Source organism: Streptomyces sp. NPDC090088 (assembly GCF_044747345.1).
Lineage (GTDB): Bacteria > Actinomycetota > Actinomycetes > Streptomycetales > Streptomycetaceae > Streptomyces.
This window is the reverse complement of the sequence record NZ_JBIVDZ010000009.1, coordinates 229094-607915: the sequence shown is the minus strand read 5'-3', so window position 1 is coordinate 607915 and position 378822 is coordinate 229094. Positions and strand designations below refer to the sequence as shown.

General features: G+C 71.7%; 343 protein-coding genes, 1 tRNA gene, 1 rRNA gene and 4 pseudogenes (1 of these 349 running past the window's edge). 217 read left to right on the top strand and 132 right to left on the bottom strand.

Annotation, left to right across the window (positions count from 1 at the left end; genetic code table 11):
* The 3 genes from rrf to ACIPSJ_RS39655 all read left to right on the top strand — a co-directional run.
* A 5S ribosomal RNA gene (gene rrf / locus ACIPSJ_RS39665) occupies positions 1 to 93 on the top strand; the annotation flags it as partial.
* A 151-nt stretch (positions 94 to 244) separates the two neighbouring features.
* Positions 245 to 1453, top strand: coding sequence for a hypothetical protein (locus ACIPSJ_RS39660; protein ID WP_401353114.1), 1209 nt, complete (start codon positions 245 to 247; stop codon positions 1451 to 1453).
* Positions 1345 to 2202 (top strand): hypothetical protein, encoded by an 858-nt coding sequence (locus ACIPSJ_RS39655; RefSeq protein ID WP_401353112.1) that lies wholly within the window; start codon positions 1345 to 1347, stop codon positions 2200 to 2202. Before ACIPSJ_RS39660 ends, ACIPSJ_RS39655 begins: the two co-directional genes overlap by 109 nt.
* A 72-nt stretch (positions 2203 to 2274) precedes the next feature.
* On the opposite strand, the gene ACIPSJ_RS39650 is transcribed toward ACIPSJ_RS39655, so the two are convergent.
* Positions 2275 to 3558: a DUF1015 domain-containing protein gene (locus ACIPSJ_RS39650; protein WP_359208725.1), complete on the bottom strand. Its 1284-nt coding sequence runs from the start codon at positions 3556 to 3558 to the stop codon at positions 2275 to 2277.
* 83 nt (positions 3559 to 3641) lie between these two features.
* Between ACIPSJ_RS39650 and ACIPSJ_RS39645 the strand changes: the two genes are divergently transcribed.
* From ACIPSJ_RS39645 to ACIPSJ_RS39630, 4 genes are all read left to right on the top strand, one after another.
* Positions 3642 to 4670 (top strand): HAD hydrolase-like protein, encoded by a 1029-nt coding sequence (locus ACIPSJ_RS39645; RefSeq protein ID WP_359208728.1) that lies wholly within the window; start codon positions 3642 to 3644, stop codon positions 4668 to 4670.
* A gap of 115 nt (positions 4671 to 4785) precedes the next feature.
* Positions 4786 to 5829, top strand: coding sequence for a FecCD family ABC transporter permease (locus tag ACIPSJ_RS39640; RefSeq protein ID WP_401353091.1), 1044 nt, complete (start codon positions 4786 to 4788; stop codon positions 5827 to 5829).
* Positions 5826 to 6863 (top strand): iron chelate uptake ABC transporter family permease subunit, encoded by a 1038-nt coding sequence (locus ACIPSJ_RS39635; protein ID WP_359208734.1) that lies wholly within the window; start codon positions 5826 to 5828, stop codon positions 6861 to 6863. The genes ACIPSJ_RS39640 and ACIPSJ_RS39635 overlap by 4 nt, the downstream gene beginning before the upstream one ends.
* On the top strand, positions 6860 to 7723 hold the full coding sequence (locus tag ACIPSJ_RS39630; protein ID WP_401353088.1) for an ABC transporter ATP-binding protein: 864 nt from the start codon (positions 6860 to 6862) through the stop codon (positions 7721 to 7723). Before ACIPSJ_RS39635 ends, ACIPSJ_RS39630 begins: the two co-directional genes overlap by 4 nt.
* Here the strand turns inward: ACIPSJ_RS39630 and ACIPSJ_RS39625 are convergent.
* On the bottom strand, positions 7707 to 8054 hold the full coding sequence (locus ACIPSJ_RS39625; protein WP_359208740.1) for an SCP2 sterol-binding domain-containing protein: 348 nt from the start codon (positions 8052 to 8054) through the stop codon (positions 7707 to 7709). The genes ACIPSJ_RS39630 and ACIPSJ_RS39625 overlap by 17 nt on opposite strands.
* Before the next feature lie 42 nt (positions 8055 to 8096).
* Between ACIPSJ_RS39625 and ACIPSJ_RS39620 the strand changes: the two genes are divergently transcribed.
* The 5 genes from ACIPSJ_RS39620 (at position 8097) to ACIPSJ_RS39600 (ending at position 13518) form a co-directional block, all read left to right on the top strand.
* A complete protein-coding gene (locus ACIPSJ_RS39620) occupies positions 8097 to 8417 on the top strand; it encodes a hypothetical protein (RefSeq protein WP_365695348.1) in 321 nt (106 codons plus the stop codon).
* Between the two features lie 7 nt (positions 8418 to 8424).
* On the top strand, positions 8425 to 9240 hold the full coding sequence (locus ACIPSJ_RS39615; RefSeq protein WP_355725094.1) for a TlyA family RNA methyltransferase: 816 nt from the start codon (positions 8425 to 8427) through the stop codon (positions 9238 to 9240).
* Positions 9237 to 10142 carry an NAD kinase gene (locus ACIPSJ_RS39610; protein WP_123978216.1) on the top strand — a complete coding sequence of 302 codons (906 nt, stop codon included), beginning with the start codon at positions 9237 to 9239 and terminating at the stop codon, positions 10140 to 10142. The genes ACIPSJ_RS39615 and ACIPSJ_RS39610 overlap by 4 nt, the downstream gene beginning before the upstream one ends.
* Positions 10143 to 10365: 223 nt before the next feature.
* A complete protein-coding gene (gene recN / locus ACIPSJ_RS39605) occupies positions 10366 to 12084 on the top strand; it encodes a DNA repair protein RecN (protein WP_359209365.1) in 1719 nt (572 codons plus the stop codon).
* A gap of 297 nt (positions 12085 to 12381) precedes the next feature.
* Positions 12382 to 13518, top strand: coding sequence for a glycosyltransferase family 4 protein (locus tag ACIPSJ_RS39600; protein ID WP_401353085.1), 1137 nt, complete (start codon positions 12382 to 12384; stop codon positions 13516 to 13518).
* 21 nt (positions 13519 to 13539) lie between these two features.
* Here the strand turns inward: ACIPSJ_RS39600 and ACIPSJ_RS39595 are convergent, their stop codons facing one another.
* The 3 genes from ACIPSJ_RS39595 to ACIPSJ_RS39585 all read right to left on the bottom strand — a co-directional run bounded on the left by ACIPSJ_RS39595 (position 13540) and on the right by ACIPSJ_RS39585 (position 18508).
* Entirely contained in the window at positions 13540 to 15183 is a 1644-nt protein-coding gene (locus ACIPSJ_RS39595; RefSeq protein WP_359208751.1) for a PucR family transcriptional regulator, read from the bottom strand.
* A 43-nt stretch (positions 15184 to 15226) separates the two neighbouring features.
* The gene (locus tag ACIPSJ_RS39590) at positions 15227 to 16618 is read right to left on the bottom strand and encodes an FAD-binding oxidoreductase (protein ID WP_401353083.1); all 1392 of its coding nucleotides are present in this window, start codon (positions 16616 to 16618) and stop codon (positions 15227 to 15229) included.
* A gap of 87 nt (positions 16619 to 16705) precedes the next feature.
* Complete coding sequence (locus ACIPSJ_RS39585; RefSeq protein WP_359209367.1) at positions 16706 to 18508, bottom strand: glycoside hydrolase family 15 protein; 1803 nt, start codon at positions 18506 to 18508, stop codon at positions 16706 to 16708.
* A 516-nt stretch (positions 18509 to 19024) separates the two neighbouring features.
* On the opposite strand from ACIPSJ_RS39585, the gene ACIPSJ_RS39580 reads away from it, so the two are divergent.
* From ACIPSJ_RS39580 to ACIPSJ_RS39530, 11 genes are all read left to right on the top strand, one after another.
* Complete coding sequence (locus ACIPSJ_RS39580) at positions 19025 to 20695, top strand: CTP synthase (RefSeq protein WP_359208757.1); 1671 nt, start codon at positions 19025 to 19027, stop codon at positions 20693 to 20695.
* 101 nt (positions 20696 to 20796) lie between these two features.
* Positions 20797 to 21423 (top strand): NUDIX domain-containing protein, encoded by a 627-nt coding sequence (locus ACIPSJ_RS39575; RefSeq protein ID WP_401353081.1) that lies wholly within the window; start codon positions 20797 to 20799, stop codon positions 21421 to 21423.
* A gap of 253 nt (positions 21424 to 21676) precedes the next feature.
* A complete protein-coding gene (locus ACIPSJ_RS39570; protein WP_359208763.1) occupies positions 21677 to 23743 on the top strand; it encodes a tetratricopeptide repeat protein in 2067 nt (688 codons plus the stop codon).
* Between the two features lie 134 nt (positions 23744 to 23877).
* Complete coding sequence (ald, locus tag ACIPSJ_RS39565) at positions 23878 to 25002, top strand: alanine dehydrogenase (protein ID WP_359208766.1); 1125 nt, start codon at positions 23878 to 23880, stop codon at positions 25000 to 25002.
* 414 nt (positions 25003 to 25416) lie between these two features.
* Positions 25417 to 26544 (top strand): ParA family protein, encoded by a 1128-nt coding sequence (locus tag ACIPSJ_RS39560; RefSeq protein ID WP_359208769.1) that lies wholly within the window; start codon positions 25417 to 25419, stop codon positions 26542 to 26544.
* Entirely contained in the window at positions 26529 to 27146 is a 618-nt protein-coding gene (locus ACIPSJ_RS39555) for a hypothetical protein (RefSeq protein WP_355725072.1), read from the top strand. The genes ACIPSJ_RS39560 and ACIPSJ_RS39555 overlap by 16 nt, the downstream gene beginning before the upstream one ends.
* Before the next feature lie 18 nt (positions 27147 to 27164).
* Complete coding sequence (locus ACIPSJ_RS39550) at positions 27165 to 28196, top strand: segregation and condensation protein A (RefSeq protein ID WP_401353078.1); 1032 nt, start codon at positions 27165 to 27167, stop codon at positions 28194 to 28196.
* Positions 28193 to 28843: an SMC-Scp complex subunit ScpB gene (gene scpB / locus ACIPSJ_RS39545; RefSeq protein WP_359208777.1), complete on the top strand. Its 651-nt coding sequence runs from the start codon at positions 28193 to 28195 to the stop codon at positions 28841 to 28843. Before ACIPSJ_RS39550 ends, scpB begins: the two co-directional genes overlap by 4 nt.
* Positions 28844 to 28855: 12 nt before the next feature.
* Positions 28856 to 29980: a pseudouridine synthase gene (locus ACIPSJ_RS39540; RefSeq protein ID WP_359208780.1), complete on the top strand. Its 1125-nt coding sequence runs from the start codon at positions 28856 to 28858 to the stop codon at positions 29978 to 29980.
* Positions 29981 to 30207: 227 nt separating this feature from the next.
* Positions 30208 to 30936 (top strand): NUDIX domain-containing protein, encoded by a 729-nt coding sequence (locus tag ACIPSJ_RS39535; RefSeq protein WP_355725120.1) that lies wholly within the window; start codon positions 30208 to 30210, stop codon positions 30934 to 30936.
* A complete protein-coding gene (locus ACIPSJ_RS39530) occupies positions 30933 to 31955 on the top strand; it encodes an ADP-ribosylglycohydrolase family protein (protein WP_359208783.1) in 1023 nt (340 codons plus the stop codon). The genes ACIPSJ_RS39535 and ACIPSJ_RS39530 overlap by 4 nt, the downstream gene beginning before the upstream one ends.
* Here ACIPSJ_RS39530 and ACIPSJ_RS39525 read toward each other — a convergent pair.
* The 4 genes from ACIPSJ_RS39525 to ACIPSJ_RS39510 are packed head-to-tail and all read right to left on the bottom strand — an operon-like array spanning position 31952 to position 34397.
* Complete coding sequence (locus tag ACIPSJ_RS39525; protein WP_359208786.1) at positions 31952 to 32656, bottom strand: DNA polymerase beta superfamily protein; 705 nt, start codon at positions 32654 to 32656, stop codon at positions 31952 to 31954. The two genes, ACIPSJ_RS39530 and ACIPSJ_RS39525, sit on opposite strands and share 4 nt — an antisense overlap.
* Before the next feature lie 22 nt (positions 32657 to 32678).
* A complete protein-coding gene (locus tag ACIPSJ_RS39520; protein WP_359208788.1) occupies positions 32679 to 33104 on the bottom strand; it encodes a Rieske (2Fe-2S) protein in 426 nt (141 codons plus the stop codon).
* Positions 33101 to 33685, bottom strand: coding sequence for a DUF6529 family protein (locus ACIPSJ_RS39515; protein WP_359208791.1), 585 nt, complete (start codon positions 33683 to 33685; stop codon positions 33101 to 33103). Before ACIPSJ_RS39515 ends, ACIPSJ_RS39520 begins: the two co-directional genes overlap by 4 nt.
* A 46-nt stretch (positions 33686 to 33731) precedes the next feature.
* The gene (locus ACIPSJ_RS39510) at positions 33732 to 34397 is read right to left on the bottom strand and encodes a hypothetical protein (RefSeq protein WP_401353074.1); all 666 of its coding nucleotides are present in this window, start codon (positions 34395 to 34397) and stop codon (positions 33732 to 33734) included.
* Between the two features lie 125 nt (positions 34398 to 34522).
* Here ACIPSJ_RS39510 and ACIPSJ_RS39505 point away from each other — a divergent pair, with 125 nt between their 5' ends.
* The 6 genes from ACIPSJ_RS39505 to der all read left to right on the top strand — a co-directional run bounded on the left by ACIPSJ_RS39505 (position 34523) and on the right by der (position 39444).
* Positions 34523 to 34918, top strand: a complete 396-nt coding sequence (locus ACIPSJ_RS39505; RefSeq protein ID WP_359208797.1) for a YidB family protein — start codon at positions 34523 to 34525, stop codon at positions 34916 to 34918.
* A 96-nt stretch (positions 34919 to 35014) separates the two neighbouring features.
* A complete protein-coding gene (gene aroH, locus ACIPSJ_RS39500; RefSeq protein ID WP_355725043.1) occupies positions 35015 to 35377 on the top strand; it encodes a chorismate mutase in 363 nt (120 codons plus the stop codon).
* Positions 35374 to 36459: a prephenate dehydrogenase gene (locus ACIPSJ_RS39495; protein WP_401353072.1), complete on the top strand. Its 1086-nt coding sequence runs from the start codon at positions 35374 to 35376 to the stop codon at positions 36457 to 36459. Before aroH ends, ACIPSJ_RS39495 begins: the two co-directional genes overlap by 4 nt.
* Before the next feature lie 96 nt (positions 36460 to 36555).
* The gene (cmk, locus tag ACIPSJ_RS39490; protein ID WP_359208804.1) at positions 36556 to 37242 is read left to right on the top strand and encodes a (d)CMP kinase; all 687 of its coding nucleotides are present in this window, start codon (positions 36556 to 36558) and stop codon (positions 37240 to 37242) included.
* 53 nt (positions 37243 to 37295) lie between these two features.
* Positions 37296 to 37883 (top strand): lysophospholipid acyltransferase family protein, encoded by a 588-nt coding sequence (locus ACIPSJ_RS39485; RefSeq protein WP_359209370.1) that lies wholly within the window; start codon positions 37296 to 37298, stop codon positions 37881 to 37883.
* 76 nt (positions 37884 to 37959) lie between these two features.
* Positions 37960 to 39444, top strand: coding sequence for a ribosome biogenesis GTPase Der (der, locus tag ACIPSJ_RS39480; RefSeq protein ID WP_359208806.1), 1485 nt, complete (start codon positions 37960 to 37962; stop codon positions 39442 to 39444).
* Between the two features lie 53 nt (positions 39445 to 39497).
* Here the strand turns inward: der and ACIPSJ_RS39475 are convergent, their stop codons facing one another.
* Together ACIPSJ_RS39475 and ACIPSJ_RS39470 are read right to left on the bottom strand one after the other, a co-directional pair.
* On the bottom strand, positions 39498 to 39905 hold the full coding sequence (locus ACIPSJ_RS39475; protein ID WP_355723857.1) for a hypothetical protein: 408 nt from the start codon (positions 39903 to 39905) through the stop codon (positions 39498 to 39500).
* 61 nt (positions 39906 to 39966) lie between these two features.
* On the bottom strand, positions 39967 to 40752 hold the full coding sequence (locus tag ACIPSJ_RS39470) for a hypothetical protein (protein ID WP_359208812.1): 786 nt from the start codon (positions 40750 to 40752) through the stop codon (positions 39967 to 39969).
* A 540-nt stretch (positions 40753 to 41292) separates the two neighbouring features.
* On the opposite strand from ACIPSJ_RS39470, the gene ACIPSJ_RS39465 reads away from it, so the two are divergent.
* Together ACIPSJ_RS39465 and ACIPSJ_RS39460 are read left to right on the top strand one after the other, a co-directional pair.
* Complete coding sequence (locus ACIPSJ_RS39465) at positions 41293 to 41964, top strand: transglycosylase family protein (RefSeq protein WP_401353069.1); 672 nt, start codon at positions 41293 to 41295, stop codon at positions 41962 to 41964.
* A 458-nt stretch (positions 41965 to 42422) separates the two neighbouring features.
* Positions 42423 to 42638: an I78 family peptidase inhibitor gene (locus tag ACIPSJ_RS39460; RefSeq protein WP_359208818.1), complete on the top strand. Its 216-nt coding sequence runs from the start codon at positions 42423 to 42425 to the stop codon at positions 42636 to 42638.
* 70 nt (positions 42639 to 42708) lie between these two features.
* Here the strand turns inward: ACIPSJ_RS39460 and ACIPSJ_RS39455 are convergent, their stop codons facing one another.
* Both ACIPSJ_RS39455 and ACIPSJ_RS39450 read right to left on the bottom strand, forming a co-directional pair.
* Entirely contained in the window at positions 42709 to 43743 is a 1035-nt protein-coding gene (locus ACIPSJ_RS39455) for a phosphatase PAP2 family protein (RefSeq protein WP_359208821.1), read from the bottom strand.
* A 238-nt stretch (positions 43744 to 43981) separates the two neighbouring features.
* A complete protein-coding gene (locus ACIPSJ_RS39450) occupies positions 43982 to 45298 on the bottom strand; it encodes a mannosyltransferase family protein (protein ID WP_401353066.1) in 1317 nt (438 codons plus the stop codon).
* A 260-nt stretch (positions 45299 to 45558) separates the two neighbouring features.
* Between ACIPSJ_RS39450 and ACIPSJ_RS39445 the strand changes: the two genes are divergently transcribed.
* Both ACIPSJ_RS39445 and ACIPSJ_RS39440 read left to right on the top strand, forming a co-directional pair.
* The gene (locus ACIPSJ_RS39445; protein WP_401353064.1) at positions 45559 to 47166 is read left to right on the top strand and encodes an MFS transporter; all 1608 of its coding nucleotides are present in this window, start codon (positions 45559 to 45561) and stop codon (positions 47164 to 47166) included.
* Positions 47167 to 47638: 472 nt separating this feature from the next.
* Positions 47639 to 48832 carry an acyl-CoA dehydrogenase family protein gene (locus ACIPSJ_RS39440; protein WP_365695316.1) on the top strand — a complete coding sequence of 398 codons (1194 nt, stop codon included), beginning with the start codon at positions 47639 to 47641 and terminating at the stop codon, positions 48830 to 48832.
* A 37-nt stretch (positions 48833 to 48869) separates the two neighbouring features.
* On the opposite strand, the gene ACIPSJ_RS39435 is transcribed toward ACIPSJ_RS39440, so the two are convergent.
* The gene (locus ACIPSJ_RS39435; protein ID WP_355723835.1) at positions 48870 to 49310 is read right to left on the bottom strand and encodes a cell division protein SepF; all 441 of its coding nucleotides are present in this window, start codon (positions 49308 to 49310) and stop codon (positions 48870 to 48872) included.
* A gap of 262 nt (positions 49311 to 49572) precedes the next feature.
* On the opposite strand from ACIPSJ_RS39435, the gene ACIPSJ_RS39430 reads away from it, so the two are divergent.
* The 5 genes from ACIPSJ_RS39430 to ACIPSJ_RS39410 all read left to right on the top strand — a co-directional run bounded on the left by ACIPSJ_RS39430 (position 49573) and on the right by ACIPSJ_RS39410 (position 54544).
* Positions 49573 to 50664 (top strand): DUF5685 family protein, encoded by a 1092-nt coding sequence (locus tag ACIPSJ_RS39430; RefSeq protein ID WP_401353062.1) that lies wholly within the window; start codon positions 49573 to 49575, stop codon positions 50662 to 50664.
* Between the two features lie 245 nt (positions 50665 to 50909).
* Positions 50910 to 53192, top strand: a complete 2283-nt coding sequence (locus ACIPSJ_RS39425; protein ID WP_401353060.1) for a nitrate- and nitrite sensing domain-containing protein — start codon at positions 50910 to 50912, stop codon at positions 53190 to 53192.
* Entirely contained in the window at positions 53189 to 53617 is a 429-nt protein-coding gene (locus ACIPSJ_RS39420) for a roadblock/LC7 domain-containing protein (protein WP_355723830.1), read from the top strand. Before ACIPSJ_RS39425 ends, ACIPSJ_RS39420 begins: the two co-directional genes overlap by 4 nt.
* Positions 53614 to 53964, top strand: coding sequence for a DUF742 domain-containing protein (locus tag ACIPSJ_RS39415; RefSeq protein WP_359208835.1), 351 nt, complete (start codon positions 53614 to 53616; stop codon positions 53962 to 53964). Before ACIPSJ_RS39420 ends, ACIPSJ_RS39415 begins: the two co-directional genes overlap by 4 nt.
* Complete coding sequence (locus tag ACIPSJ_RS39410; protein WP_359208838.1) at positions 53948 to 54544, top strand: ATP/GTP-binding protein; 597 nt, start codon at positions 53948 to 53950, stop codon at positions 54542 to 54544. Before ACIPSJ_RS39415 ends, ACIPSJ_RS39410 begins: the two co-directional genes overlap by 17 nt.
* 117 nt (positions 54545 to 54661) lie before the next feature.
* Here the strand turns inward: ACIPSJ_RS39410 and ACIPSJ_RS39405 are convergent, their stop codons facing one another.
* The gene (locus ACIPSJ_RS39405; protein WP_401353109.1) at positions 54662 to 55552 is read right to left on the bottom strand and encodes an ABC transporter substrate-binding protein; all 891 of its coding nucleotides are present in this window, start codon (positions 55550 to 55552) and stop codon (positions 54662 to 54664) included.
* Positions 55553 to 55965: 413 nt separating this feature from the next.
* On the opposite strand from ACIPSJ_RS39405, the gene ACIPSJ_RS39400 reads away from it, so the two are divergent.
* The 21 genes and pseudogenes from ACIPSJ_RS39400 to ACIPSJ_RS39300 all read left to right on the top strand — a co-directional run bounded on the left by ACIPSJ_RS39400 (position 55966) and on the right by ACIPSJ_RS39300 (position 77820).
* Positions 55966 to 56697 carry an amino acid ABC transporter permease gene (locus ACIPSJ_RS39400; RefSeq protein ID WP_401353057.1) on the top strand — a complete coding sequence of 244 codons (732 nt, stop codon included), beginning with the start codon at positions 55966 to 55968 and terminating at the stop codon, positions 56695 to 56697.
* Complete coding sequence (locus ACIPSJ_RS39395; protein ID WP_401353055.1) at positions 56694 to 58469, top strand: FAD/NAD(P)-binding protein; 1776 nt, start codon at positions 56694 to 56696, stop codon at positions 58467 to 58469. The genes ACIPSJ_RS39400 and ACIPSJ_RS39395 overlap by 4 nt, the downstream gene beginning before the upstream one ends.
* Before the next feature lie 19 nt (positions 58470 to 58488).
* Positions 58489 to 59210: pseudogene (locus tag ACIPSJ_RS39390) on the top strand (amino acid ABC transporter ATP-binding protein).
* A gap of 89 nt (positions 59211 to 59299) precedes the next feature.
* Positions 59300 to 60106, top strand: coding sequence for an FMNH2-dependent monooxygenase (locus ACIPSJ_RS39385; RefSeq protein ID WP_401353053.1), 807 nt, complete (start codon positions 59300 to 59302; stop codon positions 60104 to 60106).
* 102 nt (positions 60107 to 60208) lie between these two features.
* Positions 60209 to 60985 carry a DUF1684 domain-containing protein gene (locus tag ACIPSJ_RS39380; RefSeq protein ID WP_401353051.1) on the top strand — a complete coding sequence of 259 codons (777 nt, stop codon included), beginning with the start codon at positions 60209 to 60211 and terminating at the stop codon, positions 60983 to 60985.
* Positions 60986 to 61203: 218 nt separating this feature from the next.
* Entirely contained in the window at positions 61204 to 62103 is a 900-nt protein-coding gene (locus tag ACIPSJ_RS39375) for a S1 family peptidase (protein ID WP_401353049.1), read from the top strand.
* A gap of 132 nt (positions 62104 to 62235) precedes the next feature.
* A complete protein-coding gene (locus ACIPSJ_RS39370; protein WP_401353107.1) occupies positions 62236 to 63183 on the top strand; it encodes a slipin family protein in 948 nt (315 codons plus the stop codon).
* Between the two features lie 232 nt (positions 63184 to 63415).
* Positions 63416 to 64495: a S1 family peptidase gene (locus tag ACIPSJ_RS39365; RefSeq protein WP_401353047.1), complete on the top strand. Its 1080-nt coding sequence runs from the start codon at positions 63416 to 63418 to the stop codon at positions 64493 to 64495.
* Between the two features lie 251 nt (positions 64496 to 64746).
* The gene (locus tag ACIPSJ_RS39360) at positions 64747 to 64923 is read left to right on the top strand and encodes a hypothetical protein (RefSeq protein WP_359208858.1); all 177 of its coding nucleotides are present in this window, start codon (positions 64747 to 64749) and stop codon (positions 64921 to 64923) included.
* Complete coding sequence (locus ACIPSJ_RS39355; protein ID WP_355723802.1) at positions 64920 to 65327, top strand: hypothetical protein; 408 nt, start codon at positions 64920 to 64922, stop codon at positions 65325 to 65327. Before ACIPSJ_RS39360 ends, ACIPSJ_RS39355 begins: the two co-directional genes overlap by 4 nt.
* An 82-nt stretch (positions 65328 to 65409) precedes the next feature.
* Positions 65410 to 65982: a phage tail protein gene (locus tag ACIPSJ_RS39350; RefSeq protein ID WP_355723799.1), complete on the top strand. Its 573-nt coding sequence runs from the start codon at positions 65410 to 65412 to the stop codon at positions 65980 to 65982.
* Between the two features lie 45 nt (positions 65983 to 66027).
* Positions 66028 to 66318, top strand: a complete 291-nt coding sequence (locus tag ACIPSJ_RS39345; protein ID WP_355723796.1) for a hypothetical protein — start codon at positions 66028 to 66030, stop codon at positions 66316 to 66318.
* Positions 66319 to 66740: 422 nt separating this feature from the next.
* The gene (locus tag ACIPSJ_RS39340) at positions 66741 to 67457 is read left to right on the top strand and encodes a hypothetical protein (RefSeq protein ID WP_401353044.1); all 717 of its coding nucleotides are present in this window, start codon (positions 66741 to 66743) and stop codon (positions 67455 to 67457) included.
* Between the two features lie 48 nt (positions 67458 to 67505).
* Positions 67506 to 68771, top strand: a complete 1266-nt coding sequence (locus ACIPSJ_RS39335; protein ID WP_359208866.1) for a hypothetical protein — start codon at positions 67506 to 67508, stop codon at positions 68769 to 68771.
* Positions 68768 to 69628: a phage distal tail protein gene (locus tag ACIPSJ_RS39330; RefSeq protein ID WP_401353041.1), complete on the top strand. Its 861-nt coding sequence runs from the start codon at positions 68768 to 68770 to the stop codon at positions 69626 to 69628. Before ACIPSJ_RS39335 ends, ACIPSJ_RS39330 begins: the two co-directional genes overlap by 4 nt.
* A gap of 94 nt (positions 69629 to 69722) precedes the next feature.
* A complete protein-coding gene (locus tag ACIPSJ_RS39325) occupies positions 69723 to 70799 on the top strand; it encodes a hypothetical protein (protein WP_359208873.1) in 1077 nt (358 codons plus the stop codon).
* A gap of 49 nt (positions 70800 to 70848) precedes the next feature.
* Complete coding sequence (locus tag ACIPSJ_RS39320) at positions 70849 to 71853, top strand: hypothetical protein (protein ID WP_401353039.1); 1005 nt, start codon at positions 70849 to 70851, stop codon at positions 71851 to 71853.
* A complete protein-coding gene (locus tag ACIPSJ_RS39315) occupies positions 71853 to 72980 on the top strand; it encodes a hypothetical protein (RefSeq protein ID WP_359208879.1) in 1128 nt (375 codons plus the stop codon). Before ACIPSJ_RS39320 ends, ACIPSJ_RS39315 begins: the two co-directional genes overlap by 1 nt.
* A gap of 20 nt (positions 72981 to 73000) precedes the next feature.
* The gene (locus ACIPSJ_RS39310; protein ID WP_401353037.1) at positions 73001 to 73168 is read left to right on the top strand and encodes a hypothetical protein; all 168 of its coding nucleotides are present in this window, start codon (positions 73001 to 73003) and stop codon (positions 73166 to 73168) included.
* A 213-nt stretch (positions 73169 to 73381) separates the two neighbouring features.
* Positions 73382 to 76834, top strand: a complete 3453-nt coding sequence (locus ACIPSJ_RS39305) for a DNA polymerase III subunit alpha (protein WP_401353035.1) — start codon at positions 73382 to 73384, stop codon at positions 76832 to 76834.
* Positions 76831 to 77820, top strand: coding sequence for a DNA polymerase thumb domain-containing protein (locus ACIPSJ_RS39300; protein ID WP_401353033.1), 990 nt, complete (start codon positions 76831 to 76833; stop codon positions 77818 to 77820). Before ACIPSJ_RS39305 ends, ACIPSJ_RS39300 begins: the two co-directional genes overlap by 4 nt.
* 209 nt (positions 77821 to 78029) lie before the next feature.
* Here ACIPSJ_RS39300 and ACIPSJ_RS39295 read toward each other — a convergent pair whose 3' ends face one another.
* The 4 genes from ACIPSJ_RS39295 to ACIPSJ_RS39280 all read right to left on the bottom strand — a co-directional run bounded on the left by ACIPSJ_RS39295 (position 78030) and on the right by ACIPSJ_RS39280 (position 80579).
* On the bottom strand, positions 78030 to 78893 hold the full coding sequence (locus tag ACIPSJ_RS39295; protein WP_401353031.1) for a helix-turn-helix transcriptional regulator: 864 nt from the start codon (positions 78891 to 78893) through the stop codon (positions 78030 to 78032).
* A gap of 184 nt (positions 78894 to 79077) precedes the next feature.
* Positions 79078 to 79830: a VOC family protein gene (locus ACIPSJ_RS39290; RefSeq protein WP_401353029.1), complete on the bottom strand. Its 753-nt coding sequence runs from the start codon at positions 79828 to 79830 to the stop codon at positions 79078 to 79080.
* 87 nt (positions 79831 to 79917) lie between these two features.
* Positions 79918 to 80226, bottom strand: coding sequence for a putative quinol monooxygenase (locus ACIPSJ_RS39285; protein WP_401353027.1), 309 nt, complete (start codon positions 80224 to 80226; stop codon positions 79918 to 79920).
* A gap of 44 nt (positions 80227 to 80270) precedes the next feature.
* Positions 80271 to 80579, bottom strand: coding sequence for a putative quinol monooxygenase (locus ACIPSJ_RS39280; protein WP_401353025.1), 309 nt, complete (start codon positions 80577 to 80579; stop codon positions 80271 to 80273).
* Between the two features lie 1113 nt (positions 80580 to 81692).
* Between ACIPSJ_RS39280 and ACIPSJ_RS39275 the strand changes: the two genes are divergently transcribed.
* The gene (locus tag ACIPSJ_RS39275) at positions 81693 to 82319 is read left to right on the top strand and encodes a TetR/AcrR family transcriptional regulator (protein ID WP_401353023.1); all 627 of its coding nucleotides are present in this window, start codon (positions 81693 to 81695) and stop codon (positions 82317 to 82319) included.
* A gap of 196 nt (positions 82320 to 82515) precedes the next feature.
* Here the strand turns inward: ACIPSJ_RS39275 and ACIPSJ_RS39270 are convergent, their stop codons facing one another.
* Genes ACIPSJ_RS39270 through ACIPSJ_RS39260 form a run of 3 tightly spaced genes read right to left on the bottom strand, consistent with a single transcriptional unit; the run spans position 82516 to position 85863 of the window.
* Entirely contained in the window at positions 82516 to 84108 is a 1593-nt protein-coding gene (locus ACIPSJ_RS39270; RefSeq protein ID WP_401353021.1) for an FAD-dependent oxidoreductase, read from the bottom strand.
* Entirely contained in the window at positions 84105 to 85010 is a 906-nt protein-coding gene (locus ACIPSJ_RS39265) for an alpha/beta fold hydrolase (RefSeq protein WP_401353019.1), read from the bottom strand. The genes ACIPSJ_RS39270 and ACIPSJ_RS39265 overlap by 4 nt, the downstream gene beginning before the upstream one ends.
* Positions 85011 to 85029: 19 nt before the next feature.
* A complete protein-coding gene (locus ACIPSJ_RS39260; protein ID WP_401353017.1) occupies positions 85030 to 85863 on the bottom strand; it encodes an alpha/beta fold hydrolase in 834 nt (277 codons plus the stop codon).
* A 484-nt stretch (positions 85864 to 86347) separates the two neighbouring features.
* Here ACIPSJ_RS39260 and ACIPSJ_RS39255 point away from each other — a divergent pair, with 484 nt between their 5' ends.
* The 3 genes from ACIPSJ_RS39255 (at position 86348) to ACIPSJ_RS39245 (ending at position 88070) form a co-directional block, all read left to right on the top strand.
* On the top strand, positions 86348 to 86971 hold the full coding sequence (locus tag ACIPSJ_RS39255; RefSeq protein ID WP_355723757.1) for a sigma-70 family RNA polymerase sigma factor: 624 nt from the start codon (positions 86348 to 86350) through the stop codon (positions 86969 to 86971).
* Positions 86968 to 87636 (top strand): hypothetical protein, encoded by a 669-nt coding sequence (locus tag ACIPSJ_RS39250; protein ID WP_401353015.1) that lies wholly within the window; start codon positions 86968 to 86970, stop codon positions 87634 to 87636. The genes ACIPSJ_RS39255 and ACIPSJ_RS39250 overlap by 4 nt, the downstream gene beginning before the upstream one ends.
* A gap of 155 nt (positions 87637 to 87791) precedes the next feature.
* Positions 87792 to 88070 (top strand): hypothetical protein, encoded by a 279-nt coding sequence (locus ACIPSJ_RS39245; protein ID WP_401353013.1) that lies wholly within the window; start codon positions 87792 to 87794, stop codon positions 88068 to 88070.
* Between the two features lie 66 nt (positions 88071 to 88136).
* On the opposite strand, the gene ACIPSJ_RS39240 is transcribed toward ACIPSJ_RS39245, so the two are convergent.
* Positions 88137 to 88511, bottom strand: coding sequence for a cupin domain-containing protein (locus tag ACIPSJ_RS39240; RefSeq protein ID WP_359208918.1), 375 nt, complete (start codon positions 88509 to 88511; stop codon positions 88137 to 88139).
* A 95-nt stretch (positions 88512 to 88606) separates the two neighbouring features.
* Between ACIPSJ_RS39240 and ACIPSJ_RS39235 the strand changes: the two genes are divergently transcribed.
* Positions 88607 to 89053, top strand: coding sequence for a MarR family winged helix-turn-helix transcriptional regulator (locus tag ACIPSJ_RS39235; protein ID WP_401353011.1), 447 nt, complete (start codon positions 88607 to 88609; stop codon positions 89051 to 89053).
* A 170-nt stretch (positions 89054 to 89223) separates the two neighbouring features.
* A complete protein-coding gene (locus ACIPSJ_RS39230; RefSeq protein WP_355717667.1) occupies positions 89224 to 90084 on the top strand; it encodes an alpha/beta fold hydrolase in 861 nt (286 codons plus the stop codon).
* A 73-nt stretch (positions 90085 to 90157) separates the two neighbouring features.
* On the opposite strand, the gene ACIPSJ_RS39225 is transcribed toward ACIPSJ_RS39230, so the two are convergent.
* Positions 90158 to 91111 carry a lytic polysaccharide monooxygenase gene (locus ACIPSJ_RS39225; RefSeq protein WP_401353008.1) on the bottom strand — a complete coding sequence of 318 codons (954 nt, stop codon included), beginning with the start codon at positions 91109 to 91111 and terminating at the stop codon, positions 90158 to 90160.
* A gap of 168 nt (positions 91112 to 91279) precedes the next feature.
* Between ACIPSJ_RS39225 and ACIPSJ_RS39220 the strand changes: the two genes are divergently transcribed.
* Positions 91280 to 91729, top strand: a complete 450-nt coding sequence (locus tag ACIPSJ_RS39220) for a GNAT family N-acetyltransferase (protein ID WP_355717671.1) — start codon at positions 91280 to 91282, stop codon at positions 91727 to 91729.
* A gap of 6 nt (positions 91730 to 91735) precedes the next feature.
* Here ACIPSJ_RS39220 and ACIPSJ_RS39215 read toward each other — a convergent pair whose 3' ends face one another.
* Positions 91736 to 91870, bottom strand: a complete 135-nt coding sequence (locus ACIPSJ_RS39215; protein WP_355717674.1) for a hypothetical protein — start codon at positions 91868 to 91870, stop codon at positions 91736 to 91738.
* Positions 91871 to 92010: 140 nt separating this feature from the next.
* Here ACIPSJ_RS39215 and ACIPSJ_RS39210 point away from each other — a divergent pair, with 140 nt between their 5' ends.
* The gene (locus ACIPSJ_RS39210; protein WP_359208930.1) at positions 92011 to 92625 is read left to right on the top strand and encodes a class I SAM-dependent methyltransferase; all 615 of its coding nucleotides are present in this window, start codon (positions 92011 to 92013) and stop codon (positions 92623 to 92625) included.
* A gap of 10 nt (positions 92626 to 92635) precedes the next feature.
* Here ACIPSJ_RS39210 and ACIPSJ_RS39205 read toward each other — a convergent pair whose 3' ends face one another.
* On the bottom strand, positions 92636 to 93136 hold the full coding sequence (locus tag ACIPSJ_RS39205; protein WP_401353005.1) for a DUF402 domain-containing protein: 501 nt from the start codon (positions 93134 to 93136) through the stop codon (positions 92636 to 92638).
* Complete coding sequence (locus tag ACIPSJ_RS39200) at positions 93117 to 94046, bottom strand: GNAT family N-acetyltransferase (protein ID WP_359208936.1); 930 nt, start codon at positions 94044 to 94046, stop codon at positions 93117 to 93119. Before ACIPSJ_RS39200 ends, ACIPSJ_RS39205 begins: the two co-directional genes overlap by 20 nt.
* Positions 94047 to 94115: 69 nt before the next feature.
* On the opposite strand from ACIPSJ_RS39200, the gene ACIPSJ_RS39195 reads away from it, so the two are divergent.
* Positions 94116 to 94487, top strand: a complete 372-nt coding sequence (locus tag ACIPSJ_RS39195) for a GntR family transcriptional regulator (RefSeq protein ID WP_355717684.1) — start codon at positions 94116 to 94118, stop codon at positions 94485 to 94487.
* Position 94488: 1 nt separating this feature from the next.
* Here ACIPSJ_RS39195 and ACIPSJ_RS39190 read toward each other — a convergent pair whose 3' ends face one another.
* Positions 94489 to 95262, bottom strand: a complete 774-nt coding sequence (locus ACIPSJ_RS39190; protein ID WP_401353002.1) for a DUF72 domain-containing protein — start codon at positions 95260 to 95262, stop codon at positions 94489 to 94491.
* Positions 95263 to 95320: 58 nt separating this feature from the next.
* The gene (locus ACIPSJ_RS39185; protein ID WP_393537688.1) at positions 95321 to 96430 is read right to left on the bottom strand and encodes a DUF5925 domain-containing protein; all 1110 of its coding nucleotides are present in this window, start codon (positions 96428 to 96430) and stop codon (positions 95321 to 95323) included.
* Positions 96431 to 96616: 186 nt separating this feature from the next.
* Between ACIPSJ_RS39185 and ACIPSJ_RS39180 the strand changes: the two genes are divergently transcribed.
* Positions 96617 to 98041, top strand: coding sequence for a xylan 1,4-beta-xylosidase (locus ACIPSJ_RS39180; RefSeq protein WP_401353000.1), 1425 nt, complete (start codon positions 96617 to 96619; stop codon positions 98039 to 98041).
* Between the two features lie 19 nt (positions 98042 to 98060).
* Here the strand turns inward: ACIPSJ_RS39180 and ACIPSJ_RS39175 are convergent, their stop codons facing one another.
* The 6 genes from ACIPSJ_RS39175 to ACIPSJ_RS39150 all read right to left on the bottom strand — a co-directional run bounded on the left by ACIPSJ_RS39175 (position 98061) and on the right by ACIPSJ_RS39150 (position 106761).
* Positions 98061 to 101909 carry a lipopolysaccharide biosynthesis protein gene (locus ACIPSJ_RS39175; RefSeq protein ID WP_401352998.1) on the bottom strand — a complete coding sequence of 1283 codons (3849 nt, stop codon included), beginning with the start codon at positions 101907 to 101909 and terminating at the stop codon, positions 98061 to 98063.
* Positions 101902 to 102702, bottom strand: a complete 801-nt coding sequence (locus tag ACIPSJ_RS39170) for a polysaccharide deacetylase family protein (RefSeq protein ID WP_401352996.1) — start codon at positions 102700 to 102702, stop codon at positions 101902 to 101904. Before ACIPSJ_RS39170 ends, ACIPSJ_RS39175 begins: the two co-directional genes overlap by 8 nt.
* Complete coding sequence (locus ACIPSJ_RS39165; RefSeq protein WP_401352994.1) at positions 102695 to 103741, bottom strand: glycosyltransferase family 2 protein; 1047 nt, start codon at positions 103739 to 103741, stop codon at positions 102695 to 102697. Before ACIPSJ_RS39165 ends, ACIPSJ_RS39170 begins: the two co-directional genes overlap by 8 nt.
* Positions 103738 to 104559 (bottom strand): glycosyltransferase family 2 protein, encoded by an 822-nt coding sequence (locus ACIPSJ_RS39160; protein WP_355717703.1) that lies wholly within the window; start codon positions 104557 to 104559, stop codon positions 103738 to 103740. Before ACIPSJ_RS39160 ends, ACIPSJ_RS39165 begins: the two co-directional genes overlap by 4 nt.
* Before the next feature lie 402 nt (positions 104560 to 104961).
* The gene (locus tag ACIPSJ_RS39155) at positions 104962 to 105465 is read right to left on the bottom strand and encodes a hypothetical protein (protein ID WP_401352992.1); all 504 of its coding nucleotides are present in this window, start codon (positions 105463 to 105465) and stop codon (positions 104962 to 104964) included.
* 87 nt (positions 105466 to 105552) lie between these two features.
* Entirely contained in the window at positions 105553 to 106761 is a 1209-nt protein-coding gene (locus tag ACIPSJ_RS39150; protein WP_359208960.1) for a S8 family peptidase, read from the bottom strand.
* A gap of 327 nt (positions 106762 to 107088) precedes the next feature.
* Between ACIPSJ_RS39150 and ACIPSJ_RS39145 the strand changes: the two genes are divergently transcribed.
* Positions 107089 to 107889: an SGNH/GDSL hydrolase family protein gene (locus ACIPSJ_RS39145; RefSeq protein ID WP_359208963.1), complete on the top strand. Its 801-nt coding sequence runs from the start codon at positions 107089 to 107091 to the stop codon at positions 107887 to 107889.
* Positions 107890 to 107900: 11 nt separating this feature from the next.
* Here the strand turns inward: ACIPSJ_RS39145 and ACIPSJ_RS39140 are convergent, their stop codons facing one another.
* The 4 genes from ACIPSJ_RS39140 to ACIPSJ_RS39125 all read right to left on the bottom strand — a co-directional run bounded on the left by ACIPSJ_RS39140 (position 107901) and on the right by ACIPSJ_RS39125 (position 114296).
* Positions 107901 to 109490 carry a serine/threonine-protein kinase gene (locus ACIPSJ_RS39140; RefSeq protein WP_401352990.1) on the bottom strand — a complete coding sequence of 530 codons (1590 nt, stop codon included), beginning with the start codon at positions 109488 to 109490 and terminating at the stop codon, positions 107901 to 107903.
* Between the two features lie 44 nt (positions 109491 to 109534).
* Complete coding sequence (locus ACIPSJ_RS39135; protein ID WP_401352988.1) at positions 109535 to 111217, bottom strand: nickel transporter; 1683 nt, start codon at positions 111215 to 111217, stop codon at positions 109535 to 109537.
* Complete coding sequence (locus tag ACIPSJ_RS39130) at positions 111214 to 112623, bottom strand: tetratricopeptide repeat protein (RefSeq protein ID WP_359208971.1); 1410 nt, start codon at positions 112621 to 112623, stop codon at positions 111214 to 111216. Before ACIPSJ_RS39130 ends, ACIPSJ_RS39135 begins: the two co-directional genes overlap by 4 nt.
* Before the next feature lie 143 nt (positions 112624 to 112766).
* On the bottom strand, positions 112767 to 114296 hold the full coding sequence (locus ACIPSJ_RS39125; RefSeq protein WP_359208974.1) for a DUF4331 domain-containing protein: 1530 nt from the start codon (positions 114294 to 114296) through the stop codon (positions 112767 to 112769).
* 207 nt (positions 114297 to 114503) lie between these two features.
* On the opposite strand from ACIPSJ_RS39125, the gene ACIPSJ_RS39120 reads away from it, so the two are divergent.
* The 3 genes from ACIPSJ_RS39120 (at position 114504) to ACIPSJ_RS39110 (ending at position 116242) form a co-directional block, all read left to right on the top strand.
* Positions 114504 to 115046: a sigma-70 family RNA polymerase sigma factor gene (locus tag ACIPSJ_RS39120; RefSeq protein ID WP_355717721.1), complete on the top strand. Its 543-nt coding sequence runs from the start codon at positions 114504 to 114506 to the stop codon at positions 115044 to 115046.
* Entirely contained in the window at positions 115043 to 115846 is an 804-nt protein-coding gene (locus tag ACIPSJ_RS39115) for an anti-sigma factor domain-containing protein (protein WP_401352985.1), read from the top strand. Before ACIPSJ_RS39120 ends, ACIPSJ_RS39115 begins: the two co-directional genes overlap by 4 nt.
* Before the next feature lie 126 nt (positions 115847 to 115972).
* Positions 115973 to 116242: a hypothetical protein gene (locus ACIPSJ_RS39110; RefSeq protein WP_359208981.1), complete on the top strand. Its 270-nt coding sequence runs from the start codon at positions 115973 to 115975 to the stop codon at positions 116240 to 116242.
* 29 nt (positions 116243 to 116271) lie between these two features.
* On the opposite strand, the gene ACIPSJ_RS39105 is transcribed toward ACIPSJ_RS39110, so the two are convergent.
* From ACIPSJ_RS39105 to ACIPSJ_RS39095, 3 genes are read right to left on the bottom strand one after another with little or no spacing between them, the layout of a single operon-like run.
* Positions 116272 to 117468 carry a CaiB/BaiF CoA transferase family protein gene (locus ACIPSJ_RS39105; RefSeq protein WP_401352983.1) on the bottom strand — a complete coding sequence of 399 codons (1197 nt, stop codon included), beginning with the start codon at positions 117466 to 117468 and terminating at the stop codon, positions 116272 to 116274.
* Between the two features lie 33 nt (positions 117469 to 117501).
* On the bottom strand, positions 117502 to 118278 hold the full coding sequence (locus ACIPSJ_RS39100; protein WP_365695602.1) for an ABC transporter permease: 777 nt from the start codon (positions 118276 to 118278) through the stop codon (positions 117502 to 117504).
* Positions 118275 to 119210, bottom strand: coding sequence for an ATP-binding cassette domain-containing protein (locus tag ACIPSJ_RS39095; RefSeq protein WP_401352981.1), 936 nt, complete (start codon positions 119208 to 119210; stop codon positions 118275 to 118277). Before ACIPSJ_RS39095 ends, ACIPSJ_RS39100 begins: the two co-directional genes overlap by 4 nt.
* Positions 119211 to 119273: 63 nt before the next feature.
* Here ACIPSJ_RS39095 and ACIPSJ_RS39090 point away from each other — a divergent pair, with 63 nt between their 5' ends.
* The gene (locus ACIPSJ_RS39090; protein ID WP_401352979.1) at positions 119274 to 119984 is read left to right on the top strand and encodes a TetR/AcrR family transcriptional regulator; all 711 of its coding nucleotides are present in this window, start codon (positions 119274 to 119276) and stop codon (positions 119982 to 119984) included.
* Positions 119985 to 120045: 61 nt separating this feature from the next.
* Here ACIPSJ_RS39090 and ACIPSJ_RS39085 read toward each other — a convergent pair whose 3' ends face one another.
* From ACIPSJ_RS39085 to hmgA, 3 genes are read right to left on the bottom strand one after another with little or no spacing between them, the layout of a single operon-like run.
* Complete coding sequence (locus tag ACIPSJ_RS39085; RefSeq protein WP_401352977.1) at positions 120046 to 121200, bottom strand: type ISP restriction/modification enzyme; 1155 nt, start codon at positions 121198 to 121200, stop codon at positions 120046 to 120048.
* 12 nt (positions 121201 to 121212) lie between these two features.
* The gene (locus ACIPSJ_RS39080; RefSeq protein WP_359209000.1) at positions 121213 to 121962 is read right to left on the bottom strand and encodes a GntR family transcriptional regulator; all 750 of its coding nucleotides are present in this window, start codon (positions 121960 to 121962) and stop codon (positions 121213 to 121215) included.
* A 26-nt stretch (positions 121963 to 121988) separates the two neighbouring features.
* Positions 121989 to 123353 carry a homogentisate 1,2-dioxygenase gene (gene hmgA / locus ACIPSJ_RS39075; protein WP_359209003.1) on the bottom strand — a complete coding sequence of 455 codons (1365 nt, stop codon included), beginning with the start codon at positions 123351 to 123353 and terminating at the stop codon, positions 121989 to 121991.
* A gap of 153 nt (positions 123354 to 123506) precedes the next feature.
* On the opposite strand from hmgA, the gene ACIPSJ_RS39070 reads away from it, so the two are divergent.
* The 9 genes from ACIPSJ_RS39070 (at position 123507) to ACIPSJ_RS39030 (ending at position 134459) form a co-directional block, all read left to right on the top strand.
* The gene (locus tag ACIPSJ_RS39070; RefSeq protein ID WP_401352974.1) at positions 123507 to 124055 is read left to right on the top strand and encodes a hypothetical protein; all 549 of its coding nucleotides are present in this window, start codon (positions 123507 to 123509) and stop codon (positions 124053 to 124055) included.
* A gap of 64 nt (positions 124056 to 124119) precedes the next feature.
* A complete protein-coding gene (locus tag ACIPSJ_RS39065) occupies positions 124120 to 124737 on the top strand; it encodes a TetR/AcrR family transcriptional regulator (protein WP_359209009.1) in 618 nt (205 codons plus the stop codon).
* 177 nt (positions 124738 to 124914) lie between these two features.
* Positions 124915 to 127146, top strand: a complete 2232-nt coding sequence (locus ACIPSJ_RS39060; RefSeq protein ID WP_401352972.1) for a molybdopterin oxidoreductase family protein — start codon at positions 124915 to 124917, stop codon at positions 127144 to 127146.
* A gap of 122 nt (positions 127147 to 127268) precedes the next feature.
* Positions 127269 to 128657, top strand: a complete 1389-nt coding sequence (locus ACIPSJ_RS39055; protein ID WP_401352970.1) for a CitMHS family transporter — start codon at positions 127269 to 127271, stop codon at positions 128655 to 128657.
* A gap of 23 nt (positions 128658 to 128680) precedes the next feature.
* Positions 128681 to 129910, top strand: a complete 1230-nt coding sequence (locus ACIPSJ_RS39050) for an MFS transporter (protein ID WP_401352968.1) — start codon at positions 128681 to 128683, stop codon at positions 129908 to 129910.
* A 122-nt stretch (positions 129911 to 130032) separates the two neighbouring features.
* Positions 130033 to 131379, top strand: a complete 1347-nt coding sequence (locus tag ACIPSJ_RS39045; protein WP_401352966.1) for an ABC transporter ATP-binding protein — start codon at positions 130033 to 130035, stop codon at positions 131377 to 131379.
* A 52-nt stretch (positions 131380 to 131431) separates the two neighbouring features.
* Positions 131432 to 131884: a DUF3574 domain-containing protein gene (locus tag ACIPSJ_RS39040; protein WP_401352964.1), complete on the top strand. Its 453-nt coding sequence runs from the start codon at positions 131432 to 131434 to the stop codon at positions 131882 to 131884.
* 84 nt (positions 131885 to 131968) lie between these two features.
* Positions 131969 to 133357: an aldehyde dehydrogenase family protein gene (locus ACIPSJ_RS39035; RefSeq protein WP_401352962.1), complete on the top strand. Its 1389-nt coding sequence runs from the start codon at positions 131969 to 131971 to the stop codon at positions 133355 to 133357.
* 13 nt (positions 133358 to 133370) lie between these two features.
* Entirely contained in the window at positions 133371 to 134459 is a 1089-nt protein-coding gene (locus ACIPSJ_RS39030) for a Zn-dependent alcohol dehydrogenase (RefSeq protein ID WP_401352960.1), read from the top strand.
* A gap of 13 nt (positions 134460 to 134472) precedes the next feature.
* On the opposite strand, the gene ACIPSJ_RS39025 is transcribed toward ACIPSJ_RS39030, so the two are convergent.
* Positions 134473 to 135417, bottom strand: coding sequence for a DMT family transporter (locus ACIPSJ_RS39025; RefSeq protein ID WP_401352958.1), 945 nt, complete (start codon positions 135415 to 135417; stop codon positions 134473 to 134475).
* A 69-nt stretch (positions 135418 to 135486) separates the two neighbouring features.
* A complete protein-coding gene (locus tag ACIPSJ_RS39020; protein ID WP_359209035.1) occupies positions 135487 to 136143 on the bottom strand; it encodes a TetR/AcrR family transcriptional regulator in 657 nt (218 codons plus the stop codon).
* A 95-nt stretch (positions 136144 to 136238) separates the two neighbouring features.
* On the opposite strand from ACIPSJ_RS39020, the gene ACIPSJ_RS39015 reads away from it, so the two are divergent.
* The 3 genes from ACIPSJ_RS39015 (at position 136239) to ACIPSJ_RS39005 (ending at position 138455) form a co-directional block, all read left to right on the top strand.
* A complete protein-coding gene (locus ACIPSJ_RS39015; protein ID WP_401353105.1) occupies positions 136239 to 137390 on the top strand; it encodes an acyl-CoA dehydrogenase family protein in 1152 nt (383 codons plus the stop codon).
* Between the two features lie 59 nt (positions 137391 to 137449).
* Entirely contained in the window at positions 137450 to 137737 is a 288-nt protein-coding gene (locus tag ACIPSJ_RS39010) for a YiaA/YiaB family inner membrane protein (protein WP_355717777.1), read from the top strand.
* 94 nt (positions 137738 to 137831) lie between these two features.
* Positions 137832 to 138455, top strand: a complete 624-nt coding sequence (locus tag ACIPSJ_RS39005; RefSeq protein WP_355717780.1) for a TetR/AcrR family transcriptional regulator — start codon at positions 137832 to 137834, stop codon at positions 138453 to 138455.
* A gap of 13 nt (positions 138456 to 138468) precedes the next feature.
* Here the strand turns inward: ACIPSJ_RS39005 and ACIPSJ_RS39000 are convergent, their stop codons facing one another.
* Positions 138469 to 138930 (bottom strand): MaoC family dehydratase, encoded by a 462-nt coding sequence (locus tag ACIPSJ_RS39000; protein WP_359209039.1) that lies wholly within the window; start codon positions 138928 to 138930, stop codon positions 138469 to 138471.
* Between the two features lie 115 nt (positions 138931 to 139045).
* On the opposite strand from ACIPSJ_RS39000, the gene soxR reads away from it, so the two are divergent.
* A complete protein-coding gene (gene soxR, locus ACIPSJ_RS38995; RefSeq protein ID WP_359209042.1) occupies positions 139046 to 139516 on the top strand; it encodes a redox-sensitive transcriptional activator SoxR in 471 nt (156 codons plus the stop codon).
* A 13-nt stretch (positions 139517 to 139529) separates the two neighbouring features.
* On the opposite strand, the gene ACIPSJ_RS38990 is transcribed toward soxR, so the two are convergent.
* Both ACIPSJ_RS38990 and ACIPSJ_RS38985 read right to left on the bottom strand, forming a co-directional pair.
* Positions 139530 to 140246, bottom strand: a complete 717-nt coding sequence (locus ACIPSJ_RS38990; RefSeq protein ID WP_359209045.1) for a 3-keto-5-aminohexanoate cleavage protein — start codon at positions 140244 to 140246, stop codon at positions 139530 to 139532.
* A gap of 84 nt (positions 140247 to 140330) precedes the next feature.
* Entirely contained in the window at positions 140331 to 140933 is a 603-nt protein-coding gene (locus tag ACIPSJ_RS38985) for a hypothetical protein (RefSeq protein ID WP_359209048.1), read from the bottom strand.
* A gap of 269 nt (positions 140934 to 141202) precedes the next feature.
* On the opposite strand from ACIPSJ_RS38985, the gene ACIPSJ_RS38980 reads away from it, so the two are divergent.
* Positions 141203 to 143989 carry a penicillin acylase family protein gene (locus ACIPSJ_RS38980; protein WP_359209050.1) on the top strand — a complete coding sequence of 929 codons (2787 nt, stop codon included), beginning with the start codon at positions 141203 to 141205 and terminating at the stop codon, positions 143987 to 143989.
* Positions 143990 to 144008: 19 nt separating this feature from the next.
* Here ACIPSJ_RS38980 and ACIPSJ_RS38975 read toward each other — a convergent pair whose 3' ends face one another.
* Complete coding sequence (locus tag ACIPSJ_RS38975; RefSeq protein WP_401352953.1) at positions 144009 to 145358, bottom strand: serine-threonine protein kinase; 1350 nt, start codon at positions 145356 to 145358, stop codon at positions 144009 to 144011.
* Between the two features lie 80 nt (positions 145359 to 145438).
* Positions 145439 to 146680 (bottom strand): DUF1343 domain-containing protein, encoded by a 1242-nt coding sequence (locus tag ACIPSJ_RS38970; RefSeq protein ID WP_359209390.1) that lies wholly within the window; start codon positions 146678 to 146680, stop codon positions 145439 to 145441.
* Between the two features lie 182 nt (positions 146681 to 146862).
* On the opposite strand from ACIPSJ_RS38970, the gene ACIPSJ_RS38965 reads away from it, so the two are divergent.
* From ACIPSJ_RS38965 to ACIPSJ_RS38955, 3 genes are read left to right on the top strand one after another with little or no spacing between them, the layout of a single operon-like run.
* Positions 146863 to 147627 (top strand): SDR family oxidoreductase, encoded by a 765-nt coding sequence (locus ACIPSJ_RS38965; protein ID WP_401352951.1) that lies wholly within the window; start codon positions 146863 to 146865, stop codon positions 147625 to 147627.
* Positions 147624 to 149300, top strand: coding sequence for a class I adenylate-forming enzyme family protein (locus ACIPSJ_RS38960; protein ID WP_401352949.1), 1677 nt, complete (start codon positions 147624 to 147626; stop codon positions 149298 to 149300). The genes ACIPSJ_RS38965 and ACIPSJ_RS38960 overlap by 4 nt, the downstream gene beginning before the upstream one ends.
* A 30-nt stretch (positions 149301 to 149330) precedes the next feature.
* On the top strand, positions 149331 to 149924 hold the full coding sequence (locus tag ACIPSJ_RS38955) for a TetR/AcrR family transcriptional regulator (protein ID WP_355717807.1): 594 nt from the start codon (positions 149331 to 149333) through the stop codon (positions 149922 to 149924).
* Between the two features lie 58 nt (positions 149925 to 149982).
* Here ACIPSJ_RS38955 and ACIPSJ_RS38950 read toward each other — a convergent pair whose 3' ends face one another.
* From ACIPSJ_RS38950 to ACIPSJ_RS38920, 7 genes are all read right to left on the bottom strand, one after another.
* Complete coding sequence (locus ACIPSJ_RS38950; protein WP_393797459.1) at positions 149983 to 151197, bottom strand: acyl-CoA dehydrogenase family protein; 1215 nt, start codon at positions 151195 to 151197, stop codon at positions 149983 to 149985.
* Between the two features lie 6 nt (positions 151198 to 151203).
* Positions 151204 to 152226, bottom strand: a complete 1023-nt coding sequence (locus tag ACIPSJ_RS38945) for a phosphotransferase family protein (protein WP_359209065.1) — start codon at positions 152224 to 152226, stop codon at positions 151204 to 151206.
* Between the two features lie 170 nt (positions 152227 to 152396).
* Complete coding sequence (locus tag ACIPSJ_RS38940; RefSeq protein WP_359209068.1) at positions 152397 to 152693, bottom strand: hypothetical protein; 297 nt, start codon at positions 152691 to 152693, stop codon at positions 152397 to 152399.
* 137 nt (positions 152694 to 152830) lie between these two features.
* Positions 152831 to 153145, bottom strand: a complete 315-nt coding sequence (locus ACIPSJ_RS38935) for a DUF202 domain-containing protein (protein ID WP_359209071.1) — start codon at positions 153143 to 153145, stop codon at positions 152831 to 152833.
* Positions 153142 to 153534, bottom strand: a complete 393-nt coding sequence (locus ACIPSJ_RS38930; protein ID WP_355717822.1) for a DUF202 domain-containing protein — start codon at positions 153532 to 153534, stop codon at positions 153142 to 153144. The genes ACIPSJ_RS38935 and ACIPSJ_RS38930 overlap by 4 nt, the downstream gene beginning before the upstream one ends.
* 81 nt (positions 153535 to 153615) lie before the next feature.
* Positions 153616 to 154146, bottom strand: a complete 531-nt coding sequence (locus ACIPSJ_RS38925) for an NUDIX hydrolase (RefSeq protein WP_401352945.1) — start codon at positions 154144 to 154146, stop codon at positions 153616 to 153618.
* Positions 154147 to 154180: 34 nt separating this feature from the next.
* Complete coding sequence (locus tag ACIPSJ_RS38920; RefSeq protein WP_355717870.1) at positions 154181 to 155074, bottom strand: DMT family transporter; 894 nt, start codon at positions 155072 to 155074, stop codon at positions 154181 to 154183.
* A gap of 392 nt (positions 155075 to 155466) precedes the next feature.
* On the opposite strand from ACIPSJ_RS38920, the gene ACIPSJ_RS38915 reads away from it, so the two are divergent.
* The 3 genes from ACIPSJ_RS38915 to ACIPSJ_RS38905 all read left to right on the top strand — a co-directional run bounded on the left by ACIPSJ_RS38915 (position 155467) and on the right by ACIPSJ_RS38905 (position 157862).
* Complete coding sequence (locus ACIPSJ_RS38915) at positions 155467 to 156438, top strand: hypothetical protein (RefSeq protein WP_401352943.1); 972 nt, start codon at positions 155467 to 155469, stop codon at positions 156436 to 156438.
* Positions 156439 to 156511: 73 nt separating this feature from the next.
* Complete coding sequence (locus tag ACIPSJ_RS38910) at positions 156512 to 157252, top strand: molybdopterin-dependent oxidoreductase (protein ID WP_359209081.1); 741 nt, start codon at positions 156512 to 156514, stop codon at positions 157250 to 157252.
* Complete coding sequence (locus ACIPSJ_RS38905) at positions 157236 to 157862, top strand: cytochrome b/b6 domain-containing protein (protein ID WP_359209084.1); 627 nt, start codon at positions 157236 to 157238, stop codon at positions 157860 to 157862. The genes ACIPSJ_RS38910 and ACIPSJ_RS38905 overlap by 17 nt, the downstream gene beginning before the upstream one ends.
* 16 nt (positions 157863 to 157878) lie before the next feature.
* On the opposite strand, the gene ACIPSJ_RS38900 is transcribed toward ACIPSJ_RS38905, so the two are convergent.
* The 4 genes from ACIPSJ_RS38900 to ACIPSJ_RS38885 are packed head-to-tail and all read right to left on the bottom strand — an operon-like array spanning position 157879 to position 161662.
* A complete protein-coding gene (locus ACIPSJ_RS38900) occupies positions 157879 to 158886 on the bottom strand; it encodes an L-idonate 5-dehydrogenase (protein WP_359209086.1) in 1008 nt (335 codons plus the stop codon).
* Positions 158887 to 158900: 14 nt separating this feature from the next.
* Complete coding sequence (locus ACIPSJ_RS38895) at positions 158901 to 159659, bottom strand: SDR family oxidoreductase (protein WP_401352940.1); 759 nt, start codon at positions 159657 to 159659, stop codon at positions 158901 to 158903.
* A 28-nt stretch (positions 159660 to 159687) separates the two neighbouring features.
* The gene (locus tag ACIPSJ_RS38890) at positions 159688 to 161085 is read right to left on the bottom strand and encodes a gluconate:H+ symporter (protein ID WP_401352938.1); all 1398 of its coding nucleotides are present in this window, start codon (positions 161083 to 161085) and stop codon (positions 159688 to 159690) included.
* Between the two features lie 55 nt (positions 161086 to 161140).
* Positions 161141 to 161662: a gluconokinase gene (locus tag ACIPSJ_RS38885; RefSeq protein WP_401352936.1), complete on the bottom strand. Its 522-nt coding sequence runs from the start codon at positions 161660 to 161662 to the stop codon at positions 161141 to 161143.
* Positions 161663 to 161812: 150 nt separating this feature from the next.
* Here ACIPSJ_RS38885 and ACIPSJ_RS38880 point away from each other — a divergent pair, with 150 nt between their 5' ends.
* Positions 161813 to 162514 carry a FadR/GntR family transcriptional regulator gene (locus ACIPSJ_RS38880; RefSeq protein WP_401352934.1) on the top strand — a complete coding sequence of 234 codons (702 nt, stop codon included), beginning with the start codon at positions 161813 to 161815 and terminating at the stop codon, positions 162512 to 162514.
* On the opposite strand, the gene ACIPSJ_RS38875 is transcribed toward ACIPSJ_RS38880, so the two are convergent.
* Positions 162511 to 162942 (bottom strand): YchJ family protein, encoded by a 432-nt coding sequence (locus ACIPSJ_RS38875; RefSeq protein ID WP_401352932.1) that lies wholly within the window; start codon positions 162940 to 162942, stop codon positions 162511 to 162513. The genes ACIPSJ_RS38880 and ACIPSJ_RS38875 overlap by 4 nt on opposite strands.
* 371 nt (positions 162943 to 163313) lie before the next feature.
* On the opposite strand from ACIPSJ_RS38875, the gene ACIPSJ_RS38870 reads away from it, so the two are divergent.
* From ACIPSJ_RS38870 to ACIPSJ_RS38775, 20 genes are read left to right on the top strand one after another with little or no spacing between them, the layout of a single operon-like run.
* Positions 163314 to 165179: a phage tail sheath family protein gene (locus ACIPSJ_RS38870; RefSeq protein WP_401352930.1), complete on the top strand. Its 1866-nt coding sequence runs from the start codon at positions 163314 to 163316 to the stop codon at positions 165177 to 165179.
* A 27-nt stretch (positions 165180 to 165206) separates the two neighbouring features.
* On the top strand, positions 165207 to 165731 hold the full coding sequence (locus tag ACIPSJ_RS38865) for a phage tail protein (protein WP_355717858.1): 525 nt from the start codon (positions 165207 to 165209) through the stop codon (positions 165729 to 165731).
* A gap of 8 nt (positions 165732 to 165739) precedes the next feature.
* Complete coding sequence (locus ACIPSJ_RS38860; protein ID WP_401352928.1) at positions 165740 to 166486, top strand: hypothetical protein; 747 nt, start codon at positions 165740 to 165742, stop codon at positions 166484 to 166486.
* On the top strand, positions 166479 to 167204 hold the full coding sequence (locus ACIPSJ_RS38855) for a hypothetical protein (RefSeq protein ID WP_401352926.1): 726 nt from the start codon (positions 166479 to 166481) through the stop codon (positions 167202 to 167204). Before ACIPSJ_RS38860 ends, ACIPSJ_RS38855 begins: the two co-directional genes overlap by 8 nt.
* A 4-nt stretch (positions 167205 to 167208) precedes the next feature.
* Positions 167209 to 168063 (top strand): Pvc16 family protein, encoded by an 855-nt coding sequence (locus ACIPSJ_RS38850; RefSeq protein ID WP_401352924.1) that lies wholly within the window; start codon positions 167209 to 167211, stop codon positions 168061 to 168063.
* A 5-nt stretch (positions 168064 to 168068) separates the two neighbouring features.
* Entirely contained in the window at positions 168069 to 170048 is a 1980-nt protein-coding gene (locus ACIPSJ_RS38845) for an ATP-binding protein (protein WP_401352922.1), read from the top strand.
* Positions 170039 to 170338 (top strand): hypothetical protein, encoded by a 300-nt coding sequence (locus ACIPSJ_RS38840; protein ID WP_401352920.1) that lies wholly within the window; start codon positions 170039 to 170041, stop codon positions 170336 to 170338. The genes ACIPSJ_RS38845 and ACIPSJ_RS38840 overlap by 10 nt, the downstream gene beginning before the upstream one ends.
* Complete coding sequence (locus ACIPSJ_RS38835) at positions 170335 to 176883, top strand: DUF4157 domain-containing protein (RefSeq protein WP_401352918.1); 6549 nt, start codon at positions 170335 to 170337, stop codon at positions 176881 to 176883. The genes ACIPSJ_RS38840 and ACIPSJ_RS38835 overlap by 4 nt, the downstream gene beginning before the upstream one ends.
* 42 nt (positions 176884 to 176925) lie before the next feature.
* Positions 176926 to 177573, top strand: a complete 648-nt coding sequence (locus ACIPSJ_RS38830; protein ID WP_359209121.1) for a hypothetical protein — start codon at positions 176926 to 176928, stop codon at positions 177571 to 177573.
* Positions 177570 to 178256: a hypothetical protein gene (locus ACIPSJ_RS38825; protein ID WP_401352916.1), complete on the top strand. Its 687-nt coding sequence runs from the start codon at positions 177570 to 177572 to the stop codon at positions 178254 to 178256. Before ACIPSJ_RS38830 ends, ACIPSJ_RS38825 begins: the two co-directional genes overlap by 4 nt.
* A 9-nt stretch (positions 178257 to 178265) precedes the next feature.
* Positions 178266 to 178619 carry a hypothetical protein gene (locus tag ACIPSJ_RS38820; RefSeq protein ID WP_359209127.1) on the top strand — a complete coding sequence of 118 codons (354 nt, stop codon included), beginning with the start codon at positions 178266 to 178268 and terminating at the stop codon, positions 178617 to 178619.
* Positions 178612 to 179751 carry a hypothetical protein gene (locus ACIPSJ_RS38815; protein WP_359209130.1) on the top strand — a complete coding sequence of 380 codons (1140 nt, stop codon included), beginning with the start codon at positions 178612 to 178614 and terminating at the stop codon, positions 179749 to 179751. The genes ACIPSJ_RS38820 and ACIPSJ_RS38815 overlap by 8 nt, the downstream gene beginning before the upstream one ends.
* Positions 179752 to 179778: 27 nt before the next feature.
* Entirely contained in the window at positions 179779 to 180318 is a 540-nt protein-coding gene (locus ACIPSJ_RS38810; protein ID WP_355716602.1) for a phage baseplate assembly protein V, read from the top strand.
* A gap of 21 nt (positions 180319 to 180339) precedes the next feature.
* Positions 180340 to 180675: a hypothetical protein gene (locus ACIPSJ_RS38805; protein WP_359209134.1), complete on the top strand. Its 336-nt coding sequence runs from the start codon at positions 180340 to 180342 to the stop codon at positions 180673 to 180675.
* The gene (locus ACIPSJ_RS38800) at positions 180672 to 181058 is read left to right on the top strand and encodes a GPW/gp25 family protein (protein WP_355716606.1); all 387 of its coding nucleotides are present in this window, start codon (positions 180672 to 180674) and stop codon (positions 181056 to 181058) included. Before ACIPSJ_RS38805 ends, ACIPSJ_RS38800 begins: the two co-directional genes overlap by 4 nt.
* A complete protein-coding gene (locus ACIPSJ_RS38795; RefSeq protein ID WP_401352912.1) occupies positions 181055 to 184168 on the top strand; it encodes a putative baseplate assembly protein in 3114 nt (1037 codons plus the stop codon). The genes ACIPSJ_RS38800 and ACIPSJ_RS38795 overlap by 4 nt, the downstream gene beginning before the upstream one ends.
* The gene (locus ACIPSJ_RS38790; RefSeq protein ID WP_401352910.1) at positions 184165 to 187884 is read left to right on the top strand and encodes a putative baseplate assembly protein; all 3720 of its coding nucleotides are present in this window, start codon (positions 184165 to 184167) and stop codon (positions 187882 to 187884) included. The genes ACIPSJ_RS38795 and ACIPSJ_RS38790 overlap by 4 nt, the downstream gene beginning before the upstream one ends.
* Positions 187884 to 189977 (top strand): hypothetical protein, encoded by a 2094-nt coding sequence (locus ACIPSJ_RS38785; RefSeq protein WP_401352908.1) that lies wholly within the window; start codon positions 187884 to 187886, stop codon positions 189975 to 189977. The genes ACIPSJ_RS38790 and ACIPSJ_RS38785 overlap by 1 nt, the downstream gene beginning before the upstream one ends.
* Positions 189978 to 190031: 54 nt before the next feature.
* The gene (locus ACIPSJ_RS38780; protein WP_401352906.1) at positions 190032 to 191582 is read left to right on the top strand and encodes a DUF6519 domain-containing protein; all 1551 of its coding nucleotides are present in this window, start codon (positions 190032 to 190034) and stop codon (positions 191580 to 191582) included.
* Positions 191582 to 192469: a peptidoglycan-binding protein gene (locus ACIPSJ_RS38775; RefSeq protein WP_359209154.1), complete on the top strand. Its 888-nt coding sequence runs from the start codon at positions 191582 to 191584 to the stop codon at positions 192467 to 192469. Before ACIPSJ_RS38780 ends, ACIPSJ_RS38775 begins: the two co-directional genes overlap by 1 nt.
* Before the next feature lie 15 nt (positions 192470 to 192484).
* On the opposite strand, the gene ACIPSJ_RS38770 is transcribed toward ACIPSJ_RS38775, so the two are convergent.
* The 3 genes from ACIPSJ_RS38770 to ACIPSJ_RS38760 form a co-directional block, all read right to left on the bottom strand.
* Positions 192485 to 193858 carry a M1 family metallopeptidase gene (locus ACIPSJ_RS38770; protein WP_401352904.1) on the bottom strand — a complete coding sequence of 458 codons (1374 nt, stop codon included), beginning with the start codon at positions 193856 to 193858 and terminating at the stop codon, positions 192485 to 192487.
* A 77-nt stretch (positions 193859 to 193935) separates the two neighbouring features.
* Positions 193936 to 197802, bottom strand: coding sequence for a Pls/PosA family non-ribosomal peptide synthetase (locus ACIPSJ_RS38765; protein ID WP_401352902.1), 3867 nt, complete (start codon positions 197800 to 197802; stop codon positions 193936 to 193938).
* 287 nt (positions 197803 to 198089) lie between these two features.
* Positions 198090 to 198533, bottom strand: a complete 444-nt coding sequence (locus ACIPSJ_RS38760) for an ATP-binding protein (protein WP_355716626.1) — start codon at positions 198531 to 198533, stop codon at positions 198090 to 198092.
* A 240-nt stretch (positions 198534 to 198773) separates the two neighbouring features.
* On the opposite strand from ACIPSJ_RS38760, the gene ACIPSJ_RS38755 reads away from it, so the two are divergent.
* Entirely contained in the window at positions 198774 to 199640 is an 867-nt protein-coding gene (locus ACIPSJ_RS38755; RefSeq protein ID WP_355716629.1) for a helix-turn-helix transcriptional regulator, read from the top strand.
* A 3-nt stretch (positions 199641 to 199643) separates the two neighbouring features.
* Positions 199644 to 199871, top strand: a complete 228-nt coding sequence (locus ACIPSJ_RS38750; RefSeq protein WP_401352899.1) for a DUF397 domain-containing protein — start codon at positions 199644 to 199646, stop codon at positions 199869 to 199871.
* Positions 199872 to 199966: 95 nt separating this feature from the next.
* On the opposite strand, the gene ACIPSJ_RS38745 is transcribed toward ACIPSJ_RS38750, so the two are convergent.
* Positions 199967 to 201382 carry an HNH endonuclease gene (locus tag ACIPSJ_RS38745; protein ID WP_401352897.1) on the bottom strand — a complete coding sequence of 472 codons (1416 nt, stop codon included), beginning with the start codon at positions 201380 to 201382 and terminating at the stop codon, positions 199967 to 199969.
* A gap of 87 nt (positions 201383 to 201469) precedes the next feature.
* Positions 201470 to 201557, bottom strand: a tRNA-Leu gene (locus ACIPSJ_RS38740).
* Between the two features lie 211 nt (positions 201558 to 201768).
* Between ACIPSJ_RS38740 and ACIPSJ_RS38735 the strand changes: the two genes are divergently transcribed.
* The 3 genes from ACIPSJ_RS38735 (at position 201769) to ACIPSJ_RS38725 (ending at position 204660) form a co-directional block, all read left to right on the top strand.
* On the top strand, positions 201769 to 203094 hold the full coding sequence (locus tag ACIPSJ_RS38735) for a M20/M25/M40 family metallo-hydrolase (RefSeq protein WP_359209168.1): 1326 nt from the start codon (positions 201769 to 201771) through the stop codon (positions 203092 to 203094).
* A gap of 162 nt (positions 203095 to 203256) precedes the next feature.
* A complete protein-coding gene (chpH, locus tag ACIPSJ_RS38730) occupies positions 203257 to 203490 on the top strand; it encodes a chaplin ChpH (RefSeq protein WP_355716637.1) in 234 nt (77 codons plus the stop codon).
* Between the two features lie 138 nt (positions 203491 to 203628).
* Positions 203629 to 204660, top strand: coding sequence for a chaplin (locus ACIPSJ_RS38725; protein ID WP_401352894.1), 1032 nt, complete (start codon positions 203629 to 203631; stop codon positions 204658 to 204660).
* Positions 204661 to 204745: 85 nt separating this feature from the next.
* Here the strand turns inward: ACIPSJ_RS38725 and ACIPSJ_RS38720 are convergent, their stop codons facing one another.
* Entirely contained in the window at positions 204746 to 204934 is a 189-nt protein-coding gene (locus tag ACIPSJ_RS38720) for a DUF5703 family protein (protein ID WP_007380901.1), read from the bottom strand.
* Between the two features lie 47 nt (positions 204935 to 204981).
* On the opposite strand from ACIPSJ_RS38720, the gene ACIPSJ_RS38715 reads away from it, so the two are divergent.
* A complete protein-coding gene (locus tag ACIPSJ_RS38715) occupies positions 204982 to 205683 on the top strand; it encodes a hypothetical protein (RefSeq protein WP_359209175.1) in 702 nt (233 codons plus the stop codon).
* A 98-nt stretch (positions 205684 to 205781) separates the two neighbouring features.
* Here ACIPSJ_RS38715 and ACIPSJ_RS38710 read toward each other — a convergent pair whose 3' ends face one another.
* Together ACIPSJ_RS38710 and ACIPSJ_RS38705 are read right to left on the bottom strand one after the other, a co-directional pair.
* The gene (locus tag ACIPSJ_RS38710; RefSeq protein ID WP_401353103.1) at positions 205782 to 208073 is read right to left on the bottom strand and encodes a helix-hairpin-helix domain-containing protein; all 2292 of its coding nucleotides are present in this window, start codon (positions 208071 to 208073) and stop codon (positions 205782 to 205784) included.
* Positions 208074 to 208087: 14 nt separating this feature from the next.
* Positions 208088 to 209071: an aldo/keto reductase gene (locus ACIPSJ_RS38705; protein WP_359209182.1), complete on the bottom strand. Its 984-nt coding sequence runs from the start codon at positions 209069 to 209071 to the stop codon at positions 208088 to 208090.
* Between the two features lie 185 nt (positions 209072 to 209256).
* Here ACIPSJ_RS38705 and ACIPSJ_RS38700 point away from each other — a divergent pair, with 185 nt between their 5' ends.
* Both ACIPSJ_RS38700 and ACIPSJ_RS38695 read left to right on the top strand, forming a co-directional pair.
* A complete protein-coding gene (locus ACIPSJ_RS38700; protein WP_359209185.1) occupies positions 209257 to 210312 on the top strand; it encodes an LLM class F420-dependent oxidoreductase in 1056 nt (351 codons plus the stop codon).
* A gap of 221 nt (positions 210313 to 210533) precedes the next feature.
* Complete coding sequence (locus tag ACIPSJ_RS38695; RefSeq protein ID WP_359209188.1) at positions 210534 to 211313, top strand: ferritin-like domain-containing protein; 780 nt, start codon at positions 210534 to 210536, stop codon at positions 211311 to 211313.
* 1 nt (position 211314) lies between these two features.
* On the opposite strand, the gene corA is transcribed toward ACIPSJ_RS38695, so the two are convergent.
* The gene (corA, locus tag ACIPSJ_RS38690) at positions 211315 to 212319 is read right to left on the bottom strand and encodes a magnesium/cobalt transporter CorA (protein WP_359209191.1); all 1005 of its coding nucleotides are present in this window, start codon (positions 212317 to 212319) and stop codon (positions 211315 to 211317) included.
* 62 nt (positions 212320 to 212381) lie between these two features.
* On the opposite strand from corA, the gene ACIPSJ_RS38685 reads away from it, so the two are divergent.
* From ACIPSJ_RS38685 to mshC, 4 genes are all read left to right on the top strand, one after another.
* Positions 212382 to 213068, top strand: a complete 687-nt coding sequence (locus ACIPSJ_RS38685; RefSeq protein WP_359209194.1) for a histidine phosphatase family protein — start codon at positions 212382 to 212384, stop codon at positions 213066 to 213068.
* Positions 213069 to 213169: 101 nt separating this feature from the next.
* Positions 213170 to 213760 carry a DUF3090 domain-containing protein gene (locus tag ACIPSJ_RS38680; RefSeq protein WP_355716660.1) on the top strand — a complete coding sequence of 197 codons (591 nt, stop codon included), beginning with the start codon at positions 213170 to 213172 and terminating at the stop codon, positions 213758 to 213760.
* Entirely contained in the window at positions 213724 to 214539 is an 816-nt protein-coding gene (locus ACIPSJ_RS38675) for an SCO1664 family protein (RefSeq protein WP_401352890.1), read from the top strand. The genes ACIPSJ_RS38680 and ACIPSJ_RS38675 overlap by 37 nt, the downstream gene beginning before the upstream one ends.
* Before the next feature lie 93 nt (positions 214540 to 214632).
* The gene (gene mshC, locus ACIPSJ_RS38670; protein WP_401352888.1) at positions 214633 to 215862 is read left to right on the top strand and encodes a cysteine--1-D-myo-inosityl 2-amino-2-deoxy-alpha-D-glucopyranoside ligase; all 1230 of its coding nucleotides are present in this window, start codon (positions 214633 to 214635) and stop codon (positions 215860 to 215862) included.
* Positions 215863 to 216063: 201 nt separating this feature from the next.
* On the opposite strand, the gene ACIPSJ_RS38665 is transcribed toward mshC, so the two are convergent.
* From ACIPSJ_RS38665 to ACIPSJ_RS38630, 8 genes are all read right to left on the bottom strand, one after another.
* Positions 216064 to 217134, bottom strand: a complete 1071-nt coding sequence (locus ACIPSJ_RS38665) for a PAC2 family protein (protein WP_401352886.1) — start codon at positions 217132 to 217134, stop codon at positions 216064 to 216066.
* Positions 217135 to 217306: 172 nt separating this feature from the next.
* The gene (locus ACIPSJ_RS38660) at positions 217307 to 217978 is read right to left on the bottom strand and encodes a FadR/GntR family transcriptional regulator (RefSeq protein ID WP_355716670.1); all 672 of its coding nucleotides are present in this window, start codon (positions 217976 to 217978) and stop codon (positions 217307 to 217309) included.
* Positions 217979 to 218055: 77 nt separating this feature from the next.
* Positions 218056 to 219351, bottom strand: a complete 1296-nt coding sequence (locus tag ACIPSJ_RS38655) for an amidohydrolase (protein WP_401352884.1) — start codon at positions 219349 to 219351, stop codon at positions 218056 to 218058.
* On the bottom strand, positions 219348 to 220100 hold the full coding sequence (locus ACIPSJ_RS38650) for a nucleoside phosphorylase (protein ID WP_401352882.1): 753 nt from the start codon (positions 220098 to 220100) through the stop codon (positions 219348 to 219350). Before ACIPSJ_RS38650 ends, ACIPSJ_RS38655 begins: the two co-directional genes overlap by 4 nt.
* Complete coding sequence (locus ACIPSJ_RS38645) at positions 220097 to 220963, bottom strand: ABC transporter permease (protein WP_355716677.1); 867 nt, start codon at positions 220961 to 220963, stop codon at positions 220097 to 220099. Before ACIPSJ_RS38645 ends, ACIPSJ_RS38650 begins: the two co-directional genes overlap by 4 nt.
* On the bottom strand, positions 220963 to 222012 hold the full coding sequence (locus ACIPSJ_RS38640; protein ID WP_359209214.1) for an ABC transporter permease subunit: 1050 nt from the start codon (positions 222010 to 222012) through the stop codon (positions 220963 to 220965). The genes ACIPSJ_RS38645 and ACIPSJ_RS38640 overlap by 1 nt, the downstream gene beginning before the upstream one ends.
* 1 nt (position 222013) lies before the next feature.
* Positions 222014 to 223540 carry an ABC transporter ATP-binding protein gene (locus ACIPSJ_RS38635; protein ID WP_401352880.1) on the bottom strand — a complete coding sequence of 509 codons (1527 nt, stop codon included), beginning with the start codon at positions 223538 to 223540 and terminating at the stop codon, positions 222014 to 222016.
* Positions 223521 to 224573 (bottom strand): BMP family ABC transporter substrate-binding protein, encoded by a 1053-nt coding sequence (locus ACIPSJ_RS38630; RefSeq protein ID WP_359209220.1) that lies wholly within the window; start codon positions 224571 to 224573, stop codon positions 223521 to 223523. Before ACIPSJ_RS38630 ends, ACIPSJ_RS38635 begins: the two co-directional genes overlap by 20 nt.
* A gap of 328 nt (positions 224574 to 224901) precedes the next feature.
* On the opposite strand from ACIPSJ_RS38630, the gene mtnA reads away from it, so the two are divergent.
* Positions 224902 to 225933 (top strand): S-methyl-5-thioribose-1-phosphate isomerase, encoded by a 1032-nt coding sequence (gene mtnA / locus ACIPSJ_RS38625; RefSeq protein ID WP_359209223.1) that lies wholly within the window; start codon positions 224902 to 224904, stop codon positions 225931 to 225933.
* Between the two features lie 71 nt (positions 225934 to 226004).
* On the opposite strand, the gene mtnB is transcribed toward mtnA, so the two are convergent.
* From mtnB to ACIPSJ_RS38610, 3 genes are read right to left on the bottom strand one after another with little or no spacing between them, the layout of a single operon-like run.
* On the bottom strand, positions 226005 to 226613 hold the full coding sequence (mtnB, locus tag ACIPSJ_RS38620) for a methylthioribulose 1-phosphate dehydratase (protein ID WP_355716689.1): 609 nt from the start codon (positions 226611 to 226613) through the stop codon (positions 226005 to 226007).
* Complete coding sequence (gene mtnC / locus ACIPSJ_RS38615) at positions 226610 to 227329, bottom strand: acireductone synthase (protein WP_359209233.1); 720 nt, start codon at positions 227327 to 227329, stop codon at positions 226610 to 226612. Before mtnC ends, mtnB begins: the two co-directional genes overlap by 4 nt.
* Positions 227326 to 227925, bottom strand: coding sequence for a cupin (locus ACIPSJ_RS38610; RefSeq protein ID WP_355716694.1), 600 nt, complete (start codon positions 227923 to 227925; stop codon positions 227326 to 227328). Before ACIPSJ_RS38610 ends, mtnC begins: the two co-directional genes overlap by 4 nt.
* 540 nt (positions 227926 to 228465) lie before the next feature.
* On the opposite strand from ACIPSJ_RS38610, the gene ACIPSJ_RS38605 reads away from it, so the two are divergent.
* The 4 genes from ACIPSJ_RS38605 to mtnK are packed head-to-tail and all read left to right on the top strand — an operon-like array spanning position 228466 to position 233317.
* Complete coding sequence (locus ACIPSJ_RS38605; RefSeq protein ID WP_401352876.1) at positions 228466 to 229560, top strand: substrate-binding domain-containing protein; 1095 nt, start codon at positions 228466 to 228468, stop codon at positions 229558 to 229560.
* Positions 229547 to 231070, top strand: a complete 1524-nt coding sequence (locus ACIPSJ_RS38600; RefSeq protein ID WP_359209242.1) for a sugar ABC transporter ATP-binding protein — start codon at positions 229547 to 229549, stop codon at positions 231068 to 231070. Before ACIPSJ_RS38605 ends, ACIPSJ_RS38600 begins: the two co-directional genes overlap by 14 nt.
* A 37-nt stretch (positions 231071 to 231107) precedes the next feature.
* Positions 231108 to 232139 carry an ABC transporter permease gene (locus ACIPSJ_RS38595; protein WP_401352873.1) on the top strand — a complete coding sequence of 344 codons (1032 nt, stop codon included), beginning with the start codon at positions 231108 to 231110 and terminating at the stop codon, positions 232137 to 232139.
* Between the two features lie 14 nt (positions 232140 to 232153).
* The gene (gene mtnK, locus ACIPSJ_RS38590) at positions 232154 to 233317 is read left to right on the top strand and encodes an S-methyl-5-thioribose kinase (RefSeq protein ID WP_401352871.1); all 1164 of its coding nucleotides are present in this window, start codon (positions 232154 to 232156) and stop codon (positions 233315 to 233317) included.
* Here mtnK and ACIPSJ_RS38585 read toward each other — a convergent pair.
* The 5 genes from ACIPSJ_RS38585 to ACIPSJ_RS38565 form a co-directional block, all read right to left on the bottom strand.
* Complete coding sequence (locus ACIPSJ_RS38585) at positions 233314 to 236646, bottom strand: NACHT domain-containing protein (RefSeq protein WP_401352869.1); 3333 nt, start codon at positions 236644 to 236646, stop codon at positions 233314 to 233316. The two genes, mtnK and ACIPSJ_RS38585, sit on opposite strands and share 4 nt — an antisense overlap.
* Before the next feature lie 392 nt (positions 236647 to 237038).
* A complete protein-coding gene (locus ACIPSJ_RS38580; protein ID WP_359209254.1) occupies positions 237039 to 238655 on the bottom strand; it encodes a glycerol-3-phosphate dehydrogenase/oxidase in 1617 nt (538 codons plus the stop codon).
* 53 nt (positions 238656 to 238708) lie between these two features.
* Complete coding sequence (glpK, locus tag ACIPSJ_RS38575; protein ID WP_359209257.1) at positions 238709 to 240250, bottom strand: glycerol kinase GlpK; 1542 nt, start codon at positions 240248 to 240250, stop codon at positions 238709 to 238711.
* Between the two features lie 92 nt (positions 240251 to 240342).
* Positions 240343 to 241137, bottom strand: coding sequence for an MIP/aquaporin family protein (locus ACIPSJ_RS38570; protein ID WP_355716715.1), 795 nt, complete (start codon positions 241135 to 241137; stop codon positions 240343 to 240345).
* 380 nt (positions 241138 to 241517) lie between these two features.
* The gene (locus ACIPSJ_RS38565) at positions 241518 to 242282 is read right to left on the bottom strand and encodes an IclR family transcriptional regulator (protein WP_359209261.1); all 765 of its coding nucleotides are present in this window, start codon (positions 242280 to 242282) and stop codon (positions 241518 to 241520) included.
* A 361-nt stretch (positions 242283 to 242643) separates the two neighbouring features.
* Between ACIPSJ_RS38565 and metH the strand changes: the two genes are divergently transcribed.
* The 3 genes from metH to ACIPSJ_RS38550 all read left to right on the top strand — a co-directional run bounded on the left by metH (position 242644) and on the right by ACIPSJ_RS38550 (position 249017).
* The gene (gene metH / locus ACIPSJ_RS38560) at positions 242644 to 246159 is read left to right on the top strand and encodes a methionine synthase (protein WP_359209264.1); all 3516 of its coding nucleotides are present in this window, start codon (positions 242644 to 242646) and stop codon (positions 246157 to 246159) included.
* A gap of 128 nt (positions 246160 to 246287) precedes the next feature.
* A complete protein-coding gene (locus tag ACIPSJ_RS38555) occupies positions 246288 to 246989 on the top strand; it encodes an HAD family phosphatase (RefSeq protein WP_355716723.1) in 702 nt (233 codons plus the stop codon).
* A gap of 423 nt (positions 246990 to 247412) precedes the next feature.
* Positions 247413 to 249017, top strand: coding sequence for an ABC transporter substrate-binding protein (locus ACIPSJ_RS38550; RefSeq protein WP_401352865.1), 1605 nt, complete (start codon positions 247413 to 247415; stop codon positions 249015 to 249017).
* A gap of 76 nt (positions 249018 to 249093) precedes the next feature.
* On the opposite strand, the gene ACIPSJ_RS38545 is transcribed toward ACIPSJ_RS38550, so the two are convergent.
* Together ACIPSJ_RS38545 and ACIPSJ_RS38540 are read right to left on the bottom strand one after the other, a co-directional pair.
* Positions 249094 to 249765: a response regulator transcription factor gene (locus ACIPSJ_RS38545; RefSeq protein WP_030608351.1), complete on the bottom strand. Its 672-nt coding sequence runs from the start codon at positions 249763 to 249765 to the stop codon at positions 249094 to 249096.
* Positions 249766 to 249781: 16 nt separating this feature from the next.
* Positions 249782 to 250723 carry a RecB family exonuclease gene (locus tag ACIPSJ_RS38540; RefSeq protein WP_359209271.1) on the bottom strand — a complete coding sequence of 314 codons (942 nt, stop codon included), beginning with the start codon at positions 250721 to 250723 and terminating at the stop codon, positions 249782 to 249784.
* A gap of 140 nt (positions 250724 to 250863) precedes the next feature.
* Here ACIPSJ_RS38540 and ACIPSJ_RS38535 point away from each other — a divergent pair, with 140 nt between their 5' ends.
* The gene (locus tag ACIPSJ_RS38535; protein WP_401352862.1) at positions 250864 to 252438 is read left to right on the top strand and encodes a site-2 protease family protein; all 1575 of its coding nucleotides are present in this window, start codon (positions 250864 to 250866) and stop codon (positions 252436 to 252438) included.
* A gap of 66 nt (positions 252439 to 252504) precedes the next feature.
* On the opposite strand, the gene ACIPSJ_RS38530 is transcribed toward ACIPSJ_RS38535, so the two are convergent.
* Positions 252505 to 253290, bottom strand: a complete 786-nt coding sequence (locus ACIPSJ_RS38530) for a hypothetical protein (protein WP_401352860.1) — start codon at positions 253288 to 253290, stop codon at positions 252505 to 252507.
* A gap of 161 nt (positions 253291 to 253451) precedes the next feature.
* Between ACIPSJ_RS38530 and ACIPSJ_RS38525 the strand changes: the two genes are divergently transcribed.
* Together ACIPSJ_RS38525 and ACIPSJ_RS38520 are read left to right on the top strand one after the other, a co-directional pair.
* Positions 253452 to 254354, top strand: a complete 903-nt coding sequence (locus tag ACIPSJ_RS38525) for a tRNA (adenine-N1)-methyltransferase (RefSeq protein ID WP_089103073.1) — start codon at positions 253452 to 253454, stop codon at positions 254352 to 254354.
* Positions 254355 to 254566: 212 nt separating this feature from the next.
* Positions 254567 to 255148 (top strand): hypothetical protein, encoded by a 582-nt coding sequence (locus ACIPSJ_RS38520; RefSeq protein ID WP_401352858.1) that lies wholly within the window; start codon positions 254567 to 254569, stop codon positions 255146 to 255148.
* 46 nt (positions 255149 to 255194) lie between these two features.
* Here the strand turns inward: ACIPSJ_RS38520 and ACIPSJ_RS38515 are convergent, their stop codons facing one another.
* A complete protein-coding gene (locus ACIPSJ_RS38515) occupies positions 255195 to 255500 on the bottom strand; it encodes a ferredoxin (RefSeq protein WP_359209284.1) in 306 nt (101 codons plus the stop codon).
* Between the two features lie 616 nt (positions 255501 to 256116).
* Between ACIPSJ_RS38515 and arc the strand changes: the two genes are divergently transcribed.
* From arc to prcA, 6 genes and pseudogenes are all read left to right on the top strand, one after another.
* Complete coding sequence (gene arc / locus ACIPSJ_RS38510) at positions 256117 to 257883, top strand: proteasome ATPase (protein ID WP_355726703.1); 1767 nt, start codon at positions 256117 to 256119, stop codon at positions 257881 to 257883.
* Positions 257884 to 258128: 245 nt separating this feature from the next.
* Entirely contained in the window at positions 258129 to 259640 is a 1512-nt protein-coding gene (gene dop, locus ACIPSJ_RS38505; protein WP_355726705.1) for a depupylase/deamidase Dop, read from the top strand.
* A gap of 189 nt (positions 259641 to 259829) precedes the next feature.
* On the top strand, positions 259830 to 260048 hold the full coding sequence (locus ACIPSJ_RS38500) for a ubiquitin-like protein Pup (RefSeq protein ID WP_155057540.1): 219 nt from the start codon (positions 259830 to 259832) through the stop codon (positions 260046 to 260048).
* A gap of 153 nt (positions 260049 to 260201) precedes the next feature.
* Positions 260202 to 260453 (top strand): annotated as a pseudogene (locus ACIPSJ_RS38495) (endonuclease domain-containing protein); the annotation flags it as partial.
* Entirely contained in the window at positions 260405 to 261250 is an 846-nt protein-coding gene (gene prcB / locus ACIPSJ_RS38490; protein ID WP_359209292.1) for a proteasome subunit beta, read from the top strand. The pseudogene ACIPSJ_RS38495 and the gene prcB, both read left to right, overlap by 49 nt.
* A 71-nt stretch (positions 261251 to 261321) precedes the next feature.
* Complete coding sequence (gene prcA / locus ACIPSJ_RS38485) at positions 261322 to 262080, top strand: proteasome subunit alpha (RefSeq protein ID WP_359209295.1); 759 nt, start codon at positions 261322 to 261324, stop codon at positions 262078 to 262080.
* A gap of 133 nt (positions 262081 to 262213) precedes the next feature.
* Here the strand turns inward: prcA and ACIPSJ_RS38480 are convergent, their stop codons facing one another.
* The gene (locus ACIPSJ_RS38480) at positions 262214 to 263230 is read right to left on the bottom strand and encodes a LacI family DNA-binding transcriptional regulator (protein WP_359209298.1); all 1017 of its coding nucleotides are present in this window, start codon (positions 263228 to 263230) and stop codon (positions 262214 to 262216) included.
* Positions 263231 to 263318: 88 nt separating this feature from the next.
* Here ACIPSJ_RS38480 and ACIPSJ_RS38475 point away from each other — a divergent pair, with 88 nt between their 5' ends.
* The 11 genes from ACIPSJ_RS38475 to ACIPSJ_RS38425 all read left to right on the top strand — a co-directional run bounded on the left by ACIPSJ_RS38475 (position 263319) and on the right by ACIPSJ_RS38425 (position 274723).
* Positions 263319 to 264578: an MFS transporter gene (locus ACIPSJ_RS38475; RefSeq protein ID WP_401352853.1), complete on the top strand. Its 1260-nt coding sequence runs from the start codon at positions 263319 to 263321 to the stop codon at positions 264576 to 264578.
* 9 nt (positions 264579 to 264587) lie between these two features.
* Positions 264588 to 265949 carry a Pup--protein ligase gene (gene pafA, locus ACIPSJ_RS38470; protein WP_067429457.1) on the top strand — a complete coding sequence of 454 codons (1362 nt, stop codon included), beginning with the start codon at positions 264588 to 264590 and terminating at the stop codon, positions 265947 to 265949.
* 124 nt (positions 265950 to 266073) lie between these two features.
* The gene (locus ACIPSJ_RS38465) at positions 266074 to 267075 is read left to right on the top strand and encodes an FKBP-type peptidyl-prolyl cis-trans isomerase (protein WP_401352851.1); all 1002 of its coding nucleotides are present in this window, start codon (positions 266074 to 266076) and stop codon (positions 267073 to 267075) included.
* 74 nt (positions 267076 to 267149) lie between these two features.
* The gene (locus tag ACIPSJ_RS38460; RefSeq protein WP_365685458.1) at positions 267150 to 267521 is read left to right on the top strand and encodes an FKBP-type peptidyl-prolyl cis-trans isomerase; all 372 of its coding nucleotides are present in this window, start codon (positions 267150 to 267152) and stop codon (positions 267519 to 267521) included.
* 207 nt (positions 267522 to 267728) lie between these two features.
* Entirely contained in the window at positions 267729 to 268682 is a 954-nt protein-coding gene (locus tag ACIPSJ_RS38455) for a WYL domain-containing protein (protein WP_359209308.1), read from the top strand.
* Positions 268683 to 268701: 19 nt separating this feature from the next.
* Positions 268702 to 269721, top strand: coding sequence for a WYL domain-containing protein (locus ACIPSJ_RS38450; protein ID WP_355726723.1), 1020 nt, complete (start codon positions 268702 to 268704; stop codon positions 269719 to 269721).
* A 59-nt stretch (positions 269722 to 269780) separates the two neighbouring features.
* Positions 269781 to 270041: a hypothetical protein gene (locus ACIPSJ_RS38445; RefSeq protein WP_351490293.1), complete on the top strand. Its 261-nt coding sequence runs from the start codon at positions 269781 to 269783 to the stop codon at positions 270039 to 270041.
* A 9-nt stretch (positions 270042 to 270050) separates the two neighbouring features.
* Positions 270051 to 270245: a hypothetical protein gene (locus ACIPSJ_RS38440; RefSeq protein WP_355726726.1), complete on the top strand. Its 195-nt coding sequence runs from the start codon at positions 270051 to 270053 to the stop codon at positions 270243 to 270245.
* A 260-nt stretch (positions 270246 to 270505) separates the two neighbouring features.
* The gene (gene tatA / locus ACIPSJ_RS38435) at positions 270506 to 270790 is read left to right on the top strand and encodes a Sec-independent protein translocase subunit TatA (RefSeq protein ID WP_359209313.1); all 285 of its coding nucleotides are present in this window, start codon (positions 270506 to 270508) and stop codon (positions 270788 to 270790) included.
* 47 nt (positions 270791 to 270837) lie between these two features.
* Positions 270838 to 271785, top strand: coding sequence for a twin-arginine translocase subunit TatC (tatC, locus tag ACIPSJ_RS38430; RefSeq protein WP_359209316.1), 948 nt, complete (start codon positions 270838 to 270840; stop codon positions 271783 to 271785).
* 82 nt (positions 271786 to 271867) lie between these two features.
* Positions 271868 to 274723, top strand: coding sequence for a DEAD/DEAH box helicase (locus ACIPSJ_RS38425; RefSeq protein ID WP_401352847.1), 2856 nt, complete (start codon positions 271868 to 271870; stop codon positions 274721 to 274723).
* Positions 274724 to 274822: 99 nt separating this feature from the next.
* On the opposite strand, the gene atzF is transcribed toward ACIPSJ_RS38425, so the two are convergent.
* The 4 genes from atzF to ACIPSJ_RS38405 are packed head-to-tail and all read right to left on the bottom strand — an operon-like array spanning position 274823 to position 281461.
* On the bottom strand, positions 274823 to 276478 hold the full coding sequence (gene atzF / locus ACIPSJ_RS38420) for an allophanate hydrolase (RefSeq protein ID WP_401352843.1): 1656 nt from the start codon (positions 276476 to 276478) through the stop codon (positions 274823 to 274825).
* A gap of 17 nt (positions 276479 to 276495) precedes the next feature.
* The gene (locus tag ACIPSJ_RS38415; RefSeq protein ID WP_401352841.1) at positions 276496 to 280005 is read right to left on the bottom strand and encodes a 5-oxoprolinase/urea amidolyase family protein; all 3510 of its coding nucleotides are present in this window, start codon (positions 280003 to 280005) and stop codon (positions 276496 to 276498) included.
* Complete coding sequence (locus ACIPSJ_RS38410; RefSeq protein WP_401352839.1) at positions 280002 to 280640, bottom strand: urea amidolyase associated protein UAAP2; 639 nt, start codon at positions 280638 to 280640, stop codon at positions 280002 to 280004. The genes ACIPSJ_RS38415 and ACIPSJ_RS38410 overlap by 4 nt, the downstream gene beginning before the upstream one ends.
* Positions 280637 to 281461, bottom strand: a complete 825-nt coding sequence (locus ACIPSJ_RS38405; protein WP_401352837.1) for an urea amidolyase associated protein UAAP1 — start codon at positions 281459 to 281461, stop codon at positions 280637 to 280639. Before ACIPSJ_RS38405 ends, ACIPSJ_RS38410 begins: the two co-directional genes overlap by 4 nt.
* Before the next feature lie 177 nt (positions 281462 to 281638).
* Between ACIPSJ_RS38405 and ACIPSJ_RS38400 the strand changes: the two genes are divergently transcribed.
* The 6 genes from ACIPSJ_RS38400 to ACIPSJ_RS38375 all read left to right on the top strand — a co-directional run bounded on the left by ACIPSJ_RS38400 (position 281639) and on the right by ACIPSJ_RS38375 (position 287170).
* Positions 281639 to 282265: a TetR/AcrR family transcriptional regulator gene (locus tag ACIPSJ_RS38400; RefSeq protein ID WP_401352835.1), complete on the top strand. Its 627-nt coding sequence runs from the start codon at positions 281639 to 281641 to the stop codon at positions 282263 to 282265.
* A gap of 323 nt (positions 282266 to 282588) precedes the next feature.
* Positions 282589 to 284208 carry an ATP-binding protein gene (locus ACIPSJ_RS38395; RefSeq protein WP_359209336.1) on the top strand — a complete coding sequence of 540 codons (1620 nt, stop codon included), beginning with the start codon at positions 282589 to 282591 and terminating at the stop codon, positions 284206 to 284208.
* Entirely contained in the window at positions 284205 to 284612 is a 408-nt protein-coding gene (locus ACIPSJ_RS38390) for a roadblock/LC7 domain-containing protein (protein WP_046726726.1), read from the top strand. Before ACIPSJ_RS38395 ends, ACIPSJ_RS38390 begins: the two co-directional genes overlap by 4 nt.
* A complete protein-coding gene (locus ACIPSJ_RS38385; RefSeq protein WP_359209338.1) occupies positions 284609 to 285058 on the top strand; it encodes a DUF742 domain-containing protein in 450 nt (149 codons plus the stop codon). Before ACIPSJ_RS38390 ends, ACIPSJ_RS38385 begins: the two co-directional genes overlap by 4 nt.
* Positions 285039 to 285659 (top strand): ATP/GTP-binding protein, encoded by a 621-nt coding sequence (locus tag ACIPSJ_RS38380; protein ID WP_355710922.1) that lies wholly within the window; start codon positions 285039 to 285041, stop codon positions 285657 to 285659. Before ACIPSJ_RS38385 ends, ACIPSJ_RS38380 begins: the two co-directional genes overlap by 20 nt.
* A 23-nt stretch (positions 285660 to 285682) precedes the next feature.
* Positions 285683 to 287170, top strand: coding sequence for a cytochrome P450 (locus tag ACIPSJ_RS38375; protein ID WP_401352832.1), 1488 nt, complete (start codon positions 285683 to 285685; stop codon positions 287168 to 287170).
* On the opposite strand, the gene ACIPSJ_RS38370 is transcribed toward ACIPSJ_RS38375, so the two are convergent.
* A complete protein-coding gene (locus ACIPSJ_RS38370) occupies positions 287167 to 288123 on the bottom strand; it encodes an RluA family pseudouridine synthase (protein WP_401352830.1) in 957 nt (318 codons plus the stop codon). The genes ACIPSJ_RS38375 and ACIPSJ_RS38370 overlap by 4 nt on opposite strands.
* A 91-nt stretch (positions 288124 to 288214) precedes the next feature.
* A complete protein-coding gene (locus tag ACIPSJ_RS38365; RefSeq protein WP_401352828.1) occupies positions 288215 to 289744 on the bottom strand; it encodes an amino acid permease in 1530 nt (509 codons plus the stop codon).
* Between the two features lie 210 nt (positions 289745 to 289954).
* Between ACIPSJ_RS38365 and ACIPSJ_RS38360 the strand changes: the two genes are divergently transcribed.
* The 3 genes from ACIPSJ_RS38360 to ACIPSJ_RS38350 all read left to right on the top strand — a co-directional run bounded on the left by ACIPSJ_RS38360 (position 289955) and on the right by ACIPSJ_RS38350 (position 292562).
* A complete protein-coding gene (locus ACIPSJ_RS38360) occupies positions 289955 to 290587 on the top strand; it encodes a PadR family transcriptional regulator (protein ID WP_359209353.1) in 633 nt (210 codons plus the stop codon).
* A gap of 188 nt (positions 290588 to 290775) precedes the next feature.
* Entirely contained in the window at positions 290776 to 291789 is a 1014-nt protein-coding gene (locus tag ACIPSJ_RS38355) for an ATP-binding cassette domain-containing protein (RefSeq protein ID WP_359209356.1), read from the top strand.
* Positions 291786 to 292562 (top strand): ABC transporter permease, encoded by a 777-nt coding sequence (locus tag ACIPSJ_RS38350; protein WP_359209359.1) that lies wholly within the window; start codon positions 291786 to 291788, stop codon positions 292560 to 292562. The genes ACIPSJ_RS38355 and ACIPSJ_RS38350 overlap by 4 nt, the downstream gene beginning before the upstream one ends.
* Positions 292563 to 292660: 98 nt before the next feature.
* Here the strand turns inward: ACIPSJ_RS38350 and ACIPSJ_RS38345 are convergent, their stop codons facing one another.
* A complete protein-coding gene (locus ACIPSJ_RS38345; RefSeq protein ID WP_401352825.1) occupies positions 292661 to 293509 on the bottom strand; it encodes a siderophore-interacting protein in 849 nt (282 codons plus the stop codon).
* Between the two features lie 115 nt (positions 293510 to 293624).
* Entirely contained in the window at positions 293625 to 294554 is a 930-nt protein-coding gene (locus ACIPSJ_RS38340) for a 5'-3' exonuclease (RefSeq protein ID WP_359209393.1), read from the bottom strand.
* Between the two features lie 87 nt (positions 294555 to 294641).
* Between ACIPSJ_RS38340 and ACIPSJ_RS38335 the strand changes: the two are divergent.
* The 5 genes and pseudogenes from ACIPSJ_RS38335 to ACIPSJ_RS38315 all read left to right on the top strand — a co-directional run.
* Positions 294642 to 295528, top strand: a pseudogene (locus ACIPSJ_RS38335) (ATP-binding cassette domain-containing protein); the annotation flags it as partial.
* Positions 295521 to 297173 (top strand): annotated as a pseudogene (locus tag ACIPSJ_RS38330) (ABC transporter permease/substrate binding protein). The pseudogenes ACIPSJ_RS38335 and ACIPSJ_RS38330, both read left to right, overlap by 8 nt.
* 107 nt (positions 297174 to 297280) lie before the next feature.
* On the top strand, positions 297281 to 298258 hold the full coding sequence (locus ACIPSJ_RS38325) for a hypothetical protein (RefSeq protein ID WP_401352823.1): 978 nt from the start codon (positions 297281 to 297283) through the stop codon (positions 298256 to 298258).
* A gap of 151 nt (positions 298259 to 298409) precedes the next feature.
* On the top strand, positions 298410 to 298982 hold the full coding sequence (locus tag ACIPSJ_RS38320) for an XRE family transcriptional regulator (protein ID WP_359214130.1): 573 nt from the start codon (positions 298410 to 298412) through the stop codon (positions 298980 to 298982).
* A complete protein-coding gene (locus tag ACIPSJ_RS38315; protein WP_359214133.1) occupies positions 298982 to 299698 on the top strand; it encodes a helical backbone metal receptor in 717 nt (238 codons plus the stop codon). Before ACIPSJ_RS38320 ends, ACIPSJ_RS38315 begins: the two co-directional genes overlap by 1 nt.
* On the opposite strand, the gene ACIPSJ_RS38310 is transcribed toward ACIPSJ_RS38315, so the two are convergent.
* Positions 299610 to 300728 carry a TDT family transporter gene (locus tag ACIPSJ_RS38310; protein ID WP_401352820.1) on the bottom strand — a complete coding sequence of 373 codons (1119 nt, stop codon included), beginning with the start codon at positions 300726 to 300728 and terminating at the stop codon, positions 299610 to 299612. The two genes, ACIPSJ_RS38315 and ACIPSJ_RS38310, sit on opposite strands and share 89 nt — an antisense overlap.
* A 70-nt stretch (positions 300729 to 300798) precedes the next feature.
* Between ACIPSJ_RS38310 and ACIPSJ_RS38305 the strand changes: the two genes are divergently transcribed.
* Both ACIPSJ_RS38305 and ACIPSJ_RS38300 read left to right on the top strand, forming a co-directional pair.
* Positions 300799 to 301722, top strand: coding sequence for a LysR family transcriptional regulator (locus ACIPSJ_RS38305; protein WP_359214139.1), 924 nt, complete (start codon positions 300799 to 300801; stop codon positions 301720 to 301722).
* A gap of 112 nt (positions 301723 to 301834) precedes the next feature.
* Positions 301835 to 302791, top strand: a complete 957-nt coding sequence (locus tag ACIPSJ_RS38300) for an aminoglycoside phosphotransferase family protein (RefSeq protein ID WP_401352818.1) — start codon at positions 301835 to 301837, stop codon at positions 302789 to 302791.
* Here ACIPSJ_RS38300 and ACIPSJ_RS38295 read toward each other — a convergent pair.
* Both ACIPSJ_RS38295 and ACIPSJ_RS38290 read right to left on the bottom strand, forming a co-directional pair.
* On the bottom strand, positions 302775 to 303464 hold the full coding sequence (locus ACIPSJ_RS38295) for a gamma-glutamyl-gamma-aminobutyrate hydrolase family protein (RefSeq protein WP_359214144.1): 690 nt from the start codon (positions 303462 to 303464) through the stop codon (positions 302775 to 302777). The genes ACIPSJ_RS38300 and ACIPSJ_RS38295 overlap by 17 nt on opposite strands.
* A gap of 59 nt (positions 303465 to 303523) precedes the next feature.
* Positions 303524 to 304258, bottom strand: coding sequence for an FCD domain-containing protein (locus ACIPSJ_RS38290; protein WP_355710939.1), 735 nt, complete (start codon positions 304256 to 304258; stop codon positions 303524 to 303526).
* Between the two features lie 107 nt (positions 304259 to 304365).
* On the opposite strand from ACIPSJ_RS38290, the gene ACIPSJ_RS38285 reads away from it, so the two are divergent.
* Genes ACIPSJ_RS38285 through ACIPSJ_RS38270 form a run of 4 tightly spaced genes read left to right on the top strand, consistent with a single transcriptional unit; the run spans position 304366 to position 308740 of the window.
* Complete coding sequence (locus tag ACIPSJ_RS38285) at positions 304366 to 305730, top strand: glutamine synthetase family protein (protein ID WP_359214149.1); 1365 nt, start codon at positions 304366 to 304368, stop codon at positions 305728 to 305730.
* 8 nt (positions 305731 to 305738) lie between these two features.
* On the top strand, positions 305739 to 307124 hold the full coding sequence (locus ACIPSJ_RS38280) for an aldehyde dehydrogenase family protein (RefSeq protein ID WP_401352815.1): 1386 nt from the start codon (positions 305739 to 305741) through the stop codon (positions 307122 to 307124).
* Complete coding sequence (locus ACIPSJ_RS38275; RefSeq protein WP_355710942.1) at positions 307121 to 307903, top strand: 3-oxoacyl-ACP reductase; 783 nt, start codon at positions 307121 to 307123, stop codon at positions 307901 to 307903. The genes ACIPSJ_RS38280 and ACIPSJ_RS38275 overlap by 4 nt, the downstream gene beginning before the upstream one ends.
* A 39-nt stretch (positions 307904 to 307942) precedes the next feature.
* Positions 307943 to 308740, top strand: coding sequence for a DUF2510 domain-containing protein (locus ACIPSJ_RS38270; RefSeq protein WP_401353101.1), 798 nt, complete (start codon positions 307943 to 307945; stop codon positions 308738 to 308740).
* Positions 308741 to 308825: 85 nt separating this feature from the next.
* Here the strand turns inward: ACIPSJ_RS38270 and ACIPSJ_RS38265 are convergent, their stop codons facing one another.
* The gene (locus ACIPSJ_RS38265) at positions 308826 to 310028 is read right to left on the bottom strand and encodes an amino acid deaminase/aldolase (RefSeq protein WP_359214156.1); all 1203 of its coding nucleotides are present in this window, start codon (positions 310026 to 310028) and stop codon (positions 308826 to 308828) included.
* 622 nt (positions 310029 to 310650) lie between these two features.
* The gene (locus tag ACIPSJ_RS38260; RefSeq protein ID WP_401352812.1) at positions 310651 to 311436 is read right to left on the bottom strand and encodes a hypothetical protein; all 786 of its coding nucleotides are present in this window, start codon (positions 311434 to 311436) and stop codon (positions 310651 to 310653) included.
* A gap of 232 nt (positions 311437 to 311668) precedes the next feature.
* On the opposite strand from ACIPSJ_RS38260, the gene ACIPSJ_RS38255 reads away from it, so the two are divergent.
* On the top strand, positions 311669 to 312634 hold the full coding sequence (locus ACIPSJ_RS38255) for a hypothetical protein (RefSeq protein ID WP_359214162.1): 966 nt from the start codon (positions 311669 to 311671) through the stop codon (positions 312632 to 312634).
* Positions 312631 to 313800, top strand: a complete 1170-nt coding sequence (gene mycP / locus ACIPSJ_RS38250; protein ID WP_401352810.1) for a type VII secretion-associated serine protease mycosin — start codon at positions 312631 to 312633, stop codon at positions 313798 to 313800. The genes ACIPSJ_RS38255 and mycP overlap by 4 nt, the downstream gene beginning before the upstream one ends.
* Before the next feature lie 106 nt (positions 313801 to 313906).
* Here the strand turns inward: mycP and ACIPSJ_RS38245 are convergent, their stop codons facing one another.
* On the bottom strand, positions 313907 to 314911 hold the full coding sequence (locus ACIPSJ_RS38245; protein ID WP_401352808.1) for a serine hydrolase: 1005 nt from the start codon (positions 314909 to 314911) through the stop codon (positions 313907 to 313909).
* 149 nt (positions 314912 to 315060) lie between these two features.
* On the opposite strand from ACIPSJ_RS38245, the gene ACIPSJ_RS38240 reads away from it, so the two are divergent.
* Positions 315061 to 315795, top strand: coding sequence for an SseB family protein (locus ACIPSJ_RS38240; protein WP_401352806.1), 735 nt, complete (start codon positions 315061 to 315063; stop codon positions 315793 to 315795).
* An 8-nt stretch (positions 315796 to 315803) separates the two neighbouring features.
* Here the strand turns inward: ACIPSJ_RS38240 and ACIPSJ_RS38235 are convergent, their stop codons facing one another.
* Positions 315804 to 316178 carry a DUF1844 domain-containing protein gene (locus ACIPSJ_RS38235; protein ID WP_401352804.1) on the bottom strand — a complete coding sequence of 125 codons (375 nt, stop codon included), beginning with the start codon at positions 316176 to 316178 and terminating at the stop codon, positions 315804 to 315806.
* Between the two features lie 377 nt (positions 316179 to 316555).
* Between ACIPSJ_RS38235 and infC the strand changes: the two genes are divergently transcribed.
* The 10 genes from infC (at position 316556) to ACIPSJ_RS38185 (ending at position 327645) form a co-directional block, all read left to right on the top strand.
* Complete coding sequence (infC, locus tag ACIPSJ_RS38230) at positions 316556 to 317242, top strand: translation initiation factor IF-3 (protein ID WP_355710950.1); 687 nt, start codon at positions 316556 to 316558, stop codon at positions 317240 to 317242.
* 135 nt (positions 317243 to 317377) lie between these two features.
* Positions 317378 to 317572: a 50S ribosomal protein L35 gene (gene rpmI, locus ACIPSJ_RS38225; RefSeq protein ID WP_016576627.1), complete on the top strand. Its 195-nt coding sequence runs from the start codon at positions 317378 to 317380 to the stop codon at positions 317570 to 317572.
* A gap of 101 nt (positions 317573 to 317673) precedes the next feature.
* On the top strand, positions 317674 to 318057 hold the full coding sequence (gene rplT, locus ACIPSJ_RS38220) for a 50S ribosomal protein L20 (protein ID WP_018549117.1): 384 nt from the start codon (positions 317674 to 317676) through the stop codon (positions 318055 to 318057).
* A gap of 175 nt (positions 318058 to 318232) precedes the next feature.
* A complete protein-coding gene (locus ACIPSJ_RS38215) occupies positions 318233 to 319087 on the top strand; it encodes a TrmH family RNA methyltransferase (protein ID WP_401352801.1) in 855 nt (284 codons plus the stop codon).
* Positions 319088 to 319141: 54 nt separating this feature from the next.
* A complete protein-coding gene (locus ACIPSJ_RS38210) occupies positions 319142 to 320287 on the top strand; it encodes an ATP-binding protein (RefSeq protein ID WP_355710952.1) in 1146 nt (381 codons plus the stop codon).
* Positions 320288 to 320423: 136 nt separating this feature from the next.
* Positions 320424 to 321545 (top strand): phenylalanine--tRNA ligase subunit alpha, encoded by a 1122-nt coding sequence (pheS, locus tag ACIPSJ_RS38205; protein WP_359214181.1) that lies wholly within the window; start codon positions 320424 to 320426, stop codon positions 321543 to 321545.
* Positions 321545 to 324067: a phenylalanine--tRNA ligase subunit beta gene (gene pheT, locus ACIPSJ_RS38200; RefSeq protein ID WP_401352798.1), complete on the top strand. Its 2523-nt coding sequence runs from the start codon at positions 321545 to 321547 to the stop codon at positions 324065 to 324067. The genes pheS and pheT overlap by 1 nt, the downstream gene beginning before the upstream one ends.
* A gap of 292 nt (positions 324068 to 324359) precedes the next feature.
* Positions 324360 to 325490, top strand: a complete 1131-nt coding sequence (locus ACIPSJ_RS38195; protein ID WP_401352796.1) for a PP2C family protein-serine/threonine phosphatase — start codon at positions 324360 to 324362, stop codon at positions 325488 to 325490.
* Positions 325491 to 325700: 210 nt separating this feature from the next.
* Positions 325701 to 327041 carry a transcriptional regulator gene (locus ACIPSJ_RS38190; protein WP_359214189.1) on the top strand — a complete coding sequence of 447 codons (1341 nt, stop codon included), beginning with the start codon at positions 325701 to 325703 and terminating at the stop codon, positions 327039 to 327041.
* A 67-nt stretch (positions 327042 to 327108) separates the two neighbouring features.
* The gene (locus ACIPSJ_RS38185) at positions 327109 to 327645 is read left to right on the top strand and encodes an NUDIX hydrolase (protein ID WP_355710957.1); all 537 of its coding nucleotides are present in this window, start codon (positions 327109 to 327111) and stop codon (positions 327643 to 327645) included.
* Here the strand turns inward: ACIPSJ_RS38185 and ACIPSJ_RS38180 are convergent.
* Complete coding sequence (locus ACIPSJ_RS38180; protein ID WP_355710958.1) at positions 327642 to 327899, bottom strand: hypothetical protein; 258 nt, start codon at positions 327897 to 327899, stop codon at positions 327642 to 327644. The genes ACIPSJ_RS38185 and ACIPSJ_RS38180 overlap by 4 nt on opposite strands.
* A gap of 207 nt (positions 327900 to 328106) precedes the next feature.
* Positions 328107 to 328967, bottom strand: coding sequence for a 3-hydroxybutyryl-CoA dehydrogenase (locus tag ACIPSJ_RS38175; protein WP_355710959.1), 861 nt, complete (start codon positions 328965 to 328967; stop codon positions 328107 to 328109).
* A 182-nt stretch (positions 328968 to 329149) separates the two neighbouring features.
* Here ACIPSJ_RS38175 and ACIPSJ_RS38170 point away from each other — a divergent pair, with 182 nt between their 5' ends.
* The gene (locus ACIPSJ_RS38170; protein WP_359214199.1) at positions 329150 to 330397 is read left to right on the top strand and encodes a family 10 glycosylhydrolase; all 1248 of its coding nucleotides are present in this window, start codon (positions 329150 to 329152) and stop codon (positions 330395 to 330397) included.
* A 33-nt stretch (positions 330398 to 330430) separates the two neighbouring features.
* Here ACIPSJ_RS38170 and ACIPSJ_RS38165 read toward each other — a convergent pair whose 3' ends face one another.
* A complete protein-coding gene (locus ACIPSJ_RS38165; RefSeq protein ID WP_355710961.1) occupies positions 330431 to 330631 on the bottom strand; it encodes a DUF1918 domain-containing protein in 201 nt (66 codons plus the stop codon).
* A 13-nt stretch (positions 330632 to 330644) separates the two neighbouring features.
* Complete coding sequence (locus ACIPSJ_RS38160; RefSeq protein WP_401352793.1) at positions 330645 to 331583, bottom strand: DMT family transporter; 939 nt, start codon at positions 331581 to 331583, stop codon at positions 330645 to 330647.
* On the opposite strand from ACIPSJ_RS38160, the gene ACIPSJ_RS38155 reads away from it, so the two are divergent.
* From ACIPSJ_RS38155 to ACIPSJ_RS38145, 3 genes are all read left to right on the top strand, one after another.
* Entirely contained in the window at positions 331582 to 333057 is a 1476-nt protein-coding gene (locus ACIPSJ_RS38155; protein ID WP_359214205.1) for a PLP-dependent aminotransferase family protein, read from the top strand. The genes ACIPSJ_RS38160 and ACIPSJ_RS38155 overlap by 2 nt on opposite strands.
* 43 nt (positions 333058 to 333100) lie before the next feature.
* Positions 333101 to 333547 (top strand): GNAT family N-acetyltransferase, encoded by a 447-nt coding sequence (locus tag ACIPSJ_RS38150; protein ID WP_401352790.1) that lies wholly within the window; start codon positions 333101 to 333103, stop codon positions 333545 to 333547.
* 116 nt (positions 333548 to 333663) lie between these two features.
* Positions 333664 to 334257, top strand: coding sequence for a histidine phosphatase family protein (locus tag ACIPSJ_RS38145; protein WP_355710965.1), 594 nt, complete (start codon positions 333664 to 333666; stop codon positions 334255 to 334257).
* Positions 334258 to 334379: 122 nt separating this feature from the next.
* Here ACIPSJ_RS38145 and ACIPSJ_RS38140 read toward each other — a convergent pair whose 3' ends face one another.
* Together ACIPSJ_RS38140 and ACIPSJ_RS38135 are read right to left on the bottom strand one after the other, a co-directional pair.
* Complete coding sequence (locus ACIPSJ_RS38140; RefSeq protein WP_401352788.1) at positions 334380 to 334829, bottom strand: DUF6314 family protein; 450 nt, start codon at positions 334827 to 334829, stop codon at positions 334380 to 334382.
* 5 nt (positions 334830 to 334834) lie between these two features.
* Positions 334835 to 335008, bottom strand: coding sequence for a hypothetical protein (locus ACIPSJ_RS38135; protein WP_359214215.1), 174 nt, complete (start codon positions 335006 to 335008; stop codon positions 334835 to 334837).
* 121 nt (positions 335009 to 335129) lie between these two features.
* Between ACIPSJ_RS38135 and ACIPSJ_RS38130 the strand changes: the two genes are divergently transcribed.
* On the top strand, positions 335130 to 337616 hold the full coding sequence (locus tag ACIPSJ_RS38130; protein ID WP_401352786.1) for an alpha-L-arabinofuranosidase C-terminal domain-containing protein: 2487 nt from the start codon (positions 335130 to 335132) through the stop codon (positions 337614 to 337616).
* Here the strand turns inward: ACIPSJ_RS38130 and ACIPSJ_RS38125 are convergent.
* From ACIPSJ_RS38125 to ACIPSJ_RS38115, 3 genes are all read right to left on the bottom strand, one after another.
* A complete protein-coding gene (locus tag ACIPSJ_RS38125; protein WP_401352784.1) occupies positions 337603 to 338037 on the bottom strand; it encodes a carboxymuconolactone decarboxylase family protein in 435 nt (144 codons plus the stop codon). The genes ACIPSJ_RS38130 and ACIPSJ_RS38125 overlap by 14 nt on opposite strands.
* An 83-nt stretch (positions 338038 to 338120) precedes the next feature.
* Complete coding sequence (locus ACIPSJ_RS38120; RefSeq protein WP_401352782.1) at positions 338121 to 339107, bottom strand: phosphotransferase family protein; 987 nt, start codon at positions 339105 to 339107, stop codon at positions 338121 to 338123.
* Positions 339108 to 339167: 60 nt separating this feature from the next.
* Entirely contained in the window at positions 339168 to 340076 is a 909-nt protein-coding gene (locus ACIPSJ_RS38115) for a LysR family transcriptional regulator (protein WP_401352780.1), read from the bottom strand.
* An 81-nt stretch (positions 340077 to 340157) separates the two neighbouring features.
* Here ACIPSJ_RS38115 and ACIPSJ_RS38110 point away from each other — a divergent pair, with 81 nt between their 5' ends.
* The 11 genes from ACIPSJ_RS38110 (at position 340158) to ACIPSJ_RS38060 (ending at position 351736) form a co-directional block, all read left to right on the top strand.
* On the top strand, positions 340158 to 341081 hold the full coding sequence (locus ACIPSJ_RS38110; protein WP_359214230.1) for an EamA family transporter: 924 nt from the start codon (positions 340158 to 340160) through the stop codon (positions 341079 to 341081).
* 194 nt (positions 341082 to 341275) lie between these two features.
* The gene (locus ACIPSJ_RS38105; RefSeq protein ID WP_401352778.1) at positions 341276 to 343897 is read left to right on the top strand and encodes a YfhO family protein; all 2622 of its coding nucleotides are present in this window, start codon (positions 341276 to 341278) and stop codon (positions 343895 to 343897) included.
* A gap of 25 nt (positions 343898 to 343922) precedes the next feature.
* The gene (locus ACIPSJ_RS38100; protein WP_355710974.1) at positions 343923 to 344897 is read left to right on the top strand and encodes a glycosyltransferase family 2 protein; all 975 of its coding nucleotides are present in this window, start codon (positions 343923 to 343925) and stop codon (positions 344895 to 344897) included.
* Entirely contained in the window at positions 344897 to 345313 is a 417-nt protein-coding gene (locus ACIPSJ_RS38095) for a GtrA family protein (protein WP_355710975.1), read from the top strand. The genes ACIPSJ_RS38100 and ACIPSJ_RS38095 overlap by 1 nt, the downstream gene beginning before the upstream one ends.
* Positions 345314 to 345454: 141 nt before the next feature.
* On the top strand, positions 345455 to 346483 hold the full coding sequence (argC, locus tag ACIPSJ_RS38090) for an N-acetyl-gamma-glutamyl-phosphate reductase (protein WP_401352775.1): 1029 nt from the start codon (positions 345455 to 345457) through the stop codon (positions 346481 to 346483).
* Positions 346480 to 347631, top strand: coding sequence for a bifunctional glutamate N-acetyltransferase/amino-acid acetyltransferase ArgJ (gene argJ / locus ACIPSJ_RS38085; protein WP_401352773.1), 1152 nt, complete (start codon positions 346480 to 346482; stop codon positions 347629 to 347631). The genes argC and argJ overlap by 4 nt, the downstream gene beginning before the upstream one ends.
* Positions 347628 to 348530, top strand: a complete 903-nt coding sequence (gene argB / locus ACIPSJ_RS38080) for an acetylglutamate kinase (RefSeq protein ID WP_359214553.1) — start codon at positions 347628 to 347630, stop codon at positions 348528 to 348530. Before argJ ends, argB begins: the two co-directional genes overlap by 4 nt.
* On the top strand, positions 348527 to 349723 hold the full coding sequence (locus ACIPSJ_RS38075) for an acetylornithine transaminase (RefSeq protein ID WP_359214556.1): 1197 nt from the start codon (positions 348527 to 348529) through the stop codon (positions 349721 to 349723). The genes argB and ACIPSJ_RS38075 overlap by 4 nt, the downstream gene beginning before the upstream one ends.
* A gap of 7 nt (positions 349724 to 349730) precedes the next feature.
* Complete coding sequence (locus ACIPSJ_RS38070) at positions 349731 to 350276, top strand: arginine repressor (RefSeq protein WP_359214559.1); 546 nt, start codon at positions 349731 to 349733, stop codon at positions 350274 to 350276.
* A 127-nt stretch (positions 350277 to 350403) separates the two neighbouring features.
* A complete protein-coding gene (locus ACIPSJ_RS38065) occupies positions 350404 to 350991 on the top strand; it encodes a sigma-70 family RNA polymerase sigma factor (RefSeq protein WP_355710981.1) in 588 nt (195 codons plus the stop codon).
* Complete coding sequence (locus tag ACIPSJ_RS38060; RefSeq protein ID WP_401352770.1) at positions 350981 to 351736, top strand: zf-HC2 domain-containing protein; 756 nt, start codon at positions 350981 to 350983, stop codon at positions 351734 to 351736. The genes ACIPSJ_RS38065 and ACIPSJ_RS38060 overlap by 11 nt, the downstream gene beginning before the upstream one ends.
* A 31-nt stretch (positions 351737 to 351767) precedes the next feature.
* Here the strand turns inward: ACIPSJ_RS38060 and ACIPSJ_RS38055 are convergent, their stop codons facing one another.
* From ACIPSJ_RS38055 to ACIPSJ_RS38025, 7 genes are all read right to left on the bottom strand, one after another.
* Positions 351768 to 353645: an ABC transporter ATP-binding protein gene (locus tag ACIPSJ_RS38055; RefSeq protein WP_401352768.1), complete on the bottom strand. Its 1878-nt coding sequence runs from the start codon at positions 353643 to 353645 to the stop codon at positions 351768 to 351770.
* The gene (locus ACIPSJ_RS38050; protein ID WP_401352766.1) at positions 353593 to 353760 is read right to left on the bottom strand and encodes a hypothetical protein; all 168 of its coding nucleotides are present in this window, start codon (positions 353758 to 353760) and stop codon (positions 353593 to 353595) included. The genes ACIPSJ_RS38055 and ACIPSJ_RS38050 overlap by 53 nt, the downstream gene beginning before the upstream one ends.
* Before the next feature lie 155 nt (positions 353761 to 353915).
* Positions 353916 to 354656 (bottom strand): FAD:protein FMN transferase, encoded by a 741-nt coding sequence (locus ACIPSJ_RS38045; protein WP_401352764.1) that lies wholly within the window; start codon positions 354654 to 354656, stop codon positions 353916 to 353918.
* Positions 354657 to 354711: 55 nt separating this feature from the next.
* On the bottom strand, positions 354712 to 355515 hold the full coding sequence (locus ACIPSJ_RS38040) for an FMN-binding protein (RefSeq protein WP_359222654.1): 804 nt from the start codon (positions 355513 to 355515) through the stop codon (positions 354712 to 354714).
* Between the two features lie 46 nt (positions 355516 to 355561).
* Positions 355562 to 356944 carry a ferredoxin reductase family protein gene (locus ACIPSJ_RS38035; RefSeq protein ID WP_359222655.1) on the bottom strand — a complete coding sequence of 461 codons (1383 nt, stop codon included), beginning with the start codon at positions 356942 to 356944 and terminating at the stop codon, positions 355562 to 355564.
* 59 nt (positions 356945 to 357003) lie between these two features.
* Positions 357004 to 357528 (bottom strand): FMN-binding protein, encoded by a 525-nt coding sequence (locus tag ACIPSJ_RS38030; RefSeq protein WP_401352761.1) that lies wholly within the window; start codon positions 357526 to 357528, stop codon positions 357004 to 357006.
* A 10-nt stretch (positions 357529 to 357538) separates the two neighbouring features.
* Positions 357539 to 358897, bottom strand: coding sequence for a ferric reductase-like transmembrane domain-containing protein (locus ACIPSJ_RS38025; protein WP_401352759.1), 1359 nt, complete (start codon positions 358895 to 358897; stop codon positions 357539 to 357541).
* A gap of 151 nt (positions 358898 to 359048) precedes the next feature.
* Here ACIPSJ_RS38025 and ACIPSJ_RS38020 point away from each other — a divergent pair, with 151 nt between their 5' ends.
* The 3 genes from ACIPSJ_RS38020 to ACIPSJ_RS38010 all read left to right on the top strand — a co-directional run bounded on the left by ACIPSJ_RS38020 (position 359049) and on the right by ACIPSJ_RS38010 (position 362028).
* The gene (locus tag ACIPSJ_RS38020; protein WP_359222658.1) at positions 359049 to 359789 is read left to right on the top strand and encodes a response regulator transcription factor; all 741 of its coding nucleotides are present in this window, start codon (positions 359049 to 359051) and stop codon (positions 359787 to 359789) included.
* A gap of 59 nt (positions 359790 to 359848) precedes the next feature.
* Positions 359849 to 361297 carry a sensor histidine kinase gene (locus ACIPSJ_RS38015; RefSeq protein WP_401352757.1) on the top strand — a complete coding sequence of 483 codons (1449 nt, stop codon included), beginning with the start codon at positions 359849 to 359851 and terminating at the stop codon, positions 361295 to 361297.
* A 344-nt stretch (positions 361298 to 361641) separates the two neighbouring features.
* Positions 361642 to 362028 (top strand): hypothetical protein, encoded by a 387-nt coding sequence (locus ACIPSJ_RS38010; RefSeq protein ID WP_401352755.1) that lies wholly within the window; start codon positions 361642 to 361644, stop codon positions 362026 to 362028.
* Positions 362029 to 362038: 10 nt separating this feature from the next.
* Here the strand turns inward: ACIPSJ_RS38010 and ACIPSJ_RS38005 are convergent, their stop codons facing one another.
* From ACIPSJ_RS38005 to ACIPSJ_RS37995, 3 genes are all read right to left on the bottom strand, one after another.
* A complete protein-coding gene (locus ACIPSJ_RS38005) occupies positions 362039 to 362743 on the bottom strand; it encodes a L,D-transpeptidase (protein WP_401352753.1) in 705 nt (234 codons plus the stop codon).
* 3 nt (positions 362744 to 362746) lie between these two features.
* Positions 362747 to 363334 (bottom strand): pyridoxamine 5'-phosphate oxidase family protein, encoded by a 588-nt coding sequence (locus ACIPSJ_RS38000; RefSeq protein WP_355710993.1) that lies wholly within the window; start codon positions 363332 to 363334, stop codon positions 362747 to 362749.
* Between the two features lie 159 nt (positions 363335 to 363493).
* Positions 363494 to 364363 (bottom strand): hypothetical protein, encoded by an 870-nt coding sequence (locus tag ACIPSJ_RS37995; protein WP_359222670.1) that lies wholly within the window; start codon positions 364361 to 364363, stop codon positions 363494 to 363496.
* A gap of 189 nt (positions 364364 to 364552) precedes the next feature.
* Here ACIPSJ_RS37995 and ACIPSJ_RS37990 point away from each other — a divergent pair, with 189 nt between their 5' ends.
* The 5 genes from ACIPSJ_RS37990 to ACIPSJ_RS37970 all read left to right on the top strand — a co-directional run bounded on the left by ACIPSJ_RS37990 (position 364553) and on the right by ACIPSJ_RS37970 (position 370619).
* The gene (locus tag ACIPSJ_RS37990) at positions 364553 to 365749 is read left to right on the top strand and encodes an argininosuccinate synthase (protein ID WP_359222671.1); all 1197 of its coding nucleotides are present in this window, start codon (positions 364553 to 364555) and stop codon (positions 365747 to 365749) included.
* A gap of 99 nt (positions 365750 to 365848) precedes the next feature.
* Positions 365849 to 367282, top strand: a complete 1434-nt coding sequence (gene argH, locus ACIPSJ_RS37985) for an argininosuccinate lyase (RefSeq protein WP_359222672.1) — start codon at positions 365849 to 365851, stop codon at positions 367280 to 367282.
* 187 nt (positions 367283 to 367469) lie between these two features.
* Positions 367470 to 368441, top strand: a complete 972-nt coding sequence (locus tag ACIPSJ_RS37980; protein ID WP_401352750.1) for an aldo/keto reductase — start codon at positions 367470 to 367472, stop codon at positions 368439 to 368441.
* Between the two features lie 103 nt (positions 368442 to 368544).
* Positions 368545 to 369096: a TetR/AcrR family transcriptional regulator gene (locus ACIPSJ_RS37975; RefSeq protein ID WP_401352748.1), complete on the top strand. Its 552-nt coding sequence runs from the start codon at positions 368545 to 368547 to the stop codon at positions 369094 to 369096.
* Positions 369093 to 370619 (top strand): MFS transporter, encoded by a 1527-nt coding sequence (locus tag ACIPSJ_RS37970; RefSeq protein WP_401352746.1) that lies wholly within the window; start codon positions 369093 to 369095, stop codon positions 370617 to 370619. Before ACIPSJ_RS37975 ends, ACIPSJ_RS37970 begins: the two co-directional genes overlap by 4 nt.
* 97 nt (positions 370620 to 370716) lie before the next feature.
* Here the strand turns inward: ACIPSJ_RS37970 and ACIPSJ_RS37965 are convergent, their stop codons facing one another.
* Positions 370717 to 372354, bottom strand: coding sequence for a multicopper oxidase family protein (locus ACIPSJ_RS37965; protein ID WP_359222676.1), 1638 nt, complete (start codon positions 372352 to 372354; stop codon positions 370717 to 370719).
* Between the two features lie 177 nt (positions 372355 to 372531).
* Positions 372532 to 373281: a lysophospholipid acyltransferase family protein gene (locus ACIPSJ_RS37960; protein ID WP_359222719.1), complete on the bottom strand. Its 750-nt coding sequence runs from the start codon at positions 373279 to 373281 to the stop codon at positions 372532 to 372534.
* A gap of 242 nt (positions 373282 to 373523) precedes the next feature.
* Between ACIPSJ_RS37960 and ACIPSJ_RS37955 the strand changes: the two genes are divergently transcribed.
* From ACIPSJ_RS37955 to ACIPSJ_RS37945, 3 genes are all read left to right on the top strand, one after another.
* Positions 373524 to 374708, top strand: a complete 1185-nt coding sequence (locus ACIPSJ_RS37955) for a glycerophosphodiester phosphodiesterase (RefSeq protein ID WP_401352743.1) — start codon at positions 373524 to 373526, stop codon at positions 374706 to 374708.
* A gap of 74 nt (positions 374709 to 374782) precedes the next feature.
* Complete coding sequence (locus ACIPSJ_RS37950; RefSeq protein WP_355711002.1) at positions 374783 to 375289, top strand: sigma-70 family RNA polymerase sigma factor; 507 nt, start codon at positions 374783 to 374785, stop codon at positions 375287 to 375289.
* Between the two features lie 44 nt (positions 375290 to 375333).
* Positions 375334 to 375831: a GNAT family N-acetyltransferase gene (locus tag ACIPSJ_RS37945; protein ID WP_359222678.1), complete on the top strand. Its 498-nt coding sequence runs from the start codon at positions 375334 to 375336 to the stop codon at positions 375829 to 375831.
* Between the two features lie 96 nt (positions 375832 to 375927).
* Here ACIPSJ_RS37945 and ACIPSJ_RS37940 read toward each other — a convergent pair whose 3' ends face one another.
* Positions 375928 to 376347: a hypothetical protein gene (locus tag ACIPSJ_RS37940; protein WP_401352741.1), complete on the bottom strand. Its 420-nt coding sequence runs from the start codon at positions 376345 to 376347 to the stop codon at positions 375928 to 375930.
* Between the two features lies 1 nt (position 376348).
* Positions 376349 to 376708, bottom strand: a complete 360-nt coding sequence (locus tag ACIPSJ_RS37935) for a hypothetical protein (RefSeq protein WP_355711005.1) — start codon at positions 376706 to 376708, stop codon at positions 376349 to 376351.
* 69 nt (positions 376709 to 376777) lie between these two features.
* Between ACIPSJ_RS37935 and ACIPSJ_RS37930 the strand changes: the two genes are divergently transcribed.
* Together ACIPSJ_RS37930 and ACIPSJ_RS37925 are read left to right on the top strand one after the other, a co-directional pair.
* Positions 376778 to 377437 (top strand): HAD family hydrolase, encoded by a 660-nt coding sequence (locus tag ACIPSJ_RS37930; RefSeq protein WP_401352739.1) that lies wholly within the window; start codon positions 376778 to 376780, stop codon positions 377435 to 377437.
* A gap of 374 nt (positions 377438 to 377811) precedes the next feature.
* Positions 377812 to 378822: the 5' portion of an ATP-binding cassette domain-containing protein gene (locus ACIPSJ_RS37925; RefSeq protein ID WP_359222681.1), read on the top strand. It continues 24 nt past the right edge of the window; only the first 1011 of its 1035 coding nucleotides appear in the window; it begins with the start codon at positions 377812 to 377814; its stop codon lies beyond the right edge, outside the window.

The following is a 378822-nucleotide window of genomic DNA, read 5'->3' as shown; positions in this document are numbered from 1 at the left end:
ACGCCCGGTTACATTCCGAACCCGGAAGCTAAGCCTTACAGCGCCGATGGTACTGCAGGGGGGACCCTGTGGGAGAGTAGGACGCCGCCGAACAATCTTTGGAGGACCCCTGGTCACCAGCGTTCAGCTGGGACCGGGGGTCCTTTTGTTTTTACAATGCTTGCGGTACCGAAGACAGGAGTCACCATGTCCACCAACTCTCCCGAGGATCGACCGGAGCGCGACCAGCGGCGACGGGACAGTGGTGACCGCGGAGACCGTGGCGGGTACCGCGGGGACCGTAACGACCGAGGAGATCGCGGCAGTTACGGGCGTCGCGACGACAACCGCGGTGGTGGGTACGCCCGTCGTGACGACCGCCGCGATGACAACCGCGGTGGCGGTGGCGGTGGCGGTGGTGGCTACGGTCGGCGGGACGACCGGCGTGGTGATGACCGTGGCGGCTACCGAGGTCGCGATGACCGCCGTGACGACAATCGCGGTGGCGACAATCGCGGTGGCGACAACCGTGGTGGCGACAACCGTGGTGGCGGCTACGGCCGACGCGACGACAACCGTGGCTCTCGCCCGCCGTTCCAGCGGGACGATCGCGGTGACCGGGGCGGTTACGGCAGGCGTGACGACCGCGATCGCGGTCCCCGTCGTGACGACCGTGGTGAGCGTCCCGCATTCCGTCGCGACGACCGCCGTGATGACCGCGGTGACCGTCCTCCCTTCCGGCGTGACGACCGCGACGACCGTGGTGGATTCCGACGGGACGACCGCCGTGATGACAACCGTGGTGGTGGCGGCTACCCCCGTCGCGACGACCGGCGTGACGACAACCGTGGTGGTGGCGGTTACGGCAGGCGTGACGACCGTGACCGTGGTCCCCGTCGTGACGACCGTGGTGAGCGTCCCGCATTCCGTCGCGACGACCGCCGTGACGACCGCCGTGATGACCGCCCCCGTGACGATCGTCGTGACGACCGTGGTGGGTTCCGTCGCGATGACCGCCGTGACGACCGTGGCGGTTTCCGTCGGGACGACCGGCGGGATGACAATCGCAGTGGTGGCGGCTACCCCCGTCGGGACGACCGGCGTGACGACAACCGTGGTGGCGACCGTGACACCCGCGGCGGCTTCCGCGGCGGCCGTGATGATCGCCGTGACGACCGTCGGGACGACCGCCCCCGTGGCCCGCGTCGCGACGACAACCGGGGCGGTGGCGGGTACGGCGGTCGCCGGGACGACAACCGTGGTGGCGGCTACCGCGGCCGCGATGACCGTCGGGACGACCGCCGAGGCGGCGGCCGCTTCCGTGACGAGCGGGAGCGTGACCGCGACCGTGAGCCGATCAAGCGGCTGCCGATCCCGGAGGACGTCACCGGCGACGAGATCGACAAGGACGTGCGGCAGGAGCTGCAGAGCCTGCCCAAGGGGCTCGCGGAGGACGTCGCCAAGAACCTGGTGATGGTCGCGCGCCTCATCGACGAGGACCCCGAGGGTGCCTACGGCTACTCCAAGGTGGCCCTGCGGCTGGCGTCCCGGGTTGCCGCCGTACGCGAGGCGGCCGGGTTCGCCGCGTACGCGAACCAGAAGTACTCCGAGGCGCTCGCCGAGTTCCGGGCCGCGCGGCGCATGACGGGCAACGTGGACCTGTGGCCCGTGATGGCCGACTGCGAGCGCGGGCTCGGGCGGCCGGAGAAGGCGCTGGACATGGCTGGTGCCCCCGATGTGCACAAGCTCGACAAGGCCGGCCAGGTCGAGATGCGGCTCGTCGCCGCCGGTGCCCGGCGTGACATGGGGCAGCTGGACGCGGCGATCGTGACGCTGCAGAGCCCCGAGCTGGCATCCAGCTCCGTACAGCCGTGGACCGCGCGACTGCGCTACGCCTACGCCGACGCCCTGCTGGCCGCAGACCGTACCGGCGAGGCGCGGGAGTGGTTCGCGAAGGCCGTGGAGGCCGACCGGGACGGCAGCACCGACGCCTCCGACCGGCTGGCCGAGCTGGACGGGGTCGAGTTCGTCGACGCCCTGGTCGAGGACGAGGACCAGGACGAGAGCGGAGACGAGGTCGAGGACCTGTCCGAGGAGACCTCCGACGAGGTCGAGGACGAGGTCGAGGTCGATGCCGACGTCGAGGACGAAGACGACGTCGAGGTCGATGCCGACGACGTCGAGGACGAGGCTGATGCCGAGGACGACACCAAGAAGGACTGATCTCGGGCGGTGACACAGAGGGCAGGCTCCGACCGGAGCCTGCCCTCTCGTGTTTCGGCCCCTCCGGGTCGTTCAGGCGTCGAGCGCCCGCAGCACGAGTCCCGACGCCGGTTTGGGGCCGAAGGACGTCGACTTGCGGGGCATCGTGACGCCCTGGCGGGCCAGGTCGCGGACGACCTCCTCGCGGACCGGGTGGAGGAGCACGGCCGTGCTGCCGTGGCGTTCGGCCTTGGCGACCGTCGCGGCGGTGTCGTGGATGTACGCGATGTGCGCGGGCGAGTCCTCGGGGATGTGCCAGATGTGGTCGAGGAGCGTGGCGTGCAGGACGGTCGCGTCGAGGGTGCGCCAGGCGGTCGGGCGGTCGGCGGGGACGGTGCGGGCCAGCAGGTCCGGGTCGGGCCGGTCGATGAGATGGAACGTGCCGTCGCCGGCCAGCAGGAAGGCGTTGCCGGCGCAGGCCGCGTCCGCGAGCGCCTCCTGGGCCTTCGGCAGGGGGACGTCGAGCCGTCGTACCCGGAACAGGCCCTCGACGGCCCTCAGGGCGTCCGCCACGGGCAGGCCGTGCAGCAGGCGGTGGATGGCGCGGACGCGCAGCGGGTAGCGGGCGGTGTCGACCAGCAGGACCAGGCCGTAGTCCCAGGGGCTGGGGGAAGTGTGCTCCGCGCGTAGACGCAAATAGGTGGCCCAGCGGTGGTGGCCGTCGGCGATCAGGGCCTGGTGGTGGGAGAGGTCGGACTGTACACGTGCCACCTCGGCGGGGTCGGTGATCGACCAGAGGCGGTGCCGGAAGCCGTCCTCCGTGGTGGTGGCCAGGAGTGGGGGGCGGGCGGCCGTCGCCTCGACGACCTCGGCCGCCGCGCCGTTGCCCCGGTAGGTGAGCAGGAGGGGTTCGAGGTTCGCCGAGGTGGCGCGCATCAGGGCCGCGCGGTCGGCGACGACCGGGGGCATGACCTCCTCGTGCGGCAGCACCACGCCCTCCGACGGCTCCGAGATCCGCAGGGCGCCGATGACCCCGCGCTGGAGCATGCCGTTGCCGTCGTGCTGTTCGTAGACGTACAGGCCCGGTTCGGGATCCGTGGTGAGGATGCCCTCGGCCTGCCAGCGGTGCAGGGTGTCGGCCGCCTGTTCGGTGCCGGCGCTGGGGGTGCCCGCCTGGGGGAGGATGAGGCGGACGATGTTGTGCGGGTCGGCGGACTGGAGGTGGTTGACGCCGTCCGGGCGTACGACGACGTCGTACGGCGGGGAGGTGACGGCGGCCAGGCTGCCGACCCGGTCGGGGTCATAGCGAAGGCCTCGGAACGGGGTGAGTTCCAGGCCCCGGCGCTCCGTTGCTTCCGGGTGACCTGCAGTGTTCATCCCGGCATCGTACGTGTGTCAGTGGAGTGCGGGATGATCGATGGGGAAAGGCGGGTCGACGAAGAGTGACGAGGAGCGATGGGATGAGCCAGGGCGTCAGGACTGGTCCCGAGGGCAGCGGACAGGCCCTGAGCACGGCGTACGACACGGCGCTGCTCGATCTGGACGGGGTGGTGTACGCGGGCGGCAGCGCGATCGCGCACGCTGTGGAGTCGCTGGAGGTGGCCCGTGCGGGCGGCATGCATCTGGCGTACGTCACCAACAACGCGCTGCGGACGCCGGACGCGGTGGCCGGGCATCTCACCGAGCTGGGGATCCCGACGGGCGCCGATGACGTCATCACCTCGGCGCAGGCGGTCGCGCGGCTGATCAGCGAGCAGGTGCCGGCGGGGTCGCGGGTGCTGGTGATCGGCGGGGAGGGGCTGCGGGTCGCGCTGCGGGAGCGGGGTCTTGAGCCGGTGGAGTCCGCCGACGACGATCCGGCGGCCGTCGCGCAGGGCTACGGGGGTCCCGAGCTGGCCTGGGGCCGGTTCGCGGAGGCGTCGTACGCGGTCGCGCGCGGGGTGCCGTGGTTCGCGTCCAACACCGATCTGACGATTCCCAGCGGGCGGGGGATCGCGCCGGGCAACGGCGCGGCGGTGGAGGTGGTCCGGATCGCGACGGGGGCCGAGCCGCAGGTGGCCGGCAAGCCGCTGCCGCCGATGCACCGGGAGACGGTCCTGCGGACGGGGGCGAAGCGGCCGTTGGTGGTCGGGGACCGGCTGGACACCGACATCGAGGGCGCGTTCAACGGCGGGGTCGACTCGCTGCTGGTGCTGACCGGGGTCACCGACGGGCGTCAGCTGCTCGCCGCGCCGCCGCAGCACCGGCCGACGTATGTCGACGCCGATCTGCGCGGGCTGCTCACCGGGCAGCCGGAGGTCAGCGCGGAGGGGGACGGGTTCCGCTGCGGTGGCTGGACGGCGACGGCGGGTGCGGACCGGTTGGAACTCAACGGCGAAGGAGAACCGCTCGACGGGCTGCGGGCGCTGTGCGCGGCGGCCTGGACGGCGGCCGGGGACGGCTCCTGCGAGCTGGACGGAGGCAAGGCACTGGCGCGGCTCGGCCTCTGAACCCCGGCCGCACTGCCGAGAGTTGGCCGATCCGCACCACCGCGACCCCGCGCATCCGTGCTGTTCACAGGACCGGGCATCGAGACCGTATGCGAGGGTAGGCTAACCTAACCTCGTGTTGGTCGACAGTCCTCCCGAACAGCGCGCGGAGACCGCCCCCGCGCCCCCGAGCCGCCGGGCGATCCGGGCCCTTGGGCTCCTCGTCTCCGTCGTGATCCTGGTGCTCGTCGCCCTGGCGAGCATCGCGATCGGGGCGAAAGAGCTGCCGTTGGACCAGGTCTGGCACGGCCTGTTCCACGACACGGGGACCTACGGCGACGTGGTGGTCGACGAGCGGCTGTCGCGGACCGTCCTCGGTCTGCTGGCCGGTGCCGCCCTCGGTCTGTCCGGGGCGGTGCTCCAGGCGCTCACCCGCAACCCGCTGGCCGACCCCGGTCTGCTCGGCATCAACGCGGGCGCCTCGGCCGCCGTCGTCACCGCCATCACCTTCTTCGGCGTCACCAGCCTCGACGGCTATGTGTGGTTCGCCTTCGTCGGGGCGGCGGCGGTGGGCGCGCTGGTGTGGTTCCTGGGCGGCAGCCGGGGCGCCACACCGGTCCGGCTGGCACTCGCCGGTACGGCGATCAGCGCCGCGCTCTACGGCTATCTCCAGGCCGTGATGATCACGGACGACGCGGCGCTCGGCAAGATGCGCTTCTGGACGGTCGGCTCGCTGGCCTCGGCCTCGAACTCCACGATCCTGCAGGTGCTGCCGTTCCTCGCGGCCGGCACCCTGCTCGCGCTGGGCCTCGCCCGGCCGCTGAACGCGGTGGCCATGGGCGACGACACCGCCCGCGCCCTCGGCGCGAACCTGAACCGCACCCGGGCCCTCGCCATGCTCGCCGCCACCGTGCTGTCCGGCGCGGCCACCGCCGCCTGCGGCCCGATCGCCTTCGTCGGCCTGATGGTCCCGCACGTCGTGCGCTCCTTCACCGGCCCCGACCTGCGCTGGATCCTGCCCTACGCGACGGTCCTGTCGCCCGTGCTGCTGCTCGGCGCCGATGTCATCGGCCGGGTCGTCGCCCGTCCCTCGGAGCTCCAGGTCGGCATCGTCACCGCGGTCATCGGCGGGCCGGTCTTCATTCTTCTCGTACGACGGCGGAGGACGGCCCAGCTGTGAGGAACACGCGTACTCTGCGCACCCCCGGCGGGCTCTCGCTGCGGGCGGACGTGCGCGCGCTGGTCGTCGTGGCCGCGCTGCTGCTGGCCGCGTCCGCCGCGAGCGTCGTGCTGATCGGCACCGGCGACTTCCCGATCTCCTTCGGCGACGTGGTGCGGACCCTGTTCGGGAACGGCACCGCGGGCCAGGAGTTCATCGTCAACGACCTGCGGCTGCCCCGGGTCCTGGTCGGTCTGCTGGTCGGTGCCTCGCTGGGCCTCGGCGGCGCGCTGTTCCAGGCGATCTCCCGCAACCCGCTGGGCAGCCCGGACGTCCTGGGCCTCTCCCAGGGCTCGACCTCGGGCGCGCTCGTCGTCATCGTGCTGATGTCCGGGAGCGCCACCCAGGTCACCGTCGGCGCCCTGATCGGCGGCCTGCTGACCGGTCTCGCCATCTATCTGCTCGCCTGGAAGCAGGGCGTGCACGGTTACCGGCTGGTCCTGGTCGGTATCGGCGTCTCCGCGATCGTCACCGCCGTCAACGGCTATCTGCTCACCAAGGCCGACCTGGTCGACGCGACCCGCGCGGTGGTCTGGATGACCGGCTCCCTCAACGGCCGGGACTGGAGCCAGGTCTGGCCGCTGCTCGCGCTGTGCGCCGTCCTCGTCCCGCTGGTCCTCGCCAACGCGCGCGGCCTGCGGATGATGGAGATGGGCGACGATGTCTCGTACGCCCTCGGGGTGCGCGTGGAGCGGGTGCGGACGGTGCTGATGGTGGCGGCCGTCCTGCTGACCGCGGCCGCCACCGCCGCCGCGGGCCCGGTCAGCTTCGTGGCGCTCACCGCGCCCCAGCTCGCCCGCCGTCTCACCCGCTCACCCGGCCCCAACCTGGTGCCCTCCCTCTGCATGGGCGCCGCGCTGCTGGTCACCGCCGACTGGGCCTCGCAGCGCGCCTTCGGCGCCGACCAGCTGCCCGTGGGCGTGGTCACCGGCGTCCTCGGCGGCGTCTATCTGCTGTGGCTGCTCGTCACCGAGCGGAAGGCGGGCCGGATATGAGCGCGATCCCCACCGGCGAGACGAACAACCCTAGGAGCACTGTGAACCGCCTGTCCGCCGAGAACGTGACGCTCGCCTACGACCAGCGGGTCATCGCCGAGGAGCTGTCGGTGGAGATCCCCGACAACTCCTTCACGGTGATCGTCGGCCCCAACGCCTGCGGCAAGTCGACGCTCCTGCGCGCGCTGTCCCGGATGCTCAGGCCGAGTGCGGGCCGGGTGCTCCTTGACGGCCAGGTCATCCAGTCGATGCCCGCGAAGAAGGTCGCCCGCACCCTCGGCCTGCTCCCGCAGTCCTCCATCGCGCCGGACGGCATCACCGTCGGCGACCTGGTCGGCCGCGGCCGCTACCCGCACCAGGGCATCCTGCGCCAGTGGTCCGCCGAGGACGAGCGGGTCGTCCAGGAGTCGATGGCCCGGACCGGCGTCGCCGAACTCGCCGAACGGTACGTCGATGAACTCTCCGGCGGCCAGCGCCAGCGCGTCTGGATCGCCATGGCCCTCGCCCAGCAGACCCCGCTGCTGCTCCTCGACGAGCCGACCACCTATCTGGACATCCAGCACCAGATCGACGTCCTCGACCTGTGCGCGGAACTCCACGAGGAGCAGGGGCGCACGCTCGTCGCCGTGCTGCACGACCTCAACCACGCGGCCCGGTACGCCACGCACCTCATCGCCCTGAAGGGCGGCCGGGTCCTCGCGGAGGGCGCCCCGAACGACATCGTCACGGCGGAGCTGGTGGAGGAGGTGTTCGGGCTGCGCTGTCAGATCATCGACGACCCGGAGACCGGGACCCCGCTGGTGGTGCCGGCGGCCCGCAAGGCACGGGTCACAACAACGGTGGTCACAACAGCTTCCTGAGCCGGAACAGGTCCAGCAGGTTGGCCTCCAGCTTCACCCGGCCCGAGCCCCAGGCCCCGGCGAAGTTCAGCTCGCCGTCGACCAGGGCCACCAGGTCGTCGCCCGCCATGGCCAGCCTGATCTGTGCCTTCTCCCGGGGCGGCCCCGGGAACGTCTCCTCCACGTCGATCCGGCCGCCGGTGAGCCGGCCGGCGAAGGTGACGTCCAGGTCGGTGATGTGGCAGCTCACCGTGCGGTCCATGGCGGCGGCCGCGCGGACGTCGCCCTCGGCGCCGCCCATGTTGTGGGAGAGCTTGTCGAGTGCGGCGCGGCACTCCTCGATCGTGGCCATCGCGATCGACGGTACCGCAGGGGTTCGATGTAGCGTCGGGGCATGACCGACTCCGTACCGGCGGACCCGGCGGCTCAGGCGCAGGAGAACGCCGAGGTCGAACCCGAGTACGACCCCGCCGCCCCCGCCCCGCTGAACGTCCCCCGCACCCCCACGGGCGACGCCGAGGTGGACGCCCGGCTCGACCGGCTCGGCGACGCCGACCACCTCGCCACGGACGGGCACCTGGAGGTGTACGAGGATGTACACCGGGGGCTGCGCGACGCGCTGACCGCGCTCGACGTCCGCCCCGGACCTCCGGCACCGGCACCGCCGGGCGCCAACCGGCCGCCCTCACCGTCGTACCACCAGAGCAGGAGCTGAACCCACCGTGGCAGGAGTCGCACGTCGCCGTCTGGACGCGGAGCTGGTCCGCCGGAAGCTGGCGCGTTCGCGCGAGCACGCCAGCCAGCTGATCGCCGCCGGGCGGGTCACCGTCGGAAAGGCCGTCGCGACCAAGCCGGCCACCCAGGTGGAGACCGCCGCGGCGATCGTCGTGCAGACCGACGACAGCGATCCCGAGTACGTCTCGCGGGGCGGGCACAAGCTCGCGGGCGCGCTGGCGGCGTTCGTCCCCGAGGGGCTGGCGGTCGGGGGGCGGCGGGCGCTGGACGCCGGGGCGTCCACCGGCGGCTTCACCGATGTGCTGCTGCGGGCGGGGGCCTCGCACGTCGTCGCGGTCGACGTCGGGTACGGCCAACTCGCGTGGTCTCTGCAGAGCGATGAACGCGTCACCGTCAAGGACCGTACGAACGTACGCGAGTTGACGCTTGAAGCGATCGATGGGGAGCCTGTGGATCTTGTCGTGGGTGATCTGTCCTTCATCCCGCTCGGGTTGGTGCTGCCGGCCCTGGCGCGGTGTGTGAAGCCGGACGCCGACCTGGTGATGATGGTCAAGCCGCAGTTCGAGGTGGGTAAGGAACGACTGGGCAGCGGAGGAGTCGTACGGAGTCCGCAACTGCGGGCGGAGGCTGTGCGGGGGGTTGCCGAGAGGGCGTGGGAGCTGGGGCTCGGGGTGAAGGGTGTCACCGCCAGTCCGCTGCCCGGGCCGTCCGGCAACGTCGAGTACTTTCTGTGGCTGCGGGCCGGCGCACCCCAGTTGGATCCGGCTGACGTTGACCGTGCAGTGGCGGAGGGGCCGCGTTGACACAGAACCGAGCTCGTACTGTTTTCCTCCTCGCCCACACCGGGCGGCCCGCGGCCATCCGCAGCGCCGAACTCGTGGTCAAGGGGTTGCTGGCGGCCGGAGTCGGCGTACGGGTGCTGGATTTCGAGGCCGCGGATCTGCCGCTGCCCGACGAGGTCGAACTCGTCGAGGAGGCCTCGCCGCACAGTCTCGACGGCTGCGAGCTGCTGATCGTCCTCGGCGGTGACGGGACGCTGCTGCGCGGCGCCGAGTTCGCCCGCGCGTCCGGGGTGCCGATGCTCGGCGTCAACCTCGGCAGTGTCGGCTTCCTCGCGGAGGCCGAGCGGGACGACCTGGACAAGGTCGTCGACCGGGTGGTGAGCAAGGCGTACGAGGTCGAGGAGCGGATGACCGTCGACGTCGTCGTGCACCGCAACGGGGACATCGTGCACACGGACTGGGCGCTGAACGAGGCGGCGGTGCAGAAGGCGGGCGCCGAGAAGCTCCTCGAAGTCGTGCTGGAGATCGACGGGCGGCCGGTGACGGGGTTCGGCTGCGACGGCATCGTGCTGTCGACGCCGACCGGGTCCACGGCGTACGCGTTCTCGGCCGGCGGGCCGGTGGTGTGGCCGGAGGTGGAGGCGCTGCTGATGGTGCCGATCTCCGCGCACGCGCTGTTCGCGAAGCCGCTCGTGACGTCGCCGGACTCGGTGCTGGCGGTGGAGGTGCTGCCGCACATCCAGCCGGGCGTGCTGTGGTGCGACGGGCGCCGGACCGTCGAGCTGCCGCCGGGGGCGCGGGTCGAGGTGCGGCGGGGGGCGGTGCCGGTGCGGCTGGCGCGGCTGCATCACGCGTCGTTCACGGACCGGCTGGTGGCCAAGTTCGCGCTGCCGGTCTCCGGATGGCGGGGGGCGCCGCACTAGCGGTTCGAAGGGGGTGGCGGGGAGCGTCGGCGAGTGCGGGTGGTTCGTGGCTTGTCGCGCAGTTCCCCGCGCCCCTGGGTAGGCCCACTCGCCGGAGTGCGGAGGCAGCCGTACATCGATACAGCCCCGCGCCCCTTCGGGGCGCTTCTCCACTCGCGTGGGTGACAGGGTGCCTCGCGCTTCTCCTGCCCTACCTCGTAAGGTCTTCCCCGTGCTGGAAGAAATGCGGATACGGTCCCTCGGAGTCATCGACGACGCTGTCGTCGAGTTGTCGCCGGGGTTCACGGCCGTCACCGGTGAGACCGGTGCGGGCAAGACCATGGTGGTCACCAGCCTGGGGCTGCTGCTCGGGGGGCGGGCCGATCCCGCGCTCGTGCGGATCGGCTCCGAGAAGGCGGTCGTCGAGGGACGGGTGACGATGCCGCCGGGTACCTCCGCGGCCGTACGGGCCGAGGAGGCCGGTGCGGAGCTGGACGACGGGGCGCTGCTCATCAGCCGTACCGTTTCCGCCGAGGGGCGCTCGCGGGCGCACGTGGGCGGGCGGAGCGTGCCCGTGGGGCTGCTGGTCGAGCTCGCCGACGACCTGGTGGCCGTGCACGGGCAGACCGACCAGCAGGGGCTGCTGAAGCTGAACCGGCAGCGGCAGGCCCTCGACCGGTACGCGGGCGACGGGGTCGCCGTACCGCTCGTCAAGTACGGCGAGGCCTACCGGCGGCTGCGGGCCGTCGCGGTCGAGCTGGAGGAGATCGTCACCCGCGCGCGGGAACGGGCCCAGGAAGCCGACATGCTGCGCTACGGGCTGGACGAGATCGCCGGTGTGGAGCCGCGGGCCGGTGAGGACGTCGAACTCGCCGAGGAGGCCGAGCGGCTCGGGCACGCCGAGGCGCTGGCATCGGCCGCGACCGCCGCGCACGCGGCGCTCGCCGGCAACCCCGAGGACCCCGAGGGCATCGACGCGGCCACCCTCGTCGCGGGTGCGCACCGGGCCCTGGAGGCCGTACGGTCGCACGACCCGGCGCTGGCCGCGCTCGCCGACCGGATCGGCGAGATCGGGATCCTGCTGGGCGATGCGGCGGGGGAGCTGGCGGGCTACGCCGACGACCTGGACGCCGATCCGCTGCGGCTGGCGGCCGTGGAGGAGCGGCGCGCCGCGCTCACCGCGCTCACCCGCAAGTACGGCGAGGACATCGAGGCCGTGCTGACGTGGGCCGAGCAGGGTGCCGCCCGGCTGACCCAGCTGGACGGCGACGACGAGCGGATCGCGGAACTCACCGCCGAGCGGGACGCGCTCCGGGCGGAACTGGGCGGGCTCGCCCAGGCGTTGACCGACGCGCGCACCGAGGCCGCCGAGCGCTTCGCGGCCGCCGTCACCGCCGAGCTGGGCTCCCTCGCGATGCCGCACGCGCGCGTGTCCTTCGCCATCCGGCAGACCGAGGACCCGGAGGGCGTGGAGGTCGGCGGGCGGGCGGTGGCCTACGGCCCGTCCGGCGCCGACGAGGTCGAGCTGCTGCTCGCCCCGCACCCCGGCGCCCCGCCCCGCCCGATCGCCAAGGGCGCCTCCGGCGGTGAGCTGTCCCGCGTGATGCTCGCGGTGGAGGTCGTCTTCGCGGGCACCGACCCGGTCCCGACCTACCTCTTCGACGAGGTCGACGCGGGCGTCGGCGGCAAGGCCGCGGTGGAGATCGGACGCCGGCTGGCCAAGCTCGCCAAGTCCGCCCAGGTGGTGGTCGTCACCCACCTCCCGCAGGTCGCCGCCTTCGCCGACCGGCAGCTGCTGGTGGAGAAGACCAACGACGGCACGGTCACCCGGTCCGGCGTCAAGGTCCTGGAGGGCGAGGAGCGGGTCCGGGAGCTGTCCCGGATGCTGGCTGGCCAGGAGGACTCGGAAACGGCGAGGGCGCACGCGGAAGAGCTCTTGGCAACGGCACGAGCCGACAACTGAGGCAGGGCGGAGCGCCCCGAAAGGGGCGCGGGGCCGTATCGACGTGCGGCTGCCGCCGCGCGGGCGCGAGCAACCACGAACCACCCGCAGCCGCCCTCGCTCCGAAACCACCCCCCACACCCGGCCACTCCACCCCCCTCTCACCGTTTTCATCACTCTCCCGGGTGACACACTCCGGCGCATGCCCCGCCCCGCCCCGGTATGCCCCTCCCCGGAGCCCCGCACTGCCCCCTCGGCCCGATACCGTCTGTACGTACCCTCGTGACCGCCCCGAAGCCGAACCAGGAGCCCGGCCGCGTGAGCCCCGTGAGCAGCAACGCACCGCACGGTCAGTCGCCCCTGCGCACCGTGCAGGTGCTGGGCGGCGGCAACGCCGGCAGTAGCGCGCACGTGCGTTCGCTCGCCGCCGGCCTCGTCGAGAGGGGCGTGCGGGTCACCGTATGCGCCCCCGCCGAGGCCGATCGCGCCTACGACTTCTCGGGCGTCGGCGCCGACCATGTGCACGTACCCCGCAGCAGCGACCCGGGGTCGGTCGCCGCGCTCCGCGCCGCCTGCACCGACGCCGACCTGGTGCACGCCCACGGCCTGCACGCCTCCTTCCGCGCGGTGCTGGCGCTCAGCGGCCGCAGCACCCCGCTCATCGTCACCTGGCACAGCAGGGCGCACGCCGAGGGTGCGCGGGCGCATCTGCTGAGGATGCTGGAGCGGCGGGTGGTGAAGGCCGCCGCCGTGGTCCTGGGCACCACCTCCGACCTCGTCGACCGCGCCCGCCGTACCGGTGCCCGGGACGCGCGGCTCGCCGCCGTGGCGCTGCCCGGTCTGCGGCGGCCCGCGGAGCCGGAGGACCCGGAGCGGCTGCGTCCCAAGGTGCGGGCCGAACTCGGCGCCATGGGGCGGCCGTTGCTCATCGCCGTCGGCTCCCTCGACCCGCATCGCGGATACGACGTCCTGCTGGACGCGGCGCGTGCCTGGTGCCGGCTGGATCCGGTACCGCTGCTCGTCATCGCGGGGGAGGGCCCGCTGCGCACGGAGTTGCAGCGGCGGATCGAGGACGAGGAACTGCCCGTCCGGCTCATCGGCCGCCGCGACGACGTCACCGAACTGCTCTCCGCCGCCGACATCGCGCTGCTGCCCAGCCGTTGGGAATCCCGCTCGGTCCTCGCCCAGGAGGCCCTGCACGCGCGCGTGCCGCTCGTCGCCACCGCCGTCGGCGGAATCCCCGACCTCGTCGGCGACGCGGCCGAACTCGTCCCGTACGGCGACACCATGGCCCTCGCCGCGACCGTGGCACGCCTGCTCGGCGACCCGGAGCGCTGCGAGGAGCTGCGCGAGAGGGGCGCCCGGCAGGCGGCGAGCTGGCCGACGGAGGACGAGACCGTCGCCCAAGTGCTGAGCGTCTACGACGAGTTGACGCAGCCCCGGCCGCTGCCGTAGCCGCGCCGTGGCCCGCGGCGGCTACGGCACGTGCCGGCGTGCCCGCAGCGCCAGGCTCAACGCCAGTACCACCTGCGGGTCGTCGAGGTCCGTGCCCAGCAACTCCCCGATACGGGCGAGCCGGTTGTAGAGGGTCTGGCGGTTGAGGTGGAGTTCCCGGGCCGTCTCCGCCTTGCGGCCCGCGTGCGCCAGGTACGTCTCCAGGGTGGGCAGCAGCGGGGGCTTGGAGCGGTGGTCGTGGTCGCGGAGCGGGCCGATCGCCCGGTCGACGAAGGCCGCCAGGTCGGGGTGGTCGCGCAGCCGCCACAGCAGGAGGTCGATGTCGAGGCGGCGGGCGTCGTACCAAGGGCGGTCGGAGAGGCCCTGGGCGGCCGTCGCCGTCTCCGCCGCGTGCCGCAGGCCCGCCGATGCGGCCGCCCAGCCGCCCGCCACGCCGACCACCACGACGGGCGGCGCGGCCCCGGGACGCTGCATCCCGGCGCGCTCCACCCCCGCCCGCAGCGCCGCCGCGACCCGGTCCGCGACCGTCGTCCGCTCCGCCTCCGAGCGCAGGCCCAGCAGCAGCGGCACCCGGCCCTCGACCGGTCGTACACCCAGCAGGACGGGAACCCCCACGGCCGCCAGTTCCTCGCCCACCGCGCGGGCCAGCACCGCCCAACCCCCGCCCGGGGAAAGGGAGTCACCGACCCTCATGACCACCGGCAGCAGCGGGCTGCCGCCGGGCTTGAAGCCGAGGACCCGGGCCTGGGCCGGGGCGTCCTCCGCGGTGATACGGCCCTCGGCGAGGTCGGTCAGGAAGTCGCCGCGCCCGCGGGCCGCCAGCTCCTCCTCCTGGCGGGCCTGCATCAGCACGACCGCCAGGATGCCGGCCGCCCGCTCGGCGGCGATCCGGTGGACGGGCGCCAGGGGCCCGCGGACGGGGAGCAGCACCAGCCGGGCACGCACCGAACCCGTCCCCGGCCCGCCGCCCGGCACCTCCACCAGGACCGTCCCGGACGGCGGCGGCGCGTCCCCGCGCTGGCCGCGCAGCCCCTCCCACACCTGGAGCGGATCCGCCCCCTCGGGCCCCGCCCCGGCCGCGTACAGCAACTGGCCGTCGGCGGTCTCCAGGAAGACCGGGTTGCCGCAGAAGTCGGCCAGGATGGCCAGCACCTGGGGGACCCCGCCACCGCCCAGCAGGGCCTCGGTACAGCGGCGGTGCACCTCCTCGGCGCGCTGCAGGAGCGCGTAGTGGTGGTTGACGATCTCGGTGTGGATCTCCTCCGTCACCGTCACGAAGGGCACCTCGCGGTGCAGCACGACGAGCGGCAGCCCGGTCGCCCGCGCGGTGTCCACGAGAGTGGCGGGCAGCCGGGAGAACCGCGCGCCCAGCTCCACCACCAGGGCGGCGATGCCCCGGTCGGCGAGCGTGCGCACGAACGCCCGCTGGTCGCCCGGCCGGGTGCCCAGGCCGTAGCCGGTGGTGAGCAGCAGCTCGCCGCCCTTCAGCAGCGAGGCGATGTTCGGCACCTCGCCCGCGTGCACCCAGCGCACGGTCCGCCCCAGCCGGTCGGCGCCCGCCAGGATCTCCGGGAGCCCGCTGCGCAGCCCGGGCAGCTCCAGCGCCCGCTGCACGGTGATCCCGGCGCCCTGAGACTCGAATCCGCTGCCCGTACCGCTGTCCATGGAGCGGACGCTACCTGGGCGAACGCCCTCACGGCACCTCCGCTCACAGCGGCGTGATGTTGTGGTTGAACCGGAACACGTTGTCCCGGTCCCACCGCCGCTTCACCTTGCCGAGCCGCAGCGCGTTCGCCGTGCCCAGACCGGCCCGCACCCGCTCGGGGCCCTCGTCACCGACGAGGTTCAGGTGGACCGCGCCGGTGGACCAGGGCCGGACGCCGGTACGGACGCCGCGCACCCAGGCGACAGCCCGTTCGTCGTCGCCCGGGTCCGCCCAGCTGCCGAAGGGGTGCACCACCCAGGGCGCGCCGCGGTACGCCACCGGGTACTCCGCCGGTCCCGAGGCGATCGCCCCGCCCTGCGGGAACAGCAGAAGCCGGGAACCGGTCGGCACCGGCATGCCCTCCGCGCCCCCGCACCAGGCGTCCACCGCCGCGTCGGGCAGATCGGCCAGGCACTCGGCCGACCAGTGGTTGCGCAGCCCGGACGGACAGTCGAGCAGGCGCTGCGCCCCGGCGTACGGCATCGGGCCGACGACCTCCGCCTCGTGGGGCAGCGCGAGCACCGGCCCGGCGATCTCGCGCAGGCCCTCCTCGCCGCCCAGGAAGGTGACCAGCGCGGCGCACAGCCGCTCGCCCACGAGGTGCCCGGGTACGGAATCCGCGAGGTCCGCGGGCGGGCCGGTCATGTACAGGACCGCGCCGGCGACCTCGTCGGGGCCGCTGCCGATCACCTCCCGGAAGGCCCGGACGACGTCCGGCCCGGCCGCCGGCCGGTACAGCAGCAGCGCGACGCTGAACACCGGCAGCTCGTGCAGGGCCAGGGTGAGCGCGGTGGCGACGCCGAAGTTCCCGCCCCCGCCGTGCAGCGCCCAGAACAGCTCCGGGTTCTCGTCGGCGTCGGCGTGCACCCGCTCACCGTCGGCGGTGACCAGCTCGATGCCGATCAGGTCGTCGGCGGCCGGCCCGAAGGCACGGTCCAGCCAGCCCGAGCCGCCGCCCAGCACGCACCCGCAGACCCCGGTGCCGGACGCCCGGCTACCGGTGGTGGCCAGAGCGTAGGGCCGGGTCGCCCGGTCCAGCTGCCCGATGGTGACCCCACCCCGCACACGTACGGCTTCCGCCGCGGGGTCGACGGTCACCTCGTGCATCCGGCGCAGATCCACCACGAGCGCACCGTCGGCGGTCGCCCAGCCCGCGACACTGTGCCCGCCCCCGCGCACCGCGATCCTCAGATCCAACTCCCGCCCGAACCGCACGGCCCGCACGACGTCGGAGTCGTCCGCGCACTGGGCGATCACGGCCGGATGCCGGTCGATCATGCCGTTGAAGACGCCCCGCGCCTCGTCGTACCCCGGGTCCCCAGGGGCGAACACCTCGCCTACGAGATCCTCACGGAGCGAGGCCAGGGCCGTGTGCGCCTTCGAGAGGGCACCCATGACTACAAGCGTAAGGACGAGCGCCCCTTCAGGGGCGCGGGGAACTGCGCGACCAGCCCCCACGCACCCGCAGCCGACCGACGACCGCTACCCCCCGTACGCCCCCGACGCAGTCAGCCGCAGCGCCGTGTCGATCAACGGCACATGACTGAACGCCTGCGGGAAGTTCCCCACCTGCCGCTTCAGCCGCGGATCCCACTCCTCCGCCAGCAGCCCGAGGTCGTTCCGCAGGGCGAGCAGCTTCTCGAAGAGCTTCCGCGCCTCGTCGACCCGGCCGATCATCGCGAGGTCGTCGGCCATCCAGAACGAGCACGCGAGGAAGGCCCCCTCGTCACCCGGCAGCCCGTCCACGCCCTCCTCGCCGCCCGAGGTCGGGTAGCGCAGGATGAACCCGTCCGAGGTGGACAGCTCCCGCTGGATCGCCTCGATGGTGCCGATGACCCGCTTGTCGTCCGGCGGCAGGAAGCCCATCTGGGGGATCAGCAGCAGCGACGCGTCCAGCTCCTGCGAGCCGTACGACTGGGTGAACGTGTTCCGTTCCTTGTCGTAGCCCTTCTCGCAGACGTCCCGGTGGATGTCGTCGCGCAGTTCCTTCCAGCGCTCCAGCGGGCCGTCCGCGTCCCCGGACTCGATCAGCTTGATGGTGCGGTCGACGGCGACCCAGGCCATCACCTTGGAGTGCACGAAGTGCCGGCGCGGGCCGCGGACCTCCCAGATGCCCTCGTCGGGCTCGTCCCAGTGGTCCTCCAGGTAGCGGATGAGCTTGAGCTGGAGCAGGGAGGCGTAGTCGTTGCGGGCGAGGCCGGTCATGTGGGCCAGGTGCAGGGCCTCGGTGACCTCGCCGTAGACGTCCAGCTGGAGCTGGTGCGCCGCGCCGTTGCCGACCCGGACCGGGGCCGAGTTCTCGTAGCCGGGCAGCCAGTCCAGCTCGGCCTCGCCCAGCTCGCGCTCGCCCGCGATGCCGTACATGATCTGCAGGTTCTCGGGGTCGCCGGCGACCGCGCGGAGCAGCCACTCGCGCCAGGCGCGGGCCTCCTCGCGGTAGCCGGTGCGCAGCAGCGAGGAGAGGGTGATGGCCGCGTCGCGGAGCCAGGTGTAGCGGTAGTCCCAGTTGCGGACACCGCCGATGTCCTCGGGGAGGGAGGTCGTGGGCGCGGCGACGATGCCGCCCGTGGGGGCGTAGGTGAGGGCCTTCAGGGTGATCAGCGAGCGGACCACGGCCTCACGGTAGGGCCCGTGGTACGTGCAGTGCTCGACCCACTCGCGCCAGAACTCCTCGGTCGCCTCCAGCGACTGCTCGGGCTCGGGCAGCGGCGGCGGCTCCTTGTGGGAGGGCTGCCACGAGATGGTGAACGCGATCCGGTCGCCGGGGGCCACCGTGAAGTCGGCGTAGGTGGTCAGCGACTTTCCGTAGGTCTCCGCGGAGGTGTCGAACCACACCGAGTCGGGGCCGGCCACGGCGACCGTGCGTCCGTCGTGCTTGTGCACCCAGGGGACGACGCGGCCGTAGGAGAACCGCATGCGCAGGACCGAGCGCATCGGGACCCGGCCGGTGACGCCCTCGACGATGCGGATCAGCTGGGGGGCGCCGTCACGCGGGGGCATGAAGTCGGTGACCCGGACCGTGCCGCGCGGGGTGTCCCACTCGGACTCCAGGATCAGCGAGTCGCCCCGGTAGGTGCGGCGGGCCGCGGTCGGGGGCTGGGAGTCGGCCGCGTGGGCCGGGCCGAGCCGCCAGAAGCCGTGTTCCTCGGTGCCGAGCAGACCGGCGAAGATGGCATGCGAGTCGAAGCGGGGCAGGCACAGCCAGTCGACTGTGCCGTCCCGGCAGACCAGCGCAGCGGTCTGCATGTCTCCGATGAGTGCGTAGTCTTCGATGCGCCCGGCCACGTGCAACTCCAGTCGAACGGCCACGTCACCCCCCAGGCAAAAAGGGGGCTGTCGCTAGTGCGGTCAAGGGGGGTTGTTGTTGTACGTCGTTGAGCGGTGAAGCAAAGCAGCCCGCCGTGCCCTGAGGCAAAACGACAGTCATAGCTCAACGAACTGCCCAGCTCTCGTTGTTCCGGTAAGTGACGGGCGGGGGTGTGCCGTGTTTCCGGCCGGGCTCGGCAGCGAGTGTCCGAGCAGGATACGACGCACGTAGATGATCTGCGTGCCGCTCCGGGCAACCCGTGTGGGCCGAACGAGTGAGCTGTGAGTGAGATCCACGTAAAGCGTGAGCGTCTGTGTGCCGACATGTGCACGGAGCGTGGCCGGGAGCCATCTCTCCGAGGCGCTGATACCCTGGTAGCCCGTGGACCGGTGGGCACGAAACCCCCGAACCGCAGCGACGGCACCACCCCGGAAACTCCAGGACGGCAGCCGTACCGCACGACAGATCGCGACCACGGGAGCCCCCTCTTGGCCATGCCGCCGAAAGCCACGACGACCAAGCACATCTTCGTCACCGGGGGTGTCGCCTCCTCGCTCGGCAAGGGCCTGACGGCCTCCAGCCTGGGCATGCTGCTCAAGGCCCGGGGTCTGCGCGTCGTGATGCAGAAGCTCGACCCGTACCTGAACGTCGACCCGGGCACGATGAACCCCTTCCAGCACGGTGAGGTGTTCGTCACCAACGACGGCGCCGAGACCGACCTGGACATCGGCCACTACGAGCGTTTCCTCGACCGCGACCTGGACGGCTCCGCCAACGTCACCACAGGTCAGGTCTACTCCACGGTGATCGCCAAGGAACGGCGTGGCGAGTACCTGGGCGACACCGTCCAGGTCATCCCGCACATCACCAACGAGATCAAGCACCGCATCCGGCGGATGGCCACCGACGAGGTCGACGTCGTCATCACCGAGGTCGGCGGCACGGTCGGCGACATCGAGTCGCTGCCGTTCCTGGAGACCGTCCGCCAGGTCCGGCACGAGGTCGGCCGGGACAACGTCTTCGTGGTGCACATCTCGCTCCTGCCGTACATCGGCCCGTCCGGCGAGCTGAAGACCAAGCCCACCCAGCACTCCGTGGCCGCCCTGCGGAACATCGGTATCCAGCCCGACGCGATCGTGCTGCGCTGCGACCGCGAGGTCCCCACCGCCATCAAGCGCAAGATCTCGCTGATGTGCGACGTGGACGAGGCCGCCGTGGTGGCCTGCCCGGACGCGCGTTCGATCTACGACATCCCGAAGACCGTGCACGGCGAGGGCCTGGACGCCTATGTCGTCCGCAAGCTGGACCTGCCGTTCCGCGATGTGGACTGGCGGACCTGGGACGACCTGCTGGACCGCGTCCACAACCCCGACCACGAGATCACCCTCGCGCTGGTCGGCAAGTACATCGACCTGCCCGATGCCTACCTCTCGGTCACCGAGGCGCTGCGCGCCGGCGGCTTCGCCAACAAGGCCCGCGTGAAGATCAAGTGGGTGACGTCGGACGACTGCAAGACCCCGGCGGGCGCGGCCGCGCAGCTCGCCGACGTCGACGGCATCTGCATCCCCGGCGGCTTCGGCGACCGCGGTGTGCTCGGCAAGGTCGGCGCCATCCGCTTCGCCCGCGAGAACCGGATCCCGCTGCTCGGGCTCTGCCTGGGCCTGCAGTGCATCGTGATCGAGGCCGCGCGCAACCTGGCCGACATCCCGGACGCCAACTCCACCGAGTTCGACTCCGCCACCGGCCACCCGGTCATCTCCACCATGGCCGAGCAGCTCGACATCGTCGCCGGCGAGGGCGACATGGGCGGCACCATGCGGCTCGGCATGTACCCGGCCAAGCTGGCCGAGGGCTCCATCGTGCGCGAGGTGTACGACGGCAAGGAGTACGTCGAGGAGCGGCACCGGCACCGCTACGAGGTCAACAACGCCTACCGCTCGGAGCTGGAGAAGAAGGCCGGACTGCAGTTCTCCGGCACCTCCCCGGACGGCAAGCTGGTCGAGTACGTCGAGTACCCGCGCGACGTCCACCCCTACCTGGTCGCCACCCAGGCCCACCCGGAGCTGCGCTCCCGCCCGACCCGCCCGCACCCGCTGTTCGCGGGCCTGGTGAAGGCGGCCGTGGCGCGTCAGCAGGCCGACGTCGAGCAGACGAATTCGAAGTAACACACCAGTTGTACGGTGGCCGGGGTGCATACCTTCAAAGGTGGGCACCCCGGTTTTTCCCGTGGACCGGTTTTTCTCGTGAACGTCTGGAAGGGCTCGGCATGACGATCAAGGACACCCCCGAGGAGTGGGAGATCCGGGCGACGGAGACCCCCTTCGTGGGCAACAAGACCTCCGTCCGCACGGACGAGGTGGTCATGCCCGACGGCGCGGTGGTCCGCCGCGACTACCAGGTCCACCCCGGCTCGGTGGCCGTCCTCGCCCTCGACGGGGAGGACCGCGTGCTGCTCATCCGCCAGTACCGGCACCCGGTCCGGCAGAAGCTCTGGGAGATCCCGGCCGGCCTGCTCGACATCCCCGGCGAGAACCCGCTGCACGCGGCCCAGCGCGAGCTGTACGAGGAGGCGCACGTCAAGGCCGAGGACTGGCGGGTGCTGACCGACCTGTACACCACCCCGGGCGGCTGCGACGAGGCCGTGCGGATCTTCCTCGCCCGTGATCTGTCCGAGGCCGAGGGCGAGCGCTTCGAGACCGAGCACGAGGAGATCGACCTGGAGTACGCACGTGTGCCGGTCGACGAACTGGTGCGCCTGGTGCTCGCCGGCGACCTGCACAACAACTGCCTGGTGACGGGCGTCCTCTCGCTGATCGCCGCCCGCACCGGCGACGGACTCGACGCGCTGCGCCCGGCCGACGCGCCCTGGCCGGCCCGCCCCTTCCAGTCCTGAACCGGGCCTGAGCCGGTCGTGAACCAGACCCCGAGCCAGGCCCTGAACCGGTCCTGAATCAGGCCCTGAACCAGCCCTGGACCACCGATCGGGCGACCCGGTGTGACCATCGCCTGATCCGATCGGGCGATGTGCCCGCCGTGCTCCGCCGGGAACGTCCTCGCACGTGAACTAGGCTCGACGCGATTGAGCCGAAACGCCCGAACCGGAGTCCCGGCGGGCACGCGTGTGCGGTGGGACGGGAGCGTGGCCCGTGACGGATCAGGCGGTGGACAAAGGCGGCGCACGACGGTCGGCGCCCACGGCCACGGGCGACAGATTCCTGGGCCGGACAAGGGAGTTGAAAGAACTGCGCGCCGACATCGAGCGCGCGGGACTGGACACCATCGCCGGCCGCAAGGCCCCCCGTGCCCGGGTCCTGCTGATCGCGGGCAGGCCCGGATCCGGACGCACCGCCCTCGCCGAGGAACTCGTCCGGCGAGTCGCCGCCGACTACCCCGACGGGGTGCTGCGCGCCCGCCTCGCCGAGCCCGACGGCACCCCGGTCCCCGTCGAGCGCACCGCTCGCGACCTCCTCACCGCGCTGCGGCTGCCCACCCCGGCCGGGGCCGCCGCCGACGACCTCACCCACGCCCTGCGCACCGCCCTCGCCGGCCGCCGGATGCTGCTCCTGCTGGACGACGCGCCCGGCGCCGAGGAGGTCGACGTACTGCTCCCGGACACCCCGGACTGCCTGGCCGTCGCCGTCTCCGGCGGCCCGCTCACCGGGATCTCGGACGTCCGCCCCTGCACCCTGGGCGGCCTGGACACCAAGTCGGCCGTCGAACTCCTCGCCCGCTTCACCGGTTCGGTCCGCATCACCGTCGACCCGCGGTCCGCCGAGACCCTGGCCGAGGTCTGCCAGGGCCAGCCCGCCGCGCTCACCCTGGCTGGCGGCTGGCTCGCCGCGCGCCCCCAGGTCGCCGTCTCCGACCTCGCCAAACGCCTGCACGCCGACCCCGAGGACGGCACCGCCCTGGCCCGCGTCCTCCGGTTCGTCCACGACGACCTGCCCGGCCAGGCCGCCCGGATACTGCGACTCCTCTGCCTGGCTCCGGCCGGCCTGGTCGACCCGCACACCGCCTCCTCCCTCGCCGGCTGCTCGGTCGACACCGCCCGCACCACCCTGGACGAGCTGGCCCGGCACGGGCTGCTGCACGTCGTGGAGTCCCCGCTGCCCCAGTACGAGATCCCGGGCTGTCTGCACCCGATGCTGTGGGCGCTGGCAGAGTCCCAGGAGCGGTCCGGGGAACTCCAGCTGGCCCGCGCCCGGATGCTGGAGCGCACGGTGCGGCTGCTGCAGTCCTGCCGGGCGATCACCGAGACGGACAACCCGCAGGCCCGCGAGCGGCTCCAGGCGCTCCCGCGCGAGCTGCGCTTCCCCAGCCCCCGGGCCGCCGCCGACTGGCTGCGCATCCGCCGCCCGGCCCTGCTGGCCGCGGCCCGCGCGGCGGTCGCCGACGGCGAGCTCGACACGCTGGCCCGCCGGCTGATGTCCCAGCTGGTCAAGGCCATGGCGGCGCACTTCGGCACCCAGGCCGCCGCGCCCGACCTGTACGGCGTCCACCGGCTCGTCCTCGATGTCGCCGTGCGCCGGCACCTGCCCCGGGAGCAGGCCGCCGCGCTGCTGAACCTGGGCGACCTGGACGCCCAGACCGGGCGTACGGCGGACGCGCTGGTGCGCTATCGGTCCGCTTTGGACGCCGGACGCAGAGCAAATGACCCGTACGCGACCGGCCGCGCAATGGAATCCGTAGGTGGCGCCTACCAGGAGCTGGGGGACTACGAACGGGCCGCCGACTGGTTCGGCCGGGCCCTCGCCGAGCGGCTGGCCCGTGGCGAGCGGGCCGAGGCCGCCCGGCTCTACGGCCGTATCGCCGGCGCACACACCTACGCGGGCCGTTACGGGGAGGCGCTCAGGGCCTGGCGGGCGGCCGTTTCCGGCCATCGCAAGAACGGTGATGTGGCCGCGCAGGCGCGGGCGTTGAGCGAACTGGCACGGGTTCAGGAGTACGCCGGACGGCCCGAGGAATCGCTGGCGACCTGCCAGGAGGCGGTGGAGTGGGCGCGCCGCGCCGAGGACGCCCGGCTCCAGGCCGCGCTGCAGCTGCGGCTCGCCGACACGCTGGAGCGGCTGGGCGACTCCACGGCCGCGAGCCTGCACCGCTCGGCCGCCGAGCGCATGCTGGGTGAGGAGCCGCTGGTGCCCTCCACCCCCGACTCCGACCCGGAACACGGAGCTAACGCCTACGAAATCCGTAGTGCTTCCGGTGAAGATTGATGCAATGAAAGGCTAGACAGTCGGAACGCCTTCATTAAACTGGCTCTGCCGCCGGTTCTCCTGCGGTGTCTCCTGGTGTACCCCGTATGCCGGGTATGTGCAGCTGTGCCCCCACACCCTCTGAGCCAAGGACCGTGATCGACGTGAAGGTCGGCATCCCCCGCGAGGTCAAGAACAACGAGTTCCGGGTGGCCATCACCCCGGCCGGCGTGCACGAGCTGGTGCGTCACGGCCACCAGGTCGTCATCGAGCGCGGCGCCGGTCTCGGCTCGTCGATCCCGGACGACGAGTACGTCTCCGCCGGTGCGACGATCCTGGACACCGCCGACGAGGTGTGGGCCACCGCCGACCTGCTGCTGAAGGTCAAGGAGCCCATCGCGGAGGAGTACCACCGCCTTCGCAAGGACCAGACCCTCTTCACCTACCTGCACCTGGCCGCCTCCAAGGAGTGCACCGACGCCCTCCTGGAGTCCGGCACCACGGCGATCGCCTACGAGACCGTCGAGCTCCCGAACCGCGCCCTGCCGCTGCTCGCGCCCATGTCCGAGGTCGCGGGCCGGCTCGCCCCGCAGGTCGGCGCCTACCACCTGATGCGCGCCAACGGCGGCCGCGGTGTGCTGCCCGGCGGTGTCCCGGGCGTGCTGGCCGCCAAGGCCGTCGTCATCGGCGGTGGCGTCTCCGGCTGGAACGCCGCGCAGATCGCCATCGGCATGGGCTTCCACGTGACCCTGCTCGACAAGGACATCAACAAGCTCAAGGAGGCCGACAAGGTCTTCGGCACCAAGATCCAGACCGTCGTCTCCAACTCCTTCGAGCTGGAGAAGGCCTGCCTGGAGGCCGACCTCGTGATCGGCGCGGTGCTGATCCCCGGCGCCAAGGCCCCGAAGCTCGTCACCAACGAGCTGGTCTCGCGCATGAAGCAGGGAAGTGTCCTTGTCGACATCGCGATCGACCAGGGCGGCTGCTTCGAGGACTCCCGCCCCACCACGCACGCCGAGCCGACCTTCAAGGTCCACGAGTCGGTCTTCTACTGCGTCGCCAACATGCCCGGCGCGGTGCCCAACACCTCCACCTATGCGCTCACCAACGCCACGCTGCCGTACATCGTGTCGCTCGCGAACAACGGCTGGGCCGAGGCCCTGCGCCGCGACGCCGCGCTCGCCAAGGGCCTCAACACCCATGACGGCAAGGTCGTTTACAAGGAGGTCGCGGAGGCGCACGGCCTGGAGCACGTGGACATCGACACGCTGATCGGCTGACCCGGCGCCCCACGGGGTGGTGACTAAGTCACCTTTTCGTAAAGGCGATACGTCAACAAGCCGCGTCAATCACGAACACACGGCCGGACCTTGCCCGACAAGGTCCGGCCAGATGTGTGTATGGTCACTTTGCGACTCTCGGTCAACTCGCCTCGAACGTAACCCTTCGACCGATTCGTACACCGGTGAAACCTGCTGTGCGACGGCCGTACGCCCTTGACAGCGAGATGTTTCATTGCCGACACATCGTGCCGGGTCCGGCGGATTGTGTTGCTGCGAACGCCCGACACGCCATAGAGTCGCCAACCGTCGGCATGATGCCAAGCTGACCTGTCTAGAAGTTTCCTGGTCACCAAGGAGGTAAGACGACTTGTGAATGAGTCGACATTTTCTCCCGGGGGTGGTCAACCAGGAATGCCGGTACGGGACCAGGGTCCCGCGGGGTTCGAGGCTGTCGGCTCCGTCGCGGTGCGCACCTTCACAGCAGCCCGGACTCCGCTGACCACGCGGACAGCACACCAGAGCATGGATGGCCATCACGTGAACGCCATGGCCGGCGACGGAAGTGGCGCGCCCCGCAACCACTTCGCCGACTACGACGAACTGCCCGACGGGCACTTCTACGACCCCGACGCCGAGTACGAGCCCGATCCGGAGTACGCGGCCACGCTCGCGCCCGACGCGGCCCGCCAGCGCCGCGAGCGCGTCGGCCCGACCGGCCGCCCGCTCCCGTACTTCCCGATCCCGGGCCCGGTGACCAGTCACGGCCCCGCGACGATCATCGCGATGTGCAACCAGAAGGGCGGCGTCGGCAAGACCACGTCGACCATCAACCTGGGTGCCGCGCTCGCGGAGTACGGCCGCCGGGTGCTGCTCGTGGACTTCGACCCGCAGGGCGCGCTGTCGGTCGGTCTCGGCGTCAACCCGATGGAGCTCGACCTCACCGTCTACAACCTGCTCATGGAGCGGGGCATGGCGGCCGACGAGGTCCTCCTGAAGACCGCGGTCCCCAACATGGACCTGCTGCCCTCCAACATCGACCTGTCGGCCGCCGAGGTCCAGCTGGTCTCCGAGGTGGCCCGCGAGTCGACGCTGCAGCGCGCCCTGAAGCCGCTGATGCCGGACTACGACTACATCGTGATCGACTGTCAGCCCTCGCTCGGCCTGCTCACGGTCAACGCGCTGACGGCCGCTCACAAGGTGATCGTGCCGCTGGAGTGCGAGTTCTTCGCGCTGCGTGGTGTCGCCCTGCTGACCGAGACCATCGAGAAGGTCCAGGAGCGGCTCAACCCGGAGCTGGAGCTCGACGGCATCCTCGCCACGATGTACGACTCGCGCACGGTCCACAGCCGCGAGGTGCTGGCCCGTGTGGTCGAGGCGTTCGACGACCACGTCTACCACACGGTCATCGGCCGCACGGTCCGCTTCCCGGAGACCACGGTCGCCGGTGAGCCGATCACCACGTACGCCTCCAACTCCGTCGGTGCCGCCGCCTACCGCCAGCTCGCCAGGGAGGTGCTCGCCCGGTGTCACGCCGAGTGAGTCTGCCCGGGGCCGACGAACTGTTCCGTACGACAGGGGGGATGGCGCTCCAGCCGTCCACGCCCAGGCGCCCGGCCAACGGTGAGGTCCGGGTGCCGGCTCCCGCGGGGGAGAGCGACGAGACGGCGGCCGCGGCCGGCGAGGACGTGCCCCAGTCGGTGCCCGTGCAGGGCGGCGACGGCGAGGGTGCGGAGCACGTGGCGGCGGAGGCCGGTCCGGGCGACGCCGGGGAGTCCCGCAACCACGCCGCGCAGTCCGTCACGGTCGCGCCGTCGGCGGAGCGGGCCGCGCGGCAGCAGGCGGCGGCGCAGGAAGGTTCTGCCGGATCCGCCGCGCAGGTCCAGCCCCGCAAGCAGCGCGGCGGCGGCCGGGCACCCGCCCGGCGGCCCAGCGGGCGCGAGCGGCACGACGAGAAGATCACCGTGTACGTCTCCGCCGAGGAGCTGATGGACCTGGAGCACGCCCGTCTCGTGCTCCGCGGCGAGCACGGGCTGGCCGTCGACCGGGGCCGGATCGTCCGCGAGGCGGTCGCCGTGGTCCTGGCGGACCTGGAGTCCCGCGGAGACGCGAGCATCCTCGTACGACGGCTGCGCGGGCGGTAGGGGTAGCCTTCGGGGGCTATGACCTCGACCGACGCTCCCTTTTCCGGCTCCTCCGGCGGCCGTCGCCGTGCGCTGGGGCGGGGGCCGGGAGCGGCGCCACCAGCGGTGCCCACGGAACCGGAGCCGGTGTCCGAGGCCGCCGTGGACGTACCGGAACCGGAACCCCGACAGGAGCCGGAACCCACACCGGAACCGGAGCCGGAATCCGCACCGGCACCCGAACCCGAGGCGGAGCCCGTCCCCGACGGTGTCTTCAAGGTCCGGCTCGCCAACTTCGAGGGCCCCTTCGACCTCCTCCTCCAGCTGATCTCCAAGCACAAGCTGGACGTCACCGAGGTCGCCCTCTCCAAGGTCACCGACGAGTTCATGGCGCACATCCGGGCCATGGGGCCGGACTGGGACCTGGACCAGACGACCGAGTTCCTCGTCGTCGCCGCCACCCTGCTCGACCTCAAGGCCGCCCGGCTGCTGCCCGCCGCCGAGGTCGAGGACGAGGCCGACCTGGCGCTCCTCGAAGCCCGGGACCTGCTCTTCGCGCGGCTCCTGCAGTACCGCGCGTACAAGCAGATCGCCGACATCTTCAACCGGCGCCTGGACGACGAGGCCCGCCGCTGGCCCCGTACCGTCGGCCTCGAACCGCACCTGGCCGAGCTGCTGCCCGAGGTCGTCATCAGCATCGGGCCGGAAGGATTCGCCAGGCTCGCGGTCAAGGCGATGCAGCCCAAGCCCAAGCCGCAGGTGTACGTCGACCACATCCACGCCCCGCTGGTCAGCGTGCAGGAGCAGGCCGGGATCGTGGTGGCGCGACTGCGGGAGCTCGGCGAGGCCAGCTTCCGGGTGCTCGTCGAGGACACCGACAACACGCTCACCGTCGTCGCGCGCTTCCTCGCCCTCCTCGAGCTGTACCGGGAGAAGGCCGTCGCCCTGGACCAGGAGACCGCGCTCGGCGACCTGATCGTGCGCTGGACCGGCGGGGGCGAGGAGACGCGGCTGATGGTGACCGACGAATTCGACCGGCCGCCCGAGCCGCCCAAGGAGGACAAGGCGTGAGCGAGGACACCACCGCGCTGCCGGCCGGCCTGCGCCCGGTCGCCGAGCTCGACCTCAAGCCGGCCCTGGAGGCCGTCCTGATGGTCGTCGACGAGCCCGCCACCGCCGAGCACCTCTCCAAGATCCTGGAGCGGCCGAAGCAGACGATCACCAAGGCGCTGCGGGCCCTCGCCGACGAGTACACGGCGCAGGGCCGCGGCTTCGAGCTGCGCTTCGTCGCGGGAGGCTGGCGTTTCTACACCCGCGGCGAGTTCGCGCCCGCCGTCGAGCGGCTGGTCCTGGAGGGCCAGACCGCCCGGCTCACCCAGGCCGCCCTGGAGACGCTCGCGGTCGTCGCGTACCGCCAGCCGGTGAGCCGCAGCCGGGTCTCGGTGGTACGCGGAGTCAACTGCGACGGTGTGATGCGCACCCTGCTCCAGCGCGGTCTGGTCGAGGAGGCGGGCGCGGAACCCGAAACAGGTGCGATCCTGTACAGGACGACGAACTACTTCCTGGAGCGGATGGGCCTGCGCGGCCTGGACGAACTCCCGGAGCTCGCGCCCTTCCTCCCGGAGGCCGAGGCGATCGAGGCCGAGACCCAGGAGGGCGTGCCGTCGTTCGATCCGGACGCACCCGATGCGCCGGATTCCGAGGACGCAGACGACTAGACGGAAATTTTGATGCGAAGCAGCAGCGGCAGGAACAGCAGCGGAAACAACGGCGGGAGCCGTGGTGGCAACAGCGGCGGCCGCGGCGGGAGCAGCGGTGGGCGCGGCAACTACCGCGGCGCCGGCAACTCCCGCGACGACAAGCCGGGCGCCGGCCGGCCCAGCAAGCCGCGCCCGGAGGAGCGGCGCTACGACGTGGGCCCGAACGCCACCCAGGACGGCCCGAAGTCGGGTCGTGGCGCCTCGGCGCGCGGCGGCGCCAAGGGCGGCCCCCGGCAGGGGCAGGGCACCGGGCGTGGCCGTTCGGCTCCGGCGAGTTCCCGTGAGTACGACGCCCGCGCGGAGGAGCGCAACCGGGAGCGGTACGCCGGCAAGCCGGACGTGAAGCTCCCCAAGACCTTCCCGGGTGCCGAGCAGGAGGGCGAGCGGCTGCAGAAGGTGCTCGCCCGCGCGGGCTACGGCTCCCGGCGCGCTTGCGAGGAGCTGATCGAGCAGGCGCGCGTCGAGGTCAACGGCGAGATCGTCCTGGAGCAGGGCAAGCGGGTCGACCCGGAGAAGGACGAGGTCAGGGTCGACGGGCTGACCGTCGCCACGCAGTCGTACCAGTTCTTCTCGCTGAACAAGCCGGCCGGTGTGGTCTCCACCATGGAGGACACCGACGGGCGGCAGTGCCTCGGCGACTACGTCACCAACCGGGAGACCCGGCTCTTCCACGTGGGGCGCCTGGACACCGAGACCGAGGGCGTCATCCTGCTCACCAACCACGGCGAGCTGGCGCACCGGCTGACCCACCCCAAGTACGGCGTGAAGAAGACCTACCTCGCGCACATCGTCGGCCCCATCCCGCGCGACCTGGGCAAGAAGCTCAAGGACGGCATCCAGCTGGAGGACGGGTACGCGCGCGCGGACCACTTCCGCGTCGTCGAGCAGACCGGCAAGAACTACCTGGTCGAGGTCACCCTGCACGAGGGCCGCAAGCACATCGTGCGGCGGATGCTGGCGGAGGCCGGGTTCCCGGTCGACAAGCTGGTCCGGGTCTCCTTCGGTCCGATCACCCTCGGCGACCAGAAGTCGGGCTGGCTGCGCCGCCTGTCCAACACCGAGGTCGGGATGCTCATGAAGGAAGTCGACCTCTAGGCTTCGGCGCACCCCGCGAAGGGGCTCGTACGGCTTTCTGACGGCCGGTTCCGGACACTCCGGGACCGGCCCGTCGCCGTTTCCGGGAAAGGCGCTCCAGTGGCCACTGGCGGCCTGCGGCGGGGCTTGCGCGGTGACCTGCGAAGTCTTTATAGTCGTAGAGACTATTGGTCGAATTGACCATTAAGTGATCGACACGAACGACCAGTAAGGGGGTGGACGGACGTATGCAGGGCTACGACAAGTACGCCTACGAACCCTTCGCCGTCACCGTCGACCTCGCCGTCCTCACCGTCCGGGCCGGCACCCTGTACGTGCTGCTCGTCGAGCGCGGACAGGAGCCGTACCTCGGCCACTGGGCGCTGCCCGGCGGCTTCGTGCTGCCCAAGGAGTCGGCCGAGACGGCGGCCCGGCGCGAACTCGCCGAGGAGACCGGCCTGTCGAACCTGCCGGGCCTGGAGGGGCTGCACCTGGAGCAGTTGCGCACCTACAGCGAGCCGGAGCGCGACCCGAGGATGCGGGTGGTCTCCGTCGCCTTCACCGCGCTGCTGCCCGACCCGCCCGAACCGCACGGCGGCGGCGACGCGGCACAGGCGCGCTGGCTGCCGTACGACGCGGCCGGACCGCTCGCCTTCGACCACGACCGGATCCTGGCCGACGCGCACGAACGCGTGGGCGCGCGGCTGGAGTACAGCTGCCTGGCCACCGCCTTCTGCCCGCCCGAGTTCACGCTCGGCGAGCTGCAGAACGTCTACGAGACCGTCTGGGGCGTCGAGTTGGACCGTCCCAACTTCCGCCGCAAGGTGCTCGCCACGCCCGGCTTCGTCGAACCCGTCCCCGGCGCCGCCCGGTTGACCGGCGGCCGTGGCAAACCGGCCGCCCTCTACCGCGCGGGCACCGCCACCGCCCTCCACCCGCCCCTGCTCCGCCCGTCCCGGGAAGGACGCCCCGCATGACCACGACCATCGTCCACAAACGCGCCGCCACCGGCGCCCTGATCGGTCTCGCCCTCGGGGACGCGCTCGGCTTCCCGACCGAGTTCAACGACGTGCCGTCGATCCTCGCCAAGTGCGGGCCGTGGCAGGAGATGGAGCTGCCCGCGCGTGCCGTCGTCTCCGACGACACGCAGATGACCATCGCGGTCGGACACGCGCTGCGCACCGCCATGGACCGGGGCGTGCTCGCGCCCAAGCGGCTGGAGCGGCCGCTGCGCGAGGAGTTCGTGGACTGGTACCAGTCGCCCGAGAACAACCGCGCGCCCGGCCGGACCTGTCTGCGGGCCTGCGAGCTGCTCAAGGAGGAGGGACGGCTCTGGCAGGACGCCAGCCAGATCGGCTCCAAGGGATGCGGGGCCAACATGCGGGTCGCGCCCGTCGGGCTCGCCCCCGGGCTGAGCGACGAACAGCGGGCCGGTGCCGCCCAGTTGCAGTCCGCCCTCACCCACGGCCACCCCACCGCCCTGGCCGCCTCCGACCTCACCGCGCGGGCCGTACGGCTGCTCGCGCAGGGGGTCGGACCGGCCGAACTGGTCGGGCGGCTGCGGTCGTACGCGCGCGAGAACCGCAACCGCTACCACCGCACCTGGCTCGGCGACCTGTGGACCCGCAGCCAGGACCCGAACCCGGAGCACTTCATCGCGCGCGGCTGGGACGAGTGCCTCGCGATCCTCGACCGGCTGGAGGAGGCCGTGCGCACCGCCTCGCCGGAGGACGACCCCTGCCTGGCCACCGGCGCCGGCTGGATCGCCGAGGAGGCCCTCGCCACCGGTCTGCTCTGCTTCCTGCTCTTCCCCGACGAGCCGCTGCTCGCCCTGCGCCGGGCCGCCTGCTCCTCCGGCGACTCGGACTCCATCGCCTGTCTGACCGGGGCGTTCGCCGGTGCCTGGCTGGGCGAGGACGCCTGGCCGACCGCGTGGGCCGACCGGATCGAGTACCGGGGGGACCTGATGACGCTGGGCGCGCTCTGGGACGCCTAGGGGCCGACCGGGCGGGGCTCCGGGCAGGCCGAGGCGCGGCGGACCCGGAACAGGAAGTCGGCCACGCGCGCGTGATCCGGCTCCGCCGGGAGCGGGCTGCCGGACAGGGCCCGCTCCGTCTCCTCGGCGAGCCGGGCCATCCGCGACTCGACCTCCGCCCAGGAGACCTCGCCCCGCTTCACGGCGAGGAACTCCGCGCGCCGGTCGCCGACGCCGATCGTCAGCTCACCCGTGCGCAGCAGGTCGCGGGCGCTGGTCAGGAGCCGCAGCAGATGCATCGCGTGCTTCCAACGCGGGGCGCCGTGGGTACGGACGTCGGCGTCGAGCTTGCGGCGCTGGCCGAGGGCGTACCGGGTGAAGCTGTCGTGGGCCCGCCGGGAGAGGAAGGCGCCGCGCAGCGCGAGCAGCTCGCGGCCGGTGTCGTCGACGTGCTCGACCAGGGGCGAGTGCAGGCACTCCAGGATGTTCGGGTTGGCCCGCAGCGCCAGCTCGCAGAACCGTTCCAGCTCCCAGGAGAACCGTTCCTCGCCCGGCCCCTCCACATGCGTCGGGGGCTTCTCGAAGCGCCAGAACAGGGGAGTGGGGGCGAGGAACACGCCCCGGCGGTCGGTGTCGCTGCCCTCCGTGGCCAGACCGAAGGCGCGCGACCCCATGACACAGGCGTAGATCGTGTGGTCGCGTACCAGGTCCTCGGGCTGCATGCCGGGGAGCGTACGCGGCCGGTCACGCCAGGGTGATCGAATTTCCGCTGACGGTGATCGACTTGGCCGGCAGCGGCCGTGTCGCCGGACCATGGGCCACCGCGCCGTCGGCGATCTTGAACTTGCTGCCGTGGCAGGGGCAGTCGATGGTGCCGTCCGCCACCCGGTTCACCGTGCAGCCCTGGTGGGTGCAGATCGCCGAGAAGGCCTTGAACTCGCCCTTCGTCGGCTGCGTCACCACGACCTTCTGGTCCTTGAAGACCGTGCCGCCGCCCTCCGGGATCTCGCTCGTCCGCGCCAGCGCCGTCCCGGCGGCGGCACCGGCCGTCGACTCGCCGGAGCTGGAGGAACCGCTGTTGTCGTTGTAGTTGCTGCATCCCGCGCATCCCACGGCGAGCGCGGCAGCGCCTGTCGCGAGAACCGTGCGCCGAGTGGAGCCGTCGGTCATGTCGTCACCCCGAACGTGCGGAAGAACCAGAACGCTGACGTCAGCCAGATGAGCGTGAGCGCGGCGAACACCAGTCCACCGACGATCGGCAGCAGCCAGCCAGGGAGTCGCTCCGAGCGGAGCAGCAGCATCTTGGCACTGAAACCACCGAAGAAGAAGCAACCCAGGATGGAGTGCCACAAAACACGCGTTTCGTACGTCTGATAGCCCAACGCGTACAGGCAGTGCACCGCCACCGGCACGGCGACCAGGAACGCGATCCGCCCCGACCAGCGGTGCAGCGCGGACGCCCAGCGCGGCCCCGGCAGCCTGCCGTACATCATCAGGGCCGAGACCAGCTGGACGAGGGCGAAGAAGAACGCCGTCGAGGCGAGCCAGGACTTCACCGCGCCGGTGCTGCTGAAGCCCGCCAGGTTGAACGCGGTGCCGGTCGGATGGTGGACCCTGCCGTACACGCCGAGGCCGACCGCGACGGCGGCGGCCACCAGGGCCGGCAGCAGATAGCGGGCCGGGTGCGCACGGCGGTGGTCCGGCTCGGGCGACGGCCAGCTCTGGGTGGCGGCGTTCGGGTCGACGGTCATGGTCGGCTCCCTCGGGTCACGGCCGGGTTCGGGGACGGGCTGGGTGTCAGGGAGCGACCGGGGCCGCCGTCAGCCGCTGGCCGTCGACCGTCACGGCGCCGGTCTCCGGGTCGATGCCGGGTGCCGCCGAGGGCGTGCCGTCGCGGTCGACGACGCCGACCTGGCTGCCGTCGGCGAGCACGATCCAGCCGCCGTCGATCCGCGCGCCGCGCACGGTCGCCGTGGCCCGGTACAGCGCGGTGCCCTTGACGGCCTTCTGGGCGGTGAATGCGTAGTGGCCGCCGTCGAACTCGACGGCGCCGCGGATGCGCTTGTTCTCCTGCAACGTGCCGTTCAGCACGGAGCCGTCGGCGCCGGTCAGCCGCATGCTGCCGTCGGACTTCACCGGGCCCTTCAGCCACGCCTCCTTGCTGTGCCCGTCGCAGAAGTAGGCGATCGCCCTGCCGGCGCGGACCGAGACGGCGACGGAGGACGAGTCGTCGTCGGTGCGGCCGGAGTAGGAGGAGTCGGGGATCTTCGAGGACGAGGGTGACGGCGAGGGTGACGGCGAGGTCCTCGGTGCCGCGGTGGTGCTCGTCGGCGTGGGGCTCGGCGACTTCTCCCGGTAGGACGACGAGGCCGTCCTCGTCCCCGTCGTCGCGTTGAGCGTCAGCATGAACAGGCCGAGCAGCAGACCCGCGAGAAGGGTCAGCACAGGTCCGGGACGTTTCATGGCGGGCCTCCCCCGAGGCGGGTGTGCCTGCCATCAGAGCGGACCGGTGGGTCCGGCGTAAAGAGGCGCACAGGGGCTTTTCACCCCAAGTAGCGGAATGGGGTAATTCAAGTGACATTGGGGCCATGGCAGGCAACGATCTCGAAAGCATGCTCGGCAGCCTCCTGGGCGGCGAGGGCAAGAGCGCCGGGCTGCTGACCGCGCTGATCGCCGCGATGAGCCACGGCCAGGGCGGCGGCTCGATCGGCGGACTGCTGGACACCCTCGCGAGGTCCGGTCTGACCGCCCAGAAGGACTCCTGGGTCGGCACCGGCGCCAACCAGCCCGTCACCGGCGACCAGCTCCAGCGGGCCCTGCCCGACGACACCCTCCAGCAGGTCGCCGAGGAGGCCGGGACGACCCCGGAGCAGGCCGCCGACCAGCTCGCCCGGGTGCTGCCCGACGCCGTCGACCGGCTCACCCCCGAGGGCGAGGTCCCGAAGGCCTCGATCGAGGACCTGATCCGGCGCCAGTCCCGCTGAGACGGCGTCTCAGCGGGCGGGCACCGTGCCGGTACGCGGCACGGTCTGACTAGGCTGGACGGACGCAGGAGCCGACATCAGAACAGGAGCAGTGCCGTGGCGGTACGAGCGGTCCGGGGGGCCGTCCAGCTGGAGCGGGACGAGGCCGGTCACATGGACGAGCAGGTCGGAGCGCTGCTCACCGCCGTCCTGGAGCGGAACGGACTGACCGCCGACGACCTGATCAGCATCTGGTTCACGGCCACCCCCGACCTGCACAGCGACTTCCCGGCGGCCGCCGCGCGCAAGCTCGGCATCGTCGACGTCCCGCTGATCTGCGCCCAGGAACTGGACATCGAGGGCGCGATGCCCCGGGTCGTACGGATACTGGCGCACATCGAGTCGGACCGGCCCCGCGCCGACATCAGCCATGTCTACCTCGGCGCCGCCGCCGCCCTGCGCAAGGACATCGCCCAGTGAGGACCGCCCTCGTCATCGGTACCGGTCTCATCGGTACGTCCGCCGCGCTCGCCCTCTCCCAGCGGGGCGTCGTCGTCCACCTCGCCGACCACGACCCGGAGCAGGCCCGCACGGCCGCCGCGCTGGGCGCCGGAACCGACCAGGCCCCGGAGGGCCCCGTCGACCTGGCCCTGGTCGCCGCCCCGCCCGCCCATGTGGCCGCCGTCCTCGCGGACGCGATGGACCGGGGCGTGGCGCGCGGCTACGCGGACGTCGCCAGCGTCAAGGGCGGCCCGCGCCGCGAGCTGGAGGCGCGGGGCCTGGACCTGTCGACCTACATCGGCACGCACCCCATGGCCGGCCGGGAGAAGTCCGGCCCGCTGGCCGCCACCGCCGACCTCTTCGAGGGCCGCCCCTGGGTGCTCACCCCGACCCGGGACACCGACACCGAGGTGCTGAACCTCTCCCTGGAGCTGGTCTCGCACTGCCGGGCCGTGCCGGTGGTGATGGACGCCGACGCCCACGACCGCGCGGTGGCCCTGGTCTCCCACATGCCCCACCTGGTCTCCAGCATGGTCGCCGCCCGTCTGGAGCACGCCGAGGAGGCCGCCGTACGACTGTGCGGACAGGGCATCCGGGACGTCACCCGGATCGCCGCCTCCGACCCCCGGATGTGGATCGACATCCTCTCCGCGAACCCCGGGCCGGTCGCCGACCTGCTCGCGGACGTCTCCGCCGACCTGGCCGAGACGGTCGGCGCGCTGCGCGCCCTGCAGTCCTCCGACGGGGAGAAGCGGCGCGAGGGCGGGGCCGGCATCGAGGACATGCTGCGGCGCGGCAACGCCGGCCAGGTGCGGGTCCCCGGCAAGCACGGGTCGGCGCCGCGGGCGTACGAGGTCGTGGCGGTGCTCATCGACGACCAGCCCGGCCAGCTGGCCCGGATCTTCGCGGACGCCGGCGCGGCCGGGGTCAACATCGAGGACGTCCGCATCGAGCACGCCACCGGGCAGCAGGCCGGTCTCGTCCAGCTGTGGGTGGAGCCGAAGGCCGTTCCGGTGCTCACCTCGGCCCTGCGGGACCGGGGCTGGGCGCTGCGGCAATAGCGCTGAATCGGGCGGTCCCGGGGGCCGGTAACCTTGTGCGGGGCGCGATGGCGTCCCGCACACCACTCCCACCCTGCACCCGGAAGGTGTCCTCCCGTGGAAAACGGCGCCGCCCAGCCCGTGATTGTCGCCATCGACGGCCCCGCCGGCACCGGCAAGTCGAGCACGTCGAAGGCCGTCGCCGCGCAGCTCGGCCTGAGCTACCTGGACACCGGCGCCCAGTACCGGGCGATGACCTGGTGGATGGTGACCAACGGGATCGACGTCGCCGACCCGTCCGAGATCGCCGCCGCGGCCGGCAAGCCCGAGATCGTCTCCGGCACCGACCCGGCGGACCCGACGATCACGGTCGACGGCACCGACGTGGCCGGCCCGATCCGCACCCAGGAGGTCTCCGGCGCGGTCAGCGCGGTCAGCGCGGTGCCGGAGGTGCGGGCGCGGATCACCGAGCTGCAGCGCTCGCTGGCCGCCTCGGCCGGGGTCGGAATCGTCGTCGAGGGCCGGGACATCGGTACGACCGTGCTGCCCGACGCCGACCTCAAGATCTTCCTCACCGCCTCGCCGGAGGCCCGCGCGGCCCGGCGCAGCGGCGAGCTCAAGGGCGCCGACGTCAACGCCACCCGCGAGGCCCTGATCAAGCGGGACGCGGCCGACTCGACCCGCAAGACCTCGCCGCTCGCCAAGGCGGACGACGCGGTCGAGGTGGACACCACCGAGCTCACCCTCGCCCAGGTCGTCGAGTGTGTCGTCACCCTCGTCGAGGAGAAGCGGGCCGGGAAGTGAGCCTCCCGTCGCGGCGGGGCGCCGAGACCGGACGGCGGATCGGCGTCGGCCTGATGTACGGGCTGTGGAAGCCGCGTGTGCTGGGTTCCTGGAAGGTGCCCGCGCACGGCCCGGCGATCCTCGCCGTGAACCACTCCCACAACATCGACGGCCCGATGGTCATGGGCGTGGCGCCCCGGCCGACGCACTTCCTGATCAAGAAGGAGGCGTTCGTCGGGCCGCTCGACCCGTTCCTGACCCGGATCGGCCAGCTGAAGGTGGACCGCCAGACCGCCGACCGCACGGCGATCACCCGGGCGCTCGGCGTCCTGGAGGCCGGGGGAGTGCTCGGCATCTTCCCCGAGGGCAGCCGCGGCGACGGCGACTTCGCCGCCCTGCGGGCCGGCCTCGCCTACTTCGCGGTGCGCTCCGGCGCGCCGATCGTCCCGGTGGCCGTGCTGGGAAGCTCCGAGCGGCAGGGACGGTTGATAAAGGGGCTGCCCCCGCTGCGCTCCCGCGTCGACGTCGTCTTCGGCGACCCCTTCGAGGCGGGCGACGGCAGCGGCCGGCGCACCCGCAAGGCCCTGGACGAGGCCACCGAACGCATCCAGAAGCAGCTCAGCGGCCACCTGGAAAACGCCAGGCGTCTGACCGGACGCTAGGCGACACTAAGTAGTGGATCGGCCCAAATGCGGCTGATCCACCGATCACCACGATGAACGACGAGGTACGGACTTCATGAACGACCACAGCCAGCCCGGCGACTCGGCTGAGCACGAGTACGACCACGGGGCGCTCGGTGACACCGAGTACGCGGAGTTCATGGAGCTCGCCGCCGAAGAGGGCTTCGACATCGAGGACGTCGAGGGCGCCATCGAGGCGGCGGGCCACGGCCCGCTGCCCGTGCTCGCCGTCGTCGGCCGCCCGAACGTCGGCAAGTCGACCCTGGTCAACCGCATCATCGGGCGCCGCGAGGCCGTCGTCGAGGACAAGCCTGGTGTCACCCGCGACCGCGTGACCTACGAGGCCGAGTGGGCGGGCCGCCGCTTCAAGGTCGTCGACACCGGCGGCTGGGAGCAGGACGTCCTCGGCATCGACGCCTCCGTGGCCGCCCAGGCCGAGTACGCGATCGAGGCGGCCGACGCGGTCGTCTTCGTCGTCGACGCCAAGGTCGGCGCCACCGACACCGACGAGGCGGTCGTACGACTGCTGCGCAAGGCCGGCAAGCCCGTCGTGCTGGCCGCCAACAAGGTGGACGGTCCCAGCGGCGAGGCCGACGCCTCCTACCTGTGGTCCCTCGGCCTCGGCGAGCCGCACCCGGTCTCCGCCCTGCACGGCCGCGGCACCGGCGACATGCTGGACGCCGTCCTGGAGGCGCTCCCCGAGGCCCCCGAGCAGACCTTCGGCGGCCCCGGCGTCGGAGGCCCCCGCCGGATCGCCCTCATCGGCCGCCCCAACGTCGGTAAGTCCTCCCTCCTCAACAAGGTGGCGAACGAGGAGCGCGTCGTCGTCAACGAGATCGCCGGCACCACCCGCGACCCGGTCGACGAGCTGATCGAACTCGGCGGCGTCACCTGGAAGTTCGTCGACACCGCCGGTATCCGCAAGCGCGTCCACCTCCAGCAGGGCGCCGACTACTACGCCTCGCTGCGCACCGCCGCCGCCGTGGAGAAGGCCGAGGTGGCGGTCATCCTGATCGACGCCTCCGAGTCCATCTCGGTCCAGGACCAGCGGATCGTCACCATGGCCGTCGAGGCGGGCCGCGCGGTCGTCATGGCCTTCAACAAGTGGGACACCCTCGACGAGGAGCGCCGCTACTACCTGGAGCGCGAGATCGAGACCGAACTCGGCCAGGTCGCCTGGGCGCCCCGGGTGAACGTCTCCGCGCGCACCGGCCGGCACATGGAGAAGCTGGTCCCCGCCATCGAGACCGCCCTCGCCGGCTGGGAGACCCGGGTGCCCACCGGCCGCCTCAACGCCTTCCTCGGCGAGCTGGTCTCGGCCCACCCGCACCCGGTCCGGGGCGGCAAGCAGCCCCGCATCCTGTTCGGCACCCAGGCCGGCACCAAGCCGCCGCGGTTCGTCCTCTTCGCCTCCGGCTTCATCGAGGCCGGCTACCGCCGCTTCATCGAGCGCCGGCTGCGCGAGGAGTTCGGCTTCGAGGGCACCCCGATCCACATCTCCGTGCGGGTGCGCGAGAAGCGCGGCGCGAAGAAGAAGTAGGGACATGCGTGAGGGGCGGCCACCGGTCACGGTGGCCGCCCCTCACGCATGTGTCACAGACCCCGGCGCGGTCCCGGCGGAAGCGCCGCCGGGACCGCGGTCATCCCGGCGTCCTGGGACCGGCCGAGCGTCCCGATCCGCTGCCACTGCGGCGGCTGCGGCTGCTCACCGCCGTGCCGCGCGCTGAAGGCGCCCGCACTGTACGCGCTGTACGCGGTCCCTCCGTACGACCCCAGCCCGTGGGTGCCCGTGCTGAACGGGGCGTTCCCGAAGGCGACGAACCCCAGATCCTCCTCACCGCTGCGGTCTCCCGGCAGCGTACGGAAGCTCTTGACCCACTCCGCGTAGAGCGAGTCGTAGATCGGCGTGGCCGAGACCCCGCCGGTGGCCTCCTGGGCCACCCGTGCGGACGGAACGGCGGAGAAGGACGGCCGGCGGGGCGGAAGGTCGTATGCGTGCACGTATGTCCAAACGACCGGGTCGGTGAAGAGATGCGGTTCGGTGACGCCCCTTTGGCGACCCTCAGACCCCCGCAAGAGGCAGCGCCGCCGCCACCAGCTTCCCGTTCGCCGCGGCCTTGTCCAGGGCGTCCCGCAGCAGGTCCTCCCGGGGCTGCCGCCCGATCGACCCCACTGGCGCCGCGAACATCAGCACCTGCTGGTGCTTGTTGGCGGCCGCCCGCCACCCGTCGGTCACCTGCAGCGGCTGGTGCGCCTGCCACCAGGCGATCGGCTGCCCGCCGTTCGGCCCCGGCTGCAGCACCGCGTGCAGCTGACCCACCGCCAGCAGCACCGACCACCCGTGCAGCACCGGCGGCACCGAGGTCAGCTCCGTCAGCGGCATGAAGCCCTGTTCGATGAGGAGCGGCAGGAAGTCGTCGCCGACCCCGTCCGTGCCGGGCCGGACGATCGGCGAGGTCGGCTCGACGACGAGTGCGGGGTGCAACTCCCCGGCGATCAGGACGAGTCCGCTGGTCACCCCGAGCACCGCCTGCTCGGGCACGGACTTCTGCGGCCCGCCGCCGGGCGCGCTGTCGCCGTTGATGGAGCGGACCGCGCCCTGTAGCTGCTCCTCGGTGACCTGGACGACCTGCGAGGGCAGGCAGGTGGCGTGGGCGAAGGCGAGGACGGCGGTCTCGTCGCCGATGAAGAGGACGGTGCTGGTGCGCTCCTGTTCGGAGTCGCCCGGGGTGCGGCAGGACGTGCAGTCGTAGCTGCCGGGGGCGTTGTCTCCGGCGAGCAGCCGGTCGGCTTCTTCGTCGCCGATCTCGGCGCGTACCTCGTCGCTGACGTCGAGCATGCGCGGCACGGTGGCTCCCTCGGGATGCGGTACGTGAAGGCCCGGGGGGCTCCCGGTCCGTGAGCCCCCGGGGTCGCGGGCTCATGAAGAAGACAACGGGTGATCTGTGGTGGGGGTCACGCCTCGGGGGGATCGGGATCGAACCATCCACTGCACAGGGTCACTCCCTGTGCGGAATTCGGCACTCCCCGTCAACTCTTCGCAAGCCAAAGGAGTTTGACGCGGTGAAGTGAATCACAGATCCATCGAACCCATGGTCGACAAATCATGAAATCAGGGAATGTAGTGGGTGGCTGGAAATCGCCGCTACCAACGGTAACACCGAACTGGCCTGGCCGGACGGGGAGTTGGTTGATTTCGGGCGTTCCCGGTCCCTAGATTCCTCCGCCGTGTGCAACGAGCACCGCTCGGGTACGTCCGCCGGCCGAACCAGGCAGAGCACCACCGCAGTACCAGGCCGCGGCGGACGGGGCGAGCGCGAAGAACCGCGTCCATCGCGCGGGGACCGCGACCGCCTGGGGGAGCCCGGGTACGTGGAGAGGGAAATACATGTCCGAGTGTGCCGATACCACCCGTGAGACCGCCGCGAAGAACGGCTCCCGCAAGGGCCGTACGACGGCCGCCCTGGCCGGAGCGGCGCTGCTCGCCCCGCTGGGCCTGCTGGCAGCCACCGGCAACGCCGCGGCGGCGGACAACGGAGTGTGGGACCGCATCGCCCAGTGCGAGAGCGGCGGCAACTGGCACATCAACACCGGCAACGGCTACTACGGCGGACTCCAGTTCTCCGCCTCCACCTGGCGCGCGTACGGCGGCACCGCCTACGCGTCGACGGCCGACCAGGCCTCCAGGGAAGCGCAGATCGCCGTCGCCACCAAGGTTCAGCACGCCCAGGGCTGGGGCGCGTGGCCGGTCTGCTCCGCACGGGCCGGAGCGACCGGCTCGGCGCCCGAGAGCGCCTCGGCGACCACGAAGAGCGGCACGGAGTCGGCGACGAAGTCGACGACCACCAGGAAGTCGACCCCCGCGGCGAAGACGCCGCAGCGCTCGACCCCGCGCACCGGCGCCTCGGCCAAGGGCGACTACACCGTCCGCGAGGGCGACACCCTGAGCGGGATCGCCGCGCGGCACGGCACCAGCTGGCAGCGCCTCTACGCCGCCAACAAGGCCGTCATCGGCGACGACCCGAACCTGATCGTGCCTGGGCAGCGCCTCGCGCTCTGACGCGCACCCCTGCCCCGCACCAGCCCGCCCCGCCCGGTCCGACCGGGTGGGGCCCGGCGCGTTTTGGGGGCATGTACATGCTCCGCATCGGAACCGAGTGCCCCGATGTGACGCCGATTCACCCGGGCCCGTACGGGGGTTCTGTGTCCGAGTGGTGAAACTCTTATGCGGTGTCAGGTTGTGCGCGGGTCCGTGGATTCGGAATGGAATCGGCCCGCATGGGCCCCCCTGGTCCTTACTTCCGGTTCTTTCCGGCGGGCTTTTCGGAAGACCCTACCGGCATCAGGGAATTGCGCTCGAATGCGCCAGGAAGACGTACGGAACCGCTCGTACGTGTGACGGAGTTCGACCGAAACGCGTGTCGTGATTCTGTGACAGAAGCGTGACCGGAGACGGATGCGGGACTTCACCGACCGGCTCGGCTTCCGTCCCCGCCGCAAGCCGCCTAGCGTGGCCGCATGGCACCGAATCCCGCTCCGCCGACGGAGCCCCAGGACAGCCCGCAAGGGTACGTAGGCCTTCACTCGGACGACGCCGAACGGCTCGCCCGGGAGCGGGGGTGGCCGACGGTCCGCTCACTGCCGCCGGGGGCGATCATCACCATGGAGTACCGGGCGGGGCGGCTCAACTTCGAGGTACGGGACGGCGTGGTGGCGCGCGCCTGGAAGGGCTGAGCGCGCCTGGAGGGCCGATCGCGGGGCCGGTTGTGCGTACCTGGGCCCCGCGGTCGCGTCCGTGCGGTCCTCAGCCGCCCGTCAGCGGGCGGGCCGGCTGGCCGGCGGTGCCGCGCGGCTGCCGCTCCGGGTGCTGCGGGCGGCGGCTGCCGACCGGGGTCACCGGGGTGCGCTCCGAGCGGGCCGTGTGCGGGCCGGGCGCCAGATGGATCGGCGTCCGGGGGGAGCGGGTGGAGGAGACCGGCTCGCGCTCCGGCTCCGTCTGCTCGGCCGGCGCCGGACGCGGCTTGAGGACCACGGGCGGGACCGGGACGGGGGCGGGCGCGGGTACCGGCACCGCGCTGCCGCGGCGGGAGCGCCAGCGGTCGCGCAGGTCGAAGAGCGAGGTCTCGGCGCGGGCGATGAACGGCTCGCACCAGGGGAGCGCCAGCAGGATCAGCAGCCCGGCGGCCCAGCCCAGCAACACGTCGCTCAGCCAGTGCGTACCGAGGTAGACGGTGGACATGCCGACGCCGAGGGAGGTGACCGCCGAGGCGGCGGAGAGCCAGCGGCGGGCTCGCGGGGTGGAGGCCAGATACGCCAGAATTCCCCAGGTCACCACCGCGTTGGCGGTGTGGCCGCTGGGGAATATATCGCCGCCCAGACCCATCTCGTTCGAGCCGATCACGGTCGCGTAGTGCGGACCGAGGCGCCCCATGCCGAGCTTGGCGGCGCCGACCGTGATGTTGAGCAGCAGCAGCGAGGCGCCGAGCGTGAGCAGCGGGCGCAGGGTGTGCTGCCGCCAGGAGCGCCAGCCCAGCCAGGCCGCGACCATCACGGCGGTCGGGCCGCGCTGGCCGAGGACCACGTAGTAATCGACGAACCAGTGGATTCCCGACCACTGCTGGTACGGCCGGAAGAACATGACCTGCCAGTCGAGCCGGACCAGCCACGAGGTGATGACGACGGCCCACACGATCGCCAGGTAGAAGGCGAGGGTTCCGGTGAACAACACCACCCGGTGCCGGCTCATCCGCGGCACATCAATGTGAGCCGGTCGTTCCGGCTCACGGTCCAGCCTGGCGAACACCCGGTCCAGACGGGTGAGGTTTCGTTCGGTACGCACCCAATCGACGTTACAGCGAGTGAGCTCTGTTCCCGGTCGAAACAGCGGCTTTGTGATGACGATGTGATGTGGGAAACCTCTCAGGAGGCTTCCGAATTCTAAGGATTCCGTAATCCGCCGGGGGTCTGCCCTTCAATTCCTTTGATCATGCTGGGCGGCCGTTTTATGGCACTTATGAATTCGTTAACCAAAGCATGGGGTGGAATTCTCCGGCTGCTCACCGTCCCGGCGGAGATGATCATGGTGGCCCGGAGCCGTTCAGCCAGAACGCGCCATAGACCGCCGAGGCCACCGCGACACCGGCCGTGACCAGCGCCGATCGGCCGGTGCGCAGTCGGGCGAGGGCTCGGGCGAGCGGGAACAGCACCGGGAAGGCCGGCATCAGCAGCCGCGGCTTGGACCCGAAGTAGCTGGACGCGCAGAGCGCGAGGGCGAGGACGACACCCGTGTAGACCAGCAGGGGAAGCGGTTGCCGCTGCCGCAGACCCGTCACGTAGAGCCACAACAGCAGGCCGACCCCGACGATCAAACCCGCTCCGGCCAGAGCGGACGGAAATGACGTGAACTTGTCGCCCACGAAGCGCGCGAACGCATAGCCGCCGTCGAAGCCGTTGCGCCAGCCCGCCTGGACGTCCAGATAGCCGAGCGGACCCTTGCCGGTGCGATGGCCGACCCACAGCACATAGGCCGCCGCGCCGGCGGGGGCGAGGAGCATACCGAGGGCGCGTCGCCAGACGGGTGCGCCGTACGAGGCGTAAGGGGTGTAAGGGATGTGGGGGGCGCGTGTTGCGTGATGTGCGCCGGTTGGCTGTGGGGTGCGCCGGGCGCGGGCGGCGCTGGACGCCTCAGGGGCGTGCTCGCCATCGTGCGCGCCCTGCACGTCACTTGCACTCTGCTCCCGCGCGCCTCTGCTCCGATCCCGCACGAACGAGATCACCCCCGCCGTCCACACCGCCGCCACCACGGCGAGTCCCACCGGCCGGGTCAGCCCCGCCAGCGCGGCCAGCGCACCCGCGCCCACCCAGCGGCCGGTCAGCACGGCGTACAGCGACCAGGCGGCCAGCGCCGTGAACAGCGACTCGCTGTACGCCATCGACTGCACGATCCCGACGGGCAGGACGGCCCACACCAGTACCGCGCAGACCCCGACCCGCGGGCCGTACACCACGTCGGCGACCGCGAAGATCCCCCAGGCCGCGGCGAGCGAGGCGAGCAGGGCGACCGCGAGGCCCGCGTCCGCGTACGACAGGGGCGTGAGCGCGTGCAACAGGCGCTCCAGCCACGGCAGCAGCGGGAAGAAGGCCAGGTTGGAGTGGACGTCGCCGTTCGGCAGCCGCACCTCGTAGCCGTAGCCCAGTTCGGCGACCCGCGTGTACCACAGCGAGTCCCAGCGGGCCGTCAACAAGGTGTGCGCGTTCTTGCCGCGCGCCGCGCTCCACACGGCCAGCACGAACAGGCCCAGGGCGCGCACGGCGACGTACCCGAGCAGCGCCGGCGCGGCCCGGCGCGGGGCCGGGAGGGGAGGCGCCGACACGGGCGTTTCAAGATCGGTCACGGGCTCGATTATCGACCGGACGCGGAACCGGAAGCCCCGCCCGGGCGTGGTCCCGGTCGGGGCCAGTGGCGTACGCCACATGAGTTCTGCGGAGAGTGTGAGAGGTCCGCCACGTGCCCCCGGAACGAACTCGCGTACGCTGACGTGTCACTCGCGTTCGTATGCGCGGGCCGGAGACCCCGCTCCTCTCCGGCCGTACGACGGGGAGTCCCCGCCCCGCCGATCCGCCGCGCGCGAGGGACCATCTGGGAGGTACGTACATGTCCGGGACGACCACGGCTGCCGTACGCCAGCGCCGTCGGGCGCCCGAAGCCGGTGCCGGTGCCAACCGCTGGGTCGTCCTCGTCGTCCTCTGCGTCAGCCTGCTGCTGGTCGCCCTCGACGCGACCGTGCTGCATGTCGCGGTGCCCGCCGTCACCGAGGACCTCAAGCCCGGCGCCATGCAGCTGCTCTGGATCGTCGACGTCTATCCGCTGGTCTGCGCCTCGCTGCTGATCCTCTTCGGCACGCTCGGCGACCGGGTGGGCCGGCGCCGCGTCCTGCTCATCGGATACGCCCTGTTCGGCGTCGCCTCCGCGGCGGCGGCCGTCGCGCCGAGCGCCGAGGCGCTGATCCTGGCCCGGGCGCTGCTCGGTGTCGGCGGCGCGATGATCATGCCCGCGACGCTGTCGATCCTCCGGCAGGTCTTCCCCGACCGCCATGAACGGGCCGTCGCCATCGGCATCTGGAGCGCGGTGGCAGCGGTCGGCGCGGCCGTCGGCCCGCTCCTCGGCGGCTTCCTCCTCGAACACTTCTGGTGGGGCTCCGTCTTCCTGGTCAACATCCCGCTGATGCTGATCAGCCTCCCGGTGGGACGGCTGCTCCTGCCCGAGTCGCGCGGCGACCGCAACGGCCCCTGGGACGTGGTCGGCGCGCTGATGGCCGCGGCCGGTCTGTTCGGGGTCGTCTTCGCCGTGAAACGCCTGGGCGGCGGCGAGCCGGCGGGCAGCGTGCTCACGGTGGCGCCGCTGGTGCTCGGCGCGCTGCTGCTGATGCTCTTCGGCCGACGGCAACGGCGGCGGGCGTTCCCGCTGGTGGACCTGAAGATGTTCGCGCGGCCCGCGTTCAGCACGGCAGTGGGCTGCATCGTGCTGGCGATGCTCGCGCTGGTGGGCCTCGAACTGATCGCCGCGCAGTATCTGCAGCTGGTCCTCGGGCTGTCCCCGCTGCAGACGGGGCTACGACTGCTGCCGCTGACGCTAGCCGCGATGGCGGCGGGGCTGGCCGGGGCGCGGATGCTGCGGCGTTTCGGGCCGCGCCGGATGGTGTGCTTCGGCTTCTGCCTGACCGCGGTGGCGGTGCTGACGCTGACGGCGATGGGCGGGGTCGACAACGCGGGTCTGCTGCTCGTCGGCTTCGTGCTGCTCGGCTTCGGCCTGGAGACCACGCTCTTCGGGGCGTACGAGTCGATGCTGAACGAGGCGCCGGCGGAGCAGGCCGGGGGCGCGGCGGCGATCGGCGAGACGTCGTACCAGCTGGGTGCCGGGATCGGGATCGCGCTTCTCGGCAGCGTGATGAACGCGGCGTACGCGCCGGGGCTGGCCGCGGTGCCGGGGGTGCCTGCGTCGGCGTCGGCCGCGGCGGGGCATTCGCTGGGGGAGGCCTACGACGTCGCCGGGCGGCTGGGCGGGGCGGCGGGGGCGGCGTTGCGGCGGGCGGCGCGGGATTCCTTCGTGCACGGGCTGCATGTGACGTTGCTGGTGAGTGCGGGGTTGCTGTTGCTGGGGGCCGTGATGGCGCTGCGGTTGCCGCGGGTCATGCAGTGCGAGGAAGCGCCGGTCGAGGTTCCCGCTCCCCGCGAACCCACCCGCTCCCGCGTCTCCGCGTGACGCGCTGCCCGGCAGGGCGGCTCGCCGTCGGCGGCTGCACGCCAGAACCTTCCCCGCCCACGCACCGCCCGTGCGGGTGAGTGGGAGGGTGGACCGACCAGTGGGGGCGAATCGCCGTCGGCGGCTGCCGCATGCCGCTAGCCGCTAGCCGCTAGCCGTCAGCCGTCAGCCGTCAGCCGTCAGCCGTCAGCCGTCAGCCGTCAGCCGTCAGCCGTCAGCCGTCAGCCGTCAGCCGTCAGCCGTCAGCCGTTCGCCGTTCGCCGTTCGCCTTCCGCCATCGTCCTTACCCGTCCGCCTTCTGTCCTTTGCCGGCCGGCGGCTGTCGGCTGGCTCGCCTGTGCGCGCAGTTGTCGACGGTGGGTGGCCGCCACCTGAGACGTCGACCTTGTTGGTGACTCGCACGTGTGGGTGGGAGATGTGGGGGAGGGCGCGTAACCTGTTGTAACTAGCAGCGCTAGTTTTGGGAGGGTCCATGTCCGCGTCCGTGAAGTTGCCTCCGTTCGATCCCGGGGACCCGCTCGGGATCGACGATCTGCTGGAGCCGGAGGATGTCGCCGTACGGGAGACCGTGCGGAGGTGGGCGGCGGACCGGGTGCTGCCGTATGTCGCCGAGTGGTACGAGAGCGGGGAGCTGCCGGGGATCAGGGAGCTCGCGAAGGAGCTCGGGTCGATCGGGGCCCTCGGGATGTCGCTGGAGGGGTACGGGTGCGCGGGGGCGTCGGCCGTGCAGTACGGGCTGGCCTGTCTGGAGCTGGAGGCCGCGGACTCGGGTATCCGGTCGCTGGTGTCCGTGCAGGGGTCGCTGGCCATGTACGCCATCCACCGGTTCGGGAGCGAGGAGCAGAAGCAGCGGTGGCTGCCGGGCATGGCCGCCGGTGACGTCATCGGGTGCTTCGGGCTGACGGAGCCCGACCACGGCTCCGACCCGGCCTCCATGCGGACGTACGCGAAGCGCGACGCCGGCGGCGACTGGGTGCTGAACGGGCGGAAGATGTGGATCACCAACGGGTCGGTGGCGGGCGTCGCCGTCGTGTGGGCGCAGAGCGACAACGGGATCCGGGGGTTCGTCGTACCCACCGACACGCCCGGGTTCTCGGCCCCGGAGATCAAGCACAAGTGGTCGCTGCGGGCGAGTGTCACCAGTGAGCTGGTACTGGAGGATGTGCGGCTGCCCGCCGATGCCGTACTGCCGGAGGTCACCGGACTCAAGGGGCCGCTCAGCTGTCTGTCGCACGCCCGGTACGGGATCGTGTGGGGCGCCATGGGCGCCGCGCGCAGCTGCCTGGAGGCCGCCGTCGAGTACGCGAAGACGCGGGAGCAGTTCGGGCGGCCGATCGGCGGCTTCCAGCTCACCCAGGCCAAACTCGCCGACATGGCGGTCGAACTGCACAAGGGGATCCTGCTCGCCCATCACCTGGGGCGGCGGATGGATGCCGGCCGCCTGCGTCCCGAGCAGGTCAGCTTCGGCAAACTCAACAACGTACGAGAGGCGATCGAGATCTGCCGTACGGCACGGACGATTCTCGGGGCCAACGGGATCTCGCTGGAGTATCCCGTGATGCGGCACGCGACCAACCTCGAGTCGGTGCTCACCTACGAGGGCACCGTCGAGATGCACCAGCTGGTGCTGGGCAAGGCGCTCACCGGACTCGACGCGTTCCGGTGAACCCTGCGCGGGGGCAGGGCCGGTGAGCGGCCCTGCCTCAGCTCTGGTTGAAGAAGCCGTCCTCCCGGCGCGAGGCCGGCTCACCGTTGACGATCTCCGTGTTGGCGGGGGTCAGCAGGAAGACCCGGTTGGCGACCCGCTCGATGGTGCCGCGCAGGCCGAAGGTCAGCCCGGCCGCGAAGTCGACGACCCGCTTGGCGTCGGCCGGCTCCATGGCCGTGAGGTTCACGATGACCGGCACGCCCTCGCGGAACAGCTCACCGAGCGCGCGGGCGTCCCGGAAACTGTCCGGGGTGACCGTGCCGATCCGACGGCCCTTCACCTCGGCGACGTCCGAGGCCACCTTGACCCGCGGGTCGGTGACCCAGGCGTCCCCGGGCTGCTCGGTCCCTTCGGAGTAGTCGTCGTCGTAGTAGCGCTCGTCATCGTTGTCGTCGACGAGGCCAAGCCAGGCACTCGCCTTGCGTACCGATCCCATGGACGCCTCCTCTCACAGCGGTCCTTCATGCTCCGCATCTCTATGGTCGTCCATGATGCGGATGGCGCGCCAAGTGGATAGACGCCGCGCGGGGGGTTTGTGACGGTACTGGTGCAGAGCGCATACGTCGAGAGCCCAGATGTGCCAAGGGCCCTAGCTCACATGTCTGCTGACTGAGAGTGAAATATGATTGTTCCGGGCGTATGGGTGATCGGTAGTGCGTTTGAGTGAACGGCTTGGGGGGATTTCGGGCGTGTTCGGGATGGTCAGACCATGTGGTCATCGGCTGGGGGAGAGATTCAAGAGCCAGTGGATGGCGCATCTGTGCGGGCTGTGCCTCGCCCTGCGCGGTGACCACGGGCAGTTCGCGCGGCTCGTGACGAACTATGACGGGCTGCTCATATCGGTTTTGACGGAGGCTCAGGCGGCGCGGCCGCAGGACGGGCGGCGTACGGCCGGACCGTGCCCGCTGCGCGGGATGCGGACCGCCTCCGTCGCCCGGGGCGAGGGCGCGCGGCTCGCCGCCGCCGTCTCCCTGGTGCTCGCCTCGGCCAAGGTCCGCGACCATGTCGCCGACGGGGACGGGCTGCTGGCGCGCGGGCCGGTCGCGGTCGCCGCGCGCCGGGTCGCGGACGGCTGGGGGCGCGCGGGAGCCCGTGGCGGCGCGGGGGTCGGGTTCGACACCGGGATCCTCGTCGACGCAGTCGACCGGCAGCTCGGCATCGAGGCGCTCGCGGGGCCGGGGACGCCCCTGCTCGCGGTCACCGAACCGACCGAGACGGCCACCGCGGCGGCCTTCGCGCACACCGCCGTGCTGGCCGGCCGGCCGGGCAACGCCGTTCCGCTCGCCGAGGCCGGACGCCTCTTCGGCCGGCTCGCGCATCTGCTGGACGCCGTCGAGGACCGGACCGCCGACGCCGCCACGGGGGCCTGGAACCCGCTCACCGCCACCGGGACCCCCCTCACCGAGGCCCGCCGGCTCGCCGACGACGCGCTGCACGGGATCCGGCTGGCGCTGCGGGACACGGAGTTCACGGACGGCGCGCTGGCCCATCTGCTGCTCGTACACGAACTCGGGCGCTCGGTGGACCGGGCGTTCGGGGCCGTGCCGCGCTGCGCGGCCCACCTGCCCGGGCCCGAGGCCCCGGTGAAGAAGCGCGGACTCCTGGCGGGTTGCGGCATGTTCGCGCTGCTGTGCTGCAGCTGCCAGATGTGCTGCGCGGAGGAGTACGAGGGGCCCTGGTCCGGGAAGAAGCGCGAAGGCTGCTGCCGCAACTGCGACTGCGACTGCCCGTGCGACGGCTGCGACGGATGTGACGGCTGCGACTGCTGCTGTCCGTGCGACGGTTGCTGAGCGGCCTCCCCGATCGGCCGGGGCAGCCGACCGGCCGTCAACCCGGGGCCGCCCTCGTCCCCGTATACGGTGACGAGGGGAGGCGACGGGTCACCTCGGGATTCTCCGAGATCCTGTTTCCGGGACGTAAAACAAAAACATGATCGGGTGACCGCTGCCCCGTGAGGTTCGTTGGCCGGGGCGCAGAACCATTTCTGCCTCGGTTCTGCGCATCCACCGACTCGCCTCCTGATTAAGGCACCTCCGTGCAAGCAGCCACCATTCGCACCAGGCTTCTGAGGATTCTGGTCCTCGCCCTCGCGGTCCTGCTGACACTGCTGGGCGTCGCCGCCGCCGAGCAGATCTCCGCCTACCGCAACGCCTCCGCCACCGCGGACAACGCCCGCCTGGAGATCACCCTCCAGGGCCTCATCCACGAACTCCAGAAGGAACGCGGTCTCACCACCGGGTACGTCGGCGGCGTCAAGGAGTTCGGCGGCAAGCTGCCCGCACAGCGCAAGGCCACCGACGCCGCCCGCACCCTGCTGGACAAGGCGCTCCACGGACGCGACGACTCGGCCGCCGGCTCGGTGCGCGAGTCCCTCGGACGGCTCGACGGGCTCACCGGGATCCGCGCGCACGCGGACGACCACACCGGCGTGGTGAAGGACACCTTCGACTACTTCACCACCACCATCACCGTCCTCGACCGGCTCGACCTGGGCCTGAGCGACGTCCATGACGCCACCCTGCGCGACGCCTACCAGACGCTGCAGATCCTCGGCAACGCCAAGGAGTTCACCGGCGAGGAGCGGGCCATCGTGCTCGGCTCGGTGCGCGCCGGGCAGTTCAAGGACGACGACTACAGCCGCTTCATGGAGATCCGGGCCGGCCGTCTCGCCGCCCTCGACGCCTTCCCCCGCTCGGCCACCGACGCCCAGCAGCGGCGCCTGGACGCGGCCCTGAGCACCCCGGACGCGGAGCGCGCGCTCACGTACGAGAGCACGGCCGTCCAGGGCGGCGGGAAGCTCAGGTGGAACGACATCCCGCCCATGCAGTGGTGGGACGCGATGACCGCCACCATCAACGGGCTGCGGGACGTCCAGGTCTCGCTCGGCGCCGACGTCGAGAACCGGGCCGCAGGACTGGAGGGCACCGCCCAGCGCGACCTGCTCCTCTTCCTGCTGCTGGCCCTCGGCACCGTCGCCGCGCTCGGCGCGCTCGCCCTCGACTGTGTACGGTCCGTCTCCGCGCCGCTCGCCGAACTCGCCCAGCAGGCCCGGGAGGTGGCCGGGCAGCGGCTGCCCGAGGCGGTCGCCGCCGTCCAGGACGGCTCCTCGGGCGAGAGCCCGGTCCCGCCCGCCCCGCTCGCCGTCGCCGCCACCGCCGGAGCCGAGGTCAAGGAGGTCGCCGAGGCCTTCGACCGGGTGCAGCGCGCCGCCTACGACCTCGCCACCGAGCAGGCCGTGCTGCGCCGCAACGCCACCGACTCGCTGGTCAGCCTCGGCCGCCGCAACCAGAACCTGGTGCGCCGCCAGATCAGCTTCATCAACAAGCTGGAGCACGAGGACGCCGACCCCGCCACCCTCGCCAACCTCTTCGAACTGGACCACCTCGCCACCCGTATGCGCCGCAACGCCGAGAGCCTGCTCGTCCTCGCCGGGGAGTCCAGCCCCCGCCCCTGGTCCACCCCGCTGTCCATCACGGACGTCCTGCGCGCCTCCCTCGCGGAGGTCGAGGAGTACCGCCGGGTCACCCTGCGCCGGGTCGAGCCCGCCCATCTCACCGGCTCGGTCGTCGCCGAGATCGCCCACCTGCTCGCCGAGCTGATCGAGAACGCGCTGAGCTTCTCGCCGCCGGACTCCGACGTGGAGATCGAGGGCCGCCGCACCAGCGCCGGCTACCTGGTCGCCATCGTCGACCACGGCCTCGGCATGGACACCCAGGCGCTCGCCGAGGCCAACGTACGGCTCTCCGGCACCGCCAGCTTCATGGCCGAACCCACCCGGTTCCTGGGCCACTTCGTGGTCGGCGCGCTCGCCCGCAAGTGCGGGATCGAGGTACGGCTCGGCGAGGCGCCGGCCGCCGGTGTGGTCGCCCGGGTGCTGATCCCCGTCAACCTGCTCACGGAGCCGACGGCGGTGCCGAAGCAGGCCGCCGCCGCGGCCGAGCAGCCGGCCGTGCCCGCCCCGCGCAAGGGGACCGACGAGGCGCCGCTCGTCTCCGTCGCCACCGAGGGCGCCAAGCCCGCCGAGGCCGCCAGGCCGGAGCAGCAGCAGAAGAAGGGCGCCTCGGCCGCCCGGACCCGCAACGGGCTCGTCAAGCGGCCCCAGCGCAGCGCGATCGCGGACGCCGTCAGCGAGACCGACCGGCCCAGCCGCCCGGCGCCCGCCGAACGGACCCCCGACCGCAGCCCCGAGGAGGTCTCCGGAATGCTGTCCACCCTCCGCAGCGCCCACATGCGGGGCGGGATCAGCGTGGAGAAGGAGAAACGGGAGAGGGAAGCGGACCACGAGAGCGCCGCGAAGGGCGAGGGTGACGCCAAGTGACTACCGTCGACACCCCCAGCGAATCGCGGACCTTCAACTGGCTGCTCGCGAACTTCGTCAAGTCCACCGACGGGGTACGGGACGCGGTCGCCGTCTCCTCCGACGGGCTGCTCATCGCCGTCTCGGACGGGCTCGGGCGCACCGAGGCCGACCATCTCGCGGCGATCGTGTCGGGCCTGTCGTCGCTCGCGCGCAGCGCGTCCAAGCGGTACGGCTTCGACGGGGTCAAACTCATCATGATCGAGATGGGGCGCGGTTTCCTGCTGGTCTCCGCGATCCGGGACGGCAGCTGCCTCGGCGTCCTCGCCGACTCCAGCGGCGAACTCGGCCTCGTCGGCTACGAGATGGCGGTGCTCGCGGAACGGGCCGGGGACCTGCTGACGCCGGCGCTCATCGCCGATCTCCGGCAGGCGTTGCCGCGATGAGTGCGCGGGAGCCTGTCGAGTCCCCCGACGACACGTCCTTCGTCCGGCCGTTCATCATGACCGGCGGCCGGGCCGAGCCGCTCCAGGCCGATCTGCGGCTGGAGACGCTGGTGGTGGCCGTCGGGGTGCCGGACCAGTCGCTCGCGTTCGAACGGCGGCACATCGTCGCGGTGTGCGCACAGCCGACGACGGTCGCCGAGGTGGCGCACCGGGTCGGCGTTCCCCTCGGAGTCGCCAAGGTGCTGATCTCCGACCTCGTCGTCGCCGGGCAGCTCGCCTGCCGGCAACCCGCGGAGCTGCCGCTCCAGATGCTCGAAAGGATCAGGGACCATGTCCGGGCGCTCTGACAGGGTTGTGCCGCTCGCCGTGAAGATCGTGGTGAGCGGGGGGCTCGGGGTCGGCAAGACGACGTTCATCGGGGCGATCTCGGAGATCGAACCGCTGGACACGGAGGCGGCGATCACCCAGGTGTCGGTGGGCGTCGACTCGCTGGACGGCGTGGAGTCCAAGACGACGACCACGGTCGCCCTCGACTTCGGGCGGATCACGCTGGACCCGTCCATCGCGCTGTATCTCTTCGGCACACCCGGGCAGGACCGCTTCTCGTTCCTGTGGGACGACCTCGTGGAGGGGGCGCTCGGCACGGTGGTCCTCGCGGACACGCGCCGGATCGAGGACTGCTTTCCCGCCGTCGACTACTTCGAGGCGCACGGGGCGCCCTTCGTCCTCGCCGTGAACCGCTTCGATGGCGCCGAGCGGTTCGAACTGGGGGAGGTCCGGGAGGCGTTGGGGCTGGGGGCCGATGTTCCGGTGCTGGACTGCGATGCGCGGGAGCGGGGGTCGGTGCGGGATGTGCTGGGCGCGCTGATGGACCGGGTGATCGGAGTGAGGTCTGTTCCGAGGAGGAGGGCGGTGGCTGTGCGGTAGGCGCCGTGGGGGCGCGGGTTGTGCGGCGCGTGCGGGTTGTGTGTGGCTGGTCGCGCCCACGCGGCGGAGCCGCATGTCTACACGCCCCGCGCCCCTGTGGGGCGCGTTGTCCTGGCGTCAGTTTTTTAGTTCTGGGGGTGAGATCTGAGACTTGGGGATGGCTGAGGCTGTGGTGCCCCATTTTTTGAGGATCTTGGTGTAGGTGCCGTCGGCTATGAGTCTGTTGACCGCCGACTGGAAGGCGGGGGCCAGTTCGGTGCCCTTCTTGAAGGCGAAGCCGACGTCGAGGCGGTGGTACTCGTTGAGGAACTTCAGGCCCTGCTGGACGGAGGACCAGATGGCGCTCTGCTCGCCGTAGGTCTGCACGGTGTACGCCTTCTCGCCGGCGTCGGTGCAGACCTTCTTGTTGTCTTCGAGGGTCGCCTCGAAGGTGGTGCCGGCGGCGGTCGCGACGTTCAGCCCGCAGAGCTGCCTGAGATCGGTGATCTTCGACAGCTTGCTGTCCGCGCGGGTGGCGAAGCCCTGGCCGTCGTTGATGTGGGTGACGAAGTCGATGGTCTTGCGACGTTCGTCGGTCACCCCGAAGTTGGCGGCGCCGAAGTCGTACTTGCCGCTGTCCAGCGCGGGCAGGATCGCCTCGAAACTGGCCTGCTCGATCTTGAGCCTGATGCCCAGCACCTTCGCCACGGCCTTGGTGAAGTCGACGTCCTGGCCGGTCAGGGTCTTGCTGTCGGGCAGGTAGGCGGTCCCGGGCGGGGTGCCGCCGACGGTGACCGCGACGGTGAGGCCGGTCGTGCCCGAGGGCAGCAGCCGGGCCGCCGCGTCGTCCTTGCGGATCGCCGAGATCACGTCCGTGGTGGGGATCTTGTCGTTCGCGGCGGCCACCCCCTGCGCGCCGGTGCCGGAAGAGCCGCCGGAACCACAGGCGGTGAGAAGCAGCGCCGTGGCCGAGGTGAGCGCAAATAAGTGGGCAAGATTCCTATAACGGGCATGAGTGGGTGTACGTATCGTCGGGCGGTCTCCTGGGGTCAGCAGGCGAGCGGAGGGCGAGGGGAGGGGTGCGCGTGTGAAGGCGAAGGAGAAGGCGGCGCAAGGGAGAACGCGAGGAATCCCCGCCGTGGGCGGGGCGCGCAGTGGGTCAGCTCAACAGGAACAGGACCACACGCGACCGAAGTCGATGTGGGAGCGGGTGACCAGCCACTGCTGTGGATGCATGGGCCAAGTGGAACAGGTCTCCGGTTTTCCGTCAACTGACCTGAGACGCGCTGCTCACACTCTGGACACCCTTGACAGTGAGGGTGAAAGCGGCCGTAAAGTCGACGGACGGCCCTGCTGAGGGGCTCGGCCGTACGGCGCCGCGCGACGGCGCCGCTGTGTGAAGGCATCCACCGTGCTTGAGCTATCCGTCACGGAGCCTTCGCATGTCATCCGACACCCTCGCCACCTCCTCCGCCGCTCCCGGCATACCCGAGCACGCGGACACCCTCCGGATCGTCCCGCAGCGCCGTTACGGGCAGTGGGCGGCCGCCGTCGTCGTCCTCGTGCTGCTCGGGTTCGCCGTCGACTCCGTCCTCGGCAACAAGGCGTTCCAGTGGGGCGTCGTCGCCGACTACTTCACCTCGGACTCCGTGCTGCGCGGACTGTGGCTCACCCTGTGGCTGACCGCCGTCGTGATGGTCCTGGGCTTCGCGCTCGGCACCCTGCTGGCCGCGTTCCGGCTCTCCGCCAACCCCGTGCTGCGGGCGGTGAGCTGGGGGTACGTCTGGCTGTTCCGGTCGATCCCGATCCTGGTGCAGCTGCTGCTCTGGTTCAACATCGGGGCGCTGTACCCGCGGGTGCTCGGGGTGCGGACGGTCGATCTGCTGAGCCGGTGGCGGCGCTGGCGGCGGATCGTGCTGCCGCAGGCGATGCGCGCGATCGTGCCGCCGGCCGGCAACATGCTGATCGGTGCCCTCAAGGGCACCTCGATCGTCAGCGTCATCGCCGTCAACGACCTGCTGTTCTCGGTGCAGTTGGTGTACCACCAGACCTACCAGGTGATCCCGCTGCTGATGGTGGCCACCCTCTGGTACACCGTCGTCACCTCGGTGCTGGGCATCGCCCAGTACTACGTCGAGAAGCACTACGCGCGCGGCACGGGAGCGACCCGATGAGGCCCCAGCTGGTGATCGTGGGAGCCGGGCCGCGGGGGACCGGGCTCCTCGAACGCATCGCCGCCAACGCGGCCGAGCTCTACGCCGGCCAGGGCTTCGACATCCATCTGGTCGACCCGCATCCGCCGGGCGCCGGCCGCATCTGGCGGGCCGCCCAGTCGCCGTTGCTGTGGATGAACTCGCACGCCGAGGACGTCACCATGTTCACGGACGAGTCGGTGCAGATGACGGGACCGGTGCGGGAGGGGCCGACCCTGCACGAGTGGGCGGGCCTGGACGGCCGCACCTTCGCCGACCGGCAGATCCAGGGCCGCTATCTGCGCCATGTCTACGACCGTGCCCTCACCGACCTCCCGGACGGCGTCACCGTCCACCACCACCCCCGCCGTGCCGTGCGGGTGAGCGGGCCGCGCGAGGGACGCCAGCAGGTGTGGCTGGAGGGCCGCCCGCGCCCGCTCCTGGCCGACCTCGTCGTCCTCGCCCTCGGTCACCTCGACGCCGAACTCGACCCGGAGCAGGCCGGGTTGGCCGCCTACGCCGAGACGCACGGACTGGTCCACCTGCCGCCCGACTTCACCGCCGACAGCGACCTGTCCGCGCTGCGGCCCGGCGAACCGGTCCTCGTCCGGGGGTTCGGGCTCGCCTTCGTCGACCTGATGGTGCTGCTCACCGAGGGGCGGGGCGGACGCTACGACGGCGACACCTATGTGCCGTCCGGGCGGGAACCGGTGCTGTACGTCGGATCGCGGCGCGGAGTGCCGTACCACGCGAAGATCGGGTACGACTGGACCGGCGAACGCCCGCCGCTGCCCCGCTTCTTCGGACCCGGCGAGGTCGCGGAACTGCTCGCGCGCCCGGACGGCTTCGACTTCCGGCAGGACGTGTGGCCGCTGGTCGAGAAGGAGCTGGGCTTCGCCCACTACCACCGGCTGTTCACCGTCCACCCCGGGCGGACGACCGTCGCCTGGCCGGACTTCGAGGAGAAGTACGCCGCCGCCGAGGGCGAGGCCGAGCTGCGGGCGCTGGTGGCGGCCGCCGTACCGGATCCGGCCGACCGGCTCGATCTCGCCGCGCTGGACCGTCCGCTGGACGGGGTGCGGTACGGATCGCACGAGGAGTTCCAGGAGGGGCTGCGGGCCTATGTCGAAGGGGACCTGGGCCGCCGTCATGATCCCGAGTACAGCCCCGATCTGGCGGTGTTCCTCGGACTGCTCTCCGTCTACGGGCAGTTGGTGCGGCTCGGGAACATCGGGTCCTGGTGGCACGGGTTCTTCAGCTATCTCGCCTCCGGACCGCCCGGCCCCCGGCTGCGGCAGCTGCTCGCGCTGTCCCGGGCGGGGGTGCTGAGATTCGTCGGCGCCGGGATGAGCGTGGCCGCGGAGGACGGGGTGTTCCGGGCGTCCGCCGACACCGTGCCCGGGTTCGTCGTCGAGGCGCGCGCCCTGGTCGAGGCGCGGCTGCCCGAACCCACCGTCGGACGCGCCCGGGACACGCTGCTGCGCGACCTGCAGACCGACGGGGCCGCCGAGACACCCGACGGACTGCTCCGGGTGGACCCCACCGACGGGCGGATCCTCGACACGGGCGGACGGCCGCATCCCCGGCGGTTCGCGCTCGGGCCGTTCACGGACGGCCGTACCCCCGGCGCGTTCACCCGGCCGCGGACCGGAGGGCCCGCGTTCCGGCAGAACGACGCCACGGCCCGGGCGGCGCTGACCTTCCTGCACGACCTCGCGGGCCGGACCGCCGCACGGTCCGCCTCCACCCAGTGACTTGTGAGGGACACACCCCATGACCGTCATGGTCGACATCAGATCCGTACACAGGAGGTTCGGTGAGCTGGAGGTGCTCAAGGGCATCGACCTCCAGGTGCGGGCCGGTGAGGTGACCGTCGTCCTCGGCCCCTCCGGGTCCGGCAAGTCGACGCTGCTGCGCACCATCAACCATCTGGAGAAGGTGGACCAGGGGGCGGTCAGCGTGGACGGCACGCGGATCGGGTTCGTCTTCCAGAACTTCCGTCTCTTCCCGCATCTGACCGTGCTGGAGAACCTCGTCGAGGCGCCCGTCGCCGCGCTGAAGCGGCCGCGCGCCGAGGCCGTGGCGAGCGCGCGGCGGCTGCTGGAGCGGGTGGGGCTCGCCGACAGGGCCGACGCCTACCCCCGGCAGCTCTCCGGGGGCCAGCAGCTGGGGGCACCTCCCAGGCCCTTGAGGCACTGGGGGAGGGTCGCGATCGCGCGGGCGCTGGCGCTGGAGCCGAAGCTGCTGCTGTTCGACGAGCCGACGTCCGCGCTCGATCCCGAGCTGGTCGGTGAAGTCCTCGACGTCATCAGGGACCTGGCCCGGCAGGGGACCACGATGATCGTCGTCACCCATGAGATCGGGTTCGCCCGGAGGTCGCCGACACGGTCGTCTTCATGGCCGACGGACGGGTGGTGGAGACGGGACCGCCGGCGGAGGTGCTGGACGCCCCGCGGGAGGAGCGGACCCGGGCGTTCCTGTCGAAGGTGCTGTGAAGCCGGGGGTTCTGTGAAGCCGGGGGCGCGGTGAAGAGGGGAAGTTTTCGGGTGCTTTTTCGGGTGCTTTTCGGAAAGGTTGGTGTTTTATGACCGGCTCGTCCGGCCGGGGGCTGTTGCACCTGGCGGCCGCCGTGGACCAGGTCGGCGTGTTCGACACGGAGCGGTATGTCGAACTGGTGCGGCTCGCCGAGAGCGGGGGGCTGGACTTCGTGACCCTCGACGGCCGGTTCGCGCAGCCGGAGGCCGATGTGCTCGCCGTGCTGGCGCAGGTCGTCCCGGCCACCCGGCGGATCGGGCTGGTACCGCTGACGGCCGCCCCCGAGAGCGCCGTCGACGGGGTCGGCCAGGGCCGGATCGGCCGGTGGGGCGACACCGGACTCCTCCCGCCGGACCACGTGGTCCGGGTCGCCGACGCCACCGAGGGAACCGCCCGGCGGGCCGTCGCCCGGTACGCCGATGTCGCCCTGGTGCGCGCCGCGAGCTCCGCGCAGGCCGCTGCCGTACGAGAGGAACTCAAGGCGGCGGCAAAGGAGTTCGGGCGGGATCCGGAGGCGCTGCGGGTGCTGGTGAGCCTGCTGGTGGACCTGGGGGACGGGGAGCGCGCGGCCGAGCCGGGGCACGGTGGCGGCGGGCCCCGGCAGACCGTGCAGGGGCCGCTGTACCGGGGTGGTCCGGTGGACCTGGCGGAGCTGATCGCCGGCTGGCACGGTGAGGGCGCCGCCGACGGCTTCCACCTCGTCCCCGCCGAACCGCGCCGCGACCTGGAACGGCTGGTCAACGGCACCGTGGCGCTGCTCCAGCACCGCGGTCTGTTCCGCACCTTCTACCCGGGCGGCACCCTGCGCGAGCACCTCGGCCTGGCCCGGCCCGCGGGCCAGTTCGCGGCCCCCTGAAACAACCCGGGGCTCCTGGCTGTTGCGGACAGGTTGAGCCCATACGGGAGATACAAGAGACATGAGGTGAGTCATGACGAGTGATGTGGAAAGGCTGATCGTATGACCGTCGATGCGTCCGGCGACTGGAAGCGCTGGCACGAGGAGCGCGAGGCGCAGGTGTCCGCGCCCTACGGGCCGCTCGCCCTGGCCGGCACCCACTGGGTCGAGGACCATGCGGACGGCCTGCTTCCGGGTGTGCCCGGGATCTGGGCGGCCGACGGCGACGGTGTCCGCCTCACCGCGACGGCGGCCGACGGCCTGGCCGTGGACGGCGAGCCTTTCGCCGGCGAGATCCACCTCGCCGCCGACCGTGAACCTGCGGCCCGGGTCACCCTCGGCGAGCGCCGGCTGGTGGTCCTGGTCCGCGAAAACGTCTGGGGCGTACGGGACTACGACCCGGCCGCCGCGACCCGCCGCGCCTTCCGGGGCATCGGCGCCACCCCCTACGACCCGCGCTGGTCGGTGCCGGGCCGCTTCACCCCGTACGACGACCGGCAGGCCGTCCGCGTCGACACCGCGGACGGCGTGGAGCGCGCGCTGGTGCTCGCCGGGGAGCTCGCCTTCACCGTGGCCGGCCGGGAGCTGACGCTCCAGGTCGCCGAGCAGGCCGACGGCCGGCTGTGGGCGGTGTTCGCCGACCCCACCAGCGGCCACAGCAGTTACCGGTTCAGGTTCCTCTATTCGGCCGCCCCGGACGCCGACGGCTCCACCACCGTCGACCTCAACCGGGCGCAGCTGCCGCCGTGCGCCTTCGCGGACCACTTCATCTGCCCGTTCCCGCCGCCGGGGAACACGCTGGGCCTCGCGGTCGAGGCGGGGGAGCGGCTCCTGGTCTGAGGGACACGGCAGGGGCGAGATCGCACAAATTCCCCACAGTCCACACACAGTCGCACGGCTGAAAGGCGCCCTTGCGGCTACCGGTCGTCCGCCCGAATACTCCCCCTCAGCGCTTGTCAGGGGCATTGCGTGTCCGGAATCCGGGCGCCACCCCTGGCTGCGCCTCACGGGCCCCGACCCCACGCGGGCCCCCGACTTCCCCTGGGAGGGAACGACAAGTGAGGATCAAGCGCACGACCCCCCGCAGCGGTATCACGAGACGGACCCGGCTGATCGCCGTGGGCACCGGCTTCCTGGCCGCGGCCGCGTTCGCCGTCCCCACCGCGAGCGCGAGCGACACCCACACCTTCAGCACCACCGAGCTGAAGGCCGTGAACAGCTCCGTCCTGAAGGCCGACGTCCCCGGCACCGCCTGGTCCGTCGACAGCAAGACCAACCGTGTCGTCGTCACCGTCGACTCCACGGTCTCCAAGGCCGAGATCGCCAAGATCAAGCGGCAGGCGGGCACCAACTCCGGCGCGCTCACCATCAAGCACACCCCCGGCACCTTCAAGAAGCTGATCACCGGTGGTGACGCCATCTACGGCGGCGCCTACCGCTGCTCGCTCGGCTTCAACGTGCACAGCGGCAGCACGTACTACTTCCTGACCGCCGGGCACTGCGGTGAGGTGGCCTCGACCTGGTACAGCAACTCCGGCCACACCACGGTCCTGGGCACCAACGTCGGCTACAGCTTCCCGACGAACGACTTCGCGCTGGTGAAGTACACCAACACCTCGATCGCGCACCCGAGCGCGGTCGGCAGCCAGACCATCTCCAGCGCGGCCACGCCCAGCGTCGGGACCACGGTGTACCGCCGCGGTTCGACCACCGGCACCCACAGCGGCCGGGTCACCGCGCTCAACGCCACCGTCAACTACGGCAGCGGTGACATCGTCTACGGCATGATCCAGACCACGGTCTGCGCCGAGGGCGGCGACAGCGGCGGCCCGCTCTACGGCGGTTCCGTGGCCTACGGTCTGACCTCCGGCGGCAGCGGCGACTGCACCTCCGGCGGTACGACCTTCTTCCAGCCGGTCACCGAGGCGCTGAGCTACTACGGCGTGAGCGTCGGCTGACGATCCGCACGGATCCGCACCGATCGGCTCCGGGCAGCGGCCCCCGCACGCAACTCGCGTGCGGGGGCTCGCCCTTGTACGGACCGCGCGTTACCGTCGAAGGACCGTAGAAGTCACCCCTTGGGGGCCGGCATGGTCGAGGCGCTGGTGGCGGCCGGAGCCGCTCTCGTGTCCGTCGGAGCGGTCTACGCGCTGGCCGCGGCACGGGTCGTCAGACAGTACGAGCGGGGCGTGGTGTTCCGCCTGGGCCGGCTCCGGCCCGAGGTGCGCGAGCCCGGGTTCACGATGGTCATTCCGTTCGTGGACCGGCTCCAGAAGGTCAACATGCAGATCGTCACGATGCCCGTGCCCGCCCAGGAGGGCATCACCCGGGACAACGTGACCGTACGCGTAGACGCCGTCGTCTACTTCAAGGTGACCGCGCCCGCCGAGGCGATCGTCCGGGTCGAGGACTACCGGTTCGCGGTCTCCCAGATGGCCCAGACCTCGCTCAGGTCCATCATCGGCAAGAGCGAGCTGGACGACCTGCTGTCGAACCGCGAGAAACTCAACCAGGGCCTGGAGCTGATGATCGACAGCCCGGCCGTGGAGTGGGGCGTCACCATCGACCGCGTCGAGATCAAGGACGTCTCGCTGCCCGAGACCATGAAGCGGTCCATGGCCCGGCAGGCCGAGGCCGACCGGGAGCGCCGGGCCCGGGTCATCAACGCCGACGCCGAACTGCAGGCCTCCAAGAAGCTCGCGGAGGCCGCCAAGGAGATGTCCGAGCAGCCCGCCGCCCTCCAGCTCCGGCTGCTGCAGACGGTGGTGGCGGTCGCCGCCGAGAAGAACTCGACCCTGGTGCTGCCCTTCCCGGTGGAACTGCTGCGGTTCCTGGAGCGGGCGCAGCAGCAACTGCCGCCGGGGACGCCGGGGACGCCGGGGACGCCGGGGACGGCGGGGACGGCGGGGGCGTCGGGGACGGCGGGGGCGTCGGGGACGGCGGGGGCGTCGGGGGTGACGGGGACGGCGGGGACCGATGGCTCCGGTGGTCCTGGAGCGCCTGGAGCGCCTGGAGAGGCGGATTCCGGCCAGGGGTAGGCGTCACGGTCCGCCGCCTGTTACTCGCGCGTAGTGTTTGCAGTGCGAATCCTCCTGCGGTGACTGTGAACGCGGCGGGCACAGGGGGCGCACAACATCCGCGCACGCGCGTCCTGAAGTCGACCTTGTGTGCTCCCTGTGGGTCTCGGAATAGTTGGCGCCCGTCAACCAGCCTTCCGGCCCCGAAGGTCCCCACAACCTGACGGGCCGACCCCCCACAGGAGGACGTGAGTTGAAGCACCGACGCATACCCAGGCGCCGGGCGGCGTTCGCGGGCGCGGGCATAGCCGCGCTCGTCGCCGCCGGAGTGACCTTCCAGAGTGCGAACGCGAGCGAGCCGGCCAAGGCCGCCGTGCCGCAGATCCTGTCTGCCCCGGCGGCCGGAAAGCTCGCCTCGACGCTCGCCGCCGACCTCGGCACCGACACGGCCGGCACGTACTACGACGCACAGGCGAAGAACCTCGTCGTCAACGTGCTCGACGACACCGCCGCGCAGACCGTCGAGGCGGCCGGGGCCAAGGCGAGACTCGTCGCCAACTCCCTCGCCGAACTCGACGGCGCGCGCACCGCGCTGAAGCGGGACGCGACCATCCCGGGCACCTCCTGGGCGACCGACCCGGTCAGCAACAAGGTCGTCGTCACCGCCGACAAGACCGTCACCGGGGCTGACCTGACCAAGCTCGCCAAGGTCGTCGACGGGCTCGGCGAGAAGGTCGAACTGCGCCACTCGAAGGGGGAGTTCAAGCCCTTCATCGCCGGCGGTGACGCGATCAGCGGCTCGGGCGGGCGCTGCTCGCTCGGCTTCAACGTGGTCAAGGGCGGCGAGCCGTACTTCCTGACCGCCGGGCACTGCACGGAGGCCATCTCCACCTGGTCCGACTCCTCCGGCGACGTGATCGGCCAGAACGCCCAGTCCAGCTTCCCCGGCAATGACTTCGGGCTGGTCAAGTACACCTCCGGGGTGGACCACCCGAGCGAGGTCGACCTCTACGACGGCTCCACCCGGAAGATCACGGGCGCGGCCGAGGCGACCGTGGGCATGAAGGTGACCCGCAGCGGCTCCACCACCCAGGTCCACGACGGCACGGTCACCGGTCTCAACGCCACCGTGAACTACTCGGAGGGCACGGTGAGCGGCCTCATCCAGACCGACGTCTGCGCCGAGCCCGGCGACAGCGGCGGCTCGCTCTTCTCGGGCAGCGACGCGATCGGCCTGACCTCCGGCGGCAGCGGCGACTGCACCTCCGGCGGGGAGACGTTCTTCCAGCCGGTGACGGAGGCGCTGTCGGCGACGGGGACCCAGATCGGCTGAGGGTTCCGCGGTCCGCGCGGGTCATGAGAGGGGGAACACCCGGCCTGAGGCCGGGTGTTCCCGCATGTGGGGGGAGGGCCAAGTCGTCGCCGTACACATGTCCCACGCAATCGTTACCTGTTCGAGATGTCCTGTGGCTCACGCTGCTCTTGGGATGCTGTTTACATTTGAGGCCCCAGGGGCGCCAACTCACTTGAAAACAAACGAAGTTGACCTTGGGGGTTCGTACAGCCGAACATCGGGGGAGTGCTGTGCAGAAGATCCAGCTGACCTATTGGTGGAACGGGCACGAGCCCGGGGACGTCGTCGAGGTGGACGACCCCACCGCGCGGGGAGCCCTGGGAGTCATCGCCAGGCCCGTGCCGGAGGCGGAGCCGGATCCCGAGGGCGAACCGGACGCCGACGCCGAGTCGGAGCCACGGCGATGAGCGAGCCGTACATCACCTTCCCGGACGTGGAGCAACTGGTCGTCGACCTGCTCAAGGACCGCAGCGAGCTGGCGGGTGTCCTGGTCGACGTCCAGCCGCCCTCCGGCTTCGACGGCTCCCAGCGCGCCGTCCTGGTCTCCCGGGTCGGCGGGGCCTGGGCGGAGGACCCCCGCCTGGACAACCCCCTGGTCGACCTGGAGGTGTACGGCCCCTCCAAACCCGCCGCCCACACCGTCTCCCTCGTCGCCCGCTCCCTGCTGCTCCAGCTGCGGGGCGCGGTGTACGGCGCGGCGACCGTCGTGGACGTCGTCGAGGAGGACGGCCCGCGCTGGCTGCCCGACTACCGGCACGCCACCGCCGCCCGCTACGTCTCGACCACCCGGCTGGTGGTCCGCCCGGCCTGACCGCCGGCCCCGTACGTACTTCCGCACCACTTCCGCAGCACTTCCTCAGCACGTCATGTCCCACTCCCATCAAGGAGCAGTGATGGCCGGAACGAACGCCAAGGAGATCAGGGTCGCGGGCAATGGCCGGGTTCTCATCGCACCGCTCGCCACCGCCCCGCCCGCCGACACCACCGCGGCCTGGGGGACCGGCTGGAAGGACCTCGGCTACACCACCACCGACGGGGTGAAGATCTCCAAGAAGGACAAGCTGGACCCCGTGGACACCTGGCAGAGCGTCAGCGCGGCGAGGTTCGTCTACTCCGACCGCGACCTGAGCTTCAAGTTCCAGCTCCTGCAACTGAACGAGGACACCCTGCCGTTCTTCTTCGGCGGCGGCCAGGTGAAGGAGACGGCGACCGGATCCGGCCTCTACAAGTACGAGCTGGCGGCCGAGCCGAAGTTCGACGAGCGGATGCTCGGGCTGGAGTTCCTCGACGGCACCGACGTCTCGTACCGGCTGATCATCGCGCGGGGGCAGGTGACCGAGACGGAGGAGGTCTCCCTCGTCCGGACGGCCCCCGTGAAGCTGGGGGTCACGTTCACGGCGCTGGCCACGGTGGACGGTGCCCCGCTGGCGACGATCCTGATGAAGGACGCGAACTTCGCCGCCTGATCTCTCTTCCCCGCCCTCCGCTCATCGCAAGGAGCGTCACCCGTCATGGCTCGTTTCAACGTCAACGCCGCCCGTGCCCAGCGTCTCGAAACCCTCGGGAGGGACTGGGAGTTCGAGGTGGACGACGATGTGTTCCGGCTGCCCACCGAGTTCCCGCGGAGCGTCGCCAAGCAGATCGCCGCGCTGGAGGACAACGACATCGACGGGCTGCTGGGGCTGCTGCTCGGTGCCGATCAGTTCGAGCGGTTCTGCAAGCACGACGTCAGTGTCCAGGACGTCTCCGCGATCCTGGAGGCGTACGGCAGCGAGACGGGGATGACGCTGGGGGAAGGCTGAGCCTCGGCGCGCTGGTCGACGAGCACGCCGAGGCCCTGGAGGCGGATCTGCTCCGCCACTACGGCGTCGACCTCCTCGACTGGCACCGGGGCCGGCTCTCCTCCCGCCGCCTGCGCGTCCTGATCGCGCATCTTCCGGCGGACTCGTCCTACGCCCGCGCGGTCCACGGCGAACAGGCGGACTGGACGGTCACCGACCACCTCCTGGCAGCCGTCGTCGACCATCTCGCCGTCGCCAACTGGATGTTCGCGACAGTCAACCGCGACGAGGACACGGAGCCGGCGGACTATCCGGAGCCGGTACCGCGGCCGGGGGCCGGCGCGGTGGAGACGGCCGGTTCGCCCGAACCGCGGGGCGCGACCCTCACGGAAGTCGTGGCCTTCCTCAATTCGCCCGCCTGAAAGCTTGAAAGGAGGCGACCTGTGCCGCCGTCGGAGCACGCGAGTATTCCGTCGTGGATCTATGACTACACGACGGTCAAGTCCTTCACGGACGCGGTGCGAAAGATCGTCTGGGACGTCAAGGCGCATGCCGACAACGTGCCGGTCACCGGGGTCAAGGGGGAGGTCACCGGCGGGTCCGTCACCGCCACCGGCGGCTCCCTGAGCGTGTTCGGGGTGCAGACCGAGTACAACCTGGTCAAGCACGAGGCCACGGCCATCGATCTCAACAAGATCCTGGAACGCGGAGCTGAGAGGCGGCGGGAGGAGGAGCTGGAGGGCCGGTTCCGGCGCGTCGAAACCGCGGTCGTGAGCGTCAAGGACCGGGTGGAGCGGGTGGAGCGGGATCTGACCAGGACCGTGACCGATATCCGCGGGAAGCAGGACAAGAACTATCAGCAGTTGAAGACCTGGACCGACCAGTTGCGGGGCAGGCTCCAGCGCGAGCGGGAGGAGCTGCTGAAGGCCGATCAAGTGCTGCACCAGCGCATCTCCAAGCTCCGGGACGAGGGCACCAAGGTCGGGCGCAAGGCAGCCGAGCACAGCAGATCCCTGGAGGCCAAGGCGGAGAAGCTGGAGACCCGGGTCAACAACGGCCTGAAGAAGGTCGAGGCCCTGGGGAGCGCCGCGCACAAGGCGAAAGGAGACATCGGCGACCTGATCCAACGGGTCACCGCCCTCGAACGGGCCCTGCACTGAGATCGACCACACCGACCCCAACGGCGACACCGACGGAGCCAACCCACCATGCAGACCTCCCTCGTAGCGGTCACCCGGGCGCTGAACCAGATGAGATCCGCGGCCACCGAAACCGGCGGTGCCGTCACGCGGATGCGGAGCGCGGTGACCGGGGCCACCGGCTCGGTCGACCGGCTCAAGGGGGCGGCGACGCAGACGAGCACGGCCAACACCCGGCTGCGGGCCTCGGCCGCGCAGGCGAGCGGCGGCTTCGACCAGATGCGGACCGCGGCCGCCCGGGCCTCCGGCGACGTCCAGCGGGCGGGCCGGAACGCGGCCTCGGGCGGTGGGCTGTTCAGCCGGTTCAGCCAGGGGCTGCGTACCGCGACCACCGCTCAGCGCGGCCTGAACACCGCCATGAAGGCCAACGTCATGGGCGCGATCCTCGCCCTCGTCATGCCGCTCATCACCAAGCTCATCGACATGGCGATGCAGTCGAAGACCGTGCAGGCCGTCGTACAAAGGGCGTTCAAGGCGATCAGTGACGCCGTCAGCGCGGCGATGAACTACATCAGACCGATCATCGAGCGGTACTGGCCCCGGATCAGTGAGGTGATCAGGCAGACCGTCACCATCATCTGGAACGTCGTCAGGACGTATTTCACGTTGTTGTGGAACTTCTGGAAGACCGTCTTCGACGGGATCGTCGCGGTCGTTCGCTTCGGGATCAATCTGGTCGTCAGTTATATACAGGGAGTCCGGAAGGTCTACGAGATCGTCCGCGACGCGTTCACCCAGGCCAAGAACGCCGTCTCCGACCGCATCAACGGGGTCGTCGACTTCGTGCGGGGGCTGCCGGGGCGGATCGTCAGCACGCTCTCCGGGCTCGTCTCACGGCTCAGGACGATGGGCGGTGACATCGTCGAGGGGCTCATCAACGGCATTCGCGACAAGGCCTCGGCCGTTCTCTCCGCCGTGAAGAACTTCATCGTCGACAAGATTCCCGGACCCATCCGCAGCGCTCTCGGGATCTCCTCGCCCTCCAAGGTGATGATGGGATTCGGCGGGGACATCGGGGAAGGGCTCGCCCTCGGGATGGAGGGGGCCGGGAACCGGGTCGCGGGGGCGGCCGGCAGGCTGGCCACGGCGACCGCGCGGGCGGCGATCGGGCCCGGCTACGGGCTCGCGGGTATCGCCGCGCGCGGGGGCGGTCGTACGACAGGTGCCGCCGTGGGAGCTCCCGTCACCGTCAATGTCCACCCCCGCCCCGGGCAGTCCGAGTACGAGATCGGCCGGATCACCGCCCGCGAACTCGCCTGGGCGGCGAAGCGATGAGCGGGCAGCAGCTCCAGCAGCCGGTGTTCGAGGTGGACGGCTGGGCCGGGAACACCGTCGACGAGGACGGCGTCGAGTGGTGGGTGACCAGTGAGCAGGGGTGGGCCGCCACCCCGCCGGTCCGGCTCACGCTGACCGACCGGCCCGAGCGGAACGGGGCGTTCGACGCGCCTTCCTACCGGTGCCCCCGCGTGATCACCCTGGAGGGTACGGCGATCGCTCCGGACCGGGCCGTACGGGAAGCGGCGAAGGACCGACTGGCCGCCGTGCTCGCGGACGGGAGCGGCCTCGTACCGCTCGTCGTCACCGAGCCGCACCGGGTCCGCCGGGCCCTGGTGCGGCTCAGCGCCGAGACGAAGATCGTCGACCGCAAGGCCGGGGTCTTCGAGTTCTCCCTGACCATGACCGCGCCGGATCCGCTGCGTTACTCGTACGGCCTCAACGTCCGTACCTGCCCGCTGCCCTCCTCCAGCGGCGGGGTCTCCTTCCCGCTCACCTTCCCGCTGGACTTCGGCAGCGGCTCCTCCGGCGGGCGGCTGCTGCTGGAGAACGCGGGCACCGCGCCCACCTGGCCGGTCTGGCGGATCGGCGGCCCCTGTGTCCAGCCGGTCATCACCGACACCGCGACCGGGGAGGAGCTGGCCTTCGATCTCACCCTCCAGGACGGCGAGTTCCTGCTCGTCGACACCGACGCGCGCTCGGTCCTGCTCCAGGGCACGGCCTCCCGCCGGGCCGCGCTGCGGCCGGGCTCGGACTGGTTCCCGCTCCGGCCGGGGCAGAACCCCGTCCTCTTCCGCGCCCGCGACTTCGCCTCCGCCGCCCGGCTGACCGCCGAGTGGCGGGACGCCTGGATCTGACCACCACCCCGGCCCAAGGCCTCGGCCAAGGCCCCCGCCCAAGGTCCCCACTCAAGGCCCCCACTCAAGGCTCCCACCCAAGGAAGGCATCCTCATGGCCGACTTCGAGCGCGACTCCGGATGGCTCTCCGGCAGCGTCGTCGACGCCGAGGACGCCCGGCTCGCCACCGGCGTGCTCGCCTCGGCGTCCGCGAACCCGAACACCCCGATCGCCGCCCGCACCGGCATCAGGCCCGGCCCGGGCAGCCCCGGCAACGTCGAGGCGACCTCCACCCCCTCCCGCAATGTGACCGTCCGGCCTTTCCAGGGGGTCGTCCAGGGCACCCGCACCACCGCCGCGGGCGCGTACCTGATCACGCTGGCCCAGCAGAAGACCCTCGACGTGCTGACCGCCGCCCCGGCCGACACCTCCAACCCCCGGATCGCCCTCGTCGTGGCCCAGCAGACCGACCGGCAGTACGGCGACGAGAGCGACGGGATGCTGGTACGGGTGGTGGCCGGGGCGCCCGCGGCCACGCCGGTCGCGCCCACGGTGACCGGCGACCTCATCCCGCTCGCCCAGATCACCGTCCGCGCGAACGCGGGGTCCGTCACCGCGGCCGACATCAAGGACCTGCGCGTCTCCACGGTCGCCGCGGGCGGGGTGTTACCGCTCCAGGCCGCCGAGACGCTCCCGGCCGACGGGTACTCGGGGCAGCGGCTGTACGACCTCGAAACCGGCCTCGACCTGGTCCGCGTCGACACCGCCTGGCGGCCCGCGGTCACCGGCGCGGTGCAGTTCTTCGGCCCGGCCGACACGGGCTGGCCCAAGTCCGGCTCGACCGACACGACCGTCTTCGTGTTCAACCAGGTGACGGTCACCCCCGCCCCGTACCCGCGCATGCTGATGTGCACCGCCCAGCTGACGGCCACGTCCTCGTCCACCGACTCCCGGTTCGACCACTCGGTCAAAGTGGTCGGCGAGAGCGCCAACCTGGGCATCAGCGCCTTCTCCGGCGGCCCCACCGGCGTCAACACGAGCGTGACCACCGTCCACCGGCTGATGCCCGCCGGCACGACCCCTCTGGTGTTCGTCCAGCAGTTCCAACGGGTCGCGGGCACGGGGACTGTGACCGGTCTCGCCAACTCGACCTACTCCGGGCTGCGGGTGCTGGCCTTCCCCGTCCCCTGACCGCGACCGCCCGATCCCGCATGCCACCTTTCCCACGAGGAGCGCCCTCATGAGCACGCCCACCCCAGAACGCGACTCCGGCTGGATCTCCGGCGGTGTCGTCGACGCCGAGGACGCCCGGCTCGCCACCGGGGTGCTCGGCGCGCCCGGCGCGGGCCCGGTGCAGGCCCGCAGCGGGATCCGGCCCTCCACCGGCGACCCCGGCAAGGTCCAGGCCACCGCCACCGTGTCCGGCAAGGTCACCGTCAACCCCTTCCAGGGCGTGATCCAGGGCACGAGGGCCACCGCGACCGGCGCCTACCTCGTCACGCTCGACCAGCTCAAGACCCTCGACGTGCTCGGCACCAACCCCGCCGACGCGGCCAACCCGCGCAACGACCTGGTCGTCGCCCGGCAGCGGGACGTCCAGTACGGCGACGCCACCACCGCCATGACCGTCGAACTCGTCAAGGGAACCGCCGCCGCCACCCCCGTCGACCCCGCGGTCACCGGCGACGCCATCCCGCTCGCCCGGATCAAGGTCGCGAAGAACGTCACGACCGTCACCAGCGCCGACATCGAGGACCTGCGCCCCTGGACCACGGCCGCCGGCGGCATCCTCCGCATCTCGGGCGAGGCCGGCCGGCCCACGTACCCCTACAGCGGCATGTACGTCCACCGCTGGGACACCAACCACCTGGAGTGGTACGACAGTTCGGCGGGCTGGCGGGCCCTCAACGACGACACCGGCTGGACCCCGCTCACCCTGCTCGCCAACTGGACCGTGAGCAACGGCGAGACACCGGCCGTCCGGCGGATCGGATCCGTCGTCCATCTGCGCGGCGCGATGATCACCAGCGTGACCATCCCGGTCAACACCGCCCCCACCATCATCACCGTCCCGGCCGGGTTCCGCCCGGCGGTGCGGCACCACTGGTACGCGGTGCTGGGCGGCACGAGGACCGGCGTCGAACTCCTGCTCAGCACCGACGGCAACCTGCTGGTGTACCCCCAGTCGACCGCCCTGCCCGCCACTCAGCTGGTCTACCTCAACACCACCTGGCTGGTGGGCTAGTGACCCGTACCCCGACCCGCTACACCTACTACACCGCCGACCTCGCGACCGGCGCCATCACCGACGAACTCCCTTTGTACGACGCCACGTTCAGTACGCAGCTGAACGAAGCCGGTGAGTTCCGCGCCCGGTTGCCCCTCGACGACCCCCGGGTCACCGTCCACCGCCCCCGGGAACTCACCGAACCCGGACGGGCCGCCCTCTACGTCGAGCGGGACGGCGTGCTCGTCTGGGGCGGGGTGATCTGGACCGCCAAGTACACCTCCGCCGACCGGCACCTGGAGATCGGGGCGGCCGGTCTCCTCTCCTACTTCGACCACCGCCGTGTCCTGCCCGCCGACTTCGACCCCGACACCACCGACTGGGCCACCGTCCACGTCCCCTTCACCGATCGCGACCAGTCCGACATCGCCCGGGCCCTGGTCGCCACCGCCCAGGCCCACGAAGGCGGCGACATCCAGGTCCGCCCCGAGTCCACGGCCACCTCCGGCATCACCCGCACCCTCGACTACCCCGGCAGCGGCCTCAAGAGCGTCGGCGAGGCCCTGCGCGAACTGGCCAGCCTGGAGGACGGCCCCGACTTCCTCTTCGACGTGGCGTACGGCACCGACGGCCGCCCCGTCCGCAGACTCCGCGTCGGCACCCCCCACCTCGGCCAGCAGGGCACCCCGCATGTGTGGGAGTACGGGGCCGGCCTCACCGGTTACACCTGGCCGGTGGACGGCGCCTCCACCGCGAGCCGCGTCTTCGCCCTCGGCGAGCAGAGCGAGACCGGCCAGCTCGTCGCCGTCGCCGAGGACCGCACCACCGGACGTCCCCTCACCGAGACCGAGGTCTCCTACGTCAACCTCACCGATGCGGACCTCCTGCGCTCCCAGGCCCGTTCGGCCCTCGCCGCCGTCTCGGCCCCCGTCGTCCTGCCCGAACTGACCGTGCGCGCCGACCTGGAACCCGTACTCGGCTCCTACCAGGTCGGCGACGACGCCACCGTCGTCATCAAGGACGTGTTCTTCCCCGAGGGCACCCACTTCGACGTACGGATCACCGGGATCGAGGTCACCCCGGGCAACGACGCGGGGGAGGAGCAGGTCCAGCTGACCGTGACACCCGCCGCGAACACCCCCTGAACCTGAACGAGGAGCACGCCATGACCAGGATCAACCGCCCCGACACCCTCCTCACCGAGCTGAGGGACATCAAGCGCCGTCTGCACGCCCTGGAGACCGCACAGCGCACGACGGCCGCCGCGACCGCAGCCCGGACGATCGCCGCGGAACCGGATGCCGCCGAGACGGACACTCCCGAGTCCGAATAGGTCCCGGTCTCCAACTGTTCTGCCCCGCCCGGGAGATGGCGGGGCAGTCCTGTTTCGGCCGCCGGCCACTTCCTCAGTAAATCGCTGATGTGTTCGAATATGGATCGAATCAGGGTCGCTGACCGGTGCTGATGAGGCTAGAGTAATCGAACGAGCGTACGATGAACATATCGGGTGTATGGCTGAAAAGGGGTGGAGTGATGGAGGTGCGGCATGACGGGCTTCGCCCATCTGCACGTCGCGTCCGGTTACTCCGCCCGCTACGGCGCCTCCCATCCCGAGCAGCTGGCCCGGCGGGCGGCCGAGCGGGGCATGTCCGCGCTCGCGCTCACCGACCGGGACACGGTCACCGGGGCTGTTCGATTCGCGCAGGCCTGTGCGAAGGAGGGGGTCCGGCCGGTCTTCGGCATCGACCTGGCGGTACGGGCCCTGGCGCCCGCGCCGCCCGCCCAGCGCCGCCGCACCCCGGCGCGCGGCGGCGCGCACGTGATCGAGCCGCCGCTGCGGTTCGCGCTGCTCGCGCGGAACCGGGAGGGCTGGGCGCGGCTGTGCCGGATCACGTCGGCCGCCCATGTCGGCGCCGTGTCCGGCACGGCACCGGTGGTGCCGTGGGAGGCGCTGCGCGAGTACGGCGGCCCCGGCCTGACCGTGCTGCTCGGCCCGCTCTCGGAACCGGTGCGGGCGCTGTCGGTGGGCCGGGAGGACGTCGCGGTGAGGCTGCTGGCGCCCTGGAAGGAGATCTTCGGGAGTGGGGTCCGGTTGGAGATCGTTGCGCAGAAACGTTTCGGCGTCGGGGCGGGATCGCTACGACTGGCCGCCCGCACCCTCGCCCTGGCCGACCGCACCCGCACCACCGCCGTACTCTCCAACGCCGTCCGCTACGCCGACCCCGACCAGCACCGCCTCGCCGACGTCCTGGACGCCGCCCGGCTGCTCAGACCCATCGACCGGCGCCGCCTGGACAGCGGGCAGCGCTGGCTCAAGGACGAGCGAGGAATGGAGACCGTCGCCCGCATGATCGCCGAATGCGCCGGAACGGACGTCCACCGGGCCCGCCGGCTGCTGGCGGACACCGCCGACACCGCGACCACGTGCACCGTCGACCCGGCGGCCGACCTCGGCCTCCGCACCCCGCACCTCCCCGAACCGGCGCTCTTCGGCGCCGACCCCGGAGCGGACGGCGCGGCCCGGCTGCTCCGCCTGCGCTGTGAGGCCGGCCTGGCCCGGCGCGGCCTCGACCGCGACCCGCAGGCGCTCGCCCGGCTGGACGAGGAACTCGCCGTCATCTCCCACTGGAACTACGACTCGTACTTCCTCGCCATCGGGCAGGTCGTCGCCGACATCCGGGCCAAGGGCATCCGGGTCGCGGCCCGCGGTTCCGGCGCCGGCTCCCTGGTCTGCCACGCCCTGGACATCGCCACCGCCAACCCGCTCGACCACAGCCTGCTGTTCGAACGCTTCCTGAGTCGGCGCCGGGAGTCGCTGCCCGACATCGACATCGACGTGGAGTCCGCCCGCCGCCTGGAGTGCTACGACACGATCTTCGAACGCTTCGGCAAGGAGCGGGTGGCCGTCACCGCGATGCCCGAGACCTACCGCGCCCGCCGGGCCCTGCGCGACACCGGCCTCGCCCTCGGCATCCCGCCCGCCGACGTCGACCGGATCGCCAAGAGCTTCCCGCACCTGCGCGCCTGCGACATCGGCAGTGCCCTCGCCGAACTGCCCGAACTGCGGCGACTGGCCGCCGAGGCACACCGGTACGGCCCGCTGTGGGAACTCGCCGAAGGCCTCGACTCCCTGGTCCACGGCATGGCCATGCACCCCTGCGGCGTGGTCATCAGCGACGCCGGCCTCCTGGACCGGCTGCCGGTGCAGCCCACCCCCCAGGGCGACTACCCCATGGCCATGGCCGCGAAGGAGGAGATCGAGGCGCTCGGCAACATCAAACTCGACGTCCTGGGCGTGCGCATGCAGTCCGCGATGGCCCACGCGGTCGCCGAGATCGAGCGCACCACCGGCAATCACATCGACCTCGACGACCCCGAACAAGTGCCGCTCGACGACGTCTTCGCCTTCAAGCTCATCCAGGCCGGCCAGACCCTCGGCCTGTTCCAGCTGGAGTCGCCCGGCCAGCAGGACCTGCTGTCCCGGCTCCAGCCCCGCGACGTCCAGGACGTCATCGCCGACATCAGCCTCTTCCGTCCCGGCCCGGTCGCCGGCGGCATGCCCGAGCGCTATATCGCCGCCCGGCACGGCGGCACGCCCGTCTACGCTCACCCGGATCTCGAACCGGTCCTGTCCGACACCTACGGCGTGACCATCTGGCACGAGCAGATCATCGAGACGCTGTCCGTGCTGACCGGCTGCGACCGGGCCTTCGCGGAGATCACCCGGCGGGCGCTCGGCGACAAGGGTCAACTGCCCAGGATCAGGGACTGGTTCCATCAGGAGGCCCGCGCGCGTGGTTACGGCGCGGCCGTCCGGGACGAGGTGTGGAAGACCGTGGAGGCCTTCGGCGCCTACGGCTTCTGCCGCGCCCACGCGGTCGCCTTCGCCGTCCCCGCGCTGCAGAGCGCGTGGCTCAAGGCGCACTACCCGGCGTTCCTGCTGTCCGGCCTCCTCGAACACGACCCCGGCATGTGGCCCAAGCGGGTCCTGGTCTCCGACGCCCGCCGGGGCGGGGTTCCCGTCCTGCCCGTCGACGTCAACGACTCACGGGTGCGGCACACCGTGGAGAAGGCCGACGGGGACCGGTGGGGCGTACGGCTTGCCCTCTCCGCGGTGCACGGGATCAGCGAGGCGGAGTGCGCGCGGATCGAGGAGGGGCAGCCGTACGGTTCGCTGTCGGACTTCTGGCAGCGGGCCCGTCCCAGCAGACCGGTCGCCGAGCGCCTCGCCGGGATCGGTGCCCTGAACTGTCTGCACGACGGCCGCCTCACCCGCCGTGACCTGCTGCTCCAGATCGCCGAACTCCACCACCAGTCCCGCAGCCGGTCCGCAGGCGCGGGCCAACTGCCCATCAGCGCGGACGCCGTCGGCGGGGCGGAACCGAGCGGGCTGCCGGAGATGACCGGGCGCGAGGCCCTGAGCGCCGAGCTGAACACCCTCGGCATCGACGTCTCCCGGCACCTGATGGAGCACCACCACCGGCTGCTGCGGGAGATCGGCGCGACCGACGCGGCGCATCTGGCGGGTATGCGCGCCGGCCGGCAGGTCCTGGTCGCGGGGGTGCGGGCCTCGACCCAGACCCCGCCGATCGCGAGCGGCAAGCGGATCATCTTCGTCACCCTGGAGGACGGCTCCGGACTCGTCGACCTGGCGTTCTTCGAGGACTCCCATCCGGCCTGCGCGCACACCGTGTTCCACAGCGGGCTGCTGCTGGTGCGCGGCACGGTCCAGGTGCGCGGCACCCGTCGTACCGTCGTCGGGACCATGGCCTGGGACCTGGACGAGATCGCCGCCGCGCGCCGGGACGACGGCCCCGAGGCCGCCCTCGCCCTCCTCGGCCGGAGCAGTCCGCACCCGACCCCCGCCCAGCCGCGGCGCACCCTGGTCGACGGCACCGCGGGCGCCCGCCTCCACCCGTACGCCGATCTCCAGCCGGCGGGTACCCGTTCCGCCGACCTGAAGAAGTTCGGCCACCGCAGCCCAGGGAGCGCGGGATGAGCGGGGCGAGCGCACGGCAGCGGCACATCGCCCACCTGCACCTGCACGCGGCACTGACCGAGGCCCAGTACGCCGATATAATCGAACTGATGTCTGAGGTCACGCCTCATGTGCAGGCGGTACCGCCCGACGCCGTACAGCTCGACCTGACGTCGGCGCTCCGGTACTTCGACCTGTCTCCCTACGACATGGTCCAGACGGCGATGATCCGGCTGAAGCTCTTCTACGGCATCGACAGCAGCGCCGGCCTCGCGGGCAACCGGATGCTGGCCGCCATGGCGGCCGACGCGTCCGCGCCCGGGGACACCACCTGGGTCCCCGTCGAACGGGCCGCCGAATGGCTGCACCCACGCCCGGTCACCGCGCTGCCCGGGATCGGCCGTGCCACAGCCTCGACGCTCAGCAGGTACGGCCTGCACACCATCGGCCAGATCACCGACCTGCCCGCAGCGACCCTGCAACGGCTCCTCGGAGCCGGCCAGGCACGACTGCTGGCCGAGCGCGCCCGCGGCCATGACCTCCGCCCGGTGGTCCCCGCGGAACCGGCGACCCATCTGAGTGCCGACCTTGTGCTGGACCAGGACTGTCTCGATCCGGCGCGGCAGCACCGGGCGGTCCTGGGACTTGCCGAACAGGTCGGCCTGCGCCTGCGCGGTGAGAGCCAGGTCGCCGGCCGGCTCGCCCTCACGGTGAGATACGCCGACCGCAGCTCCACCACGCGCACGCGGACCCTGCCGGAGTCCACCGACCACTCGCCCGCCCTCGCGGCGGTGGCCCTGGGCCTGCTGGCCGGCCTCGGCCTGCAACGCGCGAGAGTCCGCGCCTTCGTGATCCGTGCCGACGACCTGCTGCCGGCCGACCGCGCCTGTCGCCAGCTCTCCCTGGATCCCGGCGACGCCCGGGCCCGAGCCGCCGAAGCGGCCGCCGACCGTGCCCGCCGTCGCTTCGGGGCGGAAGCCGTACGTCCAGCCGCTCTCGCCGACTGACCGCGAGGACGACGGCACCCACCTCACCCTCCTCTCTTCAGACGCCATGGCACGCGTACGCGACGGCGTCCTGTGCTGCGACGGACGACCCTGTCGGACTCGACCCGGCTCCTGGTTTCCAGCCGCGCGGCAGCGGATTGCAGGTGTGACGCGTGGCTTTCGACAGCCGCTGCGGGTAGCCGGGTAGCCGGGTCGGCGGACCGGGGCTGTCAGCCGGCGGGCGGGGTGGTGATCTCGGGCGCGGTCCAGTTGCTCAGGAGCTGGAGTGCCTGGGCGGTGTCGGAGCCTGGTTCTACGTTGTAGACGCACAGCGTCTGCTCGGTGTCGCCGGGGACTTGGAACGACTCGTAGGAGAAGTGGAGATCGCCGACGACCGGGTGGAAGTAGTGCTTGGCGCCATGGGTGCGGCGCAGGACCGTGTGGTCGTTCCACCACGTCGAGAACTCGGGGCAGAGCAGGGTGAGTTCTCCGACGAGGTCGGCGAGCTGACGGTCGCCCGGGTAGCGGCCGGCCTCCATCCGCAGGATGGCCACCGTCTCTGAGGCGATCTTGCCCCAGTCGCCGACGCGTTCGCGGGCCTGCGGGTCCAAGAGGTAGTAGCGGGCGAGGTTACGCCGGGTGGCCGGCAGGGCGTCGAAGTCGGTGAGGACGACCCTGGCGAGGTGGTTGGAGGCCAGCACGTCGGTGCGTCTCCCGAGGATGAACGCCGGCACGTGGCTCAGAGTCTCCAGCATCAGATGCAGGCCGGGCCGGACCCGAGGCGGCCGGTTAGGGGTGCGGCGTGCTACGTGAGGGCCGGGCAGCAGCAGGTCGGTGAGGTGCTCGCGTTCGGACGAGTCGAGCTGGAGGGTCCGGGCCAGGGCCTCGACGACCTCGGTGGAGGGGTTGCCGGCGCGCCCTTGTTCCAGGCGGGTGTAGTACTCGGTGCTCACGCCTGCCAGGCGTGCGACTTCGTCCCGGCGCAGGCCCGGGACGCGGCGGACGCGCCCGTCGGAGGGAAGCCCGGCCTGGTCCGGACCGATCGCGGCGCGGCGAGTGCGGAGGAAGTCGGCGATCTCCTTGCTGCGGTCCATGGTCCCAGTGTGGCGCCGCCGACACCGGTCCGGCGGTTCCAGGGTGGCCCTGGCAGTACCTGTCTGGTCAGGGACTGTTATGGCCCCCTGGCGGAGACGGTGGGCCCGTGTGCTCGACGTGTGCCCGGGAGGCTCGTCTGTCTCGGACGGCGCGACCGGGTCCGGGACAGACGAGCCGGACCGGTCAGGCGGCGATGGCCTGGGCCAGCTCGATGACGTTGCCGCTGTTGTCTTTGATCATCGCCAGACGCTGGCCGATCGGGTCGACCACGAACGGCTCGGCGAAGATGGTGACCCCGCGGCCCCGCAGCTCCTCGACGCTCTTGTCCAGGTCGGCTACGCGCAGGCACAGGTGGATGTATCCGCTGCGTCCGAGGTGGTCGCCGATGTCGTTCTGCTCGGCGGCCGGGCTGGGCTGCCCGTCTCCGATCAGCTCGATCTCGAACTCGCCCAGTCGGACGTAGGCGAACCGCATGCCGGGCGCCGCGTCGCCGAGCGTCCACTCCTTGACCAGCTCGAAGCCGAGCTTCTCGGTGTAGAAGGCGATCGACTCGTCGTAGTCGCCGACCCGCAGCGCGACGTGGTCGGCGTAGCGGAAGGCCAGTGCGCCGTCGCCGACGACGGCCACCGCCTGCGACGGGTCCTCGACGCGGTTGCCGCGGATGAGCCAGGTCGGTTCGCCGCCCTCGACGAGCGGGACGATGGTGTCGAAGAACTGCTGGAAGTACGGGCCCGCGGCGTGGGTGTTGAACGCATCGAGGCTCTCGTAGCCCTCGTTGAGGTAGAACCGGTTCGGGATGTTCTCGTCGGCGATCAGCTCGAACCGCAGCGTGCCCGGCTCGTTGGCGTTGGATTCGCGCCCGTCCAGGTGCGAGGCCGCGATGAACTCGTCGACGCGACCGGGCTTGACGTCGAAGTAGACAGCGACGTGGTACATGGTTGCTCCAGATCAGTGGGAGGGGGAAGGGTGGGGCGTGGTCGGGCGCTCGCCCGGCGTGTGCGCCGCGCCGGGCGAACGCCCCGCTCAGTTGCCTGCGTCGTCGGGCAGGTCGGTGAGCCGACGCAGACCGAACGGTTCGAGCAGGATGGTTCCGAGCGCGTCGTTGATGCGCTTGAAGTGCGGCGTCGTGAAGTGGTACTGGAGTGCGGCTTCGTCAGCCCACTCCTCCAGGCAGACCATCGCGCCCGAGCGGTTCGGGTCCGACATCGGCCGGTAGCCGAGGCAGCCCTCCTCTGCTTCTGACGGCTCGATCATGGCGTTGAGCTCATCGCGCAGCTGGTCCTCGTAGCCGGGCTTGGCCTGGAAGCTGGCTATCAGCATGAGTGTGGACATCACTGTTCCTGACTGGTGAGGCCGGCGGACTGGGGCGTGCGCCGTCAGGCCGACGGGTCTTCCACGCGGTTGCCGCGGATGAGCCAGGTCGGTTCGCCGCCCTCGACGAGCGGGACGATGGTGTCGAAGAACTGCTGGAAGTACGGGCCCGCGGCGTGGGTGTTGAACGCGTCGAGGCTCTCGTAGCCCTCGTTGAGGTAGAACCGGTTCGGGATGTTCTCGTCGGCGATCAGCTCGAACCGCAGCGTGCCCGGCTCGTTGGCGTTGGACTCGCGCCCGTCCAGGTGCGAGGCCGCGATGAACTCGTCGACGCGACCGGGCTTGACATCGAAGTAGACAGCAACGTGATACATCGCGAAAACTCCTCAATGATTCTGCGGAAGACGGATTCAAATACCGCGATCGGGATTCACGCGGCTTTCCGCCTTGCGCCCTTTCGCTGATGTCAATTCCAGCAGGGGCCGAGAGCCCGCGGACCGCCTTACCAGGCCCCCTGGTAACTAGTACTCGGAGGGCTACCTTGGCTCACCAAATGCGTTTGACCAGCGAAAACAGGGTCTAGGAGGTCGGGCGTCATCAATGAACGTGTCACCAGCCACAGGGTTCTTGCCAGCGACCTTGTTCAGCGGTCTGGAGGGCTTCGCGACAGTGCTTCGGTCATCGCTTGCCGGAAGCGGCGGAGGCCGCCACGGCTTCTCAAGTCGGCTCACTCTCGACGGGCGAGAGGCAGCGGGACGGCGATGCCGGGGCGCTTTGCGAATTGCTCGCGGAGTGCGGCGTTCTCGGCGAGGAGGGTGGCGATGACGGTCGATGCGGGCGCAACCCGCTGCTGAAGTCGTCGGCTCTCTTGCCCGTTGCCCGGCGGACGCGTGCCGCTCGCCAGAGGTTGTTCTTGGTCGGCTTGCCGTCGTTGTGGGTGGGTCGGCCGGTGAACAGGCGCTCCATGACCCGTCGCACTTCAACTCCGGCGCGGGACGTCCAGCATCTGTACGAGCCGGGCGAGTTCCTCCTGGAAGAACGGGCCGTACCTTGTCGATGAGCCCCGAGTCGAAGTCGGGCCAGTCGAAGGCGCTGTCCTCGTAGAGATGCCGGGCGTGCGGCCACGCGGCTGCCGCGAGGGCGGTGAGTCCGGTACAGACCCGGCGTGCGGCATCCGGGGCGGGGCCGGCCTCCCAGGCGGCGTTCACGGCGTCGGCCAGGGTGGTGCACACGTCGTTGATGAGCATGGTGACCAGGTCGTCCCGGTTCGCGACGTAGCCGTAGATCGCGTTGGCGGTCATGCCCATCTCGCGGGCGATGGCGCGCAGCGTGATGGCGTCGACCCGCTTGGGCGGTCCGGTGGGCGTCATACCGGATACGGTGTTGCTGTTATGGTGCCGGCCGAGGAGGTGGGACGTTCCGTGACAGCAGCTGGACCCGCGCGAGAGGGCGCGGCATCGGTGCGGCGTTCGCCGGGGCGTCCGCCTGTGCCGCTGGAGCGCATCGTCTCCACCGCGCTGCGGATCGTGGACGAGGAGGGCGCCGACGCTCTCTCGATGCGGACGCTGGCCCAGCGCCTGGGCTCGGGCACGGCCACGCTGTACCGGCACTTCGACAACCGGGCGGCGCTGGTCGCCCACGTCGTGGACCGCATGTTCGGAGCCGTGCGGTTGAACGGCGGCGAACTCCTCGCGATGGGCTGGCAGCAGGCGCTGCGGACGGTCGCGCACACCATGTTCGACGCCCTGGCCCGGCACCGGAACGCGGCGCGGCTGATGGTCGAGCGGATTCCCCTGGGGCCGAACGCGATGGTGCTGCGGGAGCACTGTGTCGCGGTGCTGCTCGACAGCGGCTTCCCGCCGCGCACGGCCGCGCACGCGTACGCGACCCTGGCCCGCTACGTCCTCGGATTCGCCATCCAGGTCAACGGCCACGGCGGCGCGGGGGAACCCGACGACACACAACTCGCCGCCGTCTTCCGGAGCGTGGACCCGGAGCTGTTCCCGGCGACCGCCGCCGTCGCCGGGGCGATGCCCGTTCCGATCGAGGACGAGTTCTCCTTCGGCCTCGAACTCCTCCTCGACGGGCTGGCCCGCCTGCGCGACGACGTCTGACCCCTTGCCTTGCCCCGGTGCTCGGGCCCGGCCGGCGCGGACGACCTCGCACAGTTGCGCCTCGGCGTCGTCGCGGGGTGTCAGGCGTAGGTGTCCACGTCCCCTGGACGGTGCGCAGCAGCCGGTCCCCGGACTCGCGGAGTTGCTCCTTCCGGTGTCATCGTGACGACCCGAGCCCCGCGCAGCAGGGTGCGGCTCATGCGGGGGTCCCCGGACCGGGGGAGGGGTGGCTCTGCCGGGCCGTGGTGCGGCTCCTTGCCGGTGGCGTCATCGCGCGCACGGCGGTCTGGGTGGTGGTGAGGACGTCCCGGGTGGCGATGGACCCGAGGTAGCCGTCGGGGCGGATGAGCAGCAGCGTGTCGCCGGTCAGGCCGTAGGCACCGCGCAGGGTGTTCCCGGGGTCGGAGAAGGTGAGGCCGTCGGCCGGGGCCGCCCCGACGGTGAGCCGCTTCAGCCGGGCGCCGGCCGCCGGCCAGGGGAGGCGTTCGAGGTCCCGGGCCGCCCCGGGGCCGTAGGCGACGGCGGTGAAGTCCGGTCCGCGGAGGAGGTCGAACAGCCGGGTCCGGGTGCCGTCGGCGCCGAGCAGCTCGGCGTCCGGGGCGCGGTCGCCCACGCGCAGGGTGCCGGTGCGCTCGCTGTCGGCGGGGGCGAGCGGGCCGCCGTAGTAGGTCAGGGCGAGCTGTTGTTCGTCCTTGCCCCGCTTCATGCTCGACGGGTCGAGCCTGGCGATGCCGCCCCACTTCTCCGTGGACAGGCCGAGGACTCCGGCGGCGATCGGCTGCCGCTCGGCCTCGTAGGTGTCCAGCAGCGTCGCGTCGGCCCCGGCGAGGACCTGGCCGAGCTTCCAGCCGAGGTTGTAGCCGTCCTGCATGCCGGTGTTCAGGCCCTGGGCGCCGGCCGGGGTGTGGACGTGCGCGGCGTCACCGGCGAGGAAGACCCGTCCCCGGCCGTAGCTCCGCGCCAGGCGGATGTTGGGCCGGAACACCGACTTCCAGTGGATGTCGTGCAGCCGGATGCGCCGGTTGTGGGTGTGGTCGTGGATCCGCCGGAGGATGTCGGCCTTCTCCGACGGCGGCTCCTCGTCCGGCGTGAGACGGATCATCCACTGGAACAGGTCGCTGCCGGGGAGCGGGCAGGCGCCGATCAGCCGGCCGCCCCGGCCTGGCCACATGTGCCACCGGTCGCGGGCCAGGCCGGTCACGGTGGCGTCGACGATGAGCACCCGGTCGCTCTCGTCCGTCGTCCCGACGAAGCCGACGCCGAGCCGCTTGCGCACCGCACTGGAACCACCGTCGGCGCCCACGGCGTAGCGGGCGGCGATCTCCTCCGTGCCGTCGGGGCCCGTCACTTCGGCGACGACCGTGTCCTCGTCCTGGGCCAGCGCGGTCAGTTCCCTGCCGAACTCGATCCCGCGGCCGAGCTCACCGAGCCGGGCGTGCAGGGCCCGGTCCGTGCGGAACTGCGGGATCAGCCAGGTGTTGGGGTACGGGACGTCCGGGGTCGCCTCCCTGTGGGGGAACATCTTCCAGGGCACGGCGAGCGGGCCCGCGTGGAGCCCGAGCCTGGGATAGACGCTGCCGCCGGCCAGCACGGCGTCGAGGGCGCCGAGGTCTTCGAGGACTTCGAGGCTGCGGGGCTGGACGCCCTTGGCACGGGAGCCGTCGAAGGCATGGGGAGCCCTGTCGACGATCCGTACGTCGAGCCCCCGGCGTACCAGGTCGATCGCCAGGGCGGAGCCCGAGGGGCCCGCGCCGATGACCAGCACGTCGATGACCTGCGGGTGGTTCATGAGTCGGGCCTTTCGGTGTGTGCGGCCACGAACGGGACGAGCCGGTCGGCGACGTCGCGGGGCCGTTCGAACGGGGCCATGTGCCCGCATTCGGGAATCACGTGGTGGTGCCGGGGCCGCAGCAGGGCGCGTGCCGTGTCGAAGTGGACCGGCGGGGTGACGCGGTCCTCGTCGCCCCACAGGAGCAGCGTCGGTACGCCCAGCGCCCCCGTCTGCCGGAAGAGGTCGTCACGGCCGGAGACCCGCAGGTGCTGGAGCGTGTCGAAGACCGCGTACAGCGAACCCTCGAAGCGGAAGGTGTCGAGGACCATCTCGGTGAGTTCGGCGCCGAGTTCGGGGTCCCGGACGTTCTGCCCCAGGTGCCCCAGGAGGATCCGCCGGCCGCGCCGCCGGGCGACGGCACCGGCCAGCAGGTCGCTGCGCAGCAGCCGGTGCGGGGAAGCCGGCCGCGGTGTCGCGAGACCGGCGGGGCCGACGACGGTGAGGGTGGACACCAGCGGGCGGTACCGGGCGGCGTACGCCATGACGACCAGGGCGCCCATGGAGGTGCCGACGAGGTGCAGGGGCCGCGCCGTGAGACCGAGCCGGTCCGTCAGCTCGGCCAACTGCCGTACGAACAGCGTCTCGTCGTAGCGCGCCCGCACCCGGTCCGAGTAACCGCGGCCGTACGCGCTGCACGTCAGGGTCCGCAGCCCGTGGGCGTGCAGCTCGGTGACGAGTCCGTCCCAGTAGAACAGCGGGACGGTCAGTCCGCCCGCCATCACGACCACGTCCCCGTCCTCGGGGCCCGTCAGCTCGTAGTGCGTGACGCCGTCGGACAGTTCGGTGAAACCGCCGCGCAGGGCTCGCCGTGAGCCGGCGGTGAGCACGCGGTCCTCGCCCGACGCGACGAAGTACTTCATGGAACGGGCCTCCTCGGCCTCAGTGCGTGGGGGTGTCGGCGCAGGAGCCGAGGAACGTCGCGATCGCGTCCGCGACCCACCGCGGCTCCTCCTCCGGCAGCAGATGACCGCCGTGGGGATGCACCAGCTCCTGGGCGCCGGGGATGTCGCGGGCGAAGTGCTGGCCGTCGATGCCCGCGCTGCGCAGCACGAGCGTGCGCACCGCGATGCGGGGGATCCGCGTACTGCGGTCGGGCTGGTCGGTGTTGCAGAAGTCGACGAACGCCGAGCGGTTGCCGGGCCGGTTCATCAGCTGGTGGGCGCGGTCCACCATGGCGTCGTCCACGATCGTCGACCGGGAGCCGACGTTCGCGCGCAGGTTGCGCTCGATGGCACCGCGCGGCATCACCCGCCGCAGTACGGGGCGCAGCAGGGGGTTGCGGGTCAGCCGCAGGCCCGCCGGCACCGCCTTCTCCGGGTAACCGGTGGCGTTGACCAGCACCAGGCCGGTCAGCAGCTCCGGGTGGTCCAGCGCGAGGTTCCAGGCGATGTCGCCGCCCAGCGAGTTGCCGGCCACCGCGTAGGACGGCACCCCCAGTTCCGCCAGGAGGCCCGCCACCGTCGCCGCGTACGCCGGAACGCGGTAGTCCCGGTCCGCGCGCGGTCCTGTCAGCCCGAACCCCGGCAGGTCGGGGCGGATGACGTCGAACGACTCCGCCAGCAGCCCCGTCGCACGGTCGAAGTGCTGGAGCGAGGAGGCGCTGCCGTGCAGCAGCACGAGTGCCGGGCCGTGCCCGGCGCGTTTGTAGTGGATCCGCAGACCGTCCACCACGACGAATCGTGAATCGGACTGGGGCTCAGACCAGGTGCTCATAATGGCTACAGTGTTGCCGATAAGGTGACCGTGTCAAGGGGAGGCCCCCTGCGCGTCTCGGTGCCGGGTGGTCGGGTTCATCGACGACTGTTGTCACTCTTAGTGAAGCTTGGGGGTGTGTGCGGAGCGGGCGTGCGCTGCTGTGCGCTGGTGTGCGCCGGATGTGCGCGGGGGCGGTGGACCTGGTGTGATGCAGAACACGCTGGGGGTTACGCAAGACTGTTCGGCAGTTCACCCGGACGGGTTGGGCCTGGTCAAAGCGCTACCGAGGGTGACTAGCAGTGCTTGTTGAATATTGCAGCACGCGGTGGGGCGGGGGTGCCGGGCGATTTTTTCCCCGGGCCGTGAGTGATCCGCCCCAGGAATCACTTGAGTAGGTGTCAGGCCCAACGGGCCGTCGGCGCAATCGAGTTGGCGCCGGTCCCAGCCGACCCTCGATGGAGAGGAAGAGCCTGCCCATGTGCCGTGCCGCCGGGAGGTCCGCATGAGTCACGACGACGCCCCAGAGGGCGCCCCAACCCCGGACCAGGGCGTGAGGCTGTCGCAGTCCCTGTACCTGCCGCTGGACCTGCCGCTGGACTTCGAGGCCTTCTACCTCGGACACCAGGAACCGTTCCACGCCTACGCGGAAATCCACTTCGGGACCCGTGAGGCGGCCGAAGAGGTCATCCACGAGGTCTTCCTCCAGATCCACGCGGGCTGGACGGAACTGCTGAGCTCGGGCTCCCTCGAACAGGGCGCCTGGGCGATCATGCGGCGGGCCGTGCACGACCGCCTCGAACGCGAAGGCCGCGCACCGGCGTTCGTCATCAACGGGCCCATCGCCCAGGCGCTGGCCCCGGCGCTGGCCACGGCCCGGGACAAGCTGCAGAAGATGGAGTCGACCAGCGGGGTCTACGAGGCGATCGCGGAACTGCCCAACCGCCAGTTCGAGGTGATCGTGCTGCGCTACATCCTCGGCTACCCCACCGCCAAGGTCGCCTGGTACGTCGGCATCGACGAACGCACCGTCGGCCACCACCTGCGCCGCGGCAAGGAGCGCCTGCGCATCAAGCTCGGCCTGCCCGACGAACGCAAGAAGCCCCAGCAGAAGGGGGAACGACCGTGACCAGCGCTCTCGACGCCCTGCTGGACGAGGTCCGGCTGCCCGTCACGGCCCCGCGCCGCTTCGACGTCGCCGCGGGCCTTCGCCGGCTCGCCGCCGATGCCGGCCGGCGTACCCCGATCACCGAGATCGCCCGCGCGGCCCAGGCCGGCCAGCGCCTGGGCGTGGTGTGCCGGTGGGTGCTCAACGAACCGGCCGTCGCCGACCACGTCGCCAAGATCGCCGAAGGGCCGGACCGCGGGCCGCTGACGGAGGAACACCTGGACGTCGACGGCGCCCTCGCCTTCGCCTGTCTGCTCTACCTCACCCGCCACCCCGAGTCCGCCCAGTTCTGGTGGCAGCTCGCGGCGGGTGCCGGCAGCCGTGCCGCCGCCTACTGCCTGCACCTGCACCATCTGGCCCTCGGCGAGTCCAGGCGGGCCCGGCACTGGTTCCACCAGCTCACCCACTCCATGGCCGACACCGCACCCCCCGACCGCTCCTTCCTCGACGGCCTCGAACTCTTCGCCCGCTACGTCCGCGCCAACGGCTCCACCGCCCTGGCCCCCACCGGCGGTCTGGAGATCGAGATCGACCGGCTCGCCGCGCGCACCCCCGGCCGCGTCATAGTCGCCCGGCCCGACCGGCAACTGGTCGACCGGCTGCAGGAGTTCGCCGCCGGCCGCTGAACCGGTCCGAAGTCCGAAGAAGAGAAGCCCGAAGAAGAGAACAGGAAGAAGAGAGAAAGAAAAAGAAGGAGGGGAGCCCCGATCCGGCCACCGGTTCCGAGGCCACCGGCCGGGCGGACTCCCCGCCAGGACGCCATACGAAAGGGACGCCTTCCATGCACTTTAGCCCCCACCCGACCCCGCCGGGCAGGAACCAGCCGACCGCCCCGGCCCGCGTCACGCCCGGCCCCGGTCACCGCACCGCGACCGGCTTCGTCGGACTGGTGGTCTTCCTGCCCTGCCAGAACCCCTGCTGCGAGCCGCGCCAGCAGGGCCCGCGGAACTCGTCGACGCCCCCGCCCGCCGACGCTGTTCGAGGCGCGAGCGATGCGGAGCCGGTCGCCCGGGCCGCCCGGCCGCACACCGCCAAGACGCTGAGGCTCCCTCGCCCGTGACGCACGTCCGTGGCCGCCGCGGGAGTTCGACGGCGGCCACGGACACCCCATCCCCTTTCGTATACGTCAGTTGGCCCACGGCGGCGCGATCCGGGTGCCGTCGGACAGTTCCGCCTCCAGGCCGACGGAGGTGGTGACCCAGGAGAGCGCGGTGTGGTCGGTCGGGTTCTCGACGGCGAGGGTCGCACCGGGATTGACGATGACGGTGTCACCGGCGCGGACGCGGTCGGTGCGGCCGTCGAGGGTGATCAGGAGCTCGCCGACGAGCAGATGGAAGATCTCCTCCCGGGTGACGGTGTGCGCGGGGGCCTTGGTCCCGGCCGGGATCTCGCCGCGCCAGGCGCACAGCTCCTTGCTGCCGGTGAGGGGGGAGGCGTACGAGACGAAACGGGCGCCGTGGATCTCGTGCGTGGTGGCCTCGGCGGAACGGACGACGGGCATGGGTGCCTCCGTGGACAATATGGTCAAGCTGCTTGACTAGTTGGCTCCATGGTCAAGCCGCTTGACCATCCCGTCAAGGGTGTTTCAATGCCTCCGTGCAGAACTCCGAGGCCATGGCCCTGTCCGCAGCCCTGCTCGCCGCAGCCGGCGAGCTGACCCGGCGTATCGACGAGGGGGTCGTCGCGCGCGGTTTCGAGGGGGTCAGGCCCGCCCATGGCTTCGCCTTCGCACGGCTCGCCCCGGACGGGGCCACGGTCACCGAGCTCGCCGCGCATCTCGGGGTGACCAAGCAGGCGGCGAGCCAGCTCGTCGACGAGATCGTGCGCAAGGGGTACGCCGAGCGCCGGCCGCATCCGGGGGACGCGCGGGCCCGGCTGATCGTGCTCACCGAGCGGGGGTGGGCGTGCACGCGGGCCGCGGAAGAGGTGGCCGCGGAGGTCGTGCGGGGGTGGAGCGAGGTGCTGGGGGAGGGTGAAGTGCGCGTGTTGCGGCACTCTTTGGCCCGTATCGCGCCCTATGGTCCCTTGAGGCCCAGCTGGTGACACCCCATCAGGTATCCGGCGTGTGACCGGTTACCCGGAAGTTTTACTGACGCGTAACTTCACGCTTGCACTACTCGTCCGTAACTTGATGAGTGAACAGCATCCTTCGTGATCCGGATCACAGGGCGTAAGGCCGTCGTACCTCCCTTGAGCCGCAAGGAGATCACCCGATGCTGCCCTGGAAACGAGTGCTCAGACCCCTCACCGCGCTGCTCCTCGCCGCCGCCGTCGCCACCGTTCCCGCCGCCACCGCCCACGCCTCCAGCGCCCCCACCACCGGCTGGAACGACTACTCCTGCCGCCCCTCCGCCGCCCATCCCCGGCCCGTGATCCTGGTCCACGGCACCCTCGGCAACTCCGTCGACAACTGGCTCTCCCTCGCCCCGTACCTGGAGGACCGCGGCTACTGCGTCTTCTCCCTCGACTACGGCCAGCTGTCCGGTGTCCCCGTCTTCTACGGCCTCGGCCCCATCGACAAGTCGGCAGAGCAACTCTCCGCCTTCGTCGACAAGGTGCTCAGCGCGACCGGCGCCGCCAAGGCCGACCTCGTCGGCCACTCCCAGGGCGGCATGATGCCCCGCTACTACCTGAGGTTCCTCGGCGGCGCCGCCAAGGTGAACGCCCTCGTCGGCCTCGCCCCCGACAACCACGGCGCCACCCTCAGCGGCCTCACCAACCTGCTGCCGTACTTCCCCGGCGCCTCGGACCTGATCAAGGCCACCACCCCCGGCCTCGCCGACCAGATCCCCGGCTCCGCCTTCCTCACCAAGCTCAACGCGGGCGGCGACACCGTCCCGGGAGTGCACTACACGGTCATCGCCACCAAGTACGACGAGGTGGCGACCCCCTGGCAGAGCCAGTACCTGAGCGGCTCGGACGTCGACAACGTCCTGCTCCAGGACCTCTGCCCGCTCGACCTCTCCGAGCACGTGGCGATCGGCCTCTTCGACCGGATCGCCTTCCACGAGGTGGCCAACGCGCTCGACCCCGCGCACGCCTCCGCCACCACCTGTGCGTCGGCGTTCAGCTGAGCCGCTGCCCAACTGAACGCCGCCGGGGCCTGTCCGGCCTGAGCCGCCGGTCAGGCCCCGGAGTCATGAGGGATCAGTGCCGGCGCTCCCGCCGCCGTACCGTCAGGAAGAGCGCGCCGGAACCCAGCGCCAGGGCGGCGGCCCCGCCGATCGCGAGATACGGCGTGCTGCCGTCCCCACCGGTCGCGGCCAGCGTCGTCCCCGTCCCCGTCGCCGTCGCCGAGCCCCCGGCGGACTCGGGCGCGTCCGCCTCCGCGACCGGCTCGGCCGATGTGCTCGCGTCGTCGTCACCGTGACCGCCGTGCTCCACCGTCGACTTGTCGGCACCGGCCGCGATCTGTTCGTCACTGGGGGCGGAGGCGGCCGGCGCCGGCGAGGCGGCGGCGTTCGTACCACCGGCCCCGAAGTCCACGTCCGAGCAGGAGTAGAAGGCCTCCGGACTGTCCGAGCGCTGCCAGACCGCGTACAGCAGCTGGCGGCCGGTCCGCTCGGGGAGCGTGCCGGAGAACGTGTAGAAACCGCCTGCGGCGACCGGGTCGGTGGTGGTCGCGACCGGGTGGTCGAGGTCCAGATCCGCCCAGGCCAGCGGCTTGGCCGGGTCGTAACCGGCCTTGGTGAGATACACCTTGAAGGTGCCCTTGTGCGGCGCCGTCACCCGGTACTCGAAGGTGTACGACCCGCTGCCGACCTTCGTCGCCGGCCAGTCGGCGCGGGCCAGGTCGAGCCCCTTGAACTCGTCGTTGTTCGCACTGCACAGCTTCCCGTCCGGGATCAGCGCCCGGTGCTGCCCGTTCGCGTCCCCGATCCGGATGCCGTTCCAGTCGTAGAGGGCCTGGGTACCGCCGGCCGCGACCGCCGCCCTGCACGCGTCGGACGTGGGGCTCTCCGGGTTCTCCGCATAGCACTGGGCGACCCGGCTGACCGGATCGCCCATCGTCCCGTGCGCGCTCGCCGACCCGGCACCGAACACGACGGCTCCCACGCCGGCTGCGACGGCGGCGGCGGCCTTGCGGCGGGTTGCGACCATGCGGAGACTCCTCGGAACGGTCCTCGGGGATGGGCTGGATCCCGTGGGGGCGATCAGAAGCTAGCCCCAAGAAACCGTGAAATCTGCTGCTGGGAGCGGCTGAGGGAGATCCTTATGGTCGGCTTAAGGGAGAGCTGAGGCTGCGCTGAGGCAGCTAGCGTTCGGGGCATGAGCGATGACGAGATCCGGCCCGCCCGGGCCGCCGACGTACCGGCCGTGAAGGCTGTGACGGACATGGCGTACGGCCACTACATCGCGCGGATCGGAGTGGTGCCGCAGCCCATGGAGGCGGACCACATGGCGAACGTGGCCGCGGGCAGGGTGTTCGTCGTGGGGGAACCGGTGATCGGGCTCGTCGTCATCGAGGCGCACGACGACCACCTGTTCCTGGACAGCGTCGCCGTCCACCCCGACGCGCACGGCCAGGGGGTGGGACGGCGGCTGCTGGAGTTCGTGGAGGCACGCGCGCGTGCGCTCGGCCTGCCCGAGGTCAGGCTCTACACGAACGCGCTGATGTGGGAGAACCAGAAGATCTACCCGAAGTACGGCTACCAGGTCGTCGCACGGCGCGTGGACGGGCCGTACGACCGCGTGCACTACCGCAAGCGGCTGGACTGACCGTCCTCAGCCGTCCGGCCACCAGGTGCGTGCGATGTCCTTGCGCACCTCGGGGCGTCCGGCGGGGCGCTGGTCCGCCTCCTCGCGGATCCGGCGGCTGTCGGTCTTCTTCAGGGGCTTCTGCACGGTTGTGCGGCGCATGGGTGCCTCCTTCAGTGCCTACCGAGTTCCGTGGTGTCACGGAGGTAGACGCTTTCGGCGAGAGTTCCTCATCGGTGCCGGTCTGTCAGTGGTCGCAGTCACATGGACCGAGTGTCAGTGGCGGGTGTCACTCTTGGGGCATGACGAACGAGAGTGATCGGACGGTTGCGGTGAGTGTCGACTGGGATGCGGAGGCCGTCGGTTTCGACGAGGAGCCGGATCACGGGCTGCGTGATCCGGAGGTGCGCCTGGCCTGGGCGGGACGGCTCCGCGCCTGGCTGCCCGAGCGCCCCGCCGACGTCCTCGACCTCGGCTGCGGTACGGGCAGCCTGGCCCTCCTCGCCGCCGAGCAGGGCCACCGGGTCACCGGGGTCGACGGCTCCCCGGCGATGGTGGCGCGGGCCCGCGCGAAGCTCGCCGGGCGCGACGCGGTGTTCCTCCTCGGCGACGCGGCGGCACCCCCGGTGGGCGAGCGGCTCTTCGACGTCGTCCTCGTACGGCATGTGCTGTGGGCGCTGCCCGACCCCGCGCGCGTGCTGCGGCACTGGCGCGGGCTGCTGCGGCCCGGAGGGCGGTTCGTGCTGGTGGAGGGGGTGTGGGGGAGCGTCACCCCGGTCGGCATACCCGCCGACCGGCTCAGCGGCCTGCTGTCCCCGCTCACCGCGGACCTACGGGTGGAGCGGCTGTCGGCGGACGCGGTGCTGTGGGGGAAGGAGGTGGGCGACGAGCGGTACGCGGTGGTGGCGACGGTGTAGCGGGGGTGCTTCAGGTGAGCAGTGCCTCGAAACCGCCTTCACGGGCCAGGGACTCCAGCGCGTCGAGCGCCGCGGCGGCGGCCTCGGCGGCCGTCGGGTCCCGCTGCGCCAGCCCGCTCTCGGCGAACTCGTCCTCGTCCAGGCGCCGTACGTCCGTGCCGTCGGCGGAACGCCACAGGTCCAGGTCGAGATCCTCGACGACCAGCTCGGTGCCGGTGAGCGTCGCCGGGCGGGTGATGTCGCAGTACCAGCCCTTCAGCGTGCCGTCGGCGGTGCGAACCTCCTTCACGGCGTACCAGCGGTCGCGCCAGTAGAACTCGGTGAAGACATCGCCCTGTTCGAAGCGGACGAAGCCGAAGTCACGGGTCACGTCACCGGCCCACGGGGCGCGTACCGCGATCCGGGTGCCGTCGTCGTGCAGCAGTTCGGCGGGGTAACGGATCTTCGTGCGGCCCGCCTTGACCAGGACGACGTCCACCGCCGCCGTGGGCTCAGCCGAGTTCGCGGACATACCTGACCTCCGTTGCGCAGACTTCGTATCCGAACCACTTGTTGATCGCCAGCATCGGGCCGTTGCCGCTGTCGTTGCCCGTGAAGGCGTGGGTGAAGCCGGCGGCGCGGGCGCGGTGCAGGGAGTCGTTCTTGGCGAGCTTGGCCAGGCCCCGGCCGCGGAAGGCGCGGGCCGTGCCGGTCATGACGGTGCCGTAGCGATCGGCGCCGTCGGTGCGGGCCGCGCTGAACGCGGCGGGGCGGCCGTCCACCAGGACGACCGAGGTCAGCTCCTGGCTGAACAGCGGGTGCCGCCAGGTCTCGTCCAGCCAGGCCTCGTAGTCGGCGAACTCGATGTCGATGTCGCTCGGTTCGTCCAGGGTGGTCTCCGCGTCGAGCGCGAAGAGCGGGCGCGGGTCGTCGCCGAAGTCGGCGGCCGTGCGCACCTCGACGCCGGGCGGGGGAGTCCTGAGCGCGGGGAGCGTGCCGTGCGCGAGGTCGAGGCGGAGGAAGTGGGCGGAGCGGCTCTCGGTGTAGCCCCGGCGCTCGGCGAAGGCCCGGTTGGACGGGGCGTCCAGGACCCAGGCGTACGACGTGGTCGCGCCCGCCGCCGACAGGTGGGCCTCCGCCGTACGGGCGAGGAGGGCCCCGGCGCCCCGGCCGGTGCGCTCCGGATGCACGTACACGTTGGCGAAGCCCTGGCCCGGCTCCGGGCTCTCGTGGGCGAGGCCCACCTGGGCCGTGCCGATGATCTCGCCGGCGTCCTCCGCGACCAGCAGGCGCAGGTGCGTGGCCGGGTGGGCGTGGGTCAGGTCGTGGACCAGGGACTCCGGGGTGAACAGCATGTAGGGGAGGGCCAGCTGCCGGACCCGGGTGAACCCCTCGGCGTCGGACCGGACGTCGGGGCGCAGGTCGCGCACGATCACTGTCATGGGGCGCACGCTATGCGGGACGTGTACGGGGTGCCTCTCATTTTCTGGCGGGTGCGGGAGAATCGGGCCGTGACCTTGAAGATCCACATCGATGACAGCGCGCCGCCGTACGAGCAGGTACGGGCGCAGATCTCCGAACAGGCGCGGGGCGGGGTGCTGCCGGTGGGGTACCGGCTGCCGACGGTGCGTGGGCTGGCCGAGTCGCTGGGCCTGGCGGTGAACACCGTGGCCAAGGCGTACCGGGCACTGGAGACCGACGGCGTGATCGAGACCCGCGGGCGCAACGGGACGTTCGTCGCGGCGGCGGGGTCGGCCGCGGAACGCGAGGCGTCGTCCGCCGCACAGGCCTACGCGGAGCGCGTACGGCGCCTGGGCCTGGCGGAGGACGCGGCGCTGGCAGCCGTACGTGATGCCCTGCGGGCGGCTTACGGGGAGGGCTGAGTCAGCCGCCGCTCGTGCTCGGTTCCGGCGTACGGCTCACCACCAGCCCCGCCCGTTCCGCCGTTCTCCCGAACGCCACCGCGTCCCGGACCGCCGCTCCGCCCGGGTCGTTGTTGAAGTAGGTGTAGATGTCGGCCTTCATCGGGTAGGCCGTGGCGATGCGGTCGGCCCAGGTCTCCAGGGAGCGGCGGCCGTAGCGGGGCCAGGGGGTGGCCCGGCCCTCGTGGAAGCGGACGTAGGCCCAGTCGGTGGTGCGCCAGAGCGGGGTCATGGGGTGGGCCTGGACGTCGGCCCAGCACAGGGCGGCTCCCCGGGACTCCAGGACCTCCCGGGTCTCCCGTGTCCACCAGGAGTCGTGCCGGGGTTCCACCGCCACCCGCGTGCCGCGCGGGAAGCAGGACAGACAGGCGTCCAGCAGGCCCGGGTCCGCCTTGAGCGTCGGCGGGAGCTGGAGGAGGACAGGGCCCAGCCGGTCGCCCAGGCCGGCCGCGTGGGTCATCAGGCGGTGGACCGGCTCCGCGGGGTCCTTGAGGCGCTTGATGTGGGTGAGGTAGCGGCTCGCCTTGACCGCGATCACGAAGCCGGCGGGGACCCGGTCCCGCCAGGACGCGAAGTTCTCCCGACTCGGCAGCCGGTAGAACGCGTTGTTCAGCTCCACCGTCGTGAAACGCGCCGCGTACTCCTCCAGCCACCGGCGCACGGGCACCTCGGCCGGGTACAGGACGCCCCGCCAGTCCTTGTACTGCCAGCCCGAGGTTCCGACGAACAGGGGCATACCCCCATCAAAGCACCATCGAAGCATGATCGAGGCACCGTCAAGGCGCTGCCGGGAGTTACAGGTACAGCCCCGCGTCCGCGCCCTCCCGGGCCCCCGGCACCGCCGTCGGCGACGAGCCCCGGCGCAGGGCGTACAGCTCCGCCAGGGTCGCCCCCTCGCGGCCCACGGCATCCTCCCGGTCGGCGGCCTCCCCGCCGAGCCAGTTCACCGCCTCGCGGCGGGTCAGCGGGCCCACCTCGATCCGGGCCAGGCAGCGGCCGGGGCGGACGACGGCGGGGTGCAGCCGCTCCAGGTCCTCGTTGGTGGTGACGCCGACCAGGACGTTGCGGCCCTGGCCGAGCAGACCGTCGGTGAGATTGAGCAGCCGCGACAGCGCCTGCCCTGCCGTGTGCTTGGCCTCGCCGCGGATCAGCTCGTCGCAGTCCTCCAGCAGCAGGAGCCGCCAGCGGCCCTTGCCGGCGCCGTCCTCCTCGCCGATCGCGATGTCCATCAGATAGCCGACGTCGGAGAAGAGCCGTTCCGGGTCGAGGACGCAGTCCACCTGGCACCAGTCCCGCCAGGACCGGGCGAGCGTGCGCAGGGCGGAGGTCTTGCCGGTGCCCGGCGGGCCGTGCAGCAGCAGGAGCCGGCCGGCGATGTCCTCCGGGGTCGTCTTCATCAGCCGGTCCATCGCGTCCGCCACCGGGGCCGTGTAGTTGGCGCGCACCTCGTCCCAGGTGCCGGCGGAGATCTGCCGGGTGGTGCGGTGCGGACCGCGGCGCGGGGAGACGTACCAGAACCCCATGGTCACGTTCTCCGGCTGGGGTTCCGGCTCGTCCGCCGCGCCGTCCGTCGCCTCGTTCAGCACCTTCGAGGCCAGCTCGGCGGTGGTCGCGGTGACGGTGACGTCCGCGCCCCGGTTCCAGCGGGAGACCAGGAGCGTCCACCCGTCGCCCTCCGCCAGGGTCGCGCTGCGGTCGTCGTCGCGGGCCACCCGCAGCACCCGCGCCTCCTTCGGCAGCAGGGTCGCCCCGGAGCGCACCCGGTCGATGTTGGCCGCGTGCGAGTACGGCTGCTCGCCCGTCGCGAAGCGGCCGAGGAACAGCGCGTCGACGACGTCGGACGGAGAGTCGGAGTCGTCGACGTTGAGCCGGATCGGCAGCGTCTCGTGCGGCTTGGCAGACATGTCGCCATGATCCGTCACCGGCGCCCGCAGCGCACCCGTTTTCCGAAGTGGGCGGGGAGTGTCGGGTGTGCGCCGAGCTTCCGGAGTATCCGGAGTGCCCCCCCGGGTCCTGCCCGGTCCTGTTACACAGCTGTCGATCCCCGATACCTCCCCCCGGGGCGATTTCCGCCATTAATGTTGTCCTTGATGGGACGTCATGAGTGGAATTCGGGGGCTCGGCGGTGGCGGCTCACCGCCCTGCTCGGTGTGGGCGTGGCCGCTCTCGCCCTGATCGTGACACTGGTCAACACGCTGCCCGGGGGAGGTGGCGGTACCGCGGGCACGACCCGCGACGGCGACAAGGTGCACGGCACCCCCGCCACCCCGCCGGACGCCACCGAACCGTATGTGGGCTGGGGCTTCACCCACACCCAGTACAGCGCGGACGAGGGCAGCGCCACGGCCACCAAGCGGGTCGAGGACCTGCTGGCCGGGGACGCCGGGCTGCCGCAGGACCAGGCCGTCATGGGCTGGGGAGCCGACAACCCCGAGCCGGTGAAGGGGCGTTACGACTTCGGCGCACTGGACCGCCGCGTCGACTTCATGCGCGCGTCCGGCGGCACCCCGGTGATCACCCTGTGCTGCTCGCCGGACTGGATGAAGGGCGGCAGGGCCGGGGTGGACAACACCGACTGGAGCCAGGCCGCCCTGGAGACCGCGCCCACCCCCGACCACTACCAGGACTACGCGAACCTCGCCGCGACCGTCGCCAGGCGCTACCCGGACGTACGGCACTTCATCGTCTGGAACGAGTTCAAGGGCTTCTGGAACAACGCCAAGGGCCGCTGGGACTACGAGGGCTACACCGAGCTGTACAACCTCGTCTACAAGGCGTTGAAGGCGGTGAACAAGGACATCCAGGTCGGCGGGCCGTATCTCGTCATGGACAGCTTCGACCCGCGCCAGACCGAGAACGCCTCCGCCACCCTCAAGGGCGACTGGGGCGTCATGGATCAGCGGGTGATCGACGCCTTCGACTACTGGAACACCCACAAGGCGGGCGCCGACTTCGTGGTCGTCGACGGGTCCAGCTACACCAACGACGACGACCTGCTGCCGAACGAGTTCGCGGCCACGGACAAGCTGACGTACGTCAGCGAGTGGGTGCGCAAGCAGACCCACGACCTGCCGCTGTGGTGGGCCGAGTACTACGTGGAGCCCGCCGACGGCAACGACGAGCGGGACGGCTGGACCGAGGCGCACCGGGTCGCCGTCCAGGCCACCGGGATGATCGCCCTGGTCGAGGGCGGCGCCGACTCCGGCTTCTACTGGAACCCGGAGGACGAGAAGGGCGGCGACTGCCCCGGCTGTCTGTGGTCGACGACCGACAGCGGGGACGGCGGGCAGCCACTGCCCATGTACGACCTGGTGTCCAGGTTCGGGAAGGCGTTCCCGCCGGGGACGACGTACGAGACGGTGTCCGTCGCCAAGGACGACGTGCCAGGCGTCCGGGTCCTCGCGAGCGACAGGACGGTCCTGGTGGTCAACACCCTCGACCGGGCGATCAGCGCACAGGTGGACGGGAAACGCTTCGACATGAAGGCCTACGAGGTCAAGTGGCTCACCAGGTGAGCCACTTGACCTCGTAGCGCTACTTCAGCGTCAGGAACCGCTGCGCCAGCGACGCCAGCAGCACCGCGAGCAGGGGCAGCGAGAACCAGAAACTGCCCTGCAGCCACCGCAGCTGGCGCACCCCCGGCCGGACCGCGACCCGGACCACCTCGCGGGCCGTCAGCAGCAGGACCAGCGCCAGCGCGGCGAGACCGCCGACCACCGACCACGGCGTCCAGGTGACCCGCGGCCCGATCGGCCCCGGATCCGGCTCGGCCACCGCACCCGCCGGCCGCGTACGCAGCGTGTACATGGTCACGTCGTCGTTGACCAGGACCTTCGTCAGGTCCTGCCGGTTGTCCAGGTTCTGGATCAGCCGGCTCTCCCAGGTCGCCGAGTAGCCGGCGTCCATCTGGAGATAGACGACCTGACTCCGGTTGATCATCAGATACGAGTTCGGGCCGGCGTCCTTGAGCGCCTTGACCAGGCTCGACACCAGCACCGGGTCGGTCGGTGCGAGCGTCGGCACATAGTCGACCCGCTCCATGTCCTTCGCGCCCCACGGGATCGCCGGGGTCACGTCGTTGACCGTGTCGTTGCTCAGCCACAGCAGCCGTACCGTCGGCTTGTCGTGGGCGTAGACGTAGTCCATCGCGGCGACCTCGCCGGGCCGTACCCGCTCGAAGGACTCGTTGCCCCAACGGGCCACCAGGAAGCCGCCCATGAGCAGCAGGCCCGCCAGCAGCGCGGCCACCGGGGCCAGACTGACCCGGTCCTTCTCGCGTTCCTTCGACGTGGCCCCGGTGCGCGGGAACAGGGCGAGGGCGGCGAGCAGGGCCGCGCCCGGCACGGCGAACATGAAGACGCGCAGCGCCATCTCGCCGCCGTACGACTGCATGCCGAAGCCCAGGAACGGGACGAAGGTCAGGACCAGCAGGGACCGCTCGCGGTACTTGTGGAAGCGGCGCCGCCACCAGCCCCAGACCGCGAACGCCATCATCCCGCCGGCCAGCAGGACCCGGACGTAAAGGACCAGCTTGTGGGTCGAACTGCCGCCCTGGATACGGCCGGAGACGGACGTGGAGACATTGCTGCCGACGCCGCCGACCCCACCGAACAGCTCGTTGAAGTGACCGGACCAGTACGGCTCGGCCATGAAGCCCAGCCAGACCGCCGCGACCACCCCGAACAGGAGCGGCAGGCCGCGCAGTTCGGACCGGCCGATCAGGACCAGGGCCGCCAGCACGCCCAGCATCACGAACGGGGTGAGCTGGTGCGCCGGGACGGTCGCCGCGTACAGGCCGATCAACACCATGAGCAGCACGGCCTGCTGGCGGCGGTTCGTCGGTTCGACCTCCGCCTCGCCGGGGCGGAACCTCGTCCAGATGACGTGCGGGGCGCGGAACCAGACAAGGAGGATCGCCACGAACATCAGATAGAGCAGATAGGTGAAGCCCTGCGGGGAGAAGTAGTCCTGGCCGACCCAGCCGCACAGCACGAAGATCCAGACACCGGTCCACTTCGCCCGCCAGCTCGCCCGCAGCGACCGTACGAGCAGGAACATCGGTGCCAGATAGGCCAGTTGGATGAAGGTCGGCCACCAGCGGATGACCTCGGTGTAGTCCGTGACCCCGCAGGCCCGGCCGATGAAGGCGGCCGCCGCGAAGAAGCCCGGCCAGCTCCAGCGGGCGTCCAGGTCGGGTACGGCCGAGCCGGTGCGGTCGATGTAGTCGATGAACCCGAGGTGCTGCCAGGCGGTCGGGAAGCGCGGTTCCGTCTCGATCACGGCGGGCAGGGCGTGCAGCGACACGACCGTCGCCAGCAACGTGACCAGCAGCAGCGCCTTGTGCTCCCGGCGCAGCCACAGCAGCGCGGCGAACACCGTGATCAGCAGCGCCGCCCCGACGAGCGTCGGCAGCGGCAGCACCGAGATCAGCCCCAGCCCGCCCATCCGGTCCAGGTCGGCGTCGTCCAGCCGGGCCGCCGGCACCCAGTACAGCAACAGGGCGGCGACCAGGAGACAGCCGAGCACGACGCCCGGCCGGGTGGGCGTCAGCCGCTCCCGCAGTGAGCGCGCGGGCACGGACTCCTCCGGAGCCTCAGCCTCGGCGGGCGCCTCCGGAGCTTCCGGCTCCTCTGCTACGACGGCCTCCCCGAACGGCGCGTCGACCTCCGCCTCCTTCAGCAGCGATGCCTCGGCCGGACCGAGCGAGGCCTCCGCCCCCGGCTCACGCTCCTCCACCGGCAGCCCCAGGTTCCGCGGCGGGCGCAGCGCCCACGTCGGACGGTCCCCCGGTCGTACAACGGGCGTACCCGTGGGCGGAGTTCCCGGCCCCGGCCGGACGTCCGGGCGGCGCTCCACGTGGTCGAAGTCGACATGGATACCGAGGGCGAGGGTGTCGGAGTCCAGCGCCCAGGCCGGGCCCCGCCTTCGGGAGGCGGCGGGCGGGACCATGGGGGTCCCCCCGCTCGAGCGAAGCCGAGAGTGGGGGAGGGTGCCCAGGTCGGCCAGGTCGCCGTCCGGTGCCGCGTCCTCCGGGATCTCGGCCGGGGCCGCCCGGAGCGTCTTCCACAGCCGGGGTGCCGCGATCGTCACGATCACCGCGAGGCTGGAGATCTCGGCCACGCCCGCGCCGGTCAGCCCCATCCGGGGCAGGAGCAGCAGGGTCAGGCCGAGGACCAGCAGGCACAACAGCCCTTGCAGCCAGGCCAGTCCGGCGGTGCGGCTCTGCGCGCGCAGCACCGCGAAGTAGGTCTCCATCACGACCCGGAGCAGCGCGCCGATCGCGAACCAGCGCAGCAGCGGGGTCGCCGCGTCCGCGTAGCCGGGGCCGAACACACCGAGGATCCAGGGCGCCCCGAAGAACAGCAGCGCACAGATGGGGATCATGATCCGGGCCATCCGCTTCAGCGCCGCCCGGGTGTTGGCGGCCAGCCGCGCCGGGTCGTGCGAGCCCTCGACGGTCAGCGAGGCGCCCATGTTGATGGCGAGCAGGTTGGTGGTGCCGCCTATCGTGGTGGTGATGTAGAAGTACGCGTTGTCCTCGGAGCTGACCTGCGAGGCGATGATGACCGGGATCAGGTAGACCACGGCGAGGGAGAACAGCGAGCCGGTGTAGTCGCCGGCCAGGAACCTGCCGATCTCCTTCAGCGTGGGCGGTTTCGCGTGGTCCTCGGTCGCCTTGATGTGCCGGGGCACCAGCCGCCGGAACACCAGCCAGCCCAGCGGCACCACCGAGGTGGCGATCGCCGCGACCCAGGAGACGAAGACACCGGCCACCGGGACCGCCGCCGCGAAGGCGACAAGGAGCGCCAGCTTGACCGCCGAGAACACGGTGTTGCCGACCGGCACCCAGGGCGCGTTGCGCAGCCCGGTCAGCACCCCGTCCTGCAGCGTGAGCAGGTTCCAGGCGATGACCGCGACGACGAACCCCAGCCCGGGGAGCGGCCCGTGCAGGAAGCGGTACGACGGCCCCCACACGCCCAGCGTCATCAGGAAGACCCCGGCCGCCAGCGCCACGATCAGCGAACTGCCCGCGTAGGTACGGAAGATGAGCCGCCCGGTGCTCCGGCCCGCCACCGGGATGAAGCGGGCCAGCGCGCCGGTCAGGGTGACCGCGGTCAGGCCGGCCAGGAGCTTCATCGCGGCGATGGCGGCGGAACCCTGGCCGACCGCGGACTCCGAGTAGTAGCGGGCCGCGGCGAGCCAGAAGCCCAGGCCCAGCACGGCGGAGATGCCCGTGTTGAGCATCAGCGCGTAGGCGTTCCGGAAGAGGGGACTGCCGCCGGACGAGCCGCTCCGTCCGGGCAGGCGAAGACGGCGCCCCGGCTGCTCGGGCGCCGACGTCTCGGTTTTCGCGGCCTCGGTTGTGGTGGTCGTGTCAGACACGGGAACGGCTGGCCTTCCAACGGACCTGGCGGGCTCTGCGGACAACGGCGTACCCCTTGGTGAGGGCACGGTCCCTGGCGAAGGTGCGGGCGATCGCGCGGCCTTCGAGCAGCCGCGTGAACTCCTCGGCGCCCGTGGCGCGCCGCACGGTGACCCGTCGCAGCGCGTACGGTCCCTGACGGCGGCGGGCGAGAGCGTTGCCGACGGCGAGCGCCTGGGCATACCCGGCCGACCGGACGGCCTGCCGGACCCGGCGGCTGGAGTAGCCGTACGGGTAGGCGAACGAGGCCGGTCCGGCGCCCAGTTCCCCCGCGACTATCTCCGTGCTGCGCGCCAGTTCCTCGCGCAGCCCGTCGTCGGTCAGCTGGTCGAGCTGCGGGTGGGTGTGGCTGTGCCCGCCGATCTCGCAGCCGGCGTCCGCGAGTTCGCGTACCTGGTCCCAGTCGAGCATGGCGTCCAGGCCGCCTCCGGTGTCGTACGCGCCCCTGATCCAGCCCGTGGAGACGAACAGGGTGGACGCGAAACCGTGTTTGGCGAGGACGGGCAGGGCGTGCCGGTGCACGCCCTCGTAGCCGTCGTCGAAGGTGATCAGGACGGGCCGGCGGGGGAGCGGGCCCGCCGAGCGCCAGCTCGCCGCCAGTTCGGCCGTGCTGACCGGGGTCAGGCCCAGGTCGCCGATGAGCGCCATCTGCTCGGCGAACGCCTCCGGCGCCACCGACAGCACGCGGGTGGCGTCATTGGGCGAGGTGGCGACCGAGTGGTACATGAGGATCGGCACCGGTGCCTCAGCCATCGGATCCCCCCTGGACCTCAGCCATCGGATCCCTCTGGATCTCAGCCATCGGATCCCCCTGGATCTCGGCGACGGAGAAGGCCGCCCCGCCCCGCCGCGCCCGTACGCTCCCCACCACATAGCCGCCGGCCGCCGTCAGCACCCCGGCGACGATCGCGCCGGCCCGGCCCGCGCCGCCCGGCCGGGCCAGCAGTGCGTCCCGCAGGCCACGAGCGACCCCCGCGGGCAGCACACGCGTGGTGTACCGGCGTTCGGACTCCAGTCCCTTGCCGGCGCCCACGCTCCGGGCGACCAGGGCCTTGGAGAGGCCCTCGGCGTAGGCGCGGGTGCGGAAGTAGCCGAAGTGCTCCCGGACCTCGGGGACCCGGTGGTGGATCACCGCGCGGTCGTCGATGAGCAGCACCGCGTCCGGGCGGGCCCGGGTGAGGCGGATGCACAGCTCCGTCTCCTCGCAGCCCAGCGGGCGCTTGTCGCCGTCGCGGCCGATGCCGGTGGCGAAGCCGCCCGCCGCGTCGAAGGCCGTACGCCGGAAAGAAGCGTTTCCCCCGAGGACGTTCCGGACCCGCACGCGGCCCGCCGGGAGCCCCTTGTAGGTGCAGCCGACGACCCAGTCGAACTCCTCCGGGAACCAGTCGGGACGGCGGCCCGAGGCCCAGACGGGCATGGTCCGGCCGCCGACCGCCATCACCTTCGGGTCGGCGTACCCCTCCGCGAAGCGGCGCAGCCAGTCCCGTTCGGCCACGGCGTCGTCGTCGAGGAAGGCGATCACCTCGCCGTAGGAGGCTGCGATGCCCGTGTTGCGGCCGGCGGACAGGCCGCGGGGACCCGCGTTGGCGAGCACCCGCACCGCGGTGCCCTCGGCGGTCTCCTTGTACTCCTTCGTGAGCCGTTCCAGCAGCGCCGGGTTGTGGTCGACGACCAGCAGGGTCTCCAGCGCCGGGTACGACTGGGCGCGCACCGAGGAGACCGCCGCGAGGATGTCCTCCCAGCGGTCCTCGGTGTAGACGCAGATCACGACGGAGAGGTCGGGATCGCTCAAGACGACTCTCCCTGGCCCGGGGTGAGCATCGGGGAGTGCCGCACCTGCCGGCGCAGGTCACGCCGGTTGGAGCGCTCCTTGAGGATCACCTTGAGCACCCGCAGGCCGTCGCGTACGGCGCGCAGGTTGCTGGTGCCGTGGATGCGGAGGTACTCGTAGCTCGGTATCTCCTGCACCTTCAGGCCCGCCTTGACGACCCGGATGTTGATCAGGGTCTCGATCTCGAAGCCGGTGCAGTCGAGGTCGATCTTGTCGAGGCAGTGCCGCCAGAACGCGTTGTATCCGTAGCAGAGGTCGGTGTAGCGGGCGCCGAACTTGCGGTTGACGACCGTGCACAGCGCCCAGTTGCCGAGCTTGCGGATGAAGGTCATGTCGTCCGTGCCGCCGCCGTTGGCGAAGCGCGAGCCCTTGGCGAAGTCGGCGCCCGAGACCAGCGCGGAGACGTACGAGACGATCTCGTGGCCGTCGGCCGAGCCGTCGGCGTCCACCATGACGATGATGTCGCCGCTGCACGCCTCGAACCCGGTGATCAGGGCGTCCCCCTTGCCCCTGCCACTCTGTTCGACGACTTTCACTTCCGGCCACAACTCCCGCGCGACTTCCACGGTGTTGTCGGTGGAATTTCCGTCCACAAGAACCACTTCGTGTATCCAGCCCGGAAGTGTCTTGAAGACGTAGGGGAGATTCTCCGCCTCATTCATGGCGGGGATCACCACGCTCACCGGCGGTGTGATCGCCAGGTGAGAGGAGATCGGCCGGTATTCGGCTGCCATTAAGGGATCTTGGCCCGCAGTCGGCGGGCGCAGAACAGAACTCATGAGTCTTGTCCCTCTCGTCCGGTGGACCGCCCGCCCCTGGGCGGCCCGGCTTGGTATCCGGTTCGAAAGGGGGGTTCTCACCCGTGGCACGGAAGACTGATCTCCGTACCCGCAGGTGAGCTGGCAAAGCTGGCCGGTCTGCCGGAAAACGGCAGCCGGTCGCGCGGCACGACTCGGAAACGACAGTGGTCATACGCATTGCGGTCACCGAGCACGGCACCCCCCTACCGCGCCCCGCCCGGAACATCGCGGTCCTTGAGCCCTCCCCTAGAGCCGCGTAGTGACGATCCGATGCGGGTGAGATGTACGACGGTATTGACGATTGGACCAGTATGGCAAGTCCTGGAACTGGGCCTCACGTTTTTGTTGGTTTGGCCGTTACACAACTTTGGCCGACCTTGTTCATTGCCTCGAACGAATTTTCCTGATCCGTTCGAGAATTCGCTCCACTGGTCGCATTCGCACCAGCAGAAGCAGCAGCAGGCTGATCGCGGTCACCGCGACGATTCCGCCGCGCCAGGACCAGCGGTGGGTGGCGATCATGCCCTGGGCCACCAGCATGTCCAGGGAGACGGCACCCGCGAGTGCGGTCAGCACACGCGCGAACGGATCGAGTCCGCGCAGCGCCAGTCCGATCGCCGCGGCCGGCGCGGCGAGCAGGAAGAACAGCGTGAGGAGTCCGCGCAACGGTGAGCCCGAGTCGGTGAGCGCGAGCAGCGCGCCGGTCCCGGCGACGGCCGTCGCGGCTCCAGCGAGCAGTGGCCCCAGGTCCCTCCCCGGTCCCGGCCGTGCCCGTTCCTCCGCTGTTGATGATGTCTTGAGCCGTATGGTCTGCATGGCCGACTTTGCCCCCCAAGGCGTCGGATGCCGGGCTTCAATGTCGCGCAGACGAACGGGAGGCGTCAAGCGGGTCTCCGGACATGACCGTTCCCCGGAGACACCTGGTGCCTCCGGGGAACAAGTCGTTCGATTTCAGCCCGTACCGCGGACCGTTTACGACACGATCTTCAGGAGCTTGTTCGGCGAGCCGGTGCCCACGCTGGTGAGCACGTTGGACGTCGCTCCGTTCACGAGCGCCGTGGCCACCTGGGCCGGGGTGGAGGAGGTGTGGCCCGCGAGGTACACGGCGGCCGCGCCCGCCACGTGCGGGGTGGCCATGGAGGTGCCCGACAGGGTGGCGGTGGCGGTGTCGCTGGTGTTGTAGCCCGCCAGGATCGAGGAGCCGGGCGCGAAGATGTCCAGGACCGAGCCGTAGTTGGAGTAGCTGGCCTTGGCGTCGGAACTGGTGGTGGCGCCGACGGTGATCGCGGTCGAGACCCGGGCAGGGGAGTACGAGGAGGCGTTGGCGCTGCTGTTGCCCGCCGCGATCGCGTAGGTCACCCCACTGGCTATGGAGTTGGCGACCGCGGTGTCGAGCGAGGTGGAGGCCGAGCCGCCGAGCGACATGTTGGCGACCGCCGGGGTGGTGTGGTTCGAGGTCACCCAGTCGATGCCCGCGATGACTCCGGCCGTGGTGCCCGAACCGCTGTTGTCCAGCACCCGCACCGCCACGATGCTGGCCTTCTTCGCCACGCCGTAGGTCGTACCGGCGATGGTGGTCGCCACATGGGTGCCGTGCCCGTTGCCGTCGGAGGCGGTGGTGTCGCCGTCGACCGCGTCATAGCCGTAGGACGCACGGCCGCTGATCTGGGTGTGGGTGATGCGCACACCGGTGTCGATCACATAGACCGTCACCCCACTGCCCGCGGTGTCCGGGTAGGTGTAGGTGCCGGACAGCGGCAGGCTCGCCTGGTCGATGCGGTCCAGGCCCCAGGGGGCGCTGGACTGGGTGGTGTCGGTGAGCCGGACCGTCTGGTCCTGCTCGACCGTGGCCACCGCCGGGTCGGCGGCGAGTCTCGCGGCCTGGCTCGCCGAGAGCTTGGCCGAGTAGCCGTTCAGCACCTTGCCGAAGGTCTTCTTGACCGCGCCGCCGTACTCCTTGACCAGGCCCTTGCCCTGCGTCGAGGAGGCCTTGAAGCCCGCGCTGTTCTTGAGGGTGACGATGTAGCTGCCCTTGACGGCCGTGGGGGAGCCGGCGTGCAGCACCTTGCCGGTGGCGGGTGCGGCCTGGGCGGGGAGTGCGGTGAGTCCGCCGACGAGGGCGGCGGCCGCCGCGGTCGTGACGGCGGCGAACCGCAGCTTCTGGGTACGCAGATGTGCCATTACGAGGGTTTCCTCCTCCAGGCGGCGCGCGTCCGGGTCAGGCGCGCGCATGTGGGGGTGTGCGCGCGGCTTCGCGCACACGGCCCAGGAGCGTCGCGTTCCGCTCACGGACCGAGTAAAGAATCGGTTTTCCCGAGGCAAAGAACAAGGGAGTTGACGACCTGTCACAGGGCTGTCATGGACACGTAATCAAACGCATCGAGAACGCACAGGATCGGTCCGGTAAGGGCTGATTGAGGCCCTGAAAAGTTTTGGCATGGACACTTCCCGTCAACACGCGTAGTTGGTACGAAAGTTGTGGCAGAGATCCTGCTAAAGGGAGGTTCCATGAGACGTTCCCGAATTACGGCATACGTGACTTCACTCCTCCTCGCCACCGGCCTCGCCCTCACCGGGGCGGCCGCGACGGAAGCGCAGGCCGCGACCGGGGGCTATGTGGCGCTCGGCGACTCGTACTCCTCCGGCGTCGGCGCCGGCAGCTACATCAGCTCAAGTGGCAGCTGCGACCGCAGCACCAACGCCTACCCGTACCTGTGGAACGCGGCCCACAGCCCGTCCTCGTTCTCGTTCCTCGCCTGTTCGGGCGCCACCACCGACGACGTGCTCTCCGGCCAGCTCGGCTCGCTCAGCTCCTCGACCGCCCTGGTCTCGATCACCATCGGCGGCAACGACGCGGGCTTCGCCGACGTCATGACGACCTGTGTGCTCAGCTCCGACAGCACCTGCCTGTCCCGGATCAGCACCGCCGAGGCGTACGTCGACTCCACGCTCCCCGGCAAGCTCGACGACGTCTACGACGCGATCACCGCCAAGGCCCCCAACGCCAAGGTGGTCGTCCTCGGCTACCCCCGCTTCTACAAACTGGGCACCACCTGCCTCGGCCTCTCCGCGACCAAGCGCTCCGCCATCAACAACGCCGCCGACTACATCGACACCGCGATCGCCAAGCGCGCCGCCGACCACGGGTTCGTCTTCGGCGACGTCCGCACCACGTTCACCGGCCACGAGATCTGCTCCGGCAGCTCCTGGCTGCACAGCGTCAACTGGCTGGACATCGGCGAGTCGTACCACCCCACCGCGGCCGGCCACTCCGGCGGCTACCTGCCGGTCATGACCAGCAACGCGTGACCTTCGGTACGTCAGTACGAGCTTGACGGCGAAGGCGAGGCGGAGGCCCCGTCGGTCGGGGTCTCCGTCGCTCCGGTGCAGGTCACCGAGAACGACACCGAGTTGGACGTGGTCTTCACCGGGCTGCGCACCTCGACCGCGATCGCGTCGTTCAGCGTCCCGCTGTCGGACCAGGTCGTCACGGTCACCCTGGTCTGCTGGGACTTCCCGCCGCCGTCCGGGAAGGACAGCGTCTTCCAGCCCTGGTCGTCGAGCTTCCCGTCCTTCAGCACCCACCGGTACTGCACGTCCACCGGCACGCTCCCGACCGTGAACGTCGCCGTGAACGAGGGCGCCTGCGCGCTCGACGGCGGACAGCTGCCCGAGTAGTCGGTGCGGGACCCGGCCACACTGACCTTCACGCTCTGCGCGGGCTCGCTGCTCGCCGACGCGGACGCCGACTCCTCCTTGGTGCTGCTGCTCCGACTGGGCGCCGGGGAACTGAGGTTGCTGGCCGACGTGCTGGGCCCGGCGTTGTTGCCGTCCCCGCCGCCGTTGTCGCGGTTGAGCAGGGCGTACGTCAGCCCGCCGAGCGCGAGGGCGACCAGCACCAGACCGATGAGCAGGACGGTGCCGGCGCTGCGGTTGGAGCTCCGGTCGGCGGCGGGCGGCCAGGAGTCCGCCGGGGTGGGCAGCGGGGGCGTGGGGGAGGAGGGCGGCCGGGGCCGGTGGGCGACCAGGGTCGGCGCCTCGTTCGGTGCCGGGACCGGCACGGTGACGGCCGTGTGCGGGGTGCCCCCGGCCGCGACCAGCCGCAGGTCCCGCTCGGCCTGGTCGGCGGGGGTCCGCTCGGCCGGGTCCTTGCGGAGCAGCCCCTCGATGACCGGGCCCAGCGGTCCGGCCCGGTACGGCGGCGGCAACTCCTCGTCCACCACCGCGCGCAGGGTGCTCAGCGGGGTGTCGTGCCGGAACGGGGAGGCGCCCTCGACCGCCGCGTACAGCAGCACGCCGAGCGACCACAGATCGGACTCCGGGCCGAACGCGCGCCCCAGCGCCCGCTCCGGGGCGAGGAACTCGGGCGAGCCGATCACCTCGCCGGTCATGGTCAGCGCGGAGCTGCCCTCGACCGTGGCGATCCCGAAGTCGGTGAGCACCACCCGGCCGTCGTTCGACAGCAGTACGTTGCCCGGCTTCACGTCCCGGTGCAGCACCCCGGCGGAGTGCGCGGCCCGCAGTGCGGACAGCACCTCGGCGCCGATGCCCGCGGCCCGCTGCGGGGACATCGGCCCCTCCGCGTCCAGCACGTCGGCCAGGGACACCCCGGGGATCAACTCCATGACGATCCAGGGCCGTCCGCCCTCCATCGCCACGTCGTACACGGTCACCACGTTGCGGTTGGCGACCCGGGCCGCGGCCCAGGCCTCGCGCTCCAGCCGGGCGTACATCCGCTCGACGTCGGGGCCGGGCAGTCCGGCCGGCGCCCGCACCTCCTTGACGGCGACCTCGCGGCCCAGCACCTCGTCACGGGCCCGCCACACGGTGCCCATGCCGCCCTCGCCCAGCGGGGACAGCAGTCGGTAGCGGCCCGCGATCACTCGCTCACGGCCCGGCTCTTCGGTCACGGGTGCCCCCCACGGCATCTCGCGTTATTCATCACAAACGTAACTCAAAGGAGTGCGGATGCGGCCCCCTTGAGCACCAGTCCGGCGCCCAGGGCCACGACCACGAGCGCCGAGGCGAGCGGGACGGTCCTGCGGACCAGGGCGGCCGTGGGGTGGGCGGTCCAGCGCGGGCGTTTGTCCATCACCCGGGTCATTCCCGTACCCAGCTTGACGACGGCGAACCCGGCGGCGGTCAGGGTGAGCGCGAGACCCACGCCGTAGGCGACTACGAGGAGCAGCCCGAACCAGGCCTGCCCGAGGGCGGCGGCGCCGACGAGGACCACGATGGCGGAGGGGCTGGGCACCAGGCCACCGGCGAAGCCGAGGAGGATCGTGCCGCGCAGGGTCGGGGCGGTGCTGTGCGTGTGCGTGAACCCGCCGTGGGAGTGGGTGTGCCCGTGGTCGTGGTCATGTGTGTGGTCGTGGTCGTGGTCGTGGTCATGGCCGTGGTCGTGCGTGTGGCCGTGGCCATCACCGTGGTCGTGGGTGTGTCCGTGATCGTGACCGTGATCGTGGTTGTGCTCGGCTGAGTGAGCGTGGCCGTGGCCGTGCGGGTGCGCCGTGCCGACCAGGGCCAGTTGGCGGTCCTCGGTCTCCGCGTGGTCGTGGTCGTGATCGTGCGCGTGGTCGTGTCCGTGGTGGTGGGCCTGCTGGGGGATCCGGTTCTGCCAGGCCCGGCGGGTCAGGTTCACGCCCGCGGCGAGGACCATGAGCCCGCTCGCGATGCCCAGCCAGGCGATCACCGACGGAGTCGCCGCGGAGCCGGCCGTCACCAGGATGCCGAGGGCCACCACGCCCAGGGTGTGGGTGACCGTCACGGACGCGGCCAGCGGGAGGACGTCGCGGAGGCGGGCGCGGCCGCCGCGGGCCGCCGCCGTCGCCGCCATCAGGGTCTTGCCGTGGCCCGGGGCGAGGGCGTGCATCGCGCCCAGGGCGATCGCGATGAGCAGCGCGAGCGTGGCGAAGCCGAAGGTGAGGTGGTTGCGGGCGACCAGGTCGGTGAGGGCCTGGGTCCAGCGGTCGATGCCGCGGGGGAGGATCGCGGCGCCCGGGGTGTCCTGGCGCTCGGCGGTGAGGGCCGGGCCGCCCGGCCGGACGTGCACGGCGGCGGTGGTGACGTCGGCCGGGGAGGACAGCAGGTCCTTGGGGTAGCTGGTCAGTTCGTGCGAGACGGACGTCTTCGGCACGTCCGTCCTCGTGAGCGTCATCCGGTCGCCGCGCGCCGTGATCTCCCGCCAGCCGGGGCCGGTGGTGGTGCCCTCGCTGTGGAAGGTGAGGGTGGCCGCGGTGCTCCTGGGGAACGGCGCGGTGAAGCGGCACTCGACCCGCAGGGTGTTCAACCCGGCCTGGCCGGGGCGGAGTTCGGCGTGGCTGGCGGTGACGGTCAGCGGGGTCGCCGTGCCGTCGACGGTGAGCTTGCTGCCCCCGGCCGCGGTCGCGCAGCGCCGCTCGGCCCACCTGGCCGTGCCCAGCCGCTTCAGATCGGGCTTGGCCTGGGTCGCCGGGATCTCGGCGAGATCCTCGACGTGGTCGACGCGGAGCTGCCCGGGGGCGGCGACGAGACCGTCGTACCGGTTGACGGTGAAGTTGCCCAGCGGGTGTGCGCTCGCGGCCGCGGCCGGGAGGAGGGTGAGGGCGCAGGCCGCCGTGAGGACGGCGGCCGCGGCGGCGGGGCGGCGGAGGTTCACTTCGAGGCCTCCAGCGCCTTGCGGGCCGCGCGGGCGCCCAGCGGGGAGAAGCCGGGGTTGAGCTTGAGGGCCTTGGTGAGGGCGGCGCGGCCGGCCGCCTTCTGCCCGTTGGCCAGCTCGATGATGCCGAGGTGGTAGCTGAAGGAGGCGTTGCGGTAGCCGGTGGCGGAGGCCTGCCGGGCGTACGGCAGCGCCTCCTTGTCCTTGCCGTTGACGTGCAGGGCCCAGGCCAGCGCGTCCGCCGTGTGCACGGTGTGCCGGCGGGCCCACTCGGCGCGGGCGGCCTTCAGCGCCTCGGCCTTGTCGCCGTGGTCGGCGGCGGCGAGGGCGGTGTCGAGGTCGGCGTTGACGCCGTTGGCGCGGGCGAGCGCGATCCAGGCCTCGACGAGCGCGTACTGGTCCTCGGCCTTCGCCTTGTCGCCCTCGGCGCCCCGGTCCTCGTACAGCTCACCGAGTTCGACGAGCGGCTGGGGCAGCGGATAGCGGGAGACGACCAGTTCCATGCCCTTGATGGCGTCGGCCCGGTCGCCGGTCGCCGCCTGGGCGCGGGCGCGGCCCTCCAGCGCGGGGAGGTAGTTCTCGTCGGCGGTCAGGGCGCGGGCGTAGTAGTCCAGCGCGCTCTTGTAGTCGCCCTGGTTCCAGGCCAGCAGGCCGAGCTGCGCGGACACGTAGGCGATGTCGCCCTTCGACGTGGCCGTGGCCAGCGCCTGCCGCAGCACCTGCCGGGCGGTCTTCACGTCGCCCCGCAGCTCCCGGACGTACGCGTACCGCGTGAACACCGGGACGCCCGGCTTGCGCCGGTCGGCCAGGTCGGCCGCCTTCGCCGCGTCGTCGTAGCGGCCGAGCTCGACCAGGGCGTCGATACGGGAGGACAGGGCGTCCGCGCTGTACGGGTTCTGCTTGAGGGCCTGGTCCGCGTAGGTGAGTGCCTGCGCGAACTCGTGCCGGGCGGCGGCGAGCGCGGCCTCACCGGCCAGCGCCTGGTCGTTGCCCGGGGTGATCTGCAGCGCCCGCTTCAGGGACTTCTCGGCCTGCGGGTAGCGGGACGGGTCGCCCTTGGTGCGGGCCTGCTCGACATAGGCGAGCCCGAGGGTCGCCCAGCTGTCGGAGTCCTTGGGCTGGGTACGGAGATGGGCCTGGAGAGAGGCGATGCTCGCGTCGAGGCTGCCGCTCGCGAGCAGCCCGGGCGACACGGCACTGGACGAGGCCATCGGCGCCGTACCGCTGTTCCCGGACGCCCCGAAGGCGATCGCCCCGCCGGTCAACGCGATGGCCAGCAGTGCGGCGGAACCGGCGAGCTGGGCCCGGCGCCAGTTGCGCCCCGCGGCGGCGAACCGGCGCAGGGCGGTGACCCGCTCGTCGTCCTTGGCCTCTGTGGGCTGCTTCTCGTTCGTACCCGGGGCCATGCCCTCTCCTAGGTAGATGCCGCATGGGGCGGCGCGGCCCGCTGCCGTGGGGGATTGGGTGGGAGCGGGCCGCGCCAGTTCGTGACGTGGGGGGATGTGGTGATGGGGGGAATCCGACGTCCTGGTGACGTCCTGCCGGCGTCCTAGTAAGGACGCTGCATCCGGCGCCGCCACCAGCCGAACGCCGTGCCGATCAGCAGCACACCGGCCGCGCCCGCGGCCGCCGATCCGGCGATCAGCGTCGTGTTGCTGCCGTTGGAGCCGGACAGGGTGTCACCCAGCGCGCTCTTCGTGGTGCTTCCGCTGCCGGTGCCCTTGGCGAGCGCGCCGCGCGAACCGGACGTCGGCTCGGCCACGTACGGGAAGTACTTCTCGAAGCTCTTGTCGTTCTTGTCGACCGCGTCGCCCAGGTCGTTCTTGGAGCCGACCAGTTCGCCCTCGACGACTTGCAGCGCCTCGTCGATCACGTCGTCGGTGAGCCGACGCCCGTTCGGGAAGCCCGCGTTGTCGCCGTCCAGCACACCGAGCCGCTTCGGCTTGGCCGTCGGCTTGATGGACGTGTTCAGCCGGAGCATCTCCGACGGCGTCGCGTACGGCTGCAGCGTGTTGAGGCCCTTGACGCCCGTGAGGAACACGCTGACGAGGTCGTTGCGGGGCTCGGACGGCGCCTTGATGTTGTAGATCGCCTCGATGAGCTTCGGCAGCTCCGGGTTGGTGACGTTCTTCAGGAACTGCGCGTCGTCCTTGGGCTCGGACGCGTTGAACTTGTCCTTGTCCTTCTGCGGGTTGACGACCTCGTTGACCAGCGGGTTGCCGAGGCGCGAGACCTGCGCGTAGTAGCCCTGCGCGTTCTTGCGCTGGGTCGTCGCGTAGATGCCGACGGTCGGACGGCTCTTCGACTGCCGGATCAGGTCGTTCGGCACCTGCAGGGCGATGGTGTTGACGTTGTAGCCCTTGAGGGTGTCCCGGCCGACCTCGCTGAGGTTGCCGCCGTACAGCAGGTCGAAGACGCGCAGGTCGGCGAAGAACGGGTCGTCGGCCTGGCCGGCGAAGGTGGCGCCGCCGTTGGACGTCTTGTAGATGGCCTGGGAACGCAGCTTCGCGTAGTCCGGCATCGACGCCTTGCCGACGTCCGACGGGGCCGCCGGGATGCCGCTGGCGATCCGTGTCGTGTACTGCTTCTTGCCGTTCTTGAGCTTGATCAGATCGAGGTTGTACGACTGCGTGACGTTCAGGTCCGGGTCGTTCAGGCTGTCGACCACGCCCGTGTTGTAGAGGAACGTCTTCTTGTTCTTGATCTGGGTCTTGAAGGTGTAACGGAAGATCAGGTCGTCCTTCGCGTCACCGTTGTTGTCGATATGGATGTCGTACTGGGCGTCATCCGCGAACTGGTAGAAGTTCGGGCCGCCCGCCGGCTCCTCGAAGGGGATGTAGTCCGACACGATCGTCGTCGTGTCGGGCTTGTCCGGGCTCACGAACGCGTACAGGTCCGTGTTGTCGTACTGGGGGGTGCCGGAGATAAGGGGGGCTTCCCGGTGGGAGGAGGCAGCGGCCACCCCCGGTTCCAGCGCGGCGACGCTGGCGGCTGTGATCCCGCCGGTGGCCAGTGCCCCACAGATGAGGGTGACAAGGCCCTTGCGCCCCGCACCGCTCCTGGAGATTAGAGGTGTCATGCCGTCCGTCCCTCGGTCCCAACTTGCTTGACGGACGGGTATACGGAGCAGGAGGGCCGTTTGGATTGGTCGGAAGAAAAAAATCTTTTCTTCCTGCTCGACCCGCGTTTTTGCCTTCCGCTTACGTACTTCTGCCGGAGGTGCGTCCAGTTGCGAATGCCGGGTGCGGGAGGACGGGCCGGGTGCGGCCACAGAAGGGGGGACGGGGTGGAGGCGGACGAACTGCTGGTGCTCGTCGCGGGCGGCGACCAGAAGGCGTTCGAGGACCTCTACGGACTGGTGTCCGGGCCGGTGTTCGGGCTCGTCCGGCGGGTGGTCCGCGATCCCGCCCAGTCCGAGGAGGTCAGCCAGGAGGTGCTGCTCGAACTCTGGCGCTCCGCACCCAAGTTCGACCCCGGCCGGGGCAGCGCCCTCTCCTGGATCCTCACCCTCGCCCACCGCCGCGCCGTCGACCGGGTGCGCAGCGCCCGCGCGGCCGGCGAACGCGAGCAGCGCGAGGCGATCCGGGCCGGCGAACCGGCCTTCGACCAGGTCGCCGAGGAGGTCGAGGCCGGCCTGGAGCGCGAATGGGTGCGCCGCTGCCTGGACCGGCTCACCGCCCTGCAGCGCCAGTCCGTCACCCTCGCCTACTACGACGGCTACACGTACCGTGAGGTGGCCGAGCGGCTGAAGCTGCCGCTGGGTACGGTCAAGACGCGGATGCGCGACGGACTCACCCGGCTGCGCGAGTGCCTGGGAGGTGTCGCATGAGCCTGGTCGGCCGTCTGCTGCACCGCGAGGATCTGCACTCCCTGGCCGCGCCGTACGCCCTGGACGCCCTGGAGCCCGGCGAGCGGCGCCGCTTCGAGAAGCACCTCAAGGACTGCGACCGGTGCGCCGCCGAGGTCCGGGAGCTGACCGAGGACGCGGTACGGCTCGCCTGGTCCACGGCCGCCCTGCCGCCCCTCACGATGCGCAACCGGGTGCTGGCCGCCGTCCGCGCCACCCCGCAGGAGCCGGCCCCCGGCCAGGAGCGCGTCCTCAACCTGCCGCCGCACGTCTGGGGCGCCCAGCCCCCGCCGCAGCGCCGCCGGCCGCGCCCCCTGTTCGTGCCGTTCGCCACCGCCACCGCGGCCGCCGCGCTGGTCGTCGCCTCGCTCTTCGCGGTGCAGGCCGACCGGACGAAGGATCAGCTCGACGCCGAGCGGGCCCAGTCGCGTGAGATCGCCCACGTTCTGGCCGCGCCCGACGCGCTCGCGACCAGTGCCAAGGACGCCGAGGGCCGAAGTATCGGAGCGGTGGCCTCCGCATCCGAGGGCCAGGCCGTCGTCACCCTCAGCGGGTACGGGACCCCGTCCGACGGCCGGGTGCACCAGCTCTGGCTCATGCGCCCCCATGTGCAACCGCGCTCCCTCGGGCTTTTCAAGGCCGACACGCCACTGATCGCCAAGGGTCTGGGCAAGTCCGCGACGTCACTCGCGGTGACCGTCGAGCCCGCCGGGGGGTCGGCGCAGCCCACCAGCCAGCCGGTTGTCCAACTCGCCCTGAAATCAGTTGGATTCGGAGAGTAATCAAACAAGCGTTGTCAACACCCTTGCGGGGAAGGTGAATCCTGTGACCGCGATACACGAGTGCCCCATCGGGGCGATAGGGTTACCCTGCCCGGGCCGGGTGGACTCGTACGGGTGGGGAGTGACATGGATCAGATAACACGCAGCAGGGCGAGGGTTCCTGCGATCACCTGCGGGAGCAGCGCGACCAGTTCGCGCCTCGACCGCCATCTGTCGGTGCTGTCGGGGCCCGCCATACCGCAGCAGCAGGCGGTCGAGGCGACGTCACTGATGCGTGAGCTGACCGCGCGTGAACCCGCGCAGCGCAGCGACCGGGGCGCACGGGTCAGCCGTGTCTCCCTCTTCGCGCCACTGCGCCGGCTGCGCCGTTCGCTGTTCGGTGGCAGCAAGCACTGAACCGACTGGCCTGACCGTCAGGTCCGCGCTCAGACAGTCACACCGTCCCGGCGCAGCGCTGCTCTCTCGGCGTCCGTCATCCCCACGGCACGCAGCAGCGCCTCGGTGTGCTGTCCGAGTGCGGGCACATCGCCCATCCGCGCCTCGTCCCCGCCCGGCAGCGTGATGGGCGGCAGCAGCGCACGCAGCGGCCCGACCGGCGACCCCACTTCCCGCCACCGCTCCCGGGCCGCCAGCTGCGGATGCTCCGCCAGCTCGTGCAGGTCCCGCAGCCGCGCGCACGCGATGCCCGCGGCCTCCAGCCGGGCCAGCGCCTCGTCGGTGTCCAGTGCCTTCAGCGCCCGCCCGACCAGCTCGTCGGTCCGCTCCCGGTGCGCCACCCGCGCCGGGTTCGTCGCGAACGCCGGATCCGTGCCCAACTCCGGCTGCCCGAGCACGTGTTCGGCCAGCCGTCGCCACTCCCGGTCGTTCTGCACCGACAGCAGCACCCGCCCGCCGTCCGCGGTCGGGTAGGCGTCGTACGGCGCGATCACCGCGTGCGCGAGGCCCGTGCGCTCGGGCGGGGTCCCGCCGTGCAGGGTGTGGTGCAGCGGATGCCCCAGCCACTCGGCGAGCGACTCCAGCATCGACACCTCCACCGGCCCGCCCCGCCCGGTGGTCCCCCGCCGCACCAGTGCCGCCAGCACGCCCGAGAACGCGTACATGGCCGCCGCGATGTCCGCGGCCGGGATCCCGGCCTTCACCGGCTGCTCCGGCGTCCCGGTGACCGACACCAGCCCCGCCTCGCACTGCACGAGCATGTCGTACGCGCGTTTGCCGGCGTACGGCCCAAACGCGCCGTACCCGGAGATGTCCACGGCGACCAGCCGCGGGTGCGCGGCACACAGCGTGGCCGCGTCCAGGCCGAGCCGGGCGGCGGCTCCGTGCGCCAGGTTCTGCACGAAGACGTCCGCGTCCGCCACCAGCCGCCGCACGACGTCCAGTCCGCGCGGGTCCTTCAGGTCCAGCGCGATGGACTCCTTGCCCCGGTTGCACCACACGAAGTGCGAGGCGAGGCCGCGGGCGGCGGTGTCGTAACCGCGTGCGAAGTCACCGCCGTCGATCCGCTCGACCTTGATCACCCGGGCGCCGAGATCGGCGAGCTGCCGGGTGGCGAAGGGGGCGGCCACGGCCTGTTCGACGGCGACGACGGTGATGCCCTCCAGGGGCAGCGGGAGACGGTCCATGGGCCGGATCATGTCCCGTGAGCGGCGGGTTTGTCAGCAGCGCCCGTACCGGCGGATCGCCGGCGGCAGGAACACGGCGATCAGAACCGCGCTCCAGGCGAGCGAGCCCGCGACCGGGTGGGCCACCGGCCAGGCCGCGCCCTCGGGGACGGGCGCGTTGCCGAACAGCTCGCGCAGGGCCGTCGTCACCGCGCTGATCGGGTTCCACTCGGCGAGCGTGCGCAGCCAGCCCGGCAGATTGCCGGTCGGGATGTAGGCGTTCGACAGCAACGGCAGCACGAAGGAGGAGGCGCCGAGCTGACCGGCCGCGTCCTCGCTGCGGGTGAGCAGGCCGAGGAAGATCCCCACGGTCGTGCACGCGAACCGGAAGAGCAGCAGCAGGCCGACGGCGCCGAGGGCCCCGGCGGCCGAGCCCTCGACGCGCCAGCCCACGGCCAGGCCCACCAGGAGCAGCGGCACCGTACCGATCGCCGTGACCACGAGATCGGCCACCGCCTGTCCCAGGGGTACGGCGGCCCGGCTCACCGGCATGGTCCGGAAGCGGTCCGACACACCCCGGTGCGTGTCGGCGGCGGCCTGGAACATCCCGGTCATCACCCCGCCGGCGGCGGTCGCCACCAGCAGCCCCGGGACCAGGAAGGAGCGGTACTGCGGGCCTGGCATCGCCAGCGCGCTGCCGAAGACATAGCCGAAGAACAGCAGCATGTTGACCGGCATCAGCTGGGTGAGGACCGCGAGACCCGGGTTGTTGCGGACCCGGCGCAGCTGCCGGCCCGCCATCGCGGCACCGTCGTACGCGAGCGCGCTCATGCGGCACTTCCCGTCAGCCGCAGGAAGACGTCGTCCAGGGTCGGCGATCCGATGCTCGCATCGAGCAACGGCACCCCCGCGGCGTCGAGTTCCCGCACCAGGCGGGGAAGGGTGAGCGTCGGGTCCATGGTCACGGCGCCGACGGTGTTCCGCCCGTGGTCGAACCGGGGCTCGGCCCCCGTGAGCCGATCGAGGACGGCGGCGGCCTTCGGCAACGCGTCCGGGTCGGCGACCACGGCCTCCGCGTGCCGTCCGACGAGTGCCTTCAGCTCGGCGGGCGAGCCGGTCCGCTCCGCCCGGCCCCGGTCGATCAGCACGATGTCGTCGGCGAGCCGGTCGGCCTCCTCCAGGTACTGCGTGGTCAGCAGCACGGTCGTGCCGTCGGCCGCCAGCTCGCGGACCGCGTCCCAGACGCGGGACCGGCTGACCGGGTCGAGGCCGGTGGTCGGCTCGTCGAGGAACAGCACCTCGGGCCTGCGGACCAGGCTCGCCGCGAGGTCGAGCCGGCGGCGCATGCCACCCGAGTAGGTGGCCGCCCTGCGGTCGGCGGCCTCGGTGAGGCCGAAACGGTCGAGGAGTTCGGCCGCCCGGTCGTTCGGCCCGCGCACCCGGTGCAGGCGGGCGAAGAGACGCAGGTTCTCGCGTCCGGTGAGGTCGCCGTCGACGGAGGCGTACTGGCCGGTCACGGCGATGGCGCGGCGGACGGCCGCCGCGTCCCGGACCAGGTCGTGCCCCGCGACGCGGGCCGAGCCCGCGTCGGGCCGCAGGAGCGTGGTCAACACGTGTACGGCCGTCGTCTTCCCCGCCCCGTTCGGCCCGAGCAGCCCGCACACCGAGCCCTGCCGCACGGCCAGATCGAGGCCGCGCAGCGCGCGCACCTCGCCGAAGCGCTTCTCCAGACCCTCACTAAGTACAGTGTACGTAGTTGTCATGGGGCGACCATAGCGCACTGCGTACGGTGTACGTAACTAGCATGGTGGGCGAGGTGATGATCGATGGCAGTCCGAGGGGTCGAACCCGAGGTGATCTGGGCCCGTCCCGAGCGGGCGGGGCGGGGGCCGAAGCCGGCGTTCACCCGCGCCGACATCGCGGCGGTCGCGGTGCGGATCGCCGACGCGGAGGGGCTGGACGCCGTGTCGATGCGGCAGGTGGCGGCGGGGGTGGGGTGCGGGACGATGTCCCTGTACAACTACGTCCCCCGCAAGGAGGACCTGTACGAGCTGATGGTTGACGCGGTCAGCTCGGAACACGAGGTGTGGGAGCCGACGGGGGACTGGCGGGCCGACATGGTGCGGGTCGCCGAGCAGACGCGGGCGTTGATGCGGCGGCATCCCTGGGTGCCGGCGCTCATGTCACCGGTGTACGGGTTCAGTCCTCAGGCGCTGCGGTATCTGGAGCACTGCCTGGCCTGCCTGGATTCGCTGGAGGCCTCGTACGGCACGAAGTTCGAGCTCATCGCCATGCTCAACGGTGTGGTGACGACCTATGTGCGCAACGAGATCGACACGGCCGAGCGGGCTCGGAATCTGCCCTGGTCGGAGGAGCGGGAGCAGGCGGCGCGGATCGCGTATCTCGGGGGGCAGGTCGCCTCGGGGGCGTATCCGCGGATGGCGGCGGCGTTCGCGGAGGATCCGGGGCCGATTGATCTGGAGGCTGTTTTCGGGCGGATGGTGGAGAGGGTTCTGGGTGGGTTCGCGCCGTCGTAGCCTCGCGGTTCGTGGGGGCTGGTCGCGCAGTTCCCCGCGCCCCCAAGCAAAAGAAGGTAGGTCACATCAGCGTCAGTTGACCGGCTGGGCCTTCTTCGGTGTGTTCCAGGACGGATGCCGGTTTGCGAGACGTGTCCGGGGGTGGGAGTACGCCCGCTGCTGTGAGGTCCTTCGCCGTGATCGGTGACGTGATCTCCAAGTCGGCCTGCTGGGACCGGACGTCCGCCAGCAGGGCCAGGACCGTGATCAGTTCCAGGAGTTCCGAGGTCCAGGACTGGGACCAGGCCGGAGGGGTGATCGACGCCAGGGTGCCCGGTTCCGCGGTCTCTGCCGTTCGTGCGGTGAACCATGCCTCCAGGACGCGTACTTCACCTGTCCTGAAGTCCCAGGCCTCCGGGGGGACGGGGGAGATGCGGCCCTCGTCGAGGTGGAGGGTCTCCTCGTCGGGGTCGTAGAGGAGCGTGAGGGGGCGGGCGGGGAGGGGGGCCCGGACGTAGGGGCGGCGGCCGCCGGGGAGTTTGGGGCGGTCGCCGACGCGGCGGAGCAGCCACAGGGCCCGGCGGCCCAGTTCCACGCCCTGGGACCAGAGGGCGGGGTCCGCGGTGAGCGGGACGGTGCGGTCGGGGCGGATCGTCGCCAGGGCCCAGGCCAGCAGGTCCGGGGGTGTGAGCGGCAGGTCCAGGCGGTCGGCCAGGTGCCGCAGGAGGCCCGGGGCCAGGTTCGGCTCGGCGGCGCCCGGGCGGCGGTAGAGGGGGCGGATACGGCCCGCCCGCAGGGTGGGCGGCAGGGAGGTCGCGAGGAGCGGCATGCCCTCCGGCGACTCCACCGTGAAGATCTGGTGGTCGTCGGCCACCCGCCACAGCTCCGGGCGGGCCGCGTCGATCAGGCGGTGGTCCGGGATCAGCCACTGCTCGTCGAAGGGGGCGGCCAGTACGCGGACCGGGTCCGGGCAGGGGCCCGGCGCGGCGGCGAGCGGCTCGGTGCCGCCGGCCCGGCCGGGGAGCTGGGCCACCGCCGAATGCGTGGTGCGGGCGCGTGTCGGCCCGAACAGAGTCTCCCGGTCCGGGCCCTCGGCCTTGAGCAGGGCGTCCCAGCGGGCCTTGAGGGTCGCCGGGTCGGGGGCCGTCGGCCACCCCCGGCCGAGCCGTAGTGGTGCGACGGACCACGGCATGAGGTCCGCCAGCAGCGGAGCGTCGTCGTGCGTCACGCCCGGCATCGTACGACGACTTCAGGTGGCGTCGAGGGTGACCGTGAAGGAGAAACGGTCGCCGCGGTAGTGGATGACCGCGAGGTCCAGGACCCGGCCGGCGGTGTCGTAGGTGACGCCGGTGTAGTGCAGGATCGGGCTGAGGAGGGGGACTTGGAGCAGCCGGGCGGTCTCCGGATCGGCCAGCCGGGCCTCCACCGTGTCCGTGATGCGGCTGATGTCCGCGCGGACGACGTCCCGGAGCACCTTGGTCATCGGCCAGCGGGCCAGGTCCTCCGGGTCGATGCGGTCGGCCAGTTCGGGGCGGACGTGGTTGCGGGCGTGGTTGGTCGGCTCGCCCGTCTGCTCGTCGCTGCGCAGGCGGTGGTACGTCGCCACCTCGGCGAGATCCGGGAAGTACTCGGTGAGTTCGCCGGTGACGGGCGCTGTGCCGTGGTCGAGCAGTTCCGCGGTCATGCCCGACTGCTGGGCCACGATGGCGTCCACCGAGCCGAGCAGCCGGACCGGGGTGCCCCGGCGGACGTCCGGCTCGATGAAGGTGCCCCGGCGGCGGTGCCGGCTGATCAGGCCCTCGTCCTCCAGCTCCTTCAGCGCCTGCCGCATGGTCAGCACGCTCACGCCGTAGTGCTCCGCGAGCTGTTCCTCGGTGGGCAGCCGGAGAGGGTCCCGGGGCGAGCGGCCGAGTATCGAGGCGCGCAGCGACTGCGACACCTGGTACCAGAGCGGCAGCTTGCGGTTGAGGACGATCGAGTCCGGGGCGAAGGAGGTCACGGGCCATCCGTACCGTCGGGGGATCTTCAGTGCAAGGGGCGGAAGTGGCGTTCCAGGCCCTGCCAGACGTCGTCGTAGCGCCGCTGGAGGTGTTCGGCGGTCGCCGCCCGCGGGGTGAGCGTCACCGGCCAGCGGGTCTCGAACATGAACGCCAGGCCGTCGTCCACCTTCTGGGGCTTCAGCTCGGCCGCGCTCGCCCGGTCGAACGTCTCCCGGTCCGGACCGTGCGCCGACATCATGTTGTGCAGCGAGCCGCCGCCCGGGACGAAGCCCCCTTTTCCGGCGGTCTTCGCGTCGTACGCCCCCTCGACCAGCCCCATGTACTCGCTCATCACGTTCCGGTGGAAGTACGGCGGCCGGAAGGTGTTCTCACCCACCAGCCAGCGCGGCGCGAAGACCACGAAGTCGACACCGGCCAGGCCGGGGGTGTCGGAGGGGGACGTCAGCACGGTGAAGATCGACGGGTCGGGGTGGTCGTACGAGATGGAGCCGATCACATTGAAACGGCGGAGGTCGTAGACGTAGGGCACATGTGTGCCGTGCCAGGCGACCACGTCCAGTGGGGAGTGGTCATATGTGGCGGTCCACAGGTTGCCGCAGAACTTGTTGACCACCTCCACCGGGCCCTCGATGTCCTCGTAGGCGGCGACCGGGGCCCGGAAATCGCGGGCGTTGGCGAGGCCGTTGGCGCCGATCGGGCCCAGGTCGGGGAGGCGGAAGGGCGCGCCGTAGTTCTCGCACACATAGCCGCGGGCCGAGGCATCCAGCAGCTCCACACGGAAGCGCACCCCACGGGGGATCAGCGCCACATGTCCCGGCGCCACATGCAGCAGCCCGAACTCCGTGCGCAGCAGCAGCCCGCCGAGCTCCGGGACGATCAGCAGCTCGCCGTCCGCGTCGGAGAACACCCGTTCCATGGAGGCGTTGGCGTGGTAGAGGTGCACGGCCATGCCGGTGCGCTGGGTCGCGTCGCCGTTGCCGCCCAGGGTCCACAGGCCCGCGAGGAAGTCCGTGCCCGGCGCCGGCTCCGGGAGCGGGTTCCAGCGGAGCCGGTTCGGGTCCGGGGCGATGTCCGTGAAGGGGGCGGTGCGCACCGCACCGTTGTCGGCGGCGCGGGTGAACGCCGGGTGGGCCGCCGAGGGGTGGATCCGGTACAGCCAGGAGCGGCGGTTGTGGGACCGCGGCTCGGTGAAGGCCGTACCGCTGAGCTGCTCCGCGTACAGGCCGAGGGGAGCGCGCTGCGGGGAGTTGCGGCCCTCGGGCAGGGCGCCCGGCACCGCCTCCGAAGAGTGCTCGTTGCCGAACCCGGAGAGGTACGTCAGTCCCTCCGCGGTCTTCCGCGCGTCCTCACGCCCGAACACGCTCGCGCGGGAGGTGCCCCCATCGCTCATGATCGCTCCCTGAGCCCGTGGATCCGATTCCTATGGAACACCGTAGGATTCGCTGCGGGCCGCTGCAAGAGGGGGATCATCCCTGCGGGGTAGGGCGAGAACCCGACCTGAGGGGGATTCGGTCCAGTCCGGTGCTGCTCTACGCTCCCGGGCATGTCGTGGACGCGTGGACTGCCGGGTGCGCTCGCGGTCTGCGTGCTGCTGCTGGTCGCGGCGGCGGGGTGCGGGACCGGGGAGGCGCACGGGCGGCGGGATTCGGGGTCGCCCTCACCGGTGGGCAAGATCCTCGACGACACGGACGAGGGCGGCCGCCACTACCGGGAGATCGACAAGAAGCAGGCGCCCGAGGTGGGCACGGTGGTCACCCCCGACCGCACGGGCGGCTGGGACATACGGCTCGACGTGCACCGCTTCCGGTTCTCCCCGCCCGGCACCCCCGCGAAGGCGGTCGCCGGACACGGCCTCGCCTACCTCTTCGTGGACGGCGACCTGGTGACCCGGCTGCGCACCCCCGCCTACCACCTCCCCGCCCGGCTGGTCCCGCACGGCACCCACCGCATCACCGCCCGGCTCTACGCGGACGACGGCACGGTGTGGGCCGTGCACGGCAAACCGGTCGAGAGCACAGCGGACGTCACGGCCTCCGGCGCGGAGACGGCGAAACCGACCGCTACCGGCACGACCGGGGCGGCCACCGGATGAGTGCATGGGCCATCCGTCCGCGTACTGGGGGGCGAGGTTCACCAGACCCCTGCGGAAAGGCATCATGAAGCCCGTGCCCCCAGCGACCTCGCTCCGCAAAGCGCCCGTACAGCGCCGCAGCGCCGAACGACTGACCAGGATTCTCGACGCCTGCGCCGACCTCCTCGACGAGGTCGGCTACGACGAACTGAGCACCCGGGCCGTCGCAGTGCGCGCCGGGGTGCCCATCGGCTCGGTCTACCGTTTCTTCGGCAACAAGCGGCAGATGGCCGACGCCCTGGCCCAGCGCAACCTGGAGCGCTACACCGAGCAGGTCACCGAGCGCCTGAAGGAGGCGCCGAAGGGCGACTGGCGGGCGGCGATGGACGCGGTGCTCGACGAGTACCTCGCCATGAAACGCACCGCCCCCGGCTTCTCGCTCGTCGACTTCGGCAACCAGATCCCGGTCGGCGCCCGCCACTCCGAACCCAACCGCCGCGTCGCCGACCGCCTCACCGACCTGCTCTCCCACTACATCGGCCGCGCCCCCGACGAAGACCTGCGCCGCACCTTCCTCGTCGCCGTGGAAACCGCCGACACCCTGGTCCACCTCTCCTTCCGGGTGGACCCGGAGGGCGACGAGGCGATCATCACGGAGACCCGGGAGCTGCTGCGGGCGTATCTGGCGCGGGTGCTGGACTGACGGTCCAAGGAAACGCCCCGTATGGAGCGCCCCGTAGGGGCGCGGGGAACTGCGCGACCAGCCACAGACAACCCGCACCCGAAGAACGATCCGCACCCGGAAGAACGACAGGCCTCCCGCATCGACATACCAATCGGTATGCTCGCCCGGAGTTCCACGACTCCCGGGAGGCCCCGCATGCCCCGCACCGCCCTCCGCATCTGCCCCCTCTGCGAAGCAACCTGCGGGCTGACCCTCACCATCGAGGGCACCCGCGTCACCGGCGCCCGCGGTGACCGCGAGGACGTCTTCAGCAAGGGGTTCATCTGCCCGAAGGGCGCCTCCTTCGGTGCCGTGGACGGCGACCCCGACCGGCTGCGCACCCCCCTGGTACGAAAGGACGGCGAGCTGCGGGAGGCCACCTGGGCGGAGGCCTTCGACGCGGTGGCCGCCGGGCTGCGGGGGGTCGTGGAGCGGTACGGCGCGAACTCCGTCGGTGTCGTCCTCGGCAACCCCAACGTCCACACCATGGCCGGCGCCCTCTACCCGCAGGTGCTGCTCGGCGCCCTCGGCACCCGCAGCGTCTTCACCGCGTCCACGGTCGACCAGATGCCCAAGCACGTCTCCAGCGGGCTGCTCTTCGGCGACGCCAACGCGATACCGGTGCCGGACCTGGACCACACCGACCACCTGCTCCTCATCGGCGCCAACCCCCTGGAGTCCAACGGGAGTCTGTGCACCGCCCCCGACTTCCCCGGCAAGCTCAAGGCGCTCAGGGCCCGCGGCGGCACCCTCACCGTCATCGACCCGCGCCGCACCCGCACCGCCAAGCTCGCCGACCGGCACATCGCCATCCGGCCCGGCGCCGACGCCCTGTTGCTCGCCGCGATGGCCCAGGTCCTCTTCGAGGAGGGCCTGGTGGACCTCGGCCACCTCGCCCCGCATGTCGAGGGCCTCGCCGAACTCCGCGCCGAGCTGGGGGACTTCACGCCGGACGCGGTGGCCCACGCCACGGACGTCGACGCCGACACCGTCCGCGCCCTCGCCCGCGAACTCGCCGCCGCCCCGACCGCCGCCGTCTACGGCCGCATCGGCAGCTGCACCGTCCCGCACGGCACCCTCGCCAGCTGGCTGGTCGACGTCCTCAACGTCCTCACCGGCAACCTCGACCGGCCCGGCGGCGCGCTCTTCCCACAGGCCGCCACCGACCGGACCCCGCGCCCGGCCGGCCCCGGCCGCGGCTTCGCGCTCGGCCGCTGGCACTCCCGGGTCAGCAGGCACCCCGAGGCGAAGGGCGAGCTGCCGCTCTCCGCGCTCGCCGAGGAGATCGACACCGCGACCGCGGAGGGCGAGCCGGTCCGGGCGCTGATCGCCATCGCCACCAACCCCGTGCTCTCCGCGCCGGACGGCGACCGCCTCGACAAGGCCCTGGACTCCCTCGACTTCATGGTCAGCGTCGACCCCTACCTCAACGAGACCGCCCGCCACGCCGACGTCGTCCTGCCCCCGCCGCCGCCCTCGCAGAGCCCGCACCACGACTTCGCCTTCAACACCCTCGCCGTGCGCAACCAGGTCCGCTACAACCGCCCCGCCGTCCCGCTGGAGCCCGGCCGGATGGCGGAGACCGAGATCCTGGCCCGGCTGGTGCTGGCGGCCGGCGGGATGCACGGCGCCGAACCGTCCGCCGTCGACGACATGGTCATCGGACAGACCCTCGGCAAGGCGGTCCAGGAGACCCACTCGCCGGTGCACGGCCGGGACCCGAAGGAACTCGCCGGCCTGCTGACCGGCGACACCGGGCCCGAGCGCCGGCTCGACCTGATGCTGCGCCTCGGCCCCTACGGCGACGGCTTCGGCGCCCGGCCCGACGGACTCACCCTGGAGCGGCTGCTCGCCCACCCGCACGGCATCGACCTCGGACCCCTCCGGTCCCGCCTCCCACAGCCGCTGAAGACCCGGAGCGGCAAGGTCGAACTGCTGCCCCGGCCGCTCGCCGACGACCTGCCCCGGCTCCGCGCCGCCCTCGACACCAGCCCCGCCGCCCTCGTCCTCGTCGGCCGCCGCCACCTGCGCTCCAACAACAGCTGGATGCACAACGTGCCCGCCCTCACCGGCGGCACCAACCGCTGCACCCTGCACATCCACCCCGAGGACGCCGAACGGCTCGGCGTGCGCGACGGCGCCGACGTCCGCGTCAAGGGCGCCGGGGGAGAGGTGGTCACCCCCGCCGAGGTCACCGACGGCGTCCGGCCCGGGGTCGTCAGCCTCCCGCACGGCTGGGGCCACGACCGCCCCGGTACCCGCCTCAGCCACGCCGCCACCGCCCCCGGCGTCAACGTCAACCAGCTCCTCGACGGCACCCTGCTCGACCCGCTGTCCGGCAACGCCGTCCTCAACGGCATCCCCATCGAGGTGACCGCAACCCCGTGACCTGGAGTTTTGCGCTTATTGCTCGCGTGTCAACGTCTTGTTAACGACGTTTGACGCGACCTAACGTCATCGCACCGCCGGCCCTGGTGGGAGTTCAAGGGCGAACGTTAGGTAATCCACTCATGCTGACCATCCTCGGCTTCACCATGATCGCGACCTTCCTGGTCCTGATCATGCTGAAGAAGATGTCGCCGATCGCGGCGCTCGTGCTGATCCCCGCGCTGTTCTGCGTGTTCGTCGGCAAGGGCGCCCACCTCGGCGACTACGTCATCGACGGCGTCACCAGCCTCGCCCCCACCGCGGCGATGCTCATGTTCGCGATCGTCTACTTCGGCGTGATGATCGACGTCGGCCTCTTCGACCCGGTCGTCCGCGGGATCCTGCGGTTCTGCAAGGCCGACCCGCTGCGGATCGTCGTCGGTACGGCCCTGCTCGCCGCGATCGTCTCCCTCGACGGCGACGGCTCCACCACCTTCATGATCACCGTCTCGGCGATGTACCCGCTGTACAAGCGCCTGAAGATGAGCCTGGTCGTGATGACCGGAGTCGCCGCGATGGCCAACGGCGTGATGAACACGCTGCCCTGGGGCGGCCCGACGGCCCGCGCCGCGACCGCGCTCAAGCTGGACGCCAGTGACATCTTCGTGCCGATGATCCCCGCGCTCGCCGTGGGCCTGCTGTTCGTCCTCGCCCTCGCCTACGTCCTCGGCCGCCGCGAGCGCAAGCGGCTCGGCGTGCTGACCCTGGACGAGGTGCTGGTGGAGGAGTCGGAGACGGTCCTGGTGGGCGCGGGCAAGGCCCCTTCCCGCACCGGCGGTTCGGCGTCCGGCACCGGTTCGGACCTGCCCGACGAGCCCGACGGCGACGGCTTCCAGGGCCTCGACCCGCACCGCGAGACCCTGCGCCCCAGGCTCTACTGGTTCAACGCGGCGCTCACCGTCACCCTGCTCACCGCCATGATCATGGAGTGGCTGCCGATCCCGGTGCTCTTCCTGCTCGGCGCGGCGCTCGCCCTCACCGTCAACTTCCCGCAGATGCCCGCCCAGCGGGCCCGGATCGCCGCCCACGCCGAGAACGTCCTCAACGTCTCCGGCATGGTCTTCGCCGCAGCCGTCTTCACCGGCGTCCTCCAGGGCACCGGCATGGTCGACCACATGGCCGAGTGGCTCGTCGGCAACATCCCCGACGGCATGGGCCCGCACATGGCCCTCGTCACCGGCGTGCTGAGCATCCCGCTCACGTACTTCATGTCCAACGACGGCTTCTACTTCGGCGTCCTCCCGGTGCTCGCCGAGGCCGGCCAGGCCCACGGGGTCCCCGCCGTGGAGATCGCCCGCGCCTCGATCATCGGCCAGCCGCTGCACATGTCCAGCCCGCTCGTCCCCGCCGTCTACGTCCTGGTCGGCATGGCCAAGGTCGAGTTCGGCGACCACACCCGCTTCGTGGTCAAGTGGGCCGCGCTGACATCCCTGGTCGTGCTCGGGGCAGGAATTCTGTTCGGGATCATCTGACCGATCCGTTGGAGGACTTCACCATGGCGCCCGGCAGGAACCGCGGCTGGCTGCTCCGTCTCGTCATCGCCTTCGGCTTCGCGCAGGGCGCGGTGTCGATGGCCCGGCCCGCGGTCTCCTACCGGGCGCTCGCGCTCGGCGCCGACGAGCGGGCAGTCGGCGTCATCGCGGGCGTCTACGCCCTGCTCCCGCTGTTCGCCGCCGTACCGCTCGGCCGCCGCACCGACCACGGCCGCTGCGCACCCCTGCTGCCCGTCGGCGTGGTGCTGATATCCGGCGGCTGCGCGCTCAGCGGCCTCGCGAACTCGCTCTGGGCGATGGCCCTGTGGAGCGGGGTGATGGGCCTCGGCCACCTCTGCTTCGTGATCGGCGCGCAGTCCCTGGTGGCCCGCCAGTCGGCCCCGCACGAACAGGACCGCAACTTCGGCCACTTCACCATCGGGGCGTCGCTGGGCCAGCTGATCGGGCCGGTCGCGGCCGGTGCGCTGATCGGCGGACCCGACATGGCGGGCACGAGCGCGCTCGCGCTCGTGGTGGCGGGCGCGGGGGCGGCGGTCGCGTTCACGTCGTTGTGGCGCATCGAGGACCGTACGGCGGTCTCGTCCCGGACGGGGGGCGGGGACCGGGTGCCGGTGGGCCGCATCCTGCGTGCCCGGGGCGTCCCCGCGGGCATGCTGATCAGCCTCTCGGTGCTGTCCGCGACCGACATCCTGACCGCGTACCTCCCGGTGGTCGGCGAGCACCGGGACATCTCCCCGGCCGTGATCGGCGTGCTGCTCAGTGTGCGGGCGGGGGCGACGATCGCCTGCCGGCTCGTGCTCACGCCGTTGCTGCGGCTGCTCGGTCGGCCGGTGCTGCTGACGGTGACGTGCCTGCTGGCGGCCGTGCTGTGCGCGGGGATCGCGCTGCCGGTACCGGTGTGGGGGCTGGGCCTGATGCTGGCCGCGCTCGGCTTCTGTCTGGGGGTGGGGCAGCCGCTGTCCATGACGACGGTGGTGCAGGCGGCGCCGGACGGGGCGCGGTCGACGGCGCTGGCGTTGCGGCTGACCGGGAACCGGCTGGGACAGGTGGCTGCGCCGGCCGCGGCGGGGTTGGTGGCCGGTGTGGCGGGGGTCGCGGCTCCGTTCGTGATGCTGGGGGCGTTGTTGTTGGTTTCCTCGGGGGTGGCTTTGCGGTCGCCGGAGAGGAGTGCGGGTGCGCCCAGTGGGGTGGGGGTGAGTGTGAAGTCGCGGCTGGTGCGCCGTCGTGGCTGAGCGCGCAGTTCCCCGCGCCCCTGCGGGGCGCTTCCTGAGGATTCGGGTACAAGTCTTCCCCCTGCCCCACACATTCCGTTAACTTCCGTGACCCACAGGTCCGTACGACCGGGGGCGGCACCATGGCACGCGCCATCTCTCTGCAGAACGTGAGCAAGTCCTACGCGCGGGGTGTCCGCGTGGTCGACCGGTTGTCGCTGGACATCGCGCCGGGGGAGTTCCTGGTGCTGCTCGGGCCGTCGGGGTGCGGGAAGTCGACCGTGCTGAGGATGATCGCGGGGCTGGAGGAGGCCGACGAGGGCGAGTTACTGCTCGACGGCGAGTACGCGAACGACCTGCTGCCGGCCGACCGGGACATCGCGATGGTGTTCCAGAACTTCGCCCTCTACCCGACCATGACCAGCCGCGACAACATCGGCTTCCCGCTGCGCATCGAGGCGCCCGGCGCGGATCCGCGCCCCCGGGTGGACGCCACCGCCCGCATGCTGGGCATCGAGGACCTCCTGGACCGCTTCCCCGGCCAGCTCTCCGGCGGTGAACGCCAGCGGGTGGCGATGGGACGGGCCATCGCCCGGCACCCGTCGGCCTTCCTGATGGACGAGCCGCTCTCCAACCTGGACGCCAAGCTCCGCAGCCATCTGCGCGCCGAGATCTCCCGGCTGACCCGGGAGCTGGGCGTCACCACGGTCTACGTCACCCACGACCAGGCCGAGGCCATGTCGCTGGGCGACCGGGTCGCCGTGCTGCGCGGCGGGGTCCTGCAGCAGGTCGGCAGTCCGCGCGCGGTCTACGCGCTGCCCCGCAACGTCTTCGTCGCCGCCTTCATCGGCACCCCGCGCATCAACCTGCTGCGCGGGGTGATCCGCGCCCCGCTCGACGGCGCGATGACGGTCCACCTCGGCAAGCAGGCCCTGCCCCTGCCCGAACCGCTGTCCCAGGACCACAGGTTGCTGCGGGTGCAGCAGGGCCGGGAGGTGATCGTGGGGCTGCGTTCGGAGGCGGTGCGGATCGCCCGGCACTCCGCCGCCCGGCCCGGCGAGGTGCCGCTCACCGGTCTGGTGGAGCATGTCGAGTTCCAGGGGCACGAGGTCCTCGTCCACTTCGACACCGGTTCCCGGCCGGCCGTCGTACCGGATCTGGAGGCCCCGCGCGCGGCCGGCCGGCCGGTCCGGCGCCGGCGGCGGGAGGGGACGACCGTGCTGGACCGGCTCCGGGACCGGTCGAGTTCGAAGCGGGCGGGACCGGTCGTCGTACTGGAGCATCCGGCGGACGCCGGGCCCGCTCCCGAGCCCGCGCCCGCGGAGGGGCGGCTGCCCGGGGACCTGCTGGTGCGGACCACGCCCGACATCCAGCTCCGGCACGGTATGCAGATCCCGCTCCTCGTCGACCTCGCCCATCTGTTCGTCTTCGACCAGCACGGCGAACGGATCTGCCCGTCCCCGGCGCGGCTGCCGGACCTGGACGAGTGAAACCCGCCGGGAAACCGGGACTTGGGCATTCCGAACCCCCTATGAAAGGGGCATGCGCACTCATTCCCTCCGCAACCGGTCGGCCCTGGCCGTCGCCGGCCTCCTGCTCGCCGGTGCTCCGACCGCGTACACGGCGCTGGCCGACGAGCAGCCCTCGGCCGCGCCGGTGCGCGGAAAGCCGTACATCGAGACCCGGCTGCTCTTCGGCACCGCCCGCCCGGACGGCGGGCCCGCCGTCACCGACCGGCAGTTCATGGCCTTCGTCGACAAGGAGGTCACCCCGGACTTCCCCGACGGGATCACCGTGCAGAACGCGCGCGGGCAGTGGCGGGACGCGCACGGGGTGATCGAGAAGGAGCGGTCGTACGTGCTGACCCTGCTGTATCCGGAGCCGGCGGCGAAGGTCAGTGACCGGAAGGTGGAGGAGATCCGGCGGGCCTACGAGAAGGCCTTCGCGCAGGAGAGCGTGGGCAGGGTGGACGATCGTGCCCAGGTCGACTTCTGATGGTTCCGGGGCACGTCTGGCGCGCTAAAACTATCGCCGCTAGTTTGTGACTCGGACGACAGAGCCCCGCCGGGAGGAAGCAGCATGAAGGCACACGACGGCCTGTACATCGACGGCGCCTGGCGCGCCGCCGAGAGCCGGGACGTGATCGAGGTCGTGAACCCGGTCGACGAGCAGGTCGTCGGCCGGGTGCCGGCGGGCGGCGCGCTGGACGTCGACGCCGCCGTACGCGCCGCCCGTGCCGCCCTCCCGGCCTGGGCCGCCACCCCGCCCGCCGAGCGCGCCGCCCGGCTCGCCGCACTGCGTGACGCGCTGGCGGCCCGCAAGGACGAGATCGCCGAGACGGTGAGCGCGGAGCTGGGCGCGCCGCTCGCCTTCGCGCAGGCCGTGCACACGGGCCTGCCGATCGCGGTCGCGGGCTCGTACGCCGAGCTGGCGGCCGCCCACCCCTTCGAGGAGAAGGTCGGCAACTCGACCGTCTACCAGGAGCCGGTGGGCGTGGTCGGCGCGATCACACCCTGGAACTATCCGCTGCACCAGATCGTCGCCAAGGTCGCCCCGGCGCTGGCCGCGGGCTGCACGGTCGTCCTGAAGCCGGCCGAGGACACCCCGCTCACCGCCCAGCTGTTCGCGGAGGCGGTGCACGAAGCGGGCCTGCCCGCCGGGGTGTTCAACCTGGTCACCGGTCTCGGTCCGGTCGCCGGGCAGGCGCTCGCCGAACACCCGGGTGTCGACCTGGTCTCCTTCACCGGTTCCACCGCCGTCGGCAAGCAGATCGGCGCGGTGGCCGGGGCCGCCGTCAAGAAGGTGGCCCTGGAGCTGGGCGGCAAGTCCGCGAACGTGATCCTGCCGAGCGCGGATCTCGCCAAGGCCGTCAACGTCGGCGTGGCCAACGTGATGGCCAACTCCGGCCAGACGTGCAGCGCCTGGACCCGGATGCTGGTGCCCGCCGACCGGTACGCGGAGGCGGTGGAGCTGGCCGCGGCCGCGGCCGCCAAGTACGGGGACCGGATCGGTCCGGTCGTCAGCGCCAAGCAGCAGGCACGGGTGCGCGGTTACATCGAGAAGGGCGTCGCGGAGGGCGCCCGGCTGGTCGCCGGCGGCCCCGAATCCCCGCGCGAACAGGGCTACTTCGTCAGCCCGACCGTCTTCGCCGACGTCACCCCCGAGATGACGATCGCCCAGGAGGAGATCTTCGGCCCGGTGCTCTCCATCCTGCGCTACGAGGACGAGGAGGACGCGCTCCGGATCGCCAACGGCACGGTCTACGGGCTCGCGGGCGCCGTCTGGGCCGGGGACGAGACGGAGGCGGTGGCCTTCGCCCGGCGCCTGGACACCGGGCAGGTCGACATCAACGGGGGCCGCTTCAACCCCCTCGCCCCGTTCGGCGGTTACAAGCAGTCGGGCGTCGGCCGCGAGCTGGGCGCCCACGGCCTTGCCGAGTACCTCCAGACCAAGTCCCTGCAGTTCTGAGGAGGTTGCCCGCATGGCTTTCCAGGTCCGCGCCGCCGTACTGCCCGCCGTGGGCGCCCCGCTGTCCGTCACCGGGATCGAACTCCCGGACCCCGGCCCCGGGCAGGTCCGGGTCCGCCTCGCCGCCGCCGGCGTCTGCCACTCCGACCTCTCGCTGTCCGACGGCACCATGCGGGTGCCGGTCCCCGCGGTCCTCGGCCACGAGGGCGCGGGCACCGTGGTGGCGGTGGGGGAGGGCGTCACCCGGCTCTCGCCCGGCGACCCGGTCGTCCTCAACTGGGCGCCCGCCTGCGGCCGTTGCCATGCCTGCGCGCTCGGCGAGGTCTGGCTGTGCGCCGACGCGCTGGCCGGCGCCGCCGGCGTCCACGCCCGCACGGCGGACGGCACCGAGCTCCACCCCGGCCTGAACGTGGCCGCCTTCGCCGAGGAGACGGTGGTCGCCGAGTCCTGCGTGCTGCCCCTCCCCGACGGCATCCCGCTCACCGACGCGGCCCTGCTCGGCTGCGCGGTGCTCACCGGCTACGGGGCGGTCCACCACTCGGCACGGGTGCGCGAGGGCGAGACGGTCGCGGTGTTCGGCGTCGGCGGGGTGGGCCTGGCCACCGTCCAGGCGGCCCGGATCGCCGGCGCGTCCCGGATCGTCGCCGTGGACGTCTCCCCGGAGAAGGAGGAGCTGGCCCGGGCGGCGGGCGCCACCGACTACGTCGTCGCCTCCGACACCACACCCCGCGCGATCCGCGCCCTCACCGGCAAACAGGGCGTCGACGTCTCCGTCGAATGCGTCGGCCGCGCGGTCAGCATCCGCGCGGCCTGGGAGTCGACCCGCCGGGGCGGCCGTACGACGGTGGTCGGCATCGGCGGCAAGTCGGAGCAGGTCACCTTCAACGCCCTGGAGCTCTTCCACTGGGGCCGCACGCTCTCCGGCTGCGTCTACGGCAACTCCGACCCGGCCCGCGACCTGCCGGTGCTCGCCGAACACGTCCGGGCGGGCCGCCTGGACCTGGGCGCGCTGGTGACGGAACGGATCGCCCTGGACGGCATCCCGGCGGCCTTCGAGAACATGCTGGCGGGCAAGGGCGGCCGGGCGCTGGTGGTGTTCTGAGCGGGCGGCGTCCTCACGCCGACTCCCGCGCCTCCTCGGGCCGTGTCTCCTGCGCGGCCACGACCCGGGAGGCCCGGCCCCGCGACCGGGACACCGCCACACCGGCCAGGCACAGCACACCGCCCGCGAGCGTCAGCACACCGGGCACCTCGCCGAGCGCCAGCCACGACATCAGGACGACCAGCGCGGGCACCGCGTACGTCGTCGCGCCCATCCTGCTGGCCGTCGTCCGCGCCAGCGCGTAGGCCCACGTCGTGAACGCCAGGGCCAGCGGGAACACGCCCAGGTACAGCATGTTCAGGGTCGCGGAGAGCGGGGCGCCGGCCGCCTCGCCGACCAGCTGCCCGGAGAACGGCAGACAGGCGACGGCGCCGATCAGACACCCGAACGTCGTCACCTGGAGCGCGCTCGCCCGGCCCAGCGCGGGCTTCTGCGCGACCACGCCGCCCGCGTACGCGACGGCGGCCAGCAGACACAGCACCACACCCAGCACCGACGAGCCGCCCCCGCCCGACATCGAAAGACCCACGGTCACCGCGCCCGCGAACGACACCGCCATCCCCGCCAGCAGCCGCGGCGGCATCGGATCCCCGAGCAGCCGGGCCCCGAGCAGCGCGATCAGGATCGGTCCGATGTTCACGACCAGGGCGGCGGTACCCGCGTCCACCTGCTGCTCGCCCCAGTTCAGCACCACGCTGTAGAAGCCGAACCAGAGCAGCCCCGATATCGCGATACCGCGCCACGCGGCCCTGTCCGGCAGCCCCTCCCGCCGCACCACACACAACACGCCCAGCACCAGGGACCCGGACAGCAGCCGCCCGAGCGCGAGCGCCCCGGGGGAGTAGGAGTCCCCCGCACTACGGATCGACACGAAGGCCGACGCCCAGAGCACGACGGTGACGACGGCGGCGGCCGTGGGAAGGAGGCGGTGGGGAGCGTTGGCGGCGAGGTTCTTCATGAGGCCGAGGGTAGGGAGTGGGGGAGGGCGGGGGCTGGCGGATTTCGGACGGGTGGCTGCGACGCCCCCCTACACCCCGTCCTGCACCCTCGCGAACTGCTCCCCCAATCCGTCCAGCAACGCCCGCAGCCCCGTCTCGAAGGCCCGTTCGTCGATCTTCTCCTGCTGGTCGGCCAGCAGGTGCGCCTGCCCGAGATGCGGATAGTCGGCCGGATCGTACGCGCTCGCGTCGTCCACGAACCCCCCGGCGAACGACCCCAGCGCCGAGCCCATGATGAAGTACCGCATCAGCGCCCCGATCGAGGTCGCCTGGGCCGGCGGCCACCCCGCGCCCACCATCGCGCCGTAGACCGCGTCGGCGAGCCGCAGTCCGGCCGGGCGGCGGCCGGGGCCCCGGGCGAGGACCGGGACGATGTTCGGGTGGTCGCGCAGCGCGGCGCGATAGGACACGGCCCAGTCGTGCAGCGCGGTCCGCCAGTCCCGCCCGGCGTCCTGCCCGAGGCCTTCGAACATCGACAGGTCGACCTGCGCGCTCACCGAGTCCGCGACCGCCTCCAGGATCTCGTCCTTGGTGCGGAAGTGGTTGTAGAGCGAGGGCCCGCTCACCCCCAGCACGGCCGCGAGCCGCCGTGTGGAGACGGCCGCCAGCCCCTCCGCGTCCACGAGTTCCCGTGCCGCGAGGACGATCCGGTCGGTGCTGAGGAGGGGCTTGCGCGGTCGGGCCATGGCGCACATAGTAGGGCTGCAACGATAAACTAGCAGTGCTAATTTAAATGTACGGCCTTGAACGGCTTTCGGGATCCGACAGGGGTGGTCGCATGGTGAACCTGGGACTCGGCGAGGAGCAGACCGCCGTACGGCAGCTCGCCCGGGACTTCGTGGAGCGCGAGATCGCCCCGCACGTGATCGCCTGGGACCGCGCGGAGGAGGTCGACCGGGGGATCGTGAAGAAGCTCGGCGAGGTCGGCTTCCTCGGTCTGACCGTCGACGAGGAGTACGGCGGCTCGGGCGGCGACCACCTGTCGTACTGCCTGGTCACGGAGGAACTGGGCCGCGGCGACTCCTCCGTGCGCGGGATCGTGTCGGTGTCCCTGGGGCTGGTCGCGAAGACCGTCGCCGGCTGGGGGACCGAGGAGCAGAAGCGGCGCTGGCTGCCGGGGCTGACCTCCGGCGCCTACGTCGGCTGCTTCGGCCTCACCGAACCCGGCACCGGCTCCGACGCGGGCAACCTCACCACCCGCGCCGTTCGCGAAGGCGACGAGTACGTCGTCAACGGCACCAAGATGTTCATCACCAACGGCACCTGGGCCGACGTGGTGCTCCTCTTCGCCCGCTCCACCGACGCGCCGGGACACAAGGGCGTCTCCGCCTTCCTGGTCCCGGCCGACATGCCCGGCCTCACCCGCCGCCCCGTGCACGGCAAGCTCGGGCTGCGCGGCCAGGCCACCGCCGAACTCGTGCTGGAGGACGTCAGGGTCCCCGCCTCCGCGATGCTCGGACCGGAGGGCAAGGGCTTCTCCGTCGCCATGTCGGCGCTGGCCAAGGGGCGGATGTCGGTGGCGGCCGGCTGCGTCGGCATAGCCCAGGCCGCGCTGGACGCGGCCGTGAAGTACGCCGGGGAGCGCGAGCAGTTCGGCACGCCGATCGCCGGGCACCAGCTGGTCCAGGAGCTGATCAGCGACATCGCCGTCGACGTGGACGCGGCCCGGCTGCTGACCTGGCGGGTCGCCGATCTCGTCGACCGCGGCCTGCCGTTCGCCACCGAGTCCTCCAAGGCCAAGCTCTTCGCCTCCGAGGCCGCCGTGCGCGCCGCCAACAACGCCCTCCAGGTCTTCGGCGGCTACGGCTACATCGACGAGTACCCGGTCGGCAAACTCCTGCGCGACGCCCGTGTGATGACCCTCTACGAGGGCACCAGCCAGATCCAGAAGCTGCTCATCGGGCGGGCGCTGACCGGCGTTTCGGCGTTCTGAGTACCTCCCTGAGTATCCCGGCGGATGTGGCGCGGGCCACGTCCGCCGATGCTGGACCCATGAGCGAGACACCCGTCAGACAGCAGAACACCGCCGCCTTCTACGGCCAGGCCGTCGCCTCCTTCGGCATCGCGATGGCGGCCACCGTCATCGGCATCTTCCGGCTGCAGGCCGACGCCTGGGTGCGCGGCTTCCTCGGCATCGCCGTCCTCTACCTCGTCACCTCCGCCTTCACGCTCGCGAAGGTCATCCGCGACCGCCAGGAGGCCGGCCAGATCGTCAGCCGCGTCGACCAGGCCCGGCTGGAGAAGCTGCTCGCCGAACACGACCCCTTCGAGAAGCTCTGAGAGGCTTCCGAAAAGCTCTGAGCGGGCACACTAAGCGCTCGCTCAGCTTCGGCGGTATGGTGGAGCTCCGGTATCGAGAGGGGCGAGGCGAGCAATGAGTACGGCGGAGGAGACGACCGGCGGCGAGATCGAGCCGTGGGAAGAGGTCACCCCTGACGCGGCCCGGCGACTGCTGGTCGCCGCCGTGGAGGCCTTCGCCGAGCGCGGCTACCACGCCACCACCACCCGCGACATCGCGGGCCGCGCCGGCATGAGCCCCGCCGCGCTCTACATCCACTACAAGACCAAGGAAGAGCTGCTCCACCGGATCAGCCGCATCGGTCACGACCGGGCCCTGGAGATCCTCCAGACGGCCGCCCGGCGCGAGGGCACCGCGACCGAGCGGCTGGCCGACGCGGTCAGCTCCTTCGTCCGCTGGCACGCCGGCCGGCGCACCACCGCCCGGGTCGTGCAGTACGAACTGGACGCCCTCGGCCCCGACGCCCGCGCCGAGATCCTCGACCTGCGCCATCAGGTCGACGCCGAGGTGCGCGGGATCATCCAGGAGGGCGTCGAGTCCGGCGAGTTCGACGTCATCGACGTGCGCGGCACCACCCTCGCGGTGCTCTCGCTCTCCATCGACGTCGCCCGCTGGTTCAACGTGAACGGCCCCCGGACCCCCGAGGAGGTCGGCGCGCTCTACGCCGACCTCGTGCTGCGGATGGTCGGGGCCAAGTAGCCGCCCGCCGTCCTCAGAGGTAGTACCGGGACACCGACTCCGCGACGCAGACCGGCTTGTCGCCGCCCTCGCGCTCCACGCTGAAGGCGACCGTCACCTGGACGCCGCCCGTGACGTCCTCCACGCCGGTGATCGTCGCGGTGGCGCGCAGCCGGGAGCCGACCGGGACGGGGGCGGGGAAACGGACCTTGTTGGTGCCGTAGTTCACGCCCATCTTCACGCCCTCGACCTTGATCAGCTGGGGGCCGAAGAGCGGGAGCAGCGACAGGGTCAGATAGCCGTGCGCGATGGTCGTCCCGAACGGGCCCGCGGCCGCCTTCTCCGGGTCGACGTGGATCCACTGGTGGTCGCCCGTGGCCTCCGCGAACAGGTCGATCCGCTTCTGGTCGACCTCCAGCCAGTCGGTGTGGCCCAGCTGCTCGCCCACGGCCGCCTTCAGCTCGTCGGGGGAGGTGAAGATCCTCGGTTCTGCCATGTCGCCGGCCCTCTCGCACTCGCGCACACATTGTCTAAGCAACTGCTTAGCATGGTCGGGTGCGGGTCCGCTGTCAACGGACTGCGGTCCGCGTCCGGTGGGTAATCTCTGCGGGGTGCCGCAGATTCCCGAGAAGATCCACGAGCTGAGCGTCGGCCAGCTGTCCGCGCGCAGCGGCGCCGCCGTCTCCGCGCTGCACTTCTACGAGGCCAAGGGCCTCATCAGCAGTCGGCGGACCTCCGGCAACCAGCGCCGCTACACCCGTGACACCCTGCGCCGGGTGGCCTTCGTCCGGGCGGCGCAGCGCGTGGGCATCCCGCTGGCCACGATCCGCGAGGCGCTCTCGGAACTCCCCGAGGAGCGCACCCCGACCCGGGAGGACTGGGCCCGCCTCTCGGAGGCGTGGCGGGCGGAACTGGACCAGCGCATCCGGCACCTGAACCGCCTGCGCGACCATCTGACCGACTGCATCGGCTGCGGCTGTCTGTCGCTGGACACCTGTGTGCTGTCCAACCCGGACGACGTCTTCGGCGAACGGCGGGCGGGATCCAGGCTGCTGCCGGAAGGCACCGAGCGCCGGCCGTAGGGCGGGGATTCGGTCACCGGCCGCGCTGGAGCAGCGCCTCCCTCACCAACTCGGCGTTGGACAGCGCCCGTTCGCCGTCGGGGAGCAGCAGGGTGTCTTCCAGGCCGATGCGGGTCGCGAGGCCCAGCCGGCCCGCCAGCCGCAGCACCGGCCAGGTGCCGCCCTCCTCGCCGTGCAGCAGGACCGGGCGGCCGTGGGCCGTGCCCAGCTCGGTGAGCAGGCTCCGCGCCGAGTCCTCGGCGGTGGCCGGGTCGGGGTCCGTGACCTCCGCCAGCACCCGGAGCACCCGCGGCCCCAGCGGCGAGGCCGCGAACCGCGCCGCCCCGTCCGTGCCGGACCAGATGCCCGCCTCCACTCCGATCCCCATGACCAGCAACTGCTCCGCGACGTCCTCGGCGCCCGGTTCGTGCCAGTTGACCGAGGCGAAGTCGGGCAGGACGGACCAGGTGCCCACGCGCCTCAGCCGCAGCGCCGGATCGGGTGCGGCCCAAGCGCCGGTGGTCACCCCGATCGGGACGCGCACCCGCGCGCGCAACGCGTCCAGCGTCGGTTCGACCACGCGCGGGGACAGGCTCTCCCGCCCGCACGGGGTCCTCGGGTGCACATGGATCTCCGTGGCCCCGGCCGTGACCGCTTCGGCGGCGGAATCCGCCAGCGCCGCCGGCGACAGCGGCGCGCCCACGCCGTCGGCACCGCCACGGCGTCCGTTCAGACAGACCTGTAGTTCCATGCCCCGATGGTGCCGGGCGCCACTGACAACGGCCAGGTCACCGGCAGTTGGGGGGTGCGGCATCCCCGGCGCACCCCCACGTGGTCAGGCCGACATGAGCAGCCGCCCGCGCCTGGCGTAGGCCAGGGCCTCGGGGGTGAGCACCGGACGCGGCACCAGGATCCCGCAGTCCGCGCAGACCGGACCGGCGGAGGGCTCGTGGTCCAGGTCGTACTTCCAGATGAGGCGCTCCCCCGCGCACACCGGGCAGACCGTGCCCGGCTCGCGCTCCAGGGCGGCGATCAGCCGTCGCAGCACCTCGGCGAGTGGTTCGTCGGGATGGACCCGTGGGTCGTCGCACCAGGCCACTCCGAATCCGCCCCAGGTCAGCCGGTGCCAGTCGTCCACGCTGCCCGGGCGGCGCAGCCCGTCGTGCTTCTCCTTCTTGCGGCGCTCGGCGAACTCGACCTCATAGGCCAGCCAGACCGCCCGCGCCTCTTCCAGCTCGTCCAGTGCGCCCACGAGACGCGCCGGATCGGGGGACCGGTCCTCGGGGCCGAACCCGGCCCGCGCACACAGATGGTCCCAGGTCGCGCGGTGCCCATAAGGAGCGAACCGCTCCAGGCACTTGCGCAGTGAGTAACGCCGCAGCGCCAGATCGCACCGCGGGTCTCGCACCTGTCTCGCCAGACTCCGGAAACCGGCCATCGCCCTGCACCTCCGTCACACCTGCACCTGTACTTCGGTCACTTCGGCGTCGCCGCACGGACTTCGCGCGACGTTGCCGTATAGACGTATCGACACGCGAATCGGCTCCATCCGATTTCCGATGCCGTCCATAAGGCCGCCCGCCTTGACCGACGGCCGGTGGTGCCGGCCGGGCCGACGACCACTCCAAAACTTGACGCATGTTCATCTTCAATCCCGGGGATACCGGCGGTAACGTCCGGCACCACCCCTCGTCCAGAGGAGATGTCATGCAACGACGCTCCAGACATCACGCGTTGTTCGACAGAGTGAGAACTCCCCGCAAGTTCCCCGGGTTCCTGAAAGTCGCGTCCGTCTGCGTTCTCGTGGTCGGCCTGCTCTCCCCGCTGGCCCAGGCGACCCCGGCCGCCGCGGCCGCGTCCAACGACTACTGCGGCGGGCAGTGTTCGGACATCCTGCCGCCCGGCGAGAACGGCAACGCCACGCTCGCCCAGATCCTGCTCAACCAGGCCTTCGGCACCCAGCCCAGCCATGCCGAGGACCAGCTCGGCCCCTACAACAACCTGGCCACCGGCTACTCCACCCTTACCGACGCGAAGATCAACACGTTCTTCAACGACTCGTCGTTCGGGGTCGCATCGAGTCAAGTCGCCTCCACGGAGAGTCCGGCCGGCCGCAGCGACGTCACCATCGTCCGCGACAAGGCGACCGGTGTGCCGCACATCACTGGTACCACCAGATACGGCACCGAGTTCGGGGCCGGTTATGCGGCAGCTGAGGACCGGCTGTGGCTCATGGACGTGTTCCGGCACGTAGGGCGCGGCCAGCTCACCACCTTCGCCGGCGGTGCCGCCTCCAACCAGGGCCTTGAACAGCAGTTCTATCGAAACGCCCCCTACACCGAGGCCGACCTCCAGGCGCAGATCGACAACGCCGTCGCCAACAACGGCACCCGCGGCCAGCAGGCGCTCGACGACGCCAACGCCTACCTCGCCGGCATCAACGCCTATATCGACGCCTCCGACAGCGGGCGCTACTTCCCCGGTGAGTACGTCCTGACCGGGCACAAGGACTCGATCACCAACGCCGGCACGATCGACCACTTCAAGATCACCGACCTGGTGGCGCTGGCCTCCGTGATCGGCGCGCTGTTCGGCTCCGGCGGCGGTGGCGAGGTCAACAACGCCATCTCGCTGCTCGCCGCCCAGGAGCAGTACGGCGTGACGCAGGGCACCAAGGTCTGGGAGTCCTTCCGCGAGCGCAACGACCCCGAGGCCGTGCTCACCGTCCACAACGGCGAGAGCTTCCCGTACGGCACCAAGCCCTCCGACCCGCAGGGCGAGGCGCTGCCCGACTCCGGAACGGTGACCACCGAGCCGCTGGTCTACGACGCCACCGGCACCGGCGCCGACCAGAGCGCCAGCGCGACCTCCGCCGCGGCGACCGCGACCGCGCTCAGCTCGGCCAGGCGCGGGATGTCCAACGCCCTCGTGGTCAGCGGCAAGTACACCGCGAGCGGTCACCCCATCGCCGTCTTCGGACCGCAGACCGGCTACTTCGCCCCGCAGCTGCTCATGCTCCAGGAGATCCAGGGCCCGGGCATCAGCGCCCGCGGTGCCTCCTTCGCCGGGCTGAGCATGTACGTCGAACTCGGCCGCGGCCAGGACTACGCGTGGTCCGCCACGACCTCCGGCCAGGACATCATCGACTCCTACGCGGTCGAACTCTGCCAGGACGACTACCACTACCTGTACCACGGCACCTGCACGGCCATGGACAAGGTGGAGCAGAAGAACTCCTGGACGCCCACCACGGCCGACTCCACCGCCGCCGGCTCGTACACGATGAGGGTGTGGAAGACCAAGTACGGACCCGTCCAGTACCGGGCGACGGTCGGCGGGAAGAAGGTCGCCTACACCACCCTGCGCTCCTCCTACATGCACGAGGCCGACTCGATCATCGGCTTCCAGATGCTCAACGATCCCGACTATGTGAAGAGCCCGCAGACCTTCCAGAGCGCGGTGCAGCACATCAACTACACCTTCAACTGGTTCTACGCCGACTCCTCGCACACCGCGTACTACAACAGCGGTGACAACCCGGTGCGCCCGAGCGGTGTCGACCCCGAGTTCCCGGTCTGGGGCCAGGCCGCCTACGAGTGGCAGAACTGGAACCCGACCACCAACACCTCCGACTACACCCCGGCCTCCCAGCACCCCAACTCCATCGACCAGGACTACTACGTCTCCTGGAACAACAAACAGGCGCTCGACTACACGACCGCGAGCTGGGGCGACGGCTCGGTCCACCGGGGCAACCTCCTCAACGACCGGGTGAAGAAACTCGTCGCCGCCGGGGGCGTCACCCGCTCCTCGCTTGTCAAGGCCATGGCAGACGCATCGCTGGAGGACCTGCGGGGCGAGGACGTCCTGCCGAACCTGCTGAAGGTGATCAACAGCAGTACGGTCACCGACTCCACGGCCGCCGCGGCCGTCACCAAGCTCCAGACCTGGCTGACCGCGGGCGCCAAGCGCACGGAGACCTCGGCGGGTTCGAAGACGTACGCCAACGCCGACGCCATCCGGATCCTCGACGCCTGGTGGCCGCTGCTGGTGAAGGCCGAGTTCCAGCCCGGCCTCGGCTCCGACCTGTACACCGCGATCACCGCCAACCTGCCGATCGACGAGTCACCGTCGGCCGCACACGGGCCCACCGGCTCGCACGCGGGCAGCTCCTTCCAGTACGGCTGGTGGAGCTATGTCGACAAGGACATCCGGTCGGTGCTCGGGCAGACCGTGTCCGGACCGCTGGCCGCGCAGTACTGCGGCGGCGGCAGCCTCAGCGCCTGCCGGGACATCCTGATCAGCACGCTGAAGACGGCCGCCGGCACCAGCGCGTCCACGGTCTACCCCGGGGACACCCTGTGCTCGGCGGGCGACCAGTGGTGCGCCGACTCGATCGTCCAGCGCACCCTGGGCGGCATCAAGCACTACAACATCAGCTGGCAGAACCGGCCGACCTTCCAGCAGGTGGTGGAGTTCACGTCACACCGGTGACGCGCTCACGGCGGCGGGGTCACCCGATGCGCCCCGCCGCCAGCACCACCCGCGCCAGCTCGGGGTGCACGATGTCGCTGTGCGCCCCGGCCGGCGGGCCGCCCTTGTTCACGACCGCCGCCGCGTCGACGTTCACACAGCCCGACGCGGCGAGCGGGCCGCTCAGGGCCGCCGCCAGATCCAGCGACCGCGTGCCCGGCACCGCCTGGACACCGTCATGGCCCATCGCTCCCCACTCGGCCCCCAGCACCTGCCCCAGCCCCGGGAGCCCGAACTCCTCGACCGGCGGCTCCGCCGGCGCGATCGACCGGTTGTCGTCCGCCATCCGCGAGGCCAGCGGGTACAGCGTGCCGAGCGCCTGGTCGAAGTGGGAGTAGCAGCACACCAGCGGACCGTCGATCCGGTTCTGCCGGCCCCGCAGCGCCCCGGCCGCGCGCGGGTCGTGGGGCAGCCGGTCGGCGAACGCGTAGTGCGAGAAGGCCCCTTGCAGCAGGGTCACGGACTTCACCGTGCGCACCCCGTCCGGTAGCCCGAGCAACGCGAACGACACCAGCCGGCCGCCGAAGCTGTGCCCGACCAGATGCACCCGCACCTCCGGCGCCGCCGCGGCGAGCCGCCCCAGCAACGGCCCGAGCCCGTGCTCCCCGACGATCCCCCCGCGCCGCTTCATCGCGTAGTACGTCGCCTGCCGCAGCAGCTCCTTCGCGCCGTCCCACGGGTTCGGCAGCGCGAACCCGGCGGTCGGCCCGCCCTCCTGGAGGGACGTGAGCGCCTGCGCGAACTCCCCGCACAGATCCGCCGTGTCCCCGGAGAACAGCACCGACTCGCCCCCGGACGCGCCGTCCGTCAGCGTGTCCGCCGCCAGGAGCGGCTGCGGGCCCCGGGGCTGGACGTCGACGAGCACCCGCACCAGCTGCCCGAACTGCTCCAGCCCGTCCGCCGGACGCCGCTCCAGCAGCCCCGCGAGCTGCTCGACCACGGTGGCCCGCCCGGGAAAGGCTTCCAGGAGCGCGCGCCGGGTGTCCTTGTCGAGGGCGGCGGCCGGGCTCTGAACCGCCTCCGCGGCCACCGCCGACCTCGGGAAGTCGGGGATCGGCTCGTCGCAGAACCGCATCGACGGCCAGATCACCCCGACGTACCCGATCCGCGCCTTCGGCGCGAGCTTCGGGATCGGCGCGAAGAACTGCCGGTACAGGGCGGTCGCGCCCGACCGGTCGTTGTTCCAGCCGTGCGCGAAGACGATCAGGTCACGGACCCCGTGACCCGTGACCTCGCCCAGCAGCCGGTCGCGTTCGGTGCCGTCCGGATCCCCGTCGGCGTCGAAGGTCAGCTCCCAGTAGGGAGTCACACTCATCCCAGGATCCGCCATACCAGGCTCCTCGTCCCCCGAACCGGTGCGATGTGCGCGCATCGTCCCGCCGACGGGCAAGGTTGGCCATACAACGCGCCTCACCTGTAGAGGAGAAATTCCTTTCGAACCCGGCGGAACGCGGCCAGTTCGTCCTGCCAGGCGCCGACGACCTCGTCGGTGCCCGCGCCCGCGTCGACCATCGTGCGTACGCTCGTGGAGCCGGTGAGCCTGTCGATCCAGCCGTCCGACCGCCAGGCGAAGCCGTCCCACGCCTTCTTCGCGGTGACCAGCAGGGCGATTCCGGTGCGGACGGGGTCGTAGGCGGCCCGGTCGTGCACATGGATCTGCACCCCGCCGACGGTCTTGCCCTGGAACTTCGAGAAGGTCGGCGCGAAGTACGCCTCCCGGAACCGCACGCCCGGCAGCGCGAGTTCGTCGACGGCCGCCGCCCAGCGCGCGTCGATACCCTCCGCGCCGAGGAGTTCGAAGGGCCGGGTGGTGCCGCGTCCCTCGGACAGGTTCGTGCCCTCGAAGAGACAGGTGCCCGAGTAGACGAGGGCCGTGTCCGGGGTGGGCATGTTGGGGCTCGGCGGCACCCAGGGCAGGCCGTAGGCGTCGTAGAAGCGGGACCGCCGCCAGCCGGTCATCGGTACGACGTCCAGGGCGACCGGTGTGTCCAGGAACCGCGCGTTGAACAGCCGGGCCAGCTCGGCGACCGTCATCCCGTGCGCCTGCGCGATCGGCTGCCGGCCGACGAAACTGGCGAACTCCCTGTGCAGGACCGGGCCCTCGGCCGTCCGGCCGGTCACCGGGTTCGGGCGGTCCAGGACGACGAACCGCTTCCCGGCCAGCCGGGCCGCCTCCATGCAGTCGTACAGGGTCCAGATGTACGTGTAGAAACGGGCGCCGACGTCCTGGATGTCGAAGACGACGGTGTCCACGCCGGAGGCGGTGAAGACGTCGGCGAGGGGCTTGCCGCTCTTGAGGTACGTGTCGTACACGGGGAGGCCGGTCGCCGGGTCGTCGTAGCGGCCCTCGGAGCCGCCGGCCTGGGCGGTGCCGCGGAAGCCGTGCTCGGGGCCGAAGACGGCCGTCAGCTCGACCCCGGGGTCGGCGTGCATGACGTCGACGATGTGGCGGACGTCGGGGGTGATGCCGGTGGGGTTGGTGACGATGCCGGTCTTCTGGCCGCCGAGGAGGGAGTAGCCGTCGGCGGAGAGGCGGTCGAAACCGGTCCTCAGGGTGCCGTGGGCGTCGGCCGTGGTTGCCGTGGGCAGGGCTGCCACGGCTGCCGCCGTTGCCGTGGCCGCGGTAAGCAGACTTCGTCGGGACGGGCGCATGGGGGTGGCCTCCGTGGTCGTCCGGGTGCGGGCCATGTGTGGCTGATCGCGCCCACGCGGCGGAGCCGCAGGTCGATACAGCCCCGTGCCCCTAGGGTGGACCGATCACCCTTCCCTTCACACATACCGACCGGTTAGTCTGGCCGATGCTGAGCCGTGTCGCGTCGTGTCGAAGGAGACCGATGGTGGGAGCCGTGCGAGATGCCCGAGTCGTGGTCACCGGGGCGGGAGGTGGCATCGGGGCTGCGCTGGCGCGTCGGTTCGCTGCCGAGGGGGCCCGGGTCGTGGTGAACGACCTGGACGGGGAGAAGGCGGCGGCCGTCGCCGCGGAGATCGGCGGGATCGCCGTTCCGGGGGACGCGTCCGGCATCGTCGGGGCCGCCCGGGAGGCGCTCGGCGGGGCCGTGGACGTGTACTGCGCCAACGCGGGGCTCGGGTCGGGCGGGTCCGAGGCGGCCGAGGACGCCGTATGGGCCTCGGCGTGGGACGTCAACGTCATGGCGCATGTGCGGGCCGCGCAGGAGCTGGTGCCGGAGTGGCTGGAGCGGGGGAGCGGGCGGTTCGTGTCCACCGTGTCCGCCGCCGGGCTGCTCACCATGATCGGGGCCGCCCCGTACAGCGTCACCAAGCACGCCGCGTACGCCTTCGCCGAGTGGCTGTCACTGACGTACCGGCACCGCGGACTCAAGGTGCACGCCATCTGCCCGCAGGGCGTCCGTACCGACATGCTCGCCGCCACCGGCAGCGCGGGCGATATCGTGCTCCAGCCGACCGCCATCGAGCCGGACGCCGTCGCGGACGCGCTGTTCAAGGGGATGGCGGAGGACCGGTTCCTGATCCTGCCGCATCCCGAGGTCGCCGACTTCTACCAGGCACGGGCCGCCGACCCGGACCGCTGGCTGACGAACATGAACCACATCCAGCAGAAGTGGGAGGCCGTCCGGTGAGCGAGGCGGAGACCGAGTCCATCTATGCCGCCCGGCCCTGGGTGGCGCTGCTCAACGAGGCCCAGCGCGGGCCGGTCGATCCCCCCGACTCGCTGGTGCACGCCCTGCGCGCGGCCGTCGCCGAGGCACCCGACCGTCCCTTCCTCGCCTACTTCGACGCCCGGCTCAGCTTCCGCGAGGTCGACGAGCTGAGCGACTCCGTCGCCGCCCACCTCGCCGGGCGCGGCCTGGAGCGCGGCGACCGGGTCGCCGTCATCCTGCAGAACTCGCCGCACTTCGTGCTCGCGCTGCTCGGCGCCTGGAAGGCGGGCGCCACCGTGGTGCCGGTCAACCCGATGTACAAGTCGGGGGAGGTCGCCCACGTCCTGCGGGACGGCGAGGTCGCCGCACTGGTCTGCTCGCAGCGGGCCTGGGAGTCGTACCTGCGCGACACGGCCGCCGACTCGCCGGTCAGGATCGTGCTCACCGCGAGCGAGCTGGACTTCCAGACCCGGGACGACGCGCGCGTGCTGGGCTTCGAGCGGCTGCCGCAGGCCGCCGACGCCGAGGACCTGGTCGAGGTCGCACGGCGCGGCGGCAAGGCGCCCGAGGGACGGGATCCGGCGCCCTCCGACATCGCGCTGATCAGCTACACCTCGGGGACCAGCGGCGCCCCCAAGGGCGCCACCAACCTGCACGGCAACATCATGTACAACGCCGAGCGGCAGCGGACCGGGCTCGCGCTGCCCGACGCGCCGGTCTACTACGCCCTCGCGCCCCTGTTCCACATCACCGGCATGGTCTGCCAGCTCGGCGCCTGCCTGACCAGCGCGGGCACCCTGGTGCTGACGTACCGCTTCGAGTCGGGCCTGGTCCTGGAGGCGTTCGCCGAGCACCGCCCGCAGTACACGGTGGGGCCTTCCACGGCCTTCATGGCGCTCGCCGCCCACCCGGACGTCACCCCGGAGCACTTCGCCTCCTTCGTGAACATCTCCTCGGGCGGCGCGCCGCTGCCGCCGGCGCTGGTGGAGAAGTTCCGCGCGGGGTACGGGCCGTACATCCGCAACGGCTACGGGCTGACCGAGTGCACCGCGCCGTGCGCTTCCGTGCCGCCGGGCCTGGAGGCGCCGGTGGACCCGGTCTCCGGGACGCTCGCGGTCGGCGTGTCCGGTCCGGACACGGTCGTCCGGATCATCGACGACGCGGGCCGCGAGGTGCCCTTCGGGGAGCAGGGCGAGATCGCGGTGCGCGGGCCGCAGGTCGTGCCCGGGTACTGGCGGCGGCCCGAGGCCACCGCGGAGACCTTCCCGGACGGCGAGCTGCGCACCGGTGACATCGGGTTCATGGACCCGCAGGGCTGGCTGTACGTCGTCGACCGCAAGAAGGACATGATCAACGCGTCCGGCTTCAAGGTCTGGCCCCGCGAGGTCGAGGACGTGCTGTACACCCATCCGGCGGTGCGCGAGGCCGCCGTCGTCGGCGTGCCCGACGGGTACCGCGGGGAGACCGTCAAGGCCTACATCAGTCTTCGCCCGGGAGCTGCAACCGACCCGGACGATCTCGCCCTCTATTGCAAGGAGAGACTGGCGGCCTACAAATACCCGCGCCAGGTGGAGATCCTGCCCGACCTGCCGAAGACGGCAAGTGGGAAGATCCTCCGACGGGAACTGCGTTCCCGACCGCAACAGGGTTAGCAGAGACGACGAGGAAGGCAGGTGGCGGCAGTGCCCAGGACGACGGACGGGGACGGGGCTCCCGTTCCGCAGCGGCTCCTCGCCGCCGCCACCCGGCTCTTCGCTGAGCAGGGCTACGACCGCACCTCCGTGCAGGAGATCGTGGAGGCGGCCGGCGTCACCAAGGGGGCGCTGTACCACTACTTCGGCTCCAAGGACGACCTCCTGCACGAGGTGTACGCGCGCGTGCTGCGCGTCCAGCAGGAACGGCTCGACGCCTTCGCGAACGCGGACGAGCCGATCGAGAAGCGGCTGCGGGGCGCGGCGGCCGACGTCGTCGTGACGACGATCGAGAACCTCGACGACGCGTCGATCTTCTTCCGGTCCATGCACCATCTGAGCCCGGAGAAGAACAAGCAGGTGCGCGCCGAGCGCCGGCGCTACCACGAACGCTTCCGCGCGCTCATCGAGGAGGGCCAGCGCGAGGGCGTCTTCTCGACCGCCACCCCGGCGGATCTCGTCGTCGACTACCACTTCGGCTCGGTGCACCACCTGTCGACCTGGTACCGGCCGGACGGACCCATGGCTCCGCAGGAGGTCGCCGACCACCTGGCCGACCTGCTGCTGCGGGCACTGCGGCCCTGAGCCGCGATACGACCGGCGGCCCCGACCTCATGGTCGGGGCCGCCGGTCGTTTCCCTGCCTACAGGTACTTCTTCAGCTCCCGGCGGGCCAGCGACCGCTGGTGCACCTCGTCGGGGCCGTCGGCGATCATCAGGGTCCGGGCCGAGGCGTAGAGCTCGGCCAGCGGGAAGTCCTGGCTGACACCGCCCGCGCCGTGCAGCTGGATCGCCCGGTCGATGATGTCGACGACCGCGCGCGGGGTGGCGATCTTGATGGCCTGGATCTCGGTGTGGGCGCCGCGGTTGCCGACGGTGTCCATCAGCCAGGCGGTCTTCAGGACCAGCAGCCGCAGCTGCTCGACGGTCACCCGCGCGTCGGCGATCCAGTTGTGCACCACGCCCTGCTGGGCCAGCGCCTTGCCGAAGGCCTGGCGGGAGACGGCCCTGCGGCACATCAGCTCGATCGCCCGCTCGGCCATGCCGATCAGCCGCATGCAGTGGTGGATCCGGCCCGGGCCGAGCCGGGCCTGGGCGATGGCGAAGCCGCCGCCCTCCTCGCCGACCAGGTTCGCGACCGGCACGCGCGCGTGGTCGAAGATCACCTCGGCGTGGCCGCCGTGCGAGTGGTCCGAGTAGCCGAAGACCTGCATCGCGCGCTTGACCGTGACACCGGGGGTGTCGCGCGGGACCAGGACCATGGACTGCTGGCGCCGGATGTCGGCGCCCTCCGGGTCGGTCTTGCCCATCACGATGAAGATCTTGCAGTCCGGGTTCATCGCCCCGGAGATGTACCACTTGCGGCCGGTGATGACGTAGTCGTCGCCGTCGCGCTCGATGTACGTGGTGATGTTGGTGGCGTCGGAGGAGGCCACCTCCGGCTCGGTCATGGCGAACGCGGAGCGGATCTCACCGGCGAGCAGCGGCTCCAGCCACTGCTTCTTCTGCGCCTCGTCGGCGAACTGGGTGAGCACCTCCATGTTGCCGGTGTCCGGGGCCGCGCAGTTCAGCGCGGTGGGCGCCAGGTGCGGGGAGCGGCCGGTGATCTCGGCGAGGGGCGCGTACTGGAGGTTGGTGAGACCGGCGCCGTACTCGGCGTCGGGCAGGAAGAGGTTCCACAGGCCCTGCCTGCGGGCCTCGGCCTTCAGCTCCTCGACCACGGCCGGGGTGTCCCACGGCGAGGCCAGCGCCGCGCGCTGCTCCTCGGCGACCGGCTCGGCCGGGTACACGTACTCGTCCATGAAGGCGAGCAGCTTGGCGCGCAGTTCCTCGGTGCGCGCGTCGAACGCGAAGTCCATGGCCGGTCAGCCTTCCTGAAGAGTGGTCAGTCCGTGCTCGATGAAGACGGGGACGAGTTCGCCGATGCGGTCGAAGCCCTGCCCCAGGGTCTGGCCCAGCGTGTACCGGTAGTGGATGCCCTCCAGGATCACGGCGAGCTTGAACCAGGCGAACGCCGTGTACCAGGAGATGTGCGAGACGTCCCGGCCGGAGCGGGCCGCGTAGCGCTCGACCAGTTCCCGCGGGGCCGGGTGGCCGGGTGCCTCGGCGGTGGTCGACACCGGCGAGTCGGGCGCGCCCAGCGGCTGGCTGTACATCACCAGCAGGCCCAGGTCGGTGAGCGGGTCGCCGAGCGTGGACATCTCCCAGTCGAGGATCGCCTTGATCCGGTCGTCGTCGCCGATCAGGACGTTGTCGAGGCGGTAGTCGCCGTGGATGACGGTGGCCGCGGGGGAGTCGGGCAGCCGGCGGCCCAGGGTCGCGTGCAGCTCGTCGATGCCGGCCAGGTCACGGTTGCGGGAGGCGTCCAGCTGCTTGCCCCAGCGGCGCAGCTGCCGGTCCAGGAACCCCTCCGGGCGCCCGAAGTCGGCGAGGCCGACCTGCCCGGGATCCACGGAGTGCAGCTCGACCAGCGTGTCGACGAGCGACAGCACCGCGTCGCGGGTGCGCTCCGCGCCGAGCGGGGCGAGCTGCTCGGCGGTGCGGTACGGGGTGCCCTCGACGAACTCCATCACATAGAACGGCGCGCCCAGCACCTCCTCGTCCTCGCACAGCAGCACCGGGGCCGGCACCGGCACCTCGGTCGGGTGCAGCGCGCTGATCACCCGGTGCTCGCGCCTCATGTCGTGCGCGGTGGCCAGGACATGGCCGAGCGGGGGCCGCCGTACGACCCACTTCGAGGTGGAGTCGGAGATCGCGTAGGTGAGGTTCGACCGTCCGCCCTCGATCAGCCTTCCGGTCAGCGGACCGGTCACCAGGCCGGGGCGCTCGCGGTCGAGCAGTCCGCGCAGCCGGTCGAGATCGAGTCCGGGCGGGTGGTCGGGGCTCATGCATCGCTCCTACGAACGAATGAACAGGACCCGACTCATGATGCCGACCAGTCGGTATGTCGTCCAGCCGGTGAGCCGAAAGTGACCGGGACCACCCTAAGGCCCGGCCGGGAGACGGCGGCTCCCCGCGCGCGCAGGACGGGGAGCCACCGATTCCGGACCGGGCCGGTTCAGTGGTCGTCCCAGTGGCCGTTGTGCTCGGCGTGCCGGTGTCCGTCGTGCAGGTAGTCGATGTGGTCGCCGTGCAGGACGCCGGTGTGCCCGCAGCCGTCGCCGTGCCGGTGGTCGTGGTCCGCGTGGGTCACGTGCCCGTCGGGCTCGCACTCGTCCCAGTGGCCGCCGTGCTCGCGGTGCAGATGCCCGTTGTGCGCGTAGTCGACGTGGTCGCCGTGCGGCACCCGGTCGTGCCCGCAGTCCGGTCCATGGGTGTGGGTGTGCGCGGTGTGTTCCTGATGAAGGATGGTCATGGTGCTCACCTTCGGGAGTGCGGGGTTCAGGAGAGTGGCGTGATGCCGACGGACAGGCTGCCACGCGAACCGCGCATATGCGGGCATCCCGGTTGCGTGGCGTCCGAGTACCCCGCGTGAACTCCTCAGGTGGGTTCTTATACGACCAGTGCGGCGGCGCAGACCGCGATGGCGACCGTGCACAGCACCGCGGCGGTCGCCCGGCGCGGGGCCAGGGCCGCGGGGCGGTCGGTGGCCGAGAGGGCGCGGATCCGGCGGTGGGCGATCAGGAGGAAGCCGAGCCACAGGGCGCAGCACACGGCGCCTATGACCACGCCGTCGGCCGAGGCGCCGTCGTGCACCGCGGTCTTCGCCGCGAGGACGCCGGCGACGGTCGCCGACAGTGTCGTACGACGCCAGGCCAGCCGGGTCCGCTCCGGCTGGAGCCCCGGGTCGCGGGCCGGCTCCGTCATCCTTCCCACCCGACGAGCACGACGACGACCATCGCGACGGCCACCACGGCGACGACGACGCTCAGCAGGGCCGGGAACCGGGACACCGGCAGGTCCTCACCGCGCCGCATCGCGCGCTCGCAGCGCATCCAGTGGTTCACGGCGCGGAGCGAGCACAGGACGCCGGCGGCGAGGAGCGCGAGCGCGAGGCCGACGCGCCAGCCCCGGCTGAGGTCGGGCAGGAACTGGTCCACGGCGAAGCCGCCGCCGATGAGGGCGAGGGCGGTGCGCAGCCAGGCGAGGAAGGTCCGCTCGTTGGCGAGGGAGAAGCGGTAGTCGGGGGTCGTGCCCTCCTGGCGTACCTCTTCGGGGGCGAACCACAAACGGACGTTCCGCGCGAATTCGATCACGTACAGGGAGACTACCGGGGTGGGTCGGTCGGTTGTCGGGTGCGGGTGGGTGGGGGCTGGTCGCGCAGTTCCCCGCACCCCTTAAGGGGCGTTTTCCTCAGGGGCGCTTCGCCAGTTCCGGAGTTTTTGCCATGCCGCGAGGCCGTCCGGTACCCACTCCCACTTCCCGAGGCGGTCTGCCAGCTCCTCCTCGGTCAGGAAGGTGTGCCAGGCCACCTCCTCGACCTGGGGTTGCACCGGCAGGTCGGAGTGGACCTCGTACACCGCGCACCACCAGCTGTGGCCGGCGCCGTTGGTGTAGAGGAACTTGAAGAGGAAGGTCGGCTGGGGGAGGCCGGTCACGCCGAGTTCTTCCTCGGCCTCGCGGAGGGCGGCGGTGTCGTAGGACTCGCCGGCGCCCACCACGCCGCCGACGAACATGTCGTACAGGGAGGGGAAGACCAGCTTGGTGGCGGTGCGGCGGTGGACGAAGAGGCGGCCGGTGGAGTCGCGGGCCTGGATGAAGACGCAGCGGTGGCGCAGGCCGCGGGCGTACGCCTCGCCGCGCGGGGACTGCCCGATGACCTGGTCGTGCTCGTCGACGATGTCGAGGATTTCGTCAGCAGCGCTCATGCCGCCATCCAAGCAGGCCGACGGCGTGCGGAGGTCAGCGCGGCTGGAGGTCCAGGGCCGGTTCCTTCGGCGCCGATCCGCGGGGCATCGCCGGATGCAGGCCCAGCAGCACGATGCCCGCCACGATCGCCGCGAGGCCCGCCGCCTCCCAGGCCAGCGCCCCGGTGTCGGTGCGCAGCCGGTCCCCGAGGAAGCCGACGCCGCAGAGGATCCCGGCGAGCGGCTGGGCGGCGGTGAGGGCGGGCAGCGACATGCGGAGCTCGGCGGTCTCGAACGCGCTCTGGACCAGGAGCAGGCCCGTGACGCCCAGCACCAGCACGCCGTACGGCTGCCAGCTGGTCAGCACCTCCATGATGCCGCCGTCGGAGAAGTTTGTGCCGGTGACCCGGGTCAGCGCGTCCTGGACGCCGTAGAGGAGACCGGCGGCCAGGGCGAGCAGGGTCGGGCCGGCGCTGAGGCGGGAGCGTTTGGCGTAGGTGGTGAGCAGCAGGGCTATGCCGACCATCACGCCGATGATCAGCCAGTGGCGCAGCGGGTTGGCGACGGCGTTCCCGCCGCGTGGCTCGCCCGCCACGATGAACGTGGTGACGCCGCCCGCCAGCAGGATGAGGCCCGCCCAGCCCTGATGGCTGAGTGGGTGCTTGGTCTGGTGCCGGGAGAGGGCGAGGGCGAACAGGAGGTTCGTCGCGAGCAGTGGCTCGACGAGGGAGATCTCGCCCTTGCCGAGGGCGACCGCGCCGAGGATCATGCCGGCCACCATCAGGCCGATACCGCCCAGCCAGCGCGGTACCCGCATCAGGTCGAGCAGCAGCCGGGGCGAGAGGAAGTCGCTGAGCGGAGCCTTCTGGGCGACGTTCTGCTGGAGCACGAACCCGAAGCCCAGGCAACAGGCGGCGCTCACGGCGAGAATCAGAACCAGTACGGACACGCTGCGTACCTCGATCATGCGGCCGGGCTACGGGGTGCGTAGTGGCCGACTGTAGCGGTCCCGGGTCGGGATTGCTCCGGGAGTGCCCGGAACCGGGCAGTCGACTCGGTCACGCCGACCGAATCGGTCACGGGCGGTGGATCGGGGCGGCGGCGAAGCCCCTACGGCCATGGTCCGCCGCCGGGACGGCCCGCGCCATGGCGTACGCCACAGCCGGAACCCCGGGCCCCACGGCCACGGTACGCCAACCGGACTCCGGCGCGCGTCAAGTTCCGCACCACTCACGGTAGTTGAAGGGAGTACCGTCTCCGTTCAGCTTGACGCAAAGTCTTGGCTGGGGGTTTGCTGTGCGTGATCGGCCGATGGCAGCCCGACAACCAGGAAGTTCCGCGGTGCCCCCAACCCCGCCCCTCTTAGGCCCAGGCCGGGCCGTCGCCGAAGGTCCCCGCGCGGCAGCGCACCCCGGGTGCGAACACTGTCCCGACGACGCCCTCGACGACGCCGAACTCATTTCCGCCCGTGCCGCGTTGGCCCAGGGCCGCTGGCAGTCCGCCCGCTCCCTGCTGCTCCATACGGGTGAGGACTGGGACCGCCGGGGCCACCGGGTGACCGTCCTCGCCCACGAGCCCTACGCCATCGCCTGGGCCCGCGAGTGGCTGCTCGCCGAGCCCGGCTCCGCGGGCGCCGCCACCCTGTACGCGCTGACCCTGGTCCGGCACGCCCTGCGCGGCAAGGAGGACCCGGACCGGGCCCGCGAGGCCTGCCACCGGGCCGCCGCGCTCGCCCCGGCCGACCCCACCCCGTGGCTCGGCCTGCTGATGCTGGCCCGGTACCTGGGCACCGACGACGAGACGCGCCGGATCTTCGGCGAGGTGCGCGGCCGGCACCCCGAGCACCACCACGCCCACCACCTGATGGCCGCCCGGATCGCGGAGACCGAGACCCAGGGGACGTACGAACTGTGCGCCTTCGCGGAACGCTCGGCCGCCGCCGCCCCCGCCGACTCCCCGCTCGCCGTCCTCCCGGTCGTCGCCTACGCCGAGCGCCACCGGGTGCTGGCCGCGACCGGCCGGGCCCCCGTCGACCCGGCCGCCGCCGGCCACTGGGAGGAACCCTCCGCCCGGCGCGCCCTGACCGCCGCCTTCGACTGGTGGCTGGAGTGGGGCATCGAGGAACACCCCCGCCGCCACGTCGACCTCAACCACCTCGCCCACGCCACCTCCGGCGCCGGCCGGTACGCCGAGGCCGCGGCCCTCTTCCAGCGCATCGGCCGCCATGCCACCCCGGCACCCTGGTCCTACCCGGACCGTGACCCCTGCGAGGCGTTCCGGGCGGCCCGGGAGCGCGCGCTGGGAGCTTCATGAGAAGAGGTTGTGGATTCCTTACGGCTGCGGGATTCCGTGGCCGGAGCCGCCCCGAGGGTGTTCGAATGAACACGTGAACTCTGAACGATCCGAGGAGCCACGGCGCGCCGAGGAGGGCACCCCGGTCGGCCGCCGGGTGTTCCTCGGCACCATCGGCCTCGGCGCCCTCGGTCTGGTGACCGCGCCGGTGCTGCAACGCGTCACCGAGTCGGTCCTCGGCACCTTCTCCGGCAAGGACCCCACGGGCCTGACCGGACTGCTCCCGAACGGCGGCGGCTTCCGCTACTACTCGGTGACCGGGTCGGTGCCGACCAAGACGGCCGCGAACTACCAGCTGAAGATCGATGGGCTGGTCGACAAGCCGGGCACCTACACCCTGGACGACCTGCGGGCCCTGCCGCAGACCAAGCTGGTCAAGGACGTCCAGTGCGTCACCGGCTGGCGGGTGCCCGACACGCCCTTCGAAGGCGTCCGTCTCTCCCACCTCCTGGACCTGGCGGGCGTCCGGGACACCGCCAAGGCGATCCGCTTCACCTGCTTCGACGGCGCGTACTCCGAGAGCCTCACCCTCGACCAGGCGCGCCGGCCGGACATCCTGGTCGCGCTGCGCATGCAGAACAAGGACATCACCCATGACCACGGCGGCCCGGTCCGCCTCTATGTGGCCCCCATGTACTTCTACAAATCGGCCAAGTGGCTCTCCGGCATCACGGTGACCGACAAGGTGCGGCCGGGATACTGGGAGAACCTCGGCTACGACGTCGACGCCTGGGTCGGCCGTTCGAACGGACGCGACGATGAGCCTACGAGCTGACGCCCCGGCCGGCACGGAGCAGCGGCTGCACCGCTTCACCCCCGCCGAGCGCTGGATCCACCGCACGACGGCGGCGCTGATGGGTATCTGCGTGCTGACCGCCGCCTGCCTCTACATCCCGCAGCTGGCGATCCTCGTCGGCCGCCGTGAGCTGGTCGTCCGGATCCACGAGTGCGCGGGCCTCGCGCTCCCCGTCCCGGTCCTCCTCGGCCTCGCCTCCCGCGCCTTCCGCCGGGACCTCGGTTTCCTCAACCGGTTCGGGCCCCACGACCGACTCTGGCTGCACGCCGCCCTGAGCCGCGACAAGCGTCCGTCCTCCCGCCCGGCCGGCAAGTTCAACGCCGGCCAGAAGATCTACGCCAACTGGATCGCCGGCGCCACCCTCGTCATGCTCGCCACCGGCCTGCTCATGTGGTTCACCCACCTCACCCCCCTCATGTGGCGCACCTCGGCCACCTTCGTCCACGACTGGCTCGCCCTCACCATCGGCGTCGTCCTCGCCGGCCACATCTGGATGGCCGTCTCCGACCCGGAGGCCCGCCGCGGCCTGCGCACCGGCAAGGTGAGCCGGGAGTGGGCGAAACGCGAGCACCCGCTGTGGCGGCCGTAGCCCCGCGGGGCGGGACTCAGCTCTCGAAGTCCAGCAGCACCTTGCAGGACCGGCTGCGGTCCGCTGCCAAGGCGAACGCCCTTTCGGCCTCCGGTAGCGGGACGACGGCGCTGATCAGCTCGTCGAACTTCGGCTCGCGGGCCAGCAGGACCAGGGCCTCGTCGAACTCCGTGTCGAAGCGGAAGGCGCCGCGGAGTTCAATTTCGCGGCTCACCACCAGGTTGCCGGGGAAGGGTGAGTGGCCCGGCGGGAGCATGCCCAGTTGGACGACGGTGCCGCCCCGGCGGACCAGGCGGAGGCAGGTGTCCAGGCCCGCGGCCACCCCGGACGCCTCGACGGCGGTGTCGACCTCGGTGGGCCAGTCGGGGGAGGCGGGGTCGTCGGCCCGGACGACCGTGTCGGCGCCGGCGGCCGTGGCGTAGTGCAGGGCCTCGGGGAGGAGGTCGGTGACTGTGACGCGGGCCGCGCCGGACGAGCGGAGTGCGGCGACCACCAGGCAGCCGATGGGGCCGGCGCCGGTGACCAGGACGTGGCGGCCGGCCACGTCCCCGGCCCGGCGTACCGCGTGCAGGGCGACGGAGAGCGGCTCGGCCAGGGCCGCCCGGTGGAGGGGGAGCCCCGGAGGCAGGGGGCGTACCTGTTCCGCCGGTACGGCGAGGCGGGCCGCGAAGCCGCCCTGGACGTGCGGGAAGCGGGCCGCGCTGCCGAGGTAGCGGGTGTCCCGGCAGACGTTCCGGCGGCCGTCCGCGCACTCGGGGCAACGCCCGCAGGGAGTCGCCGGGTGCACCGCGACCGGCCGGCCGGCGAGCGGCCCGGTGACGGCCGTACCCACCACCTCGTGGCCCAGCACCATCGGCTCGCGCAGCCGGAAGTCGCCGACCCCGCCGTGCCGCCAGTAGTGCAGGTCGGAGCCGCAGACACCGCCGTAGCGGACGGCGACCAGGACCTGGCCGGGGCCGGGTTCCGGGGCGGGCAGCTCCGTCACCCGCAGGTCGTCCTGGCCGTGGATCACGCAACCCAGCATCCGCCCGGCCCCTTTCACAGCACGCTCGTCATGCCGCCGTCGACGTACAGCACCTGTCCGCTCACGAAATCGGCGGCGGGGGAGGCGAGGAACAGCACCCCGCCCACCAGATCCTCCGTACGGCCCCAGCGGCCGGCCGGGGTGCGGCGGCGCACCCAGGCGCTGAACTCCTCGTCGTCGACGAGGGGCCGGGTCAGCTCGGTCTCGATGTAGCCGGGGCCGAGGCCGTTGACCTGGACGCCCCGCGGACCCCAGTCGGCGCACATGCCCTTGGTCAGCATCTTCAGCGCGCCCTTGGTCGCCGCGTACGGCGCGATACCGGGCCGGGCCACCTCGCTCTGCAGCGAGCAGATGTTGATGATCTTGCCGTGGCCGCGCGCGGTCATCCGGCGCGCCGCCTCCCGGCCCACCAGGAACGCGCTGGTCAGGTTGGTGTCCAGGATGCGGTGCCAGTCCGTGTCGGTGAACTCCAGAAGCGGGGCCCGCAGTTGCATGCCCGCGTTGTTGACCAGGATGTCCAGCGGGCCCACCCGCTCCTCGACGCCGGCGATGCCGGCGGCGACGGAGGGCCCGTCGGTCACGTCGAACGCGGCCGTCCGGGAGCCGGGGATCCCGGCGGCGGCCTCGGTCAGCCGGTCCGCGTCCCGCCCGTTGAGGACCACCGTGCAGCCGGCCTGGGCCAGCCCCCGGGCCAGCGCGAGGCCGATGCCCCGGCTGGAGCCGGTGACCAGGGCGGTCCGGCCGCCGATGTCGAAGAGGGGGTGAGCCGTCATCGTCGTACCGCTCCCGGTTCGTGAGGGGCTAGATCACCAGGGACAGGAGGAGGACCAGACCGCCCGCGACCACCGAGATGATCGTCTCCATGACGGACCAGGTCTTGAGCGTCTGGCCGACGCTCAGGCCGAAGTACTCCTTCACCAGCCAGAAGCCGGCGTCGTTCACATGGCTGAAGAAGAGCGAGCCGGCGCCGATGGCGAGGACGAGGAGGGCGGCGTGGGTGGTCGACATGTCGGCCGCGAGCGGGGCCACCAGGCCGGCCGCCGAGACCGTGGCGACCGTCGCCGAGCCCGTCGCGAGGCGGATCGCCACCGCGATCAGCCAGGCCAGCAGCAGCGCCGGGATCGACCAGTCCTTGGAGATCTCCAGGATCATCTGGCCGACACCGCAGTCGATCAGCGTCTGCTTGAAGCCGCCGCCCGCGCCGACGATCAGCAGGATGCCCGCGATGGGCATCAGGCCCTTCTCGACGGTCCGCGAGATCCGCTCCCGGGAGAACCCGGCCGGCCGGCCCAGCGTGAAGATGCCGACGAGCACGGCCGCGAGGAGGGCGATCAGCGGGGAGCCGATGACGTCGAAGACGCGCTGGACGGTGTGGGTGGGATCGTCCACGACGATGTCCACCAGGGCCTTGGCCAGCATCAGGACGACCGGCAGCAGGATCGTGGCGAGGGTGGCGCCGAAGCCGGGGCGCCTGTCCAGGTCCTCCGAGGGGCGCTGCGGCAGCATCCGGTCGGGGGCCGGGACGTCCACCCAGCGGGCGGCGACCTTCGAGAACAGCGGACCGGCGACGATCACGGTCGGGATGGCGACCAGGACGCCGAGGGCCAGCGTCACGCCCAGGTTGGCGCCGACCGCGTCGATCGCGACCAGCGGGCCGGGGTGCGGCGGCACCAGGCCGTGCATCACGGACAGGCCCGCGAGGGCCGGGATGCCGATGCGCATCAGGGAGTAGTTGCCGCGCTTGGCGACCATCAGCACCACGGGGATGAGCAGCACGATGCCGACCTCGAAGAAGAGCGGCAGGCCGATCACGGAGGCGATCAGCACCATCGCCCACGGCATGGCACGGCCGCCCGCCTTCGCGAGGATCGTGTCGACGATCTGGTCGGCGCCGCCGGAGTCGGCGAGGAGCTTGCCCAGGATCGCCCCGAGCGCGATCAGGACACCCACGCCGGCGACCGTGGAGCCGAGGCCGGTGGTGAAGCTGGTGATGACCTTGTCCAGCGGTGCCCCGGCGAACGCGCCCAGTGCGAGCGAGCCGATGGTCAGCGCCAGGAAGGCGTGGAGCTTGAACTTGGTGATGAGCAGGACGATGACGGCTATGCCCAACAGGACGGCGATGCCGAGTCGGGCATGTCCGGCCGAGGTGATGGGCGCGACGGTGTCCGCTGCCAGCATCTCGACGCTGAGTCTGGTCACGGGGGTTCCCTTGCAGGTACGGGGATGAGGGGAGGGACTACGGGGACTACGGGGGCTACTGCGGGGCGAGGTCGGGCAGCGCGTCCAGCGCGCGCACGGCCCGTGCGGTGATCTCCTCGGGGGTGCCCGAGACGTCCACGGCGACGCCCGGCTCGTCCGCCTCCAGCGGTTCGAGCGTGGCGAACTGGGAGTCCAGCAGCGCGGTCGGCATGAAGTGGCCCTGCCGGTGCGCCATGCGGTCCTCGATGAGCCGGCGGTCGCCGGTGAGGTGCACGAAGACGACGCCGGGGGCGGCGGCCCGGAGCCGGTCGCGGTACGACCGCTTCAGCGCGGAGCTGCTGACCACCCCGCCGAGCCCCGCCCGCCCGTGCGCCCAGCCGCCTATGGCGTCCAGCCACGGCCACCGGTCGGCGTCCTCGAGCGGGTGCCCGGCCGACATCTTGGCGATGTTGGCCGGCGGGTGGAAGTCGTCGCCCTCGGCGTAGGGGACGCCGAGCCGGGCGGCGAGCAGCGGACCGATCGTGGTCTTGCCCGTGCCGGCGACGCCCATCACCACGACGACGTGGGGGGTGTCCATCACTGCCTCGCTGTCTTCCTCGACGAGAGACACCGGCGTACGTCATCCGGTGTCGGCCACACTGAAACCCATTAGGTACGACGAATTCAAGAGTGTGTGACGAATAAGTCTGACTTTTTGAGGCTGTGATCCACTCGGTACGCTGAGTGCATGAGCACACCTGGCCGGGGGCTGCACGGCCGTGTACTGGACACCCTCGGCCCCGCGATCACCGCGGGGGAGTACCCGCCGGGCAGCGTCCTGCGCACGGACGAGCTGGCCCAGCACTTTCAGGTGTCACGTTCCGTGATGCGCGAGGCGGTCCGGGTCCTGGAGTCCATGCACCTGGTCGAGTCCCGCCGCCGGGTGGGCGTCACGGTCCGCCCCAAGGCCGAGTGGAACGTCTACGATCCGCAGGTCATCCGCTGGCGGCTGGCCGGCGCCGACCGCCCGCACCAGCTGCGCTCGCTCACGGTGCTGCGCTCGGCGATCGAGCCGGTGGCGGCCGGCCTGTCGGCCAGGCACGCCACGCCCGAGCAGTGCGCCGAACTCACCGAGTGCGCGCTCGGCATGGTCGCCAACTCGCGCGGTCACCGCCTGGAGGCGTACCTCGTCCACGACATGGCGTTCCACCGCGTGATCCTCGCCGCGTCCGGCAACGAGATGTTCGCCCGCCTCGCCGACGTCGTGGCCGAGGTCCTCGCCGGCCGCACCCACCACGAGATCATGTTCGAGGACCCCGACCCGGCCGCCGTCACCCTCCACGTCCAGGTCGCCGAGGCGGTCCGCGAGGGCGACGCCGCCCGCGCGGAACAGCTCACCCGCGAGATCACCGTGGGCGCCCTGCACGAACTGGACATCCTCGCGCCCTAGCCGCGCTCCTCGGGGAACTCCCCGTCCACGTACACCCAGTTGCCCGCCACCCGCTCGAACCGGCTGCGCTCGTGCAGCGAACCGCCCTTGAAGGACGCGCGGAACGTCACCGTGCCGGTGGTGTGGAAGGCGGTGCCGTCCGTCGTGTCCAGGATCTCCAGGCCGGTCCAGCGCATCCCCGGGTCGAAGTCGATCCGCGGCGGGCGTGTTCGCGGATGCCAGGTTCGCAGAAGGTACGGCTCGTCACGCTTGACGAAGGCGGCGTAGCGGGAGCGCATCAGGCGTTCGGCCGTGGGGGCCGTGGCGGCACCCCGGTGGAATCGGCCACAGCACTCTTCGTACGTCTCCGCAAGACCGCAAGGGCAGGAGGGGTTGTGAACTGCGGCGGAGCCGTGCTGCCGCCGGGATTGCGAGGTACGTCGGGACATGGGGTCCATTCTGCTGCACCATCGGCTGTGCGCATTCTGTGAACCACCTGATCCGACACGTGCTCATCGTGTGCGCGTTGCGGAAGTCGCTCTTCATCGAACCTCCCTTCGGGCTGGCGTGAACCCGCCTTGCTCCTGCAACGCCCGACTCCCCAAGGTGGAGGGGCACTTGAGCATCAGGAGTCACAAGCGTGCGTGCTTGACCCGGGCGGCCGTCCGTCCGGGGTACTGACGGGGGAAACTGATACGAAGTGCGTGGCCGGCGCCACCGTGCGCGCCGGGACCGACCGCCGCGCGCTTCGAGCACGACCTCTCCCTCTGCCGCCTCTTGGTGCCTGCCATCCGGTGCCTGAGAAGGGATAGGAGGGGGAATGCCGACGAATGCCGTGAGCGCCGCGAGGCCGACGTACCCGGGCGTCTACGTCGAAGAGCTTCCCAGCAGCACCCGCACCGTCTCCGCCGTGACCACCTCGGTGACCGCGTTCGTGGGACACACCCGGCGCGGCCCGCTGAACGAGCCGGTGCGCGTCACCGGATTCACCGACTTCGAGCGGCGGTTCGGCGGTCTGAGCGCGCAGAGCCCGCTCTCCTACGCGGTCCACCAGTTCTTCGGCAACGGCGGCACCGTCGCCGTGATCGTCCGCGTCGCCAAGTCCGGCAGCGGCAAGGCCGCCTGCGTCGTGCTGGAGTCCACCGAGGGCCACAGCGAGAGCCGGGTCCTGGAGGTGCACGCCAAGGAACCCGGCGTCTGGGGCAACGGCCTGCGCGTCGCCGTCGACTACGACACCCCGGACTGCGAGGCGACCTTCAACCTGCGGGTCCACGACGCCCGGGGCGACGCCCGCGAGAGCTTCACCGGCCTGTCCATGGACACCGGCAGCGGCAGCTACGCGCCGACCGTCGTCAACGCCGGCTCCCGGCTGATCCGCGTCGAGGCGGTCGGCGAGGGGCGCCCGGACCCGTCCGGCACGGTCTCCAAGCCGTTCGGCCGCGAACTGCCCGACCTCGCCGTCGACCTGACCGTCAAGATCGGCGACGTGGAGCGCGAGTTCAAGCTCTACGACCCCGACTGCGACGGTGAAGCCCCGTCCACCGTGGCCGAGTTGGCGCTGCTGCTCGAACGCAAGCTGCGCGCGCTGCCCGACGCCCCCGGCAAGCACGCCTTCGCCGGCGTCGAGGTCACCGCCTTCGGCCGCCGGATCCAGGTGGTCGCCGGTTCCACCGACCCCGAGGACGTCGTCCGCTTCCTCGGCCAGTGCGCCAACGACCTGGGCCTGGAGGCCTCGGTCAACCCGCCGGTGTTCCCGCTGGAGGGCGGCGAGGACGGCGCGGCCCCCGGCCCCCGCGACCTCATCGGCTCCGAGGCCGGCAAGACCGGCATCCAGGCGCTGCGCCAGATTCCCGACGTCAACCTGCTGGCGCTGCCCGAACTGGCCTCGTACGAGAAGACCGAGGACGCCCTCACCGTCGTCTCGGCCGCGCAGCGGCTGTGCGAGGAGCGGCGGATCTTCCTGCTCGTGGACGCGCCCGCCACCTGGGTGAGCGTGGACTCGGCCCGGGCCGGGATCGCCGCCTTCGACGCCGTCCGCGGCAACCACGCAGGGCTGTACTTCCCGCACCTCCAGCTCACCGACCCGCTCACCGGGCGACCGCGGGCCTTCCCGCCGTCCGGCGCGATCGCCGGTGTCATCGCGCGCACCGACTCCGAGCGGGGCGTGTGGAAGGCCCCGGCGGGCACGGACGCGCAGCTGGTCGGCGTGCACGCGCTCACCGTCGACCTGACGGACCGGGAGACCGGGCTGCTCAACCCGCTGGGCGTCAACTGCCTGCGCACCTTCCCCGTCACCGGCCCGCTGGTCTGGGGGGCGCGCACCCTCGAAGGCTCCGACGCCCTCGACAGCGACTGGAAGTACGTACCCGTACGGCGGCTCGCGCTGCACGTGGAGGAGAGCCTCCGACGCGGCCTGCAATGGGTGGTGTTCGAGCCCAACGACGAGAGTCTGTGGCAGCAGATCCGGCTGGCCGCCTCCTCGTACCTGCACACGCTGTTCCGCCAGGGCGCCTTCCAGGGCAGCACCCCGCGCGAGGCGTACTTCGTCAAGTGCGACAGCGAGACCACGACCGCCGAGGACGTGGCGGCCGGTGTCGTCAACGTCCTCGTCGGCATCGCGCCGGTCCGCCCGGCCGAGTTCGTGGTCGTCAGGATCCAGCAGACGTCCGGCCAGTTCGCGCTCTAGCGCTTCAGGGAGAGCTGAAGGAATCCGATGGCTGAGTTCACGGTCAACGCGCACCGCTTCGACCCCTACAAGAACTTCAAGTTCCTTGTGCTGTGGGACGGTCGGACGGTCGCCGGCATCAGCAAGATCAGTCCGCTGAAGCGGACCACCGAGGTCGTCAAGCACCGCAACGGCGGCGACCCCTCCTCCCCGCGCAAGTCGCCGGGCCGCTCCGAGTTCGACGGCATCACCCTGGAGCGGGGGGTCACCCACGACCCCGAGTTCGACCGCTGGGCCAACAAGGTCTGGCAGGTCGGCGCCGGCCTGGGCGCCGAGGTGTCCCTGGCCGACTTCCGCAAGGACATCGTCATCCAGGTCCTCAACGAGGCCGGGCAGGTCGCCGTCTCGCACAAGCTGTACCGGACCTGGCCGAGCGAGTACCAGGTCCTCGGCGAGATGGACGCCAACGCCAACGCGGTGGCCATCCAGTCGCTGAAGCTCGAGTGCGAGGGCTGGGAACGGGACTACGAGGTGCCCGAGCCGGAGGAGCCCTCGTTCCTCAACCCGGCGTGAGGTGACGGGTGTCGGGGGAGCGGGCCACAAGGGAGCGCGCTACGCGCGAGGCGTCCCTGCTGGCCACCTGGGAGGCGGGCCTCGGCGCACCGCCGGCCGGCCGCGCGCTGCTGCTGCACCGCGCGGCCCGGCCGGACGCCGACCCGACGGCCGTGCCGGTCGGCGAGCGTGAGACGGACCTGATCGCGCTGCGCCGAGCACTGTTCGGCGAGCGGATGGAGGTACGGCTGGACTGCGCCGCCTGCGGGGCGGACATGGAGTTCGAGCTGGATGCGGCTGCTCTCGCCGGTTCGATCGGCGGGCGCGGCTCGGAGTCGGTCGTACGGGTCCAAGAGGGCGGCTGGGACGTCGAGTTCAGGCTGCCGTCCGTTGCCGATCTGCATGCCGCGGCCCGCGCCGCCCAGCCGCGTGCGGAGCTGCTCGCACGGTGCCTGGTGTCGGCGGAGCGGGGTGGAGTGGCCGCGGCGGCGGGGGAGTTGCCGTTGCCGGTGCAGCGCCGGATCGCCGAGGCCGTCGAGGCCGCCGACCCCGGCGCTGACCTGACCCTCAACGTCGCCTGCCCCGAGTGCGACGCGGCCACCCGCGCCGAACTCGACATCGCCTCCTACCTCTGGACCGAACTGGACTCCTGGGCACGGGACGTCCTGCTCGACGTCCACCTGCTCGCCACCGCCTACGGGTGGAGCGAGCCGGAGATCCTGGCGCTCAGCCCGCTGCGCCGCCGCTACTACCTGGAGCTGTGCGCGGATGTCTGACACACCGGCCCCGCCGGACTTCCCGGACCCGGACTTCCTGGACCGGCTGCTCGCCCGGCACACCGCCCCGCGACCGGCCGCGGCACGGGTACGGCCCCGGCTGCCCGGCCCGTTCGAGCGGGTCGAGGCGGTACGGGCGGCGGAGCCTGCTCCGGCTTCGGAGGCGGGCGGGTTGTCATGGCCCGCGACGGCACCGGCCGCCGACACACCGCGGACGGCCGTGCCGCGCCCGGCGGCGGGGACCCGGACGCGGACGACGCACACGGAACGGGAGCGGACCGTCGTACACACCCAGCAGGCGGCTGCGCCCGCCGAGCCGGTCGTACGACGGCCCGAGGTGCCGCTGCTGCGGCCCGCCGCGCCCGTCATGCCCGAGCCGCGCCCGGTGCCGGACGCTGGACGGCGCGCTGCCGGGCGTACGGCGCCGGCCCGGACCGCGACACCCGTGACCCTCCCCCCGGGCCCGGACGTCGCTTCCGACGCCGTGTCGGCGGCGCTGCGACCCAGCGCTTCCGACACGGCGGCAACCCGGGACGCCGTACGACAGGCCGCCGCCCGGCGACCGTCGCGCGCCGCCGTCGAACAGGTCGTCCAGGTGCAGATCGGGCGCCTCGAAGTGACCGCGACGCCCGCCGGCGAGGGGCAGCGGCGGGCGCCCGCCAAGGAGCGGGCCGCGGCGGCCCTGAGCCTCACCGAGTACCTGACGCGGAGGAACTGACGTCATGAGCAACGCACTTGCCATCGCCCATGTCACCCAGGCCCTCGCGCTGCTCATCGAGAACAACGTGGGCCCGGAGTTCGGCGAGGCCGTCAAGGTCGAGCCGCGCAAGCCGCCCGCGGACACGCAGCTGGAGCAGCCCACCATCTCGGTGTTCCTCTACCAGGTCACCCCGAACACTTCCCGGCGCAACAACGACTCGCCGACCCGGGCCTCCGACGGCACCCTCGTCAAGCGGCCGGCCGCCGCGCTCGACCTTCAGTATCTGATCAGCGCGTACGGCGACGAGAAGGAACTGGTCGGACAGCGGCTGATCGGCTCCGTGGTGCGCACCCTGCACGAGATACCGATCCTGCCGCAGGACGTCATCGAACAGGCCGGAGAACGGCCCTACTTGGCGGGCAGCGACCTCGCCGAGGCCGCGCAACGCGTCCGATTCACGCCCACGGTGATGGACATCGACGAGACGTCGAAGCTGTGGGGGATGCTCTACCAGACGCCGTACACGCTGTCGGTCGTCTACCAGGCGACGCTCGTCTTCATCGACGGCCGTCAGATCCCGGTGCCGGGGAAGCCGGTGGAGCGGCCCGAGGTACGGGTGCTGCCGTTCGGGGCGCCGGGGGCGCCGGTTCCGCCGGTGATCGGTGAGGCGGAGGCGGCGGAGGAGCCGGTCCCGGCGCCCGCCCCCGTCGAGGTCGAGCAGCCCGCGAAGGCTCCGTCGAAGGCGGTGGCCAAGACCGCCGCGAAGGCTCCCGCCCGGACTCGCAGGTCCACGGTCGCCCGCTCCGCCAAGTCGGCGCAGCCGGAGCCCCGCAAGAGCGCTCCCCGCCGGTCGGGCGACGAAGCCACGGAGGACTGATCCGCATGGAGACGACGGGGGCAGGTGAGGACATGGACGGGTTCGGGAACTCCGGGAACGGTACGACGCTCACCGCCGAGATCCGGCGCGTCCTGGCCCGCGTCGACGCACACGCGGCACGGGCGACCGGCAAGGCGAACCCGGCCGGTGCGACCGGCAAGGTGAACCCGGCCGGTGCCACCCTCGCCCCCATCGAAGGCCCCGCGACCGCCCCCCTCGACGCCCTCGTCGCCTGCTTCAGCCTCACCGCCTTCGAGCGCGACCTCGTACTCCTGGCCGCCGCCCACGAGTTGGAGCCCACGACGGCCGCCCGGTGTGCGGCGGCGGCCGGTGACCCCGAGCGCGCGTATCCGACCTTCTCGCTCGCCCTCGCCGCACTGGCCGACCCGCACTGGAGCGCGCTCACCCCGGTCGCCCCACTGCGCCGCTGGCGGATCGTCGAACTGGAGGACGAGTCCCGGCTGACGACTTCGCGGCTGCGGTTGGACGAGCGCATCCTGCACCTGCTCCTGAGCTCGCCCTACCTGGACGCCCGACTGCACGGCCAGCTGCGCCGCACCCCGGTGCCGGACGCGCTGACCCCGTCGTACGACCTGGCGGCGAGCACGCTCGCCGAGGGCTGGACGCAGGCCTCCCTGGTCGAGCTGACCGGGGGCGAGCCGCGCAGCCGGGCGGACATCGCCGCCGCCGCGGCTGCCCGTTCCGGGCTCGGGCTGTACGCGATGACCGCGGCGGACATTCCGTCCGACCCCGTCGAGCGGGACCGCCTCGCCCGGCTGTGGCAGCGCGAGGCGATTCTGCTGCCCGCCGCGCTGCTCGTGGACGCCGGCGACCTTGACCGCGACCAGCGGGCGGCGACGGAGTCGTTCCTGGCCGGGGCGGCCGTACCGGTGGTGGTGTCGAGCGAGGACCCGCAGGGGGCGGAGCGGTCGTACGGGGCCCGGGTCGCCGTACCGCGCATGGATGATGAAGAACAACTGGGCCTGTGGAAAGGTGAGTTCGCCGAACTCGACCTGGACGAAGGCGAACTCCGCTCCCTGGTGGCCCAGTTCCAGCTCCCGCCGCACGTCGTACGCTCCGCGGCGGCCACGGTACGGCGCCGGCTCCCGCACGAGGACGAGCTGGACGTCGCCGAACTCGCCTGGCGTGCCGGGCTCGACGAGGCCCGCATCGGCATGGACGAGTTGGGCCGGCGCATCGCACCGCAGGCAGGCTGGCACGACCTGGTGCTGCACGAACGGCAGAGGAGCGTGCTGCGCGAGATCGTCGCGCATGTGCGACAGCGGGCAACCGTCCACCAGGAGTGGGGATTCGCCGGAACCCTGCGCCGGGGCCTCGGTGTCACCGCGATGTTCGCGGGCGGCTCGGGCACCGGTAAGACGCTGGCCGCCGAGGTCATGGCGAAGGAACTGGGCCTCGACCTCTTCGTCATCGACCTCTCCCAAGTCGTCAGCAAGTACATCGGCGAGACCGAGAAGAACCTCCGCCGGGTCTTCGACGCCGCCGAACGCGGCGGCGCGCTGCTGCTGTTCGACGAGGCCGACGCGCTGTTCGGCAAGCGCAGCGAGGTCAAGGACAGCCACGACCGGTACGCCAACCTCGAAGTCAGCTATCTGCTGATGCGAATGGAGGCCTACCGGGGCCTCGCCGTCCTCACCACCAACATGAAGAGCGCCCTCGACACGGCGTTCCTGCGGCGCATCCGCTTCGTCGTCGACTTCCCCTTCCCGGGCGAGGACGAGCGCGCCGGGATCTGGCGCCGGGTGCTGCCGCCGCAGGCCCCGGTGAAGGACATCGACCCGGCGCTGCTCGCCCAGCTCACCGTCGCGGGCGGCTCGATCCGCAACATCGCGCTGTCCGGTGCCTTCCTCGCCGCCGAGGAGGGTGACCGGCTGCAGATGCGGCACATGCTGGCCGCTGCCCGCACCGAGTACCAGAAGCTGGAGCGGTCCCTGACGCCGACGGAGGTCCGCGGATGGGTGTGAGTCCTTCGAAGGAACCCTCGGCGATCCGCGTGGAGATCGGCGAGCTGGTCCTCAACGGCTTCGACGGCTTCCGGGCCGATCCGGAGCGGGTCTCGGCCGCCTTCGAGACCGAACTGACCCGGCTGGTACGGCTGCACGGCGTCCCGTTGGCGTCCGGTGGCCCCCTCGCCCTCGACGCGCTGTCGGGCCTGCCGCCCCTGCCCGCGGGCCTCTCCGCCCGCCGCCTCGGCCAGGAGCTGGCGCGGGCGGTTCACGAAGGGCTCAGCGGCCACGGGGAGGTGAGCCGATGAGTGGTTCCCAGGCCCAGGACGCGCGCGCCGAACAGTCGGCCGAGCAGCGCCGCCGCAAGCGTCGGGAGCGGGCGGCCAAGTCCCGTACGCCCGAGCCGAAGAACATCGTCAGCGGCGCCGGACAGCCGCTGGACCCCGGTATGCGCCGGGAGTTGGAGGAACAGCTCGGCCACGACCTCGGCCGGGTACGGCTGCACACCGGCCGTGACGCCGGGCAGCTGACCGAGTTGCTGGGCGCGGACGCGGTCGCCGTCGGCCAGGACATCCTGTTCCGCGAGGGCGCCTTCAAACCCGGTACGGACGAGGGCCGGCGCCTCCTCGCCCACGAACTCCAGCACACCGTCCAGAACCCGCACGGGCTGGGCGCCCTGCGCGCCGGGCGCGAACTGGGCGCCGTGAGCCTGCCGCAGCAGGCGATCGAGCGGGAGGCGGAGACCGCTGCCCAGGCGGCCGTCCGGGACGAGGCGGCTGCGCCGGTCCAGGAGGGGCAGGCCACGCCCGGCTGGCTGCGGTATGCGACGGTGGACGCCGACCGGCAGCGCGCGGAGGCCATCGACCCGGCCACCCTCGTCGACCGGCTCGCCAACTCCCTCGTCCGCTCACTGCGCGGAGACCCCGAGGACCTCTCCCAGCGCACCCGCAGGCAACTGGCCGGGCTCCCCGCCGAGTTGCTCGACAGCGTGCTGGCCCGCCTGGAGGGCAGGCTGCTCGCCCCGGAACACGACCGTGTGCTCGACCTCGTCGACGACATCGAGGCGTACGGCGACTTCCCCGAGGACCGCGTGGAGAGCGACGCCCACGACGCTCCCGAGATCGAGCCGGACACGGCGGACGAGGTGCGCGGCGAGCGGGAGAGCGCACAGCGCCGGGCCGAGGAGGACCGCGCCGACCAGGAACGGCCGGTAGCGGCCTCCGGCCCGGAGAAGGAGCGGGTTGAGCGGGAGGGGGCGCCGGGCAGCACGCCCTTGAACGGCGGCACTCGCGACGAGCAGCGGGCCGAGACCGAGGAACGGACGCGGCGGGAACGGGCGGCGGCGGAGGCCCGGGAGCGACGGGAGCGGGCCGGGGGCGCGGGGCCTTCGGGCGGTGCGGCGCGGGGAGCCGGGGTTCCTGCGGCCGGGGTGCGGGACGAGACACCGTCGGCCACGGCCGGTCAGCCGCAGCCGCAACAGCAAGAGACGTCGGCAGCCGGATCGCCGGACGCGCCTCGGTCCGCCGAGCAGACGCAGGACCAGCAAGCCGACGGCGGCGGCCAGGACCAGCAGGACCAGCAGGACCAGCAGGATCAGCAGGAGGAGGGCGGCCAGGAGTCCGCCGACGAACAGGGCGTCCCCGTCGCCGGCGCGGAGGAGTCCGCCGCACGCAACCGCCCCGGTGCCGCAGACCAGTTCGCCGCCGGTCGCCAGATCCCGTCGGCGGACAAAGCGGCCACGGACCGTCCGTCGGGCTCGCCCCGTCCCGGCACCGACATCCCGCTGCCCACGCCGACGAGCCGCCTGGACGGCGTACGCAGCCAGGACCTCGACGGCCCCGAGGACACGACCGACGACGAGGGCGCGCTCTCCGACAGCACCTCGGAGGTGGAGGTCGGCGGCGCCGAACCCAGCGCCTGGGACGTCACCCTCCAGCCGGAGGACTTCCTGCCGGCGCAGGACCCCGACGTGTCCGGGGTCCCGACGGCCGACCGGCGTGAGGACGCCGCCCCCGGCAGCGAGTCCCTCCCCGACTTCCCGGCACCACCGCCGACCAAGGCCGACCAGGTGCAGGCGGAACGGGACGTGGAGGACGCCGAGGACGCGGCGGCGGAGGCGGATGTCGAGGAGGCACCGGCCGCCGAACCAGCACCTTCGCCGCCTTCCTCGCCCTCGCCTTCGCCTGAGACCGTGGGCGGGCCCGGTGACACCCTGCTCGCCGGTCTGGAACCGGACGAGAAGGCCACCGGGCTGCCCGGTAGCGGTTTCGTCTCGAAGGACCCGAAGAGCGCCGACGATCCGAAGGCCGGTCCCGTCACCGCGCAGACCACGGTGCAGCAGGCACCCGGGCAGGAGAGGACGGAGGCCGGGGCCGGGGCGACGCAGGAATCCGCGGCCAAGGAGGAGAAGGGCACCCCGGCGGCGGGGGAGCGGGGCGGGCCCGCCCAGGAGAAGGGGTCACCGCAGGCGGTGGGCGGTACGGCAGCAGCACCGCAGACGGCCACCACGCCGGCCGCCGGGACCAAGGGTGGTACCGCCGCCGCGACGGCATCCCCCGCCGCCCAGAGCGAGGCGGCCCCGGAGCAGGACCGTACGACACCCACGCAGCCCGCGCCCGCGCAGCAGACGACCCCCCGACCCGCGGCCCCGACCCCGAAGCCGGCCCCATCCCCATCCCCATCCGCCTCCACGACCTCCGCCCGGGCGGCCGAGGGCGCGATAGGCGCAGCCCCGCAGCCGGAAAAAGCACTCGCGCCCACCTCATCCTCATCGGCGTCCAGCGCACCGCGTGCCGACGGCGTCGCCAGCAAGCCCTCCGGCTCCGGCAAGGCCAAGGGGAAGAAGGACTCGGCCCCGGCCCCGAACCTCTCCCAGGTCTCGCCCGAGGCAGGCCTGAGCACCGCCGCAACCCTCAAGCCGCACAAGGCACTTGAGGCAATGGGCGGGGTGAGCGGCTCGGTCGGCCGCAGCGTGAGCGACGAGCACAAACAGCTCGCCGCCGCGCCGCCCTCCATGCAGCGCCCGGCCGGCGCTCCGCAGACCCTCGAAGGCAAGCCGAAGACCGACGCGGCCGCCCAGTACTCACAGGACCCGGCACAGAAGTCGCAGGCACCGGAGCAGGAGAACGCCGAGGTCACGGGTGAGAAGGAGCCCGAGGGCCAGATCGAGGCGGAGAAGGCGGAGGAACCGAGCGGCTGGCAGACCTTCAAGATGGCACTGGGCTTCGGTCTCGGCTGGCTCGCCTCGAAACTGGGCTTCCATGTGGACAAGCAGGAGCTGGCCGCGAAGTTCGCCGGGCTGCCCACCAAGGACGAGGCGCTCAAGCAGGCCCAGGCGGGCAACGCGCCCGGGGTCCAGATGCAGGGTGCGGCCCAGCAGACGTCCGACGAGCAGGGTGCGGCCGTCGACACCAAGGGCCAGGACACGGTCGACACGGCACGGGACGACTCCGGCCGTGGCATGGGCGAGGACCAGGTCTACCCGGACGCCCCCCAGGAGGAGTTGAAGGGCAAGGTGCCCGGCGCGGACGGCGGACAGGCCGCCGCTGCCACGCCCACCGCCGCGACCGGTGCCGTACCCCCGGACGCGGCCTCCGCGGTGGCCGAGCACGACAAGGGCCCGGAGTTCCAGGCGGCGTTCAGTCAGGGCCAGAAGGGCATGTCCACCAGCCGCCAGACCAAGGACAAGGACACCCGAGACTCGCAGACCAGGAACCGCCGGCAGGCCGACACCGAGATCAGCAGGAACACCAAGGACCAGGCGGACCAGCGCGGCAAAGCCCTGGACGAGGTCACCGGGCAGCGGGAGGACTGGCGCAAGGAGCAGGACCAGTCACTCAAGAAGCTGGGGGACAAGAAGGGCGACCGCGCGGACAAGGTCCGCAAGGACGTCCAGGACCGCGAGAAGAAGACCGACGACGACGTCACCCAGCAGAAGACCGACAGCGACAAGCAGATCAAGGACAAGGGCGACCAGGCCGAGAGCGACGCGAAGAGCAGGGCGGACAACGCGGCCCAGGACTCGGGCAACTGGCTCACCAAGGCCTTCGACTGGATCAAGCAGAAGGTCATCGAGATCAAGAACGCGATCGTCCAGGTCATCAAGGACGCTCGTGACGCGGTGGTCGGCTTCATCAAGAACTTCAAGGACACGGTCGAGCGCTGGATCAACGAGGCGCGCACGTTCATCGTCGACACGATCAAGAGCCTGATCGACGACCTGATCCAGTTCGCGGTCGACATGGTCCGAGAGATCATCGAACTGGCCGCCCGCATCCGCAAGTTCATCACGGACCTGATAGCGCAGGCGATCGCTCTCGTAACCCGCCTGGCGGCGGAGCTGAAGCAACTCGTCACCGACCTGCTCAACCAGCTCGCCAAGATGCTCAGCGACATCCTGAACATCCTCAAGAAGATGCTCATGGACGTCATCAAGTCGATCATCGACGCGGTCAAGACGATCCTCGACTTCGCCTCCAAACTCCTTGGCGCCCTGGGCCAGTTCATGATGATCGCGGTCGACTTCCTGGACGACCCGGGCGGCTGGCTGAGCGGTGCGAAGAACTCGGCGGTGGACGGTGCGGAGCACCACCTGTTCCGCGAGGTGCAGTCCGCGGTCAAGCAGTGGTTCCAGGAGAAGATCCAGGAGATCCTCGGCATCCCCAGGGCGATCATCGACAAGCTCATCAAGGGCGGCTTCTCCCTCGAACGGATCGTCAAGGAGACCTGGGACGCGATCGTGCCCCAACTCCCCTTCATCATCGGCGAGATCGTCATCACCAAGGTCGTCGCGAAGCTGATCCCCGGCGCGGGCTGGGTGATGGCCGTCATCGACGCGATCCGTACGGCGATCGGTGCGCTGGGCGCGATCCTCCGTGCCATGGGCGCGGTCATCTCCTGGCTCCTCGCAGTCCGCCAGGGCGGCGCGGGCCTCCTCTTCGCCAAGGCGGTCGCGGCCGGCGTCGTAGCCCTCCTGGAACTCGCCTATCAATACCTCCTCAACGCGATCGGCAAGTACGTCGCGAAGGTGGGCCGGCGCCTGAAGGGCATCGCGGCGAAGCTCTTCCGAGGCGGCCGGGAGGGCGAGGGCGGCGGCAGGCGCCCGGCGGGCGGCGCGGAGGACGAGGGCGCGCCCAGGAACGAGACGTCCCCCACCCGCAAGCCCACGACCGGCGACACGGACACGGCGCCGTCCCGCCCGAGCCCGACGGAGCCGGAGACCACCACCCGCCGCCCGAAGGAAGACCCCGCCAATAAGCCTTCCGAACAGCCCTCGGACAAGCCGAACACCCGCCCCACCCCGTCGGCCAAACCGAACCCGAAGCCGGAACCCCGCCCCGAGCCGAAGCCCGAGCCCAAGGCCCCCGCCGACAAGACCCCGGACAAGCCGAAGGACTCCACGCCCGGCGGACAACCGAAGGACGAGACCCCCCGGCGCCCGAAGGACACCGAGGAGCCCCCGGCCACGAACAGGCCGAAGACCGGGGAGCCCGGCAGGCCCAAGGAGGGCGAGCCGAACAGGCCCAAGGAGAAGACCCCGTCCAAGCGCCCCGGCGGCAAGGACGAGGACCCGAAGAGGCCGAAGCGGGACGAGGACGACCCGAAGAAGCCGGGCAACGGCAAGGACGACGACCCGAAGCGACCCGAGCGCGACGAGGACGGCAAGCCGCGCAAGGCCAAGCCGGACGAGCACGACCCCCGCCGCCCCAGGAACAAGCCCGACAAGGAAGGCCCGGGCAGGCCCAAGTCCAAGCAGGACAAGGACCGTCGCAAGAAGAAGGAGGACTCGAAGGACTCCAAGGAGGAGCGGCTCGCCCTGATCGTGGCGCGCATACGCCCCAAGTTGTTCGACGTGATGCGCCGTGGCGTACGCCGCCCGCTTTTCCTCGGCCTCCTGAGGATGATGAGGCTGCGCTACCGGCTGACGGGGCTCGCCCCGGTCGGCGGAGACCCGTTCACGGTCACAGCGACCCTGAACCCGTCGATGCCAGTGCAGCGCGGCGACTATTCGCAGCCCAGGTCCGAACCGGACGCCTACAGTATTCCGCCGGGCGCTCCGCAGCAGCAGGACGACCTGCCGAAGCCGAAGCTGCCCGCTTTCGACAACGGGCGCGCCGATGTGATCAGCGCGGAGTTCCTCAGCAAACCGAAGGTGCCGTGGGGCACCGAGGCCGGTGCCGCCCCCCGGGGCAAGCCGGACGGCTGGAACTACGTCACGGATCCCGCGCGCCGGCTACAGACGGGCGGCGCGTGGGTCAGGGCACATCTGCTGCCCTCCCGGCTGGGAGGCCTGGCCACCGGCAACAACCTCGTCCCAGCCCGGCGCAGCGTGAACAAGACCCTTGAGCTCGGCGTGGAGATGCCCGCCTGGGACGTCTTCGCCAAGCCGAAACCGATCTGGTACGAGTCCCGGGTGAAATTCGGATACAACGCCCCGATGGACGACTTCCCGAGTTACATCCGGTCGACCTTCGGCCAGTACCGGAAGGTCAGGGGAACCGGAGCGAAACGGAGCGACTGGGAGCGGACGGGTGCCGAGAAAACCGTCGGACTGAGTGTCGAACCGCCGCAGAGCGACGAGAAGAAGAAGCTGTACATCAATACCTACGGTGCGACGCAGATCAGGAAGACACTCAAGATCAAGGCCAGTCTCGCGGGTCATATCGTGAAGCAGCGAGCCCTGGAACCCACCGGAACCTACGCGGATCTCACGACTTTCAAGGTGGAACTCCGCAAACGCAAGGCGTCACTCGGAAACGGAGCGATGCCCGACCTGGAATTGGCGATCACCAACATCGAACGGCTCAACAGGGCAGGCCTGGTCGACTGGGCTCCGCTGCACAAAGACCTATGAGGAACCACAGCAATGAATCAGATGTTTCCGTATGAGCGCCGCATGGACGAGACCGTCCGCGAGGTGCGTGATTCGTCGCTCCTGGACGTCCTGGACGAGCAGCGCGGCCCAGGCGGGGCAGGGGGCCCGGAGCCGGCGGAGTTGTTCGAGTCCCTGGCCCAGGACGGTTATCCGCTTGCCCCGAGGCTGCAGGAGACCCACATCCCCTACCGGAACAGGGGCCTGCACTGGCGTGCCGCGGATCCTGCCACCACGCTCGTCGGCGAATTCGATGTCATGAGTGTCGTGGCAAGCAGCGACAGGTGGCTGGACGTCGACGATTTCCTCCGGGAGGAGAGCGACCGAGAGCTCCTGGAGGACCTTCGAATTCTGGACGACATCTCCCTCGGGGGCGAAGGACGCATCGCTGCCATGCGATACCAGCGGGGCGTTGCGAACCCAGAGATCTGGTTCCTCGACCGTTACCACGGCTATGTACGGCTCGACCTCGACTACCGCGACTACCTCGACAACCTGTTCATCACCAAAGGCGTGACGGGCTGGCAGTACCTGTTCGCCGACGTCCGCCTGGGTGAACGGGAATTCGGATACATCCTGGAAAACCTCAGGACGATGCTGCGGCTCTTCCCGGGCGAGTTCCCCGCACACGATTACGCGCCTTTGGCCGCACGTCTGGAGGCCCGCCTGTGACCCGTTACGCAGACATACCCAAACCCATCCGCTCCGGCCTGGTCGTCGTCGACCCCGCCAGCGGTACCCCCCAGCGTGTCATCGTGCTCCAGTTCAACCCGGACACCCTGGAGCGGAGCATCGCGCCGCAGTCCGCCGGGGACAGCACGGACAGTGCGAGCGGCGGAACCGGGAGCGGGGACCGGAACGAGGCGCTGCGGCTCAAGGGGCCCGCCCAGGAGTCCTGGAAGTTCACCGCCGAGATCGACGCCACCGACCAGCTGGAGATCGCCGCGCCCGACGGGATCCATCCGCAGCTCGCGACGCTGGAGATGCTCGTGCAGCCGACGACGGCCCAGCTGCGGGCCGCGAGCCGGCTCGCGCAGAACGGGACCATCGAGATCAGCCCGATCGAGATGCCGTTGACCCTGTTCACCTGGGGGAGCAAGCGGGTCATGCCCGTGCGGCTCACCGAACTGTCGGTCAACGAGTCCGCGTTCGACGTGAACCTCAACCCCATCCGGGCCTCGCTGAGCATCGGCCTGAGGATCCTCACCGTCAGCGACCTCCCGGCCGGGCACCGCGGCGCCGACCTCTACCTGGCCCACCTCGCGCAGAAGGAGCGGCTCGCCGCCGCCGCGCGGGGCGGGAGCCTCGGCGCCCTCGGGCTGCCGGGCGTGGACGTACTGAGCGGAAGGGGCTGAGGAGCGGCCATGGCCGACATCGAGCCGTACGAGAGTGCCCTGGGCGCGATACCGGGAGCGCATCCGTACCCCCGGACCAGCCGCTACCACGACGCCGGGATCGGGGTGCACGTCCAGCCGGACGGGACCGAAGTCCGCTACGCGAAACGCCGGTTGCTGCCCCCGCTCGACGCGCAGCCGACGCAGGACCACGTCGTCGGCGCGGGCGAGCGGCCCGACCTGCTCGCCCAGCGCCACTTCGGCGACCCGGGCCAGTGGTGGCGCATCGCCGACGCCAACCCCGTCCTCGACCCGCGGGAGCTGACGGACGAGGCCGGGCGGGTCGTGCGGATCCCCGAGCCCGGGGGACAGCGCCGTGTCTGAGCAGCCCGTGGGGCAGGGCCCCGTCCGCATCACCCTCCTCATGGGGCCGAAGCTCGTCCAGCCGGTGCCGGCCGAGGTGACCGAGGCCCTGCTGTCCGCGCAGATCACCGCGACCGCGGGGGAGCGCAGCGGTTTCCAGCTGGCCTTCGACCTCACCAAGACCGGCGTCATCAACGGGCGGCTGCTGCCCGAGGGGTTCTTCGACCCCAAGACCCGGCTCGTCGTCACCGTCAGCGTGCGCGGCACCACCGACGTCCTCTTCGACGGACTGGTCGTACGGCAGGAGGTCGGCGCCAGCAACCAGCCCGGCCACTCCACCCTCACCGTCACCGGCGAGGACCTGACCCTCCTCATGGACCTGGAGGAGCGCACCGCCCGCTACCCCAACCTGCCGCCCTCCGAACGCGTCCTCGCGATCCTGCGCCGGTACTCCGACTACGGCATCCGGCCCGACGTCTACGCGGAGAAGATCAGCCAGCCCCCGCACCAGGACCTGCGCGTGCCGTACCAGACCGGCACCGACCTGCAGTACGTCACCGACCTCGCGAAGGCCAACGGCTACACCTTCTACCTGGAGCCCGGCCCGAACCCGGGCCAGTCCTCCGCCCGTTGGGGCCCGGAGGTCCGGCTCGGCATCCGCCAGCACGCCCTCAACGTCAACATGGACGCCAACACCACCGTGGACCAGCTGACGTTCGCGTACGACGGGACGGCCCGGGAGGAGCCGCAGGCCCGCTGGCAGGACCCGGGGACCCGGCAGTCCACCCTGCTGCCTCAGCCGCCCATCAGCCCACTGCGCCCGCCGCTCGGCCGCCGGCCCACCCCCGCCCTCCGGCGGAGGACCCTCGCCGGCACCGCCAAGCAGCAGCGCGAGCAGGCCGAGGCCGAACTCCTCGCCCGCGCCGCCGTCTCGGCCGACGTCGTCTCCGGCTCCGGCTCGCTCGACGTCAACCGGCACGGCTACCTCCTGCAGCCCCGCCAGCTCGTCGGCGTACGCGGCTCGGGACGGGCCTACGACGGCGACTACTACGTCAAGTCCGTGACCCACACCCTGCGCCCGGGCTCGTTCCAGCAGAACTTCACCCTCTCCCGGGAGGGCCTGGAAGCCCGCAGCGACTACGTCCGGCCGTAACACCTCATCACTCAGGAGCAGTTCAGCATGGCGGCAGCAGCCAACAACCGCTACCTCGGCAAGTTCCGCGGCCGGGTCGTCGACAACGACGACCCGCTGCGCATCGGCCGGATCACCGTCGAGGTGCCCGACGTGCTCGGCGACGAGCCGTCCACCTGGGCGCTGCCCTGCCTGCCGTTCACCGGGCCGCAGTCGGGCCAGTTCGTGGTGCCGCCGCCCGGCTCCGGCGTCTGGGTGGAGTTCGAGCAGGGCGACCCGAGCTTCCCGGTGTGGACCGGGTGCTGGTACGGCGCCGCCGACGAACTGCCGCCGGACGCGCGGCGGGCGCTGCGGGCGAACTCGCCGACCAAGCCCGTCGTCGTGCAGACACCGGGCGCACACAAGATCGTCATGGACGACACCGCCGGTGCCGAGCAGGGGATCCTGCTCCAGGCCCAGGGCGGCGCCTACATCCGCATCACCAGGGAAGCCGTGGTCATCTCGACCGGCGCGGGCGCCGAAGTCCTGCTCCGCGGCGACCAGGTGACCATCAACCAGGGTCAGCTGACCGTGGGCTCGAAGCGCTAGAAGACACGGGGAGAAGAGAACTTGTCCGGGAGTCTGCTCGATGCCGGCGCCGTGATCGGCTGCCCGCACGGCGGCCGGGTCACCGCCGCCACCACACCCTCCGGCGCCGTACGGGTCGGGGGAGCCGTCGTCGCCACGGCCGCCCACGGCTATGTCGTCGTCGGCTGCCCGCACACCGTCGACCGGGTTCCCTCGCCGTGCGTCACCGTCCGCTGGACCGCCGGCGGCACCGGCGTCACGGTCGACGGCGCGCCCGTGCTGCTCGACACCTCCGCGGCCCTGTGCCTCTCCGCGGCCCTCGTGCCGCAGGGACCCCCCGTGGTCCAGGCCGCACAGCGAAAGGTCACCGTCCGATGAGCCCACGCCTTCGCCCCCGCACGGACATCGCGTTCCCCTTCCGCACCGACCGCAGGGGCCGCACCGCGCACGCCGGTCACACCGAGCACGTCCACGACCTCATCGAGCAGCTGCTGTTCACCAGCCCCGGCGAGCGCGTGATGCGCCCCGATTTCGGCTGCGGCCTCCTCGACCTGGTCTTCGCCCCGAACAGCCCGGAACTGGTCAGCACTCTCGAACTCTCCGTGCAGGCCTCCCTGCAGCGCTGGCTCGGCGACCTCGTCGACGTGGTCGCCCTGGACATCGACAACGACGACGCCGTGGTCCGCGTCCACCTGTCGTACGTCGTCCGCGCCACCGGCGCCGTCCGCGAGGACGTCTTCGTGGGGAGGGCGGCCGGATGACCACCGCCACCCGGCGGGCCAAGGTCCGGGCAGCGCAGCTCAACGGCGTCGACGCCGTCGAGGTGAGCGACGACGGCCTGCTGCTCACCGTCACCTTCCTCGGCAAGGCCCCGCACGGCCTCGGCCCCGAGAACGTCCGCGTCGACGGCGGCCGCCGGATCACCGGCATCACCGCCCTCGACATCAGCGTGGAACGCGAGGAGGACCCCGAGCTCGACGACCTGCTCCACGTCACCCTCGACCGGGCCGGCGACACCTCCCGCTACCGGCTCTCGCTGGTCGAGGCCGACCCGTACGGCCGCCCGGGCACCGAGCCCTTCCGGGGCTTCGACCAGCGCTACTCCAGCGCCGGGTTCTCCTTCCGGCCCGACTGCCCGACCCCCTTCGACTGCCAGGACGACGAACCCCGGGAACAGGACTTCCCGTCCGCCCCCGTCGTCGACTACACCGCCCGCGACTACGACACCATCCGCAAGCTGCTCCTGGACCGGCTCGCGCTCACCACCCCCGACTGGGCCGAGCGCAACCCCGCCGACCTCGGCGTGACCCTGGTCGAACTGCTCGCCCACACCGGCGACCAGATCGGCTACCAGCAGGACGCGGTGGCCACCGAGGCCTATCTGGACACCGCGCGCCGCCGGGTCTCGGTACGACGGCACGTCAAGCTCATCGACTACGCGATGCACGACGGCTGCACGGCCCGGGCCTACGTCACCGTCCGGACCGCGGGCGACACCGTCCTCGCCCCCGGCACCTTCCGCTTCGCCTCCGTCGACGTCCGCGCCCTCGACCCGCACGACCGCCCCGAACCCGGCACCGTCATCGACGAGAACGACCTCGGCGACCTGGACGAGCGCGGCTCGGTCGAGGTCTTCGAACCGGTCGTCGCCGCCGACCCGCTGGAACTGCGCGTCGCCCACAACGCGATCCGTCTGTGGACCTGGGGCGGCGAGGTGTGCGCCCTGCCCAGGGGCGCCACCGCCGCCACCCTGCGCGACGAGTGGGACGACCCGGAGACCTGCCGGGACCGCCGACTCGCCCTGAAGCCGGGCGACTTGCTGGTCCTCGAAGAGGTGAAGGGCCCGCGCACCGGCACCCCCGGCGACGCCGACCCGAGCCACCGCCAGGCCGTCCGCCTCACCTCCGTCACCCCCGCCGTCGACCGCATCGAGGACCAGCCGGTCCTGGAGGTCACCTGGGCCGCCGAGGACGCCCTGCGCTTCCCGCTCCGCCTCACCGCCCCCGGCGGCCGCGACTGCCTGCCCGTCGAGGACGTCACCCTGGCCCGCGGCAACGTCGTGCTGGCCGACCACGGCCGGTCCGGGTTCGGGGACACGGTCACCGTGCCGCCCGTACCCGCCGTCCTCGCCCCCTGCGGCCCTCCCGCCTTCGGCTGCCCGGACCGCGAGGAGGGCAACGCCCCCGCCCGGCTCCTCGGCTCCCTGACGGACAAGGCGGAACGCGGCGAGGCCCTCGTACCCGACGACGTCCAGGACCTCTTCGCGCACCTCGGCGAGGCGGCGACCGCACGCGCCGGCATCGGCCTGGAGCAGGCCGGCCAGCGCCAAGTGGGGGTCCCCCCGGCCGGAGGCTGGGGGAGGGTGGTGCCGGGGACCGCGTATGCCCAGGCGGCCGCCCTGCGCACCCTGCTCGCGCAGTCCGTCTACCCGGGCATCCCGCCCCGCTTCCGGCCGGTCCTCGGCCGGGCGCCGGTCGTCCAGGCGGTGCCCTTCCCCGACCCGGCGGGAGTCGCCGCCGGGCAGGCCGAGCGGATCGCCGAGATCCCCGGCCGGGTACGGCACCGGCTCGTCGAGCTGTGGCGCAGCGCCCGCGACCGGGACGGCCTCGGGGACACGGAGATCGACGAACTCACCGTCGTCTTCGGCCTGAAGGTCGTCGAGCGGTTCGAACTGCGCGCCCACCCGGTCCGGGCCCTGCGCGAACTCCTGCACCGGAGCGACGAGTTGCTCGACGGCAAGCTGAGCCGGGCCGCCGTCCTCGTCTCCCGCGCCCGGGCCGGCACGGTTCTCGACCCGCACATCGCCTGGGAGATCGCCCACAGCTGGGGCCCCGCGTACGCGGCCGGGCTGCACCCGCAGGAGCCGGTGCTGCGCGGGTCCGCCACCGCCGCCCTCGCCCAGGACCCGCGCCGCGCCCTGCCCGCCGTGCGCATCGGGGAGGGCGACCTCGCCTGGGAGCCGCGCCGCGACCTGCTGCACAGCGCCCCGCGCGAGCGGCACTTCGTCGGCGAACCGGAGGACGACGGCCGCCTCGCCCTGCGCTTCGGAGACGGCCGGCACGGCGCGCGGCCCACCCCCGGCGCCCGCCTCGACCTGCGCTACCGGCTGGGCGGCGGCAGCGCGGGCAACGTCGGCGCCGAGGCCATCAACCACCTCGTCGTCCAGGCCGGCCGCGAGCGGCCGCCGGCCGCGACGGTCCGCAACCCGCTGCCCGCCACGGGTGGCGTCGAACCCGAACCCGTCCAGCAGGTACGCCAGTTGGCACCCCTCGACCTGCGGCGCACCAGGCTGCGGGCCGTCACCGCCGAGGACTACGCGGCCCTCGCCGCCGAACTCCCCGGCGTCCAGCGCGCCGCCGCCGACATCCGCTGGACCGGCAGCGTCCGGGAAGCCCACGTGGCGATCGACGCGTACGGCACCGCACAGCCGTCGGCCGAACTGCTGGCCCGGGTCGAGCAGTCCCTGGAGCGGTACCGGCGCATCGGCCACGACCTGGTGGTCGGCCCCGCCCGGCTGGTCCCGCTGGACATCGCGCTCGCCGTCTGCGCCCGGCCCGGTCACCAGCACGGACGGATCCTCGCCGACCTGTACCGCGCCCTGGGCAGCGGCCGGGGCGGCTTCTTCCACCCCGACGCGCTGACCTTCGGCGAACCGGTACGGCTCAGCCGCCTGGTCGCCGTGGCCGCCGCCGTACCCGGCGTGGAGAGCGTCCGGGTCACCCGGCTGCGGCGGCTGTTCGAGCAGGACCGAGGAGAGAGGGAGGACGGCGTGCTGCGGCTCGGCCCGCTGGAGATCGCCACCTGCGACAACGACCCGGACCGGCCGGAGAACGGCCTGCTGGCCATATCCCTGGGAGGTACGGCCCGATGACCGCCACCGACGAGTGCACCTGCGGCTGCGGCGGCCACGACGAGCGCGTGGCACCGGCGCCGGTCCACAACCCTCCCGGCCGCACCGCCCTCGACTACCGGGTCGGCACGTACGGGACGTTCCTGGCCGCGCTCCTGGACCGGCTCGCCTCGCCCGCGTACCCGGCCCTGGCAGGGCTCACGGTCCGCACCTCGGACGACCCGGCGATCGGCCTCCTCGACGCCACGGCCGTCCTCGGCGACCTGCTCACCTTTCACTCGGAGCGGATCGCCGACGAGGCGTACGTCCGTACGGCGAACGAGCACCGCTCGCTGGTGCTGCTCGGCCGGCTGGTCGGCCACCGGCCGCGCCCCGGGGTCGCCGCCGCCACCCATCTCGCGTACACCCTCGAACGCGACGCGCGCGCCGAGACCCTGGCCGTGCGGATCCCGCGCGGCGCCCGCAGCCAGAGCGTGCCCGCCTCCGCCGACGAGGAGTCCCTGACCTTCGAGAGCGGCCGGGACCTCATGGCCCGCTGGGACTGGAACGAGCTGAAGGTCCGCCGGCGCCGGCCGTCGCTCGTCACCCCGGACGATCTGGCGCGCCGCTCGGAGCTCTTCGTCGAGGGCACGGCGAACCTGCTGGCGACCGGCGACCAGTTGCTGTTCGTGTTCGGTGAACAGGCCGGCGGGCAGCGTGAGTTGCTGCCGGTCGCGGAGGTGCGGATCGACCGGGACGAGGACATCACGGCGCTCACCCTGCCCGGGTCCGCGCCGGCCACGCTCAAGGAACTCGTCGACGAGGTGCGGCGGTGGATCGCCGCGCCCGCGGAGCCCGGCGAGCCGGGGGAGGAGCCGCCCACGCCGGAGGTGCCCGATCCGCGGCCGGTGAGCAAGCTGATCGAGGACTTCGAGGATCAGGTGCTGGCGCCGCTGCGGGCGGCTCTGGAGGGCGTGAAGACGCCGGAGGGGCTGGCGGGGGTGCTGGTCGAGCCGGTGGCTCGGCTGGGTGAGGCGGAGGTGTTGGCGGAGCCGTGGGAGGACGTGGCTGGTTGGTTCGAGCGGCTTCAGGCCGTGTTGGGAGAACTTGCCCGTCGGGCACTGGAGTTGGCACCCGCGCAGAGTGATGAGGGTGGTGCTTCGGGTGCGGCGCCGCGGGGGCTGGTCGCGCAGTTCCCCGCGCCCCCAAGCGGGGGCGCTTCCCGGACCGCTGCTTTCAAGGCGCTGGGCGCTGTGCTTCCCGCCCTGCGGGGCGCGAGGGCGACCGGGGGAGTCGAGGCGCGCCCGGCCACCGATCCGGCGCGGCTGCTGGCCGCGCTCAATCCCTCCCTCGGGAGCCTGTACCCCGCCTGGCGCAGGGCCGCCGTCGCCGATACCGCGCCGCTGCTCCGGGCTCTGCTCGCCATGCGGGTCACCGCCGCGCCCTTCGGTGCGACCGCACCGCTCAAGCCGGTGCAGGACGACAAGGGGCGGGTCATCCGGTCCACGGACTGGCCGCTCACCGGGGCCGTGCTCACCGGGACGCGGGTCGTGCTGGACGCGGCGGGGCGGACGCCGGTGCGGGCGGAGTTCCAGTATGTCGAGGGGAACAGCTCGGACCAGCGGGCGGTGACCCTGCCGGTCACCCAGCAGGTCCGCTTCACCCTCGGGACCGGCCAGGTGGAGCTGTCCAGCCGGGCCGCCCAGGATCCCGGGGTCACCGTCCGGCTGAGCGGGGGGCTCCCCGAGCGCACCCTCACCGTGTCGCGCCCGGGCGACGACGGACTGGTCCAGGTCGGCGTCAGCGACGGCACGGCACACGTCGAGCCGCTGCGGCCGGGCGACACCCGGCAGTTCACGCAGGGCGAGTACGAGGTGAGCCTGCGCTACACGGTGGGCGGCACCGAGTCCGACATCGAGATCGTGGTGGCCAGCAAGCCGGCGCCGGTGAACCGGAACGTGCTCCAGCTGGACTCCGTGCACACCGGCATCACCGTCGGCAGCTGGGTCGCGATCCAGCGCCCCGCGAAGGGCGGCACCATCCACGGCGACGCCGCACTCGCCTTCGTCACCACCCAGGTCGTGGCGGCGCGTACGGCGGCGTACACCAACTACGGGATCACCGGCCGCGGCACCGAACTCACCCTGGCCGACCCGTGGCTGGACGAGTTCGACGTGCTGCTCTCGCACATCCGGGACACCACCGTGCACGCGGCGAGCGAGCCGCTGGACCTCGCCGACGAACCGCTCGGCGAGGACGTGCACGGCAACGTGATCGAACTCGACCGGCTGTACGACGGGTTGCGGCCGGGCCGCACCCTGATCGTCGGCGGCGAGCGCGCCGACATCCCGGGCACCACCGGCGTCACCGCCACCGAGGTCGTGACCGTCGCCGCCGCGGATCCCGCCGTGGACCCCCGGCTGCCCGGCGACCACGTCCACACCCGGCTCGCCCTCACCACCGACCTCGCCCACCGCTACCGCCGGGCGACCGTCCGGATCCTCGGCAACGTCGTCGAGGCCACCCACGGCGAGAGCCGCGAGGAGGCCATCGGCAGCGGCGACTCGGAGCGGACGAACCAGACCTTCGCGCTCTGGCAGTCCCCGCTCACCTGGCTCGCCGCCGACAATCCCCTCGGCGCCACCCCGGTCCTGGAGATCCGGGCCGACGGCGTGCTCTGGCACGAGGTCGACAGCCTCGCCGGACGCGGCCCGGACGAGCGCGTGTACATCACCGGCACCGCCTCCGACGGCCGGACGACGGTCACCTTCGGCGACGGCGTGCACGGCGCCCGGCTGCCCAGCGGCCACGAGAACGTCCACGCCCGCTACCGCTTCGGCACCGGCCGGGCCGCGAACGTGGCCGCCGCCCGGATCACCCAGCCCCTCACCCGCCCGCTCGGCGTCACCGCGGTCACCAACCCACTCCCGGCGAGCGGCGGTTCGGACGCCGACGGCCCCGGACTGACCCGCCGGACCGTCCCGCTCGCCGTCTCCGCCCTGGACCGGCTGGTCTCGGTGCCCGACTACGAGGACTTCGCCCGCTCCCGGGCCGGCATCGGCCGGGCCGCGGCACGCGAACTCTTCGACGGACGGCGGCGCGTGCTGCACGTGACGGTGGCCGGCACCGACGACGTCCCGCTCGGCGAACAGACCCTCCAGGCCCTGCGGGCCGCCCTCGCCGAGTACGGCGACCCGGGCCTCACGGTCCGCGTGGACGCCCGCGAACCGGTGCTGCTGCTGGTCTCCGCCCGGGTGAAGGTCGCCCCCGACCACGCCTGGGAGTACGTCGAACCCCGGCTGCGGCAGGCCCTGTACGCCCGACTCGGCTACGAGGGACGGGAGCTGGCCCGGCCGGCCCGGCTCTCCGACCTCCTCGCCACCGCCCACACCGTGCCCGGCGTGGACTACGTGGACGTCGACGTCTTCACCGGCGTCCCCGCCTCCGCCACCCCGGACGAGCTGACCGCCCTCCTCGCGGATCCCGGCGAACCGAAGTCCTCCGTGCGGGCGCGCGAGGCGTCGTACGAGGAGCAGATCCACACCGTCCGCGACCCCGACGGCGAGACGCTCTCCTCCGTCTGCCGGCACTACGGCATCCCGCTGTCCCGACTCCTGCGCCTCAACCCCGACATCACCGACACGCAGCGCCTGCGGAAGGGCCGCTCGGTGTACGTCTTCCGCGGCATCCGCCCCGCCCAGCTCGCCCTGCTCTCCGCGAAGGCGACGGACACCCTCATCCTCACGGAGGTCAAGTGATGGCCGCCCACTCGCCGGACGGCCTCGCCGCCCTGCTGCCCCGCTGGCACCTGCTGCGCGACGCCGAGGAGGGCGAACCGCTGCGCGCGCTGCTCGCGGTGGTCGCCGAGCAGCTGGACCGGGTCCGCGACGGCGTCGAGCAGGGGTACGAGGACCTGTTCGTGGAGACGGCCGCGCCCTGGGTACTGCCGTACCTGGGTGATCTCGTCGGGTACCGCACCCTGCCCGGCTACGAACGCGTACTCACCACGGGGCTGCACGACGGCGGCCGGGACGCCCTCGCCGAGGCGGTCGCCCCGCGCGCGGACGTGGCCGCCACGGTCGCCAACCGGCGGCGCAAGGGCACCCTGCACCTGCTGGAGGAGATCTCCGAGCAGGTCGCCGGGTGGCCCGCGCGGGCGGTGGAGCTGTCCCGGCTGGTGGCGCGGAACCAGTCGGTGAAGCTGTTCCGGGACACGGGACGCGGCCGGCTCGTGGACCTCAGGGACGGCTCGGCACTCGCCCTCCAGGGCGGACCCTTCGACACCACGGCCCGCACGGCCGACGTCCGGTCGGCCGGCTCCGCCAGGAAGCAGGGCGGCCGGAGCCCCGCCGGGGTCGCCCTCTTCGTCTGGCGGCTCAAGGCGTACTCGCTCACCTCCTCCCCGGCGTACTGCGTCGACCGCGCCCGCAACCTCTACACCTTCTCGATCCTCGGCAGCGACAGCCCCCTGGTCACCAAGCCGGTCCCGGAGCCGTCGCCCACCCACATCGCCACCGTCGACAACGTCCCCGCCCTCATCACCCGCCGCCTCCTCCACGACCGGCTCCTCGACTACTACGGTCCCGGCAAGAGCTTCGTGATCCGGCGCGACGGCGAGGACCGGCCGGTGCCGCCGTCGGACATCGTGGTCGCCGACCTCTCCGACTGGCGCTACCGGCCCGGGCGCGGCCAGATCGCCGTCGACCCGGAGCTGGGGCGGATCGCGTTCGGCGCCCGGTCGGCGCCCCGGCAGGGCGTGTGGGTGGACCACCACTACGCGTACGGCGCCGACCTCGGCGGCGGCGAGTACGACCGGCCCGACCGTGTGGACCGGCCGGACGCGACCTACTACCGGGTCGGCCCGGGACAGCCGTACCGGCAGATCATGGACGCCTACCGGGCCTGGCAGAGCGAGCGCGACCCCGAGCGGACCGGGATCATCGAGATCACCCACAGCGGCGCCTACCAGGAACAGCTGGACTTCGACCTCGACCCGGGCGACCGCCTGGAGGTGCGCGCCGCCGAGGGCACCCGGCCGGTGATCCGCCTCCTCGACTGGTACAGCAACCGGCCCGACGCCCTCAACATCCGTGCCGTGGAAGGGGACTGCGCCCCGCACGAGCGGCCCCGGATCGTCCTCGACGGGCTGCTGGTGGCCGGCCGCGGCATCAACGTCACCGGGCCGATGGGCGCGGTGGTGGTCCGGCACTCCACCCTCGTGCCCGGCTGGTCCCTGGAACCGCACTGCGAACCGCACTCGCCCGAGGAACCCAGCATCGTCCTGGACCGCACCACCGCCTGCCTCCAGATCGAGCACAGCATCCTCGGCACCATCGAGGTCATCGGCGACGAGGTGACCGAGGACCCCCTCGGCATCCACCTCCGCGACAGCGTCCTGGACGCCACCGGCCACGACCGGGAGGCCCTGTCCGCCCCGGACGGCCGGCACGCCCACGCCGTGCTGCACCTGCACCGCACCACCGTGATCGGCGAGATCCACACCCACGCCGTCGAGATCGCCGAGAACTCGATCCTCACCGGCCGGCTGCACGTGGCCCGGCGCGGCATCGGCTGCCTGCGGTACAGCGCCGTGCCCGCCGGTTCGCGCACCCCGCAGCGCCATCGCTGCACCACCGTACGGCCGTTGTTCACGGCGCTGCGCTACGGGACGCCCTGGTACGCGCAGTTGGCCGACGGCGGCCCCGAGGAGATCCGCCGCGGCTCGGACGACGGCGCCGAACTCGGCGCCTTCCACGACCTCTACCGGCCCCAGCGCGAGGACGGGCTGCGGGCGCGGCTCGCGGAGTACACGCCCGCCGACTCGGACGCCGGGATCTTCTACGTGACCTGAGCAGTGCCGCCGTACGCCTCACCCGCACTTTCCTGAACCAGGGGGACCCCCTTCATGCACGCAGATCTCTCCCGCCTCACCTTCCGGCCGGAGCGGCACTACTCCGCGGTCGTCGCCCAGCAGGGCCGCGTCCAGCTCGACGCCGACGCCAACGAGCAGACCGCCATCCAGCTCCACCAGGCCCGCACCCTCGCCGCGGACCTGATCGGCCGCTACGGCGGGCCGCGCGACGCGGCGGGCTTCCGCATCGAGTACGTCGGCGGCCGGCACGACATCGACACCCTGTACATCCACGGCGGCCGTTACTACGTCGACGGCATCCTGGTCGACGCCGACCGCCCGGCCCCCGGGACACCGGTACCGGACGAGGATGCGGAGGAGGACACCACCGTCCCGCCCGCGTACTGGACCTACTGGGACCAGCCCGACGCCTTCCGCGACCCGGAGCGGCCCGGCGACCGGCTGCCCTCGCCCGCCACGTCGCCGTTCGTGGTCTATCTGCAGGTGTGGGAGCGCTCGGTGAACGCGGCCGAGGACCCGGCGCTGCGCGAGGTCGCCCTCGGTGCCGCGATGCCGGACACGGCGGCCCGGGTGAAGGTGGTCTGGCAGGTACTGCCGCTGTCCCTCGCGGAGCTGGCGATCGAGGACGCCGAGCCGTCCAGGGAGGTCGTCCGCGCGGCTTTCGAGAAGTGGGCGAAGGGGCAGTCGCTGTCCGCCGCCCGGCTCGCCGCCCGCAGCGAGCGGCCCGACCACGCCGACGAGGACCCCTGCCTGGTCCGGCCCGACGCCCGCTACCGCGGCCCGGAGAACCAGCTGTACCGCGTCGAGGTGCACGCCGGCGGTGCGGCGAAGGACGCCACCTTCAAGTGGTCCCGGGAGAACGGGTCGGTGGTCTTCCCGGTCGACGAACTCGACGGCACCTGGGTGCGGTTGGCGTCCCTCGGATACGACGACAAGCTGGACCTGGACGTCGGCGACCGGGTCGAGTTCACGGACACGGCCTGCTCCTCCCGGCTGGAGGCCCTTCCCCTGCTGCGCGTCGAGGAACTCGACCTGCCCGGACGGCGGGTCCGGCTCTCCGCCGAGCCCGCGCCGGGCGTCGGACGGCTCCCGGACCTCAACCCGTTCCTGCGCCGCTGGGACCACCACGAGGGTCCGCGGCGCAAGGGGCGCACGGCCGCGCTGAAGGAGGGGGCCGTGCCGGTGACGGAGGGGGAGTGGCTGCCCCTGGAGGACGGGGTCGAGGTCTACTTCGCCGAGGGCGGCGCCTACCGCACCGGCGACCACTGGCTGATCCCGGCCCGCACCGCCACCGGCGGTGTCGAGTGGCCCGTCGACCGGGCGCGCCGCCCGCTGCTCCAGGGCCCGGCCGGTGTCCTCCGGCACCTCGCCCCGCTGGCCCTGGTCAAGGGCGAGGAGAGCGCCGTCGACCTGCGGCTCGCCTTCGGGCCGCTGGCCAGCAGCATCCCGGCCGCGGACAAGGCGGCCCTGGCCGCCGAGGAGCAGGCACACCGGGAGGAGGTCGCGGCCGAGGACCCGTCGCACGGCAGGTCGCAGACCACCGCGGAAGCCGAGGCGGCGGCGCCGCTGGACGGAGACAACTGATGGCCACCCCCATGAGCGGCGCCAAGCTGCTGGACGTCCTGCGCGCGGAGGGCCTGACGGTGCACGAGGTGCGCGACTGGCGCCACCACAACCGGAACACGAAGGGTCCCTGGGGCCCGGTGAACGGCGTGATGATCCACCACACCGTCACCTCGGGCACCGACAGCTCCGTCGCCCTCTGCTACAACGGCTACTCCGGGCTGCCGGGACCGCTCTGCCACGGCGTCATCGACAAGCAGGGCCAGGTGCACCTGGTCGGCAACGGCCGGGCGAACCACGCCGGTCTCGGCGACAGCGACGTGCTCCGCGCCGTCGTCGACGAGACGAGGCTCCCGCACGACAACGAGGCCGACACCGACGGCAACCGGCACTTCTACGGCTTCGAGTGCATCAACCTCGGCGACGGCAAGGACCCCTGGCCCGAGGCGCAGAAGGAGGCCATCGAGAAGGTCTCCGCCGCGATCTGCCGCCACCACGGCTGGAGCGCGGCGTCGGTCATCGGGCACAAGGAGTGGCAGCCGGGCAAGCAGGACCCACGCGGATTCACCATGGACGGGATGCGCAAGCGGATCGCCGAGCGGCTGGCCGGGAAGTCCCCCAAGCCCGGCTCCGACGACCCCAAGCCGCCGTCCAGGCCCCGGTACGCCCCCTTCCCGGGCAGCGGCTTCTTCCACGTCGGCCAGAAGTCGCCGCTCGTCACCGCCATGGGCAGACGCCTGGTCGCCGAGGGCTGCGGCCACTACGACGAAGGACCGAGCCCCGAATGGACCGACGCCGACCGCAAGTCCTACCAGGCCTGGCAGCACAGACTCGGCTTCAAGGGCAAGGACGCCGACGGCATCCCCGGCCGCACCAGCTGGGACAAGCTGAAGGTACCGGCCTCCTGACGCGGAGCCGCCCGCCTACGCCGACTCGGCGTTGGTGGGCGGCTGGGCCGGGCGGGCCGGGACGGTCAGGGTCGGCAGTGGGGGCAGCGCGGTGCGGTGCACCCAGGCGTCGAGGAGGCCGTCGAGCGGCTCGTCCGCGAACCGGTTGACGTGGGCGGTGAACATCGGGGTGGTCACCGCCCCGCCCCGGTGCAGCCCCGCCCACGCCCGCAGCATGTGGAAGAACCGCTCGTCGCCGAGCGCGCAGCGGATCGCGTGGACCGTGACCCCGCCGCGCTCGTAGAGCCGGTCGTCGAACATCGCCTTCTTGCCCGGGGCGGCGATCCGGATGTCCTGCGGCAGCCCGGACAGCAACCGGTGGGCGACGCCCGCCAGTTGCTGGGCGCTGCGGCCGCCGGACCGCTCCGACCACAGCCACTCCGCGTACTTGGCGAGCCCCTCGTTCAGCCAGATGTGCCGCCAGTCGGCGATGGACACGCTGTTGCCGAACCACTGGTGGGCCAGCTCGTGCGCCACCAGACGCTCCGAACCCCGCGCCCCGTCCACGTGGTTGGCGCCGAACAGCGACAACCCCTGGGCCTCGACGGGGACATCGAACTCCTCGTCGGCGACGACCACGGCGTACTCGTCGAAGGGGTACGGCCCGAACAGCCGCTGGAACAGGTCCATCATGGCGGGCTGCCGCGCGAAGTCCCGGGAGAACTCAGGCAGGAGATGCGCCGGTATGTGGCCGTGCATCGGCACCCCGCCGAAGCCCGGATCGCCCAGCAGCACCGTCTGGAACTTCCCGATCGCGAGGCTCACCAGATAGCTCGACGTCGGCGCCGCCTGCTCGTACACCCAGGTCGTCGTGGACGCCTTGGTGGTACGGGTGAGCAGCCGGCCCCCGGCCACCACCGAGTACGCCGACGGGCAGGTCACCGAGATCAGGTAGGAGGCCTTGTCGGCGGGCCGGTCGTTGCACGGGAACCACGAGGGCGCGCCGATCGGCTGGCTCGCCACCAGCGCGCCGTCCGTCAGCTCCTCCCAGCCGATCCCGCCCCAGGGGCTGTTCACCGGCTTGGGGTTGCCCGACCAGTGGATCTCCACGGTGAACGCGGCCCCGGCCCGCAGCGGCTTGGCCGGCTTGATCCGCAGCTTGCCGCCCCGGTGCGTCCAGTGCGGCTGGCGGCCGTCCACCCGGATCCGGCCGATCTTGAAGTCGGCCAGGTTCAGCTGGAACTCGGGCAGCGCGGCCCGGCCCGCGATGGCGTTGATCCGGGCCATGCCGGCCAGGCGGTTGGGGCCTGGCCGGTAGTCCAGCGTGAGCTCATAGCGATGGACCCGGTACCGGGCATCGCCGTTGTCCGGGAAGTACGGGTCCGGACCCGCTGACTGCTGCACTGCCACTTCCGCGATCGCTCCCTGCGCTGTGCTCGAACCGTCCCTCGGTGCACCGATACCCGCGGCCACCGGACGGCCCGCGCTCAGGGACGCCATGCCTCGATCGGATTGCCGAGCCAGCGGGTGTCGTCGGGAACCGACTCCGCCGCCATGACGAGCGACGCGGGACCCAGGGTGGTGCGGGCCCCGATCATGCTGCCGGGCAGCACGATCCCGCCAGGGCCCAGCGTGGCGCCCTCACGGAGAACAACAGTATCCGTCCGCAAGATCCGGTCGTGGAAGAGGTGAGTCTGCAGGACACAGCCGCGGTTCACGGTGGCCGCGTCCTCCAGGGTCACCAGGTCGGTCTCCGGAAGCCAGTAGCTCTCCACCCAGACACCCTTGCCGATCCGGGCGCCCAGGCCCCGCAGCCAGGCCGTCAGCACCGGAGTACCCGGCACCGAACCGGCCAGCCACGGCACCGCCAGCACCTCCACGAAGGTGTCCGCCAGCTCGTTGCGCCAGACGAAGGAACTCCACAGCGGGTGCTCCCCGCTGCGGTGCCGTCCGACCAGCAGCCACTTGGCCAGCACCGAGACCAGACCCGCGGCCGCGCCGGCGGCGAGCAGCACCAGGCCGGACAGCAGCGGCGCCCACGCGCCGAGCGCGCACAGCGCGGCCACCGTGAGCCCGGCCAGCGCCACCGAGCACAGCACCGGCACGATCCGGCAGGTCTCCACCAGGGCCCGCGCCCACAGCAGCCGGGCCGGCGGCTCGTAGGTACGGCTCTGGTCGCCGTCGGCCGTGCTGCGCGGCAGCTTCACCGGCGGCAGCCCCAGGTACGAGGTGCCCTTCTTGGCCTTCTTCGGGGTCGCCGACAGCACGCCCACCAGACCGCCGTCCGGGACACTGCGGCCCGGCGCGGTCATCCCGGAGTTCCCGAGGAACGCCCGCCGGCCGATCTCCGCGCGCCCGATCCGCACATAGCCGCCACCGAGCTCGTACGGCGCGGTCAGCGTGTCGTCGGCCAGGAACGCGCCCTCGCCGACCGTGGTCAGGCTCGGCAGCGCGAGCACCGTCGACACCTCGGCACCACGCCCGATCCGCATCCCGAGCAGCCGCAGCCAGACCGGGGTGACCAGACCGGCGTAGAGCGGGAACAGCGTCTCGCGGGAGCGGTCCATCAGCTGGGAGACCGTCCAGGCCTGCCAGCCGATCCTGCTGTGCGTCGGATGCGTGCCGACCCTGAGGCCCAGGCTGAGCAGCCGTACGGAGACCAGGATCAGCAGCGCGTACGCCAGACCGAAGGCCAGTGTGGCCGGGACCAGCGCGACCGCCGCGCCCCGCAGGGCCTCGGCCAGACCGTCCCCGGGGGCCACGAAACGCCTGGCCACCAGCAGGGCGGCGGCACCGGCGAGCACCGGCAGCGCGCTGAGCCCGAGCCCGGTGAGGCCGTACATCACCCGCCAGTACGTGCCGCGCTGCGGCCGGTGCTTGGGCCAGTTCCGCTTGGCCTTGCCCAGCTTCACGGCCGGCGCGCCCGCCCAGCGCTGGCCGGTCGGGATCTGCCCGGTGACGGCCGAGCCGGGGGCCACCTCGGCCCGCTTGCCGACCCGGGCACCGGGGAAGAGCATGCTGCGCGTGCCGACGACCGCGTGGGCGCCGATCCGGACCGCGCCGACCACCAGCCGGTCGCCGTCCAGCCAGTAGCCGGACAGGTCCACCTCGGACTCCACGGCCGCGCCCCGGCCGATCCTGAGCAGGCCGGTGACCGGCGGCAGCGAGTGCAGGTCCACCTCGGGGCCGATCTTGGCGCCGAGCGCCCGCGCGTACCGCTCCAGCCAGGACCCGGTCAGCGTGGTCGCCCCGGTGAACTCGGCCAGCCGCTCCGCCGCCCACAGCCGCAGGTGGACGGAGCCGCCGCGCCGGTACCGGCCGGGCTTCACGCCCCGCAGCAGCAGCCGTGCGCCACCGGCCGCGATCACGATCCGGCCGGGCGGGGTGAACAGGGCCAGCGCCCCGAGGCCGACCAGCCACCAGGGCGCGGTGGGCAGCCAGCCGTAGCCGCCCAGCACATTGCCGAGCGCGGCCAGGACGACCGTCCAGCGCAGCCCGAGCAGCGTGAACAGGGGGAGCAGCAGCAGGAGCTGCACGGCCTGGGCCGAGCGCGGCACGGGCGCGATCGTGCGCTGCGTGCCGTCGTCCTGTGTGGACTCCTCCAGCCGGCGGGCCAGCTTGCGCAGCACCGGCTGCTGGTAGATGTCGAGGACGGCCGCGCTCGGGTAGCGGGTGCGCAGCCGGGTGGTGAGCTGGGCGGCGGACAGGCTGCCGCCGCCGATCGCGAAGAAGTCGTCGGCGGCGCTGGTCACCGGGATGCCGAGGACCTCGGTCCACTGCTCGGCGAGCCAGGCCTCGGTGCCGTACAGCTGCTCGGCCGGGCCGCCGGACTCCAGTCCCTCCAGGGGCCACGGGAGGGCGTTGCGGTCGACCTTGCCGGAGGTACGGGTGGGCAGCTCGGCGACGGGCGCGAGCAGCGGCACGAGGGCGGCGGGCAGTTCGGCGCGGAGCTTCTCGACGGCGGTGGCGTGGTCCCAGCCCTCCTGGGTGACGACATAGCCGACCAGGAGCTGGTTGCCGCCGCGCGCGGTCCGTACGGCCGCCGCGGCGCCCGCGACACCCGGCAGGGCCTGCAGAGCCGCGTCCACCTCGCCGAGCTCGATACGGCGGCCGCCGAGCTTGATCTGCTCGTCGGCCCGCCCGAGGAAGACCAGGCCCTCGCGGTCGGCGCGGACCAGGTCGCCGCTGCGGTACGCCCGCTTCCAGCCCAGCGACTCCAGCGGCGCGTACTTCTCGGCGTCCTTCTCGGCGTCGAGGTACCGGGCCAGGCCGACCCCGCCGATCACCAGCTGGCCGCTCTCGCCCATGGCGACGGGCTCGCCCGCGTCGTCCACGACGGCGAGCTCCCAGCCGTTCAGGGGCAGCCCGATGCGGATCGGCTCCTCGCCGCTCATCAGGGCGGCACAGGCGACCACGGTGGCCTCGGTGGGCCCGTAGGTGTTCCAGACCTCGCGGCCCTCGGTCACCAGCCGCTGCGCCAGCTCGGGCGGGCAGGCCTCGCCACCGAAGATGAGCAGCCGGACGTCGTTGAGGGTCTCGGGCTCCCAGAGCGCGGCCAGCGTCGGCACGGTCGAGACGACGGTGATCTCCTGCTCGACCAGCCAGGGGCCGAGATCGGCGCCCGAGCGGACCTGGGAGCGCGGCACGGGCACCAGACAGGCGCCGTAGCGCCACGCCAGCCACATCTCCTCGCAGGAGGCGTCGAAGGCCACCGAGAGGCCCGCCATGACCCGGTCGCCGGGTCCGATGGGCTCCTCGGTCAGGAACAGCGCGGCCTCGGCGTCCACGAAGGCCGCGGCGCTGCGGTGGGTGACGGCGACGCCCTTGGGCTTGCCGGTGGAACCGGAGGTGAAGATGATCCAGGCGTCGTGCTCGGTGCCGGGACGTCCGGCGGTACGACCGTCCGCGCGCCGGACGTCGATGTGCAGGCCCTCGCCGAGCACGGCCGCGACCTCGGCCTCGCCGAACACCAGCGCGGCCCGCTCGTCCGGGTCCTCGGCGTCGACGGGCACGTAGGCGGCGCCGGCCGCGAGGGTGCCGAGCACGGCGATGTACAGATCATTGGTCCCCGACGGGACGCGCACGCCCACCCGGTCGCCGAGCCCGATCCCGGCCTCGGCGAGCCGCCGCCGCAGCCGCTCCACCTCGACCGCGAGCGCGCGGTAGGTGAGCTGGGTGGTGCCGTCGTCCAGCGCGGGCTCGTCGGGGTGGGTCCGTACACTTGCCTCGAACACGTCTACGAGCGTGCGCGGCGACGCTGCCGCCCCGGCCGAAAATCGGGCCGTGTCCCCGAACTCCTCGCGGATCTCATCGTCGAGCAGGCCGAGAGCACTGCTCTCGTCTATGGCTGCCATCCGGTCCTCGCGTCTCGTTCCCGGAACCCTCCGGGGAGCCGGCGGGCCCGCAGGTGTGCCTGGGGTTATCCGGGTCCGGCTAGGTAACAAACCGGAAATGTTAGTACGACGCTAGGCTTCCGTTCATCTGACGGCCACTCGAAAGCCGCCGTTCGGAGCAGTCGTTTGAAACTTAACAAACCCCTGACCAGGCATGATCCATCTGGGGGGAGAGATGGACCACACAGTGTGAGACGGGCCAACTCCGCGTGTCCGGAGGTGGGTACGGCGACGGGCGCGGCGGGCGGTCAGGCGGCGCTGACCTCGGCCCAGATGGACTTGCCCCAGGGCAGGTTGCCCACGCCCCAGCGGCCCGAGCAGAGCGCGTCGAGGATCAGCAGTCCGCGCCCGCGGTCCCGTTCGACGGAGATGGGGCGCAGCCGGGGGTGGCGGCTCAGCGGGTCGTGCACCTCGACCCGGGTCCGGGAGCCGTCGGACTCGATGAGGAGCCGGACCGGATCGTCGGGGTCGGTCTCGTAGCGCAGGGAGTTGGTGACCAGCTCGCAGGTGACCAGCGCGACGGCTTCGATGTGGTCCCGGGAGGCGTCCGGGCTGTGATGGGTGATGAAGTCGCTCACGAACAGCCGTGCCGCCCTGGCCGACTGGGGCTCGCTCGCCAGTAACAGGACCGGCGGCGGGGCGACTTGCAGGGCACGGGTTTCGGTCGTGGTGCTCCGCTGGCGTTCGATCATGTGGATCCCCTCACGGGCATGTCCCAACGCAGGCACGGTGCTTCGCCATGCGAGTGCGGTCACTTTCGTATTTCCCGGATTCATGGTGCCTTCACGGCACAGTCGACCGCAATACGTCCTCGAAGATGTGAAAAATTGCGCATCTCCTCGGGAGACTTGCGGCACAAGTCGTCAGTCGGTGGCGGGGGCCTGGGCGGCACGGCAGACTGTCGGGCAGTTCACCGGACAGAAGGGGGATCCGTGAGCACGCCCACGGTGCGCCGGCGACGGCTCGGTGCCAAGTTGCGCGAACTGCGCGGCGAACTCACCCTCGACGAGGTCGCGGAGCACTCCGAAGGCGCGTTCGTCTCCTCGAAACTGTCCCGGATGGAGACCGGCAAGACGGCTCCCAAGGCAGCGGACATCCAGGCGCTGCTCACCCTGTACGGCGAACTCGGCCGCGACGTCAGCGACGAGCTGCGCGCGGCCCTGATCACCCTCACCAAGGAGGGCGGGCGGCGCGGCTGGTGGCACTCGTACCGAGGTGTTCTCACCCCGGTGTACGAGGACCTGATCAGCCTGGAGGCGGAGGCCGAGACGGTCTCCACCTGGCAGCTGGGCATGGTCCCCGGACTGCTCCAGACCGCCGAGTACGCCCGCGAGATCATCCGGGCGACCGCCATGTCCGAGGCGGTCGAGGCACGGGTCGACGCGCTCGTCGAGGTACGGCTCGCACGCCAGGCCGTCCTCACCCGCGACAGCGACCCGCTGGCGCTCTGGGCGATCGTCTCCGAGCAGGCACTGCGCTCCACCACCGAGGATCCCGCCCTGATGTACGAGCAGTTGGGGCGCCTGCTTACGATGGGGCGGCGGCCGAACATCAACATCCAGGTGTTGAGATCGGACGCTCCCCTCCACGCCGGGCTGACCGGCACCTTCAGCATCCTGGGCTTCGGTCCGCACACGGACCTGGACGTCGTCCACCAGGAAGGGCTGACTTCCGCCCTGTACATCGAGGAACGTGATCGGGTCTCCACGCACCGGGCCGCGTGGCAACGCCTCACGTCTGCCGCCGAGTCCGTCGAGGCGTCGGTGGAACTGATCACCCAGATAAGGAAGAACGAATAGCGAATGAAGCACGTTGACGACGCGTCGACTCTGCCGGTGACCTGGTGGAAGTCCTCGGCGTCCGCATCACAGTCCGACTGCGTGGAATGCGGGATCGTCGACGAGGCGACGGCCGCCGTCCGCGACAGCAAGCGGCCGCACGGCCCCGCGCTGCTGGTCGGCCGAGCGGTACTCTCCGCGTTCACCTCCGCCGTGGCCCTCGGCCACGGCCGAATAGGCGAGGCCGGCTGAGGCACCATTCCCTCCGCCGCAAAACCAAGAAACCCCTGCTGAGCAGGGGTTTCTTCGTGATTGCTCGCGATTCCTTCGTGGTGTCCGCGGCCAGTTCACCGATACGTCTGTGGTGGGCTCGCCATCCACGCCCGGTCGAGGGAATCGTCCCAGGTGCCGTCCCGGTCGAAGCTGGCGGCTCGGCAGCCACGGGACATGGGCGCCGCGGCACTGTGCCGCCAGGGAGCGTCCCCGATCCGGGCAATCGCGTGGCCGCAGCGTCGGCAGGCTGTGTGCCTCATCAACTCGTCAGCCAGTCGCTCGAACTGCGCGGTGCGGTCCGCGACCTCTTCTTTGATGGCCCGCAGCACCTGCTCGGCGCTGGAAACCCCCGCCGAGGCAATGATGTCGTGCACGAGCGCCGCCGCTTCGGTGGCGATGTCGGCTCGGCGTGCGGCGTCGACAAGGCTCTGCGCGGAACCGTTCGTAGGTGATTTGCGCACCGTCCGCTCAGCCAATTGAACCGACGAACGGCTCGACACCGATGACCGGCCATCGTCGGCCGCAGGCTCCGGTGCCCCGTCTCGCAAGCGTCTGCGAGCCACTTCGAAGGCCCATGCCTCGGTGGACGCCTTCTTGGTGACATTGAAGTGGGTACTGGTCGCCGCGTCCATCACCGTGTGGAACTCCTCCATCAGCGCGCCCCAGTGGTCGCCGCCGGCGAAGTCCTCCGGGCACCAGCCATAGTGGCGCACGAGTTCGTCACGCACTTGACCGAAATGATGAAGGCTCTTTCGTACGGGTCCGGACGTGTCGATGAGGAGGCCGACGCGTTCCGCCTTGGCCAGCATCTCCGGCTCCACACCTGCCCACTTCATATGGCCGTCGCGTGCACAGGCGTAGTCGACCCACGACCAGAACGCCTCGGCGTCCGCGACATCTGGAGCCTCACGGTGGTGCTGCGGGCAAAGGAGGGCGAAGTTCCGTACATCGTTGGAACCGCCGAGCGACTCCGGGACCACGTGGGCCCGCTCCACCGGTGTCTGCCAGCAGATCAGACAGATCGGCTCATCGAGACCGAGGTAGTCGGCGATGGCCCGGACCGGAGGCCTGGATCGGCGTCGGTGCGGTTGGCTGTCCCGGTTACGGACCCGCAGCTCGTGGTGGTCGTAAGCGTGCTCACGGTCCGGGTCTCGTATGTTCAGGACGTCAGGAATGTCCTCGCATTGCGGCTCCGGATTCCTGGCCCGGTAGAGGGGTGTGCTGATCTCCGTGAGGTAGGGACCCAGGAAGTCCAGTAAGAACTCGTGGATGATCTCGGAGGCGTCAGCGTCATAGTCGCCGGCGGCGTTGCGATGCCCTTGGACGTCGAGGTGGAGGTAGCGCGGGGAGCCGGGGCTTGTAGCCGCAGCATGCTTGAGAATCGAGAAGAGGCGAGTGGCGCACTTGGTGAAGTCCTCCTCGACCCGCATGTCGTGATAGAGCGCGATGCCCTTCGTCGTGCCATCAGGCTTCTGTGAGCTGTCGGTCATGCGCGCACAGTAGGCGCCGCGACTGACAGCGGGCGCCGGCCGTACTGGCGAGAAATAGAAAGACCCCAGGTCAACTGGGGTCTTCGCTGGTGTCCGAGGGGGGACTTGAACCCCCACGCCCGATAAAGGGCACTAGCACCTCAAGCTAGCGCGTCTGCCATTCCGCCACCCGGACAAGGTGTGTGTCGTACGAGATCTTCCGTGCGGGTTTCCCTCGCGGCGACGAAGGAAACACTACCAGGCTTTCGGGGGCCGCCGATCACACCCTGTTTCCGGCCGGGCGGGCGTGAACGGCGTGTGACGGGCCGGGACCGGCCTTGGGCTCGGAGCGGGAAGGGAGAGAGGATGGCGGGGACCGGCCGCCAGTGACAGCAGGAGGAAACGACGTGAGCGAGACGGACACGGCCAAGGGCGTCACCGGCGAGGAGGAGGTCGTCGACCTCTGCCGCGAGCTGATCCGGTTCGACACCAGCAACTACGGCGACCACTCCGGGCCCGGCGAGCGCAAGGCCGCCGAGTGGGTCGCGGAGAAGCTCGCCGAGGTCGGCCTGGAGCCGGAGATCTTCGAGTCCCACCCCGGCCGCGCCTCCACGGTGGCCCGCATCGAGGGCGCGGACCCGTCCCGGCCCGCCCTGCTGATCCACGGCCACCTCGACGTCGTACCGGCCAACGCCGACGACTGGACCCACCACCCGTTCTCCGGCGAGGTCGCGGACGGGTGCGTGTGGGGACGCGGCGCGGTCGACATGAAGGACATGGACGCGATGACCCTGGCGGTCGTACGGGACCGGCTGCGCAGCGGCCGCAAGCCGCCCCGGGACATCGTGCTCGCCTTCCTCGCCGACGAGGAGGCCGGCGGCACCTGGGGCGCCCGGCACCTGGTCGACAACCACCCCGGCCTCTTCGAGGGCGTCACCGAGGCGATCAGCGAGGTCGGCGGCTTCTCCTTCACGGTGAGCGAGGAGCGGCGGCTCTATCTGATCCAGACGGCCGAGAAGGGCATGCACTGGATGAAGCTGAAGGTGGCCGGCACTGCCGGGCACGGCTCCATGATCCACCGTGACAACGCCATCACCGAGCTGTCCGAGGCCGTGGCCCGGCTCGGCCGGCACCGGTTCCCGGTGCGGGTCACCAAGACCACCCGGGCCTTCCTCGACGAACTGGGCGACGCGCTCGGCACCGAGTTGGACCCGGAGGACATGGAGTCGACGCTGGCCCGGCTCGGCGGCATCGCCAAGCTCATCGGCGCGACGCTCAGCAACACCGCCAACCCCACCCAGCTGAACGCCGGTTACAAGGTCAACGTCATCCCGGGCGAGGCCACCGCGCACGTGGACGGCCGCTTCCTGCCGGGCCACGAGGAGGAGTTCCTCGCCGACCTCGACCGCATCCTCGGCCCGAACGTGGTCCGCGAGGACGTGCACTCCGACAAGGCGCTGGAGACCGGCTTCGACGGGCCCCTGGTGGCCGCCATGCAGTCCTCGCTGCTGGCCGAGGACCCCACCGCCAAGGCGATCCCCTACATGCTCTCCGGCGGCACCGACGCCAAGTCCTTCGACGACCTCGGCATCCGCGGCTTCGGCTTCGCGCCCCTCAAGCTGCCGCCGGAACTGGACTTCGCGGGCATGTTCCACGGGGTGGACGAGCGGGTGCCGGTGGACGGTCTGCAGTTCGGTGTGCGGGTGCTCGACCGGTTCATCGACGCGTCGTGAAGTCGTACGCGTCGTGAGGCTGAGGCTTCGGCTATTCGGGCGCCTGTGCGGGCTGGACTGAAAAGAGTGAATGCGACGATAAGCTCGTAGCTCCATTACTCCCTCCTCGTTACAGGTGGTGCGATCCGCTACTTGGGATCGCATTGCCAACAAGGAGGAATAATGCTCAAGAAGGTCGTCGCTGCTGCGGCTGCCACTGGTGGTCTGGTTCTCGCGGGTGCGGGCCTGGCCGTCGCCGACTCGGGTGCCCAGGGCGCTGCCGTGGGCTCCCCGGGCGTCGTCTCCGGCAACGTGATCCAGGTTCCCGTGCACGTCCCGGTGAACGTCTGCGGCAACACGATCTCGGTCATCGGGATTCTGAACCCCGCCTTCGGCAACACCTGCATCAACAAGTGACGCCGGCTCCCTGAGGGGGCGTCTTTCCGTCGGCCCCGGAGCGCGCGCCATGCGCTCCGGGGCCGACCGGTTTTTCCGCGGGTTCTTTCCGCGGGAAATGCAAACGGTCAGGATCCAAGGCAGGGGGGAATTCACACAATGCGACAGGGTGCCCGTAAGGGCCTTATGACCATGGCCGCGGCGACCGGCGTCATCGCCGCCGCGGGCGGCTACGCCCACGCCGACTCGGGGGCCGTCGGCTCGGCCTCCGACTCGCCCGGCGTACTCTCCGGCAACACGGTGCAGGCGCCGGTGCACGCGCCGGTGAACGTCTGCGGCAACACCGTGAACGTCGTCGGCGCCCTCAACCCGTCGGTGGGCAACAAGTGCGCCAACCACGGCGGTCACGGCGGCCACGACAGTCACGGGGGTCACGGCGGTTACGGGGGCCACGCGGGTCACGGCGGCCACGGCGGCTCGCACGCCGGAGGCCACACCGGGGGCTCACCCGGGGTCGGCTCGGGCAACACCGTGCAGGCGCCGATCGACGTTCCGGTCAACGTCTGCGGCAACAGCGTCGACATCATCGGTGTCGGCAACTCCGCCGTCGGCAACGAGTGCGCCAACGACGGGGGTTCCGGACATTCCGGCGGCCCGGGCGGTGGTCACTCCACGCAGCCTCCCGGCCACGGAGGGCACGGTGGGCATGGCGGCCACGGTGGGCACGGAGGCCACGGCGGTCATGGCGGTCATGGCGGGCACGGGGGTCACGGGGGTCACGGCGGGCATGGGGGCCACGGCGGGCATGGGGGCCACGGTGGTAATCCGCCCGGCAACCCGGGGACTCCGGGGAACCCGGGAACCCCGGGTCAGCCAGGGCAGCCGGTACACCCGGGCAACCCGGGCCAGCACCCGGGCACGCCTCCCGGTCACCCCGGGCACCCCGGCGGGCACGGGAGCCAGACCGTCCCGACCGGCACTCACGGAACTCCCGTGACCCATGGCGCCCCGGGACCCCACGGCTCCGCCCTCGTCGACCCCCTGGGCAGCCGCTCGGTGACCCAGCCCGTCACGGCCGCGCAGCTCGCGCACACCGGGAGTGACCTGCCGCTGGGCCTCGTGGCCCCGGCGGGCGTCGGCGCGCTGCTCGCGGGCGCGGTGCTGTACCGCAGGGCGCGCGCCGCGGCGTAGCGCACGGACGGTGACGCACCGGCGCCGGTGCGTGGTACGGAAGGGGCCCCGTCGACACGGGGCCCCTTCCGTCAGTCGGCCAGTCTCACCATGTGGCACGCACCTGGCGGATGATCCGCCGGCGCAACCGCACCCTGCGGCTGCCGTCGCGCATGAGGCTCAGTCGGTCCAACTCCCAGTGTCCGTACTCGGCATGGTCCGTCAGCAGTCGTGTGGCGTCCTTGCGGGAGACCCCGCGAGGTACGTACACGTCGACAAATTCGTATTCCGGCATCGCATCTATTGTGCGGGCTGGTGCCCGGTACGGATAGCGTCTGCACTATGTCTGATGCTGCGCAGCCCACCGCTGCCGAGGTACGCGCCGCCGCCGAGGCGGTCAAGACCGCGCTCGACCGCCATCTGGCCGCGGTCGAACGCAGGTCGGGGGAGGACGACCCGGCTGTCTACGAGGCGTTCAACCAGCTGGCCGCGGCCGCCGAGGTCTACGACGAGCTCCTTTACGACCGCTACGACGAGGTCACGCCCTTCGAGATCCCCGGTACGGACGACTCGCTGCCCCCGTACGCGGGTCCAGAGGAGCCGAACGCGATCAGCGTGCTGATCCGCCGCGACTACGCCGTGGCGGAGCCGCAGCGGCTGCTGGCGCAGGCCCAGCGGGTCGAGGCGGCGGAGTACGACGACGGCCCGGGCACGGACGCGGACGCCGCCGGCACGATCCACGGGGCGCTGGGGATCCTGTTCGGCGAGTTCGAACCGGACGAGATCGCCTCCCGGCACAAGGAGTTCGGCCTGGAGGAGGGCGACTCCACGCTGTGGGTGACCGCGGCGGACGAGCCGGCCGAGCCCGGGGAGTGGCTGGAGACACCGTTCGAGGCGGTCGACCCGCAGCGGGTGGTGTGCCGGTTCGACGTCAGCGCGGTCTTCGACGACGAGGACACCGACGACACGGAGGACGCCGACGAGCTGGAGGAACTCGACCTCGACGAGGACGAGGACCTGGAGCCGCTGGACGCCGAGCGCTGACCCCGTGGCCGGCCGCGGTGCCTTCCGAGAGGTTCAGGCGGGAAGGCACCGCGGGCCGGAGCCGTGGCGGCTGATCGCCGCCGCGGCGGAGACGCCGGTCAGCCCGCTGCCGGGACCTGGGTCTTCAGCAGCAGCGGCAGCCGGGTGGTACGGGGCTTGGGCAGGGTCTCGGCCACCGCCTTCGGCAGGGCCTGTTCCACGCCGTGGACCACCGAAAGATGGCGTTCGGCCCGGCTGAACGCCGTGTACACCCAGGGGCGGCTGAGGGTCGGCGCCGCGTCACCGGGGAGGACCACGACCGCCGCCGGCCAGCGGCTGCCCGCCGCCTGGTGGGCGGTGAGCGCCCAGCCCTGCCGGACGGACTGCTCCACCCGCTCCTTCGGTACGACGACGGGCACGCCCGCGCACGACAGGTGCAGCCCGTCGGCGTCCGCCGTCACCACCTGACCCGGGACCGTACGGCCCGGCGCGGGGGAGTAGGCGATCCGGTCACCGGGGTCGAAGCCGCCGAACCGGCCGGGGCCCGGATTGAGCCGCTCCTTCAGCGCCGTGTTGAGGGCGCGGGTGCCCGCCGCTCCGCCGTGGCCCGGGGTGATCACCACGGTCTGACCGGCGGGGACGCCGATCACGCGCGGCACCGAGTCGGCGACCAGCTGCACCGTCCGGTGCACCGCCTCGCCCGCGTCCCGCACCGGCACGATCACCAACTCCTTGCCCGGCGCATCGACCTGGGTGAGCTCACCGATGCCGATCCCGGAGACCAGCTCCCCGAGCGGGCCGGGGTCAGGTGTGCGGGACGCGATCTGCGGGCACACCCGGGCCGCCAGCAGATCGGCGAAGACGCGCCCGGGCCCCGCCGACCACAGCACCGCCGGATCCCCGCTCAGCACCAGCCGGGCCCCGTCGGGCAGCGCCTCCACGAGCATGGCCGCGCCCTCCACGTCCAACTGGGGCGCGTCCAGCACGATCAGCAGGTCGAGGTCGAGCGCCCCGTCCGCGTCCCGGCCGGGGCCCTCGGCGCCGGAGAGCAGACCGGCGACCGTCCCGACGGCTCCCTCACCACCGTCACCTTCCTCCAGCGCCGCCGCCAGCCGCCGGTGTCCCTCGGACGTGTGGGTGACGGCGCAGGCGCGCAGCCCGGCCGCGCGGGCGGCCGTCAGCAGCGCGGCGGGTTCGGCGCGGGCCGCCTCCCCGCCGGTGTGCAGCACCAGGCCGTGTCCGGCGACCGCGCGGACCAGCTCGGCCGCGCCGCCCGAGGCGGTCGCCGCGACCGCCTCCCAGCGCTCCGAGGCGTCCTTGGCCAGGGAGTTGACCAGCCGGGCCAGGCCGTCGGCGAGGCTCTCCTCGGCCAGGGCGTACCGCTCCAGAGCGACCAGGACCCGGACCGGGCGCTCCTCCTCGCCGTCCTCGGGTTCGGGGGCGCCCGGATCCAGGGCGTCCTGGAAGACCAGCGCCTCGCCCTCGGCGATCGCGTCCTGCACGGCCGCCTCCGGGTCGGGCACCGCCCGCTGGGCCAGCGCGGCGGTGAGCGCCGGCATCTCCAGCGCGGTGTGCCCGGCCAGGGCCGCCTGTTCGAGGAGCCAGCCGGTCACGGCCCGGCCGCGCCGCTCGTCGTCCGGACCGCACTCCGCGCCGAGCAGCGCCCGGGCGAACCCGTCGGCCTGGTCCGGCCGGACACCGGCGACCCGCAGCAGCTGCCAGGGATCCTCCCGGAGCAGGGTGTCGGCCCCCTCGCCGAGGGCGGCGGCGACCTGGGGCGCGAGCGACTCGGGCGCGCCGCCCTCGGCCAGGATCCGCCGTACCGTCGCGATCGTCTCCGTGGCGGGTGCCGCGGCGGCCGGTGCGGGCTGGGGCCGGCGGACGGCCTCCGGGGCGGGGGCCGCCGGGCGCGGCGCCGGATCCGGGGCGGCGAACACGGTGGTCGCCGGCTTCTCGCCGCCCTCCACCGCACGGATCGCCGCGAGCAGGTCGGCCGCCTTGCCGCTGAGCTTGGTGCCGCTCTCGACGGGCCCCCTCCGGTCGGCCTTCCGCCGCTCGATCCGCTCCCGCTCGACCCGCTGAGCGGCCAACTCGGCCTCGGCCTCGGACCGCTGGGGGGCCTCCGCCGCCCCGGCCTCCGAGGAGCCGGAAGCGGTCTCTTCCCGAACCCCGCCCGCGCCACCGACGCCGTCCGGCTCGCCGCCCTCGGCGACCGGTGGGCCGCTCGCACCGGCCTCCGGTGAGTGGCCCGCGCCGGAGTCGGGTGAGTCGCCGGCTCCGGCGGCCGGCGGGACACCCGCACCGGGGTCCGGCGAGCCGCTCGCTCCGGCCGGTCCGGCGGTGAGGTCCCCGGCCCCCGCCGTCCCCCCGGCCGTGGTTCCCTCGTCGTCGGCCTCGGGCCCTGTGCCCAGCCCCGGCTCCGTGCTCACAGCGTGCTCCAGTCGTGATCGGGATAGCGGTGCACGGGCGCCGACACGTCGTCGAGCGCCCGGCAGATCTCGTCAGGAAGCGTAAGGGCCTCCACTGACAATGCCGCGATGAGCTGCTGCGCGTTGCGCGCGCCGACGATCGGCGCGGCCACGCCGGGCCGGTCCCGCACCCAGGCGAGCGAGACCTGGAGCGGGGTCACCGCGAGCCCGTCGGCCGCCGTCTGCACCGCGTCCACGATCCGGGTCGCCGTGTCGTCGAGGTACGGCGCGACGAACGGCGCGAGATGCTCCGAGGCGCCGCGCGAGTCAGGGGGAGTGGCGTTGCGGTACTTCGCGGTCAGCACGCCCCGGCCCAGCGGGGAGGACGGCAGCAGGCCGATGCCCAGGTCCAGCGCGGCGGGCAGCACCTCGCGTTCGACGCCCCGCTGGAGCAGCGAGTACTCCAGCTGCGTGGAGGCCAGCCGGGTGCGGGTGCCGGGCGCCGCGAGCTGCCAGGTCGCCGCCTTCGCGATCTGCCAGCCGCAGAAGTTGGAGACCCCGGCATACCGGGCACGGCCGCTGCCGACGGCCAGGTCGAGGGCCTGGAGGGTCTCCTCCAGCGGGGTGTCCGGGTCGTAGGCGTGCACGTGCCAGACGTCGACGTAGTCGGTGCCGAGGCGGGCGAGGGAGGCGTCGAGCGCGGCGAGCAGATGACCGCGGGAGCCGTTGAAACGGCGGTCGGGGTCGGGGACGCTGCCCGCCTTCGTCGAGATGATCAGGTCCCGGCGTGGCACCAGGCCTTCTATGAGCTGTCCGAGCAGGTACTCGGCCTCTCCGTCGCCGTACACGTCCGCGGTGTCGACGAGGGTTCCGCCGGCCTCCCAGAACGCCTTCAGCATGTCCGCGGCGTCGTGCTCGTCGACGTCCCGGCCCCAGGTGAGGGTGCCGAGTCCGATTCTGGACACGCGCAGGCCGGTACGGCCGAGATGCCTCTGCTCCATGACCGCGAGATTACTGGCCAGAGTTGGTGCGTTGGGTTGCCTGTGGATAACCGATTTCCCCAGGGTGACCTGAGGTTGTGGCCCCCATGGCCCGCGGTCGGACGGGAACCGATCCCCCGTGCGGAAAATCTCCACGCTAAGGTCTCTCGCAACAGCGACGTTACTGATCGGTAAGGGGTACGGCCATGCAACTCGGGATCAACCTCGGCTACTGGGGCGCCGGGATGGACGGGGACAACCTGGCCGTGGCGCAGGAGGCCGACCGCCTCGGATACGCCGTGTGCTGGGCCGCCGAGGCCTATGGCTCCGACGCCGCCACCGTGCTCAGCTGGGTCGCCGCCCAGACCGAGCGCATCGACGTCGGCTCGGCGATCTTCCAGATCCCCGCCCGGCAGCCCGCCATGACCGCGATGACCGCCGCGACCCTCGACTCCCTGTCCGGCGGCCGTTTCCGGCTCGGACTCGGCGTCTCCGGACCGCAGGTCTCCGAGGGCTGGTACGGCGTCAAGTTCGACAAGCCGCTCTCCCGCACCCGCGAGTACGTGGAGATCGTGCGCAGGGCGATGAGCCGGGAGCGGCTCTCGTTCGAGGGCGAGCACTGGACGCTGCCGCTGCCGGGCGGCCCGGGCAAGCCGATCAAGCTGACCGTGCACCCGGAGCGCGAGCACATCCCCGTCTACATCGCCGCCATCGGCCCGAAGAACCTGGAGCAGACCGGTGAGATCGCCGACGGCGCGCTGCTGATCTTCCCCTCGGCCGAGCACCTGGAGGAGACGGCCGTCCAGTACCTGCGCGCGGGGCGGGAGAAGGCCGGCAAGACCCTCGACGGGTTCGACATCTGCCCGACGCTGCCGCTCGCCCTCGGCGACGACAAGGACGTGGCCACGCTCGCCGACACCTTCCGCCCGTACACCGCGCTGTACGTCGGCGGCATGGGCAGCCGCAAGCAGAACTTCTACAACCAGCTCGCCCGGCGTATGGGGTATGAGGAGGCGGCCACCGAGGTCCAGGACAAGTACCTGTCCGGGGACAAGAACGGGGCCGCGGCCGCCGTACCGCACGACCTGATCGACCGGACCACGCTGCTCGGGTCCGTGGACCGGATCGCCGACCGGATGAAGGCCTACGCGGCCGCCGGGGTCACCACGCTCTCCCTCGCCCCCGCCGGCTTCACCCTGGACGAGCGGCTCGCCTCGCTGCGGGCCGGCGCCGAGGCCGTGGAGCGCGCCGGGCTCGCCTGACGCCCGGGAGAAGTCTGCGGCCGTGGTGGGGGCTCGGGGGTCTTCCCCGCCACGGCCGTCACGGAGAACAACGCGCCCGTGCCCGCGCGGTTACGCCCCCGGCGTGACCCCGGTGCTCCTCCTTTCGGCCGAGTCCGCCCGCACAGCTGTTGCAGCGCCCGCGTTGCGGCATTTGACTGATTCTCCGCGGGTCTGGTGAGTCCTCCGGAGAGGTGCCCACGATGCTTTCGGCCAGGAGTCTGTTCCAGGAGATCCTCGACGACGACGAGTCCTTCCGGCTGTTCTGCTCGATCGCGGCCAGCGGGGAGTCGCAGGGCGGCTGGGAGAACGCCAGGATCGCCGCCCTGGTGCCCCCGGGCGAACGCGGCCTCGCCCCCAAGATCGCCCGCCACGGCGCCGACGAGGACAAGCACGGACGCATCTTCCGCGCCCTGCTGAAGAAGCGCGGGCTGGCACCCGCCCCGGTCCCGCCCGAGACCGACTACACGGCGCTCCTGGAACGGCACGGCATCGGGCTGGCCCACGACCGGCTCAGGGCCGACCGGCCGCTCGGCGTGCCGGACATCGTCACCTACCTCGCCCACAGCCGGGTCACCGAACAGCGCGCCTCCGAGCAGATGGACCTGCTGCGCCGGCATTTCGTCGACCATCCCGACGTGGGCCGCGCGGTGCGCATGATCTCCGACGACGAGGACAGCCACCTCGCCTACTGCCACGAGGAGCTGCTGCGCCTGGCCGCCGCCGGGCACGGCCGCGCCATCCAGCGCACGCTCCGCGCCTGCGCCTTCGCCGAGATCAGGATCTACCGGGACGTCAGCCTCGCCGTCATGGCCCACATGGGCCGCATCCTCGGCTGGCCGAGGGCCAAGTCCGCGCTCCTCGCGCTCGGCATCCACGCCGTCTACGCCTACGAACGCCTCCTCGGCTGGCGCCGCATGGTCTCCCTGCGGATGCCCGAGCACCGGAACGCTCTGGGCCGCCCCGCCACCGAGTACGCCTGACCTACATCCAGCCGCGGCGCTTGAACAGCCGGTACAGCACCGTCTCCAGGAAGGCCATGACCAGGATCACCGCCGGGTACGACCAGTACCAGTGCAGCTCGGGCATGTGGTCGAAGTTCATGCCGTAGATCCCCGCGATCATCGTGGGCACCGCCGCCATGGCCGCCCACGCGGAGATCTTCCGCATGTCGTCGTTCTGCCGGACGCTCATCTGCGCGAGATGGGCGCCGAGGACGTCCGACACCAGCCGGTCCAGGCCCTCCACGCTCTCGTTCACCCGCAGCAGATGGTCGTTGACGTCCCGGAAGAACGGCCGGGCCTCCGCGTGCACGAAGGGGACCGTCACCCCGCTGCCGTACGGGCCCACTCCCGCCAGCTTGGTCATGGGCAGCGCCAGCGGCACGGTCGCCCGGCGGAACTCCAGGATCTGCCGTTTGAAGGTGTAGATCCGCGAGGCGGTGTGCCGGGAGCCGCCGCCGCTCGGCGAGAACACCTCGGCCTCCAGCTCCTCCAGGTCGTTCTGCAACTCGGTCGCGACCTCCAGGTAGTTGTCGACGACCGCGTCGGAGATCGAGTGCAGCACCCCCGTCGGCCCGTGCTTGAGCATCTCGTGCTGCTCCTCCAGATGCCGCCGGATGTCCCCGAGCGGCGAGGGCGTCCCGTGGCGCACGGTGACCACGAAGGAGTCCCCGATGAAGAGCATCAGCTCCCCGGAGGTCACCGTGTCGCTCCTCGGCTCGTACGTCACCGGCTTCAGGACGACGAACAGCGAGTCGTCGTACACCTCCAGCTTGGGCCGCTGGTGGGCGGTCAGGGCGTCCTCGACGGCCAGCGGATGCAGCCCGAACTCATCGGTGACCAGGTCGAACTCGCGCTCCGTCGGCTCGTAGAGGCCGATCCACAGGAAGCTGTCGCCCCGCGCGCGTGCCTCCGCGAGGGCGTCGGAGAAGTCCTGCGGGGTCTCCGTCCGCTCCCCGTCCCGGTAGATGGCACAGTCGACGATCACGGAGAGTATTGTCCCGTCGCCCGGCCGTCGGCGCACTCCGGCGTGCGCCTACCCTGGGCCGCATGCCCACGCTGATCCTCGTAAGGCACGGACGGTCCACCGCCAACACCTCCGGGGTGCTCGCCGGCTGGACGCCGGGCGTCGCCCTCGACGAGCGCGGGGCCGCCCAGGCCGCCGCCCTGCCCGGCCGGCTCGCCGGGCTGCCGATCTCCGAGGTCGTCACCAGCCCGCTGCAGCGGTGCCAGGAGACGATCCGCCCCCTGCTGGACGCCCGGCCCGAACTCACCGCCCACACCGACGACCGGATCGGCGAGGCCCACTACGGCGACTGGTCCGGACGCAAGCTCGCCGAACTCAAGGACGAGCCGCTGATGGAGGTCGTCCAGGCCCATCCGTCCGCCGCCGCCTTCCCCGGCGGCGAGTCCATGCGGGCCATGCAGACCCGGGCCGCCGAGGCGGTGCGCGAGTGGAACGCGCGCGTGGAGCGCGACCACGGCCCCGGCGCGGTCTACCTCATGTGCTCGCACGGTGACATCATCAAGTCCCTCGTCGCGGACGCGCTCGGCCTGCATCTCGATCTCTTCCAGCGGATCTCCGTGGAGCCGTGTTCCGTCACGGCGATCCGCTACACCCGCCTCAGGCCGTTTCTCGTTCGTCTCGGGGACACCGGGGATTTCGCCTCCCTTGCCCCCCGGGAGGAACCTCCAGGGGAAGACGCCCCGGTCGGTGGCGGCGCCGGCGCGCCGTGATCGACAAGCGCAGTAGGGTGAAGCGATCCACGTAAGCGACCGCACAGGTCGCGACGTCGCCCCCCGAGCCCACGCACCCTCGATTCCCATGGAGACAGGACGTGTCCCGTCAGGTGTTCCTCTACGATCCGCCGGACCGCTTCGTCGCGGGCACGGTGGGACTGCCCGGACGCCGTACGTTCTTCCTCCAGGCCACGGCCGGCCCCCGGACGACCAGCGTGGCCCTGGAGAAGACCCAGGTCGCCGCGCTCGCCGAACGCATGGACGAACTCCTCGACGAAGTCGTGCGCCGCAGCGGCGGCAACGCGGCGGTGCCCGCCGTCGCGCCCACCGAGATCAGCGACAGCGCGCCCCTCGACACCCCCGTCGAGGAGGAGTTCCGCGTCGGCACCATGGCGCTCGCCTGGGACGGCGAGGAAGAGCGCATGATCGTCGAGGCGCAGGCCCTCGTGGAGCTGGACGCCGACTCCGAGGAGGACCTCGCCGAGGCCGAGGAACGGCTCCTCCAGGACGAGGAGAACGGGCCCCCGATGCTGCGGGTCCGGCTGACCGGCGCGCAGGCCAGAGCCTTCTGCAAGCGCGCCCTGGACGTCGTCAACGCCGGGCGGCCGCCGTGCCCGCTGTGCAGCCTCCCGCTCGACCCGGAAGGACACGTATGTCCGCGCCAGAACGGATACCGCCGCGGAGCGTGACCGCCGCCGAGTTGCTCGCCCACGGTGAGCTGAAGGTGCGCGGCCGGATCCGCGACGCCTCCAACGCGGCGCTCTTCTGCACGGTCGCGCGGGACGGCGAGGAGGCGTCCTGCGTCTACAAGCCGGTCGCCGGCGAACGCCCGCTGTGGGACTTCCCCGACGGCACCCTCGCCCAGCGCGAGGTCGCCGCCTACGAGGTCGCCCGCGCCACCGGCTGGGACCTGGTCCCGCCCACCGTGCTGCGCGACGGCCCGTACGGCGAGGGCATGGTCCAGCTCTGGATCGACGTCGCCCCCGACGCCGCCGAACTGCTCGCCCTGGTGGACGCCGAGGAGCCGGAGCCCGGCTGGCGGGCGATCGGCCTCGCCGACGTCGGCGAGGGGAGGACCGCGCTGCTGGTGCACGCCGACGACGAGCGGCTGCGCCGGCTCGCCGTCCTGGACGCCGTGATCAACAACGCCGACCGCAAGGGCGGCCATCTGCTGCCCACCGCCGACGGCCGGCTCTACGGCATCGACCACGGCGTCACCTTCAACGTCGACAACAAGCTGCGCACCCTGCTGTGGGGCTGGGCGGGCGAGCCGCTGCCCGCCGACGCCGTCGAGGTCCTCGAAAGGCTGCGTACGGCCCTGGGCGGGGCGCTGGGCACCCGGCTGGCCGAGCTGATCACCGCGGCCGAGCTGGACGCCACCCGCGCGCGGGTCGACGCCCTGCTCACGGCGGGCAAGCACCCCGAACCGAGCGGGGAGTGGCCCGCCATCCCCTGGCCGCCCGTCTAGGCACATCGACCGCGCAAGATCAAGAGTGCCTTCCCGGCCATCTGGCCTGGTCCGGTTCGTATACCGAACTCGGGTCCGGTTACGCTCATGTACATGCATGCCTGGCCCGCTTCCGAGGTCCCCGCCCTGCCTGGTCAGGGCCGCGACCTGAGGATCCACGACACCGCGACCGGCGGTCTGGTCCCCCTCGACCCCGGTCCCGTCGCCCGTATCTATGTCTGCGGCATCACGCCGTACGACGCGACCCACATGGGGCACGCGGCGACCTACAACGCGTTCGACCTGGTCCAGCGCGTGTGGCTCGACACCAAGCGGCAGGTGCACTACGTCCAGAACGTGACGGACGTCGACGACCCGCTGCTGGAGCGCGCGGAGCGGGACGGCGTCGACTGGGTCGCCCTCGCCGAGAAGGAGACCACCCTCTTCCGCGAGGACATGACCGCCCTCAGGATGCTGCCGCCGCAGCACTACATAGGCGCGGTCGAGGCCATACCCGGCATCGTGCCGCTGGTCGAACGGCTCCGCGACCTCGGCGCCGCCTACGAGCTCGACGGCGACATCTACTTCTCCGTCGAGGCCGACCCGAACTTCGGCAAGGTCTCGAACCTCGACGCGGCCGCCATGCGGCTGCTCTCCGCCGAACGCGGCGGCGACCCGGACCGCCCCGGCAAGAAGAACCCCGTCGACCCGATGCTGTGGATGGCGGCCCGCGAGGGCGAGCCCAGCTGGGACGGCGGCTCCCTCGGCCGCGGCCGACCCGGCTGGCACATCGAGTGCGTGGCCATCGCCCTCGACCACCTCGGCATGACCTTCGACGTCCAGGGCGGCGGCTCCGACCTCGCCTTCCCGCACCATGAGATGGGCGCCTCGCACGCCCAGGTGCTCACCGGCGAGTTCCCGATGGCCAAGGCCTACGTCCACGCCGGCATGGTCGGCCTCGACGGCGAGAAGATGTCCAAGTCCAAGGGCAACCTGGTCTTCGTCTCCCGGCTCCGCCACGACGGCGTCGACCCGGCGGCCATCCGCCTCGCCCTCCTCTCCCACCACTACCGCAGCGACTGGGAGTGGACCGACCAGGTCCTGGCCGACGCCGTCACCCGCCTCGACCACTGGCGCGCCGCCGTCTCCCGCCCCGACGGCCCGCCCGCCGAGCCCCTGGTGGAGGAGATCCGCGAGGCCCTCTCCAACGACCTGGACGCCCCGACCGCCCTGGCGGCCGTGGACCGCTGGGCCACCCTCCAGCAGACGGAGGGCGGCACGGACACGGGCGCACCGGGCGTCGTGTCGCGGGCCGTGGACGCCTTGCTGGGCGTGGCCCTTTAGAGAAGCGCCGGCACCCCCGCGCCCGAAGGGGCGCGGGGCTGTGTCACGCGTGGCCACGGCGCCCGCGGCGGTGAGACCAGGCCGACGTCCGACACCGACCTACTCCCTCACCGCGGTCGGCGCCTGAGCCACGCCACGACGAAGGGGCGGTACGCACCACGCGTACCGCCCCTGTTCAGTCCTCGGATTCCGTCCCCGGATTCAGTCCTCGGAGGTGTCCTCGCCGTCCTGACCGCCGGAGCCGCCGGCCTCGCCGGAATCCCCCGAATCCCCCGAGTCGCCGGAATCCCCGGCGTTCCCCGCAGCTCCGGGCGTGTCGGGCTTCGGTGGGCGGGGTGGCCGGGTTCGGCCGCTGGGACTGTCCCGGAGGTAGGACGCGCTGTCGGTGCCGTCCGCCGTGGCGTGGCCGCCGGGCGGGCCGCCGGGTGCGCCGCCGTCCCGCCGTCGCAGATAGCGCTCGAACTCACGGGCGATCGCCTCGCCCGACGCCTCCGGCAGCTCGGCGGTGTCCCGGGCCTCCTCCAGCGTCTGCACGTACTCGGCGACCTCGCTGTCCTCGGCGGCCAGCTGGTCCACGCCGACCTGCCAGGCGCGCGCGTCCTCGGGCAGCTCGCCCAGCGGGATCCGCAGGTCGAGCAGGTCCTCCAGGCGGTTGAGCAGGGCCAGGGTGGCCTTGGGGTTGGGCGGCTGGGAGACGTAGTGCGGGACCGCGGCCCAGAGCGAGACCGCCGGGACGCCCGCGTGCGTGCACGCCTCCTGCAGGACGCCGACGATGCCCGTCGGGCCCTCGTACTTGGTTTCCTCCAGGTCCATCCGCTGGGCCAGGTCCGCATCGGAGGTCACCCCGCTGACCGGCACCGGACGCGTGTGCGGGGTGTCACCGAGCAGCGCGCCCAGGACGACCACCAGCTCCACGCCCAGCTCATGCGCGAACCCGAGCAGCTCGTTGCAGAACGAGCGCCAGCGCATGGACGGTTCGATGCCTCTGACCAGCACCAGGTCCCGCGGCTTCTCGCCGCCGACCCGGACCACCGAGAGCCGTGTCGTCGGCCAGGTGATCTTGCGCACGCCCGCGTCCATCCACACCGTGGGGCGGTTCACCTGGAAGTCGTAGTAGTCCTCGGCGTCGAGCGCCGCGAACACCTCGCCCTTCCACTCCCGCTCCAGATGCGCGACCGCGGTGGAAGCGGCGTCGCCGGCATCGTTCCAGCCTTCGAACGCGGCCACCATGACTGGGTCGATCAGCTCGGGAACCCCCTCCAGCTCGATCACCCAGTGCCTCCTTCCGACGTGCCCTCGCGTACGCCCCAACCTTACGGCGTCGGGCGGGGGCGCCCGCAGCCCCCTTGCACGGGGGAGTGAACGGATCACTGCCCCGTTCACCGCCCTCGAACACCCCTGGTTCCAGGAAGCCGGAAAGCGCTTCACCGGACTTCACCGGGGTTCACAGACTGCTGCGCAGCCACTGCTCCACGCTCGCGATGTGCACGGTCGCCCAGGAGCGGGCCGCCTCCGCGTCCCGGTCGCGCAGCGCGGCCAGGATCGCCCGGTGCTCGCGCAGGGTCCGGGCGACCGCGTCCTCCTGGGTCAGGCCGCGCCAGATCCGGGCCCGGGTGGTCGGCCCGGAGAGGCCGTCGAGGAGCGAGCACAGCACCGAGTTCCCGGAACTCTGCACGATGCCCCGGTGGAACTCCAGGTCGCAGGCGACCAGTTCCTCCACCGAGGGCGCGCCGCCGAGCGCGTCCAGCTGGGCGGCGAGCGCGTCCAGTTGCTGCTCGCTGATCCGGGAGGCCGCCATCGCGGTCGCGGCCGGTTCCAGGATCCGGCGCACCGCCAGGAACTCCAGGACCGTGTCGTCCCGGTGGAAGTCGACGACGAAGCTCATCGCCTCCAGGAGCAACTGCGGGTCCAGGCTGGTCACATACGTGCCGTCGCCCTGCCGTACGTCCAGGATCCGGATCAGCGACAGGGCCCGCACCGCCTCCCGGAGCGAGTTGCGGGACAGGCCGAGTTCGGAGGCGAGCTCGCTCTCCTTGGGCAACCGGTCACCGGGGCGCAGCGCACCGGAGACGATCATGTCCTTGATCTTCTCGATCGCCTCATCGGTGACTGCCATACCGGCCTCCCTGTCGCCCAGACATCCGATGTCTCAGCCCTATTATGCGACCTGGTCAGGCCGTGGCCGGAACGTTCTCACAGTGCCGCCGCCAAGTCGTCCAGGACGGCCCGCTCGTCCAGCGTGAGCAGCTCACGGCCGCGCATCAGCACCCGCCCGTCGACCACGGTGTCCCGCACGTCCGCCGAGTGCGCCGCGTACGCCAGCGTCGACCACGGGTCGTGCAGGGGCCGCAGATGCGGCGCGTCGAGATCGACCACGATCAGATCGGCCCGCTTGCCGACTTCGAGCGACCCGAGCTGATCGCCGAGGCCGAGCGCCCGCGCCCCCTCGATCGTCGCCATCCGCACGGCCTGTTCGGCGCCGACCGCCGTGGGGTCGCCGCCCGCCTTGTGCACCAGCGCCGCCTGCCGCACCGCGCCCAGCACGTCCAGCGAGTTGGAGCTGACCGCCCCGTCGGTGCCCAGCCCCACGGTGACCCCGGCGCCCAGCAGCCGGGGCACCGGCGCGATCCCGCAGCCCAGCTTCAGGTTCGACACCGGGCAGTGGGCGACCGCCGTTCCGGTGCGGGCGATGGCCGCGATCTCCGGTCCGGTCAGGTCGACGGCGTGCGCGAGCAGCACGTCCGGGCCCAGCAGCCCCAGCGCGTCCAGCAGTTCCACCGGCCGCTTGCCGTACTTGACCTCGACGGTGGCCACCTCGGTGCCGTTCTCGGCCGCGTGGATGTGCACCAGCGCCCCGAACTCCCGTGCCAGCGCGAATACTTCGGTCAGCTGGGCGGGGGAGAGGGTGTAGGCGGAGTGCGCGAACACCACCGGCCGGTGCCCGGGGCGGGCGTCCCCGCGCGCCTCCAGGTCCCGCCGCGCCCAGGCGAGCCGCTCCTCGTGGGCGAGGCCGTCGGGCGGCTCGGGCACGTCCATGAAGGTGGGCCCGGTGTGCAGCCGCCAGCCCGCCTCCCGGGCCGCCGTCTCGGCCGCCTCGTGGAACCAGTACATGTCCAGCGCCGAGGTGACCCCGGCCCGTACGCTCTCGGCGACCGCCAGCCGCACGGCCGCCGCCACGTTCTTCGGCGCCAGCAGCTGGGCCTCCCACGTCAGCACCCGCTCCAGGAAGCCCTGGAGGGTGACGTCGTCGGCCCGGCCGCGCAGCAGGGTCATGGCGAGGTGGGTGTGCGCGTTGACCAGTCCGGGCAGCACCAGGCAGCCCTCGGCGTCGATCGTCTCGCGGGCCGGGTACCGCTCGGCGAGTTCCCCGGCCGCCCCCACGGCCACGATCCTCCCCTCGTGCACGGCGACCGCCCCGTCCCGTACGACGGTCGAATCCCCGTCCACGGTGAGGACGTCCCCGCCCCGCACCAACAGGTCGACACTCACGCCGGGTTCTCCTCCGCCAGCAGCCGCAGCGCCTCCAGGGACACCAGCGCACCGCGCTCGACGCCGGCCGCGACGACCTCGCGGTGCGGGTTGTAGCCGCCGGTCGCCGACTCGTCGACCAGCTCGTCGGCGTTGGCCCCGTCGACGACCAGCACCCCGCCCGCGACCAGACCGCGCAGCGAGGCCGTCACCAGCAGCGCGGACAACTCCATCTCGATCGCGGCAAGACCGGCCCCCTGGTACGAGAACAGCGGCAGCAGCCCCGGCTGGAACGCCGCCCGCGTCCACACCACGCCCCGGTGGTGCGGGGCGCCCGCCGCGCGCGCCGCCCGCTGCAGCGCGAACACCGCCTCGGGGGCGGAGTACGCCGGGTACTCCGGCGGCAGCAACTGCTGCGTCACCCCGTCGTCCCGCACCGCCGCCTCCGCGATGACCAGGTCGCCGTCGCCGATCCCCGGCTTCATCGCCCCCGCCGTACCGAACCGCACAAAGGTCCGCACGCCCGCGTCGGCCAGCTCCTGGAACAGCAGGATCGCCCCCGGCGCGCCCACCCCGTGCGAGGCGACGGCCACCGGCAGCCCCTTCCAACTCCCGCTGAACACCCGGTACTCGCGGTGGTACGACACCTCCTCCGCGCCGTCGAGCAGCGCGGCCACCGCCGCCGCCCGCGCCGGGTCCCCGACCACGATCGCGTGCGCCGGCAGCCCCGTGCGCGGTATTCGGGTGATGGGCAGCTGGTCCTGCGTCATACGACAGCTCCGGAAGAGGGGGTACGGCGACGGCGGCGGGCCGTCGAGAGGAAGAGGGCGCCGAGCGTGACGACGTACGGCGCGGCGTCGGTCGCCTGCTGCGGCAGCCCGAGGCCCTGGAGGCGGAAGCCGGCCGCCTCGGCGAGCCCGAACAGCAGCGCGGCGGCCAGCACACCGAGCGGCGCGGCCCGCCCGAGCAGCACGGCGACGACGGCGATCCAGCCGCGCCCCGCCGTCATGTTCTCGGAGAACAGGGTGACGTTGCCCAAGGCGAGTTGGGCTCCCGCGAGCCCGCACAGCACACCCGAGGCCAGCACCGCGCCGTACTGGTACTTCACCGGGCTCACCCCGAGCGAGGCCGCCGCCCGGGGCGCCTCGCCGACCCCGCGCAGCCGCAGCCCCCACACATGGCGGGAGAGCAGCACCGCGGCCACGGCCACCGCCGCGAACGCCAGATAGGCGAGCGGTGTGAGGCCCCCGACGAGCGGCAGCCCGGCGAGGGACGGGTCGTCGAAGGTGCCCTGTACGCCGAAGACGGTACGCAGCAGGAAACTCGTCAGGCCCACCGCCAGCAGGTTCATCGCGATGCCGAGGACCACCGCGTCGCCCTTCAGGGTCACCGCGCCCACGGCCAGGATCAGCGAGTAGGCGGCCGCGGCGAGGGCGGCGGCCAGCACGCCCAGCCAGGCACTGCCGGTGAACCAGCTGGTCGCCACCGAGGTGAAGCAGCCGAGCAGCATCATGCCCTCGAGGCCGATGTTGAACACACCGGCCCGCTCGCACAGGGCGCCGCCCAGCGCGGCCAGCAGGATCGGGGTCAGCGCGCGCAGCGCCGACATCCACAGATCGGAGTCGAGGAACATCAGGCGGCCTCCCGCTTCCGGAACAGACGGCCGGGGAACCGGAGTCGGGCCGCCAGGAACACGATCACGATCGCCTGCAGCACCTGCGTCAGCTCACGCGGCACCTCGGTGGTCCGCTCCATCGCGAGGCCGCCGACCTGGAGGACGGCGAAGAAGAACGCGGCGACCACCGTGCCGAACGGGGCCGCGGCGGCGAGCAGCGCGGCCGTCAGACCCGTCCAGGTGTAGCCGGGCGCGGTCAGCGACCCGTCCACGAAACGGTACGGGAAGCTCAGCACCCCGATGGCGCCCACGAGTCCGGACAGCGCACCCGACACCGCCATCAACCTCAGCGTCAGACCACGGCGTTCGACACCCGCGTACGCGGAGAACCGGGCGTTGAGACCGGTCATCCGGATCTCGTAGCCGAAGGCCGTGCGCCGGTCGGTGAACCAGTAGGCGGCGGCGGCCGCCAGCACCAGCAGCAGCCCGACGGTCACCGTCGAGTCACCGAACGCGGGCAGCGCCACGCCGTCGTCGAGCGCCCGGGTCTGGGGCAGGCTGGAGCCGGGCTCCTTCAGCGGGTAGCGGGCCAGATAGGAGGCCAGCGACACCGCCGGGTAGCTCAGCAGCAGACTGCTGACCAGCAGCGGAACGCCGAGGTGGTTCTCGCAGAGGGCGGCCAGGGCCGCGTAGCCGGCGCCGGCCGCCATGCCCGCGAGCAGCGCCAGTACGACGGTGAGCGGGGCCGGCCCCGGCACGTACAGGCCGGTCACGGCGGCCGTGATGCCGCCGAGCACCAGCTGGCCGTCGCCGCCCAGGTTGATCAGCCCGGCCCGCAGCGGGATCGCCAGCGCCAGCGCCATGCCGAGCACGCTGGTGCCGGTGGACAGCGTCGAGCCGATGCCGTCGGCGCCGAGCGCGCCGGTGAGGACGGCGCCGTACGCGGTGACCGGGTCGGCGCCGGTGCCGAGCAGGAAGAGGGCGCCGATGACCACTCCGGCCAGCACCGAGAAGGTGACGGGGGACCGCACGGCCCCCGATATCCGTTCGAACACAGGGGAGTTCATGTCAGTCCGCGGCCTCCGCCGGCTCCCGGCCGCCCGCCATGGCAAGCCCCAGGGAGCGCTCGTCGGCCTCGTGTTTCGGGTACGACGCCGTGATCCGGCCCTCGTACATGACCAGCACCCGGTCCGCGAGCCCGCGGATCTCGCTCAGTTCGGCCGAGATCAGCAGGATGGCGTGGCCGGCGTCGCGACTGGCGATCAGCTGGTCGTGGATGTTCTGGACGGCCCCGATGTCGACCCCGCGCGTCGGCTGCTCGACGAGCAGCAGCGGGGCCTCGTGGGCGAGTTCGCGGCCGATCAGCAGCTTCTGCAGATTGCCGCCGGAGAGCGCGGACGCGGGCACCTCCGGGCTCGCCGCCTTGATGCCGAACCGCTCGATCAGCCGGCCCGCGTGGGCGCGGACGGCGGACGGCGGCAGCAGACCCCGGGCGGACAGGCTCGTACGGTGGTGGCCCATCGCCAGGTTGTCGGCGACCGAGGCGGCCGGGGCCGTACCGACCGCGTGCCGGTCCTCGGGGACGTAGGCGAGCCCCTTCGCCCGGCGTTCGGCGGCCGAGGCGTGGGTGACGTCCTCGCCCCCCAGCGTGACCGTGCCGCCGGTGGCGGGCCGCAGCCCGGCCAGCGCCTGGACCAGCTCGCTCTGCCCGTTGCCCGCGACGCCCGCGATGCCGACGATCTCCCCGGCCCGGACGGTGAGACCGACGTCCCGCACGCCGTCGGTGGCCAGGCCCCGCACGTCGAGGACGACCTCACCGGGCGTGCCCGGCTCATGGATCCGGTCCAGCTCCACCGCCCGGCCGGTCATCGCGGCGGCGATCTCGTCGGCGGAGGTCTCGGCGGTCACCAGCCGGGCGACCACCCGGCCGTCGCGCAGCACGGTCACCCGGTCGCTGCCCTCCAGCACCTCGCGCAGCTTGTGCGTGACAAGGATCACCGAACGCCCCTCGGCGGCCAGCGACTTCAGTACCGCGAACAGCGCGTCCGCCTCGGCCGGCGTGAGAACGGCCGTCGGCTCGTCGAGGATCAGCGTCCGGGCGCCCCGGTGCAGCAGCTTGAGGATCTCCACCCGCTGGCGCAGCCCGACCGGCAGGTCGCCGACCCGGGCGTCCGGATTGACGGCGAGCCCGTGCTCGGCGGCGAGTTCACCCACCCGGCGGCGGGCTGCGGCCCGGTCCACCAGGCCGAAGCGGCGCGGCTCGGCGGCGTAGACGACGTTCTCGGCGACCGTCAGCGAGTCGAACAGCTGGAAACTCTGGTGGACCATGCCCAGTCCGGCGGCCATGGCACCGGACGGCCCGGAGAAGCTGACTTCCCGCCCGTCGACCCGGACCGTCCCGGCATCCGGACGCTCCATCCCGTAGAGGACCGCCATCAGCGTGGACTTGCCCGCGCCGTTCTCGCCCATCAGCGCGTGGATCTCGCCCCGGTGGACGGTGAGGTCGACGGAGTCGTTGGCGAGCGTGCCGGGGAACCGCTTGGTGATTCCCCGGAGCTCGACGGCGACCTCGGGGTCAGCCTGCGGCGGGGTCATCGACCGTCAGCTTCCCGGCGACGATCTGGTCGCGCAGCGCCTTCACCTTGGCGAGGACGTCCTTGTGCTGGGCTATCACGCACTTCGACGAGTCGACCCCGGCCTCCAGGCCGGTGAGGCTGATGCCGCCCTCCTTCAGGCCGTACGACACGGTGGTGCCGGCCTTGCCGCCGAGGACCGCCTCGATGCCCTTCTCGACGGCGACGTCCGTGCGCTTGATCACGTTGTCGACGACCGTGCCGGGGGAGGAGGGGCACTGGTTGACGTCGACGCCGTACGCGAAGGCGCCCTTGGCCTTGGCCGCCTCGAAGACGCCGTAGTTGCCGGCCGCGGCCGCCGCCATGATCTGGTCGGTGCCCTTGGCGAGCAGCGAGTTCGCCTGCTCCTTGGCGCGCGCCGAGTCGTCGAACGGCGACTGGCCGCCGACGAAGCGGGTGGACGTCTGGGTCTTGGCGGCCACCTTCTTGGCGCCGGCCGCGAACGGGTCGCTGTAGCGCCGGAACTGGGGCGTGTCGAGCACGTCGACCGCGCCGACCTTCCCGGACTCGCTGAGCAGCCCCGCCTCGGCGCCCGCCAGGTAGACACCCTCGTGCTCCCGGAAGACCGCGCAGCTGACGTTCGTGAACGTCTTGGTCGTGCAGGCGTCGATCATCAGGAACTGCTGCTTCGGGTGGGCCTTGGCCTGCTGGGCGACCAGGTCGGCGAACTCGAAGCCGACGAGCACGATCACGTCGGGCGCCGCGGCCACGGCTGCCTGCACGTTCTGCTGCTGCGAGGCGGTGTCGGTGGACTCGTACACCTTCTGCGAGCCGCCGTGCGCCTTCGCCGCGTCCTTGATGCCGGTGACCGCGAGCTTCAGGAACTCGTTCTGGCCGACGGCGTCCGGGGTGACCAGCGTGAACGACTTCCCGGACGCGCCCGAGGCGCTGTCCGAGCCGTCGCTCTTGGCCGCCGCGTTGCAGGCGGTGGCGACGGTGGCCAGGAGCGCGGTGGCGGCGGCGAGTTGCAGGGAGCGGCGGTGTCTGCGGCGCATGGGGACCCTCCGGGGACCTTCCGGGTACGGCGAGACGCGCTCCGCCGTTGGAGCGCGCGAGGTGAGGTGGTGAAGAGGACGCTGAGGGGGAGAGTCAGCGTCGACAGCCGTCGCCGGCGCAGCGACCGAAGTCGAGGAAACGGCGTTTGGTGAGCGGCACGGTTCCTCCTTCGTCGTCTCGGCCTGCGGGATGCGGGTGTCGGCCTGTGGAATGCAGGTGCTGGACTGTAACACCCGTTTCCGGCCACCCGTTCTACCGTCTCGAACTGTGGTTCTTCGAGGTCATGTACGGTGTCGGACACCATCGGAACATCAGGAGTGTCCCGTTATGTCCCAGGAACTGCGCGCCGTCGAGTGGACCGGAACCGGTCTCGCGCTCATCGACCAGACCCTGCTTCCGCAGCGCACGGAGACCCTCCCTGTCCACGATGTGGACACCCTGGTGGATGCCATCCAACGGCTCGTGGTGCGGGGCGCCCCCGCGATCGGCGCGGCCGGCGGCTACGGCGTCGCGCTCGCGCTGCTCCAGGGCGAGCGCGAGGGCTGGACCGAGGCGGAGGTCCGCGCGGCCGTCGCCCGCGTCCGCGAGGCGCGCCCCACCGCCGTCAACCTGATGGTCTGCGTGGACCGCGTGATGACCCGGTTCGCCGAGGGACTCGACGCGGTCCTCGCGGAGGCCGCGGCGATCCAGCGCGAGGACGTCGAGGCGAACCGCGCGATGGGCGTGCACGGCGCTGAGTGGCTGCTGAAGAAGGTCGGCGCGGACCGCCCGCTGCGCATCCTCACCCACTGCAACACCGGCGCGCTGGCGACGGCGGGTTGGGGCACGGCGCTCGGCGTCATCCGCGAACTGCACTCCCGCGGCAGCGTGGAGGTCGTGTACGCCGACGAGACCCGCCCCCTCCTCCAGGGATCCCGGCTCACCGCCTGGGAGTTGGTGCAGGAGGGCATACCGCACTACGTCCAGGCCGACGGGGCCGCCGCCGGCACCATCCTGCGCGGCGAGATAGACGCGGCGATCGTCGGCGCCGACCGCATCGCGGCCAACGGCGACACCGCCAACAAGGTCGGCACCGTGGGCGTCGCCCTCGCCTGCGCCGACGCGGGCATCCCCTTCCTCGTCGCCGCCCCCACCACCACGGTCGACCTCGCCACCGCCACCGGCGCCGACATCCACATCGAACTCCGCTCGGAGACCGAGGTACTGGAGTGGGCCGGCCACCGCACGGCCCCCACGGAGTCCCGCGGCCACAACCCCGCCTTCGACGTCACCCCCGGCCGCCTCATCACCGGCCTGGTCACCGAGCGAGGCGTCCTGGAGATCTCGGCGGGCGAACTGCCGGGGGACAGGCTGCGGTAGCCGCCCGAGGGGCGCCCGACGACGGCGAGGGGCCGGCGGAACGTCCGCCGGCCCCCGACTCGTGTCCTCGGCTACTTCGCCGTGAGTTCCAGCTCCAGCAGCCACTCCACCACTTCGGTGTGGTGGCGGGCCTGGCGGGGGGTCTCGCCCCAGACGTAGAGGCCGTGGCCGGCGACGACCACGGCCGGCATCCGCGGGTTGCGGGCGGCTTCCAGGCGGTCGCCGAGTTCCGTCATGTCCTGGCTGTTGGCGATGACCGGCAGGGTCACCTCGACGTCGTGGGCGGGCTGGCCGACGCCCTTGAGCATCTCCAGGTCCCTGAAGACGATGCCGCCCGGGTGGCGGTGGCCCATGGCGACGGAGGCCACCGTGTGGACGTGCACCACCGCGCCCGCCCCGGTCAGGGCCGCCACGCGCGCGTGCAGTTCGGCCTCCGCGGACGGCTTGCCGCCCTGTACGGCGGCCCCCGCGCCGTCGACCAGCACCACGTCCGCGGGCGTCAGTTCGCCCTTGTCGTGGCCGCTCGCGGTGACCGCGAGGCGCAGCGGGTCGCGGGACAGGACGACCGACAGGTTGCCGGACGTGCCCCGCATCCAGCCGAAGTCGGCGAAGCGGGCGGACTCGGCGGCGAGCACCGCCCCCGCCTCCTCCAGGTCGCGGGCGGTGATGTCGGCGGTCACGTGGTGCTCCTCGAAACGGTGATCTCGTCGAACGTCCCCGCCTGCGCGTGGTCGCCGACGCCTTGCTCGTAGTACGGCTCCCCGGGGCGTCGGATCCCCACGGCGTGCCATCCGGCCGCCCGGGCCGCGTCCAGCTCGCCGGGCCGGTCGGAGAGGAAGAGGAGCCGGTCCGGGGCGATCCCGGCCGACTCGGCGATCCGGCGGTACGACTCCGCCTCCTGCTTGGGTCCCGCGTTCTCCGTGTCGTACAGCCCGGACAGCAGGGGCAGCAGATCGCCCTGAGGGGTGGCCGAGAACCACGCCCGCTGGGCCGCCACCGAGCCGGACGAGTAGACGTACAGGCGTAGTCCGGCCGCGTGCCAGGCGCGCAGCGCCGGGACGACGTCATCGTAGAAGTGCGAGACCAGGTCGCCGCGGGCGAAGCCCTCGGCCCAGATGATGCCCTGAAGGGTCTTCAGGGGCGTGGCCTTGCGGTCCTCGTCCAGCCACGCGTTGAGGGTCTTCTCGACGGCCGTCGCGTCGGCCTCCGGATCGCCCGTCAGCTCCCGTACCTGGGCCACCGCCCGCGCCACGTCCGGATCACCGCTCCGCTCCGAGAGCAGCGCTCCGAAACGCGAGCGCGAGTACGGGTACAGCACGTCCACCACGAACCCCGTGGCGCTCGTGGTGCCCTCGATGTCGAGCACCACGGCGTCCACGTCATAGTGGTATGTCACACCGCACCCTTGTCGGCCGCGTACCCCGCCGCGATCGTGTCGTAGTCCGGGAACCGCCCCGCGATGGACGACCCCGTGAAGTTGCCGATCCAGCCGTCCTCCTCGTGGAAGAACCGGATCGCGGTGAACGACGGCCTCGTGCCCATGTCGAACCAGTGCGTGGTGCCGCGCGGCACGCCCAGCAGGTCGCCCTTCTCGCAGTAGACGGCATGCACCTCACCGCTCACGTGCAGATAGAAGATGCCGGAGCCGGACACGAAGAACCGGACCTCGTCATCGTCGTCGTGCGTGTGCTCCTGGAGGAACTTCTCGCGCGCGGCCTTCGCCTTCACCGGGTACTCGGGGTCGTCACTGGGGTGCAGCCCGAGGACGTCGACGGTGGTGAAGCCCTCCTCGGCGTTGAGCTTGTCGATCTCGGGGCCGTACGCGGCGAACACGGTCTCGCTGTCCGCGTCGGAGGGGACGTCCGCACGGACCGGCCACTGCTCGTAGCGCACGCCCAGCGGCTTGAGCGCCTCGGCGATCTCGGCGGGGTCCGAGGTGCGGCGCACCACGGTGTCGGGGCCGGACTCGGCCCAGGTAGTCAGCAGCGTCATGGCGGCAACTCCAGGGAAGAGGGAGGGATGTCCGGATACCGAGACGGTAGCGGACGGAAGGGAAAGAGTGGGTGGACGGCTCGCGGGGGCAGTGGTCAGGCGCGACACAGCGCGCGGGTACAGCGGTGCATGCGGGGCATGCGCTGCGCTGTTACGCGTGCGGTCGTCATCAGGGCCTCACTGGGGCGGGGCGGGTGCCGGTCCCGTGATGGTAACGCCACCTACCGGGACGACCAGGTGTGACGTAGTCGTTGTCCCACATGTCGAGAAAACGCTTCCCCATCATTTGACGGGTGGCTGAAACCGTTCTCATGATCTGCGTATGAAGACGCTGCTGCTCGTGCGGCGGCTGTACGTGGACCTGCTCCGGTCGACCACGGCCAGCTGTCGCTGACCTCATCCGGAGCCCCGACGCGCCCTGTTGCGGCGCGTGCCCGCCCTCTCCGTGTGGCCGGCGTCCGCCCTGCCCAGCTCCGGTTCAAGCACCCTCCTTCTCCCTCCTTCTCTCTCCGCGCCACCCCTTGCACCTGGAGCCCCGTCATGCCCCGTGCCCGTCTGCCCCTTGCCGCGCTCTCGCTGGCCTCCGTCTCCCTCCTCCTCGCCGGCTGCTCGCAGTCCACGGACGCCTCGAAGAGCACCGGCTCCACCGCGGCCTCGGCCTCCGCCGCCACCGGCAAGAAGCCGGCCCCCTTCAGCAAGGGCACGGTGAAGGTCGCCCTGGTCCGGCAGAGCGGGGCCGGCGACTACTTCGAGCAGTGGGGCAACGGCGCCAAGGCGCAGGCCAAGGCCCTCGGCATCGACCTGACCGTGTACGACGCCCAGGCCGACAACGCCAAGCAGGCCACCGACCTCTCCTCGGCCATCAACTCCGGCGCGCGGGCGATCATCGTCGACCACGGCTTCCCGGCCACCATCCAGCCGGAGATCGACCAGGCGGTGAAGAAGGGCATCAAGGTCGTTGTCTACGACGTCGACCAGACCAACAAGTCCGTCGTCAGCACCGAACAGGACGACGCCAGCATGGCCCAGGCCGTCCTCGACGTGATGGCCAAGACGGTCGGCAAGAACACCAAGGTCGGATACGTCAACGTGGCCGGCTACGCCGCCCTCGACAAGCGCGACACGGTCTGGCAGAAGGCGCTCACGTCCAACGGGTGGACGCAGGAGTTCAAGGTCGGCAAGGTGACCGACTCCACCGCCACCGACAACGTTCCCCTGGTCTCTGCCGCGCTCACCCAGCACTCCGACGTGACCGGCGTCTTCGCGCCGTACGACGAACTCGCCAAGGGCACCGTCCTCGCCGTGCAGAACAAGAAGCTCCAGGACAAGGTGAAGGTCTTCGGCGCGGACGTCTCCAACGCCGACATCCAGAACATGACCGCCACCGACAGCCCGTGGGTGGCCACCGCCGGCACCGACCCGTCCGCCGTCGGCGCCGCCGTGGTCCGCACCACCGCGCTGGAACTGGCCGGCCAACTGAACAAGACCTCCGTCGAGTTCCCGGCCGTCGCCATCACCCGCGACTTCCTGCTCAAGAACAAGATCGAGAACATGGACCAGCTGCGCACCGCCCTGCCCGCGCTGAACCTCTCCCAGGTCAGCACCGCGGACTGGATCCCCAATGTCGCCCACTGACACCGCTCCCGCGGTCGCCCTGCGGGACGTGAGCATGGCCTTCGGCGGCAGGACGGTCCTGGAGTCCGTCTCGCTGGACATCGCCCCGGGCAGCGTGGTCGCGCTGCTCGGCGCGAACGGCGCCGGAAAGTCCACCCTGATCAAGATCCTGTCCGGCGTGCACAGGGACCACGGGGGCGAGGTGCGGGTCGCGGGGGAGCCCGTGGCTCTCCAGTCGCCGCTGGCCGCACGCCGGCTGGGCATCCAGACGGTGCACCAGCGCATCGGCGAGGGCATCGTCCCCGGCCTCACGGTCGCGGAGAACCTGGTCTTCGAGGAACTGGCCCAGCGGCGCGGCAACCCGTTCCTCGGCGGCGCCCGCACCCTGGCCCGCGCCCGCGAGATCCAGGCCGGCCTCGGCCTGGACTGGCCCGATCCGGTCCTCCGTCAGGACGTCACCGAACTCGGCATCTCCGACCGGCAGTTGCTGATCCTGGCCCGCGCCCTGGCCACCCGCCCCCGGCTGCTCGTCCTCGACGAACCCACCTCCGCCCTGTCGGCCGCCGAGGCCGAGCGGCTCTTCGCCCTCGTCGAGAAGCTGCGCGACGACGGCATCGCCGTGCTCTACGTCTCCCACCGCCTCGGCGAGATCGACGCCCTCGCCGACCGGCTGGTCGTCCTGCGGGACGGCCGTCTCACCGACGACCAGGCGAAGCCCTTCGACTGGGACACGGCCCTGCGCGCGATGCTCGCCCAGGCCCACGAGGCCCGGACGGCCCGCCCGGCCCGCGAAGGGGATCGGGGCGAGACCGTCCTCGCCCTGCGCGGCGTCCGGCTCCTCGACGGCCGCGCCCCGCTCGACCTCGACCTGCGCGGCGGCGAGGTCACCGGCGTCGTGGGCCTGCTGGGCGCGGGCAAGACCGAACTGGCCCGCGGCCTCTTCGGCGCCGAGCCCTTCCGCACCGGCACCACCGAACTGGACGGCAGGGTCTACGCGCCCCGCCGCCCCGCCGACGCCATCCGGGCCGGCGTCCACCTGGTCCCCGAGGACCGGCACACCGACGCCCTCGTCCCCGGCTGGTCGCTGGCCCAGAACATCTCCCTGCCGTTCCTCAGGTCCCTCTCCCGGGCCGGCCTGGTGAGCCGCCCGCGCGAGGACGCCCTCGGCCGGGACACCGTCGAGGCCCTCGGGGTCGTGGCCCGCGACGAGCACAGCGCGATCGAGGAACTCTCCGGCGGCAACCAGCAGAAGGTCGTCGTCGGCCGCTGGCTCGCGAAGACCCCCCGCGTCCTCATCCTGGACGAACCGTTCCGAGGCGTGGACATCGGCGCCCGCCGGGACATCGGCCGCCGGGCCCGCGCCCTGGCCGCCGAGGGCGCCGCCGTGCTCGTCCTGTCCGCCGACGTCGACGAGGTGCTGGAGGTCGCCGACCGGGTCGTCGTCCTCGCGGCCGGCGAGATCCACCTCGACGCGTACGGCGAGGACGCGGAGCGCGACCGCGTGATCCAGACCATCGCCGTGTCCGTCTAGTCCCTCCGACACCCGGCCGCCGAAGGAAGCAGCACCCATGACCACCATCACCCGGGGCACCGAGAGCCCGGCCCGGCCCGGCAACGCCGTGCGCGTCCAGGACGCCGTCATCAAGTACGGCTTCATCTTCGTGACGGTCGCGCTCTTCGCGTACTTCGCCCTGACCGAGGGCTCGTTCCGCGAGTCGGCGACCCTCCTCGACACCCTGCGCTATGTCTCCGTCGCCGCGATCCTCGGCCTCGGCGTCACCCTCACCATGGCCGTCGGCGGGATGGACATGTCCGTCGGCGCGGTCGCCGGACTCGGTGTCTCCGTCGCCGCCCAGACCATGGTGATCCAGAACCAGGTCGGCACGGTCGCCATCCTCGCCGTCCTCGCGGCGGGCGCCCTGGCCGGACTGCTCAACGCGCTGCTGATCGTCGTACTGAAGATCCCGGACATGCTGGCCACCCTGGGCACCATGTTCGTCATCCAGGGCGGCAAACTCATCCTGGTCGACGGCCAGTCCATCACCCCGGGCATGACCGAGTCCGACGGGACGACCGCCCCCGGCAGGTTCACCGCCGGGTTCCTGCGCATCGACCGCGGCACGGTCCTCGGCATCCCCGTCTCCGTGCTGATCTTCGGCGGACTCACGGTCGCCGCCTGGGTGTTCCTGGCCCGCACCCGCTGGGGCCGGGTCCTCTACGCCATCGGCGCCAACCCGGAGGCCGCCCGGCTGGCCGGCATCCGCGTCGGCGGCTACCGCGCGCTCGCCTACGTCCTGTCCGGCGTCCTCGCCTCCGTCGGCGGACTGATCCTGGCCTCCCGGATCGGCCAGGGCGACGTCTCGGCCGGCACCTCCCAGCTGCTGGAGGCGGTGGCGGTCGCCCTCGTCGGCACCTCCGTCCTCGGCAGGGGTCGCCCGAACGTGTGGGGAACCGCCCTCGGCGCCGTGCTGATCGGCATCATCACCACGGGCCTGACCATCAAGGGCCTGCCGTACTACACCCAGGACGTGGTCGAGGGCGCCGTCCTCATCCTCGCCCTGGTCTTCAGCTTCACCCTGTCCAAGCGCCGCACCGCATAAGGAAGTTCGAGACGATGGGCTACCGCATCCTGGAGACCGCCGACATCCCGGCCTACCTGCGCGAGCGCGGCCACTGGGACGACCCGGCCGACATCGAGGTCCGCGAGGTCTCCGACGGCAACGTCAACCGCGTCTTCCTCGCCTCGGACCGGGCCGGCACCCGCGGCCTCGCCCTGAAGCAGGCGCTGCCGTGGGTGCGGGTGGCCGGGCCGTCCTGGCCGCTGAGCCCCGACCGCTCCGACGCCGAGGCCCGCGCCTACGAGCAGCTCGCCAAGGTCGCCCCCGACACCGTCCCCGCGATCCACGGCTACGACCCCGAGAACCACGCCCTGGTCATGGAGGACCTCTCCGACCTGGAGGTGCTGCGCACCGTCCTCAACGAGGGCGCCGCGTACGGCCCGGTCACCTCCCCCCGGATCGGTGAACTGGTGGCCCAGCTCTCCTTCGCGACCAGCGACTTCGGCCTCCCCTCGGCCGAACGCAAGGCCCTGATCGCCGCCTCGGTCAACCCGGAACTCTGCGAGATCACCGAGGACGTCGTCCTCTCCGAGCCCTACGTCGAGCACGAGCACAACCACTGGCTGCCCGAACTCGACGACCTCGCCGCCGGGTTCCGCGCCGACGCCCGGCTGCGCACCGAGGTCGCCGACCTCCGCCACACCTTCATGACCAGCGCCCAGGCCCTCCTCCACGGCGACCTGCACACCGGCAGCATCATGGTCGGCGAGCGCGCGAGCACCCCCGTCGTCCGGGTCTTCGACCCCGAGTTCTCCTTCGTCGGCCCCATCGGCTTCGACCTCGGCCTGTACTGGGCCAACACCCTGGTCTCGGAGGAACGCGCCCGCGCCCTGGGCACGCTGTCCGACCACGCCGACCAACTCCGGCTGTCCTGGGAGGCGTTCGAGACCACGTTCCGCGGGCTGTGGCCGACCCGCGTGGACACCTTCTTCGACGACGCCTACCTGGACCGCTTCCTGGGCCGGGTCTGGACGGAGTCGCTGGGCTTCGCGGGCACCGAGATCGTCCGCCGCATCATCGGCTTCGCCCACCTCACCGACCTGACCACCTTGCCGGACCCGGCCCCTGCCTCCCGGCGCGCCCTGCTGCTCGGACGCGAACTGATCGTGCGCCGCGCCGAGTTGACGTCTCCCGAAGCGGTCCGGGAGCTCGTCGGCTAGCCGGGCCTGCCGCCCCGCTCCCGGACCGGCCCGTCGGCCGCCTCGCGCGGCCCGGGCGGTCCGACGGGAAAGACCTCGGGTGCGGCGTCGGCGGTCTCGTTCGCGAGGTACGACTGCAGCCGCAGATGCCGGAACTCGAAGTACGCCCCGGACTGCCGCAGCACACCCCGCCGGTGGGCGTCCTCCAGGAACGCCATCAGCCGCCAGGGCAGCCGTCCCGTCACCGCGAGCCAGCCCCGGGCGACGGCCAGCCGGCCCCACGCGCTCAGCGCCACCGCGGCCGTGCCGAGCGGCAGCCACAGCTGGGTACCGACGTGCACCAGCCCGCCCCAGTCGCCCGGCACCAGCGTCACCGGCACACAGACGCACGCCACCACCAGGGCGACGACCCCGCCCCGGGTCACGGACGCCGTCCGGTCGGTGCGCAGGTCGGACCCGGGACCGGGCGCCCGCATGGTGTCCGAGGGCACGCTCAGCGCCCGGTACACCCCGCACACACACCCGCCCACCACCCCCACGACGACTCCGGCCACCACGAACGGCGGCAGACAGCGGGCCAGCAGACCCGACGCCGGCCCCTGGGTCAGCCAGGCGCGCGCGTCCGGCGGCAGCACCGACCGCAGATCGGCCGCGTACGCGACCGGGCCGCCGGTGCCGCCCGGCGCGAGACGGACGACGACCGTGCCGCCCCGGGACTCGAACACCGTGTCCGCGGCACGGAACTCCGCGCAGTGGCGGCCGTGCAGCAGCGGGACCGTGCAGTCCGGCGGCACCGCTCCGCGCGGGTAGGCGATCGGCCGCGCCCCGTCGCCGGGGACCAACAGCGTGCCCCGCAGCGGCCGTTCGAGGGCGGCCGTCCTGACTCCGGCGTGCTCGGTGAACCGCCAGCCGTCGACCTGCCGTCCGGCGAGATCGGGTGCGGCACCGGACTTGAGGACGGTCACCCCCGTGGCGGCGAGCCCGGCCAGCGTGCACGCGGTGACACCGGTCAGCAGCGCGACGGCCGTACCCCGGACCACCCCGGTCGCGAACCGCCGTACGACCCGCCCGCCCCGGGGCACCAGCGCGCCCTCCCGGCCGGCCCGGCGGACACCGCTGACCAGCAGCGCGGTACCCGCGGCGGTGGCCGTGACGCCCACCAGCACCGGCCAGGGACCGCCGGGCCGGCCCAGCACCGCCCCGGCCGTCGTGCCCGCTCCGGCCAGCAGCAGGGCCGCCCCGCACAGCCGGGCCCAGATCCGCTCGCCGGTGCCGCTCCACGGCAGGCCGAGCGGCACCGGCCGCCGGGGCAGCCCCGCGATGCCGAAGAACAGCGTGAACAACAGGGAGAACAGACGGCCGCCGAGCAGATCCGGCAGCCAGCCGTCGGTCACCGAACCGAAGCGGAAGCCGAACCGCAGATCGTCTGCGTACGCGAAGGCCGCCCACAGGGCCCCGCTCACCCCGACGACGGTCAGCCCCTGCCGGACCAGGAACGGCCGGCCCGGCTCGCCCCCACCGTCCGGCAGCAGCCACGCCACCCCGAACGCGAAGCCCGACGCCTGCCCCACCAGCGTGGCGACCAGCGACAACAGGTCCTCCACACCGGCCAGTTCGCGCACCGCGCGAGTCACCGCGACCGGCAGCAGCAGCGCCGACAGCACGGCCATGGACAGCAGCCCGGGCGCATAGACCCGCAGGGCCCGCGGCAGCAGCGACTCCAGCTCCCACCAGGCCAGCCGTCCGGTGTCCCGGCGGTGCAACTCCCGTGCCAGCAGGGCGAGGTGCCGTGCCGCGTCCGAGGCGGTGTGCGGCTCCGCGTCCGCGTAGGCGGCCGGCACGAACGCCCCGAGCAGATGCTGCTCGACGGCGGCCGCCGTTCCGAAGCGCGCGGTGTCGAGGAGTTCCGAGGGGTCCCGGGAGGTGTCGCCGTACACCGCGCGGGCGAGGGACACCGTCAGGGGAGTGGTGAGCGCCGTGGCCGCCGGGGAGTGCGGGTGCCGCGCCAGCTCCTCCACCACCGGCGTCCACACGGTGGCGTCCGTCCCGTCCGTCGTCCGCTGCGGCCGCGCCGTGCGCTCCAGATGCGCGGTGGCCTGCGCGAGGTCGAGCGGCCGGAGTTCGACCACCTCGGCGGCGGTGAGGACGTCGCCCTCGGCCACCGCGGTCGCCCACGCCGTGGCCCGGCTGGTGAGCAGCAGCGGCAGGTCGTCGTCGAGACCGGCGTTGATCCGTCGTACCGCCTCCCCGTAGGAGGGCCGGGCCAGCTCGTCGAAGCCGTCGAGCACCGGCAGGACCAGCCCCGCGTCCAGCAGGCCGCGGGCGAGGGTGCGGGTGCCGTCGGTCACGGCGGCCAGCGGCCGGTGCTCCGCCGCCAGCCGCTCCGCGAGCCACTCCCGCAGCCCGGTCCGCCGCGGGTCCCAGCCGGCCAGCGGGAAGATCACCGGCACCGGTTCGCCCGGCTGCCGCTCGGCCAGCCGCGCCAGCACGAACCGCACCGCCAGCACACTCTTGCCCGCCCCCGGCCCCCCGAGCACCACCAGCCGCCGCCCCGGCACCACCGCGAACACCTCGGCCAGACCCTCGACCCGCGACACCCGCGGCCCCGGCACCCGCCGCGCCCGGCCACCGTCCCGGTCCCGCGCCCGGCTACCGTCCCCGTCCCGGCCACCGTCCCGGTCCCGCGCCCGGCTACCGTCCCCGTCCCGGCCACCGTCCCGGTCCCGCGCCCGGCTACCGTCCCCGTCCCGGCCACCGTCCCCGTCCCGCGCCCGGCCACCGTCCCGGTCCCGGTCCCGGTCACCGGACCGTCGGGCACGCGACCCGTTTCCGGGCCGGCCGCCGGACCGTGTGTTGCGGCGGGTGCTTTCGGGGTGTCGGCCGGGTTGCCCGTTTCGCCGTGTGTCTTGAGGGCGGTCGCCGGGCTGCTCGTTGCGTGGTGTGTCTTCGGGGTGGTCAGCGGGCCGGCCGATGCCGCGTACGTTCTCCGGATGGTCGGCGAGGCGCCGGTCCGCGGGGGCCCAGTGGACGTCGATCGGTTCCGGGTCCTGGAGGCGGCGCAGGCGTGCCTCCGCGGCCCACTGCTCGCGTACGGCCTCGGCCAGCGCGTCGGCGGCCCGTCGCCGTTGCTCCTCGGCGGGGGCCGGAGCCGGGTCGGCGTCGCCGCGCAGTACGTCGGCCACCAGCGCCGCGACCGACACCAGGGTGCCGATCGCCGAGATCAGGACGCCCTCGGTCGCCGCGTCGTGCCGCCAGAACCGGAGCACTCCCGTGAGCGCCGCCAGCGCCGCCGCGCATGCCGACAACGCCAGGCGCCGCCGCGCCCGGGCACTGTGCCATCCGCCCTGCATGTCCGCTCCCCGGGGGCCGCTCCGCTGTCTCTGCCGCGTACCGCCGTACGGCCGTGCGGACGTGCGGTACCGGAAGGACCCGTTGTAGCCGCCGGGATCTCGGAGAACCGGCTGTTCGAAACACGTGTGAGGGAGCGCGCGGTGGTGTTCGGGGGGCGGTTGGTGGTGCGATGCGAAGGCCCAGCAGATTCCCCGGGCACGGGGCTGCGGCATACGCATGCGAGGGCACGGGCATGCGAAGGGGCGGCTCCCCAGGGGATGGGAGCCGCCCCTTCTGTCGCCCGCCCCCGGTACGGCGGGGGCGGGGACGTCAGCGGATGCCGGGCCGGTCAGGGAGGACCCGGCACACCGCCCGTCTCGCGCCGCTTCTCGCTGCTCGGCGCTTCTTCTCGTTACTTCTTGTCGAGCAGGTCCTGGACCTTGGCCCTGACGTCGTCCGTGGCCAGGCCGCGGATCGTCAGGGTGGTGCGGCGGCGCAGCACGTCGTCCGTGGTCTCGGCCCACTCGTGGTCGCGGGCCCAGACGACCTGCGCCCAGATCTCCGGGGCGTCGGGGTGGACGCGCTCGGCCAGCTCCGGGTGCTCGTTGGCGATCCGGGCGATGTCGAAGGCCAGCGAACCGTAGTGGGTGGCCAGGTGCTTGGCGGTGTCGGCGGCCATGCGCGGGCCGGGCGCCGGGTTGTCCACCAGCAGGCGGTGGGCGACCGCGCGGGGGTTGGCGACACCGGGCAGCGGCAGCTTCTTCGGCAGCGAGGCGATGGGCTCGAAGTCGTCGCCGAGCGGGTGGCCCGGCAGCGCCTCCAGCTTCTGCATCACGGTGCGGCCGATGTGCCGGAAGGTGGTCCACTTGCCGCCCGCGACGGACAGCATGCCGCCCCGGCCCTCGGTGACCACGGTCTCCCGCTTGGCCTTGGCGGTGCTGCCGGGGCCGCCCGGCAGCACGCGCAGGCCGGCGAAGGCGTAGGTGATCAGGTCGCGCTGGAGCTGCTGGTCCCGGACGGAGAACGCGGCCTCGTCCAGGATCTGGGCTATGTCCTTCTCGGTGACCGCGACGTCCGCCGGGTCGCCCTCGTACTCCTCGTCGGTGGTGCCGAGCAGGAGCATGTCCTCCCAGGGGAGGGCGAAGGTGATGCGGTACTTGTCGATGGGGGTGGCGAGCGCGGCCTTCCACGGCGCGGTCCGCTTCAGGACCAGGTGCGCGCCCTTGGAGAGGCGGATGGAGGGGGCCGCGTTCGGGTCCTCCATCTTGCGCAGGTGGTCGACCCAGGGGCCGGTCGCGTTGAGCACCAGCCGGGCGTTGACGCCGAACTCCTCGCCGGAGACGGCGTCCTTCAGGTCGGCGCCGGTGACCCGGCCCTTGGTGAAGCGCAGGCCGGTGACCTGGGCGTGGTTGAGGACGACCGCGCCCGCCTCGACGGCCGCGCGGACCGTCATCAGCGCCATGCGGGCGTCGTTCATCTGGTCGTCGCCGTACACCGCGACGGCCTTGAGGTTCTCGGTGCGCAGCTCGGGCACGTCCTGCGCGGCCTTCGCCGGGCTCAGCAGGTGCCCCACTCCGTCACCGAACGCGGAGAGCGCGGAGTAGGCGAAGACGCCCGCCCCGAGCTTCGCGGCGCCGTGCGGACCGCCCTTGTACACGGGGAGGTAGAACGTGAGCGGGTTCGCCAGGTGGGGGGCCACCTGGCGGGAGACCGCACGGCGCTCGAAGTGGTTCTCCGCCACCAGCTTCACCGCGCCGGTCTGCAAGTAGCGCAGACCGCCGTGGAGGAGCTTGGAGGAGGCGGAGGAGGTGGCGCCGGCGAAGTCGCCGGCGTCGACCAGTGCCACCCGCAGACCGGACTGCGCGGCGTGCCAGGCGGTGGAGATGCCCAGGATGCCGCCGCCGATCACGAGAAGGTCGTACGACGCCTTGGAGAGCTGCTCCCTGGTCTCGGCCCGGCTCGGGTTGGAGCCGGAGGCCGGGTGCGTCCCCAGGGCAGGCACGGACTGCAGGGTGGACTGACTGGTCATGTCGGGTTCTTACTCCTCGTCAGAGCTCGATCGTGAGAGCTTGTGCGCTCTCGTCAGCTCTCGTCGTCGTCGATCCAGCCCATGGTCCGGTCGACGGCCTTGAGCCAGTTCTTGTACTCACGGTCGCGGGTCTCCGCGTCCATGCGGGGGGTCCATTCGGCGGCCCGGCGCCAGTTGGCGCGCAGCTCGTCGGTACCGGACCAGAAGCCGACGGCGAGGCCGGCGGCGTAGGCGGCGCCGAGGCAGGTGGTCTCGGCGACCATCGGGCGCACCACGGGCGCGTCCAGGACGTCGGCGAGCTGCTGCATCAGCAGGTTGTTGGCGGTCATGCCACCGTCGACCTTGAGGGCCACCAGCTCGTCGCCGGAGTCCTTCACCATGGCGTCCGCGATCTCGCGGGTCTGCCAGGCGGTGGCCTCCAGGACGGCGCGGGCCAGGTGCGCCTTGGTGACGTACCGGGTCAGGCCGGCGATGACACCGCGGGCGTCGGAGCGCCAGTGCGGGGCGAACAGGCCGGAGAAGGCCGGCACGAAGTACGCGCCGCCGTTGTCCTCGACCGAGAGCGCGAGCGTCTCGATCTCGGCCGCGGTGGAGATCAGGCCCATCTGGTCGCGCATCCACTGCACCAGCGAACCGGTGACCGCGATCGAGCCCTCCAGCGCGAACACGGTCGGCTGGTCGCCGATCTTGTAGCCGACCGTGGTCAGCAGGCCCGCGTAGGAGTTGATGATCTTGTCACCGGTGTTCATCACCATGAAGGTGCCGGTGCCGTAGGTGGACTTGACCTCGCCCTCGGAGAAGCAGCACTGGCCGAACAGGGCCGCCTGCTGGTCGCCGAGCGCGGAGGCGACCGGGATGCCGCCGAGCAGGTCGCCGAGCTTGCCGCCGGTGACCTCGCCGTAGACCTCCGCGGAGGAGCGGATCTCGGGCAGGATCTGCAGCGGCACGCCGATGGACTCGGCGATCTTCTCGTCCCACTGCGTGGTGTGCAGGTTCATGAGAAGGGTGCGGGAGGCGTTGGTGACGTCGGTGACGTGCTTGCCGCCGTTGACACCACCGGTCAGGTTCCAGATGACCCAGGTGTCCATGGTGCCGAAGAGGATGTCGCCCGCCTCGGCGCGCTCCTGGAGGCCGTCGACGTTGTCGAGCAGCCAGCGGGCCTTGGGGCCGGCGAAGTAGGAGGCGAGGGGGAGGCCGGTCTCGCGGCGGAAGCGGTCCTGGCCGACGTTGCGGCCGAGCTCCTTGCAGAGGGCGTCGGTGCGGGTGTCCTGCCAGACGATGGCGTTGTGGACGGGCTCACCGGTGTTCTTGTCCCACAGCACGGTGGTCTCGCGCTGGTTGGTGATGCCGATGGCCTTGATGTCGTCGCGGGTGATGCCGGCCTTCTGGATGGCCCCGGCGACGACTTCCTGGACGTTGGTCCAGATCTCGTTGGCGTTGTGCTCGACCCAGCCCGGCTTCGGGAAGATCTGCTCGTGCTCCTTCTGGTCGACCGAGACGATACGGCCGTCCTTGTCGAAGACGATGCAGCGGCTGGAGGTGGTGCCCTGGTCGATCGCGGCGATGAAGGGGCCTGCGGTGTGGGCGTCGGTCACTGTGTGCTCCTCAGAGGTCCGTGGTGTGGAGGCGGTACGTACGGCGCGTGTCTGCTTGTGAGCCGGATCTGCTTCTTAGCTTGATCTGCTTCTCAGGCGAATGCGACGTTGTAGATCCCTGCGGCGATGGCCGCGCCGATCAGCGGACCGACCACCGGGATCCAGGCGTAGCTCCAGTCGGAACCGCCCTTGTTGGGCAGCGGGAGGAGCGCGTGCACGATCCGCGGACCGAGGTCACGGGCGGGGTTGATCGCGTACCCGGTCGGGCCGCCGAGCGACAGACCGATCGAGACGACCACGAAGGCGGTGATCAGGCCGCCGATGACGCCGAGGCCGTTGCCCTTGTCGTTGAGGCCCTGGGTGAGGACCGCGAGGATCAGCACCACGGTGCCGATGATCTCCGTGGCCAGGTTCTGCACCGCGTTCCGGATCTCCGGACCGGTGGAGAAGATACCGAGGACCGGACCGGCGCCCGTCTCCTGGGCCTCGACGGCCTTGACCTTGGTGGCCTGGGCACCCGGACCGCCGACGATCTCCTTGTCGGTGAGGTGCGCCTGGAACTGGCCGTAGTAGGCGACCCACACCAGGGCCGCGCCGATCATGGCGCCGAGCAGCTGTCCGGCGAAGTAGACCGGGACGTTGCTCCAGTCGCTGTTCTTGATCGCGAGAGCGACGGTGACGGCCGGGTTGAGGTGGGCACCGGACAGCGGTCCGGAGATGTAGACCGCCGTCATGACGGCGAAGCCCCAACCGAAGGCGATGGCGAGCCAGCCGGCGTTACGGGCCTTGGAGGCCTTGAGCGTGACGGCGGCGCACACACCGCCGCCGAGCAGGATGAGTATGGCGGTACCGATGGTCTCGCCGATGAAGATGTCGGAGCTGGACACCCGCGACTCCTTTGTCCTTCGTCCAGGGGACCGAACCCCGGGTCCCTCCGGGAGTTCGAGCTGCCCTCGGGGGTGAGAGCGATGTTGCCGGCCCTTGGCGTTGTCACACTCTAGCGCGTATTGCCGGTAGGTGTTCGACAATGCCGACCGATGGACGGGAGTCTTGCTCCGGCGTTACGTGCACGTCAAGAGTTCTGTTATCGAAAACGCGATCGTTATTGATTGCTGTGAGATGTCGATCTTTGTCGGGTCCTGTGCCGGGTGTGACGTGATAGCCCCACTGAACTGCGGATTCATCCAGTTTTGTCCGTTTCAGGGTACGACTGAGGCCGGTTCGCCGACACGCGAACCGGCCTCAGTCGTCGATCAGTGGTGCCCGGTCAGAACCGTCCGGCGCCCAGGTCCCGCGACACCGCGCGGGCGCAGTCCCGCACCGCGGCGATCAGCTCGGGCCGCAACTCCCCGTCCTTGCAGAGCCGTTCCACCGCGCCCGTGATGCCCACCGCGCCCACCGGCATGCGCCGCCGGTCGTGGATCGGCGCCGCGACGGAGGCCACGCCCTCCCAGGTCTCCTCCACGTCGGCCGCGTATCCACGCGCGCGCGAGATGTCGAGGATGTGCTCGAAGGCGTCCAGCTCGCAGGTGGTCCGGTCGGTGAAGGGCTTGCGGTCGGCCTCCAGGGCCTCGCTGTGCGCCACCGGGTCGTAGGCCGACAGCACCTTGCCCAGGGCCGTGGAGTGCAGCGGCTGCATCGCGCCGATCTCCAGCACCTGCCGGCTGTCGTCGGGCCGGAAGACGTGGTGCACGATCAGTACGCCCTGCTGATGGAGAACGCCCAGGTAGACGCTCTCCCCGCTGGACCGGGCCAGGTCGTCCGTCCATACCAGCGCCCGCGCCCGCAGCTCGTGCACATCCAGGTAGGTGGTGCCCAGCCGCAGCAGCTCGGCGCCCAGCTGATAGCGCCCGGAGGCGTCGTCCTGCTCGACGAACCCCTCCTGCTGGAGGGTGCGCAGGATGCCGTGGGCGGTGCCTTTGGCGAGGCCCAGGGAGGAGGCGATGTCGGACAGGCCGAGCCGTCGCTCGCCGCCCGCGAGCAGCCGCAGCATCGCGGCCGCCCGTTCGAGCGACTGGATGTTCCGTGCCATCGCCGTCCTGTCCTCCGTCCCAACGACCCTCACCGCAACGACGGCGTAACCATCGTTCGGCAATGTCGAACACTACCGGTCCATGTCGACGGACCGCTAATGGTCCGTCGACACCTGTTACATCACACGTGGGAATCCGGTCACCTCACCGGGCACACACGTGACCTCTCTGTGACGAGCCCGTGCCCGGTCGGCCGGGCGGGTGAGGGTCCCGTGACGGCCCCGCGTCTCACTCGTCCGCCACATGGACGCCCTGCCCATCCAAGCCCACACCCGGTTAGGCTGACGCAGTGCGTCCCTGCCCGGGCCCGCCCCGGGGGGACCGCATAGCCGACAGCCGTCGCATCCAAGGGAGCCCTTCATGGCCTCGTCGCCGCCGTCCCCTTCCGCCGACAGCCGGACCCGTGTGTCCGCGCTCCGTGAGGCGCTCGCCACCCGTGTGGTGGTCGCCGACGGAGCCATGGGCACCATGCTCCAGGCGCAGGACCCCACGCTGGACGACTTCCAGCAGCTCGAGGGATGCAACGAGATCCTCAACGTCACCCGCCCCGACATCGTCCGCTCGGTCCACGAGGCGTACTTCGACGCGGGCGTGGACTGTGTCGAGACCAACACCTTCGGCGCCAACCACGCGGCGATGGCCGAGTACGACATCCCCGAGCGGGTCTTCGAGCTGTCCGAGGCGGGCGCCCGGATCGCCCGGGAGACCGCCGACGGCTACCTCGCCCGCGACGGCCGCCAGCGCTGGGTCCTCGGCTCCATCGGCCCCGGCACCAAGCTGCCCACCCTCGGCCACATCGGCTACACCACGATCCGGGACGCCTTCCAGCAGAACGCCGAGGGCCTGATCAGCGGCGGCGCGGACGCGCTGATCGTGGAGACCACCCAGGACCTGCTGCAGACCAAGGCGGCCGTGATCGGCGCCCAGCGCGCCCGTGAGCTCTCCGGCCTGGACGTCCCGATCATCGTCTCCGTCACCGTGGAGACCACCGGCACCATGCTGCTGGGCTCCGAGATCGGCGCCGCGCTCACCGCGCTGGAGCCGCTCGGCATCGACATGATCGGCATGAACTGCGCCACCGGCCCCGCCGAGATGAGCGAGCACCTGCGCTACCTCTCCCGGCACTCCCGGATCGCCCTGTCGTGCATGCCGAACGCGGGCCTGCCGGTCCTCGGCAAGAACGGCGCCAGCTACCCGCTGACCGCGCCGGAGCTGGCCGATGCCCACGAGACCTTCGTCCGGGACTACGGCCTCTCCCTGATCGGCGGCTGCTGCGGCACCACCCCCGAGCACCTGCGCCAGGTCGTGGAGCGGGTCCGGGGCGTCACCCCGCCCGAGCGCAGCCCGCGCCCCGAGCCCGGCGCCGCCTCCCTCTACCAGACGGTGCCGTTCCGCCAGGACACCTCGTACCTGGCCATCGGCGAGCGCACCAACGCCAACGGTTCCAAGAAGTTCCGCGAGGCCATGCTGGCCGCCCGCTGGGACGACTGCGTGGAGATGGCCCGCGAGCAGATCCGCGAGGGCGCCCACATGCTGGACCTCTGCGTGGACTACGTCGGCCGCGACGGCGTCGCCGACATGGAGGAGCTGGCCGGCCGCTTCGCCACCGCCTCCACCCTGCCGATCGTGCTCGACTCCACCGAGGTCCCCGTCATCCGGGCCGGCCTGGAGAAGCTCGGCGGCCGCGCGGTCATCAACTCCGTCAACTACGAGGACGGCGACGGCCCGGAGTCCCGCTTCGCCAAGGTCACCGAGCTCGCGCGGGAGCACGGCGCCGCGCTGATCGCGCTGACCATCGACGAGGAGGGCCAGGCCCGCACCCCGGAGAAGAAGGTCGAGATCGCCGAACGGCTCATCGACGACCTGACCGGGAACTGGGGCATCCACGAGTCGGACATCCTCATCGACACCCTGACCTTCACCATCTGTACCGGTCAGGAGGAGTCCCGCAAGGACGGCATCGCCACCATCGAGGCGATCCGCGAGCTCAAGCGCCGCCACCCGGACGTCCAGACCACCCTCGGTCTGTCCAACATCTCCTTCGGCCTCAACCCGGCCGCCCGCATCCTGCTGAACTCCGTCTTCCTCGACGAGTGCGTCAGGGCGGGCCTGGACTCGGCGATCGTGCACGCCTCGAAGATCCTGCCGATCGCCCGCTTCAGCGAGGAGGAGGTGCAGACCGCCCTCGACCTCATCCACGACCGCCGCGCCGAGGGCTACGACCCCCTCCAGAAGCTCATGCAGCTCTTCGAGGGCGCCACCGCCAAGTCCCTCAAGGCCGGCAAGGCCGAGGAACTGGCCGCCCTCCCGCTGGAGGAGCGCCTCAAGCGCCGCATCATCGACGGCGAGAAGAACGGTCTGGAGGCCGACCTCGACGAGGCGCTGACCACCCGCGCCGCCCTCGACATCGTCAACGAGACCCTCCTGGACGGCATGAAGGTCGTCGGCGAGCTGTTCGGCTCCGGCCAGATGCAGCTGCCGTTCGTCCTGCAGTCCGCCGAGGTCATGAAGACGGCCGTCGCCCACCTCGAACCGCACATGGAGAAGTCGGACGCCGAGGGCAAGGGCACCATCGTCCTCGCCACCGTCCGCGGCGACGTCCACGACATCGGCAAGAACCTCGTCGACATCATCCTGTCCAACAACGGCTACAACGTCGTCAACCTGGGCATCAAGCAGCCCGTCTCCGCGATCCTGGAGGCCGCCGACGAGCACCGGGCCGACGTCATCGGCATGTCCGGCCTGCTGGTCAAGTCCACGGTGATCATGAAGGAGAACCTGGAGGAGCTCAACCAGCGCGGCCTGGCGGCCTCCTACCCGGTCATCCTCGGTGGCGCCGCCCTCACCCGCGCCTACGTCGAACAGGACCTGCACGAGCTCTACGAGGGCGAGGTCCGCTACGCCCGGGACGCCTTCGAGGGCCTGCGCCTGATGGACGCCCTCATCGGCGTCAAGCGCGGGCTGCCCGGCGCGGTCCTGCCGGAGCTGAAGCAGCGCCGGGTGCGGCCGGCCGCGACCGTCGAGGCCGAGGAGCGGCCCGAGGAGGGCCACGTCCGCTCCGACGTCGCCGTCGACAACCCGGTGCCCACCCCGCCGTTCTGGGACACCCGCGTCATCAAGGGCATCCAGCTCAAGGAGTACGCGAACTGGCTCGACGAGGGCGCCCTCTTCAAGGGCCAGTGGGGCCTCAAGCAGGCCCGCACCGGCGAGGGACCCACGTACGAGGAACTCGTCGAGACCGACGGCCGTCCCCGGCTGCGCGGGCTCCTCGACAAGCTGCAGACGGAGAACCTGCTGGAGGCGGCCGTGGTCTACGGCTACTTCCCGTGCGTCTCCAAGGACGACGACCTGATCATCCTGGACGACCGCGGCAACGAACGCACCCGGTTCACCTTCCCGCGCCAGCGCCGCGGCCGCCGGCTCTGCCTCGCCGACTTCTTCCGCCCGGAGGAGTCGGGGGAGACGGACGTGGTCGGCCTTCAGGTCGTCACCGTCGGCTCCCGCATCGGCGAGCAGACCGCCAAGCTCTTCGAGGCCAACGCCTACCGCGACTACCTCGAACTGCACGGCCTGTCCGTCCAGCTGGCCGAGGCCCTCGCCGAGTACTGGCACGCGCGGGTGCGCTCCGAACTCGGTTTCGCCGGCGAGGACCCGAGCGACATCGAGGACATGTTCGCCCTGAAGTACCGGGGTGCCCGCTTCTCCCTCGGCTACGGCGCCTGCCCCAACCTGGAGGACCGTGCCAAGATCGCCGACCTGCTCCAGCCCGAGCGGATCGGCGTGCACCTCTCCGAGGAGTTCCAGCTGCACCCCGAGCAGTCCACGGACGCCATCGTCATCCACCACCCGGAGGCGAAGTACTTCAACGCGCGCTGAGCGGCGCGCCGACACCGAGACGTGTCCCACAGAGCACACTGATCGGATAAGTCGTACACTGGTCGGTCCACAGCAGGCCGGTTCCCCGCATGGGAACCGGCCTGATCGTCCCTCAAGGAGGTACGTGGATGACCAGCACGGTCCCCGCGCTCGGAACCCGGACGGCCGAAGGCTCGGCCCTTCAGGCGGTGCTCCTCGACATGGACGGCACCCTGGTGGACACCGAGGGCTTCTGGTGGGACGTCGAGGTGGAGATCTTCGCCCGCCTCGGCCACACCCTCGACGACTCCTGGCGCCATGTCGTGGTCGGCGGCCCGATGACCCGCAGCGCCGGGTTCCTCATCGAGGCCACCGGCGCGGCCATCACGCTCGCCGAGCTCAGCGTGCTGCTCAACGACGGCTTCGAGGAACGCCTCGACGGCGGCCTGCCGCTGATGCCGGGCGCCCGGCGGCTGCTCGCCGAACTCTACGAGCAGCAGATCCCCACCGCCCTGGTCTCCGCCTCGCACCGGCGCATCATCGACCGGGTCCTGACCGGGCTCGGCACCCACCACTTCAGCCTGTCCGTCGCCGGCGACGAGGTCTCGCGCACCAAGCCCCACCCGGATCCGTATCTGCTCGCCGCCGCCGGTCTGGGCGTGGATCCGGCCAGGTGCGCGGTGGTCGAGGACACCGCGACCGGAGTCGCCGCCGCCGAGGCTGCCGGCTGCCAGGTCGTCGCCGTCCCGTCCGTCGCGCCCATCGCCCCCGCCGAGCGGCGTACCGTGGTGGCCTCCCTCGAACAGGTCGACCTGGCATTTCTGCGCGGACTGATGACGGAAATGCGCTAGTCGTTCACCCAGCGTGCAAAGGGCATTGAGTGAAATCCCGGCTCGGGCCGCGCCATGGAATTCGCACCCGTTCGACCGGCTGAATTCCGATAGCTGCTCACACATTTTGCCATGTGACGTTCCCCACGTGCCAGACGCTCGACAACGTTGCCCGGCTGTGCCGCACGCCCCCGTTCGGGGGGAAACGCGGCGACCTTGTGTCCCGATTGGGGAGAGCCTGCACTAATCCTGCCGCTGTCGGGTTTTCGGTCTGTCCGCAACCGGTTCCACTCCGTGATGGGACCTCAACTCACGCGCCTGCGAACCCTCCTGCGGGTGCGCACTAATCTCGTCGCGAGAACATCGCCGCAACCCCCGTGATCCGCTTCGACACCCCATGTATGCGGGATACACGGACACGATCAGCTCTGGAGAACTTCGAGCATGAACCGTAAGACTTTGGTGCTGCCGGCCGTGGTCGGCCTGCTCACTCCGGTCCTCGCCGCCTGCGGTGGTTCCGGCAGTGGAAGCAGCAGCAACGACGCGATCGTCGTCGGCACCACCGACGGGTTCACTGCCACGAAGGAAGCCCCGGCGCCGGTCGACCCCGCCTACTCCTACGACGTCGGCGGCTGGAACATCCTGCGCCAGACCGTGCAGACCCTGATGTCCCAGCCCAAGGGCGAGGGCGACCCGGTCCCCGACGCGGCCGAGAGCTGCTCCTTCACCGACAGCGGCAGTGAGCGCTACGCCTGCAAGCTGCGTGAGGGCCTGAAGTTCTCCGACGGCAACTCCGTCACCGCCGAGGACGTCAAGTGGTCCATCGAGCGCGCCCTGCGCATCAAGTCGGACAGTGGGGTCTACGGCCTCCTCACGAACATCGACACCATCGAGACCCAGGGCGACCGCGAGGTCATCTTCCACCTCAAGACCGCCGACGCCACCTTCCCGTACAAGCTGTCCACTCCGGTCGCGGGCATCCTGAACCCGAAGGACTACGAGAAGGACAAGCTCCGCGACGGCTTCGACATCGACGGCTCCGGCCCCTACAGCTTCAAGGCCGACGTCAAGAACGACGAGCTCGTCTCCGCCACCTTCACCAAGAACCCGAACTACAAGGGCAGCGTGAAGGTGAACAACGAGCAGGTCGTCCTGCGCTCGTACAAGGACGCCGACGCCATGGGCGAGGCGCTCGACAAGGGCGACATCGACGTGATGACCCGCACCATGTCGCCGTCGCAGATCGACAAGCTCAGCACCGGCAAGGACTCCAACATCGACCTGGTCGAGATGTCCGGTCTGGAGATCCGCTACCTCGGCTTCAACACCGCCGCGTCCACGGTCAAGTCCAAGGCCGTCCGCGAGGCCATGGCCCAGCTCGTCGACCGCGCCGGCCTCGTCTCCAAGGTGTACGGCTCCCAGGCCGAGCCGCTGTACTCGCTGGTCCCGGCCTCCGTGACCGGCCACTCCAACTCCTTCTTCAACAAGTACGGCGACCCCAGCGTCTCCAAGGCCAAGAACCTGCTGACCGCGGCCAACATCACCACCCCGGTGAAGCTGACCCTGCACTACACGACCGACCACTACGGTCCGGCCACCAAGCAGGAGTTCGAGGTCCTCAAGCAGCAGCTCAACGGCAGCGGCCTCTTCGACGTCAGCATCGAGGGCCACCCCTGGTCGACGTACCAGACGGACGAGCGCAAGGGCGACTACGACGTCTACGGCATGGGTTGGTTCCCCGACTTCCCGGACGCCGACAACTTCCTCGCGCCGTTCCTCGACAAGGACAACTTCCTCAAGTCGCCCTACGTCAACAACCGGATCATCAACACCCTGATCCCCGAGTCCCGCCGCGAGGCCGACCGGGCCAGCGCCAGCGGCAGCCTGACGGAGATCCAGGACGACGTCGCCGACGACGTGCCGGTGCTGCCGCTCTGGCAGGGCAAGCAGTACGTCGCCGCCCGCGACGACATCACGGGCGTCGCCTACGCCCTCAACTCCTCCGCGAGCCTCCAGCTGTGGGAGCTCGGCCGCGGCTCCAGCAGCTGACGGACCTTCAGTACGCCGAAGGGCGCCCGCTCCGCGAGGAGAGGGCGCCCTTCGCCGTCGTGACCGGGTCCGCCGCCTACTGCGCCCCGGGGCGCACCAGCCCGCTCTCGTACGCGTACACCGCCGCCTGCACCCGGTCCCGCAGCCCCAGCTTGGTCAGCACATGCCCCACATGGGTCTTCACGGTGGTCTCGCTGACGAACAGGTCGGCGGCGATCTCCGCGTTCGACAGTCCCCGCGCCACCAGCTTCAGCACCTCCACCTCACGGTCGGTGAGGGTGTGCAGGGTGTCCGGCACCGGCTCCTCGCCGGACGGCAGATGGGTCGCGTACTTGTCGAGCAGCCGGCGCGTGATGCTCGGCGCCAGCATCGCCTCGCCGTTCGCCACCACCCGGATCGCCTGCACCAGCTCGTTGGCCGGGGCGTCCTTCAGCAGGAACCCGCTGGCCCCCGCGCGCAGCGCCTCCACCACGTACTCGTCGAGATCGAACGTGGTCAGCACCAGCACCTTCGCCGGGCCGTCCCGGCCGGGCCCGGTGATCTGCCGGGTCGCCTCCACGCCGTCCATCCGCGGCATCCGGATGTCCATCAGCACCACATCGGGCTGGAGGGCGCGCACCTGGTCGAGGGCCTGCAGGCCGTCTCCGGCCTCGCCCACGACCGCGATGTCCTGCTCGGCCTCCAGAATCATCCGGAACCCGGTTCGCAGCAGCGGCTGGTCGTCGACCAGTAGGACGCGGATGGCCACGGTGAGTCTCCTTCTGCTAGTCCGCGCCCATTCTGCCCTGCGGCACGTCCCCGGACTCGGCCGACCTCACCGGCAGCGGGTACGGCGGGGGAGTGCCGCCGAACTCCGGGCAGTGCGCCTGGTGGTCGCACCAGCCGCACAGCTTCGTGGGACGCGGCCGCCACTCACCCGACTCCGTCGCCTCCCGGATCGCCTCCCACAGCGCGAGCAGCTTGCGCTCGACCCGCTGGAGATCGGCGAGGACCGGGTCGTACGTCAGCACGTCGCCGCTGCCGAGATAGACCAGCTGCAGCCGCCTCGGCACCACGTTCTTCAGCCGCCACACCACCAGCGCGTAGAACTTCATCTGGAACAACGCGCCCTCGGCGTACTCCGGCCGCGGCGCCTTGCCCGTCTTGTAGTCGACGATCCGCACCTCGCCCGTCGGCGCCACGTCGACCCGGTCGATGATCCCGCGCAGCCGTAGCCCCGACTCCAGCTCGGTCTCCACGAACAGCTCGCGCTCCACGGGCTCCAGCCGGGACGGATCCTCCAGCGTGAACCAGCGCTCGACGAGCTGCTCCGCCTCGCCCAGCCAGCGTGCCAGCCGCTCGCCCTCGGGGTCGTCCGCGAACAGCTCACCGACCTCCGGCCGGTTCTCCCGCAGCCGGTCCCACTGGCCCGGGATCAGCGACTTGGCCCGCGGCGCGGTCCGGTCGGCGGCCGGGGCGTCGAAGAGCCGCTCCAGGACCGCGTGCACCAGCGTCCCTCTGGTCGCCGCCTCGCTCGGCTTCTCCGGCAGCCGGTCGATCACCCGGAACCGGTACAGCAACGGACACTGCATGAAGTCACTGGCCCGCGAGGGCGACAACGAGGCGGGCGGCCGGGCCGTCGGCCCCGCCACCGCCGTGACCGGCTCTTCCCCCTGCGCGACGTCCGCGCCCCGGGCCTGCGGGGTGTCCTCGATGCTGCTCTCCATGACCACAGACCATACGGCCCGCCACTGACAGTCACCCAACTCGCGCGACGGCCCGGCCAACACAAGGGGTGCCGGGGCGAAACGCGTCACGACGGCCGCATACCATCGACCACAGACGACGTTTCTAACGAGGGGACACCGTGGACGTGAGCGGCGGGAGCGGGCAGCCCCGGTCGGAGAACGCCGAACCGACCGAACACCCCGCAGGCCCTACGGCCCCGACCACCGACGGGGGCCCGGACCCGGCCGACGCCCCGACAGCTCCCCCGGAGACCGAGGCGTCCCCCCGCACCGGGAAACCGTCGCCGACGCCGTCCGCCGAGGAGCCGACCGAGCCCACGGAGCCGACGGCCGGGCCGGAGACCGACGAGGCCCCGGAAACGGCCACGCCCGAGGACACACGGGCCGACGCACCCGCCGACGCCCCGGTCTCGGACGCCGCGGTCCCCGACACCCGCACGGACAAGCCCACCGACGCCCCCGGCACCTCCGGTGAATCCGAGGGGCGGGCCCTGGCCGACTCGGGTATGAGCAAGGGGCGGCCGCCGCAGCGGCCCAAGGAACCCGGCGGCGGACTGCTCATGGGGCGCCCCTTCGGCGTGCCCGTGTACGTCGCCCCCAGCTGGTTCCTCGTCGCCGCCCTGATCACCTGGGTCTTCGGCGGCCAGCTCGACCGCGTCCTGCCCGAACTCGGCGCCGCCCGCTACCTCGTCTCCCTCTTCTTCGCCGTCGCCTTCTACGCCTCCGTCCTGGTCCACGAGCTGGCCCACACGGTCGCCGCGATCCGCTTCAAACTCCCGGTCCGCCGCATCCAGCTCCAGTTCTTCGGCGGCGTCTCCGAGATCGAGAAGGAGGCCGAGACCCCCGGCCGCGAGTTCGTGCTGGCCTTCGTCGGCCCGCTGCTCTCCCTCGTCCTCTCCGGCGTCTTCTACCTCGCCATGCAGCCCGTCGAGCCCGGCACCGTCCCCGGCGTCCTGCTGGCCGGCCTGATGGTCTCCAACCTCATCGTGGCCGCCTTCAACCTCCTGCCCGGGCTGCCCCTCGACGGCGGCCGGATGCTCCGCGCCGTCGTCTGGAAGATCACCGGCAGGCCCATGAGCGGCACCGTCGCCGCCGCCTGGGTCGGCCGCGCGCTCGCCGTCTCCGTCCTGATCGGCCTCCCCCTCCTCAACTACTCCGGTGCCTTCGGCGGCGGTGCCGAGGAGACCGGCGGCGGCATGGACACCGTCACCGACGCCCTGCTCGCCGCCATCCTCGCCGCGATCATCTGGACCGGCGCCGGCAACAGCCTGCGCATGGCCCGGCTGCGCGAACACCTCCCCGAGCTGCGCGCCCGCACCCTGACCCGGCGCGCCGTGCCCGTCGAGACCGACACCCCGCTCTCCGAGGCCCTGCGCCGCGCCAACGCCGCCGGCGCCCGCGCCCTGGTCGTCGTCGACGCCGACGGCAACCCGCTCTCCCTGGTCCGCGAGGCCGCCATCGTCGGCGTACCCGAGCACCGCCGCCCCTGGGTCGCCGTCAGCGGCCTCGCCCAGGACCTCACCGACGGCATGCGGGTCTCCGCGGAACTCGCCGGAGAGGATCTCCTCGACGTCCTGCGCGCCACCCCCGCCACCGAGTACCTGGTCGTGGAGGAGACCGGCGAGATCTACGGCGTCCTGTCGGCCGCCGACGTCGAGCGGGCCTTCGTGCGGGCGATGGCCCGCCCCAGCTGAGCACCGCTCTCCTAAAGCGGGTGTCATCTGCTTCCGCCGCAGGGCGGGAGCCGCTCGATCCCGCTCCTAGCGAGGCTGCCAGACGTCCCCGGGCGGGGTCGGCGCCCGTCGCCGCCGCAGTCGCCGGACGGTGAAGAGAACCGCCGACATGAGCGCCGTGAGCGCAACGGCGACCGGGGCCACCGCCTGCCAGGGGACATGGAGCAGGAGCGCACCGTAGGCCCAGCCGAGCCCGGCGACCAGCACGATGCCGAGCAGCCAGCGGCCCACCGGGCGCCAGGTCCAGGGCCCCAGGTCGTCCGGCCGGACCAGCCGCAGGGCGCCGAACCCCAGCGCCAGCGCCGCCAGCAGGGCCGCCGTCACGCCGAGTCCGGCGAACATCTGCGGCTCGTCGCGCGGTTCGTCGGCCGTGGCCTGCTCGTCGTCGTACCGGACGAGCCGCATCACCGCGCCCCGCCAGACGACGCCGCCGACCCGGTCCCCGGTCCGGAGCTGCCGCAGTACCGGCCCCGGGTCGCCGAACGCGACCACGCCGTCCCAGTAGCGGGTGCCGGACAAGGTCGCCTCGAAACGCACATGCCGTCGGGAGAGGAATCCCTGCCGGCCCTCGACCACCGTGTCCCGCACCGTGAAGGTGACGGTGCGCAGGCAGTCCTCGGCGGGACCGGCCGGCACCGGGTCCGAGCAGACCGCGGCCGCCCGGTACTCCCGGTACTCGCGCATGGTCGTCGGCAGCATCACGGTGAACAGGTAGCAGCAGAAGTACGCCGAGACCACCGCCCCGACCACCAGCAGCACGCCCCAGAGCCGTGCCTCGCCCGCGTCCGACCCGTCTCCGACCCCCACCGCCACGGCCCGCTCCCCCCGCTCGCCGGCGTCACCCTCGTGTTGACGCCACGGCCTCACGCGGTGGTTCCACGCGCCCCACCCGCCCCAGGGAGCCGCCGCCGGCCCCACGGCGGTACGGCCGCACGGTGGTCGGTGCCCTGCGCAAACCCCGGTAGGCTGTTCACATGTCCGAACCGACCGGTGCCGCCCGCAGGCGCGGGCCCTTCAAGGTCGGGGACCAGGTACAGCTGACCGACCCCAAGGGCCGCCACTACACGTTCACGCTCGAAGCCGGGAAGAACTTCCACACCCACAAGGGCTCCTTCCCGCACGACGAACTGATCGGCGCTCCCGAGGGCAGCGTTGTCCGCACCACCGGCAACGTCGCCTACCTCGCGCTGCGCCCCCTGCTCCCCGACTACGTCCTGTCCATGCCCCGCGGGGCAGCCGTCGTCTATCCCAAGGACGCGGGGCAGATCCTGTCCTTCGCCGACATCTTCCCCGGCGCGCGCGTCGTCGAAGCCGGTGTCGGCTCCGGTTCGCTCAGCAGCTTCCTGCTGCGCGCCATCGGCGACCAGGGCATGCTGCACAGCTACGAGCGCCGCGCGGACTTCGCCGAGATCGCCCAGCAGAACGTGGAGCGCTACTTCGGCGGCCCGCACCCGGCCTGGCAGCTCACCGTCGGCGACCTCCAGGACAACCTGTCGGACACCGACGTCGACCGAGTCATCCTCGACATGCTCGCCCCCTGGGAGTGCCTGGAGGCCGTCTCCAAGGCGCTCGTCCCCGGCGGCATCCTGTGCTGCTACGTCGCCACCACCACCCAGCTCGCCCGGACCGTCGAGTCCATCCGCGAGATCGGCTGCTTCAACGAGCCGACCTCCTGGGAGACGATGATCCGCAACTGGCACGTGGAAGGCCTCGCCGTCCGCCCCGACCACCGCATGATCGGCCACACCGGCTTCCTGCTCACCGCCCGCCGCCTCGCGGACGGCGTCGAGCCGCCCATGCGCCGCCGCCGCCCCGCCAAGGGCGCCTACGGCGAGGACTACGACGGCCCCAACGCCGACGGCGGCGCCGGGCGCTGACCCGTCCCGTCACCGCAGCAACGTACGAGCGCCGCCGCCGAGTTCCCCGGACCCCACCGGAACTCGGCGGCGGCGCTCGCGCGTTGACCCGGCACCAGGGCCGCGGAGCCCCACCGGCCGCGGAAGCCCACCCCGCCCGTTCCCTCCCACTGTGACGTGTGGCACTATGCAGGCCACCCCCACCGGCACAGGCCTCACAGGAGACACTCCTAGTGCAGCAATCCGTGGTCCCGGAGCTCGCTCACACCGACACCCGTCCCATGCACTGGCTCGCCACCGCGACCGCGGTGGCCGGCGTCGTGGCTCTGTCGTCCTTCATCCAGCCGGGCTCGGCCAAGGCCGCCCAGCCCGCCGCGAACAGCGATCCGAAGCCCGCCGCGGCGACCGCCGCGCCGCCCAGCACCACCGGCGTGGACTTCCCGCTCGACTGCGGCCCGGTCAAGGAGAAGGTCGTCAAGAAAGCCACCGGCGACCTCGACGGCGACGGCAGACCGGAAACCGTGGCGGTGGTCCACTGCGACTCGGCCATGGGCACCCCGCCGGACGGGGTCTACGTCCTCACGCAGGCCGCCGACGCCACCGCACCGCGGGTCGTGGCCACCCTCGTCGACCCCAAGGACCGGTTCACGGTGACCGACTTCACCGTCGCCGCCGGGTCGGTCACCGCCACCCTGCTCGGCTATTCCTCGGACGATGTGCCCAGTTGCTGTCCGGACGTGAAGACCGCCGCCAAGTGGCGGTGGAACGGCCACGCGTTCGTCCGCTCCACCCCGGTGGCCGCCCACAGCGTCTGACGGCCGCACCACCGGGACGTACGGGCCACGCGGGGTGGCCGGAAAGTCACTCCGCGTCGGGCCCGTACACCTCGACCCGGTCCGCGACCCGGCGCACGTGGATGCACTCGCCCGGGCACTCCCGCGCCGAGTCCACCACGTCCGTGAGCAGCGGCAACGGCACGCGCGCCGTCGCGCCCGCCGCCTGCAGCAGCTCGTCGTCCGCGCCCTTCACATAGGCCAGACCGTCGATGTCCAGCTCGAACACCTCCGGGGCGTACTGGGCGCAGATCCCGTCGCCCGTACACAGATCCTGGTCGATCCAGACCTCCAGTGCCTCGCCGCCGGCCAGGGCCTCCTGCTGCACGGTCATCTCTCCTGCCGTCGAAAGCGCCGGGCGACCGGACCCGGGGGTCACCCGGTCCCGCCCCGGCGGGTGTTGAACGCCTTCGACCCTACCTCCGCCGGAGCACCCCTCCGGCGGCCACCGCCCGCCCCCGTACCCGCCGCCGGCACCGGTACCGGAGCCCGGACCCGGAGCCGCCCCGGAGCCCGGCCCGGGCGCTCCCGCGCCCCGCGCCCAGCCCCCTGCCGGGCGCCCCGCGCCCGCGCACACGGCGCGTCCGACCGCGCGGGGCGACGGCGCCCGGCCACCGGATCGATCGACTTCGGCCAACCCGCAACCCGCATCCACCGTCACATTCACGGCCCGACCGGTTGCTCTGTGTAAGGAACGCGCCACCGGGGCACAACCCCTGAACCGGCATCGGATCGGACAACTCCGGTCAGTCACGAAGGGTTTTGACCGCTCCGGGCCTGGAACACGCCGCTTCTGAATCGCGTTGAGTGGGTATCCACCCGGCACGAGGGAGAACGCAATGGGTGACCGACGACACACCTTGACAGTCTTTGTGATCTAGGGGTTTCAATCGACACCCACCCAGGTAGGGTCTGGAAGCGTCCAGCTCCCCTTGGAGGAGGTGAGGACCGTGGCAGCCCACGACGACGACATGAACCGCGGCATCCGCCCGGGACGAGGGTCCGACGACCCGGCCGGGCAGATCGCTTACCTTGAGCAGGAGATCGCCGTCCTGCGACGCAAGCTCGCCGACTCTCCGCGACACACGAGGATTCTCGAAGAGCGGATCGTCGAGCTGCAGACGAACCTGGCCGGCGTGTCCGCCCAGAACGAGCGACTCGCGAACACGCTCCGCGAGGCCCGCGACCAGATCGTGGCCCTCAAGGAGGAGGTCGACCGACTCGCACAGCCGCCGGCCGGCTTCGGTGTCTTCCTGCAAGCCAACGAGGACGGCACCGCGGACATCTTCACCGGCGGTCGCAAACTGCGGGTGAACGTCAGCCCAAGCGTTGACCTGGACGACCTCAGGCGCGGCCAGGAAGTGATGCTCAACGAGGCGCTCAACGTGGTCGAGGCCATGGAGTACGAGAGCGTCGGCGACATCGTCACCCTCAAGGAGATCCTGGAGGACGGCGAGCGCGCCCTCGTCCTGGGGCACACGGACGAGGAGCGGGTGGTACGGCTCGCCGAGCCGCTGCTCGACGTGAACATCCGCCCCGGCGACGCCCTGCTCCTCGAACCCCGCTCCGGGTACGTCTACGAGATCGTCCCCAAGAGCGAGGTCGAAGAGCTCGTCCTCGAAGAAGTCCCCGACATCGGCTACGAGCAGATCGGCGGCCTCGGCGGCCAGATCGAGGCCATCCGCGACGCCGTCGAGCTTCCCTACCTGTACCCGGACCTGTTCAAGGAGCACGAACTGCGCCCGCCCAAGGGCGTCCTGCTCTACGGACCGCCCGGATGCGGCAAGACGCTCATCGCCAAGGCGGTCGCCAACTCGCTCGCCAAGAAGGTCGCCGAGGTGACCGGCCAGGCCGCCGGCAAGAGCTTCTTCCTCAACATCAAGGGCCCCGAGCTCCTGAACAAGTACGTCGGCGAGACCGAGCGGCAGATCCGCCTCGTCTTCCAGCGTGCGAGGGAGAAGGCCAGCGAGGGCACCCCCGTCATCGTCTTCTTCGACGAGATGGAGTCGCTCTTCCGGACCCGTGGCTCCGGTGTCAGCTCGGACGTCGAGAACACGATCGTCCCGCAGCTGCTCGCCGAGATCGACGGTGTCGAAGGCCTGCAGAACGTGGTCGTCATCGGCGCCTCCAACCGCGAGGACATGATCGACCCCGCCATCCTGCGCCCGGGCCGCCTCGACGTGAAGATCAAGATCGAGCGTCCGGACGCGGAAGCGGCCAAGGACATCTTCGGCAAGTACCTCACCGAGCGCCTCCCGCTGCACTCCGACGACGTCGGGGAGCACGGCGGCAGCAAGGCCACCACCGTCGAAAGCATGATCCAGACGGCAGTGGAACACATGTACGCCGAATCCGAGGAGAACCGCTTCCTGGAAGTCACCTACGCCAACGGCGACAAGGAAGTCCTGTACTTCAAGGACTTCAACTCCGGCGCGATGATCGAGAACATCGTCGGACGTGCCAAGAAAATGGCGATCAAGGACTTCCTCGAACACAGCCAGAAGGGTCTCCGCGTCTCCCACCTCCTCCAGGCCTGCGTGGACGAGTTCAAGGAGAACGAGGACCTGCCCAACACCACCAACCCCGACGACTGGGCCCGAATCTCCGGAAAGAAGGGCGAGCGGATCGTCTACATCCGTACCCTCATCACCGGAAAGCAAGGCGCGGACACCGGACGCTCCATCGACACGGTGGCGAACACCGGACAGTACCTGTAAGACACAGGGCGGCTGCGGGTGCCCTCACCGGGTACCCGCAGCCGACTGTTTTTCCGGCCAAAACCGGAACCGAGGGCGAGCAAGGCAATGACGCAAATGATCTCCCCACCAGCGCAAAGGCGTTCTAGGCTCTTTCCTACCGCCGAGTCGCGCAGTGCGGGGACGGGCACCGCACACGCACCGGAGCGCCAGCGGTACGCGAGCGGAGCCCACGACCGAGGGCTCCGCCGGGCAAGGAGGGCCGCATGACCGTACGGCGAGTAATGGGCATCGAGACGGAGTACGGCATCTCCGTTCCCGGCCACCCCAACGCCAATGCCATGCTCACCTCGTCCCAGATCGTCAACGCCTACGCGGCGGCGATGCACCGGGCCCGACGCGCCCGCTGGGACTTCGAGGAGGAGAACCCGCTGCGGGACGCCCGGGGCTTCGACCTCGCCCGGGAGGCCGCCGACGCCAGCCAGCTCACCGACGAGGACATCGGCCTCGCCAACGTCATCCTCACCAACGGCGCGCGCCTCTACGTCGACCACGCCCACCCGGAGTACAGCGCCCCCGAGGTCACCAACCCCCGGGACGCCGTCCTCTGGGACAAGGCCGGCGAACGGATCATGGCCGAGGCCGCCGAACGGGCCGCCGCGCTCCCCGGCGCCCAGCCGATCCACCTCTACAAGAACAACACCGACAACAAGGGCGCCTCCTACGGCACGCACGAGAACTACCTGATGAAGCGGGAGACCGCCTTCTCGGACATCGTGCGCCACCTCACCCCCTTCTTCGTCTCCCGCCAGGTCGTCACCGGCGCCGGCCGCGTCGGTATCGGCCAGGACGGCCATGAGCACGGCTTCCAGCTCAGCCAGCGCGCGGACTACTTCGAGGTCGAGGTCGGCCTGGAGACGACCCTGAAGCGGCCGATCATCAACACCCGGGACGAGCCCCACGCGGACGCGGAGAAGTACCGCCGCCTGCACGTGATCATCGGTGACGCGAACCTGTCCGAGATCTCGACGTACCTGAAACTGGGCACGACGGCTCTCGTGCTCTCGATGATCGAGGACGGCTTCATCGCGGTGGACCTCGCGGTCGACCAGCCGGTGCGCACGCTCCACCAGGTCTCCCACGACCCCACCCTCAAGCGCCTCGTCACGCTCCGCAGCGGCCGCACGCTCACCGCCGTCCAGCTGCAGATGGAGTACTACGAGCTGTCCCGCAAATACGTCGAGGAGCGCTACGGCGCCGACGCCGACGACCAGACCAAGGACGTCCTCACCCGTTGGGAGGACACCCTCAACCGCCTCGAGAACGACCCCATGAGCCTGTCGGGGGAACTCGACTGGGTGGCCAAGAAGGAACTCATGGAGGGCTACCGGCGCCGCGACGACCTCGACTGGGACGCCGCCAAGCTGCACCTCCTCGACCTCCAGTACGCCGACGTACGGGCCGAGAAGGGCCTCTACAACCGTCTGGCGGCCCGTGGCCGCATCAAGCGGCTCCTGGACGAGGCCGACGTCGAGCGGGCCCGTACGAGCCCGCCCGAGGACACCCGCGCGTACTTCCGGGGCCGCTGCCTGGAGCAGTACGCCGACGACGTCGCCGCGGCGAGCTGGGACTCGGTGATCTTCGACCTCCCGGGGCGCGATTCGCTCCAGCGGGTCCCAACCCTGGAACCGCTACGCGGAACGCGAAATCACGTCAAGGAGCTGCTGGACCGCTGTCGCACCGCAGAAGACCTGGTCAGGGTCCTCTCCGGCGGCTGAGCGGGCCCAGGGACCGCACCGGTCGGACGGGGTCAAAATCCCGCCGCCCGGGAATCATCGAGGTGGCCCCCGTACGTTGGAGAAACTGCGGGGCCGATGTCGGACCCGGCTTGTAGGGTCTGATCATCACCGATCGGCAGGAATGCCGACCTGTCGACCATGTCGGGCGAACTGAGCGGGGTGAGGGTTATGGCAACCAAGGACACCGGCGGCGGACAGCAGAAGGCCACGCGCTCCACCGAGGAGGTCGAGGAGCAGGCGGCGGAGTCGCAGGCTTCGGAGGACCTCAAGGAGCGGCACGAGAAGCTGAGCGATGACGTGGACTCGGTTCTGGACGAGATCGACGACGTCCTGGAGGAGAACGCGGAGGACTTCGTTCGCTCGTTCGTTCAGAAGGGTGGACAGTAGCCCACACCCGTGAACAGCGGGGGGAATGCGCTCGGCCCGCCGGGAGGCTCTTCCGGCGAGCGCGTGCGCGGCGGGTAGGCCAGGGGCCGACGGCCCTCCGGCCGACCGTCGCGCACGCGCGGCCGAGTTCCACGGGCGCCGCCAGGAAGCACCGAAGCCGAGCGCGACGCGATGGTCGCCTCCCCGTACGGACTCCGCGCGATCTGCCTCGATACCCCGCCCGTTCATGTGGATCACCGCCACAAGACGGGTAGGGTCCGAGGCGTACTGAGCTTCAACTGCAATTCGGCCATCGGCACTTCGAGGGACCAGTCCGCCGCCGCGCGCCGAACCGCTGCTTACCTGGAAGGAAACTTGTGGAAGCCAACACTCGTAGCACCGGGCGTCTGCCGGCTGCCTTCCTGACGCCTGGGTCCTCTTCGTTCATGGACTTTCTGGGTGAGCACCAGCCGGAGTTGCTGCCCGGCAAGCGCCAGTTGCCGCCCACACAGGGGGTGATCGAGGCGCCGCACGGGACGACGATCGTGGGGGTGACCTTCCCCGGGGGCGTGGTGCTGGCCGGTGACCGCCGGGCGACCATGGGGAACGTGATCGCCCAGCGCGACATCGAGAAGGTGTTCCCGGCCGACGAGTACTCGGCCGTCGGCATCGCCGGCACCGCCGGTCTCGCCGTGGAGATGGTGAAGCTCTTCCAGCTGGAACTGGAGCACTTCGAGAAGGTCGAGGGCGCCCAGCTGTCGCTGGAGGGCAAGGCGAACCGGCTGTCGACGATGATCCGCTCGAACCTGGGCATGGCGATGCAGGGGCTGGCGGTCGTGCCGCTGTTCGCCGGTTTCGACGTGGACCGGGCCAAGGGGCGGATCTTCTCGTACGACGTGACGGGCGGCCGTTCCGAGGAGCACAACTTCGCGTCGACGGGCTCCGGCTCGATCTTCGCGCGGGGTGCGATGAAGAAGCTGTTCCGCGACGACCTGACAGAGGAGCAGGCGACCACACTGGTGGTGCAGGCCCTCTACGACGCGGCTGACGACGACTCGGCGACGGGTGGTCCCGATGTCGCCCGCCGGATCTACCCGATCATCACCGTGATCACCGAGGCCGGTTTCCGTCGGCTCACCGAGGACGAGGCGTCCGAGCTCGCCCGCGCGGTGCTGGCGCGCCGTCTGGAGGAGCCGGACGGACCGCGCGCGGCGCTGCTCTGAGGCGCTCGGCGCTTGTTGTGAAGGTGATCCCAGTGACTTCGACGGAACCCTAAGGAAGGGGACGGATACCGGTGTCGACGCCGTTCTATGTCTCACCCCAGCAGGCCATGGCGGACCGTGCCGAGTACGCCCGCAAGGGCATCGCGCGAGGCCGCAGCCTGGTTGTGCTCCAGTACGCCGACGGCATCGTGTTCGTCGGCGAGAACCCGTCCCGCGCGCTGCACAAGTTCAGCGAGATCTACGACCGGATCGGCTTCGCCGCCGCCGGCAAGTACAACGAGTACGAGAATCTGCGGATCGGCGGCGTGCGGTACGCCGATCTCCGTGGTTACACCTATGACCGTGACGATGTGACGGCGCGCGGTCTTGCCAACGTGTACGCGCAGACCCTGGGCACGATCTTCTCCAGCGCGGCCGAGAAGCCGTACGAGGTGGAGCTGGTGGTCGCCGAGGTGGGGGAGACCCCGGAGGGCGACCAGATCTACCGGTTGCCGCACGACGGCTCGATCGTGGACGAGCACGGTTCGGTGGCGGTCGGTGGCAACGCGGAGCAGATCAGCACGTATCTGGACCGCGAGCACCGGGACGGCATGACCCTCGCCGAGGCCCTGAAGCTGGCGGTGACGGCGCTGTCCCGGGAGTCCAACGGCACTCAGCGGGACATTCCCGCGGAGCGCCTGGAGGTCGCGGTGCTGGACCGTACGCGTCCGCAGCAGCGCAAGTTCAAGCGGATCGTGGGCCCGCAGCTCGGCCGGCTGCTGGAGGCCGACGGCGCGACCACGGCCGCCGAGGCCGAGGAGGCCGAGGAGTCCGGCGGAGACGTCGAGTAGCGCTCCCTGTCCATTCCGATCAGTCCCGCTCCACCAGCCCTGATCGGTTCCGCTCCGCGCGCCCCGTCCGGTGACCACCGGGCGGGGCGCGGGCGTTCCCGCGATGTGGGTTCTCGTGTGGGTTCCTGTGTGGTCAGGAGGGCCGTGGGGGCGCCGTGGAGCCCCGCACGACCAGTTCGACCGGGATGTCCCCGCTCTCCGGTTCCCGGCCCTCCAGGACGGCCAGGAGGGCCCGCATACCGCGTTCGCCGAAGAGTTCCGCGTCCAGGCGCACGGTCGTGAGCTCGGGGTCGATGGCGGTGGCGAGGGCGAGGTCGTCGAGGCCGGTGACGGAGATGTCGTCGGGGACGCGGAGGCCGAGGCGGCGTACGGCCTTGTAGGCGCCCGCGGCGAGCTTGTCGTCGTCGCAGACGAGGGCGGTGGGCCGGGGGCCGGGGCCGGCGAGGGCGGCCTCGGCGGCGGTGACGGCGCCGTCGATGGAGATGGGGGCGCGGACCGTGCGGACCGAGGTGCCGGGCGTTGCCGCCGTCCGTGCGGCCAGCTCCCGGGCGCGTACCTCGAAGGTCCAGGACGCCACGTCCGCCGCGATGTGCAGGAAGCGCCGGTGGCCCAGGCCGAGCAGGTGTTCGGCGACCTGCCGTACGCCGTCGGCGATGTCCAGGTTGACGGTGGCGGCGCCCAGGCTGCCCTCGGGGTCGCTGTCGAGCATGACGAGGGGGAGCTGGTCGCCGCGGATGGCGCTGAGGGCGTCGGCGGCCATGGAGGAGGCGATGACGCCGTCCAGGGCGGCCTGGGCGGAGGCGAAGGGGTCGCGGGCCGGGCCGATGCCCTCGGGGGACGGGTAGAGGACGACGCCGAAGCCGTTCTCGGCGGCCACACGGGCGGCGCCGGTGTAGACGCCGGCGAAGAACTCGGTGGTCAGCGCGGGGACGACGAGGAGCACGGTGCGGGTGTGGCCGAGGCGGAGGTTGCGGGCGGCGAGGTTGGGGCGGTAGCCGAGGTCGCGCGCGGCCTCGCGGACGCGGGCGGCGGTGGTCTCCGAGACCCGGCCGCGCCACTTGTCGCCGAGGACGAGTGACACGGCGGCCTGGGAGACGCCGGCGGCCTGGGCGACGTCGCGGCTCGTCGGGCGCGTGCTGCTGCGTGCCACCGGGGGTGCGCTCCTTCGTCTGGACGTGTGAACAGGGCACATGGTACGTATGGGAGAAGGGGTTATACGTAAAACTTGGAGGCAGGTCATGGCCGCGGGGTACCTGGAGATCCTCAGGGCGAGACATGCGGCCCGGCTGCTGACCGGGACGCTGGTGGGCCGGTTGCCGAACGCGACCGCGGCGATCGCGATCGTGCTGTTCGTGCGCGCGGAGGGCGGTACGTACAGCCTGGCGGGGGTGCTCGCGGCGGTGTACGGGGTGGCCAACGCGGTCGGCCAGCCGGTGCTGGGGCGGCTGGTCGATCTGCGCGGGCAGCCGCGGGTCCAGCTGCCCGCGGCGCTCGCCTCGGCCCTCGCGATGGCCGTCTTCGCGTTCGCCGGCACCGGGACGCTGCCGCTCGCCTACGCATCCGTGGCGGCGGCCGGGCTCTTCACCCCGCCGCTGGAGGGCGGCCTGCGGGCGCTGTGGCCGAGCGTGCTCGGTGACGGGGAGCAGGTGCACACGGCGTACGCGATGGACGCGGTGGCGCAGGAAGTGATGTTCACCGTGGGCCCGTTGCTGGTGACGCTGTGCGTGTCGCTGTGGTCCGCGCAGGCGGCGCTGCTCGTCGTGAACGCGCTGGGCGTGCTCGGGGCCCTCTCCGTCGTGGTCTCGCCGCCCTCGCGCGCGTGGCGCTCGGCGCCGCGCGAGGCGCACTGGCTGGGCGCGCTGCGCTCGCCCGGGCTGCTGGCGCTGCTGGGCGCGTTCCTGTTCGTGGGGATCGCGCTGGGCTCCATCACGGTGGCGTCGGTGCCGTACGCGGACGAGCACGGCGGGGACGCGGTGTACGGCTGGCTGATGGCCGCCCTGGGGCTCGGGGCGCTGTTCGGGGGGTCCGTCTACGGGGCGCGGCGGTGGTCGGGGGAGCCGGGGCGGCGACTGCGGGTGCTGGTGGCGCTTCTGGCGGTCTGTTATCTGCCGCTGATGCTGATGCCGGATGCGTTGGCCATGGTGTTGCTCACCGTGCTGGCCGGAGTGTTCCTCGCGCCGGCCATCGCCTGTGCGTTCGTGCTGGTGGACCGGCATGCCCCGCGGGGGACGGTCACCGAGGCGTTCTCCTGGCTTGTGACGACGTTCACGGTGGGGGCGTCGGTCGGAACGGGCCTGGCGGGCCCGGTCGTCGAGGCGGGCGGAGCGCTCTGGGGCTTCGCGGTGCCGGCGGTGGCGGGGGGTGTGTCCTTGCTGGTCCTGGTGGTCACGCGGCGGGTCCTCGCAGCTCCCGGTGGGGGTGCGGTGGTTGCGACCGGTTCGGAAAATGATCCAAATCGTGCTGCCGAACCCCGTTTCAGCTCAGGGGATCGGGCGTAATGTTCAGTCATGGACCGCCGCATTTTCGGGCTGGAGAACGAGTACGGCGTCACGTGCACGTTCAGGGGACAGCGCCGCCTGTCGCCTGACGAGGTGGCGCGGTACCTCTTCCGCCGTGTCGTGTCATGGGGCCGTAGCAGCAATGTCTTTCTGCGGAACGGCGCCCGGCTCTATCTCGACGTGGGCTCACATCCGGAATACGCGACACCCGAATGTGACAACGTGACCGAACTGGTCACCCACGACAAGGCCGGCGAGCGCATTCTCGAAGGGCTGTTGGTGGACGCCGAACGACGCCTGCATGAGGAAGGAATCGCGGGCGACGTCTACCTTTTCAAGAACAACACGGACTCGGCGGGCAACTCCTATGGTTGCCACGAGAACTATCTGGTGGCGCGGCACGGGGAGTTCTCCCGGCTCGCGGACATCCTCATTCCGTTCCTGGTGACCCGCCAGCTGCTGTGCGGCGCGGGCAAGGTGCTGCAGACGCCGCGCGGTGCGGTGTACTGCGTGAGCCAGCGGGCGGAGCACATCTGGGAGGGCGTGTCCTCGGCGACGACGCGCTCCCGGCCGATCATCAACACGCGCGACGAGCCGCACGCCGACGCCGAGCGCTACCGCCGGCTGCACGTCATCGTGGGCGACTCGAACATGTCCGAGACGACGATGCTGCTGAAGGTCGGTGCCACCGACCTCGTGCTGCGCATGATCGAGGCGGGCACGGTGATGCGGGACCTGACCCTGGAGAACCCGATCCGGGCGATCCGCGAGGTCAGCCACGACATCACGGGCCGGCGCAAGGTGCGCCTCGCCAGTGGCCGCGAGGCCTCGGCGCTGGAGGTACAGCGGGAGTACTACGAGAAGGCCGTGGACTTCTGCGAGCGGCGCGGTATCCGCACCGGCACGGTCGAGCAGGTGCTGGAGCTGTGGGGCCGGACCCTGGACGCCATCGAGGCGGAGGATCTGGACCGGATCGGCACCGAGATCGACTGGGTCATGAAGTACCAGCTCATCGAGCGGTACCGGGCCAAGCACAACATGACCATGTCGCATCCGCGAGTGGCGCAGATAGACCTCGCTTATCACGACATTCACCGTCGTCGGGGTCTGTATTACCTGCTGGAGAAGAAGGGGCAAGCCGCGCGGATCTGCAATGACTTGAAGATCTTCGAGGGCAAGTCGGTGCCGCCGCAGACGACTCGGGCGCGTTTGCGCGGTGACTTCATCCGGCGGGCCCAGGAACAGCGGCGGGACTTCACGGTCGACTGGGTGCATCTCAAGCTCAACGACCAGGCACAGCGGACCGTGTTGTGCAAGGACCCGTTCCGTTCGGTGGACGACCGGGTGGAGAAGCTCATCGCCGGTATGTGACGCGGTAGGCGAGCGCACTCCACAGACGCCACACGGGCGCCGTACTTTCCCGTACGGCGCCCTTGTCACGCCGTAGAGTTGCGCGCACGCCATCCGCAAGATCGACCGATTACGAGGCTCTTCCGTGCGCCGACGCTCTGTTCTCCTTGCCGCCGTTCCCGTTGGGCTGGTCACGCTCGCCGCGTGCGGTGACGACAAGTCCGCCTCCAGCAAGGCCAGCGCGGCACCGTCGGCCTCGGCCTCCTCGGTACCGCCGCCGAAGATCGTGGACGGGCCGCTGCCGGCGATCACGGCGGGCACCAAGTTCGACGAGAAGCCGACCGTGGCCAAGGGCACCGGGGACCCGTCGAAGAACCTCGCGGTCAAGACGGTGATCGCGGGCAGCGGCAAGTCGGTCGCCGAGAACGACTTCATCCAGGCCAACTACCTGGGGCAGATCTGGTCCACGGGCAAGGTCTTCGACCAGTCCTACGACCGTTCGCCCCTGTTGATGCAGCTTGCCCAGGGCAGCATCATCGACGGCTGGCGGTACGCGCTGGCGGGCAGGAAGGTGGGCAGCCGGGTCCTGATGGCGGTGCCCCCGACCTGGGGTTACGGCACCTCGGGCAACTCCCAGGCGGGTATCAAGGGCACCGACACGCTGGTGTTCGTGGTGGACGTGCTGGACTCCTTCAACTCGAAGAGCTCCAGCACCGGCAAGGAGGTCGCGCAGAGCGACGCCGCGCTGCCCAAGGTGGGGACGAACACGGACGGCAAGGCCCCGTCGATCGACATCCCCAAGGCCGACCCGCCGAAGAAGCTGGTGTCGAACTACGTCCTGGAGGGCGACGGCGCGGAGGTCCAGGCCGCGCAGACGATCCTGTGCCAGTTCAAGGGCGTGGTCTGGGACGGCGGCAAGACCTTCGAGCAGACCTACTCGACCGCGCGGCTGAGCCAGTTCTCGCTGGAGCAGATGCAGGAGGTCGTGAAGGGCCTGGCGCAGGGGATCACCGGCAAGAAGGTGGGCAGCCGGGTGATGATCGTCGTACCGCCGGACCTCGCCTATGGGAACAACCCGCCGAGCGGTGGTGTGGTGAAGAAGGGGTCGACGCTGGTGTTCTCGGTGGACATCCTGGCGGCGATGTAGTCGCGCGGGCATCGGCCGGGCGGGGATGAAAGACTGTCCGGGTTCCGTGTCGTACACAAGCAGGAGCCAGAGACGTGAGCATCGACAAGCCCGAGATCGACTTCCCCGGCGGCGAGCCCCCGGCCGACCTGGAGATCAAGGACATCTGGGAGGGCGAGGGCGAGGTGGCCCAGGCGGGCCAGACCGTCACCGTGCACTACGTGGGTGTCGCGTTCAGCACCGGTGAGGAGTTCGACGCCAGCTGGAACCGCGGTACGCCGTTCCGCTTCCCGCTGGGCGGCGGCCGGGTCATCAAGGGCTGGGACCAGGGCGTGCAGGGCATGAAGGTCGGCGGCCGTCGCCAGCTGACCATCCCGGCCCACCTCGCCTACGGCAACCAGAGCCCGACCCCGGCGATCCAGGCCGGCGAGACGCTGATCTTCGTCGTGGACCTGCTCGGGGTCTGATCCCCGTCCCTGGCCGGCGCCCGTGAGGCGCTGACCGGTCCCGGTCGGAAACCGGCTGGACGAGGGCCCGTGCCGTGTGCGCGGGCCCTCGTCGTTTGTCGTGGCCTGTCCGTTTCGGCCCTCAATGTTGGCACTGGCTTTTGCCGTGACACTCCGGAGCGGTACGGTCATCGGTCAGAAGCACCATAGGGAAGGCGAAGGGCGTCGATGGCCATTGCCAAGGCCGAGCGGCTGATGAACCTGGCGCTGTGTCTGCTGGGAACGCGGCGGCCGCTCAGCAAGCGTGAGCTGCGGGAATCCATTGAGGCCTACCTGGAAGCGGGGTCGGACGACTCCTTCAACCGGATGTTCGAGCGCGACAAGGACGATCTGCGCGAGCTCGGCCTGGTGATCGAGACCGTCGAGAACCTGGACGGCGAGGTCGGCTACCTCGCCCGCCGCGACAGCAACCGCCTCCCGCCCATCACCCTCGACGCCGAGGAGGCCGCCGCCCTCGGGCTCGCCGCCAAGGTCTGGCAGCAGGCCCGGCTCGCCGGCGCGGCCAGCGGAGCGCTGCAGAAGCTGCGCGCGGCCGGGCTCCCCGAGGACGTCGACCCGTACGAGGCCCATGGCGCCCTGGAGCCGCGGATCCCCGTGCACGAGGCCGCGTTCGAACCGCTGATGCTGGCCTGCCGCGACCGCCGCCCGGTCGTCTTCGACTACCGCAAGGCCACCGCCGCCCACCCCGAGACCCGGCATGTCGAACCCTGGGCCCTGGAGTGCTGGCGCGGCCACTGGTACCTGGCGGGCTGGGACCGCGACCGCGGTGCCGAGCGGGTGTTCCGGCTCTCCCGGATCACCGGCAAGGTCCGCTCCCGGGGCACCGGCTTCACCGTGCCGGTCCCGGACGTCGTCACCGTGCGCGAGACCGTCGCGAGCTGGGCCGGCGAGATCGCCGACCGCTCCGCGCTGATCCGGCTCCGTTCCGGGTCCGGCTACCCCCTTCGGGCGAAGGCCACCGCGGTCCGGGAACTCGGAGACGGCTGGGACGAGTTGGAGATTCCGTACGGGCACGGGCTGGACGCCTGGCTGGTGGAGTTCGGACCGGACGCGGTGGTGCTGGAGCCGGCCGAGCTGCGTGCGGACGTGGTGGACCGGCTGCGTGCCGTGGCCAAGGGCTGAGGGGGAGCGGAGCAAGACAGTGGCAGGCAAACCGGTCAGGCCCGTGAACGCCATCGACCAGACCCGACGGATGCTCTCCCTGGTGACCTATCTGCGCGAGCGCCCCGGCGCCCGGATCGCGGACGTCGCCCGCGCCTTCGGCATCACCGAGGATGAGCTGGTCTCCGACCTCGACGTGCTGCCCATGTGCGGCACCAGCTTCCGGGGCGGCGACCTGCTGGACATCGACACCGACGGCGAGCGGATCTGGTGGCACAACGCGGCCGCGCTCGGCGAGGAGGCCGCCGAACCGCTCCGGCTCGCCGCCGACGAGGCGACCGCGCTCCTTGTCGCAGCCCGCGCCGTGGCCACCCTGCCCGGACTGCGCGAGGGCGACCGGCAGGCGCTGCTGCGGGCCACCGCCAAGGTCGAGACCGCGGCCGGCGAGGCGGGCGACGCCAGTGCCCGCCTCTCGGTGACCTTCGAGTCCGAGGGCGGCGTCTTCGCCGACGTCGACCGGGCCATCGCCGAGCGCCGCCGCCTGTGGATCCGCTACTACTCACCCGCCCGCGACGAGGTCACCGAGCGCGAGATCGACCCGATCCGCCTGGTCAGCGTCGGCCACACCTATGTGGAGGCCTGGTGCCGGCGCTCCGAGGCCCGGCGCACCTTCCGGCTCGACCGGGTGGCGGAGATCAAGATCCTGGACGAGCCGTCCGCGCCCCCGGAGATCGAGCTGCGCGACCTGTCCGAGGCCCTGGTGCAGCCCGCCGCGGAGGACCCCGAGGTGGTCGTCGAGGTAGGCCCGGGCGGCCGCTGGGTCGCCGAGTACTACCCGCACGACAGCGCGGATGAGCTTCCCGACGGCGGACTGCGTATTACCCTGCGCACCCCCGATCCGGCCTCCCTGCGCCGGCTGGCGCTCAGGCTCGGCGGCGACGGCCGGATCGTGTCACCGCCCGAGCTGGCCGACAGTGCCCGCCGGGCGGCCCGCGAGGCACTGGCGGCGTACGACCACGTTGGGCACGGCGACGAGGAAGGGCAGGGGCGAGGGATTTGAACGAGTCTTCTGGGGTTCTGGACGAGGCTTCGGGTTCCGGTGTCGCGGGAGCGCGGGAGATGACGGTCGCGGCCGCCTTCGCCGGGATGAGAAGAGTGGTCCCCGTGGTGTTCCGGGCCGGCTGCCCGGACTGCCGGGGCAGCTTCGAGCTCACCGCGAGCGCCCTGCGCCTGGCCATCGGAGCCACCAGCAAGACGACGTTCTACTCCTTCACCTGCCCCGACTGCGGGGCCGCCGTCCGCAAGCCCGCCGGCGAGCGGATCGTCGAACTGCTCACCGGCGGCGGGGTCAGGACACTGCGGCTGCACCCCACCGTCTAGGCTCGGCGCATGTTCTGGGCGATGGTCGCGGTAGCTGTGGGTTTCGTGGGTCTCGCCGTGCTCGGCGTGCTCGCCGTCCGGGTCTTCCTGGCGGCACGACAGCTGGGAGCGCAGGTCACGGACTCGGCCCGGCGCATCAGCCGCGCCGCCGAGGACCTGGAGCGGGCCGCCGAGAGCGCCGCCCGCACTGTCGACGCACTGTGACGCCCGCTGTGGAAGCGATGTGAGTAGTGGGCCATAAGCGGTTTGCGTCACTTCGCCCTGTCACGGTGCCCGCAGGGAAAGGTACGCTGCTGCTCGCGGCACGGAGAACGAGGCCCGTACCGCGGACCGGGAGTACGCACGGGGATTGCCTCACGTTTACCCCTGAGCGTTACGATCGCTGACAGCACGATCACTCGGACGTATGTCCGACGGATCGGACAGCACCCCACCCAGCCGCCTCGGTGAGAAGGTAAAGACTTATGTTCGGAAGGCTCGGAGCCCCCGAGATCATTCTCATCCTTGTCGTCGTCATCCTGCTGTTCGGCGCGAAGAAGCTTCCGGACATGGCCCGCTCGCTCGGCAAGTCCGCGCGCATCCTCAAGAGCGAGGCCAAGGCGATGAAGGAAGAGGGCAACACCACCAGCTCCGCCCAGGCGCCCGCCTCCGGCGAGCAGTCCCAGGCCCAGCGCACCATTCAGGCGGCCCCCGGCGACGTGACCAGCTCCCGCCCGGTCAACGAGCCGTCGGACACCACCCAGCGCTGACGCAAGGCCGGTAGCCCCCGGCCTGCCGCACGAGATGAGGACGTGGGTTGCCCAAGTCTGCCCGCAAAGAGGAGAGGGATCCCGAGGGGCGGATGCCTCTCGCGGATCACCTTCGTGAGCTCCGCAACCGGCTCGCGAAGGCCATGCTGGCCATCGTCATCGTGACGGTCGTCGCCGCCTTCTTCTACAACGACATCATCAACTTCCTGACCAAGCCGATCCTCGACTCGATCGGTTGCCACCAGACCTTCTCGGAGATCAACAGCGCGGGTGGCAGCGAGAAGTGCGCCACGATCACCATCGACGGCCTGCTCGCTCCGTTCACGCTCGCCCTCCAGGTCTCCCTGACCGCCGGCGTGGTCTTCGCGTCGCCGATCTGGCTGTACCAGCTGTGGGCCTTCGTCGCCCCGGGTCTGCACAGGAACGAGAAGAAGTACGCCTACGCGTTCGTCTTCACCGGCGCCCCGCTCTTCCTCGGCGGCGCCTACTTCGCGTACGCGGTGCTGCCCACCACCGCCAAGGTGCTGATCGACTTCACTCCGAGCGGCAGCATCGCCAACCTGCTGCCCCTCGACGACCTGCTGCAGCTGGTCACCCGCATGGTGATCGTCTTCGGTCTCTCCTTCGAGCTGCCGCTGCTCCTGGTGATGCTCAATCTCACCGGCATCATCACCGGTAAGCGCATGCTCGGCTGGTGGCGGGCGATGATCCTCGGCATCACGGTCTTCGCGGCCGTGGCCACCCCGAGCACCGACCCGCTCTCCATGCTGGCGCTCGCCGGACCGATCTGGGTGCTGTACTTCGGCGCGGTCGCGTTCTCCCTCCTCAACGACCGCCGCAGGCGCCGCCGCGACGAGGACGGCCTGGACGACGACGAGGCCTCCGACCTCGATCTCACGCCCGAGGACGTCGGCGAGGTCGAGACCGTCTCCGCCAGCCGCGCGCTGCCCGAGGCCGGCCCGGACCGGGTCAACGGCTACGACGACGTGACCTGACCGGCCACCACAGCCACCGAGAGGTGCCCGCGTCCCAGGACGCGGGCACCTCTTCGTCGTCCGTTGTCCCATGTTCCGGATAATGATCGTCCTGTTGTCAGTGGGGACCGGTACGCTCGAAAGCACGATGACAGAGGACCTCTCACCGGCCGAGCGATATGCGGCGGCCCGCCAGCGGGCAGCCGAGCAGGCCACCGCGCTCGCGTCGTTCCGCGAGATGTACGACTTCGGCCTCGACCCCTTCCAGATCGAGGCCTGCCAGTCGCTCGAAGCCGGAAAGGGCGTACTGGTGGCCGCCCCCACCGGCTCCGGCAAGACGATCGTGGGCGAGTTCGCCGTCCACCTCGCCCTCATGCAGGGCAAGAAGTGCTTCTACACGACACCCATCAAGGCGCTGTCGAACCAGAAGTACGCCGACCTCTGCCGCCGCTACGGCGACGGCATGGTCGGCCTGCTCACCGGCGACAACAGCATCAACCCGGACGCCGCCGTGGTCGTCATGACCACCGAGGTCCTGCGGAACATGCTGTACGCGGGCTCCCAGACCCTCATCGGCCTCGGCTACGTGGTGATGGACGAGGTCCACTACCTCTCCGACCGCTTCCGCGGCGCCGTCTGGGAAGAGGTGATCATCCACCTCCCGGAGTCCGTGACCCTGGTGTCCCTGTCGGCCACGGTCTCCAACGCCGAGGAGTTCGGCGACTGGCTCGACACCGTCCGTGGCGACACCGAGGTCATCGTCTCCGAACACCGGCCCGTCCCGCTGTTCCAGCACGTGCTCGCCGGACGCCGGATGTACGACCTGTTCGAGGAGGGCGAGGGCCAGAAGAAGGCCGTCAACCCCGACCTCACCCGGCTGGCCCGGATGGAGGCACAGCGTCCGTCGTACCAGGACCGCAGACGCGGCCGCGCCATGCGCGAGGCCGACCGGGAGCGGGAGCGCCGGCAGCGCTCCCGGGTATGGACCCCGGGCCGCCCCGAGGTCATCGAACGCCTCGACAACGAGGGCCTGCTGCCCGCCATCACCTTCATCTTCAGCCGCGCCGCCTGCGAGGCCGCCGTACAGCAGTGCCTGCACGCGGGCCTGCGGCTCAACGACGACGAGGCGCGGGAGAAGGTGCGCGCCCTCGTCGAGGAACGCACCTCGTCCATCCCGCCGGAGGACCTGCACGTCCTCGGCTACTACGAGTGGCTGGAGGGCCTGGAGCGCGGGATCGCCGCCCACCACGCCGGCATGCTCCCCACCTTCAAGGAAGTCGTCGAGGAACTCTTCGTCCGCGGCCTGGTCAAGGCCGTGTTCGCCACCGAGACCCTCGCGCTCGGCATCAACATGCCCGCCCGCTCGGTGGTGTTGGAGAAGCTCGTCAAGTGGAACGGCGAGCAGCACGCCGACATCACCCCCGGCGAGTACACCCAGCTGACGGGCCGTGCGGGTCGGCGGGGCATCGACGTCGAGGGCCATGCCGTGGTGCTGTGGCAGCGCGGGATGAGCCCCGAGCACCTGGCCGGGCTCGCGGGTACGCGTACGTATCCGCTGCGGTCCAGCTTCAAGCCGTCGTACAACATGGCGGTCAACCTGGTCGAGCAGTTCGGGCGGCACCGCTCGCGCGAGCTGCTGGAGACCTCGTTCGCGCAGTTCCAGGCCGACAAGTCGGTCGTCGGGATCTCCCGTCAGGTGCAGCGCAACGAGGAAGGGCTCGCCGGCTACAAGGAGTCCATGACCTGCCACCTGGGCGACTTCGAGGACTACGCCCGGCTGCGCCGCGAACTGAAGGACCGGGAGACCGAACTGGCCCGGCAGGGCGTCGCCCAGCGGCGCGCCGAGGCGGCCGTGGCACTGGAGAAGCTCAAGCCGGGCGATGTCATCCACGTCCCGACGGGCAAGTACGCGGGCCTGGCCCTCGTCCTCGACCCCGGGCTGCCCGCCGGGCGGTCCAACGGCCACCGCGGCTTCGAACAGCACGACGGGCCGCGCCCGTTGGTGCTGACGGCCGAGCGGCAGGTCAAGCGGCTGGCCTCGATCGATTTCCCGGTGCCCGTCGAGGCGCTGGAGCGGATGCGGATCCCCAAGTCCTTCAACCCCCGTTCCCCGCAGTCCCGTCGGGACCTCGCGTCCGCGCTGCGCACCAAGGCCGGGCACATCCCGCCGGAGCGCGCTCGCAAGAAGCGGTCGCAGGCCGCGGACGACCGGGAGATCGCGCGGCTGCGCACGGCCATCCGGGCGCACCCCTGCCACGGGTGCAACGACCGTGAGGACCACGCCCGCTGGGCCGAGCGGTACCACCGGCTGATCCGGGACACCTCGCAGCTGGAGCGGCGCATCGAGGGGCGGACCAACACCATCGCCCGCACCTTCGACCGGATCGTGGCGCTGCTCACCGAACTGGACTACCTGCGCGGGGACGAGGTCACCGAGCACGGCAAGCGGCTGGCCCGGCTGTACGGCGAACTGGACCTGTTGGCGAGTGAATGCTTGCGGGCGGGGGTCTGGGAAGGCCTCGGCCCCGCCGAACTCGCCGCCTGCGTCTCGGCGCTGGTGTACGAGGCCCGGGTCGGGGACGACGCGATGGTGCCGAAGCTGCCGTCCGGGAAGGCCAGGGCCGCGCTCGGCGAGATGGTCCGGATCTGGGGGCGGCTCGACGCGCTGGAAGAGGAGTTCCGGATCACGCAGACCGAAGGGGTCGGGCAGCGTGAGCCGGAACTCGGCTTCGCCTGGGCCGCCTATATGTGGGCCTCCGGGATGGGGCTGGACGAGGTGCTGCGGGAGGCGGAGATGCCGGCCGGTGACTTCGTGCGCTGGTGCAAGCAGGTGATCGATGTGCTGGGGCAGCTGTCCGCGGCGGCTTCTCCCGCGGAGGGCTCGACCGTGGCCAAGACTGCGCGGAAGGCGGTTGATCTGGTGTTGCGGGGGGTTGTGGCGTACTCGTCGGTGGGGTGACGGGTGGGTTGGCGGGTGCGGGTGGGGTGTGGCTGGTCGCGCCCGCGCGGCGGTAGCCGCATATCGCATACAGCCCCGCGCCCCTAAGGGGCGCTCGTCCTAGGCCTCTTTCAAGAAGGCTCGCCATCCTCCGTGGTGGGTGATGTCCTCGGCGTCCGTCAGTGCGCTCGGTTCGCACAGGAAGCCGGGGACGCTGGTGCCGTCTGCCAGTTCCACGCTGCCCAGCGTCATCGGGCGGGGGAGTGCGGTGAGCAGGCGGCCCAGGCCTTCGGGGGGCAGGCTCCATACCTCCGCCTCGATCGCGGCGCCGCCCTCGTCCACGTGGACCAGGCCCGGCTTCGGCGGGGTCGTCCCGAGGGCGTAGAAGCGGTACGTCGGTGCCGTGGTCGTCGTGCGGTCGAGTACCGCTCCCAGGGCGAGGAGTTGGGGGTTGAGGGGCTGGCCGGTCAGGTGGGCGCCCAGGACCGCGAGGCTCACCCGGGGTTCCAGGGCGCGGGCGATGGTGGTCAGGCGGTCGTCGGTGAAGGCGGGGCCGATCAGCATGACGCCGAAGGGGAGGCCGTTCACCTCACCGGCCGGGACCGCCACCGCGGCCAGGTCGAAGAGGTTCGTGGAGTTGGTGAAGCGGCCCAGGCGGGCGTTGGCGCCCAGGGGGTCGGCGGCGACCTCGGCGAGGGTGGGGTGACCGGGGGTCGTGGGGAGGAGCAGGGCGTCCGCGTCGGACAGTTCGGCCAGGGCGCGGGTGCGCAGGGCCGCCAGTCGGTCCTGGTCGGTGAAGAGCCGGTGCGCGGGGATGTCACGGGCCCGGGTGATGATGCCCGCGACCGTGGGGTCCAGGCCCTCGCCGCCCGATGAGATCGACTTGTCGATGAAGGCGCCCACCGCTGTGTAGCGCTCGGCGACGAACGCGCCGTCGTAGAGCATGGCCGCCGCCTCGGTGAAGGGCGTCAGGTCCAGGGGCTGGATCGTGGCGCCGGAGGCGGCCAGGCGGGCGACTGTCCGCTCATAGGCCTCCGCCCAGCCCTCGTCCAGCTCGCCGAGCTGGGCGAGCGGTGGGACGGCGATGCGCCAGGGGCCGGGGGGTCGCTGGGGGAGGGGCGGGAGCGGGCGGTCCGGGTGCTGTGTGACATACCACAAGGCCTGCTCGGCCTCCGGAAGGGTCCGGGCGAACACCGTCACACAGTCCACCGAGGCGCACGCCGGGACCACCCCGGCCGTGGGCACCAGGCCGCGGGTCGGCTTCAGGCCGACGATGCCGTTGAAGGCGGCCGGGACCCGGCCCGAGCCCGCGGTGTCCGTGCCGAGGGCCAGGTCGACGATGCCCAGGGCCACGGCGACGGCCGAGCCGGAGCTGGAGCCGCCGCTGATCCTGGCCGGGTCGACCGCGTTGCGGACCGCGCCGTACGGGGAGCGGGTGCCGACCAGGCCGGTCGCGAACTGGTCGAGGTTGGTGGTGCCGAGGGCGATCGCCCCGGCCGCGCGCAGCCTGGCCACCACCGGGGCGTCGGCCTCCGGTTCGTACGCGTAGGCCGGGCAGCCCGCCGTCGTGGGCAGACCGTGCACATCGATGTTGCCCTTGGCGGCGAACAGGCGGCCCGCGAGGGGGAGCCGTTCGCCGGCGGCGACCCGTTCGTCGATCGCGCGGGCCTCCGCCTCGACCTCCTCCCGCAGGCGCAGGTCGATCCAGATCTCGGGGCGGTCGACCGCTTCGACGCGCGCGTAGGCGGCACGGACACGGGAGACGGTGCTGGACATGCTCTTGCTCCTGTCGGTCAGTTCGCGGCCGGCGCCAGGACGAGCAGGGCTGTCCCCGCCTCCACCTGGTCGCCGGGCCTCGCCAGGATCTCCGCCACCACGCCTGCCATCGGCGCGTGCACCCTGGACTCCATCTTCATCGCCTCCAGGGCGAGGAGGGGCTGGCCGGACGCCACCTCGTCGCCCGGGCGTACGTTCAGCTGCCAGACGGAGGCGGCGAACTCGGCCTCGATCAGGCGGCCGCCCGGCGGTATCGACACCTCGGCCGGTGCGGCGGCGGGTGCCGTGGCGGCGTCCGCCCGCGCGAACTCGCCCGCCGCCTCCCACGCGTCGCGTTCCGCGCCGAAGGCCGCCTGCTGGCTCGTCCTGAACTCGGCTATGGCGTCGGCGTGTTCGGTGAGGAAGTCCTGGTACGCGGCGAGGGAGAAGGTGCCTTCCTCGATGCGGGGCACGAAGCGGCCGGAGGTGATGTCGGCGCGCAGGTCGAGGAGTTCGTCCGCCGACACCGGGTACCACCTGATCCGGTCGAAGAAGCGCAGCAGCCACGGCGAGCCCGGTTCGAACGCGCCGCGCTGCTGCCAGCCCGACCACACCTGGGTCGTCCGGCCCACGAACTGGTAGCCGCCCGGTCCTTCCATGCCGTAGACGCACAGGTAGGCGCCGCCGATGCCGACGGAGTTCTCGGCGGTCCAGGTGCGGGCCGGGTTGTACTTGGTGGTGACCAGGCGGTGGCGCGGGTCGAGCGGGGTGGCGACCGGGGCGCCCAGGTAGACGTCGCCCAGGCCGAGGACGAGGTACTCCGCGTCGAAGACCGTGCGGTAGACGTCCTCGACCGAGTCCAGGCCGTTGATCCGGCGGATGAACTCGATGTTCCACGGGCACCAGGGGGCGTCGTCGCGGACCCCCGCCATGTAGCGGGCGATCGCCTCGCGGGTCGCCGGGTCGTCCCAGGAGAGGGGGAGGTGGACCGTGCGGGAGGGGACCACGAGTTCGTCGGTGGGCGGGAGTGCGGTGACGATGTCCCGTACGGCGGCGAGGAGTTCGGGCTGGGAGAGGAGACGGGGGTCCGTCTGGATCTGGAGCGAGCGGATGCCGGGGGTGAGGTCGGTGACCCCGGGCAGGGCCGCCGCCGTCACCGCCTCCATCAGCGCGTGGACGCGCATGCGGAGCGCCAGGTCGAGCTGCATCGGGCCGAACTCGACCAGCAGGTTGTCGTCGCCGCTGCGGCGATAGGTCACATCGCCGTCGCGGGCCAGGATGCCGCCGTCGACGATCTCGGGGCGGGCCGCGCCCGTGATGTCGACCGGGGCGAAGCGGACCGTGTCGCCGGGGCGGAGCTGGCCCAGTTTCCAGCGTTCGCCGCTCAGGACGGTCGCCGGGCAGACGAAGCCGCCCAGGGAGGGGCCGTCGGGGCCGAGCAGGACCGGCATGTCGCCGGTGTAGTCGACGGCGCCGACCGAGTACGGGGTGTCGTGGATGTTGGACGGGTGCAGGCCGGCCTCGCCGCCGTCGGTGCGGGCCCAGCGCGGCTTGGGGCCGACCAGCCGGACGCCGGTGCGGGCCGAGTTGAAGTGCACCTTCCACTCGGCGGCGTAGAAGTCGCGGATGTCGTCCTCGGTGAAGAACTCCGGTGCGGCGTGGGGGCCCTCGACGGCCGCGAGGTTCCAGGCGGAGGTGAACCGCGGGCGTTCGGCGACCGGTTCGCCCTCCGTGACGGCTCCGCCGTGCAGGACGTCGCCCGTGCGCAGGGCCCGGCCGCCGTGACCGCCGAACCGGCCGAGCGTGAAGGTGCTCGCGCTGCCCAGGAAGGGCGGGACGTCCAGGCCGCCGCCGGCGAAGAGGACGTAGGTGCGCAGGCCGTGTGCGGAGGGGGCGCCGATCTCCAGCAGGCCGCCCGCCGGGACCGTCACCGGCTCCCACTGGGCGACCGGGGTGCCGTCCAGGGTCACCGGGGCCGGGGCACCGGTCACGCAGACCGTGGTGGGGTGGGTGAAGCGCAGGGACGGGCCCTGGAGGGTGCATTCGAGGCCGGGGGCGCCCTCCGGGTTGCCCAGGGCGCGGTTGCCGAGGCGGAAGGAGCGGTCGTCCATCGGGCCGCACGGGGGGACGCCGACCTGCCAGTAGCCGGTGCGGCCCGGCCAGTCCTGGACCGTGGTGAGCGTGCCGGCGGCGACCACCTCGATACGGGGGGTGGGGTCGGTGACCTCGGCGAGGGTCGCCGTGGCGTGGGCGGCGGCGCGGAAGGCGGGTTCGGCGAGGGCCGCGCGGACCAGGCCGAGGTTGGTCTCGATGCCGTCGACCCGGGTGCGGGCCAGCGCCTCGTCGAGGCGGCGCAGTGCCTCGGCGCGGTCGGGGCCGTACGCGATGACCTTGGCGAGCATCGGGTCGTACGACGTCGTGACCTCGGTGCCGGTCTCCACCCAGCCGTCGACGCGGACGTCCGCCGGGAACTCCACCCGGGTCAGCAGGCCCGCGCTGGGCCGGTGGTCACGGGTGGGGTCCTCGGCGTAGACGCGGGCCTCGACGGCGTGGCCGCGCGGTGCGCCCGGGTCGCGGACGACGTCGGTCTCGCCCCGCGCCAGGCGCAGCATCCAGGCGACCAGGTCGACGCCGTAGATCTCCTCGGTGACCGGGTGTTCCACCTGGAGGCGGGTGTTGACCTCCAGGAAGTAGGCCTCCTCGCGGGCCGCGTCGTACACGAACTCGACCGTGCCGGCGGAGCGGTAGCCGACCGAGGCGCACAGTTCGCGGGCGGCGGTGGCCAGTCGGCCGCGGACGTGGTCGGGCAGGCCGGGGGCCGGGGCCTCCTCGACCACCTTCTGGTTGCGGCGCTGGAGCGAGCAGTCGCGGTCGCCGAAGGTGACGACGCGGCCGGTGCCGTCGCCGAAGACCTGGACCTCGACATGGCGGGCGTGCTCGACCAGGCGTTCCAGGAAGACCCCGGCGGAGGAGAAGGAGGCGGCGGCGACGCGCTGCACCCGCTCCCAGGCGTCGGTCAGTTCGTCGGCGGATCGACATGCCGACATGCCGATGCCGCCGCCACCGCCGGTGGCCTTGAGCATGACGGGATAGCCGATGGCGGCGGCCGCGCGGAGCGCCTCGGCCAGGTCGGGGAGGAGTCCGGTGCCCGGGGCCAGCGGGACCCCGGCGGCCTCGGCCGCCGCCCGTGCCGTGTGCTTGGCGCCGAACAGCTCCAGCTGTTCCGGGGCCGGGCCGACGAACACGATCCCGGCCTCCTCGCAGCGCCGGGCGAACCCGGCGTCCTCGGAGAGGAAGCCGTAGCCGGGGTGGATCGCGCCCGCGCCGGTGTCCTTGGCCGCCTTCAGGACCAGGTCGGCGTCGAGGTACGACTCCTTCGCGGGCGCCGGGCCGAGGCGGACCGCCTCGTCGGCGAGGCGGACGTGGGGTGCGGAGCGGTCGGGGTCGGAGTACACCGCGACCGTGCGCAGGCCCAGTTCACGGGCGGTGCGGATGATGCGGACGGCGATCTCGCCGCGGTTGGCGACCAGCAGGGTGTCGAAGGTCATCCCGCGGCTCCGGCGATCGTCATCTCCACGGCCGTCGGGTCGAAGCCGTTGCAGGGGTTGTTGATCTGGGGGCAGTTGGAGACCAGGACCAGCACGTCCCGTTCGGCGCGCAGGGTCAGCTTCAGGCCGGGGGCCGAGATGCCGTCGACGATGCCGAGGGTGCCGTCCTGCTCGACGGGCACGTTCATGTACCAGTTGATGTTGGAGACCAGGTCGCGTTTGCCGAGGCCGTGCCGGGCGCCCTCCGCGAGGAAGTTGTCCACGCAGGCGTGCTGGGACCAGGTGTGGTGGCCGTAGCGCAGGGTGTTGGACTCCTTGGAGCAGGCGCCGCCGACCGTGTCGTGGCGGCCGACCTCGTCGGCGACGACGGTCATCAGGGGGGTGTGCTCGTTGCTCATGAGCACGCTGCCGGTGGTGAGGAAGAGGGAGCCCTGGGCGTGGATCGTGTCCGGCGCGCTGTAGCGGACGGCGGTGTCGTGGGCGTCGTAGACGAGGAAGTCGACGGCCTGGTTGCCGTGCAGGTCGGTGATGGTGAGCGTGTCGCCCTCGGGGATCACGGCGGACCAGGCGGCGCGGGACGGGACGACGGCGGTCTGCGTGCGCGTGCGTGTGCTCGTACCCGTGCTCGTGCTCATGCGAGCCCCCTCGCGGCGAGGAATTCGGCGGTGTTGAGGAAGGCGCGGTGGCCCTCGGGGGTGGCGTCCCAGAGTGGGTCGCCGGGGGCCGTCGGCGCGGCGCGCCAGGCCAGGACCTCCAGCGGGGTGCTGACGTAGTCGGGGCGCGGGTCGACCGGGTGCGGGACGTTGGCGATCAGCACGGTCAGGTCCTGCTCGGCGCGGAGCGTGACGCTGCCGCCGGGGCCGGCCGAGCCGGTGAAGTCCAGCGTGCCGTCCTCGCGCACCTCCACGCCCTGGAAGAACGACAGGGACGGCGGCAGGTCGCGCGGTTCCAGTCCGTTCTTGGCGGCCGCCAGCTTGAACAGCTCACGGCCGGCGGGGGAGGGCGACTGCGGGGTGCCGTCGCCGTACCGGTCGGTGTTGCGGACCAGGGTGGAGGTGCCGCACAGGGCGTCGTGCCGGCCGGAGGCGTCGGCGACGACGGAGGCGAGGACCCGGCCCTGGTCGGAGAGGAGCAGGACGCCCTCGCCGAGGTACGCGTTCCACTGGACCTTGACCGTGTCGGCGACGTTCAGCCGCTCCCAGGGGCGGTCGGCGACGTACAGCAGCAGATGGGCGCAGGCGTCGCCGATCGGGTCGGTCAGCCGCAGCTCGGTGCCGCGGGCCAGGACGCGGTGGGTGTAGTTGCCGCCCGCCACCGTCTCGGCCCACACCAGGTGGCCCGCCTCGCAGGGCGGGTCCGGCCACTGTGCCGCCGGGACGACGGGCATGGCCGCGGCGCGGGTGCCCTCCTGGGCGCGGGCATGCGCCCGGGCTCCGTACGTGGTCGCTGTCGCCATCTCGCCGACCTCCGGCTCCTTGGACTCGGGTATTTCTGTCGCTCGACAGAAATTAGGGGCGGGCCGGGTCGAGGGCGTTGCCACCGCGTTCCGGGCCGGTTACCGAGGGCTCACCGGGGGTGCGGCGCGGACGCGCGTCGTGATCACCGGGCGACGGCGTGTGCGAGGATCGAACACATGGGGACGAGCAGTGGGCGCCGGGTCGGCCGGCCGCGGGTCGCGCAGCGGGCGGACAGCGGTCTGGAGCCGCGGGCCGAACTGCTGGTGGCTGCCGCCGAGTTGTTCACCACCCATGGCTACGCGGCTACCACCACCCGGGCCGTCGCCGAGCGGGCGGGTATGCGCCAGGCGTCGATGTACCACTACGTCTCCGGCAAGGAGGAGCTGCTCGCCGAGCTGCTGGAGTCCACCGTCACGCCGTCCCTGGCGTACGCGCGTGAGCTGCTCGCGGACGACGCGATGCCGGCCGGGGAGCGGCTGCGGGCCCTGTGCCGGGCCGACGTGGAGCTGCTGTGCGCCGGGCCGCACAACCTCGGCGCGCTCTACCTGCTGCCCGAGGTGCGCGCCGAGCGGTTCGCCGGTTTCCGCGCCGTGCGCTCCGAACTCAAGGACGCCTACCGCCAGTTGATCGCCGCGACGGACGCCGGCGGGGCGCTCGGCAAGGGCGAGCTGGAGCTGCGGACCGATCTGGTCTTCGGTCTGATCGAAAGTGTCATCCTGGTCCACCGTTCCGAACCGGAGCGCCCTGTCGGCGAGTTCGCCCGCGCCACGGCCGACGCGGCGCTGCGGATCGCGGGGGTCTGAACCCGGCGGAGGTTTCGCCCCAGGGAGCCTTTTCACCCGTCACGGCGAGTCACTCTCGTACGCCCGTGCGTCGTGACGCAACGTGTGCGAACAGATGCCCAGCGTGCAAAACGACCGAGGGTACTCCACTCCTTTGGGCGTTTTCAGGTGCTTGCTGAATATGACACGGCGTTGATCCGGTCGGACTAAGCTCGCCCGCGGCGCACCGAGTTGAGATGAATTCGTGCGCCTGTTCCCAAACATACGGAAGATCCTGACTGCTCCATGAACCTTCCCCCCACGAACTCCCCCGACACCCAGCCGATTCGTCTCAGAAGGCATACATGGTGAGTGTGCAATCGCCTCCCAATGGCCGTGAACTCTCCCTGGCGCGCGTGCTGTTGCTGCCCGCCATACTGATGGCCGCGGCGACCGCCGCCGCCGTCCTCCTGGTGGCGGGGCCCGCCCGGACCGCCGTCGGCGTGTGCGGGGCCGTCGGTACGCTGCTGGTGCTCGTGACGGCGGCGGAAGCGGTACGCCGCGGCCGTAGGCTCCGGTACGCCCGGGCCGAGCACGCCCGTCACAGCGCGTATCTGGAACAGCGACTCACCACCTCCGACGAGGAGATCGAACGCCTCGGCAAGGAGGTCTTCCCGACCGCGCTGTACCGGCTGAAGGCCGGTGAGTCGCCCAAAGAGGTGATTCGCCAGGTCTTCGACCTCGACCCCCGGCTGCGCCACGCGCCCGAGTCGCAGCGCGTGCTGATCCGCACCATGCTCGACATCGTCGACGAGGAGGACCTCCAGCGGGACTCCCTGGAGCGCTCGTTCGTCAGCGTCGCCCGCCGCGTCCAGGCCATCGTCCACCAGCAGGCCCACGAACTGCGGGAGATGGAGGAGGACCACGGCCGCAACCCCGAGGTCTTCGACGACCTGCTGCGCATCGACCACGGCACCGCGCTGATCGGCCGCCTCGCCGACTCGGTCTCCGTGCTCGGCGGCGGCCGCCCCGGCCGCCAGTGGCCCAACCCCGTCGCCCTCTACAGCGTGCTGCGCGGCGCCATGTCCCGGATCCTGGAGTACCGGCGCATCGAGCTGCACTCCATCTGCCAGGTCAACATCAAGGGCACCTCGGTCGAACCGCTCATCCACGCGGCCGCCGAACTCCTCGACAACGCCACCCGCTACTCGCCGCCCTCCACCAAGGTGCACGTCACCGCCGTCGAGGTGCAGTCCGGTGTGTGCATCGAGATCGAGGACGCCGGCGTCATCCTCAACGAGGAGGCCCGCGACCGCCTGGAGGGCCTGCTGGAGAAGGCCAAGCAGGGCAAGGACATCCAGGTCCTCGGCGAGAACCCGCGCCTCGGCCTCTCCGTCGTCGGCCGCCTCTGCACGACGTACAACATGGATGTCTCGCTGCGCGCCTCGGCGTACGGCGGTGTCCGGGCCGTCCTCATCGTGCCCAGCGACATGATGACCACCGACCCGGCCCCCGGCATCGCCCACGGCATCGGCGCCACCGGCATTCCCAAGCCCGAACTGGGCGCCCTCGAAGGCCCCAAGCGGCCGCCCAAGAAGCGCCGGCCCACCAGCCCCCGGATCCCCGCCGGTATCTCCATGGAGGACGACGTCCCCGAGGTCACCGAGTGGACCGCCGGCGGACTGCCGCAGCGGCGCAGCCGGATGAAGATGCCGCTCAGCCAGCGGCTCGCCGAGCAGGCCGCCATCGAGCGCGCCGAACGCGAGGGCAACCCGACCGTCTGGTCGCAGCACAAGGAGCCCGAACCCGAGCCGGAGCCCGAGCGCCGCGAGCCCGGCCTCTGGGTCGAGGCCTTCTGGGAGGGGCTCAAGAAGAACAACCCGGGTGTGCACCCCACCGACTTCACCCGGAACCCCACCAAGTACCTGCACCTGATCAACGACCCGGCCGGCCCCGAGGCCGACGACGAGGGGGATCTCAAGTGATCCAGCAGCGAGGCAACTTCGACTGGATGCTCAAGCAACTCGCCGACGGCGTACCGGGCGTCGAGATGATCGTCGTCCTCTCCGCCGACGGCCTGCGCATCGCCCGGCACGGCGGCGACCCCGACGCCGCCGACCGGCTCGCCGCCGCCTGCGCGGGGGTGCAGAGCCTGGCCGGCGCCGTCGCCCAGGAACTCCCCATCAGCAACGGGGACATGAACCTCGTCCTGATCGAGATCGACAGAGGTTACTTCTACCTGATGTCCGCCGGCGCCAACGCCTACCTCGCGGTGCTCGCCGACGTGACCTGCGAACCCGGCCGGATGAGCGAGATGATGCGCGACCTCGTCGTCCGCATCGGCGCCCACCTCACCAGTCCGCCCCGGCGGAACGGGCAGACCGTATGACTCCTCCGCAACGCAAACGGCGTCAGCCCCGGCCGGAACACCAGCCGCCGCTGCCGTCCGTGCCGCCGGTCCCCGAGAGCGGCGGCGCGGACGGCGGCAACGACCGCACCGGGGACGGCGACAACAAGAACCCCGAGCGGCTCTATGTGATCAGCGGCGCCGACGGCGCCCGGGCCGAACTCGACCTGGTCACCTTAATCGTGGCGCGCGCCGACCCACCGCCCTCCGTCACCCCGGAGCAGGCGGCGCTGCTCCGGCTCTGCCTCGCCCCCCTGTCCGTGGCCGAGCTCTCGGCCTACCTCAACCTGCCGTTCAGTGCGATGACGGCGCTGATCACCGAGCTGATCACGGCCGAACTGGTCACGGCGCGCGCCCCGATCGTCCGCCAGGCGCTCCCCGACCGTTCACTCCTCGAAGCGGTGATGCATGGACTTCAAAAGCTCTGAGATGATCCCCGGCCCCCGCACCCAGGACCATCTGCCGCACACCGCCCAGGCCGCGGTGAAGATCGTGATCGTCGGCGGCTTCGGAGTCGGCAAGACCACCATGGTCGGTTCCGTCAGCGAGATCAGGCCGCTGACCACCGAGGAGACCATGACCCAGGCCGGTATCGGGGTCGACGACAACTACGGCTCCGAGTCCAAGACCGCCACCACCGTGGCCATGGACTTCGGCCGGATCAGCATCACCGACCAGCTGGTCCTCTACCTCTTCGGCACCCCCGGCCAGGAACGCTTCTGGTTCCTGTGGAACGGCCTGTTCGAGGGCGCCCTCGGCGCGGTCGTGCTCATCGACACCCGGCGCCTGGAGGTCAGCTTCGACGTCATGGGGCGCCTGGAGGAGCGCGGCGTGCCGTTCGTCGTCGCCGTCAACTCCTTCCCGGACGCGCCCCGTTACCCCATCGAGGAACTGCGCACCGCGCTGGACCTGTCGCCCGAGATCCCCATCATCGAGTGCGACGCCCGCCGCCGGGCCTCCAGCCGGGACGTCCTGATGACCCTGATGCGCTTCCTGCACTCGCTCGCCATGTCCGGCGCGCTCACCTGACACCTCTCCCCGGAGCGATCACTGTGACGCCTGAATCCCCCGTCCCGGCCGGCACCAGCACCGACCCGGCCCCACCGCCCGGCTGCCCGGCGCACGACCGCGGCCCCGGCGGACTGCAACGGCTCTACGGCGCCGGCGCGGACCACCTGGGCGAGCTGTACGAGAAACTGCGCGAGGACCACGGCGCCGTGGCCCCCGTCCTGCTCCACGACGACGTACCGGTCTGGGTGGTCCTCGGGCTCACCGAGAACCTCCAGATGGTCCGCACGCCCGCCGTCTTCACCCGCGACAGCCGCGTCTGGACCCCGCTGCGCGAGGGCATGGTCAAGCCCGACCACCCCCTGATGCCGCACATCGCCTGGCAGCCCATCTGCTCCCACGCCGAGGGCGACGAACACCTACGGCTGCGGGCGGCGGTCCAGGGCGCGATGACCACCATCGACCACCGCAGCATCCGCCGCCTCATCGGCCGCTACACCCAGCTGCTGGTCAACGAGTTCTGCGAGAAGGGCCGCGCCGAGCTGGTCTCCCAGTACTCCGAGCACCTGCCGATGGCCGTCATGTGCGAACTGCTCGGCATGCCCGAGGAGTACAACGACCGGATCGTGGAGGCCACCCGGGACGCCCTCAAGGGCACCGAGACCGCGATCGCCAGCAACGAGTACGTCATGGGCTGCCTGACCCGGCTCACCGCCCGCCGCCGGGCCCGCTCCGAGGACGACTTCACCAGCCACCTCGTCAACCACCCCGCCCGGCTCAACGACGACGAGGTCGCCCAGCACCTGCGGGTCGTCCTCTACGCCGCCTACGAGACCACCGCCAACCTCCTCGCCAACGCGCTGCGCATGGTCCTCACCGAGCCCGGCTTCCGCGCCCAGCTCAACGGCGGCCAGATGACCGTGCCCGAGGCGATCGAGCAGTCCCTGTGGGACGAACCGCCGTTCAGCACCGTCTTCGCCTACTTCGCCAAGCAGGACACGGAACTCGGCGGCCAGCGCATCCGCAAGGGCGACGGACTGCTCTACGCACCCGCCCCGGGCAACGTCGACCCGCGCGTCCGCCCCGACCTCAACGCCAACATGCAGGGCAACCGCTCGCACCTCGCGTTCGGCGGCGGCCCGCACGAGTGCCCCGGCCAGGACATCGGCCGGGCCATCGCCGACGTCGGCGTCGACCAGCTGCTCACCCGTCTCTCCGACATCCAGCTGGACTGCGACGAGGACGAGCTGCGCTGGCGCGCGTCCATCGCCTCCCGGCACCTGGTCGAGCTGCCGGTCCGCTTCGACCCGAAGCCGAAGCAGGACGTCACCCTCATGCCGAGCCCCGCGCTGGTCCCGCCGCAGCGGAGCGACTGGCAGCTCGGCACGGTCCGCCCGGCCGCCGCCCCGGCCGCTCCGGAGCCGGTGGAGCCCCGTCCGGCTCCGGCACCCGCCGCCCCGGCCGCGCCCGAACCGCCGGCCGCCCCGCGCGGCATCTGGCCGCGGCTGCGCCGCTGGTGGCTGGGTCGCTAACGGTCCGGCCGACCGGCCCAGTCCTCGTACGACGCCCAGGCCCGCAGCGCCCGCCCGCTGACGAGCCGATGCTCCACCCCCGTGACCGGATCGGTGAACTCCAGCCGCCGCGCCAGCAGTTGCAGCGGCCGCCGGAAGTCACCGTCCGGCACGGGGCCGGTCACCACCGGATACAGCGGATCACCGAGGATCGGCACCCCCGACGCGCTCATATGGACGCGCAGCTGATGGGTCTGCCCGGTGCGCGGGCTGAGCCGGTACCGCCCCAACGCGCCCCTGGTCTCCACCAGTTCGATCAGCGTCTCCGCGTTGACCGGCCCCTCGATCTCTCTGGCCGCCGGCACCCCGCGCTCCTTGAGGATCCGGCTGCGCACGGTCCGGGGAAGCGCGAGCGAGGGATCGTACGGCGCGATCGCCTCGTACTCCTTCCGCACCCGCCGCTCGCTGAACAGCGTCTGATACGCCCCCCGCTCCTCGGGCCGCACCGTGAACAGCACCAGCCCGGCCGTGAGCCGGTCCAGCCGGTGCGCGGCCCCCAGCGAGGGAATCCCCAGCTCCCGCCGCAGCCGCGCCAGCGCCGTCTCCGTGACGTGACTGCCGCGGGGGGTGGTGGCGAGGAAGTGCGGCTTGTCGGCGACGACGATGTGCGCGTCGCGATGGACGACGTGGAGGGGGAAGGGGACCGGGACCTCGGGGGGCAGGTCGCGGTGGAAGAAGAGGTAGAGGCCGGGGGTGTACGGGGTGTGGGCGCCGACCGGTCGTCCGTCAGCGCCCACGACGAGCCCCGAGTCCAGCATCTCCGCGACGACGCCGGGCCCGGCTCCGGAGAGCCGGGCCACAAGGTATTCACCGACGGTCGCCCACTCACCGGAGAAGGGCAACCGCACCCGAACGGGGTCCACCCCTTGGCGCTGGGGGAGGGGAGAGGGCGGGGCTGCGGTCTTACGTCTCATTTGCAGCCAAGGCTACGGGGAACGCCCCCGTCTTGGGGGCGCGGGGAACTGCGCGACCAGCCCCCACGCACCCGCACCCGCACCCGACGGACTACGCCACAGCCTCCGGCACGGCGACCGCACTTCGGGACTCCGCCCGGGTGAGCCTCCAGACCCCGCCCACCACCACGGTCCCGACCAGGAACAACACGGTGAACCACCGGAAGTACCAGTGCCCGCCCGCCGGGTCGTACACCGCCCCCCGAGGCCACGCCAGGTTCACGGTCATCACCAGCCCGTACAGCAGCGCGACCGCGTTGACCGGCACCCCCCACCGCCCCAGCGAGAACAACGGCGCCCCGGTCTCGTCCGTGCCCTCGACCCGGAACTCGCCCCGCAGCCGCCGCACCAGCAACGGCCCGGTCACCATCGCGTAGGCGAGGTACAGCATCACGATGCAGGTCGTCCCGATCGCCAGAAACGCGTCCGGGGAGACGAAGTTGAGCAGCAGCAGCGCGGCGGACAGCACCCCCACCACCACGGCCGGCGCACTCGGCATCCCGGTCCGCGGGTTCACCCGCGCCAGCCGGTCGGCGAACGGCAGTTGCCCGTCCCGCGCCATGGAGAACAGCATCCGGGAGGCCGCCGTCTGGATCGCCAGCGTCGCCACCGCGATCGCCACCACGACGTCCGCCAGCAGCACCCGGCCCACCCCGTCCCCGAGACTGCTGGTCAGGACGTAGCTGAGCCCGTCCACCCCCAGCCGCCCGTCGGTGAGGCTGGGCGCGGCCAGCAGCCCGCCCAGCACCACGAGGCCGCCCAGCAGGCCCGCCGCCCCCAGCGCCGTGAGGATCGTGCGCGGAGCGGTCCGCCGGGGCTGGTGCGTCTCCTCGCTCATCTCGCCCGCGCTGTCGAAGCCGATCATCACGTACGCGGCGGTGAACGAGCCGACCAGCAGCGCGCCGAGCAGACCGCCCTCGGCGGCCGTCCCGGTGTGGAACGTGATGCCGGGGGAGCGCTTGGAGTGGGTGAGCAGCAGGACGACGATCAGGACCGCGCCGATGATCTCGGCGGTCACCCCGACCCGGTTGATCACGGACATCACCCGGTTGTCCATGACGTTCACCAGGGTGGTCAGCACCAGCAGGACGACGCCCAGCACCGCGGCGTTGGCGGCTCCGTCGGCCGAGGTCGGCGCCGGGTCCGTGCCGATCAGCTGGAAGCCGGACCAGAGCGCGGGCAGCACCATCTGCAGGGCCAGCGCGGCCGCCGCGACCACCACGATCTGCCCGATCACCATGATCCACCCGGCGAACCAGCCGAACGCCGGGTTCGAGAGGCGGGAGGACCACTGGTAGATGGCGCCGGAGATCGGGTAGCGCCCGGCCAGTTCGGCGAAGCAGGCGGCCACCAGCAACTGGCCGATCAGCACGGCCGGCCAGGCCCAGAAGAAGACCGGGCCGCCGAACGCGTACCCGAAGGCGAAGAACTGGAAGACGGTCGTCAGTACGGAGATGAAGGAGAACCCGGCGGCGAACGAGGCGTACCGGCCGAGGCTGCGGTGCAGTTCCTGGCGGTAGCCGAACTCCTCCAGGGAGTGGTCGTCGGTCTTCCTCAGCGAGCGTTCGTCGGTGGTGGTCACGGCGATACCTGCCTGTCAGGCGGATTTCCTGTCGAGCGACAGAAATTAGGGACGTGCTGTTTCCGCCGCGTCACACCGGCATGTCGGGGGCGGGCCCAAGTGCTCACGTCCTTGCGTGGCCCCCTCAGACGCGATACATCGTGTGTATTGACGTTCGCGTAGGGCACGCGATATGTTCGGTCACGGATATTCGGAGGCGAGGAGGTCGGCGTGGCGGTGAAGCGGCGCAAGCTCGGCAATCCGCTGGCGCTCGTCGTGCTGACGACCCTGTGGCAGAAGCCGATGCATCCGTACGAGATCGCCCAGACCCTGCGCCGTCAGGGCAAGGACACCAGCACCCGGATCAACTACGGCTCGCTCTACACGGTCATGCAGAACCTGGAGAAGCACGGCTTCGTCGAGGTGGCCGACGTGGAGCGGCAGGGCAATCGCCCGGAGCGCACGGTCTACGGCATCACCGAGGCCGGGCGCGAGGAGATGGTCCACTGGCTGTCGGATCTGATGGCCGTCCCGGCCAAGGAGTACCCGATCTTCGAGACGGCGCTCTCGCTGATGGGCGCCCTGCCGCCGGACGAGGTCGAGCGCCTGCTGGCGGAGCGGCTGAGTTCCCTGGAGGTCGAGGTCGCCGGCGGCCGTGCCGTGCTGGAGAAGCTGCACGAGACCCTGCCCCGGCTGTTCGTCGTCGAGGTCGAGTACCACCTGCACATGCTGGAGGCGCAGACCGCGTGGGTCCGCGGCTTCGTGCGGGAGATACGGGACGGTTCACTGCCGGGCGTCGAGGGCTGGCGCCGGTTCCATGAGACCGGCGAGTTCCCGCCGGAGTTCACGGAGGTGGACCGGTAGCAGAAGCAGTGGACCGGTAACAGGAACAGACCCCGGCGGAGCTGTTGCAGCAGCCCCGCCAGGGTCTCGAACCCCGAGCTGAACCCGCCGAGAGGCAGATCCGGGCGATCGAGGTGCGGCACACCCAGGATAGCCCGGCGCTCCTCAGGCGGATCAGCTGTCATCCGCTCATTCAGGAGAGCCCTGTCATGAACACCCGTGCGCCCGCAGTGCAGGCGCGCCAGCTGATCAAGACCTACCCCGGCGACGTCACCGCCCTCAACGGCATGGACGTCACCGTCGAACCCGGCATCGTCTTCGGGCTCCTCGGGCCCAACGGCGCCGGCAAGTCCACCACCGTCAAGATCCTCACCACCCTGGCCCGCCCCGACTCGGGCACCGCCACCGTGGCCGGCCACGACGTGCTGCGCCACCCGGACCGGGTGCGCCGCGCGATCGGCGTGGTCGCCCAGAACTCCGGCGCCGACCCGGTCGCCACCGGCCGGGAGAACCTCCGGCTCCAGGGCAGGCTCTACGGCCTGCGGGGTACCGCCCTCGACCGCCGGGTCGACGAACTGCTGGACCGCTTCACCCTCACCGACGCCGCGAGCCGCCCGGTCAAGGGCTACTCGGGCGGGATGCGGCGCCGCCTCGACGTGGCCCTCGGCCTCGTCCACCGCCCGGAGGTGCTCTTCCTGGACGAGCCCACCACCGGACTCGACCCGGAGGCCCGCACCGCGATGTGGGAGGAGATCGGCCGGCTGGCGGGGGAGGAGGGGCTGACCATCCTGCTCACCACGCACTATCTGGAGGAGGCCGACCGGCTCGCCGAGCGGATCGCGATCGTCGACCGCGGCCGGGTCGTGGTCGAGGGCACCCCCGACTCCCTCAAGGGCGAACTCCGCGGCGACGCCGTCCACCTGGAGCTGCGCGAGACCCCCGGGGACGCCGGCCGCACCCTGCTCGCCGGTGCCCTGACCGGGCTGCCGGGGGTGCACGAGGTGCACTTCGACGGGCGTCGGATCAGCGTCCGCGCGGACGACGGGGCCGCCGCCGTGCCCGCGCTGCTCGCGGCCCTGGAGCGGGCCGGGGTGAGCGTGGCCGCCGCGACCGTCGCCCGTCCCTCGCTCGACGACGTCTATCTGCGCTACGCGGGCCGCCGTTACGCCGAGGCCGAGGCCGGCGGTACCGACTCCCTCGCCCTGGCCGGAGGTGCGCGATGAGCAACGCCCTGTCCCAGACCTGGTACATGACCCAGCGTCAGCTGCTGGTGTTCGCCCGTCAGCCCGCGTACGCGATCATCACCCTGATCCAGCCGGTGATCTGGCTCTTCCTGTTCGGCAACCTCTTCAAGAAGGTCGTCGAGCTGGGCGGCTTCGGCACCACCTCGTACCTCGACTACCTGGTGCCGGGGGTCGTCGTGATGAGCGCCCTCAGCTCCAACATGTGGGCGGGCATGGGCACGCTGGAGGAGATCCAGCGCGGCACCCTCAACCGCTTCCTGACCACACCGGTCAGCCGGGCCGCGCTGATGAACGGCAACGTGGTGAACAACGGCCTGATCACCGCGGGACAGTCGCTGATCATCGTGCTGCTCGGGCTGCTGGGCGGCGCCGACTACCCGGGCGGGATCGGCGGCATCGCGGTCCTGGTGGTGGCCGCCGTGCTGCTCGGCACCGTCTTCGGGGCGCTGTCCAACGCGCTCGGCATGCTGGTGCGGGAGCGGGAGTCGATCATCGGGATCAACACCTTCCTGCTGCTCCCGCTGACCTTCCTGTCCAGCGCCTTCATGGCACCGTCCCAGATGCCCGGCTGGATACGGCACATCGCCGACTTCAACCCGCTCGACTGGGCGATGGTGGCGGGCCGTTCGGCGATGTCCGCGGACCCCGACTGGGGTGCGGTGCTCGGGCGCGGCGGCGCGCTGCTGGCGCTGGCGGTCGCGGCCGTATGGCTGTCGATCAGGACCTTCCGCTCCTACCAGCGGTCGGTGTGAGCGGCCCTCACGGGTGACACGGACCGGCGGCGCCTGCGGGTGCCGCCGGTCTTCGGGTCTTGGGGGAGCGCGGCTTTCGGGCCGGGCTCACGGATTTCTCAGGCGGCGGCCGCCCCGCCGCTCTCCTGCTCCGCCTCGATACGGGCGTTCCAGTCACGCTTGGAGGCCTGCCAGCCGTCCTCGTTGTGGCCGAGGCGCCAGTAGCCGGAGATCGACAGGTCCTCGCGCGGGATCCGGCGGTCGACGCGCAGCAGCGCCCGCAGCTCCTTCACGAAGCTCGCCTCGCCGTGGACGAAGGCGTGCACCCGGCCCTCCGGGAACTCCAGCGCCCGTACCGCCGCGACCAGGGCCTGGCCGACCGGCCGGTCCCCGCGGTGCAGCCAGACGACCGGCACATCGGAGTCGATCTTCTGCTCCTCCTCGGGACCGGGCACCTCGATGAAGGCGAAGGCCTGCGATCCGGAGGGCAGGGACTCCAGGGAGCGGGCGATCGCGGGCAGCGCGCTCTCGTCGCCGGCGAGCAGATGCCAGTCGGCGTCCGTGTCGGGGGCGTAGGCGCCGCCGGGGCCCATGAAGCGCACGGTCTCGCCCGGCTGCACGCGGCACGCCCACGGTCCGGCCAGGCCCTCGTCGCCGTGCACGACGAAGTCCAGGGTCAGCTCACGGTGCTCGGCGTCCCAGGAGCGCACCGTGTAGGTCCGGGTCACCGGCCAGTGCTCGCGCGGGAACTCGGCGCGGATCCGCTCCAGGTCGAAGGGCTCCGGATAGGTGACGCCCTCCGGGCCGAAGAGGAGTTTGACGTAATGGTCGGTGCAGGTGTCCGCGGCGAAGCCGGCCAGTCCGTCACCGCCGAGGACCACACGCTGCATGTGCGGGGTCAGTCGTTCGGTGCGCACGACCTGGGCGGATTGGGGCTTACGCGGCTTGCGACCCGGGCGCTCTGCCATGACCGGTCTCCCTGCTCCATTGGTTAGGTTTACCTAAGTTAGCATCTCGACCCCAGTTAACACCTCTTCCATGAACACTTGATGAGCGCGTTTTGCCAGAACAATTCTCAGGCCGTCACCCGCCGAGTGTCACCAGCAGCCGGTGCAGCGAGCCGCCCAGGCCCCAGCGCGCCGACAGCGCGTCCAGCCGGGCCGCGTCGCGCGGGGCCTTCGGCAGCACGGTGTCCACGTCCGGCAGCGGTACGTCACCCGCGACCCGGACCACCGTGGGCGCCACGGCGACATACGGGCGGGCCTCGTCCAGCCGCTTGCGCTGCGACGGGGTGAGCTTCGCCTTGGGGTCGTCGACCGCGGCCATGATCCCGGCCAGGTCACCGAACTCGGCGAGCAGCTTGGCGGCCGTCTTCTCACCGATGCCCGGCACGCCCGGCAGCCCGTCGCTCGGGTCGCCGCGCAGCAGCGCGAGATCCGCGTACCCGGGCCCGTCCACCCCGTACTTCTCGCGCAGCCACGCCTCGTCCGTCGTCTGCAGGGTGCCGACGCCCTTCAGCGGGTACAGCACCCGCACCCCGCGCCCGTCGTCCACCAGCTGGTAGAGGTCGCGGTCGCCGGTGACGATGTCCACCGGGCCGTCGGCGCGCGCGGTGAAGGTGCCGATCACGTCGTCCGCCTCGTACCCGGCGACGCCGACCCGGGCGATCCCGAGCGCGTCCAGCACCTCCTCGATCACCGGCACCTGCGGGGAGAGGGTGTCCGGCACCTCCTCCTCGTCGGGTCCCGATGCCCGCTCCTCGGCGACCCGGTGCGCCTTGTAGGAGGGGATCAGATCCACCCGCCACTGCGGCCGCCAGTCGGCGTCCATGCAGGCCACCAACCGGTCCGGGCGGTGGTCCTTGACCAGCCGGTCGATGAAGTCCAGCAGCCCGCGCACGGCGTTGACCGGCGTGCCGTCCGGCGCCTTCACGGAGTCCGGGACGCCGAAGTAGGCGCGGAAGTACAGCGAGGCGGTGTCGAGAAGCATCAGTCGTGCGGTCACGCCACGCATCATGCCGTACGGCACTGACGGCGACCGGGTGCTGCACGACGGGTCGGGGGCCGTGGAGACCACGTGCCCTGGCCCACGTACGCGTTCGACGCCTCCTTCCAGGGCGAGGCCGGCGAGATATTCGTCGTGATGGGCCTGTCCGGATCCGGCAAGTCCACCCTGCTGCGCACGCTCAACGGCCTGCTGGAACCCACCGCGGGCCAGGTCCGCTTCGACGGCCAGGACCTCACCGCTCTCACCGACCGCGAACTGCGCGAACTGCGCTCGCGGAAGATCGGCATGGTCTTCCAGCACTTCGCGCTCTTCCCGCACCGCACCGTCCGCGACAACGCCGCCTACGGCCTGGCCGTGCAGGGCGTGCCCCGCGCCGAACGCGACCGCCGCGCCGACGGGGCCCTTGCGCTGTGCGGACTGGCCGGCTGGGCGGACTCCTGGCCCGACGAGCTGTCCGGTGGCATGCGGCTGGGGGTCCCCCCAGGCCCTTAAGGCACTGGGGGAGCGTCGGCCTGGCCCGCGCCCTGGCCACCGACGCCGACCTGCTCCTCATGGACGAGTCGTTCACCGCCCTGGACCCGCTGATCCGCCGCGACATGCAGGACCAGCTCCTGGAACTCCAGAAGACCCTGAGGAAGACCATCGTCTTCATCACCCACGACCTCAACGAGGCCATGCGCCTGGGCGACCGCATCGCCGTGGTGCGCGACGGCCGGATCGTCCAGACCGGCACCGCCGAGGACATCCTGCCGCGCCCCGCCGACGAGGCGGACTGCGGCTGCGCCACCGTGACCCCCGACACCCCGTTCACCGAACTGTGCGCGCTCAGCGCCCGGTTGAGCCACCCGGTCGCCGTCCTCGACACGGCGCACGCGGTCGTGGGCGTCGTACCGAGACAGCGGCTGGTCGGCTTCCTCGCGGAGGCGGACGACGCGCCCGTGGTCTGCGACGGCGGAGAGCGGGTGACCGCCCGTGCCTAGGCTGCGTCTCGGCGACTGGGTCGACTCCGGCGTCAACTGGCCCGTCGCGCACATGTCCTGGCTCTTCGACGCGATCCGCGCGGTCGTCGAGGGCATGTACGACGGCATCGACGGCGTTCTCACCGCCCCCGCACCCCTGCTGCTCGCGGGCATCCTCGCGGTACTGGCCCGGTGGCCGCGCGGCGTCGGCGCGGGCGTCCTCGCCTTCGCCGGGTTCGCGCTCGTCGACTCCCTCGACCTGTGGGACCGGGCCATGTCCACCCTGGCGCTGGTCCTGGTCGCCACCCTGATCGCGCTGGTCGTCTCGGTACCGCTGGGCATCTGGGCGGCCCGCTCCAAGGCGGTCAGCGCCACCGTGCGGCCGGTCCTGGACCTGCTCCAGACCATGCCGTCGATGGTCCTGCTGATCCCGGCCATCCTCTTCTTCGGCCTGGGCACCGCCGCCGGTGTGACCGCCATCCTGATCTTCGCGCTCGCCCCCGGCGTCCGCATGACCGAGCTGGGCATCCGCCAGGTCGACGCCGAACCCGTCGAGGCCGCCGAGGCGTTCGGCACCACCCCCCCCGCGACACCCTGCTCCGCGTCCAGCTGCCGCTCGCGCTGCCCACCATCATGGCGGGCGTCAACCAGGTCATCATGCTGGGCCTGTCCATGGTCGTGATCGCCGGCATGGTCGGCACCGGCGGCCTCGGCGGCGCCGTCAACGAGGCCATCGGCCGGCTCGACATCGGGTTCGGCTTCGAGGCGGGCGTCGGCATCGTCGTCCTCGCCCTGGTCGCCGGCGGGATGGGCGTCTTCGGCTCCGCCTCCGACAGCACGGACCAGGCCTCGGCCACCGACGTCGGCCAGGGCAAGGAGCTCAAGATCGGCTACATCCCCTGGGACGAGGGCATCGCCTCCACCTTCCTCTGGAAGGAGATCCTGGAGGAACGCGGCTACCGGGTGACCACCACCCAGTACGCGGCCGGCCCGCTCTACACCGGTCTCGCCACCGGCCGGCTCGACTTCGAGACCGACTCCTGGCTGCCCACCACGCACGCCGAGTACTGGAAGAAGTACGGCAAGCAGCTCGACGACCTCGGCAGCTGGTACGGGCCCACCTCCCTGGAGCTCACCGTCCCCTCGTACGTGAAGGACGTGAACTCCCTGGCCGACCTGAAGAACCACGCTTCCGAGTTCGGCGGGAAGATCGTCGGCATCGAACCCAGCGCCGGGATGATGGGCCTGCTCAAGACCAAGGTGCTCAAGGAGTACGGCCTCGACGGCGCCTACCAGGTCGTCGACGGCTCCACGCCCGCCATGCTCGCCGAGCTGAAGCGGGCCTACGCCGAGAAGCAGCCCATCCTGGTCACGCTCTGGTCCCCGCACTGGGCCTACAGCGACTACGACCTCAAGAAGCTCAAGGACCCGCAGGGCGCCTGGGGCTCCGGCGACGGCGTGCACACCCTCTCCCGCAAGGGCTTCGCCGACGGCAACCCGCGGGTCGGCAAGTGGCTCCAGGACTTCTCGATGACGGAGCGGCAGCTCACCGGCCTTTGAGGCCGCCATCCAGAAGGCCGGCCAGGGCAAGGAACAGGACGCGGTGCGCTCCTGGCTGAAGCGGAACCCCGGTCTCGTCGACAAGTGGGCGCCGGTCGGGACCTGAGCCGCCGGGCGGGGTGTGGCGCACCCCACCCCGCCCACCCGGCACCGGTCCGGGCCCGGGGCCGTACGCTCTGACGCCCCGCCCCCGCGCCTTCCTGTGAGCACCCCGTGATCCGCCGGCTGCTGCCCCTGCTGCTGCTTCTGACGGCCGCGGTCACCGTCCCCCGGCTGCCGGCGGCGAGCCCGGACCCGGCCTCGGCGGCCACCGCCCGCTTCGAGGCGCTCGCCGGGGACGTGGGCCGGGCCGACGGCGCGGTCTTCGACGCCCGGGACGACACCGGCCGCACCATGGACACCGCCGAGATCACCCCGGTGCCCGCGGCGTACGGCGGCGGCTACCTCGCCGCCTACCACACCACCCTCGCCGACGACCGCTTCCACACGGCCGTCGCCACCTCCACCGACCTGCGCGTCTGGACCCGCCGCCACGACTTCGGGGCCGGCACCAGCCAGCCCTCCCTGCACCCCGACGGCACCGGCGGATGGGTCCTCGCCTACGAAAAGGATCCGGCCAACCACATAGCGCTACGGCATTACCCAGACCTCGCCGCGTTGCTGGCCGGAAGGTCCGACCGCGCGTTCGACGCCCCCCGCACGCTGTCCGACTGCGCCGAGGGCACCCCGGACCTCACCGCGGTCCGCGGCGACACCGTGGAACTGACCGGCCACTACCGGGCCGGCTGCGCCACCGACCGCCAACTCCGGGCCACCCTGCGGGACTTCACGCACTGGCAGGCACGCCCGGATCACCGCCTGGACCAGGCACTCCTCGCCTGGGGCACCGCCGGGAACATCGGCGACCGCTCGCGCATTGAACTCATGGGGCGCCCCCTCGTCCTGATCGAGGGCCAGCGCCTGCGGAACGACTTCGGGAGCTGGTCGACGTATGCCTACGACCCCGTCTCCGGCCGGGCCGACCGGGTCGGCCTGCGCACCCCCGGCGGCAGCGGTGCCTTCGCCAATCCGTCGGCCGCGCTGATCACCGACCCCGACGGCCGTCCGGCCCTCCTGGTCAGCGTCTTCATCCCGAAGGAGGAGTCCGCGCCCGGCGAGTCCGGCGAGCTCGTGTACTGGCGCGAACTGTGAGGGTCGGGCTCACCGGACGTGACGGGGATGTGACGGCCGCCTGAAACGGTTTGCCGAACATGCGTAGGGTGCAGAGAACCCCTCAGGAGGGGCCCGGCCGCCGCCGGACACCCGGGGGACGGAACGACGAGCGAAGGAGGGAGCCGGAGCGATGGGCGACCACAAAGACCAGCAGCCCGTGCGGGTGGGCGCGGCAGTGCGACGGCGCCGCCGTTCGCTGGAGCTCACCCTCGCCGTCGTGGCCGAGCGCAGCGGCCTGTCGGTGCCCTTCCTGAGCCAGATCGAGAACGACAGGGCCCGCCCCAGCCGCACCTCCCTGGAGAAGCTCGCCGACGCCCTGCGCACCACCGCCGTCGAACTCCTCGCCGCCGCCGACCCGGCGTGCAGCGTGGACGTCGTACGGGCCGACGCCGCCACCGAGCCGGACTTCGCGCCCCAGGTGCGCTCCCTGGTCCGCGGTCACCACCAGCTGCACGCGTCCGAGTTCACCGGCGACCACGACGCCGGCCGTGAATTCCAGCACCGCAACGACGAGTTGATGTACGTCGCCGACGGCGCGGTGGAGATCGAGGCCGAGGGCCGCGCCTACCGTCTCGGCCGCGGCGACACCCTCTACCTCACCGGCGGGGTCCGGCACCGCTGGCGGGCGACGGTCCCGGACACCAGGGTGATCGTGGTGGCGGTGGCGGAACACATCGAGGCGGTCCAGGACCGTCAGCGCTGATGCGGGTCGTCTCCCTGGTCCCCTCGCTCACCGAGACGGTGGCCGTGTCCGCGCCGGGAGCGCTGGTCGGCGCCACGGACTGGTGCAGCCATCCGGCCGACCTCGACGTCCCCCGGATCGGCGGCACCAAGAACCCCGACCTCGACCGGATCCTCGCCCTCGCTCCCGACCTGGTGATCGCCAACGAGGAGGAGAACCGCGCCCCCGACCTCGACGCACTGCGCGCGGCCGGGGTGAAGGTGCTGGTCACGGAGGTACGGGAGGTGCCCCAGGCCTTCCGGGAACTGGCCCGGGTGCTGGCCGCCTGCGGTGCGGACCCCCGCCCCCGCTGGCTCGCGGAGGCCGAGGCGGCCTGGTCGGCGCCGGTGCCCGGACCCCGTGGAACCGTGGTGGTGCCGATCTGGCGGCGCCCCTGGATGGTCCTCGGCCGGGACACCTTCGCCGGCGACGTCCTGCACCGGCTCGGCTTCACCAACGTGTACGCCACCCACGCCGAGCGCTACCCCCGCGTGCCGGTCGCGGAGCTGAACGACGCCGCCCCCGACCTGGTCGTCCTCCCGGACGAGCCCTACCGCTTCACCGCCGACGACGGCCCGGAGGCCTTCCCCGGGCTGGCCTGCGCGCTGGTCAGCGGACGGCACCTGACGTGGTACGGACCGTCGCTGGCGACAGCGCCGGGGGCGCTGGCCGAGGCGCTGCGAGCAGTTCGCCGCTGAGCAGTCCGCGCACGGTGCCGGACGCCGCCGCGAGCCAGCCGGCCACCAGCAGGCCGTACAGGCCGACCGCCAGCGCGTCGTAGGCGACGAGGCCGGTGTGCCGGGCGAGGGCGGTCGCGCCGGTGGCACAGGTGCCCACCGGGAAGGTGAACGACCACCAGGTCATCGCGAACCGCATGCCGTGCCGCCGGGCCCGCACCACGTGCGCGACCGCCAGCGCCAGCCACAGCAGCGCGAAGCCCATCACCGGGACGCCGTACAACACGGCGAGCAGGCCGAAACCGGCCGCATACGGGGCCGGTACGACCCCGGGCGCGAGGTCCGCGAACACGCCCACCGCCGTGGTCGACTGCCCGAGCGGCCCCAGCACCAGCAGGATCGTCGGGGTGAGCGCCAGCGGGAGCGGGCCGCGGGTCACCAGCCGGGCGAAGACCAGGGTCAGCATCAGCAGGGTGACCAGCAGGCTCATCCCGAACATCGCCACGCACGCGAACAGCAGGGTCTCGCGCGGCTGCCCCGCCGGCAGATGCGGGACGAGCTGCGGCCCGAGCGCCGCCGACACCATCGGCGCGACCAGCGGCAGCAGCCACGCCGGGGTGGCCTGACCGGGCTCGACCCGATGCCGTACGGCCAGCAGGTACGGCACGGCGACGGCCGCCGTCAGCCCGACGGCCGTACCGGCGACGAACAGCACGGCGTCGAGCACGACGGCCGCCGGCTCGCCGATCCAGTCCCGGCCGAGCGCCAGGGCGCCGCCGCCGACGGCCAGCAGCGCCATCGAGAGACAGCCGTAGAAGGGGGCGACCGCAGGATCGCGCAGATGGGCGAGGGCCTGGTCGCGGTGGTGGATCCAGTGCAGGGCGCGGGCCACCAGCAGGACCACGAGCTGCAGCAGCGACAGCGCCCAGACGCCGACGAACAGCCCACGCGGGCCGCCGCCACCGAGCGCGGCGCCGCCGAGCGCGAGGGCCGCGGTGCCCATGGCGGAGGCGTACCAGTTGGGGCCGAGATGCCGGACTGCGGTGACCATGTCTCCACGGTCCCGCCGGCCCGCGCCCGCGACCAGGGAGTGTTCTTCTATGGGGGCATAAGCTGGTCTTATGAGCCAGGCGGAGGAACGGGCGGGTGGTGGTGGCACGCTGGCGCACCGGGTGCCGGATCTCGGGGCGCTGGAGCTGCTGCTGGCGGTGGCGCGGCTGGGCAGTCTCGGGGCGGCGGCGCGGGAGGTCGGCATCACCCAGCCGGCGGCCAGCAGCCGGATCCGCTCGATGGAACGGCAGCTGGGCGTGGCCCTCGTCGACCGCTCGCCCCGCGGCTCCCGGCTCACCGAGTCCGGGGCGCTGGTGACCGACTGGGCGCGGCGGGTGGTGGAGGCGGCGGAGGCCTTCGACGCGGGGGCGCAGGCGCTGCGGCACCGGCGGGACTCGCGGCTGCGGGTCGCGGCGAGCATGACCATCGCCGAGTACCTGCTGCCGGGCTGGCTGCTCGCGCTGCGCGCCCAGCGCCCCGACACGGCGGTCTCCCTGCTCGCGGGCAACTCGGCGGCGGTGGCCGAACGGCTGCTCGCCGACGAGGCCGACCTGGGCTTCGTGGAGGGGCTGACCGTCCCGCCGGGCCTGGACTCCGCCGTGATCGCCCATGACCGGCTGATCGTCGTCGTCGCCCCCGCCCACCCCTGGGCCCGCCGCCGACGCCCGCTCGCCGCCGAGGAGTTGGCCGCGACCCCCCTCATCCTCCGCGAGCGCGGATCCGGCACCCGCCAGGTCCTCGACGTCGCCCTCGGCGGCCTCGCCCGCCCACTGATCGAACTCTCCTCGACCACCGCGGTCAAGGCCTCCGCGGTCAGCGGCGCGGGCCCCGCGGTACTCAGCGAACTCGCCGTCGGCGAGGAACTCGCCATGCGCCGGCTGGTGAGCATCCCGGTGGACGGCGTGGCCTTGCGCCGCGACCTCCGCGCGGTCTGGCCAACAGGGCACCGCCCAACAGGCCCGGCCCGAGAACTCCTGTCACTGACCCGAGCCTGACCCCCACCCACCCACCACCCGACTCGGTTGGTTGAGGGGGTGAGGTCTGGTTGGACGGTGGTGGGGTGAAAATGCGTGGCGGTGGGCGGTGAGGCGGCTTCACCATCCCCTCATGACCATCCCTGTCGCCCCGCCCGCCGAAGGTGCCCGGATGCCCTGGGAGGCTCTGCCCGGGGTCGTTCGCGGTGCTGTTGCCGAGGTTCTCGGTGGTGGGCCGGTCGTGCATGCCGTCACGCAACCCGGCGGGTTCTCGCCGGGTGTTGCCGCCAGGGTCCGTACCGCCGGTCATCGCACCGGGTTCGTGAAGGCGGTCAGTGGTGAGGCGAACCCGCACAGTCCCGACCTGCACCGCGCGGAGGCCCGGAACGCCGCCGCGCTGCCGGCCGTCGTCCCCGCGCCCCGTCTGCTCGGCAGCTATGACGACGGCACCTGGGTGGCGCTGGTCTTCGAGGAGGTGGACGGGCGTCAGCCGGACATTCCCTGGCGGCCGGAGGAACTGGGGCGCGTTCTCGACGCCGTCGGCACCCTCGGTCGTACGCTCACGCCGTCCCCCGTGGAGGCCCCGCCCGCCGCCGAGCACCTCGCGGACACCTTCGACGGCTGGCGGAGGTTGATCGAGGGTCCGGACGGGGCCGTCGGACGGCTCGACGGCTGGACCGTCGCACGGCTCGAAGACCTGGCCCGTCTCGCCGAGCCGTGGCCCGCGGCCGTCGGCGGGGACACCCTCGCCCATGCCGACCTGCGGGCCGACAACATGCTGCTGACGGCGGACGGGGGAGTCGTCTTCGTGGACTGGCCGCATGCCGTGCGGGCCGCGCCGTGGTTCGACCTGCTGGTGATGCTGCCGTGTGTGCGGGCCCAGGGCGGGCCGGACCCGGAGGAGGTGTTCGGCGCGCATCCGGTTGGTCGGGAGGCCGATCGCGATGCCGTCACGGCGGCGCTGGCCGCGCTCGCCGGGTTCTTCCTGGAGCACTCGGTGCGGCCCGCGCCGCCCGGTCTGCCCACCCTGCGCGCGTTCCAGCGCGCGCAGGGCGACGCGGCCCTGGAGTGGCTCAGGACGCGGCTGTGACCAGGGCCCGCATGACGCGCAGGTCCTCGCCCATCTCGGGATGCCACTGGACGCCGAGGACCCAGCCGCGGTCGGCGGGGAGTTCGATCGCCTCGACCGTGCCGTCGTCCGTGGCGTGCGCGGAGGCCAGCAGGCCCTCGCCGAGGCGGTCCACGGCCTGGTGGTGGAAGGTGGGGACGGAGGTCTCGTCAGGGACCGTCCCGGCGTACAGGGTGCCGGGGACCGGCTTGACCGGGTGGCTGCCGAAGACGCCGGGGACCTCCGCGTGGCCGTCGATGTGCTGGACGAGGGTGCCGCCCAGGGCGACGTTCAGCAGCTGCATGCCGCGGCAGATGCCGAGCAGCGGTATGCCCGCCGTCAGCGCCGCGTCGATCAGGGCCAGCTCCCAGGCGTCCCGGGCGCGGGCCGGTCGGCCGGTGCGGGGATCGGGCTCGGCGCCGTAGCGGACCGGCTCGACGTCCGGGCCGCCCGCGATCACCAGGCCGTCCAGCCGGGCCACCGTCGCCGCCGCCAGCCCGGGATCGTCCGGGGGCAGCAGGGCCGCGAGGCCGCCGGCCCGCTGGACCAGGCGCGGATAGCCGGCCGGCAGCAGGGCCGCCTCCAGCTCCCAGGCGCCCCAGCGGGCGCCGGCCTCCAGATACGTGCTCACGCCGATCAGCGGCCGTCCGGTCATGGGCCCCTCCCGTGTCACAAAGGTGTTCGTGCGTACCTTTATGACACGCCGATGGGCCGTTACGCCAGAAAGCCCCGCAGCAGCGCCGCCGTCCCCGCGCAGTGCTCCCGCATCATCTCCCGGGCGCCGTCCGCGTCCCCGTCCAGCACCGCCTCCACCAGCGCGATGTGCTGGCGCTGGGAGTGCTCCAGGTTGCGCACCAGGAGCGGGATGCAGTCGAGGAGGTCGTTGACCGTCGCCCGTACCGCCGCGTACTGGGCGGTGAGCGAGGGCGAGCCGCACAGCTCGGCGATCGTGAGGTGCAGGAGGGTGTCCAGGCGGCGGTAGTCCGCGAGCGGGGCCTCGTGGGTGCGGGCGAGGGCCTCGCGGAGGCGGGCCGCCTGCTCGCCGGTCAGGCCGTGGGCCGCGCACAGGCCCGCCGCACCCACCTCAAGGACCTCCCGGAAGCGCAGCACGTCCTCGATGTCCACCTCGGCGATCCGGCGCCGCAGCTCGTCCTCGCCGCCCGCGTCCGCGCGCGGCAGCACGAACGTGCCGCCGTACCGCCCGCGCCGGGACTCCACCAGACCCTGGTCCTGGAGCACCTTGAGCACCTCGCGCAGCGTCACCCGGCTGATCCCCAGCCGCTCCGCCAGCTCCCGCTCGGCGGGCAGCCGTTCGCCGCCCGGGACCAGCCCCAGCCGGACCACCTGGAGGATCTGCTCCAGCGCCTCCTCGAAGCCGTTGCCCGCCCGCACGGGTCGCAGCACCGGAGTCAACGGATCGTCGAGGGCGCCGTCCGCGTCCAGCGACATATGGCCGTACCCCCTTCCCAAGCAATGGTTCTCACCAATACCTTAGAGCTCCCGCCCCGGCCACAGAAGCACAGCACCATCGTGAAAGAAGCCGAAGGAGCTCCCCCGTGGCAGACCGCACACCCCCGCTGAGCATCGAGGAACTGCACACCCTCGTCGCGAGCGGTGAGATCGACACTGTCGTCCTCGCCTTCCCCGACATGCAAGGGCGGCTGCAGGGCAAGCGGTTCTCCGCCCGCTTCTTCCTGGACGAGGTCCTGCACCACGGCACCGAGGGCTGCAACTACCTCCTCGCCGTCGACACCGAGATGAACACCGTCGACGGGTACGCCATGTCCTCCTGGGACCGCGGGTACGGCGACTTCGCGATGCACCCCGACCTGTCCACCCTCCGCCGGGTGCCCTGGAACGCGGGCACCGCCCTGCTCGTCGCCGACCTCGCCTGGAACGACGGCTCCCCGGTCGTCGCCGCGCCCCGCCAGATCCTCCGCCGCCAGCTGGAGCGCCTCGCCGAACTCGGCTACACCGCACAGGTCGGTACGGAGCTGGAGTTCATCGTGTTCAAGGACACCTACGAGGCGGCCTGGGACGCGAACTACCGGGGGCTGACCCCGGCCAACCAGTACAACATCGACTACTCGGTGCTGGGGACGGGGCGGATCGAGCCGCTGCTCCGCCGGATCCGCAACGAGATGGCGGCGGCCGGCCTGACCGTCGAGTCCGCCAAGGGCGAGTGCAACCCCGGACAGCACGAGATCGCCTTCCGCTACGACGAGGCCCTGGTCACCTGCGACCAGCACGCCGTCTACAAGACCGGCGCCAAGGAGATCGCCGCCCAGGAGGGCGTCTCCCTCACCTTCATGGCCAAGTACAACGAGCGGGAGGGCAACTCCTGCCACATCCACCTGTCGTTGACGGACGCGGACGGCCACAACGTCTTCGCCGCCCCCGACGGGCCCGGCATGTCCGACGTGATGCGGCACTTCCTCGCCGGACAGCTCGCCGCCCTCCGCGACTTCTCCCTCCTCTACGCCCCCAACATCAACAGCTACAAGCGGTTCCAGCCGGGCTCCTTCGCCCCGACCGCCGTCGCCTGGGGGAACGACAACCGCACCTGCGCCCTCAGGGTCGTCGGCCACGGTCGCTCCCTGCGCTTCGAGAACCGGCTGCCCGGCGGCGACGTCAACCCGCACCTCGCCGTCGCCGGACTGGTCGCGGCCGGGCTGTACGGCATCGAGCAGAAGCTGGAACTCCCCGAGGCCTGCCCCGGCAACGCCTACACCGCCGACTTCGCCCACGTCCCGACCACGCTCCGCGAGGCCGCCGAGCTCTGGGAGAACAGCCCCATCGCCAAGGCCGCCTTCGGCGACGAGGTCGTCGCGCACTACCGCAACATGGCCCGCGTCGAGCTGGAGGCCTTCGACGCCGCGGTGACCGACTGGGAGCTGCGCCGCTCCTTCGAACGCATGTGAGGCACCACTTGTCGCAACAGCACCCGTACGAACTCGACGTGCTCAACCCGGCCACCGAGGAGGTGATCGCGACCGTCCCCGGGGCCGGGGAGGAGGACGTCGACACCGCCGTACGACGGGCCGCGCACGCCCAGGAGCGGTGGGCCGCGCTCGGACCCGGCGACCGGGCCCGGCTGCTGCGCCGCTTCGCCGTCGTCGTCGACGAACACCGGGAGGAACTGGCCCGGCTGGAGGTCCGGGAGGCCGGGCACACCGTCGGCAACGCCCGCTGGGAGGCCGGCAACGTCCGCGACCTGCTCGACTACGCGGCCGGGGGAGTGGAGCGCCTGACCGGCCGCCAGATCCCGGTCCCGGGCGGCCTCGACGTCACCCTCCTCGAACCCCTCGGCGTGGTCGGCGTGATCGCCCCCTGGAACTTCCCGCTGCCCATCGCGGCCTGGGGCACCGCCCCCGCGCTGGCCGCGGGCAACGCGGTGGTCCTCAAGCCCGCCGAGACCACCCCCCTCACCGCCCTCCGCCTCGCCGAACTCGCCCTGGAGGCGGGCCTGCCCGAGCACCTCTTCCAGGTGCTGCCCGGCCGCGGCGACATCGCGGGCGAGGCGCTCGTGCGGCACCCGGGCGTCGCCAAGATCGTGTTCACCGGCTCCACCCGGGTCGGCAAGCGCATCATGGCGCTCTGTGCCGACCAGGTGAAGCGGGTGACCCTCGAACTCGGCGGCAAGAGCCCCAACCTCGTCTTCGCCGACGCCGACCTGGAAGCCGCCGCGGCCGCCGCCCCCATGTCCTTCCTGGACAACTCCGGCCAGGACTGCTGCGCCCGCACCCGCATCCTCGTCCAACGCCCGGTCTACGACCGCTTCCTGGAACTCCTCGCCCCGGCCATCGAGTCCGTCACCGTCGGCGACCCGGCCGACGAGAGCACCGACATGGGTCCGCTGATCTCCAAGGCCCAGCTGGAGCGGGTCCGCTCGTACGTCGACGCCGACGCGCCCGGAATCCGGGGCAAGGCCCCCGAGGGCCCCGGCTTCTGGTTCCCGCCGACCGTCCTCACCGGCGTCGACCCGCACGCGCGGGTGGCCGTCGAGGAGGTCTTCGGACCGGTCGCCGCCGTCATCCCCTTCGACGACGAGGCCGAGGCCGTCCGGCTCGCCAACGGGACGGACTACGGGCTCTCCGGCTCCGTCTGGACCCGGGACGTCGGCCGCGCGCTGCGCGTCTCGCAGGCCGTCAAGGCCGGCAACCTGTCCGTCAACTCCCACTCCAGCGTCCGCTACTGGACCCCCTTCGGCGGCTTCAAGCAGTCGGGGATCGGCCGTGAACTCGGCCCGGACGCCCTCACCGCCTTCACCGAAACCAAGAACGTCTTCATCAGCACGGAGGGCTCCGCACAGTGACCGACACCCCAGTTTGCCGACGCCTGGTCGGCCGTACGGCCGTCATCACCGGAGCCGGCAGCGGCATCGGCCTCGCCACCGCGCGGCGGCTCGCCTCCGAGGGCGCCCACGTCGTCTGCGGTGACGTCGACGAGGCCCGCGGCAAGGCCGCCGCCGAGGAGGTCGGCGGGATCTTCGTGAAGGTCGACGTCACCGACGCCGAGCAGGTCGAGGCGCTGTTCAAGACCGCCTTCGACACCTACGGCAGCGTCGACATCGCCTTCAACAACGCCGGTATCTCGCCGCCCGACGACGACTCCATCCTGGAGACCGGCCTGGAGGCGTGGAAGCGCGTCCAGGAGGTCAACCTCACCTCCGTCTACCTGTGCTGCAAGGCCGCCATCCCCTACATGCGGCAGCAGGGCAAGGGCTCCATCATCAACACCGCGTCCTTCGTGGCGAGGATGGGCGCGGCCACCAGCCAGATCTCCTACACCGCCTCCAAGGGTGGAGTTCTGGCCATGTCCCGGGAACTGGGCGTGCAGTTCGCCCGGGAGGGCATCCGCGTCAACGCCCTGTGCCCCGGACCGGTCAACACCCCCCTGCTGCAGGAGCTGTTCGCGAAGGACCCCGAGCGGGCCGCCCGCCGCCTGGTGCACATCCCGCTCGGCCGGTTCGCCGAGGCCGAGGAGATCGCCGCCGCCGTCGCCTTCCTGGCCAGCGACGACTCCTCCTTCGTCAACGCCAGCGACTTCCTGGTCGACGGCGGGATCTCCGGGGCGTACGTCACACCCCTGTAGGAGCCGCCCCAACTCCCGTCCTACAGTGCGGGAGTGAGCATGACGCCGCCCGGCTGGTACGCCGACCCACAGGCTCCGCACCTGGAGCGCTGGTGGGACGGACGCGCCTGGACCGAGCACCGGCGCACCCCGACCGGCCTCCCCGCGCCGCCGACCCCGGCGGCCGGGGCGTCCGGCCGGGCCAAGGCGGTCGCGCTGATATCCGCCGGGGCGGTGCTGGCCACGGCCATCGTCGCCGGCGGGACGGTCCTCCGTACGGACGTGGCCGGCGGCCGCGACACCCGGGTCGACGGCGCCCCCGCCGCCCCGCCGCCCCCGTCCCTGGTGGTCGACCGGCTCAACGGCATCGCCCTGCCCGTCCCGCAGGGCTGGACCGGCACGTCCGCCCTCGCCGAGGACGACGTCGTGATGACCACCGACGGCACCTACGCCTGCCCGGCCGCCACCGGCCGCTGCCGCCACGGCCAGGTGATGAGCCGTACGGCGGGCAGCGCCGAGGGCGCCTCGCCGCGCACCGTCGCCGAACGGGACGTACCCGACGCGGCCGAGACGGCCTACGGCCACGACGCCGACGGCCGGCAGCCCTACGGCGGCATCCGCTCCCACCAGGTCGTCGAGGCCGGGCGGGTGGCGGTCGCCGGACACGACGGATACCTGGTGCGCTGGCGGGTACGGACGGCCGACGGATCCGGCGGCTACGTCCAGTCCCTCGCCTTCCCCTCCGACTCCGGCATCCCGGCCCCGGCCGTCGTCCGGATCGCCCTCGACGCGGGCCCGGACGGGCCGCCGCTCTCCGACATGGACGAGATCACCAAGGGCATCCGCCCGGCCCGCTAGACGCCCAGAAGAAGACGGCCGGAATACGGTCGGAGGAAGCCGGAATACGGTCGGAGGAAGCCGGAATACCGTCGAAGGAAGACGGTCAGAGGAAGGTCTGGCCCTCGCCCCGGTACGTCGGCACGGTCGCCGTCACCCGGTCGCCCTCGACCAGGTGCAGCTCGGCGAACCGCTCGCACAGCTCGCCCGCCTTGGCATGCCGGAACCACACCCGGTCGCCGATCAGCAGATCGTCCGCCGCCGAACCGAGCAACGGGGTCTGCACCTCGCCGGGACCCTCCTGCGAGTCGTACGACAGCCCCTCCGGCAGGTACGGCACCGGCAGCCGGTCCGGGCCCGCGACGCCCGAGGCCGGATAGCCGCCGCCGAGGACGGTCACCACCCCGACACCCGGCCGCCGGACCACCGGCATGGCGAAGAGCGCGGCCGGCCGGCCGGTGAACGACGTGTAGTTGTCGAAGAGCCGCGGCACGTACAGGCCCGAGCCCGCCGCGATCTCGGTGACCGCGTCCTCCGCCGCCGTGGTCTGCACACTGCCCGTGCCGCCGCCGTTGACGAACTCCAGGTCCGGCACCACCGCACGGACCGCCCGCACCACCGCGCCGCGCCGCTCCGCCAGCTCACGGCGCGCGGTGGCCTGCATCAGCCGCACCGCGCGCGAGCGCAGCGGCCGGCCGGCGACCGCGTCCCCGACCCCGGCGATGTGGCCCTCGTACCCCATGATCCCGACCAGCTTGAACCCCGGCCGCCGGGCCACGGTCCGCGCCAGGTCGGCGAGCTGGGCGGGGGAGTACAGCGGCGACCGCAGGGCCCCGACCCGCACCCGGCCCCCGAGCAGCTTCAGCGAGGTGTCCAACTCCAGGCAGACCCGCACCACTTCGGTCCCGCCGTCGCGGGCCGCGTCGATCAGGTCGAGGTGTGCCGGGTCGTCGATCATCACCGTCACGGCGGCGGCGAGCTTGGGATCGGCGGCCAGCTCGGCGAACCGGGCCCGGTCGGCGGACGGATAGGCCAGCAGGATGTCCTCGAACCCGGACCGGGCGAGCCACAGCGACTCCGCGAGCGTGAAGGACATGATCCCCGCGAAGCCGTCCTTCGCGAGCACCCGTTCCAGCAGGTGCCGGCAGCGCACGGACTTGCTCGCGACCCGGATCGGCTTGCCGCCGGCCCGGCGTACGAGATCGTCCGCGTTGGCGTCGAATGCCTCCAGATCCACGATCGCGAGAGGGGCGTCCAGGTGAGCGGTGGCCCGGTCGTAACGGGCCCGGTCGGCGGCGCGCGCAGTCATGACGGCAGCCTGCCAGACAGGATTACCGCAGGGTAGGGGGACGATCCGGGCAGATGCCCCGGGGCCGTGGACTGGTTCCCGTTTGCCGTCGCACAACCCGTAGAGTGACGCGCACGTACGACGGACCGGCCCCGGCCGCCTGACCCGCGCCGGGATGCGGATCCGCGTGTACGGGTATGCGTGCCCGGGGCGGACTTCTCCGCGCCGGGGAGCGGGACGGCCCGTACGAGGAGTTGGCCCGGGCACGAGGAAACGGGGGGCGCATGAGCAGGGAAGCGCGGCACGCCCCGATCCCGCGACGCCCTTCGCCCGACCCCGCCTCGACGGAGCCCACGGACGGGTCCGCGCCGACCGCGGACGGGGCCGGTGGCGCCGCGTCCGGCCGGTCCGACGGGCCGGGGTTCTTCGAGCGGCCGAGCCGAATGAACTGGTCGCACCGGCCCGACGTATCCACCCATGGCGCCGACGCCACCGGGCAGGACCAGCTGCCGGGGCGGCCCGGCGTGCAGCAGAGTCGTGAGGACCGGACGAGTCGGGGCGGTGCGGTGGGGCAGGGCGAACAAGGTGCGGGGGACCGGAACGCCGGCCGCTCGACGCCCACCGAACACATCACCCGCCCCCGCTACCCCAGCTTCCGCCCACCCCAGCCCACGCCCACCACGCCCCCCCTCCCACCCCCACCCGCCTCGGCCCGCTTCCCGGACACCCCACCACCCCCCGCAACCCCACCGACCGACCCGCCCCCCGGCCGGGAGCCCGGCCGACCGGTGCCGCCTGTGTCTTCGGAGCGGGAAGCGGGTCGCAGCACGTCGCGGTTCACCCCGGCCGCCGGCGGGGAGTCCGACTGGTCCGTGCCGCCCAGGTCCTCCGGCGCGGAGTCCGGCCGGTCGGCGCCGTCGGTGTCCTCGGGGCGGGATGCGGGGGGTCGTGTGCCGCGGTTCGGGCCGGCCGCTGGTGGGGAGTCCGGGCGGGGCGTGTCCCCGGCTTCCTCCGGGCGGGATACGGGGACCCGTGTGCCGCCGTCGGCGCCGGGCTCCGGGCGGGAGTCCGGGCGGGTCGTGCCGCCGTTTCGGTTGTCGTACGGTTCGGGGTCGTCGGTCCGGCGGGCGGAGCCCGGGTCGGAGCCGACCGCGTCGCCGCGCCCTCTGCGGGCGGCGGAGCCGGAGCAGTCGCCGGAGCCCGCGCCGTCGAGCGACAGGGACGGAAACAGCTCCGCCCCGGCCGGGCCCAGACGGCTCGAAAGACCGCGCGGCGACTTCTCGGCCGCCGCCGGTGGGGCGCCGGACTCGGGCAGTGCGTGGAGCCCGCACATGCGGACGTTCCCGGTGCCCACGGCCCCGCCACGCCCCACGACCCCGCCGAAGACCACCGCCCCGCCTTCCCGCCCGGCGAAGTCCGCGGCCCCCACCGCCCCACCACGCCCGGCTGAGCCGCCGTCGGCGGGCGCTCCGCCCCGTCCCGCCGACTCTCCGACGACCGGTGCCGAATCGTGGTCGCCGGGTGCCCCGACTCCGGCGGCGCCGCCGCGGCCGGTCGGCGCACCGTCCGGCTCCGGTTCCGGGGCTTCGCCCGGGGCCGACGGTTCGTCAGGCCCCAAGGCGGCCGAGCCGGCGTCGGCGGCCGGTGCCCCGCCCCGTCCCGTGACGCCCCCGGCGTCCGCGCCCTTCCCCGCCGCCGCCCCTGCTCCGCACGACCCGGCGGCCTCCTCCCCGTACGCCGCCGGACCGGCGCCGGACCCGGCGATGTCCTGGAACTCGTCCGCGGGAACTCCCGGCCGGGACCGGCCCGTTGTGACCTTCGGTGAGCCGGAGGGGTACGACGCGCGAGGGCGGGGGCTGTCGTTGGTCGGTCGCGTGGCGCCGCGTACCGCCGCTGCCGCCGCCTGCATGGTGCTCGGCCTCGGACTCATCGGCGGCGCGGTCACCGGGAGCTGGATCATCGACGACGACGGTGACGCGACCACGGCGACCAGCTTCAGCTCCTCGGCGGGCCTGTGGCACAACGTGCCCGTCGACGAACTGTTCCCGCCCACCGTGCTGGGCACCGGCGCCGGACCCGGCGGAGCCGACCGCGCCTGGACCCGGATCGCCGTCGCCCCGGCCACCGGCTGTGCCGACGGCTTCGACGCCCTGCTGCGCAAGGTGCTCGCCCCCGTCGGCTGCCAGCGCCTGATCCGCGCCACCTACACCGACGCCACCCAGAGCTATGTGACGACCGTCGGCCTGTTGTTCACGAAGGCCGACCCGGCCGCGATGACCGCCCTGGCCAAGCGGTTCGAGTCCGAGCGCCTGGACCGCCGTACCGATCTGCTGCCCCTCCCGTACGCCGCGAAGGGCACCGCCGCCGAGCGGTTCGGCCCGCACCAGCGCGCGTCCTGGACGATCTCCGTGCTCACCGATGCCCCGGTCGTCGCCTACGCCGTCTCCGGCTGGGCCGACGGCCGTACCGTCGACACCCCGCAGCCCGCCGCCGACGCCGAGGCGTCCGGCGCCACCACCGCCGCCGCCCAGGCGGGCCTCGGCAACGAGGCGCAGGGCCTGGCCGACCGCATCGAACGGCGACTGCGTCAGAACACCGCCGGCTCGGCAACGGAGAAGCCCTCATGAAGCGCCGCGCAACCGGGGCCGCGCTGAGCCTGCTGCTGGCCGGCTCGCTCGCCCTCCTGCCGTCCGGCACCGCGTACGCCGACAGCATCCGCGCCCAGCAGTGGGGCCTGTCCGCCCTGCACCTCGACGAGGCCTGGCGGACCACCAAGGGCAAGGGCATCACGGTCGCCGTCCTGGACACCGGCGTGGAGGCCGACCACCCCGACCTCGTCGGCAACGTGCTGACCGCCAAGGACATGATCGGTTTCGGTGCCGGGCCCGGCAATCGGAACTGGGCCCGGCACGGCACCGCCATGGCCGGCATCATCGCCGGTCACGGCCACGGCGTGGGGAACCAGGACGGCGTGATGGGGGTCGCCCCCGAGGCCAGGATCCTGCCCGTCCGGGTCATCCTCGAAGACGGCGACAGCGCCCGCGCCAAGGCCCGCTCCACCCGGGGCAACGCCCTCGCCGAGGGCATCCGCTGGGCCGCCGACCACGGCGCCGACGTCATCAACCTCTCCCTCGGCGACGACTCCGACTCCGCGCACCCCGAGCCCAGCGAGGACGAGGCCATCCAGTACGCCCTGAAGAAGGACGTCGTGGTCGTCGCCTCGGCCGGCAACGGCGGCGACAAGGGCGACCACATCTCCTACCCGGCCGCCTACCCGGGGGTCGTCGCCGCCACCGCCGTGGACAAGTTCGGCGTCCGCGCCTCCTTCTCCACCCGCCGCTGGTACGCCACGGTCAGCGCGCCCGGCGACGACATCGTCATCGCCGACCCGGACCACAAGTACTACGAGGGCTGGGGGACCAGCGCGGCCTCCGCCTTCGTCTCCGGCGCCGTGGCCCTGATCAAGGCCGCCCACCCCGGACTCACCCCGGCCCAGATCAAGAAGCTCCTGGAGGACACCGCCCGCGACGCCCCCAGCGGCGGCCGCGACGACTCCCGCGGCTTCGGCATGATCGACCCGGCGGCGGCCATCAAGGCGGCCGCCAGGCTCAAGACCCAGAACCTCACCTCGGCCTCGTACGGCAAGAAGTACTTCGGCTCCGGCCCCGACCCCGAGGACACCTCGACCAGCCCCACCGACTGGGCCGCCCCCCTGGCAGGCATCGCGGGCACCGCCCTCCTCGCAGCGGCCGTCATCCTGTGGCGAGGCCGCCGCCGGATCACCCTGAGCTGAAGCGCCCCCAAAGGGGCGCGGGGCTGTATCGATATGCGGCTCCGCCGCGTGGGCGCGATCAACCCCCACACAGCCGCAGTCGCCACGAAACCTGTCGCCCCTACCCCTACTGCGAAGCAGAAGCAGAAGCCGACGCAGTCGAATCGGCGTCAATAAACGACCGCACCGCCGCCTTGGCAGCCCCCTCCACCACCGCGATCCCCTTCGCCTGACTCACGGTCCCCTTCGACAGCACGGCCACCAGATAGTCGGCCCCGTCCACCGTCACCCGACCGATGCTGTTGACATCCCACAGCCCCGTCGTACTCCGTGCCAGCCACCCGTTCTTCAACGCGTACTCCGACCCGTCGGCCGCCGCGGAGACCCCCCACCGCTGGTCGGCCTCGACCGTCTTCATCAGCCCCTGGATGTACGACCGCGAGGCCCCGCTCAGTTTCGAGTCGTCCCCGAACACCTGCTGGAGCAGCGTGAGCTGGTCCGCCGCCGTGGTCTGGGTCAGCCCCCACAGCGCCCCGTCGCCGCCCTCCGTCTCCGTCAGCCCGAAGCGCTTGTTCGCCGCGTCCAGCCCCGCCGCCTTGCCGATGACGTCCCACAGTTGCGACGCCGACGTGTTGTCGCTGTTCTCGATCATCTTCGTGGCGTACGCCTTCTCCGTCGCCGTCAGATGCCGCCCCGCGTCCTGCGCCTGCAACAGCAGCGTCGCCAGGATGTCGACCTTGACGATGCTCGCGGTGTCGAAGGCCGTGTCGCCGTAGGTCGCGCTGTCGCCGGAGTCCAGGTCCAGGACGGCCGCCGACACCTTCGCCCCGGAGGGGACCGTCACCTTCGCCATCGCCGAGCTCAGCAGCGCGTCCCGGTCCATGGCCGGTTCCGTCACGGGTTCCACCGATGCCTCCCCGTTCGCCGAGGCCGAGGAGGAGGGCGACGGCGACGCGGCCGAGGATACGGCCCCGTTGTCGCGCGCGTGCGCCTTCACGTAGACGGTCCCCGCCGCCGTAGCGCCGACGGCGGCGACCAGCGCGAGGCTCGTGTAGAGAAGGGCGCGGCGCCGCGCCGGGCGGGGGCGACGGCGGCTTCGCGGGGCTTCGGAGGCGGCTCTGGGGGACTCCATGCCGCGATGCTGGAGGCACGGACTGTGTGCCCCGTTAGCCCGAAGTTAGAAGTCCGTCAGGGAAATCTGAGATTCCGGTGAAAGCTGTGTCGACGTGGTTTCGGGGGCCGCACAACCGCAGCAGCTTCCCCCCGATAGGGTCGGGGACCGTGGCGAACAAGAACATTCCCGACTCCGGCTTCCCCGACGACGACGGCTCCGCCGACCCCCGGCTGTCCGCCGCGCTGGCCGTCTGGGACGCGGACCGCAGCGCCGTCGGCCCGGTGCTGGAGGCGCTCAAGGGCGCCCGGCTCCTTGTGCCGGTGGTCGCGGTGCTCGGCGAGGTCGAGGAGGACGAGAACGGGCTGCGCCACGAGAAGACCAGCGACATGGCCGTCCCCACCCTGAAGGCCGGTCACCGCACCGCCCTGCCCGCCTTCACCTCCACCGAGTCGCTGGCCCGCTGGGACCCGGCGGCGCGGCCCGTCGCCGTACCGCTGCACCAGGCGCTGCAGGCCGCCGCGCACGAGAGGGCCGACACGGTCGTCCTGGACCTGTCGGGGCCGGTGCCGTTCGAGCTGACGGGGGCCGCGCTGCGGGCCCTCGCGGAGGGGCGTACGACGGCCGACCCATTGGCCGACCCGGCGGTGACCGAGGCCGTGCGGGCCGCCGTGGCCGCCGAGTCCGGTGTGCTGCGCGCCCACCTCGGGCCGGGGCCGGCCGACGGCACGCTCGCCCTGGTCCTCGACCCGGCCGCGGCGCCCGCCGAGACCGCGCGCGCCGTCGCCGGACGGCTCGCCGCCGACGAGACGCTGAGGGCCCGCCTGGTGGGCGGTCTCGACCTGGCGCTGCTGCCGGCCGGGACCACGCCTCCGGGCGAGCCCTTGTACGTACGTGACGCCTAGCGGATTTACTACCCGTAGACCGGGCCGGTGTACTTCTCACCGGGGCCCTGGCCCGGCTCGTCGGGGACGATCGAGGCCTCGCGGAAGGCCAGCTGGAGCGACTTCAGGCCGTCGCGCAGCGGGGCCGCGTGGAAGGAGCTGATCTCGGTCGCGGACGCGTCGAGCAGGCCGGCGAGGGCGGTGACCAGCTTGCGGGCCTCGTCCAGGTCCTTGTACTTGTCGCCCTCCTCGGTCAGACCGAGCTTCACGGCCGCGGCGCTCATCAGGTTGACGGCGACCGTCACGATCACCTCGACCGCGGGGACCTCGGCGATGTCGCGGGTCATCTCGTCGAAGTCGGGCTGCTCGGCGTCATCGGGGCCGGGAAGGGGCGTCTCACTCATGCCCCACACGATAGGCGCACCCGTGCGGGGCGCCGACCGGGGCCCGCCTCGCCCCAATTAGCCCTCTGTCCGCTTTGCTGCTAACCTTGTGTGACGACCGGCCGGACAGGTATGCCTCGCGGCTAGCTGAACCGGCCCACAAGTGGAGGCTTCGAACTCCCACCTGACCGCCCTCCGGGCGGCGGGTCACCGGTCAGACGGTCGCTTCGCCGCTTTCCTGGCGACGGCGTTCCGTCCGATAGCGCGCCCCGCGATCCTCGCGGCGGTGTCTCCGGTAGTTCGAGGAGTCCCGCCTGTGATCGTCCGGGGCATTTTTTCTGCTTCGGTGCGGTTAGGTCTTACGAAACAGACGTTACGCGGCTGTCCGCCAGACCGTCGTGTGGTGCTACCGAGGAGGATCCATCAGCACCGAGCCCCGCATCAACGACCGGATTCGCGTTCCCGAGGTGCGACTTGTCGGTCCCAGCGGCGAGCAGGTCGGGATTGTTCCGCTTGCCAAGGCGCTGGAGCTTGCCCAGGAGTACGACCTCGACCTGGTCGAGGTGGCGGCGAGCGCACGTCCGCCGGTCTGCAAGCTCATGGACTACGGCAAGTTCAAGTACGAGTCGGCCATGAAGGCCCGTGAGGCGCGCAAGAACCAGGCGCACACGGTCATCAAGGAAATGAAGCTCCGGCCGAAGATCGACCCGCACGACTATGACACCAAGAAGGGTCACGTCGTCCGGTTCCTCAAGCAGGGCGACAAGGTCAAGATCACGATCATGTTCCGTGGTCGCGAGCAGTCCCGGCCCGAGCTGGGCTACCGACTGCTGCAGCGTCTCGCGGAGGACGTCCAGGACCTCGGTTTCGTGGAGTCGAACCCGAAGCAGGACGGCCGGAACATGATCATGGTTCTCGGTCCGCACAAGAAGAAGACCGAGGCGATGGCCGAGGCCCGGCAGGCGCAGGAAGCCCGCAAGGCGGACGCGAAGGCCAACCCCGGTCGCTCGCAGAACGCCGCCGAGATCGAGGCCGATTCCGAGGCCGAGGTCGAGGCGCCCGCCGAGGAGCATGCCGAGGCGTGATCCAGGGGTGAACCGCCCCAGGTCAGCACCCAGGGGCGAGAGTCCCAGGATGTACCCGATACAAGAGCGACGTTCCACCGTGCCCGGTTTCACGACCGGGCACCGGAGCGCCATCGACGAGGAGATAACGGCGCTATGCCGAAGAACAAGACGCACAGCGGTGCCAGCAAGCGCTTCAAGGTCACCGGCTCCGGCAAGGTGCTCCGTGAGCGCGCCGGCAAGCGCCACCTGCTCGAGCACAAGTCGTCCCGCGTGACGCGCCGCCTGACCGGCAACGCCGAGATGGCCCCGGGTGACGCCGCGAAGATCAAGAAGCTTCTCGGCAAGTGACACGAGGGCGCCTCGCCGCACCCTGAGTCAGTACAACCGGGACCCAGTCGTTTCCGGGCCGCGTGAGTCCAACCGCGGCCCCGCTACAAGGAGTTAAACAAGTGGCACGCGTCAAGCGGGCAGTCAACGCCCACAAGAAGCGCCGGGCGATCCTCGAGGCGGCCTCCGGCTACCGCGGTCAGCGTTCGCGCCTGTACCGCAAGGCCAAGGAGCAGGTCACCCACTCGCTGGTCTACAACTACAACGACCGCAAGAAGCGCAAGGGCGACTTCCGTCAGCTGTGGATCCAGCGCATCAACGCCGCTGCCCGCGCCAACGGCATCACCTACAACCGCTTCATCCAGGGTCTGAAGGCCGCGAACGTCGAGGTCGACCGCAAGATCCTGGCCGAGCTGGCCGTCAACGACGCCGGCGCCTTCGCCGCGCTCGTCGAGGTGGCGCAGAAGGCGCTGCCGGCGGACGTCAACGCCCCCAAGGCGGCGTGACGCTGCGCTGGCTTCGGCCGACGTGACTTGAGGACCCGCAGGCTGAATGGCTTGCGGGTCCTGTTGTTGGCCCACGGCAGTCGTTCGGCTGCGGGCTTGTGGGGGCTGGTCGCGCAGTTCCCCGCGCCCCTTTGGGGCGCGCTTTCGCCGCGTTTCCTCGAAAGTGACCGACACGATGCCCACCCCCGAGCTGATCTCCCCCCGGTCCGCGCGTGTCTCCGCCGCCCGGCGGCTGGAGCGGCGGAACTTCCGGGGGAAGGAGCGGCTGTTCCTCGCCGAGGGCCCGCAGGCCGTGCGGGAGGCGGCCGGGCATCGGGTCGGTGACGAGCCGACGCTCGTCGAGCTGTTCGCCACCGTCGAAGCCGCGGAGCGGTACGCCGACATCATCGGAGCGGCCAGGACGGTCGGCGCCCGGATCCACCTCGCGTCCGAGGACGTCATCGCCGACATCTCGACCACCGTGACGCCCCAGGGGCTCGTCGGGGTCTGCCGGTTCCTGGACACGCCGTTCGAGGAGATCCTCGCCGCCCGGCCCAGGCTGGTCGCCGTGCTCGCCAACGTGCGCGACCCCGGCAACGCCGGGACCGTGCTGCGGTGCGCCGACGCCGCAGGCGCGGAGGCGGTCGTACTGACCGACGCCTCCGTGGACCTGTACAACCCGAAGGCGGTCCGGGCCTCCGTCGGCTCGCACTTCCACCTGCCCGTCGCCGTCGGTGTCCCCGTCGAGGAGGCCGTGGCCGGGCTCAAGGGCGTCGGCGTGCGGATCCTGGCCGCCGACGGGGCCGGGACCGACGACCTCGACGACGAACTGGACAAGGGGACCATGGGCGGGCCCACTGCCTGGGTGTTCGGCAACGAGGCCTGGGGGCTTCCGGAGGAGACCCGCGCGCTGGCGGACGCCGTCGTGCGCGTCCCGATCCACGGGAAGGCCGAGAGCCTGAACCTCGCCACCGCCGCCGCCGTATGTCTCTACGCATCGGCCCGTGCACAGCGCGCCTCCGGAGGGTGCCGTTCCGTCACCCTGAGCTAGTAGGGTGACCAGCTCGGGGGCCTGCTGCGCCGTCTGAGAGGTGGAGTACGGGGTATGAGTGTCGGCACCAGCAACGCGCCGGGGGGCCGCGGCACCGGCCGCGTGCCCGCACCCCGGCACGGCGACCTCACCGGGCTCGGCATCGACCCCGACGAACTGCCCGACGGCCTCGTGGTCGCCGACGAACAGGGTCTCGTCGTCTGCTTCAACGCCGCCGCCGCCCGCATCACCGCGACCGCCCCCGCCGACGCCCTCGGGCAGCGCCTGGAGAAGGCCCTCCCCTTAGAGGATCTGGAGGGCAGGCGCTGGTGGCAGCTCACCGACCCCTACGGCGGCCTCGCCATCCGGGTCGGCCAGCCCGAGCGGAACCTGCTGCTGCCCGGCGGCCGGGAGGTACTGGTGTCGGCGCGGTATGTGCGCGCCGAGCCCACCGGCCCGGTGCGCCGCGTCGTCGTATCGCTGCGGGACACCGAGGCCCGGCGCCGTACCGAACGCAGCCACGCCGAGCTGATCGCCACCGTCGCCCATGAGCTGCGCTCGCCGCTGACCTCCGTCAAGGGGTTCACGGCCACCCTGCTCGCCAAATGGGAACGGTTCACCGACGACCAGAAGCGGCTGATGCTGGAGACGGTCGACGCGGACGCCGACCGGGTCACCCGGCTCATCGCCGAGCTGCTGGACATCTCGCGGATCGACAGCGGGCGGCTTGAGGTGCGGCGGCAGCCCGTGGACATAGGCGCGGCCGTCGGACGGCACATCCAGGCGTACGTCGCCGCCGGGCAGCCCGCCGACCGCTTCCTGCTCCGGATCGAGCAGCCGCTGCCCGCGCTCTGGGCCGACCCCGACAAGGTCGACCAGGTCCTCAGCAACCTCATCGAAAATGCCGTGCGGCACGGCGAGGGAACCGTCACCATCGACATCACGGCCACGGCGTCCCCGCGCGAAGGGGAAGGCCAGGAGAACGCAGCCACGTCGGTCACGGTGAGCGACGAGGGGCCCGGCATCCCGGAGGAGTCCATGAACCGCGTCTTCACCCGCTTCTGGCGGGGCAGCAAGCGCGGCGGCACCGGCCTCGGGCTGTACATCGTCAAGGGCATCGTCGAGGCCCACGGCGGCACCATCACCGTCGGACGCGCCCCCGGCGGCGGCGCCGAGTTCCGATTTACCTTGCCCGTGAGCACGCCGGCGTATCTCGTCTGAGATCTGCCGAGCGGCCCACGGGCTCTTCGTATACCTCCACCCCGTTAGACTCGGCCTTTGGCACCTTTGTGTCCTTCTCACGGCCCATCAACGGTCTCGGGGACCATCCGCCAGCGAATCGGAAGCACGGGAAGAGATGTCGGCACCGAATAAGTCGTACGACCCTGTAGAGGTCGAGGCCTTGAAACCGGAAGAGATCGAGCGCATGCGGGACGAGGCGCTCGCCGCCTTCGCCGCCGCGGACTCCCTCGACGCGCTCCAGGAGGCCAAGGTCGCCCACACCGGCGGCACCTCCCCGCTGGCCCTCGCCAACCGCGAGATCGGCGCGCTGCCCCCGCACGCCAAGGCGGCCGCCGGCAAGGTGGTCGGCCAGGCCCGCGGCGCGGTGAACAAGGCCCTCGCCGGCCGCCAGGAGGAGCTGGAGGCCGAGCGTGACGCCCGGGTGCTGGTCGAGGAGGCGGTGGACGTCACACTGCCGTACGACCGCGTACCGGCCGGCGCCCGCCACCCGCTGACCACGCTCTCGGAGCGCATCGAGGACGTCTTCGTGGCCATGGGCTACGAGGTCGCCGAGGGCCCGCAGGTCGAGGCCGAGTGGTTCAACTTCGACGCCCTCAACATCGGCCCGGACCACCCGGCGCGCGGTGAGGCGGACACCTTCTTCGTGCAGGGTCCCGAGGGCGGCACCGAGTCCGGTGTCGTGCTGCGCACCCACACCTCGCCGGTCCAGATCCGCTCGCTGCTCGACCGAGAGCTGCCGGTCTACGTGATCTGCCCGGGCCGCGTGTACCGCACCGACGAGCTGGACGCCACCCACACCCCGGTCTTCCACCAGGTCGAGCTGCTCGCCGTCGACGAGGGCCTGACCATGTCGGACCTCAAGGGCACCCTGGACCACATGGTCCAGGCGCTGTTCGGCGAGGGCATGAAGACCCGGCTGCGGCCGAACTTCTTCCCCTTCACCGAGCCGTCCGCCGAGATGGACATGCTCTGCTACGTCTGCAAGGGCGAGTCCGTCGGCAACCCCGACCGCCCCTGCCGAACCTGCTCCTCCGAGGGCTGGATCGAACTCGGCGGCTGCGGCATGGTCAACCCGCGGGTGCTCACCGCCTGCGGCGTCGACCCGGAGAAGTACAGCGGCTTCGCCTTCGGGTTCGGCATCGAGCGGATGCTGATGTTCCGCCACAACGTCGAGGACATGCGAGACATGGTCGAGGGTGACGTCCGGTTCACCCGGCCGTTCGGGATGGAGATCTGATGCGGGTCCCGCTTTCTTGGCTGCGGGAGTACGTCGACCTGCCGGCGACTCAGACCGGCCGTGACGTCCAGGCCAAGCTCATCTCGGCAGGTCTTGAGGTGGAGACCGTCGAGCAGCTCGGCGACGGCCTCAAGGGCCCCCTGGTCGTCGGCCGGGTGCTGACCATCGAGGAGCTGGAGGGCTTCAAGAAGCCGATCCGCTTCTGCACGGTCGACGTCGGCACGGCGAACGGCACGGGCGAGCCCCAGGAGATCGTCTGTGGCGCCCGCAACTTCGCCGTCGGCGACAAGGTCGTCGTGGTCCTGCCCGGAGCCGTGCTCCCGGGCGGGTTCTCGATCAGCGCCCGCAAGACGTACGGCAAGACCTCCCACGGCATGATCTGCTCCAGCGGCGAGCTGGGCATGGGCGACGACGGCACCCACGGCATCATCGTGCTGCCGCCGGAGACCGAGGTCGGCAAGGACGCCATCGAGCTCCTCGAACTGGTCGACGAGGTCCTGGACATCGCCGTCACCGCCAACCGCGGTGACTGCCTGTCCATCCGCGGTGTCGCCCGCGAGACCGCCATCTCCTACGGCCTGCCGCTGCGCGACCCGGCGCTCCTCGACGTGCCGGGACCGAACGCCTTCGGCTACCCGGTCAAGGTCTCCGACCCGTTCGGCTGCGACCGCTTCACCGCGCGCACCGTCATCGGCCTGAGCCCCGAGGCCCGCTCCCCGATCTGGCTCCAGCGCCGCCTGCAGAAGGTCGGCATGCGCCCGATCTCCCTCGCCGTCGACGTCACCAACTACGTGATGATGGAGCTCGGCCAGCCGCTGCACGCCTACGACCGCACGCTGGTCCAGGGCACCATCGGCGTCCGCCGCGCGGCCGAGGGCGAGAAGATCGTCACCCTCGACGGCGTGGAGCGGAAGCTGCACGCCGAGGACCTGGTCATCACCGACGACCGCGGCCCCATCGGCCTCGCGGGCGTCATGGGCGGCGCCAACACCGAGATCGCCGACCACGATGCCGGCGAGAACGGGGAGAACGCCACGACCGACGTGGTCATCGAGGCGGCCCACTTCGACGCCGTCGCCATCGCGCGCACCGCCCGCCGCCACAAGCTGTCCTCCGAGGCGTCCCGCCGCTTCGAGCGCGGCGTCGACCCGCAGGCCGCGGCCGCCGCCGCGCAGCGCACCGTCGACCTGCTGGTGCTGCTCGCCGGCGGCACCGCCGAGGCCGGTGTCACCGAGGTCATCGCGCCGTCCGCGCCGCACACCATCACGGTCGCGGCGGACCACCCCGACAAGGTCGCGGGTGTCGAGTACGGCCGCGAGACCGTCGTCCGCCGCCTCCAGGAGGTCGGCTGCGACGTCTACGGGCAGGACGAGCTGATCGTCACCGTCCCGTCCTGGCGGCCCGACCTCCTCGAACAGAACGACCTGGCCGAAGAGGTCATCCGGCTGGAGGGCTACGAGAACCTGCCCTCCACGCTGCCCAAGCCGCCGGCCGGCCGTGGCCTGACCCACCGCCAGCGCCTGCACCGCCGGGTGGGCCGCGCACTGGCCGGGGCGGGGTACGTCGAGGCGCCGAACTACCCGTTCATCGGCGAGGGCGTCCTCGACCAGCTCGGTCTGGCCGCCGACGACCCGGCCCGCCGTGTCGTCAAGCTGACGAACCCGCTCAACGACGAGGAGCCCGCGCTCCGCACGTCGCTGCTGCCGGGTCTGCTCGGCGCGCTCCGGCGCAACGGCGGGCGGGGCGCGCACGACCTGGCGCTGTTCGAGACCGGCCTGGTCTTCCTCCCGCGCGAGGAGCAGGGCATCGCCGGGCACCTGCCCGTCGACCGCCGCCCGACCGACGAGGAACTCGCCGCGCTCGACGCCGTGCTGCCCGAGCAGCCGCGCCATGTCGCCGTCGTCCTCGCGGGCGCCCGCGAGCAGGCCGGCTGGTGGGGCAAGGACCGTCCGGCCGACTGGGCCGACGCGGTCCAGGCCGCGCGGACCGTCGCCGCCGAGACCGGTGCCGAACTGATCGTGCGCTCCGGCCAGTACGGGCCGTGGCACCCCGGCCGGTGCGCCGAGCTGGCGGTCGTCGCCGACGGCGCGGAGCGGGTCGTGGGCCACGCCGGTGAGCTGCACCCGCGCGTCGTCAAGGCGCTGGGGCTGCCCGCGCGCAGCTGCGCGATGGAGCTGGACCTGGACGCCCTGGAGCAGGCCGGCGACGGCACGCCCCAGGCGCCGAGCATCTCCACGTTCCCGGTGGCCACGCAGGATGTCGCCCTTGTGGTCGACAAGCCGGTGCCGGCGGCGGAGGTGGAGGCCGCGCTGCGCGAGGGCGCGGGCGAACTCCTGGAGGCCATCCGGCTGTTCGACGTGTACGAGAACGCCGCGCAGCTGGGCGACGGGAAGAAGTCGCTGGCGTACGCGCTGCGGTTCCGCGCGGCCGACCGGACGCTGACGGTCGACGAGGCGTCGGCGGCGCGGGACGCGGCGGTCGCCCTTGCGGGGGAGCGTACGGGAGCGGTGCTGCGCGGCTGAGTGCCGTGAGGGGGGACTGTTGTCGGCCGGCCGCGGGTGGTGTGTGGCTGGTCGCGCCCACGCGGCGGCAGCCGCATATCGGCACAGCCCCGCGCCCCTGACGGGGCGCGTTGGTGACGGGTACTTACAAGTACTGCTACCTGCATAAATGCGGGTGTCTCGTTGGCGGTCACTCATTTGGGTGAGATCCATCCGGGACATGGCCCTTTCGGGGCATGCCGTCGACAGAATCGGACCGGCCTTTCGGGGTCGGTCCGTCTGTTCTGTCAGGGCCTACATGGGGGCCATCGGCATGATCCGCATCAAGGCTGGGGTTCCCTCCAGGAGGCGGCCCCGGACCAGTTCTCGGCCCTCGCGCCTCGTACAGACCCTGGGGCTGCCCACGGTCTGGGGCGCCGTCGCCGTGTCGTACAAATTCGGATGCCCGCTGGCCGAGCAGACCGGGCTCGGCGCGCGCATCGTCACCAGCGCCGTGTTCTTCGCGGTCGGTACCGGGCTCATACTCCATGTCCGCCGCACCCTGCTCAGGGAGCTGCGGCAGATCCGCAAGGTCGCCGGCGCCGCGCAGAGCGTGCTGCTGCGGCCGCTGCCGCCCCGGCTGGCCGGGCTGAACATCGCCGCCGCCCAGCTCTCCGCCGACCGGGGCGCGACCATCGGTGGCGACCTCTACGAGGCCGTCGCCACCGAGCACGGCGTACGGGTCGTGATGGGCGACGTACGCGGCCACGGCCTCTCCGCCATCGGCACGGTCGCCGCCGTCCTCGGCAGCTTCCGCGAGGCCGCCCACGACGAGCCCGAACTCGGCCGGGTACTCGGCCGGCTGGACCGCGCCCTCGCCCGCCACCTGCGCGAACGCGCCAGAGCCGAGCACCCGTCCAGCGGCCAGGACCCCGACACCCCGGTCGCCGAGGAGTTCGTGACCCTACTGCTGCTGGAGATCGCGGGAGACGGGGAGCTGCGGGCGATCAACTGCGGCCATCCGTGGCCGTACGTGCTGAGCGGCGCTCGCGTCGAGCCCCTGTCGCGGGCCGATCCGCTTCCGCCGCTCGGGCCCTTCCCGCTTCCGGCGGACCTGGCTGCCACGCCCTGCGGGCATCTGCTCGCCGACGAGTCCCTGGTCCTGTACACGGACGGAGCGGAGGACGCGAGAGACGCCCGAGGCCGCTTCTTCTCCTTGCAGGAAGCCCTGACGGAAGCGGTGCGAAGCCACCTGGTCTCCCCCCAGGCCATCCTCCGTACGGTCTTCACCGCCCTGCTCCAGCACACGGCGGGCCGCCCCACCGACGACATCGCCCTCCTGGTGCTACGCAACGAACGCGCGCACCAACGCGCCCCTTTGGGGGCGCGGGGCGAGGACATCAGCGGCTCCGCCGCGCGGGCGCTCCCAGCCCCCACCCACCCGCAGCCGACAACGCACCGCTAGCCCCCGAACATCGGCCAAGCCGCCAGCCAGGCCACCGCACTGTACGAGGGGGAGCCGGTGGCCCAGCCGGCCTCTTGCGAGGCAATTAAGTCAACCGGTACGACACTCTCCGCGACAGTGCGCGCACGCTACGGATGCGCGCACTCCGTTCACACCCCGTGTGAACGCACCCGCACTACGCTGACGGCACAGGCCACTCGGGGGGCATCCATGCAGCCCAACTCTCTGCTCGACGCGATCCTGGACGAGGCGGGGGTCTCGCACGCCGGTCTCGCCGCCCATGTCAACCAGGCGGGCCGGGCCCGTGGACTCGCGCTCCGTTACGAACACACCGCCGTGGCACGGTGGTTGAAGGGGCAGCGGCCCAGGGGCCAGGTGCCGGACCTGATCTGCGAGGTGCTCGCCGCCCGGCTGCACCGGCCGGTCACCCTCGACGACATCGGCCTCGGTGTACCCGGCGAGCCCAGCCTCCCGCACGCGACCTCGCTCTCCGGGTTCGTCGAACGGGCCACCGCCCTGTGGCGGTCCGACGAACAGCAGCGCCCGCACATACTCGGCGCCCCCGCCGTCACCGGCACCCCCGCCGTGATGCCGGTGTGGGAGTGGGAGAACCCCCCGGAGGACGTGGACGTCTCGCGGGGCGGGCGGCACCGGGTCACCGCGGCCGACCTGGAGATGCTGCGCTCCGCCCGGGCCCACTACGAGCAGATGTACCGCAAGGCCGGAGGCATGGCGACCCGCACCCGGATCGTCGGCTTCCTGAACGCCGAGGCCGCCCCGCTGCTGCGCGGCAGCTACACGGACGCCACGGGCCGTCAACTGCACCGGGCCACCGGCGGTCTGGTGGCGATCGCCGGCATCTGCGCGTACGACTCCGACGCCCACGGCCTCGCCCAGCGCTACTTCCACCAGGCGCTCCGGCTGGCAAAGGCCAGCGGGGACCGGGGACTCGGCGCCTACGTCATCGCGCTCCTGGTCAACCAGGCGCTGTTCATGCGGGAGTTCCGGCAGGCCGTGGCCTTCGCCGAGGCCGCGCTGCGCGCCGCGGGCAAGCACATCACCCCCGCCCTCGCCTCCGACCTCTACGCGATGCAGGCCAAGGCGTACGCCCACCTCGGCGACAGCACGAGCGCGCTGTCCTGCATCCGGCGGGCGGAGTCGGCCGCCGAACGCATCCGGCGGGGCTACGAACCCGACGAGACCGGCTATGTCCAGCCGGGTCTGGTCAACGTGCAGGTGGCCGAGGCGCTGCTCAGCCTCGGCGAGCTGGCCGCCGCCCGGGAGCACGCCGCGGCCGCCGTCGACAACCCGGCGCACGACCGGGGGCGGGTGCACCGGCTCGCCATGCTCAGCACCATCGAACTGCGTCAGGGGAACGCCGACAACGCCGTGGCCACGGCCGTGCAGATGGCCGAACAGGCCCGCGGAATGGAGTCCCAGCGCCTGCGTGACAGACTCCGCGCGGTACGCGAGCACCTGGTGCGCAGCGGCTCGGCCGGAACTGCCGAAGCCGCCGAACTCATCGACGGGGCGCTGCGCGTACCGCTGTAGAGGCACAGTAGGCCTGAGGAGTCCCTGCTGCGATATTGCCACTTACTCGGCGGAAGGTGGCAGAACCGTGCAGTGGACGAAACAGAACGAACAAACTGTGTATGAAAACCGCTGGTTCAGCGTCAATCTCGCGGATGTCGAGCTGCCGGACGGCCGGCACCTCGACCACTTCCTGATACGGCTGCGGCCGGTGGCCGTGGCGACGGTGGTCAACGAGGCGGGCGAGGTCCTCCTCCTGTGGCGCCACCGATTCATCACCGACAGCTGGGGCTGGGAACTCGCGGCGGGAGTCGTGGAGGACGGCGAGGACATCGCCGTCGCGGCCGCCAGGGAACTGGAGGAGGAGACCGGCTGGCGGCCGGGGACCCTGCACCATCTCATGACCGTGGAGCCGTCCAACGGCCTCACCGACGCCCGGCACCACATCTACTGGTCCGACGAGGGCGAGTACGTCGGACACCCCGTGGACGACTTCGAGTCGGACCGCCGGGAGTGGGTCCCCCTCAAGCTCGTCCCGGACATGATCGCCCGCGGGGAGGTCCCGGCCGCCAACATGGCGGCCGCGTTACTCCTGCTGCACCACATGAGGCTCAGCGAAGACTAGTGGGCCAGCGTCTGCCAGACGGTGACGACGAGGGCGCCCAGTGCGGTGAGCGCGGCGATCGAGGGCAGGGGCCAGCGGGCGTGTTCCAGCGAGGCGAGACGGGTGTTCAGGTCGTCCAGTTCCTTGGCCGTCTCCTTGGTGCGGTGGCTCAGGAGGTTCAGCCCTCCCTCGACCTGTGCGTAGGCCACATCGAGGCGGCGACGTAACTCTGCGAGTTCTCCTTGGACCACGGGATGCTCTGGTTCGGTGGCCACGGGTCCGCTCCTCTGCGTAGTCGAATGGGTCGTTCCGCATCCCTTGCATGCGCATGAAGAGTGAACTCGCCTGGTGAGCGCGTGGGGAGAGTGTGCGAAGGGCATATGCGAGCCCGGTACGCACACGGTGTGTGAAACACACGGGCCCGGCACCGAAGGCGGTGCCGGGCCCGTGGAGCATCGCTCCCTGTGACCAACCGGGGGTGATCAGCCGTAGGTGTAGAAGCCCGAGCCGGTCTTCCGGCCCAGCCGGCCCGCCTCGACCATGCGCTGGAGCAGCGGGGGAGCGGCGTACAGCGGCTCCTTGAACTCGGCGTACATGCTGTTCGCGATGGACACGACGGTGTCCAGGCCGATCAGGTCGGACAGCTTCAGCGGGCCCATCGGGTGCGCGCAGCCCAGCTCCATGCCGTTGTCGATGTCCTCGCGGCTCGCGATGCCGGACTCGAACATCCGGATGGACGAGAGCAGGTAGGGCACCAGCAGCGCGTTGACCACGAAGCCGGAGCGGTCCTGGGCGCGGATCGCGTGCTTGCCGAGCACCTTCTCGGCGAAGACCTGGGCGCGGCTGATCGTGCCCTCGGAGGTGGTGAGCGCCGGGATCAGCTCGACCAGCTTCTGCACCGGGGCCGGGTTGAAGAAGTGGATGCCGATCACGTGGTCGGGGCGGGAGGTGGCGACCGCCAGCTTCACCAGCGGGATCGAGGAGGTGTTGGAGGCCAGGATCGCGTCCGGGCGGGTCACCACCTGGTCGAGCACCTGGAAGATCTCCGTCTTCACCTGCTCGTTCTCGACGACGGCCTCGATCACCAGGTCGCGGTCGGCGAACTCGCCGAGGTCCGTGGTGAAGCTCAGCCGCGCCAGCGCGGTGTCCCGCTCCTCCTCGCTGATCTTGCCGCGCTCGGCGGCCTTGGCCAGGGAGTTGAGCAGCCGGGTACGGCCGATCTCCAGGGCCTCGCCGGTGGTCTCGGCGACCTTCACGTCCAGACCGGCACGGGCGGCGACCTCGGCGATGCCCGCCCCCATCTGGCCGCAGCCCACGACTCCGACCTTCTCGATGTCGGTCACATCGTCCCCTTCGCTGATCTACGGGCGGCCGGCAGACCTCCGGATCCGGTGCCTGCTTCCGTTCGTGCTCCGTTCGTGCACGTTACCCGTAAGTATCGATGATCGATCGTCCGGGTGGGGGCATCCTGTGGCGCGGAGGCGATCCGTGATCGCACGGGTCCGGAGAGTGAGAGGGTCTCACGATGGCAGGAGTGTCTCGCAGGGCGTTCGCGCTGGCGGCGCTGTCCACGCTGACGCTGGCGGCCCCGGGGGCGGCGGCCCCCACCGGCCGGCCGCACCGGCCGGGCCGGCCGCGTCGGGCATCCACCGAGATGCGGGGCATGTGGCTGGCGACCGTCTCCAACCGCGACTGGCCCTCCCGCACCGGGCTCTCGGCGGCCGACCAGCGCAAGGAGCTGACCGCCCTCCTCGACAAGGCGGTCCACTACCGGCTCAACGCGGTGATGTTCCAGGTACGGCCGACCGCCGACGCCTTCTGGCCCTCGCCGTACGAGCCCTGGTCCCAGTACCTCACCGGCACCCAGGGCAAGAACCCCGGCTGGGACCCGCTGGGCGTCGCCGTCGAGGAGGCCCATGCCCGGGGCCTGCAGCTGCACGCCTGGTTCAACCCGTACCGGATCGCCAACAACACCGACCCGGGGAAGCTGGTCTCCTCGCACCCCGCCCGCAAGCACCCGGACTGGGTGGTGCCGTACGGCGGCAAGCTCTACTACAACCCGGGCATCCCGGCCGTCCGCACCTTCGTGGAGCAGGCGATCCTGGACGCGGTCACCAAGTACCCCGTGGACGCCGTCCACTTCGACGACTACTTCTACCCGTACCCGGTGGCCGGCCAGACCTTCGACGACGACGACGCCTACGACGCCCACGGCGGCGACTTCTCCTCGCGGGCGGCCTGGCGGCGGGACAACATCGACAAGCTGGTGACCGAGACCGCGGCCGGGATCAAGGAGCTGCGGCCCGGTACCCGGTTCGGGATCAGCCCGTTCGCGGTGTGGCGCAACGCCACCACCGACTCCCGGGGCTCGGACACCAAGGCGGGCGTCGAGACGTACGACGACCTGTACGCGGACACCCGCAAGTGGGTCCAGAAGAACTGGATCGACTACATCGTCCCGCAGGTGTACTGGCAGATCGGCAACTCCGCCGCCGACTACGCCAAGGTGGTCGACTGGTGGGCGGGCGTGGCCAAGGGGAGCGGGACGCGGCTCTACATCGGCGAGGCGCTCTACCAGGCGGGGGCGGCGGGCGCCGCCTCGGCCTGGCAGGACCCGGCCGAGCTGTCCCGGCATCTGACCCTGGCCGGGCAGTATGCGCAGGTCGGCGGGCATGTGTACTTCGCGGCCAAGGACGTCGTCGCCGACCCGATCGGGGCCATGTCGCGGGTGGTCGCCGACCACTACCCGCAGGCGGCGCTTCCGCCGGGCTGACCTGCGCGCGGCCGGCGACCTCGGTACCGCGGCCTAACGTTGCGGATGGGTCTCCCGGTGCCTGACCTGGCAGTCGGGGCCGGGGGACATGATGGCCTCGTGGCCGTCCTCGAAGCGGACCCGGTAGGGCGGGGTGCCCTCCGGTCCCAGCACCTTGACGATGGTCGAGACATGGTCGTGCTGACCGACCACCCTGCCGTGCTGGACAAGCTGGTCGCCCTCGGATGCACGCATCTCCAGGGCCTCCTCACGATCGCGATCGTTGGGTGACGGCGATGCACACGAGCACGGCGGCGGCCGTGAGTGGAGCGGCCGCGGAGAGGTGCTCGCCCAGCAGCAGCACCGACCACACCAGTGTGAGCAGCGGCTGGGCCAACTGCAACTGGCTGGCCTTCGGAATGCCGACGGCCGCCATGCCCCGGTACCAGACCACCAGCCCGAGGAACTGCGAACCCGCCGCCACCCACAGCACACCGAGCACACCGTGCGCGTTCCAGACGACCGGTTCGTACGACAGCGCGAGCACGGCGGCCGGCACGGTGAGCGGCAGGCAGAGCACCAGCGCCCAGCCGATGACCTGCCAGCCCGGCATGATCCGGGCCAGCCGGCCGCCCTCGGTGTACCCGGCCGCGCACACCACGAGGGCCGCGAAGAGGTAGGCGTCGGCGGTGGTGAGGGTCCCGCCGCTCTGGGCGACCGTGAACGCCAGCACGGCCGCCGCCCCCGCCAGCGCCGCCGCCCAGAAGGTGCGGGAGGGGCGGATGCCCATGCGCAGCGCGGAGAAGAGGGCGGTGGTCAGCGGGAGCAGGCCCACCACCACGGCCGCGTGCGAGGTGGTGGAGGTCTCCAGGGCGAGCGTGGTCAGCATCGGGAAGCCGAGCACCACTCCGGCCGCCACGACGGCGAGCCCCGCCCAGTGCCGGCGCTCGGGCAGTCGTACCCGGAGAAACAGCAGACAGCCGCCCGCCATGGCCGCCGCGAGCACACTGCGCACGGCCACCAGCGCCCAGGGCCCGAAGCCCTCCAGGCCCCAGGCGGTGGCCGGGAAGGTGAGGGAGAAGGCGACGACTCCGAGGGCGGCCTGCAGGGTGCCGAGCCGGTGGGCGGCGGAGGCGGGCGCCCCGGCGGGCGGGGGAGTGCTGACCGCTATCGCAGTCGGGTCAGTAGCGCTACTCTGTGCTCTCATGCAAGAGCGTAGCAGTGTCCTTGAACTGGCGGAACAGCTGCGGCGGGACCTCGACCGCTACTCACCAGGAGGAAAGCTCCCGTCGAGCCGGGTGCTCGTCGAGCGGTTCCGGGTGAGCCCGGTGACGGTCTCCCGGGCGCTGGCCCAGCTGGTCGCCGAGGGGCTGGTCGTCACCCGGCCCGGCGCCGGTGCCTTCAAGGCCCGGCCCCGCCCCGCGGCCGAGCCCGCCGGGGACACCTCCTGGCAGGAGGTGGCGCTCAGCGCGGACGGCGCCCTCGACGTGGTCCCGCGCACGGTGGACGCGTCCGGGGTCACCGTCTGCCTGGCCGCCCCGCCGCCCGGTGTACTGGAGTTCAACGGCGGCTACCTGCACGCCTCCCTGGAGCCCGAGCGGGCGCTGGCCGCGGCCCTGGCGAGAGCCGGCCGCCGCCCCGGCGCCTGGGGCCGGCCGCCGCTGGACGGCCTGCCGGAGCTGCGCGAGTGGTTCGCCCGCGAGATCGGCGGCGCCGTCACCGCCGCCGAGGTGCTGATCGCGGGCGGCGGCCAGTCCGCCCTGGCCACCGCCCTGCGCGCGCTCGCCCCGCCCGGCGCCCCGGTCCTCGTCGAGTCCCCGACCTACCCCGGCATGCTCGCCATCGCCCGCGCCGCGGGGCTGCGCCCGGTCCCGGTCCCGGTCGACCCCGACGGCGTGCGGCCGGACCTCCTCGCCGACGCCCTGCGGGCCACCGGCGCCCGCGTCTTCGTCTGCCAGCCCCTCTTCCAGAACCCGACCGGCGCCGTCCTCGCCCCCGACCGCCGCGCCGAGGTGCTGCGCATCGCCCGCGCGGCCGGCGCGTTCGTCGTCGAGGACGACTACGTACGACGGCTGGTGCACGCGGACTCCGGCCCGCTGCCCCGCCCGCTCGCCGCCGACGACCCCGACGGAGTCGTGGTCCATGTGGGCTCGCTGACCAAGGCCACCTCACCGAGCCTGAGGGTGAGCGCCCTGGCCGCCCGGGGCCCGGTCCTGGAGCGCCTGCGCGCCATCCAGATCGTCGACACCTTCTTCGTGCCCCGCCCGCTCCAGGAGGCGACCCTCGAACTCGTCGGCTCCCCGGCCTGGCCCCGCCACCTGCGCGGTCTCTCGGCCGAACTGAAGACCCGCCGCGACACCATGACCGGCGCCCTCGCCCACCACCTCCCCGAACTCGCCCTCCCGCACATCCCGTCCGGCGGCTACCACCTGTGGCTCCGGCTGCCCGACGGCACTGGGGGCACCTCCCAGGCTTTCGGCACTGGGGGAGACACGGTCCTCACCGGTGCCGCCCTCCGTGCGGGCGTCGCCATCACCCCCGGCCGCCCGTACTTCAGCGCCGAACCGCCGGCCGCCCACGTCCGCCTGAGCTTCGCGGCCGTCGCGGGGACGGGGGAGATCACCGAAGGGGTACGACGGCTGCGGGCCGCGTGCGACGAGGTGCTGGGCTCCGGATCATGAAATCCGATCGACGCCGGCCTCCCGTACCGGCGAGGATCCCCGCATGAGCGACGCACCCAGCCTCCCCGAGGGCTACGAATTCTCCGCCGAGACGGACCGCGTGGACGTCGAGCGCGTACACGGCTGGCTGTCCGGCGACGCCTACTGGGCGACCGGCCGCCCGCGCGAGCAGCACGAGCGCGCGATGGCGGGCTCCCTCAACTTCGGGGTGTACGACACCGCCACCGGCGAGCAGGTGGCCTACGCCCGCGTGGTCACCGACGGGGCGCTGTTCGCCTGGCTCGCCGACGTGTACGTCGACCCGTCGGTGCGCGGCAAGGGCGTCGGCACGGCGATGGTCGGAGCGATCCGCGAGCACCTGCGGCCGTCCGGCATACGGCGCGTCCTGCTGGCCACCCACGACGCCCACGGGGTCTACCGGAAGCTCGGATTTGCCCCGCTCGAACACCCGGACCAGTGGATGGCCCTCTACTACGAGTCGCCCGCGTGACATTCCGACTGACTTGTCGGACACCTCCTGACCACTGGGTAACATTTCGTCCACCTCGGACGACTCACTGCCCGGCAGCCCTTGACCTGCGCACATGAGCGTCACACCATCGCCGCATGTCACTTCGGGTCACGTTCGTCGCAGCCGCGCGCAGCTCGGCGCTGCTCGCGGAGCGCTTCGAGGACGACCGCCCGCTGGACCAGGCGGGCTGGGAGGAGGTGCAGCGGGTCGCCGGTGATCTGCTGCCCCTGGCGGCGGCCGAGCTGCGCTACTGCTCGCCGACTCCGCGCAGCCGCGCGACCGGCGACGCGCTGGGGTACGCCCCGCTGGTCCAGCTCGCCCTGCGCGACTGCGACATGGGCCGCTGGCGCGGGCTGACGCTGGGCGAGGCGATGGCCAGGGAGCCGGGTCTGGTGGACGCCTGGCTCGCCGACCCGCGCGCCACCCCGCACGGCGGCGAGTCGCTGCTGGCGTTCATCTCCCGGGTGGGCGGCTGGCTGGACACCCGCCCGGTGGGCGACGGCGGCCGGATCGTCGCGGTCGCCGAACCCTCGGTGATCCGCGCCGCGCTGGTCTACGCCCTCAAGGCACCACCCTCGATCTACTGGAACATCGACGTGCGCCCCCTCTCGACGACCACGGTCACCGGCCTCGCCGGCCGCTGGAACCTGCGCCTGGACGTGTCACCGGCGCACTCCTCCCGCACGTAGCCGCTCCGCTGGGTGCGCCGGGGACGTTGCGTGTCATGTGCGGCGCCGTCGTGGCTGGTCGCGCAGTTCCCCGCGCCCCTTCGGGGGCGCTTTCGTGCCGCAGTTGGATTCGCCGGGTCGGCTCAGTCGGTCTCGCGTACGTAGTCCGTCGTCAGGAGCAGGTCCTTCGTCGGGCCGCCCACCTGCCACACCGTGCGCCAGTGGTCGGCGTCCTGGACGGTGAACTCGCCCCGGTAGAGGTCGGCCGCGCAGGGGTGGTCGGCGATACAGCGCCCCGACGTCAGGTCCAGGTCGTGGAAGGGCCGCCCGTCGGCGAAGCGCACGTCTGCCGTGCCCGGCCGGGCTCCGGGCAGGAACCGTAGCGTTCGCTCGGCGGGCCGGGGCACCCCCTGCCAGGTGAACGTTCCCGACTCCTCGTGCAGCAGGCCGCCGTCCGGCAGCGGCCGGAACAGTGTGGTGCCGTCGAAGCGCCCCTCGTCCCCGCCCGCCAGGTCCCGCACGGTCCGCCGGACCCGCCACCGGCCGCCGAGATGGGCCAGCACGTCCGGCACCGGCCAGAACCCGTCGTCCACGGTCCTCACTTCTTCGGCCGGGGAGAGCCGGTCGGCGTCTTGCGCTCGGCCTGCTGCCGGACCTCTTGGTGCGCGGCATGGCTGGTCGCCCGGAACGCCTCCTCGTACGCGGCCAGCGCCCCGCCCGGCCCGCCGCCGGAACCGGCGAACACGATCAGGGGCGGCAATAGCGTCTGCATCCCTTGACCCTACGCCCGCCCCATTGACGCGCTCATGGCGTCTACATATCTTGCCGTTCGAAGTGCTGACCGCTGTCCGATATTTCGAATGAGCAACTCCTTCACGAGCCGCGGAGTATCCATGTCACGCACCACCCGCACCCGGCTGAGACTCGGCCTTGGGGCAAGCGCTTTCCTGCTAGCCGTCGGGCTGGTCCCGGCCCCCGCCCACGCCGAGGACACCACCGACTACGCGATCACCGTCGACCCGGCCACCCGGGGCGCCACGATCGACAAGACGATGTACGGCGTCTTCTTCGAGGACATCAACCGCGCCGCCGACGGCGGTCTGTACGCGGAACTGGTCCAGAACCGGTCCTTCGAGTACACGACCGACGACAACAAGTCGTACACCCCGCTGACCGCCTGGACGGTCACCGGCACCGCCCAGGTCGTCGACGACTCCGGCCGCCTCAACGACCGCAACCGCGACTACCTCGCCCTCGCCGCCGGTTCGTCCGTCACCAACTCCGGCTACAACACCGGCATCCGGGTCGAGGACGGCAAGAAGTACGACTTCTCGGTCTGGGCCCGCGCCGAGGCCGGTACGACCCTCACGGTCGCCCTCGACGATTCCGGCGGCACCCTCGCCACCGCCCGTCAGGTGGCCGTGAAGAAGAACGGCTGGGCCCAGTACAGGGCGACCTTCACCGCGACCCGCACCAGCTCCACCGGCCGCCTCACCGTGGCCAGTTCGGACGCCGCCGCGCTCGACATGGTCTCCCTCTTCCCGCGCGACACCTACAAGCACGAGCCCAACGGCCTGCGCAAGGACCTCGCCGAGAAGATCGCCGCCCTGCACCCGGGCTTCGTCCGCTTCCCCGGCGGCTGCCTGGTCAACACCGGCTCGATGCAGGACTACAGCGAGGCCTCCGGCTACCAGCGCAAGCGGTCGTACCAGTGGAAGGACACCGTCGGCCCGGTCGAGACCCGTGCCACCAACGCCAACTTCTGGGGCTACAACCAGAGTTACGGCCTCGGCTACTACGAGTACTTCCGCCTCGCCGAGGACATCGGCGCCATGCCGCTGCCCGTCGTCCCGGCCCTGGTCACCGGCTGCGGCCAGAACAAGGCCGTCGACGACGACGCGCTGCTCAAGCGGCACATCCAGGACACCCTCGACCTCGTCGAGTTCGCCAACGGCCCGGTGACGTCGAAGTGGGGCGGGCTGCGCGCCCGGATGGGCCACCCCAAGCCGTTCCACCTCACCCACATCGAGGTCGGCAACGAGGAGAACCTGCCCACCGAGTTCTTCGCCCGCTTCACGCAGTTCCGGGCCGCGATCCAGGCGAAGTACCCGTACATGCAGGTCATCTCCAACTCGGGCCCGGACGACTCCGGCACGACCTTCGACACGGCCTGGCAGCTCAACAAGGACGCCAAGGTCGACCTGGTCGACGAGCACTACTACAACAGCCCGCAGTGGTTCCTGCAGAACAACGACCGCTACGACTCCTACGACCGCAGCGGCCCGAAGGTCTTCGTCGGCGAGTACGCCTCCGGCGGCAACACCTTCAAGAACGGCCTCGCCGAGGCGGCCTACATGACCGGCCTCGAACGCAACGCGGACGTCGTCGAACTCGCCTCCTACGCCCCGCTGTTCGCCAACGAGGACTACGTCCAGTGGCGCCCGGACCTGGTGTGGTTCAACAACCACGCCTCCTGGGACTCGGCGAACTACGAGGTCCAGAAGCTGTTCATGAACAACGTCGGCGACCGGGTGGTGCCCTCCACGGCCACCGGCACCCCGTCGCTGCTCGCCCCGATCTCCGGCGCCGTCGGCCTGTCCACCTGGAACACCAGCGCCGCCTACGACGACGTCAAGGTCACCGACGCCGACGGGAACACCCTGCTCTCCGACGACTTCTCCGGTGACGCCGCGCAGTGGACGCACACCGGCGGCGGCAACTGGGAGATCCAGGACGGGCAGTACGTCGAGACCTCCGACACCGCCGAGAACACCATGGTCCAGGCCGGTGACCCGAACTGGCACGACTACGACCTGCATGTGAAGGCCACCAAGAAGTCCGGCAAGGAGGGCTTCCTCGTCGCCTTCGGCGTCAAGGGCACCGGCGACTACTACTGGTGGAACATCGGCGGCTGGAACAACACCCAGACCGCGGTCGAGCAGGCCGTGGCCGGCGGCAAGTCCACGCTGATCGCCAAGGCCGGGTCGGTGGAGACCGGCCGCGCCTACGACGTCGACATCAAGGTGCGGGGGCGGCAGGTCACCCTCTACCTCGACGGACAGGAGTGGGGCAGCTTCACGGACGACAAGCCCGCCGAGCCGTTCCGGCAGGTCGTCACCGAGGACCGGAAGACCGGCGACCTGATCGTCAAGGTCGTCAACGCCCAGTCCTCGGCGGCCCGTACGGCCATCGACCTCGGCGGTGCGAAGGTGGCCGGGAAGGCCCGGGTGACCACGCTCGCGGCGGCGCCCGACGCGGTGAACACGGAGACGTCCACCGCGGTCGCCCCCGTCACCTCCACCTTCACCGGGGTCGCCGACAGGTTCACGTACACCTTCCCGGCGAACTCGGTCACCTTCCTGCGGATCAGGCAGAGGTAGCGTCCGGCGCGGGCTGCTGGGCCACCGGCAGCAGCCCGCGCTCGGCGAACACCTTCTTCGCGACGAAGGTGGCGTTGAGGGCCTTGGGGAAGCCGCAGTAACCGGCCGAGTGCAGCAGCGCCTCGACGATCTCCTCGGGGGTCAGGCCCATGTTGAGGGACGCGTTGACGTGCACCTCCAGCTGCGGCTCGCAGCCGCCCAGCGCGGTGAGCATGCCCAGGGTCACCAACTGCCGGTCCCGGGGCGCGAGTCCGGGGCGGCTGTAGATCTCGCCGAAGCCCCAGGCGACGACCTGGTGGCCCAGCTCGGGGCTGATGTCGGCCAGCGAGTCGATGACCCGCTGCCCGGCCTCGCCGTCGACCTTCCGCAGGACCTCCAGACCGTGGGCGAAACGTTCTTCGCGCGTGGTGCTCTCGCTCATGTCAGCTCTTCCGTTCCCCTCGGAGACAGGCACGACAAGCACGCTAGGAGGTGGAGTGCGCTCCAGGTCAAGCGGGCCGGCGATCACCCCAGCGCGCGCAGTGCGGCGACCCGTTCGCCCAGGAAGCCGCGGCCCCAGCCGGCACGGTCTGCGTCGTAGCCCCGGGGGCCGCACTCCACGACCAGGATCAGTCCCAGGTAGAGGCCGTACAGCGCGAGGCGGTGGCGCAGGGCCGGGGTGAAGTCGAGGTGGCCGCCGGCCGCGAGGTACCCCGCCGCCAGATCGCTGTCCGGGCCGATGCCCCCGCCGAACTCCAGCGAGACCAGTTCGGCGGCCGGGTCGCCCCAGAAGGCGCGTTCGTGGTCGATGAGCCCGGTGATGCGGGCCCCGTTCCCCGGGTGGTCGACGAAGATGTTGCCCGGCCACAGGTCGAAGTGGACCAGGCGGGGCTCGGTGACCTCGTCGAGGGCCCGGCCGCCCGCGGCCACCAGGGCACGTATCCCGGCGGCGGACACCCCGAGGTCGGACCCCCAGCGCCCGGCGTCCTCCAGGAGGGCTTCCACCATGGCCGTGAAGGCGGTGCGCCAGTCGGCGGCGGACAGGTCGGCCTCGGGCGCCGGATAGCCGAACCGGCCGTCCTCGGCGGTCAGGGTGTGCAACCGGGCGGTGATCGCCCCCAGTTCGCGGCGCAGCACGGCCGCCGAGGCGGGGGGAAGCTGCTCGGCCGCCTTGTCCCACGGGGTGCCCTCCAGGACGGAGACGGCGAGGAAGTCGTCGCCGGAGTGCAGCAGCGCCGGGGCCGGCACCGCTCCGTCGGCGAGGGACGCGAGCCGCCGGTAGACCATGGCCTCGGTCGCCATGATGCCCCGCTCGTACCGCAGCACGGGTGCCCCGGCGGGCGGGGCGAGCTTCACCACCGCCGGGCGTCCGTCGTCGAAGCGCACGCGATAGGCGGTGTTGAACCAGCCGTCGGTCAGTTCCGCCTCAAGCCGGCACCCGACGCCCGTCGCCGCGCGGAGGAGGGCGTCGAGTTCGGGCGCGGACAGTTGCCGCTTGGTCAGACTCCGCATGGGGCGACTCGCTCTCGTCCGGGGCTGCCTGGGAGCGCTCCCGAACCTACGGGACCCGCGTCAGCCGGGACCCCCGCTTCGGACGATCTCCGCGGCCTCCAGCAGTTCGGAGAGCACGGTCCGCACCGCCCGGCGGGCCACGCGCTCGGGGCGGTGGAGCACGTCGATGTGGCGGTGGGCCTCGATGCCGTCGAGCGGTCGCAGGGTGATGCCCGGGTGCGGGCGGGAGGTCCAGCGGGGCATCAGGGCGACCCCGCCACCCGCGGCGACCACCTCGGCGACCACCGCGATCTCGTTGACCCGGTGGACGATGTCGACCCGGTGCCCGGCCGCGGCGGCGACCGCCTCGACGGTCGCGAGCAGCGGGAAGCCGTCGTGCACGGTGATCCAGGGCTGGCCGGCCACGTCCCGCGCGGTCAGCGCGGGCCGCTCCGCCAGCGGGTGGCCGACGGGCAGGGCGATGTCGAGGGGTTCGCGCAGCAGCGGGGTGGCCGTGACGGTCCTCGGCCAGGGCGGGGCGTGGTCCAGGCGGTGGGCGAGGACGAGGTCGTAGGCGCGGGTCAGGGGCGGGAAGTCGGCCTGGGCCACGTCCTCGTCGTGGAGGGCGAGCCGGGGTGAGCCGGGCGCGCGCAGCTGTCGTAGCAGCTGGGGGAAGAACGCGGCGGCCCCGCTGTGGAAGGCGGCCAGCGACACCCTGGCGTCGGGCTCGTCGACGTACGCGTCGATGGTGTGGCGGGCCCGGGCCAGGGCCGTCTCCACGCCGATCGCCGCGTCGGCCAGGGCCTGCCCGGCCGCCGTGAGGACCAGCCGGCGCCCGGCGCGTTCGGTGAGCGGGACCGGGATCGAGCGCTGCAGCAGCCGCAGCTGCTGCGAGATCGCCGAGGGCGTCACCCGCAACGCCTCCGCGACGGCCGTGACGCTGCCCAGTTCGCCCAGCTCCCGCAGGATCCGCAGCTGCCGTTCGTCCACGGCATGAGTGTAGCTTTGCTAAAGGGTCGGTTGAGCAAGACGTCGTTTACTTCAACATGCAGGTCGTGGATCGTGAACGGCATGCCGACCAGCCGTCGTACCGATGGGGTGCTCCTGGCCGTCGCCGTCGTCTGGGGCTCCAGCTACCTGACGGCGAAGGCGGCCACGGAAGCGCTCCCCGTTCTGATCGTCCTCTTCCTGCGCTACGCCCTCGGCGCCCTCGCCTGCCTCCCCGCGCTGCGCGGGTCCCGCGCCCTCACCCGCGACGAGCGGACCTACGGCGTGCTGCTCGGCCTCACCCAGGCCGCGGTCCTCGTCCTGGAGACGTACGGCGTCGCCCACACCAGCGCCGGGAACGCGGGCCTGATCATCAGCCTCACCCTCGTCCTCACCCCGGTCCTGGACCGCGCGGCGCTGCCGGGACGGTTCTTCCTGGCCGCCGGGGCGTGCGTGGCGGGGGTCGGGCTGCTCGTGTCCGGCCACGGGCTGCGGGCCCCCGGAGCCGGTGATCTGCTGATGCTCGCGGCGGCGGTGGTCCGGGCGGGCCATGTGGTGCTGCTCGGGCGGGTGACCGCCCGCCGGGCCCTGCGCCCGTTCCAGCTGACCGCCGTGCAGAGCGTCGTGGGGGCGGTCCTCTTCCTGGTGCCCGCGGCGCCCGGACTGCCGCAGCTCGCCCGGACCGGCGCCGCCACCTGGGCCCAGCTGCTCTATCTGGCCTTGTGCTGCGGACTGTTCGCCTTCCTCGCCCAGACCTGGGCCGTCCAGCGCACCTCCCCGACCCGGGCCGGCCTGCTCCTCGGCACCGAACCGGTGTGGGCCCTGCTGACCGGTGTCGCCCTCGGTGGCGATCGCCTCACCGCGCTCTCCCTGCTCGGGGCCGCCCTGATCGTCGGCGGAACATACTGGGGCCAAGCCCTCGAACGCGGCCATCGCGCCCCCGCCCCGACGACCGCCCGCGACACGGTCCTCGACGACGCCGATACAGGCCTCACACAGGCGCGTTAACCAGAAAAACATTTCATCGAAATCTTCTGTTTCCTTTGAAGTCGCGAATTCTTTCCGAGTCGCACGCGGATTCGGAATTCGACTTATTACTTCACAGGCGAGACACAACCATCAGGAACCACTACCCGTCTAAGTCGGCGAAACACCGACCTGCGGGGAGTAACGCCCCCGTTTTTCTCTGGGGGCCGCACAGAATGAATCGCACCACCCTGACCGGGCACGAACAGGGGGCGAAACCGGCAGGGGGCGAAGAGCGGGAGACGGTATCCGCGAGACGGCTCCAGGCCGATCCGCGGTGGGCCGCCGCCCTGCTCGCGGCCGTCCTCACCACCGTCGCGTTCTGCGCGGCCGACGTGGCGGCCCGCAGCTACCCCTTCGGCTCCCGCACCCGCAGCGTCAACGACCTCGGCAACCAGTACGTGCCCTTCCACGCCCACCTGTGGGACCTGCTGCACGGCAGGGCCGACGGCGGTCTCCTCGTCAACTGGCAGTCCGGGTACGGCTCCAGCTTCCTGCCGGACGTCGGCACCTATGTCAGCAGCCCGTTCGCCCTGCTCGTCGCGGTGTTCCCGCGCGACGAGATCGACCTCGCCGTCTACACGATCACCGTGCTGAAGACGGCCACCGCCGGCGCCGCCATGGCCTGCCTGCTGCTCACCCTGCGCCGGGGGCGCTGGTGGGCGGCCGGTCTGCTGGGCGCCTCCTACGCCCTGTGCGGCTGGAGCCTCGCCCTCGCCTCCTACAACCCGATGTGGCTCGACGGCCTGATCGCGCTCCCGCTGCTCTGCCTGGTCGGCGAGTGGGCGCTGACCGGCCGCCGTCCGCTGGTCGGGGTGCTGATCGTGGCGCTCGCCTGGATCGCCAACTTCTACACCGCCTACATGGCCACCCTCGGCGCCGCCCTGGTGCTGCTGCTCCGGCTGGTCCTCGCCGAACTGCCCTGGCGGCGCGCCCTCGCGGTCGTCGGCCGGGCCGCGGTGACCGTCGGGCTCGGCATCGGTCTCGCCGCGCCCCTGGTGATCGTCGTCTACTCCGGCACCAAGCACGCCTACCCCGGCCGCGAGGGCCACTTCGCCCCGGTCGGCGCCGACGACCTGCTCGCCCGGCTGCTGCCGACCACCTACAGCTACAGCTCCCCGGCCCTCTACGTCGGCATCACCGCGCTGGTGCTCGCCCTCGCCCTGCCCTTCCACCGGGCGGTCCCGGCCCGGGTGCGGGCGGGCTGGACCGTGCTGGTGCTGCTGGTCGCCCTCTCCCTGCAGTGGGCGCCGACCAGCCTGGCCTGGCACGCCTTCGCCGCCCCGAACGGCAGCTCCTACCGCCAGGCCTTCGTGCTCTGCGCCCTGCTGGTCATCGCCGCTTGGCATGCCCTCGCCTACGGGATGCCGGACTGGCGGGCGCTGGGCGCCGCGGCCGGGCTCCTGGTCCTCGTCGCCGCCGTCGCGAGCCGCAGCACCCTGACCCACCAGCACCATCACCACACCTGGCCGGTGGTCCTGCTCGCCGCCGCGGGCGCCCTGGGCGGTCTCGCCCTGCTCGGCCTGGGGAACGGCAGGCCCGTACTGGTCGGCCTGGCCGCGCTGCTGCTGGTCGGCGCCCAGTTCGGCGAGGCCGCCGCCACCTCCGCCGTGGCCACCCGCATGCGCCTCGGCCAGATGGACGACTACGCCCCCTGGGGCGACCGCCAGCAGCGGGAGGCGGACGCCGTCGCCCAGGCCGACGCCTGGCCGAGGTACCGCACCGAACCCGGCCGCGACCAGACCGTCGCCAACGACCCGATGACGGTCGGCGGCCAGGGTTCCCAGTACTACAGCAGCCTCACCGCCGACGTCCTCAGCCGCACCATGACCGCCCTCGGCGACGGCTGGACCTCGCGCGGCCGCAGCCTGCAGAGCCTCGACAACCCCGTCACCGACGCGGTGTTCTCGGTGGGCGCCCGGGTGCACAACCCGCCGGACCCGCACCAGAAATGGCTGCCCCAGGGCGGCGGCCCGTCGACCGTCACCCGCGAGGACGTCCCGCCGCTGGTGACCGTGCGGCCCACCGCCGCGCACAGCACCCCCGCCGCCTTCGGCCCCTCGCCGTACCGCAACCAGGAACTGCTCCTCGGCGCCCGCGTCTACACCCTGCCCCGCACCGCCCTCACCGGTGAGCGCAAGGGCGACGAGGTGCGCGGCCTGCTGGTCGACGGGCCACAGACCGTCAGCGCCCAGTGCCGGGCCGGGAGTTCGGTCTTCCTGTGGGCACCCCGCTACTCCGGCACGGCCCAACTCGCCAGTGGCGGCGAGCGGAAGCTGTTCCGCTCCGACGCCGAGGGCACGAAGATCGCCGCGATGCAGCCGCTCGGCACGGTCCGTACCACGGGGCGGGTGCGGATCGAGCTGACGCCCAACCGGCTGAGCCGGATACCGGCCCGGGGCGCGGTCGGCTGCCTCGACACCGCGAAACTCCGCGCCGCCGTAGGGCGGTTGAAGTCCTCCGGCGCGACCGAGGTGACCGTCTCCGACGGCACCCTGCACGCCCGGCTCCCCGCCGGCAGCAAGGGCACCGCCGTCGTGGCCGTCCCCAGGATCGCCGGCTGGCGCTGCTCCGCGGGCGGCCCCGAGGCCGCGGCGAGCGAGTTCCACGGCCTGATCGCCGTCCCGCTGGGCGCCTCCGCCACCAGCCTCACCTGCACGTTCCACCCGCCCGGCCTGCGCCTGGGCACGGCCGTCGGCGGTGTCTCACTGCTGACCCTGATCCTGCTCGGCACCCTGGCGGCCGTGCGCCGCAGAACCGCCGCGCGCTCCGGAGAGCCCACGACCACCGCTCACTGACCCGTCCCCAGGGGGAGAACAACCCATGCTGATATCGATCGTCGCGCCCTGTTACAACGAGGAAGACGTCATCGAGCGCTTCCACGAGCAGGTCCAGAAGATCGCCAACGAGCTTCTGCCGCTCGGCCACGACATGGAGTTCGTGTACGTGGACGACGGCAGCCGCGACCGGACGCTGCCTCTCCTCAGCCAGCTCGCGGACCGCGACTCCCGGGTCCGGTACGTCTCCTTCAGCCGCAACTTCGGCAAGGAGTCGGCGCTGCTCGCCGGCCTGAAGCACGCCACCGGCGACGCCGTGATCGTGATGGACGCCGACCTGCAGCACCCGCCGGCCCTCATCAAGCGCATGGTCGAACTGCGCGGCGAGGGCTACGACCAGGTCATCGCCAAGCGCACCCGGCAGGGCGACCGCTTCACCCGCACCCTCACGGCCCGGCTCTACTACCGGCTCATCAACCGGATGGTCGACGTCGAACTCGTCGACGGCGTGGGTGACTTCCGGCTGATGTCCCGCCGTGTGGTGGACGCGGTCGTGAACCTCACCGAGTACAACCGGTTCTCCAAGGGCCTGTTCGCCTGGGTCGGCTTCCCCAGCACCACCTTCGAGTACGAGAACGCGGTGCGCGAGCACGGCAGCAGCTCCTGGTCCTTCCGCAGCCTGCTCAACTACGGCCTGGACGGGCTGCTCTCCTTCAACAACCGCCCGCTGCGCGCCGCGCTCTACCTCGGCATGACCCTGCTGGCCCTCGCCGGCGCGTACACGGCGTGGATCGTGGGCGCCACGATGATCCACGGTGTCCAGACGCCCGGCTATGTCACCATCATTACAGCCGTCACCGCCCTGGCCGGTGTCCAGATGATCATGCTCGGGGTCATCGGCGAGTACACCGGCCGGATCTACTACGAGGTCAAGGGGCGCCCGCACTTCCTGGTGAAGGCGACGAACGTGGACCGAACGGAAGACCGCACCCGCGGCACGACGAAGGACCTCATCCCCTGATGCCGAACGCCCTGTCGACCGCCACCGGACCCACCCGCCCGATATCGGGGCAGATCATCACGTTCGCGGTGGTGGGCGTCGTCAACACGGCGACGTACTACGGCCTTTACCTGCTATTTCTCAGGTATTTGCCGTACCTGGCCGCGCATGTTCTCGCGTTTTTCCTGAGCATGATCGGCTCGTTCTTTCTCAATGCGAGGTTCACTTACCGTACGCGTCCCACCTGGCGGAAATTCCTGCTCTTCCCGCTGACCAACGCGACGAATTTCGTGATCACCACGGTGGGCGTATATGTGATCGTCGACATGCTGCACGCGAACAGCCGCTTCGCGCCGCTGATGGCGTCGGCCGCGGCGATCCCCGTCACCTTCGTGGTGTCCCGGTGGGTCATGCTGCCGAAGGTGGAGGCGGCCTAGCCGCGACGCGGGGACGTTCTCCGGCGCCGTCTCCTGGGCATGATCGGGGTGCCGCCGGCCGCGGCCGCGTACGCGGCGGGGGAATGCGTTGCATAAAAGTGCAGGGAACCGTATAGTCATGCCATCAGGAGGAGGATGGACATGGCGGTACGTGCGGCGGTGGCCGGAGCGAGCGGATACGCGGGCGGAGAGGTCCTGCGGCTGCTCCTCGCGCACCCCGAGGTCGAGATCGGCACCCTGACCGGCAACTCCAACGCGGGCCAGCGCCTCGGCGCGCTCCAGCCGCACCTGCTGCCGCTGGCCGACCGCGTGCTCGCGGAGACGACCCCCGAGGCCCTCGCCGGGCACGACGTCGTCTTCCTCGCGCTGCCCCACGGCCAGTCCGCCGCCGTCGCCGAGCAGCTCGGCCCGGACGTCCTCGTCGTCGACATGGGCGCCGACTTCCGCCTCCAGGACCCGGCCGACTGGGAGCGCTTCTACGGCTCCCCGCACGCCGGCACCTGGCCCTACGGCCTTCCCGAACTGCCGGGTGCCCGCGCCGCGCTGGAGGGGTCCAAGCGCATCGCGGTACCCGGTTGCTACCCCACCGCCGTCTCCCTCGCCCTGTACCCGGCCTACGCCGCCCAGATCGCCGAGCCCGAGGCGCTGATCGTCGCCGCCTCCGGCACCTCCGGCGCGGGCAAGGCGCCCAAGCCGCACCTGCTGGGCAGCGAGGTCATGGGCTCCATGACCCCGTACGGCGTCGGCGGCGGCCACCGGCACACCCCGGAGATGATCCAGAACCTGAGCGCGGCGGCGGGGGAGCGGGTCGCGGTCTCCTTCACGCCGACCCTCGCGCCGATGCCCCGGGGCATCCTCGCCACCTGCAGCGCCGCGGCGAAGGACGGCGTGACCGCCGAGTCCGTCCGCGCCGTCTACGAGAAGGCCTACGCCGACGAGCCCTTCGTCCACCTGCTCCCCGAGGGGCAGTGGCCCGCGACGGCGTCCGTCCACGGTTCCAACGCCGTTCAGGTGCAGGTCGCGTACGACGAGGCCGTCGGCCGCATCATCGCGATCAGCGCCATCGACAACCTGACCAAGGGCACCGCCGGCGGTGCCGTCCAGAGCATGAACCTCGCCCTGGGTCTCGCCGAGACCACCGGGCTGACCACGATCGGAGTTGCGCCGTGAGCGTGACGGCAGCGAAGGGATTCACGGCGGCGGGTATCGCCGCCGGGATCAAGGAGAGCGGCAACCCGGACCTGGCCCTCGTGGTCAACACCGGGCCCCGCCGTGCCGCCGCGGGCGTCTTCACCTCCAACCGTGTGAAGGCCGCGCCGGTGCTCTGGTCCGAGCAGGTCCTCAAGAGCGGCCAGGTCTCGGCCGTCGTCCTCAACTCCGGCGGCGCCAACGCCTGTACCGGTCCCAAGGGCTTCCAGGACACCCACGCGACCGCCGAGAAGGTCGCCGAGGTGCTCGGGCGCGGCGCCATCGAGGTCGCGGTCTGCTCGACCGGTCTGATCGGCGTGCTGCTGCCCATGGACAAGCTGCTGCCGGGTGTGGAGACCGCCGCCGGGCAGCTGTCCGAGCACGGCGGCGAGAAGGCCGCCATCGCCATCAAGACCACCGACACCGTGCACAAGACGTCCGTCGTGACGAAGGACGGCTGGACCGTCGGCGGCATGGCCAAGGGCGCGGGCATGCTCGCCCCCGGCCTCGCCACCATGCTGGTCGTGCTCACCACGGACGCGGTCGTCGGGAGCGAGGACCTGGACCAGGCGCTGCGGGCCGCGACCCGCACCACCTTCGACCGCGTCGACTCCGACGGCTGCATGTCCACCAACGACACCGTGCTGCTGCTCGCCTCCGGTTCGGCCGACGTCACCCCGCAGTACGCGGAGTTCGCCGAGGCCGTCCGCACCGTCTGCGACGACCTCGGCCAGCAGCTGATCCGGGACGCCGAGGGCGCCAGCAAGGACATCAAGGTCGAGGTGGTCAACGCCGCCTCCGAGGACGACGCCGTCGAGGTGGGCCGCTCCATCGCCCGCAACAACCTCCTCAAGTGCGCCATCCACGGCGAGGACCCCAACTGGGGCCGCGTCCTCTCCGCGATCGGCACCACCAGGGCCGCCTTCGACCCCGACCGGCTCAACGTCGCCATCAACGGCGTCTGGGTCTGCAAGAACGGCGGCGTCGGCGAGGACCGCGAGAAGGTCGACATGCGCTACCGCGAGGTGCACATCGTCGCCGACCTCGCCGCGGGCGCCGAGACCGCCACCATCTGGACCAACGACCTGACCGCCGACTACGTCCACGAGAACAGCGCGTACTCGTCATGAGCACCACGCGTAAGCACACCGCGCTCCCGAAGGCCCAGACCCTCATCGAGGCGCTGCCCTGGCTGGTCCGGCACAACGGCAGGACCGTCGTGATCAAGTTCGGCGGCAACGCCATGATCGACGAGGACCTGAAGGCCGCCTTCGCCAAGGACGTCGTCTTCCTGCACCACGCCGGCCTCAAGCCGGTCGTCGTGCACGGCGGCGGCCCGCAGATCAGCGCCGCCCTCGACAGGCACGGCATCGTCAGCGAGTTCAAGGCCGGCCTCAGGGTCACCACCGAGGACGCCATGGACGTCGTACGGATGGTGCTCGCCGGGCAGGTCCAGCGCGAGCTGGTCAACCTGCTCAACCAGCACGGGCCGCTCGCCGTCGGACTGACCGGCGAGGACGCCCACACCATCACCGCCACCAAGCACCAGCCCAGGATCGACGGCGAGTTGATCGACATCGGGCGGGTCGGCGAGATCACCGCGATCGACACGGGCGCGATCGAGGCCCTGCTCGCCGACGGCCGGATCCCGGTCGTCTCCTCCATCGCCCGCAGTCAGGACGACGGACATGTCTACAACGTCAATGCTGATACGGCGGCTGCGGCACTCGCTGCTGCTCTGGGCGCCGAAACCCTCATGGTCCTCACCGACGTCGAGGGCCTCTACGAGGACTGGCCGAACTCCGACGAGGTGATCAGCCGCCTCACCGCTTCCCAACTGGAGAAGCTGCTGCCGGAGTTGAGCGCCGGCATGGTGCCGAAGATGGAGGGCTGCCTGCACGCCGTGCGCAACGGCGTGCAGACCGCCCGGGTCATCGACGGCCGGGTCCAGCACTCGATCCTGCTGGAGATCTTCACGGACGAAGGCATCGGCACGATGGTCGTGCCGGACGCGGAGGGGGACTCATGAGCAATCAGGAACTGACCACGCGCTGGCAGGGCGCGCTCATGAACAACTACGGCACCCCGCGCCTGCCCCTGGCCCGCGGCGAGGGCGCCAAGGTCTGGGACACCGACGGCCGGGAGTACCTCGACTTCGTCGGCGGCATCGCCACCAACGCGCTCGGCCACGCCCACCCGGCGATCGTCGAGGCGGTGAGCAGCCAGATCGCCTCCCTCGGCCACATCTCCAACTTCTTCATGGCCGAGCCCACCGTCGCCCTCGCCGAACGGCTGATCCAGCTCTTCGGCCGGGAGGGCAGGGTCTTCTTCTGCAACTCCGGCGCCGAGGCCAACGAGGCCGCCTTCAAGATCGGCCGGCTGACCGGACGGACCCACATGGTCGCCACCGACGGCGGCTTCCACGGCCGGACCATGGGCGCCCTCGCACTCACCGGCCAGCCCGCCAAGCAGGACCCGTTCCGCCCGCTCCCCGCCGACGTCACCCACGTCCCCTACGGCGACGCGCAGGCCCTGGCCGCCGCGGTCACCGAGGACACCGCCCTGGTGATCATCGAGCCCGTCCAGGGCGAGAACGGCGTGGTCGTACCCCCGCCCGGCTACCTCAAGGCGGCCCGCGCGATCACCGCCGCCACCGGCGCGCTGCTCGTCCTCGACGAGGTGCAGACCGGCACCGGCCGCACCGGCACCTGGTTCGCCTACCAGGCCCACGAGGGCGTGCTGCCCGACGTCGTCACCCTCGCCAAGCAGCTCGGCGGCGGGCTGCCGCTCGGCGCGACCGTGGCCTTCGGCCGGGCCGCCGAACTGCTCCAGCCCGGCCACCACGGCACCACCTTCGGCGGCAACCCGGTCGCCTGCGCCGCCGGCCTCGCCGTCCTCGACACCATCGAGAACGAGGGGTTGCTGGAGAACGTCAAGCGGCAGAGCGAGCGGTTGCGGGACGGAATCGAGGGTCTCGGCCACGGGTTGATCGATTATGTCCGGGGTGCGGGCCTCCTCCTGGGTATCGTGCTCACCGAGCCCCTGGCCGCACAGGTGCAGCAGGCGGCTCAGGAGGCCGGGTTCCTGGTCAACGCGCCCGCTCCCGACGTCGTACGGCTGATGCCCCCGCTGAACCTCCGCGACGCCGAGACGGACGCGCTGCTCAGTGCCCTGCCCGGCATCCTCGACGCAGCGAGCGGGGACGGACGATCCGGAGAATGAGACGACGATGAGCCAGGCGCAGGAGTTCGACCAGTCCGGCGGGACGGGGGCGGCGGTGCCGCAGACCCGGACCGCCCGGCACCGCCGGATCGTGGACATCCTCAACCGGCAGCCGGTGCGCTCGCAGAGCCAGCTCGCCAAGCTGCTGGCCGACGACGGGCTCACGGTCACCCAGGCCACGCTCTCCCGGGACCTCGACGAGCTGAACGCGGTGAAGATCCGCAACACCGACGGCGAGCTCATCTACGCGGTCCCGAGCGAGGGCGGCTTCCGCACGCCCCGCGCACCGCTGGGGGAGTCGGCCAAGGAGGAGCGGATGCGCCGCCTCTCCCAGGAACTCCTGATCTCGGCGGAGGCGTCGGCGAACCTGGTCGTGCTGCGCACCCCGCCCGGCGCCGCCCAGTTCCTGGCCTCGGCGATCGACCAGGCGGAGCTGCACGACATCCTGGGCACCATCGCCGGGGACGACACCCTGCTGCTCATCAGCAGGGACCCGACCGGCGGGCAGGCCCTCGCGGACCATCTGCTGCGCCTGGCCCAGAACGGCCACTGACCCGCGTGCGGGGCCCGGCCCGCCGACGGAGAATGGGTATGTGATCTTCCGCGGCGGGCGGGAAGGCGGGCGGGCGCTCCCCGGCGGGCGGGCAATCCCCTGGCGGCCGTCGAACGTATACAGAGGTGTGTCGGGTTTCCGGTTCCCCGTCGGCCGCCTCCCGGACGAGGCGCTGCTGTCCGGGCTGGCCACCGGAGACCCGGAGCTCGCCGAGATCTTCGTACGGAGATTCCAGCACCGGGTCTTCGGCGTCGCCATGGCCGTCACCGGCGACCAGCAGCTCGCCGAGGACATCGCCCAGCAGACCTTCGAACGCGCCTGGCGGCACGCCCAGATCTACGACTCGCGCCGCGGCTCGGTCGCCACCTGGCTGACCACCATCGCGCACAACCTCGCCGTCGACGCCGTCCGCGCCCGGCGGACGGAACCGATGGCACCCGAGGACCTCGACCCGCTGCTCGACGCCGTCACCGAGACCCCCGAGCGGTGGGCGCTGGCCGAGGAGGCCTCCTCCCAGCTCCGGACCGCCCTCGCGCGGCTGCCCAGGGAGCAGGCCAGGGCCCTGATGATGGCGGGCATCTACGGCATGACGGCCCAGCAGATCGCCGAGGCGGAGCAGATCCCGCTGGGCACCGCGAAGACCCGGATCCGAGCGGCGATGGCGAAGCTCCGCACCGCACTCACGTCTCCGAAGCGGGGCGACCATGTCCAGTGACGCGCACTGCGAGAAGCTGCGGGAGGTCGGCGCCGAGCTGGCGCTGGGCGTCCTGCCCGGCCGCGAGCGGGCCGAGGCCGTCGCCCACCTGGACGGATGCGCGGACTGCCGGGAGTACGTCCGGCAACTGACCGGGATCGGCGACCGGTTGATCGGCCTGCTGCCGGACGCCGAACCCCCGCCCGGCTTCGAGACCCGGGTGGCGCGCAGCCTGGCCCGGCAGGCGGCCGGGGCCGAGGGACAGCGGCCGGCCCGCACCGCCCCGCGCGGCTGGCGCGGCCCCGCCCGGCGGGCCCGGCTGCGGCTCGCCGCCCTCGCCACCGCCCTCGCCGTCGCGGTCGGCTTCGCCGGCTGGGCGATCGGCACCGCCGTGGAGGGCGCCGTCACCGCCTCGTCGCCCGCCGGCGAGTCCGAGCCCGTCTTGGTCGGGGACATGATCCCGGCCGGGGGCGGACAGCCCGTCGGCGAGGTCTACGCCCACCCCGGCAGCCCCGCCTGGATCTTCATGTCCGTCGCCCTCACCGCCACCCCCTACAACGGCAGGGCCACCTGCCTCCTGGCACGCGCCGACGGCACCACCACCCGCGTCGGCGACTTCCCGCTGCGCGACGGACGCGGCAACTGGGGCGTCGCGGTCCCCGTCGACCTCACCCGCTACAGCGGCGCCCGTCTGACCACCGCCGACGGCACGGTCCTCGCCACCGCCCGGCTGCAGCAGGGCAAGGTGGTGACCCCGGAAGGGTGAGCCGCCCCGGGCGGCGGGGGAGCGGCGTCGCTCAGGACGGCACCGCGCCCGCGTTCAGCCGGTGCAGCCGGGCGTACGGCCCCTCGTGCCCGAGCAGGTCCGCGTGCGCGCCGTCCTCGACGACCCGGCCGTGGTCGAGCACCACGATCCGGGTGGCGTCGCGGACGGTCAGCAGGTTGTGGGAGATGACGACGGTCGTCCGCCCGGCCATCAGCCGGCGCAGCGGATCCATGATCCGCCGCCCCGAGCGGACGTCGAGCCCGGTGGTCGGCTCGTCCAGCAGGAGCACCGGCGCGTCCCGGATCATCGCCCGCGCGATCGCCAGCCGCTGGCACTGTCCGCCGGAGAGCGTCCGGCCGCGCTGGCCGACCAGCGTGTCGTAGCCCTCCGGGAGCCGCTCGACGAACTCGTGCGCGTCCGCGGCACGCGCCGCCGCGACGATCTCCGCCTCCGTGGCCGCCGGCCGCCCGTAGGCGATGTTCTCCCGCACGGTGCCGTGGAAGACGAGCGTCTCCTGGAGCACCACCGCGACGCTCTCCCGCACGTCGGCGAGGGCCAGCTCGCGCAGATCGGTGCCGTCCAGGCGGACCGAGCCCCGGTCGGGGTCGTAGAACCGCAACTGGAGCTTGGCCACCGTGGACTTGCCCGCCCCGCTCGCCCCGACCAGCGCCAGCGTCTCCCCGGGCGCCACCCGGAAGGACACGTCCGACAGTGCCCAGGCCGCCGTACCGGGATAGCGGAACCACACCCCGTCGAACGCGACGGCACCGCGCGCCCGCCGGATCCGCCGGGCGCCCGCCGCCTCGGTCACCTGGGGCCGCTGGTCGAGCAGTTCGATGATCCGTTCCGCCGAGGCGGAGGCCGCGTAGAAGGTGGTGCCGAGCCCGGACAGACCGTGCACCGGGCTGTACAGCTTGCCGATCAGCGCGAGGAACACCAGCAGACCGCCGAGGCTCAGCTGGCCCTGGGCCAGCTTCCAGGTGCCCAGACCCAGCACCGCGAGACCGCCGGCCGTCTCGACGAACTCCACGACGGGTCCGTACACGGCCCGGATCCGCGCCGAGGCCATCGCCGCCCGGAACCTGCCGAGGTTCTCCTGTTCGAACCGGCGCGCCTCCCAGCCCTGCCGGTTGTACGCCTGCACCAGCGCCACATTGCCGAGGGACTCCTCGGCGATCGCGCTCAGCGAACCGCTGCGCCGCCTGCGCTCCCGCGAGGCGTCCTTGACCAGCCGCGAGAAGTGCCGGGCGGAGCCCCAGAACAACGGCACGACGAGAAGGGAGAGCAGGGTCAGGTCCCAGCTCAGGGAGAACAGCAGGCCGAGGAAGACACCGAGGCGGATCAGGTAGTAGAGGGCGTCGGCGACCCCGGACAGCAGGAAGGCCTCCACCGCGTCGACATCGCCCGTGACCCGGGACAGCACGTCCCCGAGCCGCCGCCGCTCGAAGAAGCCGAGCGAGAGCCCCTGGACATGCCGGAACACGTCGGAGCGCAGCGCGAGCAGGAAGTGTTCGCCGACCCAGGTGGAGGTCACGTCGTCGGCGTAACGGAGTGCGCCGGAGCAGACGACGAGGCCCAGACAGGCGGGCGCGATCCATGCGAAGGGCCGCAGATCCCGGGTGACGAGGACGTCGTCGACGACGATCTTGAAGAGCCAGAGCTCGGCGGCGTCGACGGCGGGCGAGGTCAGGCTCAGCAGGACGAGCGGTACGAGCCAGCGGCGGCCGCCGCGGGTGTACGGCCAGAACCGGCGGAACACCTCGCGCGGCGACACGGGGGGAGCGGCCGCCACCACGGCGTCGGCACGGAGCGGGCCGGCTCCCCCGGGGGTCGGCCCGCTCGGCCTTCCGATGCGGTCAGTAGTGGTCGTGGCCGTGGCCGTCGTGGTCGCCGTGGTTGCCGTGGTCATGACGGTGGTCGTCGTGGTCGTGACGGTGACCGTGGTGGTCGTCGTGGCCGTGGCCGTGGTGGTCGCCGTGGTCATGACGGTGGTCGGCCGGCATGAGGTTGCTGAAGATGGCCATGTCGTTCCTCCTGAAACTTGCTTCACAGGGGATACGGCCGAGGGGGGAATCGGGATGGCGTTCTGCGGGACGAATCGGAAAAACTTCGCGTTTCGTTTCGGCCGCAGGCCGGTGGGGACTGGTCGCGCAGTTCCCCGCGCCCCTGAAGGGGCACGTCAGCCCAGACGCGCGGCCAAGCCCCCGGTGCACCGCACCTCGTCCCCCGCAGTGATCAGCAACCCCTCCACCCCAGGCAGCGACTCCAGCCAGGACAGCCCCTCGCGCGACCCCATGGCGAAGGCCGCCGTGGCCCAGCAGTCCACCCATGTGAGGCGTGGGCCCACCACCGTCACGGCCACCAGATCGGTGACCGCGGACTTCCCCGTCCGGGGGTCGACGATGTGGGCGCCGCGCTCGGCCGTGCCCGACGTGGCCACCGCCAGTTCCGCCACGCCCGCCGCCGAGATGACCGCGGCCAGTCCGCCCGGCCGCAGCGGATCGGCGATGCCGACCCGCCAGGCGCGGGTCGGCTCGGGCGCGCCGTACATCTGGACGTCGCCGCCGCCGTTGACGCTGACGCCGGTCACCCCGGGCAGCAGGGAGAGCGAGCGGGCGGCCCGCTCGGCGGACCAGCCCTTCACGATCCCGGTGGGGTCGAGCCGGCCCCGGTAGCGCGTGCTGAACCAGCCGTCGCTCACCCGCTCCGCCTCGGCGGCCAGCTCCAGCACCTCGGCCACCTCGGGATCGCAGGCGTCGACGTCGATCTCCTCCCGCGCCAGCCGGGAGACCTGGCTGTCCTCGCGGTAGGTGCTGAACACCTCGTCGACCCGGTGCAGACCGGCGACCGCCTCGTCGAGGACCGCCCGTACCGCGTCCGGATCCCCGCCGCGGACGTCAAAGGAGAAGACAGTCCCCATGACCTCTTCCGCATGACGTACCGCGGCGGGAGCTTCCGCGGACTCCGCCACGGCCTCAACCACCGGCCTGGTCCAGCGCCGACTGCAGGGACTGCTTGTAGCCGGTGCTGGTGTAGGTGGCTCCGGAGACGGAGTCGATGTCGGCGTTGCCGGCCGCCACCGCCTCCTGGTTGAGCTTCGGGACGGACAGCGCGGTCTTCTGGTCGCTGGTGCCGCCACTGGGCGCCTGCACGGCCTCGGCCTTGGTGATCTTCCCGCCGGAGACCGTGATCCGGACCTGGACCGGCCCGTACTGGGTCTGCGCGACCTGCCCGGTCACCACCTTGGCCTGCGCCTGCGCGGACCCGGAGGAAGAGCCGGAGGAGCCCGAGGAGGACGAGGAACCGGACGGCGAGGAGGCGGCCGCCTCCTTCATCTTGTCCAGCGCCGACTGCAACGACTGCTTGTAGCCGGTGCTGGTGTAGGTCGCCCCGGAGACGGAGTCGATGTTGGCGCTCTGCGCCGCCACCGTCTCCTTGTTGAGCTGGGGTACCGACAGCGCGGTCTTCTGGTCGCTGGTGCCGCCCTTGGGCGCCTGGATCGCCTCGGCCTGGGTGATCTTGCCGTTGGCCACGGTCAGCCGGACCTGCACGACCCCGTACTGCGTCTGGGTCGCGTCGCCGGTGACCGTGGTGGCCCCGGCGGCCCCGGTGCCGCCCTGTGGCGACTCCTGACCGGCCGCCGCGGCCGACGGGGCCGCGCCCGCCGCCGACGCGGACGTGGGGTCCGACGACGGCTTCAGCGACAGCAGCAGCACGACGGCGGACACGGTTCCCGCGGTGGCCAGCACCACACGCCTGAGGGGGTGACTCTTCCTCATCGTTCCAGAACTCCCGATTCCCCTGGATTCCCTGAATTCCCGTCGCTCACATCTCGAACGACTCGTGATGGATGCGGCGGGCGGGAACCCCCGCGCCGCGCAGCGCTTCGTACACTCCCTGAGCGAACCCGGGCGGGCCGCACATGAAGACGTCGTGGTTGTCGATGTCCGGGATCTTCCGCTGGAGGTTCTCCGCGGAGATGTCGGGACGCTCGCCCTCCGGGCTGTTGACCGCGTACATCAGCCGCGCCCCGCGCTCGTTGGCGATCTTCGCGAGCTCGTCCCAGAGGGCCAGGTCCTGCGTGGTGTTGGCCCGGTAGAGCAGGGTCAGATCGCCCGCGGCGCCGGGCAGCGTCTCGAACAGCGCCCGCATGGGCGTGATCCCGACGCCGCCCGCCACCAGCAGGACCTTGCCGCGGCTGCGCCGGGACGCGGTCATCGCCCCGTACGGCCCTTCGGCCCACACCTTGGTTCCGGGCCGTAGTTCGCGCAGCCGCGCGCTGTGGTCGCCGATCGCCTTGACGGTGATCCGCAACATGTCGGGGCGGGGTGCCGCCGACAGGGAGTACGGGTGCGAGCTGAACCGCATCCCGGGAGCCAGGAACCGCCAGCGGAAGAACTGGCCGGCCTCCGCGCCCATCCGGTGCAGCTTGCGCCCGCCGATCAGCACCGACACGATGCCGGGCGTCTCCTCGATGACCGCCTCGACCCGCATCCGGTGCCGCAGGTTGAGCCTGATCGGGGTGAGGATCCGGTACCAGACCACGAGAGCGGTGACGACGCCGTACAGCCCGTACCAGAAGGTCTTGGCGATCGGGGTGAGCGCGAAGTCGTTGCCGGTGGTGATCTGGTGCCAGAACGTCAGGAACACCGCCGCGTACGTCAGCAGGTGCACGTGGTACCAGGTGTCGTACGGCAGCCTGCGCCGGACGGCGCCGATCGAGGACAGGCCGATGACCACGAACAGGCCGGTGCCGATGGCCGCCTTGCCCATGTCGGGCAGCTGGTTCACGGAGTCGATGGTCTGCTGGACGATGTCGTTCAGCGTCTTGCCGGCCTGCAGCGCGTAGCCCCACATGATGAGGAACACGTGCGCGAAGACCAGGCAGAGGGTGTAGCGGCCGCTCATCGCGTGCCAGCGGGCGACGCGGTCGGAGCCGACCCGCCGCTCCAGCGCGGGCACCCGGGCCATCTGCAGCACGACGAGTGCCATCAGATAGCCGGCCAACAGGCCGGTGATACGGCCCGCGTTGAGGATCTTGCCGTTCTGGTCGGCGATGGACGGGGTGTTGTGCCACCACAGCCAGAGCACGGCCGCCGCGCCCGCCCATACGGCGAGCAGCAGCGGGACGGCCGGGGAGCGGCGCGGGCGGATGCGGCGCATCGTCTGGCGGCGGGCGGCACGTCCGCCTGCGAGTGTGGTGGTCACGGTTCCTCCGTGGGGACTTGACCCTTGGCCCACAGATACGTGCCGCACAGCCTGAGTGTTCAGAGACCCGCGGAGTCCAGTGCCGACTGGAGTGACTGCTGGTAACCCTGGCTGGTGTAAGTCGCCCCGGAGACGGTGTCGATGCTCGCGCTCTGCGCGGAGAGGGCCTCGCTGCGCAGCTGCGGCAGGGCGTAGCTGTTGATCTCCTGGTCCCGGGGGTTGTCCGACGGGTACTGGAGCGCCGTGACGTCGGTGATCTTGCCGTTCTTGACGGTGATCCGCACCTGCACCGGACCCCAGCGGGTCTGCACGGTGTCCCCGGTGACGGTCTTGCTCCCGGCGCTCTTGGTGCTGCCACCGGTGCTCTTGGTGCTGCCACCAGAGCTCTTGGTACTGCCACCGGTGCCGCTGGACGCCTCCGGTGCGGCGCTCGCGCTGCTGGACGGCGCCGGGGCCACCGAGTCCGTGACCACGGTCGGGCCGGTGTGCGGCTTCAGTGCCAGCAGCAGCACGATCCCGGAGACGGTCGTGGCACTCGCCAGCAGGACGCGGCGCAGCGGACGGTTCTTGTTCAGTGCGTGCACAGCGGGGCCCTCACAGCTCGAACGACTCGTGGTGGATGCGGCGGTCCGGCACCCCGGCGGCCCGCAGCGCGCCGTACAGCTCCTGGGCGAAGCCGTGCGGGCCGCAGATGTACACGTCGTGCCCGGCGAGACCGGGGAAGGTCGCCCGCAGCGCGTTCGCCGAGAGGTCGGGGCGCTCGCCGCGCGGCCCGTTGAGGGCGTACAGCACCCGGGCCCCGCGCCAGCGCGCTATCGCCTCCAGCTCGCCGCCGAGCGCCAGGTCCTCGGCGGTACGGGCCCGGTAGAGCAGCGTGACCTCGCCGGGCAGGGTCTCGAAGAGGGCCCGCAGCGGGGTGACCCCGACACCGGCCGCGATCAGCAGCGAGCGGTGGCTGGTGGCCCTGCCGGCGGTGAGCGAGCCGTAGGGGCCCTCCGCCCAGACCCGGGTGCCGGGCCGCAGCAGCGACACGGCCGCGCTGTGGTCACCGAGCGCCTTGACCGTGATCCGCAGCAGATCGCCGCGCGGCGGCGCCGACAGGGAGTACGGCGTCGACGTCCAGCCCATCCCGTCGCCGCCGAAGAACCGCCAGCGGAAGAACTGCCCGGCCCGCGCGTCCAGTTCGCCGATCCGCCGCCCGCGCACCACGACCGAGTACACGCCCGGCGCCTCCTGCCGCACGGAGTCCACCCGCAGCCGGTGCCGGAGGTTGAGCCGTACCGGAGCCAGCACCCGGAACCACAGCACGAGGGCCGCGACCCCCAGGTACAGCGCGTACCAGAACGCGGTGGCGACCGGCTTGCCGTTGAGGTCGTTGCCGAGCGCCAGCTGGTGGCCGAAGGCGAGGAAGACGGCCGCGTAGGTGAGGAGGTGGACGTAGTACCAGAACTCGTAGCCGGTACGACGGCGCACCGCGCGTACCGAGGTGACGCCCACCGCGAAGAGGATCAGCGTGCCGGCGGTGGCCTTGAGCATCTCCGGGTAGTGCAGGACGACGTCGACCGCCTCGTGGACCAGCGAGGCGTGGTCCTGGGCCGCGTACCCGGAGAGGATCAGCACGATGTGCGCGACCAGCAGACAGACGGTGTACCGCCCGGCCATCGCGTGCCACCGCGCGACCCGGTCGGAGCCGACCCGGACCTCAAGGAGCGGCACCCGGGCCATCAGACCGACCAGCACCGCGCAGGAGTACCCGCACAGCAGCCCCGCGATCCGCCCGGCCCCGGTCAGCCAGCCCGCCGCGCCGACGACCGAGCCGGTGTCCGACCACCACAGCAGGAGCACGGCCGCCGCTCCGGCCCACACCACGGCGAGCACGGCACCCGCGGGGGAGCGGCGCGTGGGCACGGCCGGCACGGCGGGGGCCGTACGCCGTTCGTCCACGGTCGTCATGAGTCGCGTCCTTTCTCCGTCCGGTGCCGCCACTGTGCAGCCCGAACTTCTGAGCGACCTCTCAGTGGCCGCCGGCTCAGCCGACTCAGAGCAAACTCAGAGGACCGGGAATCACCCCTCTTCACCCGGACGAGCGATGCTGGTAGACGCGATGAACACGACCCGCTCCGGCCGCCCGGCCCTCACCCGACCCGACGGCACCCCGCTCCGCGTCCTCGTCGTCGACGACGACCCCGACCTCGCGGAGGTGCTCACCGGCGCCCTGCGCTACGAGGGCTGGCAGGTCCGCGCGGCCGGCGACGGCGCCACCGCGCTCACCACGGCACGCGAGCTGCTGCCGGACGCCGTCGTCCTCGACGTGATGCTTCCCGACACCGACGGCTTCGCCGTGCTCCGCTCCCTGCACCAGGTCAAGCCGGACGTCTGTGTGCTCTTCCTCACCGCCAGGGACGCCGTCGAGGACCGGATCGCCGGCATCACCGCGGGCGGCGACGACTACGTCACCAAGCCCTTCAGCCTGGAGGAGGTCGTCGCCCGGCTGCGCGGCCTGCTGCGCCGGGCCGGCATGGCCCGCCAGCAGGAGGACGGCCCCCGGCTCACGGTCGGCGACCTCACCATGGACGAGGAGGCCCGCGAGGTCACCCGGGCCGGCGAACTGATCGAACTCTCCCCGACCGAGTTCGAACTCCTCCGCTTCCTGATGCGCAACCCGCGCCGCGTCCTCAGCAAGGCCCAGATCCTCGACCGCGTCTGGTCGTACGACTTCGGGGGCCGCGCCCACGTCGTCGAGCTGTACATCTCCTACCTGCGCAAGAAGGTGGACGCCGGCCGCGAGCCCATGATCCACACCGTGCGCGGCGCGGGTTACGTCCTCAAGCCGGTGACCAGGTGAATCCCCTACGACGACTCAGGCCGCGGCTACGGCACCTGCCCCGCCCCCGCATCCTCCGCATGCCCCGGACCCTCCGCGCCCGCCTCACCGCGGGCCTGGTCGTGCTGCTGGCGGTGAGCTGCGCGGCCGTGGGCGTCGCGGCGGTGGTCGAGCTGAACGGCTTCCTCACCGGCCGCCTGGACCAGCAGCTCCAGCAGAGCGGCCCGAGCTTTCCGCAGTCCCTCGAACACGGCAGGTACAAGCCCAGCGACCGGGACGGCGACGAGCACGGCGACACCCGCCGCCAGGCCTCCGGCACCTTCGGCGCGCGCCTCCTGAACGGCCGGATCACCAACGCGGCCCTGATCCCGGCCGACGACGATCCCGACCTGACCGTCGGCCTCACCGCAGACGACCGCACGGTCCTGGCCGGGCTGCCGGTGGACGGCAAGGGGCACTCGGTCCGCCTGCGGTCGATCGGCGACTACCGGCTCGTGGCCTGGACCGGCATCGACGGCGACGTCCTGATCACCGGTCTGCCCCTGGAGCCGGTACGGGCCACCGTGCACCGCCTGGAACTGGTCGCCGCCGCGGTCTTCGGCCTCGCCCTGGCCGTCGCCGGGGTGGCCGGCGCCCTCTGGGTCCGCTGGTCCCTGCGCCCCCTCAGCCGCGTCGCCGCCACCGCCACCCGGGTCAGTGAACTCCCGCTCGCCAGCGGCGAGGTGGCCCTGCCGCCGCGCGCCCCCGACACGGACCCCCGCAGCGAGGTCGGCCAGGTGGCCACCGCCTTCAACCGCATGCTGGGCCATGTCGAGGACGCGCTCACCAAGCGCCACGCCAGCGAGGAACGCCTGCGCAGCTTCGCGGCCGACGCCAGCCACGAGCTGCGCACCCCGGTCGCCTCGGTCCGCGGCCACGCGGAACTGGCCCTCCTCCACCCCGGCCCGGTACCCCCCGAGGTCACCCGGGCCCTGGACCGCATCGCCGCCGAGTCCTCCCGGATGGGCGAGATGGTCGACGACCTCCTGCTGCTGGCCCGCCTGGACGCCGGCCGCCCCCTGGAGGCCCAGCAGGTCGACCTCACCCACCTGATCCTCGACGCGGTCACCGACGCGCGCGCCGCCGGCCCCGACCACCGCTGGACCCTCGACCTCCCCGAGGACCCGGTCACCGTCACCGGCGACACCCACCGCCTCCAACAGGTCCTCGCCAACCTCCTGGCCAACGCCCGCCTGCACACACCGGCGGGCACGAAGGTGACGGTGCTGCTGGAGGCGGAGGACGGCTCCGCGATCGTACGGGTCCACGACGACGGCCCCGGCATCCCCGCAGACATCCAGCCGGGCGTCTTCGAACGCTTCACCCGAGCCGAACACCGCCGTCGCGCGGACGCCCCCGGCGGCGGAGCGGGCCTCGGGCTGTCGATCGTGGCGGCGGTGGTGGAGGCACACGGCGGGACGGTCACTCTGGAGAGCCGCCCAGGAGCGACGACGTTCACGGTCGGACTTCCGACCGGCGGAGACACCTAGGGGCGGGCAGTGCCGCTCCTGCCGGTCGGACTGCTCAACCGCGCTGTGCGACGGCGTCGCCTCCGCGCTGCCACATTTCGTGGTTTCCGCATTCCGCGGTGATGTCGGCCGTTGCCTGAGCCGCGGCGAGGAAGGCGTCGGCCAAGGGCGAGGTGCGCGATTCCGTCACGGCGAGGCAGACCTGTTCGGGCGCCAGATCCGGGACGGGCACATGACTGACTTCCGGATGTGAGGAGAACACGGTCGCCGAACGGGCCAGGAACTACCCGAACTCATCGCGGCCGGGCACGAGGTCACCGGCCCGGCCCGGTCGGACAGAGCCGCGGCGGCGGTGTCCGCGCTCGGTGCGAAGGTGCGCCGCGGCGGGCTTCGCCGGCTGCCCCGCGGACGGCGCGAACCTGTGGGGCGCGGTACACGTCCGTGACGCCGCCTCGGCGTTCCGCCTGGCGCTGGAGAAGGGTCCGGCCGGCAGGTGCTGGCACGCGGTGCAGGACGGCGGCATCCCGTTCCGCGAGATCGCCGAGGCCGTCGGCAGCCGTCTGGGCCTCCCCGCCGTCAGCGTTCCCGCGGACGAACTGATGCTCCCGGGATACTTCGGGTTCCTCACGGCCGTGGTCACGCTGGACCTCCCGGCGTCCAGCCTCATCACCCGCCGGATCCTCGGCTGGGAACCCGCCCAGCCCACCCTGCTCGCGGATCTGGCCGACGGCCACTACTTCCCCGCCGGCTGACGCGCCCCTCTCAATACCGGGTGAGCGCCGTATCCCCGCCCGCCGTCCCGATGGCCATGTGCGGCGCCTTCCCGGGATCCGCCCACTGCAGGATCCGCCGCATCGCGTCCTCCGGCACCGACACACATCCCGCCGTGGCCCCCGCCCCGTTGACGTGCAGGAAGATCCCGGCCCCCCGCCCCCGCACCGGCTTGTCGTAGTTGAACCCGATCACCAGCGCGTACGCGTACTGCGTCCCGTACGACGACAGCTTCTCCGCCTCCGCGGCACGGCAGTCGGACGGCAGCGGCTCCACCCAACGGTTGTAGGAGGCCGAGTCGTTGTCCTGGCACCACCACGAATCCGCCGTCACCGGCCGGTACTCGACGGTCGTCCCCGCCGGCGCCGCCTGGATGCCGAACCCGAACGGAAGGTCGTACAACCCCGTGGGGGTCGTGTTCGTACCCTGCTGCCGCGCGGCCCCCTCGACCAGACCCTTCGCCCCGAACCGCGCGTCGGCGGACCCCGCCTTCGCCCACTCCCCGTCCCGCCGCTCCCACCACGTCAGCGTCCCCGACGTCGAGTCGAGCGCGGACGCCTCCGCGGTGATCAGCTGGCTGCCGCCACCCGTGTCGGCCATCCGGGCGGGCAGCGGCGAGGCGTCCCCGTCCCCCGGTGCCGCGCCGAGCAGCAGCAGGGACGCGGACACGAGGGAGACGACGAAGCCTGGGCGCATGGCTCAGACGGTAGAGGGAGGCAGCGGCAACGGCAGCCCGGGTAGGCCATCCAGGCTCACCGCGATGTGCTCCTTGCGCTCGAAGTACGCGCTCAGCGACGCGTCGTCCTCACGGGCGAACCGCTTCCCGTGCAGCTCGCGGTCGGCCTCGTACGCCATGTGGGGGACGGCGTAACCGCAGCTGTCCCGGACGAGTTCGGCGTGCACCACGATGATCGCGCGCAGGCCGTGCCGGGTGGGGTCGATGTCCGGGAAGCGGGCGAGGAGTTCCGGGAAGCGGGGGTCGTCGCGGAAGACCGCCTCGCCGCGGCCGTGCACCCGCACGATGTTCGGCGGGCCCTGGAAGGCGCACCACATCAGGGTGATCCGGCCGTTCTCCCGCAGATGGGCGATGGTCTCCGCGTTGGAGCCGGCGAAGTCCAGGTAGGCCAGGGTGAGTTCGTCGATCACGACGAAGGAGCCCCGCAGTCCCTTGGGGGAGAGGTTGACCGTGCCGTCGCCCGCCAGCGGGGCGGTGGCGGTGAAGAAGAGGGGCTGTTCCTCGATGAACGTGCGGAGTCTGCCGTCGATGCGCTCATAGGTCTTTCCCATACCTCGGAATTGTCCGCGCGATTACTTCACACGTCTAAGGAATTCCGCGATACGGACGGGCCGGGACGGGACGAGCCGGGACAGGTCCGCCCCGTCCGGGCCCCACTGTGGCCGCCCCGGCCGGCGCTGTACACGGGGCGGCCACAGCTGCCTGTCACGTCACTTGGTGAGCGTGCAGGCGGCCAGGGAGTCGAGGCCGGTCGGCTTGGTCGAGGTCCGGCCGATCGCGATGGCGATCCGGTCGATCGTCGACTTCCGCTTGTCCGCCAGCGGGCCGAGGATCGCGTTCTGCACAAAGTTCGGGCCGCCCTGGCCGACCGTGCTCTGGAGCCGGTTGTTGGCCTCGGTGATCTGAGTCTGGAGCAGGGTGAGGTTGCGGGTGACCTCGGCCTGCGCGGAGGCGGGGATCGCCGGCAGCTGGGAGGCGACGTCCGGGCAGGTGATCGTGCCCACCGCGCTGCTGCCCGCGGTGCCGGTGCTGCCCGTCGACTGCTGCTGGGTCGCCGCCGTGCTCGGCGTGGCCGAGGCGGAGGCCGCGCCGGTCGCGGTTCCGCCGCCGGTGTTCGTGTTCGTCCCGCTCGCGTTCAGGGCGCACGGAGCCAGCGAGTCCAGGCCCGTCGGCTTGGCGGCCGTCCGGCCGATCGCGGTCGCGATCCGGTTGATGGTCGCGACGCGCTTGTCCTTGAGGGGACCGAGGATCGCGTTGTTCACGAAGTTCGGCCCACCCTGGCCCACGGTGTCGACCAGCCGCTTGTTGGCCTCCTGGATCTGCGTCTGCAGGAGCGTGAGGTTTCTGTCGACCTCGGCCTTCGCGGTCGCGGGGATCGCCGGCAGCTGGGAGGCCACGTCCGGGCAGGTGATCGTGCCGGGCGAGGCCGCGAGGGTGCGGGCATTGCTGGTGTCGCTGCTCTTGTCCGGCGTCCCGGCGAGGGCCGAACCGGCGATGACCGCACCGGACAGCGCCACGGCGGCGGCGCCGCCGATGAACACGACACGACGCTTGTTGTACTTCGGAAGAGCCCTGGACATGCGGATGCCTCACTTGGGTCAGAGGTGGGTTTACAAACGCGGCGCCAGCGTTCAGGCATGGGTACGAGTAAGCGGTTTCGTTTGTTCAAACCTTTTTCACATCGATCCGCCGAACCCGGCCGGATTGACGAATCATGCATTGCTCTGCATACTCATGCATAGTAAGCGGATGTACGGGAGGAGGGACCCATGACCGAGCGCGTCGTGCTCGCCTACTCGGGCGGCCTCGACACCTCCGTCGCCATCGGCTGGATCGCCGAGGAGGCGGACGCCGAGGTCATCGCCGTCGCGGTGGACGTCGGCCAGGGCGGCGAGGACCTGGACGCCATCCGCAAGCGCGCCCTTGCCTGCGGCGCGGTCGAGGCCGAGGTCGCCGACGCCAGGGACGAGTTCGCCGAGGAGTACTGCCTCCCCGCGATCAAGGCGAACGCCCTCTACATGGACCGCTACCCGCTGGTCTCCGCCCTCTCCCGGCCGGCCATCGTCAAGCACCTGGTCGCCGCCGCCCGCAAGCACGGCGCCACGACGGTCGCCCACGGCTGCACCGGCAAGGGCAACGACCAGGTCCGCTTCGAGGCCGGCATCGTCGCCCTCGCCCCCGACCTGAAGTGCGTCGCCCCGGTCCGCGACTACGCGATGACCCGCGACAAGGCCATCGCCTTCTGCGAGGCGAAGAACCTCCCGATCGCCACCACCAAGAAGTCCCCGTACTCCATCGACCAGAACGTCTTCGGCCGCGCCGTCGAGACCGGTTTCCTCGAAGACATCTGGAACGGCCCGATCGAGGACATCTACGAGTACACGCACAACCCGGCCACCCCGCGCGAGGCCGACGAGGTGATCATCACCTTCGAGGAAGGCGCCCCGGTCGCGCTCGACGGCCGCCCCGTCACCGTCCTCCAGGCGATCCAGGAACTCAACGAGCGCGCCGGCGCCCAGGGCGTCGGCCGGATCGACATGGTCGAGGACCGCCTGGTGGGCATCAAGTCCCGCGAGGTGTACGAGGCCCCCGGCGCGATCGCCCTCATCACGGCCCACCAGGAGCTGGAGAACGTCACCGTCGAGCGCGAACTCGCCCGCTACAAGCGGCAGGTGGAGCAGCGCTGGGGCGAACTCGTCTACGACGGCCAGTGGTTCTCCCCGCTCAAGCGCGCCCTGGACGGCTTCGTCAACGAGGCGAACCAGCACGTCACCGGAGACATCCGGATGACCCTGCACGGCGGCCGGGCGGTCGTCACCGGGCGCCGTTCCGACGCCTCCCTCTACGACTTCAACCTCGCCACCTACGACACCGGCGACACCTTCGACCAGGCCGCGGCCAAGGGCTTCATCGACATCTACAGCCTGTCGTCGAAGATCGCCGCACGGCGTGACCTGCGGGCGTAGCCCGACCTGACCTGTCCTGAGCAGTAACGTGACGACCGCCTCCCCGTTCATGGCCGGGGAGGCGGTGCCACATCCGTATCTCTTCTAGGAGCAACGCAAGTGAGCAGCAACAGCGGTGACGTTCGGCTCTGGGGCGGCCGTTTCGCCGACGGTCCCGCCGAGGCCCTGGCGAAGCTGTCCGCGTCCGTCCACTTCGACTGGCGGCTGGCGCCCTACGACATCGCCGGTTCGCGTGCCCACGCGCGCGTGCTGCACAAGGCCGGGCTGCTCACCGAGGACGAACTGACCCGCATGATCGCCGGCCTCGACCGGCTCGAAGCCGACGTCGCCGACGGCTCCTTCGTGGGCACGATCGCCGACGAGGACGTCCACACCGCCCTGGAGCGCGGCCTCCTGGAGCGCCTCGGCCCCGACCTCGGCGGCAAGCTCCGCGCCGGCCGCTCCCGCAACGACCAGGTCGCCACCCTCTTCCGGATGTACCTCCGGGACCACGCCCGCATCATCGGCGGCCTGATCGCCGACCTCCAGGACGCCCTGGTCGGCCTGGCGGAGGCCCACCCGGACGTGGCGATGCCCGGCCGCACCCACCTCCAGCACGCCCAGCCGGTCCTCTTCGCCCACCACGTCCTGGCCCACGTCCAGTCCCTGTCCCGGGACGCCGAGCGGCTGCGCCAGTGGGACGAGCGCACGGCCGTCTCCCCGTACGGCTCCGGCGCCCTCGCGGGCTCCTCCCTCGGCCTGGACCCGGAGGCGGTGGCGAAGGACCTCGGCTTCGAGCACGGCAGCTCCGCGAACTCCATCGACGGCACGGCCTCCCGCGACTTCGTCGCCGAGTTCGCCTTCATCACCGCGATGATCGGCGTGAACCTCTCCCGGATCGCGGAGGAGGTCATCATCTGGAACACGAAGGAGTTCTCCTTCGTGACCCTGCACGACGCGTTCTCCACCGGCTCGTCGATCATGCCGCAGAAGAAGAACCCCGACATCGCGGAGCTGGCCCGCGGCAAGTCCGGCCGCCTGATCGGCAACCTGACCGGCCTCATGGCCACCCTCAAGGCCCTCCCGCTCGCCTACAACCGCGACCTCCAGGAGGACAAGGAGCCGGTCTTCGACTCCTGCGACCAGCTGGAGGTCCTGCTCCCCGCCTTCACCGGCATGATGGCCACCCTCACCGTCCACCGCGAGCGCATGGAGGAACTGGCCCCGGCCGGCTTCTCCCTCGCCACCGACATCGCCGAGTGGCTGGTCAAGCAGGGCGTCCCGTTCCGCGTGGCCCACGAGGTGGCCGGCGAGTGCGTCAAGGCGGCAGAGGCCGAGAACAAGGAACTCGACCAGCTGACCGACGACCAGTTCGCCAAGATCTCCGCCCACCTGACCCCCGAGGTCCGCTCCGTCCTCAACGTCCCCGGCGCCCTCGCCTCCCGCAACGGCAGGGGCGGCACGGCGCCGAGCGCGGTGGCGATCCAACTGGCGGAGGTCAAGACCAACGTGGCACAGCAGCACGAGTGGGCGGAAGCCAAGAAGCAGGCCTGAGTGCAGCGCCCCGTCAGGGGCGCTGGGGGCACCCCCGGCCGAAGGCTGGGGGAGGAACTGCGCGATCAACCACAACGCACCCGTACCCGCAGACGCACCGAACCCCCCGAGCTGAACGGCGAACCAAAGGTCATCGCGGGTTACGTTGGTCGACAGACCGACGCAGCCGACCGAAACGGAACCCGCGATGCCCTTCGCCCGACTGGCAACAGCGACAACCCCCACCTGCCACATCGGCCTCGGCCTCGCCGCGGTCGGCCGCCCCGGCTACATCAACCTCGACCGCGACGAGGACCTCGGAGAGAACCGCACCGTAGAGGCCCTCCGCACCCGCACCCACGAACTCCTCGACGCCGCCTACGCCCAGGGCGTCCGCTACTTCGACGTGGCCCGCTCCTACGGCCGCTCCGAGGAGTTCCTCGCCGACTGGCTGACCGCCCACCCCGACCTCACCGACGTGGTCGTCGGCAGCAAGTGGGGCTACACCTACACCGCCGACTGGACCACGGACGCCGAGAAGCACGAGGTCAAGGACCACAGCCTCGCGACCTACGACCGTCAGCGCGCCGAGTCCGCCGCACTCCTCGGCGACCGCCTGGACCTCTACCAGATCCACTCGGTGACCCCGGACAGCCCCGCCCTCACCGACAAGGAACTCCACGCCCGCCTCGCCGAAGCGGCGGCGACCGGCCTCACCCTCGGCTTCTCCACCAGCGGCCCCGCCCAGGCGGACGCGATCCGCGCCGCCCTCGCGATCACGGTCGACGGCGAGCCCCTCTTCCGTACCGTCCAGTCGACGTACAACGCCCTGGAGACGTCGGCGGGCCCCGCCCTCGCCGAGGCGCACGACGCCGGACTGACGGTGATCGTGAAGGAGGGGATGGCCAACGGCCGGCTGGCCGCCCCGCACGCCCCCGACGCCCTGCGGACCGTGGCCGAGCAGACCGGCCTGGGCTGCGACGCCGTCGCCCTCGCCGTCGTCCTCTGCCGGCCCTGGGCCGGCGTCGTCCTCTCCGGCGCGGCGACCCTCACCCAGCTCGCCTCCAACCTGCACGCGGCCGCGGTCGACCTCGACGAGGACCAGCTGACCCGCCTGGCCACCCTGGCCGAGGACCCGCGGACCTACTGGGAGCGCCGCGGCAGCCTGCCCTGGCACTGACCCGAAACCGGACCTGACCCGAAACCGGACCTGACCCACCCCCCCCTGCATCACACATGCCCACCGTGAGACAAAGATGTCTCACATGGGCTACTCTTGTCTCATGGCCCTCGACCGTGACCACGTCCTCCGCAGCGCGGCCGCCCTGCTGACCCGCAGATCCACCGCGACCATGGACGAGGTCGCCAAGGCCGCCGGGATCAGCCGGGCCACCCTGCACCGGCACTTCGCCGGGCGGGACGCGCTCGTCCGCGCGCTGGAGGCGCTCGGTATCGAGGAGTGCGAGGCGGCCCTGGACGCGGCCCGGCTGGACGAGGGCCCGGCGGTCGACGCCGTGCACCGCCTGGTCCGCGAGATCGAACCGGCCGCCGCCCTGCTGGCCTTCCTCTACACCGAGAACCAGCTCTTCGAGGGCGACGGGCAGAACGAGGGCTGGAGCCGGATCGACGACCGCATCGCGGCGCTCTTCCGGCGCGGCCAGCGCGGCGGCGAGTTCCGTATCGACCTCACGCCCGCCTGGCTCACCGAGGCGCTGTTCGGCCTGCTGGCCTCCGGCGCCTGGGCGGTCTCCGAAGGCCGCGTCGCCCCCAAGGACTTCACCTACATGATCGTCGAGCTGCTGCTCGGCGGCGCACGAAGAAGAGAGGAATCATGAGCAGCACCCTGCAGCCGGCGCATGTCGCGGAGGCGGAGGAGAAGCGTCCGGGCCGCTGGCTCGCGCTCTCCGTCCTCGTGCTGGCCGTGCTGCTGGTGGCCGTCGACGCGACCGTCCTCGGCCTCGCGACCCCCTACATCAGCGAAGACCTCCAGCCCACCGGCACCCAGCTGCTCTGGATCGGTGACGTCTACTCGTTCGTCATCGCCGGTCTGCTGGTCTCCATGGGCAGCCTCGGCGACCGCATCGGCCGCAAGCGGATCCTGCTCGTCGGCGCGGCGGCGTTCGGCGCGATATCCGTCCTGAACGCCTATGCGACGACCCCCGGCATGATGATCGCGGCCCGCGCCCTGCTGGGCGTCGCGGGCGCGACCCTGATGCCCGCCACCCTCGCCCTGATCCGCAACCTCTTCCACGACCCGCGCGAGCGCAGCCTCGCCGTCGGCATCTGGGGCGCCACCGCCTCCGCCGGTACGGCCGTCGGCCCGATCGTGGGCGGTTTCCTGCTCGAACACTTCTGGTGGGGTTCGGTCTTCCTCATCAACCTGCCGGTGATGGTGGTCCTGGTCCTCGTCGGCATCAGGACGCTCCCCGAGTCCCGCAACCCGGACCCCGGCCCCTGGGACCTGATCAGCGTCGTCCTGTCGCTGGTCGGCATGATCGCGGTCGTCTACGCGGTGAAGGAGGCCGCCGCCCACGGCCTCACCGCGGTGACCGCGGCCGCCGCCCTGCTCGGCGCCGCCGCCCTCTACGGGTTCGTCCGCCGTCAGCTCACCATGCCCAAGCCCCTGTTGGACATGCGCCTGTTCCGCGGGCGCGGCTTCAGCGGGGCGGTCCTGGCCGACCTGCTGACCGTGCTCGGCATGTCCGGCCTGGTGTTCTTCCTCTCGCAGTACCTGCAACTGGTGCAGGGCAGGCCCCCGTTCGAGGCGGGCCTGGCCGAACTCCCGGCCGCCGTGGGCGCGGTGGCGGCGGGGCTGGTGGCCGGCCGGGCGGCCCGCCGCTACTCGGTCCGGGCGGTGGTCTCCGGCGGCCTGGCGGCCGTCGGCGTGGCCCTCGCGGCGCTGACCACCCTCTCCCAGTCCACCGGCTACCCGATCCTCGGCGCCGCCCTCCTGGTGGTCGGCGTCGGCGCGGGCTTCTCCTTCACGGTCACCGCGGACGTCATCCTCTCCAGCGTCCCCAAGGACCAGGCGGGCGCCGCCTCGGCGGTCTCCGAGACGGCGTACGAGCTCGGCGCGGCCCTGGGCATCGCCCTGCTCGGCTCGATCGTCATGGGCGTCTACCGCGACTTCACGGCCCCGCCGGGCACCCCGGCCGCCGCCCACGAATCCCTGGGCGCGGCCCTGGAGGCATCGAAGACCATGCCGACGCCCACGGCGACGGAGATGCTGGCAGCGGCCCGCGACTCCTTCACCCACGGCCTCCACCTGGCCTCCGGCGCCGGCGCCGCGGTACTCCTGGCCACGGCGGTGGCAGCGTGGTTCCTGCTGCGCAACCAACGGCTGGAGAGCGCCCCGTAAGGGGCGCGGGGCTGAATCCGATGTGCGGCTACCGCCGCGCGGGCGCGACCAGCCCCAACGCACCCGCCCCCGAAAGACCACCGAACCCCTCAGGACATCACTTCTTATAACCCAGCACCGTCATCATCCCGCTCTCCGAGTGGTACTGGTTGTGACAGTGCAGCATCCACAACCCCGGATTGTCCGCATCGAAGTCCAGCACCAGCTTCCGATGCGGCAACACGATCGTCGTGTCCTTCCGCGCCCCCTCCGAGTTCAGCCCGGTCACCGCGAACGTATGCCCGTGCAGATGCATCGGATGCCACATGTCCGTCGCGTTGATGAGCGTCAGCCGCACCCGCTCACCGGCCCGCACGGCATGCCGCTGCCGTACGTCGTACGGCGTGTGGTCGAACCCCCAGTCGTACTTCTTCATCGTGCCCGTGATCCTGATCCGCAGGTCCCGGTCGGGCTTGCGCTCGTCCATGGCGACGGACTCGGCCGGCACCAGCCGCCGCGCCGGCACGCACTCCCGGTCCAGTTCGCTCGGGCGGACATCCGGCGCCGGAAGGTTTCTTCCCTTGTCGGTCCGGAGCAGCGCGAGCGCCTTGCCCGGCTTGCCCTCGGCCAGCGCGACGAACGGGAAGACGCCGTCCTTTGCGGTGACGAGCACGTCGTACCGCTCGGCCATGCCGACCAGCAGGGCGTCCGTCCGCTGGTGCTTCACGGGATAGCCGTCGGTGTGGGTGACGGTCATGTCGTGGCCGCCGAGCGCGACCCGGAAGGCGGTCTCGGAGCCCGCGTTGATGATGCGGATCCGGATCCGGTCGCCCGGCTTGCAGCGGAAGACGGACGGGTCGGTGCGCAGCCGCCCGTTCGCCAGGTAGTGCGGGTAGGCGACATTGCCGCCCTCCCCGTGCAGCATGCTGCTGTGGGAGTCGCGCAGCACCCGGTCGGGACCCAGCGCGGCCTTGGACTTCGACGGAGCCATGGACGCGTGCTTCGATCCGTGCGGGCTCGGGCTGCCGCGGCCGGGACCCATGCCCATTCCCCCCATGTCCATGCCCATGGAGCCGCCCGGCTTGAGCTGCTGGATCACCTGCTCGGGGTTGGAGCCGTCGATGCCGTCCACCCAGTCGTCCAGGACGAGGATCCACTCCTTGTCGTAGGAGAGGGGCTCCCTCGGGTCGTCGACGATGAACGGCGCGTACAGGGCACGGTCGGGCTGCATGCCGACGTGGGAGTGGAACAGATACGTGCCCGGGTGGGCGGCGACGAAGCGGTAGATGAAATCCGTCCCCGCCTCGATGGGGGGCTGTGTCAGGTCCGGGGCACCGTCCATGTCGCAGCGCAGCCGCACCCCGTGGGCGTGCAGTGTGGTCTTCTCGGGCAGCCGGTTCTTGACGGTCAGGCTGAGCACGTCACCGGCGGTGACCCGCACCAGCGGACCCGGCACCGACTCGTTGTACGCCCAGCTGTGCACCGACCGTCCGCCCAGGTCCAGCATGCTCGGCGCGGCCGTGAAACCGACCATGCGGACCGGCCCGGACCCCCGCTTCCGCTCGGCCGCGAGAACCTCCGGGTCCGACGGGTTGACGAACCCCCGGGGCCCCTGGGGTACGAACGCTCCGGTGCCGGCCGTGTGCTGTGGGCCGGAGCGGGGTTCTGAGCCGGAGTCGGAACAGGACGCCAGAAGCCCCGCGCCTGCGGCAGCGAACGGAGCACGGAGCAGGGTACGCCGAGAAGGTTTCTGCATGTCTGAATAAGACATGCTGTGTGCTCATATGGCCGGTAAATACGGAGGAATGATCGAAGTGTCGGGCCAGATTCCACCGCCAGGCGGACGGCAGGCGCACCGAGGCGGATATCAGGCGGATGGCAGACAGAAGGGCACGGACCACAGGCCCGTGCCCTTGCGCCGAAAGAGTGTGTGTCAGGCGGCCTTCGCCTTCGTGGCGTACATGTCCACGTACTCCTGCCCGGACAGCCGCATGACCTCGGCCATCACCGAGTCGGTCACGGCCCGCAGCACATAGCGGTCCCGGTCCATCCCCTCGTAACGGGAGAACTCCATGGCCTCGCCGAACCGGACGGTGACCTTGCCGGGCCGCGGGATGCCCGCGCCGCCCGGCTGCAGCTTGTCCGTGCCGATCATCGCGAAGGGGACCACCGGCGCGCCGGTCATCAGCGTCAGCCGCGCGATGCCGGTACGGCCCCGGTACAGCCGGCCGTCGGGGGAGCGGGTGCCCTCCGGGTAGATCCCGAAGATCTTGCCCTCCTCCAGGATCCGCCGCCCGGTCATCAGCGCCGCGACACCGCCGTTCGCGCCGTCCCGGTCCACCGGGATCATGCCGACGCCGGTGAAGAACCAGGCCATCAGGCGCCCCTTGAGGCCTTTCCCGGTGACGTACTCGTCCTTGCCGATGAAGAACACCTGCCGCTTGGTGACCAGCGGCAGCACGATCGAGTCGATGAAGGTCAGATGGTTGCCGGCGAGGATGACCGGACCGTCCCCCGGGATGTGCTCCACGCCCTCCACCTGGGGGCGGAACATCAGGCGCATGATCGGTCCGAGCACTGCCTTGATGAGCGCGAAGCGGGACAACGGGTCCTCCGATGTCGAGGGGCGGTATGAGTCTGTGCAGGTGAGGACATTACTCGCGGCTGTGTGGGAAGCGCACATCGGGTACGGCCGGTTCACCGAGGTCTTACGCACTGTTGACGCTGGTTTACCTGCGGTGGCGCGCAGAAGACGGTTCGTAACGAGCTCGCGACGATGTGACCGAGGTCGCCGACGGTCCGTCATCACTCGCCGTCCATCAGCCATACGGCGTCACCCGACCGTTGGGTCGGTGGTCTCCCTTCGGTCACGTCGGCACCCCTACGATCAGCCGGCATCAAAGGGTGAAGGTCAGGAGAGCGCTCATGGACACGCACGACTCGAACGAGCGGACGTCACTGAACGGCACGACCGGACGGCGGGCGCTGCTCGGCGCCGCGGTCCTCGGCGCCGGCGGCGCGGTCCTCGGACTGCCCGGTGCCGCGAGGGCCGCCGAGGCCAAGCAGGCCGGCTACGGCAACGGCGGCCTGAAGAGCCTCCCCAAGCCGACGATCATCGGCCACCGCGGCGCCAGCGGCTACCGCCCGGAGCACACCTTCGGCTCGTACAACCTGGCTCTCGACCTCGGCGCCGACATCGTCGAGGCCGGCGACCTGGTCCCCACCAAGGACGGTCACCTGGTCTGCCGGCACGAGCCGGAGATCGGCGGCACCACGAACGTCGCCGACCACCCCGAGTTCGCCGACCGCAAGACCACCAAGACGCTGGACGGCGTCCCCACCACCGGCTGGTTCACCGAGGACTTCACGCTCGCCGAGCTGAAGACGCTGCGCGCCGTCGAGCGCATCCCGGCCAACCGCCCGCACAACACGCTCTACAACGGCCGCTGGGAGATCCCCACCTTCGAGGAAGTCCTCAAGTGGCAGGACGAGCAGACCCGCAAGCGCGGCAAGCAGGTCTGGATCTACCCCGAGACCAAGCACCCCACCTACTTCCGCCGGCTCGGCCTCGGCCTGGAGGAGCGGGTCGCCAAGCTGCTGCGCAAGTACGGCAAGGACAAGCGGAACTCGCCGGTCATCCTGCAGTCCTTCGAGCCCACCAGCATCCAGCGCCTGAACACGCTGGTCGACAACCCGCTGGTGGTCCTGCTCTCCGGCGCGACCACCCAGCCCTACGACTTCGTCGCCACCGGTGACCCGCGCACCGTCGCCGACCTGATCACGCCCAAGGGCCTCCGCGAGATAGCCGGCTACGCGCAGGGCATCGGCCCGACCCTGGACCTGATCATCCCGAAGGACGCGAGCGGCAACTTCACCACGCCGAGCACGCTGGTCGCGGACGCGCACAAGGTGGGCCTGATCCTGCACCCCTACACCATGCGCAACGAGAACCCCTTCCTGCCGCCGGCCTTCCGCAAGGGCACCGACGTGGACGCCTACGGCGACCCCTTCGGCGTTTTCAAGACGTACTTCGCCACCGGCATCGACGGTGTCTTCTCGGACAACGCCGACACCGCCGTCCTGGCCCGCGCCGACTTCGTCAACGGCTGAGCCCCCGCACCCCGTTCGGGGTGTCTCCCGGCCGCCCCGGCAACCTGCCCCGGGGCGGCCGCGTCGTTCCGCATATGACGTACGACCTGGTCACCGCGCTGCGCCCGCTGCTCACCGCGGAGGCCTCCGCCGAGGCGCACGCCTCGGGAAGCGACCCCGGCGACCTGGAGCAGACCGTCTGGCTCCGCCTCCTGGAACGCCTGCAGACCCACGGTCCGCCGAGCGCCCCCGAGGACTGGCTGCGCCGGGCCGTCCGCGCCGAGTCCCGCCGCACCCGCCGTACCACCCGCCTCGAACGCCCCTACGGCACCGAACCCGCCGACACCACCACCCCCACCCCCGAACAGCGCGTCCTCACCACCGCCGGCCACCGGGCCCTGCGGGAGGCGGTCGCCCGGCTCCCCGGCCGCTGCCCCCGCCTGCTCCAGGCCCTGCTCTCCCCGAAGGACCTCACCTACCGGGAGATCGCGGGGGAGTTGGGTATCTCACAGGGCAGTCTGGGACCGGAACGTTCCAGATGTCTGGGATGTCTGCGCCGATTGTTGACGCCGGAGGTTGCGTCCCGCGAAGTGCGGGGATAGGAGTGAGAACGACAGGCGATCAGGTGAGCGGGAGGCGTGCGCACATGGGCATGAGCGTGACCATCTCGGTGGCGACCGAGCAGGATGCAGAGCAGATCTTCAGGCTCCAGTACCTGTGCTTCCAGAGCGAGGCGGCGCTGTACGGCAACTACCGCATCGATCCGCTCGTCCAGAGCCTCGACTCGGTCCGTCAGGAGCTCGCCACCGACTGCGTCTTCGTCGCCCGGCTCGGCGAGGAGGTCGTCGGCTCGGTCCGCGGCTCGGTCACCGAGGACGGCGCCGCCGCCATCGGCAAGCTCTGCGTCCATCCCCGCCTCCAGGGCCACGGCATCGGCGCCCGCCTGCTCCGCGCCGCCGAGGCGGCCCTCGAAGGGGAACGAGGCGCCAAGAAGTTCCGCCTCTTCACCGGCCACCGCAGCGAGGGCAACCTGAGGCTGTACCGCCGCGTCGGCTACGAAACGGTAGGCACGTCGAAGGGCGCGGACGGCGTCCCGATGATCGTCCTGGAGAAGCCGGCCAGTACTTATGCAACTACGGCCTGAGTAGCGCCCCGTCAGGGGCGCGGGGCTGTGTTTGATTTGCGGCTGCCGCCGCGTGGGCGCGACCAGCCACAACGCACCGGCAGTCGCGCACCTTCCTCAGCCCGCCGCCCCCTGTGCGCCCTTCCGCAACCAGTACAAAGCAGAAATCGGCAACAGCACGGGAATGAACACATACCCCATCCCGTAATCCGACCACACGGTCGCGTCCGGGAACGCGGAGGAGTCGACGAGGGTCCACGTCCCCACGATCAACACCCCCGCGAGCTCGGCCGCGCAGCACACCTGCGCCACCCGCCGAGCCGTCTCGCCGCCCCGCACCAACGTGTACGTGATGAACCCGTACACCACCCCCGCGACCGCCGACAACGCGTACGCCAGCGGCGCCCGGTCGAACTCGGTCGCGATCTGGTACGCGGACCGCGACACCGCCCCGACGACCATCACCCCGTAGAACCAGACCAGCAGCGTCCCCGGCCCGCTCGTCAGCCGCTTCGGCTTCTCCTCCGCGGTGGTCATCTCACGCTCCCCAGATGTCATAGAGCCGCACCTCCAGCACGGCCAGCACCACACCACCCGCGGCGACCGTCACCGATCCCCACCGGGTCCGCTCGGCGAGCGACATGAACCCCGCCGCCGGTACACACGCGAACGCCCCCAGCAGATACGCCACGAAGATCGTCGTCCCCTGGTCCGGCTTCTCGCCCCGCGCCAGCAGCACGATCCCGGCCACCAGCTGGACCAACGCCAGCACCGACACCACGGCCATCCCGATGAAGTGCCAGTCCTTCGTCGGCTGGTCCCGGTACGCGGCCCACCCGCACCACGCGGCGAGCAGCAGCGCGGCGACTCCGGTCACCGTCAGCAGGGCATTGAGCATGCCGTGACCTTATTACGGCCGAAACGGCCCGATGCCGTCGCCCCCGCCGTACGCCGTAGGGTCTAGACCATGATGATCCAGACGATCCACGCACAAGCCCTGCTCTTCGACAACGACGGCACCCTGGTCTCCTCCCTCGACTCCGTGGACCGCTGCTGGACCCTCTGGGCCGCCGAGTACGGCATCACCCCGGAGGACTTCGCCCGCGTCGAACTGCACGGCCGCCCCGCCGTCGAGATCGTCGCCGACCTGCTCCCCGCCCACCTGGTCGCGGAGGCCGTGGCCCGCGTCGAACAGCTCGAAGTGGACGACGTCCCGGGCGGCGGCGTCCAGCTGCTCCCCGGTACCGCCGCCCTCCTCGACTCACTGCCCGCCGACCGCTGGGCCGTCGTGACCTCGGCCACCCGTCGGCTGGCCGAGGCCCGTCTGGAGGCGGTCGGGATACGGCCGAAGACCCTGATCGCCGCCGACGACATCACCCGGGGCAAGCCCGACCCCGAGCCCTACCTCCTCGCCGCCCGTCAGCTGGGCGTCGACCCGGCCCGCTGCGTGGTCTTCGAGGACGCCCCCGCCGGGCTCCGGGCGGGCCGCGCCGCCGGGATGACCACCGTGGCGTTGGCCACAACCCACCGCGCCGAGGAGCTGCGCGCCGACCTCGTCGTCGAGAACCTGTCGGCCTTGTCCGTGCTGGTCACCGACCACGGCGTCGAGATCTCCGGACGCCGCTGACGGGTGTCCGCGGCTGTCCAGGATGCGGACAGCGGCGGCCTGTCAGGACCGTAGGTCTGGTTTACTGATCGCATGACCACGACGAGCGACCGCACCCCTGCGACCGAGGCGACCATGACGCCCGGTGCTCGTTGTATGTGTCGAATGTGCGCCTTCTAGAGGGCCCCCGCACCACCCCAGAGCTCGCGCCCCGAAGCGAGACAGGTGGCATGTCCGTACGACGCCACGACGCGTGTATGTGACACAAGCCGCCCCCGCGCACATGTTCTCCCCGGTTCAGCGCCTTCGCGAGAACCGTGCCGCGTCCCTGAACGAACGCATCCGTGCGCCCGGGCACACCCACGCCCGCGCACTCGACAGTGACGGAAACCCACGTGATCACCACAACGGGCCTGACCAAGGTCTACCGCTCGCGCGGCCGCGAGGTCACCGCCCTCGACGGCGTCGATCTGCACGTCCGCGAGGGCGAGGTGTACGGCGTCATCGGCCAGTCCGGCGCCGGCAAGTCCTCGCTCATCCGCTGCGTCAACCTGCTGGAGCGCCCCACCGCCGGCACCGTGACGGTCGACGGACGGGACCTCACCGCCCTCGCCGGACGCGGCCCCCGGGCCGGCAAGGAACTGCGCCAGGCGCGCAGCCGGATCGGCATGGTCTTCCAGCACTTCAACCTGCTGTCCTCCCGGACCGTCCAGGACAACGTCGAGCTGCCGCTCGAAATCCTCGGCACCTCTGGGAAGGAACGTTCCCGCAAGGCCCTGGAGCTGCTCGACCTCGTCGGTCTCGCCGACAAGGCGAAGGCCTACCCGGCCCAGCTCTCCGGCGGCCAGAAGCAGCGTGTCGGCATCGCCCGCGCCCTCGCCGGCGACCCCAAGGTGCTGCTCTCCGACGAGGCCACCAGCGCCCTCGACCCGGAGACCACCCGCTCCATCCTCCAGCTGCTGCGCGACCTGAACCGGCAGCTGGGCCTCACCGTCCTGCTCATCACGCACGAGATGGACGTCGTGAAGACCATCTGCGACTCGGCCGCCCTCATGGAGAAGGGGCGCATCGTCGAGCACGGGACCGTCAGCGAGCTGCTCGCGACCCCGGGCTCCGAGCTGGCCGCCGCGCTCTTCCCGGTCGGCGGCGAGGCCTCCGGCGCGGACCGCACCGTCCTCGACGTCACCTTCCACGGCGAGGCCGCCACCCAGCCGGTCATCTCCCAGCTCTCCCGCACCTACAACATCGACATATCGATCCTCGGCGCGGCCATCGACACCGTCGGCGGCCTGCAGATCGGCCGGATGCGCATCGAACTCCCCGGCCGCTACGAGGACAACGTGGTGCCCATCGGGTTCCTGCGTGAACAGGGCCTGCAGATCGACGTCCTGGGCCAGGAGCCCGCG

What these genes read in the sequence shown, in the direction of transcription:
- ACIPSJ_RS39650 (WP_359208725.1), bottom strand. Translation starts at nt 3,558, where the DNA reads ATGAACACTGCAGGTCACCCGGAAGCAACGGAGCGCCGGGGCCTGGAA.
- ACIPSJ_RS39645 (WP_359208728.1), top strand. Translation starts at nt 3,642, where the DNA reads ATGAGCCAGGGCGTCAGGACTGGTCCCGAGGGCAGCGGACAGGCCCTG.
- ACIPSJ_RS39630 (WP_401353088.1), top strand. Translation starts at nt 6,860, where the DNA reads ATGAGCGCGATCCCCACCGGCGAGACGAACAACCCTAGGAGCACTGTG.
- ACIPSJ_RS39625 (WP_359208740.1), bottom strand. Translation starts at nt 8,054, where the DNA reads ATGGCCACGATCGAGGAGTGCCGCGCCGCACTCGACAAGCTCTCCCAC.
- ACIPSJ_RS39620 (WP_365695348.1), top strand. Translation starts at nt 8,097, where the DNA reads ATGACCGACTCCGTACCGGCGGACCCGGCGGCTCAGGCGCAGGAGAAC.
- recN (WP_359209365.1), top strand. Translation starts at nt 10,366, where the DNA reads ATGCGGATACGGTCCCTCGGAGTCATCGACGACGCTGTCGTCGAGTTG.
- ACIPSJ_RS39595 (WP_359208751.1), bottom strand. Translation starts at nt 15,183, where the DNA reads ATGGACAGCGGTACGGGCAGCGGATTCGAGTCTCAGGGCGCCGGGATC.
- ACIPSJ_RS39590 (WP_401353083.1), bottom strand. Translation starts at nt 16,618, where the DNA reads ATGGGTGCCCTCTCGAAGGCGCACACGGCCCTGGCCTCGCTCCGTGAG.
- ACIPSJ_RS39580 (WP_359208757.1), top strand. Translation starts at nt 19,025, where the DNA reads ATGCCGCCGAAAGCCACGACGACCAAGCACATCTTCGTCACCGGGGGT.
- ACIPSJ_RS39575 (WP_401353081.1), top strand. Translation starts at nt 20,797, where the DNA reads ATGACGATCAAGGACACCCCCGAGGAGTGGGAGATCCGGGCGACGGAG.
- ACIPSJ_RS39560 (WP_359208769.1), top strand. Translation starts at nt 25,417, where the DNA reads ATGCCGGTACGGGACCAGGGTCCCGCGGGGTTCGAGGCTGTCGGCTCC.
- ACIPSJ_RS39550 (WP_401353078.1), top strand. Translation starts at nt 27,165, where the DNA reads ATGACCTCGACCGACGCTCCCTTTTCCGGCTCCTCCGGCGGCCGTCGC.
- ACIPSJ_RS39540 (WP_359208780.1), top strand. Translation starts at nt 28,856, where the DNA reads ATGCGAAGCAGCAGCGGCAGGAACAGCAGCGGAAACAACGGCGGGAGC.
- ACIPSJ_RS39535 (WP_355725120.1), top strand. Translation starts at nt 30,208, where the DNA reads ATGCAGGGCTACGACAAGTACGCCTACGAACCCTTCGCCGTCACCGTC.
- ACIPSJ_RS39530 (WP_359208783.1), top strand. Translation starts at nt 30,933, where the DNA reads ATGACCACGACCATCGTCCACAAACGCGCCGCCACCGGCGCCCTGATC.
- ACIPSJ_RS39525 (WP_359208786.1), bottom strand. Translation starts at nt 32,656, where the DNA reads ATGCAGCCCGAGGACCTGGTACGCGACCACACGATCTACGCCTGTGTC.
- ACIPSJ_RS39520 (WP_359208788.1), bottom strand. Translation starts at nt 33,104, where the DNA reads ATGACCGACGGCTCCACTCGGCGCACGGTTCTCGCGACAGGCGCTGCC.
- ACIPSJ_RS39515 (WP_359208791.1), bottom strand. Translation starts at nt 33,685, where the DNA reads ATGACCGTCGACCCGAACGCCGCCACCCAGAGCTGGCCGTCGCCCGAG.
- ACIPSJ_RS39510 (WP_401353074.1), bottom strand. Translation starts at nt 34,397, where the DNA reads ATGAAACGTCCCGGACCTGTGCTGACCCTTCTCGCGGGTCTGCTGCTC.
- ACIPSJ_RS39505 (WP_359208797.1), top strand. Translation starts at nt 34,523, where the DNA reads ATGGCAGGCAACGATCTCGAAAGCATGCTCGGCAGCCTCCTGGGCGGC.
- ACIPSJ_RS39485 (WP_359209370.1), top strand. Translation starts at nt 37,296, where the DNA reads ATGTACGGGCTGTGGAAGCCGCGTGTGCTGGGTTCCTGGAAGGTGCCC.
- der (WP_359208806.1), top strand. Translation starts at nt 37,960, where the DNA reads ATGAACGACCACAGCCAGCCCGGCGACTCGGCTGAGCACGAGTACGAC.
- ACIPSJ_RS39465 (WP_401353069.1), top strand. Translation starts at nt 41,293, where the DNA reads ATGTCCGAGTGTGCCGATACCACCCGTGAGACCGCCGCGAAGAACGGC.
- ACIPSJ_RS39460 (WP_359208818.1), top strand. Translation starts at nt 42,423, where the DNA reads ATGGCACCGAATCCCGCTCCGCCGACGGAGCCCCAGGACAGCCCGCAA.
- ACIPSJ_RS39445 (WP_401353064.1), top strand. Translation starts at nt 45,559, where the DNA reads ATGTCCGGGACGACCACGGCTGCCGTACGCCAGCGCCGTCGGGCGCCC.
- ACIPSJ_RS39440 (WP_365695316.1), top strand. Translation starts at nt 47,639, where the DNA reads ATGTCCGCGTCCGTGAAGTTGCCTCCGTTCGATCCCGGGGACCCGCTC.
- ACIPSJ_RS39435 (WP_355723835.1), bottom strand. Translation starts at nt 49,310, where the DNA reads ATGGGATCGGTACGCAAGGCGAGTGCCTGGCTTGGCCTCGTCGACGAC.
- ACIPSJ_RS39430 (WP_401353062.1), top strand. Translation starts at nt 49,573, where the DNA reads ATGGTCAGACCATGTGGTCATCGGCTGGGGGAGAGATTCAAGAGCCAG.
- ACIPSJ_RS39415 (WP_359208835.1), top strand. Translation starts at nt 53,614, where the DNA reads ATGAGTGCGCGGGAGCCTGTCGAGTCCCCCGACGACACGTCCTTCGTC.
- ACIPSJ_RS39410 (WP_359208838.1), top strand. Translation starts at nt 53,948, where the DNA reads ATGTCCGGGCGCTCTGACAGGGTTGTGCCGCTCGCCGTGAAGATCGTG.
- ACIPSJ_RS39400 (WP_401353057.1), top strand. Translation starts at nt 55,966, where the DNA reads ATGTCATCCGACACCCTCGCCACCTCCTCCGCCGCTCCCGGCATACCC.
- ACIPSJ_RS39395 (WP_401353055.1), top strand. Translation starts at nt 56,694, where the DNA reads ATGAGGCCCCAGCTGGTGATCGTGGGAGCCGGGCCGCGGGGGACCGGG.
- ACIPSJ_RS39385 (WP_401353053.1), top strand. Translation starts at nt 59,300, where the DNA reads ATGACCGGCTCGTCCGGCCGGGGGCTGTTGCACCTGGCGGCCGCCGTG.
- ACIPSJ_RS39380 (WP_401353051.1), top strand. Translation starts at nt 60,209, where the DNA reads ATGACCGTCGATGCGTCCGGCGACTGGAAGCGCTGGCACGAGGAGCGC.
- ACIPSJ_RS39370 (WP_401353107.1), top strand. Translation starts at nt 62,236, where the DNA reads ATGGTCGAGGCGCTGGTGGCGGCCGGAGCCGCTCTCGTGTCCGTCGGA.
- ACIPSJ_RS39355 (WP_355723802.1), top strand. Translation starts at nt 64,920, where the DNA reads ATGAGCGAGCCGTACATCACCTTCCCGGACGTGGAGCAACTGGTCGTC.
- ACIPSJ_RS39350 (WP_355723799.1), top strand. Translation starts at nt 65,410, where the DNA reads ATGGCCGGAACGAACGCCAAGGAGATCAGGGTCGCGGGCAATGGCCGG.
- ACIPSJ_RS39345 (WP_355723796.1), top strand. Translation starts at nt 66,028, where the DNA reads ATGGCTCGTTTCAACGTCAACGCCGCCCGTGCCCAGCGTCTCGAAACC.
- ACIPSJ_RS39335 (WP_359208866.1), top strand. Translation starts at nt 67,506, where the DNA reads ATGCAGACCTCCCTCGTAGCGGTCACCCGGGCGCTGAACCAGATGAGA.
- ACIPSJ_RS39330 (WP_401353041.1), top strand. Translation starts at nt 68,768, where the DNA reads ATGAGCGGGCAGCAGCTCCAGCAGCCGGTGTTCGAGGTGGACGGCTGG.
- ACIPSJ_RS39325 (WP_359208873.1), top strand. Translation starts at nt 69,723, where the DNA reads ATGGCCGACTTCGAGCGCGACTCCGGATGGCTCTCCGGCAGCGTCGTC.
- ACIPSJ_RS39320 (WP_401353039.1), top strand. Translation starts at nt 70,849, where the DNA reads ATGAGCACGCCCACCCCAGAACGCGACTCCGGCTGGATCTCCGGCGGT.
- ACIPSJ_RS39310 (WP_401353037.1), top strand. Translation starts at nt 73,001, where the DNA reads ATGACCAGGATCAACCGCCCCGACACCCTCCTCACCGAGCTGAGGGAC.
- ACIPSJ_RS39305 (WP_401353035.1), top strand. Translation starts at nt 73,382, where the DNA reads ATGACGGGCTTCGCCCATCTGCACGTCGCGTCCGGTTACTCCGCCCGC.
- ACIPSJ_RS39300 (WP_401353033.1), top strand. Translation starts at nt 76,831, where the DNA reads ATGAGCGGGGCGAGCGCACGGCAGCGGCACATCGCCCACCTGCACCTG.
- ACIPSJ_RS39295 (WP_401353031.1), bottom strand. Translation starts at nt 78,893, where the DNA reads ATGGACCGCAGCAAGGAGATCGCCGACTTCCTCCGCACTCGCCGCGCC.
- ACIPSJ_RS39290 (WP_401353029.1), bottom strand. Translation starts at nt 79,830, where the DNA reads ATGTACCACGTCGCTGTCTACTTCGACGTCAAGCCCGGTCGCGTCGAC.
- ACIPSJ_RS39285 (WP_401353027.1), bottom strand. Translation starts at nt 80,226, where the DNA reads ATGTCCACACTCATGCTGATAGCCAGCTTCCAGGCCAAGCCCGGCTAC.
- ACIPSJ_RS39280 (WP_401353025.1), bottom strand. Translation starts at nt 80,579, where the DNA reads ATGTATCACGTTGCTGTCTACTTCGATGTCAAGCCCGGTCGCGTCGAC.
- ACIPSJ_RS39270 (WP_401353021.1), bottom strand. Translation starts at nt 84,108, where the DNA reads ATGAACCACCCGCAGGTCATCGACGTGCTGGTCATCGGCGCGGGCCCC.
- ACIPSJ_RS39265 (WP_401353019.1), bottom strand. Translation starts at nt 85,010, where the DNA reads ATGAAGTACTTCGTCGCGTCGGGCGAGGACCGCGTGCTCACCGCCGGC.
- ACIPSJ_RS39260 (WP_401353017.1), bottom strand. Translation starts at nt 85,863, where the DNA reads ATGAGCACCTGGTCTGAGCCCCAGTCCGATTCACGATTCGTCGTGGTG.
- ACIPSJ_RS39255 (WP_355723757.1), top strand. Translation starts at nt 86,348, where the DNA reads ATGAGTCACGACGACGCCCCAGAGGGCGCCCCAACCCCGGACCAGGGC.
- ACIPSJ_RS39245 (WP_401353013.1), top strand. Translation starts at nt 87,792, where the DNA reads ATGCACTTTAGCCCCCACCCGACCCCGCCGGGCAGGAACCAGCCGACC.
- ACIPSJ_RS39240 (WP_359208918.1), bottom strand. Translation starts at nt 88,511, where the DNA reads ATGCCCGTCGTCCGTTCCGCCGAGGCCACCACGCACGAGATCCACGGC.
- ACIPSJ_RS39230 (WP_355717667.1), top strand. Translation starts at nt 89,224, where the DNA reads ATGCTGCCCTGGAAACGAGTGCTCAGACCCCTCACCGCGCTGCTCCTC.
- ACIPSJ_RS39225 (WP_401353008.1), bottom strand. Translation starts at nt 91,111, where the DNA reads ATGGTCGCAACCCGCCGCAAGGCCGCCGCCGCCGTCGCAGCCGGCGTG.
- ACIPSJ_RS39220 (WP_355717671.1), top strand. Translation starts at nt 91,280, where the DNA reads ATGAGCGATGACGAGATCCGGCCCGCCCGGGCCGCCGACGTACCGGCC.
- ACIPSJ_RS39215 (WP_355717674.1), bottom strand. Translation starts at nt 91,870, where the DNA reads ATGCGCCGCACAACCGTGCAGAAGCCCCTGAAGAAGACCGACAGCCGC.
- ACIPSJ_RS39210 (WP_359208930.1), top strand. Translation starts at nt 92,011, where the DNA reads ATGACGAACGAGAGTGATCGGACGGTTGCGGTGAGTGTCGACTGGGAT.
- ACIPSJ_RS39205 (WP_401353005.1), bottom strand. Translation starts at nt 93,136, where the DNA reads ATGTCCGCGAACTCGGCTGAGCCCACGGCGGCGGTGGACGTCGTCCTG.
- ACIPSJ_RS39200 (WP_359208936.1), bottom strand. Translation starts at nt 94,046, where the DNA reads ATGACAGTGATCGTGCGCGACCTGCGCCCCGACGTCCGGTCCGACGCC.
- ACIPSJ_RS39190 (WP_401353002.1), bottom strand. Translation starts at nt 95,262, where the DNA reads ATGCCCCTGTTCGTCGGAACCTCGGGCTGGCAGTACAAGGACTGGCGG.
- ACIPSJ_RS39185 (WP_393537688.1), bottom strand. Translation starts at nt 96,430, where the DNA reads ATGTCTGCCAAGCCGCACGAGACGCTGCCGATCCGGCTCAACGTCGAC.
- ACIPSJ_RS39180 (WP_401353000.1), top strand. Translation starts at nt 96,617, where the DNA reads ATGGGACGTCATGAGTGGAATTCGGGGGCTCGGCGGTGGCGGCTCACC.
- ACIPSJ_RS39170 (WP_401352996.1), bottom strand. Translation starts at nt 102,702, where the DNA reads ATGGCTGAGGCACCGGTGCCGATCCTCATGTACCACTCGGTCGCCACC.
- ACIPSJ_RS39160 (WP_355717703.1), bottom strand. Translation starts at nt 104,559, where the DNA reads ATGAGTTCTGTTCTGCGCCCGCCGACTGCGGGCCAAGATCCCTTAATG.
- ACIPSJ_RS39150 (WP_359208960.1), bottom strand. Translation starts at nt 106,761, where the DNA reads ATGGCACATCTGCGTACCCAGAAGCTGCGGTTCGCCGCCGTCACGACC.
- ACIPSJ_RS39145 (WP_359208963.1), top strand. Translation starts at nt 107,089, where the DNA reads ATGAGACGTTCCCGAATTACGGCATACGTGACTTCACTCCTCCTCGCC.
- ACIPSJ_RS39130 (WP_359208971.1), bottom strand. Translation starts at nt 112,623, where the DNA reads ATGGCCCCGGGTACGAACGAGAAGCAGCCCACAGAGGCCAAGGACGAC.
- ACIPSJ_RS39125 (WP_359208974.1), bottom strand. Translation starts at nt 114,296, where the DNA reads ATGACACCTCTAATCTCCAGGAGCGGTGCGGGGCGCAAGGGCCTTGTC.
- ACIPSJ_RS39115 (WP_401352985.1), top strand. Translation starts at nt 115,043, where the DNA reads ATGAGCCTGGTCGGCCGTCTGCTGCACCGCGAGGATCTGCACTCCCTG.
- ACIPSJ_RS39110 (WP_359208981.1), top strand. Translation starts at nt 115,973, where the DNA reads ATGGATCAGATAACACGCAGCAGGGCGAGGGTTCCTGCGATCACCTGC.
- ACIPSJ_RS39105 (WP_401352983.1), bottom strand. Translation starts at nt 117,468, where the DNA reads ATGGACCGTCTCCCGCTGCCCCTGGAGGGCATCACCGTCGTCGCCGTC.
- ACIPSJ_RS39100 (WP_365695602.1), bottom strand. Translation starts at nt 118,278, where the DNA reads ATGAGCGCGCTCGCGTACGACGGTGCCGCGATGGCGGGCCGGCAGCTG.
- ACIPSJ_RS39095 (WP_401352981.1), bottom strand. Translation starts at nt 119,210, where the DNA reads ATGACAACTACGTACACTGTACTTAGTGAGGGTCTGGAGAAGCGCTTC.
- ACIPSJ_RS39090 (WP_401352979.1), top strand. Translation starts at nt 119,274, where the DNA reads ATGGCAGTCCGAGGGGTCGAACCCGAGGTGATCTGGGCCCGTCCCGAG.
- ACIPSJ_RS39085 (WP_401352977.1), bottom strand. Translation starts at nt 121,200, where the DNA reads ATGCCGGGCGTGACGCACGACGACGCTCCGCTGCTGGCGGACCTCATG.
- hmgA (WP_359209003.1), bottom strand. Translation starts at nt 123,353, where the DNA reads ATGAGCGATGGGGGCACCTCCCGCGCGAGCGTGTTCGGGCGTGAGGAC.
- ACIPSJ_RS39070 (WP_401352974.1), top strand. Translation starts at nt 123,507, where the DNA reads ATGTCGTGGACGCGTGGACTGCCGGGTGCGCTCGCGGTCTGCGTGCTG.
- ACIPSJ_RS39065 (WP_359209009.1), top strand. Translation starts at nt 124,120, where the DNA reads ATGAAGCCCGTGCCCCCAGCGACCTCGCTCCGCAAAGCGCCCGTACAG.
- ACIPSJ_RS39060 (WP_401352972.1), top strand. Translation starts at nt 124,915, where the DNA reads ATGCCCCGCACCGCCCTCCGCATCTGCCCCCTCTGCGAAGCAACCTGC.
- ACIPSJ_RS39055 (WP_401352970.1), top strand. Translation starts at nt 127,269, where the DNA reads ATGCTGACCATCCTCGGCTTCACCATGATCGCGACCTTCCTGGTCCTG.
- ACIPSJ_RS39050 (WP_401352968.1), top strand. Translation starts at nt 128,681, where the DNA reads ATGGCGCCCGGCAGGAACCGCGGCTGGCTGCTCCGTCTCGTCATCGCC.
- ACIPSJ_RS39045 (WP_401352966.1), top strand. Translation starts at nt 130,033, where the DNA reads ATGGCACGCGCCATCTCTCTGCAGAACGTGAGCAAGTCCTACGCGCGG.
- ACIPSJ_RS39040 (WP_401352964.1), top strand. Translation starts at nt 131,432, where the DNA reads ATGCGCACTCATTCCCTCCGCAACCGGTCGGCCCTGGCCGTCGCCGGC.
- ACIPSJ_RS39035 (WP_401352962.1), top strand. Translation starts at nt 131,969, where the DNA reads ATGAAGGCACACGACGGCCTGTACATCGACGGCGCCTGGCGCGCCGCC.
- ACIPSJ_RS39030 (WP_401352960.1), top strand. Translation starts at nt 133,371, where the DNA reads ATGGCTTTCCAGGTCCGCGCCGCCGTACTGCCCGCCGTGGGCGCCCCG.
- ACIPSJ_RS39025 (WP_401352958.1), bottom strand. Translation starts at nt 135,417, where the DNA reads ATGAAGAACCTCGCCGCCAACGCTCCCCACCGCCTCCTTCCCACGGCC.
- ACIPSJ_RS39020 (WP_359209035.1), bottom strand. Translation starts at nt 136,143, where the DNA reads ATGGCCCGACCGCGCAAGCCCCTCCTCAGCACCGACCGGATCGTCCTC.
- ACIPSJ_RS39010 (WP_355717777.1), top strand. Translation starts at nt 137,450, where the DNA reads ATGAGCGAGACACCCGTCAGACAGCAGAACACCGCCGCCTTCTACGGC.
- ACIPSJ_RS39005 (WP_355717780.1), top strand. Translation starts at nt 137,832, where the DNA reads ATGAGTACGGCGGAGGAGACGACCGGCGGCGAGATCGAGCCGTGGGAA.
- ACIPSJ_RS39000 (WP_359209039.1), bottom strand. Translation starts at nt 138,930, where the DNA reads ATGGCAGAACCGAGGATCTTCACCTCCCCCGACGAGCTGAAGGCGGCC.
- ACIPSJ_RS38990 (WP_359209045.1), bottom strand. Translation starts at nt 140,246, where the DNA reads ATGGAACTACAGGTCTGTCTGAACGGACGCCGTGGCGGTGCCGACGGC.
- ACIPSJ_RS38985 (WP_359209048.1), bottom strand. Translation starts at nt 140,933, where the DNA reads ATGGCCGGTTTCCGGAGTCTGGCGAGACAGGTGCGAGACCCGCGGTGC.
- ACIPSJ_RS38980 (WP_359209050.1), top strand. Translation starts at nt 141,203, where the DNA reads ATGCAACGACGCTCCAGACATCACGCGTTGTTCGACAGAGTGAGAACT.
- ACIPSJ_RS38975 (WP_401352953.1), bottom strand. Translation starts at nt 145,358, where the DNA reads ATGGCGGATCCTGGGATGAGTGTGACTCCCTACTGGGAGCTGACCTTC.
- ACIPSJ_RS38970 (WP_359209390.1), bottom strand. Translation starts at nt 146,680, where the DNA reads ATGCGCCCGTCCCGACGAAGTCTGCTTACCGCGGCCACGGCAACGGCG.
- ACIPSJ_RS38965 (WP_401352951.1), top strand. Translation starts at nt 146,863, where the DNA reads ATGGTGGGAGCCGTGCGAGATGCCCGAGTCGTGGTCACCGGGGCGGGA.
- ACIPSJ_RS38950 (WP_393797459.1), bottom strand. Translation starts at nt 151,197, where the DNA reads ATGGACTTCGCGTTCGACGCGCGCACCGAGGAACTGCGCGCCAAGCTG.
- ACIPSJ_RS38945 (WP_359209065.1), bottom strand. Translation starts at nt 152,226, where the DNA reads ATGAGCCCCGACCACCCGCCCGGACTCGATCTCGACCGGCTGCGCGGA.
- ACIPSJ_RS38940 (WP_359209068.1), bottom strand. Translation starts at nt 152,693, where the DNA reads ATGACCATCCTTCATCAGGAACACACCGCGCACACCCACACCCATGGA.
- ACIPSJ_RS38935 (WP_359209071.1), bottom strand. Translation starts at nt 153,145, where the DNA reads ATGACGGAGCCGGCCCGCGACCCGGGGCTCCAGCCGGAGCGGACCCGG.
- ACIPSJ_RS38925 (WP_401352945.1), bottom strand. Translation starts at nt 154,146, where the DNA reads ATGAGCGCTGCTGACGAAATCCTCGACATCGTCGACGAGCACGACCAG.
- ACIPSJ_RS38905 (WP_359209084.1), top strand. Translation starts at nt 157,236, where the DNA reads ATGAGCCTACGAGCTGACGCCCCGGCCGGCACGGAGCAGCGGCTGCAC.
- ACIPSJ_RS38900 (WP_359209086.1), bottom strand. Translation starts at nt 158,886, where the DNA reads ATGCTGGGTTGCGTGATCCACGGCCAGGACGACCTGCGGGTGACGGAG.
- ACIPSJ_RS38895 (WP_401352940.1), bottom strand. Translation starts at nt 159,659, where the DNA reads ATGACGGCTCACCCCCTCTTCGACATCGGCGGCCGGACCGCCCTGGTC.
- ACIPSJ_RS38885 (WP_401352936.1), bottom strand. Translation starts at nt 161,662, where the DNA reads ATGGACACCCCCCACGTCGTCGTGGTGATGGGCGTCGCCGGCACGGGC.
- ACIPSJ_RS38880 (WP_401352934.1), top strand. Translation starts at nt 161,813, where the DNA reads ATGAGCACACCTGGCCGGGGGCTGCACGGCCGTGTACTGGACACCCTC.
- ACIPSJ_RS38875 (WP_401352932.1), bottom strand. Translation starts at nt 162,942, where the DNA reads ATGTCCCGACGTACCTCGCAATCCCGGCGGCAGCACGGCTCCGCCGCA.
- ACIPSJ_RS38870 (WP_401352930.1), top strand. Translation starts at nt 163,314, where the DNA reads ATGCCGACGAATGCCGTGAGCGCCGCGAGGCCGACGTACCCGGGCGTC.
- ACIPSJ_RS38865 (WP_355717858.1), top strand. Translation starts at nt 165,207, where the DNA reads ATGGCTGAGTTCACGGTCAACGCGCACCGCTTCGACCCCTACAAGAAC.
- ACIPSJ_RS38855 (WP_401352926.1), top strand. Translation starts at nt 166,479, where the DNA reads ATGTCTGACACACCGGCCCCGCCGGACTTCCCGGACCCGGACTTCCTG.
- ACIPSJ_RS38850 (WP_401352924.1), top strand. Translation starts at nt 167,209, where the DNA reads ATGAGCAACGCACTTGCCATCGCCCATGTCACCCAGGCCCTCGCGCTG.
- ACIPSJ_RS38845 (WP_401352922.1), top strand. Translation starts at nt 168,069, where the DNA reads ATGGAGACGACGGGGGCAGGTGAGGACATGGACGGGTTCGGGAACTCC.
- ACIPSJ_RS38840 (WP_401352920.1), top strand. Translation starts at nt 170,039, where the DNA reads ATGGGTGTGAGTCCTTCGAAGGAACCCTCGGCGATCCGCGTGGAGATC.
- ACIPSJ_RS38835 (WP_401352918.1), top strand. Translation starts at nt 170,335, where the DNA reads ATGAGTGGTTCCCAGGCCCAGGACGCGCGCGCCGAACAGTCGGCCGAG.
- ACIPSJ_RS38830 (WP_359209121.1), top strand. Translation starts at nt 176,926, where the DNA reads ATGGACGAGACCGTCCGCGAGGTGCGTGATTCGTCGCTCCTGGACGTC.
- ACIPSJ_RS38820 (WP_359209127.1), top strand. Translation starts at nt 178,266, where the DNA reads ATGGCCGACATCGAGCCGTACGAGAGTGCCCTGGGCGCGATACCGGGA.
- ACIPSJ_RS38810 (WP_355716602.1), top strand. Translation starts at nt 179,779, where the DNA reads ATGGCGGCAGCAGCCAACAACCGCTACCTCGGCAAGTTCCGCGGCCGG.
- ACIPSJ_RS38800 (WP_355716606.1), top strand. Translation starts at nt 180,672, where the DNA reads ATGAGCCCACGCCTTCGCCCCCGCACGGACATCGCGTTCCCCTTCCGC.
- ACIPSJ_RS38795 (WP_401352912.1), top strand. Translation starts at nt 181,055, where the DNA reads ATGACCACCGCCACCCGGCGGGCCAAGGTCCGGGCAGCGCAGCTCAAC.
- ACIPSJ_RS38790 (WP_401352910.1), top strand. Translation starts at nt 184,165, where the DNA reads ATGACCGCCACCGACGAGTGCACCTGCGGCTGCGGCGGCCACGACGAG.
- ACIPSJ_RS38785 (WP_401352908.1), top strand. Translation starts at nt 187,884, where the DNA reads ATGGCCGCCCACTCGCCGGACGGCCTCGCCGCCCTGCTGCCCCGCTGG.
- ACIPSJ_RS38780 (WP_401352906.1), top strand. Translation starts at nt 190,032, where the DNA reads ATGCACGCAGATCTCTCCCGCCTCACCTTCCGGCCGGAGCGGCACTAC.
- ACIPSJ_RS38775 (WP_359209154.1), top strand. Translation starts at nt 191,582, where the DNA reads ATGGCCACCCCCATGAGCGGCGCCAAGCTGCTGGACGTCCTGCGCGCG.
- ACIPSJ_RS38765 (WP_401352902.1), bottom strand. Translation starts at nt 197,802, where the DNA reads ATGGCAGCCATAGACGAGAGCAGTGCTCTCGGCCTGCTCGACGATGAG.
- ACIPSJ_RS38760 (WP_355716626.1), bottom strand. Translation starts at nt 198,533, where the DNA reads ATGATCGAACGCCAGCGGAGCACCACGACCGAAACCCGTGCCCTGCAA.
- ACIPSJ_RS38750 (WP_401352899.1), top strand. Translation starts at nt 199,644, where the DNA reads ATGAAGCACGTTGACGACGCGTCGACTCTGCCGGTGACCTGGTGGAAG.
- ACIPSJ_RS38745 (WP_401352897.1), bottom strand. Translation starts at nt 201,382, where the DNA reads ATGACCGACAGCTCACAGAAGCCTGATGGCACGACGAAGGGCATCGCG.
- chpH (WP_355716637.1), top strand. Translation starts at nt 203,257, where the DNA reads ATGCTCAAGAAGGTCGTCGCTGCTGCGGCTGCCACTGGTGGTCTGGTT.
- ACIPSJ_RS38725 (WP_401352894.1), top strand. Translation starts at nt 203,629, where the DNA reads ATGCGACAGGGTGCCCGTAAGGGCCTTATGACCATGGCCGCGGCGACC.
- ACIPSJ_RS38720 (WP_007380901.1), bottom strand. Translation starts at nt 204,934, where the DNA reads ATGCCGGAATACGAATTTGTCGACGTGTACGTACCTCGCGGGGTCTCC.
- ACIPSJ_RS38715 (WP_359209175.1), top strand. Translation starts at nt 204,982, where the DNA reads ATGTCTGATGCTGCGCAGCCCACCGCTGCCGAGGTACGCGCCGCCGCC.
- ACIPSJ_RS38705 (WP_359209182.1), bottom strand. Translation starts at nt 209,071, where the DNA reads ATGGAGCAGAGGCATCTCGGCCGTACCGGCCTGCGCGTGTCCAGAATC.
- ACIPSJ_RS38700 (WP_359209185.1), top strand. Translation starts at nt 209,257, where the DNA reads ATGCAACTCGGGATCAACCTCGGCTACTGGGGCGCCGGGATGGACGGG.
- ACIPSJ_RS38695 (WP_359209188.1), top strand. Translation starts at nt 210,534, where the DNA reads ATGCTTTCGGCCAGGAGTCTGTTCCAGGAGATCCTCGACGACGACGAG.
- ACIPSJ_RS38685 (WP_359209194.1), top strand. Translation starts at nt 212,382, where the DNA reads ATGCCCACGCTGATCCTCGTAAGGCACGGACGGTCCACCGCCAACACC.
- ACIPSJ_RS38675 (WP_401352890.1), top strand. Translation starts at nt 213,724, where the DNA reads ATGTCCGCGCCAGAACGGATACCGCCGCGGAGCGTGACCGCCGCCGAG.
- mshC (WP_401352888.1), top strand. Translation starts at nt 214,633, where the DNA reads ATGCATGCCTGGCCCGCTTCCGAGGTCCCCGCCCTGCCTGGTCAGGGC.
- ACIPSJ_RS38660 (WP_355716670.1), bottom strand. Translation starts at nt 217,978, where the DNA reads ATGGCAGTCACCGATGAGGCGATCGAGAAGATCAAGGACATGATCGTC.
- ACIPSJ_RS38650 (WP_401352882.1), bottom strand. Translation starts at nt 220,100, where the DNA reads ATGACGCAGGACCAGCTGCCCATCACCCGAATACCGCGCACGGGGCTG.
- ACIPSJ_RS38645 (WP_355716677.1), bottom strand. Translation starts at nt 220,963, where the DNA reads ATGTTCCTCGACTCCGATCTGTGGATGTCGGCGCTGCGCGCGCTGACC.
- ACIPSJ_RS38640 (WP_359209214.1), bottom strand. Translation starts at nt 222,012, where the DNA reads ATGAACTCCCCTGTGTTCGAACGGATATCGGGGGCCGTGCGGTCCCCC.
- ACIPSJ_RS38635 (WP_401352880.1), bottom strand. Translation starts at nt 223,540, where the DNA reads ATGACCCCGCCGCAGGCTGACCCCGAGGTCGCCGTCGAGCTCCGGGGA.
- ACIPSJ_RS38630 (WP_359209220.1), bottom strand. Translation starts at nt 224,573, where the DNA reads ATGCGCCGCAGACACCGCCGCTCCCTGCAACTCGCCGCCGCCACCGCG.
- mtnA (WP_359209223.1), top strand. Translation starts at nt 224,902, where the DNA reads ATGTCCCAGGAACTGCGCGCCGTCGAGTGGACCGGAACCGGTCTCGCG.
- ACIPSJ_RS38610 (WP_355716694.1), bottom strand. Translation starts at nt 227,925, where the DNA reads ATGACGCTGCTGACTACCTGGGCCGAGTCCGGCCCCGACACCGTGGTG.
- ACIPSJ_RS38605 (WP_401352876.1), top strand. Translation starts at nt 228,466, where the DNA reads ATGCCCCGTGCCCGTCTGCCCCTTGCCGCGCTCTCGCTGGCCTCCGTC.
- ACIPSJ_RS38600 (WP_359209242.1), top strand. Translation starts at nt 229,547, where the DNA reads ATGTCGCCCACTGACACCGCTCCCGCGGTCGCCCTGCGGGACGTGAGC.
- ACIPSJ_RS38595 (WP_401352873.1), top strand. Translation starts at nt 231,108, where the DNA reads ATGACCACCATCACCCGGGGCACCGAGAGCCCGGCCCGGCCCGGCAAC.
- mtnK (WP_401352871.1), top strand. Translation starts at nt 232,154, where the DNA reads ATGGGCTACCGCATCCTGGAGACCGCCGACATCCCGGCCTACCTGCGC.
- ACIPSJ_RS38585 (WP_401352869.1), bottom strand. Translation starts at nt 236,646, where the DNA reads ATGCAGGGCGGATGGCACAGTGCCCGGGCGCGGCGGCGCCTGGCGTTG.
- ACIPSJ_RS38580 (WP_359209254.1), bottom strand. Translation starts at nt 238,655, where the DNA reads ATGACCAGTCAGTCCACCCTGCAGTCCGTGCCTGCCCTGGGGACGCAC.
- ACIPSJ_RS38565 (WP_359209261.1), bottom strand. Translation starts at nt 242,282, where the DNA reads ATGGCACGGAACATCCAGTCGCTCGAACGGGCGGCCGCGATGCTGCGG.
- metH (WP_359209264.1), top strand. Translation starts at nt 242,644, where the DNA reads ATGGCCTCGTCGCCGCCGTCCCCTTCCGCCGACAGCCGGACCCGTGTG.
- ACIPSJ_RS38555 (WP_355716723.1), top strand. Translation starts at nt 246,288, where the DNA reads ATGACCAGCACGGTCCCCGCGCTCGGAACCCGGACGGCCGAAGGCTCG.
- ACIPSJ_RS38550 (WP_401352865.1), top strand. Translation starts at nt 247,413, where the DNA reads ATGAACCGTAAGACTTTGGTGCTGCCGGCCGTGGTCGGCCTGCTCACT.
- ACIPSJ_RS38540 (WP_359209271.1), bottom strand. Translation starts at nt 250,723, where the DNA reads ATGGAGAGCAGCATCGAGGACACCCCGCAGGCCCGGGGCGCGGACGTC.
- ACIPSJ_RS38525 (WP_089103073.1), top strand. Translation starts at nt 253,452, where the DNA reads ATGTCCGAACCGACCGGTGCCGCCCGCAGGCGCGGGCCCTTCAAGGTC.
- ACIPSJ_RS38515 (WP_359209284.1), bottom strand. Translation starts at nt 255,500, where the DNA reads ATGACCGTGCAGCAGGAGGCCCTGGCCGGCGGCGAGGCACTGGAGGTC.
- dop (WP_355726705.1), top strand. Translation starts at nt 258,129, where the DNA reads ATGACCGTACGGCGAGTAATGGGCATCGAGACGGAGTACGGCATCTCC.
- ACIPSJ_RS38500 (WP_155057540.1), top strand. Translation starts at nt 259,830, where the DNA reads ATGGCAACCAAGGACACCGGCGGCGGACAGCAGAAGGCCACGCGCTCC.
- ACIPSJ_RS38475 (WP_401352853.1), top strand. Translation starts at nt 263,319, where the DNA reads ATGGCCGCGGGGTACCTGGAGATCCTCAGGGCGAGACATGCGGCCCGG.
- pafA (WP_067429457.1), top strand. Translation starts at nt 264,588, where the DNA reads ATGGACCGCCGCATTTTCGGGCTGGAGAACGAGTACGGCGTCACGTGC.
- ACIPSJ_RS38455 (WP_359209308.1), top strand. Translation starts at nt 267,729, where the DNA reads ATGGCCATTGCCAAGGCCGAGCGGCTGATGAACCTGGCGCTGTGTCTG.
- ACIPSJ_RS38445 (WP_351490293.1), top strand. Translation starts at nt 269,781, where the DNA reads ATGACGGTCGCGGCCGCCTTCGCCGGGATGAGAAGAGTGGTCCCCGTG.
- ACIPSJ_RS38440 (WP_355726726.1), top strand. Translation starts at nt 270,051, where the DNA reads ATGTTCTGGGCGATGGTCGCGGTAGCTGTGGGTTTCGTGGGTCTCGCC.
- tatA (WP_359209313.1), top strand. Translation starts at nt 270,506, where the DNA reads ATGTTCGGAAGGCTCGGAGCCCCCGAGATCATTCTCATCCTTGTCGTC.
- ACIPSJ_RS38425 (WP_401352847.1), top strand. Translation starts at nt 271,868, where the DNA reads ATGATCGTCCTGTTGTCAGTGGGGACCGGTACGCTCGAAAGCACGATG.
- atzF (WP_401352843.1), bottom strand. Translation starts at nt 276,478, where the DNA reads ATGTCCAGCACCGTCTCCCGTGTCCGTGCCGCCTACGCGCGCGTCGAA.
- ACIPSJ_RS38415 (WP_401352841.1), bottom strand. Translation starts at nt 280,005, where the DNA reads ATGACCTTCGACACCCTGCTGGTCGCCAACCGCGGCGAGATCGCCGTC.
- ACIPSJ_RS38410 (WP_401352839.1), bottom strand. Translation starts at nt 280,640, where the DNA reads ATGAGCACGAGCACGGGTACGAGCACACGCACGCGCACGCAGACCGCC.
- ACIPSJ_RS38405 (WP_401352837.1), bottom strand. Translation starts at nt 281,461, where the DNA reads ATGGCGACAGCGACCACGTACGGAGCCCGGGCGCATGCCCGCGCCCAG.
- ACIPSJ_RS38400 (WP_401352835.1), top strand. Translation starts at nt 281,639, where the DNA reads ATGGGGACGAGCAGTGGGCGCCGGGTCGGCCGGCCGCGGGTCGCGCAG.
- ACIPSJ_RS38395 (WP_359209336.1), top strand. Translation starts at nt 282,589, where the DNA reads ATGGTGAGTGTGCAATCGCCTCCCAATGGCCGTGAACTCTCCCTGGCG.
- ACIPSJ_RS38385 (WP_359209338.1), top strand. Translation starts at nt 284,609, where the DNA reads ATGACTCCTCCGCAACGCAAACGGCGTCAGCCCCGGCCGGAACACCAG.
- ACIPSJ_RS38380 (WP_355710922.1), top strand. Translation starts at nt 285,039, where the DNA reads ATGGACTTCAAAAGCTCTGAGATGATCCCCGGCCCCCGCACCCAGGAC.
- ACIPSJ_RS38370 (WP_401352830.1), bottom strand. Translation starts at nt 288,123, where the DNA reads ATGAGACGTAAGACCGCAGCCCCGCCCTCTCCCCTCCCCCAGCGCCAA.
- ACIPSJ_RS38355 (WP_359209356.1), top strand. Translation starts at nt 290,776, where the DNA reads ATGAACACCCGTGCGCCCGCAGTGCAGGCGCGCCAGCTGATCAAGACC.
- ACIPSJ_RS38350 (WP_359209359.1), top strand. Translation starts at nt 291,786, where the DNA reads ATGAGCAACGCCCTGTCCCAGACCTGGTACATGACCCAGCGTCAGCTG.
- ACIPSJ_RS38345 (WP_401352825.1), bottom strand. Translation starts at nt 293,509, where the DNA reads ATGGCAGAGCGCCCGGGTCGCAAGCCGCGTAAGCCCCAATCCGCCCAG.
- ACIPSJ_RS38340 (WP_359209393.1), bottom strand. Translation starts at nt 294,554, where the DNA reads ATGCGTGGCGTGACCGCACGACTGATGCTTCTCGACACCGCCTCGCTG.
- ACIPSJ_RS38320 (WP_359214130.1), top strand. Translation starts at nt 298,410, where the DNA reads ATGGGCGACCACAAAGACCAGCAGCCCGTGCGGGTGGGCGCGGCAGTG.
- ACIPSJ_RS38315 (WP_359214133.1), top strand. Translation starts at nt 298,982, where the DNA reads ATGCGGGTCGTCTCCCTGGTCCCCTCGCTCACCGAGACGGTGGCCGTG.
- ACIPSJ_RS38310 (WP_401352820.1), bottom strand. Translation starts at nt 300,728, where the DNA reads ATGGTCACCGCAGTCCGGCATCTCGGCCCCAACTGGTACGCCTCCGCC.
- ACIPSJ_RS38305 (WP_359214139.1), top strand. Translation starts at nt 300,799, where the DNA reads ATGAGCCAGGCGGAGGAACGGGCGGGTGGTGGTGGCACGCTGGCGCAC.
- ACIPSJ_RS38300 (WP_401352818.1), top strand. Translation starts at nt 301,835, where the DNA reads ATGACCATCCCTGTCGCCCCGCCCGCCGAAGGTGCCCGGATGCCCTGG.
- ACIPSJ_RS38295 (WP_359214144.1), bottom strand. Translation starts at nt 303,464, where the DNA reads ATGACCGGACGGCCGCTGATCGGCGTGAGCACGTATCTGGAGGCCGGC.
- ACIPSJ_RS38290 (WP_355710939.1), bottom strand. Translation starts at nt 304,258, where the DNA reads ATGTCGCTGGACGCGGACGGCGCCCTCGACGATCCGTTGACTCCGGTG.
- ACIPSJ_RS38270 (WP_401353101.1), top strand. Translation starts at nt 307,943, where the DNA reads ATGACGCCGCCCGGCTGGTACGCCGACCCACAGGCTCCGCACCTGGAG.
- ACIPSJ_RS38265 (WP_359214156.1), bottom strand. Translation starts at nt 310,028, where the DNA reads ATGACTGCGCGCGCCGCCGACCGGGCCCGTTACGACCGGGCCACCGCT.
- mycP (WP_401352810.1), top strand. Translation starts at nt 312,631, where the DNA reads ATGAAGCGCCGCGCAACCGGGGCCGCGCTGAGCCTGCTGCTGGCCGGC.
- ACIPSJ_RS38245 (WP_401352808.1), bottom strand. Translation starts at nt 314,911, where the DNA reads ATGGAGTCCCCCAGAGCCGCCTCCGAAGCCCCGCGAAGCCGCCGTCGC.
- ACIPSJ_RS38235 (WP_401352804.1), bottom strand. Translation starts at nt 316,178, where the DNA reads ATGAGTGAGACGCCCCTTCCCGGCCCCGATGACGCCGAGCAGCCCGAC.
- rpmI (WP_016576627.1), top strand. Translation starts at nt 317,378, where the DNA reads ATGCCGAAGAACAAGACGCACAGCGGTGCCAGCAAGCGCTTCAAGGTC.
- ACIPSJ_RS38215 (WP_401352801.1), top strand. Translation starts at nt 318,233, where the DNA reads ATGCCCACCCCCGAGCTGATCTCCCCCCGGTCCGCGCGTGTCTCCGCC.
- ACIPSJ_RS38210 (WP_355710952.1), top strand. Translation starts at nt 319,142, where the DNA reads ATGAGTGTCGGCACCAGCAACGCGCCGGGGGGCCGCGGCACCGGCCGC.
- pheS (WP_359214181.1), top strand. Translation starts at nt 320,424, where the DNA reads ATGTCGGCACCGAATAAGTCGTACGACCCTGTAGAGGTCGAGGCCTTG.
- pheT (WP_401352798.1), top strand. Translation starts at nt 321,545, where the DNA reads ATGCGGGTCCCGCTTTCTTGGCTGCGGGAGTACGTCGACCTGCCGGCG.
- ACIPSJ_RS38195 (WP_401352796.1), top strand. Translation starts at nt 324,360, where the DNA reads ATGATCCGCATCAAGGCTGGGGTTCCCTCCAGGAGGCGGCCCCGGACC.
- ACIPSJ_RS38190 (WP_359214189.1), top strand. Translation starts at nt 325,701, where the DNA reads ATGCAGCCCAACTCTCTGCTCGACGCGATCCTGGACGAGGCGGGGGTC.
- ACIPSJ_RS38170 (WP_359214199.1), top strand. Translation starts at nt 329,150, where the DNA reads ATGGCAGGAGTGTCTCGCAGGGCGTTCGCGCTGGCGGCGCTGTCCACG.
- ACIPSJ_RS38165 (WP_355710961.1), bottom strand. Translation starts at nt 330,631, where the DNA reads ATGCGTGCATCCGAGGGCGACCAGCTTGTCCAGCACGGCAGGGTGGTC.
- ACIPSJ_RS38155 (WP_359214205.1), top strand. Translation starts at nt 331,582, where the DNA reads ATGCAAGAGCGTAGCAGTGTCCTTGAACTGGCGGAACAGCTGCGGCGG.
- ACIPSJ_RS38160 (WP_401352793.1), bottom strand. Translation starts at nt 331,583, where the DNA reads ATGAGAGCACAGAGTAGCGCTACTGACCCGACTGCGATAGCGGTCAGC.
- ACIPSJ_RS38150 (WP_401352790.1), top strand. Translation starts at nt 333,101, where the DNA reads ATGAGCGACGCACCCAGCCTCCCCGAGGGCTACGAATTCTCCGCCGAG.
- ACIPSJ_RS38145 (WP_355710965.1), top strand. Translation starts at nt 333,664, where the DNA reads ATGTCACTTCGGGTCACGTTCGTCGCAGCCGCGCGCAGCTCGGCGCTG.
- ACIPSJ_RS38135 (WP_359214215.1), bottom strand. Translation starts at nt 335,008, where the DNA reads ATGCAGACGCTATTGCCGCCCCTGATCGTGTTCGCCGGTTCCGGCGGC.
- ACIPSJ_RS38130 (WP_401352786.1), top strand. Translation starts at nt 335,130, where the DNA reads ATGTCACGCACCACCCGCACCCGGCTGAGACTCGGCCTTGGGGCAAGC.
- ACIPSJ_RS38125 (WP_401352784.1), bottom strand. Translation starts at nt 338,037, where the DNA reads ATGAGCGAGAGCACCACGCGCGAAGAACGTTTCGCCCACGGTCTGGAG.
- ACIPSJ_RS38120 (WP_401352782.1), bottom strand. Translation starts at nt 339,107, where the DNA reads ATGCGGAGTCTGACCAAGCGGCAACTGTCCGCGCCCGAACTCGACGCC.
- ACIPSJ_RS38110 (WP_359214230.1), top strand. Translation starts at nt 340,158, where the DNA reads ATGCCGACCAGCCGTCGTACCGATGGGGTGCTCCTGGCCGTCGCCGTC.
- ACIPSJ_RS38105 (WP_401352778.1), top strand. Translation starts at nt 341,276, where the DNA reads ATGAATCGCACCACCCTGACCGGGCACGAACAGGGGGCGAAACCGGCA.
- ACIPSJ_RS38100 (WP_355710974.1), top strand. Translation starts at nt 343,923, where the DNA reads ATGCTGATATCGATCGTCGCGCCCTGTTACAACGAGGAAGACGTCATC.
- ACIPSJ_RS38095 (WP_355710975.1), top strand. Translation starts at nt 344,897, where the DNA reads ATGCCGAACGCCCTGTCGACCGCCACCGGACCCACCCGCCCGATATCG.
- argC (WP_401352775.1), top strand. Translation starts at nt 345,455, where the DNA reads ATGGCGGTACGTGCGGCGGTGGCCGGAGCGAGCGGATACGCGGGCGGA.
- argB (WP_359214553.1), top strand. Translation starts at nt 347,628, where the DNA reads ATGAGCACCACGCGTAAGCACACCGCGCTCCCGAAGGCCCAGACCCTC.
- ACIPSJ_RS38075 (WP_359214556.1), top strand. Translation starts at nt 348,527, where the DNA reads ATGAGCAATCAGGAACTGACCACGCGCTGGCAGGGCGCGCTCATGAAC.
- ACIPSJ_RS38070 (WP_359214559.1), top strand. Translation starts at nt 349,731, where the DNA reads ATGAGCCAGGCGCAGGAGTTCGACCAGTCCGGCGGGACGGGGGCGGCG.
- ACIPSJ_RS38060 (WP_401352770.1), top strand. Translation starts at nt 350,981, where the DNA reads ATGTCCAGTGACGCGCACTGCGAGAAGCTGCGGGAGGTCGGCGCCGAG.
- ACIPSJ_RS38055 (WP_401352768.1), bottom strand. Translation starts at nt 353,645, where the DNA reads ATGACCACGGCAACCACGGCGACCACGACGGCCACGGCCACGACCACT.
- ACIPSJ_RS38050 (WP_401352766.1), bottom strand. Translation starts at nt 353,760, where the DNA reads ATGGCCATCTTCAGCAACCTCATGCCGGCCGACCACCGTCATGACCAC.
- ACIPSJ_RS38045 (WP_401352764.1), bottom strand. Translation starts at nt 354,656, where the DNA reads ATGGGGACTGTCTTCTCCTTTGACGTCCGCGGCGGGGATCCGGACGCG.
- ACIPSJ_RS38040 (WP_359222654.1), bottom strand. Translation starts at nt 355,515, where the DNA reads ATGAGGAAGAGTCACCCCCTCAGGCGTGTGGTGCTGGCCACCGCGGGA.
- ACIPSJ_RS38025 (WP_401352759.1), bottom strand. Translation starts at nt 358,897, where the DNA reads ATGACGACCGTGGACGAACGGCGTACGGCCCCCGCCGTGCCGGCCGTG.
- ACIPSJ_RS38020 (WP_359222658.1), top strand. Translation starts at nt 359,049, where the DNA reads ATGAACACGACCCGCTCCGGCCGCCCGGCCCTCACCCGACCCGACGGC.
- ACIPSJ_RS38015 (WP_401352757.1), top strand. Translation starts at nt 359,849, where the DNA reads ATGCCCCGGACCCTCCGCGCCCGCCTCACCGCGGGCCTGGTCGTGCTG.
- ACIPSJ_RS38005 (WP_401352753.1), bottom strand. Translation starts at nt 362,743, where the DNA reads ATGCGCCCAGGCTTCGTCGTCTCCCTCGTGTCCGCGTCCCTGCTGCTG.
- ACIPSJ_RS38000 (WP_355710993.1), bottom strand. Translation starts at nt 363,334, where the DNA reads ATGGGAAAGACCTATGAGCGCATCGACGGCAGACTCCGCACGTTCATC.
- ACIPSJ_RS37995 (WP_359222670.1), bottom strand. Translation starts at nt 364,363, where the DNA reads ATGTCCAGGGCTCTTCCGAAGTACAACAAGCGTCGTGTCGTGTTCATC.
- ACIPSJ_RS37990 (WP_359222671.1), top strand. Translation starts at nt 364,553, where the DNA reads ATGACCGAGCGCGTCGTGCTCGCCTACTCGGGCGGCCTCGACACCTCC.
- ACIPSJ_RS37980 (WP_401352750.1), top strand. Translation starts at nt 367,470, where the DNA reads ATGCCCTTCGCCCGACTGGCAACAGCGACAACCCCCACCTGCCACATC.
- ACIPSJ_RS37975 (WP_401352748.1), top strand. Translation starts at nt 368,545, where the DNA reads ATGGCCCTCGACCGTGACCACGTCCTCCGCAGCGCGGCCGCCCTGCTG.
- ACIPSJ_RS37970 (WP_401352746.1), top strand. Translation starts at nt 369,093, where the DNA reads ATGAGCAGCACCCTGCAGCCGGCGCATGTCGCGGAGGCGGAGGAGAAG.
- ACIPSJ_RS37965 (WP_359222676.1), bottom strand. Translation starts at nt 372,354, where the DNA reads ATGCAGAAACCTTCTCGGCGTACCCTGCTCCGTGCTCCGTTCGCTGCC.
- ACIPSJ_RS37960 (WP_359222719.1), bottom strand. Translation starts at nt 373,281, where the DNA reads ATGTGCGCTTCCCACACAGCCGCGAGTAATGTCCTCACCTGCACAGAC.
- ACIPSJ_RS37955 (WP_401352743.1), top strand. Translation starts at nt 373,524, where the DNA reads ATGGACACGCACGACTCGAACGAGCGGACGTCACTGAACGGCACGACC.
- ACIPSJ_RS37950 (WP_355711002.1), top strand. Translation starts at nt 374,783, where the DNA reads ATGACGTACGACCTGGTCACCGCGCTGCGCCCGCTGCTCACCGCGGAG.
- ACIPSJ_RS37945 (WP_359222678.1), top strand. Translation starts at nt 375,334, where the DNA reads ATGGGCATGAGCGTGACCATCTCGGTGGCGACCGAGCAGGATGCAGAG.
- ACIPSJ_RS37940 (WP_401352741.1), bottom strand. Translation starts at nt 376,347, where the DNA reads ATGACCACCGCGGAGGAGAAGCCGAAGCGGCTGACGAGCGGGCCGGGG.
- ACIPSJ_RS37935 (WP_355711005.1), bottom strand. Translation starts at nt 376,708, where the DNA reads ATGCTCAATGCCCTGCTGACGGTGACCGGAGTCGCCGCGCTGCTGCTC.
- ACIPSJ_RS37930 (WP_401352739.1), top strand. Translation starts at nt 376,778, where the DNA reads ATGATGATCCAGACGATCCACGCACAAGCCCTGCTCTTCGACAACGAC.